This is a genomic window from Comamonas testosteroni (assembly GCF_030505195.1).
Taxonomy (GTDB): Bacteria; Pseudomonadota; Gammaproteobacteria; order Burkholderiales; family Burkholderiaceae_C; genus Comamonas; species Comamonas testosteroni_G.
The window spans coordinates 5157552-5618924 of the sequence record NZ_CP129672.1 but is presented as its reverse complement, the minus strand read 5'-3'; the positions used below and the strand labels follow the sequence as shown (position 1 = coordinate 5618924).

Here is a 461373-nt window from a genome sequence, read left to right as displayed (position 1 = left end):
CCATCTGCAATAACTGATCTATTCCATCCTCGGTTTCGATAGCACGAATTACCTCCGTCAGCAGCAGAAAATTCAACTGCGGATTCGTGTGAATATCGACGGGAACAATATGATCTGTCATTGCTTAACTAACGTGTTTATTCCGTAAATAACGGTTTATAGGCTTCGCGGCTATCCTCTTGCACGGCGATATTGAATTCAGCGAGTGTTTGCATCAGCGCAGACAAGCATCTAGCAACCGCCGAATTGCCGAAGAGATACCCATAATGGTCAGAAGTGACATAAAGCTGCCCATTCTTCCCGCACAGAATTGCTCTATCTGTGCACTCCCGACGGAACGTATCAACGCCAGCCTGAATAGCCTTAACCCAGCGGCTTTCTGGGTCGCATTTCGAGAGTAGGTTTGCGTTGCACTGCCCGGTTTGCGTTGCAAGAAATGGCCAGAGATACACACGCAGAGTTTCCAAATCTTCAGAGAGCTTTTGATCACCCAGGTAAGACATGCGCTCTGGAATGTCTGCCATAAACCCGTATGGCAAACCCGGCACAGGCTTCACGAAGTCTGAAAGCGGCACGACAACGTTGAGATCCACGAGATTCTGGGATAGCCGTGCGGAAAACGCCGCCAACTTGTCGACCGGGCCTGCTTCGGCCCCTTGCTTATCTGCCTTGCTGGCGGCGCTTTTGTTGGCAGGCGATGCACTTGATTTGGCGCTGGCAAGCATCCCCGCAAGCGGCGCCTGCTTGGCTTGCTGTTGCTCCTTCTTGTTCGCGCTCTCTATCGAGCGCATGTCATCGACTGAGAGCTTCGGGTCCTGGAGATAGGACTGGACGACTGACTCGATATGGTCGGCGGCAATGCCGAAGTGCTTGGAGGAGACTGACTGGATCTGGGTGAGCAGCGATTGAACATCCAACTTCACCTCTGTCCGACTTGCAGGATCGGCCTCGGAGTTCGCTTGCTCCATGGCCTCAAGATCGGTAGCGTGCATCAAGAAGATTTCCTCGATGGCTTCCTTGACTTCATCACGCTTATCGAATTTCGCCGCAATATCTTGCAACGCAGCCACTGTTGGTCGAATAGTCGTGTTTACGTCATAGGCTTGCAGCCAAGGGCCAATCAGTCCGAGATTTTCGACAGCGAAGATGAAATTTTGAACCATCCGCACGCCATAGCTCAATCCAACCTCTTTAAGTGCTTTATTCAGCTCGGTGGCCGAAAATGATTTAGCGGTCTGCTTCTCAATTTCGCGCTTGTAATTCATCACGCCCTGAGCTCGCTCCCAGAACGAAATATCACTTCGATTGTCGTTTTCGCTTAAGTGCGCAGCAATGACAGCAGCCTCGCCAGGCCACTTCCTAGTAACGACATGGACGCGCCGCAGTTTCTCGACGCCTTCATTCACCAGCTCTTTTGCGATCTCCACACGAGTATTTCCGCCACCATATGGAAAATACTTCTCCGTAGGATTTCGACGCGTAACCGAGAACATGTTGGTGATGCCATCGACCTTCATACTCGCTTTGATTTCCGCCCGCTGGGAATTAGCTTTCTTGCGAGGATTCAGCGAATATTCATCAATATCAAAAACATCCAAGACGATGATGGAGCCATCAATCTCATCCATCGGATCAAAACTGGTAGTTGATCTTTCAGAGTCTCGATGAAGAGCTGCTTTAGCCGCCTCAAGACGTGCTTGATTTGGCGTGAGCTTTGGTTTATCTGGTGCAGTCATAGCTGACGTCCCTTGCTTATTTCCAGGGGACGTAGTTAGGTTTAGCGAGGCTGCCCGTTCACGAGCAGTCATGGTTTCAGGTGTACGCATGCTTTCCTCCTAAAATTAATTGGAGGGTGCGTTCAGATCGAGATATTGGGGGTGGTTAGATGCGTACATCTCCGACACGCTGGGCACGATTTCCCAAAGAAGGGAATGCAGCGTGTTGGAGGCTTTCACCGGATCAACCCAATGCACTGGAACTCCGGCACTGGCCGCTTTTTTCCATGCAGTTGCATCGGGAACATCGGTATCCAGCATCGTGATTTTTCCGCTCAGCTCAATAAAGCTTTCGCGAATCATTGCGGACATTTCCTTGCTATCGCTGGTCTTCTGGCTTTTATTGAGAAATGCCTTCATCTGAGGCATCTTCAAGCCCATGCTAGACACGCTATCGTGGCGTTCAATGAGTGCCTTCACGTTTGCGATGAACTCGCGAGCAGAGATCATGTCTGGCGTTGCAGGCACAAGCAGCAAATCAGCAGCAACCACAGCAGCATCTTGCAGATGACCCACAGCACCTTGGGTATCAATAATCACCACGTCATATGCGCTAGCGATCGCAGGGTGCTTCAGGGGGTTCTTGAAACTGAACTGCATGCTCACCGGATTGCGATTGGCCATCCAGACCTGCAAAGACGAGTCCTTGGCGTCAGAGCGAACGATATGCAGGCAACCGCCCTCGCTCTTAGGTGCCTTCTCAAGCTTGCCTTGATAGGAAGTCGGCGGCAGTTGGCAATGCGAGATGCAGTCCGGGGTCAGTGCACCAGACTGCACCAACTGCGTGAGCCCGAAAGGGGCAGCATAGGAGAGCTGGTAATAGCGTGAGAGCGACGGCTGAATATCGCCGTCGATCAGCAGCGTCCTAAAGCCGATGTCGTGGAGCAGCCCGCCCAGATTCGCAGCTGTAGTTGTCTTGCCGACTCCGCCCTTAGAAGCCAGAACAGTGATGATGAACATTGAAAGTCCTCGTTGAATGGTTGTTGATCCATTCAACGGGAGCTGAAGTTCGCTCGCGCATTGGTAGGCCGTTGCGACCAAAACTTAGGCCGCAGTGGCGCTCAGAAGCCACCCTTGATCGATGGTTATTTCGTAACCTTTTGTTGAATATCAGGCAAAAAGCCTTGACTTCCAGCTTAAAAAAGTGTCAGAAAATATACATCGTGTCTAGTAGAAAAGCTCTAAAAATAGGAGCGCTAGAGCTCCAGTTTTGCGGCTTTCAGCAGACCGTTGGGACTACGTTTAAACCTCTTCCTCTTCACCAATTGCGGGTTAAGCCCATGGCTACAGCAACCATCCTCGTGCAGCACTTGCTCCGTTTTTCACGTTGCTCAGGCGTTGTGTAGCCGTGTTGAACAGCGATCTCGATGGCGCGATCGAGCTGAATGTGGTAGCGCCAGGTCAATGCTGGCTCCGACGCGTAGCTCGTCTCGTACACCTGGCCATAACCTCGATTGGCAGCGTCCAACAAGGCTGCGTACTTTGCTCTGAAAAGGTCTTCGCCTCTGGAGCTTGCGCTGCGTCGAGTGCGTCGACGCTCGGTGACGTAGTAGTTCTTTTTAAAGAAGACCTTTGATCCGTGATCTTAGGAAGTACTTTCCTAGCTTCAATATGTTGGTATGGCGTATGCGACGCCCAGTTGGTTAGCCTTCTCAGCAAGACGTCGATCAGCTGTCCACAGCAGTGCCCCAGGTGTGATCAATGTCGATGCCAGCAGTGATAGATCCACTAGGCCGCAGCCTCTACCGAAGAGCTTGTTTTTCTCAAGAAACTCCAGAGTCTCCCGAACTGAGGCCTCCTGGCTCGGGCGCAGCATTGCCAGAGCCGCCAGGGTGTCACCGCGTGGTGCAGGCGGTGTACCGCACGCGATCTCTGCATGCACCATCGAGTGCATCAGCACGCTGTCTTGCATCAGTAGTTCCTGCAGATGGGCATCGGCTTCGCGGAAATGCCTCACCCACACCGACGTATCGACAAGAACGGACACAGGCATCAGCGAGAGCCCTCTGCATCCGTCCCACTGGCGCGGCGTGGCACATCAGGCATATTTGGCGCGGCACCGCCGAGCGCAGCCAAACGCTTACCTGCCTCGACACGCGTGAATGTTTCCAGTGCCAGTCGTACCAGTTCAGGCACCGCAATACCGGGCGCTGCGACGGCTCGTGCGCGGTTTACGACATCGTCATCGATTGTGAAAGTCGACCTCATGACTACTCCTTAAACATCTAATTTGATGCATTTTTGCATCGAATTTGATGTTTGTGAATCATGATTTGTATTGCACAATACAAATATGCAACCTAAGTCTACCGAGCTCGACCTCGCGCATACACGCCGCCTGGCTCCAACACAGGAAACCTACAACGAGCTGCAGATGGCTTATGACCATTTCAATGCGCGGCTGTTTGAGGGGCAACTGCCCAGCTGCTTGATTACGCTGCAGCGGGAAAAGCGGACTTTCGGATATTTCTCGGCCGCCCGCTTTGCATCGGTGGACGGCTCAACCACAGACGAGATTGCGATGAATCCGACCTATTTTGCTGTGGTCCCCATCATCGAGACACTCCAGACTCAAGTTCATGAGATGACACACTTGTGGCAGCACCATTTCGGCAAGCCAGGCCGAGGCCGATACCACAACGAAGAATGGGCACGAAAGATGGAAAGCATTGGGCTCATGCCCTCTTCCACCGGGCAACCTGGTGGCGCTCGAACCGGTGATTGCATGGCGGACTACGCCGTCGAAGGTGGCCGCTTTTTAGCGGCCTGCCAAGACTTGTTGACGGCAAAGTTCAAGTTCAGCTGGTACGACCGATTTCCCTCTGCAGATCATGTGCTCGCTGGTCAAGCCAGCATGGCCAACCATATTCGAGGAATTGAGGGCACCAAACCGCCTATGGCAAGCATCCCAGCCCTCGCCGAGGCCGTGAAGCCCACAGGCTTGGCTATGGCTGCCATAACTGGAGAACACGGAGCGCTGACCGCGCCCGCGAACAAATCAAACCGAGTGAAATACAGCTGTATCGGCTGTCAAGACGCAATCTCAGTCTGGGGCAAACCCGGCCTCAAGCTAATCTGCGGTAGTTGCCTGCAAGGCTTCAGTCCTACAGGTGCGGGGGCTGCCCATTCTTGACCAGTATTCCATTCAGTATTGACCGTCATGATCGTGTTGACCAACGACGGCAACCGACCGCTGAGCTCAGCCAATGCCTTTGGCAGTTCACGAGATTTTTCAGACGGTTCTGATTTATCCCGCGCAATTCCTTAGCGATACTGAGATCCATCAGGCAATTGAATCGCAGCGACGATGGCTTCTGACTTTTGCCAGAAGCGTTAGCAGCCAGTTTCAAAAAGGAGTACTCATGAAGGACGACTTCGCCATGAGCGTTGAAGTTGCAACGGTATCTGGCACGAGCCGACTTGTTGATCGAATTTGCGCCGGCGTCTTGGCCGGGGAGTTCTCGGTGGCGTTCCAACCGATCATTGACGTGCACTCTGGCCGTACGGTGGGGGCCGAAGCTTTATTGCGCTGGCAACATCCGGAGTTCGGTCAGCTCTTGCCTGGAGCCTTCGCTAAAGCGCTAATGAAACCCGAAGCCGCATGGGCCACAACGGCGTTTGTCATCGATGAAGTGTGTCGGCAACTGAGCGCCTCGATGACCACCTCCTCCGCAGGTGCCCCTGAAAATGGTGCCGAGCTGCAGTTCGTGTCGTTCAATGTTTTGCCGTCCCAACTTCATGACCCAAGACTTGAAACGCTGATCCGCTGGTCATCTTTGATGCATCGTATCCATCCATCGCTGATTCTGATCGAATTGCTCGAGTGCGAGCCGATAGTTGATCAAGCCGAGCTGCAGCAAGACATTGAGAGGCTGCAGCGGCTGGGAGTGCGCGTTGCCATTGACGACTTTGGCAGCGGCGCATGGACTTTAAGCGATCTGGCCAACCTCAAGATAGATGTCGTCAAAATCAGCGGTGAGCTCGTAAACCGAGACTCACTGGATTCAAGAACGAGGCCTATTCTTGGCGGCATGATCGGTTTGCTTTCAGATCTTGGAGTCGCGGCAGTCGTGGAGGGAATCGAGTCGATGGACCAACGAGCTTGGATTAAAACGCAGAAGCCTGTTATGGCGCAAGGCTATGGCTACGCGAGACCTCAACCTTGTCTGCGCTCTGCACTAGATATCGAAGCATAGATCCGCCGCATTGCTTCATTCACAGCGACACCCTCTGATCGCACAGTGGTTCCGTTGTGCAATATGCAGTAGATAGAGGCCCTCCTCTACGCTTAACTTTATAAGTATAGTTAGCGTTGCCGCTCCCGGGTAGGAGGAGATATTGCGCTCCGAGGTTGCTGAACGCTCGACTCGTTCAAGGGTGTTCCGACCCTGCATGGCCTCTTCGAGCATTGTCTAAGAGCTCGGATGCATAAAAGGACACCATAGATATCGGCTGAACCAGGAAGGAGCGCCTACTGCCCTACCCCTAAAGTTTTTTAAATGCCGCGGCAGAGCACACCTGTAGTGCTCAAGGACTGACCTCGCCGCGACAGTTGGCGCATCAGACAGATGCCGAGCACTTCAACCCCCTCAGATTTCGGTACGGCGGTCGCTCGGGTCAACCATTCCTGCCACGCTCGGAATCACAAGGGTTGGTCGCTCAGGGCTCCTCTAGCAGCTTGCGGGATGCAAATAGCTCGGCATCGCTGCGGATACCAAGCTTTCGAAGTGCCGATTGCTTTTGCGTGCTAATCGTCTTAGAACTGCGAGCGAATTTCGCCGCGATGTCAGACACGGACATGCCCGCGAGATAGCAGCGCAGCACTTCATGCTCGCGCGGACTTAGGCTTAAGATCGCTGATGGGCCGGAGTCGGACGCCGACGCACTCTCGGCGCTCACGACTTTTTTTCTCGCAAGGCGAGGGTCCGGCATTGAGCTCGACATGAGCTTACCGGACAACTCTGCGCTGATGTAGGGACGGCCTCTCGCGACGACGAAGATTGCATCCGCGAGTTTGCTGAGATCTTCGCTCTTGCCGAAAAAGCCGAGCGCGCCTGCACGCATTGTCATGTTGACGGTCGCAGGCGTATCGCTACTCGAAGTCATCAGGATCTTGCATTCCGGGAAACGTGTACTGATCAGCTTGACCAGATTGAGGCCATCGATCTCGCCGGGACCTAGTGTGTAGTCAAGCAACACAACGTCTGCTAGATTCGCCTGGAGCCAGCAAATTAAGTCACGCGATTTCCCGAAGCTCGCAACCACTGCAATGTCATTCCTCTCTGCCAGATAACTGGAGATCCCATGCTGGACTACGGCATGGTCGTCCAGGATCACGACCCGGATCACCCGGTGTTCTGGCCTCATTGCTAACCCTTTCATTTGTGCGAAATGACTTTGAATGGCTGGATCATCTTTAGTCATCACAAGCAGCTAGCAATGCGGATGACCATCGGAATCAGACCACAGCCTTTCAAGATAATTTATATGTCCTCCACCTAAACCGGTCGGAGGTTCGCGCCTATCACTAGCGTTCGAGCAGCTTCAGATAACTTAGTGATTCGGTTGTGGCGGAGGCTGTACAAAGGATGATATGCGCCTGACGGCGTTGCGTTCGCGATGCACGGCCTATGACTGCAGGCCCGTCTCTCGACTTGAACCGGATTCAGACGGGCGATACTGCTGTAGATATGCACCACAACGCCGGATCGACATTATCGCAGCCGCTCAAGCAATGCGGCCGATTCATTGCAGCTCGACCGAGACTGTGGTGGAAGTACGTAAGCATGTTTAATTTGAATGGACGCTCGATCCTAATCTGCCTGGTGTTCGGGCTGACGCCGGCGCTAGGGTGGGCAAACGGCAGGCCGCAGTTTACGCCGGAGGAACAGGCATGGATCGCTACGCATCCCGTAGTTCGGACTCGTGTCGATCCAAGCTGGCCTCCCTTCGAATTTCGACAAAATGGCAAGATCGTCGGTGTCGTTCCGTCATTTCTAGAGGCAATCTCGCGGATTAGCGGGTTGCGTTTCGAGTACGTCGACGATGTCACCTGGCGCAACTCGGCGGAGGCGTTGCGCTCCGGCAGGATCGACATCGCTCCAGATCTGACCTGGCGCAACGCGCTTGATGCATGGAAGGTGCCTCATCCCGATACCAGCTCAGGTATTCAGGCAGGTTCCACCCCGGCCTCAGTCCGCGACAGCCTCATCTTCAGCCGCCCCTATTTCGTCGGCACAGTGTTTGTAGTGTCGTCAGAGCGTCTGAACCTGTTAGTCGACGCCCGTAATCTCGCCGGCCGGCGCATTGCCATCAAGGGCGGAGGTGCAATTGAAGACGCGATTCGCCATGGCGACATCCCCGTCATTCTGTTGACCTACAACGATGATCGAGATGCACTTGCGGCTGTCGCTGAAGGCAACGCCGATGCCGCTATTGGCCCGGACGTGTCGATGCTGCCGCTCGTGCAGCGTCAATACCGCGACAAGCTATTCGTGTCCGGAGGGCTACCGGACACTCCGTATGCCCTCTCTATTGCGACGCGCAGCGACCTGCCGGTTCTCGCCTCGATTCTCGATAAGTCCCTCGCCTCGATCCCGGCGCGCGACGCCGAGCAGGTCGTACATCAATGGATCGAGTCGACCGATTACGGCAAACCGTCGCTTCAATCGATCCTTTACTACCGACGCTGGCAGGTAGCGGCAGCCGGAGCCGGCCTGCTCGCGCTGATAGCAATCGCATTCGCTGCCTGGCGCTCGCGCGTTGCGGCTGTGCGCAGCGAGCAGGACAAGGCGATGTTTTTCGCATTTATAAGCCACGAGATCCGCACACCGATGCATACGATCCTATCTTCGCTGGAGTTGCTGCAACGCGCGAAGCTGCCGCCAAAGCAGGCAGGTCGCGCGGACGCGGCTGTAGCCGCGTCGGAATCGCTGCTGGCATTGCTCGACGACCTTCTCGAATACTCGCGCCTGGAATCACGCAACGTGGTCCTCACACCCGGGCCTACGTACATCGAACCCTGGGTACAACGAAGTGCCGACATGGTGCGCTGGAGGGTCGACGAGAAGAAACTGGGCCTTGCGTTGGAGCTAGCCTGTCCGCCAGGACTGTGCTTGCTGATCGATCCGATGCGCACGCAGCAGATCGTGCTGAATCTGCTTGTCAACGCCATCAAGTTCACATCTACCGGTTCGATTACGCTGCGTGTCGACTACCTCGACGGTAAACCGAGCCGTGCCGGATCACTGGTGATTGAGGTTTGCGATACCGGCATCGGCATTCCGCCCGAGCGCCAGCGCCACATTTTCGAGCCCTATCAGCGTGTCGAGCACTCGAATACTCGCCGTGTCAGTGGAAGCGGATTGGGGTTGTCGATCTGCCGCGAACTAGTCGACCTAATGAAAGGCGTGATTACCGTCAGTAGCAGCCCTGACAACGGCACGGTCTTCACCGTGATCCTGCCGGCGCCGCGCATCGGACATGCGCCGGCTGCAGACATGACCGACACGCGCGACACGAAGTCTGACCCATCGCTGCCTGTGGCGGCGCATGCGCTGGTGAAGGCCTACCCGCCGCAGCCCGTCAACGGACCAATGATCCTGGTCGTCGACGACCACGAGGCCGTTCAACACGCGATCCAGCACCAACTTGACGCGCTCGCATGCCGCTCGGCCGTTGCCGACAACGGCGAGCAGGCACTCGCGCATTTCGCGCGGGCCGAGTTCGACATGGTGCTGCTCGATTGCGACCTGCCCGATATCGACGGCTATACGGTTGTGCAACGTATGCGCAACGACGAACGACTTCAGCAGCGGTCGCACACGCCCATCATCGCGATCTCTGCGTCGAGCGGCGACGCACATCGAGAACGGTGCTTCGACAACGGCATGGATGGCGTACTGTGCAAGCCGCTAAGGCTCGAGGAACTGCGCCAAATGATCGACCTGTGGTGTCCGTTCGCCTTCATGAATGAGAGTGCACCAGAGGCCGGAGGCATGCGAGCGCCAAAAGCAGACTTCTGGGCGGTCTTTCGGAAAAGCGTAGACGCCGATCTGGCAGCGCTGGGCGACGCATTGTTGAATGGCGATGTCGATCGTGCACGTCATGCGTCACACCGAATCAAGGGCGCCACAGCAATTGCTGGTCATGCAGCGACGAGCGAACTGGCAGCCGAACTTGAGCATCTGCTTGAGGCTACATCCGGCATCATGCCGTCAAGCATCCATGCTCTCGGTGACGAACTGTTGCGCCTGCATCGCGCCGACATGGCCGGGCTTGACGCCACCGAGCGCAAATCGGCCGCCCCTGATGCATAGACCGCCGAGATGACCGAATATCAGCCCCTGGGATACGTCGAAATTCTATGACGCGTCCGGTGCGTCGAAAGCATCGACGAGGCACCACGTCGCGATCGCGTTCTGAAGCATTTCGAGCCGCAACGGTTTTCCAAGCACGCCATCCATGCCGCTATCGAAGCACTGCTCGCGATGCGCCTCGCCAGACTCAGCCGAAATCGCGATGATCGGAACCCGCCGGGTCTTGCGGGCGGCCTCTTCCTGCCGGATCGTGCGCGCGAGTGCATAGCCGTCGATATCGGGCAGATTGCGATCGAGCAACACCATGTCGATCCGGTCCTGTGCGAGGTACCGCAATGCGTCTTTTCCCGTGCCTGCAACCACCCCGAAGCAGCCAAGTGCATCGCACTGATCCTGCAGTGCGGTCCTGACTGCGTCATGATCGTCGACGATCAGGATGCGTGCTGCACCGCGCTGCACCGGCCCGGCTGTTGCGAGCTCCAGTGTCGGCGCAGTCGTGACTGGCGGCATCCGGAACACCCCCTTCACTGCCGGAGCTGGCAATTTCACCGTGAATACCGTTTCTACATACGGCGTGCTTTTGACCGTGATCGAGCCGCGCATCAACTCGACGAGCTCGCGACAGATCGCGAGCCCGAGCCCACTGCCGCCAATGCCTTGCTGAGGCTCACGATCAGCCTGCCAGTATGGTTCGAAGACGCGGTCGACGCGATCAGGCTCGATGCCGATGCCAGTGTCGCGCACTTCTAGAATCAAGGAGCCGTGGCGTCCATGACGGGCGGCGTGATAACCCACGTGCAACGTAACGGCCCCGCTCGCTGTGAAATTGATCGCGTTGATAAGCAGATTCAGCACAATCTGGCGCACGCGAACTGGGTCAATCAGCACGAGCGTCGACGGCAGCTCTGTCACATCAAGCAGCAACGCCAATGCTTTTCTCTCCGCCCTCCATCGCACCATGTCGACTGTTTGACTGGCCCACACATCGAGTTTGACCGTTTGCGGCAACAGAGTGACCCTGCGTGTCTCAAGACGGGAGTAGTCGAGGATATCGTCGAGCAACGTCAGCAGCGTTTCGGAAGCTGACGCGGCCGCATCCACACGGCAGGCCTGCTCAACGGGGAGCTGCGAACGCTGCAGGAGCTCAAGCGACGACAGGACCGTCTGCATCGGCGTGCGTATCTCGTGACTGACGAAGGCCAGGAACATCGCCTTGTCGCGCTTGCTGCGGATGGCTGCTGCACGGGATTTCCACATCAGGTACACAAGCACCGCGAACGTCAGCAATGTGACTGCGGTCGCAAGTACCACAGGTGCACGATAACGCAGGATCGAGCGGATCGACGGCTTGCCGTAGTCGCCCAGCTCGATCGAGTCTCGCGTGATGCCAGCCGTCTCACTGACCGTAATGGCAGCGAGCGACTTGTCGATGATTGATGCGAGAATCGGCAGATCGGCGCGGGTGAGCATCGCAAGCGACACCGGGCGATCGGCCAGCATGCCGGACATGTAAATCTGGCCAATGAATTGCCGACGCATGATCGGCAGGATCGTGACGTCGACACCAAGCGCGGCGTCGGCGTCGCCGTTTGCAACTGCGGCTAGTGCGAGCTCCTCGGTGTCGAACGTCCGCACATCGAGCGGTACGCCGCTGTGACGAACAAAGTATTCGACCGCTCCTTGTCCCTTGATGGCCACGCGCTGCCCCTTCAACCGCTGCAGGCCAAAGATCATCGCGGAATTGTTGCCCGTCACAACGGTCAGCCGCCCGACCAGATACGGTGCACTGACCCTTGCACCGACACCAGCACGTTCGGGCACCAACTCGCGCCAGACGCCCGGCAGCAAATCGACCTTGCCGGACGCGAGCGCCTCGTACGCCTGACCCCATTCCGTGCCGGGCACGGTCTCGAACGCGAGACCGGTCATCCTTGAGATAGTACTCAGGTAACCTGCAACGAGGCCCGCCTGCTCACCGTTGTGCATGTATTCGATCGGGCGCCAGTTTGCCTCGACCGCGATATGGACGACCGGGTGATTGCTAATCCAGCCAAGTTCCTCGTCAGTGAGGATCGCTTTTCCCCTGACGTTCGCTGTGCCCGTGCCGACCGAAAGGGTCAGCAGTATGGTCGTCAACGCGTGGCGGACCATGCGCGACACCAGGGGATGTGCAAAGGACGTAGCTTCCATGATTGATTCGCTGGGAATAGAAGTACCCGACGCCCGGTAGCGGGCGCCCAACGCGCTAGAGATTGGAGGATGACGGCGTAAACGTGATCGCCAGCTGGTTGCTGTGCTTGCCAAGACGCCTCCAGACAGTCTGAAATTCCGGTGTGCGGAGTGTCAATGGCGTTGGCGTGCACACGACCGGCACCGAATGCTCGGCAGCGATACCAAGCGACCGGCATTGTTGTTCACGCCCAGAAGCCGCACCTTCTCGTTGTTAGACAGCGTCATCTTCTTGCCCGCATACGTCAGGTTGAGTGCGTAATCGATGCGTGATTCGTAGTTGCCGCTCTTGTCCTTGTCGAACAAGACCGAATACTGGCCCTTGTTACGCCGGTCGTCCGTGAGACCAGCGCTCGCCGATATATCGAACCGGGGTCTTTGCGAGTTGTAACCGTCGTACAGGCACAAGTCGACGATCGACGTCCCCGACAACCGGCTGCCGTTGTGATCGTGGCGATTAATGCCGCTACAATGCGGTATTTATCTTCAAATATGATCTGCATAACTCTTTGATAAAAATCTAGAATCGCTAATGCATTCATAGGTCAAGCTGGATGTGGCGTTTACCTAGATGGCATATACGACTCAGGAAATGAGCTAACCATTACGATGCAATGTTTATCGCTATGTAATATTTGGATTGGATTTTTACCTGGAGAGCTAATCAGGTATATAAGAATTGGACTAAAAATCTCGTAAATCGTGTGATTGGCTCAGTTGGAGTGCTGGCGAAGCTGCAGTCACCTGCTAGCCAGGCAACTTCTCATGTGGGAGCCAAAGTAGTGCACGATTGGAGGGAATTTGGCCGTGGCGGGCCGTAACTGCTGCCAAGCATAGTTGGCTGAAGGGCCGTGAAATCTGGCTGCGGGTCGGGTTGATGTGCACAACCCGATGCTTTCAGATTGTTCAATCTACGGCTCCACGGAGCGTGGCGTGCTCATGCAGCGGTAGTTCAACGTGCTTTGGCGATGATATTCGTTTTGCTTAATGGCACGTCCTGCCATTTACCCAATGTCTCAATAGTTTTGAGAGTATTTCGGGATGACTTAATTAAAAGTCGAATGATTTCATATTTAAAACCTCTTGTCGACGCCAAAAAATTGTTTGAATTTTCAAAGGCTGGACTCTGAGGCGTTTGCATTACTATGCTTATATTAGGTTGCCTTACGCTGTGTGACTTCAATTGCTCAGATCAAGCAGATCGGCCACCCATACTGGAAGATTGACGTCGATATCCAAGGTGGTTTCAAGCGGTAGTCCGCTCAGACTGGTGCTTGCTTTGGTCAAAGGTTAATACGCATGTTTTGGAGTTGCAATTGACCAGAATTTTCCAACTCCGATAACGGAACATCGGGCACTTTGGTGAGGCGTGGCTCATCAAATGAGCCTTTTTGTTCTGCTACTTTTCACGTCTCCGTCGACTTCGGCACGGGACGATTTTTCGTGCGCAGCGTCTCGCAGATGCAACTGCATAACGCGTGGTGGCGTGCTCTACAGCGAGCGCCAAGCACCTCAAGGCTGCCGGGCTGTTCACTTGAAAAGTGAGTGATGTGCGAGTCAGCGACCAATATCCTTGACCGCTGCGCAGTCGTCTGCTTTATTCAGGGGTAATGCCTGCCGCCTTGATGACCTGCCCCCACTTGGTGGTTTCGGCGGCTTGGAATTGTGCCAACTCCGAGGCTGAGGTGGTCCAGGCTTCGGAGCCGGACATATTGAAGAAGGACTTGGCCGCAGCATTGTTCACGGCTTTGGCCAGCAATTGGTTGAGTCTGCCCGCGACAGGTGCTGGTGTATTGGCGGGGGTGTAGGCGGCAAACCAGTAGCCCATGTCATAGCCTTTGACACCAGCCTCCGAGATGGTCGGAACGTCAGGCAACTGTGCGCTGCGCTTCTGGGTGGAATATCCCAATGGGCGCACCTTACCCGCCTTGATCTGAGGAACGCCCGTCGATACGTCTGTAATCATCAGGTTTATTTGCCCTCCGAGAAGGTCCGTGAGAGCAAGCGGATTGCTCTTGTAGGGAACGTGAAGGATATCGACGCCAGCGAGCTGCTTGAGCATTTCGCCTGCGACTCTGCTTGAAGAGCTGCCGCTGCCGAAACTCAGCTTGCCGGGATTGGCTTTGGCGTAGCTCAGCAGCTCGCCCACGGAGTGATATGGCGAAGTCGCAGGGACGACCAGAACCTGCCCACCTTTGCCCAGACCTGTGATGGGGGTGAAATCCTTGACAGGGTCATAGGAGAGCTTTTTGTACAAATGCTCATTGGCCGCATGCGTCGTATTGGTCGTGATGAGCACGGTGTAGCCATCAGGCGCGGCCTTGGCCACCGCTTGAGCTGCAATCATGCCACTGGCACCGCCTTTGTTTTCCACCACGACCGGCTGCTTGGTTTGCTCGGAAACGGCTTGTCCCAAGGCGCGCGCAAGCTGGTCTGTGGCGCTGCCGGCGGCAAACGGAACGATAAAGGTAATGGGCTTGTTTGGATATTCGCCCTGTGCAAAGGCCAAGGGGCTGATTGCCAGGCTTGCACCGCATGCAAGAACAGTGCGTCGTGTCAGAAATTTCATGGTTTGTCTCCTAGTGGTTGTTGTAGCAATTCAGGGTGTCGGACCGGCCAGCAGTGACTCGAGATGGCATGGAACCACGACAGGCATTTCAAGCACCCTGAAGCACAGCGTTTTTCCATGGCTATCCAGATTCAGCGAGTCATTGACCCCCCCATCCAGCACGTTGTCGAGCACCAGATTCATGGCGTGGAGCCTGGGTAGCAGGTATCGCCGGACATGGCTTGGCGTGCGGTCTGCAAACAGACGCATCACGGATTGTTCGGTGACTTGTTCGCACACCACTTCCCACAACTGCGGATGCCATGCAATGACGCTGATGTTGGAGCGGTTGCCTTTGTCACCCGTGCGTCCATGCGCAACTCGGTAAAGGGGAACGGTAAGGCTTGAGTTCATGGCTTACTCCTGATGCGACTTGGTCCAGTGGAAGCCAGTCGTAATCTGTTGCTGAGGTACCAGGCACGACACCATTCCCAGGCGCTGGCGCATATGGGTGCGAACGCCCCCTCCCCCCGCCGGGCCGCAGCAATACAAGGCATTTATCTCGCGCGGCAGACGCGCAGCAACTGCATGGTCGGCATGCTGCCAGGCCATGCGAAGCCGAACATCCCGGGATTCGCCGGCAATGCTTGCTTCAGTCAGCCAGTCGCTGGTGTCGTTTCCCCAGACGCTGGTTACGCCGATCAGATCTGTTCTAAGGGGCGCAATATTCGTCAGGCGCCTGGATATGGTCTGGGCGGCCAAACGCGCACGTTCAACGGCTCTTGGACCTGCGTAGGAGATCTCTCCCTCGGCAAACCACCCTGACTCGAAGCAGACATTGACTTTGAGCATCTCCGGTCTCGGGTGGCCGATGACACCTTCCAGGCGAACCCGGTCAGGTCCGACCGAAATCACTTCTGCCTGGGTAATGTCGGCAACAACGTCTGGCGTGAGGTAGCAGGCAGGGTCATGGATTTCGTAGAGCAACTGCTCCTTGACCGTGGCTGCAGTGATGCACCCCCCGGTCAGAGATGGCTTGAAGATGGTGCTGTTGCCCGCGCTGTCGATTTCGGCAATGGGATACCCCAGGCGGTCCATGTCCGGTACATCTTTGTACCCGGGGTCTGCGAAATAGCCGCCAGAGACCTGGGTTCCGCATTCCAGCAGATGCCCGGTCATCGTGGCCCGAGCCAGGCGATTCCAGTCATCCCAGGCCCAGCCGAAGTGGGCCATGGCAGGTCCCACCACCAGTGAGGGGTCGGAGACGCGGCCGCACACCACAATGTCTGCACCTGCCAGCAGGGCCTCGGCAATGGGGCGTGCACCTATATAGGCATTGGCGCTCACCAGTTGCTGTTCTGGCATGTCCAAGCCCAGGGCTTTTTCGAGCAGCTGGTAATGCGCGGGGCCGCTGAGGTCATCTCCATGAACCACCGCTATTTTGGGTAGGCGCGTTCCGAGCTCCTTGGCCAATACAGCGATGGCTCGCGCTGCACCTTGTGGGTTGGCCGCGCCAAAGTTACTGACGATTCGAATGCCATGCGCGAGGCAGTCGGCGAGCACGGGCCGGAGAAACTCCACCATGAGAGGCTCATAGCCTGCATCGGGATCCTGACGACGAGCAAGCTGTGCCAGTGCCAGAGTGCGCTCGGCAAGCGTTTCAAAGATCAGAAAGGCAGGTTTGCTTTGTCGAATCAGCTCCTGCACGACGGGTTGCGCCGCATCAATTCGATCGCCGGAAAAGCCTGCCGCACATCCGATGAGCAATGACGTCGTTTCGTTTTGCACTCTTGTCATGAAACCTCCTGTTGCCCACTATAGGAAAACCGCTATAAGCTGTGAAATCGATAATTGAGATTAATTAATCCGCATTTCAAATGAATCTATCGTCGCGCGATGTGCAGGCATTCCTTGTACTGGCCAAGCAAAAGAACTTCACCCAGGCCGCCAGCATGTGCCACCTGTCACAACCGGCTTTCAGCGCACTCATCCGCTCCCTGGAGCAAACGGTAGGTCTCAAACTTTTCGACCGCAGCACAAGACACGTGGTGCTTACTCGTGAAGGGGAGCGATTTTTGCAGTCTGCAGAGCGCCTCGCCGCAGAATTCGCTGCCTGCGAAAGAGCGATGCGTGATACAGCACAACTGGCCCACGGGCACGTATCAATTGCATTGCTGCCATCCCTTGCCGCAGGCTGGCTTCCTGAGGTGCTGAAGGTGTACACGGCCCGCCATCCGGGAGTTCAGCTGAGTGTGTTGGACGTGCTGTCCGAGCCATGCATTGCTGCCGTGGCCAATGGAGAGGCGGATTTTGCGCTGGCCGCCATACGCGTGGATACACCCGACCTGAAGGCTGAGCCGTTTTGCAGTGACGGCTTCTATATGGTGTGCCCTAGCGACCATCCACTGGCGGTCAAGGACGCGCTGTCGCTGGAGGATCTGACGCCCTGGCCATTCATCCACCTGGCACGCCACAGCAGCGTTCGTCAGTATCTGGATGCCGCTTTTTTTCCTCGAACGATGCAGACTTTCGTTGAAGTTGAGCAATTGGCCACCGTGATGGGGCTGGTGCAAGCCGGACTAGGCATCACCGTAGCTCCTGCGCTGAGCCTGTTTCACTTCGACAAGCCGGGGCTGGTGGCGCGGCACCTGCTGCTGCCAGGTATGGACCGGCAGATCTACATGGTCCGGAAGCGAGAGCGCAGCCTTTCATTGGTGGCTGAAGCGCTCTATCAATTGATGCAGGACATGCGTCCTGCAAACGCCTGAACCCCATGCCTGCGAAATCCAGGCCGCAAATGCTCGGCGATCAGCCACGCTGCGAATGCAGCCAAGCATGAGGGATCAGCTCCTCCGAAACCCAGGAGACTATGGCCACGCCTGCAACCGCGAAGTGCGCGAAAACACGGCATGCATGGCCAGCTGTCGTCAGCCTGCCACTGTCCAGGTTTGCGCATCTACACGCTGTCCTCTCTTGATCTTAAGCTCAGGTGCTTACGGGTCAGCCCATTGAAGCCACTTGCGTCCTTGCATCATGCAGAGATATCTCGCATCTGTGCTTGCAGAGAACGCAAGTCGGTCATGCAGTGCAGCTGGCTTTGCTCGGCATCACTTTCTAAAGCGGGGAGACATACATGAAGTTCAGAACCAGCCGCAAGCGCACTGCCGCCAACCTCAATTTCCCTGGCCGTCTCGCCGACAGCGTGCTGCGCAAGCTGCTAGTTGCTGGGTTTGCGCTGGCAGCGTTGGCCAACGTCACGCTTGCGCAGGAGTCAAAGCGAGATGCCTTCTTCTGGCTGGGCCAGATCAACAAGGCTTCGGCAGTCATCAATACCGACGAAGGCCTGCTGGACAAAGCCATGGCGCCCAAAATTGCACGAGGTCTACAGAGTGTGCTGGCGGCAGGCGATGCTCCCAACGGAAAACGACCGGGTCTGGTGATCACATTCGAGCCCCTGCTCATCGAAGCTGCCGGCGTGGAAGCCACCTTGCTGCATGCCGGGCGCTCAAGTCAGGACATGCTGGCCACCGTGCGCTCCGCCATACAGCGCGACGACATGCTGCGTTTGGCCAGGCAGCTGGCTCAGACCCGTGCTCATCTTCTGCGGCTGGCCGAGACTTATGCCGCCACAGTCGTTCCGAACTATACCAACGGGGTTGCGGCCCAGCCCAACAGTTACGGGCACTATCTTCTGGGGCATCTCGCGGGCTTTGACCGTGATGCCCTGCGTCTTCACGAGGCTTTTGCACGCATCGACCAGTCGGCAATGGGCACTACGGTTCTCAACGGCACCAGCTGGCCGCTGAATCGGGAGCGTATGGCCGAGTACCTTGGCTACCCGGTCACCGTGGATAACGCCTACGATGCCGCGCAAATCCTGGCTGCCGAAATGCCGGTGGAGGTTGGCGCAGTTGCTTCGAGCATTGCCCTGCATGTCGGAGCTTTTGTCGAGGACGTGATGGTGCAGTATGCACAGCCCAGACCCTGGATTCTGCTCCGGGAAGGCGGAGGCAACACCTATGTCTCCAGCGCCATGCCTCAGAAGCGCAATCCTGGATTGCTCAACGACACCCGCGCCAATGCCTCGCGGGTCTTGACCCTGGGTGTGGGGCGCCTTATCAGCCAGCACAATATTCCGCCGGGAATGAGCGACAACAAGTCTTCCCATGACTCTGCGGCGCTCGTTGGTGCCACGATTTCCACTCTTCAGGGGTTTGACAAGGTGCTAGGCGGCCTGGTCATCAATCCCGAGCGCGCACTGGAGGAGCTCAATCTCGACTGGACGGCATCCCAGGAAGTGGCCGATGTGCTGATGCGCAAGTACAAATTGCCGTTCCGCGTTGGCCACCAGTTTGCGTCGGAGGTCGTGAGCTTTGCCAAGGAGCGCAATATCACCCCACGCGACTTCCCATACGCCGATGCTCGGCGCATCTATGCAGCGACGCTGAAACACGAGATGCCCATCGAGAACGGCAGCCTGCCAATGTTAGAGAGCGAGTTCCGGGCAGCGCTGGACCCTGTGGCCATCGTGAAGAATCGTGTGACTGCTGGCGGCCCCCAGCCTGCGGAGATGGCCCACATGATTGCGCGCTCTAGGCAAATGCTTGCCCAGGAGGAGCAGTGGACGGCCGAGCGAAGCAAACGCATCGAGACGGCCATCAAGGATCTTGATCGCGACTTCATACGCCTGACGGCTCAGTGAATAGGAAAGCAAGAAAAGAGGCCAAACCTCTTTTCAAATGCATTGGTGGCCGGGCTGGCATTTTTTCGGCTGGCGGTGCCGCAAGCCTTGGAGCCCCCCCTCGCCGTCAGCACTTGTTTCCTTGCTGGGTGTATGCGCGTACAGCTCGTCAGCCATTTGTCGCAGCGCACGACCTATGACCGCGTACTCATACTCGTTGAGATTGGCCAAGGAGGCGCGTCCTGATGGACGGTCCGAGCCGAAGCCGCGTCCCGACAGGAGCACGATCCCTGTTTCGTCGGCAATCCGGAACAACATGTCGCCGGTCGAGGACTGCTTGACCGCCCATTTGGAGAACGCTTCGCTATATAGCTTCGACGTCACGTCCTGCAGGTCAATCAAGGTGTAGTAATCGACCGCATTTTCATCTCTTTGCGGAGGCGTTCCCAACTCCCGATACAGCGTTGCTTCAAGACGTCGTATCAGTTGCTCGAGCGTGTGCTTGTACTGCTCGCTCTCGTCCATGAGCGCAAACAGCGAGAACAAGGTCATCTGGACCTGCTGCGGCGTGGACAGACCGGCCGTGTGGTTCAAGGCAACAGCGCGGCTGTCGGCAACCAGGCGATCTATGAATTTCAATGAACGCACATCGGGCTGCAGTGAACGATAGCGATGATCGAGCGCTGTTTTCTCGGACTCAGGCAGCTTGCCCAATGCCAAGTCGAAGATGTTTTCCTTATGGGCGGCCACGAGACCCAGACGCCAGCCAGTGGCACCAAAGTATTTGGAGAATGAATAGACCAACAACGCGAAAAGTGCGGCCTCCGGTGATTGGTGAAAGATGCATTTGAGTAAGTCCACGACCACCTCTACTTCCGGATAAAAGGATCAAGCAACGGAGGGCCCGTCCAGACCCACAAAAAGCAGAAGGCCTGGAAATGCTTGAACTCAAGAGAAAGCGGTTTGCTACCAGGAAGCGTGGATCGAGATCGCCTATCTCAAAACTGATGCCATATCCATTGGCGGGATAGGTTCTTGTCTTCTTTTCTTGCCATCCGCTATTAAAGACAAAAGCGTGCCGAAATGTAGGACGTTGCCGATTATTATTTTCAAAATACTCATGGCTCTTCAGTTACGGCTTGGCATTGACCGCCAATATTGACAAGCCACCGGCATAAACCGGCGGTCAAGCCTTTGGCGCCGAGTCCGAGCTGGATCGCAGCCTCGGCGCCGGATAACGGTTAGCGCAAGGTTCGCCGGTTTATGGAGCGCCGGGTTGCCGCCAGATTGCTTCGACGCGTCAGGGGTTGGGCCACATTGGGATCCGCTGCATTGGCTGTAGCCGCCAGTCTTTGTTGTGCCTCCAGCAGGCTCTTGAGATCGGCTGCACGCTCCTGCGCCAATGCAGCCGTGTTCTGGGCGGTCTGCAACTGGGCATGCAGATTCAGGATCTCCTGCTCGGATTGTTCAAAGCGAGTCTGCAACTCCTGATAGCGGGACTCTGCCTTGCGCTCCTGGTCCTGCAGGCTTTTTCGCGCTGCAGTGAGTTCCTGCCGCGCACGATCGACCTCGTTGAGCATATGGCGCTCGTTGCCCGCGTACTGCTCGGCCATGCGCTGGCGCTCGGCGGCAGCCGACTGAATTTCCTCGCTGTGCTTTTGCTGCTGCAACTCACGCTGGCGTACGGCATTGCTCAGCTCATCACGTAGTTCTTCCAGGCGCTGATCACGTTCCTGTAGCGTCTGCTGCATTTCGTCAAGACGCCGAGCCAAGTCTTGGGCGTGATTTTGAGCTGCCTGCAGGGCTTGATTCAGCGCATCTTTTTGCGCTTCCATGGTGGCCTGGCGCTGCGCGAGTTGCTCCTGTTGAGCCACAAAAGCCTGCTCTGCAGCTTTCAAAGCCTGTTCGCGAAGATCCAAAGCCTTGCTGGCTGCGGCTTTCGCCTCTTCCTGCGCCGTATTCCAGAGCTCTTCTGCCAGACGCTGCACAGGATCCGGCACCGATTGCAACACGGACGGATCCTGCTCTCCGGCCACGCCCAGACGACGGCCCAGCGTTGCAAACCAGGTCTCCAGCATGGGGCTGACCGTATTGGGAGAGCCTCGCCCTATCTGCTGACGCACCCGCTCTATGGTCGGACGCAGCCCCTGGGCAATCAAAGCATCCGCTGCAGCCCAAACATCGGACTCCTGAACACCTCTGGACGTAGTTTTGCTTGTATTCATATTAATTTTTCAAATAACTAACGATAAGTGATTGTTATCGTGATCTATATTCTATTTATGCAATACACAATACATCTTATGTATTAAATATTACGTATGAAATTTTCATACAGATGACAACATACATTACCGCGTTTTCAGCATCTGAATTTGTGGATAGAGGGCGTTTTCCATTGAGCGAGAGAAATTTCTTTGATTTGTCTACATACTCGGCGCCGTGTCGCTGGTGCAACTGCTTGCGTCGCTCATGCGTCTTACTTTCGGCATGCCCTGCCAGGTCTTGTTAGCCGCTCCTGGAACTTGCCGCTCAAAGCCGCTCGGCTTCTACAGACTTCTTGACTAGCGCCAATCGACAGCGGTTGGCAGATGAAGTCAGGGCGAAAATAGCGCCATGGATTCAAGCAAGCCCTCGCCCTTCCCCGCTCCCGTGACTTTTGATGCCAACCGCCTGCAGATACAGGATGCGCCGGAGTCCGCTCTTGCCCCCAAAGCGCATGAAGCCATCAAGGAGCTCATGCAGGAAGGCGAATCCAGCAATACGCGCAGCAGTTATCAAAGCGCCATGCGTTACTGGGCAGCCTGGCATCTGCTGCGCCTTGGCCAGCCCATTCAACTGCCGCTGCAGGTTTCCACGGTGCTGCAATTCATCATCGACCATGCCCAGAGGCAGACCGGTGCGGGCTTGATCCATGAAATGCCGCCCGAAATTGATGAAGCCCTGGTTGCAGCCGGCTACAAGGGTAAAAAAGGGGCACCTTCACACAGCACGCTGGTGCATCGCATGGCCGTGATGTCCAAGGCGCATCAGGTGCATGCCATGCCCAATCCCTGTCAGGACGGGGCAGTCAAGGAGCTGATGTCGCGCACGCGCAAGGCCTATGCAAGGCGCGGCGAGTTGCCACAGAAGAAAGAGGCGCTGACGCGCGATGTGCTGGAGGAGTTGCTGGCAAGCTGCGACGACAGCTTACGTGGCCTGCGCGACCGGGCGCTGCTGCTGTTTGCCTGGGCCAGTGGTGGGCGTCGCCGCTCCGAAGTGGCTGGCACCGATATGCGTTTCCTGCGCACCGTGGCTAATGGGGAATTCATCTACACCCTGAGCCATAGCAAGACCAACCAGAGCGGCACCGATGCCCCCGAAAATCACAAGCCCGTTACCGGCCGTGCAGCCATTGCCTTGAGAGCATGGCTGGATGCTGCACGGATCACAGAAGGTCCTATCTTCAGGCGAATCCGCAAAGGAGGCCATGTGGCAGAGCCACTGACTCCCGCTGCGGTGCGCAACATCGTCAAAGAACGCTGTGCGCTGGCTGGTGTGGAAGGAGACTTTTCGGCACACTCGCTACGCTCGGGATTTGTGACCGAGGCCGGCAGGCGCAATCTGCCGCTGGCTGACACCATGGCATTGACCGGGCACCATAGCGTGAACACCGTGCTCGGCTACTTCCGGGCCGACTCGGCACTCAACAATCAGGCCGCGCGCATGCTGGACGAGGACTGATCAAGCCCTATCAGCTGCAGCGCAGTCTGATGAATGGCGGATTGCGGATCGGCCAGTTGCAGTGGCAAATCAAAGTGGTTGGTAGCCGGCGCCTCCACCCATTGCCCCGGCAGACAACGCGCCTGCCACGCAGCCAGATATTCGCGCGACTGGCGCTTGAATTCATGGCTTTCAAACTCGCCGCAGCTCGCGCGCAGCTGGCACTGACCATGCGTACTCGCATCAGGAAGTAGAAAGCGCGGGCTGTTGCGTATGGCTGCAGCATCGTCCAGTTGCATCCAGTCATTGATATGGGTTGTCAGCAGAGGCTGCAGGTCAAACAGGCCGCTCAAGGTCAAGACCGATCGAGGCACTGCCTGCACTGGCAGGTCATAGTCTTGCTGCCACCCCCTAGCCAGCAGCATGGCTGCCAAATGTCCTCCGGCCGAGCTGCCGCAGACACAGATATTGCAGGCATCACCACCGTAGATGGCGATATTGCGCACCACCCAGGCATAGGCCTGGCGCATCTGCTCGACGATATGGTCAAGCGTGACGGCCGGTGCCAGATCGTAGTCAGGCACCACGACGATGGCACCTTGCTGCGTCAGTGCAGGTGCCATGAAAGCCGAATCATCCTTTCTCAAGGCCTTCCAGTAGCCGCCATGGATGAAGATGAAAACAGGCGCAGCCTGTGCTTTCGCAGTCCGCGTTGCGGGCAGATAGATATCCAGAACATCCGTAGCCCTGGGGCTGTAGCGCTGGTTGCGAACTGCGCCAGACAATGCAAATGCGGCCTGGCTTTCCTGCGTGTAGCGCGTCATATACGCCAGCGGATCCTGCACGCTCGCGCGGGCGTTGTATTGGCGGTCGTAGTAAGCGATCGTGGAGTTGGTCGAGATGGAAGGCATTTTCTGCGCGGCTTTGGGCTTCGGACGGTGATCAATCGCAGCGCACAGCATAAGCCAGGCGACAGACTCGTCACTGCCGCGGCAGCATCAACTATTCAAGCCAGCATCCTCCAATTAGACCTGTTCACCTGTCATGTAGATACATTAGATTACATGCATGCAACTGAAATCAGAGCGTTGGAGCAGGCGTTGAGAAAAGCAAAAGCGGGGGCTGGCTGTGCAGCCATGATGTGGGGGCTCTGCGCCCAGGCCGGCGGCCTTGATAGAACAGGCCAGGATCTCGGACCTCTATTTGAGAACGGCCGCTATCTTTCCGTAGAGACCTATACGGTTCGGCCCCGGATCCAGGGCACGGATGCCCTGGGCAAGTCCACCGGACAGGTGGCTGACGATTACACCCAATGGGGCTTTGCATACAAGCAGGATGTGAATCCACGAACCTCGTTGCTGCTGATGTTGAGCAAGCCTTTTGGTCTCGACATCGCTTACAGCCCGCTGCAATCGCCTCTTTTTGGCGGCACGCAGACCCGCGTGAGTAGCCATGAACTCATGGGAGCGCTACGTTACCGCTGGAATGAGCACTGGGCCGTGCATGGCGGTCTGCGCCTGCAACGCACCGAAGGACATGTCGCCCTGGGGGGCATGGTATTTGGAGCGCTCAATGGGTACCGGGTGGATTTCAGACCCAGTACCGAGCCAGGCTACTTGCTGGGCATGAGCTATGAGCGCCCGGATATGGCTTTGCGCGTCGCTGCAACCTATTACTCGGCCATCAAGCACAAGATCGCGACCCGTGAAAACCTATGGCCGGGCGAAACGAGGACGGCATCGACTGCCCCGCAAAGCTTGAACCTGGATATCCAGACAGGTATCACGCCAGGCACCCTGCTCTTTGGACAGGTTCGCTGGACCAACTGGTCGCAATTCAGGCTGTATCCGCAGACCCTGGCGGCGGTACTCCCTGGCCGCAGCCTGGCGGACATGGAGGACACCACCACCTACACGCTGGGTCTTGGGCAGAAGCTGGCGGCGAACTGGTCCGGCTTTGTCGCCGTGGCTTGTGACAAGCGCAGCGACAAGGCTGCATTGTCGCCATTGCGCCCCACCGATGGCCGCCTTGGCTACACGGTGGGGGTGAGCTATCAGCAAGGGCAGTTCAAGCTCACGCCCTGGTTGAGCTACCAGCGTCTGGGCTCGGTAGATATCTCCAGCGGCGGCACGACCCTGGCGGCTTTCGATGCCGAGTCCGCCACGGCGTTCGGGATCAGGCTCGGCTATCAGTTCTGAGAACAATCGCAGCTTTCACGCTGCTGCAATCTGACAGCCGGCGCCCGAAGCGCTCAACCCAGCGCCGCAATCACGTCGGCCGGAGCCTGCACCAGCTCGATCAGCACGCCCTCGCCGGCAATCGGAAACTCGTCATTGCTCTTGGGGTGCAGAAAAGTGATGTCATAGCCTGCCGCTCCCTTGCGTATACCGCCGGGAGCAAATCGCACGCCATTGGCCGTCAGCCATTCCACGGCCTTGGGCAGGTCGTCGATCCACAGACCGATGTGGTTCAGCGGCGTGGCGTGCACGGCGGGCTTTTTCTCGATGTCCATGGGTTGCATGATGTCCACTTCCACCTTCATCGCGCCCCGGCCCATGGCCAGGATGTCCTCATCCACGTTTTCGCGCTCGCTCTGGAAGGTGCCGGTCTGCTCCAGACCCAGCATGTCCACCCACAGCTTTTTCATGCGCTGTTTGTCGATGCCACCGATGGCGACTTGCTGAATCCCCAGAACCTTGAAAGGACGATTGCTCATGAATGACTCCTTGATTAATAGCTTAAAGCGTAATACTGGTAAGCGTTACAGCCGGTTTTTATTGAATTATCAGACCTCGCCCAGCAACCAGCTGCTGGCCATGGCAAAGTATTCGCGCAGCCAGGCATTGAAACGCGTGGCCAGAGGGGTCGGAGCCGCCACCGGATAGACCTGAGGCAGATCCTGCCGCTTCGCAATGTCCATGGCGCGCATCAGATGAAAGTCGCTGCTGACCATGGCCATAGGTGCATCCACAGCCACGCCGCGCTCGGCCAGCAAGGGCCGACTGAGCTTGAGATTCAGCTCGGTGCTGGTGCTGAACTTTTCCAGTACCAGCCGCTGCGCCGCGATGCCGTGACGCAGCTGCAGATAGCGAGCCATGACCTCGGCCTCTGACTCTTTTTCACCCCAATCCACACCGCCGCAAACGGCGATCAAGGCCTGGGGCTGCAGCTTGGCCAGTTGCGCCGCCTGATCCAGTCGCGCAGCCAGAACCGGCCTGGGGTGACCATCGAGCGTGCCGCTGCCCAGCACCACGATGGATTGCACGGGCGGCACTTGCTGCGGCGCAAGGCCCAGGCCGGACAGGCGGCTCCAGAACCAGAAAAGGCTGATCAGCCACAGCGCTAGGCCGGCCCAGGCCAGCGACCAGAGCCTTGCATGCAGGGGCCTGGCTTCACGCCAGTGCTGCACGGCCCGCCACTTCCAGCTCAGCCACAAGGCCGCAGCGCCCAAGCCAGCGGGCAACACCACGCCGACATTGAAATGCCCCATGCCCATCAGTACCAGAGCATCAACAAGCAGCAGTGTCCCCAACAGAGCCAGCAGGGCACGCGTCAATCTGGCAGGGCAGGAAATCGTTGTATCTGCTTTCAATGTCATAGCTACTAGCTGAATCTGGATAAAGGATAGAGCCGATCTTATTGAAAATTGGAAAGCCCGCAGAGCCAAAGCCGTGCGGGCTTTTGCTTCGGGGCCTCATGCTCAGACCATATCGGCTCTGAACAGAGGCCCCGAAAAGCTCTCATCACTCGAATTCCAGAATGATGTCGTCCACCGCCAGCGAGTCGCCCTTGGAGGCGCTAATCTTGCTGACCACACCGTCCTGGGCCGCGAATAGGATGTTCTCCATCTTCATGGCTTCGATGACAGCCAGCTTCTCCCCGGCCTGTACCTTCTGACCGGGTTGCACTGCCACGTCGACCAGCAGGCCGGGCATGGGCGAGAGCAGGAACTTGGACAGGTCGGGCGGGGCCTTGTAAGGCATGAGCTTGTGCATCTCGGCGCCCTTGGGCGAGAGCACCAGCACATCGGCTTGTGTGCCGTTGTGGATGACGCGCAGAGCCAGCGGGTTCTTGCCGTTGCCGCGTTCGATCTGGCAGGTGAAAGCCTTGCCGTTGCAAACGCCACGCACCACCAGGTCGCGAATATCGGCATTGCTGCGGAACTCGTAGGCTTTCTCGCCGATCACCACCTTGCAAACGCGCGCCTGGGCATCGAAGTCGGTCACTTCGCCGGTCACATACTGGTTCTTGCCTTCAGCCCCCAGAACCACGGCGGTGTACTTCTCACCCACCTGCACCTGGTGGCCCTGCATCTGGCCGGTAATGGTCGATGCTCGCGCACGATAGCGGCGATTGCGGAACAGGGCCAGAGCCACCAGGAAGTCGGGATCATCGTGGGGCACGTCCTCGGCATGGAAGCCGTCGGCATAGTGCTGGGCGATAAAGCCGGTGTTGAACTTGCCCGAAACAAAGTCTGGGTGTGCCAGCAATGCAGCCTGGAACGGGATATTGGAGCTGATGCCACGGATGGCAAAGCCGTTGAGCGCTTCGCGGGCCTTGGCGATGGCGTCGTTGCGATCCTTGCCGTGCACAATGAGCTTGGCAATCATCGAGTCGTAGTACATGGGGATCTCGCCGCCGTCGTAGACGCCGGTATCCACGCGCACGCCGTTCAGATGCTCGGTGTCGGACTGCCACATGGTCTGCTCAGGCGGCGCAAAGCGAACCAGGCGGCCGGTTGAAGGCAGGAAATTGCGGAACGGGTCTTCGGCGTTGATACGGCACTCGATGGCCCAGCCCTCGCGCTTCACATCGGCCTGCGCAAAGGACAGTTTTTCGCCGGCTGCCACACGAATCATCTGCTCGACCAGATCAAGTCCGGTGATGCATTCGGTCACCGGGTGCTCGACCTGCAGGCGGGTATTCATCTCCAGGAAGTAGAAGTCTTGCTCCTTGCCGACCACGAACTCCACGGTGCCGGCGCTCTGGTACTTGACGGCCTTGGCTAGGGCTACGGCCTGCTCGCCCATGGCCTTACGGGTGGCGTCGCTGATGAAGGGCGAAGGCGCTTCCTCGATCACCTTCTGGTGGCGGCGCTGTATCGAACACTCACGCTCGTTCAGGTAAACCACATTGCCGTGGCTGTCGCCCAGAATCTGGATTTCGATATGGCGGGGCTCCTGAACGAATTTCTCGATGAAGATGCGGTCGTCGCCAAAGCTGTTGCGTGCTTCGTTCTGGCACGAGGCAAAACCTTCAAAGGCCTCCTTGTCGTTGAAGGCCACGCGCAGACCCTTGCCGCCGCCACCGGCCGAGGCCTTGATCATCACCGGGTAGCCAATGCCCTTGGCGATTTCCACGGCCTGCTCGGGGCCGGCGATGGCGTCGTTGTAGCCGGGGATGGTGTTGACCTGGGCTTCGCCTGCCAGCTTTTTGGACGCGATCTTGTCGCCCATGGCCGCAATGGAATGCGACTTGGGGCCGATGAAGGCAATGCCCTCTTCTTCGCAGCGCCTGGCAAAGCCCTCGTTCTCCGAGAGAAAACCGTAGCCGGGGTGCACCGCCTGTGCGCCGGTCTGCTTGCAGGCTTCAATGATTTTCTCGCCCAGCAGATAGGACTCACGGCTGGGTGCGGGGCCCAGACGCACAGCCTCGTCGGCCAGCTTGACATGGCGCGCGTCCTTGTCGGCGTCGGAATAGACCGCCACGGTCTGGATGCCCATCTTGCGGGCGGTGGCGATGACTCGGCAGGCGATCTCGCCGCGGTTGGCAATCAGAATCTTGGTAAACATGGATATATCTCCTGGTTCTTCTTGTTCTTACAGGGGGATGTTCCCGTGCTTGCGCCAGGGGTTGTCCAGCTGCTTGTTCTTGAGCATTTCCAGCGAGCGGCAGATGCGCTTGCGCGTTTCGTGCGGCTGGATCACATCGTCGATAAAGCCACGGGCGCCGGCCACAAAGGGGTTGGCAAAGCGTTCCTTGTACTCCGCTTCACGCGCAGCCAGCTTCACCGGATCGTTCTTGTCTTCGCGGAAGATGATCTCCACCGCGCCCTTGGCACCCATCACGGCGATTTCGGCATGCGGCCAGGCCAGGTTTACGTCGCCGCGTAAATGCTTGGAAGCCATCACGTCGTAGGCACCGCCATAGGCCTTACGCGTGATGACGGTGATCTTCGGCACCGTGGCTTCGGCATACGCATACAGCAGCTTGGCGCCGTGCTTGATGATCCCGCCGTACTCTTGGGAAGTGCCGGGCATGAAACCAGGTACGTCCACGAAGGTGACCACGGGGATGTTGAAGGCATCGCAAAAGCGCACGAAGCGCGCGGCTTTGATGGAGGACTTGATGTCCAGGCAGCCGGCCAGCACCAGGGGCTGATTGGCCACGACGCCCACGGTCTGACCGGCCATGCGGGCAAAACCGATGATGATGTTCTTGGCGTACTCGGGCTGCAGCTCGAAGAAATCGCCATCGTCCACGGTCTTGAGAATCAACTCCTTCATGTCGTAGGGCTTGTTGGCGTTTTCAGGCACCAGCGTATCCAGCGACATATCGGCGCGACCGACAGGGTCGGTGGTCTCACGCACGGGAGCCTTTTCCTTGTTGTTCAAGGGCAGGTAGTTGTAGAGACGACGCAGCATCATCAGTGCTTCCACGTCGTTGTCGAAAGCCATGTCGGCCACACCGCTCTTGGTAGTGTGGGTGATGGCCCCGCCCAGCTCTTCGGCAGTGACTTCCTCGTGGGTCACGGTCTTCACGACTTCTGGGCCGGTCACGAACATATAGGAGCTGTCCTTGACCATGAAGATGAAGTCGGTCATGGCCGGCGAGTACACGGCGCCGCCGGCGCTGGGGCCCATGATCATGGAGATCTGGGGCACCACGCCCGAGGCCAGTACATTCTTCTGGAACACATCGGCATAACCGCCTAGAGAGGCAACGCCTTCCTGGATACGCGCACCACCTGAATCGTTGAGGCCGATGACGGGAGCGCCGACCTTCATGGCCTGGTCCATCACCTTGCAGATCTTCTCGGCATGGGTTTCGGACAGCGCGCCGCCGAACACCGTGAAGTCCTGGCTGAACACAAAGACCAGACGGCCGTTGATCATGCCGTAGCCGGTGACCACACCGTCACCGGGGATCTTGGTGTTCTCCATGCCGAAGTCCGTGCAGCGGTGCTCCACGAACATGTCCCACTCTTCAAAAGTGCCGTCGTCCAGCAGCAACTCGATACGCTCGCGCGCCGTCAGCTTGCCTTTCTTGTGCTGCGCATCAATGCGCTTTTGTCCCCCACCCAACCGAGCGAGTTCTCGCTTGGCTTCCAGCTGCTTCAGGATATCGTCTTGCATGCTTGTCCTCTAACGTGATTTGGGTTGCTTGTCTCGCAATAGTGATTCTGCGATGCTATGGTAATGAGAGCTACTAGCACCTACTGCATTTGGGCTAGAAGCAGATTTCTTGCTGCAGTACTGGCGGCGATGCGACCCGAGGCCACATCGTCCTGAAGGACGGGGAGCATGGCCTTGACCTGCGGATGCTGGCGAAACGCCTGCTTGAGACCGAAGTCGATGCGCTCCCACATCCAGGCCAGGGCCTGCTTCTCGCGGCGCAGGGCCAAGCGGCCGTTGGCGGTCTGCAGCTCCCTGAAGCTGCTGACTGCAGCCCAGAAACCCTCCACTCCCTGCCCCAGCAAGGCACTGATTTGCAGCACACGCGGCTGCCACAGCGCGCCGGTGTTGGCGTGATCGGGGTTGCCGTGCATCCCCAGCAGGCGTAGGCTCGATGTGATCTGGGCCTGGGCACGCGTGGCGGCATGGGGGTCGATGTCGGCCTTGTTGATGACCACCAGGTCGGCCAGCTCCATCACGCCCTTTTTGATGGCCTGCAGGTCGTCGCCTGCATTGGGCAGTTGGAGCACGCAGAACATATCCGTCATGCCGTGCACGGCGATCTCGCTCTGGCCCACACCCACGGTCTCGACGATGACCACGTCATAACCGGCGGCTTCGCAGACCAGCATGGCCTCGCGCGTCTTTTCGGCCACGCCGCCCAGCGTGCCGCTGCTGGGGCTTGGGCGGATATAGGCCTCCAGCCGCATGGACAGATGCTCCATGCGAGTCTTGTCGCCGAGGATGGAGCCGCCCGAGACGGTGCTGGACGGATCGATCGCCAGCACTGCCACACGCAGCCCCTTCTCTATCAGGAACAGGCCCAGAGCTTCGATGAAGGTGGATTTGCCAACGCCCGGCACACCGCTGATGCCAAGGCGAAACGCCTTGCCCGTATGCTGCAGCAGAGCGGTGAGCAGGTCGTCGGCCTGTTCACGGTGGTCGGCCCGGGAGGATTCAAGCAAGGTAATTGCCTTGGCCATGGCCCGGCGCTGCACGACAGGGTTGCCGTGCAGGATGCCGTCTTGCATTTGCTCAGGTGTCACGTCGCGATCGCCTTTGCTATCGATGCTTGCCGGCCGATCAGAGACCGTTGGCCTTCTTGATCTGCTCCAGCACATCCTTGGCGCTGGCAGGAATGGGGGTGCCGGGGCCGTATACGCCCTTGACGCCCGCGTTGTAGAGGAAGTCATAGTCCTGGGCGGGAATCACACCGCCCACGAAGACAATGATGTCGTCCGCGCCCTGCTTTTTGAGCTCCTCAATGATGGCAGGCACCAAAGTCTTGTGCCCGGCGGCCAAGGTCGATACGCCCACGGCGTGCACGTCGTTCTCAATGGCCTGGCGCGCGCATTCTTCGGGGGTCTGGAACAGCGGCCCCATGTCCACGTCAAAGCCCAGGTCGGCAAAGGCGGTTGCGACCACCTTGGCGCCACGATCATGGCCGTCCTGACCGAGCTTGGCGATCATCACGCGGGGACGGCGGCCCATGGTCTGCGAAGCGGTGTTGATTTCTTCCTTGAGCTTGTCCCAGCCTTCGGCAGAGTCATAAGCAGCAGCGTACACACCGGTCACCTTCTGGGTATCGGCGCGATGGCGGCCAAAAGCCTTTTCCATCGCGTCGGAAACTTCACCTACCGTGGCACGCAGGCGCACGGCCTTGATGGACAGATCCAGCAGATTGCCCTCGCCGGACTCCGCCGCAGCCGTGATGGCGGCCAGTGCGGCTTCCACCTTGACGGTATCGCGTGAGGCCTTGATATTCCTGAGCCGTGCGATCTGGCTGTCACGCACCTTGACATTGTCCACTTCCAGGATGTCGACCGGGTCTTCCTTGGCCAACTTGTACTTGTTGACGCCGACGATGACTTCCTTGCCGGAATCGATACGCGCCTGCTTCTCGGCGGCGGCGGCTTCAATCTTGAGCTTGGCCCAGCCGCTGTCCACCGCTGCGGTCATGCCGCCCATGGCATCGACTTCCTCGATGATGGCCCATGCCTTGTCGGCCATCTCCTGGGTCAGCTTTTCCATCATGTAGGAGCCAGCCCAGGGGTCGATCACGTTGGTGATGTGGGTTTCTTCCTGAATGATCAGCTGTGTGTTGCGGGCAATGCGGGCCGAGAATTCGGTGGGCAGGGCAATGGCCTCGTCCAGCGCATTGGTGTGCAAGGACTGGGTTCCGCCGAACACGGCTGCCATGGCTTCGATGGTGGTGCGCACCACGTTGTTGTAGGGGTCCTGCTCGGTCAGCGACCAGCCCGATGTCTGGCTGTGGGTGCGCAGCATCAGACTCTTGGGGTTCTTGGCATGGAAACCCTTCATGATGCGGCACCACAGCAGGCGTGCGGCGCGCATCTTGGCCACTTCCAGGTAGAAATTCATGCCCACCGCCCAGAAGAAGGACAGGCGACCTGCGAAAGCGTCCACGTCCATGCCCTTGGCAATGGCGGTCTTCACATATTCCTTGCCGTCAGCCAGCGTGAAAGCCATTTCCAGCGCTTGGTTGGCCCCGGCTTCCTGCATGTGATAGCCCGAAATCGAGATTGAGTTGAACTTGGGCATGTTCTGGCTCGTGTACTCGATGATGTCGCCAATGATCTTCATCGATGGCTTGGGCGGGTAGATATAGGTGTTGCGCACCATGAACTCTTTCAGAATGTCGTTCTGAATCGTTCCGGCAAGTTGGTCCTGCGGGACACCTTGCTCTTCGGCTGCCACCACATAGCCTGCCAGCACAGGCAGCACGGCACCATTCATAGTCATGGAAACAGACACCTTGTCCAAGGGTATCTCGTTGAAGAGAATCTTCATGTCCTCGACGGAATCAATTGCCACACCGGCCTTGCCTACATCCCCCGTCACACGTGGATGGTCGGAGTCGTAACCACGGTGCGTAGCCAGGTCAAAAGCAACGGAAACGCCTTGACCGCCGGCAGCCAGCGCCTTGCGATAGAAGGCGTTGGACTCTTCGGCGGTGGAGAAACCTGCGTATTGGCGGATGGTCCAGGGCCGGCCCGCATACATTGTGGCCTGGGGGCCGCGGATATAAGGGGCGAATCCAGGCAGCGTGTTGGTGAAAGGCAGATCTTCAGTGTCTTCGGCCGTATACAGCGGCTTGACGGTGATGCCGTCCGGCGTGACCCAGTTCAGGTTGTTGATGTCGCCACCGGGGGCCGCCTTGTTGGCGGCCTTGTTCCAGGCTTGCAGATCAGCGGGTGCAAATTCTTGTGGGTCCTGTGCCGGATTCTCTTGGCTCATGTTGTCTCTCGTATGCGGTGCGCGCAGTGAAGTTTGGAATTGCGGTGAACTACCTAGATGCGCCTAGTGTACATGATTCATAATTATGAATTCAAAATACTGCAGCATATAATCTCGCGTAATGACAAGCAAAACACTTACTCCTCTTGCGCTATATGAGCAGGTCGCCGAGCAGTTGCGTCAACGCATCTTCCGGCGAGAGCTTGAGCCCGGAGCCTGGATCGACGAACTCAAGATTGCCGAGGAATACGGCATCAGCCGCACGCCCCTGCGCGAGGCACTGAAGGTACTGGCCGCCGAAGGTCTGGTAACCATGAAGCTGCGCCGGGGCGCCTACGTGACCGAGGTATCGCGCAAGGACATCTCGGACGTCTACCGATTGCTGAGTCTGCTGGAGGCAGATGCTGCGGCCGAGGTTGCCGGCAAGGCCACGGACGAGCAATTGCAACGTTTGCAGCAGACCCACGAAGAGTTGAAGCAGAACACGGCCGACGCCGAGCGTTTTTTTGCGCTCAACGAGAGCTTTCACATGCAGATTCTCGACATTGCCGATAACCGCTGGCGTAACCAGCTGGTAGCCGATTTGCGCAAGGTCATGAAGCTGAACCGTCACAAATCGCTGTTCAAACAAGGCCGTATTGAAGACTCCCTGGCAGAGCACGAGGCCATCATGCAGGCCCTACTGCAGCGCGATCCGAAAAATGCCATGAGCGCAGTGCAGCAGCATTTCTCAAATGGACTCGACGCTGCGATCTAAAAGATCCACGTTTGATCCGTTCTAGTATTTATCCTACATATTTGAAATATTGGCTTACCCACTTCATGAGAAGCTCTCTAGGTAACTGAATGTGCTTTCAGTGTTACAGGATCATGATTCATGCTGGCGCAATTTTTCTGGAGCCCGTCTGCCGATGCACACGTGCTCAAGGGTGAATATGACCCCTTCCTCGTGACCTTATCGCTGGCAGTTTGTTGGATTGCCTCCGGTCAAGCTTTGCGCCATGCTGCTTTTGCCAGATTGGCCACGTCAAGGCAGTTGCGCAACTGGTCCATTGTGAGCGGCTCGCTGGCACTAGGCATAGGCATCTGGGCCATGCATTTCATTGGTATGCTCGCTTATTCGATGCATGCTGCAGTTCAGTATGATTTGCTGGTCACCGTCTTCTCCATCATCCCAGGCATCGCGGCATCAGCAGTGGCCCTTGCCTTGCTGGCCCACAATGAACTCCATATCAGGCAATTGGCGTTAGGTGGCTTGACTGTTGGTATCGGCATTGCTGCCATGCATTACAGCGGTATGGCGGCAATGCGCATGCCTGCCACGCACCAGTATTCACCACTGTGGTTTGCCATCTCTCTCATTGTTGGCGTAGCGCTGGCCACCTTGGCGCTCTGGATTCGTTTCGGGCTGGCACGCTTCAACCTCAAACAAGACCACTGGCGCAAAACACTGGCGGCCATCATCATGGGCGCCGCGATCTCGGGCATGCATTACACGGCCATGCTGGCGCTGCGAGTCACGGCCGAGCATGAAACGCATGACGCGGCATCATCGAACGATCGTTTGATTCTGGCGCTGACCATTGCTGTGATTACTCTGCTATTTGGCGGACTGATCGCACAGGCCAATGCCTTGATTCAGTACCGCAGTCGCTGGCAGAAAGTGGATATGAATGAAGCCAGACTGCAAGCTTTGGTGAATATGGCAGCAGATGGAATTATCTGCATCGATAGTCGAGGATGCGTTACCGATTACAACCCTGCTGCTGAGGTCATATTCGGCTGGAGCCGAGATGAAGTATTGAGCCAGAACGTGAAAATGCTCATGCCCGCTGCGCTGTTCAACCAGCATGATCATTATCTGGAACAGCATGAAGCCGGCCAGCGAAACAACGCGCCACCTCTGAAAAACAAGATCTCAGAGGTGCTTGGCCAGCACAAGGACGGTACGCTGATTCCCATGCGCCTGGCCTTGAGCCAGGCCGAGGCACGAGGTCAGCGCATGTATGTAGGCCTTCTGACCGATCTCTCGGACCGCAAGCGAACCGAGAGGCAACTGCATATAGCTGCCACGGTATTCAATCATTCCTTCGAAGGCATGGTGGTCCTTGATGCGAACCGGAAAATTGTAGACATCAACCCGGCCTTTGCACGTATCAGTGGCTTGAACCGCCAAGGAGCGAAGAACAAGGAATTTTCCAGTCTTTTCATCCAAGACGATGACAACACGGCTGTCCAGTGGTCGCAGATCTGGACGGAAATTGGTAAGAAAGGGCACTGGCAAGGCCTGCGTGTCATGCACCATGACAGGAACCGCCATCAGATTTCCCTGACGGCAGTGCGCGATGAGCAGCATCGCCTGCACCATTACATCGCCGTCTGCTATCAAAGCATCGATATCCCGCTTGGAGCCACAATCTGAGTCCTATACCGGCCTGAATGTCTCTGGCGCTATCATTCACGTAGCGGGAAATTGCCCGCTTCCTGAAGGCAAGCGCATGAACCAAGCAAGTGAAACCGATGTACTGGGTCTCGAAGCAGAGAAACAGCATTTGACTATCGAGCAAGTGCAAACCTTGCCAGAGCTTTTGGCCATGCGGGTTTGCTGCACGCCATCGGCCGAGGCTTACCGAGAGTTCGATGAAGGCACAAATACCTGGAAAAGCCTGAACTGGTCCGAAACAGCCGAACGCGTCGCTCTGTGGAGCCGCGCCTTGTGCGCCTCGAATCTTCCTGTCGGTGCAAGGGTTGCAATCTTGCTACCCAATGGCTTTGATGCAATGACCATCGACCAGGCCTGTCTGCGCTGTGGTTACGTGCCCGTTCCTCTGCATGCCATCGACAATGCCGGCAGCATTGCTTACATCCTGGCCGACTCGGGGGCTTCCTTGCTGGTCGTGGCTGACGCCAAGGCCTGGCAGAAAATTTGTGCAACAGGTCAGGACCTGCCCGAACTCCAGGCCGTCATTCACGCACAGCAAGGCCGTCCAATCGATTCATCGAACGCCTACGTCGTACCTGCCGAACAAGCAGCGCAGGACTCAGTCAAGGCTTTGCAGCGTAAGCCGGTCATTGTTTTGTCTGCCTGGCTTCAGGCTGGTAAGCAGCATACCTCTGCCCTCCCCCTGCCACCAAAGAAAACGGAGCTGGCGGGCATTGTCTACACCTCCGGCACAACGGGAAAGCCCAAGGGCGTCATGCTCACTCATCACAACGTGGTCAGTGATTTACACGCGGTGATGCAGCGTGTGAAGGCCTTCCCTGGGGACGTCTTTCTCTCGTTTCTACCGCTCTCACACACTTTTGAGCGAACTGCAGGCTACTACCTTGCCGTTGCTACCGGTTCCTGCGTCGCCTACGCACGCTCTGTCGCACAACTCGGACAGGATATGAAGCAGGTCAAGCCGACCGTACTGATCTCGGTGCCTCGCATCTATGAACGTGTTTATGCCAAAATTCAGGAGTCGCTTGCTTCAAGCCCTTTCAAGCACAAGCTCTTCGACGCGGCAGTCAACAAAGGCTGGAAGAGCTTCTGCGCTCATCAAGGCATGCCCTGGAGCGAGCAACTGGAAGCCAAGGCCGGCTGGGCTTCCGCTTTGCCCAGTTGTCTTTTGCGCAAACTGGTCGCCCAGCCCTTACTTGCGCAGTTTGGAGGCCGGCTGCGCGTGGCTGTAAGTGGGGTCTCCTCGTTTTCAGTGCAATAAGTGACGGTACGCAAAGCTAGCACTGGCGCGGGGGTGGTCTGGGTAGACCGTTGATTTCATTGACTTTCCTGTTCGCTTTGTAAACGGGTATGGTGGCCTCCCACTTTTGAGGTTCACGATGCAGGGTTGGCACACAACGTTTTTGGGGATGCGTGGGCTCCCCCGCGATATCAGCGACTTCGAGATGAAGGCATTTTTCACCTTCGATGGTGCCGAGCGCGACGCAATCAATGCACGCCGAGGTGATTCCCACAAGCTTGGTCTGGCGCTCCATATTGGTTTCCTGCGCATGAGTGGGGTCTCCTCGTTTTCAGTGCAATAAGTGACGGTACGCAAAGCTAGCACTGGCGCGGGGGTGGTCTGGGTAGACCGTTGATTTCATTGACTTTCCTGTTCGCTTTGTAAACGGGTATGGTGGCCTCCCACTTTTGAGGTTCACGATGCAGGGTTGGCACACAACGTTTTTGGGGATGCGTGGGCTCCCCCGCGATATCAGCGACTTCGAGATGAAGGCATTTTTCACCTTCGATGGTGCCGAGCGCGACGCAATCAATGCACGCCGAGGTGATTCCCACAAGCTTGGTCTGGCGCTCCATATTGGTTTCCTGCGCATGAGTGGGCGTTTGCTCGGTGCCTTTCGGGTAATTCCAGTAGCCTTGTGGCGCCACCTTGGCAACGAGCTTGGCATTGCAGCACCAGAAGTCGCCTCGCTGAGAGCCATGTATGAACGCGGGCGCACGCTATTCGATCACCAACAAGTAGCCTGCACGGTCCTTGGATTCCAGTGGATGAGCGAGCACCAGCGCCGCTCACTGGTACGTGAACTGCGCGACGAAGTGGCGCGCTGCGCCGACCGCGATCAGCTACTCGTGCGGGCGCGTCAATGGCTGTACAAGAACAAGCTGGTGATCGTGCACGAGCGGGCAATTCGGACACTGATTGCGGCGGCACTTGCCCAGCTTGAAGTTGAAACAGGCACCGCCATCGCCGCCAGCGTTGATCCAGCAACACTTGATCGCTGGCGAGCCTCAGTTTCAGAGCTGCGCCCAGATGGACAAACCCAGCAGAGTTGGCTATGGGCTGCACCGGCGAAACACTCAACCCGCCAAATCAGCGAGGTACTGGAGCGCATCGACCTGCTTTACACGCTGGACGTTCATAAGCACCTGGCAGACATCCCCGATCTCATCTTGCGCCGCTACGCGCGCCGACTTGTCTCCAGGCCGCCCTCAGCCGGAGCCAAGATCAAAGAGCCAGCGCGCACCGTGGAGGTCGCATGCTTTCTTCGGTATTGCCTGTTCACCACCACAGACCAGTTGATCCTTATGGTGCAGCGCCGGATCGCCGATCTGTGGCGTCAGGCTGCCGCCGATGTCCCCGCTACCGTCAATTGGGCCGCAATGTACAAAACGCTGCTCGGCGAACTTGTTGCCTTGAGCGCGCAAGGTGCGGTGCCAGATGCTGAGTTGCGTGCCCGTCTTGAAGCCTTGATCACCGAAACCCAGAAACGCAAACCACCGAGCAGGGCCTCCCTGGTCCGCGAGGGATTGATTGATGGAATTCGCCCCGTGCGGTCGTTGCTCGTCGCCATTGCAAAGCTGCCCTGGCAGGCCACCGGCGAGCATCCTGCCATCGAGTACCTTGCCAAGCTGCAAGCTTTATATCTCAAAGGATCCAGAAAGCTGCCAGTTGAAGTGGTGGCACCAAGTCTGGGAATGATCTGGCAGGTTTCGATCTCCAGCCCAGACCGGGAACGGGCGTTTCAGGCGTTGGAGGTGGCCACCCTGTTTGCCCTGCGCCGCGCGGTGCGCAATGGCTCGGTCTGGATTGAGCACAGCCTGAGCTTTCGGGGTCGTGCGCGCTTGTTCTTCACGGACGAGCGTTGGCAGGCAGAGTCCAAGAAACACTATGCCCGTCTATCGTTACCCAGCAAGGCTGCCACTTTCTTGAAGCCTTTGCTGGCCAGAGTAACTGCCGGTGTCGATGCGGTGGCCGCTGCAGCCCGCAGTGGCGTACTGCGCGTGGATGATGAACTCCATTTGTCGCCATTGCCCGCAGAGGACGAAGACCCAGAAGTGACCAAGCTGCGCGCGGCTTTGGATCACCGCATCGGTGAGGTTCAATTGCCGGAAGTGATTCTGGCCGTTGACGCCCAGGTGCGCTTTAGCTGGATCATGCTCGGACGTGAGCCGCGCTCTACCGACGAGCTGCTGATGGTCTATGCCGGCATCATGGCCCACGGCACCAGTCTGACTGCGGTCGAATGCGCGCGCATGATTCCGCAATTGTCTGCCACCAGCATTCGCCAGGCCATGCGCTGGGCGCGGGACGAACGGCGTCTGAGCCAGGCCTGCCAGGCTGTGCTGGAATTCATGCAGCGACACCCGATTGCCGCCACCTGGGGGCGGTCCGATTTGGCATCTTCTGACATGATGAGCATGGAGACCACCAAACGGGTGTGGCAAGCCCGGCTTGATCCTCGGCGCAACACACCTTCCATTGGAATCTACTCCCATGTAAAAGACCGGTGGGGCATCTTCCATGCGCAGCCCTTTGTGCTCAATGAGCGCCAGGCGGGCGTGGCCATTGAAGGTGTCATCCGCCAAGAAAAGCTGGAGACCAGCCAGCTTGCTGTGGATACCCATGGCTACACCGACTTTGCCATGTCACATGCCCGTTTGCTTGGTTTTGATCTTTGCCCGCGGTTGAAGGAACTCAAACAGCGCCACCTCTTTGTGCCACGCGGCACCAAAGTGCCCGCAGAAATCGCTGCGGTGTGCGAAGCCAATGTCGACGTCGCTTTGATCGAAAAGCATTGGGATAGTCTGGTGCACCTGGCAGCCTCGGTCATGAGCGGACATGCCAGTGCGGTGGCAGCTCTTGCGCGGTTCGGTTCTGCCGCCCAGGGCGATCCAATCTATGAGGCTGGCGTGCAATTGGGGCGGTTGCTGCGTACGGCGTTTTTGGCTGACTACTTTGTCAAGGACGCTTTCAGGAACGAGTTGCGCCGGGTGCTCAATCGGGGCGAGGCTGTTAACGCCCTCAAGCGCGCCATTTATACCGGCCGGATCAGCCCGGCGCAGGCCAAACGTGTCGATGAAATGCAGGCTGTGGCCGATGCGTTGAGCCTGATGGCCAACATCGTGATGGCGTGGAATACCTCACAGATGCAGGCGGTCCTGGATCGCTGGTCGAACCGCCGCCAGGTCATTCCACCGGAACTGATCGGGAAGATTGCGCCCACCAGGCTGGAGAGCATCAACTTGCGGGGTGTGTTTCGCTTCCCGGTTGACCGCTATGCTGACCAAATCCTGCCTTCGCGGCCAAATGCATCGATAACTGGCACCAATGGATGAAACCGACCACGGTTTGACGCCACGAATCGCAGATTTGAAAGTGAACAGGAAAGTCAATGAAATCAACGATCTACCAACACCACCTCCGCGCCAGTGCTAGCTTTTCGTACCGTCACTTATTGCACTGAAAACGAGGAGACCCCGTCTTCAAGGTGCTCAAGCAGGCTGGCAAGGGCAGCGGCCGTAAGTCTTCTGTACGCCGTCCCGCAGCCGGCGGCAGCAGCGCACACGCTGGCCAGCGGCCCGGCTCTCGGCTAGGGCGCGGCCATACGGCGGCGCGCTTCGCCGGGGCGAAGCTCACGCCCATGTCGCGGCGCGTGACCATCCAGACACTGCTGGTCAACCAGCAACGGGCCAGCCTCCAGTCGCTCGCCAAGCACCTCCGCTACATCGAGCGCGACGGCGTGGGCCGCGATGGCGAGGCGGGCCAAGCCTACGGGCTACAGACCGATGCCGCCGACCTCGACACCTTCAAGGAACGCTGCGCCGATGACCGGCATCACTTCCGCTTCATCGTCTCCCCGGAGGCTGGAGCCGAACTGGAAGACCTGCGCACCTACACGCGGCACCTGATGAATCGGATGGAGGCCGACCTGGGCACGCGGCTAGAACGGGTGGCGGGCGATCACTGGAACACTGACAACCCGCACAACCATCTGATCGTCCGCGGGCGCGACGATACCGGCAAAGACCTCATCATCGCAGGCGACTACATCGCCGATGGCTTCCGGCATCGCGCGTCCGAGCTGGCGACGGAATGGCTAGAGCCGCGCACCGAGCTGGAGATCCAGCAGACCTTGCGGCGAGAGGTGGAGCAGGAGCGGTGGAAGAGGCTGGATCGCACATTGAAGCGCGAGCTTGGCGACGACGGCCGGATGCAGATCGAACGCTTCAACGAGCCTCGGCTGCAACGCCGGCGCCTGCTGCTGATCAGCCGCCTGCAGCGCCTGGGCCTGGCCGATGAAGTGCAGCCCGGCACCTGGGTCGTTCATGCCGATGCCGAGAAATCCTTGCGCGCCCTGGGCGAGCGCGGCGACATCATCCGCACCATGTAGCGGGCTATGAGTGGTGAACCACGCGAGCTGGCTGTGTTCGATTTGGGAGACAATGGCCGCACAATCATCGGCCGCGTGGCCGCCAAGGTGCTGGCCGACGAGCTGCACGACCGGGGCTACTTGGTCGTTGACGGCGTGGACGGCAAGGCCCACTACGTCGTACTCAATGCCCGCGACGAGCTGGCGAACTATCCGACAGGCGCCGTGGTGGAGGTGAAGGGTTCGGCCGACGTGCGCGCGGCCGACAAGAATATCACCGCGCTGGCGAGCGGTGGTCTGTACCGCACCGACCATCACCTTGCCATCGCCCAGGGCCAAGCCGTGCCCGGCCGCGATCCGCAAGAGGTGGTGGCGGCTCACATCCGCCGGCTGGAAGCCTTGCGCCGGGCAGGCCTCGTGGAACGTGTGGCCGAGGGTCTATGGCAGGTGCCGGACGACTTGACTGAGCGCGGCCGTCGGTACGAAGCGCAGCGCCTGGGCGGCGTCGCCGTGGAGCTGAAATCGCACTTGCCGCATCGAGCGGCAGGCCAGCGTGATCGGTGCCACTTGGCTCGACCAGCAACTGATCGGCGGCGGCGCGGGCCTGGGCGACCTGGGCTTTAGCGGCGAAGCCAAGCAGGCGATGCAGCAGCGCGCCGACTTCCTGGCCGAACAGGGGCTGGCAGAGCGGCACTGGAAGCGCGTGATCCTGGCGCGCAATCTATTGGTGACACTACGCGATCGGGATGTGATTCGGGCTGCCAAGGATATTGCCACCGAAACCGGGCTGGAACACCGTCTGGCGGCCGATGGCTAGCGCGTCACCGGCATCTATCGGCGCAGCCTCATGCTCGCCAGTGGCCGCTTTGTCAAGCTCGATGATGGTATGCGGTTCAGCTTGGTACCATGGACGCCGGTCATCAAACAACGACTCGGCATGCTGATTTCTGCGCAGGTACATGGTGGCACCGTATCCTGGCAAATTCGACGGCAGCTGGGTTTATCCGTTACCTGACGCCAGCAGCAATTGAGTCCCCACTGACCGGATGCGTCTACAACCGTTCAGCGTCCGGCAAACTGCGGGACTCGCTTTGCGACGAACGCGCGGACCGCTTCCAGCGAATCCGTGGTTTTCGAGGCCCGGTTCATTTCGGCCGCCTCCAACCTCAATGAGGTCGCCAGATCGCTCTCGAAAGCAGCGAGTTGCAGGCGCTTGGCACCCGCATAACCCTGCGTCGGACCGGTCGAGAATTGCACCGCCCGGCGCCGCGCTTCGTCCAGCAGGCTCTCGCCCGGAACCACTTTCTCGACCAATCCCCAGGCCAAGGCTTCATCCGAACTGACCACGCGGTTGGTCAAGATCATGTCGCGTGCGCGCCGTCCGCCCACTGCGCGCGGCAGGAGCCAGCTGATGCCGAAATCCCCCGCGTATCCAAGGCCGGTGTGGGCCGCCACGAATTTCGTCCCACTTGCGGCAATCAGGTAGTCAGAGGCCAAGGCAAGCCCGAGGCCGCCTCCGGCGACCGCGCCTTGCACGGCGCAGACCACCGGGAACGGCAGGCTGGCAAATTGAGGAATCATGCGTTCGGCCACCCTCAATTCGTCATCGACCAAGGTAGACAACGCATCGCCTGCGGCAACCATTTCGTCGATGTCGCCGCCACAACTGAACATCCGGCCCTCGCCGCGCAGCAGCAAAGCGCGAATCGAGTCGTCACGTTCGACGTCTGCAATGACGCCAGCGAGCACGTTGACGACAGACGTGCTCAGCGCATTCTTTTTCTGGGGCGCATTGAGTGTGATGGTGGCAACAGCACCATGCTTTTCGAGAATGACCGGATTTCCAGACATGACGCTTCCTGATTGGTCAAGATTTCAGGCGTCAGCGCGGCGCCATGCGAATAGCGCCATCCACCCGAATGTACTCGGCGTTCATGTAGCCGCAGGTGACGAGAAACTCGACGGCCTGGGCAAATTCATCGGGGTCGCCCAACCGCTTGGGAAAGGGCACGCTGGCCGCCAACGCCTGCTTGACGTTGTCCGGCAGGCCCAGCAGCAACGGTGTACCGAAGATCCCCGGCATGATGGTGTTGACCCGGATCCCTTCGTCCATCATGTCGCGCGCGACCGGCAAGGTCATGCCCACGATGGCTGCCTTGCTGGCCGCATAGCTGGCCTGCCCGACCTGGCCGTCCTGCGCGGCGGCCGAAGCGGTGTTGACGATGACGCCGCGCTCGCCATCGGTCAGCGGCGCGAGCGTCAACATACCCGCGGCTGACTTGGCGATGCAACGGAAGGTGCCCACCAGGTTGATCTGAATGATGCGATTGAAGCGATCTGCCGCGCATGGGCGGATTTCGCCGGTTTTCTTGTCGCGGCTGACAGTCTTGACGGCATCGGCAGTACCGGCGCAGTTGACCAGAATGCGCTCCTGCCCGATGGCCGCACGGGCCTTGGCGAAGGCGGTGTCCACCTGCTCCTCAGATGTCACGTCCACATTGCAGTAAACGCCGCCGAGTTCGCTGGCCAACGCCTGGCCGACGGTTTCGTTCATGTCGAAGATGGCGACTTTGACGCCACGGCTGGCCAAACGCCGGGTCGTGGCGGCTCCCAGGCCGGAAGCGCCCCCGGTGATGATGGCCGAGATGTCGGAGTTCAGTTGCATGGTTTTTCCTCGATGGATGACAGATAGACAGGCGTTATTGGCCCGTGAAGTGGGGGGTGCGCTTGCCCAGGAATGCCGCTTGCCCTTCCAGGTTGTCGGCCGAACGCAAAGCGACGAGGAAATTACGCTTCTCATGCTCCAGGCCCTGCGCGAGCGGAGTTTCAAAGCTGGCCAGGGCCGCATCTTTCGCCAGCGCCACGGCCAGCGGCGAATTGGTCGCAATCCGGCTGGCCATCGCCAACGCCGTCGGCAGGGCCTGGCCGTCAGCCGTCACTTCGGCGACGATGCCGACGTCGCAGGCCTTGCGGGCGTCGATGAAGTCGCCGGTCAGCAGCAGAGCCATCGCCTTGGACTTGCCGATGGCATGGATCAGGCGCTGCGTGCCGCCAGCACCGGGAATGGCGCCCAGCTTGACTTCCGGCACGCCGAACTTGGCCGACTCGCCGGCGATCACGATGTCGCAGGCCAGCGCCAGTTCCGTGCCGCCGCCCAGCGCGAGCTTTTCTACCGCTGCGATGACGGGCTTGGGGAAGCGCTCCAGTTCCGACCAGAAGTGGCCGCCTGCCGCCGCACGGTCGCCCAGCAGCGGCTCGGCGCGCAGCGCGTCGAAGGCCGTGATGTCGGCCCCGGCGCAGAACACGCCCTCGGCGCCGGTGATGATGACCGCGCGCACGGTATCGTCGTCGCGCAGTTGCACAAGCTGCGCACACAGGCCATCGAATACCGCGCGGTTCAAGCTGTTCTTCGCGCGCGGGCGGCTGATGGTCAAGGTGGCGATGGCGCCTTCGCGGCTGACGAGTACTTCGCTGGCTTCGCTCATGGTGGCTCCGCTCATCCAAGCCGCTCGATGATGGTGGTATTGGCCGTGCCCGAAGCCTCGCAGATGGTCTGCAGGCCATAGCGGCCGCCCCGCCGCTCCAGCTCGCACAGCAGGTCGGTGAGCATGCGCGCGCCGGTGGAACCCAGCGGATGGCCGATGGCCACCGAGCCGCCGTTGACGTTGAGGCGATCGTCCGGAATGCCGAATTCCTGCTGGAACATCAGCGGCACGCCGCCAAAGGCCTCGTTGACTTCAAACAGGTCAATGTCGGCCAGGGTCAGACCCGATTCCGTCAGCGCCTTGCGGGTGGCATCGAGAACAGCGGTGAACTGGATCACCGGGTCGGCTGCCGCCACGGCGGTGCTGACGAAGCGCGCGCGCGGCTTCAGGCCATGCTGCTTGGCATAGGCGCGGCTGGCGATCAGCAGCGCGGCGGCGCCATCGCTGATCTGCGACGAGTTGGCGGCCGTGGTGACACCGTCGGCGGCAAACACGGGCTTGAGCGTGGCCATCTTCTCGGGGTTCGGGTCGGCACGCACGCCTTCGTCGGCGGTGACGAGCGGGCTGTCTGGGTCGGCTGGGTCTTCGTTCAGTCGCACCAGTTGGTCTTGGACTCGGCCAGCCTGCAAAGCCTCGGTGGCGCGCCGATGGCTGCGCACGGCGAAAGCGTCCAGGGCCTCGCGCGTGAGGCCGAAGCGCTTGTTCATCAACTCCGACGAAGCGCCTTGCGCCAGCAGCGGGTTGTCCTTGTAGCGCGCCAGTTCGCGCGGGCTGTATTGCGAGCCCAGCGGCGCGCCGGGTTTGAACGACGGCGGCATGGGGGCCTGCGACATCGATTCCACCCCGGCGCCGATGACCAGTTGGTAAGCGCCCGCCTGGATGCCATGCACGGCAAAGCTCACCGCCTGCTGGCCGGAGCCGCATTGCCGGTCAACCGTCACCGCCGGGACGGATTCGGGCAGCCCCGCCGCCAATACGGCATGACGGCCCAGGTTGCCGTGCTGTTGGTCCCATTGCAGCACGCAGCCGACGATCACATCGTCCAGATCGGCGGGGTTGATGCCGGAGCGCTCGACCAGCTGGCGCAGCGTCTCGCCCAGCAGATCGACGGGGTGCCATTTCTGCAGGCGCCCGCCGCGCTTGCCCACGGGGGTGCGCAACGCACCGACGATGACGGGTTCATGGTCATTCATGTTCTTCTCCTGGTGCAAAAAGGTTGGCTCACTCGGCGTAGCGGCCCGCATGCTCGGCGCGGATGCGCTTCTTGTCGAGCTTGCCGACGCTGGTCTTGGGGATGGCTTCGACAAACAGAACTTGGTCTGGCAACTGCCACTTGGCGAAGGCGCTGGTCAGGTGTTCCTGCAATTGCTCCTGAGTCGCCTGCTGGCCGGGCCTCAGCACCACCAGGGCCAGCGGCCGTTCCTGCCACTTCGCATGGGGAATGCCGACCACCGCGGCGTCGCGCACGGCCGGGTGGCCCATGAGCAGGTTTTCCATGTCGATGGAAGAAATCCATTCACCACCGCTCTTGATCACGTCCTTGATGCGGTCGGTGACTTTGAGGTAGCCGTTCTCGTCCACCGTGCCGACATCGCCCGAGCGCCACCATCCGCCCTCCAGGAAGCGGTCTCCGGAATCGGGCATGTCGTGGTAGCTGGCCGTTATCCAGGGGCCGCGCAGGCAGATCTCGCCTGCCGACTGTCCGTCGTGTGGCAAGTCCTTGTCGTTGGCATCGAGGATGCGGATGTCTACCCCGGTCAGAACCAGGCCCTGCTTGCGCTTGAGGTTCCACCGCTCGTCCTGGGTCAGGCGCTTCTTGAGCGTGGACTTGAGGCGGTTCATCGTCACCAACGTTGTGGCTTCGGTGGCGCCGTAGGCATGCACCACCTCGGCACCCGTGAGGTCGTAGAAACCGATCATCATCGACAGCGGCGGCTCGGTGGCGCCAGACAGCATGCGCATGCGGCTGAAGTCCGGCTTGACCGGCATCGTCTCGATGTACTGCAGCATGGGCTGGAAGATGGCCGGTGCGCCATTGGCGATGGTCACGCCCTCGGCGATCATGGCATCGACCAGCGGCTTGGTGTCTTCGGCAACGTAGCGGCCCGGCAGCACGATCTTGTCGGCGAGCAGCGTGGCGGCCTGCGGCAGGCCCCAGCATTGCCCGTGGAACATGGGCGTGATGAGCATGACGCAGTCGTCCAGCGTCATGCCCAGATTGGTGGCCATGGCCGTGGAGTGCAGGTAGATGCCGCGGTGCGAGTAGTACACGCCCTTGGGCTTGCCCGTGGTGCCGGTGGTGTAGCAGGCGCTGTAGGCCGAGGTTTCGTCGATCTCGGGCCAGTCGATCTTCGTGTCGGCGGCGGCCAGCAGGTCTTCGTAGTGCAGCAGCGGTTTCAGCGTGGTCTTGATCTGGTCCAGCGGCTTGTCGGTCATGACAATCCAGCCCTTGATCTGGGGCGAATTCGCTGCGACGGATTCGGCAAGGGGTAGCAATGACTCGTCTACGCAAACGTAGGACACCTTGCTGTGGTCGACCACGTAGCCCAGGTCCTCTGGGCCCAGGCGCAGATTCATCTGCAACATGACAGCACCCAGGCCGGGAATAGACCAGTACAGCTCGAAGTGACGTCGGCTGTTCCAGTCCAGGATGCCGACCCGGTCGCCGGGCTCGACACCGAGCGCGCGCAGCGCATTGGCGCTGCGGCAGACGCGCGCGTAGCAGTCGGCATAGGTGTAGCGATCCCAGCCGCCATCGGGTGTGCGGTAGACGATCTCCTGGTCCCCATGGGTGCGCGCGGCGTGCCGGATCAGCGTCGTGGTGTTGAGCTGGCGGTCGTTGCCCGTGGTGGACGGGCAGCCGCGGACGATGTGGGTGGTAGCAGTCATTTCTTTGTCTCCTGGGTGGTGGTTGCGTTGAGTGCCTGGAACCGTGGGGCCGGGGCCGCTTCGATGGCGCCGAAAGAGGTGGTCTGGTAGATGCCCCGTGCCGCGTTGTGCGGATGCCGCACTGCCTCGGCCAGGCTGAGCACGGGTGCAAAGCAGGCGTCGCTGCCTTCAAGCAGCGCGCACCAGTGCGCCTGGGGCTGGGTGCGGATGAGGGCCGCGATGCGCTCCTTCAACGCTGGCCACGCCGCCGTGTCGTACTGGTCTGCAGGGTTCACGTCCGCCAGGCCCAACTTGGACAACAGCAATGCGTAGAACGGCGGCTCGATCGCGCCGAGGCTGATGAAGCCGCCGTCGGCGCAGACGTACACGTCATAGAACGGCGAATCGTGGAACGGGCTCGGCTGTGCGCCGTCGATCTGCCCGTTGGCGCGAATCCAGTGCACCAGCGTGCCCAGCATGGCCACGATGTCCACGATGGCTGCGTCCACAACCCGGCCACGGCCGGTGGCCCGTGCATCGACCAGCGCGCAGGCGATGCCAAAAGCCATGCCTAGCGCCCCGGCACCGTCCCCGAGTACCGAGGGCGGCACGATGGGCGCCTGCCCCCTGTGCGCCGACAGCGACAGCAGGCCCGTCAGCGCGACGTAGTTCAGGTCGTGGCCCGCGGCCTGGGCAAGTGGCCCGTCCTGGCCCCAGCCCGTCATCCGGCCATAGACCAGTCGGGGATTGAGCGCCGCGCAATCTGCGGGGCCGAAGCCCAGCCGCTCCATCACCCTTGGGCGAAAGCCTTCGATCAGAGCGTCGGCCTGGGCAATCAGTTCCAGTGCGCGCGCCTTGCCACCGGGCGACTTCAGGTCGATGACCTCGACCTTCTTGCCGCGGTGCAGCGGGTTCTCCACCGCCCCGCCCAGCCGCTGCGCCCCAGCAGCCTGCTCGGCCCGTGCCAGCGCGATCACCTCGGCGCCCATGTCGACCAGCATCCTGGCGGCCAGAGGGCCTGGACCGATGCCCTCAAACTCCACCACACGGACGCCGTGCAGCGGCATCTGCAGCGTGTGCAACGTGTGCGGCATGTTCACAGCTTCCTCGAAACCAGATCTTTCAGGACCTCGTTGGCGCCGCCATAGATCTTCTGCACTCGCGAAGCGGCATACATCCGCGCGATCGGGTACTCGGCCATGTAGCCGTAGCCGCCGAACAATTGGAGGCACTCGTCCACCACTCGGCACTGCTGCTCGGTGCACCACCACTTGGCCATGTAGGCGGCCTCGTTATCCAGCGTGCCGTCCAGCAGTCTCTGTGTACAGTCGTTGACGAAGCTGCGCACCACATGCGCGATGGTCGCCATCTCGGCCAGCTTTTGGCGCGTTGTCTGCATGTCGAACAGAGGCGCACCGAATATCTTGCGCTGCTTCGTGTATTCGATGGTGAGCTCCAACGCCCGGTCGATGACGGCCGCCGCCGGCACTGCAATGACCATGCGCTCGTAGGGCAGCGCGCCCATCAGTTGCCCAAAGCCTTGTCCTTCAACGCTCCCCAGCAGTTGGTCGGCTGGAACGCGCACGCTGTCGAAGAAGAGCTCCGCCGTGTCCGAGGCCTGCATGCCGATCTTTTCAAGCAGGCGGCCCACACGAAAGCCTGGCAGGTTCTCGGTCTCCAGTACGAACAGCGACACCCCTTTGCTGCCCGCGCCACTGGTGCGCGCCGCGACGATCAGCAGGTTTCCGGTGAAGCCGTTGGTGATGAAGGTCTTGGCGCCGTCGATCACGTAGTGGTCGCCGTCGCGCCGGGCCCGGGTGGAGATGGCCTTCAGATCCGAGCCGCAGCCCGGCTCGGTCATCGCGATTGCGGCCAGCATCTCGCCGTTCGTCACCTTGGGCAGCCAGCGCTGCTTTTGCGCTTCGGTGCCAAAGTCCAGGATGTAATGCGAAGCGATGGTGTGCACCGCGATATTGACCGGCATCTCGGCCTTGGCCAGTTCGTCCTGCACCACCAGCTGGTAGGCGAGGCTGGCGCCGGCACCACCATAGGTCTCGGGCATCTCGGGCAGCAGAAAGCTCATCCCGCCGAACGGACGCCAGACCTCGCGCGGGATGTAGCCCTGGCGGCGCCATTCGTCGAGCCGGGGAGTGAATTCGGCGGCAACGTAGCGACGCACCTGCTCGCGAAAGGCGTCGATCTCGCCGTCCATCCAGGCGTGGCGATACAGCTGTGGCAGCATGGGCATGTCTCCTTGTATGTTGGCTTCTGACCCCGCACCGGGCGTTCCGCACAGCGCCACTGCCGAAGTGTTTTTGGGGATGCGACAATCGTAATAATTGGCCCCTGCAAGGGCGATGGCGGATTGCCTCAATCAACTGACAAATAACTTCTTTTGGCCCGCGCGACCGGCGTTGGCTCCTTCGATCACACGCAATGCTGCAACCCGTCTTCACCGCTCCTATCTTTGCCGTGCATGGCCTGCTGGACGGCGCGCGCGGCAAGGGGCTGGCCACGCAAGAATGGCTGAAGGGCGTGCTGGGGCGCGCCGGCATCAGCGAATCGCTGCTGGAGCTCGAGGATTCGCGCGTAACCGTGGAGCAGTTCAACGCGCTATTTATCGCTGTCAAGGACAGCCTGAACGACGAGTGCCTGGGCTACCTACATGAGCGACCCATGCGCCCGGGCAGCTTCGCGCTAATGGTGCGCAGCGCGTTCACTGCCCATTCGTTGTCATGCGCCCTGCGTCGCCTGAGCGAATCCTTCGCCCTGCTGCAGGACGACGTGACGCTGGTGCCCGTGACCGAGGGCGCGCTGGGGGGCTTCGCGCTGGAGATGCGCGGCGGCCCGGGCGCACATGCCGAATTCCTTCATGCACATCTGCTGCGCGTGTTCTGGCGCTTGTTGCTGTGGCTGCACGGCGGCCGGCTGGTGCCGCAGCGATTCGACTTCAATTTTGCGCTGCCGCTCCATGCGATGAGCTACGGGCGCATCTTTTCCGGTTCGCTGTGCTTCGGGCAGCCGCGCACGGCCGCCTGGTTCGACGCCGACGCCTTCAAACTGCCGGTGCGGCGCGATCGGGACGCGCTGCAGTCCTTTCTGCGCGCCACGCCGGGCAACGTGGTGGGGCCGCACCTGAACGAGCGCAGCGCCAGCGCGCGGGTCCGCATGGTGCTGCAGCTGGCCAACCCCGAATGGCCCGACCTGCCCGTCACCGCGCAGCGCCTGCATATGTCGGTGAGTGCGTTGCAGCGGCACCTGGCCACCGAGGGCACTTCCTTCCAGGCACTGAAGGACCAACTGCGGCGCGACATGGCGATCGTGCGCCTAACCAGCAGCGAAGCCTCGCTCATCGCCATCGCCGCCGACCTGGGCTTCACCGACAGCACCGCCTTCCAGCGCGCCTTCAAGGTCTGGACCGGCAGCGCGCCGGGAGCCTACCGCGCCCGCTCGCGTAGCCCGCAGCACCCTACATAGAGGCATTCGACCAATTCCGGCACGGCCACGAGGCTGTAGCCGACCACCGAGAAGATCGGCGCCTTCATAGCTGCCGGGTCTTGGCCCACATCGAGCGAGGCTCTCGTGCGCTCAAGAGACTGTTTGCAGCCCTGGCAGTTGCACCGACGGCAGCGCAGCGACAGGCTGCGCCAGGAAGCAGACGCTTTCCGTCAGCCTATCGAGGTCATTCGTCATTGCCACCGTTGAGGCTGACTTCTAAGCTTCCTAAGCTAAAACTGAGCTCGCACTGCATAGGAGTGATGGCTCTGCGCCATTAGGAGCAGCACTGCCAGAATGTAAATCAAGCATCATGACCGACGCAGCCCCGGCACTCTCGTATCCGTTCTCGGATCTCCCACTCCCTGGCCAAGCCACGGAAATCAAGCCTGGTGTGCTGTGGCTGCGCATGCCGCTGCCGTTTTCCCTGGATCACATCAACCTCTGGGCATTGAGCGACGGTCCTGGTTGGGCGGTCGTGGACACGGGCATTCGCAGCGTGGACGTCAGGAACGCGTGGCTCGCCTTGCTCGCTCCGCAGGGGCCGCTAGCCGGCCGACCCATCTCCCGTGTGATAGCGACGCACATGCACCCGGATCATGTGGGCATGGCGGGATGGTTGACACGTCGCTTCGAATGCGCGCTGTGGATGACACGAGACGAGTATTTGAGCTGTCGGGTGATGCTTGCCGATACGGGGCGGGAAGCGCCAGTCGATGGCGTTCGCTTCTATCGGAGGGCCGGATGGAGCGACACCGAGGTGGATGAGTACCGCACCCGGTTCGGTGACTTCGGTAAAATGATCCATCCATTGCCTGACAGCTTTGTGCGGCTCACGGATGGCCAGATGTTGCGGATCGGGGACCAGGAATGGGAAGTCATCGTCGGCACAGGACATTCCCCCGAGCACGCGTGCTTCTACTCGCGCGAACTGGATTTGCTGATATCGGGGGATCAGGTTCTTCCCAGGATCAGTTCCAATACCTCCGTGTACGCCACCGAGCCGCATGCGAATCCTCTGCAGGGTTGGCTCGATTCCATCGACCGGTTGATGCAACGCGTACCTGGGAGCGCCCTGGTTCTGCCTGCCCACAACGAACCTTTCCATGGCCTGCACCTACGGTTGGAGCAACTGCGTGCGAGCACCGTCAGAGGCACCGACCGCGTCAGGCAACAACTTGCGCAGCCTCTGAGGGTCATCGACCTGGTTCGCGCCCTGTACCGTTCGTCCATTGTTGCGGAGCAAATGCACCTCAACCTCGCGACCGGAGAGACGCTCGCCCACCTGAACTATCTCGACCAGCGTGGGGAAATCGTGTCTGCAAAGGACGAAGACGGTGCAATGCGCTATCGGCTCGCCTGATGCACTAATTTGCCCTCAAGGATATAGAAGCAACCCAATCAAGCCCTGTCATTGACTGGGTTCTTTACTGGTGTGTTTCGAGAGCAATGGGTTCTTGCACCAGCGCGTCGTGTACGGCCTCCAGATCTTTGAACACCGTGTTGGCGAACGAGTCCTGGCGCGGCACCTTTCACAGATGCTCGACCGGATTCAGCTCAAGGCTGTAGGGTGGCAGAAACTCTTGGCTCATATTCTGTGGCACATCCAAGTGACCCGCGATGTGCCAACCCGCTTGATCCATGACCATGATGATGAACTCGACGACATGGCGTCGCGCCATCTCTGCCAGGAACACCGGCATTGTCTCAGCGTTAGCCCAGGGCGGCTCCAGAGAGTCCATCACGCCATCGTGCGTGCTAACGGCAGCGAAGGCGTACAGGTACTGGCGTTGCAGGCGTGCGCCGACGATGGGGCGTGAGCCCCTGGGCACCCAACCCTGCCGGGGTGTTCCCAGCAGGTCGAAGTGCCCTTCGTGCTGGAACACCAGCCGCACGCGGCGAGCATATTCAGCTTGACGCTTGACCTCTTGGTGCACTTGAACAGACTCTCAGAAAGGGGCCGTTTGTCATTCGATCGGGGCGCTTCGTCATCGCGGCTCGCAGCACCGGCACCTACGATTCTTTGCGTGCGCTGGACGACATGTAGCAGTGCGGCGATGACCGCCGTCCCCACGATCCGGAGCCTAACTCAAAGGAGACAAAAACGTGTACAAAATCGACATACAGAAGCTCGCCGACGACGCTCGCTTCAACCGCTTTCATGCCAAAGTGCTTCTGTGGTGCCTGTTGATTCTCATCATCGACGGCTATGACATCGCTGTGGTGGGCATCGCCATGCCGTCCATCATGCAGCAGATGGGCGTGAACGCATCGACTGCCGGTTTCATGGCCAGTTCGGCATGATGTTCGGCGCTATGATTCTGGGCACGCTGTCCGACCGGATTGGTCGTCGCTGGGCCCTCTCCATTGGTGTCATGCTGTTCAGTGTGTTCACCGCGGCCGCCGGATTCACCAAGGACCCCATCAGCTTCAGCGTGGTGCGCTTCATCGCGGGCTTGGGGATTGGTGGCGTGCTCCCGGTCATCGTGGCACAGATGGTCGAGTACTCGCCCAAGAAGATCCGCAGCCTGATGACGGCGCTGATGACTTCGGGCTACGCACTGGGCGGCATCCTGGCCGCGGTATTGGGCAAGCAACTGATCGGCGAGTACGGCTGGCAGGCCGTGTTCATCGCGGCGGGGGTGCCCGTGCTGCTAGTTCCGTTCATCCTGAAGTTGGTGCCGGAGTCCATGACCTACCTGATCTCTCAACGTCGCAACGGCGAGCTCGCCGAAGTGGCACGCCATCTCCAGCCGGGGGGCAAGCACCCGGCGGACGCGCAGTTCGTCGTGCCCGCTGCCGACCGCGTGGCGGGTGCGCCGGTTGCCCGCCTGTTCCAGGACGGGCGGGGCCTGAGCACGATGCTGTTCTGGGTGGCCTTCTTCTCGGGTCTGTTCATGGTCTATGCGCTCAGCAGCTGGCTGACCAAGCTGATGGCGATGGCTGGCTACAGCCTGGGGTCTGCACTCAGCTTCGTGATCGCGCTGAACGTTGGCGCCATCATCGGTGCCGTGGGCGGCGGATGGCTCGCCGACAAGTTCAACATCAAGTGGGTGCTGGTGGCGATGTATGCGCTGGGCGGCGTGCTGCTGTACTTGATGACGTTCAAGACCTCGACCGAGGTGCGCTACCTGATCATTGGCGCGGTCGGCGCCTGCACCACTGGCGCGCAACTGGTGGCCTATGCCTTCTGCGGGCAGTTCTACCCGATGTCCATCCGCTCGACCGGTATCGGCATGGCCTCCGGCGTGGGGCGCCTGGGTGCTATTGCGGCGCCTCTGCTGATCGGACAGATCGTCGCGCTGGAACTGCCGCTGGAACAGAACTTCCTGGTGATCGGCGTTTTCGGAGTCCTCGGCGCAATCGCCCTAGCGTTCATCAAGCACGGCGGCCCGACGTCGGCGACTCCGCAAGAGGCTGTGCGAGAACCGCGCCCGTTGCAGCCGACGCCGCAAAACGCCTGATCGTTGCCATCAATGGAGTCCGCTATGTCTGTCTACACCGCGCCCCTGCGCGACATGCTGTTCGCAATGAAGGAGGTCGGGGGGTTAGACGTCATTTGCGGCCAGCCCGGCAACGAAGAAACTACGCCCGATCTGGTTGAGGCGATCCTGCAGGAGGCGGCCAACTACGCCGCCGGCGTGCTGGACCCGCTGAACCGCCCCGGCGACGTGCAAGGCGCGCGCTGGCACGACGGCGAGGTCACGCCCGCCGATGGCTTTCGCGACGCCTGGGCCAGCTTCTGCGAGAACGGCTGGATCGGCATGCCGGCCTCTACCGAGTGGGGCGGCCAAGGTCTGCCGACACTGGTTTCCACCGCCGTGCTGGAGATGTGGAAGTCGTCCAACCTGGCTTTCAGCCTGTGCCAGATGCTCACGCTCGGCGCAGTGGAGACGATCGCCCACCACGGCAGTGACGACCTCAAGCGCCGCTTCCTCGAGCCCATGGTCGCTGGCCGCTGGACCGGCACCATGAACCTCACCGAGCCGCAAGCTGGCTCGGACCTGGCCGCGCTGAGCAGCCGCGCCGTGCCCGAGGGTGATCATTACCGCATCAGCGGCAATAAGATTTTCATCACCTGGGGCGAGCACGACATGGTGGAGAACATCGTCCACCTGGTGCTGGCCCGCCTGCCCGACGCCCCGCCGGGCGTGAAGGGCATCTCGCTGTTCCTGTGCCCAAAATTCCTGATCAATGACGACGGATCCCTGGGCGAACGCAACGACCTTGCCTGTACCTCGATCGAGCACAAGCTAGGCATTCACGGCAGCCCTACAGCGTCCATGAGCTTCGGCGATCGGGGCGGCGCGATCGGCTACCTAGTCGGCGAGCCACACCAGGGGCTGGCGTGCATGTTCACGATGATGAACCACGCACGGCTGAACGTCGGGCTCGAGGGCGTAGGCGTTGCCGAGCGTGCCTACCAGCATGCGCGGTCATATGCTTTGGAGCGCGTGCAGGGCAAGCCGGCGCTGGCCGGCAGCGCCACCATCGTTGGCCACCCCGACGTGCGCCGCATGCTGATGGATATGAAGGCGCGCACCGAGGCGATGCGTGCGCTGGCCTACTTCTGCGCAGGGCAGATGGATCGCGCCGCCGGTCACCCTGATGCACGGGAGCGCGCTGATGCTCTGGCGCTGGTCGGCCTGCTGACGCCGATAGTCAAGGGCTGGTGTACAGACGGTGCACAGGGCATCACATCCGATGGCGTCCAGATCCACGGCGGCATGGGCTACATCGAAGAAACCGGCGCGGCGCAGTACTTCCGCGATGCCCGGATCACGACGATCTACGAAGGAACCACAGGCATCCAGGCCAACGACCTGATCGGCCGCAAGTTGGCACGCGAGGGCGGGCGCACGCTGAAGGAACTGCTGGGCCGCATCGACAGCGATGCGCGACGCCTGACTGTGGCGTCCGATGCCGCGCTGACGCAGATCGGCGGCGCATTGGCGGCGGCAGCCCATGCACTGGAGGAAGCGACCGATTGGCTGTTGGCCAACGACGCACAGCCCGCGCACTGCGCGGCGGGTGCCGTGCCCTTTCTGCGGCTGGCGGGCACGGTGATCGGCGGCTGGCTGTCGGCCCGCATGGCCGAAGCGGCCACCGCGCAACTGGCAGCGGACTCGGGCGATGCTAGCTTCCTCGGTGCTAAGCGAGCCACGGCCGGCCACTACGCGACGCACGTCCTGGTGCAGGCCCCGATGCTGCGCAACATCGTCACTGGCGGCGCCGGCAGCACGCTGGCCCTGGCGGACGATCAACTCTGAATGATCCTGAAAGGAAACCCTTCCATGAAAATCCTCGTACCCGTCAAGCGCGTGGTCGACTACAACGTCAAGGTCCGAGTCAAGTCGGACGGCACGGGAGTCGACACCGCCAACGTCAAGATGAGCATGAACCCCTTCGACGAGATCGCCGTCGAGGAGGCCGTTCGCCTCAAGGAAAAGGGCGTGGCGAGCGAAGTCATCGCCGTCTCCTGCGGCGACGCCAAATGCCAGGAGACGCTGCGCACCGCGATGGCGATCGGCGCCGACCGCGCCATCCTCGTCGAGACCCCAGCCGACCTCGAGCTGCAGCCCCTGGCCGTCGCCAAGCTCTTGAAGGCCCTGGTCGACAAGGAACAACCGGGCCTCATCATCCTGGGCAAGCAGGCGATCGACGACGACGCCAACCAGACCGGCCAGATGCTCGCAGCGCTCGCCAACCTGCCCCAGGGCACGTTCGCGAGCAAGGTCGAAGTGGTGGACGGCAAGGTCCACGTCACGCGCGAAGTCGACGGCGGCCTCGAAACACTGGCGCTGAGCCTCCCCGCCGTCGTCACGACCGACCTGCGCCTCAACGAGCCGCGCTACGTGACGCTGCCCAACATCATGAAGGCCAAGAAAAAGCAGCTCGACACGCTCAAGCCCGAGGACCTCGGCGTGGACGTCACGCCGCGCCTGAAAACCTTGAAAGTCACCGAGCCCGCCAAGCGCGGCGCCGGCGTCAAGGTGGCCGACGTGGCCGCGCTGGTCGAAAAACTCAAGAACGAAGCGAAGGTGATCTAAATGTCGGTACTTGTGATTGCTGAACACGACAACGCGTCCATCAAGGGCGCCACGCTCAACACCGTCACCGCTGCCGCCGCCTGCGGCGGAGACGTCCACGTGCTCGTCGCCGGCCACAACGCCGGCGCCGCCGCGCAGGCCGCAGCGCAAATCGCCGGCGTCGCCAAGGTGATCCACGCCGACGCCGCGGGCCTCGAGCATGGCCTCGCCGAGAACGTCGCCGCGCAGGTGCTCGCCATCGCCCAGAACTACAGCCACATCCTGTTCCCCGCGACGGCCAGCGGCAAGAACGTCGCGCCGCGCGTCGCTGCCAAGCTTGACGTCGCGCAGATCAGCGACATCACCAAGGTGATCAGCGCCGACACGTTCGAGCGCCCGATCTACGCGGGCAACGCGATCGCCACCGTGCAGAGCAGCGACAGCGTCAAGGTCATCACCGTGCGCACGACGGGCTTTGACGCCGCAGCTACTACCGGCGGCAGCGCACAAATCGAAACGGCCGCCGCCACGCCCGACGCGGGCCAGAGCCGCTTCGTCGGCAGCGAGATCGCCAAGAGCGACCGGCCCGAACTCACGGCCGCCAAGATCATCGTCTCGGGCGGGCGGGCGCTCGGCAGCAAGGAAAAGTTCGACGAAGTGATCACGCCGCTGGCCGACAAGCTCGGCGCCGCGATGGGCGCAAGCCGCGCGGCCGTCGACGCGGGCTATGCCCCCAACGACTGGCAGGTCGGGCAGACCGGCAAGATCGTCGCGCCGCAGCTGTACGTGGCTGTCGGCATCTCGGGGGCGATCCAGCACCTGGCGGGGATGAAGGACTCGAAGGTGATCGTGGCGATCAACAAGGATCCGGAGGCGCCGATCTTCTCGGTGGCCGACTATGGCTTGGAGGCCGATCTGTTCACGGCTGTGCCGGAATTGGTTAAGGCGCTCTGACTGAGGCAGTTACACCGCTGCCGACAGCCCAAGGGCATCGCTTGCAGTGCATTTTTCGATTGGGCTAGCGTGGCGATGACCGCTATACGGCAGATACCGTAAGTTCGTCGATCCGAATTGACCGGCAGCACCCGCTGCAAAGCCGACGTCGTCGATTGGGGCCCGCTTCAGGCTGGACTGAGACATTCGCTGCCGAAGCCCGAATGCCGGCTTCGGCCGAAACCGGGTACTCACGCAACGTGGCCGCGACTGACCGCTGCACGCTCTAAGCGTACGGTGGGAGCATCGCCGCATCACGGCGCATGGAATGGCTGTGTTCGCCGCCGGCGCGCGTGTTGCGAGCTAGACTGCGTTAGGAGCGGCCCCCTTTCCTCCTGCCCCACGCGCCCACGAGCGTGGCCTGTCTACGTCGCATGCATGTGACAACACTGCATCTAAACCGCTCATTGCCTATGCTCTTGCATGCTGAAAATTAAGATGTACCCAGCCAAGAACGGCGACTCGTTCCTCGTAGATGCGGGAGGGACGTTCATTCTCATCGACGCCGGCTTTGCAAGCACATTCCAGGATTTCGGGCCTTCCGAGCCTCGCCGCTCCGTCATTTATGGCGCGGCCTGGGTTCGCGCGCGGTTGCAGTCGGTGGCCGCCGGCGGGTGAATTCACGTGCTTGGCACCATGCGGTCGTTGGGCCCAACGACCGGCGCTGATCCTAACAGCAACTCTACGAGGTGCTACAGCCGTAGTCCGAGTCCGAGACGTGAGTTGATCATCCGTTGTGGCCCCGCAGGCCAGTGATCGTCAGTTCCAGCGAGCCCGACCAGCAATCTGGTACGCGCGGATTGCCATCAAGTCCAAGCGAGTGCATCGAAAGGCCTACACGCCATAGCGAGCCCGACGCAAGCTCTCCATAAGATATTCCAGGTTCTCTGCTGTCGGTTCCTTGTCCCTGAGCCCCCGCACGGAAACCCCGTGTGCTGCGCCCACTCGACGCCCTTACGGAAGGGCACCTTCTTGCCCACTTTGGCTGCCGTTTCGATGTATTGATTGACGATCGGGTGCTTCCTCGCGTTCGCAATGTCAATGGCATCGCTGGTGTGGATCACGCGCCAGCTGGGGGTCAATCAATCTTCCGGTTGAATGCCAACCGCTGGCAGCAGCTCGGCATAGAAGCGGCGATCGTCCTGGATGGCCTTTCGCAGGTCGCCGGGGTCTCCTCGTTTTCAGTGCAATAAGTGACGGTACGCAAAGCTAGCACTGGCGCGGGGGTGGTCTGGGTAGACCGTTGATTTCATTGACTTTCCTGTTCGCTTTGTAAACGGGTATGGTGGCCTCCCACTTTTGAGGTTCACGATGCAGGGTTGGCACACAACGTTTTTGGGGATGCGTGGGCTCCCCCGCGATATCAGCGACTTCGAGATGAAGGCATTTTTCACCTTCGATGGTGCCGAGCGCGACGCAATCAATGCACGCCGAGGTGATTCCCACAAGCTTGGTCTGGCGCTCCATATTGGTTTCCTGCGCATGAGTGGGCGTTTGCTCGGTGCCTTTCGGGTAATTCCAGTAGCCTTGTGGCGCCACCTTGGCAACGAGCTTGGCATTGCAGCACCAGAAGTCGCCTCGCTGAGAGCCATGTATGAACGCGGGCGCACGCTATTCGATCACCAACAAGTAGCCTGCACGGTCCTTGGATTCCAGTGGATGAGCGAGCACCAGCGCCGCTCACTGGTACGTGAACTGCGCGACGAAGTGGCGCGCTGCGCCGACCGCGATCAGCTACTCGTGCGGGCGCGTCAATGGCTGTACAAGAACAAGCTGGTGATCGTGCACGAGCGGGCAATTCGGACACTGATTGCGGCGGCACTTGCCCAGCTTGAAGTTGAAACAGGCACCGCCATCGCCGCCAGCGTTGATCCAGCAACACTTGATCGCTGGCGAGCCTCAGTTTCAGAGCTGCGCCCAGATGGACAAACCCAGCAGAGTTGGCTATGGGCTGCACCGGCGAAACACTCAACCCGCCAAATCAGCGAGGTACTGGAGCGCATCGACCTGCTTTACACGCTGGACGTTCATAAGCACCTGGCAGACATCCCCGATCTCATCTTGCGCCGCTACGCGCGCCGACTTGTCTCCAGGCCGCCCTCAGCCGGAGCCAAGATCAAAGAGCCAGCGCGCACCGTGGAGGTCGCATGCTTTCTTCGGTATTGCCTGTTCACCACCACAGACCAGTTGATCCTTATGGTGCAGCGCCGGATCGCCGATCTGTGGCGTCAGGCTGCCGCCGATGTCCCCGCTACCGTCAATTGGGCCGCAATGTACAAAACGCTGCTCGGCGAACTTGTTGCCTTGAGCGCGCAAGGTGCGGTGCCAGATGCTGAGTTGCGTGCCCGTCTTGAAGCCTTGATCACCGAAACCCAGAAACGCAAACCACCGAGCAGGGCCTCCCTGGTCCGCGAGGGATTGATTGATGGAATTCGCCCCGTGCGGTCGTTGCTCGTCGCCATTGCAAAGCTGCCCTGGCAGGCCACCGGCGAGCATCCTGCCATCGAGTACCTTGCCAAGCTGCAAGCTTTATATCTCAAAGGATCCAGAAAGCTGCCAGTTGAAGTGGTGGCACCAAGTCTGGGAATGATCTGGCAGGTTTCGATCTCCAGCCCAGACCGGGAACGGGCGTTTCAGGCGTTGGAGGTGGCCACCCTGTTTGCCCTGCGCCGCGCGGTGCGCAATGGCTCGGTCTGGATTGAGCACAGCCTGAGCTTTCGGGGTCGTGCGCGCTTGTTCTTCACGGACGAGCGTTGGCAGGCAGAGTCCAAGAAACACTATGCCCGTCTATCGTTACCCAGCAAGGCTGCCACTTTCTTGAAGCCTTTGCTGGCCAGAGTAACTGCCGGTGTCGATGCGGTGGCCGCTGCAGCCCGCAGTGGCGTACTGCGCGTGGATGATGAACTCCATTTGTCGCCATTGCCCGCAGAGGACGAAGACCCAGAAGTGACCAAGCTGCGCGCGGCTTTGGATCACCGCATCGGTGAGGTTCAATTGCCGGAAGTGATTCTGGCCGTTGACGCCCAGGTGCGCTTTAGCTGGATCATGCTCGGACGTGAGCCGCGCTCTACCGACGAGCTGCTGATGGTCTATGCCGGCATCATGGCCCACGGCACCAGTCTGACTGCGGTCGAATGCGCGCGCATGATTCCGCAATTGTCTGCCACCAGCATTCGCCAGGCCATGCGCTGGGCGCGGGACGAACGGCGTCTGAGCCAGGCCTGCCAGGCTGTGCTGGAATTCATGCAGCGACACCCGATTGCCGCCACCTGGGGGCGGTCCGATTTGGCATCTTCTGACATGATGAGCATGGAGACCACCAAACGGGTGTGGCAAGCCCGGCTTGATCCTCGGCGCAACACACCTTCCATTGGAATCTACTCCCATGTAAAAGACCGGTGGGGCATCTTCCATGCGCAGCCCTTTGTGCTCAATGAGCGCCAGGCGGGCGTGGCCATTGAAGGTGTCATCCGCCAAGAAAAGCTGGAGACCAGCCAGCTTGCTGTGGATACCCATGGCTACACCGACTTTGCCATGTCACATGCCCGTTTGCTTGGTTTTGATCTTTGCCCGCGGTTGAAGGAACTCAAACAGCGCCACCTCTTTGTGCCACGCGGCACCAAAGTGCCCGCAGAAATCGCTGCGGTGTGCGAAGCCAATGTCGACGTCGCTTTGATCGAAAAGCATTGGGATAGTCTGGTGCACCTGGCAGCCTCGGTCATGAGCGGACATGCCAGTGCGGTGGCAGCTCTTGCGCGGTTCGGTTCTGCCGCCCAGGGCGATCCAATCTATGAGGCTGGCGTGCAATTGGGGCGGTTGCTGCGTACGGCGTTTTTGGCTGACTACTTTGTCAAGGACGCTTTCAGGAACGAGTTGCGCCGGGTGCTCAATCGGGGCGAGGCTGTTAACGCCCTCAAGCGCGCCATTTATACCGGCCGGATCAGCCCGGCGCAGGCCAAACGTGTCGATGAAATGCAGGCTGTGGCCGATGCGTTGAGCCTGATGGCCAACATCGTGATGGCGTGGAATACCTCACAGATGCAGGCGGTCCTGGATCGCTGGTCGAACCGCCGCCAGGTCATTCCACCGGAACTGATCGGGAAGATTGCGCCCACCAGGCTGGAGAGCATCAACTTGCGGGGTGTGTTTCGCTTCCCGGTTGACCGCTATGCTGACCAAATCCTGCCTTCGCGGCCAAATGCATCGATAACTGGCACCAATGGATGAAACCGACCACGGTTTGACGCCACGAATCGCAGATTTGAAAGTGAACAGGAAAGTCAATGAAATCAACGATCTACCAACACCACCTCCGCGCCAGTGCTAGCTTTTCGTACCGTCACTTATTGCACTGAAAACGAGGAGACCCCAACATAAAGAGAGGGCCGCACCATGAACACACACTTCGCACTACTGGCCATCTACGGCGATGTGAACATTCCGCTGGAGAAATGCGGCATGGAGTTCTTCGGCCTAAGCCCCAAACGCGCCGCCGAAGCCGCTAACAAGCAGGCATTGCCTGTGTCTGCTTATCGCCTGGGGTCTAACAAGAGTCAGTGGTTTATGGATGCAAGCAAGCTGGCCGCGTACATCGATCAGAAGAAGGTTCAGGCCGAGCAGGAATGGAAAGCTGTGAGGTGCTGACTCAAGGTCCTCACGCTCTTGCGCCCCCGAAAACAATGACTGCATTGAGACCCGAGCCAGCTGGGGCGGCTTACCCAAGCCCCACGCGAAGCTGGCATGTCAACAGAGTCTGCATTTTTTGCACAGGTACTGACCGTTGCAATTTTCACACAGCAGAAGAATGAAAATACAATAGAAACACAATATTCGATAGTTTTTATTGTTCAAATAGCTGGGAAATCTGTGAAATTCAACATAAGCAAGATCTTTTGCAGAATAGATCTTAGACGTTTGATTTTGTTCCTCACTGTTGCCAGCGCGTGTGCTTCTTTAATAAATACATTTTATGCAGCTTATACTGTCCAACGGCAACAGCTGATTGATGAAAATCTCAATGTTAATTTCGTCTACGCAAATAAGCTGGCAAAGAGCACAGATGACTTCCTAAAAGCAGCACAACAGCAACTCGCAGCCAGTTCTGCATATCTATCAAATCACTTCAACAATATCGATGCGCTTAGTGCTGAATCTGAAAGACTCAAGAATCAAACTGAAAGCTTCAACTCTATTCTTATAGTTGATGCGCGCTCTAGCGTGCTAGCCTCCTCCCCGGCAAAACTCAAGCTCACCGGAAGAACTCTCTCTACGTCAGGCGTTATTGAATCGATAGAAACGAAGAAGCCGCTGATTAGCGACTCCTATATTTCCACCGTGGGAAATTTGCTGATATTTATATCTCACCCCATACATGACTCATCCGGCAACTATTTAGGAATGGTTGCTGGAACCATCTACCTAAATCAGCAGAGCATCCTAAACGATCTACTTGGAACACATTACTATAATGATGGCTCATATTTGTATGTTGTCGACAAGAACAAGAAGCTCATTTACCATCCTGACCAGAATAGAATTGGTACGCTCGTTAATGGTAATGAAGTCATCGGAAGAATTAAAAATGGCGAATCGGGCAGCCGAATCGTACAGAACACTCGAGGTATTGAGATGGTTGCCGGCTATGCGCTTATTCCCACTACACGTTGGGGAGTGGTTTCCCAGAGACCAATGTCAGCAACGCTTGCTCCATTGGACTCGCTGATGAAGCAGGTGGTTCTTAAGACACTACCTGTCGCGATAGTTTCTGTATTACTCATTTGCTGGTGTGCCCACAGAATCGCAAAGCCTCTACGATTGCTGTCTGAGGACGCGAAAGACATAAGTAATCCTGAAATAGCGAATAAAATTCAGAATATCAAATCGTGGTACGTTGAGGCCCATGATTTAAAAAAGGCCATGTTAATCGGCCTGTCCTTGCTCAATGAAAATATAGAGAAGCTTCAGGACGACGTTAAAACAGATCCTTTGACCAAGCTTGGTAATCGACGTAGCCTGGAAGCTGCATTGCAAAATCCAGCCAGTTTTTCTCAGTGGTCTCTATCGACATCGACCACTTCAAGAAGGTCAACGACACCTTTGGGCATGATGTCGGTGACATCGTCTTGCGTGATCTGGCAAAGCAGATGAGATTAGTCTCCCGCGCAGATGACTTGCCTTGTCGTATCGGAGGTGAAGAATTTTTAATCGTCTTGCCTAGGGCCAGCGAAAACACTGCAGCTCAAGTCGCAGAGCGCCTGCGCAAGCAGGTGGAAGAAACAGTGTTTGAAGGCGTCGGCCACATCACCATTTCCCTGGGTGTGGCAAGCTGGCCGAACAGCTCTTCCGACATCCCAACGGTTATCAAATACGCCGACGAGATGCTCTACAAAGCCAAGCGTGAAGGCAGAAACCGTGTGGCTGTCTATCGTCAATCAGAGACTGAAGAAATGCAGCCGGCTTAGTGCGAGTACTGGTCCTGCTTGAACAGGATTCCTCCAAAAAAAAGATGAACGATACCATTGAGCTCGCCGCCAAGCGCGATCGGATCAAAGAAGGCATTGTTCCTATGCTGCACACTCCACAAAGAACACTGGAAATCCATTCAGTACTGTATTAAAATACAGCATCGCATCAAAATGAAAGACTGAACATGCTTACAGGTAGTTGCTGCTGTGGAGAAGTGCAATTTACGGTCGCCAGTCCACCTACCATGATGGGCACATGCCATTGCAGCCGATGCAGAAAGATTGGAGCCAGCACCTTCGTGTTCGTCAAGCGTGAATCTTTCACTCTACTTTCTGGCGCAGACTCCATCACCACATTCAAACCACAAGCTCCCTATAAATACAGCCGCTGCTTTTGCTCTCACTGCGGCACTGCACTTGGCGAAGTGACCTCAATTCTCGAGTCATTCCCTGTCGCAGCTAACTGTTTTGACGTCGAATTGCCAGTAAGCAACCTGTTTCACGAATTTGTCCAGGAGAAGCCCAACTGGTACGGTATATGCGATGACGCCAAACAGTTCCCTGAGCATCCTCACCAGTAAAGCGCGTGACACCCCCCTCACTTCAAATGCGTTGGCGACACCTTGCGCTGGCCTCCCAGGGATTAGGACTGCGCAAGAGATTTAGCAAGGGCCCTGCCGGTACCTTGGCTGCAATTGAGCATCTAGGCTATGTGCAAATAGACACGCTATCAGTTGTGGAGCGAGCACATCACCATGTTCTTTGGAACCGGGTGCCTGGGTATTCTCGGCTGCACTTGAATCAATTAACCAGCACCGGGAAAATTTTTGAGCACTGGTTTCATGCGGCGGCTTACCTGCCTATGCGCGACTACCGATATGCGCTACCACTTATGCTCTCTTTTCGACGTGGCGAGAGCCCCTACTTCAAGAACGTTGACAAGGGGCTAATGGCAGAAATTATCGCCCGTGTGCGCGGCGAAGGTGTACTGAAAACACGCGACCTGAAAGAAAGTACAAAAGGTAAAGGGGTGTGGTGGGACCATGGCCCGGGCAGGCGCGCGCTCGAAAAATTGTTTATGCAAGGCGACTTGATGATTTGCGAGCGCAACGGTATGGAAAAGCTTTATGTCTTGCCTGAACAATTGATCCCCCCAGGTTTGAATCAGCAAGAACCTAGCCCCGAAGAAGTGGCAGCCTATCTGATAGATAACGCCATGCGTGCGCATGGTGTTTTCACCTTGGGGCAACTCCTTCATTTGCGTACCGGAAAGCCCTTGCGCAACGCGATACGTGAACTGCTTCAAGCTCGTCTGGAGCAAGGTATGGTTCAAAAACTGGACACCCCATTACTGCCTGATGCCTATGCCGTGGAGGTCGAGCATCTAGCCACTCGCCATCCGCAATCAGGCGCTGAGGTGCGTCTGCTATCCCCGTTTGACAATGCAGTGATTCATCGCGAACGTTTGAAGCAGATGTTCAACTTTGAGTATCGGCTTGAAAGCTATGTGCCTGCGACTCAGCGCAAGTACGGCTATTTTTGTTTGCCCATTCTGTGGCAAGAGGCCTTTGTTGGCCGTATCGACTGTAAGGTAGATCGGGCCGCAGCTCGTCTTCATGTTCATAACCTGCACCTGGAGCCGGGCTGGGTACCTGACGTAATTTTTCACCAGCGGCTGCAAGATGCGGTCAGTGAGCTGGCGCACTTTTGTGGTTGCACTGATGTGCAGTAATCGGTTTTCACTGGAGTTTTTTCATCGACCGAAGGATCTGTCACGCCATACCAACTCAGGTACATCAGCAGAATCAAGATTTTAGTGAAGCCCAATATTCATGCAGCGAACACTGCGCGACCTGCTCAATGCTGCAGCCTCGTTCAAACAGTCTGCTGATAGCTTCATGTCGCATGATCATGAAAGCGTAAATCTGTGATGTTCAAAAGCTTGCACGCTCGAGTGAAACTAGAGCCGATGCTGCGATGGTTATAGGGAAAGACCAACTCGCCAGCCTGCCCTGACTCAATACGTCGCTTGATCAACGCCAACGCAGGCTCCAGCATCCGAAAACAGCGCCGGTTGCCTGTCTTCAGTTTGGGGTGCTTCACATCATCCAGCCAGCCCACGCGGCCGTTGAAGTCCACGTCGGCAACCTTGAGCGTAGTGATCTCTTCCTGGCGCCGAGTGGTCAGCAGTGCAAATTCAAAGATCTGCAGCATGGGGATCGAGGCGCGAGTCTCCTGCTTGGCAAAGTACTCCCGCAATGCGGCCTCTTCCTCAGCCTTCAGGCGACGTATGCGCCGGCGCGGCTTGGAGATGACCTTCAGCCGCAGCAGCTCCTGCTTGGCGGCATCCAGCTCCTGCACCAGCTTGTTCATCCCGTAGCGCGTCACTGCGCCCAGGCAGGCCTGGCGCAACCAGACGATATCGTTGAGCACGGTAGCAGGGCCTGCATCCTCTTCAGTGCGCCGCCATCTGGCGTACTCGATGAAGTCAATGGCACGCAGATGCCGGGCATAGCGGTGCGCCAATTTGGCCTTCTGCAAGCGGGTGATGTCGGCCGTCTTGGACTGCCCCCATGCCACGATGCCTTTTGCATCGCTGACATAATCCTGCAGTATCTGCTTGAGGGTGACGAGTCCTTGAACAGGCTGGCCAGTCGCTTGGGCCTCCTCGATTTCTGCCTCACGTCTGCGCAACCATTCCTGGGCAAGAGCGCGCCGGGTGAACGTCTTGGACTCGGAAAGAGTCAGTTCTCCGCCTTCCTTCAGGCGGATCTGAGCCCGGAACGATACGACACCCTTGGCACTCTTTCGTTGGGTGATGGTTCCCACCAGTGCTCCATGAAATTCGTGGTGCACCAATGTAGCATTCAGCGTCAAAAAACCCGGCAAAACGGGGTGAAACAGGGTCAATTTTCAGTGCACCACAAGGCACTTTTCATAGTATGAGCACCGAACAAACCGTTAAAAAACAACCAGATAGCAGCATGTGGCGCATATCGGTGGCCCCTATGATGGACTGGACAGGTATCACGGTAACCATTTGATTTTCAATAGAAAAATCATTGTTTCAAGTTTCGTGGTGCCATAACGGTGCATGGATCACTCAGAAATCGCGCGGAATCAAAGCACCACGAAAACCCAAATCTCATGGCTCGACTGAATCACCCAGAGGTTCGTGAACGCGTTTGAGTCTAAGTCAGGCCACCGACTCGCCAACCTGACTAGCTAGTTGCCTGAAATAGCTTGCCTCTGCTGGCGAGGTACATTCGATGAGTGCAAGCAGTCGATAGTAGTTGAAGCAAGCCCCCCACTCCATCCAGCGTACGGGACTGCCCGTTGGCCCAGTCCATAGGGGCTAAAGATTCACTGTCGGTGGACAACATTCAGGCTGTATCACCTTCCCTGCCACCAATTCGTCAGTCAACGAATCTCTGTTCACATACAGCAAAGCTTCGCCCTCGCAGTAAATTTCCACACAGAGCCTTCGAGCCTCGGCCCACCCCTTTGGGAAAAGGTGGGCTTTCTTTGGGTATGGCCAACGTTTCAGAAGATCGGCATATTCTGAATGACTGAGATGCCAAGTCTCTACTATGGCAACGATGTCTCCATCGCTGTCATTTAAACGGCTCAGATTGGCATGTGCAAATGGGCTAAAAAATACCGCTCCCATCAACTGCTCTAGGTCAACTGACTTCTCGTTCCAGCATAATGAAACGAAAGACCTATATTTTTTGTAATATTCAAAATACTGCACTAATCATCCAAAATATTATTGATATTGTTACAAAACACCCTTCATTCGGCGGACTAACTCCTTAAGGCCAGGAATTGATCTTTCCATCAAAAATCCTTCATATTCGTTAATATCCTGGACAAAATAATCTGCCATGTCCTTTTGCGTCACAATTTTCTTGAATGCTCTGGACACTTCTTTAGTCAATTCAAATGGAACTTCAGGCTTCTCCATATCTTCACGCTCAATCGCAATAGTAGTGTAACCATATTCGCTAACTACGGCATTTTCGATAATATCGTGAATATACATCCAACCTAAATCTGCTGTCTTATGGGGGGTGCCATCATTATTTATCTTCCAGGTAAGCATCCATTTGTTTTTATTTATATTCTCCCCATGTGCAACCTCCATCTCGTCTGATGCTATCGATTTAAATGCCTTAGCGTTCTCTGTGTAATCAGACTCGCTACGAGGAGATTGATACCAGCACACATAAAAATCATCATTAGACAACACGTCGAAATCCTTCAACGACGGAGCAGTTTTATTTCCATTGACTACAACTTTATTGGCTAAAGCTGCATTCCAAATATTCTCCAACTCCACAAGCCTATTTTTCTTATCCTGAGGCTCTGGATAGCGTGTTTTGGCTAGGGCTTGAAAATTAGCAAACGTATCACTTATTTCACGCATGCGGGATTTATCGGAAATTTCAACGCATAGCTCCAAAAGAGAATTAGCTCCTCCATCTAACCCATTTTTAGTTAGATTAGAGCTTCCTACCACAGCGGCCGCATCTCCGATGTAAATTTTGGCATGCAACTCATCCAAAAAATAAACACTATCCCAGCCTCCCTTAATTTTTCTTACCAAATCCTTAATCGCCTTTGGGTTGCTACCTAACGTAGGAGACAAGATGACTGCCTCCAGGCTCTGGGGGTCAACAAAACTCTCCCAATCAGCACCGATATAAGCTACCGCAATTCTTGACGGATTACATTTCTTGATTGTCTTTTGTATTTCTTTACCTGACAAGATATTCATGATTTACCTTAATTAACTATGATTATTTTATTCTGGAGCGCATGAATTTATCCATCTTCTCCAGCTTATTTTGAATTTCATTCAAATGAAATTGAAACTTCGCATTTTCAGCTGATTCATTTTCCGCCATGTAACCGGAAATAATATCCGACAGAAAATCCTCTGATGAGTGCTCATTAATAATGGCCCTGGAAAAAATCAGCGCTATCATTTTTCCATTTGAATTTCTAAATTTGAATCGAAACCCTACGTCGAAAATAATAGCTGCCGACACAGTGCTCCAATTCTTCTTTAGCTCTGTGTGCGTGCAATCGTGCACATAAGCGGTTGACGGCTCAGACTCCGCGTCGTAGGGCTCCAGCACCGCGTCATAACCATTCCCGTAACGAACATACAGACGAGCAACGCCATCACTTTCCTTCAAGGCCTCCTCGGCATCAACAACCTGCTGTGCGAAGTGGTTGAAGTTATCTTTGAGCGCCTTTGCAGCCAGCGGGGAAAACTGAGTTCCATCCATCGTGCACCCCCATCATCCTTTTGAGTGATTTTTTTACTCATTCGGATAAATGGTAACTGCAATTCTTTGCCAAAACAATCTATGAAAGTTGGAAACTTTCTCATCACTTGATGCAGTGCAGATAAAAGTTGGCGAACGCTTCTGGCGCAGCTGATACCTATCAAGGCTTGGGCCCTTTCCTGAACAAGTCCGCCGGTGAAGTCCTAACATAGGCTCACAGAGCCCCTGAGTTCATTCTTCGCCCAGCGCCCGCTCAACTAGCACCTGCCGACTCAGCAGCACTACCTCGTCGTCTCGCCTTGCAAGATCACCTCGGAGTCTTGCAACCACTTCGACGCCCTCGACAATGTGTCGGTCGTAGGCTTCGAGTCGATCTGCAAGATCGATGCCGGCAGCGGCGTTGGCTTGGGCTTGCGCGCGGTAGGTTGCGGCACGTCGTTCGGCATCGAGCCGCAGGCGCTCAGCGCGACCGAGATCAGCCCGCAGCTGAGCATCGCGGCCAGGTTGTTTTTGCGTGAATTCATCGCTTGCTTTCTGGGTGTCGACGGCGTGCTGCCGCTCGCGGTTTCCGGTTTCTCGCTCGGATTTGAGGCCGGTCTCGGCCTGGTCTTTGGCCGCATTGGCAACGGCCAGCTGCAGCACCTGGTGCGCGCGCTGCTCGGAATGCAGGCGCAGGGTCTGCCAGGCCAGCAGACCCGCCAGCAGATAGCACAGCCAGCGCAGGCCGTTGGCCTTGAAGTAGCTACGCATCACACCCCCAGCATCTCGACGTATTTGGCCCGCCGCGACTGCAGCGGGACCGTGTTGCGAACGTGGCCCCGGTTCACGTCATAGGCGCTCTGGCCGTAGCCCTGCCATTTTTCGCGGCTCTTGACGCTGTGCATCTCCACATGCCCAAACCATTTATTGGGGTTGCAGCCCGGCGTCATGCCGCAGAGCTTGCGGTCTTGCTGCAAGTGCGCCCAGCCGCCGTTATAGGCAGCGCCACACATCGCCACGCGGGTGAGGTCATCGAGGCCAGGGGTCAGCCTGGTCAGGTTTGCATCGCAGCTGCGCAGCTTAACGATCGCAGCACGCACGTTCAGATCCGCGCGCTGGTACAGCGTCTCCCAATTCAGCTCCTCCAGTGCCTTGGGAGCCATGGCCTTGACCTCGGCCAGCGCATCAAAGCGCTGCGCGCCGGCAGCCGTCCAGGCCCGTGTGAACTGGGTCAAACCACCGCCCTCCTCGCGCGAGGTCTTGAGCTGGGCCGTGGTGCTCCAGCACATGCGATGTGACAGGCTCGGGCAGCTCTCCTGCTCGATCAGCGCCCCCAGGTAGCTGCGCCGGGGCATGTCGGCCCAGTGCTGCTCGATCTCGCTGACCACCATCGGGGCCAGCGCACGGGCGCGCTGAATGCCGGCAGGCTCCGCCGCATTGGCAAACTGCGTCATGCTGGCCCACACGATCGCAATCACCATGGCCGAGCGCAGCAGGCACAGCGCCAGAAAGGAAAGTCCTGCACCGATAGGATGCTCCAGCGACTTCTGCCAGGCCTCACGCCCGTGGGCGTAGTCCGCCATGGCCTTGCTGGCCGAGAGCGCGATCGACACCGCGACCGCCGTCCAGGACAGCCACAACAGCCGCACCACCGGCTCACGCCAGCCATTCGGCCCCATGGCATTGAGCACAATCACCACCACGGGCAGCACCAGGACTGCCCACCAACGCCAACGCTTGATCGGGTTCATAACCCCTCCTCTCTTCTACGGACACAAAAAAGCCTGCCGGTGTTGCCACGGGCAGGCACATGGAAAACGCGAAACGATGCGGCTAGATCTCAGCCCTCACATACGTGAGCGTGGGAGCGCGCTCCACGATCTCCGCATCGCGCACAAACACCGCCTGGCCGACCGGGGCAGCAATGGGGTTGCTGACCATGACGCGCACACCACCGGGGTACTCGATCTGGGCCTGGTTACCGACCAGGGCCTTGACCGTGGCAAACAGCTTGGGAGACTGCCGCTGCAGGGCCTGCAGGCGCAGATACAGGTTGATGGGGATCATTGAAAGCGGTCCATGGTCAGGGTTTGGGTGAATTCGGGCATGTTTTCATCCAGGGATAGGTGGCGCACCAGGCCGCGCCAGGTCTCGCCAGGCTCCTGAACTTCAATCAGGTAGCCAGGCAGGATCAAGCCCGGAGCCGTGCCGCCCGTGATCAGGGGCACGCTGACCTCCTGCCGCCAGCGCAATGCCGAGTCGGCCAGCGGCACGATGCCGCGCTGGCGCACCGCGATCACGTCGGTCATCAGCGGATCTGTGATCTGGGCGGCCAGCAGATCGCCAGCGGTACCGGCGCGCACAATCTGGCCCACGACGCCACCCGCAGCGGAGCCGGACACATAGACGGCATTGCGCAACTCCTGCTCCAGATCCGTCAGCGTGTCCTGCACGATGATCTGCCCCGGCATGACCACATCCGGGACCACAGTGGCCCAGTTCCAGGGCAGCGCTTTGTACTCCGGCACCAGCTGCAGCACCGGGTCGGTGCGATGGCTGCGAACCACGGCACCGGCTGCCTCGGCAATGCGCTTGATGACCGACAGCGGCGTGCCCGTGTGCGACCAGGCAGCAGCCGGCACTTGCCAGTCTTCAGCGCCCCAATCCAGCGCAATGCCTGTGTTCTGCAGCGCCTCGCTCGCAATCTGCTGCACCGACATCTGACTGCCGATGCTCCAGGCCTTGGCGCGCCAGTAACGCTCCCCGATCAAGGACGTCACGCTCTGGCCCGATACAGACGCCTCCCAACCGTCAAAGCTGCGCGATCGCACCGGCTGCTTGACCGCGAACACCCAATCGATACCGTTGATGGTGAGCCGGATCTGCTGAGGCACCCCACCCTGCGGAGCCAGAAGCCCCACCAGGTCGACCGGGCCAGAGGCAGACAGCGTCCAGCCGAAGCCATCATCACCGCTCTCGATACGCACACCCGTCAGCGGCACCGGCATGCCGGAGGGCAGCAGCACTGCATTGGACTGATAGACAAGCATGTAAACCTTCAACAAAGGAATGACAAACTGCGAACCCGGCTCAGGCGTGGACTGGCAGCAGTAAAAAACAAGATCTGCCGAAGCAGACCAGGACTTGCAGAACATCAGCTTGATCGGCCCCCCGACCAGCTGCTCATAACAACCGGGCTTTTCCGGCTCTGGCGGCTTGGTCTGCGACTTGCCAGCGGGCGGCTTCATGGCCTGCTGGTAGCGCGCTTGAAAGCCCCGGTACAGCGGCACCGATGGGCCTGCGCCCGTTGTGAGCAGGTACTGCAGGCGCATCGCATCCTGGGCCGTTGCCTCGACCATGCGGCGGCGGTCGCGCAGGCTTTCCTGAAACCGCACTGCCCAGCCGGCGCGAGCGGGAACGGCATCCTGGGCCTTGGCCTGCAGGGCCACGCGCACGCCCTGGGCGTCTTGCCAGCGGGCCCGGGTTGCTGCACCAGGCAGAGACCGGGCCTGCTGAAACCGCCCCTGCAGGGCCACCCCTTGCCGCTGGCCATCCTGCCAGGCCACACCAAACTGCTCTTGCATGGACATGGCATCCTGCGCATTCGATACCCAACCCGCAGGCAGTGCATCCGTGTCTTGCCAGCCGGAGATCCAGCCCTCCGTCACAGGCTGCGCCTGCTGGGCACTGGAGGCCACCTCAGCCACCACAGGCCGGGGCGTGTCGGTGTTGTAGCGCACGACCGCGCTGCAGCGCAGCCCAGGCATACGGCCCGCTACGACCAGATCCTTGCGCACATGCACCAGGGATCTGACCTTCAGACCCGGCATGCGCGCGGCAACGGCCAGCGTTGCATCGGGCACCTGAGCGCCGCCGCCATCGCCAAAAACCAGCTCGACCGGGCTGCCGGTCTTGAAGGTGCGGTTAAAGATCAGGTCGACGGCGGCCATCAGGCTATCCTTGTCTCACCCAGGATGGCCTTGCCGCCTGCATAGAGCTGGGTGCCGGTGCTGCCGAGCAGCTTGAAGTGCCCTGCGCCTGCCTCATCCGTGACCAGGCCGCGCCCAACCAGCTTGCCGTCGCTGGTAGCCCAGAGGCCGATAGCGGCCTGGCCGCTCGCAAGAATCATGTCGCCGCTGCCGCTTGCCTGAGTCAGCAGCAGATAGCCGCCCTCCACGATCTGGCCGCAGGGCTTGGTGAGCGTCAGCGTGACGAGCAGCTGCTCGGCAGCGTCATACAGGGAGATGCGCGACGCTTCAGGGCCGGAGTCCGCAAAGGCCTGAGTGGCCTGCAGGCGGACCAGGGCATGGGCTGGCGAGATCTCGAATACGGGTGCATCACTCATGCCACCACCTCGGGGATCTGGTTGTTGGCTACCGCCGAAAAATAGTTCTTCTCGTGGTCCCAGGCCTCGATGTCATATTCGTAGCGCTCGTTGATGCCTTCAAAGCGGTAGCTGCCGTCTGCTGCGCTCCAGACCTCGCGCACCAGATAGCCATCACGGCTGCGGAACAGGCGCACGCGGCGTTGCAACAGACGCTGGGTCTCATGTTCTTTGACGACGCCATAAATGAAGCCTCGGCCTCCAAACTCAGCGTCCAGAAACTTGACCGTACCCAAGGCCTGCATCAGAGAAGAATTTTGTGCAATTGTCTCTGCGCTGCAGACAACGTTCAGAGCGGCTGCAGAAGTGCTTCTGTACGGCAATTCGCCTGTATAGCCTTCCCTAACCCATACAGGCACACGACGAATCGCGACAAAAGCTGCACCAGCCCCCCCGTAATTCGACATTGCTCGTGCATTGGAGAAACGCACAGATGTGACTTCTGACATCTGCGCCGGGTATGACCAAGCGGCGTGATTGTTACTGTTTGCCGCCGACGGCATCCAAGCCATCGCTTGGCTTTTGAAGGTGATATCGCCGCTAGGCCATCCAAAAGTACCTGTTTGCGATGCCTTTGTGAGGGCTCCAAGAGACGCCCCGAAAAACATATCTGTAGAGTATTCTGCCCCGCGCTTTAGTCGAATGGCTGCGACTACTCCTCCATCGTTTCGCAAGAACTCAATATCGAGATTGGCAATATCTCCGTTGTAAAACCCATTCAATGAAGACAAATTCCAAGTGTCATGGATAGAAAACTGGTTGATTGTTTTCTGCGGTTGAACACCTGTATCACCGGGATTCGTTCCGGCATTTGCAAACAGCCCGATGTCAATCGTCTGCCCGAAATTGCCCGCCCACGTCGCTGCGCCTTGATCGAATGCGTTGTATTCTGGGTAAGCAGATCCCGCTCGCAAAGCGACGATATAGCCCTGCTGCGGAGTTCCTGCAATCACCTCCCCCACCTGCTGGATCTTGGGCGCACCAGCTGTTTCAACGCCGCTGAAATCGCTGCGCACGGTATATATGCCGTCAGCCAGAAATTCCAGGGCAAGAGCCACAGGAGAAACTGGAACAGAAACAAGCCCGAGCTCGACGCCATCGACCTCCTGCTCAGCAGGTAGCGTGAACACGATCTGAAAGCCAGGCGCGGAGACGTCCGCAGCGGCAAAACGACAACTCGCCGCCGAGTCATCCAGCAAGTCGGCCAACGCGCCTGAGACCGGCGCAGCCGTGCAAGTCAGCACCGCGCCGGAGTCCACGCGTGTACTCGATGCCAGCAGCCGCAGGCGGCTGAGCACCAGATCCTGGCCCCGGGTATCGACTGAAGTGATGCGCCAGAGCGCCGACTTAGCCATTGACGACCTCCCATGGTCCGGAGGCGTCAAAAAAGCCAATACCAAAATTGGAGCCGTCACCCTGTAGCGGGACTGTGAGGAAGGTCTTCCCCGAGAACTCACCCATGCCAGCAACAAAGCCGAATTTATTGCCCAGCACCGACATCACACCGCTCTGAGGGCAGTACCAAGCACCAGGCATTTCGCCACGCGGGGCCGAATCAACACCGTCCGTGATGATGATGGGAGACAGGCGCAAGCCGTTGTCAACACGGGAGGGATACCCTCCCAATGTGCCATCGGCCCCTGAAGTGCCGTTGCGATAAGCACGACGACGGCTGGATGCCGTGCTGCCAATGCCGTGGCTTTGACGCGCGATGGCAAAGGAAGCCTTATCTTCGGCACATTGAAACAAGCAGCCTGCCCGATCGGACCAGCTGCTGTTGTCCAAGCCACTGACCGTCCCACACCAGGCATCCCCGCTTTTGTAGCTGTTGAGGTCCCCCGCAAATGATGCAAGTCCGTAGGAACCTGCTTGCGGTGCCGTTGCCGAGGAATTCCCGGCGCAGGCAAAAAAGTAGAACGAGCGAGCATTGCCGATCAGCAGCCAATAGCGCGCCGTCGAGTCCGGGTAGTTGTTGCTCTTGATCCAGTACCAGCCACCCGCAAGCGATGGCGAGACCCCTATACCCGTGTCAACATCGGTCATGGACTCATACATCTGCACTCTTGCCTGACCGCCAGCCGAGTCATTGACCCGGTAGAACATGCGGGTGCCACGCGGATCGGTGGGTCGAAACACCGACACATTGGTCTTGCTGTAGACCTCCTCCCAGCCCAGGCCCGCCATCTTGAAGCTGATGGAGCCCGTAACTGCACCATCCGGCAGATCCGTCTTGAACTCCACCCAGCCGTTGGCTACGGCAGTGACTCGCTGCTCGCCATTCAAGGCTGAGGGCGAAGCCCCCGACACGGTGATGACGGCATACGGCTCTGCGGCGCTCTTGCCGCTGGCAAAGACCAGACGGCACACGCCATTGCTGATGGAAGCCGACTCCACGGCCTTGCTGCCCCAGCCCGTGACCAGAAATGCCCGCAGCACGAGAATCATGGAGCCAGGGTTGCCGTTGATGGGGCTGACGCCCGTCATGGAGCTGTAAATGTGCTTGACGCTGGTGTCTACGATGGATGCCATTTCTATCTCTCCAAATCAGTAATCAGGCGGATTGCGGGCGGTTCACATCGCCGCGCGCCAGGATGGAAAAGCTGTGCTCGATGCCGGTCTCAGGACCCGGCTGGATGGTTCGCACCACCCAGAAGGGGTAGATGGCCCCCACGGTGTTGATGCGCAGAATGTTTCCGATGGCCCAGCCGCTACCCCAGCCCAGGGGCTGGATCGTGAAATAAGGTTTGCCCGTGGCCGGGTTGACGGGCGAGCAGACGCTGTTGATGTCGCCCGTGGCGATCACGCCCACATGCTCGCCAATCACGAGGAATTGGCTGGTCGACGTGAACTCAAGCACCCAGCGCTCGGTGCTGCCGCCTGCGTTGGTAATCTCGATAGGAGACACGCTCTGGTCATACTTGGCGGCAATCTCTGGCCCCGTGGGCGCGTCAGCCCAGACGTTATCGATCCAGGTCTTTTGCGCAAAGGCCAGGCTCACACGGGCGCGGCGATCGCTGGCCTGCAGGGCGCTGGAAACATAGGTGCCGCTGACCGGGTAGTCATGGGTCAACGCCCTGTTGAAGGTGATCTCGCCCGAGATCTGCACATCGGTGGCGACGGCCATGTCCTCGATCCGGTCCTCGATCGTCACCGGCATGGTCATCGCGGACACATCGGTAAAGGTGACCAGGCCGGCCTCCAGGTCGGCGGTGTAGCCGGTGTTCAGGGTCTTGCCGTTGGCATCCCTGACCACCACCCGCGACAGACGCACGCGGGCCAGATTGATGGTCTGGTTGTTGCTGACGTTGAGCTGGGCGCTGGTCTTGGTGTGGCCCACCACGCACAGCGTGCCAGGCCTAAAGATCGGAACCTTGCCGTCACTGGGCAGGCGCACCGGGTCAATGCCGATGATGTCGGCATTCATGGGCAGATAGGCATAAGCCACAGCCGTGTAGCGCAAGGCACTCGCAACCACGGGCTGCGGTTTAAAGATCCTACCGTCCGGCTGCACGTTGGCCGCGTCATACCAGGGCTCGGCATCATTGCCTGCGGCAGCAACCAGGCTGCCGAAGCCCAGGCGCACCAGACCAGTCTCATAGTCCACCGTGCCAACCACGCCGGGAGCCGTGATGGTGCCGTCGATGCCTGCACTGACGTTCTGCGAGCCGCCCGAGGCCCTGGGCACTTGCACTGTGAGGGAGCCAGGGCGCAGGGGAGCCGCTGCCGTGCGGAACACATAGGCGCTGCTGATGGCATCGCCCAGCGTGGTGATGCAGCCTGCACGGCGCAGCTGGTTCGCATTGCCAGGCGTCCACGAGGTCAGGCCCACACGGCCTGTGGCGTAGTTGACCGAGCCGCGCGTCACAAAGCCGCCCGAGGTCAGCACCCGCAGCACGCCCCTGCCGTCATCGCTCCAGGGCTGACCGCTGGAGGGCATGAGCACGGCCGAGCCAGGCACGACCGGAGCCTGCACGCCTGTGACCAGGTCAAACTCAGGCGCAAACGTGACCTGCAGCGTGCGGCGCGTTGCGCTGCCCGTGGTGCGAAAGCGGATCTTGACGTAGCCGCTTTCGTCATTGGGGTAGATAGACGGGGCATTGAGGTACTCGATGCCCTCATAGTTGAGGCGATACTGGGCCACCTCGCCCGAGAAGCCACCGCCGCTGACCTGGCTGGAGGAGTAAACCGGCTTGGGGATCTTGATGACCACATCGGGGTTGAAGTCCACCGCGCCGGTGCTGTAGTTGACCGTGCCGACCTGCACGCCACCCAGCATCAGCTTGCCATTGCCGTCATCGCGGGCGAGCTGGGTGGGGTCGACCAGCGTCACGCCCATCTCGCGGAGCTGGTCGCGGGTGTACAGACCCAGCACGCTCTGGTCGGTCATCGTGTTCCACCCCACCTCGACCGTGAACGGCACCAAAGCACCCTGGCCGGCAGAGACTGCCAGACGGCCTTGTCCGTTGCGCGAGGGGTGCTGCAGGTTCACCTCGACCGCCGGAGCAGTGTCGACCGTGACATCGAGCACGGTGCCCACAGCGGGCAGCAGCTTGGGCGCAAACAGCACCTCGGAGCGACCGACCCGCACCTCGCCCGTGGCATCACCCTGCAGCTGCCAGGCGGCAGTGGCTGTAGCCGTGCGCTGGGTCGTGCCATCCATCCACTTGATATCAAAAGCGCCGGGATACAGCGCCTGCCCCGCAGGCAAGGCCAGGGCAATGGTCTGGCTGATCAGCAGGTCAGCGGCAGGCTGCACGGTCTCCTGCGTGGGCACGCCCCAGTGCTGGACGATGGAGCTGCCCACATCGGGCAGAGCACCCAGCGTGATCACAAAGCTGCCGGTCTCAGCGCTATAGGTGCCCGCGCCATAGCTGGAGTCGGTACCGCGCAGCGCGCCGTCGCCGGCGTCCGAGAGCACATACCAGCGCCCCTGCGCCCGGTAGCTGAAGCTCAGCGTGCCGCGCGCCGGCAGCGGCGTGATAAAGCCCGTATAGCTCTGGCTGCGGTTCTCTGCCGTGATGCGGATCTCGCTGGACTGCGGCACGCGCTGCATATAGGCAGCGGGCCGGTAGCTGATGGTCTTGGTGCCGTCATAGCTTCCCGAGCTGGACGTAACGATGCCATTGGCATAGTCCACCAGACCGATCTGCTGGGTGCCCGACATCAGAATGCCGCCCTTATCGGTCAAGGTCACTCCGCCCACCACGATGGAGAGAGACCCCGGCAGGCAGCCACCGGGTAGGGCCAGGCTGGTGGTGGTGTTCCAGGTCTGCGATGTGCTGAAGGTCACGACCTCGGCCGCAGAGACCGGGAAGCCTGCCGCCGCATAGGGAATGGTGGCCGGGATGGGCGTCTCGCTCTGGGCCGAGGGCACGATCTGGGTCATGATCGTTTGGGCGATGATGGTGAAGTCGCCCAGGGCGGCGGCCTTCTGCAGGGGCGTGACGCCCACATAACTCCCCGCATCAGCCACCACCGTATCGCGCAAGCGGGCGCTGTTGGCCAGGCGCGTGAACTGGCGGCTTGCCGGGGAGCCGGTAAAGCCGTAACGCAGCGCATCCGAGATCTCTACAGAGACAATTACTGCCTTGAAGTCTTTGTCGATGTCATAGGTGAAAGTACGCTCCACGCTGGTCACGCGAATGGCGCGGACATACTGCATCTGCTCGTTCACCAGACCTTCATTGCCCACCAGCACCAGGGTCTTGCCCACGGCGGGCAGCTCGGTACCGGGGCGCTGGAAGATCTGAATGACGCGCTGACCCTGGATGTGATCTTCATAGAGATAGCCCGCCCACTCCGGCCCTTTGTTGAGGTAGGCCTCCAGCCGGGCCTGCGCCTGGGCACGGGTGTCATAGACGCCGCCCGTGGCAAACAGGGTGATGGAGATATTGGGATCTTCGGGCGGCTTTGCCACGATGACGTTGCTACCCTGGTAGGTGTCGCGGTCTTCGGTGTCCACGCCCACAAACACCTGACGCATGTTGTCGCGGCCAATGGCACGATCCATCTCGGAGACGTCGGGCATGATGGCGTTCTCTTGCCCGGACTCGATCACGACGTTGGACGGCCCACCGCCGCCCTCGGGCACATCGTCCATGACTCGGCTGGCTCGCAGCTGGATGTCGCCTTGTTTGATACTCATTGTTCGCCTGCTTCCAGAAAGCGCAGCACCAGGCTGCCGTAATAGTCGTCGTCCTGCTTGTCGCAGAAGTCAATGACGGACTGCATGCCGAGCGCCCTTGTCTCGTCGGCATCGCCATGGTCAAAGACCACGCTAAAGGTCTCGCCACGGATATCCAGATCCAGGCGCAAGCCGGGAACACTGCCCCACTGCTTGATTTGCTTGAGAGCGCGGCGCTCGATCCAGGCGCTGCCACCCTCGCCCTGCAGGGTGATGCGCTGGCCGCCCTGCAGCTGCATGGCGCTGATGATCAGAGTGCCAAAGGCGCTGCGCTTGCTGCGCTGGACCACATTGGAGGCCGTCAGTTCGTCCACCCAAATCAAATCGGGCGGCAGGTCCAAAGCCACGCCGCCCGAGGTCAAAATGATTCGATCGCTCATAGTCAGTTGCCGGTCTGGCTCCGTTGTTGCTCCATGATTCGCACCCACTCGCGGCCCATGGCCTCCAGCGAGTTCTGGCCGGTCTGATTGGTCGGCACCGGATTGGCCGGCGCGCTGTTGAAGTACAGATTGACGATGCGATCGATCTGCTGGCCGCCACCGTTGCCGCCACCAGATCCGCCCGTGCCGCCACCGTTACCGCCGCCAGACCCTGCACCGCCCCCTGCGCCGCCCGTGCCGCCACCAGATCCGCCGCCGCCATTGCCACCGCTGGACTGACTGGACTCGGCTTTCTTGCGCGCCCTCTCCATGGCCTCACGCTGAGTGAGTTGGTCCAGCTCGCGGTCGAACTCGAACTTGGTCAGGTCATACATGTAGTTGCCGAGCTGGCCGCCACTCTTGACCGTGAAGGGGTTGTCTCTCGCGTACTGCTGCTGCCAAGTCGCCCACCAGGCCTCGGCCTCGGCTCTACTGCTGAATGAGGGCACGGCATCGACGGGGTTTGTCTTGCCCCGGTTCATGTACTTGGAGCCCTCCAGCTCCGCATTCCAGTTGTCCTGACGCTGCTGGAACGCGCCGGCCAGCATCTGGCCGTCCTGCACCAGCTTCTGGACTTTTTCAGAGACGTTCTCGGCCTCGATGCCCATGGCCTGCAGTGCGGCGACGGCCTGGTCCTTCATGCCCGCAAAGCCGCGCCCGACGTTGTTGGTACTTCCGTTCAAGTCATCCAGGGCACGCTTGGAGTCATTGACGCTCACCAGCGTGGCCTTACCGGCCTGGTCGACCTCCACACGCCAGCCGCGCACGGCTGCCTGCGACTTGACCCACTCAGGTGCAACACCCTTGTTGGCGGCGATCGCATCGTCGGCTGCTTTCTTGAAGGCATCGCCCAGCTCGCGGGCACTGGCGGTGCCGCTGCTGGCGACGATGTCAAAGGCTTCCTTAGACTTGGCGGCGACATCCTTGAAGGATTGATCGGTCTTCACGCCCAGCTGGTCCAGGGCTTCCTTGAGGCTGTTGATACCTGGCTTGGCCTTGTCTGCCGCATCTTTGAGCGCATCGATCTTGGTCTTGGCCTGGTCCAGCAGGCCATCGGCCACACGCTCGCCCAGCTTGCCGCGCAGCTCCTCGATCCGGCGCGTAACCTCCTCCACGGCCTGCTGACTGTCGGATGTGTCCAGTGCCTTGACAAAGCTGGCCTCCAACACGCGCCCCGTGTCGACGCCCTGCTCCTTGAGCCTGCCCAGGCCGTTGATGACGACATCTAGGTCATTGATGACCGAGCGCGACGCCGTGGTCATGCGCCCCTGCAGATCCGTGAAATCCAGCCCCGTGCGGCGCACAGCCTCGCGCAGGGTCTGGTCCATCATCTGGGCGACGCGCTCTGTCTCGCGGCCTGCGGCGGCCATGGCCCCCTCCAGCCGGTCCTGCATGGCCTTGATGACTTCGGGAGCCGCGCCCTTTCTGATGGCCTCATCGATCTGCACGCGCAGCTTGTTTGCCTCCTGGCCGGCACCGGCGAAGGCCTGGCGCGCCAGGATCTCGAACTTGGTAAGATCCTTGCCGTCCAGGGCCTGCGCCCAGGCCGCCTGCACCTCACTGGCCGAGAGCTTGCCGTCTGCCGCCAGCTTGTCGAGCACTGCCGTGGCCGAACGGATGCCGGCTGCATTGGACAGATCAAAGTCCTTGCCGATCTTGGCAATGGCGTCGGCAGCGCTGTCGCCGCTTTGCCGCAGCTGGTCAAACTTGGAGGCCAGGCCCCGGGATTCCTTGCCCAGGTCAAACTGGCGGCTGCGCGCCTCCTCCATCAAGGCATTGTTTCTGCGCAGGCTTTCGGCGTGCACCTTGGCTGCCTCGTCGGCCACACGCATCTGGCGCTCTGCCTCCTCGATCGCCTTGCCGTAGCCCATCCACTTGGCAGCCTGCTCGCCCAAGGCCTGGCCCAAACCCAGGATCTCAGGCGTGAGCGCTGCAATAGCAATGCCCCAAGGCCCCATCAGCGCCGAAGCGCCACGCCAGACGATGCCGGCTTTGGCAGCCTGAGCCGCATTGGCCGCAACCGCTGCCGTATTGGCCGCAGTGGCAGCAGTGGCAACGCCCTGGGCAGCACCGGCAGCACGCGTGAACGCGCCGATATCGCCCCAGGCCTTGGCATTGGCGGCGCGCGCTGCCGTGTTGGCCGTAGTGGCTGCCGTGTTGCTGGCCTGGGCCGCTGTGTTCTGGGCACTGGCCGCCGTATTGGCCTGCTGTGCGACCGTGTTGCGGGCAGCTGCAGCCGTATTGACCTCCAGCTCCTTAGTGGCAGCCATGGTGCTGGTGGCCCAGCGCGCGAAGTCGGCCACCAGGCCGGAGATCTTGATGGCTGCCCAGGCCTTGCCTGCTGCCGTGAGAGTGCCGACCACCAGATCCAGATTCTGGGCCAGGGCGTTGATCACCTTGGCGGCGTTTTCCGTGCTGAGCAGCCCCTTGTTGGACTCGCCCACATAGATCGTCCATTGGGTGGTGAGGTTCTGCAGCGCACGGCCCACTGTGGGGCGCAGGCTCTCAAACTCGCGCGCCACGACCTGGGACTGGTTCTCCAGGGCGCGCATGACGGTTTCAGTCGTGAGGAAGCCCTCGCCGGCCAGCTTGCGCAGCTCGCCCGTGGTGACGCCCAGGCCATTAGCCAGGGCCTGCGCCAGGCGCGGAGCCTGCTCCATGACGGAGTTGAACTCCTCACCACGCAGCACGCCCGACTGCAGGCCCTGGATCAGCTGCACCAGCGCCGCCTGGGACGATGCTGCCGAAGCACCCGATAGCTGCGTGGCCTGGTTGATGGTGGCAGCCAGGCCGAGGGCACGCTCTTGCGCCTGGACAGCGGCCATGCCGCCCTCTTCCGAGGCTTTCTTGAGACGGGCAAATAGATTACCTGTTTCCTCCAGCCCTGTATTGGTCTTGAGCGCCACCGCCTGGACTCCGGCCAGGCCCTTTTCAAACTGCGCACCGGCACCCGTAGCCAGGCGGACGCGATCTTCCAGATTCGTATAGGCGTCGGCGGTGTTCGCCAGGCCCTTGATCATTCCGCCAAAGTAGCTGCCGGCGAGCGCCGCAGTGGCAATGTTCTGAATGCGCTGCAGCTGCACGCTGATCGAGGTCATGCCCTCGCGCAGCGTGCGCTGGTTCTGCGCCTGGACCTGCGTGGAAGCGGTCGAGGCATTGGCCGCCTGCTGGTACGCGGGCACCAGGGCCACGATCTCGGCGCGGGCCTGGGCTACAGCCGCCTGCAGCGCCTTCTCCTGCTGGGCCACGCCGCTGGTGCTCATGCCCATGCCTTCGAGCGCACCCCGGGTCTGCTGCAGCGCCGTATTCTTGCGGCCCAGCTCGGCAGACAGCCTGGCCGATGCGCCGATGGCCGTTTCGTATTCCTTGCGCAGCGCGGCCTCGGCATTCACGCCCTGGCGGGCCGCACTGGCAGCACTGTCCAGGGCGCTGCGCTGGGTCTTCAGTTCCTTGGAGGCCGCAGCGATGCCCGTTTTGAGGCCATCCAGCGTGGTGCGATATTCATTGGTGCGCCTACCCGCAGCACTGGTTTCGTCGCGCAGGCTGCGCAGCGCATTCTTCTTGGAGACCAGGGCTTGCTGGGCTGCAACCACCGACTGGCTGGCCGTCGCTTCTGCCTGGCCCAGCGCCTTGGCCTTGGTCGAAGAGTCCTCCAGCTCGCGGCCCAGGCGATCGACGACCACGACCGAAGCGTCCAGTTGGCGCGTCAGGCTCTGTGTCTCGACCCGCAGCTCGGCAAAGCCGCGCAGCGCCCGTTGCTTGGAGCCAAGCGCATCGAGCGCGGCGGCAGCGTCAGCAGCCCCTTGCTTGAGGTCGCCTTCGAGCACATCCCCGACATTGCGCATGGCCTTGGCAAGATCATCGGCGTCAGCAGCCCCCTTGACTGCAGCCTCAATGTCATATTTGATCTTGGGGTCAGCCATTTGATGCCTCAGGGGATGGAGAAATGAACGGTTTGCTCTGGTGTGTAGTCTTGGTGTGCGTCGGCTTGCCGCTGGCCCTGCTGGGCCTGCTGCTGGAATCCGAGCGCATGATGGCCCTGGGGGCCGGGGCCATCGCCACCGTCGTGGTGGGATGGCCCGTGCTGCTACTCATGGGCCTGGTACAGACGCCTGTACGCAAGCGCTGATCAGGCAGAAACGCCGGGGAAGCGGATCTCGTAGCCCTCGGTCATGCCCTTGGGCGTAACGATCTTGCCGGTCAAGGTAATGGCGCTGAAGTCACTGCCCAGAAAGTCGAAGCCGTTATTCGAGCCCAGCACGCACTCGTGAACGTCGGCTTCCACATGCTCACCATTGACCATGTTCTTGCCGTCAAATCGTGCCTGGCAGCGCACCTGGGTCACACGACCGCCGAGGATCTTCTTGCCGTCGACCGCACCCCACTTGGCTTCGATATTGACCTTGTCACCCTTTGCGACGCCATTCTCGACAGCCAGAAAGCGAAACTCACCGCGCAGGTAGTTCACCTCGTAGTGCTTGCCCAGCTCCAAGGTTTTGGTACCCGCTTCGTCCTTGATGACCAGGTCGGCCCCACCGTAGAGGTTGCGTTTGCCAAAGGGCAGCCAGATGTCGAGATCAGTGACCGTCAACTCGGCACCGCCAGCGGTAGTCGCACCCATCGGCTGGGTGAGCTTTTCCACGATGCCCTGGAACTGCATCGCCAGGGCCTTGGTGTCGCCCGCAGACAGCTCGATCGTGAGTTCCGTGGGCTTCGCCAGAATGACCGAGGCGCGTGCCTGGCCGTAGTCCAGATGCGAGCGAGACTCGGAGGTCTTCTCTTCAAAGTTGGGCTTGATCTCGAACTTGTCGGCATCGAGCGCTTCACCAAAGCCGTCGTATTTCTGGGTGATGGTGTTCCAGAGATTCAGGTTCACCAGGCCAGCGCCCAGAATGGCGCGTGCGGTAGAAGAGGTTTGAGACATTTGCGTGTCCTTTCAACAAAAAGCCCGCCGGTGCATGCACGGGCGGGCGGATAGCCAACAGAAAACCGAGATCAACTCGGGTCGCGGTACTCGATCGAAAACGCGCCCAGCACCAGGGAGCCACCGACGTCGATGTTCTCTAGCCGGTACCGGACCTCGCCCTCTTGCAGGCCTGAACCGGCCAGGGCAATACCCGCCCCAGTGATCAGCCTCATGCAGTCATTGCGCAAGATGCGCTTGACCAGGCGGTAGTCGCCATGCGCTTGTAAGCGTGCACTCTCATTGCGGGCAATCACGCCCACGCTGAAGTGGTAGATGCGCTTTTGCACCTGGCCGGGATCGTCCACAGGCACGTCCCGCTGCTCTTCCAGGAACACAAGCCGATCACCGTCCAGCAAGGCGCTCGCACGCTCGGGGTTGTCCAGGACCGTGATACCAGCCAGGCCGGGATCGGCACGCAGCGCCTCGATCAAGATCCGGCCCAGCTCAAACGGCACGCCGTTGGGGCACTTGTCTGCAGCTTTGCTCATGGCCGAGTACTCCCCAGCAGCACCATTAGCTCAGCGCCGTCGTTGACGCGCTCCGGCATGTCGAGCACGCGGAACCTGCTCCCCTCGGCCAGGCCGAGCTGGGGGACAGCCTCCAGCAGCTGCACGATATCGTCGGCACGCAGATCCACCAGGCCAGGGCACTGGAGGGTGCGCGATGTCGCCATCGCGTGCCCATCCAGAGCCTCCCTGTCTGTCATGCCCACAATGCCCCGGAACGTGAGATCGTCCACACCAGGCCGAACGCGCTTGAGCTGCAGCGCGAAGTCCGGGCCGTAGAAGACCGCCTCCATGTCGTGGTCGAGGTCGAGCATCAGGCCAGCGGCAGCGTCTTGCCCTTGCCGCCCTTGCCATCGGCTGCAGAGGCAGAATCAGCCAGCGCCTTTTCCGCAGCTTCAGCGCGAGCTTCTGCCTCTGCGCGGGCCTTGGCATCGGCTTCAGCGCGTGCCGCGGCTTCCTCACGGGCACGAACTTCAGCATCGAGCTGGTTTCTCAACTCAAGCAGCGCGGATTGAGCAGCTTCGACTCGTGCCTCGGCCTGCTCGCGGGCGCGGATCTCGGTCTGAAGGCGCTCTTCAGCCTGGGCGTTGGCCTGTTGCTCGCCGCTGGATGGCGACTGAGGCTCCACAGCGTCGCCCAGATCCTTGGCATCCTGCTCGGACAACTCGACGACAGAGCCAATGGGCAGGCGCTTGCCCTCATGTCGCACCTGGTGGCGGGTTACGTACTTGCGCATGATCAGGCCCCCTTCCCTGCGTTCTTGATCAGATAGCCCGCAGTGGCGCCCACCAGCACAGGCTGGCGAGCGTCGTTGACGGGGTAGTACCAGGTCTTGGGATTGCGCTCGTAGTAGGCCTGCTCCACGTTGGGGCGGTCCCTGAGCTGATAGGTGTAGCCGAAGCTGGGCGAGCCGCGCTGCTGCATCGTGGCCGGCGTGGTGAATGCCAGGATGGCATCGGCCCCCCACATATCCTGAAACGATGCACCGTCGTGATAGGTGGCTTCGCCTTCGACAATGCGCTCGATCTCGAACAGGCGCTGCAACTGCTCGATCGTGGCAGGGACGCGGTCAGCGGTGATGCTGATGCGGTCCATAACCTTGGGGTGATTGCGCAAGGCCAGCAACGCCGTCGGGGACAGCACCAGCACGCCAGGCTTCTTGCCCGTGCTCTTGCGAATGGCCTCACGGCCTTCATTCACCACATCGAAGGGGTTGCTGGCCGAGTTGGTCCAGTAGTCGGTGCTGGACAGCACCACCTTGTGACTGGCGTCGTAGTTGTTCACGTCGAGGGCCAGATCAGCGGCCTGCTTCTCGCGCTCGTTGGCCATGACGTCCTGCACCGTGTTGATGGCGTGGCTGCCCAGGTCGATGCCAGGGACGGTCTGTGCCTCCTCCTCGGTCTCGATCGGCACTTCGCCTTCCAGGCTGTGATCGACCAGCGAGTAATTGCCCTTGCCGTAGCCCAGGCGGATGCGCTTGGTGTTTGCGCCAGGGGCGCGGGCCGAGTTGACCAGCTGGAATGCATCGGGCGGGAACACCAGAATGGTGCCCGAGCGGCTGCTCACGTCGACGCGCGGGAATAGGATGTCGGCAATCTTGGCATTGGGCGAGCCATAGCCGCGCGCCACGGCGGTCAGAATCGGGTCGATGACGGCCGCTTCGCTGGGGGTCATTTGAGACATGTATTTCTCCTGTGTGCTTGGAATGAAGTGGCTCAGGCCACCAGTTGAGCCATTGGGGTGAGCAGTACCTCGATACGCTCACCTGCCGCCGTGGCTGGGCTCATGGCCTTGGCTACGCCAGCCTTGCCGGCCGCAAGCGGGACGACGCGGCCTTCGGCGTCGACCATCAAAGGGACGTCCAGTGCAATGGCGGCACCGGCAGTGACGATGGCCGTGCCCTGCACATCGACCGGCACCAGGTCGCCCTTGGCTGCGGCGTTGGTGCGGGTGACGCCAAAGGCCGCCGCGCCTGCCGCCGGATAGATGCCGGCCTGGGTGATGAAGCGCTCAACGGCCAGAGGCCCGCCAGCCGCCACCGTGAGCGCGAGAAGAGAAATGCTTGTTTGCATGTTGATGCTCCTGAAGAAAGCTTGAGCGTTTACTGGGCGTATCCCAGCGCCTTGAAGGCGGCGACCAGGCTGCCGCCGTTTTCCTTGACATAGGCTTGGGCCTCGGCCACCTGCTCGTCCTTGGACTTCTCGACGTCGGGCGGCGCAGCGCTGGGCTTTTGCGCCTTGGGAGCCTCTTCGCTGTGCGCGGCCACTGCGGCTGCGCGGGCGTTCTTTTCCGCAGTCAGCACGGCCATGCCGGCCTGCTCCGCCGTAGTCTTGCCATCGAAGGCCAGGCCCTGCAGCAGTTCGGTGTGGCCCGGCAGGCCATCGCCCACCGCCAGCACCGCCTGGATTCGCTCACGCTCCTGCGTGGCGCCCAGACTCAGAAATTCCGCGCGGATCTGCACGAACAGCGGCGCGTGGTCTTGCTCCAAGGACGCACGCGTGATGGGGGTTGCATTGGGATCACCCATGGTTTTCACCTCACGTTTAAGGGTTGGGTCTTTGGGCGCAGCACCGGCGCCTGGGGACGAATTGCCCAGCGCAAACACCGCCTTGCGGCGCTTGGCGAACTGGGAAGGATCTGCAGCCATTCGCGCGACCAGGTCGTCCAGGGTGGAAACACCGTCCACCAGGCCTGCATTGATCGCGTTCTGACCACGAAAGACACGGCCATCGGCCATGTACTGAAGCACCTGCTCACTGCTGGCACCTCGAAAACGCGCCACGTCATCCACGAACAAGGTGTAGACATAGTCCACATCGGCCTGCACCTCGGCGCGGGCTTCCTGGGACAAAGGCTCTGACGCATTCACCATGCGCTTGTATTTGCCGGCGGCCACCGACTCCTGGCGCTTGCTGGCTCCAGGCTCATAGCTGCGGTCCATGACCACGCCGATGGAGCCAATGCTCACCACGTTGGAGCTGATATAGATACCGTTGGCCGCACTGGCGGCCCAATACCCGGCGCTCAAGATCTGTTCGTCCGAGAACACCACCAGGGGCTTGCTGGCTGCAGCCTCGAAAATGGTCTGGGCCAGCTCGGGCACGCCCAGCACATTGCCTCCGGGCGAGTTAAGCACCACGACCATGCCCTTGACGCGCTGGTCGACCATGGCGCTTTCAACCTGGCGGGCGGCCACCTGGGTGCTGATGCCGCCTGAGACGCGGGCAAACAGATTGGCCTTGGGGGCCATCACGCCGGACAGCTGCAGCACAGCCACTCCATCGGGGTTGACCTCGTATTCCTGCTGCTCATTGGCAAGGGGACGGCCCAGCCGGGCCTCGACCGCTGCCACATCGATCTTGTCGCCGCGTAGATGGGTGTCGTAAATGGCCTGGATTTCGTTGAGCATGGCCGGCTCAAGCGCCCAGGCACCCTGGATCAAGTCGCGCAGGTTCATGGTGTCGCCTGTGTATGGTTGGTGCCGCTGCTGCGGCTCATGAAGTTGACAGTGCGCTGCAGATCCTTGACGTCCGTACGGATGTCGGAGAGCGTTTCCTTGATCCGGCTGTCCTGGTCGCGCACATGCATGGAGCTGGTGAGCAACTGCGACTCGATCAGCGTCACGCGCTTGTCCAGCGTGCTGTAGGCCGAGAAGCCCGCGACCATGAAGCCCACAAAGGTCAGCACATGACCCAGGTTGATGGTCGGGTCGAACGCCACGCGGCGGCGCGGCACGATATCGCTCATGTCTGAGGCTCCTCAGGAGGTTTGTTCTGCTGTGGGGCCGGGGCGCCGGCCTTGGGCACCGGCAAGATGCCGTCGGCCTTCAGGCGGTCGTGCTCGGACTTCATCTGCGAGTACGTGTCGTCAAAGCTGTCACTGAACAGCTCCCACATCGCACGCTCGCGGGTCATCAGGCGCGCATCAATGGCAGCCACATAGGCGGCCACTTCGTCTTTGGGGCTGATTGAGCCCATGGAGTCGCCCGGCCAGGCCGCACGGGTATAGGCCCAGCGCATCAGCGGATCGGAGAAATAGCCCGGAGCTTCAATGCGGCCGGTAGCGACCGCTTCGGTCATCCATGTTTCGTAGATGGGCTGGCAAAACGACAGGGCCAGCCAGTTGCGCACGCCCCGGAAATAGGCCCAGGCATCCAGCAGTGCTGCCTTGCTGGCTGAATAGCTGGCATTGAACTGCTTGAGCAGCAACTCATAAGGCAGGCCCAGGCCCATGCCGATCTGCTTGATGACTGCCAGGATAAAAGGCTCGAAATTGGGATTGGGCCGACCAGGATTGACCAGGCTGGCCTTTTCGCCGGGAGCCAGCCCCACCACGCTGCCCATGCCCAGGGCGATCTCGCCAGACTCTTCTTCCTGCCTGGTCTCTCCCTGAAACACGCCGGATGGCGTGCCATCTGGCGTCTCGATGAACACCGTCAGGTAAGAGGTGATCACCGCCGCCATGATTTCGGCCTCTGTGTAGCGGGAGATCTGCTTGATGCAATCAATCACCGGGGCCAGATAAGGCACCCCGCGCACGGCACCGGGGCGCTGCTTGCGAAAGTGGTGCAATACGCGGCGGCGGCCGGAGCGGTTGCCGATGCGATCCACCCATTCACCACGGAAAGCGCGTGCGCCCACGGCCTGGGCCGAACCGGGATGCTGGTCGTAGATGAAATACGAAACCGGAGCGCCGGCGGCATCGAGCTTTACACCACCGGCGATGGTGGCCGTGTCCATCTTGCCCAGCGGGTTGCCGATGCGATCGGCCTCCAGCACCTGAATGCGTAAGGCATAGGGCTGCATGCGGGTGCGCGCGGCATCGGGCAGATTACTGAAGCAGTCGCCCGACTCCAGCGTGCTGCGCAGAACCAGCTGTTGCAGCTGATAAAAGGTCAGCGTACTTTCCAGATCGCAGTCAGTACTATCGGCCCACAGACTGAACTCCTGCTGCACCTTAGTCTTCCAGGCCTGGGCGCGCTCATCGCTCCAGCCCAGCACCTTCATGGCAGGCGCCGCAACCAGGGCCAGCCCGGTGCCGACCACGCGGTCCAGATTGGTGTTGATCGCCCCAGTGGCAATGGGCGAGGTTCGCGCCAGTTCGCGGGAAGCACCGCGCTGCAGGGGCAGCCGCGCCATGCTGTCGGCACGCGCATCACGCGGGGACGGATTCCACCAGCGGCTGGAGCGGTTGACGGCCTCGGAGCTGTCGGCCGGCCCCATGGCGCTCAGGCCCGGGTGCTGCAGCAGCTGGTCGGCGGCCGCTATCTGCACCCGCTGCCTGGCGCGAGCTGCCCCCCGGGCCGGATCGAAAAAGGCGATCGCCCTGTCAACAATATTGAGCTGCATGCTTATCGGGGTCGAAGATTGATGATGCGGCGCCCGCGTGGCGCCATGGCCGCCTGCAGCAGGCCGATCTTTTGCTGGCACTCACGAATGCCGTTCTGCACCTGCTCCAGCTCGGCACGGCGGTTTCGCCTGGCCGTCAGGCCCTGGCCTACCTGGTATTCCTGCGAGTCAAGAATGCGCTTTTCGGCAGCCAGGTAGCTGGCGAGGCGGTCCTGCCAGGACTGAAGTTCTGCGGTGCTCATTACCAGCGTCCTTTCGATTTCATGGAGGCGACAGCCTTGGCAAACTCAGCCGGAAACTGCTTGCGCGCCACGCCCTGCACTACGCCAGAGAAGTCCAGGCGCGGCCGGTAAGTCGGCGCAGCATTAGTGAACACAAACAAGGGGCGCAGCCGTTTGCCTTCGCGCCGCCAGATGCCGTCCGGGCGACTGCCGCCCTGTGGCTTGCCCACATACAGGTCGTTTGCCAGCTGTCGGCCCTTGGCGAGACGCTTGCCGCTGCGGCTGCGCGTGGCGCTGACAGCCTTGAGGTTCTTCAGCGCCTTGAGAATGGTGCGAATGTCTGCGCCCTTGACGTTGCCGTTGGCGTCCAGCCTAGCTGCGGCGCCAGGCACCACAAACTGCCCTGCCGTCAGCACGCCGGCATAGCGCAGCGCGTTCTCCATCCCCTTGGCACCACGCTGACCGCCTTCGACCTCGGGCAGCAGATAGCTTTCCTGCGCGTTGCCCCTGGTCATGGCCTTGGTCTTGACCAGGACGCGGGCACTGAGCTTGTTCTTGCTGGCCGGCTCTATGCGCAGCGCATTCAGCGTGTAGCTGGTCGGGTTGTCGAAGGCCTTGCGCATGGCCTGGGGCAGATCCTGGGTCTGCGCCTGCTTGGCACAGCGCGTCAACGCCGTAGCCGTGGCATAGGGAATCAGGCGCGCAGGCACCCCTCGCACCTGGTTTGCCATGTCTGCGAGAGACTGGCCCGTGTGCGAGATGTTGAGCATCTGGATCTTCCAAGAAAAAGCCCCCGGCTCATTGCTGAGTGCGAGGGCTCTGCCTGATTTTCAGGCGGCTGCGGCGGTTGTTTCGTATCAGGCGGATTTTTTAGACCTACCTGAATTAGCCCGAATTTTGGGGCAAAGTGTCTTGTGAAGTCGAGGACTAAAGTGTCTTGTCTGGAGCTGACAATTTAGCGGTTGACGTACAAAAATAAACCTCTAAATCTCGGGAATCGGAGCACCCGAATTTATAAGAAGCTGCCCGAGGATCCTCAATGTTGACTCAGTTTCTTTCGAGAAAAGGCGGTTCCACAACAAGCGGTAGTCAACATTGTTGTAGTTATGACTAATGACCGCACGGAGACCGTACCAGCGAGAAATATTTACGCCTGAAACAGTCAGCAGATGCCCATCGGGACCGTGGAAGATGTTTACAAACGGCATATTTTGCATCCGCGGAGGGAGCTGGAGTTTTTTCTTTTCCGCCCCCATTCGGGCTTGCTCTGCCTTGATAGCGTTCTCGTTACCAGCTCCTATCATGCAGACGTTGTGCAGACACTGCCCCAAAACTTCAAACCGGCGCACCATGCCATCACGCGACAACTGTAGCGCGGGCGAGGGCAGCGGGCTAAATGGATCTTTAGTGGTCAGGCGCTTGGTAACAAACTCATGCTTCTTCCACATCGCTGTATACGAGCGAGCATAGAGAATGGACTCAAAGGCCCGAGTCACCTGCTGAATCCCAGCAGGAGAGAGCATTGCCGGAACTGCAGGTTTCTGCTTTCCATGCGGGATCAGCATCATTGGGTCGTAAATCACGGCACGACCAGCCTTCGCCGCTGTGGTCATCAGGCGGCGAAGAAGAAGCGACCGTCTTCCTTGACCTCGACAGCACCTCCCAGCACCTTGCTTGAGATGCCTCCAGAGGAGTTGACTGTGACCTCCTGATTGAAGAGGTGGGACAGCTCCTCGCTGATGTCTGCTAAATCCAGAATGTCTGCATTAGGCTTGAGGTCGACAACAACAGTCATCGGCGTAGCCTTGGAAGTCTTCTTACTCATGTCGATGGGCGAGCCGTAGACAAGCGTCTGCTTCGGGAGAGCGCGCCAACCCCGACCTCGATGGGACTTGACAATTTCCTCTACCGCCTTGCGACGCTTCAGTAAGTCTTGGTAAGTAAGCGACATGTCTGCCACCAATCCGTAAGGTTTGACCTGAATGTCTTTATTCATTTGGTGATTTTTCTCTGAACACAAGGATACCAAGAAACAAAAAAAATTAAAAAAGATCTTTGAGCAATCGGCAACGCTTGTTCACAGATGTGAAGTATTCTTGAAATTCTTTTGCAGCTACAAGCCATACCGCGCACTACCTGCAGTCACCGCCTGCAGATTGAATTCCAGCACCGCCTGCGCCGCAGCATACAGCCGCTTGCGGAAGTCTCCCAGCACCAGATAGAAATGGCTACGGCTGATGTTCAACGCAGCCGCCGCAGTCTTGACCGGCGCAACGCGGTGCACGTAGTACAGGTCGAAAACCCGTTTGTCCAGCGCGTCGGGCTGACTCACATAGGCAATGTGAAACGCCGCCAGCTCCGCGCTGCAGATGGCATCTGGCCCATCAGTCTTCAGCGGTCTGGTGCGCGCTCCGCTGAGCTGGCCAAGAATGGAGCCAATCTTGGACGGTGGCGCGTAAAAGCGGCGCGTGGCCTTCCAGCGCACCCATTGCTCGCACAGCGCGTCCAGATCCTGCTGCTCTTCACTGTCTGCAGCCGGGGCTTCATCGGCCTGCGGGGCGGCAGCGGCCAGGCGCGGGGCCTCGGGGTCAGTCTGGTGGTGGTTGGACATTAGCGAATCCCTCTCGAAAGTATGCGGCGCCCCACGGGTGCTCTGTTGATGGCGGTTACCACGGGCATGGGGGCCTGTGGTGCCGGGGCCGGCACAGCTGGTGGGGCAGGAGCAACGGGCTCACTGACCGCAGGCTGCTGCGGCGGGGGTACAGGCGCCTGTACGGTCTGTGCCGTGGTTTCAGACTCTGGCGTGGGGTTGGGTTGAGGCGCCGCAGGCTCGCTGACGGGCGCTGATGCCACGGACGGCAGAGGCTCCGGCATGGGCAAAGGCGCGACTGGTTGAACTGGCGCGGGTGCAAACAGGTCCAGGTTGGGCGGAATCAGCTTGTCGCGCAGACGCTTCCAGTCCATTGCGCTCCATTTGTGCAGGCCCAGTTGGTGGGCCAGTGCCAGGTTGTAGACAGACAAGTCCCATGCCTCGTTGCGGGCGCCTGGTGGTTTGAACCATTCGCGTATTGACCGGCCCTTGATGAATTTGATGCGCGGCTGCTCCACGACCATCATGTCGAACCAGGCGGGCGGCAGATCCTGGTGGAAGTGCATGGCACCACTGCCTTCGGTCTGCTGCATGCGATTGCTGAGCCAGTCCTTGGCAACGTCTGTGCCGACCGTCCACAGCTCCACCCCGCCCTTGACCTTGGTACCGCCCCAGTCGATGTCCACCTTGCTGGGCATGCTGCTCATGATGGGCCTGTGCGGGCGGGGCGAGCCATGCAGTACCACGCAGTTGAGCCGCTTGCGGGCCATGCCGTAGTTGTAGACGTCCTGCGTGTGGTGACCGCCCGAGTCAATGCCGTAGGCGCTGATCGGGATGAGCCTGCCGCTGGCGTGCAGCAGCGGCGTGCGCTTGATCTCGTCCAGGCGCTGCCACACGCTGCCAGGCGCGTCTGCGCTTTCGGTGGGAGAGCCCGGCAGCACGATGTAGTCGATGACCCAGTGCTCCATGCCCGGCCCCCAGGCCTCGATCTGGCACTCCAGCCGGTCGCCCTGGGTGTCGACCGTCATCGTGGCGACCAGTGCGGCGTCAGGCAGCACGCGCAGCGGGTAATTCTCGGCACGGCGGCGCAGCTGCGCGGCGGTAGTGGTGGTCTCGCTGTTGCGGTAGCTCAGGGCCAGGCGGGTGTTGTAGAACACCTGCATGAATGAGTGGTCACCAACCTTGATGGCTTCCTTGGCAAAGGCGTAGTAGCGCGCCAAGGACAACCAGGTTTGGGCGCCAATGGGCATATAGAAGGCCGAGCAGGTAAAGCTTACCGTCTCGCCATCGCCCGTGGCCGTGGCCACCCAGCGCGCTTTGCCGCCTGCAGCTTCGTCGGGCAGCATGGTGACCTTGTGGCGCTCATCGATCTCGCAGCCGCACTCCGGGCACACAAACCAGGCACGGTCCATGAAGCCGGTTTCCTCGTCGCGTGCATAGTGAAAGTTCTCCAGTTCCAGCGGGTGCAGGTGGTCGCAGTGCGGGCAAGGCACAAAGTACTTCTCCTGCGTGCCCTTGTCGTAGAGCTTGTCGATCTTGGAGATGCCTTCGATGCTCGGGCTGGAGGTGTAGAAGAACTTGGCATCGTTGGCGTACTGGGTGGCACGCGCCTCGGCCAGCGTGACGGGGTCGCCTTCGCCGTCGATGTTCTGCTCGGCCCGGTCGATCTCGTCAAAGTAGATGTAGGGCGCCGAGACCTCGGCCAGATTGGCTGCCGAGCCAGCGGTGTTCATGTACAGCGTGGCGTCGCCCAGAAAATCCTTGGCCTGGGTCGTGTTACGCGAATCGCGGCTCTTGGCGGCGGCCACGCACTCCGTCAGCTCGGGCACATTGCGGATCATCGTTGCCACACGGGCCGAGAAGCGCTTGACCAGGGTATCCGTGGGCTGCAGGGCCAGGATGTTGCGCGGCCGGCGGTGAATCAGCGAGGCAATCCAGTTCAGCGCCGTCTGGGTCTTGAACATCTGCGACGCGACCTTGGCCACCACGCGCTTGGCCGGGTGTGCCGGCGACAGCACTTGGTGCACACGCCGGGCCGGGTAGCTGTGGTCAAAGCGATAGATGCCCGGCTTGGGGCCGGACTTGGGCAGCACCATGAACTCCTCCGCCCACTCATCACAGCGCAGCTCGGGGTCTGGGCGCGAAGCGTCAATCGCGGCTTCCATCATCAGCGTGTAGCCATCGGCCAGATTCATTCGACCTCCGTTTCAGCAGGTCGTTCGGCGGGCAGATAGGCGCGCATGCGCTTTTCAGCGTTGGCAAAGGCCTTGCGCAGTTCGTCCGAGAACACGCGCTCGATGTCGCGGGAGTCGCCCAGGCCGATCACCGCCGGTGCCGCACGCACAGGCGCGCTCAGGATCTCGTCGCGCAGGGCTCGAAAGGCATCAAACACCGCAGTACGAACGGCGGAGCGACTGACCAGCAGGCCGGCTTCACGGGCGTTTTCGCGCTCTTCGCGTTCGACCGCTGCTTTCTCCTTGCGCACGCGCAGGTCCAGCACCTCTTGAGCAGAGCTGACCTGAGGCGTTTCCGGGGCCTGTGGCGCGCTATTGGCGGCCGGGGCTGCCTCACCCATGCCTGCGCCCTGCTCGCTTGCTGGGCGCCCGCCATCGATGCGCGTGCGGGTGTTCTGCGCCCACTGGATATCGGCCAGGGTCTGATGGATCTTGCCCTCGACCAAGGTAATGCGGCCTTCCTTCACGGCCTTCGCCACTGCCGACTTCGCCACGCCACGGCGGCGGGCGTACTCGGCCTGAGAGATCAGATCCACGCGTACGTTCACTTTGCCTCCCGGCGTTCACCAGTTCGTTCACTTTTGGAAAACTCAGCCACTGGCGTACCCGAGGGGGTCGAATTACCCCCATGAATCCGAGCGGCAGGAGTACCTACAAGGGGGGTGGGCCCGGCGCAGGCGATGCCCTTGGTCAACAGCTCCAGGTCCTTCTCCATCTCTCTTTTCCTTTTCTTCCTTAAGAAATAAATGAAGTAGTTACAGCGTTACGGGCGCGCGTAACAGCGCAAGCCGCGCCACGCCTCGCTTGTTACGACGTTACGGTGTTACACCCGCTGCGCTCGCACATGCACGCGCCCATGTATGTGCGCATCTGCGCACGCCTGCACCTGCATACGTGTGGGAGGTCGTAACGTCGTAACCTCGTAACAAACCGCGCCAGTGCTGGGTTTGCGTGTTACGGCCTGCTGTAACGTCGTAACGCTTCATCGGGTCCATTCCTTATTCATTCCCTTCTGCTGTCGCAGAGTCAGGGGTCGGGGAGCCTGAGCCATAGCCCAGGTACTTGCGCAGCTCGTCCTCGAAGGACTCCACCGCATGCGTGGCCCATGCGCCCTCGGTCTGCTTGCTCTCGCCTTCGCCAAAGTCAGGCTCGGTCACCAGCAACATGCGCTGGGTCTTTCTTGCGTGTCCGGGGCGGGTCACATTCATGCCCTTGATGCGGGCCGGCTTGCCCTGTGTGTCCGAGAACCGCGTCAGCGTGCTGGAAAACAGCGTCTCGTTGAACGGATACCGCTCGCCCGTGCGCTGGCACCACTTGATATAGGCCCGGTACGCCTGCGACCGCGCGCAGGACCGGTACGGCAGATCCAGCTCGCCCTCAGACCATTCCGCCCAGAACCGCTCGGGGCTCTTGCGGTTCAGCCCGATCAGATTGGTCTTCGCCTCCGTCATGGGCGGCTTGGTATAGGGGCTGAAGTCGCCCAGCGGATAAGTCAGCAGGTACTCATAGAACGCCTCAACCCCGCCGTTGTCGCGCCACACGCCCAGGTCGATGTAGTACTGGTCCTCCCGGGCCTTGGGCGTGTACACCACCAGATAACGCCGGTCCGTGTTGTCCAGGGCCAGCGGAATCAGCTCATTCGAGAGGAACGCAATATTCATGTGGTTCTTCTCTTCCCGCCGCATCTGGTACTTGCTATTGATCTGCACCGTCGGCGTCGTGATCAAGGCCTTGAGCCGGTTCTTGTTGTGCACCAGCTCGGCCCGGCTCATGATCTCGTCGCCCACCACAAACTGCTTGCAGCTGCGCCAATCGTTGTACTTGTCGTCCAGCTCGTCCTGGCCGACGATGCTCGCGTACTTGCCGTAGATCTGCACCACTGTCTCGAACAGGAAGTTCTTGCCCGCGCCCTCATCGCCATGCATCACCACGGCCGACCGCATCTTGGCGCCCGGGTGCTGCAGCGGGTACGCCAGCCAGCACAGCAGCCAATGCATCACATCGCCCGTGTCGCCCTCATCCGGCGTGGCCCGGCTCACCAGAAAGCTGATCAGGTCCAGAATCGGGTTGACGTCGCCCTTCTTGGGCACCATCGCCATCCCCTCATACATATTGATGAAGCGCTCGGTGTCGCACTTCATTGTCGGATCAAACACCAGCTCGTCGGCGCGGATCGTGCGGCGCTTCTCGCTCGCCTTCCACATCGCCACCAGCTGGCTGCCGTGGGCGTGCCCCATATTGCTGATCTTCATGATCATTCGCTCGGAGTCATCCCACACCGTGTCCGTGCCGTAGATCAGGGCAAAGTTTTCAATCAGATGGTTGAACTTGCCCCAGTCAATCGTCTTCTCCTTCTTGCGGCTCTGTACGGGCTTCTCGGCGCTATCCTCAGCGCCCTCCTCTTGCCCCCCATCCCCTTTGGAGCGCGCAACAGCGCGCTTCTTCGGGGGGCCGGGGGGCAGGGGCAGCTCGGCCTCTGGCGGCACACGTACCCCCGCCTGAAAATCCACCCGCACCACAGACCCCGCTGCAGACTCGCCCGCAGCCAAAGACCCATCCAGCGACGCCTTCGCGTCGGGGGCAGGCAGCGCCTGCGGCTCTGCGGCCGCAGGCGGCGGTGGCGTTGCCGCCCCGCCCTGTTCCATCTCTGTATCGTTATCAGCCATAGTGCTTGCTTATTTCCCGGATCACGCCCGCCAACTGGTCGCTCACCGCGCCCAGCCCCTCCAGGACATGCAGGTCATTGAAGTCCGTGTCCTTCGGGCCACGGCTCGTGGGTTTGAAAACAGGCCAGACAAAGTCACAGCGCTCTGTCTTGCGGGCCACCGCCTTCGCGGCCGTTCGGCCAGGGTTGTTCAGCTGGCCCGTGCGCTTGTCGCGGGTCAGATAGTCGTCATCGGCCAGAATCAGAATCCGGGCATTCGGGTACAGCCCGCGCAGCAGCGGCACCACATGGGCCAGGTTGCCCGCATCCATTGCCACAAACACCGGCCAGATGTAGCCCGTGGCACGGCGGGCTGTGGCGCCTGTCGCATAGCCCTCCACCACCAGCAGCAGCGTCGTGCTGGCGTCGATCTCACCCAGCCGAATGCAGCAGCCCGGCTTGTCAAACTGGCGCAGGTAAATCTTGGCTCCATCCGGCTTGATGAACTGCACACCCCGCATTGCCTCCGCACGCGGCATGTCATAGCGCATCAGCGGCAGCACCAGCGTGCCGGCCGGCAGCGTCCACACCGTATCGTCCTCACCCTTGCGCTGGGCGGGCCAGCGCAGCGTCAGGCTCTGGGCCAGCATGCGGCAGGTCTCCCCTATCACCTGCTTGCGCTCCAGGTACGGCGTCGTCTCCGTCGCCACCGCCTTGCGCCAGATCGTCAGCGCATCCGCGCTGGCATTCGCAATCTCCTGGGCACGCTCGGCGGCTGCGGCGGCCTTCTTGGCCTCGCGCTCCGCCTTCATACGGCCGCGCTCCTCCTCGCTCAGCTCGGCCCAGTCCACCAGCACCTTGCGCCAGTCGCCGCCTGCGCGGTAGGTGCCAAACGTGCCCGTCACCCACTGCTTGCTCGTGTTCTGGGGGGTAAACAGGTACAGCTTGTACCAATCCTTGCCGCCCTTGCCGCAGGTCACCCGCTTGCCCTTGTCCAGCCGCAAAGGCAAATCCTTGTCGCGCAGCTCAATGCCAAACAGCTCCATCTGGCTCAGCACATCCTGGTAGTTCTCCATCACGCCACCCCGCCCTGTGTGCCTGTTGGCTGGTTCGCCTGCTGCAGCCGCGCTGCCTGGTGCAGCAACTCCTCCAGCCTCGGCACCAGAATGCTGATCTGCGCCGTCAGCACAGCAGCCTCTGACACCGGGGCAATCGGCACCGGCGCCTGGTAGCCCGCCTGCCGCATCCACCAGGTCGCAAAGCCATGAAAGCCCGCCTCCCGCGCCAGGCGCATCAGCATCAGCACCTGTGAAGGCGTCAACCGCTCGGCCCGCGCCGGGTTCAGCGCATCCATCAGATAGCGCGCGGCAGACTCCACCGACTTGTCCGGGAACATCTGCGGCCCCACCTTCTTCGCTCCACCGGCATGGCGCACCGCCTCCCGTGCGGCGTCCAGCTCGTCCTCGTAATCCAGGCTGATTTCCATCGTCTAGCCCTTCTGTAGTCCAGCGCTGACACGTTCCGACGGGTTCCGACTTTGTCGGAACACCCACGAAATGCTCTCCAGCGCAATCTGCAAGCCAAATACACCGCTAAAAGGCATAGCAAAGCCTTGATTTGCATCACGAAAAACGGCCCACGAAATTCGTGCTCTATAGGCAAAGGGTTCCGACGCGTTCCGAAAAAGTCGGAACCCGTCGGAATGACTTTGGGCTGCAGGCCGGCAAGACTTCAGCCCATGCCCCACACAAGCATTCATCGCCGCAAAAAAACCGCCACCGGGCACTTCAGCCCGGTGACGGACAATGCACCCGAGGGCACAACGCCCCCTGGCACCCACGAAGCCCACACAGGAGACAAGCTTGAGCAACGAAACCCAACAGCCTTTGAACGCCGAATCCATGAACGCCATCGTCAACGCCCTCGGCGCGCTGGTGTTCGCCACCGTGCGACAGCTGCCCGAAGAAAAGCAAACAGCTTTTGCCAACGACCTGGCACGCCTGGCCAAGCTCGAAGAAAAGCGCGGCGATCTGGCGACAGAGACTTTGCTGCTGGATCTGCACAGAGCGGCAACGGCTGCTGCGAGCTGATCGCAGGCCCTGCAACAACAAACCGCTTGGAATCGCTCCAAGCGGTGAAGCGGACTTCCAAGCTATCCAGCGGAATACCTGCTGAGCTTTTCATTGACTACCTACTTTCGGGAATTTCAGATGCAAGACAATCGAACCGGCTCAGTCGTTGCCATCGGGCAAGCCACTGGCTTTCTCGCTGTCGAGGACGGAACAGGCTGCTACTGCGTGATCGAGGTTTTCACCAGCATTCCCATCGAGCCGGGCTGGAAACTGTTGGGCGATCTGGGCACGACGGGCAGCAAGGATCTTTGGGTGGAGCGCCGCGACGAGAGCATCAGTGCCATCGTCCAGTTCTCCGGCCTCAATCTCCCCTCGGCGATGCGCATCCTCAATCACAAGGCGTAAGGCCCGAGCAAAGGCACGCGCTTCCCATACATGCATTTCCTGCCCTGTATTCAGTGCTGCGCGTGCGCTGGCTTGCGCGTACCAGCGCAACGTCTCATGAAGCGACTTCATATCTTTTCCTGAGGTGGTTGAGAGCACCCCATCAGCTCCCAAACCGCACACTCACGCGGCTTGGGGCGTTCCGCCTCCTTGATGTATTCCTCAAGGCTGGTCATCAAAACCCGGGCGCTTTCCAGAGTCAGTGCCACGCGCACCGTCTCCTGGCCGGGAATGTCAAAGCCAAGGCCAACACGTCTGCGGTCCTCGCAGAACGGCAGCACATTGCGCACTCCTGCCTCCAGATAGACGGGGGGCATCGTGTTCATTGCCCGCCCTCATCCAACGGCTGTGATGACTGCCGTAAAAAACTCCACTCCACATCTGGGCGCAGTTGCTCGCAGGTAACTGCGCCTCCCGTCAATCGCTCAATAGAAGGACATCGCTCTGCTGGGACTGGCCGCTTACCGCTTAGCCATTGATTCACAGCTGGCGGTGTAACTTTCAAAGCTTTTGCAAGAGACAACTGTCCTCCCAGCAGTACTGCTGCCCTCTGCATATGAGTGTTTTGAGGCTGCTTCATACCCCAATGGTAAAGCAATGCTTGTGAAAGTAAAGCATTGACCATTCAACATCAGCGATGAAAACTAAAGCAATGCTTTCAACTGCTCAACAATTAGCTGCAAAACTTGAATTAGTTCTTGATGACACAAAGGTCAAGCAGTCAGACATCGCAGACGCGTGTGGCGTCTCTAAACAAGCAGTTCAAGGCTGGAAAAAAACAGGTCGAATCGATAAGAAGCACTTGCCAAAGCTTGCACAAGTGACAGGGAAGCCGCTCGAATGGTGGCTAAGCATTGAGCAGGAGACACCTCTCGCTTCACAGGATCCCGAACCAACGGCAGAGGATCTGCTTAGCCAAGCTTTCTCTGACTGGCGACTTCAGGCCAGTCCGCGGTCTTTGCAAACAATCAACAAGCTGGCACTGCTGGCCAAAAAAAATGCACTGAGGGATGAAGATTGGACACTGATCGACCAACTAGCCAGTCGGTTCAAGCAAACGCCTTGAACTCGCCTTCACTGGCACCAGCCAATGAAGACACATTTGTCCCTGTGCCAGAGCGCATCAGGCACCTAGTTCTCAACGAAGGTGCCAGCCTGGTCCCCCGTGACTCGGACGCTGAAAAGCTTGATGAGTTATGGTTAGGTGATGCCTACGATTCTTCGGACCCCGATCAGAAGTCTATTTCTCTATATTTGAGAGTAGGTTCATCAGATAACCTGATCGCCGAAGCAGTCTGTGGGTGCTTGGCCCGCATTCTTGACTTGCCTGCGCCAGAGGTTTTCATAGTCCACATTCCACCTGGTCACCTACCTCACTCTGCCTTCATCAAGCAAGGCTCTGCCGCCCTCTGCGTTGCAACAAAAGATCTAGGCGGAGACACTTTTCTTCAGTTTCTCCGCAGCGACAAAAAAGCTGCCATTTCCTTGCTCACTAAATGGGCAGACTGGGCTAAAGTTGTTGCCTTTGATGAATGGGTTGCCAACGGTGACCGCAATTTTGGCAACATCATCTTCAGGGACAAGAGTCTCCATATCATTGATCACGCAGAGGCCTTTGGCGGCGCGTTCCGCACCCTTTATCCGTTGAATGAGTTGGCGGATGGAGTTTTTGAAAACGCATTGGCCATACCGATGAAAACTTTCACAGCAGAGCAGTGTCACCAAGTGCTGGAAGGTCTCGGCCAATGGTTGGCTGAGGTAGCTGGGCCATTGGATATCCCCGGTATCGTTGAGTACGCGGACACCAGTCATTGGCAACAAAAATCTCAGATTAAAGAACTGATTACGTTTATCGAGCAGCGTCTCGGCATCACCTACGAACTACTATGCAACCGACTTGGCCACCCGCAACTGAAGCTGACGTCAACTGGAACGAAGGACGAGTCAGTGGCTGGCGCGCAGTAATTGAGTTCGCTCCGAAGCCCACCAGTTCGGAAAAGTTATGCGCTGGCGTAGTCGTTCGCACTGAAGATGGCTATGTACAAGCAATTTGCGCCATCGATGAGCGTAAGGCGGAGCACGCTTTCGGCGTGGCTGGACAGGCGCTGCACACCGTGGCACAGCATCTATGCAACTCCTTGCTGGAGCATTGGAAGCATCAGCCAGCAGAAACATGGACACCGCCATTCTCCAATGCTCGTATTGAGAATCTGAGCAGATTTTCAGCTGCTAGTGCGGATGAAGCACTGGAGTTGATGCTCCGCCGATGCAGCACCGTACATACGCTGCTCAATGCTTATGTCATCACACAGCAGCAGCGTAATCATGGAATTGTGAGCCGCGTCAAATCTGCGATCCAGCGCGACACAAATGCCAAGCACCTCGCCAAACGCTTCAACAAGAAGCTCACGTTGGGCGGAGAGACCCATCCACTCCAAGTAGATTTTTTGGGGCAGAACTATGCTTGCTATTTTCTGCAGGTCACAAGCAATGTTCGAGGACTGGAGGGCAATACGGAACGAGCCTATGGCAAGCTATTCGAGCTCTCGGCGCTGAAGCGAATTCTCAAAAAACCCAGCAAAAAAATCGGCTTGCTGGAAGACGAGAAGCCCGAGATCTTTGAATTGCTGATGGTTGGAGATCGGAACGATCCCATTCAGAAACGGGCCATCAATCAGGTTCTGGCACTCGCTGACGGACAAAAAATTGTCGCTCGAACAGAGCCCAACCCCATGGCTGCAGCGGAGCGTGTTTCCAGTAAAGAGCGCCGCGTCGCCTGACTGGAAAGCAGTCGCTTATGCTTGAGCATTGATGGGTTTGAAATAGCCCTTGATACAGGCTGTCGTGCGCACGCAGATCTGAATGTGCGTGTGGCTACGAAAGCCCGCATCGGGGTAAATCGCGTTGCCCTCTAGGAAGGCACCACGCACCGAATCGTAGGCGGGCAGCTTTCTGTCCTTGCGCATCTGATGCAGGGTGTTCATGACTGCGCAATCCAGATGGCGGGCGGGTTTGTCCAGCGCCGCAGCCCCCGTGTTCTCGGGCATAGGCGTCTGAGACTGGTGCATGAAGGATTCCAGGGACTGGTACGCCGCCAAGACCTGCTCGGAAGAACCGGAATCGAACATGTCAAGGCAGTGTTTGAGGTCGATCACAGCCCCCAGCACAAAGGCCTTCTTGATCTTTCCCCTGGACTCATAGCTTCTTGCCCAATCCCATGCACGAGCCAAGCTGCCTTCCCAGAAATATATGCCGCTGCCCAGCCAGTCATAGCTCTTGGCCGACGGCGTGAGATGTTCCTCGGGATCGCAAAGGATACGCATGCCGACTTTTTCGTCACAGCCGTGAAAGCCTAGGATGACACTGGGCTGCGACTCGTAATACGGGGTCTCCAGCATTCTCAGCCGCGATAGGCCTTGCCGAGATTGCCTCGGCTATTCAAGATGCCAGCGCGCTTCAGGAAGTCGATGGACTTCTTCTTGCTGCTGCTCAACTCCTGGGCATAGTCAACCATCTCAGCCAGTTCCTGCTGCTGCTTTTCAGACAGCACAACAGTCACATCCAGCTTCTTCTGAGTGGTTTTTCGGGGTGCAGCACTCCTGGACGACCGTACTGGCGCCCTGCTTTTCAAAGTTTCTGTAGTCATTTTGGGGTCTCCGCGCTGGCTCAGCGTCTCAGCACTTCAGGGACAGCAACCTCACGGCTGTTGCTTGGCCTCTGGCCTTGGTGTGTGACACACCAATTAGCACCATTCTGCACTATTTAGCACTTGTGGCAACCTTTCTGTACGCGACAGCAAGCCACAATAAGTAAAGCAATAATTGATTTTGATAAATCAATGCTTTACTATCGTGACTCACATTCCCTCAAAGGAGTCACAGATGTCGCAATCCCCACTCTTGGCGCAGCTGGAGGCGCTACAACAAGCAGAGCAGTTTGTCGCTGGCTTTGAAGACGACACAGCCCAGCAACCCGCAGTCACCGAGCTGTTGGTCAAGCTGCGCACCCAGATCCATGTCACGCTGATTGCGCTGGACACCCTGCGCGTGCAGCTGGCCTGCCGGGTGGCCAACACCAGCATCAACGACTGGGCAACAAAAAAGCTCTTAGTCGTGGTGCCGGATCAGCTCGATGCAGGCGCACCTGCGCAGCCCCAAGCGTCGGGGGTGCAGCCATGAGCACGCCCAACAAGCTGCACAGCACGCTGCAATCGGCAGCCGAATTCATCGCGATCTGCGACAACACCGATGAATTTCGCCAGAAGCTCGCGCCCATACTGGTGCGTAACCTGCGCGAGCACATTGCCGCCACAGAAAAACTGCTGCAGAGCGAAGCCGAGCGCACAGGCTTTTGGGACGGCGACTCGGAACCCACGGTGCACCCCACTTCGCTGCAGGAAGTGCTGGACAAGGCCAGCGAGCACATCTGGCTGGCAGAGCGCAATCTGGACCGTTTGCGCGACGAAGGCAAAGACAGCTCCATCTGGAATCACTGGTATGGCCGCCAGTGCGGGCTGATCACCCTGCTGCAGCTTTGCGGTGCCCTGCCCATCGGGCCCAGGCACCGCGCATCAGATGCATTTCATCGCCAGCTCGTAGCTCTCCGCCCCCAGTTGCCCGGAGGCTTCGAACTCTTTTCCGTCGGACAGGCGCTTGAGCTTTTCATGAAGCATGGAATTGAGGCGACCGCTTATGAGGTCCCCTACCTTCAACGTCACCTGGTTGCAGGGCTGCGCAAGCATAAAGACGTTGTACTCCCGGGATTTGGGAGCCCAGGGGTACTCGACGATGAAGCGCTCACCGTCACTGCTGATTTTGACAATGGTTCCAGTAAACATCAGGCCAGTGTAGAGCCAGTCGCTTCTCAGGCAGATTGCAGCGACGTACAGGCGCCTGTACCCACGGCCACCAACGATCAGGGGGCCGCATGACCCAGCTGTACAAAGTTACAGTACCCGGTGGCAAGCCTTACTACGGCCTGTACACCTCGGCCAGCGTCGCCATCGTCATCGCGCAATGCATCTTTGGCGTGCACAGCGCATCGGCCCTGCGGGTGCAGCCATGAGCAGCCGCCACACCCTTTTCATCACGCGCCACGACACCGCACTGGCACAAGAGCTGCGCCGCCAGCGCCGCGTGCTGTTTGGCATGGCCGTGGCACTGGCCGTGGTGATGGCGCTCACCCTGACGGCGCCCTTCTGGGCCGCGCTCTACCTGTGCCTGCGCTGGGGTTGCCTGTGATGGAGCAACCCGCCTGCAAACGCTGCAAGCACTGGCAGCCCGAGAAAACGTCGCCGCGCATGGTGGCCCTGGGCTTTGCCAACTGCAGCCACTACCCCACGCCCGGCCACACCTTCAGCGCCGAAACCAGCTGCCACCGCTTTGCAGCTTTGCCCGCCGACCAGGTGCAGGCACGCCGTGCGGCCGCCACGGCCGCAGTGCGCAATCTCAAGGAATCGAAGTAATGGCTACCAAAGACCCGCTGATCGACCGCGAGGTCGTCATCAACCACGACGCGACCACGAACAAGGGCCACCCGCTGCCGCAGGCGGGCCGCAAAGCCAGGGTGGTGGGCAAGACGCCCAACGGCCGCCAGTACCAACTGGACTGCGACGGCACGCTGGTCACCCTGCCCATGGCCGATTTCACGCTGATGACGCTGGATGGCGTCACGCCCCAGCTCAAGGCCACGGCGGGCGAGGCAGAGCAGCCCCAGGCCCCGCTGCACCAGTTTGCGCCCAGCCGCACCAACCGCACCGTGGTCGAGAACGATGAGCTGCACGCACTGGCCGCAACCATCAAGGCTTATGGGGTGCTGCAGCCCATCATCGTGCGCAGGCTGCCACCCGAGCGCATGCAGGACACCTTCGAGAACCCCGAAACGCGCAAGGCCGCCTATGAAATCATCGCGGGTGAGCGCCGCTGGCGCGCTGCAGCCATTGCCGGGCTGCGCACCATTCCCTATCTGCTGCGCACCGCCGAAGGGCTGGAGGCACTGCAGATCCAGCTCATCGAGAACCTACACCGCAAGGACCTGAACCCGCTGGAAGAAGCCCACGGCGTGCAGCGGCTGATTGAAGAGTTCAGCCTGACCCGCGAAGCCGCGGCCGACGCCATTGGCAAGGGCCGCACCCATGTCTATGAGACGCTGCGCCTGCTGTCCCTGTCGCCCAAGGCCATGGCCGCGCTGAAGGAAGGCCGCATGTCCCGCAGCCTCGCACTGCTGGTGCTGCAGCGCCCCACGCAGGCCATACAGGAAGAGTTCACCGAGCGCGTGCTGACCGGCGGCCCCGATGGCGGCACCATGAGCCTGCGCAGCGCCCAGGACCTGGCCCGCCGCAACTACATGACCGAGCTGGACAAGGCCCCGTTCGACCTGACCGACGCCCTGCTCTGCCCCCAGGCCGGCACCTGCACCCACTGCCCCAAGCGCACCGGCGCCACGCCCGAGCTGTGGGACAAGCAAGGCCCGGACGCCTGCACCGACACCACCTGCTTTGCCGACAAGAAAGAGGCCCACCTGGCCCGCGTAAAGGCCGATGCCGTGCAGGCGGGTCGCCAGATCATCAGCGGCAAGGCCGCCCGCGACATCATGCCCACCGAGACCGGCACCATGCGCGGCTATATCGCGCTGGACAAGGCCAGCCAGGGCAGCAAGGCCGAAACCCGCCAGGTGCTGGGCCAGGACGTGCCCGCCAGCCGCGTGGTGCTGATCGAAACACCCAGCGGCAGCTTTACCGAAGCCGTGCCCGTGCACGCCGCCAGCGCGGCCGTGCAGGAGAAAGCGCAGGAGGCCAAAGCCAAGCCAGCGCCCAAGGCCGACAAGGCCAAGGGCCAGGCCGCAGCACCTGACCGCGCCACGCTGCAAGCCGAATACGAACGCCGCTGGCGCGAGCGCGCGGTGGAGGCAACGATTGCCGGGCTGGAGACCTGCCCCGCCGATGCGGTGGACCACATCCCCGCCAACATTGCGCAATACGTTCTGAAAAAGCTGGCCGCCGACGTACCGCAAAAGTACCTGAAGGCGATGTTCTGCATCGATGACGATGGCGACGACGCCGCCTATGAGATCCAGGAGTCACTGGAATCGCTTGCGGAGCAGGAGCTGCCCGCCTTCCTCATTGCCATGATGCAGATGGTGTGCACCCAGGATCTGGCGACAGACTCGCCCGAAGAGTTCCGCTACCTGCAAGAGCTGCAGAACCTGGCCGACCTGCACCTGGCAGGCATCCGGAACCAGGTGCAGGTCGAAATGAAAGCCGAGGCCGCCCAGCGTGCAGGCAAGGCGCCGGCCAAGCCTGCCAGCAAGAAGACCGAGCCCAAGGTCAGGCAGCAGGAAGCCAGCGCGGCCATTGCGCAAGCCATGCAGGCGGCAGACGCCGCCACCAGCGCCACCGCATTCGAGCCCGGCCAGACCGTGCGCATCAAGGTCGACCTGCGCGGCGCTGAAAAGGCCTTGCTGCCCACACGCCAGCGACTGGCAGTCATCAAGCAAAAGATGGGCGACCGCGCATTCCTGATCGAGCTGCCGGCAGACCCCCACGCCCAGCCCACGGACATGACGGAGCGCTGGGTCATCAGCGCCGATTACACGGAACTGCAGGCCGTTGAAGCACAGGAGGCACTGGCATGATCCCCGCCCTCAGCATTCGCCAACCCTGGGCCTGGCTCATCGTCAACGGCCACAAGGACATAGAAAACCGCGACTGGCCCACCAACTTTCGCGGCCGCCTGCTCATCCACGCAGGCCTGACCCTGACCCGCGCCTATTACGACCAGGTCGTGCAGGAGCTGGACGGCATGGGCCTGCTGCCCGCAGATCTGCCCGACTACGACGAACTGCGGCGCGGCGGCTTTGTAGGCTGGACGCATGTGACCGACTGCGTGCAGGAGCACCCCTCCAAGTGGAAGCAGGAAGGCAGCTGGGCCTTTGTGCTGCGCAACAGCCGCGCCATCGAGTTCAAGCCCTGGAAGGGCAAGCTCAACTTCTTCAACGTCCCCAAGGACGTGCTCTCAGCGCCTGAGCATAAAGAGAGGGCCGCACCATGAACACACACTTCGCACTGCTCGCCATCTACGGCGACGTGAACATCCCGCTGGAGAAATGCTGCATGGAGTTCTTCGGCCTAAGCCCCAAAAAAGCGGGTGAGGCAGCGAATAGGCAGGCATTGCCTGTGCCTGCTTATCGGCTGGGGTCCAACAAGAGTCAGTGGTTCATGGACGCGAGCAAGCTGGCTGCGTACATCGATCAGAAGAAGATTCAGGCTGAACAGGAATGGAGAGCTGTGAGGTGCTGACACCAGACGATTTGGCGATTGCAGTTCGGCGTGCGTCATCAAAAGAACGATTCATATGATTTGCCAAGACTTACCTTAGAAACCTATCCCAGCAATCCGTTATGCATCACATTGGATGACCTAGAGAAACTAAGCATCCATTTAACGATACATTTCTTTTTCAGAATAGTTAGGCTAGATAAGCATGGAATATTTCTAACCACCAGCCTTGATGACAAAGACCCGCATTCCCTTACGAGGACGCGGCAGAGAAATAGGCCAAGGAATACCCGTTTTATCTCCGAAAATTGCTTCTTGCTTGCTTTTACCTTCAACTTGCAGAGATTCAACAACAGACTCTTCAAAGAATATTTCATATTCAAGCGCCACCGTATCGCCCACGCTCAATGAGCCACCTACAATATCGACCCCAAAAGAATGCTCCCATACCTTAGTAATACAACCGATAAAAATGTAGTGCCCAGGGACTGCTTCTATTCGACCATGCCGGTATAAAACTGGAATTACTTTATCTGCATCCCATGAGTGCCTACGTTTATTCATCAATAGTTTATAAATATCCCATGTAGTAATTAATCCATACTCATGATGTTTGGCAACCTCCACAATTTCCGCCCTAAATGGCATATCATTGTCTCGTTGCAAAGGAGCTAAATGCCTCTGGTGATTAATAATCGAAAGACCATTTACATTGACTCTTTTTTCCTCACGCATAACAAGTGCAGCATGTTTTGACGCCTGCATTGTGTCTTCATCACTAGGATAACTGCTGATACCCTTAATATCAACAACCAATGTAGGACTTTTGTCTCTTATTTGAAGATCTTCGCGTCGAGACCGGTTTTCCTTATCAAGAATCTCATCCATATCCACAACCGAATCAAAGCCAATTTCGCCGAGAGCTTTGATAACAGCCGCTACTAACGGATCGCCAGTTTGGGTTAGAAGCTCGTGCAACCATCCATCAGCCTGGCGAGCAGCCCCAATATCAGCAGCTATTCGATCCATTTCCCGATTATGTCGTTCAACTTCTTTCTCTCGTGCTTCGCACATTTGTTTCACATTTGAAAGTTCGTACTCTGGTAAGTGAGTCCATCGCCCTTTTTCAATTCCAGGAAAAAGATGAGGAAATCGCTCCGGAAAAACCTCCATAAGCATCTGCTTAATAAAATCTGCCTTATTTGAAATTTGCGGCAGAACGATTACCGCCCCACCATCTGGATAGACTCTCTCCAATGCAACAGTTTCGCCAAACTTATTTTTTGCAAGAGTAACCCACTGCTTTTCCGAGTAAAAATCAGGGTCGATAGTGCACTCAAAGCGCATTTCAGCGGATCTTGCGGCCAGCACCTTACCTAAGGAAGTTCGAGTTTCGCAGATTGTAATTTCTTCCCCCTCCAGATCTGAAGCTTTGAGACTTCCAAGCGCAGTAAGAAATGACCATTCATCAATATTCATTAGTTCTGGATGCCAAATACTCCCAGCATTCAATGTGGCAGCAAAATGTTCCATGTTGGTTTTTGCAGATGCAAATACAACAACCACACCACCGGTGGCAATTATTTTATCGAAATTCTTTCTCAGTTTATTTGCAACTACCCCACGAGAGTCAATCAACCCTCGGGTACGTTTAATATAGATACCCTTTTCCCCCTCGGAAAAAACCGGTTTACCATGCCTAGATTTCGAAACACTGTAGCTCATATCGATGAATATAATTTCCTGCTCTTCATGCCCCTTTACCTCCGAAGAGTCAAGAAATATTTCAAAATCAGAACCTCGACTCACCTCATATACTTTTCCAAAAGACCCCGAAGTTACATTTACTCCGGATTCAATTAATGACTCCTTCACCGAAGCGTCAAGGTCCATCAAATACACCTTTGGTCTTGAAAACTTAGACACGGTGCCACCACTCAAATCAACACTATTATTTTTCATTAATTTTCCAGATGCAAATGGTTTTTGAAATTTATAGGACATGTAGTATTTCTAATTCAAATGTAAATCTCTATTATTCACTAATAAAATACTAATGGTTTAATTAAAGAGGCACTTGCCAAATTTTCCATCTAGAAAAACTTTATTGCAGATAACTGCATCTGCAATAACTGAGGATAGTCAGGCCAAGCTTTATAATTTTTCACGTCTTCATCAGTAACTCCCTGTCTTTACCAGCCAACTCCGGTATATCTGCAGGATCAAGGTGCGTATATATCTTCAATGAAGCCCAAGACTCATGAAGAGAAAACTGCGCCACTTGTTCAATACTGTAACCACGCTCGAACAATCGGCTGATGGCCTCATGTCGCAGATCATGGAATCGAAGATCCGGGATGTTCAGAAGCTTGCACGCACGCGTGAAACTGGAGCCGATGCTGCGATGGTTATAGGGAAAGACCAATTCGCCGGCCTGCCCTGATTCGATACGTCGCTTGATCAACTCCAACGCAGGCTCCAGCATCCGAAAGCAGCGTCGATTGCCAGTCTTGAGCTTGGGGTGTTTCACATCATCCAGCCAGCCCACGCGACTACCGAAGTCCACATCGGCAACCTTGAGCGTGGTGATCTCTTCCTGGCGCCGCGTGGTCAGCAGCGCAAAATCGAATATCTGCAGCATGGGAATTGAGGCGCGCGCCTCTTGTTTGGCAAAGTACTCCCTCAGCGCAGCCTCTTCCTCAGCCTTCAGGCGGCGTATGCGCCGGCGTGGCTTGGAGATGACCTTGAGCCGCAGCAGCTCCTGCTTGGCGGCATCCAGCTCCTGAACCAGCTTGTTCATGCCGTAGCGCGTCACAGCCCCCAGGCAGGCCTGGCGCAACCAGACGATATCGTTGAGCACCGTGGCCGGGCCTGCATCATCTTCAGTGCGCCGCCACCTGGCGTAATCGATGAAGTCAATGGCACGCAGATGCCGGGCATCCCGGTGCGCCAACTTTGCCTTTTGCAAGCGGGTGATGTCTGCCGTCTTGGACCGCCCCCATGCCACGATGCCTTTTGCATCGCTGACATAATCCTCAAGTATCTGTTTCAGAGTGACGTGGCCCTTGATCGGCTCCCCGCTGGCAGTTGCCTTCTCTATTTCGAATTCACGTCGACGGATCCACTCTTGCGCCAGTGCTCGCCTGGTGAAGGTCTTGGACTCGCCGTGAAGGTACTCATTTCCCTGCCGCACACGGACCTGCGCACGAAATGAGATCGAGCCATCCGCTCTCTTGCGTTGAGTGATTGTTCCCATACAAGGCACCATGAAATTCGTGGTGCCTCAATGTAGCACCGCGAGTGGAGCTTATAGGCAAAATCGGGCAAAACAAGGCGTATTTCCAAGGCACCACGGCACAGTTTTTATGCTATGAACGACCAAAACATCAAACAAAATCAACAACTTGACAACATGTGGCGCATGAGCGTGGCGCCAATGATGGACTGGACAGACAAGCATTGCCGCTACTTCCACCGCCTGCTAAGCCAGCACACCCTGCTATACACCGAAATGGTAACAACCGGAGCTCTGGTGCATGGCGATGTGGCTCGCCATTTGCGGTTTGAGGCCGAAGAACATCCTGTGGCATTGCAATTGGGTGGCTCGGAGCCGGCCGATCTGGCGCACAGCGCACGCCTGGGCGAGCAATGGGGCTATGACGAGATCAATCTCAACTGCGGCTGCCCTAGCGAACGCGTGCAGCGCGGCGCTTTCGGTGCATGTCTGATGAACGAGGCCGCACTGGTAGCCGATTGCGTCAAGGCCATGGCAGATGTGGTGTCCGTGCCGGTCACCGTCAAGCACCGGATCGGCATCGACAAAATCGAAAGCTACGACTTTGTGCGTGACTTCGTCGGAACCGTCGCCGACGCAGGTTGCCAGGTGTTTGTGGTTCATGCTCGCAACGCCTGGCTCAAAGGCCTCTCCCCCAAAGAAAACCGTGAAATCCCGCCGCTGCGCTACGAGGTCGTGGCTCAGCTCAAGCGTGACTTTCCGGGCCTGACGATCGCGGTTAACGGCGGCATCAAGACCGACGACGTAGTGCAGCAGCAGCTGAAGCAGGTCGATGGAGTCATGGTGGGCCGTGAAGCCTGTCACAACCCCTGGTGGATGTCGTCCTGGGATGCTCTTTACTATCAGGACGAGAGCAGGGAACGCACACGAGAGGAGATCGAAGAGCAGATGGTGCTGTATATGGAGCGCGAAGCGCGCGAGCATGGCACGCACTGGTATTCGATTGCACGGCATATGCTGGGGCTGCGCAATGGTCTCGCCGGTGCACGCCGCTGGCGGCAGGTCTGGAGTGATCACCGCCTCAAGACCCTGCCGCCGCACGAGGTCATGAAACTGGCCCGCACCAAACCGAACGAGATTCAAAGGGAGCTCGCAGAGCAGATGCTTTGAGCACTCATGAAAAAGCTGACGTCGGTCAGCTTTTTTACTTTCAAACTCAGTGAGCTCCGGCCTGCGTTGCGCAATACCTGCAAGATCCATCATTTGAAGGGAATTCACTACTTCGCATGTCAAACTCTGCTGTTATATTGCACTGCAACATAACCCGCAAAAGTGCGTCCCATGCTCTATCAGATCTACGAAATGCAACGCGCAATGGTCGAGCCATTTGCAGACTTTGCCCAGGCCGCCTCCAAGTTCTACAATAACCCTCACTCGGTCTTCAGCCAGGTGCCCATGGCCCAGCGCATGGCTGCGGGCTTCAACCTCATGTATCGCCTGGGCAAGGACTACGAGAAGCCCGAGTTCGATCTGCATAACGTCGAAGTCAACGGCGTGGATGTCACCATCCGCGAGCGCGTGGAGATCGACAAACCGTTTTGCGAGCTGCGCCGCTTCAAGCGTTTTTCCGACGACCCAGAAACGCTGGATCTCATGCTCAGCCAGCCTGTGGTGCTGATCGTGGCCCCGCTCTCCGGCCACTACGCAACCTTGCTGCGCGACACCGTGCAAAGCATGCTGGGAGGCCACAAGGTCTATATCACCGACTGGAAAAATGCCCGCATCGTGCCGCTGTCCGAGGGTGAATTCCACCTGGACGACTATGTGAACTATGTACAGGAGTTCATTCGCTATCTGCAAGGGCGCTATGGCCAGTGCCATGTAGTCAGCGTCTGCCAGCCCACGGTGCCGGTGCTGGCGGCGGTCTCTTTGATGGCCAGCCGTGGCGAAGTCACACCGCTGTCCATGACCATGATGGGCGGCCCCATCGATGCGCGCCGCTCACCGACGGCCGTGAACAACTTGGCCGAAACCCGCAGCTACGAGTGGTTCGAGAACAACGTCATTTACGAAGTACCGAACAATTACCCCGGTGCCGGCCGCCGTGTCTACCCGGGCTTTTTGCAGTACTCGGGCTTTGTGGCCATGAATCCCGACCGCCACGCCAACAGCCATTACGACTACTTCAAGGACCTGATCAAGGGTGACGAAGCCAGCGCCGAGCATCACCGCAAGTTCTATGACGAGTACAACGCCGTACTGGACATGGACGCCGACTACTACCTGGAAACCATCGCCACCGTGTTCCAGGAGTACAAGCTCGTCAAGGGCACCTGGAAAGTCAAGAACGAGCAAGGCAAGCCCGAGCTGGTTCGCCCGCAGGACATCAGGAACACGGCCTTGCTGACGGTGGAGGGCGAGCTGGACGATATCTCAGGCGCAGGCCAGACCCGCGCTGCCCATGACCTGTGTGCCGGCATCGCTGCCGAGGCGCGCCACCATATCGAAGTGCAAGGAGCCGGCCACTACGGCATCTTCAGCGGCAGCCGCTGGCGCAAGACTGTCTACCCCCAGGTGCGCGACTTTATCCTGTCACACCAGCCCGCGAGCGCCACGGCCGCCAGTGCCGCCGGTCACCTGAGCAGCGTCAGCGATGACGGGGCCGAGCTGGAAAGCCATGAGGCCCATGCCGACAAGCCTGCCAAGACCGCGAAAACAGGTGAAAATAGCGCCCTTGCCCAGAAAGGACGCGGCTCGTATCGCGCCAGGGCATAAAGGCTCACCAGACCAGAATGAACTCATCCATGTCCGCAGCCTCCTCGCTTCAAGCACTGGCTGCGAACATTGATGCAGCTCTGCCCCAGACACAGTGCACGCGCTGCGGTTATCCCGACTGCGCGTCCTATGCCCAGGCCATTGCCAGCGGAGAAGCCTCCATCAACCAATGCCCCCCCGGCGGCCAGGAAGGCGTGCGCCGTCTCGCGACCATCACCGGCAGGCTGGAGTTGCCGCTCAACGCCAAAAACGGCTTGGAAGCGCCTCGTGCCCTGGCCGTGATAGACGAGGCCTGGTGCATAGGTTGCACGCTGTGCATCAAGGCCTGCCCTACCGATGCGATTCTGGGTGCCAACAAGCGCATGCATACCGTGATTGCCGAGCATTGCACGGGCTGCGAGTTGTGTATTCCTGTCTGCCCCGTTGATTGCATAGAGCTGGTCAATGCCAGCTCTGAAGCCACAGGCTGGTCCGCCTGGAGTACTGAGCAGGCCGAGCAGGCCCGCAGCCGCTATTGCGCGCATTTGCTGCGTACGGGTCGCAAGGCCAACGCACCGGTACGCACCACGGCACAAACCCCAGTTGAAGGAGCTGGCGCTCAAGCCGACACACCGTCAACGCCCCCCACAGACAAAAAGGCCACGCTTGCAGCCATTTTGGCCAGGGCTAAAGCCCTGCGCGCAGGAGCCTGATACCCAATCAGCCTCCAGCGCTTGAAAAAAAACGCTTGCGCTCCCAATGCAGAAACAAATCAGTGGCGACAAGTGCCAATCAGGACCGCATTAGGCACTGACCAGGCTCTTGTAGACACCGCAGCCCCAGTACAAGTCTGCATGCTTGCAGACATAGGACATCTTGGTCTGCACCTGCTGGTTGCTGGGGTTGATGTAGTCGTATTCCACCCAGCCCGGACGAAGCTCGGCCTGCGCCATGATGTCGGCCATCAGACTGTCACCGTCGATGCCGGGCACATCCTGAACGCGCAGCCCTACTTTGGCTGGGTTACCGCCGAAGGCCCGGTACTCCCCCTCGGAAGACAGGGCAAACACATACATGTCGCGGTCGTGGAACGGCTGCGAGGGATCGGTGACCGTCTGCAGCAGGCTGGCAACGCTGGACGAGCTCTTGGCTTGTCGCATGGTCGCATTCACCAGAGCCACCGCCTCCTCGGCCGTGCCCTGCTGCAGCCTGAAGCGCGACACCGCATCCGACAGATGCCGGGCGCGCAGCTGTAACTCCTGCGCCTGCTGAAGCGCTTGACCTACCATCTGGGCGTTGTTCTGGGTGATTTCATCGATCTGACGCACGGCATTGCTGATTTCCTGAAGACCGGAGCTCTGGCTGCTGGCCGTGTCCGCAAGCGTCCCCATATGGGCGACCACATCGTGAATGGCCCGCGTCACTCCGTGGATCTCCTCGCCTGCACTGCGTAGCTGCTGCGTGCTCTGAGTGACCTGCTGCACGGTCTCGCCGATCAGTTGTCTAATCTCCTTGGCTGCTTCGGCGCTGCGCTGGGCCAACGTGCGCACCTCACTGGCCACCACAGCAAAGCCACGCCCCTGTTCACCGGCTCTGGCTGCCTCCACCGCTGCATTCAGGGCAAGAATATTGGTCTGGAAGGCGATGCCGTCAATCACGCCAATGATTTCCCGCATGCGCCCGGCATTGCGCTCGATCAGCTCCACCGACTGCACCGCATGCTGCATGGCTTGGGCGCCCTGATCGGCAGCGGCACAAACGCCGTCAGCGCGGGAATGTGCTGCCTTGCTCACTTCCGCATTTTGCTCAACCGCTGCGGTGAGTTGCTCGACACTGACCACTGTCTGCGCGAGATTGCTCGCCTGCATCTCGGTTCGTTCAGACAAGGCCTGATGGTCCTTGACCATACTCTGTCCAGCCTGGGCCACCAGGGCCGCATTGCTGCGAACATCGGCCACCATGGCCGACAGCGCCTGCACCATGGACTTGGTGAGGCTTGATGCGGAAAGCCCTTGTTGCGGCTCTCCGGCGACGCCCAGACTCAGGTCTCCATGAGCGACTCTTTCAAGCGTAAGCTGCATGTCCAGCCACTGCTGCTGCCAGCTCCTGTGAAGAGTGCCGACCCACAACAGCACTCCCATGACCCACAGCAGCAACCAGCCCAGTTGCCATGTCCCGCCCAGGCCCAGCACAGGCAAAACAGGCCCCGCCAGCAGCCATGGCAGCCCCAACCACAACAGTCCGGAATTCCTCACTCGTACGCGGTTTTTTTTGTCGGGCAAGATGCGCTTTTGCATTGCGTGTCTCCATTCGTTTTTTGTTGTTGACTTCGTTTGCTGACCTCGCAGCTCGCTCACGGTAGCCACTTGCTCTGTCGCCCAGCTTACGTAACAAATTGCAATTACCGGAGCCTGCAAACCCGCAAACTCAAAACTATGAGCGCTGTTTTCTCATGCGAAAATGGCATCAGCCCATAATGTGTACCTATGAACCCCCTGCTCTCGCGCTTACAGCCTTATCCGTTTGAACGTCTTCGCCAACTGTTTGCCTCGGCTCAACCACCTGAGGGCCTGCGCCCTATCAGTCTTGGCATCGGAGAGCCACGCCATGCCACGCCGGAGTTCATTGAAAAAGCATTGAGCAGCGAACTGCAGGGCTTGTCCGTTTACCCTGCCACCGCCGGTCTGCCGGCCTTGCGCCAGGCCTGTGCGAAATGGGCCAACCAGCGCTATGGAATCGAGTTGGATGCTGCCACTCAGGTTCTGCCCGTCAATGGCTCGCGTGAGGCATTGTTTGCCTTCACCCAGGTCGTGGTGGACAACACCAAGGCCGGTGCGCGTGTCATCTGCCCCAACCCCTTCTATCAAATCTACGAAGGTGCGACGCTGCTGGCCGGAGCCACCCCCTATTACGCTGCCAGCGATGCTGCGCGCAACTTTGCCGTGAACTGGGATGCAGTGCCCGAGGAGGTATGGCAACACACACAGCTGATTTTTGTGTGCTCGCCCGGCAACCCCACGGGCGCAGTGATGCCGCTCGGCGAATGGGAGAAGCTGTTTGCCCTGTCCGACAGGCATGGCTTCGTGATTGCCAGCGACGAGTGCTACAGCGAGATCTACTTCCAGGAAGAAGCCCCGCTGGGCGGTCTGGAAGCTGCCCAAAAGCTGGGCCGCCATGACTTCAAGAATCTGGTGATGTTCACCAGCCTGTCCAAGCGCAGCAATGTGCCCGGACTGCGCAGCGGCTTTGTGGCGGGTGATGCGGCTCTGCTCAAGTCCTTCTTGCTCTATCGCACCTATCACGGCGGCGCCATGAGTCCCGTGGTGCAGACGGCATCGATTGCGGCCTGGGGCGACGAAGCCCATGTGCAGGAAAACCGCCGCCTTTATCGCGAGAAGTTTGCGCAGGTCACGCCCGTGCTGTCCCAAGTCATGGACGTGAAGCTGCCCGATGCCAGCTTCTATCTCTGGGCAGGCATTCCATCGGAGTTGGGCATGGATGATGCACAATTCGCCAAAGAGCTGTATATTCATACAGGCGTGACGGTCTTGCCAGGCAGCTACCTTGCGCGTGAGGCTCAGGGGTTCAACCCCGGCGCCAATCGCATTCGCATGGCTCTGGTGGCCGAAACGGCGGAATGCCTTGAAGCCGCCCAGCGTATTGCACAATTCATCGAATCCCGTACCCGCTGATCCACATCCAAGGCCTGCTGTGTGCAGGCCTTTCATGACTCAACGATTCACCTCAACTTTCGATCCTTGACCGAAAACATCATGACGCAACAACTGCAATCCATCATCGACAACGCCTGGGACAACCGTGCCAATATCTCGCCTTCCGCCGCCCCCAAGGAAGTGGTGGATGCCGTGGAGCACGTGATTGCCGAGCTCAACGACGGCAAGCTGCGCGTGGCCACCCGTGAAGGTGTGGGCCAGTGGACCGTGCACCAGTGGATCAAGAAAGCGGTGCTGCTGTCCTTCCGCCTCAAGGACAATGCCCTGATCAACGGCGGTGCCCTGAACTTCTTCGACAAGGTCCCCACCAAGTTCGAAGGCATGAGCGAGGCCGAAATCGCTGCCACAGGCGTGCGCGTGGTGCCTCCGGCCGTGGCCCGTCGCGGCTCCTTCATCGCCAAGGGCGCCATCCTGATGCCTTCCTATGTGAACATCGGCGCCTATGTGGACGAAGGCACCATGGTCGACACCTGGGCCACCGTGGGCTCCTGCGCTCAAGTGGGCAAGAACGTGCACCTGTCCGGCGGCGTGGGCCTGGGCGGCGTGCTTGAGCCCCTGCAAGCCAACCCCACCATCATCGAAGACAACTGCTTCATCGGCGCCCGCTCTGAAGTGGTCGAAGGCGTGATCGTGGAAGAGAATTCCGTTCTGGGCATGGGCGTGTACATCGGCCAGTCCACCCCTCTGTTCAACCGCGAAACCGGCGAAATCACCTACGGCCGCGTGCCCAGCGGCTCCGTGGTGGTCAGCGGCAACATTCCCAAGCAGACCAAGGATGGCAAGGACTACTCCATGTATGCCGCTATCATCGTCAAGCGCGTGGATGCACAGACCCGCTCCAAGACCAGCATCAACGACCTGCTGCGCGACTGATGGGCCCCTGACCATGCTTGCTCTGCCTTGATGCAGACACTGCCGTGGCCACCCCGCTCACAAGCCTGCCCGCTCCCGAGCGTGCAGGCTTTTTTCATGCCCTAGATCTGCTTTGCGCATCAAGCGCGACCTGCACCGAGTTGACACACGCTAACATGCGTCCAAAGAGAGGCTGAGCGAAAAAGGATGAAGAAAAAATGAGCACCATGGAAAAAATTTTGCGTCTGATGTCCGAAAAAAAGGCCTCGGACGTCTATCTCTCCGCCCGTGCGCCGGCGCTGATCAAGATCAACGGCATCTGCATCCCCATCAACAATCAGGAGCTGCCAGTCGAAGCTCCGCTGGCCTTGCTTTCCGAGGTCGTCAAGCCTGAAGCCATAGAAGAGCTCAAACAGACGGGCGAGCTGAACATGGCCATTCCCCTGAGCGGCATAGGACGTTTTCGTATTAGCGCCATGCGCCAGCGTGGCTCCTATGCGGTGGTCGTGCGCTTTATCTCGTATCAGATTCCGTCGCGCAATGAACTGAATCTGCCCGACATCGTCAGCGAACTGGTCATGGAAAAGCGCGGTCTGGTGCTGGTTGTGGGAGCAACGGGCTCGGGCAAGAGCACGACACTGGCGACCATGATCGACGAGCGCAACGAAACGCTCACCGGCCACATCCTCACAGTGGAAGACCCCATCGAATACCAGTTTCGCAACAAGAAATCCATCGTCAACCAGCGTGAGGTCGGCACTGACACCAGTACCCTCGCAACCGCACTCAAAAATGCGCTGCGCCAGGCACCCGATGTGATTCTGATCGGAGAAATCCGCGACCGCGAGACCATGTCGGCCGCACTGGCCTATGCCCAGTCCGGCCATCTGTGCCTGGCAACCCTGCATGCCAACAACAGCTATCACACGCTCAATCGCATCCTGTCCTTCTTCCCCGAGGAGGTTCGCCCCAGCATGTTGGGCGAGCTGGCCGCCTCGCTCAAAGCCGTGATCTCTCAGCGCCTGGTCCGTACCGTCACCGGCACGCGCGTGCCGGCCGTGGAAGTCATGCTCAACACGAAGCTCATCAGCGACATGATCGTCAAGGGTGACTTCGGTGGCGTGAAGGAGGCCATGGAGAAATCCATGGCCGAAGGCTCGCAGACCTTCGAGGACGCCCTGGCAGCCCTGGTGCGCAGTGGCACAATTGAGCGCAGTGAAGCGCTGGCCTATGCCGACTCGCCCACCAATCTGATGTGGCGCATGGATAATGACGTCAGCCACGCGGCCACTGCTGCCAAAGCCCCAGCCGTCACCGATGTGATTCTGCCCGGCGATGACGATATGCCGTCCTTCACGGAAATCACCCTGGATGTCAGAACCGCCTGAAGCCGCCAGCCAAGGCGACCCAGGCATTGTTTTAGTTTGAAGCCCCTCCATGTCCCGGACACTGCAACTGACCGAGCAGCTTATCAGCCTGCCCTCCGTCACCCCCGAAGATGCTGGCTGCCTTGAGCTGCTCGCCGATGCCCTGACACCCATGGGTTTTACCTGCGAGCGCCTGGATAGCGGCCCCGCAGACTTCCGCGTACAAAACCTGTGGGCAAAACGCTCTCCAACGCAGAATCAATCTACACAAGACGCCATCAGTTCAGATAGGCCTGTGCTGGTCTTTGCCGGCCATACCGATGTGGTGCCGCCCGGCCCGCTCAAGGAATGGACCAGCCCGCCTTTCGTGCCCATGCACCGCGACGGCAAGCTCTACGGCCGTGGTGCCAGCGATATGAAGACCTCCATCGCCGCCTTTGTCGTGGCGCTGGAAGAGTTTCTCCAGGCCACGCCCGAACCCGCCTTCGATATCGCCCTGCTGCTGACCAGCGACGAGGAAGGCCCCTCGATTGACGGCACCAAGGTCGTGGTCGAAGAGCTGCGCCAACGCGGCGAGCGCCTGGACTGGTGCATTGTGGGCGAACCTACCTCGGTCAAACAGACCGGCGACATGATCAAGAACGGCCGCCGCGGCACCATGAGTGGCAAGCTCACCGTCAACGGCGTGCAAGGTCATATCGCCTATCCGCAACTGGCACGCAACCCCATTCATGAGGCCTTGCCCGCACTCGCCGAACTCGCGACCACGGTCTGGGACCGCGGCAATGCGTTCTTCCCGCCCACAAGTTGGCAGATCAGCAATATCCATGGCGGCACGGGCGCCAGCAACGTCATTCCCGGCCATGTGGTGATCGACTTCAATTTCCGTTTCTGCACCGAGTCCAGCTCCGACTCCCTGCAAAAACGCGTGCATGAGGTCCTGGACCGTCATGGCGTCGAATACTCGCTGGTCTGGACCGTCGGCGGGCAGCCCTTTCTGACCACGCCAGGCACCCTGGTGCAGGCCGTGCAAGCCGCCATCAAGGATGAGACCGGACTCGATACCGAGCTGTCCACCACAGGCGGTACCAGCGATGGCCGATTCATCGCCCAGATATGCCCTCAGGTCATCGAGATGGGCCCGCCCAACGCCAGCATCCACAAGATCGACGAACACATCGCCGTGGCCGATATCGAGCCGCTGAAAAACATCTACCGCAAGGCTCTGGAACAACTCCAGCGCCAGCAGACCGCACCCCAGACCGCATGAGCAATACCAGCACACCCCCGATCTCAGGCAACACCGTTGCCGAACTGATTGCCAGCGGCGTTCAGGCTCTCACAGCTTCCGGCGTGGCTTTTGGCCACGGCACGGCCACGGCTGAAGACGAAGCGGCCTGGCTGGTTCTCTGGAAGCTGGGCCTGCCCCTGGACAGCGAGCTCACTCCAGGCGCGCCGGAATCCGTGGAGAATCAGCCTGTATCCCTTGATATACAAGCGCAAATAGCTACTCTTTTTGAAGAACGCATCCGCAGCCGCAAGCCCGCCGCCTATCTGACGAACGAGGCTTGGCTGGTAGGTGTTCCCTTCTACATTGACGAACGCTCCATCGTGCCGCGCAGCTTCATCGCCGAGCTTCTGGCCGATGGGAGCATCGACGGCTGGCTGTCGGACAAGACCGTGCAGGTGCTCGACCTATGCACCGGCAACGGGTCTCTGGCCTGCCTGGCCGCCATGGCCTATCCCGAAGTCCGGGTGACCGGTGCCGATATCTCGACCGATGCCCTGGCCGTCGCCCGTATCAATGTGGACAAGCACGGGCTGCAGGATCGCGTGACGCTGCTGGAGAGCAACGGCATGAGCCAGGTGCCCGGCCCCTGGGATCTGGTACTGTGCAACCCGCCCTACGTGAACTCCGACAGCATGGGCAAGCTGCCTGCCGAATACCAAGCCGAGCCCGAGTTGGCCCTGGCCGGCGGCGCCGACGGCATGGACTTCATCCGCCAGCTGCTCCAGGACTTGCCTGCGCGCCTGAACAAGGACGCCGTGGTGGTGCTGGAGATCGGCAATGAAAAGCCGTACTTCGAGGCCGCCTTCCCCGATCTGCCCGTGTTCTGGCTCGACACCAGCTCAGGCGACGAGCAGGTACTGCTGATTACCGAGGAGGCGCTGCGCCACTGGTCCGAGGGCAATACCGCAGCCTTGCAACTGTAAGTTTTTTGTCCCGCACCCAAGGCGCAGGCTGCTCAAAGCCCTGTGCCTTTTTCTCTATGCAGGTCTTTGGACAAGCACTCAAGCCCGCTTGAGCGCACTCATGTAGCGAAAACCGCCGCCCGCAATCTGCAGACCATAGCGCCTGCCTGCAAAGGAGCAGGAATTGAGCTGCGCAGGCCCCAGATCCTCTTCCACCCCGAAGCCCACCGCGACCAGCAGCCGTGCGCTGCGGTGTGATGGATGCATGCCATGGTTCGCCACCTGCGGCCATTATCTGCGCCATGGAGCTGAGCTGCTGCTCATCCACTCTGTAGTCCAGCATGATGGTCGACCCTGTTGCCAGACGGTTCAGTGCAAATATTTCGCGCTCAACGGCCTCATCGCTCAAACACACCAGCAGACCCAACATCGACAGACTGACTGGTGAATCGAGATCCATGCCAGAAGCCTTCAAGCCCTGAACAGTCCCGATTTCACGCAGATCAATGCCAAGCTGACACAGGCTTGAGGGCAAGTCACAGCCATTGCGCTCATACAGCCGGGTCTTCCAGGTCAGCATTACCGGCTGATCCAGCTCAAAGATGCGGACAGCAGGCAACTGAGCCGCCATGCGCAAGGCACAGGTATCCAGGCCTGCGCCCGCGATGGCGTATTGCATGCATCCCCCAGCCACGGCATCCCGCAGACGGTCTTCGGCCCATCGGGCCCGGGCCAAGATGCCGGTACGAAGCGGCCGTGAAGCCACATCGTTATGCACCAGAGGCTGACGCAGCAGCTTTGCTGCTACCGCACTACCGAGGGCAGGCCCCGGCAAAACGGTCAGCGAAACCGGCTCGTCCTCCAAAATCTGATGAACGGCGCGTGCCATGGCAACACGCAGGGCCGAAGGGCTGGGGCAACTAATCGCAGTCATCGCAAAACTCCTTGCTTTTTCAACAAAGAGTTCAGCTTCAGGCTTGCAGTGACCGCTCCCGATAACGCACGCGCAGTTGGCGCACGACGGCAGTCTGGGCTGCAACGCCCCGCGCAAGCAGCTTTTCGCCACTGGCGGCGAATACCTCCCAATCCGGCCCCGTAGAGCCGTCAAGCTCCTGCAGCTCCGCAGGCATCAGACGACGCTGCAAGGCAGCCCTCCTGAAGCCGATTGCCTGCTCCAGATAGGTCGGTAGTTCAGGCTGAAGCCCTGCAGGCCGAGCCATCTGGGCCTCGTGTTCATGCATGCGGGCCCAGTCCTGGATCAGGCCCAAACGTCCGCGAAAAACCGTCATCGCCGCATTCATCCAGCGCTGTGTCAGCAGTTGCACCTGGGCGGTACCGGCCCCAGTCCCTCGGCGCGAGCACCTTAGCAGAGCATTAGCCAAAGGCCGCCAACGTAGCCTGGGCCCGCGCCAGCGTCCCAGCATCTGTCGTATGCCAGCAGCGGGCAGATACAGCCGCCGTGAGACAGGTGCCTGCCAGGGAAATAAATGCCCAGACAATTGGAGCCGGCCGGGCTTGTTTGCTGCAGCAAGACTCAGTACGACATCATGCGTGTCGCCAGCTTCGAGATGGGGGTGCGCACCATACCCTCCACGCTTGCTGGCAGCAGCATGGGCTTGAGTAGCATGCGCACGGCCAGGTCGGCAGGCAGGCGACGGCTGACCAGTTCGTAAATGCGCTGGGCCATGTCTTCGAAACGAGTGCTGCTATCGGCGAAATAAGAGCCCTTGTGCGCCCAGACGTGACGCAGCGCGATATCCGAATCGCTCTCTCGCAACTCCTTGAGGCGACCATACAGTGCCTTGGCAATGCGCGTGCGGCCCACAGGCGACTGCTGCTGCAGCTCCTTGAAGTACTTGAGGAAATGCTTGAAGTGGTTGACCTCGTCGTTGCGGATATTTCCCAGCAACTCGCTCAGAACCGGCTCGTCGCTGAGTTCGCGCAAGGTGTGGTAGTAGGCCGTGGTGCCGGTCTCCACCACGCAGCGCGCCACCATTTCCAGGCGCGGGTCCGGGTAAAGCTCCTCCATGGTGCACAGCTGCGAATATTCGGCGAAAAAACTGTCGTAGGCTTTTTGCCAGGGAAACTCCGGCCACACGGCTTCCACATAGGCCCGCAGCGCGCGTCCGTGCTGCAGTTCTTCGCACTCCCATTGATCTTTGAGCCAGATCGCGATCTCGGGCCAGGCAGCGTAATGCTGGGCCAGGTTTGCCGCGTAGGTATCCGAGCCGGTCTCTATGAACGAGGCGCTCATCAGCAAGAAGAACAGGTCCTGGTTGTGCTCTATTGCGCGGCGATCGATGGCAGAGAAGTCAATGTTTTCAATGCGCCAGTGGGCAGAGCCGTTTCTGCTCGGGGTGGTTGAAGGTGAAGATAGGGACACGTTTTGCTGCATCAGTTGTAGGACCGACATACTGAATCTGTCGGGCTTCAGACTTGGAGATATGCCATCTTGTCGACATTTGGCCCTTACGCCATGTCAGATTTCACCGACATTACAGGAGACTAACAATTCTTCAAATAGCCTTCTACAGGCTTTCATACCGGCTTTCAAGCTGATTTTTCGAGTTGCAATCATGGATCTGCGTGCGCTTCGCTACTTCATCACCGTGCTGGAGGCCGGCTCGATCTCGCGGGCGGCCCATTCGCTCTATGTGGCCCAGCCGGCACTGACGGCGCAGATCAAGAAGCTGGAGTCCGAGCTCGGCGTCCAGCTGCTGGAGCGTACCCATGCGGGAGTCACGGCGACGCCCGCAGGTACCCGGCTGTATGAGGATGCGCGCCGCCTGCTCTCCGATGCCGACGCGATGTGCGAACGCCTGCAGCGCCTGCCCATGGGGCCCGAAGGCTCGGTCAGCATTGCCATGCCGTTCTTGCTGACCGGCCTGCTCATGGGGCCGGTGATTGCCGGCTTGCGCCAAAGTCACCCGCGCATACGGGTGTTTGTGCTCGATGACTCCAGTCTGATGGTGCAAAAAGCCATGCTGGAGCGTCGCGCCGATCTGGGTGTTCTGGTCGACACCGCCAGTCTGCAAGGCCTGCAGGTGCAGCCCATGGCCGCCGAGCCCATCTATTTCTGCGGCCATGACGCACAGAGCAAGGTAGCGCCCCTGCTGTATAGACACAGCACGGCGCAAAACACTCCCTGCCTGGACTTTGCCCATGCCGCAGCACAGCCACTGGTGCTGCAGTCACGGCGCTTTTCCATACGCCAGACGGTGGAGCAGGCCGCCAGCGATCTGCAGCTCGGTCTGAACATCGTGCACGAACATGACTCGGCCCGTGTCATTCGCTCGCTCTATCAATGCGGCGGAGGCTTTACCTTCAGCCCCGCCTGCTCGGTGGCCGAGAACCCGCAGCCCCAGAACGCCGACAGCGCCTGGATCGTGGCCAGAGTCTGCAACCCCGATCTGCAACGACGCTACTACCTGGCGCGCCAACCTAGCCGCGCCCACGATGCTGCAGTACAGGTGGTTCAGGACGCCCTGCTGCTGCAGGTCCAGGCCATGATCGGCGAGGGCCGCTGGCCAGCCCGCTGGGACTACGCTGCAGCATAGAGCGCATTCAAGCACGGTGAATACAGCGGCCAGCCGTCTGCAGCACAGGACAAACCCGCAGCGCGGCGCTCTGCAATTCGACATGGCATGCGCAAGTCATTGATTTCTTGATCCATCAAAAATATTGATGCCCATGGATAAACAAACGGTATTTCCTTGATCTCCTTCGTTTTGGGACAGTCCAAGCAGATGCCGCACATCGGTGCGGCGCGGCTTCAACAAGGACTTGCCCATGACCACTGCTTTGCCCGCGGCCACTAAGCCGGGTGCCCCTATGCCGGGCGCCCCTATATCCAATGTCGGTGCACTCGTTGCGCGCTGCTGTCGTCTGTATGCCGACCACCTTGCGGTAACCAGCGCCAGCAAGAACCTCAGCTACGCCGCACTGGAGCGGCGCAGCAACCGCCTTGCCAATGCCTTGCTGGCTCAGGGCCTGCAGCGTGGTGACCGTGTGGGCATCTACCTGCCCAACTGCACCGAGATCGTCGAAATCGAGCTGGCCTGCTACAAGGCCGGTCTGGTCAAGGCTCCGTTCAACGCCCGCCTGTCACCCCGTGAGGTGATCGAGATAGCCGACAACAGCGATGCAGCCCTCATCGTCACCACGGCGGAACGTGCCGAGAGCTTTCGCGCCCAGCTACGCAACCCGCAGGTTCGGCTGATGCTGCTCGGCGACAATGAAAACAATAGCTATGAGCGATTGCTGGAAAAGGCTTCAGAGCAATTCTCAGCAGTATCCGTGCATGAGCACGAAGTAGCCGTGCTGCATTACACCTCTGGCTCTTCGGGCACGCTCAAGGCCGCCATGCAGACCTTCGGCAACCGCCTGGCCCAGTTGCGCAAGTTCCTGATGCGCGGCGAGGGCATGCAGCCTGGTCATACCCTGGGTCTGGTGGGCCCCGTCACTCACGCCTCGGGCATGCAGCTGATGCCCACCCTGTGCACAGGCGCCACCGTCCACTTGTTCAGCAGCTTCGAGCCTGCGCGCTTCCTGCAGGACATGCGCAGCCTGCGCGTGTCCCACACCTTCATGGTTCCGACCATGATCAATATGCTGCTGGCAGAGACCGCCGGCCGCTACCGCCCTCTGCCCGATCTGCTGCGCCTAGGCTATGGCGCCGCCCCCATGGCACCAGCCCGCATTCTTCAGGCCATGGATGTGTTCGGCCCAGTTCTCAGCCAGGGCTATGGCGCGGGCGAAACCACCTCAGGCGTCTGCGCGCTCACCGTGCAGGACCATCTTTATGCCCGCGCTGCCAGGCCCGAGTTGCTGTCCTCCTGCGGGCGGCCTTTTCTCGAGTCCTGCGTGGAAGTGGTGGATGACGAAGGCAGGCACCTGCCCCAGGGTGAGGTGGGCGAGATCGTGGTCAGCGGAGCCGACGTGTTTGCCGGTTACTGGCGTGCCCCCGAACTGACGGCGGAGGTGATCAAGCACGGTCGCTATCACACCGGCGACCTGGCGCGTGTCGACGAGCAAGGCTTTGTCTACATCGTGGACCGCAAGAAAGACATGGTGATTTCAGGTGGCTTCAACGTCTATCCGTCCGAAGTGGAGGCCGTGCTCCATGAGCATGCGGCGGTGCAAGACGCCTGTGTGTTTGCCATACCCGATGACAAATGGGGCGAAGCCGTGGCTGCCCACCTCGTGCTCAAGCAGGGGCAGACACTCGGCGACGCAGGCATCAAAGAGGCCATCGACCGCTTCTGCGCCGAGCGCCTGGGTGGTTTCAAGCGCCCGCGCCATATCGAGTTTGTGCAGCAGTTGCCCAAGAACCCGAATGGCAAGGTCATGCGCAAGACCGTTCAAGCGCCCTACTGGGCCAATCACAGCCGAAAGGTGAACTGAGATGAATGCCAAAGACCCCATGCAAACCACATCCCCATCCCCGAGCTCTGCCTTGCTTGCCATGCCGTTTGAGGGCTCGCCGCGCGCGGCCGAGCTCATTGCAGCCCTGCAGGATTTCCTGCAGGGCGAGCTGGCAGAGCTGGCCCAAAAGCACGGCATCAGCCATGACAACAGCGCCAGCAAGGAGTTGCTGCAACAGGTCTGGAAGCGTTCGCGCGAGCTGGGCTTCTACGGCATGACGCTGCCCAGCGCCATGGGCGGCGAAGAACTCTCGGTGCTGGACCAGGTGCTGATCAAGGAAGCCATCTATGCCAGCGGCTCGCCGTTCGCGCCTCATGTGCTGGGCGAGCTCAGCGGCCCGCCCCGTATCGGCTCTCTGGTGCGCAAGGCCACGCCTTTTCAGATGGAGCAGTTCATCGCGCCCGTGGCGCGTGCCGAAAAAGCCATCTGCTTTGCCCTGACCGAATCCCAGGCGGGATCAGATGCAGGCGCTGTGCAAACCAGGGCTGTGCGCGAAGGCGGGCACTATGTGCTGACCGGCCGCAAGCGCTTTATCTCAGGATCACCGTTTGCCGACCTTGCCGTGCTCATGGCATCCACCGCCCCCGAGGGCTGCGCCGAGCGGGAGATCAGCGCCTTCTTTGTGGACCTGGCCGCCCCCGGCGTGGAGGTGGTCAGCGGCTACAAGACCATGGCCGGGCAGTCGCACACCGGCGATATTCATCTGAACGCCGTGCGTGTACCCGTGGCGCATCTGGTTGGCGAGCCTGGCCGCGGTCTGGGCCTTGCGCTGGGGCGCATTACCGTCAACCGGCTGCTGCACTGCCCCGCCATGCTGGGCCTGGCTCAGTGCGCGCTGCGCGACGCGCGCGACTATGCGCTGAGCCGCCAGCAGTTTGGCCGCAGCATTGCCCAGTTCCAGTCCATACAGCACATGCTGGCCGATATGGCCACCGACTGGATGGGCGCCCGCGCGCTGATGGTCCAGACCGCCCGCGCGCTGGACGCTGGCCTTGATGCACGCGCCCAGGCTTCGATGAGCAAGCTGTTTTGCTCGGAAAAAGCCTTTGCCATCGCAGATCGCGCGGTGCAGATCCACGGTGGCGAAGGCATTGTCCAGGGACGTCGCGTCGAGTTTCTGTTCCGCATGCTGCGCATGTACCGTGTACTCACGGGCACCAGCGAGATCCAGCGCAACAACATTGCCAAGGAACTGCTCATGCCCTGACGGGACATGACCAGGCAGCTATAAAAACAGGAGACAAAATGAGCAAGCAATCCTTGATCCCCTCTGTCAGCAACAGCGCGCGCCGCCAGTGGCTGCGCGTGGCTGGCGCAAGTCTGGGCGCCGCAGGCCTGGGCACTATGGGTCTGCCCGCCCAGGCCCAGAGCTGGCCCAGTCGTCCCATCAAATGGGTGGTTCCCTATATGGCAGGTACCGGGCCGGACAATGCCGCGCGCATCATCTCCGAGGCGCTGGGCCAGCAACTGGGCCAGCCTGTGGTGATCGAAAACCGGCCCGGTGCAGGCGGCAACATTGGTGCCCGCCAGGTCGCTCGCGCCGCCGCAGACGGCTACACCTTGCTGTATTCAGGCTCGCCCATGGCAGCCGCCATGCGCATGTACAAAAACCCGGGCTTTGAGGTATTCAAGGATTTCAGGCATGTGATGGGCATGTCCCGCTCGGACATTCTGCTCGTGGTCCACCCCGGCTCCGGACTGCGCAGCCTGGCCGACCTGATCGCCGCCAGCAAATCCCGCGATATCGACTACGCCTCTGGCGGTGTGGGCACGCCGTCGCACCTGGGGGTGGAGCTGCTGCTCTCGGCGCTGCAGATCAAGGCCACGCATGTGCCTTACAAGGGGGCATCCGACCTGGTCAATGCAGTGCTCGGACAGCAGGTGGTGTTTGCGGCCCCTATCTTTTCCGTCGCCTACCCCCATGTGCAGGCCGGCAGGCTGATACCGCTGGCAGTCGCTGGCGAGCAACGCAACGACAAGCTGCCCCAGGTCCCCACGCTGGAGGAAACCGGCGTGAAGAACGTACATCTGAGCTCCTGGGGCGGCCTGTCCGTGCCCAGGGACACGCCGCAAGCCGTCACCACCAGGCTCAGCACCGCCATGGATGCGGTGCTGAGCCAGCCCAAGGTACGCCAGATGCTGGAGATGGATGGCGGCAAGGTGCAGATTCTGGACTCCGCTGCCTATACCCAGGCGTTCGAGCACGAGCTGAAATTTACCGAAACCATGATGAAGCGCATAGGGCTTCAAGCGGTATGAAGACTCAGACTGAGCCGACGTGACCGGGGCACGCTGCAGCCTGCTCAATCCCGCAAGCTCCTGGGTCTGCGGGCATTCGCGGATAATCGGCCCCAGTCATGATCAGTCTCAAGAACATCACGCTGCGCCGCGGCACCAAAGTCCTGCTCGACCAAGTCAGCACCACCATCAACCCGGGAGAGTCCGTTGGCCTTGTCGGCCGCAACGGTGCGGGCAAGTCCAGCCTGTTCGCCCTGCTCAACGGCAGCATCAGCGAAGACGGCGGTGATTTTTTCATCCCTCCTCAGTGGCGCATGGCACAGGTAGCCCAGCACATGCCGGAAACCGACGAATCTGCCACCCGGTTCGTACTGGATGGCGACACCCGTCTGGCCGAGCTGAACGCCCAGTTGGCTGCCGCCGAAGCCTCCGGCGATGGTATGGAAATCGCCCAAGCCTATGTGGATCTGGCCGATGCCGGTGCACATGATGCGGAATCGCGCGCGCAAGCCCTGATTCTGGGCCTGGGCTTCAAGGTCTCCGAGCTGGATCACCCCGTCAACAGCTTCTCGGGCGGCTGGCGCATGCGCCTGCAACTGGCCCGTGCACTGATGGCCCCAAGCGATCTTCTGCTGCTGGACGAACCCACCAACCACTTGGACCTGGATGCCCTGGTCTGGCTGGAGGCCTGGCTCAAGCGCTATAGCGGCACGATGATCGTCATCAGCCACGACCGCGAATTTCTGGACGCCATCACCAACGTCACACTGCAGATCCAGGGCGGGCAGATCAACCGCTACGGCGGCAATTACTCGCGCTTTGAAGAGCTGCGCGCCCAGCAGCTGGAGCTGCAGGCGGCCAGCTTTGCCAAGCAGCAGGAAAAAATGGCTCACCTGCAGAAGTTCATTGACCGCTTCAAGGCCAAGGCCAGCAAGGCCAAGCAGGCACAAAGCCGGGTCAAACAACTCGAGCGCATGGAAAAGATCGGGCCGGTGCTGGCAGAAGCCGAGTTCACCTTTGAATTCAAGGAACCCGCCAATCTGCCCAACCCGATGCTGGCGATTACCGATGCCAGCTTCGGCTATGAAGACGAAGACGGCAAGCAGACCACCATCTTGCGGGGCGTCAACCGCTCCGTGCTGGCAGGCCAGCGCATCGGCATTCTGGGGGCCAACGGACAGGGTAAATCGACCCTGGTCAAGACCATCGCCCGCGAGATGAAGGCGCTGGCCGGAACCGTCACCGAAGGCAAGGGCCTCAATATCGGCTACTTTGCCCAGCAGGAACTGGACGTGCTGCGTCCCGGCGAGAACCCGCTGGAGCACATGGCACGTCTGGCCAGGGAACTCGGCGCTGCCGCACCTGCAGCCAGCCGCGAGCAGGACTTGCGCAACTGGCTGGGCACTTTCAACTTCAGCGGCGACATGGTCAAACAATCTGTGGGCAGCATGAGCGGCGGCGAAAAAGCCCGCCTGGTGCTGGCCATGATCGTCTGGCAACGCCCCAATCTGCTGCTGCTGGACGAGCCTACCAACCACCTGGACCTGGCCACCCGCGAAGCGTTGGCCATGGCGCTCAACGACTTTGACGGCACCGTGATGCTGGTCTCCCACGACCGCCACCTGCTGCGCGCCGTATGTGAAGACTTCTGGATGGTGGGCCGCGGCGTTGTCGGCCCCTTCGATGGCGACCTGGACGACTACCAGCGCTATCTGCTGGAAGAGTCCAAGCGCCTGCGTGAAGAAGCACGCAATGCCGAACAGCAGGCCGCTAGCACGCCAAAGATGCAAACTCCGGAAGAAATCAAGCCAAATCCGCCTGAAGTCATTGTGACAAAAGCGCCAGATGCCCCTAAATTGGAAGCATTTAGCGACACCGCAGCCGACCCTAGGGAAGCCCGACGCCTGGCTGCTGCAGCGCGTCAGCAACTGGCCGAAAAGACCAAGCCTTTCAAGAAAGAGCTGGAACAGATCGACAAGACGCTGCCCAAGCTCAATGCCCAGCGCAGCGCGCTGGAAGAAAAGCTGGCCACACCCGGCCTGTCCGGTGGCGATATCGTGGAAGCCGGCAAGCAGCTCAGTGCCGTCAACGCTGAAATCGATCAACTGGAAGAGCGCTGGCTGGAGCTTTCGGAGCAGATCGAAGCCCTGTCCACCGAAACCTGCTGAGACCGTAAAGCAAGCCCTGCCATTGCCCAGCATTGGCAGGGCGCTATTCATTTTGAAGATGTACAGCGCCTGCTGACAACATCAGCAAACGTGAGTTGCATTTTCTTGCGCTGTTGATTCAGCTTCTTGTCAACCTACAGTTCAGGCCAGGCGTTGAACACGCAAAGGAGTGAACTGCAATGACCACCACTGTTACCGACACCGCCCAAGCCCAGCCTGCGAAGGCAGCAGCAGCTATGTCTCTGATGGCCTGGCCCTGGGATGAGCGCGATCGCAAGCGTGTCCCCGCATTTGCAGCCTGATCATCACTGGATAAAAAAACAGGTAAAAAATTTCCAAAAAGCTGTCAACGAGCTGAATCCATCAGACGTTAAACAGACATACAGGAGAGATTCCCATGCAAACCACGAACATCATGTCCATCTGGCCCGAAGACGAACGCGATCGCAAGCGCTAAGCGCTCGCCGCGCAGCACTGTGCAGACCAAAGCGCAGTGTGTTGCAGCCAGGTGCCCGGGCAGTCGGCACTGATAGGCCAAAAAACCTACAAGCCTTACTGCCCCACGCTCAACCAGTCGCTTTGCGAAACGGCACAGAAACTCAAGACCCGCATGATTGATCTCTGCGGGTTTTGTCATTTGAGCATCGTCCCGCTCTTTGCCCACAGGCTTGCAGAGAAAAGCAGCAGACATGAAAAAAGGAGCCGAAGCTCCTTTTTGCCAAATGCCTGAAAAGGCTTAGTGCATGTGCAGTCCGCCGTTGACGGCAAAGTCCGCACCTGTGGAGTAGCTGCCCTCTTCGGAAGCCAGCCAGGAGATGATGGAAGCGATCTCGCTGGGCTCGCCCAGACGCTTGACGGGCACGCCCGCCACGATCTTTTCCAGCACATCAGGGCGGATGGCCTTGACCATATCAGTGCCGATATAGCCTGGGCTGACCGTATTCACGGTCACGCCCTTGGCGGCCATCTCTTGCGCCAGTGCCATGGTAAAGCCATGCATACCCGCCTTGGCAGCCGAGTAGTTGGTCTGACCGGCCTGGCCCTTGGCGCCGTTGACCGAGCTGATGTTGATGATGCGACCCCAGCCCTTTTCCACCATGTCTGCCACCACCTGCTTGGTGACGTTGAACATGGAGTTGAGGTTGGTTTCGATAACCGACTTCCAGTCGTCCGGCGTCATCTTGACGAACATGCGGTCGCGGGTGATACCCGCGTTGTTCACCAGCACATCGATGCTGCCGTGCTCCGCCTTGGTCCGGTTGAAAGCTTCTACGGTGGATTCCCAGTCCCCCACATTGCCGACCGAGGCATAAAACGTGAAACCCAATTGCGCCTGCTCGTCCAGCCACTTGCGGTAGTCGCGCGATGGTCCACAACCCGCGATCACCTTGAAGCCATCCTTATGCAAACGCTGGCAGATTGCGGTACCGATACCGCCCATGCCTCCCGTGACGTACGCTACTTTCTGACCCATTCATCTCTCCTGTCAATCAATGGTTATTTCACGATCACACTATCAACGATAAACATTCTTAGAGATTGCTTATCGTTTTGAACGCCACACACCCTGCACGCTGGCCATGCCAGTATGCAATCGAGTAGGTCCGAATGAACCCGCTTTCGCCGTGGTTTACCTCGTGATCTTCCCTAGGGTCGATGAGAGGCTGGCTTCAGCGGGCTTCCCAGACTGCACCGGTCTTCAGGAGCACCGGAGCAGTCTGCAACCCTGAAGCCTCAGCAGGCTTCCACAGCCATAGCAACACCCATGCCACCGCCGATGCACAGGCCGGCCAGGCCCTTCTTGGCACCGCTGCGCTGCATTTCATGCAGCAGCGTCACCAGAATGCGGCAGCCCGATGCACCGATGGGGTGACCGATGGCAATGGCGCCGCCGTTGACGTTGACCTTGGCGGTGTCAATGCCCAGATCCTGGTTCACAGCACAGGCCTGTGCCGCAAAGGCTTCGTTGAGCTCGAACAGATCCACATCTGCAGCCTTCCAGCCGGCACGATCCAGTGCCTTGCGCGTGGCGTAGACGGGGCCCAGGCCCATGACCTCAGGAGCCAGGCCGCTGGTGGCGTAAGAGACGATCTTGGCCAGAGGCTTGAGGCCCAGAGCCTTGGCCTTGGCAGCCGTCATCACCACCACGGCAGCGGCTCCGTCGTTCAGACCGGAGGCATTGCCAGCCGTCACCGAACCGGCCTTGTCGAAAGCGGGCTTGAGGGTGGCGAGCACATCGGCATTGGTCTTGCGATTGACGTATTCGTCAGTGTCGAACACGATGGGATCACCCTTGCGCTGGGGAATGTTCACCGGAACGATTTCGTCCTTGAACTTGCCCGCATCCTGCGCGGCCGCAGCCTTTTGCTGGCTGGCCAGCGCCAGCGCATCCTGCTGCGCGCGGCTGACGTTCTTTTCCTTGGCTACGTTCTCGGCAGTGATGCCCATGTGGTACTGGTTGTAGACATCCCACAGACCGTCCACGATCATGGTGTCCACCATCTTCCAGTCACCCATGCGCTGACCGTCGCGCGAATTGGGCACTGCATGGGGCGACAGGCTCATGTTTTCCTGGCCGCCGGCGACCACGATTTCGCTGTCTCCGGTTGCCACGGCCTGAGCCGCCAGCATCACGGCCTTCAGGCCAGAGCCGCAGACGGCATTGATCGTCAGCGCAGGTGTCTCCTTGGCAATGCCGGCCGCCATCATGGCCTGACGCGCAGGGTTCTGTCCGGCCGCCGCCGTCAGCACCTGGCCCATGATGACTTCACCGACCTGGTCCTTGCCCACCTTGGCACGGGCCAGAGCCTCGGAAATCACGGTCGCACCCAGCTGGGTTGCAGGAATCTTGGCCAGAGAGCCGCCGAACTTGCCGACCGCCGTACGCACGGCGGAAACGATAACGATGTCTTCCATTGCTGACGAACCTTTCTAGGTTTCTTACAAGTGATGCATGCGTGCGGGTCGCATCCTGTTCATCGTGCCACCCGACGCTTCCTACCACAGTGCAAGCCTTGCTTGCTGCACCGCAATATGGAACTGATTGTGCCTCAGGCCTCGCTCAGGCTTTTGACAGAACGTAGCGACCCGGTGCATCTTCGATGGCGGCATAGGCGCGCGCACGGCCATAGCTCCTGGGAGCCGCCAGCTGCTTGCCTGCATGGCTTCCGAGCCAGGCGCTCCAGTCCGTCCACCAGCTGCCCGGATACTCCGTGGCCTCGGCCAGCCAATCGTTGAATGCCTCAGGAAACTGGCCATCCTCACGCAGCCAGTGGCTGCGCTTGTTCTTGGCCGGAGGATTGATGACGCCGGCGATATGGCCGGAGGCCCCCATCACGAAACGAAGCTCACCACCCAGCACCTGTGAGGAGGCATAGGCTGCACCGACAGGAACGATGTGGTCCTCGCGCGAGCCGTAGATATAGACCGGCATCTTGAGCTGGCTCATGTCGATCTTCTCGCCGCACACGGTCAGCACGCCGGGCTTGATCAGATTGTTTTCGAGGTAGAGATTGCGCAGATACCAGGCGTAGAACGGGCCGGGCAGATTGGTCGAGTCACTGTTCCAGTAAAGCAGATCGAAGGGCGGCGGCGTCTCGCCCTTGAGGTAGTTGCCCACCACATAGTTCCAGACCAGATCGTTCGGGCGCAGAAAGCTGAAGGTGGATGCCATGTCCTGGCCCTTCATCAGCCCGCCTTTGCCCATCTGCATCTCGCGCAGACGCACCATGTTTTCATCGATGAAGATGTCCAGAATGCCGGTGTCGCGGAAGTCGATCAGCGTGGTCAGAAGCGTCATGCTGGCCACGGGGAAAGGCTGGGCCGGCGTCTTGACCGCAGCAGCCGTCCTGCTGCTGGACTTGGCTGCCGCAGCGCGGCTGCGTGCAGGCTTGGCGGCTGGTAGCTCTCCGTGCTCGCGGGCGTGGCGTGCGGCCAGCACCGCCATGGCCGTGGAGACCATGGTGCCGCCCACGCAGAAACCCAGCACATTGATCTGCGGCGCCTCGCAGATATCCTGAACCGTACTCACTGCCTTGAGTACGCCATCTTCGATGTAGTCATCCCAGCTCTTGTGACCCAGGCTTTCGTCTGGATTGCGCCAACTGACCACAAAGGTGCGATGTCCCTGGCTGACGGCATAGCGAATGACGGAGTTGTCCGGCTGCAGGTCCAGAATGTAGAACTTGTTGATGCAGGGCGGCACCATCAGAAAAGGCTTCTCGAATACCTTGGCAGTCAGCGGCTTGTATTCGATGAGCTGGAACAGCTCGTTCTCGAAAACCACCGCGCCTTCGGTGGTCGCCACGTTCTTGCCCACGGTGAACAGGCTCTCGTCGGTCATGGAGACATGACCCTGGCGCATGTCGGCCAGCAGATTGGCAATGCCCTGAGCCAGGCTCTCGCCCTTGGTTTCCACGACCTTGTTGAGCGCATCGGCGTTCAGCGCCAGAAAATTGCTGGGCGCCATGGCCGCCACCCATTGCTCGACCGCAAAACGCACGCGATTGCGTGTTTTCTCATCACCCTGCACCGCCTCGGCCATACCGGTCAGCATGCGACTGCCCAGCAGGTAGTTGGCTGCAGCCATCGATGCAACGGGATTGGCGCTCCATTCGGGCTTGGCGAAGCGCTTGTCCTTGGCCAGCAGGTCCTGAACCTGCTTGGCATCCGCCAGCGACTGCACGGACTGCAGGTATTCCCGCTGCAACCCCTGCAGCTTGGGAGCATCGAACTGAACCGTCTGAGCCGAGCCGGCCGCCACCTGGGGCATGGCCGATTGCATAGCCTCCATGATGGAAGCCCAGGGGTTGGGTGCAGCGCCCAGACCCGGCATGGCGCTGAGCCCCATGGGAGCACCGGACTGCATCTGCTGAAGCGTCTGGAGGCTCTTGCCCCACTGCTCCTGCCAGAATTGTTGAATGGATTGGCCAGCCTGGCCCCAGCTCGGGTCAAAATTCATGCTTACATCCTAGTCAAGGCAAGCGACCGGCGATCTCAGGGTCTGGGGACGCTTGCGGAATCTGCAATACGGCTCACACGGCGGCATTGTCACCTATGTGCCAGGCAGTTCCGACAAGAAGCGACTTCATTTCGCCGTTATGAAGCTGTTTTGACACAAAACAACCCGGAGCCAGAATGCTTTCTGGCCCATTACAGAAGCACCATGTACCTTATTGCCATCGCCTGGATGTACGTTGTCGTGATGATGACGATCGCCGAGGCCGTCAGCCCCGGCGGCACCCTGCTGGGTGCATTTTTCACCTTTGTGCTCTATGGTCTGCTGCCGCTTTCCATCGTGCTCTACATACTGGGCACGCCGGCCAGAAAGCGCCGCCTCAAAGCCCGACAGGAACAGGAAGCACTAGCTGCAAAACAAGCGCCCCCCAGCCCAGGCTCAGGCGTCGCGCCAGATGCTGGCAGCCAGCCGCCCGCTGCCGCCCAGACGGACGGCGTCGCGCCGGTGCGAGAAGAAACGTGAAGCATTGCTGACCGTGCACCAGGGCAGACTGCCATCGTTGCCAAAGATTGCAGCAATGCCCAATGCAGCAAGCCGCTGACGTGCCAGCTGCGCCAGATCGGCCAGATATTTGGTGCTGCTGCCCGCTACAGGCACAAAGTGTCGTGCCGCATCGGCATCATGCGCCATGAAGATATCGCGCACCTCGGAGCCCACCTCGAAGGACTCGGGACCTATGCACGGGCCTAGCCAGGCCTGGGTGCGAGCAGCAATGCGGGACGGCTTCATGTCGGCCGCTGAAAGCGATTGCTGCGCCTGTACTTTGCGGGAAAAAGACTCGAAAAGCATCTCCAGCACACCGCCGGGCAGCGGTCCCTCTGACGGCTGTCTGCCGGGCGGCATGCCGGCCAGACCGCGCCAGCCCGCATGGGCCGCGCCCACGACCAGCCCCGAATCATGGGCCAGCAACACGGGCAGACAGTCCGCTACCATGACGGTGCAGACCACGCCAGCATCGTCGGTCACACACGCGTCGAAAGCTGCACCATTGGACTCGAGCACATTGCCGGCATCCAGCTCCAGCACATCCACGCCATGCACCTGCTGCAGGAACGCCGTGCAGGCACCGGGGGTGCGGGCCTGCAGCGCCGCGTTGAACAGTTCACGGTTGCGGCTCACGTGTGCGGGGTTGTCGCTCACATGGTCGCCCAGGTTCATGCTGCCCCAGGGTGCCTGACTGACGCCGCCCTCGCGCGAGGTGCAGATGGCATGCACGCCGGGCAGAGCCGGCCAGTCCGGAACCAGCCAGGAGTCGGGCCAGAGCTCCGGCGGACCCGGCCGATAGGTCTCGCTCATGGCACCCTCTTCACTCTGCATCCGGACAGGCCGAAGGATGGGCCAGTTGAAAGGCAGGCAAGGCGTTGCAGCGCGCTGCCACGTCCATCAGGCGCGGCAGCGCATCGAGACTCACATTGAAGCGCTGGGCGTTGTAGATCTGCGGCACCAGACAGCATTCGGCCAGCGTGGGGGTGTCGCCCCAGCAAAACGTCGAAGGCGGCAGACCTGAAACCTTGCGTTCGGCATCCAGCAGCGCCAGCTGACGCTCGAAGGCTTCGAGGCCCGAACGTACCCAGTGTGCGTACCAGCCATTCTTGGCCTCGTCGCTGACGCCCATCTGGTGCACCAGGTACTTGAGCACGCGCAGGTTGTTGAGCGGATGGATATCGCAAGCCACCATCTGCGCCAAGGCGCGCACATGGGCACGGCCCAGTGCATCGCTGGGCAGCAATGGTGTTTCAGCATGGGTCTCATCGAGATATTCGATGATGGCCATGGACTGCGTGAGCCAGTGCCCCTCATCCGTCACCAGTGCGGGCACCAGCGGGTCACCCACGTGGGAGGCATAGGCCGCAGCCTTTTGTTCGCCGCGCACAAGATGCACGGGCACGGAATCGTAGGGCAGCCCCTTGAGTTGCAGCGCAATGCGCACACGGTAAGAGGCGGAAGAGCGGAAATAGGTATGCAGCTTCATGATGCGAGCAGCATAGCGCGAGCCGAGCGGACTGGCATTTTCCCTAGGGCCGGAATACGTAAAAGCCGTCATGCGCCATGCCGTCTCCGGGCCTGCATCGTGGCACACTGCTTGCCACATCAACCATTGCTGATTTCAGCGCGTGTTCCTGCCGAGGACTTCATGAGTTACGTGTTCAATCCCCCTGCCGTTGCCAGCCTGCCTGTTGTGGGCCGTGGCGAGCGCTTTCCCATTCACCGCATCTACTGCGTGGGCCGCAACTATGAGGATCACGCCAAGGAAATGGGTTTTACCGGCCGCGAACCGCCGTTCTTCTTCATGAAGCCAGCGGACGCGACCGTGGCAGTGGAAGCTGGCAGCACCACCACAGTGGCCTATCCCACGCTGACCCAGAATCTGCACCATGAGATCGAGCTGGTCGTCGCCATCGGCAAGGCCGGCAAGAACATCAAGGCAGCCGAGGCACTGCAGTACATCTACGGCTATGCCGTGGGTCTGGACATGACACGTCGCGACCTGCAAAACGACATGAAGAAGCAAGGCCGCCCCTGGTGTATCGGCAAGGCTTTCGAGCAATCGGCCCCCATTGGCCCCATCACGCCGGCCGATCAGGCGGGAGACATCGTCAACGCCGAGATTTCACTGCAGGTCAATGGTGACTATCGCCAGCGCAGCCACATCCACAAGCTGATCTGGAATATCACCGAAACCATTGAGCATCTCTCCAGCGCCTGGGAGCTGCAGCCCGGAGATCTGATCATGACCGGCACCCCTGAGGGCGTGGCCGCCGTGGTCAAAGGCGATGTGCTGGAAGGCGCAGTCAGCGGACTTGAATCGATCAAGATCCAGATCGCCTGAAAATCCTTGGCGCACAGGCAGTTAGCGCCGACCAGGTACTCGGGGCGTCACGCTGCAATCAGGGTGCGACTCCCTTTTTCATAGCTGATTGCGCATGTTGTACCTGCGCTAGCAGCCTGATTTGCTTATAGTTGCGAAATGATTTTTCGCAGCCCCATCAAGTTCTGCCGCAATTGCGGCACCGCAGTCACCTACCGCGTTCCTGACGATGGGGATACCCGCGAGCGTGCAGTTTGCCCGGCCTGCCACACGATCCACTATGAAAACCCGCTCAATGTGGTCGGCACCCTGCCCGTGACGGACGACGGACGCGTGCTGCTGTGCAAGCGCAATATCGAGCCGCGCCGCGGAAAATGGACGCTGCCTGCAGGCTTCATGGAGCTGGCCGAAACCACCAGCCGCGGGGCCCAGCGCGAAACCGACGAGGAAGCCGGAGCCGACATCGAGCTGGGCAGGCTGTTCAGTCTCATCAACGTGCCCCAGGTCGGACAGGTCCATCTCTTCTATCTGGCCCGCCTCAGAAGCACCCAGTTCTACCCCGGCCCCGAGACCATGGAGGCCCAGTTGTTTGCCGAGGCAGACATCCCCTGGGAAGAAATCGCGTTTCGCACTGTCAAGCTCACCCTGGAGCGCTTCTTTGCCGACCGCAGGGCCGGCGTGCTGGAGCAGCCGCAGGTGCACTGCCTAGACCTGATCTGAGCTGCCAGACTGACTACCCACTTTCTCACATGAATCGCCGCTCTATCTTGGGGGGACAGAGGAAGTTGTCCGACGCCAGGCTCACTTCTACAGGCCAAAAATTACCAATAAATACAAATTGCGTGTGAACTGACATACCTCCTGCGCAATGCTGTGAAAAGTCGAGCATGAGAGCGGGCATCGCGACGGACTTCTGATCGCCAGCAGAACGGCGTCTGCTGGCTGTTTCGTACCCGTGCGTCTTGCGGATGCCCTCACTCATGCATCTACAGTCTATTTACTGGATGAGGCGTCATGAAGGCATCTTTGAGCCCCGCACTGAAGTCTCAACAATTGCTGCAGCGCGTCTGGGCCTTTGCGCTGCTGGTCCTGATTCTGATGCTCAGTGCCAGCTGCAGCCTGTACCTGCTCTCGGCCGTGCGCGCCTTCGTCAACGGAGAAAGCCTCTGGTCCAAGGCCCAGAAGGATGCGATCTACTCGCTGTCCCGCTATGCCGACGAAGGCAATCCAGTGGACTTCGCCCACTACCAGCGGGCCTTGCTGGTGCCCCGTGGCGATGCCGAGGCACGTATTGCCCTCTACGACAAGCCTCTGCGCCTGGACCTGGCGCGCAAAGGCATAGAGCAAGGCCAGAACCACCCCGACGATGTCAGCTCCCTCATCTGGCTGCTGCGCACGTTCCGCTACTTCAGTTGGGTGCAGGAGCCCGTGGCGTACTGGAAGATGGGAGATGAATACCTGAACCAGCTCGATACATTGGCCCAGGAAATCCGGCATGGATACGAAGTCGGCAACATCAGCCGCGAAAACATTGCCACCTGGAAGCGCGAGATCGACCTGATCAACCAGGGCGTGACGGCATTAACCAAGGCATTCAGCGACTCTCTGGGCCAGAGCTCGCGCAACATCGTCTGGCTGCTGCTCGCGCTCAACGGTGCCCTGGCCATCGGACTGGTGAGCCTGTGGGTCTGGAACACCTGGCGGCTGATCCTGCAGCGAGAGCAGGTTCAAGACGGCCTGAACAGTGAGAAAGAGCGCGCGGAGACCACGCTCGCAGCGCTTAGCGATGCGGTCATCACCACCAATGCCAAAGGCCGGATCAACTACGTCAACCCCGCCGCCATAGGCCTGCTGGGTCTGCAAAAGCAAAGCTATCTGGACAAGCCCATCAAGCAGGTGCTGCAGTTCTACACCATGGACGCCTCCATCACCAGCGAAGGCCTGCTAGCCCAGCTGGTCAGCGAAACCAAGGAAAGCACCGTCGTGCGTGATGAACAAACGCACTGGGTGCGCCGCACCGACCACAGCATCGTGCCGGTCAAGGTACTGGGCTCCGCCATGCAGCGTGAGGGTGAGACATCAGGCGCCGTCTTCGTGCTGCGCGACGTATCGCGCGAGCAGCAATACATGGATCAGATCTCCTGGAACGCGCGCCACGACACGCTGACAGGGCTGGAAAACCGCGGCGAGTTCGAGCGCAGACTGCAGAAAATGCTGACCCAGGGCCTGCATCAGGTCAAGCCCTACGCCCTGCTGTACATCGACCTGGACCAGTTCAAGCTCATCAACGAAACCAGTGGCCATGCCGCCGGTGATGAAGTGCTGTGTGAAGTCTCTCGCATGCTGCAAGCCAATCTGCGCGAAACCGATTGCCTGGCACGCATGGGCGGCGACGAGTTTGCGGTGCTGCTGGAGAACTGCCCTCCTTCCAACGTCGCGAGCATTGCCGAGAAGCTGCGTCTGGCAGCCCAGCAACTGCAAACCACCTGGGGAGAGAAGATATTGCGCACCGGCTTTTCGATCGGTGCCGTGCATGTTCCCGGTGATGCGGTCAATGCCTCCGATCTGCTGCGCATGGTCGATATGGCCTGCTATCAGGCCAAGGAGCGCGGGCGCAACAAGGTCTTTTTCTACAAGGCCGAGGACGGAATCTACAGCCGCTATGTCAGCGAGATGGAATGGGCCACACGCATTCGCAGCGCACTGGACGAAGAGCGCTTTTGCCTCTATGCCCAGAGCATTGCACCGCTGCAGGCCCAAAAGAACAGCCGCCACAGCGGCATGCACTTCGAAGTCCTGCTGCGCCTGCGCGATGAAAATGGCCAGATCCTGGCCCCGGGAAATTTCATACCCGCCGCCGAGCGCTACGGTCTGATGCCATCGCTTGACCGCTGGGTGATCTCCCGGGCCCTGCAGACACTGGCGCAGCAGCCTGGACACGCCAAGCTGGTGGAAACCTGCGCCATCAATCTCTCCGGTCCCAGCCTGGACGACGACGGCCTGCTGGAATTTGTGAGGGAGCAGTTGCAGCAGCACGCCATTGCGCCGCAAAAGCTATGTTTCGAAATCACCGAAACCAGCGCCATTGGCAATCTCAGCAATGCCACACGGCTGATTCAGTCGCTGCGCGCCCTGGGTTGCCGTTTTGCCCTGGACGACTTCGGCGTCGGCATGTCGTCGCTGACCTACCTGAAGCAGTTGCCCGTCGACTATCTCAAGATCGACGGCGGCTTTGTGCGCGACATGCTCAAGGACAAGGGAGACCACGCCATGGTGGAGATGATCAATCGCATCGGCCAGACCCTGGGCAAGAAGACCATTGCAGAGTTTGTCGAGAGCCGCGAGATCGCCGAGGAACTCATGGCCATGGGCGTGGACTATGTCCAAGGCTACGCCATCGCCCGTCCCAAACCCATGACGGCCGAATACTTTGCCCCCACGCAGGAAAACCAGCTGCCGCAGTGGTGCGCCTCGCTGGCCATAGGCTGAAAAGCTCGCATATCCACACAAAAAACGACGCATCAAGCGTCGTTTTTTTTGACTGCAATCAGACTGATGCCATCAACGGGACTTGCGCGAACCCTGGCCCGCTGGCTTGGCGGGTCTCGCCGCCGTCTTGAAGCCGGGCTTGGCCTTGCCAGTCACACCAGCGCGCGGCGGCAGGCCGGTATGCTGGGTCAGCAGCTTGCCCGGTTGCGGCTGGCTGCTGCGAAAGCGCACATCGCCCTTGGGCTCCAGGCTCGCCTCTTCGCTGCGGCGTCGCACGGCCACGGCCTTGCCATCCTTGTTGGTGGTGTAGCCGATGCCGCCAGCCGCCTTGGACGAGGTGCTGTTTTTCTTGCGGGCACTCTGATAGCTGCCGTCGACCAGAGGCTGGAAGGTCGGGATCAGGTGCTGCTTGCCGTTGCCGATCAGATCGGCGCGTCCCATGGTCTTGAGCGCCTCGCGCAGCAGCGGCCAATTGTTCGGGTCGTGATAGCGCAGGAAAGCCTTGTGCAGACGGCGGCGCTTTTCACCGCGCACGATATCTACACGCTCTTCGGCCTCGTCCCGCATCTGACGGCGCACCTTGGTCAGCGTGTTGCGACCGCTGTGGTACATGGCAGTGGCCGTGGCCATGGGGCTCGGGTAGAAGGTCTGCACCTGATCGGCGCGGAAGCCGTTCTTCTTGAGCCAGATGGCCAGATTCATCATGTCTTCATCGCTGGTGCCGGGGTGGGCGGCAATGAAGTAGGGAATCAGAAACTGCTTCTTGCCGGCTTCCTCGCTGAACTTCTCGAACAGCTGCTTGAACTTGTCATAGCTGCCGATGCCCGGCTTCATCATCTTGGTCAGCGGGCCTTGCTCGGTATGCTCGGGGGCGATCTTGAGATAGCCGCCCACATGGTGCTGGACCAGCTCCTTGACATACTCGGGCGACTTGACGGCCAGGTCGTAACGCAGGCCGGAGCCGATCAGAATCTTCTTGATGCCTGGCAGCTTGCGCGCGCGGCGGTAGATCTTGATCAGCGGCCCGTGGTCGGTGTGCAGGTTCTGGCAGATGCCGGGGAAGACACAGCTGGGCTTGCGGCAGGCCGCTTCGATCTGCGGACTCTTGCAGCCCAGGCGGTACATATTGGCCGTGGGTCCGCCCAGGTCGGAGATGGTGCCGGTAAAGCCCTTGACCTTGTCGCGGATCTCTTCGAGCTCCTGGATGATGGAATCTTCCGAGCGGCTCTGGATGATGCGGCCCTCGTGCTCGGTGATGGAGCAGAAGGTGCAGCCGCCGAAGCAGCCGCGCATGATGTTCACCGAGGTGCGAATCATCTCCCAGGCAGGAATCTTGGTCTCGCCCTCATGGCTGCCGCTTTCGTCGGCATAGGCAGGGTGCGGGCTGCGCGCGTACGGCAGGCCGAAGACCCAGTCCATCTCGGCCGTTGTAAGAGGAATGGGCGGCGGATTCATCCACACATCGCGGGCCGTGGTCCCCTCTCCGTGAGCCTGCACCAGCGCGCGCGCGTTGCCGGGGTTGGTTTCCAGGTGCAGCACGCGATTGGCGTGCGCGTACAGAATCGGATCGCTCTTGACCTCTTCGTAGCTGGGCAGGCGCAGCACGGTGCGATCGCGCGCAGGCAGCTTGGACTTGCTGCGCAGCGAGAGATTGGGCACGAACTGGATGGGCTGGGCCGCAATCGGCTGTACCGATGCCACGGATTTGGCATCATTTGCACCGCTGCCACAGGCCGCAGCTGTGCTGTCAGCGCCTGATTTCGCAGCATCTTCCTTGGAGCAGCTCTGGCCCTGGGCCTCGGCCTGCTCGCTGGTCGTCATATAGGGGTTGATATGGGGCTCGACCTCGCCGGGCTCGTCCACCGTGGTGGAATCGACCTCGAACCAGCCCTGCTCCGAAGCACGGCGAAAGAACGAAGTGCCGCGCACATCGGTGATCTGCTCCACCGGCTCGCGCGCCGCGATGCGGTGGGCCACCTCGACCAGGGCGCGCTCGGCATTGCCGTAGAGCAGGATGTCGCACTTGCTGTCCACCACGATGGAGCGGCGCACCTTGTCGCTCCAGTAGTCGTAGTGGGCAATGCGACGCAGCGAGCCCTCGATGCCGCCCAGCACGATCGGCACATCCTTGTAGGCCTCGCGGCAGCGCTGGCAGTAGACGATGGCCGCGCGATCGGGGCGCTTGCCGGCCACATCGCCGGGGGTATAGGCGTCGTCACTGCGAATCTTGCGATCAGCCGTGTAACGGTTGATCATCGAGTCCATGTTGCCAGCCGTCACGCCCCAAAACAGATTGGGCTTGCCCAGGGCCTTGAAGGCCTCGGCGCTGGTCCAGTCGGGCTGGGCGATGATGCCCACGCGAAAGCCTTGCGCCTCCAGCACCCGGCCGATGACCGCCATGCCGAAGCTGGGGTGATCGACATAGGCGTCGCCCGTGACCAGAATGATGTCGCAGCTGTCCCAGCCGAGCTGATCCATCTCCGCACGGCTCATGGGCAGGAACGGCGCCGGGCCGAAGCGCTTGGCCCAGTACGGCTTGTAGCTGGTCAGCGGTTTGGCATCGCGATGGAAAAAGGAGACATCAACCGGGGCGTTCATGTGGATGGGCTTTATATGGCCTCATGGCCTATGCGGAGAAAGAACCGGCCAGTGTACTTTTCCGCCCTCAGCCTTGCACGTGCAAGGTCTTGCGAAAACATGGCTGGAACTCTGAAACTCATAGCACCTAGCGCATTCCACAGAAGGAATTCAACATCAAACATGTCTTAAACCTATTATGGGCAAGCGCTAGATACTCATTTCTTCATAGCACCAGAATCCAGATAACGCGCCGACTCAGTCTTTCTCCTGCCTCGTCACAGCGCCGGTGGCAGGGTCCAGCCTGAGCTTCATGACCGTCTGATCGGCGCGCAGCATCTTGACCTTGTAGCTGGTCTTGCCCCAGTCCGAATCCAGCTGGGCCTCCAGCGGCTTGCCGGGCAAGGCGGCAATAGCTGCATCGACGGCCTGCACCAGCGTGATCCGGGCATCGGCCAGGCGCTTGACATGCTTGCCCTCGGCCCGGCCCTTGTTCTCCTCCACCGCCGCATCGCCCGTGCTGGCATTCACGCGCAGCTTGATTTCCTCATTCACGGGTGAGATCAGGGTGACCGAGTAATAAGGCGCAGCGCCTTTCTTGCCCTCTTCCAGCTCGATATCGATCGCTTTTCCGGGAGCTACGGCCTGGGCTTTTTCGACGGCCTGACTCAAGCCGATCTGCACGGCACCTGTCAAGGCCAGCCATTCGGCAGCCGACTTGGCCAGGGCCGAAGTCGCACTCAATCCACTCAGGCTCAGGGCTGCAGATAGCAGCAAGGTACGGGGACGCAATCTCATGGACCAATCCTCCTACAGTGACAGTGGTTCTAGTCTGCCTCGAATACGTGGCGCTGCCTTGTCGGATATCAAGCCCTATCGACTTGTTGAAAATCCATCTCGAACGGTTGATAGGCAAAGATTATCCGCTATGGAATCCGTGAATCAGCACGCAGAAAACCCGCCAGAACCAGGTCCGGGCGGGCCGGGATGACTGCCACGGACAGGCCTTTTGCTTACAGATCTTGCTGGGCCGCCGCAATCATTTCGCCAAACTGGCGGGCATCACCGAGCTGATTGGCGGCCAGCAGCGCCAGCTTGACCAGCAGCAGCTCGGACTTTTCCGCGCCCACGGCATCAATGGCGCCAGCCAGCAGGTCGTACACGGTCTCCAGACCTGCGATATCAAGAGTGGTTTGTGTCATTTGAATCTCTCCTCAGGCAGGCAAGGCTGCTTTGAATGCGGCTTGCAAACGATTGGCGTCCAGCGCCATCCAGCGCGCACAGACATGCTGATCGGGGCGCAGCAGATAGGCAGCACCATCGGCCATCACGCCATAGCGGGCGCGGCAGCGGCCTTCGCTGTCATCAAGCACCAGATCGGCACCTTCGATAGCGCTTGCAGCGTGGCTGCTGACGGCAACCAGGCGCACAGCAACGCCGCGAGCTCTGACGCCGGCCACGACCGCCTGCAGTTGGGCAGCAATCGCCTTGCCGCTCGTGAAATACAGCAGATCGAAGCCACCGCCCAGATGGTCGAGCAGATAGCTGTCCGGCGCAAAGCGCACGTTCAGAGGCGGCGCGCCATGGCCGGGGCCGGCCTTGAACAGCAGATTGTCGTCGCCCATGCTGTTGAGCGGCGAGTTGCCGTACTCATGCGGGCGCGAGGTGCGCCAGTGGTAGAGCGGGCCGACAAAGGACTGACTCAGCGACAGGGACAGCACGGCGTCGCGCAGCAGCCTGAAGCCTCTGCTGGGCGGTGCCATGAAACGCGTGCTCTTGCCGGCCTCCTCCACAATCTCGCGGGCCGCGCCCACGCGCTCGCTGCTGTAGCTTTGCAGCAGCGCAGCGCTGGCCACGCCCTTGGCAACGAGTGCCAGGCGCCAGCCCAGGCCCTGAGCATCCTGAAAACCCGTGTTGGCACCGCGCACGCCGAAGATGGGCAGCATATGGGCTGCATCGCCCGCAAAGATCACACGGCCATGCACATACTCGGGCAGGGTCAGCGCACGGGCCGAGTAGACGGAGCTCCAGTCCATCTCCCAGGGCGTGCCGCCAAAGCCGATCATCTCCAACTGCGCATCGATGCGCGCCTTCAGCGACTCGGGCCTGAGCGCATCCTCGGGGTCTTCGCCGGCAGGCAGCTGGTAGTCCACGCGCCAGATGCCATGCGGCTCGCGGTGCATGAGGATGGTGTTGCCCGGGTTCCATGCGGGATCGAAGAATGCGAGACGCTCGGTGGGCAAAGGCAGGTCGATGCGGATATCCGCAATGACGAAGCGGCCTTCGTAGGAAGCGCCTTCCATCAGCAGATTCATGCCGGTGCGAATCCCCGAGCGCGCACCGTCGCAGGCCACCAGCCAGTCGGCCCGCAACTCGTAGCTGCCTTCAGGGGTGTCCACCTCCAACCATGCCTGCTCGCACTTTTGCTCGACCTTGTTCACGCGGTTGCCCCAACGCAACTCGATCAGCGGGTTGGCCTGCACTGCATCGACCAGGTATTCCTCCAGGTACTGCTGCTGCAGATTGATCATGGGAAAGAAGCGGTCATCGTCGGCACGCGCGTTTTCCATGCGAAACACACGCTGGCCGCGGTAGATGCTGTTGCCGTAGCACCAGGGCAGTCCGGTCTCCGTCACACGCTGGGCCACGCCCACTTGCTGCAGGATTTCCATGGAGCGGCGCGTGAACACAATGGCGCGGCTTCCTTCGGACACCTGCAGCTCGGACTCGAGCACCACGCAGCGCTGGCCGTGGCGGGCAATCTCCAGCGCCGTGGTCAGTCCCACGGGGCCGGTGCCGACGATGACGATGGGGTGGTTTTGCTCTCCCGGATGCCGGGAGGCAAGCCAGGGCTGGTGCACCTGGTACTGGTAGTAGATGGAGCGGCGTGGCTCGGCATAGGGCTGATGCATGTTCTTGTCTCCTGGGGGCGCTGTGAGGTCAAACCAGTGCGCTTTCATCCCCTTTGCGGTCTGGCTTGCAATGCAGTGTAGAAAAGCAGACCAACGACCTTGTCACCAGATGGAGACAAGCCTATACGGGCTAGAATTTCAATGAAATCAGCCTCTATCCCTTACCCATCAATCGATAGAAGCTATCAAAGTTGACCATCAACACCTTCGGTGGGCTCCATCAGCAGCGCAAACAGCTCACGCTGCCCCTGCACGCCCAGCTTGGCGCAGACGCGTTTGACATAGGTGCGCGCGCTGCTGACGGTAATGCCCAGGCGCTGCGCCAGTGAATCGGCATCCAGGCCCTGGGCCAGTGCCCGCACCACATCGAGGTCGCGCGGCGTCAGCTGCTCGAAGCGCCGCGCCAGTCGCGCCAGCACCAATCCGACCAGGTCGTCCTGCAGCGCCTGCCCCGCGTAATGCAGACGCATGGCCTGCATGACCAGGGGCGCGAAGGCCTCGATCCGGGCAATGGCCGCAGCGTCGAAGCAGCCATGCTCCTCGCCGCGGTACAGATTCACGGAAAGCCAGCGCGCGTTTTCCTGCAGCATCAGCAGCGACAGCCGCTCGGCAATGCGCGGCAGCTCATAGCAGACATGGCGGTATTCGGGATGCTGCACATCACGCGGCCCCTGGCGATGCAGCCAGACGCGCGGCTTGGCATGCGCATCCCTGGCAAGACGTGCCAGCTCGGCCTGCATCACACGCTGCGAACCGTCGAGCGGATAGAAACGCTCGCTGTAATCCTGGGAGATCATGGGCAGCGCCCCTGTGCGCGCCCTGTCTCCCATGCCCACCACGCGCGGCCTGGCCATGCCCTGGAAGGAAAAGATCGTGCATTGGGCCAGCGGCACATGACGCCCCAGCAGCTGCAGGATCTGCTCGGCCACGGCATCGCTGCTGCTGCGCCCCACTCTTTCCATCATGGTCGTCACATCGGCCAGGGCCACGGGTAGCTGCGCTGCCTGGGCGGCAGGCGGCAGCAGCATCCAGTGCGAAGAATCGGGAAACGGCGCGGAGCAAGCAGTCATGGGCTGCAATTTTCGCCGCTGCAGCCCGGCCTCGGACAGGAAAAACCGGCGCTCCCTTTCAGGAGCGGCCGGTCTGACCGGTCTTGCCGGTTTGGCCGGTTTGGCTTGAGGCAGAAAAGGCGGTCGGCCTCTGGCGCCCTACCACTCGCCCACGCTGCGTATGCGCTGCAGCAGCTCCCATTCGTCTTCGGGCGCCGCAGCCTGCAGGGCCTGGGGCTCTGCCAGCTCCTGCGCCAGCGGAGGCGGCGTGAAATGCTCGCGGCCAAAAGTATGTTCGCTCAGGGACTGTGGATGCGGATGGTTCATGGCGGCCTCCTTTGCGCAAAGCTTAAGGCGCGAGGCTGGCCGAACTTGTAGGAATTGGCTTAACGACACTGTCGAGCAATCCCCACAAGCCGCGTCGTCATGTCATGGATATGTCACAACTGCCGCCACCCGGCCCATGCACCGCAACGCGGCCCGGCCCCGACTTTGCGGTTATGCTGCCGCCGCTATGCCTCAGACCCTTCGCGCTCCTGTCTCCAGTGAACTCATCATCAAGAAAAGCCGCTTTATCGGCTGCGTGCAGCCGATGACGGATCGCTCCAGCGCGCAGGCCGTAGTGGATGCACTGTGGCGCGAGCACCCGGGCGCCGCCCATATCTGCTGGGCCCTGCTGGCAGGCGGTCAATCGGCCGCCGTGGACGACGGCGAGCCCAGTGGAACGGCCGGTCGCCCCATGCTGGATGTGCTGCGCCATCAGGACCTGGAGGGCGTGCTGGCCACCGTGGTGCGCTACTTTGGCGGGGTCAAGCTCGGTGCCGGCGGACTGGTGCGCGCCTACACCGACGCCGTGGCACAGGCCTTGCTGCAGGCCGAAAAAGTCGCCATTCAACGCATGCAGACCTTGCAGTGCACGGTCCCCTATCCGCTGGAAGGTCTGGTGCGACGCATGGCCGACACGGCGGGTGCGGCGCTGCTGGAGGTCGATCACGGCTCTCTGGTTCGCTTCACGCTGCAGATGCCCGAGGCCGATGCCGCCCAGTTCGTCAGTGCCCTCAATGAAAGCGGCCAGGGCCGCATTGGCTGGCTCAAGCCCGACGAGCTATAGGACGCAAAAAAACCCGCCTGAGCGGGTTTCTTCAGCAGCCTTATCAGCAATTGCCTTTTTTGGCCTGGCCCGGAGGGCAGCCATGGGGATGAGGCTTTTTGTAGCCATCGTCGTCATACCCGCCGCGGCCGTCATACACCGCGCAGCCGCTGAGCACCCACAGGGCCGCAGCCAGCACAAGCATGGTTTTCATGGGTTGAACCTTTTCTGATTTTCCGGGGTAGCAGTCTATAGGCGATCCCGCAGGCATTCTGTCAACAATCTATTCTGAGGCCCTCAATTGGCCGGCTGCTGCTCGACCGCCACCTGCATGTGCAGCAAGGTGAAATACAGGGTCACATCGCCCTGCTGGTCGATGAAGGTGCCCACGGCGCGCTGCAGGCGGGCGGCAATGCACATGCACTCCATGCCCTCGGGACGGCCGCCGGGAATCCGGGCCGTGGTCAGCAGTGCCAGCTGGTTCTGGCGACCGAATTCATGCACGACTTCCAGCGCCTGACCATGCTGCTTGGGAATGGCTTCGTTGGCCCAGCTCCAGACAAAGCTGCCGTCCTGCTCGCTGCTGGTGCCCACCAGACAGACCGTGGCAATCACCTTATGCAGCGGGGCTTCAAGCGCCAGCAGGGCGCGGTCGAGATCCCAGCGGTAGCCGGGGCTGCCCTGCAAGCCAAATTCCAGGGGCCATTTAGCATTGCGGGCCTGCATCATTTCAACGGCCTCACGGCTCCAGGCAGCCCAGTCGGTGGTTTGTGCGTCGTTGCTCATCGCGTATCCATTGCTTTTCAACAGACTGCATTGTCAGGCAAGAAGCGGGCATGCCCGGGCCCGGAACCCTATGCCCCGTCGACCTGCGCTCCGCTCTTCATCTGCTGCGCTATCCAGTCGGCCAGAAGCTGCTGCACCGAGCCCTCCCCCCAACTCTGTACGGCCAGCAGACAGTAGTGCGAGCCGTCTGGCACAAAGCCCAGTGGAGCCACCAGCCGGCCGGCAGCGATATCGTCCTGCACCAGCAGTTGCGGGCCCATGGCCACGCCCAGGCCCGCTGCTGCCGCCTGCAAGCTCAGGTAGAAATGCTCAAGCACCAGATCACCTCCTGCTTGCGCCTGCCGGATCTGGGTGGGAGGCTGATTTAGCCGGGTTTTCCACCAATCCTCCCAGGCCTTGGGTCGTGTCTTGCTGTGCAAGCGCGTTGCATCGCCACGAAGCGCCAGACCGCCATCGGACTGCAACGCAAAGAACTGCGCCAGACTGTCCGGGTGGCAGACCGGCCCCATGCGCTCTGCGCACAAGGGCTGCATTTGGACATTGCGACCCCAGTCAAAGTCGTTGCGCCGAATGGCCAGATCGATGCCGCGCCCCCATTCCACGGCACCGCCGCCCGCAACCAGATGCACGGTGTGCTGTGGGTAGCGCGCCTGGAAGTCGCCCCAGCGCGGAATCAGCCAGCGCATCAGCAGCGTGGGCTCGCACGACAGCAGCAACGGCCTGCCAGCCACCTGCTGACGCACCGCTTCTGCCGCGCGCGCCATCTGCGTCAGCCCGGCATGGACGCCATCGAACAACAAGCGGCCTGCGGCATTGAGAAACACGCGGCGATTGCGGCGCTCAAACAGCTGCGCCCCCAACTCTTCCTCCACCGAGCGCACCGCGCGACTGATGGCTCCATGGGTCAGGTGCAGCTCATCGGCCGCGCGGCTGAAGCTCTCCAGCCGCGCGGCCGCTTCAAAACAGCGCAAAGCGACCAGCGAAGGCATTCGTTGTGGACCGCCAGCGGAAATAGGTGAGTTTGAATCACTATTTTCTTGAGAAATCATCGTTATTCAAAAAACTTTGATCGCCCTAGAGTTCACAGCTGTAGAGCACTGCTTGCCATTCTCGTGCAGCAGAGCCATCTCACAAACAGATATTTGAACTCAACCAATTCACTGTATGAACGCCTGGCCCACCGTGATTCTCGTTACCTCTCTCGCCGTCATCAGCCCCGGCGCCGATTTCGCCATGGTCACCCGCACCAGCCTGATGGAATCGCGCCGTGCGGGTCTCTGGGTGGCGCTGGGCATCGGCTGTGGCGTTCTGGTCCATGTGGCCTACACCCTGCTGGGACTTGGCATGGTCCTGCAACGCCTGCCCTGGCTTTTCAATCTGCTCAAATATGCGGGCGCAGCCTATCTGGTATGGCTCGGAATCTCTCTGTGGCGCGGCGCCAGCCGTGCAAATGGGGAACGGCCGGAGTCCCGGTCCAGTGCCGAGACAGGCCAGCGCAAGGCACTCCAAGGCCATGCGCCAGGCCGCTCGCTTTTTGTCCTGGGCTTTCTGACCAATGCACTCAATCCCAAGACAGCGCTGTTCATCCTCAGCCTGTTCATGCAAATTGTCGGCCCTGCCGTGCCCATGCCCACCCAGTTGGCCTACGGCCTTTTCGTCGCCATGGCCCACGTACTGTGGTTTGCGCTGGTAGCCTGCTTTTTCTCGGCACCGGTGCTCCAGCCCAAGGTGCAAGCCATACGCCCCTGGGTAGATCGCAGTCTGGGCTGCGTGCTGCTCGTCCTGGGCCTGCTGCTGATCACCACCGGCACACCGGCCACGTCGAATCTGATGAATGCCGGCATCTGATAGGAAAAGCCCGACAAGCCCAATGGCCGCAAGACCGCAATAGCAGCATCTGCAACGCAAACGACAGCTTTGGAGCGCTCACCCGTGCCATGCTTGCCATGGTTGGTACCTATCAGCAAAACTCCAAAGGAGACAAGCACCATGAAAAGCCGCTACCCCTTTCCCGATCTGAGCCGCCTGCCTGAAGACATCAAGCAACGCATCGCCGAGGTACAGCAAAAGTCGGGCTTTGTTCCCAATGTTTTTCTGGCCTTTGCTCGCCGGCCGGCCGAGTGGCGCGCCTTCTTTGCCTACCACGATGCGCTGATGCTCAAGGAGGACGGCAGTCTCAGCAAGGGCGAGCGCGAAATGATCGTCACCGCCACCAGCGCTGCCAATCAGTGCCTGTATTGCGTGGTGGCTCATGGCGCCATCTTGCGCATCTATGAAAAAAAGCCGCTGATTGCCGACCAGGTGGCGGTCAATTACCGCAAGGCCGACATCAGCGCGCGCGAGCGGGCCATGCTGGACTTTGCCATGAAGGTCTGTCTGCACAGCGCCGAAATCGACGATGCCGACTACGAAGCCTTGTACCCTCACGGTTTTGACGACGAGGATATCTGGGACATTGCGGCCATTACCGCCTTCTTCGGACTGTCCAACCGGATGGCCAGCTTCGCGGGCATGCAGCCCAATCCCGAGTTCTATCTGATGGGCCGGGTGCCGCGCGAGAAAAAAGCCTGAAGCAACAAGCAGTAACTCATGGGCGGCAATCGATGCAACTTGCATCGCCATGACGCATCATCCCTTGCACAGCAGCGGCCACCCCCGGCAAAACGCTGTTTGCCGGAGGTCATCCAGATGCAAAAAGCCGTTTGCTGCCTCGCCGCCCTGCTCACCACGCTCTGCGCCACTGCGGCTCATGCCACCTCGTGGGAGCTCAAGCTCGGTGGCGACAACAGACTGGAGTTCACCGCCACTTTCGAGCAAACGCCGGTCACCGGAGTGTTCAAGGACTTCCGGGTTCGCTTTGATTTCGACCCTCAAAAGCCAGGCAGCAACAAGCTGAATGTCAGCATTCGCATCAGCAGCGCCGATATGGCCAATCCGGACATCAACCAGGCCATTGCCGGCAAGGACTGGTTTGACTTTGTGCGTTATCCCGAGGCGGTCTTTGATGCCCGCGAGATTCTTGACGCCCCCGGCGCAGCCCGTTACCTGGCACGTGGAACCCTGGAGCTCAAAGGCCGCAGACAGCCGCTTGTGCTGCCATTCAGCTGGAAGCCCGAGGAACGCCGCATGGAAGGCGAATTCGTTACCCGCCGCTCGATATTTGATATCGGCACAGGAGAGTGGAAGAGCAGCGATGCCGTGGGAGACGCCGTGACAGTGAGATTCCGTGTCCAGTTGCGCGAGTTGCCATGACATTGCGCAGACCGCTGATTGCAGTCCTGTTGGCTCTGATCGCGGGTTGCTCGCAACCAGGCATAGAGCCAGCGCAGCCTCCCGGCCCAACGGCAAGGCCTGCGGACTTTCCTGCGGCCTTCTATGCCGATGCTGCCGCACGGGGCCAGTCGGTGCTTCCGATTGATTCCTCGCATTCTCTGGTCTCAATCACCGTTCGACGTGCTGGCGCTTTGGCAAAACTAGGGCACGACCATGTGATTGCCAGCCATGAACTGCAAGGCTATGTGGCCCCCCAGCTTGGCCGCGCCGATCTTTATGTGGCGCTGGACAGGCTATCGGTTGACGAGTCCGCTCTGCGCGCCAAGGCGGCCCTGGACACCCAGCCCAGCGCTGCCGATATTGAAGCGACCCGAGCCAATATGCTGAACAAGCTGCTGCAAACCTCGATCCATCCGTTTGCACTGGTCCAGGCACATGCGTCCCCGCAAGCAGACGGCGATGTATTGCTGGCCCTGGAACTCACTCTTCACGGCGTCACACGCCGCCTGAGCGTACCGGCCCTGATCAGGAGGACGCCAGGCGAACTCCATATCAGCGGCTCGCTGAGCATCGATCAATCGAGTTTTGGCATCACGCCTTTGTCCATCCTGGGCGGTGCAATCCAGGTCCGCGACAGGCTCGAGTTGAACTTCGAAGTGCGCGCCGGACCACCTTTGAAGCAGGAATCCCGGTCATGAGAGCAGCGCTTGTGGGTGCCTGCGGCGCAGCTCTGACCATGCTCTGCGGCAGTGTGCAGGTCTCGGCACAAGAGCTGCGCATAGAGACTGCCGAACAGAACGAGGCATTGACGGTGAACGCCTCGGCCGTCATGCAAGTCAGGCTGGCCACGGCCTGGAGCGTGATCTCCGACTACGACCATCTGGCCGACTTTGTGCCGGATATCCAAAGCTCGCGCGTGCTCCAACGCGACGGCAATCAGGTGCTGCTGGAGCAAAAAGGCAATCTGGGGTTTCTGTTCTTTCGCCAGGCAATCGAGGTCAGACTGGCTGTGACCGAATGGCCGCAGCAGCGCATCGCCGCGCATGCGATCGGCGGCAATCTCAAGCAGATGAACGGCAGCTATACCCTGGAAACCCAAGCCGACGGCCGGGTACGCTTGGCCTACAGCGCTCGCCTGGTTCCCGCTTTCTCTATCCCGCCGCTGGTCGGCAAACCGGTAATGCGCCAGTTGCTGAAACGCCAGTTCAGGGCACTGGTGGACGAAATCCAGCGACGCGAGGCCTTGACGCCTCAGGAGCACAGGCAGATACCAGAAAATTAGCGGCAGGCCGCTGCAAAGATCAGGTGGGCAACCGTTTCACTTCAATTGCAGCCGACGCTGCATGTCGCGCGGGACGGTATTGGACGCATGCAAGCCTGGCCCCTGTGCCTCGGGTTGACGTCATGACTGCTCAAGCACCTGCAAGAACAAAGACTTAAATCGCAGAGGCCCTGAGATGGCGCGTGAACTGCTCGAACTCTGCTTCCATGGGGGCAATGGCTGCCATGGGCAGTATCAGAGCCTGCATCGCGTCGATGAACAGATAGTAGTTCACGTCATCTTCGGCAAGCGCCAGCACTCCTGACCACGGCAGTATCGTGTCTCCCCGAACCGAGGCTATCCTGATGGCGTCCGATGAGAGCGTGACCGTTTGTGGCGACAGAAACGCCCCATCCGGCAGGAGCATGAGCTTGCGCATGGATGCCTGCGACAGGTAAGGCATTGCCACGACGGCGATCAAAGCAACGACCAGAAGGCAGGCAACCCCCCCCAGTGGGCCGGAGACCTCAGGAAACTCACGCATCAGTCGTGCGTAGGCTGCACCAGCCAGGCCAATGCAAAGCCACACCACAACCCGCAAGACGAACGGCCAGGAAAGCATCCCAGCCTTCTGATGCCAGCGCCGCGAAACCATTTTCTGCAGGCGAACGAAGTCGGCGGGAGTGAGAGGAAAGCTGGCGGTCATGTTCATGGTTTGTTGATGTGGCCACAGGTATGAGCGACCTGCAGCAGCGAGTATTGATCGAAAAATGACTGCTGCATCTCACACGGTCGATGGCTGGGGCTCATGAACGAATTCGTTACCGGCACCGCTACCGGCACTTTTACCTGCACTGTTCCAGCACCATAAGCCGGCGCACCGGGCATTACGGGGTACGACCAGAGCTGTGCATGCGATACAAGCACAACCTATGCAGCCGCAAGATGTGAAGTTGCAGAAAATCGAGACAGCCATGTCTATGACGTGACGGGCTTGAAGCATTGATCTGATTGCCTGCCACGTATCGATTGTGCTCCATCTTCCTCGAACGCCCGAATCGTCGAACAGCCTTGCTGCCAGCACTTGACCATCAAGCGCTGGCAGCGGCTTCAACTTCAGGCCTTGAAAGTCAACCAGGGCTTCAACCGCACACTCGCACGAATCAGCCCCGCCTCTTCCTGCGCCTGCAGCACCGGCCCTACGGGTTTGTAGGCGCTGGGCGCCTCTTCGATCAGCCGCTCTTCACGCAAGGTGATGCATTGCCAGACGGACTCGAGCAGCGGCTGCTTCATGCGCCGCGTGTCCTGTCTGCGCACCTGGCGGCCCGCGCCATGGCTGCAGGACCGCAGCCAGTCTTCATGACCCAAACCTTTGACGAGGAAGGAGTAGTCGCCCATCGAGCCCGGAATCAGCGCCCACTGGCCCTCATGCGCGGGAGTGGAGCCCTTGCGATGTACGTTGAACTCGCCCTCGGTCATCACCACGTTGTGGGGCACATCCACAATCAGGCGCGATGCATCGGGCGCGGCAATGCCTGCCAGCTCTTTGCGCACCAACTCCGCCAACGCCATGCGGTTGAACCACGCGTAGCGCGCAGCCACGCCCATCGCTTGCAGATAATCCTGCGCCAGCGCGCCGCTCAGGCCATACAGGCCATGCTGAGGGTGCTTGATGCCTTGCGGCCATTGCTGCCTGGCCAGCTCCATCCAGCGGCGGCCGACATAAAAGCCGACATCACGCGAGCCAGTGTGGATCATCACCGTGACATCGCCCTTCTTGAGCCCCGCGGCATAGGCGGCATGACGGTCGTAGACTTCCTCGACCACGCAGAACTCCAGAAAGTGGTTACCGCTTCCCAGGTCCGCGGCAGACGGCGGGCGCAGCAGCTCGCGCGCCTGCAACAGGGCTTCAGGCGCGTAGCGACTCTGTCCCGCAAAGCCTTGCAGGCCCACGCACTCGGCCAGCTCGGCTTGCAGGCGGTCGCGGTTCACGCCTTGCCATAGACCCACGTCAGGCAACTGTTCAATAAAGGCCTGGGGGCCCTCATCAAACAGCGCCTTGAAGCCTGCGCTGCGCACGGGTACATCGCGCCCGTTCTGCAAGATGACGCGGGTCAGCCGCTGAACGATGGTGCTTTTGTGCAGCTCGGCCTGCGCCTGCGTCAGGCCCGTGCTCAGCAGGCGTATGCCGCAATTGATGTCTGTGCCGATGGCCGCAGGAATCACGAAGTCTGGCGACGTGGCCACCACCGCCCCCACGGGCGCAATGCTGCCGGGGTGAAAGTCCGGCGTGGCACAGGCTTTGCAGACCGCGCCATGGCCTTGCGGGTCGGCAACCGAAGCGAAGTCCAGCAGTTGACGAACGGCTTTGTGCTCCAGCGGCAGGCTGTCGGGCAGCAAAATGGTGGCTGCGGCCTGCTCGTTATGGATTTGATAGATATTGTCTCGGTAGGAGACCTGGATGCCCTGACGTGACAGAGCTTTTTGCAGTCGGGAAAGCTTCCCGGAAGAATGCGGCATGATGCTGAGAAAAATAGGTACGCAACAGCGCATCTCCGAATCTGGGAGATGCAACGCACCTTCGAGCAGCAGCATCAAGAAGGACTGATAAGCGGCGTATTCTAATGAGTAAGCGTCGGGCCGCCTAACCGGCGTTGCTAATATGCTGCAATGCGCAATGCAATTCCGTCCTTCCAGATTCCCGCACCACTGCAGACTCTGTATGACGCGGCTGCGGCCATGGGCCCGCAGTTCGGCCTGCCGCCCGAAACCGTTTTTGGGGACTGCGGCCTGCGGCTGGAGATCCCCCCGTACCCAGTTACATCGGTTGGTGCACGCCGCGCAATGTGATGACGTTTGCGACCACGGGCTGCGACAGCGTTCATTACAGCTATCTGGTCGATGAGCGCCTGCCCGATAGCGTCAGCCCCATCGTCATGACACTGCCCTGCGTGAACGAATTGAGCTGGGTGATTGCCGAGAACTTTCAGGAGTTCTTTGACTACGGCTATTACACGGGCTGGCTCGAACTGGAGCAGTTGTACTACGAAGATGAAAAAGGCGAAGCCTGCTTTCACGAGGCAAGCCAGTCATTGAACAATCTCGGCGGGCAGCTGCTGCCGCTGCTGCACAAGGCGTTGAAGATGCAGGCTGTGCTGCCGACGCTGCAACGCTTTGGCGAGCTGCAGAAAAAGTACCAAGCCCTATTGAATATTGCGGCCATACCGCCAGAGCATGCCTGATTGCGGATCCATCAATGGCATTGATCCCCATGCTCGCTGAGCGATACCGCTTTGGATTCGGAATTCAGTCCAGAAAGCGCTCAGCCACAGCAGGCTCCGGCCTCATGCACTGCTCGCTTTTGCCAAACCAGTGATAGCGGTTTCTGGCGATCATGCGGTAGAGCGCATCACGCAATGCAGCAGGTATCAACCTGATCACCGCTGTCATTCGCCACGGCCAGCCCAGTGCGCACAGCACGCGCAAAATGGCATCCGTGTGCTGCCAGGAGCGCTGGCCGTCCACCAGCAGCATGGTCTGAAGACCTTCTATGCGCAAGCCTGCATCAGCCAACAGCTTGCCGCCGACCTCACCCTGTATGGCAGCGAACTGAAAAATGCCCTGCTTGTCGTGCTTGAGCAAGAACTGAACCCAGCCATTGCACAACAGACATTGCCCATCAAAGACCACAATCATGCTTTTTCCTCGGGCAGCAATAGATAGCCACGATAACTGGCCACCACGCCAATCAGGGGGACGGCCGCTTCGACATGAAATTGCATATGCTCCCCGGCACCGGTTTCTTCGGCCACGATGCGCGGTGCAAGCCAGCCCGGGCATGGGAAGCCCAGAAAATACAGACGCTGCAGCCGCATGAGAAGCCGGCCATCCACCGCCTGCAAGGCAAAGCACAGTCGCGCCGGGCCAAGGCGCTCGATCAGGTGGCCATTGTGCAACTGCATGGTTGAGCGCATGAGCTGCGAGGGGAAACTGCGGATCCAGGTTTCCGCCTTGGGACTGGCCTGCAGTTCGAAATGAATCGTCCCCTCGCCAGCGGCGCGTGGAGTGCCCAGCGCCAGCGCCAGCAGCTTGGCCGCCAAAGTCCGGGGAGCGCCGGTCTGCACCCTGCCCTGAAGCTCATGCGCCCCCTGCAGACCGTGAAAGCGCTGCAGGGCGGCATCGAGCTTGCTGAATTCACCGCCCATGGCCTGCTGAAACAAAGAAGCGCTCTGCATCCTCAATCAAGCTCCCTGATCTGAATATCCAGTCCCTGCGCTTCGGCCACAAAGTCCTGAAGCGTCAGCAGCCCCATGCAAGGCCTGGCGCCTGGCTCCAGCGGTACACCTGCAGCCAGCTTGCGTACCAGAGCACAGGCGCCCAGCGTGGGAACATAAGGCCCGTCGCCTGAACCCGCCATAAGCACCCAGCCGCGCTGGCAGGCTTGTCCCTTTGCATCCAGGCCACTGACCGTGACATGCATGGCCCCTGCATCGCTGCCCCAGTTCTTGAACCAGTCCGCCATGCGCTTGAGTCCGCGGGCATGTGCAGACCAGTCCTGCACCAGTCCTCTGTGAGCCAGCCAGGCCATGGCATTCATCCCGCGCTGCAAGAACGACAGCTCAAGCCCGGCACCGAATCTGATGGAGGGACTTCCTTCATAGCGAAGCGGTAGCAGCGCAAGATCCGGCACATCGCAGGCCGACAGCAGCCGCCTCCCAACAGGGGCCGGATAGTCGTGCCCATAGCTGCGCAGCCAGCCAATCATGGCTCGCTGCCCCAAGCCAGGCAGCGGCTTGCCACAATAGCTGAGGATGGCAGCGACGGTGGACAGGCCTCTATCCGTACGATTGCCCGGGCTGATGCCTATGTCGATATCCCTGACGCGAGCCATGCCCGAAGCCAGCGCATCCACGACCGCCGAGGATAGAGCTGGAACCGAGCTGGCACCGCTGAGCAGCAACACGCCCGCATCTTTGGCCTGCGGATCGAGCACATCGATGCCGCAGACAAAGTCACGCCCATCGGCCAGATCCACATAGTGGACGCCGGCGTGGGCACAGGCTCGGGCCACGCGGTAGTCCTGACCCTGAAACGGGCCCGAAGTGTGAATAAGCACATCCACCTCCAGCGCCTTGAGTCTGTCCTCCAGACCCGGTGCCATCACGTCCACCACCGAGTGGCTCAGGCTTGAGCAAGCGCCAGGGGCCAGACTTTCAACCTGCGCCTGCGCCGCAGAGGCCGAGCGCCCCGCCACCACGATGTGCAAACCGCTTTGCCTGGCAAGCCTGGCAACCAGCCGGCTGCCGAAGAAGCCGTAAGCACCGATGACCATGACCTTCAATTCGCGCATGCCTCAGTGTAGCGGGACACTGATTTCGCTCCGAAGCGCAAGCCCGGCAACGGCGAGCCTGCTCAGCCGCGTTCATGGCCCGGTCACAGCCCGGTCACAGTCCGTACTTGCGAATCTTGTCGTGCAGCGTGGTCTTGGGGGTGTGCAGCGCCTTGGCCGTGCGCGTCAAGCTGCCTTCGTTGTTGCGCAAGGCTTCGGAAATCAGGGAGCGCTCAATGGACTCCATGGTTGCCGCCAGCGAAGTCGCCGCCTCGGGCGTCGTACCGGATGGGGACAGGCCGGCATCCAGCCCCAGCGTGATGCGCTCGGCCGTGTTGCGCAGCTCGCGCACATTGCCTGGCCAGTCGTGGGCAATCAGCGCCTGCAGACGCTGCGGCGTCAGCTCGGCCACGGGCCGCTGGTGGCGGGCGGCGGCCTGCAACGCGAAATGCTCGAACAGCAGCGCAACATCCTCGCGGCGCTCGCGCAGCGGGGGCAGGTTCACGGTCACCACATTGAGGCGGTAGTAAAGATCGGAGCGAAACAGGCCCTGACGGCTGAGCTCCAGCAAATCGACCTTGGTTGCAGCAATCACACGGCAGTCGACGGCAATGAGCGTGTTCGAGCCCAGACGCTCCAGCACTCTTTCCTGCAGCACGCGCAGCAGCTTGGCCTGCATGGCCAGGGGCATGCTTTCGATCTCGTCGAGAAACAAGGTGCCGCCGCTGGCATGTTCGATCTTGCCGATGCGCTTTTTGCCCGCGCCGGTAAAGGCCCCGGCCTCGCTGCCGAACATTTCGCTGTCAAACAGCGTCTCCGGCAGGCCGCCGCAGTTGATGGCGACAAAATTGCCACTCTTGCGCCGGCTGGATTCATGCAGGCTGCGCGCGACTCTTTCCTTGCCGGTGCCCGTTTCCCCCCAGATCAGCACATCGGCCTCGCTGGCCGCAAGGCTTTGCAATGTGCTGCGCAACTGCTGCATGGGCAGCGAACGCCCGAGCAACTGGTGCTGCAACACATCCCGGCTTTGCAGCTGCTGGCGCAGGCTGCGCACCTCCAGCACCAGGCGACGGCGCTCCAGCGCACGGCGCACGGCTTCCACAAGGCGTTCGGGCGCAAACGGCTTTTCCAGAAAATCGGCAGCGCCATCCTTCATGGCTTGCACGGCCATGGAGATATCGCCATGCCCGGTGATGAGAATCACGGGCAGCTCGGCATCCAGCACGCGCACAGCTGCCAGCAGCCCAAGGCCGCTCATCTGCGGCAAGCGGATGTCGCTGACCACGATGCCGGCAAAATCCGGGGACAGGTGCTTTTGCGCCTGCTCGGCACTGCTCACGCAGACGCAGTCCAGACCTTCGAGGCGCATGGTCTGCTCGCAGGCCATGGCGACATCGGCATCGTCTTCAACGATCAGGACTTTGAGGGAAGGGTTCATGGGCTGCAGGCAATCAGGACAGCGGCCGAGTATCCACCAAGGGCAGGCTCAGCGTGAAGATGGCCCCGCCTTCCGGATGGTTGCCGCCCGTCAGGCTGCCGCCTGCGGCCTGGGCGATCTCGGCCGACAGAGGCAGGCCCAGGCCCAAACCCAGCCCCTCGGGCTTGGTGGTGAAAAAAGGCTCGAACAGTCGCGCTTGTGCCTGATCGCTGAGTCCAGGACCGTGATCGCGCACCGTGATCTGCGCCCAGGAAGCGGAACGGTTGCAGGCAATTTCCACGCACCGCGTATTGCCACCCTGCACCGCGTCCAGGGCATTGCTCAACAGATTGATCAACACCTGCTGAACGCGATTGGCATCGCACCAGGCGCTCAGCTCGAGATCCGAGGGCTGGCGCAAGATCATGACGCCGCTTTGGGCAATGCGCGGCTCCATGAGGGACAGAGCGCCATCGACCACCTTGGCCAGTTCAACCGGCTCAGGCTGGCCGGCGGACTTGCGGGCAAAGTTGCGCAATTGCCCGGTAATACGCCCCATACGCTCGGTCAGCTCGGCCATGCGCTGCAAATTGCTTTGCACCATCTCGCTGTGACCGCGCTCCAAAAAGCGCTGACTGTTACCGGCCAGCGCCCGCAAGGCCGCCAGGGGCTGATTGAGCTCATGGGCCACTTCCGTGGAGAGCTGACCGATGACGGCCAGTTTGCCGGCCTGCACCAACTCGTCCTGCGCCGCGCGCAGCGTGGTCTCGGCCTGCATGCGCTCCATCACCTCCTGCTGCAGCGCCACATTGGCACTCTGCAGATCGGCGGTGCGCTGCTGCACCTTGTTTTCCAGCACCTCGTTGGCCTGTTTCAGAGCTTGCTGGGCCGCCAGTTGCTCACGCACATGTCTGCGTCGCTGGTACAGCAAAGCTCCCAGCAAAAGCATCAACGCAATCAACGCCCCCGTCACCCAGGCGCGACTGGCCGCCAACTGCAATGCAACGCTCAAGGGGGAAAGCACGGTAATCTGCCAGGGCGTGCCGGCCATAGGCCTGGACTGGGCCAGAAAGCGGCCAGCGCTCTGGTCTGCTGCAGCGTCCTTGACATCGGGAATGCTCACCTGCCTGACGCCCGTGACGCTGCTCATGCCACGCCAGCCCAGAGGCCGCAGGTTCAGACGGTTGTATTTCTGCGAAGCTTCCAGCTCGGCACGTCTTGCCTCATCCAGCGGCAGCAAGGTGGCAAAGCGCCAGGCAGGCATGTTGCTGAGGATGACCACTGTATTTTCATCGCTGACCAGTACCGGAGACTCCGCACTGGCCCAGGACTGTTCGAGCTGCGCCAGCCCGACCTTGACCACCACCACGCCATGCATCTCGCCCTGCCCCAAGGTAGTGGTCAGGTAATAGCCGGGCTCGCCGCGCGTGGTGCCCACGCCAAAGTAGCGCCCGCGCCCCTCTCGCAATGCCTGCTGGACATAGGGCCTGAAACCGAGATTCTCGCCCACAAAGCTGTCGGCGCGGCGCCAATTGCTGGCGGCCAGCACATGCCCGTCGTGATCGAGCATGTAGACGCTGAGGGTGCCGGCACGACGGCTCAGCTCCTCCAGATAGAGATTGGCGCGAGACTGCAGTCTTTCGTCGCCCGGCGATTGCAGCAGCGACAGGATCTCGGGCTGCAAGGCCACGACATCGGGCAGAAAGGCATATTTTTCGATCTCGCGCCGCAGGCTGGCAGCATAGAGATCGAGGCGGTTGTTGCCGGCAGCCACCACGGTCTCGAGACCGATCTTGACGAAGCCCTGATAGCCCAGCCAGCCGCCCAGGCTGCTTGCAGCCAGCCAGAGCAGGATCAGCAAAACAGCACGCAGGCGCGGGGGCAGGACAGCTAACATGGTGCGAACCATGGTAGCAGCGCCCGGCACCGCAGGGGACAGGAATCCGGGCAACGGGAAGATTAGGCTCGAACGCGAATGGGCTCGGGCATCATCTGTGGCTCGACAGCCAGCTCTGCGCAGGACTCCTGCTCTTCGCTGCCTTCCCATTTGGCAACCACGGCCGTGGCAATGGCATTGCCCAGCACGTTGGTCAATGTACGGCCCATGTCCAGGAAGTGGTCGATGCCCAGAATCAGCAAGATGCCCGCTTCCGGCAAACCGAACATGGGCAGCACGGCGGCAACCACCACCAGCGAGGCACGAGGCACGCCAGCAATGCCCTTGCTGGAAATCATCAGCACCAGCAGCATGGTCAGCTGAGCCGTCAGTGTCATCTCGATGCCGTAGGCCTGAGCGATGAAGATGGCCAGGAAAGTGGTGTAGATCATGGAGCCATCGAGGTTGAACGAGTAACCCAGAGGCAGCACAAAGCCTGTGATACGCGGCTTGATGCCGAATTTTTCCAGCTGTTCCATCAGCTTGGGCAGCGTCGATTCGCTGCTGGCCGTGAAAAAGCCCACCAGCACCGGGCCGCGAATCAGCGACAGCAGACGGAAGACATCCTTGCCCAGCACCAGATAGCCGGCACCGATGAGCAGCACCCACAGCGCGGCCAGTGCAATATAGAAGCCCAGCAGGAACTTGCCGAACACCAGCAGCATGCCCAGTCCGTGGGTGGCAATGGTGCCGGCGACAGAGCCGAACACGCCCACGGGCGCAAAGCGCATCACGTACTCGGTCACGCGCAGCATGACATGCGAGGTCTCCTCCATCAGATCGACCAGCATGTGCTTTTTCTGGTGGTTCAGGTAGCCCAGAGCGATACCGAAGAACAGAGCAAACACCAGGATCTGCAACACCTCATTGGTGGCCATGGCCTCGAAGATGTTCTTGGGGAAGACATGGGTGATGAAATCCTTGAAATTCAGCGCACCGGTCTTCAGACCCAGGCTCTCGGCATTCGTGGGCAGCTCCACCGTCAGGCCGTGGCCGGGCTGCAATACATTGGCAAAAACCAGACCCAGAAACAGCGAGCAGAACGATGCCGCAATAAACCAGCCCAGCGCACGACCACCCACGCGGCCCACAGAGCCGGCATCGCCCATATTGGCCAGCCCCGCCACCAGCGTGGCAAAGACCAGCGGCGCGATGATCATCTTGATCATGCGCAGAAATACGTCGGTGAGAATGCCGAAATAGCCGGCAATGTCTTTGGCTGTCTCCGGTGTCGCGGCGTTGGCGTGGACGAGATAGCCCACAACCACACCCAGAACCATGGCCAGCAGAACCATGATGGTCAGGCGGTTGGATTTCATTTTTTGGAATCTTGGTATGCGTTGTTTGAGCCACTGCCTGAATCCAGGCCATGCAGGCACCGGACTCCGGCAGCGACAACAAACCGAGACGGACCGCCGACGGAACCGAGGTTTCGTCAGCTGGATCCTGCCCCAGTCTCACTTGGTCAGCCGCAGTGAAGCGGCGTGCCGTCCTTTAAGCACATACCGTGCCAGCCAAAAAATCACCTCCAAGTCTTTGATTTGCTTATATTCAAAATACTTTTTTGCATAACAACAATCGGATTTCCGGACAGCATCCGAATTAATTGACGGAATTCCGAACAGGACTCAGGCCGTGACTGCTGAACGTATCCAGTCCGGCAGCGCAGCGGCTTTCTGCCGGGGAAAATCCACCCAGATCACCGTGCCTCCGCCAGCGGCACAAATGACTCCCGGCTGCGTCACACGCTCCATGGTGGCCCAGGTCTCAAAGGTCGTGCGTGCGGGATCGCTGACAAACATCTTGAGCAGCACCTCGTCCGGATACGCAAGCTGCTGATAGAAATTGCAGAAGGCGTTGACGATGACCGGCCCTTGCCCCGCGGGGTCCGGATTCAGGCCCATGCCATGCATCCAGTCGATACGGGCAGTTTCCAGGTAGCGAAAGTACTGGGCGTTGTTGACATGCCCCATGGCATCCATATCGCCCCAGCGTACGGGAAAGCGCGTTTCATAGACCTGCTTTTTCAGCTCGGGCAGCTCGATTTTCATGCCGGTATGTCTCCTGATTGAACGAGGTTTGCATCTGCATCATCACCTTGTTCTAGTTTCTTTGAAGGATGGCGCGCACTGGGGCGATCACTAGCCTATGGACTTTGTCGCAACACCGATTGATGCGCTGTCGCCAAATCTGCACGGTCGTGCCGAGCTGTCAGCATAGAATCGCCCGCATCGCGGTTTTTGCAGACGCACCTGCCAAGGCCGTGCACGCCAGTTTTCCCAATCCAATATCAAGCGAGACTTTCCCGATGACAAACGAAGAGATCCTGGCCCAGTTCGGCCCGCGAGAGGCCATGGAATATGACGTGGTCGTGGTGGGCGGTGGCCCCGGCGGCCTGGCCACTGCCATTCGCCTCAAGCAGCTGGCGACCGAAAAAGGTCAGGATGTCTCCGTAGTCGTGCTGGAAAAAGGCTCCGAGCCCGGCGCGCACACTCTGTCTGGCGCAATCATGGATCCTCGCGCGCTGACCGAGCTGATCCCCGACTGGAAGGAAAAGGGTGCTCCCCTGAACCAGCCGGTGACCGAAGACGCCATGGTCTTCCTCGGCGAGAAGAGCTCCCTGCGCACGCCCAACTGGCTGCTGCCCAAGTGCTTCCATAACGAAGGCAACTACATCGTTCGCCTGGGCTTTGTCACCAAGTGGCTGGCAGAGCAGGCCGAAGCCCTGGGCGTGGAAATCTTCCCCGGCTTCACCGCTGCCGAAGTGCTCTACAACGAGGACGGCTCCGTCAAGGGCGTGGCCACCGGCAATATGGGCATCAGCAAGGAAGGCGAGCCCACGGGCGACTTCCAGCTGGGCATGGAGCTTCACGGCAAATACACCATCTTTGCCGAAGGTGCGCGCGGCCACCTGGGCAAGCAGATCATCGCCAAGTACTCCCTGGACGCCAACCGCGACCCGCAGACTTACGGTCTGGGCATCAAGGAGCTCTGGGAGATCGACCCCAAGCGTCACAAGCCTGGCATGGTGCTGCACACCGCAGGCTGGCCCATGAAGAGCGACACCTACGGCGGTGCCTTCCTCTACCACCTGGAAGACAATCTGGTCACGCTGGGCTTCATCACCGGTCTGGATTACTCCAACCCTTATCTGTCTCCATTCGAGGAGATGCAGCGCTGGAAGACCCATCCCAATATCCGCTACTACCTGGAAGGCGACGAAGCCAACGGCATCAAGCCCGCCAAGCGCATCAGCTACGGTGCCCGTGCCATCACGGCCGGCGGCATCTCCAGCCTGCCCCGCTTTGTCTTCCCCGGCGGCGCGCTGGTTGGCTGCGAAGCCGGCTTCCTCAATGTCAGCCGAATCAAGGGCAGCCATGCCGCGATCAAGACCGGCATGCTGGCGGCCGAAGCGGCATACGCCGCCATCGTCGCCGGTCGCCAGAGCGACGAGCTGACCGCCTATACCTATGCGTTCGAGAACAGCTGGCTCTATGAAGAGCTGTGGAAGGCGCGCAACTTCAAGGCCTGGTTCAAGAAGGGTCTGACCACGGCCACCGTGATGAACGGGCTGGAGCAGTTCGTGCTGCGCGGCAACATCCCCTGGACGCTGCATCGCAACAAGCCCGACCACGCCTATCTCAAGCCCGCCGCCGAGTGCGCCCCCATCGAGTACCCCAAGCCCGACGGCAAGCTGACCTTCGACCGACTCTCCAGCGTCTTCATCAGCAGCACCAATCATGCCGAGAACCAGCCGGCTCACCTGACGCTCAAGGACGCCAGCGTTCCTGTCGCCGTGAACCTGACCAAGTTCGCCGGACCCGAGCAACGCTACTGCCCCGCAGGCGTGTATGAGTTCGTGGAGGACGCGGCCGATGCCGGCAAGCAGCGCCTGCAGATCAATGCACAGAACTGTGTGCACTGCAAGACCTGCGACATCAAGGACCCGACACAGAACATCGTCTGGGTGACACCCGAAGGCGGCGGCGGCCCCAACTACTCAGGTATGTAATCCGTCCGCGATTGCATCCGGGCGCAGCAACTGCTCCGGATGCTGCATCACAAAAGCCTGCGCCAGCCGTTGCTGCGCAGGCTTTTTTCATGGGCTGAATGTTTTTAGCAACGCAGGCTGCCAAATGCCCACAAATTTGCAGCATCGCAGAAAAAACTCAGGCCACCGCAACCGCCGCGAATCCACCAATGAAGATCGCTCTCCCGCACAGAAAGAGCAATGTTCAAAAAACAGGCAGTTGCACCAATATGCTTGCCCATATCGCATCAGGCGCAGGAAAAATGCGGGACAAAACCAAAACCAGGACCCGCTCAACGCAATATTGCGCGCCATTGCCCTGCATCCGCACACACTAACTCCTGCCAAATAGCGCTTTGCGCAGCTTTCATGCCATTTTTTCGCGATCATCGTATAGGGATAAACAAGGTTATCTCAATCACGAAGACAGCCGGATCGGTGCAGTAGACTTTGCCGCGAGGCGACGCGCATCACGCACTGCCGTCTTAATTCACCTGCAACACACAAAACGCTGGAGATACACATGAAGCAGCTGTCCTTGGCCCGCATGGGCGCACTGGCCCTGGCAATTTCCGCCATGTCGGGTGCCTATGCCGCCGATACCAAGTCCGTGGCCGTGACCGCCATTGTTGAACACCCCGCCCTGGATGCGGTGCGCGACGGCGTCAAGGACGCCCTGAAGGCTGCCGGCTACGAAGAAGGCAAGTCCCTGAAGTGGCAATACCAGAGTGCACAGGGCAATACCGGCACCGCTGCCCAGATCGCCCGCAAGTTCGTGGGTGACAAGCCTGATGCCATCGTTGCCATCGCCACGCCTTCCGCTCAGGCCGTGATCGCGTCCACCAAGACCGTGCCCGTCGTGTTCTCCGCCGTGACCGACCCCGTGGCCGCGAAGCTGGTTCCCAGCTGGGAGCCCTCCAAGAACAATGTGACCGGCGTTTCCGACCTGCTGGCCCTGGACAAGCAGATGGATCTGGTCAAGCAGGTCGTGCCCAATGCCAAGCGCATCGGCATGGTCTACAACCCCGGTGAAGCCAACTCCGCCGTGGTCGTGAAGGAATTGCAGGCCCTGCTGCCCAAGATGGGCTGGACCCTGGTGACTGCTGCGGCTCCCCGCTCGGTGGACGTCTCCAGCGCCGCACGCTCGCTGGTAGGCAAGGTGGACGTGATCTACACCAACACCGACAACAACGTGGTGTCGGCCTACGAATCGCTGGTCAAGGTTGGCCAGGACGCCAAGATTCCTCTGGTGGCTTCTGACACCGACTCCGTCAAGCGCGGTGCTGTGGCTGCCTACGGCATCAACTACCGCGATCTGGGCGAGCAGACCGGCCGCATGGTGGTGCGCATTCTCAAGGGCGAGAAGCCCGGCGACATCAAGCCCGAAGTCTCGACCAAGATGGAACTGTTCGTGAACCCCGGCGCAGCCGAAAAGCAAGGCGTGAAGCTGTCCGACGCGCTGATCAAGTCCGCCGCGACCGTGGTCAAGTAATCCAATCCCTGTCGCCAGCACTGCCGCTCTCAGGCGGTGCCAGCGCAGCGGCAGGTGCCGTGGCAACATGGCCCTGCCGATTTTTTTAGACGTTTGCCGCGCCTGTCGCTATCTCTATGTCTCTATTTTCCATCCTCGGTGCCATTGAAATTGGCCTGATCTTCAGCCTGGTGGCGCTGGGCGTCTTCATCTCCTTTCGCTTGCTGCGTTTCCCCGATCTGACGGTCGACGGCAGCTTCCCCCTCGGCGGTGCGGTATGCGCCATTCTGATTTCCACGGGCACCAACCCCTGGCTGGCCACGCTGGCCGGCACAGCGGCCGGAGCCGTGGCCGGCTTCATCACAGGCTGGCTCAACGTCAAGCTCAAGATCATGGACCTGCTGGCCTCCATCCTGATGATGATCGGCCTGTACTCGGTCAATCTGCGCATCATGGGCGGCCCCAATGTGCCGCTGATCAACGAGCCCACACTGTTCACCATGCTGCAGCCGGCGAACATTGAAGACTACGTGATGCGTCCCCTGATCATGCTGGGCTTTGTCATAGCGGCCAAGCTGGCTCTGGACTGGTTCTTTGCCACCGAACGCGGTCTGGCCATCCGTGCCACGGGCTCCAATGCCCGCATGGCCCGCGCTCAGGGCGTCAACACTGGTGCCATGATTTTGCTGGGCATGGCAATTTCCAACGGCCTGGTCGGTCTGGCCGGAGCGCTGTTCGTGCAGACGCAGGGCGGCTCCGACATCTCCATGGGCATCGGCACCATCGTCATCGGTCTGGCGGCCGTGATCGTGGGCGAGACCATCCTGCCCTCGCGCAAGATCATCTGGGCCACGCTGGCCGTGGTGCTTGGCGCCGTGGTCTACCGCTTCTTCATCGCAGCGGCCCTCAATATCGATGCCATCGGCCTGAAGGCACAGGATTTGAATCTGGTGACGGCAGTGCTGGTGACCATCGCACTGGTGATTCCGCAAATCAAGAAAAAGCTGAAGAGAAAGTAACCCCCTGAGCGGCTTTGCCGCGTCCCCCAAGGGGGACGATGGCCTTTGCTGCGGGGCGGCCCCTGCGGGCCCTCTCGCCAAGGAACTGCAGCACTCACAAATGCTGCGCCCTCAGTGACTGATCGGAATACATCATGCTGAACGCACAAAACCTCGAACTCACCTTCAATCCCGGCACGCCGATCGAAACCCGCGCCCTGCGCGGCCTGTCGCTGTCCATCCCCGACGGCCAGTTCGTGACCGTCATCGGCTCCAACGGCGCAGGCAAGTCCACATTTCTGAACTGCGTCTCGGGCGACCAGAGCGTGGACAAGGGCAGGATCGAAATTGCCGGCATCGACATGACGCGCATGCCGGTATGGTCCCGCTCCAAGCAGGTGGCCCGCGTGTTTCAGGACCCCATGGCCGGCACCTGTGAAGACCTCTCCATCGAAGAGAACATGGCGCTGGCACACGAGCGCGGCAACCTCCGCGGCCTGTCCAAGGCAGTCAAGGCCACCAATCGCGAGCTGTACCGCGACCGCCTGGCCACGCTGGGCCTGGGTCTGGAAAATCGCCTGACCGACCGTATCGGCCTGCTCTCGGGCGGACAGCGCCAGGCCGTGAGCCTGCTGATGGCGGCGCTGCAGCCCTCGCGCATTCTGCTGCTGGACGAACACACGGCCGCGCTTGACCCGCGCACCGCGGACTTTGTGCTGCAACTGACGGCACGCATCGTGCAGGAAGCCAATCTCACCACCATGATGGTCACGCACAGCATGCGCCAGGCGCTGGATGTGGGCACGCGTACCGTCATGCTTCACCAGGGCAATGTGGTGCTGGACGTCAGCGGCGAAGAGCGCTCCAAAATGGATGTGCCCGACCTGCTGCACATGTTCGAGAAGGTGCGTGGCGAGAAGCTGGCCGACGATGCACTGCTGCTGAGCTGAAGCCCGGCCCGATCCCTACAAAAAGTCCGCCCCTGGCGGACTTTATTTTTGATAGCTGCCAGCGCTTTAAGGCTCTACATATCAGATAAATTAATATCTGAAATCCATATACATCAATCGCTTAAAGCCCCTTTAAAGATAGCAACCGCTTCAGCCCAGCAGCTTGGCGCGCAGCTGCGCGAGCTCGGCCGCGCCCAGACCCAACCCTTCGCTCAGGTAACGGCCCATCGAGCCGAAGCCACGCTGGGCCTCGTCGAACTCCGCCTCCAGGTAGTTGCGCTGCACGCCCAGCAGGGGCCAGTAGAGATCGGCGGCCTCCTTGCCGTTGTGCGCCAGCATCTGCTGATAGGTGGCGTTCATCCAGGCCTCGGTGTAAGTATTGGTGAGCAGGTAGTCGTTCAGGATGGTTTCGCGCGGTACGCCGGCAATGGTGTGCAGCAGCGCCGCCACCCAACCCGTACGGTCCTTGCCGGCGGTGCAGTGAAACAGTTGCGCATCGGCGGTAGAGGCCATGGTCCTGAGCAACTGCCCCATGCGAGCGCGCATGCCGGCGTCGCGCACCATCACGCGGCCCATCTCCTCCATCGCGGCCTCGGTCTCCTTGGCCGTATGAAAGGGCGAGAACACCGGGTCGACCGTGCCGAAGAGGTTCATATACACATAGCGGATCCACGGCGGCAGACGGTCCGCGTCCTTGGCCGCCTCGTTCGTGGTGCGCAAATCGTAGGCCGTGCTAATGCCCAGATTGCCCAGCGTCGCTGCATCGGCCGCACTGGGCAATACCGCATTGGAGCGGTAGAACACGCCGCGCTTGAGTGGCTGCCCGGCAGCGTTGCGATAGACCGATGTGTCGTCCGCCCCGGCCACGTCTCGGAAGTTGAGCATGGACGACAACCTTGGCGTGGCCGCTTTGGGCTCCATGCCGTCCCCGCCGCCGCAGGCGGCCAACAACCCGCCGCCCCCCGTGGATAGCAGTCCCAGCAGCCCCAGGTGCAAGACCCTGCGCCTGTCCATGCTGCGATCGATCTCCGCGAATGAAACCACTCCTGTCACCCCCTTCATGCCTGCTCCTTTATGGGTAAAGGCCATGCATCCACCCTTCGTGGATCATTGACAGGCGCAGGCTATCAGCGATGGCTGACTTGACTTACCGGCTGTGGACCTTAGTCCGATTGGTCTAAGTACAAGCCTAGGAGCCAGAGCCGGCACCGGTGAAAGAGCTTGTTCAATCCCCCAGACGGCCTGGGCTGACGATCACCCATTGGTGCATGTGCCGCTACACCTTGGCCCGGCTCAGTCCCGGGCTGCACAAGGCCTCGGTCACATGGCCTCGGTCACATGGCCTCGGTCACATTGCAGTGATGCGTCTTCAGCGCCTGCCGCCACGCCGTGCACGCGTCCTGCACCTGCGCCAATCTGTGCCTCCAGCCCGGCAATGGCCTGCAGCGCATCCCCTGCGGCGAACGACTGGGCCTGACGCGGCCCGGCCTGACGCGGCTCGGCTCGGCTCGACGTGGCCCGGCCTGACGCGGCCCGGCCTGGTGTGGCGCGCGCACAGTTCACTATCAAAAAAGAAGCTGCCAGTCCTTGATAACTATTGGCTGGCGGCTTTTTTCATTGAAAGACAGAAGATATCGACAGCCAACATTGACATTTCGACAAATATTTTTGACGAAATAAAAATTAAAACAATCAAATAGACAAAGCTCCACCGAATGCAGGTCAAGCGGGAAGCCGCTCTCGCCGACGATTTGACGAAGATATAAGGATATTTTTCTGAATTTCTGATCCAGCCATTAATTCTGAAATATCAAACACTTAGATATCGATTCAAGCCACGGCGCCCCTGTTCCACAGCTCGCGCTGTACGGCTGCTGCGCAAATCGCTCACAATCTGCACCCTATCGGAAGCCACTGAGCACGATGCATGTCATCGCCACTCACGCTGACCGCATTGATATCCGGAGACCCCGACATCAGGGCGCAACAAAAAGAGCATGAGGCCAATGCTTTCACCAGCAGAACCGCCCAGGCTTCATGATCCGCAAAAAACCAATATCTCTCATGAGCGATAGCCAAGCAAAAACTGACAACGGTGGCTTGCACCGTTCCCTCAAGGCCCGACATATGTCGATGATCGCCATCGGCGGCTCCATCGGCACCGGTCTTTTTGTCGCCTCTGGCGCAACCATCTCGCAAGCAGGCCCCGGCGGCGCATTGCTGGCCTACATGATCGTGGGCCTGATGGTCTATTTCCTCATGACCAGTCTGGGCGAGATGGCAGCACACATGCCCGTCTCCGGCTCTTTTGCTACCTATGGCGCCAAGTACGTGGATGAAGGCTTTGGCTTCGCCCTGGGCTGGAACTACTGGTACAACTGGGCCGTGACCATCGCCGTGGACCTGGTTGCAGCGCAGTTGGTGATGGCCTACTGGTTCCCCGGCACCAACGGAGTGCTCTGGAGTGCTCTGTTTCTGGCACTGATGTTTGGTCTGAATGCACTATCTGCCAAGGGCTTTGGCGAATCCGAATTCTGGTTTGCCGCCATCAAGGTCACAACGGTGCTGGTCTTCATCGCCATCGGCGTGCTGATGATCTTCGGCATTTTGCAAGGCGGCGCGCCCGATGGGATCTGGGGCAATATTGCCAACCTGAGCACGGGCGACGCACCGTTTGCAGGCGGCTTTGCGGCCTTGATCGGCGTGGCCATGGTAGTGGGCTTTTCCTTCCAGGGAACGGAGCTGATCGGCATCGCCGCCGGCGAATCCGAAGATCCCGCCAAGAATGTGCCCAAGGCCGTGCGCAAGGTGTTCTGGCGCATTTTGCTGTTCTACGTCTTCGCCATCCTCATCATCGGTCTGCTGATTCCCTATACCGACCCCAAGTTGCTGCGCAACGACCTGGGCGATATCGCCGTCAGCCCCTTCACACTGGTGTTCGAGCGTGCCGGCCTGCTGGGCGCCGCCGCCGTGATGAATGCCGTGGTACTGACCTCGGTGCTGTCGGCCGGCAACTCCGGCATGTATGCCTCCACCCGCATGCTGTATGCGCTGGCCAAGCAGGGCATGGCGCCCAAGCTGTTTGCCCAGGTCAACACGCGCGGCGTGCCCGTGCGGGCATTGATCGCCACCACCGTGATTGCCGCTCTGTGCTTTCTGACCAATATCTTCAGCCCTGAGGTCGTCTATATCTGGCTGCTGAACCTGTCCGGCATGTGCGGCTTTGTCGCCTGGCTGGGCATTGCCATCAGCCACTATCGTTTCCGCAAGGGCTGCGAAGTGCAGAACTACGATTTGAACCAGCTGCCTTACAAGGCAGCGGCCTTCCCCTTCGGCCCCATCTTCGCCTTTGTGCTGTGCCTGGTCATCACCTTGGGCCAGAACTATGAGAACCTGATCAAGGACCAGATCGACTGGGTCGGCGCCATTGCCACCTATATCGGCCTGCCGCTGTTCCTGGCCATCTGGTTTGGCTACAAATGGGTCAAGGGCACCAAGATCGTCAAATACTCGGAGATGGATCTGAACGGCTCGCGTTAATACCTAGTCATTTTTGACCCGGCCCAAGGCAGCACCGGCAACGGCGCTGCCTTTTTTGCGTCCTGGGCTTGCCTCGGATGCTGTCGATTAGTCTCAACAGACGATTCATGTCATGACAAATATCTGAAAAATACATGCTCGCAGGCAATGGCCTGCACCGTTTTTTCACTTGGAAAACAAGAGCAATGCAACAAAAGTCGATGAGCACAGCGCTGATGCTGTGCATAGGTTTGCTGAGCGCAGGAGCCGCCTGTGCCAAGGTTCCCGCTGCGGAAGCCGACAAGCTGGGCAAGGAGCTGACCTGCACCGGCGCCATCAAAGCCGGCAATGCCGACGGCAGCATCCCGCCATTCACGGGCAAGATCCTGGGCGTTCCGCCCGGCGTGAAGTTCACCAGGTCCGTGGGACAGTTCCAGCCCGATATCTACGCCAATGAAAAGCCGCTGTTCGAAATCACGGCCGCCAATATGGCGCAATATGGCGACAAGCTCAGTGCCGGCCAGAAGGCGCTACTGAGCAAGTTCCCCACCACCATGCGCATTCCCGTCTATCCGGGCCACCGCGACTTCCGTTATGACGACGATATCTGCGCCGTCATCAAGCGCAATGCACTGGAAGCCGAGGTGGTCAACGACGGCAACGGCGTCAAGGGCTTCATGGGCGCTCTGCCCTTCCCCATTCCCAAGACCGGCCTGGAACTGCTCTGGAACAACCTCATACCCAGCCGCGCCAGCACCGAAGAGGTGGAACGCGACATGGCGCTGGTGGGCGCAAGCGGCGATATCGCCTGGGGCCGCACCAGCTATATCCAGCTCAGCCGCTATGACTCCAAGGAGAACCTGGGCAAGCCCAACGAAGGCAAATACGCCTATGTGACCAATTTCTCCATCCTGCCCGAGCGCGAAAAAGGCAGCGTGATCCTGTCCATCGAGCCCATGAACTTCGGCACGGACAAGCGCCTGGCCTGGAACTACGATCCCGGCACTCGCCGCGTGCGACAGTTGCCCGAGTTCGGCTATGACCAGCCCTCCCCGGGCACCAGCGGCAAGGCGACCATCGACTCAGAACGCCTGTTCAACGGCGGCTCCGAGCGCTATGAGTGGACCCTGCACGGCAAGCGCGAAATGTTCATTCCTGCGAACACCTTCCGCATCAACCAGCAGATGAAATACGCCGATCTGCTCAAGCCAGGTCACCCCAACCCAGCCTACACCCGCTATGAGCTGCGCCGCGTCTGGGTGCTGGAGGGCAAGCTCAAGCCCGGCTTCCGTCACCTGTACTCCAAGCGTGTGATGTTCATCGACGAAGACACCGGCCACGCCGTCTCGGGCGACTTCTACGACGCACGCGGCCAGTTGTGGCAGCACGGTGAAATCAATTACTACTACGCCTACGACATCAAGAAATGGCACGCGGGCACATCGTTCTACTACGACCTGAATGCCGGCTCCTATGTGAGCATGAATCTGGTCCAGGAGCGCCCCAAGGCACCCATTCTGGGCAAGGACGACCTCAAGCCGAGCCAGTACACTCCCGAGGCGATTCGCAACCTGGGCAACTGATAAACAACAGGTGGTTCAGCCACCGCGCGCACCGCACCGAAAGGTGTACAGAGAGGCCCTGAGCCTCTCTTTTTTTATGGCCGCTCCCGCCCCTAAACCGGAGCGCGCCCCAGCATAGGCGCGGGCAGCGTGCTAGGATGAAACACGGCACCGGCATTGAAAATGCATAGCAGTTGGTGCCGTTTTCTCTGTCTTCGAGTCGATTTCAACGTGAGCATCATTCACAAGCAGCCAACGACCCACCCGGTCGCATGGCAGGGCGCGGATCTGGCGGACACCGCCTCGCGCACTCATCGGCCACCCGCCGCCCCCCTTGCCGCCATCGATGCCATGCGGGCCCGGTTCGGACAGCGCCTCGACTCACTTTGGAACAAGGCGTCCCCTCGGCCAATGTCGCAGCCTCGTCCTGTTTTTAATCCCTGCACAACAAAGCCCGACTACGCTTGCAGAGGATTTAGTTCGCCGCAATCATGACCTCCATGCAATCCCTGGCCCGATGGCTGCCCTTTCTCAATTGGCCCAAACCGACTTTCGGCCTGCTGCGCGGCGAGTTCTGGGCCGGCCTGACCGTGGGCCTGATGTTGCTGCCCCAGGGGGTGGCTTACGCAGCGCTGGCGGGCATGCCGCTGATCACCGGCATCTACGCCTCCATCATTCCGGCCGCAGTGGCCATTCTCTTCAGCCCCTCACCCCGGCTGGGCGTGGGGCCGACGGCGCTTAGTGCCTTGCTGATCGGCGCCTCTTTGACCGGCATGGCCGAGCCGGGCTCGGCCCAATGGGTGGTACTCGCTGCATGGATGGCCATTTTGTCGGGCCTGGTGCAGTGGAGTCTGGGCGTGGTGCGCGCGGGCTGGCTGCTCAACCTGGTCACCTCGCCGGTACTGGCAGGCTTCACCCAGGCTGCTGCGCTGCTGATTCTGGCTTCGCAGCTGCCCACCCTGCTGGGCATGCGCGCTGACTGGTCCACCGTCTGGCATTCGCCGTCCATCTATCTGTTCAGCATCCAGTCCATCGCCTACGGCCTGGTCAGCATGGCCTTGCTGATGCTGGCCAAGAAATGGCGTCCTGCTTTTCCCTCGGCCATTTTCATCATCGGCCTGAGCGGCCTCATCAGCTGGCTCACGGGTTTTGCCGATACGGGCGGTGCCGTGATCGGTCATCTGCCTGCGGGGCTGCCCAGCTTCCAATGGCCAGGCATGCTCGACTGGGAGCAGTTCGGCGCCCTGATCATGCCGGTGCTGGTCATCTCCCTGGTCAGCTTTCTGGAGACAGCCTCCAGCGCCCAGGTAGAGCATCAGCAGGCCGGCACGCGCTGGAACGAGAACCAGGATCTGATCGCCCAGGGCCTGTCCAAGATCAGCGCCGGACTGTTCGGCAGCTTTGCCACCAGCGCATCTTTCTCACGCTCTGCCGTCAACCTGCTCGCAGGTGCCAGGACCGGCTATGCCAACGTCTTCTCCATTTTGCTGGTGGTGGTGGTGGTGCTCTGGTTCATTCCCTGGCTCTACCATGTGCCTCAGGCAGCGCTGGCTGCCATCGTGATCACCGCCGTGCTCAACCTGGTCAAGCCCAGCGCCATCCTCAAGCTGTTCAGGATCTCCAAGGTCGAAGCCAGCATCAGCGTCGCCACGCTGGTGCTGACCATCGTCACCGCCCCCCGCATGTACTGGGGCGTGTTCGCGGGCATCATGCTCAGCCAGGCTTACTACCTCTATCACCACCTGCACCCGCGCATCATCGAGGTCGGCGAGCATCCCGACGGCAGTCTACGCAGCCGCAAGCTTTGGCAATTGCCCCCCCTGGCACCTGAGGTCGTGGCTCTGCGCATGGATGCAGACCTGGACTTTGCCACGGCCACGGCACTTGAGCGCTACGCCGCCGATGCCCTGCAGCAAGCGCCCCAGGCCAGAGATCTGGCGCTGCTGATGCAGTCCATCAACAGCATAGACATCACCGGAGTCGAAACCTTTGCCCGACTCGAACGTCTGGTCGCATTGCGTGGCGGTCTGCTGCACGTGGTGGGGCTGAAGCTGCCGGCCGAGCAAAGGCTGGAGCGCGCCGGCCTGCTGCACAAGCAAGGCAGCCCCATCAGGCTCTATCGCACGGATGCCGACTTTCTGCGAACGCTTGGCAATTTCCCCACAGAACTGGCTCCGATCAACGCTGACGAAAAGCCTACATCCACAAAAAGATAGGGGGCGCTGCTACACTGACGCCCATCATTGATAGTTTGTCGTGACCTCATCCGCCCCCCATCAATCCGTGTTTTTGCGCGATCTGCGCCTTGCCACCGCACACAATCTGGTGACTCGCGCGGGCGGCAGCGATAACCGTCTGCCCACTGACACTCCCACCCATTACCTGCAAGCACTGATTGATGGCTTGTGCGCACTGTCTTTGCGAGACCCCCTCACGGGGCTGGCCAACCGACGCCATTTCCGCTCCGTGATCGAGCGCGAGATCGACCGCGTGGCCCGCTCCGGAGAAACCGCACTGCTGCTGATGCTGGACATCGACCACTTCAAGCAGATCAACGACGAGCACGGTCATATTGCTGGCGATATGGTGTTGCAGTCTGTTGCACAGACCCTGTCCGAAATCATTCGCCCCATGGACACCCTGGCGCGCTTCGGTGGTGAAGAATTCGCCATAGTGCTGCCGGTGTGCCCTGCGCATCAAGGCCGTGCGGTCGCCGAACGCCTGCGCCAGGCCATCGAAAGCAACTCCATCGCGGTGTCCTCGGGCCAGTCGCTGAAGGTCACTGTGAGTATTGGCGGGGTCTACGCCCAGCAATGGATTCGCAGCACGACGCAACTGTGGACCGAGCGTGCCGATCGCCAGCTCTATCTGGCCAAATCGGCGGGACGCAACCGCGTCTGCGTGGAGGATCCGCCCGACAGTACGGTGAGTGCCGAGGAAAAAAGCCTGCTTTTCAGCCCTTTGCCTGCTGCCTCTTTAGAGGAAAATGTCTCTGACAATACAGCACCAGACGTAAACACCGACGCCGCAAGCCAGGTCATAACGCCTTGAGACGATGGACACCTTGGCCCCTCACCCTACTTTGCCCGCTCATATATCCATGGAAGATGCCCTGCGGGCGCCTGGCCGCAACAAGCAAGCCCACATCATTGCCGTCACCAGCGGCAAAGGCGGTGTCGGCAAGACTTTCGTCTCTGCCAACCTGGCTGCGGCTCTGACGCGTCATGGCTTCAACGTGCTGGTGCTGGACGCAGACCTCGGTCTGGCCAATCTGGATGTAGTGCTCAACCTCTACCCCAAGGTCACGCTGCACGATGTGTTCACGGGCCGCTCCACGCTGGAGGATGCGATTCTGACCACGCCAGGCGGCTACTCCGTGCTGCTGGCCGGCTCGGGCATGATCGAGTATTCGCGCCTCACCCCCGAGATCCGTTCCCAGTTCATGCGCACGGTGGAGCTGCTGCGCCCGCGCTACGACATCATCTTGCTCGACACCGGTGCCGGCATCTCGGATGTGGTGCTGTTCTCCGTCTCCTTGGCGACCGAAGTGCTGGTCGTGGCCACGCCCGAGCCAACCTCGCTGACCGATGCCTACGCCGCCATCAAGGTGCTGGCCCTGCAGCAAAAGCGCCAGCAGATCCGTCTGGTCATCAACCAGGCGCAACGCCCCGGCGATGGCCGCGCCATCACGGGCCAGCTGCAGCAGGTGCTCAACCGCTTCGTGACCACCGAGTCCGGCCAGCCGCTGCAGCTGACCCACTGGGGCGATATTCCGGTCGACTCTGCCGTGCGCGAGGCCGTGATGCGCCGCCAACTGCTGCTGCAGGCCATGCCCGGAGCACCCGCATCCCTCGCAGTGGCTCAGCTGTCCAATAAAATCAAGGCAGAGCTGACGGCCCCGGTCTGAGCTGCATCACCGTCGATGCAGCAGCCGCGCGGCCGCCCCCCGGATATCGACGTGGCCGACATACTCAACATCTCCTGCTACAAATTCACGCCCCTGCCCGACGCAGACCAGTTGCGCCAGACGCTGCTCGAGCGTGCACATGACCTGAGCCTCAAGGGCACGGTGCTGCTGGCCGAAGAAGGCATCAACTTTTTCCTGGCAGGCCCTGCCCAGGCCGTACGCAGCTTTGTGGAGCAGCTCAAGCAAGACCCGCGTTTTGCCGACCTGGCTCCCAAGGAAAGCTGGTCCGAAACCGTGCCCTTTCGCAAAATGCTGGTCAAGGTCAAGAACGAGATCATCCGCATGGATCATCCCGCCATTCGACCCGCCCACGGCCGTGCGCCATCGGTCAGCCCGGTCACGCTGCGCCGCTGGCTGGAGCAAGGCCATGACGACGAGGGCCGCGAAGTGGTGACGCTGGACACGCGCAACGACTACGAAGTGGACGAAGGCGCGTTTGCCGGCACGATCGACTGGCGCCTGGGCAAGTTCACCGAATTCCCGCCTGCACTGCGCCAGCACAAGGATGAACTAGCCGGCAAGACCGTGGTCAGCTACTGCACGGGCGGCATCCGCTGCGAAAAGGCCGCCATCCTCATGCAGGATGAAGGCATCGAAAACGTCTACCAGCTCGAAGGCGGCATCCTCAAATATTTCGAGGAAACCGACGGCAAGTTCTACGACGGTGGCTGCTTTGTCTTTGACGGCCGCGACTCGCTGGGCACCGATCTGTCGCGCACCGAGCTGGTTCACCCCCGCCCCATCAAAAAGCATCTGATGGACTAAGCCATCCTTGCTGGGCGACTCTCAAAAAAAGAGCAGCTAGCGCTTGCCATCAAACGATTTCAGATATAAATCCATCTGAAATCAATGATGCAAAAGCGCTAGCCGCTTCTTATTCAATAGCAGATTGATGCTGCTTATCTTGCCCAGCGCGCTGCAGCGCTGGCCACGCGCTCGCCAAACTGGCGTGCGGTTTCCAGATCGCCAGCGGCCATCTCGCCGGCCGATGAGTCAGAGGGTGACTGTGCCATGGCGCCGCTGAAGCTGCCCATCCAGTTCACATCGTTGCGCTGCGCGGCCTTGGTGTTCGAAGGCAGCAGGCCCAGACCCACCCACACGCCGCCATGCTGCATGGCCAGGTGGTGGAAATAGTCGAGCGTGACCTGCTTGTCGCCCTGCACGCTGGCGCTATTGCTGAAGCCGGCAAACAGCTTGTCCTTCCAGGCCTGGGAAAACCAGGCCTTGGACGAGGCGTCGGCAAATTTCTTGAACTGCCAGCTCGGAGCGGCCATATAGGTCGGCGCGCCGAAGACGATGGCATCGGCCGCAGCCAGTTGCTCCCAGCCACCTTCGGGCAAATTGCCATCGGCGTCGATGGCCAGCAGCTGCGCGCCTGCGCCCTGGGCCACGGATTGCGCCATGCGCTGGGTATGGCCGTAGCCGGAGTGGTAGACCACAACGATCTTGCTCATGATTTCTTCTTTCCTTCTTTCCTTCTTGCATCGGCGCAGCCATCCGCCGCGCCATCGTGAATCTGTGCCAAATAAAGGCTCGCCGGATTGACACCCGGCGAGCCTTGCCTTGCGAGAGCGCGCTAGCTTATCAAAGCCATGACCGCCTGCGCACTTTCGGCCTGTGCTGCCCCATGCTTTGCTTTAGCCTTTGCGGCCGTCCATGCTCCAGGCACCTGCCCCATGGGCGGCGTAGCCAAGCAGACCGCCGACCACAGCGATGTTCTTCCAGAACAGCAGCTGCTGCATCATGGCGGCTTCTGCGGGCACGCCCCAGAAGTTATGGAAGAAGAAGCTGGCAATCAGCGTGAAAAATCCCAGGATCAAGGCCGCGTAGCGCGTGTGCCAACCCAGCAATATGGCCAGACCGCCCACGATCTCGATCACCAGGCCCACCGCCACCGCAACCTGGGGCATGGGCATGCCCACCGACGCTGCATAACCCACGGTGCCCGCAAAGCCGCTGATTTTCTGAATGCCCGCAGGCAGGAACAGCAGGGCAATCAGCACACGGCCCAGCAGGTCCAGAGGATTTCGCAATTGATTCAACATTTCAAACTCCAGTCATCGCGACCAAGGGTCGCATTGGCTCAACTCCATCAGTACACCCCTTGAAATCGTCAGACTCAAGGCTCCAGATCAAACACCAGAACTTCCGCAGCCCGGCCATTGGCAAGGCGCAGGCGCTCCTCATTTTCAATAAGTGCGGCGTCACCGCTTGTCAGCTTTTGTCCATTCACGTCCAGCTCGCCACGCACCAGGTGCACATAGGTCTTGCGCCCGGCCGGCAGGGCCACATCGACAGCCTCTGCGCCGTCGAACAGAGCGGCATACAAGCGTGCATCGGCATTCATCGGAACCGAGCCCTCGGCACCGTCGGGTGAAGCCACCAGACACAGACGTCCACGCTTTTGCGCCTCGCTGAATGTCTTCTGCGCATAGCCTGGCTCGATACCTGTGCGTGCGGGCAGCAGCCAGATCTGCAGAAAGTGCGTGGTCTGCTCCTTGGCGTAGTTCTGCTCGCTGTGCACCACCCCCGAGCCCGCGCTCATGCGCTGCACCTCTCCAGGCAGGATGGGGGTTTCATTGCCCATGCTGTCCTTGTGCGAGAGAGCACCTTCGAGCACATAGCTGATGATCTCCATATCGCGGTGGCCGTGCGAGCCAAAACCCGTGCCGGGGGCAATCCGGTCTTCGTTGATCACGCGTAGATTGCCGAACCCCATATGGCGCGGGTCGTAGTAACCGGCAAACGAAAAGCTGTGATACGACTTGAGCCAGCCGTGGTCGGCGTAGCCGCGTTCCTGGGATTTGCGCAGAGTCATCATGGTGTGCTTCCTTTCGTTCAAGTGACTGTCTCTATGGGCTCTACTGTAGAAGTCGACCGCCAGGCTGTGGCTGAACGGCGTTGATGGCATCATTCAAACTGTTTGAATCATCAATCTCACCATGCCCAGCTCCCGCGATGTGCTCACCCCCGACAGCCTGGCCATGCTGCAGGCCATTGCCGAAACCGGCAGCTTTGCCGCTGCTGCGCGCTCCCTGGGCCTGGTGCCCAGTGCACTGACCTACCGCGTGCGCCAGATCGAAGATGCGCTCGATGTGCTGCTGTTTGACCGCAGCTCGCGCCATGCCCAGGCCACGGAGGCCGGCCAGGCCTTGCTGCGCGAAGGTGCCCGCCTGCTGCAGGAGATCGACGCCGTGGCGCACCGCGTCAAGCGCGTGGCCACGGGCTGGGAGCCGCAGCTGACCATCGTCATTGACGGGGCTGTGGCCCGCACGCCCGTCTTCGAGCTGGTCGAAGCCTTTTATGCGCTGACCCCGCCCACCGCACTCAAGCTGCGTGACGGCATTCTCAACGGCACGCTGGAAGTGCTGACCAGCGGCCATGCCGATCTGGCCATTGGCGTGGCCGTCAACACCAGCAATGTCTCCGAGCTGCAGACGCGCGAAATCGGGGAGATGGATTTCGTCTTCGCCGTCGCGCCGCACCACCCGCTGGCCAGACTCGATGAGCCGCTTTCCGACGAGTTGCTGCTGCGCCATCGCATGGTGGCCGTGGCCGACTCGGGCGTGCGCAGCAACACCAGCTTTGGCCTGGTCAACGGCCAGGACGTTCTGACCGTGGACAGCATGCCGGCCAAGCTGGAGGCCCAGATACGCGGCATTGGTGCCGGCTTTCTGCCACGCGGCATGGTGCAGGCCTATCTGGATGCCGGCCTGCTGGTCACAAGACAGGTGCAGCGCGCCAGCCGCAATCTGCGCCTGCACTATGCATGGCCCGGCCCCGCCCACCGCACGCCCGGGCGCGCCCTTCAGTGGTGGCTGACGCAACTGGAAAGCCCTGCCACGCGCAAGGCGCTTATGGAAAACCATCACCGTCAATAAGCTGCTGCGCGTCGCGGCCATCACGCGGGAGGTGTAGAGTGAGTTGCGCTGCAACAATTCAGCACAAGCAGCACTTGCTATCCTTTGGATAGCTGCTACGCTAGAACTCAAACGGTGTCGAAAAGGCTTTTTCATGAATGCTTCCCGCACTCGCGCGTCCGCAACTGCCTCCGCTTCCTCCCCTTCCCCGCATACCGGTGCCAAGCGCATTGCCGTCATCGGTGCAGGCATTGCAGGTCTGGCCTGCGCCCGCACGCTGATGCAGGCCGGGCATGACGTTCATGTCTATGAGCGCCTGACCCAGGCCGGCGGACGCATGCGCTCGGTCAGCGGCCCCTACGGCAGCTTTGACATCGGCGCCCAGTTCTTCACCGTACGCGACCCGCGCTTTCAGCAGGTGCTGGACACCACTGCCGGCAATCTGCGCGCCTGGAGCCTGAACAGCGTGCAGACCCGCAACGCCCAGGGCCGCAGAGTCGACAAGCACGCTCCGGTGCGCGAGACCCACTGGGTCGGCATGCCCGATATGCAATCGCTGCCACTGGCCTGGGCCGCGCCGCTATGGGATGCCGGACGCCTGCATCTGGGCCAGTCCCTGCGCGCCATGAGCCACCACATTGCCAGCGGCAACCACCACAGCCGCCACCAATGGTCCCTGATGCTCGATACCGAAGACCACGGCCCGCAGATTGCAGCCGACTTCGATGCCGTGGTGCTGGCAGTGCCGGCGCCCGTGGCCGCGCAACTGCTGCAGACAGCGCCGCAGGGTGCGACCCTGGCCAGGACCCTGGCCCCCGTGGAAATGGCCCCCTGCTGGGCCATGACGCTGTCCTACCCCATGGCCGCGCAGGCCGGCCTGACCACACTGGGCCCGCAGTGGAATGCCGCACGCAGCACGCATGAGCGCGTTGCCTGGGTGGCCCGCGAGTCCTCCAAACCCGGCCGCGCCCAGACCGAGCGCTGGACGATCCATGCCAACCCGCTGTGGTCCAACGAGCACCGCCACGACGACGCCACACGCGTGCTTGCCAAGCTGCAAAAGGCCTTTGGCGAGATCACGGGCATCCGCGTTGCGCCGCGCCATGCCAGCGTCTACCTCTGGCAGCATGCCCAGACACTTGCGCCCCTGGGCAGACCGTTCAGCCACGACCCCTCGGTAGGCCTGGGCCTGTGCGGGGACTGGTGCATAGGCATGCGGGTGGAAGACGCTTTTGTCTCGGGTCTGGAAATGGGCCTGGCCCTGGCCTGAGCCAACTGCGCGCAGTCAGGGGGCGTAAGATGGCGTCCCTCATGACTGCGGCCCTCTCCCGACCCTCCTCCAACGCTCCCAGCACGGGGCCATATATCGGGCGCTTTGCGCCCTCTCCCACCGGAGCGCTGCATGCCGGCTCTTTGGTCGCGGCGCTGGCCAGCTGGCTGGATGCACGCGCCCACCACGGACGCTGGCTGATTCGCATCGAAGACATCGATCCGCCACGCTGCCAGGCGGGCGCCGACCAGGAAATCCTGCGCCAGCTGGCCGCCTGTGGCCTGCACTCCGATGCCCCCGTAGTCTGGCAGTCGCAGCGACATGCACTCTATGAAAAAGCGCTGCAACAGCTGCAGGCGCAAAAAATGGCCTACCCCTGCGGCTGCACGCGCAAAGACATCGAAGCCGCCTGGCAGGCACAGGGACTGATCCACGAGCGGCATGTGGAGCGACCCTACCCCGGAACCTGCCGTCATGGCCTGCAAGGCAAGCCCGCCAGAGCCTGGCGCTTTGCACTGGAGCAACAGGTACATGATTTACAGAAAATCCAGCCCGAAGCGCTGCCCCATCAATCGTATTCAGCCACGCAAAACATCGCACTCAAACAACACGCCCTGGAAAGCAGGTGCCCCGTGCTGCACTGGCAGGACCGGCGTCTGGGCGCGCAGCAGCAGAACCTGATCACCGGCGTGGGCGACTTTGTGCTGCGCCGTGCGGACGGACTCTGGGCCTACCAGCTGGCCGTGGTCGTCGACGACGCCGAGCAAGGCATCACCGATGTGGTGCGCGGCGAAGACCTGGCCGACAACACGCCTCGCCAGCTAATGCTGCAGCGCGCCCTGGGTCTGCCCCAGCCGCGCTATCTGCACACGCCGCTGGTCTGCATGGAAAACGGAGAAAAGCTCTCCAAACAGCATGGCGCACCAGCCGTGGATGTCAGCCAGCCTCTGACCGTGCTGTCTGCCGCAGCGCAGCAGCTCGGCCTGCCACAAGCGCCCGCAGCCGCCCCCTGCAGCAGCGAAAGCCCCGCAAGCGCCTTGCCTTTGGCGCTGGACTTCTGGGTCCGGTGCTGGCGCCAAACCTACAATATCGCCCCGTGACTTCTTCTAATTCAACACCTACCACCGATATGGCCGAAAACGTGCCAGCCGCTGACGCATCCGCAGCATCCCAAGGCCAGGCGCCCGAAGGCGTGGCCTATCCCAAGACCATCAAAAGCTATGTGCGCCGCGCAGGCCGCACCACTACGGGCCAGGCCAAGGCTTTTGAAGAACTGGGTCCGCGCTTCCTGCTGCAATACCAGAAGGCTCCTCTGGACGCCGCAGCCGCCTATGGCCGCGACGGCAAGCTGATTCTTGAAATCGGCTTCGGCATGGGTGAAGCCACCGCCCATATCGCCCGCGTGCGCCCCGACGACAATTTCCTGTGCTGCGAGGTGCACGAGCCCGGCGTGGGCGCACTGCTCAAGCGCATTGGCGAGCAGGAGATCGAGAACATCCGCATCCTGCAGCACGATGCCGTGGAAGTCATCGACAACATGCTGCCCGAAGCCTCGATCGACGGCGTGCACATCTTCTTCCCAGATCCCTGGCACAAGAAAAAGCACAACAAGCGCCGCCTGATCCAGAGCCCCCTGATCGCCAAGCTGGCCGCTCGCATCAAGCCCGGCGGCTACATCCACTGCGCTACCGACTGGGAGCCCTATGCGGTGCAGATCCTGGAAGTGCTGAACGCAGAACCCATGCTGCAGAACACGGCCGAGAACTACGCCGAAAAGCCCGACTACCGCCCACTGACCAAATTCGAAAACCGTGGCATTCGCCTCGGTCATGGCGTCTGGGACCTGGTGTTCAGGAAGAAGTAACCCCCTGAGGCGCTTTGCGCCTTCCCCTAGCCGGGCGCCCCTCTCTGCTACGCAGAGGGGGACGACAGCATCGCTGCGGGGCGGCCCTTGCTTGCTGTCCCTGAATTGGATTAGCGCCAGTTGCAAGGACTGAGCTCCAAGCCATAAAAAACGCTCCTCATTGAGGAGCGTTTTGTTTTGGGGCAAGGCAGCCTGGACTGCCTTTTGGTGCTCGCCTTACAGGCGCTCGGCTCAGAGGCGCTCGGCTTAGAGGCGCTCGGCCACCCAGGCCTGCACGCTGGCCAGCGCTGCGGGCACGGCTGCGGCATCGGTGCCGCCGGCCATGGCCATATCGGGCTTGCCACCGCCCTTGCCGCCCACTTGCTGGGCCACAAAGTTCACCAGCTCGCCGGCCTTGACCTTGGCGGTTTCAGCCTTGGTCACGCCTGCTGCCAGTTGCACCTTGTCGCCGTCCACGGCAGCCAGCACGATCACGGCCGCACCCAGCTTGTCCTTGAGCTTGTCCATGGTGTCGCGCAATGTCTTGGCGTCCGCTCCTTCGAGCTTGGCGGCCAGCACCTTCACGCCATTGACGTCGGCTGCCTGCGTGAGCAGCTCATCACCCTGGCTGGAAGCCAGCTTGCCCTTGAGCGCAGCGATTTCCTTTTCCAGTGCCTTGATCTGATCCAGCGCACCGCCGATGCGGTTGGTCAGCTCGGCTGCAGGGGCCTTGAAAGCGGCCGCGGCCTGGTCCACGGTGGACTCCAGCGACTGCAGATAGGCCAGCGCGTTCTCGCCGGTAATGCCTTCGATACGGCGCACGCCAGCGGCCACGCCGGATTCGCCCACCACCTTGAACAGGCCGATGTCGCCGGTACGGCTGACGTGAGTGCCACCGCACAGCTCGCGGCTGGAGCCGATGTCCAGCACGCGCACGGTTTCGCCGTACTTCTCGCCGAACAGCATCATCGCGCCGGTCTTCTGGGCCGATTCGATATCCATCACGCGCGCATCGGTGGCGGTGTTGGCCAGCACCTCGGCATTCACGCGGGCTTCGATCTCGCGGATCTGCTCGGCAGTCACCGGGGCGTTGTGTGCAAAGTCGAAGCGGGTACGCTCGGCATTGACCAGCGAGCCCTTTTGCTGCACATGACCGCCCAGCACTTCGCGCAAGGCCTTGTGCATGATGTGTGTGACCGAGTGGTTGCGCATGGTCGCAGCGCGCACGGCGGTATCCACCTGTGCTTCAACGGCATCGCCCACCTTCAGGCTGCCGGCTTCCAGCACGCCGTGGTGACCGAATACATCGGCCTTGATCTTGAGCGTGTCTTCCACGGCAAAGCGGTTGCCGCCAGCAACAATCACGCCCTGGTCGCCGACCTGGCCGCCCGATTCGGCGTAGAAGGGAGTCGTGTCCAGCACCACGACACCGTTTTGGCCGGCCTGCAGCTCGTTCACGCTCACGCCATCGGCGTACAGCGCAACGACCTTGGCTGCCTCGGCCAGCTTGTCGTAGCCGGTGAACACATTGGCGTCCCCTGTGTATTCCAGCGCGCGGTCCATCTTGAACTTGCCGGCTGCGCGGGCAGTTTCCTTCTGGTGCTGCATGGCGGCGTTGAAGCCGGCCTCGTCCACCGTCACGCCACGCTCGCGCGCCACGTCGTTGGACAGGTCCAGCGGGAAGCCGTAGGTGTCATGCAGCTTGAAGGCCACATCGCCGGGCAGCACCTTGACGTCGCCGGCCAGTGCGCTGTCCAGGATTTCCATGCCGTTGGCCAGGGTCTCGAAGAAACGCTCTTCCTCGGCCTTGAGCACGCTGGTGATATGCGCTTCCTGCTCCTTGAGCTTGGGATAGGCATCGCCCATCTGCACCACCAGGTCGGCCACCAGCCTGTGGAAGAAGGGAGTTTTCTGGCCCAGCTTGTAGCCGTGACGGATGGCGCGGCGGATGATGCGGCGCTGCACATAGCCACGACCTTCGTTGGAAGGAATCACGCCGTCGGACACCAGGAAGGATGTCGCGCGGATATGGTCGGCAATCACCTTCAGCGAAGGAGTGCTCAGATCTTCGGTGTGGGTTTCACGGCCGGCAGCCTTGATCAATGCCTGGAACAGGTCGATCTCGTAGTTACTGTGCACATGCTGCAGGATCGCAGCCAGGCGCTCCAGGCCCATGCCGGTGTCCACGCAAGGTGCGGGCAGCTTCACCACGGAGGCGTCTTCCTTCATGTCGAACTGCATGAACACGTGGTTCCAGATCTCGATGAAGCGGTCGCCGTCTTCTTCCGGGCTGCCGGGAGGGCCGCCGGCAATGTGCTCGCCGTGGTCGTAGAAGATTTCCGAGCAGGGGCCGCAGGGGCCTGTGTCGGCCATCATCCAGAAGTTGTCGCTCTTGTACTTGCCGCCCTTGTTGTCGCCGATGCGGATGATGCGCTCGGCAGGCAGGCCGATGACGTTCTTCCAGATGTCATAGGCTTCGTCGTCTTCGTGATAGACCGTGGCCAGCAGCTTCTCGGCGGGCAGGCCGAAGACCTTGGTCAGCAGCTCCCAGCCCCACTCGATGGACTCCTTCTTGAAGTAGTCGCCGAAGGACCAGTTGCCCAGCATTTCGAAGAACGTGTGGTGGCGCGCGGTATAGCCCACGTTTTCCAGGTCGTTGTGCTTGCCGCCGGCGCGCAGGCAGGCCTGCACCGAAGTTGCGCGGTTGTAGGGGCGCTTGTCCGAGCCCAGGAACACGTCCTTGAACTGCACCATGCCGGAGTTGGTGAACATCAGCGTCGGATCGTTGCCGGGAACCAGCGAGCTGGACGCGACAACCGTGTGGCCCTTGGAAGCGTAGAAATCCAGGAACGTCTTGCGGATGTCCGCAACGGAAAAAGTGGGTGTACTCATGGTGTTTGGTATGAAGACGCCTGCATGACGCCTGCGATCAGTACGGCCCGGCGCTGCTTTTTCAGGAGCTGCGCAGACAGGCAAATCAGCCGAACATTATAGGTTTGCGGCTACATACCCGCGCGGCCTTGTGCCGATAACAGCGATCATGAATTTTCATGCGTTGCATTAATGTCTTCATCATCGGCTTGCGGATAATCGGCAACCACTATGAGCGACACACCCCAACCCGAGACCTCCAAGCCCGCTGCCTCTGCCAAAAACCGACTGGTGGTCTGGCTCATCGCCCTGCCCGTGATCATCTTTGGCGCGCTCATGCTCATCGGCCAGTTCATGGACGATCCGCTCAGCAAGCAGCGCTGGACGGAAGCAGAAACCATCAAGATCTGCTGGAAACAGACGGCCAAGCCCGAGGCCGAGCGCAAGACCCAGGAGTTCAAAACCCCTCAGGACTGCGAACGCCTGGAGTTCGATTTCAAGACCCGCTACGGCGAAAACCCTTGAAGCGGCCGCGACGCAGCAAGCCTGTGGCAGGCGTGCTGCGTGACTGACGGGCTTACTCTTCGCCCCAGTCTTCGTCTGCGCCCTCTTCCTCTTGTGCTGCAGCCAGCGCGATCATGCGGTCAAAGGTCTCAATGATCGCGATGCGGCGACCCTGCTTGTAGCCCTCCTCGGGCTCCAGCTCGTCGATGCTCTGGTCCCAGGCCTGCAGATAAGTGGCCTTCCATTGCTCCAGCGTCGGCAGATCCGGCCACAGCGGATGCATGCCGCCCTCGGCCATGGCGCACAGCAGCTCGATGCGGCAAGGCACCAGATCCGACTCCGTCTCGCCCGCCTGCAAAGCCTCGGGCGAGTCCAGTGCCTCGGCAATTTCATCGATGAGCTGGCCCGTGATATCGGCCAGCCAGTCCAATGCGGTGTCGTTATCGAAATTGCCGTGCGACCAAGTGCCCATGACCAAACTCCTTGCTGTGATATGTCCCTAAACCAAGGCCCAACATAGCGGGCCCTGATGTCAAAACTGTGTCAGTCCAGGCGATGGTCCAGGCGCTACGTATCAACGGTTGCGATTTTTCATGGCGCGCTCCACCTCGCGCTTGCCTTCTCGGTCCTTGATCACATCGCGCTTGTCATGCTCGGCCTTGCCCTTGGCCAGGGCGATCTCGCATTTCACGTAACCGTTCTTCCAGTGCAGATTGATGGGCACCAGGGTATAGCCCTTTTGCTCGACCTTGCCGACGAGACGCTTGATCTCGTCCTTTTTCAAGAGCAGCTTCTTGATGCGTGCCGAGTCCGGATTGACGTGGGTGGACGCCGTCTTGAGCGGGTTGATCTGGCAGCCCAGCAGGAACAGCTCGCCGTCCTTGATCAGCACATAGCCGTCGGTGAGCTGTACCTTGCCGCTGCGCAGGGCCTTGACCTCCCAGCCGTGCAGCACCATGCCGGCTTCGTGGCGCTCCTCGAAGAAATAGTTGAAAGCTGCTTTTTTATTGTCGGCAATGCGCGACGATGTTTCTGGTTTCTTGGCCATGGAATATTAGTTGCAGGCGGACCGGAGATGAAAGCTCTCCCTACAATACTGGATTGCCGTCTCGCCTCTGAGCGATGATTTTAGTTTCGCATCGCGCCTCTGGGTATATTGACCTAGGCCAATTCCCTGCTCTTGCGCCCTGCTGATTGCTCTTTGTTCATGAAAAACGTCAACAAGTCCGTCCTCATCTGGTACAGCCCCGAAGAAATGTTTGCCCTCGTGACGGACGTGGCCCACTATGCCGACTTTCTGCCCTGGTGCGATCATGCCAAGATTCTGGAGCAGGACGACACAGGTATGACAGCCGAGGTGGGTATTGCGTTCAGCGGTCTGCGCAAGTCTTTCGTGACGCGCAACACGAACAGTAGCATGGATGACGGTGGCAAGCAGGTCAGCATGCGTCTGGTCAAAGGACCTTTCTCGCGTCTTGAAGGCCACTGGCGCTTTCATCCCGTAGGCGACGGCACGCAACGCGCCTGCAAGGTCGAGCTGCAGCTGGACTACGGCTTCGACAACGGTGCCGTGGCCGCCATCATCGGCCCGGTCTTCGACCGCATCGCAGGCTCCATGGTCGACGCTTTCATCAAGCGAGCCGAACAAATCTATGGCTGATGCTCTGCCAGAGGTGATCGACATCACCGTCTGCATATCGCCCTGCTCCGGCACCGTGCAGGAAGCCCTGTTGCAGCTTCCCGCGGGCAGCACTGTCCAGCAAGCTCTGGACGCCCTGACCGCCTCAACAGCCTTGCCGGATGTGCAACTGCCCGAGGCCTTGGCCGGCATGGTCGGTATCTGGGGCAAGGTCGCGAATCCGGGCCAGACTCTCAAGCATGGCGATCGTCTGGAGATCTATCGACCACTGACCGTAGACCCCAAGGTTGCCCGACGCGAACGCTTTGCCCGGCAGGGCGCGCGCAGCGCCGGACTGTTCAAACGCCAAAGAGACGGAGCCAAGGCGGGTTACTAGCCAGTTGCCAGCAGGACTCAAAAAAGCGCCTTCAGAAGGCGCTTTTTTATCGACATCCTGGCAAATAACTCGGCGAAGAGCTCGGCAAAGACTCCGGCGCCTACTGCGCCGGCTCTGCCATGGGTCCGCAATCGGAAGCGATCACGGCATCGGCGTGCTTGATCTCGGCATCGCGCGCGGCCTCATCCATGAAGCCACGCTCGCCCTTGGCATTCACATGGGAGAGCAAGCGGCCCGATGCCAGGGTTGCCTTGGCCTGCCTGGCACGATTGCAGTTGTCCTGGCGCTGCTTTTCCTTTTGCAGTTTGTCGGCCTGGGTCTTGGCTGCTTCCTGCTCCTGCATCTTGCGCTTTTGCTCTTCCAGCCCTTTGTCCACACCGGCTTGCGCCACGGGCTTGGCCGCGCCGACCTCCGGCATCGCCGAAGGTGCTGCGACTCTGGCACTGCCGGGGCTGCGCAAAATATTCTTGGCGGGGATATCGGCCGGCGGAGCCCTGTCGCTGAACACCTTGCGCCCCTGACCATCAATCCATTGCCACTGGGCAATTGCGGGAACCGTGCAGCTGGCAATGGCTGCAAACAAAGCGAACTTGATGGCGTGCATGGAGTCAATAAGTCTTGGAGTGGCGTTGGGGATTCTGGGTCACGAGCCCACATTGTGCGGCAAGTCACAGGTACAATCTTTCTTTTGGAGCCATCACATGCGCCTTCTCGGAAAAGCACTGACCTTTGACGACGTCCTGCTCGTTCCCGCCTACTCCGAAGTCCTGCCCAAGGACGTTTCCCTCGCCACCCAATTCACTCGCAATATCCGCCTGAACCTGCCCCTGGTGTCTGCCGCCATGGACACGGTGACAGAGGCGCGTCTGGCCATCGCCATTGCGCAAGAAGGCGGTATCGGCGTGATCCACAAGAACATGACAGCCGAGCAGCAAGCCGCTGAAGTGTCCAAGGTCAAGCGCCACGAATCCGGTGTGGTGCACGACCCTGTGGTCATCACCCCCGAACACACCGTGCTGCAAGTGCTGCAGCTGTCGGAAGAACGCGGCATTTCGGGCTTCCCCGTGTGCGACGGCGGCAAGGTGGTCGGCATCGTGACCAGCCGCGATCTGCGCTTCGAGACCCGCTACGACGTCAAGGTCAGCCAGATCATGACGCCCCGCGAAAAGCTGATCACCGTCAATGAAAAAGACGGCACCAGCCCCGCCGAAGCCAAGGCACTGCTGAACAAGCACAAGCTCGAACGAATCCTGGTGGTGAACGACGCCTTTGAACTCAAGGGCCTGATCACCGTCAAGGACATCACCAAGCAAACCACCTTCCCCAATGCCGCACGTGATGCATCGGGCCGCCTTCGCGTGGCTGCCGCTGTCGGCGTGGGCGCTGGCACCGAAGAGCGCGTGGAACTGCTGGTCAAGGCCGGCGTGGACGCAATCGTCGTGGACACAGCTCACGGCCACTCCAAGGGCGTGATCGACCGCGTGCGCTGGGTCAAGCAGAACTACCCCCAGGTGGACGTCATCGGCGGCAATATTGCCACCGGCGCTGCCGCCCTGGCTCTGGTGGAAGCCGGTGCCGACGCGGTCAAGGTCGGTATCGGCCCCGGCTCCATCTGCACCACCCGTATCGTGGCTGGCGTGGGCGTGCCCCAGATCATGGCCATCTCCAATGTGGCCGACGCCCTCAAGGGCACGGGCGTGCCCCTGATCGGCGACGGCGGCATCCGCTTCTCCGGCGATATCTCCAAGGCACTGGCCGCTGGCGCCTCCACCATCATGATGGGCGGCATGTTTGCCGGCACCGAAGAAGCTCCTGGCGAAGTGATTCTGTACCAGGGCCGCTCGTACAAGAGCTACCGCGGCATGGGCTCCATCGGCGCCATGCAGCAAGGCTCGGCTGACCGCTACTTCCAGGAATCCTCCACCGGCAACCCCAATGCCGACAAGCTGGTTCCCGAAGGCATCGAAGGCCGCGTGCCCTACAAGGGCTCCATGGTCTCCATCGTCTATCAGATGGCTGGCGGCGTGCGCGCCTCCATGGGCTATTGTGGTTGCGCTACGATCTCCGAGATGAACCAGAAGGCCGAGTTTGTGGAAATCACCGCAGCCGGCATCCGTGAATCTCACGTCCACGACGTGCAAATCACCAAGGAAGCGCCCAACTACCGCGCCGACTGATTGACCCGCTAGTCTCAAAAGCAGGACGGGCATTGCCTGCCCTGCTTTTTTCATTTCAGGAGTCTTCATGAAACTTGCCGAAGCACTGCTGCTCAGAGCCGATCTGAAGAAAAAGCTGGCCTCGCTGCGCGAACGCATTGGCCGTAATGCCCTGCTGCAGGAAGGCGAAACGCCCAAGGAAAAGGTCGAAGACCTGCTGGCCGAAGCCTACTCTGCGCTGCAGGAGCAGCAATCGTTGGTGCGCCGCATCAACGCCGCCAACGAAAGCGCCAAGCTGCCCGATGGCCGCCTGCTTGCCGATGTACTGGCGCTGCGCGACACGCTGATTGCACAGCACTCCCTGCTGATCAGCACCATCGGCGCCACCAACAAGGATGTGGATCGCTACAGCCAGCGTGAGATCAAATGGGTGCCGCAGATTCAGGTGGCCAGCCTGCAAAAACAGGCTGATGATCTTTCGCGCAATATTCGTGAAGTCAATGTCGCGGTTCAGGCGGCCAACTGGCAGATCGACATTTAAAGCAGTTTTTTGAGCGCTGCGGGCGAGTGCAGAGACCCCAATGAGCAACAGGGGGTTGAAAACATACTGGGGCTTAATTGGCAGCGCGGCGGGCAGCGCACAGTGTCACAACACACTTACAACGAAGCCCATCACCTGTCACCACGTACTTTTGAGAACGTACTCCGCACTACCTTGCACTGACGCAGCGCTCTCCTCTATCGTCAACATGTCCTTTTGTTTCTGCTCAGAATTCACCCCATTCTGACCAGAATGCTAAAATCGGGTCTGATTCATTGATCAGATCCGTTTTTTGCTTTCACCCTCCATGCACTGCGTCGGTATCTACGAAGCCAAAACCCGCTTTTCCGCCCTGGTCGAAATGGTCGAACAGGGCGAAGAAGTTCGCATCACGCGCCATGGCAAGGAAGTCGTGCGAATGCTGCCCATGCGCCGCAAGCCGGTGATCACCGATGAGCGGATTGCCCGTGAGCTGGAGCAGATTTCGGCCCTGCAGCAGACAGTGAAAGCTCAAGCAGCCACACATACCGCAGCGGACAGCACCACTTGCCTGCGCCACACAGGACGGAGCCAGGCATGAGCGCCACCGCTTTTGTGCTCGATGCATCCGTCACCGCCGCCTGGTTGCTGCCTGACGACGCCAGCGAGCACACCAGACGCCTCTACACCCGTATCCGCCGCGATGAAGTGGACCCGCAAGCCCCCAACCTCTGGCAGTGGGAATGCGGCAACCTGATTGCATCGGGCGTGAATAATGGCCGTATCCCGCAGACCTCGGTCGAAGGCCTGTGGGGCGTGCTGGAAGCCATTCGTCACCGGGTAGAGCTGCACGAACTGGCTCCCGCACAGCACAAGGCCGTGCTGGATGTGGCGCTGGATACCGGCCTGCCCACCTACGACGCCGCATACCTGTGGCTGGCGCAATCGCTGCGCCTGCCGCTGGCCACATTCGATGCAGCCCAGATGGCAGCCGCCCGCAAAAGCGGCGTCACCGTCTGGGCTCCCGAAGATTTCTAATCCCTTTTTGCCACCCTCTTGCCCTTGATCACCATGCAACACGACAAGATTCTTATTCTGGACTTCGGCTCCCAGGTCACACAGCTGATTGCTCGCCGCGTGCGCGAAGCCAATGTCTACTGCGAAGTCCACCCCTGCGATGTGAGCAGCGACTGGGTGCGCGAGTTTGCCGCCGACGGCAAACTCAAGGGCATCATCCTGTCGGGCAGCCATGCCTCCGTCTACGAAGTGGATGACCGAGCTCCCGACGCCGTGTTCGAGCTGAACCTGCCCGTGCTGGGTATTTGCTACGGCATGCAGACCATGGCCACCCAGCTGGGCGGCAAGGTCGAAGGCTCCAACACCCGCGAATTCGGTTACGCCGAAGTGCGCGCCCATGGCCACACCAAGCTGCTGGAAGGCATCGAAGACTTCGCCACGGCCGAAGGCCACGGCATGCTCAAGGTCTGGATGAGCCACGGCGACAAGGTCACCGAACTGCCTCCGGGCTTCAAGGTCATGGCCTCCACACCCTCCTGCCCCATCGCCGGCATGGCCGACGAAGCACGTCGCTACTACGCCGTGCAGTTCCACCCTGAAGTCACGCACACCGTGCAAGGCCAGGCACTGCTCAACCGCTTTGTGCTCGACATCTGCGGCACGCAGGCAGACTGGATCATGGGCGACTACATCGAAGAAGCCGTGGCCAAGATCCGCGAGCAGGTAGGCGATGAAGAAGTGATCCTGGGCCTGTCCGGCGGCGTGGACTCCTCCGTGGCTGCTGCCCTGATCCACCGCGCCATCGGCGACCAGTTGACCTGCGTATTCGTCGATCACGGCCTGCTGCGCCTGAACGAAGGCGATATGGTCATGGAGATGTTCGAAGGCAAGCTGCACGCCAAGGTCGTGCGCGTCGATGCCTCGGCCCTGTTCCTGGGCGAGCTGGCCGGCGTGTCCGAGCCCGAGCAAAAGCGCAAGATCATCGGCCGCCTGTTCGTGGACGTCTTCAAGGCCGAAGCCGAAAAGCTCAAGGCTGCCAACGCCGGCTCCAAGGGTGCAACCTTCCTGGCCCAGGGTACCATCTACCCCGACGTGATCGAGTCGGGCGGCGCCAAGAGCAAGAAGGCCGTCACCATCAAGAGCCACCACAACGTCGGCGGCCTGCCCGAGCAACTGGGCCTGAAGCTGCTGGAGCCCCTGCGCGACCTGTTCAAGGACGAGGTGCGCGAACTGGGCGTGGCCCTGGGCCTGCCCCGCGGCATGGTCTACCGCCATCCCTTCCCCGGCCCCGGCCTGGGCGTGCGCATTCTGGGCGAAGTGAAGAAGGAATATGCCGACCTGCTGCGCCGCGCAGATGCCATCTTCATCGAAGAGCTGAACAACTGGATCGACGAAAAGACCGGCAAGAGCTGGTACGACCTGACCAGCCAGGCCTTCACCGTCTTCCTGCCCGTCAAGAGCGTGGGCGTGATGGGCGACGGCCGCACCTACGACTACGTCGTGGCCCTGCGCGCCGTGGTCACCAGCGACTTCATGACTGCCGACTGGGCCGAGCTGCCCTACGGCCTGCTCAAGAAGGCCTCCGGCCGCATCATCAACGAAGTGCGCGGCATCAACCGCGTCACCTATGACGTGAGCACCAAGCCACCAGCAACCATCGAGTGGGAATAAAGCGCTGTCGTGAACTGACACGCAAGCTTTAGACCTTTTCTTATGAAAGCCCGCGATATCGCGGGCTTTTTTCATTTCTATCTAGCTCTATCTGGAACTAGCCAGTCTTACGAAGTCGGCGGGTTTCGATGACACTTAGATGTTCAGTCCCACGGTGAGATGGTGCGGATGAAGCCTAAAGCGGCTTGGATCTTTTTCCCATGCCTCGCACATCGCACGGAATGGTGTCTTCCACCTGAGCGCCTTCAAGTGCTTGCCGAAGTTGTAGCTTCGAACGAATGCCTGGACATGCTCCCGTAGCTGCTCCAGGCCCTCTTACTCATGCGCCTTGATCGTGGATTCCTTGATGGTCCGGTTCATGCGCTCGACCATGCCGTTGGTCCAGGGGTGGTACGGCTTGGTATGTCGTTTCTCGATTCCATTGAACTTGCAGATGCGTTCAAAGATGTGACCGATGCATGTGTCGGTGACGCCGTCTCTGAAGCGTTCTTGCCCTGTGAACGCCATGCCGTTGTCCGTCACAACGGTAGGTATGCGGTACGGGAGGCCACAAGCACCTGCCGAAGGAACTGCGCTGCGTTGGCTTTCGTGACCCTGTCAAAGAACGCAACATGCGTGAACTTTGTGACGCGGTCTATGGCAACAAACATGTGCTGTCTGCCGCTGGAGATCTTCATTTCAGCGCTGTCGATGTGCACGAAGCCCAGCGTCGTTTCTTCAAACTTTCCGTGCCTTCGTGGTACCTGCGTTGCAGGCTGTCGGCTGATGCCGTGACACTGCAGGCAACGATGTCAGGCGCTGCGGCTGAGCTTGGGTGCCGTCTCCAGGAGCTGCCCCATGAGATCGTCCAGCGACAGATGCCCTTGCTTGCGCAGCGCAATGGCCAAGTGTTCTTGCTCTTGAGAAAGATGCTGGCTTGCGCTGTCCCGAGGAGCCATGGGCTCATCGAGCACCGAGGTGCACGCACGCCACTTGGCCGCGGTCTTGGAGTTGATGCCGTAGAGCTTGGTCAAGGACCGATGGGAGCCGGTCGCTAGCTGGAGTTCTGCGCGGATACGCGCCGTTGTGCGGGCGCTGCCATGCAGGCGGATTGCCATAGTGCTTTCTCCTGTTCTGAGTTGAAGAATGCACCATGACTTCCTGGGACCGTACATCTAAACTGATAATGGCGAAAAAAGAGGAGCAAGGCGAAACGCCCTTGCTCCGCAGACCAGCTCAGGGCGAAGGCAAGATCACTTTATCCAGTAAATGGATGACACCATTAGAGGTAAGAGTATCGGTGGCAACAATATTTGCCCTTCGTGAGCGTTGGTCGGTGATCGCCAGATCGGCACCTACCGTGAAAGTTTCACCCTCGACAGTCTTGACCGGTGCATTCAATGGCACTTCAGCCTTGAGAATCAGCCCCGACACCACATGGTAGGTCAACACCTTGGACAACAACGCCTTGTCTTCCAGCAACTGCGCCTTGGTCAGACCCAGCTCGGCAAGCAATGATGAAAATGCCGCGTTTGTCGGAGCAAATACCGTCAACGGACCGGTCCCAGCCAGAGAATCGACCAGCCCTGCGGCCGTGACAGCTTCCACAAGCACACTGAAATCCGGGTTTGCAATCGCTGTCTGCACAATGTTCTTGTCCGCAGGCAAAAGCACGCGGTCAACGGCATGGATTAGACCGTTGGACGCTTGAATGTCTTGCTGCACAATTTTGCTGGTTCTGTTGCGCCCGTCCGTCACCATCAGGTTGCTCCCGGTTCTATCGATCTTGAAAAATCCACCTCCCACCGGTGTGACCGCCTTGCCAATTGGAAGTGCATTGCTAGGCACTCTTCCGGACAAAACGTGATACTTGAGAACAGTCTGAAGAAGAGTCTTGTTGGAGATCAACTGATCTTTGCTGACACCAAGCTCGGCAAGCAGTGCAGCGAAGGCATCGTTGGTGGGGGCCAACACGGTCACCTGAGTGGAGCCGCTCAGCGTATCAGCCAGGCCCGCCGCCTGAACGGCCTCCACAAGGATGCTGAAACGACTGTCGCGCTGTGCCACTTCAACAACATTGCCTGACGGGCCGTCACCACCACCACCACAGGCGACGGTCAAGGAAAGCAGAAGGACACTAAAAAATCCCGAGATCCAACGTAGCATGTTTGTTCTCCCGTGCAATGAAACTAGGCAATTTGCCAGTAGCGATGAGACGATGTGGGCTGAGCGATGTCTAAAGTCGATGGCTTCTCCTTGGGCTGAGGATGTAGAACAGTGGCATGGGCCTACCACTCCAGACTGCGCTGCAATGGCGCCGGAGGTTGGTCCGAGCGCTTCCTGCGTTGCGACAGGTGGTCGCGAGAGCCGTGCTTCTGAAGGATCGCGGCCTTGGCACTGCGCACGGAAGGCTGGGCTCGCACGGAGTGAACCCGCGACTTGGCAACCCTCGTGGCCTCGGCAAGGTCGACCAGCGGCGATGCAATATCCGTCCCCACGCGAACGCCACAGCGCGCCTGTAGCTGAAGTGGCATTTGCCAAGGTTCAAAAATCCAGGCATCGGGAACCTGCTGCAGGGCGGGAAGCCAGCGACGCACGAAGACGCCGCCAGGGTCGTGATCTTTCGCCTGCTTCAGGGGGTTGTAGACACGCAGGGCGTTGATGCCCGTTGTGCCAGCCTGCATTTGCATCTGGCTCCAGTGAATCCCTGGCTCATAGTCAAGGAACTGACGCGCCAGCCACAAGCCCACGGGACGCCAGTGCAGCCATAGGGGAAAGGAAGCCACGGACACGAGCATCGCGCGCATCCGGAAATTGAGCCACCCCGTCTCCCTAAGCATGGCTACACAGGCATCGACCAGTGGCCAACCGGTCCTGCCTGCCTGAAGGGCCTCAAAGTAGTCGGCATTGTGAGCGCTCTCGCGCAGACCGTCGTAGCCTTGGTGCAAGTTACGCCATTCAATTTCAGGCTCGGACTCCAGCTTCTGGATGAAGTGGCAATGCCAATGCAATCGGCTCATGAATGCAACCAGGCCCTGGTGGAGTCGCCGAGACTCCGGATCGCGCAAGCCTGTAAGCTGCAGTTGCTGCTGTTGAGTCGCCTGTACGACCTCACGCATGCTCAGACTTCCGCTTGAAAGATAGGGCGAAAGCCGCGAGCAGGCGTCTGCTGCAGAAAGCGGCGAGGAAATCCCACCGCGATAGTTCGCGCAGCGTATATTCAGGAAATCGTCCAGGACTTGCTGACCCGCAGACCTGCCTCCGCGCTGACGAAGAGGAACCTGGTGATCGTCAAGCAGGCCGATGGCCGATGGCTCAGGCCAGGTGGTACGCCAGGGCAGGCACACAGAGCGGAGACTGGCAGGCACAGGAGCCGCAACACGATCTGCCGCCATATGGCTTTGCCACATGCCCAGCCATTGGTCACGTGACGGCAGGCATCGCACCACGCCATGCTGGGGCCACTCCTGCCACGATACCCCTTGCGCGCGACACCAGCGCGCCACCGCTAAATCGCGCGCATATGTCACGCTATTGCCGGTCTCCTGGTGAGAGACCAGACTGGCGAACGGTTGCTGAGCGTGAAGACGCGACAGCACGTCGGTCAACTCGCCCACGGCAAGTTGCAGGCGAGCCCCCAAGACCCTCAGTTGCTGCGCCAAGTCGCGCAGAGACTCCCTGAGAAACTCGTAGTGCTGCAATGCGCAATCTGGCTGCCGCCAGATACCGGGCTCCAACACATACAAGCACAGCACGGGACCTCGCACGGCAGCATGGGCCAGAGGCGCATGGTCATAAACGCGCAGATCTCGCTTGAACCAGACAACGGTATAGGTCATGCCGAATCGTGATCAGGAAGAAAGTCAGGCCGTCACAAACTGGCAAAGTCAGCGCAGATCCGGCGGTTGAGGTCTGAAAGAAACCAAGCGCATGTATCACCCCTTTCCGAAATGGCGAAGCACTGCACAACTGCCGTGGCAACCCGGCAGACGCAAGGCCTCTGTGTCAAGACCACGTTTTTCAGCAGGAGCGACGCTCCTGGAGCCCAAAGATCGCGATCGAATCATCGCCAAGAGGCGCCTGGGTGGCCTGTCAGGGACGGCGCGGTCTGGCAAAAATTACACTGGAGTCAGACAGTAATTTGTCTTAGACAAAATTGCAAGAAACATCAAAATTCACAGGTCAATGAAAGAGAAGATGCGACATCGGAAATCAGAATGCGCTGCAGGGGCCATCAACATGCACGCTCGCGATTGCAGCCCCTCACCAAAAGGGCGTACCGACCAGGCATCCCCCTTTAAAAAGCGGACTGCTTCGTCCGGACTCTCAGAACCCTCTTCCTGATCCAAGTTTCTCGGGACGCACCCAACAGCGCGGCGACCTCGGCCCAAGAGGTATGAGAGGCGCCTGCGAACCAAGATGGGAAGTTCTATTTTTACATCTATGTCTATGACAATATTGTTCAGACTATCGCCTAGCTTGCAGAGCACGTCGATTGATACAGACCGACAGACACCGGATATCGGCTGAGCAGGATGAGAAATTGCCAAATCGATGGAGAACGGATGTATAGAGATCAGAAGTCGATCGATGGAGCTAGGGATGGGTTGAAGCGCCATGAACTCCAGCTGTACTTTTTCGCGCGGCCTGGGCAGATCCAGAGAGCCGTTTGTCTACAGCGATAAATCCATCGCATCTGCATTGCGAAGATGACCTATAACGACAGAGCGGAAGAAGAAAACCCGTTGATTGCGGGCAACTCTTCGAAAGCAGGCTTCGCAAAGAAATAGCCTTGAAACAAGTGCACTCCCATCGAACGCAAAGCGAGAAATTCGGCCTCGCTCTCGACCCCCTCAGCAATAATTTCGATACCCAGAACCTTGCAAACTCCAATAATTCCCTGAACAATTGCCTGACGCACGGGGCTACAATCAATATTACGCACCAAATCCATATCAAGCTTGATAATGTCTGGCTGAAACTCTGCAAGCAAATTCAGCCCTGAATATCCGGCTCCAAAATCATCGATTGCAGTCTTGAAACCACGTCTGCGATACTCATTCATAATTCGCTTCAAGTGCTCTTTGTCTACAATGCGTTCATTTTCTGTAATTTCGAAAATGATCTGGCGAGCCGGAAAGTGATGCTCGCGAGCAGCCTCCAGGGTTTTTCTAATACACGCTGAAGGCTCATATACTGCATTCGGCAGAAAATTGATGCTGACATGACTGGAGATACCCAAACGCGCAGCCAAGTCTATGGCTTTTACGCGACAGGCTTGGTCAAACTGATAGCGATTTTCATCGTTAACCTGACCAAGAATTTTTGCTGCTCCGCATCCGTCGGTGCCACGTACCAATGCCTCATAGGCAAATACGACATTGCTGTTCACATCGACAATTGGCTGAAAAGCCATACTGAATTCAAAGCTTAATGGCTCACGATCATGGCATTTCGAACAGGGCACAGATACTTTTTTATCAATTACTGGAAATATCGACATTGGTTTTCACTGGCTGGAATGCCAAATAGATAAGCATTAAATTCAACAGAACATCAAGACCAGCCACGGCTTAATCGATTGAAAGACAGAGTCAGACGCTGATTCATTCATATAGATCTGGTGAAGTACTGAGCACCACACATCAATGCCGATTGAACTGCTAAACAGTCTCTATCACCGCTGCTCGCGCAGCTTGGCACATATGAAGTCGTGTCGAAGCCGGTCCAGTTCGGATGGTCTTCGCAGAAACGTACGCCTTGTCACATTCCTCCGGGAAATCCTCCGCCATCCCAGCCAGACGGAACACACGGACCGCAGCAGCCATCTCGGCGGCTTGCTCCCTCAGTGCCTGGGCTGCTGCAGCACTCTGCTCGACCAATGCAGCATTTTTCTGGGTCGCTTGCTCCAGATGTGCGACGGCGTGACCCACTTGCGCAACCCCATGAGTCTGCTCCGCCGTCGCATCACTGATCGCTGCAATCAGTTCTGCGACTCGCTGCGCTTGGCTGACGATGTCGGTCATGGTCGACCCAGCCACATTGACCAACTGGGTCCCCTGCTCCACATTCATCACGCTGGTCTCGATCAAGGCCTTGATCTGGTGCGCGGCTTCGGCACTTCGCTGCGCCAAAGCGCGCACCTCGGCGGCCACAACGGCAAATCCTCGACCGTCTGCGCCCGCTCGGGCAGCTTCCACCGCAGCGTTCAATGCCAAGATATTGGTTTGAAAGGCAATGGAGTCGATGACACCAATGATGTCGGCAATGCGATGGCTACCGGCACTGATATCGTCCATCGTGTGCACCACCTGCAAGACGACCGCGCCACCTTTTTGTGCGGCCTCGCTGGCAGCTGCCGCAAGCAAGGCTGCTTGCCGCGCACTGTCGGCGTTGTGCTTGACCGATGCAGTCATCTCCTCCATCGAGGCTGCCGCCTGCTGGAGACTCCCGGCTTGCTCTTCGGTGCGACGGAGCAGACCATGATTGCCATCTGCAATTTCATTGGCACCCTGCGTCACGTTGTTCGACGCATGACGCACCTTGCGAACCACTTTTGCAAGGCTGGCCTGCATCGCCCCGAGCGAGAACAGGACGCTGTCAGGTCGAGCCTGCCCGACCCCCGCCAGGGACTGCAGATCCCCCTGCGCCACCTGACGAGCAATCTCAGCAAGCGCAGCGGGCTCCGCCCCCAACTGACGGACGATGCTGCGCCCCGCGCTCCATGCAATCGCGATACTGAGAAGAAGCGAGAGTATTAATGCAGTAAACATCACCCTCAGGAATCCACTGGCCTCATCGATGGCACTTTGATTCGTCCTCTGAATATGGCGCTCCTTGAAATCAATCAGCCGATTGATTGTCGCAAGCCATTCCACATACTGCGGTTTGGCTTGACCCCACAGCATACCGACTGCAGATGTGTCGCCTGCTCGAACTTTTCCGATGATGGCCTTTGTTGTTGCCACTGCCGGCACTTCAGCCTTTTTAATGTCATCATACAAAGGAAAAACCTCGGGACTCACCCCAGGCAATTGAAGCAATGAATTCAAAGATTCTGTAGATTTTTCATAGAAATTGGCCAAGGAATCGATATTTTCAATCTCTTTTTCACGCTCTGATTCCGTAGGGCTTAAAACCAGGTCCCTGACAGCGATGGCACGATCATGTGCAGACCCTCTGAAGTTGATTGCATTTCGCTGTACCTGAGAATAAATTTCCGAGTTCGCGCGCAAAGCAGTTTCAATATGATTGACTTTCACGACTGCGACGCCCGTGACAACCACAAGTAGAAAAACTATCAAGCCGAAACCGAGATATAGCCTTGCCGCAACCGGCAATCTTGAGAAAAACATAATTATCCCTGGGTGATTTTTATACTACTGCCTATGGAGAATTTTGCTGTGTTATCGACTTAAAAAATCTATCTTCATTTGAACCTCTTTAGAACAGCAGGATTTTCATCAAAATTAAGAACTGCCTTCGATCTGGACCTTGAAGCGAAAATTCAAGCACCGAATGTCTGGAAATCAGCCGAACAACAGACTGGGATTCACAACCCCAACGGAGGTGGCAGTCAACAAGGCTGAATGGTTGATGGGGGCTCCATCGACATGCTGGCAACATTCTTGTGGGCGCGGCTTGGCCATCACCCATGGACTACAAAGGATGCACAGACTTGTGCAGGAGGTGTCGTGATTGGCTTGGCAAGAGGAATTGAGTGCATAGAAACACTCTTTCCCCCAGAATCTAAGCTTCACACCCCCTAATGTACTAGACAAATTTACATTTGTCTTAGACAATTAACAAAAAGTTTCAGGCAACCGCTCTTGCTCTGCTGAACGCCTGTCCACTCTGCCTCCTATGAGTTCACCTGCACCTCAAAGTCCCCAAGCTGCCATCCCCATACTGGCCGTGGAGCACGAAACGGGTCTTTCCAAAGACACACTCCGAGTGTGGGAGAAACGCTATGGCTTCCCACGCCCCCTGCGTAACGCTGCCGATGATCGCCTCTACCCTCCTGAACAGGTTCGCCGCCTGAAGCTCATCAAAAGACTTATGGATGGAGGCTACAGACCGGGGAAGATTGCCGCCCTTGAAGAACAGCAACTTCAGGAGTTGCTCGGACACAAAATAAATTTGTCTACGACAAAAAAAGAGAGCGCTCAGTATCAGGAGAATATTGAGCCAATGCTAAACGCCATCGCCGCTCACGATGGTGAAGCCTTGCGTGAAGCGCTTCTCCATGCACAGATGCGACTGGGCTTGGGCCGGTTTGTTATCCAGGTGATCGCACCGCTCACCAGCGCAGTGGGTGAACTTTGGGCCACAGGACGGTTCGAGATCTTCGAGGAGCATCTGTATACTGAAGTGGTCAGCAACGTTCTGCGCACCTGTCTGAGCACCTTGGGTAATCCTCGCTTGAAGCAGAAGCCCAAAATACTGCTCACGACGATTCCTCAAGAGGCGCATGGATTGGGATTATTGATGGTCGAGTCACTGCTGGTGCAGGAAGGATGTCAGTGCGTGTCACTTGGCACTCAAACACCGATAAGCGACATCGTGCGCGCGGCGCAAGCACACAAGGTGGATGTCGTTGCACTGAGTTTTAGCAACCTCAACACACCGGCTTCCGTTCAGACCAGCCTGCGAACTCTCCGAAGCGAGTTACCCGTTGAAACCTCTGTGTGGGTTGGCGGCGCATGCGCCACCCTTTACCAGAAGTCATGGGAAGGAATAACCGCATTGAAAGAACTAAGTGGCATCCACGGCTTGGTTAGTCGGTGGCGCGAAACGCAGTTGTAACTGTCTGCATTGACCCAGCAGAACCTGCACAGGTCAGGCCGCTAATGCAAATGCCTCAGCGGGGGTTCTCATGTTCAGCGCCTGGTGCGGGCGCCGGTGGTTGTAGAAGTGGATCCAATCTCCAATCAGCCGGCTGGCATGCTGCAGCGATTCGAACCGGTGCCGATGCACACATTGCTCCTTGAGCGTACGAATCACCCGCTCGACCAAGCCATTCTGCTCGGGGCTGTGTGGCGTGATGAATTCCTGACACAGGCCATAGCTTCTGACCAGGGCCGTGAAGCTGCGGCTGGTGAAGACCAGCCCATTGTCCGAGCACAGTAGGAACGGAGCTGGCACGCGCCCGAGCGTCCTGAACCGTGCGATCAGCGCCTACTCCAGTGCTGACTCCGCCGTCTTGGATCTCCCGCTGCGCGACAGGTGCCAGCCCAGCAGTTCCCGGCTATGGCAATCGATCACCAGAGCCATCGTGGTCCAGCCATCACGCCCGGCCCAGACCCGGAACATATCCGTGGCCCAGCGCTCGTTGGGCGCCTTGGCCACCGAGGGCAGCGACTGGATCCGGGGCCTGAAGCCCACCGGGCGCTTGCGCACCTGCCAGCCCTTGAGCTGGAAGATGCGCTGCACCGTGTTCTTGTTGAACCCCAGCAGGTGCGCCACGGTTCGGTACCCGAAGGACGGGTTCTCCTCGATCATGGCCTTGATCGGGGCCACGAAGTGCTCCTGCAGCGTGGGTGCAGCCTTCACCGGCCGGTAGTACACGCTGCGCCGCAGCACCTCGAACCACCGGCACAGCTTGCTGATCGAGACGGTGATGCCGTCGGCCTGCAGTCCCTGGCGGATCGTCTCGATCACTTCTCGTCCTCGCCCAGCAGGGACTGCAATTTTTTTCTTGCGCGCAACTCCAGCATCGCCTCGCCGTAGGCCTCCTGCAACTCCTTCAGTTGGCGCTCGTACTGCTCGCGCACATCCTGCGGGTTGGCCTTCAGCGCATTCTCCATGCCCTTGCGGCCATCTTCCACCCAGCCCTCGATCTCCGACGGCGGCAGGTCATAGGTTCGACTGGCCTCCGACACGCTGGTCTTGCCCTGGATGATCTCCAGGATCAGTGCCGTCTTGCGCTTTGCGGTCCAGCGTTTGATCTCTTCTTCCATCAATGTGCTCATGGTGTCTTCCTCTCGACGGTAACACCTGAGCAGGTTTTCAGTGGGTCAATACACAAAAGCCATTAGGAGCAGCAATAGCCGAAGGCCTTAGAGGTTATTCAATCCTTTGGAAAAACGACAAGATATGCTTACAAATACTAATCAGTCATAATTTGAACTGATCAGTATTATCAATTTGTAAGAATGCTACGTGAACTGGATCTAGACCTAGTTCGATGGCCAGATGCAGTAGTTCGTAGCTTGTCGGATCAACCCTAGTTGGCCCTAACGTGAACGCGTGAGGCCCTTAACCCTTGCCAGATCGACCCCTATCAAAAAGGGCATTGACCATGACCCCCCTCGCATCAGCAGTGACGATGACAGCACTAGTGGCAGCCAGTGCAGCAGTGCATGCCCAGTCGGATTTCTACCGTCGGACCATGCCACCCAATGACTCAGAAGGTGGTGTCGCCGGCCTAGCAGTAATTGCAGGCCATAGATACCAGGGATCCGACGAATCCAGAATCCGGGTCCTACCAAGCATTGAGTACCAGTGGAGTAATGGCTTTTTTGCCGGAGTCATGAGCGGCGTTGGCTACAACGCTTCACGCAGATCTGAGATGTCTTATGGAGCGCGAATTACAGCGGACTTCGGACGCAAAGAGCGGCGCAGCTCAGTACTACGAGGACTGGGCGACATTGATCCTCGCCCAGAAATTGGTGCATTCTTCAACGCCAATCTCACAAGCAACTTGACGCTCAATTCAGCAGTCCGGTATGGCAGTGGGAACAACCGAAATGGTCTGCTCCTGGACCTGGGCGCCGGCTGGAACACTCGCATCAGCCAATCTCTACAGTTCTCAGCTACGGTCGCCACAACATGGAGCAACAATCGTTATGCCCAAGACTACTTCGGTATCACTAAAGAGCAGGCAGTAAATAGCGGTTATGCAGAGTTTGCTCCAGGATCCGGACTAAGAGATGTACGGCTTGGCACCTCCGTCATCTATCGCATGCATCCCAAGTGGAGCTTGGTCGGCTCACTGGTGTATTCGGAGTTGATTGGCGACGCACGCAACAGCCCAATCGTGCGTCAAAAGGGAAGCCTGTCCTCAGTAATTGCCTTGGGCTACAACTTCTAGCTAGGTAGAGATTAAATCCGAAATCCGTCTTTAACAATTTCCTACTCTCTATTTCTATCCAAGAAAATATTGCGTCATAGAAAATCTCGTGATCTATTGGCGTTATGCAAGTGCTGGCTTGATTTTTATGTCAACGCCGCGCTTGCTTAATTGATTTCACCAATCATTCTAGTACGCACTGCCTGAATAGGCGGACACTAACTCTATCTAGGAAAGCGAAGGGTAAATTGGGTGCCAGCGCTAGAGTTGTTAACAATGACTTCTCCACCATGCATATGCATAATTGAACGGACAATCGCGAGGCCCAGCCCGCCTGAATCATCGGGATGTGAACGGGAAGCATCGCAGCGGTAAAAGCGGTCAAATATGCGGGGGAGCTGTTCTTCTCCTATGGGTACCCCTTGATTAAGAACCTCAATATCTAGCCACTGCGCGGCCTGGGTATTGCAACTGAGGGTGATGACTGTACTTTCTTCACCATAGCGAATCGCGTTCGCCAACAGATTAGCCAATGCACGGCGGATCAAGCCGTTGTCAGCGAGCAGGTGGCCATGTGCTACTGTCTCAATGCGCATTCCCCGCTCTTGGGCCATTCCTTCAAAGTACCCCGCGAGCTGTTGCGATAATTTTTCCAAGTCCACGGACTCCAGATGCAACGTCGAGTCTTGCTTTTCTGCCCTAGCAAGAAAGAGCATGTTGTCGATCATACGCGCCAAACGCTCGTATTCCTCTTGCTGGGAATCCAGTAGCTGCTCATACTCGTCAAAGGTTCTGGACTCGCTCAATGCTAGTTGATTCTGAATCATGAGATTGTTAAGCGGCGTACGCATCTCATGGGCCAAGTCTTCTGAAAATTGAGAGAGCTTTGAATAACCTTCCTCTAGACGTGCCAGCATGGAGTTCAATGCCACCGTCAAGGCTTGCAGCTCTTGCGGTTGCTTTTGTGCATCCAGACGCAGTCCCAGATGCTGAGGGCTTACCGCTGCAGCTTGCTGACTCAAGCGGTGCAAGGGCAGAAGTCCACGGCGCACCACCTCCCAACCGACAGCGAACGCCAGAAGCACGCCTACCAGCCACGCCGCGCCCAGATTCCAGCGATAAGCCGCCATCATCTGCTCTCGTTCAGCCAGTAATTTGCTCGCGATGATAAAGACGTTTGAATCTCCGTTGCTCACCCGACTCCAGGCCATGCGAGCGGGGTTGCCCCCCGTGGTTGTGAACAGAGAAGTTGGTTTTAATTCTCCGATGAGAGGAGTCGGTAAGTTTTCCGGATTAACTTCAATTAATAAATCACCTGATTCACCAATAATCCACAAAGCATTGTCTCTATTGCCAAGCATATTAGAATAAAGCTTAGGCTGATTTTTCAAGTAATCAATATTTTTATTATCTCTTATAATATCCTCAATGCGTTCAATCCGCCCAAGCAAAGCGATGTCATCGCGGTAGGCAACCTCCCTTTGCAGGGCGTTGAAAACATAAAACCCCATCAAGGCGAACAAAACGGCACTTGCCAAGGCAAACAGCAAAGCAAGGCGTAGCCGAAGACTGGCATATCTGGGGTGTATCACGGCAGCGGGCCCTCAATACGGTAACCCATGCCACGCACGGTCTGGATGAGCTTGACGGCAAAACCATCATCGATCTTCGCCCGCAGGCGACGGATGGCCACATCCACGACATTCGTGTCGCTGTCGAAGTTCATGTCCCATACCTGAGAGGCGATCTGGCTGCGCGACATGACCTCCCCTTTGTGCTGCAGCAGCAACTGCAGCAGTGCGAACTCCTTGTTCGTCAGGTCAATGCGCTGGCCGCCACGTATAGCCCGGCGTTTGAGCATGTCTACCTCCAGGTCGGCCAGCTGGAATATATCTTGCTGACGCATAGGAGTTCTGCGTAATAGAGTACGCACTCGGGCCAAAAGCTCTGCGTAGGAAAAAGGTTTGATCAGATAGTCATCGGCACCTAGCTCAAGCCCTTTGACGCGATCCTCCACAGAATCTCGCGCGGTCAAAAAAAGCACAGGAACCTGACTTCGCTCGCGAAAACGTCGGATAAAACTCCAGCCATCAATACCTGGAAGCATGACATCGAGGATCAGCAAATCAAATTCACTGGACTGAGCGACAAATAGACCATCGACTCCATCGTTGGAAACCTCGACTTGATAGCCTGAGCTCGTGAGTCCCTTCTTTAGGTACTCCGCAGACTTTATTTCGTCTTCAATGATTAATATACGCATGGATTAATTATTTTCTTAGCTTTAGCATTTTTAAATCATAGCTTTAAATATCTGCAGCAACATTAAAAAAATGTAATGAGCGTGCAATCTTGGTGTTAAGAGAAACAGACAAAATTCAATCTATTCGCTAAACAACTCGAATACAGGATGAGAAAAAATGCTCTTGCCTTCTATTAAACCAGTTTCCGCTTTTCTTTTCATGGCTTCAGTCCATGCCTTTGCCGCTCAGCCCTCGCCACTGCATCAAAGCAATATGTCTCTCAATTTGGCAAATGCTTTGGTAGACGCAACGATGTCTGCATGCCACTCACAAGGCCGCTCTGCCGTTGCTGCGGTGATCGACCGTGGCGGCCATCTGCTTTCCTTGCAACGCGACGACAGTGTCGGCCCACATAACACCGACGCCGCGGTCAAGAAGGCATTCACCGCGCTTTCAACCAAGACGCTGTCACGCATTTTTGCGGAAAACGCGCGTAAGAACCCCGAGTCCAGCAATCTGAACACGATTGACAGTCTTCTGCTTATCGGCGGTGGAGTGCCCGTAAAAGTTGGCGACGAGGTCATCGGAGCCATCGGTGTAGGCGGAGCAGGTGGCTCCGTCATAGACGAAGGCTGTGCCTTGCAAGCCATCGACAAAGTGCTCGGAACCTCCAAGTGAATGCACGTACTAGTTTCTTTCTCTGATCCATTGACCTAACCCCTAGGAGCTTCCATGCAAAAAACCAAACTGCTTATCGCCGGCATGCTGTTGAATGCCGCCATCGCCACCTCCGCCCTGGCTGCCTCGAATCCTTTGAGTGTTCATGTTCTGAACCTACAAGACGGTCTGCCGTCGGCTGGTGTGAACGTGAAGCTGGAAAAAAAGATTGATAACAACTGGGTGCAAATCAGTGAAGGCGTCACCAATGCCCAAGGACGCATTCCCGCGCTCTACCCTTCGGAATCCATCATGGAAAAAGGCAGCTACCGCGTGACCTTCCAGACAGAGGAATGGTTCAACAAACACAAGACCTCAACGTTCTTTCCAGAAATCCCTGTGATCTTCAACGCCGACGGCTCGGTACCCCACTACCACATCCCTCTGCTGCTAAGCCCTTACGGTTTCTCTAGCTACCGAGGTAACTGATCCAAGCGCTGACTTCCTGCACTTAGATGTACGGTCCCAGGAAGTCATGGTGCATTCTTCAGCCTGGAACAGGAGAAAGCACTATGGCAATCCGCCTACATGGCAGCTTGAACGGCAGCATTCACGACGTTGTTTATAAAAATAAGGTTGTTCTGCGCTGCCTCATTGAGCGCACCAGCTCCTGCTGCCGCACCACCAGCGGCGCTGCCCGCACCAAAGGCTAGCAAGCCCGTCAGCGCGGCCGCTGTGCTTGGCTCGACCCCTTGCCCAACCAGATAGCCTGCGACATGCGGTGCAGCGACACTAGTAAGCCCTGCACCTGCCGCACCTGCCACTCCACCACCTAATCCGCCCAGTAGTACATGGCCACCAGCGCGGCATGCGCCATCCGGACCCCAGCAACGCGCCTCATCTTCATTTTTGGCATTGGCAAATCGGGTATTGGCATATTCACCCCATGACTTGGCCGCCTGCTTCCCAAACTCCGCCGTGATTGCCACCTGCGCATCGATGTCGCGCTGCACCTTGTTCTGATCAAATATCCGCTCGATCCCCGTGGCGTCCCCCGTGCGCACGCTCTGGTCGCCGGCAATGCCGGAGATACCCGCCGTGGTGGTGCCTTGGGCACTGCCGCTGTCCTGGCCTACGCCGGCTCCCACGCCCTTGACGCCGAACTTGCCCGCGTCGTTGCCCACGCTGGCATTGACCCCCACGGCCTGACCTTCGTAGCTAGCCTGGTTGTGCAGGTCGCTGGTGGTGAGTGCGCCTTCGGTATTGAAACGGTTCTTGCCCTGCTCCACCGCCGTCTGGTTGCTGGCGATGACAGCGCCCTTGAGGTCGGTGTTGCCCTTGACGCTGACCTGGAAGCCGCCGTCCCCTGCCTGTATGCCGCTTTGCTCGGTAACGCTTTGGTAGTGGCTGTTGACCTTGCTCTGGCCGGCATTCAATCCGCCGCCAATGGGCACGCCTGCGGGGCTGATGGTGAGGCTGCCGCCCGCCGACTGGTTGCGGCTGGCGTAGCTGCTGCTGTCCTGCAGGCTTTCGAGTTTGAGATCGCCACCGACATCGGCCACCACCTGCTTGCCGCTGACCACCGCCCCCTTGAGGTGGGTGTCGCCGCCAGACTGGAGGGTGACGCTGTTGCCTGCCGCTATATGGGTGTTGGTGTGGGTGAGATCGTCACCGGCCTGGTTGCCACGGCCTTTGCTGGCACTGACGGTAATGCCGGTTTGCGCTCCCACGCTTACGCCGATGCTGCCGGAGCTGGAGCTGCTGTTGCCGCTGAGGCTGGCCGTATTCTGTGCCGCCTGCAAACGGATATCGCCTTCTGCGGCCAAGGTGGCGTCCTGGCCGGCAGTGATATCCGAGCCGCGAACCAGGATGGAGCTGTCCGCCCCAGCCCCTTGGGCAACGATGTTGACATGGCCGCCGGCCTTGACGGTGCTGCCACGTGCGCCGTCGCTGGTTTGTGCCGTGTTGCTCTGGCTTTTGCTGGAGCCCAGGCTGACGGAGATGGAGGCGGCCTTGGAGGAGTCGCCACCGGCCAGCGCCTGGGCGGCACCTTGCAGTTCGCCCACGGAGTTCTTGACGTTCAACGCCGTCGCCGCTGCTGCCAGGGCCTGCATGCGGCCGCTGCTGGTGTTGCGGGCGGCATCCGCCATGTTGTCGGCTGTCTGTATGGCGCTGATGACGGGGCTGCCGATGCTGACGCTCAAGCCGCTTTGCTTGAAGCGTTGCTCGGTGGCGGAGCTGCCGATGCTGACGCTCAAGCCGCTTTGCTTGAAGCGTTGCTCGGTGGCGGAGCTGCCGGTTTCGCGGGCTTCGACGATCTGAACCTCTTTGGCCACGACGTTGACATCACCGCCCGGGGCCATGACATCGCTGCCGACCTGCTGGTAAGCACTGCCCGCAAGGATGTTGACATCGCCGCCCACGCTGCCAACCGTAGATGCAGCGGCCGTGGTGTGAGTGCCCGTCTGATCGGCACTTTGCATACGGCTGCCGATGGTGAAGCCGATGCCTCCGCCGCCGCCAAAGATGCCGCTCTTGGTTTCCTTGCGGTAGTGCTGTTCGCTGGAGGTTTCCTGGGCGGCGGCGATGGTGACGTCTCGGCCTGCCTGCAAGGTGGTCCCGGTGTCGGAGACGACATGGCTGCCGGTAACCGCGATATCACGGCCGGCGTTGATGGCAACCGTATCTCCGCCCAGATTGCTTCCAACCGCTGTGGTGCTGTGCAGTTGCTCCCGCGTGGTGACGGTCTTGCTGGAGAGAAAGCCTTTGTTGGTGTGCTGATGCGCCTCGTCCAGGCTTTGGCTGGCCTGGCCGGCACTGATCTGGATATCGTTGCCGGCGGACAGGCTCAAGGCCTTGCCTGCATCGATGGTGGCTGCCTTGGCATTGATATCCTGACCTGCGCTGAGGTTCACGCGGCCAGCGCCGGTGATCTGCGTGCCCACATCCAGCGTGCTCGACTGGCGCAAGTAGTTCTTGCTGTCCCAGTTGATATCCTGGCTGCTGCCGACCGCAACCGTGTTGAGGTTCAGGTTGTTGCCAGCGGTGAGCACGGTGGCACCGGTGCCTGCATTCTGTATCTGCGCAGCCGTAAGATTGAGGTTGTTGCCCGCACTGGCGACCAGCACGCCGGCCGGCCCGGATACATAGATGCCCGCGACACGATCGATCCCTGTCTGGGTAAAGCGGTTGCCGCCTGCCTTGTTGGCACTGCTTTGAGTGGTGGTTGTGAGGTTCAGGTCACGTCCTGCGGACACGGTGGCCGAGCCCACGCCTTTGATGATGCCTGCGAGGTTGTCAAAGTCCTGCCGGGCTGCAAGCTTGACGTCGTTGCCGGACATCTGGCCGCCCAGATTCTGGATGTTCTCGGCCGTGATGTTCAGGGTGTTGCGGCCCGCAATGCTGCCGCTGTTGATGGCATTGCCGGAGAGGATCAGATTCACATCCGAGGCTGCCAGCAAGGTGCCTGTGCCGTCCAGGTCGCCGGGCTTGACCCTTACATACACTTGCGGAACCAGAACGCTTTGCTTGCTGCCGTCAGCCAACGTCACTTCCTTGGTGACCAGCCAGACGATGTCGCTGGTCAGTTGCGCCACCTGTGCCGCGCTGAGCTCCACACCAGGGCGCAAGCCCTGGGCCTGGGCGAAGGTTGCGCCGTTTTGCAGCAAGTCTTTGTATTGCTCGTCGTTGCTGGTGTAGTTGCCCAGGAATCGGCGGCCCGTGAGCTGCCCGATTTGCTGCTGCACCAGTTGCTGCTCATAAAACCCGTCGCCCAGGCGCTTTTGAACGGTGCCGGGGTCCATCTGCAGAGCCTGGAGCATGTAGTCCGAAGACAGCCAGTTTCTATATTGCGTGAACTTGGGGTCTGTCTCCACCAGATAGCGGGAGCCTGCTTCAGGGTGCTGGCGATACAGGGAGGTCCCAGGTATCTGGGTGTTGGGCTGGGCGGTGCGAATATTGACCTGAGAGGACGCTGATTTGGCATTGGATGCATCCGCAGCCGTACTCTCGGGGGTTGCGGCTGCGCCGACCTTGGCAGAGGCCTGCGCTTGAGCGCTGCCCTCCTGCGCCGCCACACCCGCCACGGCATTGCTTGTGATCTGCCCCTGGGTCTGCGTTGCGGTGGTTGCACCAGCTGCCGGGCCTGCCTGCGTTCCCTGCACGGCTCCAGGAGCTATGGAATGATTGATGGCATCCACGGCGCCCGCAGCAGATGCCTGTGCCTGCACCGCTGAAATGGCGCTGGCTCCCGGCGCTGCGCCGGTCGAGGGGTTCGCAGCGTGCTCGGTGTATGTGTAGGAGGCCAGTGTTTGCGTCTTGATTGTGCCTACAGGTGCATAGTCCGAGCCGCTGTACTTGCGGTTTGGAGTGCTGGAGCCGCCCTTCCATGTGCTGTAGACATAGCCTTGATCGACGGATTTGACCTCTACGGCTGTAGCTCGGTTGTCGAGTGAGCCGCCCGTCGCATTGATCGTTCCACCGGCCAGGATGGTGCTGTCCTGATTCAGGAGCTTGCTGGATGGATTCGATCCACTCCATTGCAGATTTCCGCCTGCCACGATTTTTCCGGGGGAGGATTTCGTCACTTGCGCACTTTGCTCAGTGCGGCTGTAGTCGTAGAAGACAAACTCCCCAATCCAGCGGTTGCGAATATCTTGGTAGAAAGCATCCAGCTTCGCGTCCAAGGCGGCATCCGCTGCATTGCGGGCGTCCAGCAGGGGTTTGTAGGCGTTGTATTCGTCTACGTTTGCCTGAGTGATCTGGATATACTGGCCCCCGCTATCTGAGCTGTCGATGACGTGATAGCCCACTTTGCAGCTTTCCAGAGCAGCGCAGGGGTTGGTGCTGCTTAAAACAGGTGCAGGCCCGGTATAGGGCTGCACGTCAAAGTCGCTCCAGATTCGGTGGTCGGCTGCGTAGTGCGCGCCTTTGACGATTTCTCCGTCTCCCCAGGTCCCGCTCACGGTGCGGTCACCGCTGTACTGCATATAGCCCTGAACCCGCTGGCCGTTGTCATCGACATAGCTGGGGTTGTAGTAAGGAGCATATTTCGCGAACGGATATTGTTCGGAAGGCAACAGCAAGCCTTTGTAGTACTGATCGAAGGCTGTCGTTTCACCGGTAGTGAATGAGCAGGTTTCTCCGCCCATGCTGCAACGCCACTCATTGCCGCTGACCACGAAGCTGATGTCCTGCGGCCCAGAGCCTCCAACCTTGCCATTGGAGATCAGCAAAACGTCGCTGCCCTTGTAGCGCTGGCCGTTAGGTGCTTGAAATTCAACAATCTTTTGAGGCTGGCCGTCGACCAATGTCCACTGCAGATGCTCATTGGTATTGCGAACCTGGTCATGCCCCAGCACCATGCTGCCGGCAGACTCCAGCGTGGCGCTGTTGTTGTTGAGCGTCTGCCCTGCGCCAGTGGCATGCCAATTTGAATCGAGCGCCCCACCCGTGAAGAGATTTCCTGCGCTATAGATCAGTGCGTTTTCTCGGTTGGTGATGTTTTGAACACCCAGGTCCATGCGCTCCCGCGCAGCAATCGTGGCAGCCTGGTTGATGCCTGCAACCGTTTCTTCCTGGTTGGTCAGCGCGTTGGCTGCAATCGCTACCCGGTCACCATAGATGCGGCCGGTGCCAACGTTGTTGATATTGGCAGCCTGGATGCGGGTGTCGGCACCGTCGATCAGCCCGCGGTTGGTCAAGGTGTCGGAGATGGTGAGCTGCGTTGTCTGCCCGCTCAGCAGTTCACCCGTCGCCTGGTTGTCCAGGTTGCTGGCGTTGACGGTCAGGTTCTTTCCGGCTTGGACGGTGACCGGGTTTGTCAATGTGCCCGTGGCTTGCAGCTGCAGGTTGCCGCCAGCCTGCAAGGTGCCCCCCAGGGTATGGTCGCCTTGCAAATTCAGACTGACGTCACCGCGCGAGGCAATCTCTCCTGCGCCGTTCAGGCTGCCTGTGCGAATGTCCACATTCTGATCGGCAACGATTTGACCCGCGTTGTTGCTGATGTTCAGTGTGGGAGTGGCGGTCTGGTCGGCGGCAATCTTCAGCAGCTTGCCGGCGCTGAGCTCGCCACGATCATTGATCAGTTGGCCATCGCTCAGAATCGTCAAGTCCTGCCCTGCACGCACAGCCCCCTGGCTGTTGTCCAGCTTGGCAGCAGTCACGGAAATCGTGCTGGCTTCCAGGCCCAGCGCTTGTGCGCTCCCATCGCTGTTCAAAGCCCTGGTGTTCTGGTTATCGATACTTCCGGCCTGAACCGTCAGTGCCTGCCCTACCCGGATCAGCCCTGCCTGATTGGTCAGAGTGCCGCTTGCGAGGTTGATACCTGCTCCTTGCACCGCAAGAATCTGGCTGCCCGTATTGTCGATGCCTGTTGATTGCAGATTGAGATGTGCGCCGCTGTAAATCTGCGCCGCCTGCGCATTTTTCTCGGTGCTGTTGATCGCGCCGCTGCTCGTGATGTTCAGGTCGGTCCGGGCACTGATCAGACCGCCCTGGTTGCTCAACGTGCCACTGTGAATGTCCAGTTGTGCGCCGGCGACCAAGCCCAGAGAACCTGTGCTGCTGCGGCTTGCCTGGTTGCTCAGGGCTTGCTCGTGGGTGTCAATGCTGAGATTTCGACCTGCAGCCACCAGGCCTGCATCGTTGTCCATCTGACCGGTCGACAGGATGGCGTCTCGTCCCGACACGATCTTGCCTTGAGCGTTTTGCAGTTGATTGCCTGCACCGTCCAGTGTGAGACGAATATCGTTGTCTGCCTGGATCAGGCCTGCAGCGTTTTTGACGGCATTCGTTGTGGTGTGAAGATTGAGGTCGCCCTGAACTGCAACCAAGGTGCCCTGGGTGTTGTCCCAACCCGTGGCTGTTGCCGTCACGCTCTGCTGGCCTGCAACCATGCCGCCGGTGTTGTCGACATCCGCAGAGCTGGTGAGCGTGGTTGCCCCGTTGCCGATGATTTTGCCGCGTGCGTTGTGCAGTCCAGCCGTATCCACGCGAAGCTGGCCGGAGCCAGCATGACCGATCATCCCGTCCGTGTTGTCAAGCAGCCCACCGGAGACCAAGGCGAAGTCCTGCGCATTGGCAACAATGCGTCCCGCGCTATTGTTGATGGCACCGGCACTGTGAATGCCTGCAACGGGGTTGGCGGCTCCCGAAGCCGCATCCGTCTGCTGGATGACACCTTCGGTATTGTTTATCTCGCCGACATCGATGCTGAGCTGCCCACCACTGATTTGCGCCTTGGAGCTGTCGAGTTTTTGTCCGGCGGTGGCGGAGATGCTCAGCAATCCGGGTGTGCTGATCGTGGCCTGAGCGGCGTGAATGTCTCCCGTCGTCGCGCTCAGCGTCACGTCTGCACCCGTGCTTCCGGTGGTGCTGCCTTGAAGATCGAGGCTGGCGGCTTTCAGGTTCAATGCGCCTGTCGCCAGTGCCTGCCCATTGGTTTGCAGGCTGCCGGAGGTCACTGCCGTTAACGCGCCGCTGCCCGTCAGCTGTCCATTGGCGGCCATGCCGGCTGCCAGAACATTGGCCGCACCGCCAGCAAAGCTGTCTGCAGTGAGCGACAGATTTTTGGCCGCAGCAATGGTGCCTTGATTGCTGAGCGCACCGGCCACATCCAAGCTCTGTTCACCAGCTGCGTACAGCGTTGCGCTGTTGTTCAGGCTGGTGGCAGTGGTTTTGAGATCCTTGGCAGCATAGAGGTTGCTGCTGTTGGTGATGGCTTGGGCATTGACCGTGAGGCTGCCGCCTTGGCTTTGAATGCCTGTGGCATTTCCTGAAGCGGCTGTACGGGTGTTGCCCAGGTCTGCGCTTGTCAGTTGCAGGTCGCCATTGGAGGAGATCAGTCCGTCGCTGTTGGTGACATTGCCGCTGCTGGCCAAAGACAGGGTTCCGTTGCCAACGATCTGGCCGCGCGTGTTGTCAAGGCTGGATGTCTGCAATGCGCCGTGCCCTGAGCCGGCATGACTGATCAGCCCGTCTGTATTGTCCAGCGCGCCGGATTGAAGCTTCAGATTTGCAGCGTTGACAACAATGCGTCCGGCGTTGTTGTTCAATGCGCCGCCCCCCAGATTGATATCCAGATCAGCGCCGCCAGACTGCTCAATGCTTCCTTGATGGTTGTTTAACTGCCCAACCTGAACTTGCAATTGCTGGCCAGCCAGACGACCTCCGGTGTTGTCCAGCGTTTGGCCTGAAACCGTGCTGGCGGTAATCGACAGCTTGCCTGGTGTGCTGACTTGTGAGCCCGCAGTGACAATGTTGCCCTGGGCGGCACTCAGATTCACATCTGCACTGGCACTGCCTACCGTTGCACTTCGCAGATCCAGGCTGCCGCCGCCGAGGTTGACGTTGTTGGCAGCCAATGCCTGGCCGGCTGTTTGCAATCCAGCCGAAGTGGTGAGGTTCAGAGTCCCAGGATTGACGAGTTTTCCATCGGCAGCCATGCCTGCTGCCAGCACATTGCTGCCAGTGCCTGCAAAAGTGGCGGCTGTCACGTTCAGGTCCTGGGCTGCAGCAATGGTGCCGCTGTTCGTGATTGCACCGCTCGCGTTCAGCGTCTGCGCAGCACCTGCATAGATGGTGCCGCCATTGCTCAGGCTTGAAGTTGCCGCAATCAGGTTTTTGGCGGCCTGGATGTTCCCGCTGTTATCGAGTTGCTGAACGTTTAGATGAACATCACCCGTCTGGCTTTGAATGCCTTTGGCGGTGCTTGCCGCAGGGGTGGCACCGTTGGTCAATTGAGCACTGGTAATGTCGAGTTGGTCGACCGCAGAGATCAATCCATCGGTGTTGTCGAGCTTGCCCGCGTTGATGCTGAGCTGCGTTGCACTGATCTGTCCGAGGGTGTTGTCCAGGCGCTGGCTGCTCGAGCCGTCGGCTCGGATGGCCAAAAGGCCTGCGCTGCTGATGCGGGCGCCACCCGTCTGGATGTCGCCGCTTTGAGCCGTCAGGCTCATATTGCCTGCGGTGCTCGCCGCGCTGCCCTGCCTGAGGTCCAGACTTGCGGCATCGAGGCTGACATTGCCTGCTGCCAGAATTTGTCCGGCGCTTTGCAGATTTTGTGATGCAGTTGCAGTCAGGACACCCGCTCCGGCAAGCTTGCCATCAGCAGCCATGCCCGCAGCCAGGACATGGGTGGCTGCGCCATTGAAACTCCCGGTTTGCACCGTCAGGTTCTGGGCTGCGCCAATTGTTCCGGTGCTGGTCATGCTGCCATCAACGGTCAGTGCCTGGCTGCCTGCCGAATACATGACTCCGCTGTTGTTCAGGGTCGAGGCATGTGTCTCAAGTGCCTGCGCCGCATGGACACCGCCGCTGTTGCTCAAGGCCTGGGCTTGTGCATGCAGGGAGCCATTGCTCACAATACGTGCACCATCCGCGACAGCCGGTTGGCTGCTACTTTGGGTGTTGTTGAGCAATTGGCCTTGGCTACTCAACTTGAAGCTTCCTCCACCGGCATGCAGCAACTGGCCTGCCGTGTTATCGATGTTCCCGGCAGTAATATCCAGCTTACCCGCTGCGGTTTGAATCACGCCAGCTCTGTTGTCCAGACTCCCCTGCAAGGCGATTGTCTGGTCGCTGCTGCCGCTTTGGATGATCTGTCCGCCGGCATTGCTCAGAGCGTTGGCTTGAACACTGAGGGTGGATGCCTGTACTCGCGCACTATCTGTCGTGAGTGTCCGGCCCGTTTGCAGATCCATTTTCTCGGTTGCCAGCAACTGACTGCCTTTGGCTTGCAAGTCACCTGTTGTGGCTTGCAGTTGCAAGGTTTTAGCCTGCTGACGAGACGATGACAGGTCAAGGCTTGCACCTTGCATCTGCACATTGCGGGTGGCCAGCGCCTGGCCTGACGTCTGCAGTTGTGCATCTGCATGCACGCTCAGATTTCTATCCCCGAGCAACTGTCCATCCGTTTGCAGGCCAGCCGCCCAGACTGTTGCATCTCGGGCTTGAATCTGCGCCCCAGCCCCTGCAGCCTGAATAGAGACATCACCCAAGGCAGCCACTGTGCCACTGTGTGTCTGGCTCGCCTGCGAACTCAATTGGACATTGCCGCCGCCATAGATGGCACCGCTTTGCTCTACCGCACCACGGGTGTTCACGACAACATCGGCGCTGCTGGATTGAATGGAGCCGCTGTTGTTGAGCCAGCCTTCACTGTTCAAGGTGAGGCTTGCACCACTGGCTTGGAGCAGGCCAGCGTTTCGAACACCCAAGCCAGACTCGGTGCCGACGATAAAGATCTTGCCCGCATACATGCCGCCCAATTGAGCCACGTCCAGGGCGAACTGAGGTTTCGCAGGCTCTGCGCCTGTCGCACCGGGGTTGCTTTGCTGGACATTGCCATCGGTGGCAATCTGGTTGACGCCTGTGACCAGACGCAAATCCTGGGCCCACAGCCCGGCGTTCAGCGAGATGGCTCTTGCAAGGATGTTGGCGTAATCTGCCTTGGTGGCATCAAGCCCATTGCCCTGGATGCTGATGAGACCGCCTTGCACATTCAAGCTGTCAACAGCTCCATTGGCTCCGTACAGTGGCCTGCCCGTCGTCAAGGTCACGCCTGCAGCATTGATGAAGGACAGGCCATCGACCACCAGACCCGAAGGGTTGGCAATGATGACGTCCGCTCGCTGGCCTGCGACTTCCAGCGGCCCCATCAAGCGCGTTTGCGCCGCTGAGTTGACTTCATTGACAATGACTCTGGCGCCGCCATTGGCAAGCCATGGATTGCCTTGCACCCAGCCACCAATCTGGGTTTGCACATTGGTGCGGCTGTTGTTGAGGATGGCGCCCTTGTGCCCGATGTCGAACTGCTGATAGGTGTTGCGGCTGACGCCACCTGCAGAAGGGGTCTGGATGTTGACCGTGGGCGTGCCGTTGGCTGATTCCAGAACCGTGGGGCGCTGGCGATTGGGGGCCGAGGGGTCAGCAATGATTTGCGCAAAACCGGCAGGAACCCCCAGTGCCAAGGCCAGCACGCCTGCTGTCCTGGCTGCAGCGGAGAGCGGGAAATCGCTCAGGAAGGACTTGGCAGTGCGCAATCTGCCCGCCGACAAGTCACCTGAATCAGCGGCTCCTGTCTGTGTGCTGCCATTGCTGGCCTTGCCTTCGCTGGAAGCTGTTTCCTGCACCACCATCCGGATGCCACGCGCTTTGTTGAAGATAACGCGATGAAGATTCTTGTTCATGACGATGCCTCAGAAACTGTAGGCCAGGCTCAGAGCCAGGTTGGTGTGGGAGGTTCGGAAGTGCTCCGGCTTTTTGACAGGCGTTGCCACAAAGACTTCATAGGAGAGGTTGCGCCAGGCCCCGCGCAGGCCGATGGCCGCGCCGGTCAATGACTGGCCCACCAGGTACTTCGCAGAAGGCCCGCTGACATGGCCGGTGTCCAGGCCCACAAAGGCCTCGGCATTGCCCGCAGCGCCCAGATTCAATGGGGTGCTGAGTTCGTTGCGCCAGTACCAGCCCCGCTCTGCCAGCAAGGTGCTTTCTCCATCGAAGCCCCGTACGGTGTAACGACCACCAATGCCGATGCGGTCTTGTGGCGTCAGCGGGGTCTTGTTCCACTGGCCATGCCAGTTGCTGCTGAATCTGAGTTTGGTGCCGCCCAGCTCGAAGGGCTTGGACAATGCCAGATCGGCGATGAAGAGCTTCATGCGCGAAGTGCCTTCACCAAAGGGCTCCTCTGGCGCGCGCAAGGCCGCAAAAGCGCCTGTGCCTCGCTTGTAGGCCAGGTTGGCATCCAGGATGGCATTGCCCAGATAGCTGCGCTGATTAAGGCTCAGCTCAAAGCCCGAGGTGCGCCTGCGCTGGACATCGATTTCCACATCGTCGATGTAGTTGTTGGAGGTCCGCTGGAATGCCTTGATGCCAACCGTTGTCTTCGAGGAGGCATTGCGAAACACTACGCGGCTTAGCTTGAGATCCAGGTTGCTGGATTCGCCGCTGTAGGTGTAGTTTTGATAGGCACCGGCCACGCCTTGGTGGTACTTGTTATAGGAGCCGGACAGGGCTGCCAGCCAGTACCCAAAAGGCACGGAATACTGCGCTGCACGGGTCTCAGTGCCACGGTTGCCACCATTGCCCATACCCCCGCCGAAGCTGAAATACATCAGATCATTCAGGCCCAGCGGGTTGTCCCAGGACACGGTACCCGTGCCTTGGACTTTGCCGGTGGATTTGGTGCCGCCATTATCCAAGGCGACGTTAAAGCGCAGCGGGTTTATTTTTGGTTCATCGAGGAATTTCGTGGAGATAAGCCCATTCGTTTTGTAATCTGATGGCAACGACACTGACATCGGAGAACAAATCAAATGCTGGACTCGAAGTTATTGCAGGCTCTTGGCGGCTGGGAGGGCTACGTGGTTGAACGTGTGCAGTGGCCCCAGGGCGATAGCCGCACCGTGTCGATTTATCTGAAGCCGCAGGCCAGCGTCATGCATTGCGAGCGCTGCGGTGCGCAGTGCTGCCAAGTCCATGAGACCACGACATGGCGCGTGCGCGATCTGGTACTGTTCGAGTACAGGGTGGTGCTGCATGTGCCGCGTCGGCGTCTGTGGTGCGATAGCTGTGGTGGCCCGCACCTGGAGAAGCTCAGCTGGCTCGTTCGCTACCAGCGCGTCACAGACCGTCTGGCGCAGGCGTGCAGCCAGTTGCTTCGCAGCAGCAGCATCAAGGCGGTAGCGGCCTTCTTCGATCTGGGCTGGCACACCGTCAAGTCCATCGACAAAGCCTTGCTGCTGGCCAACACTGCGCAGCCGCAATGGGATCAGATCGAGTACCTGGCGATGGACGAGTTTGCGCTGCACAAGGGCCATCGCTACGCCACAGTCGTCGTCGACCCCATCAGCCGGCAGGTGCTGTGGGTGGGGCAAGGGCGCTCACGCGAGACGGCCCGCCAGTTCTTCGAGCAGTTGCCCGCTGGCGTTGCCCAGCGCATTCGCGCAGTTGCTATCGACATGACTACGGCTTACGAGCTGGAGATTAAGGCACACTGCCCTAACGCCGAGATCGTCTATGACCTGTTCCATGTCGTGGCCAAGTATGGCCGGGAGGTTATCGACCGAGTGCGTGTCGATCAGGCCAACCTGCTGCGCCAACAGCCCTCAGCACGTAAGGTGCTCAAATCCAGCCGCTGGCTGCTGCTGCGCAATCGCAACAAGCTGCAGCCTCAACAAGCAGTGCAACTCAAGGAACTGCTGGCGGCCAATCAACCATTGATGACGGTATACGTCTTGCGCGACGAGCTCAAACAGTTGTGGTTCTACCGTCGTGCGACTTGGGCGCATCGCGCCTGGCGGCACTGGTGTGATCAAGCCCATCAAAGCGGCATTGCCGCACTGAGCACCTTCGCTCAGCGCTTGCAAAGCTACCTGCACGGGATCATCGCCCGATGCAGGCATCCGTTGAACACAAGTGTTGTGGAGGGCATCAACAACACCATCAAGGTCATCAAGCGCCGGGCCTATGGCTACCGCGATCAGGACTACTTCTTTCTGAAGATTCGGGCAGCATTCCCCGGTAATGCGCGATGAACCTTATTTTTTGATAAGTAATCATCAAATCACTTTGACCGGGCTCGACATCGGGGCCTTCGGCGGGAGTGATTTGAATATCGGCATCTGCCGTTGGAACACGCTTGAGGTTTTCCAAACCTTGCTCAATATCACGCAGTTGCAGCAGCTCGCCAGGTTTGGACGGCAGCGCTGCAATAAGCGAGGTGTCTCCCGTGCTGTCCGGGGTAAATCGGATGGACTTGAGAACGCCGGGAATAAAAGCAACGGTCAGCACACCGCCCTGAAGGTTCTGCGGCACCACCATGACCCGGGAGGTCACGTAGCCATGCTCAAGCACTGCCTGCTGCAGCCGGGCCAATATGACCTCGACACCTTTCGCCCCAACGCAAGGCCTGGCACTCAGATCAATACCCGCTGCCGCCTTGAGCCACGGGACTTGATCGAGTTTTTCTCCTGTCAATTCAAGGGTGTGCAGCGCAAAGCAGGGAGTCTCGCTCTTGGGCATCTCCAGCTCGATTACCTTGGTGCGCGGCTGCAAGGTATCTGCATTGGGCGCCATGCGCTCACGCAGCTCCCGTTCACGCTCTTGCTGTCGTTGCAACTGCTGCTGCTCAATGGCAGCACCGGATAGCTGCGCCAAAGCAGGAGCTGCAAAGCTTAGTACGGCAGCAAATAGTGCCGTCAATTGAAAACGCTTGCCAGGCGCTGCCTCCCTCATAAAAGACCTACTTATTTTTTGTGTCATCATTTTCCGCATGCAAACCGCCACGTTTATGGCTGCTGGCGATCATACAAAAGTTACAAAAGCAGAATATTTAACGCATAACAAATTTTCTGCAGTGAATTAGCTCCAATGCAGTAGAAATAGCTTTCACTGCTTTGCGCGACCCGGCCATGTGTGAAATCTCATTTGCCCCGTAATTTTTTGGGTTGATCGAGAAGTAGAATCGCCAGCGGCGAAATATGGATTTCTCCACCTGCCGCCAAACGCCTTGAAAACCAGGGATCCGGACTGAGGCACTCGGCGGCCTCGATGTCATGCAAGTCAATGCACTCTTGCACGGATATGAAAATGGGATATCAATCGCCCCCGGCTATCAAGGCAAGACAAAATCAGAAGGCGCTCTGGGCGATCACCGACGAAATATGGTGATGGGCCCAAGAAAGCATCAGACGACGGACAACATGCTAATCAAAGCAGTCAGTGATGGGGATAAGAAAATTCTTATTTTTCGGGGCCGAAAACTCAGCGATATGGTTCATACGCTACGAAAAACTGCATGCCAGGTTCGACGCGTTCGCGCTTATCGTCCTGATCTGCAAGCATCTCGATAATTCCAGCGGGACAAGAAGCACCCCCCAAAGAACGATGACAGCGGGTTTGACGTCATGGGCACATTTACGCTGTCTCTTCGCATCATCCAGGCTGATGCACTGCAGTCAAAGTGAGTTCGGAAAATTGCTTTTTTGAAGATTGCCCGGCAATAGAGGCACGCCCTGCACTGACGTGTAGCACTTGGATCTTTTCTCATTCAGGCCCGCGATATTGCGGGCTTTTCTTGAGCATCAGAGGTCATGACCCCGCTTGCACTCAACGGCGTGGCATACAGCCAGTTCATACAGCCAGTTCATCCCGCCAGGTCATGCAGCAGCACATGATTGACCATGAAGTCACTTGAAGCTTTAAGCTTGCATGCATGACCTCTCAATCACCACCGCAGAACAGGTTCTCTTCACTCATGCTGCGGGTGCCGCCGATGGCGCTGTTCGCTGTGTTTGCCGTGGCAATGTGGCTTCTCCCCGATATCCGGCCGATCAGGTTCACTGCTTCATGGATGGCGGCCCTCATGCTCGCCGCACTGGGCGCAGCGTTCTGCCTCGCCGGTGTCTGGGCTTTTCAGCGTGCCCGAACCACAGTGAACCCCACCACCCCGGCAGCATCGACAACGCTGGTGGTCAGCGGGATCTATCGGGTGACACGCAATCCGATGTATCTGGGCTTTGCGCTTTTATTGCTGGCACTCGGCATATATTTGGGCAAGCTATCAGGATTGCTCCTTGTGCCGCTGTTCATGGCCTACCTTCAGCACTTCCAGATACGACCAGAGGAAAGAGCGCTGCAGGCGCGATTTGGTGCTTTGTTCGCGGCCTATGGCCGGCAGGTACGACGCTGGCTATAGAAGGATTCAAGCCGGCCCGGGCCACGCCGGCCGGTATTGACTGCGCACTCGACGCCGTGCACTGCTGCCTTGCAAGCAGACAGACAAAGTCAGGCAAGCCTCAGGCAACCCCCTTGGCTGTATCGATGTTGGCGCGGCCCAAACCTCTATTCAGGCCGGTTATCCAGAGATTGCAGGGCATCAATGCCTGCCACGGACAGATCAGCGGGGGCGCATAGGCCACACTTGCGCATCTGATTCTTTGCCCCACGATCTCACCAGCAAGTGACTTGATCGAGCGGCCCAGGCTTGCTGCAGCCGGTTTTCTACGTCCAATCGTCTCTGACCTCGTAAATGACCCAGGCCACCAGCAAGACGACCAGTTGCAAACCAATCAGTTGAATCATGAGAGTAGACATCGCCGCTCTCCTTGAGTGCTTCGATGCAGTCATGGTCCCACTTCGGATGCTCGTCAGCAAATGAAGACAGCTTGCACTTCGCGGGCTTTAGCCGCTACACATTGGGCTGCTCTATCGGATCGCCCGGCAGCTCTGCAGGCGGTTGATCATTGGGAGGATCAATCGGATCCGGCTTGGGTTCCGGCTCTTTGAGCGGGTTCTTCTGAAGAGTCATGGCGGCCATCTCCTTGCAGTGATGAAGTCGGTGCCAAACAGATTGGCGAATGAGTCATAGACACAATGGGTAGCAGCACCATCGATCTCAGGCAAGCTGCGGGCAGCATTCGGTGAGACTCAGGATATCTCGAAGATGTCGCCATCCGACAATGCCGCACTCTCATGGTAGATGTCGTAGAGGTATTGGGGCAGCTCCTCATAAGTGATCTCAGGAGGGACGGCCAGATCCACCGGGCCAAGCTTTCCATCGAGTCCAACCGCAAAGCAGCGCCATCCCGAGTTGCTGCGCTCTATGGCCAGGATGTCGCCAAACACGTTGAATCGGTACTTTTCCATCGCTGCTCCACTATTGAGCCTTGCATGCTAGCCGCATCTGCTCGCCAGTCTCGGACAATCTGTGGCTCCTGAAATGCCGAACCTGTGCGTCAAGAGCCATCAGCCAGAAGCCTTGTCAGAGCCGATGGAAAGGCGGCATCGCGGTTTTTCGTAGCACTCGCACCCGTCCAGTCCATGCACCAAAGCTGACGTTTTACTTATTGGATAAGGCTTCAAGGTTATTAAAAAGAGTACTGTGGCCCTTGGCGATCAATCTTGATTCGTCATCCAGGACTGGAGGTCTATATGCCGGATAGCCGTATTCCCCCGCCAATCCAGAAGTTCTGGGAAACCACCAAGGAGCTGTTCTCCATGGAAAAGGATTTCCCTGCGCCGCCTCAACTAGATCCGCAAGAGCCCACGGACATGGAAAAGAAGCAGGAGGAAGAGAGACTGCTGCGCATGCGCCACAACTACCGATATTGGTAGCCTCGTCTCTTGAGTCCAGCCTTGCGATTGGTTTTCAACCACCTCGACAGGTGGTTTTTTGTTGCCTTGAGATACAAAAGCAGGAGCACCGGGCCGGCTCAAGCCTAGGCCGAAGTGAAAGAGCAGCGATAAGATGAATCGAGAACCGTAAAGCTGGGGACGAGACTCGCAGCAGAATCAAATGGATCACCCAGGAGCCCCATGAAAAACAAAGTTGTGCTCATCACCGGAGGCAGCCGAGGCATTGGTGCAGCCACTGCCCTGCAAGCAGCAGCGGCAGGCTGGGATGTACTGCTCAGCTTCCATACAGACCAGACGGCAGCCGATGCGGTCGTCTCGCAAATAACGGAAATGGGCAGGCACGCCATGGCCATTCAGGCGGATATGGGCTGCGAAGAGCAGATTCGCCGTCTTTTTGCCGTGGCAGATGTGCAGTTCGGGCGCCTGAACGCCTTGGTCAACAACGCAGGTATTGTGGACACTGCACAGACGCTGGCCGAATTCAGTTCGCAGCGCCTTGAGCGAATGTTTCGCATCAACACCATAGGCGCTTTTCTCTGCGCTCGCGAAGCGGTGCTTCGAATGAGCACTGCCAACGGCGGCCACGGTGGAGCCATCGTGAATGTGTCCAGCATTGCTGCAAGACTTGGCGCGCCACGCCAGTACATCGACTACGCGGCATCCAAGGGGGCTGTGGATGTGATGACTCTGGGGCTGGCCAAGGAAGTGGCTGCGGAAGGCATCCGCGTCAACGCTGTCCGCCCCGGTCTCATTGAAACGGATATTCATGCCAGCGGGGGGCAGCCGGACCGGGTTCAGCGCCTGGCGGCTGGTGTTCCCATGAAGCGCGGAGGAACGGCTCTTGAAGTTGCCAATGCAATCGTATGGCTCATCTCGGACGAGTCGCCATACACCACAGGCAGCCTGATCGAGATTTCGGGCGGCAACCTCTAACCGGGCAGCCGCCCAAGCACGGCCAGCCCTCTGGTGCGGGCTTTCATATGTTCTTGCGCTTGAGGCTTACGCGGCAGCGGCCGCCTGCGCTGGCACCTCTACTCGGGAATGGTCCTGAGCTGGCAGCAGTGAACGACTGGATGTGGAGTTCGTGTCGTTGGCGCATGCAGTCACAGCAGGTGACGCGGCATTTTGCGTCAGCCCGGACGTACCGGCTCGCTGCCCCCTGATGATCTGGCAAACCGCGGCGTTATCTGGTTCTCAGCCTTCGCTCTAGCGCGCCAGTCGAGTCCTGTCATTCAGCGATGGCCGTGCCCATGACTGCCACCCGGGCGATGGCCTCCATGCGGTGGACGGTGATTTCCATGCCCTCCATGGCCTGGATGCGGCCTGTAGTGCGGTGGACGGTGCGCGTGATGATGGTGGTAGTACCCAGGCCTATATGCAGGACGCCCGTAGTAGTAGGAGCCGCCATAAGGCTGATAGATGTAGGTATCGCTATACCCGTAGCTGTATCCAGGGCCTGCCGCGTAGCAGCCCGACAAAAGCAAGACGAGCGCAGAGACTCCAAACAGTTTCTTCATGTGCGAAGTCTAGACGTACCAACGTCGCTCGGGTTTTCAATGTGTAAGCACGGTTTTTTGCAGACAACTGCCAGCATCTCGAGAAGTTTTCCTTTGACCTGCTCCACAACGTCCGCCACCTGGCGAAGGTGCGCCGGCTGCATCCGAGGAATGCAAGCAGATGGCCACATGGCCGCTTGACGGCAAGCTGGCCTGCTTTTGCAGCTTCTGCCTGGTCTGCACAACTATGGAGGATGGCAGCTGTGTCCCGCCCCAGCAAAGGCACTGCGCAATGGGTTCACCTGCCCAGGCATGCGTGCCCGGTTGCCGAATTACCGCACAGCCGCACTGCCGCACTGCGTAATGTTTGACGCGTGACGCTGCGCTAATAGCCCCAGCTTTGGCCTCCCGGATAGGTGCGCCCGCCGCTCAATCCGGAGCCCGGCCACGGCCACAGGCTGCCTTGATTTTCATGGCCCTCGTTTCCGCGATCACGAAAGTGTTCCCGGTCCCAGTCGTTTTCAAAATCGATCGAGCGATCCCGCTGTTGAATATCGTTGTTTCGAAGATCCTGATCCGCATTCTTCTCGACCGGGTGGGAACCTGGGTCCACGCCTTGCTCATTGACCGGCCTCTGCATCACGCATCCGGTCAATATCAAGGCAAACGCAGTCAGTGCAACTAGCTCTTTCATGGCAGCCCTTTCTACAAGTGGCTCTGACAGCCTATTCCTGCCGACGGATACGCGTGTAAAGCGATGTTCTTCGGCACAGCTGCAGGCTCGCGCATGGGTGCCTGTGCATTGAGCAACTCCTGCATCGACCAGCTCCTGCATTCAAACTCGTAACATTCTCAGCAGTGCAAAGATGCTGAAAGCTCTTTTCCCCCGGCCCCTGAAACGCGCTCGGAAAAAGACTGCGCAACTACTCTTTTGCCACAGCAGGCCTGCCGTCAGACCAGGTCACCACAACCAATGAGATACCGCCCAGTATGGCGGCACCAGCCAGAGTCAGCCGCATGGTCCAGGGCTCTCCCAACAGGGACACGGCGCCGATGGCGGCCAGCAAGGGAACGCTCAGCTGTATGGATGCAGCAGCCCCCGCCTTCAGCTGAGGTAGTGCCGCATACCATGCGACGTAGCCCAACCCGGAAGTCAGTATCCCGGAGCACAGCGCATACATCAATCCCGCCGTGCTCAATGAGGCTTGCCCCTGCACCAGCACGAGCATCAGCAGCGAAAGCGGTACCGTCCGCAAAAAATTGCCTGCCGTCACGCCAACGGGATCGGTTGCGCCCTTGCCGAGCAAGGAATACAGCCCCCAGGCAATCCCTGCCAGTAGCATGAGCAAAGCCGCCCCCAGGGGCGGAGCCGAGAGCCCGGGTCGCAGCAACACTACCAGGCCGCCGAAAGCCAGCGCCAATCCGCCCCATTGCCGGGGTGCGAGTACCTCGCCGCGACAAAGGCACACTCCCACCATCGTTGCCTGCACTGCGCCGAAAAGCAGCAAGGCACCGACACCGGCCGACAAACTCCCATAGGCGAAGGAAAACAACGCCGCATAAGCGAACAGCAAGCCCGCCGACGTCCAGTTGCCAACGCCAGTAGAGGGTGCGCGTTTCAGGCTCACGACCAGCGCCAGCATTGCCGCGCCCGAAGCCAGGCGCACTGCCGTAAAGCTCGCGGCATCAATGGAGTGGGATTGGAGCGCAAGGCGGCACAACAGCGAGTTGCCGGCAAAGGCCAGCATCGCCAGACCAGTCAACACAGTGGTGTGAAACAACGGCATCACAACCTCGTAGATAGACCAACCCGGGTATTTTTCCATGTCATCCGCCCATAACCAAGCAACTGCTGTCTTGATGGAGATAGCCCCCGCCTTGCTGTCGGCGCCAGCCCTATGCCAGCGGATCGGAGATTCAGCACGGCAGACAGGAAGAACACGGGTGGGTGCAGCAGGCGCCATCAAGTTCACGAGGTGTCTTGAAGAGCAAAGCCCCGATCTCCAAAGCAACCGACCTGACGTTCGGATTCAGGAATCAAGCCAAACCAGGACCTCTGTGCATCAATTGCACACTTCCGGGCACTTTCTGTGGCTCTGAGAACGAGGGAGGTGAAATTTCCGCGACAGCTAGAGTCACCATAATTCCTTAAACCTGACATGCATCATGAAAGAGGAAGGGTGGGATGGAGTTCCTAGGCAATCAAAGCGCCCAGCTGAGGATGATGAAATGCCAGATCATGGCGCAAGAGGCACTTCTCATTGCCCTGATCGATACGCTGGATGACAACAAAAAAAGCAATCTGCAGCACAACTTCAGCCAACGCCCCGAAAAGATCAAGGCGGAGGTCTTGAACTCGATGGCGACAGATGAGCTCTACGAGCGTCTGCTGGAGCACCTGGACAGATATTCGAAGACCGTCAACTTGCGCCCTTGACTTGTTGCACAACAGAGACCTGCCCGCCATGACGCGGGCTTTTTCTTTGGCGGGGTGCATGATGCTAGCTGGATGGGCCACAGCGTCAAACCATCTTCCCAAACCGCAAGGCATCCGACGATTCCAAGGACAGGAGCTTGAACACCGGCATCACCGGAGCGGACCTGCCGGTTTGCTCATATGCGAATCCGGGTGACGTAGATCAGACACAAGGCATGGCAAGGACTTGTGAGATCACACGCAAGGATGTATGAATGCTGACTGCTGGTTGTCGCTTTGCAATCCAGGAACAGGCAATGCTGCTCCGTTTCGATCTTTGATCGAGGAGGCTCTGGTCAGATGTTCTCGAACAATGACTTCATCTTGGTTCTGACGCCGTCGCTGGCGATACTGGTTCTGGCTGCCATATTGAGCGTTGCCTGGCTTGTCCAACGATCTCAGCGCTTTCTGCTTTGGCAATCTTGCGCCTATTCACTCACAGCACTGCCTCTCGGGGCGCAAAGCCTGCTCCCGCTCGAAGAACTCAACCGCTACGCCCTGCTCATCGGCAGCTTCTACCTGCTGAGTGCGTGGTGTCTAGCCAGAAGCTGGGCAGAGCGCTGGCGTGTATCCACCCAACCGCATGCAGCATTGCTCATCGCCATAGTCACCCTGGCTGCTCTCTATCAATTCAGCCAGATCGAGCCAAATGCATGGGCCCGGGTGAGCTCTTTCAGCGTGGGTTCCAGCCTTGTTTTGCTGCTCCCTATCTTGGAGGTCCGATCGAAGAAAAACTCATTTGACTGGCTCGATCAATCGCTGCTCTGGCTGAGCATCCTCTTTACCGCCTACACCTTCACTCGACCCGTCTTGATCTGGTTGCTGGGATATTCCGATCTCCGTTCCCTGCCAAGCTCGCCCTATTGGATCCTGACGCTGCTGAGCATTCTGAACTTCTCGCTGCTCTTCACCGTGGTGATGACCGCGATAGCGGTGAAGGAAACGGTTGTCAAGCTGCGCATGGAACGTGACTTTGATGCTTTGACGCAGATACTGAATCGGCGCTCCTTTCAGGAATACGCCCAGAAGCGTCTTGACGACCTGAGGCTCTATCCCATGGCTGTGCTGGCCTGCGATATAGATCACTTCAAACGCATCAACGACGCCTGGGGCCACGAGCGTGGCGACAAGGTTCTGCAGCTTGTCTCGGCGATTTTGCAAAGCAATATGCGAGAACACGACCTTGTCGCCCGATTTGGCGGTGAAGAGTTTGTGATTTTGCTGACGAACATTGCTCTGAAGGATGCCGAAGCCATCGCCCGGCAAATCCAGCGTGACATCGGCTCAAGCAATGACATTCTTCCATCAGGCTACAGAATGACCATGAGCTTTGGGCTTTCATCGATCACCCAGGCTTTTCAATTTGAGCGGGCCCTGAAGGAAGCGGATCAGCTCCTCTACCAGGCAAAGAATGCCGGGCGTGATCGGGTGCATGTGTCTGGAGTGGACTATCCGGATATACCGATCGAAAGCACACTGCAGCCAGACAAGATGGCTGCTTGATCTGCTGCGGCGACTCCTTGTCCCTCGGAATAAGGGTGTCACTTGATCCCCGTCCATCGCCACACGCCGCATCAGCGTATTTCAGCTTCTGACCACCAATGGATGGTCGCGCCGCATCCCGGACCGCCAATTTTTTGAGCGCCTTGTCTCAGCATCTCAACAAGTGGTCGTAGCCGTCTCCCAGGACCAGGTGGTCGGGTTTGCGCGTGCAATCACTGACGGACTGTCCAATGGCTATCTATCGATGGTTGTGGTGGCTGCGGAATGGAGAGGCAAGGGAATCGGCACAAGCCTGGTCGAAGAGATTGTGAGCGACGACGAAGGCATCACCTGGATGCTGCGAGCCTCTCGCTCGCAAGCACAAGCGTTTTTCTCGAAACTTGGATTTACGCCATCTGGCGATGCGATGGAGCGGGCCCGGAAACGCATAGGCTAGCAATACCGCCAATGGCCTGTGTGGGTCGCCTGCAAGCGACAGCCTTCGGCGCCAGCAGCAGACAACCGACAGACAGTATTCACAGGCCCTCGGATGCACATCTGGGATACGCGCGCGGCCACCTTTCATCAGCACCGCTGACAGCAGGTACTCGAGAAACGCATCATGCTTCCCGGTGATCGGCCGCCCCAAACTTCCAGTACCCCTTCGCGCTCACGACGTGCCTGGGCAATTCTCGCTCTTGAAAGTAATGATGCTTCAGGCTACGGATGGCCGCAGACTCTCCCGCAATCCAGATGTAGCCAGGCCCTGTGGGCAAGGGACGGTGCAGCAGTGCCTGGCACAGGCTCAGACCTGGCTCCGGCTGGGCGTTGATCCATTGGACGCGCAGCTTGGCCAGGCTGTCGATAGGCTGATGCTCACTTGGCGAAAGCACTTCCGCATAGACCTTGGCATTGATGTCGGCGGGCAAACGGCTGGCAATGCTCTGGATGCCGGGCAAAGCGGTTGCATCGCCTGCCAGCATGACCCATTGTGTATTGCCGGGGAGCAGGAAACCGCCGCTGCGAGGCCCTGCGATTCCGATGTGTTCGCCAATCAAAGCCCGAGATGCCCACTCAGAGGCCGGACCGGAGCCGGATCCTGCTCCATGCAGAACAAAGTCCAGATCCAGCGTTCCGGCCTTGAAGTCGACACTTCTTATTGTGTAGGCACGCCCTTGCCCGGAGGGAAGAAAGACTTTGACCCAGGCGGCAGGTTCATCGACTCCTTCCACTTGAAGAAATTCTGCGATCTCGTCACCGCCCACAGTGATTCGTCGCATATGCGGTGTGATGGAATGAACTGCCTGCACGACTCCCAGGGCTTTTGCCGTGCGAGGCTTGTGGTCGATTTCATGCATGGCGCACTCCTTGGGGTAGGAAGACCTGCGGGGATGAGGCAACAAAGATGCCGGGCCATTCAGAAGACCGCAAGGCCGCCGCTGACTGCGCCCCGATGATCGGAAATCCGGTGAACACTGCCTGTGTGACAGGACGCAGCTTGATTGATGCATTGGCGGCAGGCGGCTGACAGGCCGCCGCAGCCACCGCCTCATGAGAACGAATGGACATCTATCACTCCAAATATGAGCATTTGCTCGATATGTGAAAGAATATGAGCCATTGCTCATATTGAAAACTCGCGTTCGGACAGACCTATGCCGCCCCTGCCTCAACCACGACGAATCCCTCGCCAGAACCGCTCACGGGCCTTGGTCGATGCAATTCTTGAAGCTACGGCTCGCGTTTTGAGCGAGCGCGGCTATGCAGGAACCAATACCAATCTGGTTGCCGAGCGCGCTGGGGTCAGCGTCGGCTCCGTCTACCAGTACTTTCCCAACAAGGATTCCCTGATCACGGCCCTGCATGAACGGCATGCAGTAGAAATGCACGCTGCCATGGAAACCGTCCTGGCGGGCACCACGTCGCCAGGATTGCTGGAGCGGCTGGCAGCCATCGTGCATGCATGGCTGGCGGCGCATCAGGTTGCTCCCGAGTTGCACCAGGTGCTGGAGAAAGAGTTTCCGTTCTTTGATGCACCATCGGATCAGAGCGCGGCCGATCAAAGCATTCATTGCCGCATTCGTCAGCTGCTGGAGGAACACCGGGATGAGGTCGTCCAGGAAGACCTGAATCTCGCCACCTGGATGGTGTTACGGACCATGGAGTCATTGATTCATGCCGCGGTCATTCCCCCTGGGACGCCACACTCAATCCAGAAGACCGAGCAGGCCATCGTGGAGATGCTGATGGGCTATCTCTGTGGCGGCTCGCGGGAGCAGCCAAGGCCTTGGCATGAAAATAGTTTGATGGAATCGGAAACTCCATTGCGCCCAAGCAAGGCCTGTCCAGTGGTCATTCGGAACCGAGGCGCCATCGAAATATTGGCATTTGAGCACCCGCTGGCAGGTCTGCAGCTTGTCAAAGGCACGATTGAACCGGGCGAAAGCTCTAGAGAAGCGGCATTGCGCGAATTGCGCGAAGAAAGTGGACTTGAAGCATCTGAAGTCTTGCTGGATCTGGGAGTATGGGCATCTGGCTACGTGGACCAAATCTGGGCATTCCATCTGTGTGCTGTGGGAAGTTCATCCGAATCCTGGACATATCGGACCGGCGATGATGGCGGTCATGACTTCAAGTTCTTCTGGCATCCGCTTGCACAGCCGCCAGATGAGCGATGGCACCAGGTGTTTCAAGGTGCGCTGAAATACATCGCAAGCAAGTTATCCGCGTGACGTAGTTGGCAGCTCTGAGGTGGACTTTTCCCACAGTCGGCCTCATTGCAGACTGCGGGACAAGGCATCGGATGGAAGCCGGATGAGGCAAGCTCGCTCGGGTCTTGCGGCAGGCCGTAAAGCGACGCTCTTCGACCGCACCATCCCCAAGATCAAGATCGGCGCCTGTGCCCGATAAACAGCTTCAGTCTCCTATAGCCCAGCACGATGCCGGTCAGTGCCAGAGCCAATGTACCAATGCTCAGCAAAACAAGGATGGCATCACGCGGCCAAGCATGGCGCAGCATCCACGGCAGGTCCCAACTGTGCAGGAAATTGAACAGCCACCGCCCTGTACGCTGCCTTTGGTCTAGGCTCAGCACCACATCACCGGAGTCCGGGCTGATGTAAACGATAGTGTTTCCCGGATCTTCAAACTGCATCCTAAGCACAGGCAGACCACGCGCTGCTGCTGAATACATCGAGGCCTCACCCCGGCGGTAATAGTAGGAGTCGTACTCGTTCAGCAACGTGGTCGAACGAATGGCAAAAGGTAACAACTTCTTCGCCGCCTGCTCTAGTCTCGAGCGGTCAAGTTCCCTCTCTACCTGCGGTGGAGCAAGGTTTGCGGACAGGACGCGAGTCTGCCCCACTCCATTGAAAGCCAGCAGGTAGGGCTGCCCATCCAACACTTTCCATTCGACCTCGCGCGTGTCAAACCCCTCGGCACCGAGCCGTGTCAGCGCTTCGAGCGTGGTGAGCCTGAAGGGATTGCTTCCTGCACTTGCATGCTGGTAGGCACGCAGGTCGGGACGAGGTCCTTGCGGGCTGAAGATCCCCAGCGGATTCATGGACATCAGGCCGCTGAAGATCCAGCAAATCATCATCACTCCAAATACGAGGCCGGTGATGTGATGCCAGCGCATCTGGAACTCACGGTATGGGGTCTTGGCTCCAGATTTGTAGCGTCCGCTGAAGCGCCATCGCCAGATGCCCACCAAGGCACCGGCAATGGCAGAGACGGTTCCCAATGCCGAGAGTGCGATGACCAGCCAGCTCCGCACAGGGTCCTTGGAGCCTTCACGCAGCATATACACCCAGTGAAGCCAGGCACCCACATAGTTCCAGTAGCGTTGATGGCGCGTTACATCCATGACCACCTCGGCGGTGGTCGACGAGATGTACAACAGGCTGGATGCGGAATCGTCCATCAGGACCTTGATGAGAGGCCGATGGGGATCGAGCGAGGCAGAATGCGTCCAGCGATCGTCTTGCGTGCGACCTTGCAGCAATCCATTGGCTCCGGACAGGAACACCTGGGCGCTGCGCAAGGCCGCGGCGTCGTCGGGCGGCGGCACAACAACGCCCGTGCCGGCATCCACCACTCGCAGCGTGCCGTCCGCTTCCCTGAGCCGGTAGCTGGGGCGGCCCGCAATAGTGGTGAGCATGATCTGCTGCACCTTGTCAGCAGACTGACTTTGCTTCAGAGCTGCCTCAACAGGCAGGTAGGTCTGGCCTGGGCTCAGTGAAGGCAATGCCTGCAGACGCTCGATCGGCTGCAGTTTGGGGTAGCCGACAAAGAGCATCACCACTCCGCTGAAGAGCCAGAGTGCCATCAGTACACATGCAGCCACCCCGGTCCATCGATGCGCCAGAAACACAAGCCGTTTGGCATGGGCGGAAGTCCACATCGGCGGCCCGCTCAGAAACGATGGTTCAGTGTCAGCTCAACACGCCGCCCTTCCCCGACGAACCACTGCGTGTTGGTGTAGTAGGAGGTCGTGAAGTAGTGCTTGTCGAAGATGTTGAAGCCGCGCAGCGTGAACGTGGTGGCCTTGGTTGCCTTCCATTGCAGCGCCAGGTCTGCCGTGGTGTAGGCAGGCAGTTTCAAGGTATTCGCATTGTCTGCATAGCGCTTGCCCACATGGCGAAGGCCGCCGGACAGCGTCCAGTCAGGCGCAACTTTCCAGCTCACCCAGACATTGGCAACACGCTTCGGCACGTCCGTGGGAATATTGCCATTGCGTGAAACAGCGATGCCGCCCACGGACTCGCTGAAATCGTCATAGCGAGCCTTGAGCAGCGCAAAGTTGGCATCAATCTGCACGGCCTTGCTGACTTGCATCGACAGGGTCCCCTCGATGCCCTTGGAGGAGCGTTCGCCAACCTGTATGCGCAAAGCGGGGTTTGCAGGGTCTCGCGTCAACAAGTTGTTTTTGGTGATGGAATACGCTGCAAGCGTCCAGTCGCCCTTGCCGTCCCAGAAGGATTGCTTGATACCGACCTCAAACTGTTTGCCGCTCGATACGTCGAAGACGGAATTAGCCGCCGACAACATGAGCAGGCCGCTCACTGGATCTGCGGCCTTGGATGCCTGCGCATACAGGGATAGCTGAGGACTTAGCTTGTAGACTGAACCAAGTCGCCAACCGGTGTTGGAGTAGCTGCGTTTGAAAGCCTGATTGCCCGCCACCAGATCCTGGCGCGATAGGTCCGCATGGTCGAAGCGAGTGCCCGCCACGACAGACCAGCGATCTGTCAGTTCAAACCGGTCTTCCGCAAACAGCGCATATTGCTCGGCCTTGTTTTGATAGCGCGGAATGAAGGGTACGGAACTGCTGTAGTAGCCCGGGACGGGGTTATAGGGATCGACCGGACCGGAGCTGCCGGTGTAAGTGTTATTGGTGTGCTGAAACGATGCTCGGTTGACGTCGAAGCCCAGGGAGAGCTGGTTTGGACGTCCGAGCAAGCTGCCATGGAAGGTCACATCCGTGGTGTTGCCTGTCTGCGTCTGGTCGTGACCGATCTCGGTGTTGTCCGAGCGGTCAATCAATCCCGTGGTGGCGTTGTACCGATACGCTTCAGCATTGCGCCAATAGCGCTCGCTGCCAATGTGATAGAGCTTGCTTCGCACGACGATATTGCTGCTGGGTGCCCACTGAGCAGCCAGTTCGGTCCAATGATCCTTGAACTCGATGCGGCTGTCGGCAACGTTGTAGTTGCGCTCTCGGATCGCCGGGTCTTGTACTCCGTTGATCAGCGGTGTACCGAAGTAACGCATTGGCTTTTGCCGGCCCTGTGCGTGTGACAGTTGCAAGTTGAAGTCAGGTGTCACATCCCAGCGCAAAGCGCCAGAGATCGTCCGATTGCTGGAATCGCCACGATCCACCCAGCCATCCGATTGATCGCCACTGACATCCAGTCGATAGGACCATTGCTCATTGATCGCGCCTGCGCTGCCAAAGGCCAATGCACGTTTGCCTTTGGTTCCCACCGTGGCCTGGACTTCATTTTGAACAGGCCCACGCGTGGGCTTTTTGGGGATCACGTTGACCACGCCACCAATAGCGCCATCACCGTAGATCACGGATGCGGGTCCGCGCAGCACTTCTATGCGGTCGATAGACCAGGTGTCGAAGGGAAAACTCACACCGACGCCGCCGTATTGGCGCGTACCGTCGTATAGACGCATGACCGAGGTGGAGTCTGTAAAACCTCGTGCCGAGAGCGCGCTGCCACTGTTGCCCGGATGTCCCAGACTGGTGATGCCGGTAGATCGCGTGATGGCGTCTACCAGAGAAGTGTCGCCGCGAGCTTCCAGTTGCTCGCACGTGGTCACCTCGACACTGGCCGGAGTGTCGCGTGCATTGAGGTCGAGCCGGCTGCCGGTGCCCACTGAGCGCTCCAAAGGAGTGTTCCCCGATGAACGTACGGTAACGGCTTCCAGGGTGACGTCAGTTTGAGCCCAGCTGGCAGAGCTCGCCACTGCAAGAGGAACAGCCAGTGACAGATGGGCCACAGCCAGGGCCACGCTGTTGCGTTGAAAGAAGGCGAGCGAAAGAGAACTCGCGTTGCCATTGGGCATCGCGCCATAAAAAGGATGGGTCATGAACTATCTGCGTGCAAGTGAAATCGGCCGTGCAGGACTGGGCCCGACGGCAATAGGCTGTCTCCGCCATCGATTGGCGGCACAGTGGACTTACACGAGTGTTGGAGGCCCTCGCGGGGGCAAAGGTGCCCCCACCAGCGCGGCAATGCGCGCTGAAACTACAGACTGTAGCGCCAAGCCGAGCGGCTGTGGCTGCTCAAGATGCGGTGATGAATAGGTCGGCGGGGCCGCGATGGTCAGACACAAGGGACAGTCCAACGAATGATGCAGCCCTGGCGCGGCCTCGCCGTCCTCATCAAGCACGATCACCTGCATGCTGCCACTTGAGGTACAGACCACCTCGATGGCTTTTGGATGCACTATGGGCGAAGCCATTGCAATACTCAACGTCAGCATGAACCACGCCAGAACCAGGCGGATCAGTGACAGGGAGTTACGCAGCGCTTGCATGGTTGCGCATTATGAGGCCTGCGACGTAGGCCTAGAGTTGTCGATTTCTCGTTACTTTGCGCTATCGAGGAGATGCAGCCGTGTGCGGCCGCGTCCTCGAAAGTGCTCACAACAGAAAAATCGCAGTTTTGAGCGATGGTGACCGTTGCAAAGCCTCTGTTCTGCCAAGCAGTCGGCCGTGCCAGCATTCCAGAGGCAGACATTCATGGGCTGAGCTTTACAGGGCGAGCACGCAGGCGTGTCCGTGACATGCGCGCAAGCGATCCGCACTGCCTGAAAAGATGTTGAACTCCGCACACCTTCTCGGTGCCGGTCACTTCACGTAAGAAATCAACGTTTGCGTCGACCATTGGCGACAGCTGCAAGCAGCACCTTGTCGTTGGCTGCCGCCGCCCAGGCGCCACTAGAGTGAACCACTGCGCTATCCTTGCCCGATGAAAAGCTGTCTTGACGCCGCTCCCACCTTCATCAAAGTTCTCCCTGTCAAACCTCTACAACCGGAGTTCATCAACCTGATTGACGATGCGCGTGACAGTCTAGTGCAGGAGCTCGGGGCACTCCTCGACAGCCTGTATCTGTACGGCAGCGTGCCCAGAGCGATGGCCCAGCCCGGAAAGTCGGACCTGGATTTGACGTTGGTGCTGTCGAGACCGCTTTCCACACCAGAGGCTGAATCTCTTGAGCGTGTCCGTTCCAACCTGGAAGCTGGCCATCCTGAAGTCACCAAGGTCGATTTGGATCTAGGTGTGCTTGAGGATGTACTGAACCCGGCCAATTTGTATAGCTGGGGCTATTGGCTCAAGCATGAGTGCCGCTGTATTTACGGTTCCGATCTGGCACGTCGGTTTCAGGCATTTCAGCCCTCACCCGCAGTTGCGAAAGCCGTCAATGAAGACTATGCCCAGGTTCTCCGTGACTACGTGATGCGTATCTCTCAAGCACATGACGAAAACGCAACGAAACGGCTGAAAAAAGAGGCCGCAAAAAAGCTGGTTCGCGCAACCAACGTCCTGCGCCTTGAGGCAGACCGACTATGGCCTGAATCTCTGGAGGAATACGCCAATTTTTTCTCGGGCCGGTTTCCTGAAATGGCCGAACAAATGGAATTCTTCCTTGAACATGCGAAAACGCCCTCGGCAACGAACGACGCTTTCAATCTGAGGCTGGTGTTCTTTGTTGACTGGATGCAACAGCTCCAGTGCTCATCCGCGACTGCTTAGAGCTACACAGCGACGGCAGCAACCGGCTATGGATTCAACCGATGGATACATCACACGTAATGGCGACTAGATGATTACCTTTGATTTCAATGGCGAATCCCAACTGGTGACATCGACCGACCACATGAGTCGGCTGCTTAGTCAGTACAACAAAACGCCGGAATTTGAGCTGTGGGCTACATCTTCCAATGGCCCTTCACTCTGCATGCTTCGGAATGGCGGCCATGCGTGGCTTATGTATCTGCGGCAAGCAGGAGATAGTGGTTTCTCTTCCCGGTCAGGGACCAACTGCGAGACCATCGTGGAGTACCGTCTTGCGAATGGGCAATGCGATGAGTATCCTCTCGCGTGGTGTATTGACGTCAGGCAGTGCTATGAGGCATTCGCATTTTTCTTTGAGAATGCTGGTGCAAGACCCGAATCGATCTTGTGGAAAGAAGACTGACTGTGAAGACGCTCCCGTTGCATACAGTCAATGACAGCTGATGGCTTGGGCTATTTAGTCCTTTGCGTACACGCTAGTGGACTGCTCTGGGTCGAACAGAGACAGCAACTCTCGGCCAAAAGCAGTCCACGTGTTTCAAGCAGAATGTGCTCTCGCCTTTGGACTGCCAGAAATTGGAGACAGTAGAGAGAGCTGCCCTACTGCCCTAGCACCATGAATCAGATATCTATCCGACCAATGGGCATTGGGGACTACGACAGCGTCACCGCAATGATGAAGAAAACAGACGGGGTTACTTGTCGGGATGCAGGTTCACGGGAAGCTACTCAGCGCTACTTGTTGAGCAACCCCGATTTGAGCTTCGTTGCGTTAGAAGGCGACCATATCGTCGGATGCATCATGTCAGGCCACAATGGTCGTCGCGGCTACTTGCAGCACCTCGTAGTCCTGCCCACACATCGCAAACGCGGCATTGCTTCCCGCTTGGTCGAGGGCTGCCTGGAAGGACTTGAAAGGCTCGGCATTCACAAGAGTCACATCGATGTTCTTCAGGAGAACCATTCTGCCCACGGCTATTGGGAAGGCAGAGGATGGAAGTTGAGGACGGACATTCGTCGTAATTCTTTTGTGCGCTCTGGCAGTGATAACACCTAGGGACAACCAGCAGACATCCTCGGACGTCTGCATGGGTCTATTCTCAGTCAACGACTTGCAGGTTCAGTGCACGCGTGTTTCATAGGCTCTAATGTCAACCATTCTTCGCGCTATTGCATCGCTGGCCGTTCTTCTTTTTTCATCCCTGGGCTTTGCCCAGACGTTGAGTTTGACCTTTGACGATGGTCTGAACCCCGACAAGCAGGTCCAGGCGCAAGTTTGGAATCAGCAGATCATTTCCAGCCTCAAAGACTCCGGCATCACAGCGATGGTATTCCCCTCGCTCATTCGCATAGGCGGTGATCAAGGGATGGGGCTCATCATGGATTGGGCCAAGGCAGGTCATGCCGTAGGCAACCATACGGCGACACACCGCAGTCTTGCATCCCCCGAGACGACACTGAGCGAATTCATAGTGGATGTGAAAAAGGCCGATGCGGCTCTGCGTCACATTCCGACTTGGGTGCCGATGCTTCGTTTTCCTTACCTGAAAGAAGGTGATACGGCGGAAAAGCGTGACGGCATCCGGTCCTGGATGAAATCAAATGGATATAGACCGGCACCAGTCTCCATTGATGCCAGCGATTGGTACTACAACCAGATCTATTCCTCGCTTCTACGAGCGGCTTCGCACGACAAGGCTGTCCGGGTCAAGTTGGCCTACATTGAACACTTGCTTGACCGGGCTACTTACTATGAAGGCCTGGCCAGGCAGGTACTTGGTCGAAGCCCTGCGCATGTGATGCTGCTGCACACCAATGAGATCAATGCGGCAGCCTTGCCTGATATCGTTTCGGCCTTTCGCAAGCAAGGCTGGACGTTCGTACCAGCAACAACCGCATTCAAAGATCCTGTCTATTCTTCGCAACCTGACACATTGCCTGCTGGCGAAAGCGTCGTATGGGCAAGCGCAAAAGCGCGCGGCATTTCAGGCCTGCGCTATCCCGCCGAGGACTCGGCCTATGAAGAGCCCAAGCTCCGCTTGGAGTCACTAATACCCTAGCCGTCCTCTTGGGGCCGTTCCGAGACGGTCGCCCACCGCCCGGAAGCAGTGGTCAGGATTGTTCGCTGGTGCGGCCGCTTACCGAAACACGCCAATCGCTTCCACGAGATTTTTCACCTGCCATTGCATGCTGCTGGACGCCTGCGCCCCCTGGGTCACCAACTGCGCGTTCTGCTGCGTCAGATAGTCCATGTCCGCCACCGACTTGCCGACCTGGCTGATCTCCTCGCTCTGCTCACGCGTGGCCTTGCTGATCTCGGCAATGAAGTCCGCAACGCTGCGCGCCTGGGAGACGATCTCACCAATGTTGCTCCCCGCATCTCCGACCACCAAAGAGCCGGCCTCGATGGTGGCCGTGCTGGCCTGAATCAGCGTCTTGATCTCCTTGGCTGCATCGGCGCTGCGCTGAGCCAAGGCTCGCACCTCACCGGCAACCACGGCAAACCCCCTGCCATGCTCGCCCGCGCGGGCGGCTTCCACAGCCGCATTCAGCGCCAGCAAATTGGTTTGAAACGCAATGCTGTCAATCACGCCGACGATGTCGGCAATGCGGCGGGAGTTGGCCGTGATGGACTCCATGGTGGAGACGATCTGATCCATGGACTGCCCCCCGCGCAAGGCCGCCGCGCTGGCTTCGCTGGCAAGCACACCGGCTTTTTGTGCCGTATCGGCGCTGGATTGAACCCGGGCCGTGATCTGCTCCATGGACGCAGAGGTCTGGGCCACATTCACCGCCAGCTGCTCGGTCTGCCCGTGCAGATAGCTGTTGCCCTGCTCGATCTCGTTACAGGCCTGCTGAACATTGAGCGCCTGCTGATTCACATCGTCCACCAGCCAGCGAAACATGAGACCGATCTGGTTGACCGTGCGCAGCGTGGTGCCGATCTCATCCGTGCGCTGCAAGTATTCGGTCTGCCGGTTGTTGCCGGTTGCCACATTCAGCGACTGGCGCTTGAGCAGCTCCAGCGGCGTGGCGAACTGGCTCTCCAGCAGCAGCGTCATCACCATCAGCGCCACCGTCATGAAGGCCGCCATCGACAAAAACTGCATCTGGCTTTGACCCAGCAGCCAGGCACCAAGGACCAGGGAGCTCCACAAGGCCAGGGAGTTCAGGCGAATGCGCCGGCGCACCCCCATGTGCCGCCAGATCGACAGCACCTTCCCCAGCCCCTTCTTGGAGACTATGCCCTTGTGCAGCTCGGGGGCGGCAGCGCCCTTGTCATGCATGGACTCATACAGCTTTTGCGCCGCCTCGACCTCTTTGCGCTCGGGCTGCGTGCGCACCGACATATAGCCCTTGGCCTTGTCATTGCGGATGATGGGAATGGCATTGGCCCGAACCCAGTAGTGGTCCCCGTTCTTGCGCCGGTTCTTGACCAGTGCACTCCAGGGCTCGCCGCTTTTGAGGGTGGCCCACATGTCGGCAAAAGCGGCCGGGGGCATGTCCGGGTGGCGCACCAGATTGTGCGTCTGGCCGAGGATCTCCTGCGGCTCGAAGCCGCTGACCTCCATGAACGCCTGATTGGCATATTTGATGTAGCTCTCTGTGTCCGTGGTGGACATCAGAGTTGCATGCTCATCAAAGCTGTACTCCCGCTGAGTTACCGGTGCGTTCACTCTCATATGTGCCTTCTGTGGTCAATGGCCTGACGGAACGAGATACCGCCCAGATTGAGTGAAGCCAGTACGCCTTGGGCACCCGTGCGATCGCTCCTTGAGCGCTTTCTCGTATCAAGTGCTTACATATTCTTTGATTTGTCTCAATTTTTGAATATAGATCAGATCTGATGTATCTGATTAGCATCGAATCAGATCTGATTCATAAAATCATCTTGATGGCTTTGAATTAATTTGATACAAGTCAATTTGCAAATTCTGGATTCTTCTTGTTCGGCAACCAGGAGAGGCATCATGGATGTAGTGGTCAGCACCAGCTACAGCATGGAATTGGTTGTACTGTCGTACGCGATTTCAATGATTGGAGCCTTCATTGCGCTGATCCACGCCAAGGGACTTGAACCGAAGGTTGATGACCGTCAGAGCTATCTGATGAGCCTCGGCAGCACAGGGATTGCTCTTGGCGGTATTGGCGTATGGTCGATGCATTTCATTGCCATGCTTGCGCTGCGCATGGACCTTGAGACCGGCTACTCGGTATCGGAGACGGGCGTGTCGCTCATTGCCGCGATGACAATCTCGGCTCTGGCTTTTCATAGCGTGGCTCGCAACCCGCGCAGCATTGGTCGCTTGCTGTTGGCCGGATCAATGCTTGGGCTGGGCGCAGTTGTCATGCACTACCTAGGCATGTATGGCATGCGCTTTGGAGGCCACCTGGAGTGGAACCATGAGCGAGTCGCATGTCTGTGCTTATTGCTCTCCTGGCTGCAACTGCGGCGCTGTGGCTGGCATTTCATACCGCACAGACAAGCATGCGCCTGCTTGCTGCGGCGATCATGGCCCTTGCCGTTTGCAACATGCACTACACAGGCATGAGTGCGGCGGAATTCATTTGCACGACGGCAAATCGCCTTGCAAGTCCTTCGGGAAGGTATGTGCTTATCGCACTTGGACTGCCGATGGTGGTGGCTGTGATGGGCCCGCTGATCACCACTCCAACTCTGTCTGCAAGAAATAGGTTCTGGATACCTGGCTTGAGACGATCACGACAGCGGCACCAACCGCACCTTTGCAGCGCTAAAAAGTAAGAGGCAATCTTGAAACACCTGCTCGGATGTTTTCTTTATCACAGTGAAATCGCCAGTGACGCCAGTACGAGCTGTGTCGCAGATATCACCAGAGTCTCACGCCGCTTCAATGAGGCCCATGGGATCACAGGGATCTTGATTTTTGACGGTCAGCGCTTCGTTCAATACATGGAGGGCCCTCAGCAGCAGGTGGTTGCACTGGCCAAAAAGATCTCCCTGGACAATCGCCATACCAATTTCACTCCGCAGCACGAGGCAAGAGGCATAACGAGTCGCCTTTTCTCCGGTTGGACCATGGCATACCTCTCGGTAGAAGATGCCGAGCCGTTGGCCCAAATGTGGGTTGTCGACGGAGATGCCGCAATGAGTTGCCTGCAGCAACTATTGCCAATGTTGGATGCTGCATAGCAGCTTCTATGGAACTTCCTTGTTGCTGAAGCACCCTGATTTGCGCCGGCTCGAACATCGTTCCGAAACGGCCGTCTGCCGGCTGGCAGCGGAATTTCAAACTGCTTTCATTCACTAAAGGCACGACAGTTCTTCTTCAATATCGCTTTGCAACTGGTGCGGCGAAACGACTATCCCCTGCATTGTTGGCGTGGGGAATACGGCCACAAGCATGCCGTCCTTTCGCATACCGGGAAGCCAACGACTCAGGAAATGCTGAATATCGATGCTTTCTGGGGAATTGCCGGCCCATTCGCCAACTGCACAAGCAATCGCGTAATCGGGATGCGGCCAAAAGGGGGACACAGGGTTTCCGTTGCTGTTCGAGGCTGTCACCCATCCCCCCTCATTGCTCAGTCCCCACACAAATTGCCAGTCCGATACTCGGCCGATGAAATGCCGATAACGCTGATGACTGGCAAGTGCCGATACCGCTTGGAACTGCTGTCGATTGAGTGGATAAGACTTTTCCATGTGAGAACTGGCTCTGGATGAGTGAAGCATTCTGTCATCAGGTTGGAGTCGGAGGGCCAGTCGCACCAGCAATGACGAATTGGCGATAGCGCCGATGCATATGCCCGCTGCATGTGCCCGCTGCGGATCGAACAGCGGCAGCAGCAACCATTAACGGCCGGTAGCGGGCTGCCAGCAGATTTTCTTCTTGACTGCATTGAGTCCAGATCCGCCTCCCCGTCTCAGCCACCCAGCCCCCCCGCCCTGCTCGGCCCTACGCTCATGGCGACCGACAGACCGGTATGGGGACCATGACCATCAAGGCTGCGGCGCATCTATTCTGCACTTGATGACGCATCCGAGCCGAAGGGCCCGTACCCGTTCGTCACACCTATGCGGCCCCGATAGCCTAACCGTCGGTCATCTCAAAACAGCTGTCCCCGGTAAAGATATTCGTCAAGGCGGCTTTCAGTTCCTCGTACTCGCCGGCCAAAAGCTCAAAGGCGATGGACATTTGCTTCAGTTCATCGATGTCCTCCACCGCCTCAGGCTTGAACGTGACCTCCGCACCGGTGCGCTTCAGCACAAACCGCTCAATGCCGCCATAGCGAGGTCTCTTCTGCCCACACCACTCGACATGGTAGGTATCCATGCCCAGTTCTTCATCCTGCTCGTCTTCATCCTCTTCGAAGGAGCGTTGGAGCATCAGGTAATGCTCGGTGCCGTGCTTCTTGTCGGCGAAGCCGACAAGGTGGCAGAGGTCTTCCGGGTCTTTTGTGGCAATGCAGGCTGCGCGAAAGGCGAGAGTGTTCATTTGGGTGTTCTTGAGGGATCAGGGCAGCGACAGGCTTTGAGCCGGAATCCTATGCCGGCAAGGCCCTGACCACTAGCGTCGTGAATCAACTGGCAGCAGTCTCCCGGCGTTTGCAGAACATGTGCTAAACGGCTTCATTGCTGCTTGACTTAATCGGTTGATGAGCCTCGACGCACCGACTCGACTGCAGGCCGCTCCAAGATGGATGTAGGCTATTGGCGGAGCAGCCATGATGCTCTGCAGACAGATTATCTGGCTCCTTCTTGCTACCTGATCCATAGGGCCGGTGCCCTCAGGCTCAAACCCGATGTCCAGTTACCGTGCAGGCATTCAGTTCATGGTCGCGCCAGTGATGATGCCATTCATCGAGACGTGCGCAAGGCAATGGCTGCCAATTCAGCTAACCCGTCGTCTGCTGACATCCTCATGATAAATTGCAGGGCAGGTCTCAGTGCTCGTATTCACTGTGCTGCATGGCTATACAGACTGTTTTGCGGTCACCATCTTGCTCGGAGCCATAGTGCTTTCTGCCGTTTTCGCCATAGAAGCGAAAAGGAATGGGAGACCTGTCCTTGGCACATACCTCACTCATGCGGCTGCAAACACAATAGTCTTCAGCCTGCAGCTCCTCTGACGTAGGTCAGCTCAGGGGCATGTGCCGCCGCTGCTTTCGGCCGGAAGCGGCTGCCACGCTGGAGACTTGGCAACAGAAGAGTCAGCGTGCATCAATTGATGGACCCAATGCAAAAGGCAGTGAGCCTCTGAATCGTCGATGCCAAACATCGGCACTGGCGCAGCAAGGATATAGATTCCATCAAACTTTTTTCAAACCTCTGGTCGCTGCATCCAGGTTGCACAATGCGCCTGAATACTCTGGCAAACCATCGACAGGGAACGGCTCAATGGCTTGTCCTTTCGCAACACCATCGCCAATGTTCGCTGCAATCGTGGTGTGAGCGGGCGTGAGACCAGGTCATCGCGAGCACCTCGCCCCTGCATGGCCATGCGCGGAATCACGGCATAACCCAGGCCTACGGCCGCCATCTCCTTGAGCGCTTCGACGCTGTCAAGCTCCATCTGAGGATGCGGTAGTTCACCGGCACGGCGCAGCCAGGCATCGACCACGCCGCGCGTGCTGGCTGATTTTTGCAAGGCAAGCAGAGGCAGGGATCTCAGCTCTGGCGCAGCAACCGCATCACCCGGCATCAGCATCTCCGGGCGAGCTACGGCCACCAGCTCGTCGTGCAGCACGGGAGTGGCCAGCAAGGCACGGCGGTTTACCGGCAAGGTGACCAGGGCAAGATCCAAACTGTTGTCCTCCACGCGCTTTACGCACTCCTCGGTATTGCCCGTCACCACCACGATGTCGATGCCCGGATGGCTGGCCCGTATCTGGCGCAACACCGCGGGCAGAAGATAGAGACACACAGTCAGGCCCGTACCTATACGCACCTGCCCATTCACCTCGCGCGCATGTGCACTCAGCGCATGGGCCAGGCCTTCCAGCGCCACGCTCACGGCAGGCAGTTGCTCCAGCAAGGCCTTCCCGGCAGCCGTCGGCACAGCACGCCGCCCCACACGCTCTATGAGGCGTGTGCCAAGATGGCGTTCCAGTTGACGCACTTGCAGGCTGACCGCCGGCTGGGACAGTTGCAATAGCTCCGCTGCCTGAGAAAAACTGCCCTCCTGAACGACCAGGCAAAAGCTCCTCAACAGCATCAAACCAGGGGCATTAGCCAAAGTTTCACTAATACCTTGCATAAACATCAAAAGATTCCTTATTGGTAAATCTCGGGCGAAGATTACTCCATGCAGAACGCTTCTACTTGCTCCCCCCTTCTTTCCTCGGCTCTGCCGCCGATCGACGGCGACCGCCTGTGGCGCCGCCTCGAAGACCTGGCCCAATTCACCCGAGCCGATATGCCCTGGACCCGCCGCGCCTTCAGCGCGGAATACCAGGCTGCACGCGCCTGGCTGCGCGAAGCTTTCGAGGCCGCAGGCCTGCAGGTGCGTCTGGATGCTGCAGGCAACCTCATCGGCCGCCGCCCCGGACGGCGTGATGATCTGAAAGCCCTGGCCACGGGCTCGCACACCGACACGGTGAATGCCGGAGGACGCTTCGACGGCATTCTGGGTGTGCTGGCAGGGCTGGAAGTGGCCCATGCCCTGCAGGATGCGGACATCACGCTAAAGCACCCCTTTGAGGTCATAGACTTCCTCTGCGAAGAGCCCAGTGACTACGGCATCTCCTGTGTGGGCAGCCGCGCCATGGCCGGTCAGCTCAGCGCCGACATGCTGGCCGCCCGCGACAACCACGGCGACACCCTGGCCCAGGCCCTGCAGCGCCTGGGCGCCCGCCCCGAAGCTCTGGCCCAGGCCGATCGCCGGCAGGACGGCTTTGCGGCCTTTGTGGAGCTGCACATAGAACAAGGGCCTGTGCTGGAGCGCGAAGGCCTGGACATAGGTGCCGTGACCGACATCGTTGGCATACGCCGCGCTCAGCTGTTCTTCGAAGGTCGGCCCGATCATGCAGGCACCACGCCCATGAATGAACGTAGCGATGCTCTCGTGGCTGCAGCAATAGTGATCCGCCAGGCCCAACGCCTGGCGCTGAAGTGGAGCCACAGCACACCTCACTACGTGGTTGCCACAGTAGGTCGCATGAACGTCTCTCCCAACGCCAGCAACACCGTGCCTGGCCAGGTGGACCTGACGCTGGAGGTGCGCAGCAACCATGCCCCTCTGCTGCAGGAATTCTGGGAAATTCTGGCGCGGCGCTGCGGCCCGGCTATCGGGCGATTGGGCGTGAATTGGCGCGTGGAGCCTCGCACCCATGTGGACCCCGTTGCCTGCGCGCCGCTGATTGCTGCTGCCGTGGAGCAATCCGCCCAGCGCCTGGGTCTGGGCTGTCGACGCATGCCGAGCGGTGCCGGCCACGATGCCATGTACCTGGCTCAGACCGGTCTCTCGGGGATGATCTTCATCCCGTGTCTTGATGGACGCAGCCATAGCGCAGTGGAATGGGCTTCACCGGGTCAGGTTCTGGCCGGCACCCAGGTGCTTGCCGCTACCCTGCTGAACCTGGATGAGCAAATGGACTAGCTGCAATCACGAATGTGAATGGACCAGGCTTGTCCTGGTCCCTGCCTGTCATGCGTAAATGGGTCCTTGGATGTCTTGCAGGTTTGCCGCGCAGCAATGGTCAGCTTTACAAGCTCACACTCCCGGTCAGGAGCGGTCATGAGAACTGGGCTCCAGTCTCAGGTGCTACTCGGATCCAGATGGCGGCAGTCGATTCAAAATCAATTCATACTGAAGCAAGTCAGCAGGTGAGAAGCAACAGAACACAACCTCTTCAATTGGCGAATGTTCCGACAGGCTTTCGTGGACGGTCCTGACAGCCACTTGCGCAGCGAGCTCGATCGGGTACCCGTATATGCCGGTGCTGATGCTTGGGAAAGCAATCGAGGCAACGGACTTCTCCTTTGCCAACTCTATGCATCGGCGATAGCAGCCAGCGAGCAGCTCTGCTTCTCCGCTTTGCCCTCCTCTCCACACGGGTCCGACGGTGTGAATGATGTATTGGGCAGATAGGCGATAAGCCTTGGTCACCTTTGCATCGCCAGTCTTGCAGCCTGCGAGCAGCCGGCATTCATGCACAAGGTCTGGACCTGCCGCACGATGGATTGCACCATCGACGCCACCTCCGCCAAGCAGAGACGAATTTGCTGCATTGACAATCGCTTCCACATGAAGCTTTGTGATGTCAGAGCAGATGGCATGAAGGCGTGTGTGCATTTCTATACAACGAAAGAGCAGGAGGGCAGTCGATGCTGCAATGGCAGACCAGTTTTGTAAACGCGTTGCCGAGTAAGTGCCGACGTGCGATGCAGTTGTGTGCGGCCGCGTACCCGAAATGCCTGGAATCAGAAAGATCGCAATTTTGAGCGATCGTGACCGTTGCATGACTTCTGTTCTAGCGAGCATTCGATTGCCTGCACTGGGTCAACCTGCAACTTTAGCAGTCCGGCCAGAAGCGTACCTTCCTGTGATCGATCGCTGGTTCCGGTGAAAACCTACCGAAGCCAAAAGGTCTTGTCCCGAGGTCGCTCGTCAGTCTAAGCAGGCATCCATCCGGATCTTGAACGAGGAACTGCCTTACTCCGATTTCCTGCTCGCGTGCACACGACCCGCAAGGCATATCCGCCCTCCCCGCAAGCCGAAGCAGCCTTGTTCCAGCCGCCTTGAAACCAGTTCCTTTGATCGTGAAATTAGACTATTCAAAGTGCTGTAATAGACCGGGTTGCCACTATAGCCCCCGGCCATGAACAGCCTTTCAACAGGATTCCCTGATTTGCAGCCGTCATCTCTTGCCGAGGTTGGGCCCGTGGTCCTTGTTCTCCTTCCTGGCATGGATGGCACTGGTGAGCTTTTCGCACCGTTCGTTGCCGCTTTGGGGAAGACGACGCCCGTCGTCGTGGTGAGCTATCCAATTTCTGGTGTGCCACAGACCTATACCAACCTAACGGAACTTGCCACATCGGCCTTGCCGCCCCATGGCCGTTTGGTCTTGTTGGGAGAATCTTTCTCAGGACCTATTGCCATTTCGCTGGCAGCGGCGTACCCGGGGCGCGTTGTGGGCGTTGTTCTGTGCTGCTCGTTCGTTCGCAATCCAAGGCCGGGTCTTCGCTGGCTCAGCGGCCTGGCGACCATGCCCGTTCCGCTTCCTCCTGCTGCAATACTGAACCTGATGCTTCTAGGCCGGTTTGCGACGCCGGGCCTGCGGGTTATGCTGCGGTCCGCCTTGGCCAAGGTTCAAACGACGGTTCTACGTTCAAGGCTGAGAGCGGTGGTATCCGTAGATGTGCGAGCACATGCCAAAGCAATTGATGCTCCGGTTCTCTACCTGAAAGGGATACGTGACCGCCTGGTGCCGCCGTCATCCGTGTCTGATGCAGAGCAGTGTTTTCGAAAGATGAGAGTTCAGGCGTTTGATGCTCCACACTGCCTACTGCAAGCCATTCCTCAAGAGGCCGCTGCAGTGGTGGCTGACTTCGTTCGGAACGTTGCAACACCACGAGAGAGTTAGCTGGTGCATGAAACAAACTCGAATTGGACGACTTTCACAAGGTCTGACGCACAGTATCAAAAGGCGGGGAACATTTGTTGCGATTCTGCAGGCGCATGGTGATCGCATGATTGACCTGTCGTCCAATCCACCGCCGGCCGCGCTCAACGCACGCATCCTGGCACGGGCATTGACGGGGATCACTCGCAAAATCGACGCCGACCATTTCAATTTCTATGAACCCCTCTGGCGGACATCTGGAACATCGAAGTGTTCTCGCGCGCTGGCTGATGACACTTGGCCTGGTCGTCGATCCGTCGCTTGGCAAGGCGGTCGACCTCACCCCGACGCTGCACAACCCTACAACTGCCGCGATGAGCCTGGAGCGAAGGCAGGCCATCGAGGATTTTTGCCAGAAAGCGGGAGCATGGATCATCGAAGACGAGGTGTATGCTGCCGACTTACCTGCTTTACCCCAGCTGTCGGCATTGGCGTCCGATATCTCATTGCAGGTGAACAGGCTCTCCAAGTCGCTTGGGCCTGGGCTGCCGATCGGCTGGAAGAGCTGCTCAAACCGCAAGCTTGGGTTCGGTGTCGACGCAGGCCTGCCGGAGAAGACAAATAAGAGGTGCCCGGCAATCCATCTACCCGGTCGCTGCAGGCACAGCTTAAGCAGGAGTTCTTCGAGCTGCGCAAGAAATGAAGAAGATACCGAAGAACTCCTCCGCCTTATCTTTGTACAACTGGAAAGCCGTGGCGCCTGGCTGCCCACACAACAGCCAGCGTTGCAGCTAGCAGCACCAGGAGTACCGGAGGGAATGCGGCGACGCCGAGATAATCCAGCAAGGCACCGCCAATCAGCCCTCCACTTGCAATCGCGATGTTCCAGGCTGTGACCAGCATGGACTGGGCAACGTCGGCCGAGTTGCCCGCCGCCTTGGCAATGGCTGTTTGAAGCAGCGTCGCCACGCCGCCAAAGGCCAGGCCCCAGGCGGCCACTGCGGCATACACCACGGCAGGCACATCGCCCATCAGGCCGAGTGCCAGCGCCGACAGACCGAACAAGAGCGTACTGCCCAGCGTCAGGGCGCGCAGATGGTGATCGACCAGCACGCCGATGACCCAGATGCCCAGCAGCGAAGTGATGCCGAACATGAGCAGAACCAGGCCTGTTCGTTTCGCCATGTCTGCCGCCGCTAGAAATGGCGCGATATAGGTATAGAGGATGTTGTGTGCCAGAACGAAGGCCAGCACCACGAACAGCACCGGACGTACGCCCGGGAAAGTGAACACATGCCCCAGAGACAAGCGTTTGCTCGCCGCCTGGCCCGCTAAATCTGGCAGCTTGACCTGTACCCATGCCATGAGCGCCAGCGCCAGTCCGCTCATGATGCCGAAGCACATCCGCCAGCCCAGCAAATTGCCTAGGAAGGTGCCCGCCGGCACGCCAAGTGATAACGCCAATGGTGTTCCCGCCATCGCAATGGCGATGGCTCGGCCCTGCTGGTGCTCGGGCACCATGCGAGCGGCATAGCCTGCCAGCATCGCCCATAGCAGACCGGCCGACACGCCTGCCAGGAAGCGCGCGATCATCGTCAGGACATAGTTGCTGGACAGCGCCGTGACAGTGTTGGCGATGGCAAAGCCTGCTATGGCCGCCAGCAGCAGCGGACGGCGGCGCACGCCCTGGGTGGCGGCGGTCAACGGGATGGCAGCTGTCAGCGACCCCATGGCATAGATCGTGATTGTTTGCCCTGTCCAGGCTTCGGACACCATCAAGCCCCTCGCCATCTGAGGCAGCAGCCCTGCCGGCAGCGCTTCGGTCAGGATGGTGATGAACGCGGCCATTGCCAGCGCCAGCAATGATGCAATGGGCATGCGGTCTTGATGTGCGGCGGTCATTGCACGACTTCCAGCGCACCATAGACTGCGTCGCGCAGCTCGGCGACGAAGCGACCGGACATGCCCTCGTACAGCGTATTGGTGAAGGCGATCACGCTCAGGCCGCGCGCCCGATCCACAAACCAGGCATGGCCGTAGGCGCCACCCCAGCGCCAGGTACCTACCGATTCTGGCGACGCGGCGCGCAGCGGGTCCCGCAAGACTGAAAAACCGAGGCCAAAGCCAAAGCCCGGTGCATCCGGCAGCTCCAGTCCACCAGTCTGGTCCCGCCCCATCTCGTTGATCAGCTCATCGGGAAGCAATGCTCCCCCACCCTGCCGCAAGGCCTCCAGCAGGTGCAGAAAGTCTCCAGCCGTGCCTGCCATTCCGGCTCCGCCTGAAGGGAAAGCCAGGGCGTCGAAGATACGGCCCGGACTGTATCTGATACCTACCGCGCCCTCGAATGGCGAAACCACTTCACCTTCGGCTAGCCGGTGTGGCTGGGGCGTATCGCCTACGTAAGCGGTGGCCACGCGCTGCGGATCGCGCACAAAGAAACCGGTATCGCTCATGCCCAGGGGACCTGTTACCCATTGGTTGACTGCTTCGTCCAGTGAGGTGCCATGGATGTGCTCAATCAATGCCCCCAACACATCGGTTGCCAGCGAGTAGCCCCAGGAAGTACCCGGCACATACAGCAGCGGCACGCTGGCGATACGACGCAGGTTCTCGGCCAGATTGAAGTTGACTCTGTCCATGCCGTCCGAGGAACCAGCCCGGGCATAGGGGCCATCGGCATCGGCCTCGAAAAAGCGATAGCCCAGCCCTGCTGTGTGGCTAAGCAAATGCCTAGCGGTGATGCGTGCTGGGCTGCCATCAATCAACCGGGGCCGGAACCCAGGGAGCCAGCGGCCAATGTCCTCATCCAGATCGAGGCGGCCTTGCGCAACCAGCGCAAGCGCAGCAGCCGAAACGATGGGCTTGCTCACCGATGCCAGCCGGAAGATGGTCGTCAGCTCCATCAGGCGCGCGCTCTCGCGGTCGGCATGGCCAGCGGCCTGGTGATGGATCAATTCACCGTTGTGTGCCACCAGCACGACGGCACCGACCAGTCGCCGCTCATCCAGAGCCTGCTGAACGACGGTATGGATTCGGGTAGACAGATGTAAGGGCGGAATGCCCGGGCGTAAAGGAAAGACGGGATAAGTCACGGAAGAGCCCTTGATTCAATGGATCAAGCCGTGACGATAGAAAGTGTGAGATTAAAGAAAAAGTAGGCTACAGTTCCTCTTTATGCGGACAAAATTGTCTTCAATCAAAGTGCATTATGGACAGCTTGAATGGTTTCGCCGTGTTTGTGCAGGTTGCCGAGACGCGAAGTTTTGTTGCCGCCGGCCGACTGTTGGGCGTGTCGGCCTCCGCCGTAGGCAAGAACGTGGCGCGGCTGGAAGATCGGCTGGGCGTGCGCCTGTTTCACCGCAGCACGCGCAGTGTCACGTTGACAGCCGAGGGCATGCTGTTCCTGGAGCGCAGCCGACGTATCCTGGCAGAGATCGAAGCGGCAGAGCTCGAACTGGCGCAGGCCAGCAGTGCACCACGCGGGCGCTTGAGAGTGAGTTTGCCGCTGGTCAGCTCGCTGGTACTGCCGGTGCTCGGCGATTTCATGCGCGAGTACCCCGAGATCGAGCTGGACCTGAACTTCACCGACCAGATAGCTGACGTGATCGAGGAAGGCTTCGATGCCGTGGTGCGCACGGGCGAGCCCAGTGACTCTCGCCTCACGGCACGCAGGCTCGGGGCTTTCCGTTCGCTGCTGGTGGCTTCGCCAGACTATCTGGCGCGGCGAGGGACACCTCGGGAGCCTGCTGATCTGATGCAACACCATTGTCTGCACTACCGCTTCCCGCACAGCGGCAAGCTGGAGCCATGGACTCTGCGAACCATGTCCGGCGAAACCGAGTTGCAGCTGCCCACCTCGATGATCTGCAACAACATAGAAACGCGCGTGTGCTTTGCCTTGCAGGGACTGGGGATTGCCTACCTGCCGGAATTTTCCATTCGTGAACAACTGGCCGACGGCCGGCTGCTACCGCTGCTTACCGACCATATGGAGCGCAGAGGCGTTTTTTATGTGCTGTGGCCGGCGAGCAAGCATCCGTCGCCTAAGGTACGGGCTCTGGTTGATTTCTTGTGCGCACGCGTGTTCCCTGCGCCTGATCTGCCCGGGATTCACGTCGTTTCCTGAGGCTGAGCTGCTATTGCAACTGTCGCGCCAGCTCTGCCCTCTACCAAGATTTTTTGTTGGGGCATTGCTACGGTTGCCGGGCTCGATTGCGAGAAATTAAACGAGCAGCTCAGGAACACCTTCGGGCACAGAACCCCGGCTGAGATGTTGAACGAATGCGTTGCAGCGAACGGTTGAATCCACAGCCATTTGCGGACACGCGGACATAGCGCAGAATACTGCCACGCCGGTCTTCTTTGTAATTCCATTTTCCAGCTGAGTACGCTGCTCACACAACTACCATTGTGTATTGCCAAAACTGCCCCACCAAACTCAGATTTCAAGAACATTCTGAATACTGGAATTGCCAGGCGAGCTTTGCGAACGGTAATGTTTGGAAACCAATAGCATCCCCTATCGGAGAGTTCCGCCCATTTGGAACCGTCCCTCCCAAGTGGCCCCAAAAGCACCCTCCGTTGATTTCACTGGAGAAAAAATCGCAAATGGTATCGGCCTGACCATATCGGGAATATTCTTGGGTACTACAGGCCTTGTGGTTCTGGTGAACATTTTTATCGTCAGCTTCAATCCATGTCTTATATGCAGATAGTGACATGCGCGGTGTCTCCGAGACATTGATATCAAGGAAGATGGCTCCCACCCGAAGAGGAGCCCATAAAAAAGAGTCGATTTATGGAAGCGCAAATAGTCACGATCCTGCGAGAGGCAGATCGCACGACAGCGGCCGAGGCCGCCAAGAAGCACAAGGTCAGTGACGCGACCATTTACGCCTGGCGCAAGCACTTCGGCCTGATGGAGGCGGCCGACATGAAGCGGCTCAAGGCCTTGAAGTTTGAGAAAAATCGCTTGAAAGAACTCCTTGGCGAGCGGGATCTGGATATCGCGATCCTCAAGGAGATCAAGGCAAAAAAATGGTGAGCCCGCGGCTTGGCGCGAGCAATTGGCCTTCGTGCGCACACGGGACCTGAGTCTGCGCCGCTCCTTCGTGCTGGCTGGTCGCGAACGCACCGACTGTGGCGTCAAGCGGGCTTGCTGGTGCCCAGAAAACGCCCACGCAAGCGCATCGCCTCGCCGCTATTCATGCGCTCGGACAACGGGCTGAAGTTCGTCAGCCAAGGCATCCTGGAATGGATCGCGCACTCTGGCATCGTCACCGTGCATCAACGATGCTGGCAAGCCGTGGCAGAACGGCACCGACGAGAGCTTCAATGGCAAGTTCCGCGACGAGTGCCTGTCTATCGAGTGGTTCCGCTTGCGCCGCGAGGCCACCGTACTGATTGAATATTTATTACTAAAAATGTAAATATCCAAAAATTATCTTCTTCCTACTAATAGATAAAGAATAAAAATTCAGCGTATCAGGAATCATTTCAATCTTTCATATCACAAAAAAAATACTTAATTGAGTTTCTATATAAACCAGACCAATGAAGATGAAAGATAGCTTATTAAAATACGCCATAACTAACCAAACAAAAAATTCCAATAGCACAAAATTTACGACGAATTATTTCATTTTTACATGAATTGGAAAATTAAATCCACAGAGTTGATATAATTAGTTATATTTACATACTGATTCATTAAACACAGCTTCAAGCTGTCTACCCATTTCCCAGGATTCATTTTGTAAGTTCAGTAAAATTTGACATTATTTGACATTTTCTATGGATTTCCCAATGAGCATTAATTAATTTCCTAAAGTATTCAAGCCCCCATTTTTTCATCGGGAGCCATCTATGCCGGCCATCCAGAATTCGTCTCGCCCGCCCTTGTTTACCAATCACAATGATGCGCCTCCATCGATCAGCCACTTGATGTGGCCTGGGCACATGGTGGGCCAGCGAGAGCAGCCCGTTCGCGTCTTCCTGGTGGACGACGATAGTCATATCCGCCGAGTGATTGCCCAGGATCTGATGGGCGACTCAAGAACCCTGCTAGTTGGGCATGCCTGCAGCTTTCGTGAGGCACGCAAGAGCATTCAACAGCACGACTTCGACGTTCTGTTGATAGATCTCAACCTGGGCGACGGCGACGGTCTGGATCTGCTTGAGCTTGTCCAAGGCACACACCCGCATGTGCAAAGCATTATCGTTTCAATAACTGAAAGAGATGAAAAGGTCTTTCAGGCTTTTGAGAAAGGTGCTGTAGGCTATTTGCTGAAGAACTCCTGGTTTGGCGACTACGCACAAGCAGTATTGCAAGTTGCCAATGGTGGTGCATCTATTACCCCGTCTCTTGCCAAGAAAATCCTGTCGCTGGTTAGCAAATCACAAACCTATGTCATTTCAGCGTCAAACCGTTCCAAAGAGGATAATCTATCTGAACGAGAAATAGAAATACTGAAACTCATTGCCTGCGGTTACAGCTCTCCTGAAATATCCACGCATCTCAAAATAAGCACAATGACAGTATCCACACATGTCAAGAACATGTACCGAAAACTGCACGCCAAGACAAGAGCTCATGCTGTAAAAGCCGCCTCTTTGCGTGGATTGATATAAATCTGAAGGCATTTTCTTTATTTATAGCCCGAGGCGGCAATATTATGGAATCGCTGAGAAATCCAGGTTGGAGAGCGACAACCAGTTTCCTTCAGGCCGTTACCTTGATCAGCTGGAGTTTTCTCACACCGCTGCGAGACCAGAATTGGTTTTTTGTCTTCAGTATTTTGGTGGCTTTCGGCGGATTGCTTATCTCGCTTCATTACATTCTTGGAATCTATCGTGTCATCAAGGCCAGACTGCGCTCCAGTGCCCAACCCTCCAAGGAAATCCAGGAAGAGCGCAAGCGCATCGCCTCAGACCTGCATGACACTTTGGGCAGCCAGTTGATAGAGGCATTGAGCCTGATGAACTTACAGTCCTCAAGTGAAGATGACCCTGCCAGAAAAGTACTGGAGCAGTCGCTACTGGACCTGCGCCTGATCGTCGACTCCATGGATGCCCAATCCGACAATCTGGCCATGCGCCTGGCGCGATTGCGCTATCGGCTAGAGCCCGCGCTTCAACGTAAAGGCCTTGTACTGCACTGGCAGTTGACCGACCCCGAGCTCGGAGTCGGTCAGCAGACCACGCTGCCGCTTCCCAGAGACCGCGTTGCGCATGAAATCCTGGCCGTTGTTCAGGCTAGTGTTAGCAACGCCATCGAGCATGCCGATGCGACCGAGATATGGTTGACACTGGAGCCCTATCAAAAGGGCGATCTGCAAAGCTTCGGCTGGGACTGGTATCTGAGCATAGAGGACAACGGCAAGGGCTACGATCTTCGAGCCGTGCTCAATGACCCCAGCAAGTCCGGGCACGGCGTCATAAACATGTTTCATCGCATGCGAAACATTGGCGGTGACCTTCACATCCACCCCCGCCATGGCGGAGGCACACAGGTATTGATGCGATGGCGGTGTGAATCGACCAGCCTTTCCTAAAGAGGCCTGAATTCACGACGCTCTTATTGTGGACACCGCACGTCATGCCCACCTCATGCTCAGTTGGGGGCGCCATGGCAAGCGATCTCACCTCGTTGATGAAACACGCCGCTATTCAGACAAAACGCCATCAGCGCCTGATTGGACTTCGCCTCGAGCTTGCGCATCGCGGCCATCTTCTGCGAACTCACTGTCTTGATGCAGCAGTTAAGGCGTTCGGAAATCTCTGCAAGGCTGTTGATTTCCACCCAGAAGTGACCCAACTGGTGATGCGGACAAAAACTTGGCCCCCGAGGGTCCGTTTTACCTGGAAATCAACTCCGGCCCGCCTTGACAGGCATTCCGCGATGGAATGGCTGGCGTGCTGTATCTGGCCATAGGCCGCCATCTACCCAGGGCAAGCTGCAGCACAAATCAGTTACATACCACTACTATATGGTTGTATGTTGCAACCAATTCTGATTGATTGACACCACAGATGACCAGCACCATGTCTGAAATTGACTCGATCCGAGCCGACTCCCGAGCCCTGGTAAGAGAGCTCGGATTCATGCAGCCGACACTGGCCGCAACGGATTACTCGGCATCGGCTGTGCATGCATTGCTCGAAATCGACGCAAATGAAGGCATGACCTCAGTTCAACTCGTGCAGCTTTTAGGACTTGAGAAGTCAAGCGTCAGCCGAATGCTTGCGAAACTGGTTGCAGCAGGAGACGTCAAGGAAGTGGCAGCTATCGATGACGGCCGTTTCAAACCATTGCAGTTGACTCCTCAGGGGCGCGGCACGGTCAGGCAGATTCATTCCTATGGCCAGATGCAGGTGCAAAGTGCGTTTCAGCACCTCAATCGCTCCCAGCAACAAGCGGTTGCGCAGGGCTTGTCTGCATATGCAGGAGCACTTAAAACCCACCGTTTGAATATGGCAAAAAAGCAGCAAAGCCCAATTACCGTAAGCGCAGGATATCGCCCCGGACTGGTTGGGCGCATTGTCGAAATGCACGCGGCGTTCTACTCGACGCACTCCAATTTCGGGCAGTATTTCGAGAGCCAGGTCGCAAGTGGAGCGGCTGAATTCACCAGACGGCTGAACGAGCCATGCAATAGGGTATGGACCGCCCTGCTCAATGACCGAATTGTTGGTTCGCTCGCGATTGACGGGCAGGACCTGGGTGAAAACAGGGCCCATCTGCGATGGTTTATTTTGGACGATGGTTGTCGCGGTAGCGGCGTCGGCAGGCAATTGATGACAGAGGCGATGACATTCTGCGATGTGCGCGGGTTCCGTGAAGTACATCTGTGGACAATCAAGGGGTTGGACGCGGCCCGCAAGCTGTATGAGTCTTTTGGCTTCAAGCTGCAGAAGGAAGAACAAGGAACTCAGTGGGGAAGCACAGTGACCGAGCAGCAATTCGTTCGCGTGAGCGCCCTTGCCCCATCCAAAGCACCTACCGGCTGATGGGGTCGACGACGACTGTGGCGTAGCGATGGCCCTTGTGCAGCGCAAACTCGTCCATCGACAGGTACTCAATCTGATCCTATTTCGGCTGCGCAGTGCAGACCAGCAGCAAGGCTTTGTCGATGGACTTGACGGTGTGCCAGCCCAGATCGAAGAAGGCCGCTACCGCCTTGATGCTGCTGCTGCGAAGCAACTGGCTGCACGCCTGCGCCAGACGGTCTGTGATGCGCTGGTAGCGACCGAGCCAGCTGAGTTTCTCCAGGTGCGGGCCACCACAGCTATCGCACCACAGACGCCGACGCGGCACATGTAGCACCACTCTGTACTCGAACAATGCCAGATCGCGCACGCGCCGTGTCGTGGTCTCATGGACTTGGCTGCACTGCGCACCGCAGCGCTCGCAATGCATGACGCGGGCCTGCGGCTTCAGATAAGTCGACACGGTGCGGCTATCGCCCTGGGACCACCTCATCGCTGCGTCTGCTGCCGAGGCTCCTGGAACGTTTTCAGCAGAAGCACCCCCTGATCGAGGTGCACATCGAGGAAGCCATAGACAGTAGCTGGAACGGCGCGTGGAACGGGGCTTTGTCGTCCTGCCCGACGAGCGCTTCGATCCCCTGACTCTGGCCGGAGACGAGCTGGTGGCGGTGCTGCCTGCTGCGCATCCCCTAGCGTACCAATCGGCCATTGGCGCCATGAGCTTTCATGGACAGCCCTTTATCCGCACCAGCGCAGGCTCAGGCCCCCATATCGATGCTTTTTTGGCCAGCCAAGGCACCGCACCCAGAACCCTGCTCAAGTTTGAGCAGCTCAGCTCAATGATGGGCTTTGTAGCGCAAGGTGAGGCAGTCACCATTGCTGCACGTCGGCTCTGCCCGAGCCCTCGGCAGGTGTTGTCTACCGCCCGTTAAAGCCCCGTTGTCGCCGGAAAATCGCGTTGGCCGCGCTGAGTTTCAACAAGCTCTCACCCGCTGCTTTGGCTACTGGATATCGGCCGACCAGCCTTTGCCGTCATGGGAGGCTCAAGTCCATGCCGAGCATCCTGGCAAGTCCGAAGGTGAACAGCAACACACACAGCAGTGCCAGTATGAAGGCGGCAGCTACCTTGCCCCCCGTACGCAGCAGCGCGCGCCTGTCCATTCCCTTCTTCCCTTGGTCGTAATGCCACTTGATGGCGAAGAACATGCACGCGCCGAAGATGAGAACCTTGAACGTAACAAAGATTACAGGGACCCAATCGATCATTTTGAGAATTTCCAGCCTATGACTTGACACTGTCTATCGTGAGGAGCACCTTCCTCCCGAAGGAGAGAGGAGAAAACGTCAGCGATTGCCATACAAGAATGGGATCGATGCTCGCTCTGAGGCATATTACTTAAAAACAATTTCCATACATTAAGACAAAATGTCTGCGTATGAAAACCATACAAGATGACAGTTTGCCGGTTTGGCTGCCGCGATTAGCCGTGCATGGCGGGCCGCGCTTCTTGCAGATTGCGGATGCCTTGCAGGCGGCAATGACGGACGGATTGCTGAAGCCGGGTGATCGTCTGCCACCGCAGCGCCAGTTGGCAGCACAGTTGAACCTCGACCTGACGACGGTCACGCGCGCATACGACGAAGCCAGACGCCGCCATCTGCTGGAGGGCCGCGGCGCGCGAGGTACTTATGTTGCGGCACCGAAAGTTGAACTGACCTCGGTCCTCGACCTGAGCATGAACACTCCTCCTCCGCCTGCTGGCGTGGACTTCGACGACCTGCTGAAGCAAGGCCTTTCTCAGGTAATGATGGGGGCAGACACCGCATTGCTGATGACTTACCACCTGGGCGGAGGAAGCGACTCCGACCGTAAGGCAGGAGCCAGATGGCTGGAGCCGATGTTTGGAACTCTGGATTCAGAACAGGTTGTTGTCTGTCCGGGCGCGCAAGCCGCAATTGCCGCGTTGATCCTGGCTCTGACGAAGCCTGGCGATGTGATATTGACAGAGCCAGCAAGTTATCCGGGCCTGCGTACTGCCGCGACCCAGCTCGGCCGGCGCATCGTTGCGGTGAAAGCGGACCAGCACGGGATGATGCCCGAGATGCTCGAGCAGACCTGCCATCAGCTCCAGCCTGGGCTGGTCTACCTCAATCCCACGTTGCAGAACCCGACCGCCATCACCATTCCGGAGCGCCGGCGCAAGGAGCTCGCCAACATCGCGAAGCGCTGCAATGTACGCATCGTCGAGGATGATCCCTACTGGCTGCTGGCCGATGCACCGCCACCACCTATTGCCGCGGTTGTCCCGGAACAGGTGTGCTACATCTCGACCCTGTCGAAATGCCTGACGCCCGGTTTGCGTGTCGCCTTCGTGCTCATACGTGACCAGCATGAACGCGAACGTTTCCTGGTCGCGCTCAGGTCATTTTCGCTGATGGTCGCTCCTCTGACGGCCGCACTGGCCACACAGTGGATCCTCGACGGCTCGGCTGCCGCTTTGATGGAGGGCGTACGCAAGGAGGCGCGCCTGCGTCACTGGATGGCCAGGGATATTCTTGCGGGGAGGTACAGCGGCACAGGAGACGGCCTGCATATATGGCTCGAGTTGCCTGGATATTGGAGTTCCTCACAGCTTGCGCGTGCAGCCGACAGCGAGGGCATCGCAGTCACTCCAGTGGAGGCATTCGCCACCGGCAGCGACTGCGTCAATGCCATTCGCATCTCGTTGGGCAGCATCAAGGACCGTGGACGCTTGCAGACGGGCCTTCAAAGGCTATCTCATCTGCTGGCACGAAGACCCGAGCCGTTCAGCGCTGCGGTGGTTTAAGTACTCGGGAAAGACGGTGCTCCATTCAGGAGCGCCCTCAATGCGGGCGCATCCGGGCCGGTTCAACCATTGACTGCTCCGGCTTTTTTCGAAGAGGACTCATACGGCAACGACACCAGCTTCACCGATGACTTTTCCTGACTTTTCGCTCCAGACGTTCCAGTGCTCGGGACGATGCAGTGGAGCGCATCTACTGGATCGAGGGCGACTGGTTCGGCACGGGCGCGCCGATCGATGCTGAAACCTACCTGTGGCACTGCCCGGTGACGCGCCACATCCTGGAGACGAACCAGCCCTTCTTCCGGATCAAGACGAACGGCGCACGGGGCGAACGTTACTCCGTCGTCCGTGCGCCGCAGGGCTCAGGCAGCCTGCAAGTGCCTATATTCGGCCTCTTGGGGCTGGAAGGCTCGATGAGCCTGAGCGGCGAGCGCATCGATGCCTCGCCGCAGGCCCGGCTGGCGCTGGAGCTGATCGCCCAAACCGCGTTCCGCACGGCGCGCAGGCTACTGGAGCTGCCCCCGCAAGAGGCGCTCGGCAGCCTGTCCGATCGCGAACGCGAGGTGCTTGCGTGGACGGCCGCCGGCCGGCGGCAGACGGAGATTGCCGCAACCCTCGGTCTGTCCGAACGCACTGTGGAAAACCACCTGCGCCGCATCCGCAAGCGTCTGGGCGTCGCCACGATGGCACAGGCCATTCGCGTAGCGATCCGCAACGGAGAGATCGTCGCCTGACTATCAATACCGGCCCAAGCTACCGCCAGACAAGCAGGACAAGCGCAGCGTGATCCCGATAGAGATGCACGACACTGATCGGTGACCGGCTGGAGCTGTGAAAGAGGCTGAGCGGCCAATCGCTCTGGTACCAATCGGCGTATCTGATGAACTGCCTGGCTGCTGCCCCTTATAGGCCGGCCACTATCTGCCAAGTGCCGATCTTCCTGGCGCGCATCCAATGCTCACTCAAGTGTCGCTATCGAGCATGCTAACGGAGGGGGCCAAACCGCCCGCAAGAGATCTTCAAGACACGGCCCTCCCGGTACAGAATCTATGGCGAAGTGGGTAGCGCTTTAATGGAGCGCAAGACATCGCGTGTGATGCTTTGCCGCTTGGCAAGGTCGGCAAGCCTGTTGGGAGTGTCCATGTTCAAGGCGAAGAAGACGGGGCCGCTGGGCCACTCTACCCAGCCCACCCACCAGCCGATTTTTCCGGTCCAGCCCGTTTTTGCACGCAGTATCCAGTCAGGCCCCGCTTCATTGACCATCACGTCCTTCACAAGCCGCTGATGCTCGACCTGGAAAGGCAGTTGATTACGGTAAAGCCGTTGCAAGAAAGCAATCTGCTCGAAGGATGAAATGGCGAGGTCGCCCTCAACCCAGAATGGCTTGTCGCCAGTGGCGACCGCATTGCCGTACCCTATCTTCCGCATATAAGCGGTCTCACGTGCATTGCCGAGTTCCTTGGCGAAGCGCTCATACACCCAGACAGTGGAGTTCCTCATCGCCGAGCGCAGATTCTGATCCACGTTCCACGCCGCCACAGGTCGTTTCACACCATCCCATTGAATGAGCTGAAATTCGTCACGCAGCAGCCCTGCATCAAGCGCAAACAGGCTGTGTGGAATCTTGAAGGTAGAGGCTGGCGAGTAACGCCGACCGGCACGCGACACGTTGTAAACGTGGGTAGTTTCTGAGTTATCGCGTGCATCGAGAACAACGATGCTGCCTTGTGCATCAGCTTCTGTAAAAAAACGAGACCATTCGGTCATTTCTTGAAGCTGAGGGCCAGCCACCGTCACTTGAGCAAACCCTGCGGCCAGGGCGGATAAGACCAAACTACGTCGATTCATGCGGCTAGTTTAATGGTCAAACGAACTCGTCCTGAAGTGTCCGGGGCATTGACTGTGTCGACTTGTCGCAAGGGAGAGCCTCTCTTGCGGGCCGCACAGCGACAGCCGCAATCGCTTGAATCCACAGTCAGAGGCTGTCTTTCACCCAACCAGGTCAGACATAGCAAGCGCTCCGGGAGTTCCGACTGCCGCTTGAGTTGTCAGTCAGCGCTCGCAGGCCCCTTAAGTTCAAGCTGATTGCCGTCCGGATCTTTGCAGTAGATGGAGAGACCCATGCCATCAGCCCCAAAGCGTCGGACCGCCCTATCCGCCTCAACACCGTGACCAGCCAGGTGGGAGAGGATGGCTTGCTCATCAAGAGGCTCGATACGCAGGCAAAAATGATCGATATTTCTGCGCTCGCTTGAGGCCACCGGTCCGCCCGCACGGCCTAACGGGCCCTCGACATCCACCAGGTCAATCATGGATGCACCAGCTCGCAGGTGAACCATGCCTAGATCCTCGCGACGCTTCACCAAGGTACAGCCCAGCACGGCTTGGTAGAAGCGGATGCTTCGCTCCAGGTCGGCGACGCGCAACACGATGTGATCAATGTGCTGAATACTGAATAGGCTCATGGCGATCTCCTGCTGCGGACATGCACACTCGTAATCGTATGCACCTGGTGTGATGAAACCCCAAACATTCGGCGAGCATCAGGGACATTTTTCCGATCAGAAGCCTTTCACAGGCAGGCTCAAGCCCCCGAGGACGATTGACAAACGCTGTCCAGCGGCTGGCCCGGATCGTTTGCAGTCCTGAATTCATTAGTGAAGTAGGCGTAACTAAGCGCTCTTGGTGCTTGCATCTCTTCAATGCGCTCGACTATGCTGGTTACATTGAGTCACGCAGCGCTAGGAGGGAACTTTGCCAAGCATTGAAGTTTTTGAAAAGCTCACTGGTCGCAAATTTTCGAATGCAGAGCTCTTGCATACAAAGGTGCTCGCTTTCCCTGAGGAGGGAAAAAAGAGAGTTATCTATGGACTGCTGGCCGAGACTATCGACATCGACTACTCTCAAAAGTCGCTTTCTGAGCTTGGCGAGCAAATAAGGCTGGTCCTGTCCAATATTGAGCGCGTTGCACCCAAAGCCTTCGTGGGTCAGAACATTCGTGTATACGAGGGCGGCAACCACTTGGACATCATCAATGATGGTGTTGGGAGCATGGGCTGGTTGATTGTGGAAGACCACCTGACCTGATTTGTAGAAGTTCAAACTTGATCTGACAGTGGGCCTTGCCAACAGGTGAGGTTTCCCGTTTTGATAAGGGTACGAATCTTTATCAATCCGGGCACGCAAACGCCCAACGGAGAAACCTCATGAATAGTTTCAACCAAACCATCAAAAAAAAGGTTCATCGAGGAATTCCGTGGAGATAAGCCCGTTCGTTTTGTAATCTGATGGCAACGACACTGACATCGGAGAACAAATCAAATGCTGGACTCGAAGTTATTGCAGGCTCTGGGCGGCTGGGAGGGCTACGTGGTTGAACGTGTGCAGTGGCCCCTGGGCGATAGCCGCACCGTGTCGATTTATCTGAAGCCGCAGGCCCGCGTCATGCATTGCGAGCGCTGCGGTGCGCAGTGCAGCCAAGTCCATGAGACCACAACACGGCGCGTGCGCGATCTGGCATTGTTCGAGTACAGAGTGGTGCTACATGTGCCGCGTCGGCGTCTGTGGTGCGATAGCTGTGGTGGCCCGCACCTGGAGAAACTCAGCTGGCTCGGTCGCTACCAGCGCGTCACAGACCGTCTGGCGCAGGCGTGCAGCCAGTTGCTTCGCAGCAGCAGCATCAAGGCGGTAGCGGCCTTCTTCGATCTGGGCTGGCACACCGTCAAGTCCATCGACAAAGCCTTGCTGCTGGCCAACACTGCGCAGCCGCAATGGGATCAGATCGAGTACCTGGCGATGGACGAGTTTGCACTGCACAAGGGCCATCGCTACGCCACAGTCGTCGTCGACCCCATCAGCCGGCAGGTGCTGTGGGTGGGGCAAGGGCGCTCACGCGAGGCGGCCCGCCAGTTCTTCGAGCAGTTGCCCGCTGGCGTTGCCCAGCGCATTCGCGCAGTTGCTATCGACATGACTACGGCTTACGAGCTGGAGATTAAGGCCCACTGCCCTAACGCCGAGATCGTCTATGACCTGTTCCATGTCGTGGCCAAGTATGGCCGGGAGGTTATCGACCGAGTGCGTGTCGATCAGGCCAACCTGCTGCGCCAACAGCCCTCAGCACGTAAGGTGCTCAAATCCAGCCGCTGGTTGCTGCTGCGCAATCGCAGCAAGCTGCAGCCTCAACAAGCAGTGCAACTCAAGGAACTGCTGGCGGCCAATCAACCATTGATGACGGTATACGTCTTGCGCGACGAGCTCAAACAGTTGTGGTTCTACCGTCGTGCGACTTGGGCGCATCGCGCCTGGCGGCACTGGTGTGATCAAGCCCATCAAAGCGGCATTGCCGCACTGAGCACCTTCGCTCAGCGCTTGCAAAGCTACCTGCACGGGATCATCGCCCGATGCAGGCATCCGTTGAACACAAGTGTTGTGGAGGGCATCAACAACACCATCAAGGTCATCAAGCGCCGGGCCTATGGCTACCGCGATCAGGACTACTTCTTTCTGAAGATTCGCGCAGCATTCCCCGATGAACCAAAAAAAGCGAGTGAGGCCGCAAGCACCCCTCACTCGCTCTTTCATTGCGCGGACTTCAGAATGAATGACGCACGCCTGCACCAAAGCCCGTCTGATTGACACCCGGCATAGGTGTTCCTCCAGCCTGGGCACCGCTGGCCCCAAAAGCAGCATTGCCGCTATTCTTCACATAGCCCAGCGAGGCATAAACTGCAGTGCGCTTGGACAGGTTGTAAGTGCCACGCAGCACCATCAGTTGTCCCTTGTCCGCGTTGTCCTTGTACTTGAGCTGGTTGTACTGAGCGTCGACCGTCCACGGGCCCAAGGGGTAGGTCACACCGACAAACCACAAGTCATTGCGTGGCGAGGCGACATATCCGTCGTTCTTGCGACGCATGTAGCCCGCACCGATCTTGGCGCCGCCAAGCTTCACGTAGCCATTGAGCATGGTGCGCTTGTCAATCTTGTCGCTGCTCGTCAACCCGGCGAAAGCACCGGGGCCGCCACGCAGCTCGTCATGGGCGAATGCTGCACCCCATGCCGCTGTGTCGTACTTGAGCATGGCTGACCACTCGCGGCAGGTCTTGGAGTCTGTGCTGCTTTCACCTGCGCAGTTGGTGCCGCCTGGGCTGGGGCCTGCATTGACCGCATCGCGCCCAAAGCTATAGGTTGCGCCAACGGTCAGGCCCGAAAACGAGCCTTTGTAGGAGATTGCATTGTCGGCACGCGCATTGGGGAAATAGCTATCCAGATTTCCCATGCTGTGAAGGCTAGGCCCGATTACATCGGCATCGAGCACGGACCAGAACAGCATGGTGTACTGGCGACCCAGTCCCAGCGAACCCCAGGGGCCATTGAGGCTTACGAAGGACTGGCGGCCGAAACCGCGACCGCCCTGATTGAGAGCTCCGCTGTCGGGGCCGATCCCCATCTCCAGCGTGAAGGATGCGCTCAAGCCGCCCCCCAGATCTTCGCGGCCGCGAAAGCCCAGGCGGGAGGGAACGCTCCCTGTGAGATTGGGCATGCGTGTGAGGCTGGACTTGTTTGCTCCCACGTTGTTCATGGTTTCGACGGCCGTGTCCATGATTCCGTAAATCTGGACAGATGATTGAGCGTGTGCGAGCCCTCCCAGGCTCATCAGCGCAATGGTGCTAGCTATTTTTTTAATCAATTTTGTCTCCCTTGTTTGAATCTTCGAACTACAAAAACTCTCCGTGCTTTGATTTTTGCCACCACCCTCCTCATCGTTAGCGCATCGGGCGCAAGTGAACAACTAGGAGCGAGCCAGCCACCGGTAGCCCACCACTCGGTTGCCGGCATCACTTTCTCAGGCCAAGCCAACTTGAGGCCCAACTCCCTAGCATCCATTTAGGTATGGCACATAACCAATTGCCGATGAATTTTGTTTATTTTTCATAAGCAATTCAAGAGAGAAATCAGCACATTGGGTCGGTGCTTTCCCTTGCGGTGAAACACTAGGTGGAACTGTCCACTACGGAAAAAAATGAACGAAGGATGGCTGCTGGCCAACAGCAGCGGAAGACAGGAGACTGCTCCCAGCGCCTTGCAGTCATCCCGAAGCCCATAGATCCTGCTAAGCGAAGCAAGGTCCAGACGCAAAAAAACGCCCTCAAGCGTGGGGCGTTTTTCTGGGGGCTGTCGCTAAATCAGTAGCTGGAACCGCCGCCATAGCCGTCATTGCCATAGCCAACATTAGGACGAGAAGTGGCGCGGAACTCGCGATTGCCACCGAATCCACGACCTTCTTCGCGAGGTTTAGCAAGGTTGACCACGATCGAACGTCCATCGACAGACATTCCATTCAGTGCCGCGATAGCAGCCTGAGAGGCGTCTGCAGTTGCCATTTCTACAAACGCAAAGCCTTTAGAGCGCCCGGTATCGCGGTCCATCATGACTTTGGCAGAGGTAACGCTTCCAAATTCAGAAAAATTGCTTTTCAGGCTGGAATCGGTGACGGAGTAAGGCAGGTTGCCAACGTAAATTTTAGTGCTCATGGAAGGAGCCTTTTCTATTGATTGACGCGCCAAGGATTGACGCATCGTTTGCATATGGCTGTGGGAGTGGGAGTCCGTAGCAACCGGATAAAGATGAGCGCTTGTTTACAGCTCAGCACGTAGAGGGCTGCATGGATGTATGCAGCCAGCCTTGCGTCACAGCATAGATTTTTGCTGCTTCGGTCGAGGCAAATGTTTTGTCAAAGCGAAAAATACGGCAGTAGCTGCTGTTTTGCCTTGTGCGCTGAAGTGCGAAGGAAGCCTGAAAGCGACCGCAATGGGTCTTTTGGGATGTGGGCGTAACGAAGTACTTGCCCATAGCAATAGGAGACAGAGGAATCTAGTTCAATCAGAAAGCAGGACTTGAAGACCTGCATGAGCTTTCGAAAACTCAATTAGCTGCTGCTCGACAGCTAACGGTGCGATAAATCTCGCGAAATTTCCAGGTAAAGGACTTGCTGACCTAAGCCCTGGCGCTGCGATCTGTTGAAATTATTTCGCAACGTCGGACATCATAATTCATTTTTATAAAAAAGGCAATTTTTATTATTTTTGGCTTTCAATCCTATTGCGTGTGCTCTGCGATCAAGGGCCCTAGCCCCAGGTGGCCAGTGCCCGATTGCGGCAGCCCCTGCACACACGTGTATTGACCCACTGAAAACCTGCTCAGGTGTTACCGTCGAGAGGAAGACACCATGAGCACATTGATGGAAGAAGAGATCAAACGCTGGACCGCAAAGCGCAAGACGGCACTGATCCTGGAGATCATCCAGGGCAAGACCAGCGTGTCGGAGGCCAGTCGAACCTATGACCTGCCGCCGTCGGAGATCGAGGGCTGGGTGGAAGATGGCCGCAAGGGCATGGAGAATGCGCTGAAGGCCAACCCGCAGGATGTGCGCGAGCAGTACGAGCGCCAACTGAAGGAGTTGCAGGAGGCCTACGGCGAGGCGATGCTGGAGTTGCGCGCAAGAAAAAAATTGCAGTCCCTGCTGGGCGAGGACGAGAAGTGATCGAGATGATCCGCCAGGGACTGCAGGCCGACGGCATCACCGTCTCGATCAGTAAGCTGTGCCGGTGGTTCGAGGTGCCGCGGCGCAGCGTGTACTACCGGCCGGTGAAGGCTGCACCCACGCTGCAGGAGCACTTCGTGGCCCCGATCAAGGCCATGATCGAGGAGAACCCGTCCTTCGGGTACCGAACCGTGGCGCACCTGCTGGGGTTCAACAAGAACACGGTGCAGCGCATCTTCCAGCTCAAGGGCTGGCAGGTGCGCAAGCGCCCGGTGGGCTTCAGGCCCCGGATCCAGTCGCTGCCCTCGGTGGCCAAGGCGCCCAACGAGCGCTGGGCCACGGATATGTGCCGGGTCTGGGCCGGGCGTGATGGCTGGACCACGATGGCCCTGGTGATCGATTGCCATAGCCGGGAACTGCTGGGCTGGCACCTGTCGCGCAGAGGGAGATCCAAGACGGCGGAGTCCGCACTGGAGCAGGCGCTGATCGCACGGTTCGGGACGCTCGGGCGCGTGCCAGCTCCGTTCCTACTGCGCTCGGACAATGGGCTGGTCTTCACCAGCCGCAGCTTCACGGCCCTGGTCAGAAGCTATGGCCTGTGTCAGGAATTCATCACGCCACACAGCCCCGAGCAGAATGGCTTGGTCGAGCGGGTGATTCGTACGCTCAAGGAGCAATGCGTGCATCGGCACCGGTTCGAATCGCTGCAGCATGCCAGCCGCCTGATTGGAGATTGGATCCACTTCTACAACCACCGGCGCCCGCACCAGGCGCTGAACATGAGAACACCCGCTGAGGCATTCGCATTAGCGGCCTGACCTGTGCAGGTTCTGCTGGGTCAATACACACGGGCACTGGGTCAACGAAACTCGAAGTGCTCCCTGTGCAGTTGCCAGGAAGCAGCAGGCAACGACTGTTTGAGCGCCAACTCCAATTGCTTGCCCATGGCTGCAGGACCACAGAACCACACCCGCAATGGCTTGTCGGCCTGATAACGTTGAAGCACCTCTTTGGGCGTCCAGCGATGGCCGTCGGCAAAGATATCCAGATGCACATCGGGATGAAGCGCCGCAGCCTCTTCCAAAGCTCGAGCAAGAGGGTCGGCCGAGTGCTGACAGGCGTATTGCAACCAGGCCTGGGGAGCATGTCCGTCATGGTGAAGCTGCCCCAACCAGGAAAGAAAAGGAGTCGCGCCAACGCCGGCGCCAACCCATACGTGCACGGCACCATCGTCGTGATCCGGAGGCACAAAGCGGCCATAAGGACCGTCCAGCTCCACAACGATGCCGGGCTGCAAACGCTCGGGCAGGCTGCGAGTCCAGTCGCCCAGTTGTTTGATGTGAAAGCGCACCACATGATCTTGCTGGTCGGCATCGGACAGCGTGAACGGGTGCGCCTCTTGCTCCCCTGCCAGGCGCAAAAAGGCGAATTGCCCCGCAGCATGGCCCGGCCAGGAATCATCCATACGGCACTGCACCTCCAGCACATCTCCGAGCTGCGTGAATGACATTACGGTGCCCGCGTGGGGGTAGCGCGACCGCATGTCACGCACCAGTTGCATCACGGCGGCCACGACGCCGAAGGCCATTGTCAACGCCAGTAGCCAGCCGCCCACACCGCTCCAATAGCCAGGAGGAGTCAGCACAACGCCATGAAACACCAGTATCAGATACGCCAGGGGCATGAATCGATGAAACCAGTACCAGCGCTTGTACGGCACTGCGCGACGAGCAAGCGTAATGACCAACATCAGGATCAATGCATAAAAGGTCCATTCGCCCAAGGTTTTCGCATAGGGCTTCAGGAGGCTGACCCACTCGGGCACCGGTACCTTGGCCAGCCTGCCAGTGCTGCCAATAGCTGTCGCGATCAGGGGCTTGGATTGCTTGGCCAGCCAATGCGCCAAGCTCAACGTAATGGCAATGATGCCCAGCCACTTGTGCAAACGGTAGGCCTTATCCATGCCGCCCAAAGGCGACTCCACCCACCGAGGGCGCAAGGCAAGCACCATGATGGCAGTCATGGCTCCCAAAGCCAGAATACCGGTAAGCAGCATGCCTTCCTGCCGCATCACCCACAGCAGATCACCAGGCGGTGACGGTGACAGCCACAAAGCCTCCACTGCCCAAATCACAAAGAAAGAAGCAAGGACAAGAAGAATAGAACGGCGCAAGACAGCACTCCGGTTTGCTCAATGGCCGGCAGATCCAGAGTGCAAAAACAGATACACGCCATAGCTCTGGTTCGTTCGCCGCAGGCGGCTCCAGCACATTCGAGCTTGTTCAAGACTGATCAAGGCAAGGCTAACATGGCACTCGAAAGACGCTATCCATACCCAACTGATTCACAGCGCAATATTGCCGCCCGCCCGACAACGACAAGCATCGCGTCCGGGCGCGAGCAGATCCTGCTGCAGGTCGGCCACGGCCCCAGCTCCCTGCCCTTGCTCATATTGCCGCTGACACCCCATTGCGTTAGCCTGCGTGCTCCACCATTGCTCAGGAGCCTGCCATGTCCCGTCGTTTGGTTCTTTCCGCCAGCACCGCCCTTGCGGCTGCCGCACTGATTGTGGGTTGCGGCGCCATGGGGTCGTCGGGCGGCAACCCCATGAGCTTCTTCATCACCAGCACCAACCCCGGCAAGGGCGGCGACCTGGGCGGGCTGGCCGGGGCCGACCGCTACTGCCAGTCGCTGGCAGCAAGCGTTGGCGCAGGCAACAAGACCTGGCACGCCTACCTGAGCAATGCTGCCCTGAACGGACAACCGGCCGTCAATGCGCGCGATCGCATCGGCAACGGCCCGTGGCGCAACGCCAAGGGCGTGGTCATTGCGACCAGCGTGGCCGACCTGCACAGCGCCAATGCCAAGGTCGGCAAGGACACCTCGCTGACCGAAAAGGGCGAAGTCGTCTCGGGCTTTGGCGATGAGGTCAACCGCCACGACATCCTTACGGGCTCGCGCCCTGACGGCACCCTGGCCGTGCCAGAGCCAGGCAAGGACACCACCTGCGGCAACTGGACCAAGAGCGACGGCGGCTCTGCCATCGTGGGCCACCACGACCACCAAGGCACCAACCCCGACCCTGTGGCCAACGCCTCGTGGAACTCATCGCACGGCACGCGCGGCTGCAGCGTCGAGCAGCTCCAGCAAAGCGGCAGCGCCGGGCTGATGTACTGTTTCGCGACCAACTGAGCGGGATGAACGCGCGGGCTTCGGCCCGCACAAGCGCCTGTTACTCACGAAGTGAACTTGCCCATATAATTAGCCACCATATTATATTTTGGCTAACTAATGAAGCTTGAACAGAAGTACCAGGCGCTAATTGAAGAAGCGCAACGACGCAAACTTCCTGATGTGGATGGCATCCAGCTGTGTTTTCAAGTGCTGTCGATGGCTGCAAACATCGACCGCGACTGCGCCGCTTTGCTGGCCCCTCATGGCTTGTCTGAGGGGCGCTTTGTGCTGTTGTTCCTTCTCGATGTGGCGCCTGACGGACTCGCACCCAACGTGCTGGCCGAACAGGCTGGCGTCACCCGCGCCACAGTGACCGGCCTGCTAGACGGACTGGAGCGCGAAGGTCTGATTGAACGTCAGGCCAACGCCGAAGACCGCCGGGCACTTTGCATTCGGCTGACCTCAAAAGGAAAACAGCTCGCCGGTACCGTTATCGACCAGCATGGCCGGTGGATCGCAGGCCTGTTTGGCAACCTGTCTGCACATGAGCGAAAGCAGCTGGCAGCGCTGCTGGAGAAAGTGCGAGGCCCTCAATCGGACGTTGAATCATGAAGGATCAAGTCCGCAAGGGTGCGACGCGCACCGTTGACATTCCTCGGGACGTTCTGCATGCGCTATCGCACGGGGAGTTGGAATGTGCAACGCTGGCTGAATGCCTGGCAGTCGACCAGGCCGTACTGGCCCGAACACTCTTTCCGGCACTTACGGCTCACGCACTGAACACGATCGATGAAGCCTGCCAACTAGGTGTGCTCAAACGCATGGCCCGTATCGGCGCAGTCTTGCTACAGGACTTGGGAACTGAGGGCATCGCACAGTGCCAAACGCACCGCGCCGATATGGCACGAGGCTGGGCGTGCTTCATGATCGGTGCGCAGCCTCACCTAGATCTCGGTGTACGGCTGGCTGCAATGCACCCGCTGGCAGACGATGCCCATTTTGGTGTGCGTGAATGGGCTTGGATGGCAATGCGACCGCACCTGGTGCAAGACCTACCAGCGGCTATCGCACAGCTGATGCCATGGACACAAGATCCTTCTGAGCGTATCCGACGATTCGCGTGCGAGGTTTTGCGTCCCCGCGGGGTGTGGAGCACGCATATCTCACCGCTCAAACGCTCGCCCGAACAAGCGCTGCCTTTGCTCTCAGCTCTGAAGAGAGACCCTTCGGTCTACGTGCAGGACTCGGTCGCCAACTGGCTCAATGATGCCGCCAAGGACCAGCCAACCTGGGTGCGTGACATCTGTGCCCAATGGCTTCAAAACTCCCAGGCCGCCGCCACACACCGTATATGTCAACGCGCACTGCGCAATCTCAAGTGAAAGTGGAACCATGTCTCATTACCTCGTAGAGCTCTACACCCCCAATTCGGCTTGGCTCGCACTGCCTGCCGAACAAAGGCAACACTTTCTTGGCGGCATCGGACTCGCATTGAATCAACTCTCCAGCCTCGGTGTCGAAGTTCTCTCTCTGGCAGAAACGGACTCCAACATCGACCAAGGAACCGCGCATACATTCCTTGGTATTTGGCGCTTTCCTGACCAGGCCGCTCGAGACGCCCTGCTGGCGGGCATCAAAGCCAGCGGCTGGTACGATTACTTTGACCATGTGAATGCAGCCAGTACTGCAGGAGCGGCGGATATTCACTTGGCCGCTCTAGCTGCCGCGTAGCGCAGTCTTTCGGATCATGCCGTTGTGCTCTGCAATGCATGCGGCTAGTCATTTCTAGTGCCCGCTAATGCCTAGTAATGCACGCTATTGCCCGCTAATGGCCGCCCTCTACAGTCAACACTGCGGGCTGGCCAGTGTTCGGCACAGCGTGTGCAATTCAACTTGGATCCCCGGCTCCGCACAGAACCGGGTACTGGATCGATTGGAAAGCATGCGACATCAGCGTGGATTCATGACACCTGAGTCGCCTCAACCGCTACACTGTACATATGCACAGTCATCGTCTTATGAGTGGTATGCCCGTCCAACTGATCGCGTCCCCGGTTACTTTGCCGCTGGCTGATCGCAGCGCGCGCGCAGGCTCGCCCGCCAATGACTTTGCAGGCAAGCGGCTGGATATTACAGACCTGCTGGTCACGCACCCCAAGGCCACATTTGTGCTGCGCGTGGCCGGCCCGTCCATGCAGGAACACGGCATCGATGACGGCGATATCGTCGTGGTGGACAGGGAGTTGCGCGCTCGCGATGGCAGCGTTGTCGTGGCGCTTGTCGAACGCGAACTCGTCATCAGAGTGCTGGAGGGCGATGGCGACACCTGCAAGCTCAAGGCAGGCGCCCCTACCTACCCTGACATCGTGCCGCAGCAAGGACAGGCTCTGGAAATATGGGGTGTCGTCACCAGTTGCATCAAGCGCTTTGCCTTTTGACCTCTTGATGAAAAACCAATTCAACACGCCGTTGCAGCCAGGAGCCAGGAGCCAGGAGCCAGGAGCCAGGCGCATTTGATACAAGAATCATCTCTTGTGAATTTATATGGGTGATCGCCGGCGATATTTGGTTTAATCATGCGCGATAACAACACTGAGAGAGAAATTGAATGGCTTCATGCGCGTACTGCAATACCAGAATTCTTTTTGGCGGGAAGCGAGATGGCGACCGTCGCTACTGCAATGAAAAATGCCTGCACCAAGGGCTACTTTCCGACGCTGCCAGCCAGCTCTCCCCCGCCGATGTCCAGGCCCATATCTTTCGGGTGCACAAAGGCAACTGCCCCAAGTGTGACGGGCCCGGCCCAGTGGACGTGCATACCTCTTACCGCGTGTATTCCGTCGTCATGATGACTTCGTGGTCCAGCAGGCCGTTGGTCGCCTGCGCCCGATGCGGCACCAAGCAAAAAATCGGAGACACGGTCTTTTCATTGTTCCTGGGCTGGTGGGGCCTGCCCTGGGGAATCTTGATGACGCCGGTGCAGCTCACCAGAAATCTGATGGCCTTCGGCAAAACTCCAGACCCTGAGACGCCCTCGCCCGCGCTGGAGCAAGTGCTTAGAAGCCATTTGGCGGCCCAGCTCCTTGCCAATCAGCAACAAGCGGCGCTATCGCAAAGCTCTCAACCTGGCAACAGGTAATGAGTGCACGGCCCAGCAGCTGTCGCTAAAACCTGTTCAGCGTCAAAAAAATCACCTGCTAACTCACAAAGGCAATGTAGTTCTCTACATTGCCTTTTTCTTTGCTTTATTACAGCTACCCAACATCGCACTGCGGGCTGGGGCTAATACTCTCGTAACTAATTTTCACAGATAATGCTTCGCATGCATTTTCTGCTTGCCTTGACTGCCGCAGCATTTTTGCTGCCAGCCACCGCTGTCGCACCAGCCATAGCGCAGCCCATCTATCGCTGCGGCAATACCTATTCTCAAGAGGCATGCAAAGGCGGCAATGTGGTGGAAGACAAAACCACCACCCTGCACAGCGGCCACTCGGGCAGCACCGTTTATCTGTGCAAAGGCCATGGCGGCGGGCTGTTCTGGAGCAGCCATTCATGCGGCCAGCACAACGCCTTTCTGGAGCGCACGGAAACCGTGTCGTCCGGCCTGCCCTGGGATCAAAAAGTAGCCCAGGCCGAAGCCCAATGGCGCAAAACCCAGCGCAACACCGTAGCCCCTACAGTTGTCTATCAAAACCGCCCTGCCCAGCCTGCCGAGCCCGGCAAAAAACAAGCCTGTGATGCGCTGGAAGAACGTGTAAAGGCGCTGGACAGCATGGGGCGAGCTGGCAGCCAGTATTACGACCTGGATTGGGTGCGGAGGGAGCGCAAGGTTGCTCGGGATTAGCAGTATCGGCTGAAATGTTGAGACTTGAAATATGTAAGCACCAAAAGCAATTGGGAAAATCCCATGTAAGCACTTATATATGATGCCCTCACAAACAACTTGAAGGAGGAAATGTGGAGTTCTACGAAAGCCTTAACAACCTTGCCTCAAAAATCCGACAGCAGGGCCAAAACATCTCAACGGAAGAGGCAACAAAAACGGCATTCGTCATGCCATTTATTCAATCCGTATTGGGATATGACGTTTTCAACCCTTCCGAAGTTGTACCAGAATTTATTTGCGATGTAGGCACCAAGAAAGGTGAAAAGATCGACTATGCCATTTTCAAAGATGGTCAAGTCCAAATGCTGATTGAATGTAAGAAGCTCGGTGAGCCACTGAATGTCAACCATGCAAGCCAGCTTTTCCGCTACTTTCACGTAACGACCGCAAGAATCTCTATTCTCACGAATGGACGGGTCTACAAGTTTTTCACAGACCTGGACGCCCCCAACAAAATGGATGAAAAGCCATTTTTGGAGCTTGATCTACTGGATATCGATGAGCACGCGGCGCCAGAGCTTCGCAACCTCACGCGCTCCGCATTTGACGTTGACTCCATCATCAGTGCAGCGGGCGAACTGAAATATATCGGTCAACTCAAACGTGAATTGGCCAATCAGTTCAGCGACCCATGCGAAGAATTTCTTCGATTTTTTACTGCCCGTGTCTATGACGGAGCAATCACTGCGCGTGTGCGTGAACAGTTCCAGCCACTGCTACTTAAAGCAGTCACCCAGTTCACTGGCGATTTGGTCAATGATCGACTGAAGTCAGCTATTACCGGAGTAGCACCACAGACTCTGGTGGCTCAGCCACTTGCTACAGATGATGCTGTGAAGTCGGAGAAATCGGCCGATAAGCTACAAGTATCACAAGATGAGGAAACCGCTCGCATCGAAACGACCCCTGAGGAGATGGAAGGCTTCTTCATTGTGAAATCGATTGTGCGAACAAGCGTCGAGCCAGAGCGCATTGGTCATAGGGACACACAGAGCTATTTCGGCATCTTGCTGGATGACAACAACCGCAAGCCCGTTTGTCGCCTCCACTTCAATCGCAGCCAAAAATACCTTGGAATTTTGGATGCAGAAAAAAAGGAAGTGCGCCACCCTCTTAGCAAACTGGACGATATCTATAACTTCTCCACGGAGCTTATAGCTGCGACAAAGCTTGTGGCGTAACGCAAACAACAGCAATAACAAAGCCAGCTCACGCCCGTTAAGCGTGATCTGGGCTTGGTCGCCCGGTATCAGTAGGCGCAGCAGCCGCGCCCATATAAACAATGTTGGTCTGCGGATTTTTGCTTTCATGAGCATGCTGTGCACGCATGGCTCCGCTTTAAGGTGGGCCGTGCGGGGACGCTGCCGGTGTACCCCGACCGGCCCTGTCCGCCAAGCAGCCCCCACGCCCGATGAAGGCCTGCTGCGCCTGACATTCCGATAGTCTGCTTTTGATAGCCCGAAGCGCTGTGCCATACAAAAAGCCCCTGGCAGGGGCTTTTTGTTCAGGCCTCTGGCGTGGAGGGCCAGAACATCTCTCGCACTTCGGGAGAGTAGTAGGGCAAGGCAAGCACCGCGCCAAAGAGTACACAGCCCAAGGTCGACGTGGAGTACCCCAGGCCGGACAGCACCATCGGCGGACTGAAACAGGCGACAACTACGGTCGCAACAGAAGACCACAGGGTAAACCGAGGTGCCCATGCTCTGAACCGCAGCAGCCCATAGAAGGAGATGAGGCCGAGCACCACGAGCACCGAAAACGCCAGCAAGAGAATCCAGTCCATAGGGCCGACCTCTGACTGCATCAAAAGGCTCTGGGAAAGATCAGTCAGCTCCCGGGGCACGAGATCAAAGCCATATTCCGCCAGCATTCCGAGGATTGGAATGACCAGCGAAGCAATCACCAATGCGCGATACGTCGATTTACCCATACCTACTCCAAGTTGCGATGGGAGAATCGTACTACCGCCCCACCCGTTGATGGATATCTGTACAGCGAATGCGCGGGCGCAGGCAAGCGCCCCAGCACGCACACAGCCTGCGCAGTTATGCGGATCGCTGCCCGTCCGCCAGCCGACGCAGCAGCTGCAGCTGTTCGCTCTGGATGGTGATGAGTTCGCTCCATTGCGTTTTCTGCAGCTCGTCTATTTTTTCATGGAGCATCATGATCTCCAGCTCGGCCTTGAGGTTGACTTCGTAGTCATGCTCGCCGCGAATGCGGTCCTTGTCTGCCTGGCGGTTCTGCGACATGAGAATGATGGGCGCCTGTATGGCGGCAAGCATGGACAGAAACAGGTTCAGCAGAATGTAGGGATACGGATCGAACGTGGAGCCGCGCGCCCAAAGTAGAAAGGCGTTGAGGCCCACCCATATCACCATGGTGGCGCAGAAAAGCGCCACAAAGGTCCAGGACCCGCCAAAGGTGGCGACGGCATCGGCTGCGCGCTGGCCGAGGGTGGGCGGTGCTTGATCCAGCTCCTGATCCACATTGCGTGAGATGTGCTTGCGCCGGGCAATGTGCTGGGCGACCTTGAGCGCTCTGGCGTCCAAGGTATCTGCGGAGGCGCCAAACAGCCTCTTCGCAACGGTATCCGTGTTGAGCATGGGAGTTCCTTGTCATCCGAAGGATGAAGACATCGCCACCATGCTACCCAACCCTGGCGCTTGCCTTGCGCCCTGTCGCGCCGCCGCCACCGACATGCGGCATCAAGCACAAGCACAAGCGGCGAATGCTTGAATATTGACGCCAAGTGTTGCAATGGCCGCCCCGGAGTGTGAGTATTGGTTGCGGCAATCGTTAAGTTGGGATTGATTGGCAACTACACATGCGCTGGTGCGCAAGGAGGCTGGATATGTTCAAGCACATTTTGATTCCTACGGACGGCTCGAAACTCTCCGAAGCTGCGCTGCGTGCAGGCTTGCAGCTGGCCAAGGAGCAAGGCTCCGAGGTGACGGTGCTGTATGTGATGCCGGACTATTCGGCCCTGATGTATAGCGGCGAGGGGATGGTGGCCTACAACCCCAGCGAGATGCGCCGGGACGCCGAGCTAACGGCCGACACAGTGCTAAAGGCAGTGCAGGAGGTTGCCAAGGCCGAGGGCGTGGACTGCAAGTTGGAGCGGACGATGAACTTTTCGGTGCACCAGGCCATCATCCAACAGGCCAAGGACAGCCACTGCGACCTGATCTGCATGGCATCGCACGGCCGCAAGGGCCTTGCCGGCATTTTGCTGGGCAGCGAAACCCAGCGCGTGCTGGTGAACAGCGGCATTCCGGTGCTGGTGCACAGGCCTGTGGTCAAAGAGTAAGCCTGGTCAATCGGTCGCCAGCAACTGCCGGTCTACCTGCAGCTGCCCTTTCAGGGCGGCGACCTGGGCGTCTCGACGCTCGACCAGTCCGACAAGCTGGCCAACCACGCCCGCGCCTTCGCCAGCAAGGGCGGCGAGTCGCTGGTGCTGATCTGCGAGATCTCGGCAGGCAGCGGCGTCACCGGCAAGCTGGGCGTTGCGGGTGGCATCGACGAATAGGAAGCCTTCATGCAGAGGCTGCTGGAGCTGGTCAAGGCCAGCCCCACCTTTTCGCAAGGCAGAGACTAAGGAGCGACCCAACACCACCACTGCGGCCAGCCTCTGAAGCACCTCGCTGTTTCTCCACAAGCCCACCAGCAACCGCTGAGCAGGCTTTTCTTTGCTCTCAATCGAAGAACCCATGCAAGCAGCTCGCCCCAGCTGGCATGGCCCGCCCCTGATGACCATCAACCGCGCGCGCCGGCATCACCAACCGCCTGAACCTGCCGCTTTTCGAGGAGCAGTCGCCATGCGCATCGTTGTTCTGAAATGCGGCTGCGCCTCCATCCAACACATTGCCCGCAGCGCCGCCAAGCGTTTGACCATGGCTTTGCCGAGCTGGGCCACCTGGATTTGGGGATCTCCTGCCGATGCATCCGATAGACACCGTGCTGCACGAGCTGCAGCACCGCGACCGCCAGCGCAGCCGTCTGCCAAGTGCTATTGAAAACAAAGCAGCTACCGCCATCCCAGCAATGTTATCAGCATCAAACTACCTTAAAACATAGATGGAGCAAGCGCAGCGTGCTCACAAATTCATAAATCACCACTCAAACAAAAGCCCGCAAGGCTCCAGACCCAGCGGGCTTTTTTGATCACCAAGGAGTCTTGATGACCGGCACCTCAGACCGCGACGAACTGGTGAGGCGGTCCGAGTGTCGCTGTGTGTGAGCGGAGAAAAATCGCCGGAGGCAGAAGAACTGCGAGCGGCTGCTCAGCAGCAGCCTGCTGCTCGCCCATCTCTCATTCCAGGCGCTATTGGTTGGCAGATCGTAGACCCTCTTAGATATGCAGCATCGCCAGCCCGCCCACGCCAAGGCCGAGCACGGCCACGCCAAGCATTGCGTATTCGAGCCATTTTTTCTTGGTCAGCAGCGCAATGGCGGCGAGGGCAATGGCGACCTGCAGCGCCGTGGTGGCCTGGGCCCAGCGGTGATGCAGATGCATCTGCATCTCGGACTGTTCGTCCCACTGCCGAGCCTCCGCTTCCAGACGCTCGGCGTCGCGCTTGATGTCGTCCTTTTCCTTCTCGTAGCGCTCCACCTTCGCTTGGTAGGCAGCCCGCTTGTCCTCCGTGGCCACCAGATCGCGCGCGAACTCGGCCATCGACTGCTTGGTGCTCTTGGCCTGGTAGAAGGCCCACTGGTTGGCCGCTTCGGTCTTCTTGATGGCTGCGTCGTTCTTGTACAGCCCGGCATTGGCCTGGGTCGCTCCGCCCATGTACGAGAAGATGGCGCCCACCGTGGCGATGACGGCGGTGCACATGGCGATCTGGTTGGTCAGGCTGCCGCCGCCGATACCGTGGTGGGCGGTTGCGCCATGTTCGCCCTGGGCGGCATGTTCGAGTTCGTGATCGTGCGGGCCGTGGACGTGAAAGCCGTTGGAAGACATAGAAGCCAAATTCTTGATAGCAATGGGTGGCGCATTATGGGGCCGGCATGACCGCAGCCCAGGGCTTTAGAGCCGACACCCTACCAACACCGTGCTGCACGAGCTGCAGCACCGCGACCGCCAACGCAGCCGCATGCTGCGCGCTATGCAAAGCAAAGCAGCTACCGCCAGCCCAGCAATGCTATCGGTAGCAAACTACTTTCAAACGCGGCTAGAGCAAGCGCGGCGCGCTCATAAATTGAGAAATCACTACCCAAACAAAAGCCCGCAAGGTTCCAGACCTGGCGGGCTTTTCTCACAACAGAGACAGGAGGCACGCATGCGCCATACCGGAACGCTTTTCCTCAGCCACACCCCGCCGCAGGCCAGCACGGCGCTGTGCGGCGCTTTTGGCAAACACACCATGCAGCACCGCTGCCCGGCGCCGCCCTGGTGGTGGAGCTGGAGCGCGCCCGCATCCACACGCGGGCCTGTCGCCCGCCACGCAACGAGGTGCATGCCCGCGTCATTCACTGCGCACGGGTGCCGGCGCGCAGCCAGGAGCCAGCCGGTGCTTCAACGCGAAAAGCAGGTGACGCTGCCGGTGTACCCCGGCCAACGCCCCACGTCTACACCGGCCCTGTCAGCCAAGCAGCCCCCTGCGCCCGATGAAGGCCTGCTGCGCATGACGTTCAGATAGTCTGCTTTTGATAGCTTCCAGCGCTTGATGGGTAAGCGCTGGAGGCTGTTTCCTTGGCAATTCCTTGCCGAAATCTCTGCAAAAATTACTTGCCTGCAGGTTTTGCAGGTTGATACCGCTCAACCACCAGCGGATCCGGCGGGTTTTCGTTCTTGAAGGCGGTCTGCACAGCCTCGACAATTTCATCCCACAGGCCAGGCTTTTCGAGAATGGGCATCTCCTTCTTGAGAACGCCACTTAAAACGCCTTTGTTTTGCTCGATCGAGCGCAGCAGGCGATCCGCCTGCTGGTCGGGCATTTCAATAATTTCCTTGAGAACGCTGCGGGCCACGGCATGGCTTCTGAGGTATTTGGACTCCTCACGCATTTGCTCGGTCACGGTGCGCTCGATGATTTTGGACATGTATTGAACATGCCCGGTGAGGTCCATGTAACGCCACAGCGGCCTGGCAGTATCGCAGCCCTGAAATTCGAAGTTGGAGACCACGCCATCCGGGTAGGTGGTCCGGGTCTGCGCGAACGAGTACAACTCGCGGATATTGCGCATCAGGGGGGCAGAAACCAGGTCCAGAACGCGTCCATACGCCCGACGTTCCGCCGTGTCGTCTGTGATGACGGCAGACACGGGCAGTATGACCGGCGCGGGTATCACACCATCCCGGCGCAGCACATCGTTGATCAGAAACCGGTGCACCCGGCCGTTGCCATCAGCCATGGGGTGGATGTAGACGTAGCCAAAGGCTGCGACGGCGCTGCGCATCACAGGGGACTGGCCCTGCGTGCGCTCGATGAATGCGCGCATACCTTCCATCATGGCGGGCACATCGTCCTGAACCGGTGCGACGTAATGCACGATTTCGTTGTGGTTCACGCTCTCACCGACGAAGACCGGGGACCTGCGAAAGCCGAAATGGGCCAGCGTTGTCACATCGCCCAAGATTTCACGTTGCAACTCGGCTGATGCCTCATCCGTAAGAGGGGCTTGCCCTTCGCCAGTGCGCCGCCCCATCACATCGGCAAAGCGCTGGATGCGGCTGACCCGATCGCCCTCCCTTTCAATGATGAAGCTGCTCTTGCTTTCACGCAGCGTCATCCAGGCTGCGGCCCGCAGCAAAAGCTCTTCACCAAATTCCTCGGTAAGGCCCGTGAACAGTTGCTTTACATCAAGCCCCTCGGCGGCGGCATAGGCCGGTGTCTTGATCAGGATCGGACAGAAATGGCGGGTACCTGCCATGTTGTCGTTCACCCGCCAGCGGGAGTTTTTCAAGACGGCATGGGCAGATGCCGTGACTTGCTTGGAATCATCCAGTGCATCGACATAGTTCCCGCCCAACCGCTCAGGAGGGGTGAGCGGATCTCCGGTCAACCACTCATACAGAAACGCTGCACGACGAGAATACTGCCCTGTGGGCTCGGAGTTGATCCATTCCTGTACAAAGGCTGGACCGGATTTGGCAAAAAGACGGGATAGAAGCTCCAGGTGCGGCACTTCATGGCGCAGGTGAAACTGCAAATGCGCTGCAGGCGCATCAGCCGGTCGCATGGCTTCAAGATATATCTCGTGACGAATGTCGGTACCTGTTGTTGTCCGCCGCGTTCCGATGCGGCTGTGGACCGGCAAGTCGCCAATCAACTGGAGGCCGAATTGCTCTATAAGCCAGTTTGCACCCACCGCGTTGTCAGCTAATTCGGTCATATTTTCCCCAAGACAAGGTCCGAAGCATCGATTAGGAATTCAACTCAATCCACTAAAGTCATTTTTCGATGCATAAAAACGATTAGATTTATTTGATTTTGCACAAAATCGATTTTACTTCAGTGAACTTGGCTTGAAGATGCTTGCAGCGCGGCCGCCGCTTGTCGATCAACGCGCTCACTCTGTAGCCAGCAACCGCCGATCGACCTGCATCTGCCCTTTCAGGGCGTTGATCTGGGCGTCTCGCCGTTCGACCAAGCCGACAAGCTGGCCAACCACGCCCGCGCCTTCGCAAGCAAGGGCTGCGAGTCGCTGGTGCCGATCTGCGAGATCTCAGCAGGCAGCGGCGTCACCGTCAAGCTGGGCGCTCCTGGTGGCGGCACTGCGGATGTCGTGCTGCAGGCCTGCAATGCGGGCGGCGTCAGGCGGTCGGCCAGATGCGGGTAGGGTCTGCTCATCTGGCGGCCATGGCTTCGGGGCTGAGGGGTGCGCTCATGCGGCGTCGCCCTCCTCCCCAGCACCTGCTCTGATATCAAATGCAGCGGTCTCGTCTGCGTCGAGCTGCGCCATGGCTTCAACCTCTTTGTTGACCAGCTGGGAGGTGGAGCGGATCCACTCGTTGCGCGCGTCGGCCATGATGCGCAGCCCGATCAGCCGGGCCCTGGACGCATTGGAAAGGCAGAAGGAACAGACCCCGAAGGCGCAATTTGGCGACGTGGCTGGCGATACCATGAGCCAGGCCGCGCCCAAGGATTCACAAACGGTCTTCGTCGACCCGAAGCATGGCGAGCCCTGGGCTGACGACAAGCGCTTTCGCAACCACTTCTGGGTGCCGATGCTCAAGGCACTGGGCATTCGTTACCGCCGGCCCAACCATATGCGCCACACCTATGCGACGATGCTGCTCATGGCAGCAGCCACGCCGGCCTATGCAGCCAAGCAGATGGGGTATTCGGTGGAGATTTTTTGAACGCCTATTCCAAGTGGCTGAACGACGGTCAGGGGGACATAGAGCAGGCGAAGCTGGAGTCCTTCATCGGAAAAAACTCCCTTGGAGCTCCCCCGAAAAAACAAAGATTGTGATAAATCTTTGTTCTTAAAAGGTAAAGCTGGAGCGGGCGATGGGAATCGAACCCACGTTATTTGCTTGGGAAGCAAGAGTCCTACCATTGAACGACGCCCGCACAGTGATAACCGCATGATTTCATTGCAAAATCTGCCGCAAATCGTTGTCTTTACTAGGAAAAACAATTTAGTGCATCGAAAATTCTAGCACAACGCAACCTAACGAAGCACGCTTGCACTCTACCAGTGGGCATAGGTTTCAGTATGGATTTTTCGGCCCTTGAGGCTCTTGAGCACCGACGCTGAAATCCTTGCAACGGCGCACTTTGCCTCTTAGCTCCCACAGCTCGCCAATCCGCTTCTCAGCCTTGTCGTCGGCATCTCTGACGGCGATACCCTGACCGCCTGATGTGGCGAGCCTGGGCAATACGAGCAGGTCAAGGTGAGACTGCAGGGCATCGACGCCCCTGAAGGCAAGCAGCGGCTCGGGGGTCGCGCCCGGCAAGCGCTGGCCAAGCCGACCTTCCAGAAAGAGGCTGAGTTGCGCTGCACCAAGACAGATCAGTACCAGTGGCAAGGATGGCGTTCCACTCCACCACGAGCGCCATCGCCCGGAGCAAACCCCGCTTTACAGACTGGTGCGGCAGAACGCGGCCAGCTCAGAGCGCCAACTGCACCCGGTTGCGGCCTTTGGCCTTAGCCTCATAGAGGGCGGCGTCGGCACGGCTGAAGAGTTCGGGCAGCGAGGACTGGAGGCCAGCCGGCTGCACCACTAGACCAAAGCTGGCGCTCAGGTTCAGTATGCTGCCATCGGGCCGGTGCAGCGGCTGCTGCATGGCTTGGCGCAGGCGCTCGGCCAGCACCAGTGCCGCCTGGTCATCGCAACCGGGCAGCAGCGCGATGAACTCCTCGCCACCATAGCGGGCCAGCAGATCGCCTCTGCGCAGTTGGGCCTGCGCAAGTTGCGCCGCATGTTGTAGCAACTGGTCGCCGGTCTCGTGACCATGCTGATCGTTAATGCGCTTGAAATGGTCCAGATCAAACAGCAGCAGCGCCAGCGGCCAACGATGACGTTCGGCCTGGGCCAGCTGGGCCGGCGCCTGATCGTCGAAGGCGCGGCGGTTCATCAGCCCGGTCAGATGGTCGCGGTGGCTGAGCAGGCGAAGCTCACTAATCAGGGTCTCGCGCTCGGCCTCCAGCTCCTGGGTACGTTGCAGGCTGGCCTGCAAAGCAAGCACCGCGGCCTGCAGCTCGCCAATCTCGTCGCTGCGCTGGACCGCAGGTAGTTGCTGGTTCAGCCGACCGCGCATCAGCTCCATCATATGCTTGGTGATGAGTAGCAGCGGCGCCAGCACACGGCGGCGCAGCGTGATGAAGACGCCAACCTGCAGCACCAGAATGCAGCAGCCAATCAGCGCATTGAAGCGTAGCCGCTGCCAGGCTGCCGCCACCTCCCCCCAGGCCTGTTCGCGCCCCACCTCGTGCAGTGTGTCGCGCAGCTCGACGATGCTGCGCATCTCCGGGACATAGCGGGAGATGAACTGTGCCGAGCTCATTCCATAGGGCTGGCCGGCCAGGCCGCGGGCGGTAATCTCGGCGATAAAGGGCAGGCTTTGACCGAAATAGTGTTGCTGCTGAGCCTGCAGCGCGGCGTCGATGCGCGGATCGGACAAACTGGTGCGCGCCTTCACATCCAGAAGGGCCTTGAGCTGCTCAATGCGGCCGAGCAGGCGGGGGATGCCGTCGCGCTCTTGCGGGCCGAGCGGCGAGCCACTGGCCAGCGGCGCGGTGAATTGCGAGCCCAAGCGGCCAGCATGCTCGCGCAGCTCGGCGGCGTAGCGTGCGCCAACCAGCGGCAGCGACAGGCTGGGGTGGATGCGCTCGGCGCTAGCCGACAGCAGGGTAACCGCCTCCAGCACCGTGTCGACAACCTCGAACATCTGGTCGATGACCTGCCGGGTGCTGCGTTTGTCAACGGCCGCGCGCTCAGCCTGGGGCAGTGCCGCCACCCGTTCAAGCTCCTGCCGGGCTGCCTGCATCTGCGTGCGCGCCCGCTCCAGCACCGGCAAGGCGGTCAGCAGCTCGGCCTCTTCTCGTCGACGCAGCCGCGTCAGCGCCACGTCGAAAGCTGCATCGGTCGCCAGCTGGAACTGCGTCAGGCGCTTGCGCAATGCGTCCGAGGGAGGGTCGTTGAGCACCGGGATGGCCGGACCGCGCTCGGCCGAGGCGTGTTCGGCGACCTGCATGGCAGCATAGGCCAACTCCATCGCCTCCAGACCGGCTTCAGCGCGGCGCACGTCCAGCCAGTCGGTCCACATCGTTCGCACGAGCATCAATGAGACCAGACCGAGCAGCAGCACGGTAGTGCAAAGGAAAAGACGGCTCAGGCGCATGGTGCCCAATATTGTCAGCGCTGCCGCTGCGCTGCTGTTGCGCTTATTCCTCCACCAGCCCAGAGATTCCCTGTAGATGCGAAAGCGGCGCTCAATCTTGATCTTTGACGGGGTGTGGTTGCGGTTGCACATGCGTACAGACTAACAAGTCGGATGTCTCAGATGCTGTATGGATACACAGCGTGAGAGGAGTTCCCATGCACATCGAACATCACTACAACTGGCGCTATCAAGACCATCTCGGTAAGTGGCGCACCACGAGGCACCTCTGCTCCGAGGAGATGATCAAAAAGGAACACCCAGAAGCCACCCCGGCCAAGGGAACGCTCACAGTCATCGAGGAGGCGAACGCACGCATAAAACACATTGCCAAGCTCAGTGCGCAAGCCGTAGATCGATGATGGTCGATGAAGACTGGCACTCCGCCTTGTTGCGCACACCTGGGCGATGTGGCTTTCCCAATGAGCGCATCCTGCCTGTCAGCGCCAGCGACTACATCACAGAAGAAGTCCACCCTGGATGGCTGCTTGCGGGCACTCTTGAGGATGGGTTTAGGTATTTCGGCTCAGGCCCGGCAAGCGTAGCGCGCTCACCCGCACCTTTTTGAGCTCCGAGTGCAGGTCGGCAGAGGCCTGAGCGAGCGCTGCTCTTTGCAAGAAAGCAGGCTCGCATCTTCTTCAGTTAAAAAGCCTCCCAATCATCCTCATTGGTCATGGAGGCGATAGGCGCTGCCTTAGGTATGCGGGCGGGCACGGAAGCAGCTGACGAATTCTTCGCCCCTGCAACAGTCTTTCTCGCGGGGATTGGAGAAGTCGGTGCTTTCGGCGCAGGCACTTGGGCTGTCACCGGCTTAGTGGAGGAGCTGAGCGCTTTCCGCTCAGCGGAGTGGCTCACACCATCGCTGAGCTTGAACACTGCTACCACTTGTACCAAATCCTGGGATTGAGATTTGAGACTGCTGGCTGCAGCGGCCATCTGCTCCACCAGCGCGGCATTCTGCTGAGTGACCTGATCCATCTGCATGACAGCTTCGCCCACCTGCGAGACACCGGCGCTCTGCTCGCTGCTGGCGGCACTGATTTCGCGCATGATGTCGGTGACTCGACGTATGGAGTTCACCACCTCGGTCATTGTTTCGCCCGCCTGGTCCACCAAGGCAGTGCCTTGTTCGACCCACTCCATGCTTGCGCCGATCAGTGTCTTGATCTCTTTGGCCGCTTCGGCCGATCGCCCAGCCAGAGAACGCACTTCGCTGGCCACTACAGCAAATCCTCGCCCCTGCTCGCCAGCACGTGCGGCTTCCACGGCCGCATTGAGGGCCAAGATATTGGTCTGGAATGCGATGCTGTCGATGATGCTGATGATGTCGGCAATCTTGCGGCTGGACTCATTGATGCCCTTCATGGTTTCGACCACTTGCCCGACCACTTCACCCCCCTGCACAGCCACCTTGCTGGCATTCAAGGACAACTGGTTAGCTTGGCTGGCGGATTCGGCATTTTGTTTGACCGTGGAGTCAAGCTCCTCCATGGACGCCGCAGTTTCCTCCAGCGCACTGGCCTGGCTTTCGGTACGGGCAGAGAGATCTTGGTTACCCTGAGCGATCTCCGAGCTCGCCGTGGCAACGCCCTCCGCTCCCTGGCGCACGCTGGATACCACTCGGGTGAGGCTGTCACGCATGGCCACCAGGGTATGCAGCAGGCTGGCAACCTCGTCCTTGCCAGTGATCGTCACCTGCGCACTCAGGTCGCCAGCTTCAATAGCGCGGGAAAGATCTCCGGCCTGTTTAAGAGAGCGCGAAATCCCAGTGATGAGGAAGTATCCGATGCTGAAAGCAAACAGCAGCCCAAGAACGATCGACGCCGTGGAAAACATGCGCACTGAAGCGTAATGCTCCAACGCGCCATCGTATTCCGACTTGGCCACATCCAATTGCAGCTGGATCAACGCGTCTATTTGTTCTTTCGCGGGAGCGTATAGCGCTCGCAGAACCTTGTTAGACATGCGCTGGCTCTCCTGCATATTGTCTGCACGGAGAGCCGCCACTGTGGGCTTCAGACCCTCACTAACGTACTTGCCGCGGGCCTCGGCAAATTTTTTCGCAATCACGGCCTCCTCCGGTGTGAGGTAGGTGGCCATGTACTCGTTCCAAGTCTGGGTGATCTTGCCGATGTTTGCCTCAACCACACCGGTGAGCTCTTTGACCACCTCTGGACTCGCATCCAGCGTTGCAGCGCTGACCAGATAAGCATTGGTCATCATCAGGCTTTGGATTTGCCCCAGCTTCCCTAGTGCCACTGTGCGATCTTCGTACACAGTTTTCAGGCCATCGTTGCTGCCCCCCATACCACGTAGGCCAAGTAGGCCGATGCCCAGAAGTAGCATGGACATGACGCCCACCAGCAAGATTAATCGTGTTGAAATTTTCATTTTTGAACCTGCACAGAAGCGCATATTTTCTGCTCACTAGGCAAAGCCAATCCCTTGAACATTGCGTCTTTGCAGGCGTTTTTTGCAATACGGACAAGCAGCTTGGATGGCGCGCTGGATATGAATGACCATTCTTGGGACGTCTATCTGACATCCGCTTGTGGCGGCTTCTGCGGCCTACTCTGGGACAATCGCTTCATGACTGACGAATCACCGATCCACACAGTCCACAAGCGCGTTTGCCACACGCTCCTTCGACACTGGAAGGCCCACAACAACGCCTACCTGCCAGTCTTCGGCCAGGGTGGTTGATGCTCGGTGCCCACCCGCTCATCGTCTCGTCCACGTTTTTGAGCGCCAGGTAGGCCGCTTAAGGAACCATCGCCCCCTCGCCAAAGTGCTTATTGGCCACACCAGTCTGTACCGGATAGCTGGCAGCAGGCAGCAGATAGACAAACAGGCCTTTGCCGTTCCGGCCTGTGCGCTGAAGGCGCTTGCCCAGCTGCAACTCCTTGATTGCGTCACCGAATTTCATTGAAGGTTCTCCTTGGTCTGCCCTCGCCTCGCAGCACCTTGATACGGTCATCCACAGTGGTGGGCTTGAGCCCAGTCATGGCCACGATGCGCTCGCGCGTGGGCTCGCCACCGGCATCGTTAATCGGCCTGATTGCCTCAAATACCTGCATGAGCGTCGGCGCTTCTTCCGTGGCTCCAAGATCCCGCCGCGCCACGGGCGCGGTGTGTCGATGTTCCAGAGGTGTGCTTTGCTTTTGTGGAATTCTTTGATGCTCCAGGAAATTGGTTCTTACACTTCTCAGACCCACATGGGCAGCTTCCTGGGCCAGAGCCCGGCCTTCAGGATCTGTTCGCGCGTGAAGCGGCGGCTTCAATGCCGTACTCGCGGTGGGCCTCGCGCCCTCCGTGCTCAAGCAATCGATAGTTGTCATAGGCCACATGGCAGCCTTCAATGCCAGGGCGGCTGCAGCAGAGCGGGAAGCCCACCGAGCAAGCAGCGCCAGCCCCTGAGTAAGATCAGGGCGTAAACCAAAGCGTTGCCTGCAGGGCTTCGGTTTGGGTAAAGTGAATCCATGACACGCATTAACACCACGGAAATTTGGGAGCGGCACGGCTACAGAGTCGAACGCATTGAGCAAGCCATGGGAGCGCCCCAGCGCAATATTTATGGGCCTGACGGCACGCTGCTGATCGAGGACGCTGAGTACACCCAGGAGACAGAAGCGCTGCGCGAACTCGGCTTCATCGACTGATCACGGCTGCAGCTTCGACAACATGGCGAGCGTCTATTTTTCAAGGGCACCGTTTAAGGTCATTTAAAAGAGTACCGTGGGGCAAGGCAGTCAATCTTGACCAGCCACCTTAGACCGGAGGTCTATTTGTCAGGTAACCCCATTCCCATCTCTACCCCAACCTTTTGGGACACCTTGAAGCTGATGTTTTTTATGACCGATGGGCTACCAGCTCCACAGCAACAAGACAAGCCTCGTGTCCCGAAAGAAAAGAATGAGGAAGAGCAGCAACAACAACGTAGGCAATAGCGGCAAAGGTCAGTACTTTCTGATGCACCGCTGACAAGCTGCGTTGCCGATGGGTTAGAGAAGAGCACCGAAGCCACCACAAGGTGGCTTTTTCGCATCTGGAGATTCTGAAATGTGAGCGTTTAGCAAGCATGCGGCATGCATGTACCCTCTGCCGCAGGGCTAGAGCGGGGCCATCACGCAGGGGGGGGGCGGCTCCCCGGTTCTTACAAACCAGGCCCTGCAAGGCCCGGCTGGAATACTGCAAGAGGGTAACGGCACCAGTCTTGGGTGCCCATCATGAACACCCCGGGAAAGTAGCGGGGGCTATCTGGCGTGACTGCTCGGGCAGGTGCGGTAACTCAAGAATTCGCCTGTGTTGCCGTCAACTAGGAACTCGGCGCAATCTTCGCGGCGTGGCGAGAGTGGCCACACCAGGTGGCACGCCCCCAGTTTTAGGTAAGCCGAACTCCTATTGATCGCCTGAAGAGCATCAAGCAGAATTCGACCCCATCGACCTGTTACGCCGGGCCTGGGATCTCTCCTCCCTCCCTTTCTGACCTCTCCCCAGGCATGACCCGAAAGGTCACCGGCTCTTTATTCAAGCCCGCAGCAGCCGCTCGCGGGCTTTCTTTTTTCATCAAGAGCGCTTGTGCAAGGCACTGAATACTGATCAGTGAAATGCCTAGAGCGCGCCCCACAACTCAACGAGGCCAACCAAGTGAAACAGCCCAATCACAAGACATATGCCAGATGACACCAGCCAAAAAGTCTGCGTGTTTGCAGGGAACACCGGCTTGAGAAATGGGAAAGCAACCGCCCGCACCAGATACACAGCACAGATAGCTGAGAGAGCGAGTTTGGTTAGCGGCAGAGGCTCAATGACGCCAGCTCCGGCCAATGCGTAGCCAGCCCAGATGAACAAAATCAATGCGATGAAAAGCGTTATCAGTGCTGGCCGAGGTTTCCCTTGCTCGGCAGCTCGGACCATCCGATCACTCGCTCCCATTACCCGGTATGCGGGAGCGCCGATTGCGATACACACCAAATGAGCTATAGCGGCAAACGCGCTCAATGCTCCACCAACGACAAGCGCGATCGATCCCAAACTTGACATAGCTTCCCCAATAATTCTGATGACTTGTCAGCATATCAAGCTAATCGTGCCAATTGACCAGCGCAGCTCCAGCGGTGCGACAGGAACTTGATCACCTAATCACCGCGCAAAGCGCCACTCTCAACCAAAGCCCGCAGCCAACGCTCGCAGGCTTTTTCTTTGCCCACAGGAGACTCCATGCATTCGACTCCATCCACTACCCACACCAAAAAGCTGCTGTTCGCGGCGCAATGGGCTCTCACTGGCTTCGGCCTCTTCTGCCTGGTCGGCGCGGCCGTGGTCATGGCGCTCACGCCTGAGGCAGGGCCCATCTGATCATTCAAATTTGATAGCTGCTCGCGCTTTCTGCATCAGCGCTAAGGGATGAAAACACGACAAAGCTGCTTGAAGCACTGATCTTGATCGTTGCCATCTGCCTGGGTCTTGGATGGCTGGCCGTACCAGATGCCCAGGCAGATGAGCCCCAAACCATCGCCCAGAGCCTGCGCGACGAGTGCGCCTGCCCCGGCATGCATGCCGAATGGCTGGACGAAAAGACCGTGCAATGCCTGAAGGTGCTGCCGTGACCGCTGCGCCCTACTCCAACCACCCCGCAACCGATCCGGTGGCTTTCTCTTTTCTGGAGTCCTGATGTTCAAGAACATGACCATTTACCGCATTGCCAAGGGCTGACAAGGCGATATGCAGGTGCTGGAGGATGCCCTGCAGAAGACAGTCTTTGAGGAGTGCGGCGCCACGCAAGGGCGCTGCGTCGGCTGGGTGCCACCGCTCGGCGAGCAGCACGGCCCGTTGGTTGAGTCCGTGGCCGGGCAGTGGGTGATGCGCTATCGGAGCATTTGGGCATTTTTTGCCTCGGAGTTTCCCCGAAAGCACGGTTTTGAGGACAAGCCTTTCTTCCTCATTGTTAGGGACACTCCGGTCACGAATGCCTAGCCTCAAATCACATGGGTAAAATTGTGCGCGATCAAAGAGCCTGCATTCAACTGCTGCTCCAAGCGTCGAGCAGAGTCCTGGTCCTGGAGCACGCAAGGCTCGCTGCTGGCAAGCTGGTTCCTCTCGTTTTTGCGCTTGACCAAGATCTTCAATAATTTCTGTAAATACTGGCTAAGTACTGACCGCCCCTGCCGAATCATGCCGCTTTGCTTCTGCGATTTTTTCCTGGCCGCTGACCGCCGTGCCCTGTCTGAAGCACAGGCGGCTGGACGATGGAAGCCGGCCTGCGGAGCTGCGGCATGACAGAGCAGCAGCTTTATGACCTGGCTCCTGCGCTGGAGCTGATGGCTTTCGGTCTGGTGCTAGCCCTGGGACCCTTGTGCTGGGTCTGGTGGCGCAATCGCAGCACGGGTTCAGGCAGGCGCCTTCAGGCGCTATGCGTTCTGACATTGTTCCTGACCTTCGATCTGGTTCTATTCGGCGCCTTCACACGTCTGACAGACTCGGGGCTGGGCTGCCCTGACTGGCCAGGCTGCTATGGCACGGCCAGCCCTATCGCAGCCCATGCCCAGATCTCCGAAGCGCAAGCTGCCATGCCCACCGGCCCCGTCACCCATGGCAAGGCCTGGGTGGAAATGATTCACCGCTATCTGGCGACCACGGTCGGCGTGCTCATCATTGCCATGACGGTCATGAGCTGGAAGCAGGCACGGGCGGCCAGGCTAACGGGTCAACACACCTCTTTCAGAGGCGCTGTCAGCCCCTGGTGGCCGACTCTGGCTCTGGTATGGGTCTGCATACAGGGCGCTTTCGGCGCCTTGACGGTCACCATGAAATTGTTTCCGGCCATCGTCACTCTGCACCTGCTGGGCGGTACTGGCTTGCTGGCATTGCTGGCCATTCCAGCATCGGGCCTGAGCCAGGAGCAAGCTGGCCGCTCTCCGGCCCTGATCGCCAGAGGCTTGCGCATCGTGCTGTGGCTTTGCCTGGCACTGCTCATTGCCCAGGTAAGCTTGGGCGGCTGGGTCAGCACCAATTACGCCGTGCTGGCCTGCACGACCTTCCCCGGCTGTCAGGAGAGCTGGTGGCCAGCCATGAATTTTACCGAAGCGCTGCAGATCTGGCGCCCTCTGGGCATGCTCAAGGACGGCAGCAACATCAGCTTCGAAGCGCTGACCGCCATTCACTACACCCACCGTCTGGCGGCCTATGTGGTGGTTCTGGCACTGGCTGCTCTGTGGTGGGCATTGCGCCATGCTCCTGCACTGGCCAAGCAGCGCCGGCTGCTGGGATTTTTTGCAGTGCTGCAAGTTTTGACGGGTCTGTCCAATGTGGTGTTGGACTGGCCCCTGGTTGCGGCCGTGCTTCACACCGGTGGAGCCGCGGCCCTGGTAACGACTGTGGTCTGGAGTCTGGCCGTGACGCGCGCAAATGCCGTCGCCGCCCCCCGGGCCCGAAATGGCGCGCCGCCCAGCCTGAGGCATAGCGTAAAAAGAGTGATTGCATGAGTCAAAGTGAATCCTTGTTGAACAACACCTCGCGAATCAGCCAGTTCTATGCACTGACCAAGCCTCGCGTGGTGCAGCTCATCGTGTTCTGCGCCCTGATCGGCATGGTGCTGGCCGTTCCCGGTTGGCCAACGGCCAATCAGTGGATACATATGGGCGTTGCCTGCGCCGGCATCTGGCTGGTAGCGGCTGCCGCTGCGGCCTTCAATTGCCTGGTGGAGCGTCATATCGATGCCAAGATGAAGCGCACATCCTGGCGCCCCACGGCGCGCGGCGAACTCTCCAGTCAGCAGGCACTGGCCTTCTCGGCCATTCTCTGCATGATTGGCGCCACGATTTTGCTGGTCTGGACCAATGCTCTGACGATGTGGCTGACACTGGCCACCTTTGTCGGCTATGCGGTGATCTACACCGTGGTTCTCAAGCCAGCCACGCCACAGAACATCGTGATCGGCGGAGCTTCAGGCGCTATGCCACCCGTGCTGGGCTGGGCCGCCATGACAGGCAATGTCGGCCCCGAGGCACTGATTCTGTTCCTCATCATCTTCCTCTGGACTCCGCCCCACTTTTGGGCCCTGGCCCTGTACCGCGTGGAGGACTACCGCCAATCCGGCCTGCCCATGCTGCCCGTGACCCATGGCAGCGAATACACGCGCCTGCAGATTCTGCTCTACACCGTTGTGCTGTTTGCGGCCGGTCTGCTGCCCTTCATGTACGGCATGAGCAGCTGGCTGTACCTGTTCGCGGCTGTCGTTCTGGGTGCAGGCTTCATCGCCTATGCCGTGGCCCTGTACCGCAATTACTCGGACGAGCTGTCGCGCCGCACCTTCCGTTTTTCACTGCTTCACCTGAGCCTGCTGTTTCTCGCCCTGCTCGTGGATCACTACCTGTTCATGGCCTGACCTTTCAAGCCCTGCCATTGCAAAAGCCCGGCTCGCCGGGCTTTTTTACGACTATCAAAAAGTGATTTTTCCGTGCTTTCCGAGTCTGCGTTTGAGTGCGGATTCAATGGATCTTGTTCAGCCCTGCAAGCCCTGGGCCCCGTGAATAGGACGCAACGTACCGCCGATGGCTCAACGACTACTTAGCCGGACACGCATTCTGGCGACCCCGATCATCAAAAAGGCCAGCCCCGACTACAGGGCTGGCCTTGAGTGGCATCCAGCGGACTCCGATCAAGCGTCCATTTACAGACCCTTGAGCAGCTTGCCGTTCACTTCCTTGCCGTACATGGAGTATGTGCCATGGTGCTTTTCGGCCGTTGCCTGCAGATTGCCGTTGAAGCGAGGATCCTGGCCACGCTCCTGGCTGTTGATGAATGTCGCCACATCCCAGGCTTCCTGATCGCTCAGCGTTGCATTGCCGTAAGGCATATTGTTCTTGATGAAGTTGGCAGCCTTGTCGATGTCATGCATGCCCGCACCCCAGTTATAGGAGTCCTTGCCCCACAGCGGCGGGAACACGGCCACATCGCCGACAAACTGGCCCTTGCCGTCTGCAGCGTGGCATAACGCGCACTTGGCTTCATAAACCTTGGCACCGGCTTCATAGGTGGGAGTCTCTTCGGGCTTTCCCGCCTTCTTGAAACCTGCACCAGGCAACTTCTCGCCCGTGGGGGCCTTCTGAGCCATCCAGTAGGCATAGGACTCCAGTGCCACCAGAATGTCATGGCCGTCGTCCGGCGCCTTGCCATTCATGGAGTACATGAAGCAGCCGCGCACGCGCTCAGCAAAAGTGTCCACATGGTCGGTCTTCTTGCGATAGGCCGGATACATGGGGTATGCCCCCCACATGGGGGCAGCGCCCTTCAAGCGACCCGCATCGAGGTGGCAATTGGTGCAGCTCAGCGGGTTGCCCGAGAAGCCTACGGCATTGACCGGGGTGCGTGTGAAGATCGCTTCGCCACGGCGCACCCACTCGCCCATGGGGCCTTCCGGGTAGTCGCTGACGCCGGGAGGTGTGAATTCGCCAGGCTTGGCGGCCACTGTCACGGCCTTGGCTTCTGCAGCAGGCGCGGCCACCTTGGCTGGTTCTTCGGCTTTCTTGGGGCTGCTGATGCTCATGCCATACCAGAGCGCGCCGCCCAGACCTGCGAACAGGCAGGCCACCACGGCGTATTCAGCGAGATTGGAGCTCTTGGAAGCAGCTTGTTGTTTGTCCGACATTGTCAACTCCCGAACTCTTAAGGCTTGGTGGTTGCTGCGGCAGCAGCGGGGTTGTGCAGGCGCTGGTAGTACGCAGCAACGGCCTTGACGTCATCGGCCGTGAGCTTCTTGGCCACAGCTCCCATCAGACCCAGTGGGCCGGCCTCGCGCTGCCCCTTGTTCCAGGCATCGATCTGACTTTGCATGTAGTCGGCGGATAGATGGCCGATGGCCGGAAAGTCCTTGCCCACACCCACGCCACCGGGACCATGGCACTGCGCACAGGCTGGAATGCCGTCGGCCCAGCGACCACGCTCGACCAACCAGGCACCGCTATCGTCGCTCTTGCCGGGCAAGGCACCGCGCACGCTCTTGATGGGCAGTTGCAGGCTGGCGTAATAGGCGGCCACATCCGCGCGTTCCTGCTCGCTCAAGGCCTTGGCCATGGGAGCCATGACAGCCGACTGACGAGCACCAGCCGCCAGCTGGTTCAGCTGACGCTCCAGGTAACCGGCGTGCTGACCCGCCAGTGCGGGGAAGCCAGGCTGGCCCTCGCCCTTGGCACCATGGCAGGTGACGCAGGCAGCCGCACCGCCGGCAGAGCCAGACTGAGCAATCTTTGCACCGGCAGCGGCATTGCCGCTCAATGCAGCCTTGGCGGCAGCAGGTTCTTGAGCCCAGGCGCTGGTCGCCATCAGCATGGAAATGCCGACAGCCACCCACGACCGGGGCAGAGTCTTTGTGTTCAAGCGATTCATCTTGGGAATGGAGGTTTAAGCGGCTCAGATCTGCCGCACATCAGGCGTTTGCTGAACGCCGACGTTTGACCTAGCATGTCGCGAGCCAAAGCAGCCCGATGACAGCAAGCACATTGCCCGAAGATACCTACAGAAGATTAAGAGCCAATTAATGCTGCAAACAATTGCCCCAAGCTGACTAATCAGGCGGCGCAGCACAGGACTTCACCGGCAGGCATAAACGCACCACCAGCCCCGTCACCGCTTCTGGCGCCAGGCCGTCTTGCATTTGCTCGAACGCATAGCCCTTATGCTGCCGCCACTGCGCCAAAGGCAGCAACTCCAGCTCACCATCGCTGCACTGTGCAATGCGCTGCACAATCGCCAGCCCCAGACCGCTGCCATGGGCCTGATGCTGCTTGCGCCAGAAGCGCTGGGTCGCCACGGCACAGTCCTCGCTGCTCAGCCCTGGCCCATGGTCGACCACCGTGAACTCCACATAACCGGCAGGATTGACAAGCGTCGCCTGCAGCTTGTCGCCGCCGACCTGCGCCAGCTCCGGGATATGGCGCAGGCCCAGCAGCACCGCAGAGTCGCCCTGCTCGTCAGCTGCCTGCCGCCCATAGCGCAAGGCATTTTCCATCAGATTGCGCAATGCCGACACCAGCAGGGGCTGAGGCACGGCCACGCGCAAGTCCTGCAGCCTGGCGTCATTCAGGGCTTGCTGAGGCAACCAGCGCAGGCGCTGCGAGCCCGAAGGAATGGCCGTGGCGGCCAACCCCCAGGCTTTTTCCAGAGCCTCCCAAGCACAGGCGGGTTCGCTACCGCAAGCCATGGCACGAGAACCTCCTGCATATTCGCTCACCGGCTGACAATCCAGCCTGGCCAAGAGCAGCAATTGCTCCAGCGTGTGCTGCAAATGCTCCACGCCTTCCCCCGCCTGCTCCAGCGCCTGCCGGGTCATCTGCCACTGCGCGGTCTCCGAAATCGGCCTGGGAACAGCACTCACTGTGCCAGCGCCGGGCTGATCCCTCAAAGCCACCATCTGAGACCCCGCATTGGCCACCGCCATCTGCGCCACCTGCACATGGGTTTTGACGGCAGTCAGCGGAGTGCGCAGTTCATGGGCTGCATCGTCGCTCCAGCGACGCTCACGCTCAATGGCTCTGTGCACACGCTGCAGCAAGTGATTGATGGTCTGCACCAGTGGCGCCAGCTCCTTGACCTGCCTGCCTTGCACCACGGGAGAATCATCTCCGGGCGGACGCTCGCTCAACTCCTGGCGCAGCGACTCAAGAGGGTGCAGGCCGCGCGTCACCCCCCACCACATCAACACCATGCTGGCCAGCAGCGCCAGCACAAAGGGCAGGATGATGGTGTAGGCGAAACCATGGATCAGTCCCTCGCGCACATCGATGCGGTCGGCCGTCGCAATGCGCACACCGTGCTCCTCAAACACATAGGTGCGCCAGGGCTTGCCGCCTTTGGTGATGCTCGAGAAGCCCAGCGGCAGCGGCCCCTGGAAGCTGGGCGCATCCGCAGTGCGAGCCAGCACATGAGAATCGGCAGGCTCGGTCGCCCGCTCGGGAGCCGTATTTGCGGATTCCCCGGCACGGTCGGTCTTTACGGTTCCGGCGCGCGGCACATCCAACGGAGATGCCGGAATCAGTGCCGGGCGAGCCGCCTTTCCGCCCACTTCGTCCGACACAGCATTTGCTTCCGAATCCATAGCATCATGCGCAGGTGCGGTATGCACTTCGCTGCGAATCATGCTGACCTCACAAGCCACACCATCACGTGCCACCACATTGAGCATGGGACCCCAGTCCTCGGGACTGGCGTTGTGCGGCTTGAACTGGTGGACAATGCCTGCCACCATGCGGGCCGATGCAATCAGTCGATCGTCGAGCACGGAGCGCAGCTCATGCCTCATGCCGGCAAACATCCAGGCGGCCACACCGCCCCACAAAGTGCACAGCGCCAGACAAAGCCAGACCAGCAAACGGACCCGCAGGCTGCGCATCAGCAACTGCCTGCCTGCACGCGCCCCAACCTGAAGCCCACGCCACGCACGGTCTCCACCATGTCCGAGCCCAGCTTGCGACGCAGATGGTGCACATGCACATTGACCGCGTTGCTCTCCACATCAAGACTGTAACCATAGAGGCTGTCGCGCAGTTGCTCAGGGCTCAGCACTCGCCCCGGCGACTGCAGGAGTGCGCGCAGCAACGCCCATTCACGACGCGACAGGTCCACGATGCTGCCCTCACGCATGGCCTGGCCGGCGGCCAGATCCACTTTGACATCGCCCAGCACAATCCAGTCCACGGTACGCCCCGCCGCCCGGCGCAGCAGCGCATGCAGCCGCGCCGCCAGCTCGTGCAGATCGAAGGGTTTGACCAGATAGTCGTCAGCCCCCGTCTGCAAGCCTTCGATCCGCTGGCCCACTGCATCACGTGCGGTCAGCACCAGCACCGGCAGCTCCAGCCCCTGCCGGCGCCACCGCGCCAGCAGATGCAGACCGTCCTCATCGGGCAAACCCAGATCCAGCACACACACATCGAAGTGGGAGGATTTGAGCGCCGCATCAGCCTGGCTGGCGCAACCCACCACGTCCACGCCAAAGCCCTGTAGCTGCAGGCCCGCCTTCACCCCGCTGGCGACCAAAGCGTTATCTTCCACTAACAGCACATGCATTTTTTCACTGCGCAACCGCCACCCGCACCATCACATCCAGAGATGTGAGTACCCGTTACGCGCCTTGTTTATCCGAATCGGCCGAGCATCGCAGATTTATCTTTTCGCAGCGTTAACCCCTACTTAATCCCTTCCACCCAAAATGCGCGACCGCCTCATCCAAGACGCTCAGCCACCACCATTCATGTCTCTTCGCCCTGCCGCAGCCATCGTTCTGCTTTCAGTCCTGCTGACGGGGATGACTGCCTGGGCACAGCCGCTGGCCCTGCCCAGCCTGGATGCCGACAAGCCCTCTGCGCAACCCGAAATCCTGACTGCGGAACAGGCTTTTGAGCTGGTCCGCCCCGAGCAAAGCGCCGTCAAGACAGAGGCTGATGGCAGCCGCCTGCTGGAGCTGCATTGGAACATTGCCCCTGGTCACTATCTCTACCGCGACCAGTTGCGCATGCTCGATGCTCAGGGTCAGCCAATACCGCTGCAGATTCCTGAAAGTCAGACCCTGAGCGATGCTTTTTTTGGCCATGTGCAGGTCTTTCACCGGGAGTTGCGCATTCAGGCCGCGCTGCCTGAACAGTCGACGCAATGGCCGCTGGAGCTGCAATGGCAAGGCTGTGCCGAGATAGGCATCTGCTACCCGGTACAGCAGCAGAGCATCAGCGCCGCTCAAGCAGGCATGGACAGGAATGCGGATGCCCCTACTCCAGCCCTGAGCGAAGGCAATACCGAAGCAGCTCAACCCGGCTTGTTGCAGGCACTGACCTTGCCCGCCAGTGTGCGGATAGGCCCTCTCGCTCTGCCCACCATGGCTCTTGCCGCATTCCTGGCATTGCTTGCCAGCCAGTGGTGGGCGCGACTCAGGCAGCGTCAAAGCAATCAGCCTGTAGAGACTCTGCTGCTTCAGGCCACGCTTGCTGGACTGGTGGCGGCGCGCACGGCCTACGTCTTGCAATGGTGGCCCGAGTACTGGGCACCCGTGAGCGCATCTCCCGCCAGCGTGTTGCAAATTCTGGATATTCGCGACGGTGGCTGGAACCTCTGGGCCGGACTGCTGGTGGCGGCTCTCTGGGCAGCCTGGAGCTGCCGCAGCCATGCGCTCCTGAAACGTGGCGTGTTGCAGTCCCTGGGTGTGGGAGCCTTCATCCTGATGGCAGCCTACGCACTGCGAAATTGGGTTGAGCCTCCAGAGTCTTCACTCCCCTCTTTGACGCTGGTCAGCGCAGCCGCTCAGCCCACGGATCTGCGCAGCTACGGCGGCCAACCGCTGGTCATCAACCTCTGGGCCAGTTGGTGCCCACCCTGCAAGCGCGAGATGCCGGTACTGGCCCAAGCGCAAAAAGACCATCCAGGCGTGCGTTTCATCTGGATCAACCAGGGAGAAGACGCCGCTGCAGTGCTGCGCTATTTGCAGTCCATGCCTCTGCCCCCTGCCCAGGTGCTCCTGGACCCCGACCAGCTTGCCGGTCAGCACTGGCAGCAACGCTCCCTGCCATCCACCTATTTCTATGACGCGAACGGACACCTGCGGTCCACGCGTACGGGGGAGCTCTCCCGCGCCAGCCTGAGCGAGCAGTTGCGCACCATTGCGCCTCCAACACAGGCCCCATGACTCAAGATGGACAAAGGTTTATCGTGCCACGTATACAGCCCCTGTCACGCCAATTGGCGGCGCTGACGCTCCCCATCTTCGCTGCAGCCGCAGCCACCGTGGTGGCCGTCGCCTATACCCGCGACGTAATTGCCGCCAGCAGCGCTGCAGCAAGCAGTGCGGCAAGCAGCGACCTGCCCTCAGCACAGTTTCTCGCCGAGCAAGGCCTGCAGATCGTAGGCCCGATGCAGAGCTCCGGCGGCCTCAAGGCCTGGGCCGCCTACCGCGACCAGCAGCCCATTCCCATCTACCGCATGCCTGACGGCAAGCACTGGGTGATTGGCACCGTCATTGATGCCCAGGGCAAGGACGTCAACGCCAAGGCCTTGCACAATGCCGTGCAAAAGCCCATGGGTCAGGAGTTCTGGACCGATCTGGAGCGTACGCACTGGATTGGCGACGGCAGGCCCGATGCCGCCCGCATCGCCTATGTGTTCACCGATCCCAACTGCCCCTATTGCAACCAGCTCTGGCGCGATGCCAGGCCACTGGTGCAGGCTGGCCAGTTGCAGTTGCGCCATGTTCTGGTGGGCATGCTGCGCCCCAGCAGCGAAGGCAAGGCCGCCGCCATTCTGGCCTCCAAGGCACCCGAGCAAGCTCTTGCCAGCCACGCCATGGCCTATGCCGACGCTCATGGCAAGAATCCCGATGCCCTGGGTATTGCACCGCTGCAGCGCATCCCCCTGTCGGCCCGCGACGCACTGGCCAACAACGCCGCGCTGATGAGCAATGCAGGCCTGCGTGCCACACCCGCGACGATCTGGAAGAATGCCCAGGGAGTGGTGCAGATCCGCACCGGCATGCCTCCCGGACTGCTGGACGAGTTGATGGACAAAGCTCCTGCCAAGTCGCCCCCACATTAGGATTCAAACCGCCGCATAGCCAGTACACATAATTTGCAAGCAGCTATCATTGCGCTGGCAAATCTGCCCAAATACCATGAGCCAACCCGACTGGAACACCCTGCTGCCCGCACTGCGCCCCGAGACTCGCATCGTGCTGCACGCCCCCAGCACGCAAGCACTGCTGCGCGCGCGCGGCAACTTCAAGAACCTGAAAGCCGCCAACCCTGAGCTGGAGGTCTGGATTGTCGTCAATGCCCAGGCCGTGCAAGCCGTCCTGGAGCAGCCGGACGACATGGGACCGGCTCTGGCACATGTGCTGCTGTGCCCCAACACGCTCAGGAATGCAGGCATCAGCGCACCGGACAATATTCAGGTGCTGCCCATGGGCGCCGTCGAAGCCATCGCCCGCATGCAGCAGGATGGCTGGACCTATATCCGCAGCTGAGCAGGCTGCGTCCTCGGCACTCCAAAGCCGCGTGTGCCCCAGGCTAAAGACCCCAGTCCTTGAGCGCAGGCAATGCCAGCTGGGTTGCAGCATAGCCCTCATCGATGGACTCGCGCCCACGGTAGAAGTCCATCAGCCCGACATGCGAGAGGCGCGGAGCAATCAGCACCTCGGCCGGGTCACCCGCCATGCGACTGCGGGTGATGCGCATCTGCATGATGTTGACACTGGCCATGACCACATTGACCAGCGAGGGCACAGGCGCGGAAGCATCGTCCTCGACATCTCCCTCCCCTTTGCGCCCCCTGCGCATGACGGATGAGGACAAGGTCTTCACGCTCGTCATGCTGCGCTTCCATGCGCCCGTCCAACCGAGCGGTGAGCCATTCGCCGCCAGAGCTTCGGGAATCTGGCCCAGCGGTACCGGGGGCTCTTCCTCTTCCAGATGCAGTTGCGAGACCCTGAGCTCGCGGGCATGCAGATTGAGCTCGCTCTCGCTCATATCCACGGGCTTCATATGCCTGCGCATGATGTCGGCATTCAAATCGACGGCGATGACGATGTCAGCGCCCATAGCGCGCGCCAGCGACACCGGCACCGGGTTGACCAAACCGCCATCGACCAGCAGTCGCCCCTCCCGCATCACGGGCGTGAACAGGCCGGGCAAGGCGATGGACGCGCGCACAGCCTCGGCAATCGAGCCCTTGCGCAGCCAGACCTCGGCACCTGTCTGCAGATCGGTGGCAACGCAGCCGAACGGAGTGCTCAGTTGCTCCACGGTTTCCTGGACGAAATTCTCGCGCCAGAACTCGAGGATCTTCTCGCCCTTGAGCAATCCGCCGCCCAGATTGAAGTCCATGAAGCCGAAGACCTTGCGTTTGCCCAGGCCCAGCACCCAGCTCTCGAAGGCATCCATTTCTCCGGCCGCATAGGTTGCACCGACCAATGAGCCAATGGAAGTGCCGCAGATGACGTCGGGGCTGACACCAGCCTCGCGCAGCGCGCGCAGCACACCAAAATGCGCCCAGCCTCTTGCGGAGCCGCTGCCCAGGGCCAGGCCCACAACGGGTTTGCGTCGCAATTTGTTCATGTGGCCCTCCTTGCTGCTTCTACAGTCGACTCAACCGGGCTGCTCGCCCCTTAGCAGTGCCAGCATGCCAGCTTCGTCCAGCACAGGCACGCCCAGCTCCTCGGCCTTGGCCAGCTTGCTGCCCGCCTCCGCCCCTGCGACCACATAGCTGGTCTTTTTGCTGACCGAACCCGAAACCTTGGCACCCGCTGCCTCCAGCATATCCTTGGCGGTGTCGCGGCCCAACGTGGGCAAGGTGCCGGTCAGCACCACGGTCAGGCCAGCCAGAATCTGAGGCGCCTTCTCGGCCGGCTCGCCTTCCTCCCAGTGCACACCGCAGGCGCGCAGTTGCTCCACCACCTCGCGGTTATGGGGTTGGGCAAAAAAGGTGTGAATGCTGTCGGCCACCACCGGCCCGACATCCTTGACCTGCAGCAACTCCTCCACGCTGGCGTCCATGATGGCGTCGAGCTTGCCGAAATGCTTGACCAGATCCCTGGCCGTGGATTCGCCTACATTGCGAATGCCCAGACCAAACAGAAAGCGCTGCAGCGTGGTGCGCTTGGATTTCTCCAGGGCAGCCAGCACATTCTGGGCCGATTTCTCGGCCATGCGATCGAGCGCTGCCAGCGAGCTCAGGCCCAGCCTGTAAAGGTCAGGCAGCACGCGCACCACCTGGGCATCCACGAGCTGATCGACCAGCTTGTCGCCCAGACCTTCGATGTCCATGGCACGGCGGTGAGCAAAGTGCAAGATTGCTTCCTTGCGCTGCGCGCCACAGAACAGGCCGCCCGTGCAGCGGTGATTGGCCTCGCCTTTTTCGCGCACCACCTCGCTGCCGCAGATGGGGCAGGTCTTGGGCATGCGGAAGTTGGGCACATAAGCAGGCCGCTTGCCTGGCACCCGTCCCACCACCTCGGGAATCACATCGCCCGCGCGACGCACGATGACCTGATCGCCCACGCGCACACCTTTCTTGCGGATGTCGAACAGATTGGACAGCGTGGCATTGGTCACCACCACACCGCCCACCTGCACAGGAGCCAGGCGCGCCACGGGCGTCAGCTTGCCCGTGCGCCCCACCTGCACATCGATGGCTTCCATGAGCGTAGGCATCTCCTGCGCCGGATATTTGTGTGCCACGGCCCAGCGCGGCTCGCGCGACTTGAAGCCCAGCTGACGCTGCAGAGCCAGGCTGTTGACCTTGTAGACCACGCCGTCGATTTCATAGGGCAGGTTGGCGCGCTCGGCGCCGATGCGCTCGTGAAACGCTACCAGCTCAGAAGCACCCAGCGCAATACTGACTTGCGGTGCAACTGGAAAGCCCCAGGATTTCAGCATCTGCAGCATGGCGTAGTGCGTGCCGAAGTCCGGCCCGCCCTGCTCCGGCGGCGTGATCTCGCCCAGACCGTAGGCGAAGAACGACAGAGGACGCTGAGCCGCGATATTCGAGTCGAGCTGACGGACCGATCCGGCCGCCGCATTGCGCGGATTGGCAAAGGTCTTGGCACCTGCAGCCTGCTGGCGCGCATTGAGCCTGTCCAGATCGGCCTTGGCCATATGCACCTCGCCGCGCACTTCAACCACGGGCGGCACATTGCGGCCCGCGGACAGGGACAGTGGAATCTGGCGAATGGTACGGATATTGTGCGTGACGTCTTCCCCCACCTCACCATCGCCGCGCGTGGTGGCCTGCACCAGGCGGCCGTTTTCATAACGCAGATTCATGGCCAGGCCATCGAACTTGGGCTCGGCCACATATTCGATGGCGGCAGCGGATTCATCCAGCCCCAGCTCCTTGCGCACACGCTGGTCGAACGCAATCGCACCCGTGGCCTCGTTATCGGTCTCTGTCTGGATGCTCAGCATGGGCACGGCATGGCGAACCGGAGTCAAACCGTCCAGCACCGCACCGATCACGCGCTGCGTCGGAGAGTCCGGCGTCACGAGTGCGGGGTAAGCCCCCTCCAGTGCTTCGAGCTGCCGATAGACGCGGTCATATTCCCCGTCGGGAACCGTGGGCGCATCACGCACATAGTACTCATGTGCCCATTGATGGAGTTGGGCGCGCAATGCCGCAGCCTTGCTCGTCACGCTTTCGGGCACCCCGGCATTGATAGCTGTCGATGGCTTCTGGCCCTGGGGTTCAGCGGAAAAAAGGTCTAAATTCTCGGTCATGCTCTGCCCGCTGGAAATTCAAGGTCTGAGATAAAAAAGGCCAACATTGTTGGCCCTGTTTGTTTTAGCTGAAAAGCCTTCTGGCGAGAAGTGAGCCGGCCGACAGCTCCGCGCTGTCCAGCTTGTCGTAGAGCAGCTCCAGATCGTGCTGAATCGGGTCCAGCGCCGAGACCGGCAGCAGATAGCCGTTCTGGTCGCAGAGCACACCATCCATGGTCTGGCACAGTTGCTCCGCCACCTGACGCAGGTGCGCAAACGGCTGCTGTCCACGCGGCACCTGGGCTACATCCAGGCTGAGCAGGAATTCGCGCACGACTGACTGATCCAGATCATCGCCCATGGCGGCCTGGGGATCGTAGTTCAGCACCAGCACCGGCGGCAGGCCCTGGATGGGCGAGGCAAGCACCATGCGGCCCGGCATGGGCGTGATGACAAAGCCCAGGCGCTGGGCATTTTGCTGGACATAACCAGCACTCCAGGATGCCTGACGCGCACGCAGCATAAAACTCAGCTGCGCATCATGCTCGCTGGCGAACTGATCGAGCTCGCGTGCCCGCGAGACCTCATTGAGCATATTGGGCACGTCGGCCATGGCTCCCAGCGCATCGGCAAAGCGCTGCACCTTGGTGACGAATTCCGAAAACTCTATCTCGTTGAGTGCACCGGTACGGTTGGCCAGCTGGACACCGGCCTGAAAGCCCAGATAGCGCTGGCCGGTCTGCAACGGCTCCCACAGCTTGCTGTCCTGGTTCATGCCTTCAATGGCAAAGGGCTTGTTGCCGGCACGGCGGGTGCTGGGCTGGGCCTGCAAGGCCACTTCACCAGGAACAATCTGGGCCACGGTAATCGGAGCAATCGCATCGATCAACGCATCCAGATGACCGCGACGCTCCACGGACGGGGCGGGAGGAATCGACGCTGCCAAAGGAGCATCCGTCAGCACGGGCTCCACTGCTTGCGTAGCCTGCTCAGTCACGGCAGCAATGCCTGCATCCGTGCGCTGAGCGGTCACCTCTTGCACAGCCTCGGTCGCCTCGGCTTTGTGCTGGGCGGCCGCCAGGGCTTCCTGGCGCTGCGCTTCCTCATGGGCTTCGCGCGCTACCAGACGGGCCAGCTCGGCATCGGCTTCGGCAAAGCGACCTGCGGACTCGGGCAACTGCAGGGGCTCGGTGCCGGGAATGGCCTTGCCGAAATCCCCCAGCACGGGCTCATGCTGGTATTTGGTCAGGTCCGCACCATGACCGACGGTGTTCATTCCGGGCTCGAGGCGCTGAGGATCTGTGCTTTCTTCCTCAGGCTCGGCCCGCCTGGGCGCATTGCGGCGCGCAGTCCAGGAGTTGTAGGCAACGATCAGCGCCAACAGCACCACTCCCAGGACGGCCAGACTGATTTGCAAGTTACTCATGTGAGAAAACGGTTCTTCAATAGGGGATGACCGGGCTCAGGATAGCTCAGCCATGGAGAGGGCGGACTCCATGTCCACCGCAACAATTCGTGAAACGCCCTGTTCCTGCATGGTCACACCAATCAGCTGTTCGGCCATCTCCATGGCAATCTTGTTGTGACTGATGAACAGGAACTGGGTTCCCTTGCTCATGCTGTAAACCAGCTTGGCATAACGTTCGGTATTGGCGTCGTCCAGCGGCGCATCCACCTCGTCCAGCAGACAAAATGGCGCTGGGTTGAGCTGGAAGATGGCAAACACCAGCGCAATCGCGGTCAGCGCCTTCTCGCCGCCCGAGAGCAGGTGAATGGTCTGGTTCTTCTTGCCGGGCGGCTGGGCAATCACCTGTACCCCGGCATCGAGAATTTCGTCGCCGGTGATCACCAGCTTGGCCTGACCGCCACCGAAAAGCTCGGGAAACATGCGGCCAAAATGGCGATTGACGATGTCGAAGGTGCCGGTCAGCAAATCCCGCGTCTCGGCATCGATCTTGCGAATGGCTTCTTCCAAAGTGTTCATGGCCTTGGTCAGATCGTCCATCTGCGCATCGAGGAAGGTCTTGCGCTCACGCGCCAGGGTCAACTCATCCAGTGCGGCGAGATTCACGGCCCCCAGGGCCTGAATTTCTCGGTGCAGGCGGTCGATTTCACCTTGCAGGCCGTGCATGCGCACATTGCCTTCGGCAATCGACTGAGCCACAGCAGCCAGATCAGCCTCGGCTTCGGTCAGCAGATTGCTGTACTGCTCCAGACCCAGACGCGCGGCCTGTTCCTTGAGCTGGAATTCTGTGATGCGCTGACGCAGCGGATCCAGTGCCTTTTCCAGGCTCTGGCGGCGCTCGTCGCTGGCACGCAGCTTGTTGGTCAGATCCTCATATTCGCTGCGGCGCTCGGCAACCTCTTTTTCGCGCTGCATCTTCAGATCCAGTGCATCCTGCAGACCGCCCTGCGCCGCGGCGTCAGACAGCCTTGCCAGTTCGTCCTGAGCGCGTTGCTGCTCCTCGGCCAGGGACTTGGCCTGCTGGCTGGCGGTTTCGATGGTACGCGACAGCTCGGCGCGACGCGCGTGCAGCGTGCGCTGCGAGAAGGTCGCCTCCTGGGCCTGACGCTCCAGGCTGCGCAACTGCTCGCGCGATTCGTTCAGGCGGCGCTCGGCCTCCAGCACGCGATCGCCCAGCTGGGCATGGCGCTCCTGACTGTCGGCCAGCTGCATATCCAGCTCTTCAAAGCGGGCCTCGGCGGCGACCTTGCGCTCTTCGATATCGGAGAGTTGGGTTTCGACTTCGGACAAATCCGCCGCAATTTGCGCGTTGCGTGCCCGCGCCTGCTCGGCCAGTTGAGACAGGCGCAAGGTCTCGACCTGCAGCTCATGGGCACGGCTTTGCGACTCGCTCGCTTCGCGACGTACGGACACCAGACGCTGCGAGGCATCTGCATAAGCGCTTTCGGCGCGCACCAGAGCCGAACGCGATTCATCGGCAATCAGCGCCTGGGCGCGGACTTCCTTTTCCAGGTGCTCGATTTCCTGCGCCCGCGCCAGCAGCCCCGATTGCTCGGAGTCCTGCGCATAAAAGGTCACGCTGTGCGCGGTCACCGCATGACCAGTGGGCACATAAATGGTCTCGCCGGCCTGCAGATCGGCACGCTTGGCCAGGGCCTCGTCGAGCGTGGGCGCGCTATAGCAGCCCGTCAGCCAGTCCACCAGCACGGCGCACAGGCCGGCGTCATTGATCTTGAGCAGATCACTGAGACGCGCAAAGCGCGCAGCTGACGGAGCACCGGCTGCCTGAGCCTGGCTAAAGAAGGCCAGCCGGGCCGGCGGAGCGTCCAGCCCCCCCGAGCCCAGAAAACCGCGCACCATGTCGAGGCGCCCCACTTCCAGCGCACCCAGACGTTCGCGCAGTGCGGCTTCCAGCGCATTTTCCCAGCCCGACTCGATGGCGATGCGGCTCCACAGACCTTGCATGCCGTCCAACCCATGCTTGGCCAGCCAGGGCTGAAGCTTGCCATCGGTCTTGACCTTTTCCTGCAAGGCCTTGAGCGCATCCAGCCGCGCAGACAGATCGGCGTGACGACTGTTTTCGGCATTCACGGCCTGCTGGCGTGCGCGCCTGTCCTCGTCGAGTTGCGGCACGCTGTCCTGCAACTCATTGAGGACAGCATCGGCCATCTCGGCCAGCTCCTGCGCCTCGGCCAGTTGTACCTGCAGATTGTTCAGACGCGCTTCGTCCGGCGTTTCCAGTGCATTGCGGTCGGCCCGCAAACGTTCATAACGGGTTTCAAACTGGCGGCGCTGCTCATCGAGACTGCGCTGCTCGGCGGCCAACACCTGAATCTGCTGCTGCACCTGCACCACCGAGTTGCGCTGGTCTGCATCGGCTTTCTGCGCCTTGTGCAGAGAATCCTCCAGATCAGGCAGGCGGGTGCTTTGCTCCTCGAGCTGGGCAGCCAGCATCTCGGCCTGCTCTTCGGCATCCATGCCCGCGCCTTCGATGTTCTCGATCTCGCCCTGTGCCTCTTCGCTGCGGCTGCTCCACAGCAGCAGTTGCTCGGCCAGTTGCTGCAGACGCAGTTGCACGCGCTGGCGGCCTTCGACCACATAGCGGATTTCGGCCTCCAGCTTGCCGACCTCGGCGGTGGCTTCGTAGAGCTTGCTCTGCGCCTGGTTGACCTGATCGCTGGCGTCGTAGTGCGACTGGCGCAGCGTCTCGAGTCCGCTCTCGTTGTTGCGGATATCGGCCATGCGCTCTTCAAGCTCGTTGACGACTTTGAGGCCTTCGATGCGCACGCGGTCCTGCTCGGCCTCGGCATCAGCCCGCTTCATGAACCACAATTGGTGCTGCTTGAGCGTGACCTGAGCGTTCAGGCCGTTGTACTTGGCCGCAACTTCGGCCTGCTTTTCCAGCTTGTCCAGATTGGCATTGAGCTCGCGCAGAATGTCTTCCACACGGGTGAGGTTCTCGGTCGTGGCCGAGAGGCGGTTTTCCGTCTCACGACGACGCTCCTTGTACTTGGAAACCCCGGCCGCTTCTTCGAGGAACAGGCGCAGCTCTTCGGGGCGCGACTCGATGATGCGGCTGATCGTGCCCTGGCCGATGATGGCGTAGGCACGCGGCCCCAGCCCCGTCCCCAGAAACACGTCCTGAACGTCGCGACGACGCACGGGCTGGTTGTTGATGAAGTAGCTGCTGTTGCCCTCGCGCGTGAGCACGCGCTTGACGGCGATCTCGCCAAACTGCCCCCACTGACCGCCCGCACGGTGATCGCTGTTGTCGAAGGTCAGCTCCACGCTGGCGCGACTGGAAGGTTTGCGATGGGTGGTGCCGTTGAAGATCACATCCTGCATGGACTCGCCACGCAGCTCGCTGGCCTTGCTCTCCCCCAGCACCCAACGCACCGCATCCATGATGTTGGACTTGCCGCAACCGTTGGGCCCCACCACGCCGACCATCTGCCCCGGCAAAATGAAATTGGTGGGCTCGGCAAAGGATTTGAAGCCGGAGAGCTTGATGGAATTCAGGCGCACGGTGTCGGTGTCGGTCTAGAGGCTGGCCAGCAAAGGCTTGTGATTGGGAAAGAAAAACGGCAAAAGCGGTTGCACAAACGCAAAACTTGAAAAAGCCCTGTTCTTGCTCGCAACCGTCAACAGACGGGAATCATAACGCGGCCTGCCCCCTCGTCAGCCAAGATTGCTGCATACACGCAAACCATAGCTGCCTGCGCTGGATTGGCAAGGGATTGGAGTGATTCTGATCCGATAAGAGAGCAGCGAGCGCCTCAAGCGCGCGGCTGAAAAGCGATCAGGCCCGCCCCCAGCAGACAGACGGCCACCCCAGCCATATCCCAGGCGCTGGGTTTGATGCCATCCACCAGCCACAGCCACAGAAGCGCCACGCTGATGTAGATGCCGCCGTAGGCCGCGTAGATACGACCAGAGGCCGAGGGATGCAAAGTCAGCAGCCAGACAAACAAGGCCAGGCTGACCGCAGCGGGCAGCAGCAGCCAGCCACTGCCGCCTTGCTTGAGCCAGAGCCAGGGCAAGTAGCAGCCCACAATCTCCGCCACGGCGGTCAGGACAAATAGCAGCAGGGTCTTGATTTCAGGCAATTCAATCTCTCACACAGCGAAATGCGGGCATTGTAGAGAGCATGAACTGCCTCAACGCATGGACACCGGACTGAGAGCTGGCATCGGAGATCCCGGCACATTGCCATTGGTGACCAGACTCTCGAACTCGCTGACCGGCACGGGCGGACTCATCAGATAGCCTTGCCACGCATAGCAGCGTATGCCTTCGAGAAAACGACACTGCGCCTGGGTCTCCACGCCTTCGGCGATCACATGCAGACTCAGGCTCTTGGCCAGAGCCACAATGGTGCGGGCAATGGCCGCGTCATTGGGATCGGTCAGCACGTCACGCACAAAGCTGCGATCGATCTTGAGCTGATCCAGCGGCAGCCGTTTCAGATAGGACAGCGAGGAGTAGCCGGTGCCAAAGTCGTCCAGCGAAAATCCGATGCCGTAGGACTTCAGACGCATCATCTTGGCGATGGTGTCGTCCACGTCGGAGACCAGCATGCCTTCGGTCAGCTCCAGCTTGAGCCGACGCGCATCGGCCCCATGCTCGGCAAGCGCCTTGAGCACCTGCTCGACAAATCCGCTTTGATGGAACTGCTTGGGACTGACGTTGACCGAGAGCACCAGTTGCGCATAGCGGGGGTGCTTGGCCCATTTCGCCAGTTGCTGGCAGGCGGCCTGCAGCACCCAGTCGCCCAGGGGCAGGATGACGCCGGTTTCCTCGGCCAGCGGAATGAAATGTGCAGGGGGGACGAAGCCTTTTTCAGGATGCTTCCAGCGCAGCAGTCCTTCGGCGCCAATCACCTTGCCCATCTCCACCTGGGGTTGATAGAACAGCTCGAACTCACCGGCCTGCAGACCGGCACGCATGTCCTGCTCAAGCGTACGGCGCTCCTGCAGCGCCGATTGCAGTTGTGGGTCAAAGAAGCAACTGACATTGCGCCCCTGACTCTTGGCCTGGTACATGGCCATTTCAGCGCGGCGCTGTACCTCTTCACCCGTCAGTTCTGCCTCGCCAAACAGGCTCAGGCCCATGCTGACGGTGATGGAGCGCGGAATACCGACGATCTCTATGGGCTCACGCAATCGACTCAGCCACTGGTCGGCCTGCTGCTCCAGCCTGGCGGCAGCCGCGACGGAATCGCTGCCCAGGTCCTCGATCAGCAGTACAAAATCATCGCCGCCCTGGCGAGCAATCGTGGCCCCTGAAGGAAGCAGACCACGGATGCGCTGACTCATCGACTGCAGCAGCAAATCGCCCTGATCCAGACCATAGGTCTCGTTGAAGGCTTTGAAGTTATCGATATCCAGCAGCACCACACCACCAAAATGCGCCTTGCGTTGCGCCACGGCCAGAGCCTGTTGCAGCCGATCAGCCAGCAGGCGCCGATTGGGCAGACCAGTCAAGGCGTCATAGAAGGCCAGACGGCGGACCTCCTGCTCGGCCGCCATACGCTGGCTCTGATCCTGCAGCACCATCAAGCACCCCTCGGCTTGCAACACTGCACTAACCGCAACCGGACGTCGCAGACCGTCTATCCCCCTGAGCATCAATGTCTGCGCAGACACCATGCAAGCCGACGCCTCGGTGGCGAGCTCGTCCCACTGAGCCTGCACACCGTCGACACGCTCGGATTGGCTCAGCAGCAACGTCCGGCGAGCCTGAGCCCTGGCGACTTCCCAGCGCTGGATGACGCGCTCGCGCTCAGCGGCATCGGGAAACATGCGCTCCCACCACTGCTGGGTTGATACGCTGGGCTTGCCCCCATGGCCTGCCAGACGCAGAAACTCTTCGTTCCAGTAGACCAGGCGCCCATCCAGATCCTCCATGACCAGACCCACCGGAAGTCTTTGCATGAGATTGCGCAACTGCTGATGACCCAGCCGCTCCATCTGCTCGAGGCGCTTGCGCCCGCTGATGTCCTGCACCAGCACCTGCAGACGCCGGGATTCATGACGTCCGGTCAGAAACGCATTGAGTTCAACCCAGACTGGCGCGCCATCCTTGGAACGCAGGCAATACTCGCCCGCGTTGTGCTGGAACTGCTGCAAGTCCAGTCCTTCAAGCAGTTGCGCACAGTGCGCCTGGTCTTCTGGCATGACCAGCTCGAGCACGCTGCGTCTGTGAATTTCCTGGGCCTCATAGCCCAGCAACCGACAGAAATGCTGGTTGACCTTGAGTACGCTGCGCGTGGCGATATCGAGCTCGAGCACGCCCATGGCCGCCTGCTCGCACATGGCATGAAAGCGCGCATCACTCTCCTGCCTTGCCTGAGCACTGAACTTGAGACGCCGGCTCCAGCTCCAGCGGCTTTGCCACCAGCCCGAGACCCAGGCAGCCAGCAGCAGCCCCGCCAGCAGGCCCAGGCCCAATACCAGCCAGGGCAGATACCGCTCAAGCCGTCTCTGAGTGCTGAGCGCGGGCTTGAACTGCAGCGACCAGATGCGGTCATACACCTGTATCTGCCGCTCCAGCGGCTTGATCAAGGCAAATTCAGGATGGGTTTCCGCCTCCGCCCACAACGAGCCAGTGAATAAAATCTCCGAACCGCCGGCAAGCATCGACAGCGGCGTGCTCAGTCTCTTGTGGTCCCCACCGGCCTTTGGCGATGGGTCGGCTGGGCTGAGATCCACCAGCTTGAAGGCTACCTGAGGGTAGAGGTTGGCCGGAACCAGTCCCCTTGCAAATTCGCCCAGACGGATCCGTGCATTGAGCGTTCCGAGCGGCTTTCCGGAAGATTCCCCGATAGCGGCGGCGCCCCCCTCCTCTGCTGCGGCCCAAAACGGAGCCCGCAACACCACGCCCTTGGGGCTATCGGGCAGTTGCAGAAAGCGAAATGGAGCCGATATCGACATCTGGCGAGAGTTCCATGCCTGCATCAAGGAATGAAATGCCGCCGCCGGCTGACGCGCGTTGCTTCCCGCCAGTGCCTCGTTGCCTATCAGCGGCCAGACGTAGGAAACCTCGAAGGCCTGTGAATCACGCGCAAGATCGGTGTGCAGTTCCGCAGCCACTGCACGGGTCAGACTCAGGGCCTGCAGCCCCACCAGACTATCCTGACTGAGCAGCGCATGGGCATGTTGGGCAAACACCTGCTGGCCCGCATCCGCATTGCCGCCCATCTGCTCGGCGAGCTTGACGAGCAAACGGTCATAGCTACCCAGGCGTTGCTCCAGAGCTCGTATCGCCATATCGGCACTGAGCTGCAAGCGCTGTTGCATGCGCGACTCCTGACGCTGATGGAGCATCCAGCCCCCCAAACCGCCACAGGAAACTCCAAAACCCAATGCCAGCAGCGCCAACCAGGGTTTACGCACTTTCATCACTGGCTGAGTTGCGAATTGCGACATGCAAAAAACACAAGATTACTGAGTTGCGAGATGGCTCCAGTCGGCACAGGCGCCTTTCAGCAAAGGCTGCAGCACCATGAGCCAACATGAGGATCGACATAGTTTGTAGGAGCAAACCTACATCCAAAGAACATTCACACCAAGTGATTACCCTGAAAGGCTTGGCATGATTGCGTCTAGATTTAGATCAAATCATAGGCATAAGCTTGTATATCCAATACAAAGCGCTGCAAAATCAAGAGCAACCTTGGGTCGCAAAATTGACAAATGTCAATATTTGTCGAAGCTTAGTCCCATTCAGGCCGCATTACAAACCACGACAATCCGTATCTTTTTAGCAACAATTACGCAAAACCACAGCGCCCTACCCGGTTATTCCCGCGTGCAGGCGCCTGTGGTTTGTCCACCGGCAACAAAGCAACCATGCCCCAACGCCCAACCCTGTTGATCGTCTACCACTCCCTGACGGGCGGCACACTCCAGATGGTCGAAGCAGCCAGTGCTGGTGCGCGCCAGGAAGCATCCGTCCAGGTCCGCTTGCTGCACGCGACTGATGCCGGCCCTCAAGACCTGCTGCAAGCCCAGGGTTACCTGTTTGCGACTCCGGAGAATCTGGCCGCCATCAGCGGCCTGATGAAGGATTTTTTCGACCGAAGCTATTACGGCGTGCTCGACCGGATACAGGGCCGCCCCTATGCCAGTCTGGTCTGTGCGGGCAGTGACGGTCATAACGCAGCTAGGCAGATGGAACGCATTGCCACCGGCTGGCGTCTGAAGGCCGTGGCAGAGCCGCTCATCGTCTGCACCCATGCCCAGACACCGGAGGCCATACTCGCCCCCAAACAGATACAGGCCGCCGATTTGCAGCGCTGCGAAGAATTGGGGCAATCACTGGCCACGGGGCTGGCCTTGGGCATTTTCTAGAAAAACAAGGGTTTGCCCGCATCATTCTGGACAGGAGAGGCTCCAGACAAGGGCAAGAATGGGACCTTCGAATCGGCTTGTATAAATGTGCCATCATTGCGCGCGCATGCTTTTCCCCGATGCGCGCCCCCAAGCAGGCATAGTCTGCGACTTCACCAGCTCTTGCGTCCATGATTGAACCAGACACCGCACGTCCCAAGCGCACGCCTCGCGGCCCCAGTCCGCAAAAGACTCAGGCCACGCGCCGCTCCATCGTGGCGGCTGCGTTTGCAGAATTTCTGGAACACGGCTATGCGCGTGGCACCACGGCTTCGGTGGCACAGCGCGCGGGACTGTCAAAGGTCACGCTGTTTCGCTATTTCGACAGCAAGGAAGCCCTGTTCGAAGCCGTCATCCAGACACATATCGCCTCGGCCGCCGTGGCCTTGCAATCCAGCCCGATGCACGAGCATGAATCGGTGGGCGAGTATCTTCTGCGCACCGTGGGCGCTGCGGCGGAGGTCATTGACAGCAGCGGCCGCTCTGCCACGGCCAGACTGGTCGTCGCCGAAGGCCTGGAGTTTCCGCTGCTGGCGCAGATGTATCGCCGCTACGTCCACGACGCCTTGCTCGAGCATTTCACCCGGCTCGCGCAACTGGCCGCCCAACGCAACGAGCTCAAGGCACCCGAGCTGGTGCAGCATCCGGAATTGCTGCTCGCGCCTCTGTGGCTGGCCATGATGAACAACACCGTGATTCACCCCGAAGTTCCCATGAATGCCGGGACCCTGTTCCGGCTTCAGGTGGCTCTGCTGTTCAAGATGCCTTGAGAGTTGGCGCGCCGGAATTTCAATGAAATCCGGCCTAATCGCTTACTGGCAAAGCGATAGTAGCTATCAAAAACAAAGCCGCAGTCTTTCGGACTGCGGCTTTGTTTCTGGAGCGAGCTCCCTCCATCAAACCGGCTGTGCGGCCTCTTCCCCACCCAATGCCTTCCACAAGGTCACCCGGTTGAGTTGCTCCGACAGGCGCAGGCCTATCAAGGTCTGCTGCGCGGTATAAAGGCTGCGCTGCGCATCCAGCACTGTCAGATAGTTGTCCACGCCGGCCTGGAAGCGAGCATTCGACAAATCGAAGGCTTTTTGCGTATTGGCCACCATGCTGGTCTGGGCGGCCAGCCGCTCATCCCACTGGGCGCGGTCGGCCAGCACATCCGCCACCTCCTTGAAGGCGGTCTGCACGGACTTCTCGTACTGACTCAGCGCAATGCGCTGATTGCTCTCGGCCACTTGTACATTGGCGCGGTTGCGCCCGCCATCAAAAATCGGCAGCTTGACCAGAGGGATGAAACTCCAGGTGCTGTTGTTGTTGCCGAACAGGCGGTCCAGCTCGTTGCTTCCAGAGCCGACGCTGCCGGTGAGCGTGATGCTGGGAAACAGCGCCGCTCTGGCTGCGCCTATATTGGCATTCATGGCCTGCAGATTGCGCTCCGCAGCCTGCACATCCGGGCGCTTGAGCAGTACCGATGAGGGCAGAGGCACAGGCACAACCTTGAGAGCTGCCGTGTCTGCCGCGCCCGTCAGGGTCTGGGCGGTGGGCAGCAGTTGCGCAGGCACCGGGCCGCCCACCAGCAGTTGCAGGGCATTGCGATCTCTGTCGACCTGAGAGGTATAACCGGCCACATCACCGCGCGCCGTATCGACCGTGGTCTGGTTCTGGGCCAGCACCAGGCCGGAGGTCGAGCCCAGCTCATACATGCGCCTTGTCAGCTCGAAAGCCTTGATGCGGCTGTCCAGTGTGTCCTTGGCCAGCTGCAGGCGCGCCTGATCGGCAGCCAGCGTCAGCCAGGCATTGACCACATCGGCCACCAGAGCGATCTGCACATTGCGCTGGTTGTCCTGGCTTTGCAGAAACTGCTGCAACGAGGCTTCGCTCAGATTGCGGATGCGCCCCCACAGGTCCAGCTCGTAGCTGGCAAAACCCAGTTGGGCCGTGTATTGCTCGGTGATGCTGGAACGCCCGGCCGTCGTCAGATCGCCTGCGGTGCGCGTGCGATTGCTCTGCGCCTGGGCCGTGATGCCCGGCAGCAGGTCGGCTCTGGTGATGCCGTACTGGGCCCGGGCCTTCTCGATGTTTTCCAGCGCAACGCGCAGATCGCGATTGTTGCTCAGCGCCAGCGCCACCACCTCGCGCAGCTGCGGCGACTGCAGCCATTGCAGCGCCTGGGCCTGTTGCAGCGCCGCCTCGCTGGCCTGGGCCGGGATGGCATTGCCGGAGACGGTCTCGGGCACGGGCAGATCAGGCGTTTTATAGACCGGCGCCAGATTGCATCCCGCCAGCAAGGCCGTCACCGCAGCGGCCGCCATGGTCGAAAATTTCATGCTCAGGCGCCTCATGCTGCGCTCTCCTTGTTGACGTCATGCGCCTCATCGCTGCGCGAGTGGCTCTTGAACCAGCTGCGCACCAGCAGGAAGAACACCGGCACGAGGAAGATGCCCAGCACCGTCGATGCCACCATGCCGCCCAGCACGGCCGTGCCGATGGCATTGCGGCCACCAGCACCTGCGCCGGTGCCGATGGCCAGCGGAATCACACCGAAACCAAAGGCCAGAGAAGTCATCAGGATGGGACGCAGACGCAGACGCACGGCTTCCACCGTCGCATCGAACAGCTTCTTGCCTTGCTCCTGCAGCTGCACCGCAAACTCCACGATCAGGATCGCGTTCTTTGCCGCGAGACCTACGGTGGTGAGCAGGCCGACCTGGAAATACACGTCGTTGGTCAGGCCGCGCGTATAGGTCGCCAGCAGCGCGCCCACCACGCCCAGCGGCACAGCCAGCATCACCGACAGCGGCACCGTCCAGCTTTCATAGAGTGCGGCCAGGCACAGGAAGACGAACAGAATCGAGATGGCATACAGCATGGGCGCCTGCGCACCGGACTGGCGCTCCTGCAAGGAAGCCCCCGTCCATTCGTAGGCAATGCCGTTGGGCAGCTTCTTCAGGATGTCTTCCACCGTCGCCATAGCGGTACCAGAGCTGATACCCGCTGCAGCACGGCCTTCAAACTCATAGGCCGGGCTGCCGTTATAGCGCAGCAGTTGGGGCGAGCCGTAGGCCCAGTAGGTTTTGGAGAAGGCTCCGAAAGGCACCATCTCGCCCTTGTTGTTGCGCACCGTCCATTTGGCAATATCGCTGGGCAGCATGCGGTACTGCGCATCGCCCATGATGTAGACACGCTTGACGCGACCGTTGTTCAGGAAGTCGTTCACATAGGTGCCGCCCATGGCGCTGGAGAGCACGCTGTTGATATCGGTGTACGCCAGCCCCAGAGCGGCAGCCTTGCGGTCATCCACATCCACGCGCAGCTCGCTGGCGTCTTCCAGATTGGTGGTGCGCACAGCCGTCAGCAGATTGCTGGCACGCATTTCGCCAAGTACCTGATCACGCGCGGCGAGCAGCGCTTCATGGCCCACACCGTTGATGTCCTTGATCATGAAGTTGTAGCCCGAGCTCGAACCCAGGCCGCGCACTGCAGGCGGCAGCACCACTTGCACACGGGCATCGCGGATGCCGGCCAGCTCCCGGGTCGCCTTGTTCGCAATGGCAGCGGCCGATTGCGAAGGCAGAGGCCGCATGCTCCAGGGCTTCAGGCGAATGAAGCCGCGCGCAGAACTCTGGTCGCCGTTGAGGCCGGAAACCTGGTTGAAACTGATCACATCCGGCTGCTTGGCCAGGTATTCGCGCACCTGGTCCAGGACCTCCTGCAGACGGGCGTCCGAAGCGCCAGACGGCAGATTGACGTTGACATAGACAAAGCCCTGGTCCTCGTCAGGCAGAAACGAGGTGGGCAGCTTGGCCATCAGCAACCAGACTGCGGCCAGCACGGCCAGGAAGATCAGCATCATGCGCTTGGCCCGGCCCAGACTGAAGGCCACCGTGCTCTGGTAGCGGTTGGCAGCCGCATCGAAATTGCGGTTGAACCAGCGGAAGAACCGGTCGTTGATACCCAGAACCCCGGAGCGTATGGGACGCTCGTGGCTATCTCCGTGACCGAGATCCGGGGCCTTCAGAAGCGTCGCGCACAGCGCCGGCGTCAGCGTCAGCGCCACGAACACGGACAGCGCCATGGCCGCCACGATGGTGATGGAGAACTGGCGATAGATCACACCCGTGGAGCCGCCAAAAAAGGCCATGGGCACGAACACCGCCGACAGCGTGACCCCGATGCCGACCAGCGCAGGCGTGATTTCCTTCATGGACTGGCGCGTCGCCTCCTTGGGAGACTTGCCTGTCTCGTGCATCACCCGCTCCACGTTCTCGACCACCACGATGGCATCGTCCACCAGCAGGCCGATGGCCAGCACCATGGCAAACATGGTCAGGGTATTGATGGAGAAGCCCGCCACGGAAAGCACGCCGAAGGTGCCCAGCAGAACCACCGGCACGGCAATGGCGGGGATCAGCGTGGCGCGGAAGTTCTGCAGGAACACGAACATCACAATCACCACCAGCACCATGGCCTCGCCCAACGCATGCACCACTTCGCTGATCGAGGCCCGCACAAAGGGCGTGGAGTCCGAACTCACGAAATAGTCGATCTGGTTGGGAAAGAAGGGCTTGAGCTCGGCCAGCTTGGCCGCCACTGCATCCGACACCGCCATGGCATTGGCACCGTCGGCCAGGATGATGCCCATGCCTGCGCCCGGCATGCCGTTGAGCTTGGCCTGGATGGACAGATTGTCGGCGCCCAGTTCCACCCGGGCCACGTCCTTGATGGTGACGACAGAGCCGTCATTCGAAGATTTGAGCACGATGCTCTCGAACTGCTCCACGGTCTTGAGCTTGGTGCGCGCCGTGATGGTGGCATTCAGCTGCTGGTTCTGCACCGCAGGCAAGGCTCCCAGCTGACCTGCGGATACCTGGGCATTTTGCGCGTTGAGCGCATTGCTCAGATCGGAGGGAATCAGCCCGTACTTCTCCATCTTGGCCGGGTCCATCCAGATGCGCATCGCATAGGGCGTGCCGAAGACGTTGATGTCACCGACACCTTCGATGCGCCCGATGATGTCCACCAGATTGCTGTTGATGTAGTCGCCGATGTCCACGGCGGTCACATCTTCATCGGGCGAATAAAAGCTGTAGGTGACCAGAAAATCCTGGCCGCCCTTGTTGATGAAGACGCCGCGCGTCTTCACGGAGTCCGGCAGGCGGTTGACCGCGCCCTGAATCTTGTTTTGCACCTGCACCTGCGCCACGTCGACATTGGTGCCCGGAGCAAAGGTCAGCGTGATGCGAGCCTGACCCGACGCATTGCTGGTCGAGCTCATGTAGAGCATGTTGTCGATGCCCTTGATCTGCTGCTCGATGATCTGCGTCACCGAGTTTTCGACCGTCTCGGCCGAAGCACCCGTGTACTGGGCGCCGATGGTCACGCGGGGCGGAGCGATCTCGGGGTACTGCTCCAGTGGCAGCAGCTTGATCGACAAAGCCCCGGCCAGCATGATGATGATGGCGATGACCCACGCGAAGATGGGCCGGTTGATGAAGAACTGAGCCATGTATGTCGCCTGCCTTGCTTACTTCTTGGCAGGCGCATCGGCAGCGGCCTGGACAGGCGGCTCGCCACGCTGGCTCTTGCGCTCGGCCTTGGCCTTCAGATCCACCTCCACGGTCTGGACCTTGTCGCCGGGCTTGATGCGCTGAAAGCCATCCACCATCACACGCTCGCCGGCTTTCAGGCCCGTCTTGAGCAACCAGAAAGCACCCACGGCGCGATCGAGTTCGACATCGCGCTTTTCAACCACATCGCCGTCCTTGACGACCATGACATTGGCACGTCCGGTCAGGTCGCGGGTCACCGACTGCTGCGGCACCAGCAAGGCATCGGGTGCCAGAGCCGTCGGCAGCAAGGCCTTCACATACATGCCGGGCATGAGCATGCCGTCGGGATTGGGCACCTCGGCGCGCAGGGTCAGCGTGCCGGTCGTGTCGTTGACGATCACGCCCGCAAAGGCCAGCTTGCCCTGATGCGGGTAGTCGCTGCCGTCGTCGAGCTGGATGCGCACGGGAATCTTGTTGCCCTCCACCTTCTGGTAGCGGCCGGACTCCAGATCACGCTTGAGCTGCATCAGATCGGTGCTGGACTGGGTGAAGTCCACATACATGGGGTCGAGCTGCACGATGGTGGTGAGCGCCGTGGCCTGATTGGCCGTGACCAGCGCGCCCGGCGTGACGGTAGACAGCGCGATGCGGCCGCCGATGGGAGCCTCGATGCGGCTGTACTTGAGATTGATGCGTGCTGTTTCCAGATTGGCCTTGGCCACGGCCACGTCCGAAGCGGACTGGGCGGCCGCCGCCTGGCTTTCGTCAAAGGCCTGCTTGCTGATCGCGTCGATCTTGACCAGCTCGGCATTGCGCCGCGCCGTTGCCGCCAGCGTGCGCTGGCTGGCTTCGGCCTTGGCCACGGCGGCTGCGGCGCTGGCCTCGGCAGCCTTCAACGATGCGGCATCGATCTGATAGAGCTGCTGACCCTGCTTGACCTGAGCGCCTTCGGTGAACAAACGCTGCTGAATGATGCCCGAAACCTGGGGGCGTACTTCGGCCGTCATGAAGGCGCGGGTACGCCCTGGCAGGCTGGCATCCAGCTGCTGGCTTTGCGACTGCAAGGTGAGCACGCCGACCTTGGGGTCGGACTTGGCCGGGCCTTTTTGCTCCGCCTCGGGCTTGGAGCAGCCCGCCAGCGCTGCGGCGATCAGCATGGCCCCCACAGCCAGCGTCCAGCGCTGCTGGTGATGACCCTGCCGGCCTGCCCCGGGGAGGCAAGAAAAATGCGCCTCTCGGCGCGGTCTCGGCGAAGCGGGCTGGTCAATCTTCATACGTGGAACGGTCTGAACTAAGGAACTTGTCAACATTGTGCGCCGACAATATTAATAAAATGTAAAGCAGCCAAAGGCTGCAATGACATGCCGGCAATCACCTGCCTGCCAGTCTCCTGTCAAGTGGGCCCGCGGCGCCGCAGCGCTCTCTGGGTTGAGACACCACTGTAGAAAACCTTGGCAGCAAGGCTCCTCGTCATAACGGACTAGAGCCAGCACCCGCAAAACTCCGAAATTGGCAACTGGCTGCGCTCTCAATATCAGGACAGAAGCCCCTCTTGCTGCCAAATCAATGCTGCGGCTTGCCCGTGCGTACACGCAAGATGCTGAAAACTCCGGCCAGCGCCGCAAAACAGCCGGCCACAGCCAGCGCCAGCAGTTCGGCATTGCCGCCATGCCCGCCCGAGATGGCAAAGATGGTGGCCAGCACCACGGCACCCAGCGTCTGCCCGGTCATTCGGGCCGAACTCAGCATACCGCCTGCTGCACCGCTGCGCGACATGGGGGCCGAGGTCACGATGGTGTGATTGTTGGGCGACTGGTAGAGCGCGAAGCCGCTGCCCGCCAGCAGCATGCGCCAGACCATGTCCCAGTGCGCCACATCAACCGGCATGGCCGCCAGCAGCCACAGTCCGCAGGCAAACATGGCCATGCCGATGCCGCCCAGCAGTCCGTCGGGATACTTGCCGATCAGGCGCCCGGCCACTGGCGCCGTCAGCACGGTGGCCAGCGGCCAGGCCGTGATCAGCATGCCTGCCTCCATGGGTGACAGACCGCGCGCCTCCAGCAGCAGAAATGGCAGGGCCAGATAGGACAGCATCTGCGCGCAAAAGGCAGAGACCGAGCCGCACATCGACAGCCGGAACACGGGAATGCGCAGCAGATCGACCGGAAACAAAGGAGCCGCCTTGTGCCACTGGCGGCGCAGATAGACATATCCGACCATCAGCCCGGCGCCCAGCAACCACCAGCCCGAAGCCATCAGCGAGCTGCCCGCAGCGCCCTGATCCTGCCCCATGCGCACGCCCAATTGCTCACCGCCCAGAAAAAGCAGAGTGAACATCAGGATATTGAGCAATACGTCAAGCGCCGCTATCGGCTCGCCATCCTTGCGCACCACGGGATTGGACGGCAGCGCCTTGCGCCCCATCCACAAGGTCATCAAGCCCAGCGGCACATTGATGGCAAACAGCCAGGGCCAGCTGGCGACCGACAAGATGGCAGCGGCCACCGAAGGCCCGGCCATGGACGAAGTCGCCACCACCAGCGAGTTGATGGCCATGCCGCGTCCCAGCATGGCGCGCGGATAGGTCAATCGCACCAGCGCCGCATTCACGCTCATGATGCCGGCCGCACCCATGCCTTGAAACACGCGCGCCGCAATCAGAGTGGCCAGCGAGCTGGCCAGCGTGGCCGCCACCGATGCAATGACAAACACCGTCATGCCCAGCAGATAGATGCGCCGGTAGCCCAGGCGCTCACCCAGCGCCGCCAGCGGCAGCAGCAGCACCAGACCGGCGAGCTGATAGGCGTTGACCACCCACAGCGTCAGGGCCGAGCTGGCCTGCAGCTCGCGCGCAATGGCGGGCAAGGCCAGGTTGACGATGCTGCTGTCCAGCACCGACAGGGTGAGACCCAGAATAATGACCAACATGGCGCGGCCACGCGCGCCATCGGGCAGTCCGTCATAAGCCGCAGGAGCTTTGAGCCCAGCTTCATTCGCGGGCTCAGTCATGGGCGGCTCGCTTTGCACCGGCCAACTTGCCCAGCGTTATCCAGGTCAGCGCCACGCCTACCAGCGCTCCGGCTGCCATGCCAACCACCATGGGCAGGGGCTTGCCGTTGGAAAAATGCCCCACGATCTGCATGGCCGCCGCGCCGCTGAGCATCTGCAGCGTGCCCAGCAGGGCCGAGGCCGTACCGGCAATCTCACCATGCTCTTCCAGCGCCAGCACCGAGGTGGTGGGAATCACCAGTCCCATGAAGGCACTGGCGATGAAGTACAGCACGATCAGCACTACCAGTTGCTCGCCACCCATGAGGTAGTAGGCCAGCAAGGCCGCCATGGTGAAGCCCGAAGCCGACGCCGCTGCCTTGACCACATTGACCAGGCCAAAGCGCTGACCTAGCCGCCCCGTCAGCTGCGATGCCCCGATAAAGGCAATGGCATTAAAAGCAAACGCCATGCTGTACTGCGTGGACGACAGGCCGTAATAGTTGATCAGCACAAAAGGCGAGCCTGCCAGATAGACAAAAAAGCCCGCCATGGCGCAACCACCGATAAACACCAGACCCAGGTAATGCCAGTCGCGCAGCAGGCTCAGATAGGCCTTGAGCGCGCCTCCAAGGCTGCTGTCCAGCCGCGCCTCGGCCGTGCGGGTCTCCTCCACACCGCGCCAGGTGGCAATCAAACCCAGCAAGGCGGCGGCTGCAACCACCCAGAACACGGCACGCCAGCCTGCCGCCGCAATCACGCCGCTGCCAGCCAGCGGCGCCAGAATGGGCGAGACGCTGAAGACCAGCATCAGCAGCGACATCATGCGCGCAGCGGCATGGCCGGTATGCAAGTCACGCACCACGGCACGCGGCACGGCCATGCCAGCGGCAGCGCCCAGGCCCTGCATAAAGCGAAAAGCCACCAGTATCTCGATATTGGGGGCCAGCGCACAGCCCACGCTGGCAATTGCAAATACCGTCAGACCGAAATACAACGGCGGCTTGCGGCCCACCATGTCGGAGACCGGGCCGTAGAGCAGCTGACCGACGCCGATCGAGAGAAAAAACGCCGTCAGGCTGGCTTGAACAGCGCCGACTTCGGCACCCAGGCTGGCGCCGATTTGCGGCAGCGCGGGCAAATACATATCAATGGCAAAGGGACCGATGGCCGACAACAGGCCCAGAATCAACACCAGACGCAGGGAAACAGAAGCTTGCATAGGGGACTGATTGTCGTGGTAACTTGATTTATTTGCTGGGCGAGCGCTGTTTTCATGCATAGCAGCGCAGGCTCAGAGTACAGCGCCACCAATAGCGCTGCTTTCCGCCCAGTCATCGGCGCAACGATTGCGCCAGCAGCTCGCACAATCGAGCTACTGCGAACCTTCCCTGATCCTGCCGTGATTGCTGCAAGTTCCTCCACCCGACTCTTTTCCCTCTCGCTGCCCGCTCTGGCCACGCTCTGCATGCTGACTCACACCGCCAGCGCCCAGACGGCAGCGCCCTTGCCCGCCTTTCAGCTCTCGCCAGACGCCAGCATGGTGATAGACACCCGTGCCAAGCTGGCCTGGCCGCGCTGCGTCGAGGGCATGAGCTGGAATGGCAAAGCCTGTGCCGGCAGCGCCGAGGTCTTCAGCTACAAACAGGCCATGAGCCATGCCGCAGAACGCAGCAAGGCCGAAAACCTGCGCTGGCGCCTGCCGCGCGTCAATGAGCTCAAGCGCCTGCTGGACCGCAGCAGCAAGCCCCAGGGTCTGAACCCCGAACTCTTTCCCAACGCGCCACGCGACTGGCACTGGACGGGCACGGCCGCCGTGAATGCCCAGCGTCTGAACAGCTATAACTACGCCCAGGTGGACAAATCCAGCAGCCTCTCCGGCCTCTCGGCCCAGCAGGCCTGGGCGGTCAACACCGAGACGCTGCAGGCGGTGCCCGATATGGGCAAGGGCAATGCCTTGCTGCTTCGCCTGGTGCGTCCGGCCACCGAAGCCGAGCTCGGCCCCCAGACTTCAAGCGCACCATGAAAAAAGGCCTTGCCGCTACGGCAAGGCCTTTTCAAGTCCCCCACGCTCAGCCAGCGCGCAGCGCCGCCTTGAGGCTCTCGCCCAGTTCGGGCTTGTGCGCAAACGGATCGGTCGGGTTGCGGCCCTGCACCACATCCTCCAGACGCACCTGCACCGAGCCCAGGGCCTGCGGGTGGCTGTAGATATAGAACTGGCCCGAGGCAATGGCATCGAACACCTTCTTCGCCACCTCGGCTGCCGTGACCTTGCCCGAGCCCACCGCCTTGTCGGTCATGGCCTGGCCTATCTTCTGGCTGGCCGTCAAAGGCTGCGCCTCCAGGCCCTGGGGACGGTTGCGCTCGCTGTGACCTATGCCCGTGGGCACAAAGAAGGGGCACAGCAGACTGGCGCTGACCTGGTCCGAGACCAGGGCCAGGTCCTGGTACAGCGTCTCGGTCAGCGACACCACCGCGTGCTTGCTGACGTTGTAGATACCCATGTTCGGCGGCGCCAGCAGACCGGCCATGCTCGCGGTGTTGACAATATGGCCTTCATAGGCGGGATCGGCCTTGGCGGCCTCCAGCATCATGGGCGTGAACAGGCGCACGCCATGGATCACGCCCCAGACATTGACGCCCAGCACCCATTGCCAGTCGGCCACCGTGTTTTCCCAGACCAGGCCGCCCGCGCCGACGCCCGCGTTGTTGAAGACAAAGTGCGGCGCACCAAAGGTCTCCTTGACTTCGGCAGCCAGTCGCTCCATCTGGGCCGCATCCGACACATCGACCCTGCGCGCCAGCACCTTGGCTCCGGCGGCCTTGAGCTCGGCCTCGGCCTTGTCCAGCGCCTCCTGCTGCACATCGACCAGCACCAGATTCATGCCCCTGGCAGCTCCAATGCGCGCGCATTCCAGCCCGAAGCCCGAGCCCGCACCCGTCAAAACTGCCGTCTTGCCCTTGAAATTCGTGATCATTCTTGTCTCCGGATATTTTTAAAATGGAAATAGCGCCTGCAACTGGCGCACTCCAGATCAGAGATGCCAAGCAAGAGCCGCCTCGCGGCGGGGCCGCCCCGGCGAAGGCATCGTCCCCCTCCAGCGAAGCGAGAGAGGGGGAAGGCGCAAAGCGCCTCAGGGGGTGATTTTTTTTCAGCCTCAGGGGGTTAAATCAGTTTTACCAGCTGCTTGCCGAAGTTCTTGCCCTTGAGCAGGCCCAGAAACGCGCCGGGCGCCGAGGCCAGACCTTGGGAAATCGTCTCGCGCGGCTTGAGCTTGCCGGCAGCCACCAGGCCGCCCAGCTCAGTCAGGGCCTCGCCCCAGACTTCCATGTGCTCGCTGACGATAAAGCCTTCGAGTTTGATGCGATTGACCAGCAGCAGCGCCGGGTTGGCCAGCGGCAGGGGCTGGCCGTCATAGCCGGCAATCATTCCGCACAGGGCCACACGCGCAAAGGCATTGGTGCGCAGCAGCACGGCATCGAAGATATAGCCGCCCACGTTCTCGAAATAGCCGTCGATGCCGTTGGGGCAAGCGTCCTTCAAGGCCTTGGCCATGGTCTTGACATCGGGGTGCTCGCGGTAGTCGATGCAGGCGTCAAAGCCCAGCTCATGCACGGCGTAACGGCATTTCTCGCCGCCGCCCGCAATCCCCACCACGCGGCAGCCGCGCGCCTTGGCCAGCGCCACAAAGGCGCTGCCCACGGCACCGGTCGCGGCGCTGACGACCACGGTTTCACCGGCCTTGGGGTTGATGATCTTGACCAGGCCGTACCAGGCTGTCACGCCCGGCATGCCCACCGCACCCAGGTAGTAGGACAGCGGCACATGGGTGGTGTCGACCTTGCGCAGCGCTCCGGGCACGCTGGGATCGAGCAGCGAGTACTCCTGCCAACCGCCCATGCCGACCACCTTGTCGCCGGCCTTGAACTTGGGGTGGCGGCTCTCGATAATCTCGCCCACCGTGCCGCCCTGCATGACTTCGCCCAGCGGCTGGGGCTGGGCATAGCTCTTGGAGTCGTTCATGCGGCCGCGCATATAGGGGTCCAGGCTCAGATAGTGGTGGCGCACCAGCACCTGGCCCTCGCCCACCGTGGGCAGCGGCGACTGCACCAGCTTGAAATTGCTCTCCACCGCCTCACCCTGGGGGCGGTTGTCCAAAAGGATCTGCTGATTGACCGTCATATCTGTCTCCTGTTAGAACTTCAATTTGATAGCTATCAGCGCCTTACCTCAAAGACTTTGACAGCATTTTCTACCTAAAACACATACTGAACGGGCGCTACTAGCTCATAAAACAGTAGCAACCTGTCTATCTCAATCTGTGGCCAGAGCCTGCAGTTCGCCGTCCGCCTTGGGCTTGCGCTTCATGTACTTGAAAGTGCCCGTGGCATGTACGCAAAGTCGGCCCTGCGCATCGTAGATGCGGCCTTCGGTAAAAGCCATGGTGCCCGTGCGATGCAGCAGCACGCCCTTGCCCACCAGCGGGCCGTTGGCCGCCTGCATGAACGAGGTTTTCATCTCGATGGTGACCACGCCCAGATCGAAATCCACGCTGCGCGCAGCCACGGCCATGGTCACATCCATCAGCGTCATCGAGGCTCCGCCATGGGTGACGCCAAAGGAATTCAGATGTTCGGGACGCGGTGTGAAGTGCAGCTCGGACTCACCGTCCTCCATCTTGTGGAGGGTGAAGCCCAGCTCATGCACAAAGGGAATTTCAGGACCAAATGACAACACCGCGAGACCTTTCAGAAGAGTGATGCGCCTCAGACCGCAGCAGCTGAACCGTGAATGTAAGCGCGGCGGACAACCTCAAAATGCTGCGCCGCACAAAAAACATGACTCACCCTTCATGCGCCACTATCAACCACCGACCAGAGCGCTCACGCCACCATCCACCGCCATCCACTGACCGGTGATGTGCTTGCCGGCGTCGCTGGCATAAAGCAGCGTCAGGCCCTTGAGATCCTCATCGTCACCCAGGCGGCGCAGCGGGGCATGAGAGCGCATTTCGTCCTCACCCAGCGTCTCGATGAGCACGGCCGCCATCTTGGTCTTGAAAAAGCCCGGGCAGATGGCGTTGACGGTGATGCCATGCTCGCCCCACTCGCCGGCCAGCGCGCGTGTGAAATTGATGACCGCGCCCTTGGAGGTGTTGTAGGCAATGGTCTTCATGCCCGAGGGATTACCGCCCAGGCCGGCGATCGATGCCAGATTGATGATGCGGCCGCTCTTGCGCTCCAGCATGGACAGGCGGGCAATCTGCTGGCTCAGCAGAAAATAGCCGCGCACATTCAGGTTCATCACCTTGTCCCAGGCCGCCGTCGGGTGCTCCTCTGCCGGGGCGCCCCAGCTGGCTCCGGCATTGTTGATCAGAATGTCCACATGGCCGAGGCGCTGCACGGCCTCCTTGGCCAGACGGGCGATGTCGGCCTCGTCCGAGCAGTCGGCCGCAATCCAGTCGGCTTCTATGCCTGCGGCCTTGAGCTCGGCTGCGGCCTCTTCCAGATCCTTGGCCTTGCGCGAGCTCAGCAAAATCTTCGCGCCTGCCTCGCCCAGCGCATGCGCCATCTGCAGACCCAGGCCACGCGAGCCGCCGGTCACCAGGGCCGTCTTGCCCGAGAGATCGAAAAGTTGCTGCACCGTACGTGTCATTCTCATGTCTCCTGTTTGTTATCAAGGTTCAAACCGGGTCCGCAGCGCCTTGCAAGGCCTGCCCGTCAAAAGCTGCATGAATTGTGCGGGCGCCTTAGGCCCTGTGTTGTCACCTGCGTGTCGACGCTGTCCCGCAGGTGGCAGGCCCATCGCGGCAGTCGTTTTCAGAACCCGCTGGTCACGGCTTTGGGAGCGGGCACGCAGTTGCCGACAGCACAAAAGCTGTGACCAGGCGATGTGCCGAAGCAGTGAAAATCGTGTCCACCGCTTTCAATCGGCAAACAGCGATTGTGTGCCGCCCCAGGCCCCACCCTCTATCTCCAGCATGCGCAGCTTGGTCAAAGCGCCCTGTCCGCCCGAAAACCCGCCCGGCGACCGCCCTGCGGCCAGTACCCTGTGACAGGGAACAATCGGCGCAAACGGATTGGCTCCCAGCGCCTGACCCACGGCGCGCGCCGCACCGGGCTCGCCCAGCGCTGAGGCAACTTCTCCATAGGTGCTGGTCCGTCCCGGCGCCAGGGCGCGCGTGAAGGCATAGACCCGGCTGTGAAATGCAGGGACGGCAAATTCATCGAGCGCAATCTCCAGCAGGTCAGGCAGAACGCCGCCCGGCCCATGCGCAAAGGCCTGCCGCATATCGCCCAGCACGCCGACCACCGCAGCCTCTGCGCCGAGCTGCGCCCAGCCCTGCTCGCTTTGCGAGTTCACGCCAGCCAGCAGACACTGCACCCCGGCCATGGCCTGCACGGCAAAGCCCGGAACAGCGGAGACGGAGGTCACGGCGCCATAGGCCGCAGGCCCGCGCTGGCGCTGCAGCGCATGGCGCTTGGACAGGCCCAGCAGCATGCGCTCCCGGGTTTCGCCCCAGCTGGCCTCGGGCAGCTGCACGGCACAGATGGCACTGGCATTCCAGGCCAGCCCGCATGCACCGATGCGTGTGACAAACAAGGCATGGCCGGGAAATGGCAGCGAAGCAGCGTGATTCATGCACACAGTCTACAAACGCCGTCTTTGGACCCACGCAAAAATTTTTAAAAGACTGGATACAAAAACAGTTAATTACTGTATATTTACACAGTCAAAACACTGTGGATATACGGACATGCAAGAAGCCCATTTCACCGTCTCTCTGTGCGACTACCCCGAGCTGCCCGAGGACAAGCGCCAGCAGGCCGAGGCGCGTTATGCCCGCGTGCTGGCCCGCCAGCTGGGCGGGGAAGAACAGGTCGGCGAAGCCCTGTCTCTGGTGCAGGGCCTGGAGGACACCCCGCCCGAAGAAATCACCGACGACGCCAAGCTCACATTCCAGCTCTGGATGAAAGCCGCCCGCGCCGCAGCTGAAGCCGCTTTGCAAGGCATTGGCGGCACCGAAAGCTGTTTCTTCGATGTGCGGCGCGTCTACCACTGAGTGAACGGCCACGGGCCGCGCGAGCCCCTGGACGATTTGCTGCTGCCCGGGCCGCCAACCATTGCAAGGGGCATGTGCCGCCCCGGCAACCGGAGCTCGCTGCATTGCCTACACTGGCGGCCTGTTTGACCGTGTGACTGTTTTCTCTCCATGCAAGCCCTGCTCGACGCCATTGCCCAGATGCCTTTTCCTACCGATGCCCAGCGCATCTTTCATGGCCGCGGCGGGCGGTATCCGGGCTGCGAGCAGATCTCGCTGGATGCCTTTGCACCCGTCATCGTGCTGACCAGCTTTGCCCCCATGGAGGAAGCCCAGCTGAGCCAGATCGGTCAGGCACTTGAGCAGCGCTGGCAGCAGATCGCCCCGGCCGGGCTGCCTCTGACCTGGGCCTTCCAGAGCCGCGAAAGCGGCGGCAAGGTCGAAACCCGCGTCATGGCCGGCGAGTTGCCCGAGCCGCATGTGGTGACCGAGAACGGCGCCCGCTATCTGATCCATATCGCACGCGGGCAGAACCACGGCCTGTTCCTCGACATGGCCGCCGGCCGCGACTGGGTGCGCCGACAGGTGCTGGCCCATGAGCGGCCCGCGCGCATGAAGGTGCTCAATCTGTTTGCCTACACCTGCGCGTTCTCGGTCGTAGCGAAGCTGGCCGGTGCCGGTCAGATTCTCAATATGGACATGAGCAAGAGCGCTCTGGCCACGGGTCAGCACAACCATCAGCTCAACGGCGTCAAGGCCGGCGCCAGCTTTGCCGCCCACGATATTTTCAGCAGCTGGGGCAAGATCAACCGCAGCGGGCCGTACGACCTGATCGTCGTGGACCCACCCAGCTACCAGAAAGGCAGCTTCATCGCCACCAAGGACTATGCGCGCCTGATGCGCCGCCTGCCCGATCTGCTGGTGCCGGGCGGCCAGGTCCTGCTGTGCCTGAACGCACCCGAACTCGGCACCGACTTTCTGCGCGAGCAGATGGCGGAAATCGCTCCCGAGCTGCAGTTCGTGGAACGCCTGGCCAACCCGGCCGTATTTGCCGATGTGGACGAGGAGCGAAGCCTGAAGGTGCTGGTCTATCGCGCACCTGCGCTGACAGAGGCCCAGCAGCCATGAGCGAGGGCTCAGATCAGGGCCGCAGCCTGCCTCTACAACCCCTGGACCCGGCTCTGGCAGCCACGCTGAAGCGCTTTGCCCGGCTCGATGCGGACACGCCGACCCCACAGCTCGACTATGTGCAACGCCGGCGCCTGCTCAGCGAGCTTCAGGCCGGGCTGATTCGCTCGTCCCTGCCCGGCATTTCCAGGGCCGAGCATTTTGTAGCGGCCGAGGGCCGCGAGATCTGCGTGCGCAGCTATCGCCGACAAGGCGCGGGCAGCGGCCGGACGCTGGTCTGGCTGCATGGTGGCGGCTGGATGGTGGGCGATCTCAACACCCATGACGACCTGTGCGAGCATCTGGCCCAGTTCACTGGCCATGTGGTGCTGTCCGTCCATTACCGTCGCACGCCGGAGAGCCGCTTTCCCGCGCCGCTGGACGATGTGATGGCCGTGCTGCAATGGCTGAGCGATATGCGCGGGCTGCTGCCTTTTGCGGCTGAGCAGGTCCTGCTCGGAGGCGATAGCGCTGGCGCCCATCTGGCACTGGCAGCGGCCGTGCGCCAGATTCAGCAACCCACCGATGCCTCCCGCATCGCAGGCCTGCTGCTGCTCTACCCGCCGCTGCAGCCCGATCAGGACAACGAGAGCATGCGCCGCTTTGCCACAGGCTTCGGGCTCACCCCCGCCGCCATGCAGCGCTACTGGCAGGAACTGGGCCGGCCCGAGGGCCAGGCCGCGCAATGGCTGACGCCGGGCCGCTGCAGCGCAGCCATTGCCCATCTGCCGCCTACACTTTTGATGACAGCCAGCCACGATATTCTGCGCGACGAGGCCGAAGCCTTTGCCCATGCGGCCCAGGCACTGGGCGCACCACTGCAGCTTTTGCGCGCCCCGGCGATGGTCCACGGCTTTGCGCGCATGCTGGCTGCCAGCCCGGCGGCACGCCAGCAGGTCGAGCTTGCCTGCTCGGCCTGGGCGGAACTAATAGGCCGCCAACGCCCTCAGAGCAAATAAGCTTTGCTCTCCAGACAGGTAGCTGCATGGCCCTGCGGGTGTACGCTGCACGGCGCCGTGCGCCGCCGCGCCTTTCAAACGCAATACCTCGACGCTGATGCCTCAAGCATCCAGCGCTCGCCGCCATATCTTTCATAGTCATGAGCCCAACTTCCGCCACCCCACAACAACTGATGCGCCTGGCCGTGGACCTGGCCCATGCCAACCGCCTCAACGGCGGCCGTCCATTCGGCGCCGTGCTCGCCCAGGGAAATGAAGTCGTTGCCACCGGCGTCAACGAAATCATGGCCAGCCACGACCCCAGCACCCATGCCGAAATGCAGGCCATACGCTCGGGCACGCAGCAGCGCGCCAACCCCAGCCTGGCGGGCATGTCCATCTATGCCAGCGGCCACCCCTGCCCCATGTGCCTGGCAGCCCTGGTCATGAATGGTGCCGAGCAGGTGTTCTTCGCCTTCGACAACCAAGACGCAGCGCCCTATGGTCTATCCAGCGAGAGCACGTACCAGCGCCTGCGCCTGTCGCTGACGCCGCCGCCGCTGCCCATCACCCGCATCGACACAGGCATCCGCGCGGCCCAGCTCTATGGGGATGAGGCCTGGCCCGCCGCCTGATCCTCGTTGCCGCCAAAGCCATAACAACACACCGGCGCGCCGCAGCGCAGCCAGCCCCCGAGCTTCATGACATCGACATCTTCCCGAACGCACCGCATGCCGCCATTGTTGTGGCTGGGCGTGGTGATACTGGTCACCATCAATCTGCGTCCTTTTCTGACGGCTCCAGGCCCCTTGGCCCCGACCATACAACAGGCCACGGGCATGGATTTGCGCAGCTTTTCCTGGCTCACGCTGCTACCCATGGCGCTGATGGGCATTGGCGGCTGGCTTGCTCCCACGGCCCTGCGACGCTGGGGCGCGCGCGCCGCCATCTGCGCATCGCTGCTGCTGATTGCGCTGGGCTGCGCCCTGCGCCTGACGCCTGCAGGTGCCGCCACCGGCAGTCTGCTGATCGTCACGGCCGGCCTGTGCGGCGCGGGCGTGGCGCTGGCGCAAAGCATTCTGCCGGGACTCATCAAGCGCCAGTCTCCCCACAACGTGGCGCCCATGATGGGCCTGTATTCGGCTGCACTCATGGGCGGCGGCGCGCTCAGCGCCCAGCTTTCGCCCGTGGCCATGCAGCTGGGTCTGAGCTGGCAGGCTTCGCTGGCCATCTGGGCCATTCCGGTGCTGCTGGCATTGCCGCTGGCTTGGCATGCGCTGACCCTGATGCACGAGCCCGTTGCCCGTATGCCCTCCGCGCCCCTGGTACAGGCCAACAGCGACAGCGACACCGGCTGGCTGCTGCGCCGTGGCCGCACCTGGCTGCTGCTGATCAGCTTTGGCCTGATGAACGGCGGTTATGGCTCCACCGTTGCCTGGCTCGCTCCGTTCTATCAAACCCATGGCTGGACGGCCACGCAAAGCGGCTCGCTGCTGGCCATTCTGTCCATTGCGCAGGCCGCATCGGCACTGGCCATGCCCGCTCTCGCGCGCCGCAGCCTGGACCGTCGCCGCTGGCTCATGCTGGCCTTGCTACTGCAGATCATCGGCTTTGCGGGCCTCGGGCTCTGGCCCGACGCCATGCCCACACTCAATGCCATCGTGCTGGGCCTGGGCCTGGGAGGCTGCTTTTCGCTCTTCATGCTGGTGGCATTGGACCATCTGCCTTCACCCACACAGGCCGGCGCGCTGAACTCGCTGATGCAGGGCGGCGGCTTCATCCTTGCAGCACTGGCCCCTCTGGTCATGGCGCAACTGCACCAGATCAGCGGCAACTGGACGGCCGGCTGGCTCTATCAGGCCGGCGTAGCCGCACTGGTCTGCCTGCTGGTGACACGCTTCAATCCCAAGGGCTACCAGCAAGCCATGCAGCGGCCATGAATCCGCCATCTCGCGACAAAAAAGGGCCTGGAAATTTCCAGGCCCTTTTTGTTTTGGCTTGAGCTACTCGTTGACCAGCAGTTGCAGCCCATGCGCCTCGGTCGGCAAGGGCACCTCCCATCGGTGCAACATGCCCAGCAATGCGGCATTGCCGAGTGTGGTGTCGCGCTTGCTGTTGCGCGCCAGCAAAGTGGGCCTGCTCGCCTCCAGATGCACCAACCCCACCTGTGCGCCATAGGCCAGGCACAGCTCCAACGTCTTGCCACGCATCTGCCTGGACAGGTGCGTGGCGTTCCAGACGAAGGCAGCCTTGGCGCGCAGCAGGCTCTTGGCCTTGTCCACGGCTCGGTGGGCAGCAGCGCCCTCGTTCTCGCCATGGCGCAAGCCCAGCTCGGCGCGCGCATCGTCAAACGACACCACGGGCAAGCCCGGATGATGCTGCACCACCCAGTGGTTCTTGCCCGATGCTGGCAGACCGCACATGACGATGACGCGCGAGCCCGGCTCTTCGTGCAAGGCGTAGTCCGGGTGCAGCTCGGCACCGCGGAAATAGCGCACTGCCGTCTCGGCCGAAGCAAAGCTTCGCGGCTTGCGCAAACAGCCCTCTTCCAGCGCCAGCTCCCTGAACAGCTCGATATTCACCAGCACATTGCCCACATCGGGACAGATGCGGCCGCGAATATCGGCACGAGCCAGTAGCACCAGCAAATGCAGATCGACCTGCCAGGACAGCTCTCTGACCATGAACTCGGGCGAGACGCCTCGGCGCGAATCGGCAAAGGCAAAGAACGGCACCTGATGCACTGCAATCAGGCGGCAGACCGCCTCGCGCAGGGACACGGGCGTGCCAGCCTCCCAGAGCATGAGCCGCGCATCCAGCGCCCCCCGACGTGAGTGGCCCGGTTGCGAGATGCGGCCGTCGTCGGCGATCTGCGTGGTCGAGCACTTGGCGACATCGTGCAGCAGCGCGGCCAGAAAGACCGTCTCGCGCTCCTCGTTGGTGAGCCCCGTATAGTCGCCATCCTGCAGCAGTTCGCTCACCACCATCTGCGTATGCGTCCAGACATCGCCTTCGGCATGGTAGACAGGGTCTTGCGGCGTGGTCTTGGCCAGCTCCAGTTGCGGGAAGGCGTCCAGGCAGGCCGCCCAGTCCACCGAGTCGTGAGTGGAATGCGGCACCAGGGCCGCGATCTGTTTCCAACTCCACATAAGTTCTCCTTTCACCGCAGCCTCTTCATGAAAGCCACGGCTTTGATAGCTATCAGCGCTTGTTGGACAAGCCTCACCAGCTTTTTTGAATCTTGCTGGCAAAGATATCGACACCTGCACGCAGACCGTTGGCGACGATGGGCCGCTCGCTGTGGTGCGAGCCCGATTCCAGGATCACCTGCACAAAGTCGGAGCGCACGAACTTGTAACGCTCCACGGTCTGGCCGTTCTCCTCGACCTTGATATACAGACCTTCGGCAAGTTCGGATCTGTCGGTCTGGCGCCAAGCCAGCGGCAGATCCAGCTTCTGCCTTTGCACCTGATCCTCGAACACCGCCTTCCAGCGAGCGCTTCGCCCCAGGGACGGTGCCAGCAATGCCAGCAAATCCTGCATGCGTCTCGGTGCGATACCGGCGTAGAGCACAGGCACGGACACCACGGGCACACTGTCCAGCAGCGCATGACGCTGCGGCGTATCCAGAAACTGCTGCGCCACGCGGTCCCAGATGTCGAACTCGCAAAACCAGTGCGGCAACGCGTCGTAGTACAGCGAGTGCTTGGCATACAGCCATTCGCCATACATCACATAGCGATCGTCCAGCAGCGCCATCAGCGCGCTTTCATGGGCTCGGGCCCATTGCTTGCAGGCGTTGAACTGACGCTCGCGCCCGCCCATCTGATCGGCTTGCAGATAGTGGCCGCGCGACTGCAGCAGCAAACTGCCGTCGGCGCCAAAGCTCAGCGCCGCATTGGCGCCGTCGAGCTTTTCCTCGACCACGATATGCCGGCCGGCCAGTGCTTCATAGGACACGGCATCGGCCTGATCACCGACCTGCAGCCGCGAGCCACGCAGATGCGGCGTGCGCGGATATTTGAGAATCTCCAGATTGAATAAATGGGAAGTAGTCATGTTGTGCTTTCCAAAAAGGGAATAAGCCACGCGCCAAAAGACGTGGCAGACAAACCAAGGACAACGAAAGCGGCACTCGCCGCCACCATCGGGCGAAGACAAAAGCACCTGGCCGCCGAGCAAAGGGCAGGCCGGGATTCAGAGAGTGGAAAAGCGCGGGACCGGGGCTCGAGCCCGATCGCAAACGCCGGGCAAGGGCTTGCCCATCGTGAAGAAATGCCCCTTTGGGGCGGCAGGCCACCCGGGCCATGCGCCTCAGGGGGCCGATAAGTCCATACCGCAGCGCACACCTGAAAGATCAGCGTGTGGCGAAGTCGTTTAGCGCAAACGAATCTGGCAGGACATGGTGCACCTCGAAAATGAGAGCGGATAACGCAAGTGGGGTAAAGGCTGGCGAGTTTATTGGCTTGGTATAGCAACTGCCAAGCGGTTTGCAGGGCCTGTGGTGCAAAGACCACGAATCGGTTTCACAGCGATGAAACACAGGCTGGTTACAAATCGTAGTTTTCTTCCTGCACCTGCCAAACTCTCAATGACATCTGCACTTGCCTTGCGCCAACCTCTTCTGATTTCCCTGATCGCAGCCGCCGCCCTGGCCGCCTGCGGTGGTGACGACAACAACACGAACAGCACCACCCCAGCGCCTGCTCCGAACCCCGAAGTCCCGACACCGGCCCCCGAACCCGAGAAGACGCCTGTCTCGCTCCTGCTTGAAAAGATCGGCAGCTATCAGTCGGGCATCTTCTTGCAGAGCGCCGCTGAAATTACGGCTTTCGATCCCGTCACCAAGCGTGGCTTTGTGGTCAACGCCCAGAAAGGTGCGCTGGATGTGCTGGACATGAGCAACCCTGCCGCACCGCGCATGCTCGCCAGCCTGGACGCCACCAAGCTATCGCTGGGTGCGGGGGCCTCGATCAACAGCGTGGCCGTGCATGGAGGCCTGGTGGCTGCAGCCGTGCAGGCATCGGTCAAGACGGACAAGGGCATGGTCGTCATCTATGACGCCGACAAGCTCGGCGTGATCGCCGAAGTGCCCGTGGGCGCCCTGCCCGATATGCTGACCTTCACCCCCGACGGCAAGACCATTGTGGTCGCCAACGAGGGCGAGCCCAGCGATGACTACCAGATGGACCCCGAAGGCTCGATCAGTGTGATCGACGTGAGCGCGCCCGCCAAGCCTGTGGCTCGCACTGCCGACTTCAAGGCCTTCAACAGCCAGAAGGCGCAGTTGCTGGCCAAGGGCGTGCGCATCTTCGGCCCGACCGCAGACGGCCTGGGAACGGCCGCAGTGGCCAACGACCTGGAGCCCGAATACATCGCCGTGGCCCCCGACGGCAAGACGGCCTGGGTGACACTGCAGGAAAACAATGCGCTGGCGATTGTGGACATTGCCAGCGCCACCGTGACCGATGTGGTGGCACTGGGCTACAAGGATCATGGCGCCATTGGCAACGAGCTGGACTTCGCTGACAGTGACGGCAAGAGCCCGGTCATCGACATCGCCCAGGCCCCCAACGTCTTCGGCATGTTCCAGCCTGACTCCATCGCCGCCTACAAGGCCGCCGACGGGGCAACCTATCTGGTCACGGCCAATGAAGGCGATGCACGCGCCTGGGGTGAAGGCAACAAGAGCTATTTCGGCACGGCCGCCGACAAGACGAACGGCACCCCGGCTTCGGCAGGCGATGTGACCAAGGGTTTTGTGGAAGAGTGGCGCATCAAGCATCTGGTGCACAAGGACGGCTTTCTGCGCCGTGCGGGCGACGACCTGCCCGCCCATCTGGCCAGGCTGGCCAGCGGCGCCTATCTGAATGGCGCCAACTTTGCCTGGTGCGGCGCTGTTGGCGCAGATCCCAAGACCTGCCGCGACGACGACAAACTGGGCCGCCTCAAGGTCACCTGGACCATGGGCTACCAGACAGACAGCAGCGGCAACCCCGTCAAGGACGGCAAGGGATATCTGACCTATGACAGGATCTATGCCTATGGAGGTCGCTCCATCTCCATCTGGGATGCCAAGGGCAAGCAGGTCTGGGACTCTGGCGCGGCCATCGAAAAATTCATCGCCAGCCCCGAATGCAAGCTGGGCGCCAAACGTGACATTGCCTGCGCCACCTACTTCAACACCGGTCATGACGAAACGGCCAGGCTCGATGCGCGCAGCAGCGCCAAGGGTCCCGAGCCCGAAGGCCTGACCGTGGGCCAGATCGGCACCAAGACCTTTGTCTTTGTGGGCCTGGAACGCATGGGCGGCATTCTAGTGTTCGACATCACCGATCCCAAGGCACCCAAGCAGATCGACTATCTGAACACTCGCGAGAACTGGACGGCCAGCTTTGACAGCAAGTCTCCGGTGACAGGCACTGCTCTGAGCGATGTGGGTGATCTGGGCCCCGAAGGCCTGCACTTCATTTCCGCAGCCAAGTCGCCCAACGGCAAGCCGCTACTGATGGTGGGCAACGAGGTCAGCGGCACCACGGCCATCTACCAGCTCAATGTGCAATATTGAAACCTGCAGACAAGCAGTCGCTTTCATGCCAAGCCCCGTCCCCACGGGGCTTTTTGCTATTTAAATCAAGCAAAGACTGCGCCCAGGGTTTCTCAATTACGTAACAATAAGCGCCAGCGGTCGGTGTACCGCCTATGGGTTCCCATTCGCCGCAAGCCAAACGCTTGCGACCTACTAAACCGCCGTGTATCCGGACGGCGGTGGCTTTTTGAACGGAGCACTTAATGACGCACTCTTTCGCTCGCCGCCAGGCGCTGCGCGGCTTGGCCGTGGCAGCTCTCGCCTCCTCCTTGCTGTCCGCAGCGCATGCAGACACCCCCGCCGTGCTGCGCGTCTCGGCCATTCCTGACGAGGCACCGACCGAGCTGCAGCGCAAGTTCAAGCCCCTGGGCGAATACCTCTCGCAAGCCACCGGCATGAAGGTGGTCTTCACCCCCGTCTCCGACTACGCGGCCGTGGTCGAGTCTCTGGCCACCCGCAAGCTGGACCTGGCCTGGCTGGGCGGCTTCACCTATGTGCAGGCCAAGATCCGCACCAATGGCACGGCCATCCCTATCGTGCAGCGAGCCGAGGATGCAGTCTTCACCAGCAAGTTCATCACGGCCGACCCTGCCATCAAGTCGCTGGCCGACCTCAAGGGCAAGACCTTTGCCTTCGGCGCCCCTTCATCCACTTCGGGCAGCCTGATGCCGCGCTTCTTCCTGCAGCAGGACGGCCTGAATCCCGAAAAAGACTTCAAGACCGTGGCCTACTCGGGCGCGCATGACGCCACAGTGGCCTTTGTGGCCGCAGGCAAGGCCGAGGCCGGCGTGCTCAATACCTCGGTGTGGGACAAGCTGGTCGAATCCAAGAAGGTGGACACCAGCAAGGTACGCGTGTTCGCCACGACGCCCACCTACTTTGACTACAACTGGACGGTGCGCGGCGACCTGGACCCGACCATCGTCAAGAAGCTGACCGCTGCCTTCCTGGCACTGGACCCCAGCAAGCCAGAGCACAAGGCCATCATGGACCTGCAGCGCGCCTCCAAGTTCATCGCCACCGACTCCAAGAACTACGACGGCATTGAAGCCGCCGCCAAGTCCGCCGGTTTGCTGAAGTAAAAAATTCAGCTTTTTTGACTGCCAACGCTTATGCATAAAGCGTTGGCAGCTATTGTTTTCAGAGTGTTCGTCTCATGAGCTTCATGCTGGACGATGTGGGCCTGACCCACAGCAACGGCTTTACCGCCCTGTCCCATATCTCCTTGTCCGCCACACAGGGCGAGAGCATTGCGCTCATCGGGCCCTCGGGCGCCGGCAAGACTTCTCTGCTGAGCACCATCGGAACGGCCTATCTGCCCACGGCAGGCCGCCTGCAGGTGCTGGGCCGGGCCGCGTCTGCGCAATCCGCCGCCCGCGAGATCAAGGCCCTGCGCAGCCGCATCGGCACCGTGCACCAGGCCGCCCCCATTCCGCTGCGCCAGCGCGTGGTCACGGCCGTGCTGGCCGGCAAGCTGGGCCAGTGGCCGATGTGGAAGGCGCTGGCATCGCTGGCCTATCCGCAGGACATTGCGGGCGCGCGCGAAGCCCTGGCCCGCGTGCAGCTTGACGACAAGCTGTTTGCACGCTGCGACCAGCTCTCGGGCGGTCAGCTGCAGCGTGTGGGCATTGCCCGCGTGCTCTACCAGCAGGCCGAGCTGATTCTGGCCGACGAGCCGGTCTCGGCCCTGGACCCCGCGCTCTCGCAGGCCACGGTGCAGTTGCTGGTGCGGGAAGCCGCCGCGCGCCAGGCCACGCTGGTGGCCAGCCTGCATGCCGTCGATCTGGCGCTGGCCAACTTCACCCGCATCGTCGGCGTGCGCAATGGCCGCCTAGCCTTTGACCTGCCGGCCGCGCAGGTCAGCGATGCCCAGCTGCAAGCCCTCTATGCCCATGCCGATGGCCGCCCGGCCGAGCTGCCCACGCTGCACAACCGCCTGGCTCAGCGCGATCTCGCCAGCGCCGCGCCCACTCCCATCCAGGTGAACGCATGCCGGTAGACATGGCCGAGCCAGCCCGTCCATCGAGCCGCGATCCCTCCGCTCGCGGCCGCCTGAGCGGGCTGATCCTGGCCCTGGTCGTGCTCTGGCCCATGCTGCAGACCTCGGGCTTCTCGCTCAAACCGCTGTTCGATGCCGACAATCTCAAGGTCATAGGCGGCTTTCTCGCGCAATTTCTGCCGCCCGAAACCAGTGGGGAGTTCCTGGCCTACCTGGCTCAGGCCACGCTGGAGACCCTGGCCATCGCCACAGCCGGCATGGCGCTGGCTTTTGTGATTGCCGTGCCCATGGCCTATCTGTCCACGGGCGCGGCACGCGAGAGGATCACACTCAACCCCATCGCCCGAAGCATGCTCACCGTCTTGCGCGGCATTCCCGAGCTGGTGTGGGCTCTGGTATTTGTGCGTGTCTTTGGCCTGGGCCCCGCAGCCGGCGTTCTGGCCCTGGGCCTGACCTATGGCGGCATGCTGGCCAAGGTCTATGCCGAAATTCTCGAATCCACCGATCCGGCGCCGGCCCGCGCCCTGCGCGCTTGCGGTGCCGGCCGTATCCAGGCCCTGCTCTATGGCCTGCTGCCCCAGGCCGCCAAGGAGCTGACCTCCTACACCGTCTACCGCTGGGAATGCGCAGTCCGCGCCTCGGTGGTCATGGGCTTTGTCGGTGCGGGAGGCCTGGGCCAGCTCATGGACCAGGCCATGAAGATGCTCAACGGCGGCGAAGCCGCCAGCATTTTGCTGGCCTTCATGCTGCTGGTGGCAGCGGCCGATCTGCTCTCCTGGTGGCTGCGTCGCGCGCTCGACACCGCGCCTGCCGCGCGCGCCTTGCCCTTCGGCTGGCGAACCGGCACATTTCTGCTGGCTGCCTGCGCGGCGCTATGGGCCAGCCTGCGGCTTCTGGATATTGATTTCTCGGCGCTGTTCACGGCAGATGCGGCCGCCAGCATGGGCGACTTTGTACGCGGCTTTTTCCCGCCTGATCTGAGCCAGCCCTGGCTGCTCAAGGTGCTGCAAGGCATCTGGGAGACTCTGGCCATCTCCATCGTCGGCACCTTGCTGGCTGCGATCGGGGGCCTGCTGCTGGCCCTGCCGCGCTGGCGTGCGCCGTGGAATGTGGTGCTCAACGTGCTGCGGTCCGTGCCCGAGCTGGTCTGGGCCACGATCACCGCGCTAGCCGTGGGCCTGGGCCCATTTGCCGGTGCCCTGGCCCTGGCCATGCATACCACGGGTGTGCTGGGCCGCCTGTTTGCCGAGGCCTTGCAGAACACCCCGGTAGCTCCCGCGAATGCCCTCAGGCTCAGCGGCAGCAATCGCCTGCTGGCATTTTGCTACGGCACCCTGCCAGGCGCAGCGCCGCAGTTGCTGGCATACACGCTGTACCGCTGGGAAATGAATATCCGCATGGCGGCGATTCTGGGCTTTGTGGGAGCTGGCGGACTGGGCCAGTTGCTGTACTTCGAGCTGTCGCTGTTCCACTATGCCCAGGCCAGCACCGTGATCATGGCCATGCTCTTGCTGAGCATTGCCGTGGACTGGAGCAGCGCCGGCCTGCGCCGCGCCATGCGTTGAGACGGCTGCGCGGTGCCCCCGGCTCCGCGTCAGCTTCATCAGCTCCCCCGCCAATCCGCTACGCAGCCGCCTCCGATGGGCCAGCGCTGGCAGCGGCCCAGCCTGCATCCAGGTTCGATGAGGGCTGAAGTCTGAATGACTTCAGCCACACCGGCTCCGCGCCGCGACTGATCGCACCGCGAAGAGCGATGCCGCTTCACACCCCAAGAGGCAGGTCAGCTTTCTTCAACGTGCGCAGCACAAAGCTGGACTGGCTGTGGCGTATGCCCTTGATCTTGTAGAGCTTCTCGCGCAGCAGACGCTCGTAGTCGCGCGTGTCCTTGACGACGATACGCAACAGATAGTCGTACTCGCCCGATACCAGATGCGCTTCCACGACTTCGGGAATGGTGGCCAGCACCTCGCCGAACTTTTCCAGCGTGTTGTCCGAATGGCTGTCCAGCGTGACCATCACCAGAACCGAATCAGCCAACCCCAAAGCCTGGGGGTTCAGACGCACCGTATAGCCCTCGATCACGCCGGCCTCTTCCATCTTCTTGATACGCGCCCAGCATGGCGATGCGCTCAGGCCCACGGCCGCGCCAATGTCCTGCAGGCTGGCGCGCGCATTGGCCTGCAAGGCAGCAAGAATCTTTTTATCCAAGGTATCCATATCCGTGAATTTACCGCTATTTAATTAAAAACAGAAAATTTTTCTGTAGCAACACTGTATTCACAGAATTTGGAGCAACATTTTCTGCAGCGCAACATGCACACTTGAGTCCATGGAAGCACGTTTACCGACGCAGCAAAACCATTCAACATACCGCGCCGTTTACCGTCAGCATCCGGTTGGTTGATCCGCAGCACGCACACGCAACAGGCCGCATCACTCAAGCACAGTGATGCGGCCTGTTGATTTTTGGACGGATCCATCGCCTGGGCCATGAGCGGCTGCATGAAAAAACCCAGCCGGATTTCCATCGGGCCGGGCTTCCGCCTGGTGCGCAAGACACCTGGCGGATGTTCGTGCTATTTACTGGGCTCACTGCAAAGCAGCTGCGGCTCGCACATGCTTGCGCACCTTGCTGACCTGGCTTTCGCTCACATCCGAAGCCTGATTGCCCCAGCCCTTGCGCAGAAAGCGGGCCAGTGCGTGAAGGCGATTGCCAAGTCGCCAAACACAGCCCGCAGCGGGGCCGAACTCAAGGCGATACCGACCGCAGGGATAGCCTGCGTGGCTCAGGAAACGCCTGCCAGCAGCTTTGCTGTGCATCAGGCATCTGGAGCACGTGGCAGAGAAAACCGGAACGCAGCGCCCCCGCCGTCACCCTCGACCAGATGGATTCTGACCCCGTGCAGCTCCAGCATCTGGTGCACGATTCTCAAGCCAAGCCCTCCGTCGCGGCGGGCGCCGCCGACCGTGAACGGACGCCTGAACAGACCTTCGCGCAACTCCGGCGGAATGCCTGGGCCGGTGTCGCTGACCGTCAACTCCAGTTCCTGGCCCACACCTCGGATGTCTACCCTGATCGACCCGCCTTCAGGGGTATAGCGCAAGGCGTTGTCGAGCAGGTTGCTCAGGACTCGCTCCATCATCCCCAGGTCTGCACGAACCGCCGGCAACTGCGGGGCCAGATCCGCCTGCAGGGAGATATGGCGCGACTCCGCGGCAAGCTCGAACTTCTGAAAAACGTCCTGCACCAGATCCCGCAGCGAGAACGATTCGAACTCGGGCTGCACAAAGCCATACTCCAGCCTCGCCAGCTCGAACAGGCTTTGGGACAACGCACCCACTCTTTGGCTCTGGTCGAGCGCAATGCCCAGATAGCGCCTGCGCTCTGCGGGCTCCAGGCTTGCATCCTTGAGCAGCAAGGTCTCCAGATACCCATGCAAGGACGACAACGGCGTGCGCAGATCATGGGAAACATTCGCGATCAACTCCCGTCGCTCCTGATCCTGTTGCCTCAGAGCCTGCCATTGCTCGCTGATGCGCAGCACCATCTGCCTATAGGCCGAGTCCAGCACGGCGATCTCGTCGCGGCTGTGCTCGGCCCCCTCCGAAGATCGCGCCGGCACCTCAGGTGGAACGCCATGCATGTCGAACTGCCGCACCGATTCGGTCAGTCGCCGCAAGGGGCGTGTGATCAAGGTGAAGGCGAAAAGACCGGCTGCCAGGCATAGCAGTCCCACCATGCCGATCGACAGCAATGCGGTCTTCAGCACCGCGTCTGCGGAGCCTCTGGCGGCAAGCAGATCATGGGCCTCGCCCAGCAACACCACATAGATGAAGCCGACCTCCCTGCCGTTCACGCTCAAGGGGGCTGCGCTGAAGACCTTGCGGCCATCTCGGCTGCGCGGATCGTCGCCCAGGATGGGCAGCATATGACCATCGATAAATCGATGAACCGGCTCCAGGTCAACCCGGTCGCGGCGCAAACGCCCTTCGGGAGCCGCATGACCCGCAATGCGCCCATCGGGCTCCAGCAAGTAGACCTCGACACTCGGGTTCACCATCATCAGCTGGTTGAACAGATTGCGCACCGCGTTCGGCATCAAGCCGTTCGCGTCCGTCAACTGGGCATCACGGGCAATGCTCTCGGCAACGTCGCGGGACAAGGCCTGCACCACCTCCAGTTCATGCATGCGGTTGGAGCGAAGCTGCAGCCAGGCGGAAGTGCCGCTGCAGACCAGCAGCAGCAGGGCAAACACGATCGCCAGCCGCTGAGTCAGGGTGAGGTTCATTCGCGCTCCCCGGCTTCGGCAAACTTGTAGCCGCGTCCCCAGACCGTGAGAATTCGCGTGGGCTGCGCAGGGTTGAGCTCCACCTTGGCACGCAGCCGGTTGATATGGGTGTTGACGGTGTGCTCGTAGCCCTCGTGCTGATAGCCCCAGACCGCATTGAGCAGGTCCATGCGCGAAAACACCTTGCCCGACTGGCGAGCAAAGAAATACAGAAGATCGAATTCCCGGGGTGTGAGGTCGAGATGACGTCCGTTCAGACTGGCATCCCTGGCGACCGGATCCATGACCAGCCCGTTGACCGACAGGCTGCCCGACTCCAGGCGCGCGCTCTGGGCCAGCGCGTCGACGCGGCGCAGCAAAGCCTTGACCCGTGCCACGAGTTCCAGCACGGAAAACGGCTTGGCCAGATAGTCGTCCGCGCCGATCTCCAGTCCCAGAATGCGATGCACCTCGCTGGAGCGGGCACTGATGATGATGATCGGCGTGTAGCGCGTCATGGCGCGCGCACGTCTGCAGATCTCCAGGCCGTCCACGCCAGGCAGCATCAGATCCAGTACCAGCGCATCCCAGCCGCCGCGCTCCAGATGCGCCAGCCCGTCGTCACCGCGGGCGCAATGCACGACCTCCAGCCCCTCATCGCGCAGGTGAAGCGAAAGCAGATCGGCGATATGGGCGTCGTCCTCGACCAGCAAAATGCGACGGGCAATGGTCATGGGTAATCAGGTCTCCGGGGCAGTTGATGCAGCACGGCGGCGCAGTGCCGCCTGATTTCACATTGTGCTCAAACTGCAGGCGGGGAGTTATCACGTTTTTTTTAACTTTGCGTGAGGACTTCGAGACCCGCACTTCCTAAGCTCGAAGCCATCGAACCCTGAAAGCCGATGCCATGACCACCCGACGCCACATGCTGCTGGGCGCCGCAGCCTCCGCCGCTGCGCTCTGCGCCGCAACGTTCAACCGCCGCGCCACTGCTGCGACCGAGTCCTTCGAAATCAGCTACACCGACGCCCAATGGCGTGCCCGGCTCAGTCCCCAGCAATATGCCGTGCTTCGTCAGGAGGCCACGGAGTCTCCGGGCAGCAGTCCGCTCAACAAGGAGCACCGCCCGGGTATCTTTTCCTGCGCCGGCTGCTCCTTGCCCTTGTTTGCCTCCACCACCAAGTTCGAAAGCGGTACCGGCTGGCCGAGCTTCTGGAAGCCCCTGGACAATGCCGTCGCCACCCGCAAGGATCGGAGCTACGGCATGGTGCGCATCGAGGCCCACTGCCGACGCTGCGGCGGTCACCTTGGCCACGTCTTCGAGGACGGGCCGCCTCCGACAGGCCTGCGCTACTGCATGAACGGTCTTGCGCTGACTTTCACGCCCAAGCCCGCTTGAGGAGAAACAGGTCATGCTGCTGATCGTCCTTGCCTATCTGGGCGGCGTGCTGACCATCGTCAGTCCCTGCATCCTGCCCGTGCTGCCCTTCGTGTTCTCTCGCGCGAATCAGCCCTTTGTGCGCAGCGGCCTGCCATTGCTGGCAGGCATGGCGCTGACCTTTGCGGTCGTTGCCTCTCTCGCGGCCGTAGGCGGCGGCTGGGTGGTGGCTGCCAATCAATATGGCCGCTGGCTGGCTCTGGCGCTGGTGGCCGTTTTCGGGCTGACCCTGTTGCTGCCGCATCTGTCGCAGCGGCTGACCCGTCCATTGGTGACTGCCGGATCGCGCCTGTCCGAGTCGGTGCAGCAAGACGGCACACCGAAGATGGCCTCCTCCGTATTGCTGGGAGTCGCGACGGGGCTGCTGTGGGCTCCATGCGCCGGTCCCATCCTGGGACTGATACTGACCGGTGCCGCCTTGCAGGGCGCCAACACGACCTCAAGCTTGCTGCTGCTGGCCTATGCCGCCGGGGCAGCGACCTCCATGGCTGCGGCTTTGCTGCTGGGGGGCCGGGTATTTGCCGCGCTCAAGCGCTCGCTGGGTGCCGGTGAATGGCTGCGACGCGGCCTTGGGGCTGCCATGCTCGCAGGCGTTGCAGCCATCGCACTGGGAATCGACACCGGCGTGCTGGCCCGACTGTCAACGGCATCCACCGGCGGCCTGGAGCAGCAACTGGTCGAGCACCTGAACCAGCCGCAGAGCGACGACCAGCTGGCCATGCGTGGCAACCCGGGCACGATGATGCAGGCACCATCCCTTGCACCTGCTGACGGGGCTGCCATGATGGCTACGGGAGCGGCCATGCGCATGAGCGGGCCGTCCAGCACAACTCAGGCCCTGCCCGACGAAGGCATCGCGCCGCCCCTTGACGGTGCGACCCAATGGCTCAACTCCAAGCCTCTGGGCGAGCAGGACCTGAGAGGCAAGGTGGTGTTGGTGGATTTCTGGACCTACTCCTGCATCAACTGTCTGCGCACCCTGCCCTATGTGAAGGCCTGGGCCGAAAAATACCGCGACCAGGGCCTGATCGTGATCGGCGTGCATGCTCCCGAGTTCGCCTTTGAACGCGACATCGGCAACGTGAGCAAGGCCATGAAAGATCTGGGCATCAGCTATCCGGTGGCCGTGGACAACCAGTATGCGATCTGGCGCGCCTTCCGCAACCAGTACTGGCCTGCTCACTACTTCATCGATGCCACGGGACGCATACGCCACCACCACTTCGGCGAGGGCGGCTATGCAGAGTCTGAACGGGTGATACAGCAGCTTCTCAAGGAAGCAGGCAGCACCCGTTCGGCCATGGGCCTGACGCAGGTGGATGCGGCAGGTGTGCAGTCGGCCGCCAGCATGGATGAGGTCGCCTCGCCCGAAACCTATCTGGGCTATGAGCGCGCCGAGAACTTCACCTCTATTCCCCAAGCCGTGCACGACAGAACGACCACGTATCTGGAGCCACAAGAGCCCAGGCTGAACACCTGGGGCCTGGCCGGTCAATGGATGGTGGGGGCGGAAAGTGCCTTGCTGACCGGCGCTTCGGGCCGCATCGTCTACCGCTTCAAGGCGCGTGACCTGCATCTGGTGCTGAGCCCCGGCCCAGACGGAAAACCCGTGCGCTTCAAGGTCAGCATCGACGGCAAACCGCCCGGCGATGCCCACGGCGTGGACGTGGCGAGCAACGGTAGCGGAACCGTTACCGGACAGCGACTGTATCAGCTGGTGCGCCAGTCTGGTGCCGTTGCCGAGCACACCTTCAGCATCGAATTCCTTGACAGCGGCGTTTCCGCCTATGCCTTCACCTTCGGATGACCATCATGAACACCAGCCTCACCTCAGCGACTGTCTCGAACCGACGTAGCCTGCTCCAGACCATGGCAAGCAGCATCGTTTTGCTGGGCAGCGGACTGCTATGGCAGCCAACCGCCTTCTCGGCCGAGGATGCAGTTCGCATTCCTGCACCAGCCGCGGATCTTCCAGCCGCAGGGCAATCCCCACAACGTGCCATCTTTGCCGGCGGCTGCTTCTGGGGAGTGCAGGGCGTTTTCCAGCATGTCAAAGGCGTGCAACGTGCTGTCTCGGGCTATAGCGGAGGCGCGGCCTCCAACGCGTCCTATGAGCTGGTCAGCCGGGGTAACACCGGCCATGCCGAATCGGTAGAAGTCACCTTCGATCCGTCCCAGGTCAGCTACGGAGCGCTGCTGCAGATATTTTTCTCGGTCGTCCATGACCCCACCCAGCTCAACCGGCAGGGGCCTGACACCGGCACGCAGTACCGGTCGGCCATTTTCGCGACCAGTCCCGAGCAACTCAAGACGGCACAGGCCTATGTCGCGCAGCTTGACGCGGCACACCTGTATCCGAAGCCCATCGTCACCCGCCTCGAAGGCAAGGCCAGCTTCTATCCGGCCGAGCTCTACCATCAGGACTTCATGACCGAAAACCCGCGTCACCCCTATATCGTCTTCAATGATCTGCCCAAGGTGAACAACCTCAAGCGCCTCTTCCCAGACCGCTACCGGAGCGATCCGGTGCTGACCAAGAAAGCGCATCCGTAGCAGTCCGACACTGCAAGCCTGACAGGGCTAGTCTGAAGGACAGCCGTGGCGCACCCGCCACGGGCGATGCAGAGCAGTTTGCCTACAATTTGATGCATGCAGCAAAGCCCCTCCTCCTCAACCAATACGGGTGCCGCAGTGGAGCGGCTCGTCCAGCTCTACGAACAACTGGCTCCTGACCATTTGCAGCGACTCGACAGCTATTACGCGAGCGATGCGCACTTCAAGGATCCATTCAACGAGGTGCGCGGCGTGACCGCAATCGCCGGCATCTTCGCCCATATGTTCGACACGCTGCAAGAGCCGCGTTTTGTCGTCACCGAGCGGCTGGTACAGGAGAGGCAGGCCTTTCTGGCCTGGGAATTTCGCTTTCGCCTGCGGCGCTGGCGCCCCGGTTCCGAGCAATGCATTCGCGGTGCCAGCCTGCTGCACTTTGATGCACAAGGTCTTGTCTGCCAGCATCGTGATTACTGGGATGCGGCTGAAGAACTTTATGAGAAGCTGCCTTTGCTTGGAATCTTGATGCGCTGGCTGCGCAAAGCAGGTTCCGCTTCCAGGAAAACGCCCCATGCTCACCGTTCATCACCTTGAAACTTCGCGCTCGCAGCGCATACTCTGGTTGCTTGAGGAGCTCGGTGTTCCTTACGAATTGCGTTGCTACCAGCGCGATCCCGGAACTCGCCTGGCACCGCCAGAGCTCAAGCGCGTGCATCCGCTGGGCAAATCGCCGGTGATCAGCGATGGTGGCATCGTCGTCGCCGAATCAGGCGCGATCATCGAATATCTGGTTGAGCGCTACGGCCATCAGCCGCCTTCCGAGCTTTCGCACCTTGAGCCCCTGCGAGGCACCAAAGAATACCGTGAGTGCCGCTTCTGGATGCACTATGCCGAGGGTTCGCTGATGAACTGGCTGGTGATGAAACTGGTCTTCGACACCATCGCGCGCCAGCCCATGCCGTTTTTCGTGCGCCCCATCGCCCGTGCTCTGTGCAAGCGGGTGCAGCAAAAACTCATTGCGCCCAATGTACAGACAGCGTTGGCCTTCATGGACCGCCACTTGGTAGAGCATCGCTGGTTTGCCGGCGAGCATTTGAGCATGGCCGACTTCCAGATGAGCTTTGCCGTTGAAGCGGCTCTGGTCCGCAGCGAAAACGAGAACGCCTGGCCTCATCTGATCGCCTATCGCCAGCGCATGCATGAGCGTGCTGCATACCAGCGAGCCTTGAGCAAGGGCGGACCGGTCGTCATGCAATCCTGAGGCAGCGACAGACTCCCGCCAAGCGGATCGAGCCGTTGCCAGGGCAGCACCAGGAGCGGGCGTATCTGCCCGCGCTGGCTCCTCAGCGCGCCACCGCCAGCCCGTCAAACGTGGTGCTCGTCACCCAGTCGATGATCTGCGCCTGCGTGTACTGACCCGATTCCTTGAGCAGGGCCACGACGGGATCGCAGGCTCGTGCGAACAGCGTATACAGCACCAATTCGGGGGGCAGCGCGGGCTGCAGTTGGCCGCTGGTCTGGGCTTCCGTGATCCAGATGCTGAGCCGATTGCTCAGGGCAATCAGCCGGTCCATGTAGGCATCGTTGGATTGCAACGAGGCGCTGAGATTCGAGTTCTGCGCCGGCAGTGAAGGCATTTCCCCCTCCAGCTGCGTCTGCATGGCCCAGCGCGTCACGGCCTTGAGCTGATCCAGCGGGCGCGTGGGCGCACCGGCCTCGGCCGCCTGACTTGCCTCGTCGCGCAGCCCCTCCACGAAGGCCAGAGCACGGTCCAGCACGCCGACCATGGCGGCTCCCGCCAGTTCCTCCTTGGAGGTGAACAGCTTGTAGAGGCTGGCCTTGGCCATGCCGGCTTCGGCAGCGACCTCATCCACCGTCATGGCGTCATAGCCCTTGGTGGCCAGCAGCCGGTTGACGGCTACCACGATGGCCTGCTCACGCACGCGTTGTATCTGCTGTTTGATGGAGGAGCGGCTTGTCATGTGCGTATTTTAGACCTGATAGGCCACACCTCGTACTAGATAGTACAAAGTAGAAATGTTTGGTTTATAGTTTGAACTCATCAGTTCACAGTTTGGCCTTTATGGTCTAAACTGGCGGCAAAAGCAGGAAAGGCATTCCCATGTATCGCATTGCAGTCATAGGGTCAGGGGTTGCGGGTCTGGCAGCTGCCCGGCGGCTGGCCGAAACTCCGGGTGGACATCGCGTGACGCTGCTGGAGGCCGGTGGCCATTTCGGAGGCCATGCCAACACCGTGGATATGACGCTGGATGGTGTGAGCCAGGGGGTGGACACAGGCTTTCTGGTCTTCAATCACCGCACCTATCCGCTTTTGACGCAGCTGTTCGAAGAGCTGCAAGTGCCTACAGCGGCCGCCGAAATGTCGTTCTCGGTGCAGGTACCGCAGGCCGATGGACGTGAAGGCCTCGAATGGAGTGGCAGCTCACTGGGATCTGTCTTCGCTCAGCGCAGCAATCTGCTGCGCCCCCGTTTTCTGAAGATGCTGGCCGAGATCCTGCGCTTCAATCGTCTGGCCACACACATCGCCCGGGAAGGCGACGAAGCCGGCCTGCACAGCTCCATCGAAGTCTTTCTGGATGAGCACGGCTTTGGCACCGCCTTCCGGCAGGACTACCTGCTGCCCATGATGGGTTGCATCTGGTCCTGCCCAACGGACCAGATGCTGCGCTTTCCTGTGGCCACGCTGATTCGCTTTTGCCACAACCATGGCCTGATCCAGGTCTCGAACCGGCCGCAGTGGCACACGGTGCGCGGCGGCTCGCGCCAGTATGTGCGGCGCATGCTCAGCGCGCTGCAACAAGATGGCAGCCACGAGGCCCGTCTGAACGCGCCCGTGCTGGGCCTGCGCCGCGTGGCGCATGGCGTGCTGCTGCAGATGGAGCATGGCACGGAACACTTCGATGCCGTGGTGCTGGCCTGCCACAGCGACCAGGCCCTGCGCCTGCTGGGCCTCGATGCCACGCCGCAGGAGCGCAGCGTGCTGGCAGCCATACGCTATCAGCCCAACCAAGCCGTGCTGCACACCGATGCCAGCGTGCTGCCGAGTCGCAAGGCGGCCTGGGCAGCCTGGAACTACGAGCGCGCGGCCGCTGCGGGGCGCGATCAGACAGGTGTATGCCTGCACTATCTGATCAACCGCCTGCAGCCTCTGCCATGGCAGCAGCCCGTGATGGTCTCGTTGAACCCGGTGCGTCCCATCGACGACAGCAAGGTTCACGCACGCATAGAGTACAGCCACCCGGTGTTCGACCTGGCGGCCATCAGGGCACAGGCTCAGGTGGGCGCTCTGCAGGGTCTGCGCAGGACCTGGTTTTGCGGTGCCTGGTGCGGCTACGGATTTCACGAAGACGGCCTGCGCTCGGGGCTGGACGCGGCCGATGCTCTGCTGGACGCCTTGCCCAAGCTGCCTGTCAATCCTGTCATCAGGGGGGCAGCATGAACGCCCGCCCCCTCATCGGCTTCGGCCAGGTCTGGCATCGCCGCCTGCGGCCCGTCGAACATGCCTTCCGATATTCCGGTTACTTCCTCATGCTGCCACTGCGCAGCTTGCGCACGCAGCCGGAAGCCGTGCTGCGGCGCAACCGGCGTGGCTGGATCAGCTTTCACGACAGCGACCACGGCGAGGGTGGAGCCGACGCCCTGGCCTGGTTCGAGCAACTGCTGCACAGCGAAGGCATTGACGATGCCGACGGCGAAGTCTGGCTACACACCTTTCCGCGCGTACTGGGCTATGTGTTCAAGCCCGTGAGCTTCTGGTATGCCCACCGCAGCGATGGCTCGCTGGCCGCCGTGCTGGCTGAAGTCAACAACACTTTTGGCGAGCGTCATGCTTATCTGCTGGCCGGCCCGGACCTGGCCTGGGGCCGCGAGCAGATGGCACGCAAGCAATTCCATGTCTCGCCGTTCTGCGAAGTGCGCGGCGAGTACCGCTTCCGCTTCGAGCGCAGTGACAAGCGCACCCTGGTGCGCGTGGACCTGCATGACGAAAACGGCCCGCTGCTGCAGACCAGCGTGGGCGGCACGCTGCATCCGCTGGACCGGACCACCGTGCGCCGCGCCTTCTTCGGCACTCCTTTGATGACGCTGGGCGTGATCGCCCGTATCCACTGGCAGGCGCTGCGCCTATGGGCCAAGCGCCTGCCCTTCCATGGCAAACCCACAGCGCCCGAGCGCTTTGTCACACGATGAACACCACTGCCGCCCCTTTGCTGAGCCGCCCTGCCGCAGTGCCGCGCCGCACGCCTGCGCGGGCACGCCAGGTGCTGAACCTGCTCGAACGTCTGCCTCGTGGACAGCTGGACCTGGAGCAGCCCGACGGCCGCCTGCTGCACCTGCCTCAGATGCGCTCGGCATCCGGCCTCGCTGACGCACATTGCGTGCTGCACGACTGGCAGGCACTGGAACGAACCCTGAAGTCGGGCGATATCGGTCTGGCCGAGGGCTATATCGCCGGCGAATGGGACAGCCCCGACCTGGCTGCGCTGCTGCGGCTGTGCATGTCCAACCGCGACCATGTGCAAAGCCTGATCTACGGCAGCTGGTGGGGCCGCTTGGGCTACCGCCTGCGTCACCTGCTGCAGCGCAATACGCGGGCCGGCAGCGCCAGAAACATCCATGCCCATTACGATCTGGGCAATGACTTCTACCAGCTGTGGCTGGACCCGGGCATGAGCTACAGCGCTGCCTGGTTCGAGGGCCGCACGGGCGAGTCGATGCAACAAGCCGACCTGCAGGCAGCCCAGCAGGCCAAGTTCAGGCGCACGCTGGACGAAATACGGCTGCAGCCCGGCCAGCGCCTGCTGGAGATCGGCTGCGGCTGGGGTGGCCTGGCCGAGACGGCAGCGCGCGACTTCGGCGCCCGGGTCACGGGCGTGACGCTGTCGCGCGAGCAGCTGAACTGGGGGCAGCAGCGCATGCGGCAGTCCGGTCTGGCCGATGCCGTGGAGCTGCGCTACCAGGACTACCGTGACCTGCCTGCTCTGCATGCCAGCCAGCCCTTCGATGCCATCGTCTCCATCGAGATGTTCGAGGCCGTGGGCCGCGAATACTGGCGCGGCTACTTCCAGACACTGCGCGACTGTCTCAAGCCCGGGGGCCTGGCCTGCATACAGACCATCACGCTGCGCGAAGACCTGTTCGCGCGCTATCTGCGGTCCACCGACTTCATACAGCAGTACATCTTCCCGGGCGGACTGCTGCCCAGTATTTCCGCCTTCGAGCAGGAAGCACAGCGTGCCGGTCTAGTGGTCGAGCAGCATATGGCCTTCGGCCGCGACTATGCGGAAACGCTGCGCCGCTGGCGCCAGTCCTTCGAGCACCAACTCGACGCCGTGCACTCCCTGGGCTTTGACGAGCGCTTTGTACGCATCTGGCGCTTCTACCTTGCCTATTGCGAGGCGGCCTTCGACACCGGCAACACCGATGTCGTCCAGTTCACGCTGCGCAGGCCCCTGCCATGACTGCCCCTCAACCCCGTGCGCACCGCCGCCAGGCCTTGGCCTGGGGCGCAGCCTGCGTTCTTGCCCCTTCACTGACCGCCATGTCCAACCTGATCCACGCCATGACCCCGACAGCAGATCTGCCCACCGAACTGCGCAGCACGCTGCCTGCCGGACGCCTGGTGGGCAAAAGCGTGCTGCGCTTCTTCGGCCTGCGCGTCTATGAGGCACGGCTTTGGGCCGCCCCCGGCTTCCCTCCCGAAGACTACGCCCGGCACCTGTTTGCGCTGGAGCTGGTCTATGACCGCAAGCTCGAAGGCACAGCCATTGCCGAGCGCTCTATCGCCGAAATGCGCAGAGTGGGCAACTTCACCGAGGAGCAGGCCCGGCAATGGCTGGAGCTGATGAAACAGGCCTTCCCCGACGTTCAGGCCCAGGACCGGCTGCTGGGCCTGAACGACGGCCGGGGCGAAGTGCGCTTTTTCCACAACGGCCGCCAGACTGCGCAGCTGCGCGATGCTGAGTATGCACGCCTGTTTTTCGGCATCTGGCTGTCGCCTCAGACGTCAGCCCCTGCCATGCGCAGCTCACTGCTGGGCCTGGGCTGAGCGCCAGCGGAGCACCTCATGACTTCGCATACAGCCACCGCCCCCCTCCTGCCTTGGCGCACAGGGCTGGCGTATGGCGCGCTGGCCGCGCCGCTGGCCTTCGCCTCCCTGCCGCTGTATGTGAACCTCCCCTACCACTACGCCAGCGTGGCGGGCGCTCCGCTGGCGGGACTGGGCGCCGTGCTGCTGGCCACAAGGGCCTTCGATGCCCTGATCGACCCAGCCATAGGCCGCTGGGTCGACCGGCTTCTGCACCGGGGCGTGGTTTGCACCGCAGGTGCGGCTGCCCTGGCCAGCCTGCTGATGGCGCTGGGCTTCGGTGCCCTATGGCATCCGCCTTTCGATTCTCAGGACACGACGGGCCTGCTGGGCTGGCTTGCCTGCAGCCTGCTGGTGTGCACGCTGGCCTATAGCGTGCTCGCCATTCTTCACCAGGCATGGGGCACGCGCTGGGGCGGGGAGCCCGCCTGGCGTGCGCGTGTCACGGCCTGGCGCGAGGGGGCCAGTCTGACGGGTGTGCTGCTGGCCAGCATGCTGCCGGCCTGGCTGGGACTGGATGCGACCACAGGCTTTCTCGCTCTGGGTCTGGCACTGGGCCTGACCGGCCTGTTGCGGCTCAAGACCCCGGTTCCAGCACAGCAGCCGCCGCAGTCCGTTACCGGGCCTGCGCCCTCACCATGGGCCAATGCAGGCTTCAGGCGGCTGCTGACGATCTTCATGGTCAACGGGGTGGCTGCCGCCATTCCCGCCACCCTGCTGCCTTTCTTCGTGGCAGACCGGCTGCAGGCCTCGGAACTGCAGCCGTTGCTGCTGCTGTGCTTTTTCGGTGCTGCGGCCCTGGGCCTGCCGCTATGGGTGAAAGCCGTTTCACGCTGGGGTCTGGCACCCAGCTGGCGGGCCGGCATGCTGGCCAGCGTGCTGGCCTTTGGCTTCACACCCTGGCTGGGCGAAGGCGACGGCATGGCTTTTGCCGTGATCTGCCTGGCCAGCGGGCTGGCCCTGGGCGCGGATCTGGCCCTGCCGGGCGCATTGCTGACGGGCGTGATACACGAATCCGGCGCAGGCGGCCGCAGCGAAGGCCGCTACCTGGGCTGGTGGACCTGCGCCACCAAGCTCAATCTGGCCCTGGCTGCGGGTCTGGCCCTGCCCCTGCTGTCGGCAGCCGGCTATCGCAGCGGTACCAGCGAGTCTGCTGGGCTGCAGGCGCTGGCTTGGGCCTATGGCGGCCTGCCTTGCCTGCTCAAGCTCGCAGCAGCGGCCCTGCTCTGGCGCGCCGAGCGTCTGCATTCTTCCTGGAGGCACACATGAGCCACACCATCCGATCCACCTCGTTTTCGCCACTGCGGCGCGCCTGCCTGGGCGCGGCCTTGGCACTGAGTCTTGCGGGCTGCGCCGGGCCTTCCGTGCAGGACTATGCCAGGGAGCAGCCGCAACTGGACCTGCGCCAGTATTTCAACGGGCCACTGACCGCGCACGGCATGTTCACGGACCGCTCGGGCAAGGTGGTCAAGCGCTTCACAGTGCGCATGACAGGCAGCTGGAAGGGCGACGAGGGCACGCTGGACGAGCACTTCGTCTACAGCGACGGCAGCACGCAGCAGCGCATCTGGCATCTGCGCCACCTGGGCGACGGGCGCTACAGCGGCCGCGCCGACGACGTGGTGGGCGAAGCCCAGGGCCAGAGCGCAGGCAATGCCATCCACTGGAGCTATGTGCTCGCCCTGCCCGTGAATGGAAGAGTCTGGAATGTCAGCATGGATGACTGGATGTACCTGATCGACGGACGCACCCTGCTCAACCGCACCGCCATGAGCAAGCTGGGCCTGCACCTGGGCGATGTGACACTTGCCATCGTCAAGGAGTGATGATCATGTCGCTGCTCTGTGCACGGCTGAACCCTCCACTGCGCGACTGGCAGGGTCGCTCGGCCTGGATTCTGGGAGCCTCGTCGGGGATAGGCCACGCCACGGCCGACGCACTGCACAAACAAGGAGCCCGAGTGATCGTTTCTGCGCGCCAAGGCGACGCCTTGCAGGATTTCGTGCGCAGCCACGACGGCTGTCTGGCCCTGCCGCTGGACGTGACCGACGCTGCAGCCCTGACTGCAGCAGCCCGGGCGGTGCAAGTTCATTGCGGCAAGGCTCCCGACCTGATTCTCTATTGTGCAGGCCGCTACAAGCCCCAGCGCGCCACGGAGTTCGAGCTGTCCGAGATGCAGCAACACCTGGCCGTGAACTATGGCGGCGCCCTGCATTTGCTCGATGCCGTGCTTCCGATGCTGCTGGCCGCCGGGCAAGGCCATCTGGCACTGGTCGGTTCGGTGGCCGGCTATCGCGGGCTGCCGATGTCCCTGGCCTACGGCCCGACCAAGGCGGCACTCAACAACCTCGCCGAGAACCTCTATCTGGACCTGCACGACCGGGGCCTGGGTGTATCCATCATCAACCCCGGCTTTGTCGATACGCCGCTGACAGCGCAGAACCGCTTCAGCATGCCGGCCCTGATCGACGCCGACGAGGCTGCCCAGCATATGCTGCAAGGCTGGGCCCAGGGACGCTTCGAGATGAATTTTCCACGTCGCTTCACACGCTGGATGCGTCTGCTGCGCTGCCTGCCCGATGCCTGGTATTTCGCGGCCGTGCGCCGCATCACCGGCAACTGACGGCCTGGCCCTGCGCACGCTGCCGATGCCGAGCAGGCGCTCTGCCACGCAGCCATGCTTTTGAGCACACGGCGCCCGCCCGATCCCAACGGCTCGGGCGCGAGTCCGAACACCGCAGGTCTGGAGCAGCTCGGCATGCATCAACGGGACGAATGCGATACGCATTCCCAAAACCAAAAAACCCTCTTGAATCATTGACTCAAGAGGGTTTGATATCTGGTGGGTGATACATGGATCGAACATGTGACCCCTGCCGTGTGAAGGCAGTGCTCTACCGCTGAGCTAATCACCCGATAAGCGTTATTGTATCAGGGATTGGCGCTCACATTTTCAAAGTTTCGCCAAGCGGTCTTGCCACCGCTGGATTTATCCATCTGCTTGAGCACCTCATCGTGGGCCGCCTGCTCCTGCTCGTTGGCACGCAGCACCGGCAGCTTGAAGCTGCTCAGGTCCACCGAGGCAACAATCATCGTCCCGGCCGCCGGGGCATCTGCAGGCTCCTCTGTCATGAGCAAGGCATCTTGCCCGCGCGTCAGATTGATATAGACATCCGCCAGCAGCTCCGCATCGAGCAAGGCGCCGTGCAGCGTACGGTTGGAGTTGTCGACACCCAGACGATCACACAGCGAGTCCAGCGAGTTGCGCTTGCCCGGATACATCTCCTTGGCCATGACCAGAGTGTCAATGACGCCCCCCACGCACTGCTTGAGCGGCGGACGCTTGGCCAGCTTGAGCTCGTTGTTCAGAAAGCCCAGGTCGAACGGTGCATTGTGGATGATGAGTTCTGCGCCTTGCAGATACTCCCAGATCTCGTCGATCTTTTCCTCAAAGCGCGGCTTGTCCTTGAGGAACTCGGTCGTGATGCCGTGCACGCGCAGGGCATCTGGGTGGCTGTCGCGACCCGCATTGAAGTACAGATGCAGATTGTTGCCGGTGAGCTTTCGGTTTACCAGCTCCACGCAGCCCAGCTCGATCAGGCGATCGCCATCAATGGCCGACAGACCGGTGGTTTCTGTATCCAGAACAATTTGGCGCGACATTCAATTTCTCTCCGTTAGCTGTGGCGCTCACATCGCCCTATTTTCAAAAGCTGGCGTCGACCACACCAGAGACAGCAAGCAAGCGCCGCCGCGCAGCGAGGCTGTCGTCCCCCTCCCGAAGAGAGAGGGGGAAGCGGCAAAGCCGCTCAGGGGGTCAGTGATTTTCCTTGGCGTGATTGATGGAGTACTTGGGGATCTCCACCGTCACATTCTCGCGCGCCAGAATGGCCTGGCAGGACAGGCGCGACTGAGGCTGCAGGCCCCAGGCCTTGTCCAGCAGGTCTTCTTCCTCTTCCTCGGCCTCGTTCAGGGAGTTGAAGCCCTCCTTGACGATGACATGACAGGTCGTGCAGGCGCAGCTCATGTCGCAGGCATGCTCGATATTGATGCCGTTGTCCAGCATGGCTTCGCAGATCGAAGTGCCGACGGGAGCTTCGATTTCTGTTCCGTTGGGGCAGTACTCGGCGTGAGGAAGAATTTTGATGATGGGCATTGTTCTGTTTATGAATTAAATGGTGTTGACACTCTTGCCGGCCAGCGCCTGCTGGATGCTGCGATTCATGCGTTCGGCCGCAAACGACTCGGTTCCCTTGGCCAGGGCCTGCGTTGCGCCTTCCACGACGGCAGGATCATCGCTGGCGACGGCCGCGCGCAACGCTGCCATCAGGCCGTCGATGCTGTCGCGCTGCTCGGCGCTGAGCACATCGCCATCCACGTCCAGCGCGCTCTGTGTGGCCAGCAGCATGCGATCGGCATCCACGCGGGCCTCGACCAGGGCGCGGGCCTTCATGTCTTCCTGTGCCGTGGCAAAGCCGTCCTGCAGCATCTGGGCGATCTGGTCGTCGGAAAGACCGTACGAAGGCTTGACGTTGATATGCGCTTCGACGCCGCTGGTCTGCTCCTTGGCACTGACGGACAGCAGACCGTCAGCGTCGACCGTGAAGGTCACGCGGATGCGCGCCGCACCAGCGGCCATGGGCGGAATGCCGCGCAGCTCGAAACGCGCCAGGCTGCGGCAGTCCGCCACCAGGTCACGCTCGCCTTGCACCACGTGAATGGCCAAAGCAGTCTGGCCATCCTTGTAGGTCGTGAAGTCCTGTGCGCGGGCCGTGGGAATGGTCTCGTTGCGCGTGATGATGCGCTCGGACAGGCCGCCCATGGTTTCCACGCCCAGCGACAGCGGGATCACATCCAGCAGCAGCAAATCGCCGGCAGTATTGTTGCCGGCCAGCTGATTGGCCTGAATGGCAGCGCCCAGCGCCACCACTTCGTCAGGATTGAGATTGGTCAGCGGCTCGCTGCCGAAGAAGTCGGCCACAGCCTGGCGAATCTGAGGCATGCGGGTGGAGCCGCCAACCATGACCACGCCCTGCACCTCATCGCGGCTCAGGTCTGCATCCTTGAGCGCGCGGCGCACGGCCGCAAGGCTCTTACTGGTTAAGTGAGCAGTCAGCGCAATGAAATCCTCACGCTTGACATCAAAAGACACTGAACCCGAGGAAACATCAGCGGTAAACGCTACAACTTCTGATTCAGTCAGGGCCTGCTTGCAATTGCGCGCGGCAATACGCCAGGCGGTCTTGTCTGCCGCCGACTCCAGCTGCGTGCCGGTCCTTTCTGCCACCCAGGCCGCCAGCGCGTCATCGTAGTCGTCGCCGCCCAGGGCCGAGTCGCCGCCGGTTGCGATCACTTCGAACACGCCCTGTGAAAGACGCAGCACCGAGATATCGAAGGTGCCGCCGCCCAGATCGTAGACGGCGTAGACGCCCTCTGCCGCATTGTCCAGGCCATAGGCAATGGCTGCCGCCGTGGGTTCGTTGATCAGGCGAAGCAAATTGATACCGGCCAGCTTGGCCGCATCCTTGGTGGCCTGGCGCTGGGCATCGTCAAAATACGCGGGCACGGTAATGACGGCGCCATAGAGCTCGTCGTCAAACGTGTCTTCGGCGCGAAAACGCAGGGTCGCCAGAATTTCGGCGCTGATTTCCACGGGCGTCTTGGCACCGTCCACGGTCTCGATGGAGATCACGCTGCTGTCCCCGGCACCGAAGCGATAAGGCAGCTTTTCGGGCGACTCGATATCGGCCAGGCTGCGCCCCATGAAGCGCTTGGCCGAGCTGATGGTGTTGACGGCGTCCTGAGCCTGCGCAGCCTTGGCATCGAAGCCAATCTGGCGGCGGCCCATTTCCATGTAGCGCACTACCGAAGGCAGCAGCACACGCCCCTGATCGTCAGGCAGGCATTCGGCCACGCCATTGCGCACGGCGGCGACCAGAGAGTGCGTGGTGCCCAGGTCGATACCCACGGCAATGCGTCGCTGATGGGGGTCGGGGGATTGGCCGGGCTCGGAAATCTGCAAAAGCGCCATGAAATTCTTCTTTTGAAACGTCTGAGGCCAGCGTGGCTGGCCCGCTCAAGATGGATACGCCAAGCACCAAGGGCGCAAAGCGTTGCTCTGGGTCTTATTGTCCCAGTTGATCGCGACGGCGATCCACATCTTGCGCAAATCGCGCAACAAACATGAGGGCTCTCACCTGCTGCACGGCAGCTGCGGCATCGCCAGCCTCGTCAAGCAGGCGCGCGCATTCGCCAAGCATCTGCTTCTTGGCGGCCAGCATCTCGGCCTCCAGGGCATCGAGTTCCTGCTCGCTGGCTGCATCCTCCAGCGCTTCGCGCCACTCCATCTGCTGCATCAGGAATGCCGCAGGCATGGCCGTATTGTCTTCGGCGCGCACCGGCGCACCTGCCAGCTCGCAGAGATAGGCGGCGCGCTTGAGCGGATCCTTCAGACGCTGATAGGCCTCGTTGATGCGTACCGACCATTGCATGGCCACGCGCTGCGCGGCAGCGCCCTGAGCGGCAAAACGGTCGGGGTGCGCTTCGCGCTGCAGCTCTTTCCAGCGTGCATCGATCTGGCTGCGCTCCTGCGCAAACTGCCGCGGCAGGCCAAACAATTCAAAGTCGTCAGATTGCAGATTCATGGCATTAAAAAACCGCCTGCAGCAAAGCTGAGGCGGCTTCCTTTACTCAAAACCAGGGAGCTGACCAAGAGGCCAGAGACACCGAGCAAAAGCCGCCTTGCGGCGAAGGTGTCGTCCCCCTCTGGGGGAAGCCGCAAAGCGGCTCAGGGGGAGTCAGATTCTAAAGCTCTCACCACAACCGCAGCGATCACGCTCGTTGGGGTTGTGGAACTTGAAGCCTTCGTTCAGGCCTTCGCGGACAAAGTCCAGTTCCGTGCCGTCGATATAGGCCAGGCTCTTGGGGTCGATCAGCACCTTGATGCCATGGTCTTCAAACACCACGTCATCGGGCTGGACCTCGTCCACATACTCCAGCTTGTAAGCCAGACCGGAGCAGCCGGTGGTTTTCACGCCGAGGCGCACGCCAATGCCCTTGCCGCGACGTGAAAGATAGCGGTTCACATGACGGGCAGCCGCCTCGGTCATTGAAATGGCCATGGCCTTAGGCTTCCGTTGCCGTGCGCTTTGCGCGGTAGTCGTTCACAGCAGCCTTGATGGCGTCTTCAGCCAGGATGGAGCAGTGAACCTTGACCGGCGGCAGCGCCAGCTCTTCAGCGATCTGGCTGTTCTTCAGGGCCGCAGCCTCGTCCAGCGTCTTGCCCTTGACCCATTCGGTCACCAGCGAAGACGAGGCGATGGCAGAGCCGCAGCCATAGGTCTTGAAGCGTGCATCTTCGATCACGCCGGTGGCGGGATTGACCTTGATCTGCAGCTTCATCACGTCGCCACAGGCGGGCGCACCCACCATACCCGTGCCCACGGAGTCATCGCTCTTGTCGAACGAGCCAACGTTGCGGGGGTTTTCGTAGTGGTCAACCACTTTTTCGGAGTAAGCCATGGTGTCTACCTCTTGAACTCTTTGTAATCTGTGCTTAGTGTGCAGCCCATTGAATAGTGCTGAGGTCGATGCCGTCTTTGTACATCTCCCACAGCGGGCTCAGCTCGCGCAGCTTCAGCACGTTTTCGCGGATCGACTTGATCGCGTAGTCAATTTCTTCTTCCGTCGTGAAGCGACCAAAGGTCATGCGCAAAGAGCTGTGCGCCAGCTCGTCGCTGCGACCCAGGGCACGCAGCACATAGCTGGGCTCCAGGCTGGCGGATGTGCAAGCGGAGCCCGAGGACACGGCCAGGCCCTTGATACCCATGATCAGCGACTCGCCTTCGACGAAGTTGAAGCTCATGTTCAGGTAATGGGGAACACCGTTGTCCATATCGCCGTTCACGAACACCTGCTCCAGATCCTTCAGACCGTCGAGCAGGCGCTGGCGCAGCGCACGGGCGTGCGCCATATCCTTGGCCATCTCTTCCTTGGCGATGCGGAAGGCCTCGCCCATGCCCACGATCTGGTGGGTTGCCAGCGTGCCCGAACGCATGCCGCGCTCATGACCGCCGCCGTGCATCTGAGCTTCCAGGCGCACGCGCGGCTTGCGGCGCACGTACAGCGCACCGATGCCCTTGGGGCCGTAGGTCTTGTGCGAAGCCAGGCTCATCAGGTCGATGGGCATGGTCTGCATGTCCAGATCCATCTTGCCCGAAGCCTGAGCTGCGTCGACGTGGAAGATGATGCCCTTTTCGCGGCACAGAGCGCCGATGGTGTTCAGGTCCTGAACCACACCGATCTCGTTGTTCACGGCCATCACGCTGGCGAGGATGGTGTCGGGGCGGATCGCCGCCTTGAACACCTCGATATCCAGCAGACCATTTTCCTGCACGTCCAGATAGCTGACTTCAAAGCCCTGGCGCTCCAGCTCACGCATGGTGTCCAGCACAGCCTTGTGCTCGGTCTTCACGGTGATCAGGTGCTTGCCCTTGCCTTGGTAGAAATGCGCTGCACCCTTGATGGCCAAGTTGTCGGACTCGGTTGCACCGCTGGTCCAGACGATTTCGCGCGGGTCGGCGCCGATCAGATCAGCCACCTGCTTGCGGGCCTTCTCGACGGCTTCTTCGGCTTCCCAGCCCCAGGCATGGCTGCGCGATGCGGCATTGCCAAAATGTTCACGCAGCCAGGGAATCATGGCGTCCGCCACGCGGGGATCCACCGGAGTGGTTGCACCGTAGTCGAGATAAATGGGAAAGTGCGGGGTCATGTCCATGACTGGCTCGTCTTGTTTTTGGCTGACAAATCGTGAGGAATCGATGCACCTTGTGGTGCCATCAGGGCGAAGAAACATGCCGCACAGCCATGCATGCATCCAGGCCCTGACTATCGGAGTCGGGCTTCATGCGGATCTGGTTGCCGCCCGAGCACTGCTCAAGCGGCCCCGGATCAGGATTTCGCGAAGGCGTTACCCAGGGCGAACACCGAGTTCGGTGCGTTCACACGGATGGGCTTGACCACGGGTGCTGTGGAGATGGCGCGGCGGACCACGGGCTTGTCCTCGATCTGGATGCCCTTGGCCAGTTGCTCGTCCACCAGCTTTTGCAGAGTGACGGAGTCCAGGAATTCCACCATGCGCTGGTTCAGTGCGGCCCACAGTTCATGGGTCATGCAGCGGCCGGCTTCGCCCAGACAGTTTTCCTTGCCACCGCACTGGGTCGCATCGATGGGTTCATCCACCGAGACGATGATGTCGGCCACGGTGATGTCTGTCGCCTTTCGGGCCAGGGTGTAGCCGCCGCCGGGGCCACGGGTGGATTCCACCAGTTCGTGGCGACGCAGCTTGCCAAACAACTGTTCCAGATAGGACAGCGAAATCTGCTGACGCTGGCTGATGGCAGCCAGCGTTACAGGGCCATTGTTCTGGCGCAGTGCCAGGTCGATCATCGCGGTGACCGCAAAGCGGCCTTTGGTCGTAAGACGCATACGAGCTCCTTCAGTCAGGATTGTTCGTTACAGAAACGCCCGTCTGGTCACAGTACCTAGACGAGCACAGTCTCCGCCCTTACTCCGTCCTGTGATTAGGTTCAGAGCCCTTCTGTGAGGGAAGTTTGTTGTTGAGTGTTTGACGCGAGTATATCACATTCCCCATCAATTTTGTCGGGTAACAGCATGCACTCACGTAATAACCCTGAGAGTTGCGAAGAAATATGCCTACGGCGCCGCCCCGAACAATTGCTGCTTGAGCAGCGAAAGCTGGTCCCGCACACGCGCTGCCTGCTCGAATTCCAGGTTCCTGGCGTGCTCGAGCATTTGCTTCTCCAGTCGCTTGATCTCCCTGGCAATGTCTTTCTCCGACATATCCTCGACACGTGCCTGTTGTAGGGCCTGCTCTTGCAGGCGTTCGGCCTCTTTGCCGCTCTTTTCGCTGTAGACGCCATCAATCAGGTCTTTCACCCTCTTGACAATCTGCTTGGGCACGATTCCGTTGGCTTCGTTGAAAGCCATCTGTTTTTCGCGGCGTCTTTCGGTTTCGCCGATGGCTTTCTTCATGGACTCGGTGATGCGGTCCGCGTACAGGATCGCCTTGCCGTTGACGTTGCGCGCCGCGCGGCCGATGGTCTGGATCAGGCTGCGCTCGGCACGCAGAAAGCCTTCCTTGTCGGCATCCAGAATCGCCACCAGCGAGACCTCGGGAATATCCAGGCCTTCGCGCAGCAGGTTGATGCCGACCAGCACATCGAAGGCGCCCAGACGCAGGTCGCGGATGATTTCCACACGCTCGACCGTATCCACGTCGGAGTGCAGATAGCGCACCTTCACGCCGTTGTCGGTCAGGTATTCGGTCAGTTGCTCGGCCATGCGTTTGGTCAGCGTGGTGATGAGCACGCGCTCCTGCAGCTCAGCGCGCTGGCGGATTTCCTGCAGCACATCGTCGACCTGGTGAATGGCCGGACGCACTTCGATCTCGGGGTCGAGCAGGCCCGTGGGACGCACCACCTGCTCGACCACCTGCCCGGCATGGGTTTTTTCGTATTCGGCGGGCGTGGCCGAGACGAAGACCACCTGGCGCATGCGCTGCTCGAACTCCTCGAACTTGAGCGGACGGTTGTCCAGCGCCGACGGCAGGCGAAAGCCATATTCCACCAGCGTGGTCTTGCGCGCCCGGTCGCCGTTGTACATGGCGTTGAGCTGGCCGATCATCTGATGGCTCTCGTCCAGGAACATGATGGAGTCGCGCGGCAGATAGTCGGTCAGCGTGCTGGGCGGATCGCCGGGCTTGGAGGCCGAGAGATGGCGGGTGTAGTTTTCGATGCCCTTGCAGTGCCCCACTTCGCTGAGCATTTCCAGATCGAAACGCGTGCGCTGCTCAAGGCGCTGCGCCTCCACCAGCTTGCCCATGCCCACCAGTTGCTTGAGGCGCTCGGCCAGCTCTTGCTTGATGGTCTCCACGGCCGCCAGCACCTTGTCGCGCGGCGTCACATAGTGGCTGCTGGGATAGATGGTGAAGCGCGGGATGTTCTGGCGCACCCGGCCCGTGAGCGGATCGAACAATTGCAGGCTCTCCACCTCGTCGTCGAACAGCTCGATGCGCACGGCCAGCTCCGAGTGCTCGGCCGGGAACACGTCGATGGTGTCGCCTCGCACGCGGAAGGTGCCGCGCGAGAAGTCCTGGTCGTTGCGCTGGTACTGCATGCGGATCAGCTGAGCAATCGCGTCGCGCTGGTTGAGCGTGTCGCCCGCGCGCAGCGTCATGATCATGCGGTGGTAGCTCTCGGGCTCGCCAATGCCGTAGATGGCCGAGACGGTGGCCACGATCACCACATCGCGCCGCTCCATGATGCTTTTGGTGCAGGACAGACGCATCTGCTCGATGTGCTCGTTGATGGCGCTGTCCTTTTCGATGAACAGGTCGCGCTGGGGCACATAGGCTTCGGGCTGATAGTAGTCGTAGTAGCTGACGAAGTACTCGACCGCGTTTTTCGGGAAAAACTCCCTGAACTCAGAGTACAGCTGTGCCGCCAGCGTCTTGTTGGGTGCAAACACGATGGCCGGCTTGCCCAGACGCGCGATCACGTTGGCCATGGTGAAGGTCTTGCCCGAGCCCGTCACGCCCAGCAGCGTCTGGAAGGACTCGCCGTCATTGACGCCTTCGACCAGTTTTTCGATGGCCGCAGGCTGATCGCCCGCCGGTGGATAGGGCTGGAACAGCTCGAACGGCGAGTCCGGGTATTGCACGAAACGGCCTTGCGGCTCGGCAGTCATATTTTGTTCTTGCATGATCTCATGTCCATGACGCATAGGGTAAGCGCGAGTAGAATGGCAGCCCAACCCTCAAGCCTAACCTAGGCTGATGCGTTTTTTCGAGCACCAGGCAATGCCCTGCCCGTCTAACGCGCTCGGAGCAGTAGCTGGGGGTGACCTGACTTATTTCCATCCCTCAAGGATTTTTTCATGTCTCTGTTTACCGCCGTCGAAATGGCCCCCCGCGACCCCATCCTGGGTCTGAACGAGCAATTCAACGCTGACTCCAACCCCAACAAAGTGAACCTGGGCGTGGGCGTGTACTTCGACGACAACGGCAAGCTGCCCCTGCTGGAGTGCGTGCAGGCCGCCGAGAAGGCCATGATGGAAAAGCCCACCGCCCGCGGCTATCTGCCCATCGACGGTATCGCCGCCTATGACAACGGCGTCAAGGCCCTGGTGTTCGGAGCCGAGTCCGACGTGGTCAAGTCCGGCCGTGTGGCCACCGTGCAAGCCATCGGCGGCACGGGCGGTCTGAAGATCGGCGCCGACTTCCTCAAGAAGCTCAACCCCAACGCCAAGGTCCTGATCTCCAACCCCAGCTGGGAAAACCACAAGGCCATCTTCACCAACGCAGGTTTTGAAGTCGGCTCCTACGCTTACTACGATGCAGCGACCCGCTCCATCGACTTCGCCGGCATGCTGGCCGACCTGAACGCTGCCGCCGCCGGCACCGTGGTCGTGCTGCACGCCTGCTGCCACAACCCCACCGGCTACGACATCACTGCCGCTCAGTGGGATGAAGTGATTGCCGTCGTCAAGGCCAAGGGCCTGATCCCCTTCCTGGACATGGCCTACCAGGGCTTCGGCCACGGCATCGCCGAAGACGGCGCCGTGATCGGCAAGTTCGTGGCCGCCGGCCTGGACATCTTTGTGTCGACCTCCTTCTCCAAGAGCTTCAGCCTGTATGGCGAGCGCGTGGGCGCACTGTCCGTGGTGGCTGCCGACAAGGACGAAGCTGCTCGCGTGCTGTCGCAGCTGAAGATCGTCATCCGCACCAACTACTCCAACCCTCCCACCCATGGCGGCGCCGTGGTGGCAGCGGTGCTGAACAACCCCGAGCTGCACGCTCTGTGGGAGAAGGAGCTGGGCGAGATGCGCGTGCGCATCAAGGCCATGCGCCAGAAGCTGGTTGACGGCCTGAAGGCTGCCGGCGTGCAGCAAGACATGTCCTTCATCACCACCCAGATCGGCATGTTCTCGTACTCCGGCCTGTCCAAGGACCAGATGGTGCGCCTGCGCTCCGAGTTCGGCGTCTACGGCACCGACACCGGCCGCATGTGCGTGGCTGCGCTCAACAGCAAGAACATCGACTATGTCTGCAAGGCCATCGCTGCCGTGATCTAAGCGCGCGATTCAGGGCCTGGTCCCTGAAAGCAAAAGAGCAACGGACTTTTAGTCCCTTGCTCTTTTTTTATGGCCGCTTCGGTGCCCGATCAATATTTGATAGCTGCTAGCACTTTACCCATATCATTTTCAGATATAAAAGTATCTGAAAACTTTTTAATACAGGCGCATCAAGCTATCAAAATCATATCAGGCATTCAATCCCCAGATGGCCGAGCGCATGGACAGCGCCGCATACTGATAGGCCGTGTTGAACACGCGCGGCACTTCGCCCTCCTGCACGGCCCCTGCCGCATACAGCAGGGGCAGATAGTGGTCGTGCGTGGGATGGGCCAGACGGGCCTGCGGACCCCAGTCCAGGAAGGTGCTCAGATCGGCCAGATTGCCGCTGTCCAGGCGCTGCTGCACTTCGGTGTCGAACTGGATCGTCCAGTCATAGGCCTGGTTGTCGCTGGCACCGCGCTGCATGGCGCGCAGGTTGTGCACGATATTGCCGCTGCCCACGATCAGCACGCCGCGCTCGCGCAGCGCGCGCAGCTGGCGGCCCATCTCGAAATGCTTTTCGGGCGCCAGACCATAGGGCATGCTCAGTTGCATGACGGGAATACGGGCCTCGGGGAACATGGGCAGCAGCACCGACCAGGTGCCGTGATCAAAGCCCCATTTCTGGTCCAGCAGCAAGGCCGATCCGTCCAGCGGCGAATGCAGCTCGGCCGCCAGCTGCCTGGCCACCTCGGGCGCGCCGGGGGCCGGATATTGCTGATCGAACAGCTCTTGCGGAAAGCCGCCGAAGTCATGAATCGTGCGCGGCTGGGCCATGCCGGTCAGCGCCCAGTCGGACTCGGTCAGCCAGTGGGCCGAGACGCAGAGAATCAGCTGCGGCGCAATGCCCTTGGCCGTCAACTCCTGGCCCAGGGCCTTCCAGCTCTGGCGCCAGTGCGTGTCCTCGATCACATTCATGGGGCTGCCGTGGCCCAGGAACATCACCGGCATGCGCGGCGAAGGCTTGAGCTGCTGCAGCAGTTGCTCGGGCAACAGGGAAGAAGAAGTGGAGTTCATGGAAAAAGCCTTCAAGCCCCCGCCGGCGGCCAGCACGGAGGCTGCGCCCAGGGACAAAAGCGTACGTCTACGCATCTCGGTCAATCGAATGCACCCCCAGGGGCGCTTTTTTACGGATAAGGCAAGCTTGCCACAGCGCAGCGGCGCCTGAAAGCACCGCCACCGCAACAGACTGTCCTGAAAGTGCCAGCGCCAAGGCCCGGCTTGCACTACAACCGCAGTTGCACAAGCAGTTGAACAAGCACGACTCACGCCAATCAGGCTCAGGCAAGGGCTGCGCTTCAGGAAAGCCATCTTGATGCACCCTGGCCTGCGCAAGTCCAGACAAGGAATGCTCCCACCCATGCCCAGCACCGCCATTCAGCCCCTGCAAGGAATTCGCATACTCAGCCTGGCTCTGAACCTGCCCGGCCCCGCCGCCCTGTGGCGCTGCGCCGGCATGGGAGCCGATTGCCGCAAGCTCGAGCCTGTGCCCGCCGGCGCAGGCCGCAGCGCCGACCCCATGGGCCTGTACTGCCCCGACGCCTACGCGCAGATGCATGACAAGGTGCAAACCCTGCAGGCCGATCTCAAGACCGCCGAGGGCCAGGCCAGCCTGCACGCGCAACTGGCGCAAACCGATGTGCTGCTGACCTCGTTCCGGCCTTCGGCCCTGAGCAAGCTGGGCCTGGGCTGGGAGGCCCTGCAGCAGCGCTACCCCGAGCTGTCGCTGGTACGCGTGGTCGGCAGTGCGGGCGAGCTGGCCGATGTCCCCGGCCATGACCTCACCTATCAGGCCGAAGCGGGCCTCGTGCACAGCACCGCCCTGCCACCCAGTCTGTTTGCCGATATGGCGGGGGCGCTGATGGCCAGCGAAGCCGTGCTCCAGGCCGTGCTGGTGAGCAGCCGCAGCGGGCGCGGCATAGTGCGCGAGGTCGGTCTGGCCCAGGCCGCGCAATGGCTGGCCCTGCCCTGGCATTGGGGCCTGACCCAGCCCACGGGCGATGTCGGCGGCGCCCATGCGGGCTACCGCATCTACCCCTGTGCCGACGGCATCGTGGCCGTGGCCGCGCTGGAGCCGCACTTTGCCCAGCGCCTGTGCGAAGCGGCAGACCTGCCCTTCGGCCACCCCACCGATATGCGCAAGCCCGAGATCCATCAGGGCGTGGCCCGGCTTCTGGCCGCCCGCAGCTGCGCTGAGCTGATGCAGCTGGCCCGGGACAGGGACATTCCACTGCACGCCCTGCCCCAAACCTGAAGCAAACCAGAACCTGTTTACGCTCCCCCCTACGCGCCAGGGCCTTCGCGGGATGGGATGCCAGGGGGCGGCCCCCAGCGCGCGATACCGCAGCAATAGTGGTGCTATTGCGAGGATTCGCGCGGCCGGCGAGGCAACGCCGCAGACCGCCCCTGACCGGGCGTCCCTGACCGGGCGTCCCTGACCGGGCGTCCCTGACCGGGCGTCCCCAAAGGCACTAGCCTGGGCGCTTTTCAAACGCGTATTTCTCGGTATCCACCTCGCCCTGGCCTTGCAGCGCATAGCGGTCGCCGGCAATGGCTTCGGGCTTGAAGATGTCATCGAGCTCGGCCAGCAGCTCGGCGTCCAGGTGGACGCGGCCACCGCGAATGTCTTCGTGCAGATGCTCCACGCTGGTGGTGCCGGGCAAGGCGATCACATGCTCGCCCTGGTGCAGCACCCAGGCGATGGCCAGCTCGGCCAGCGTGCAGCCGGCTTTTTCCGCCACGGCCTGCATGGGCGCCAGCAGGCGCAGATTCTGCGCATAGGCCTCGCCGGCAAAGCGCGGCATGGTGGCGCGGATATCTCCCTTGACCAGGTTGTCCACCTGCTGCAGCTTGCCGCTGAAGAAGGCGCGCCCCATGGGGCTGAAGGCCACATAGGCAATGCCCAGCTCCTTGCAGGCGGCGAGCGTACCCAGCTCGGCATTGCGCGACCACAGCGAATATTCGCTTTGCAGCGCAGCAATCGGGTGCTCCTTGTGCGCGCGGCGCAGCGCATCGGCCCCCACTTCCGACAGGCCCAGAGCGCGAACCTTGCCCTCTTCCTTCAGGCGCGCCATCTCGCCCACCGACTCCTCGATGGGCACGTTCTTGTCCCAGCGATGCAGATAGTAGAGATCGATCACATCGGTGCCCAGGCGCTTGAGGCTGTCTTCGCAGTTCTGGCGCAGGGTTTTGGGACGACCGTCGATGACGCGGCGCATCACGCCGTCTTCGCCGCGCACGCCGGCCATGCCGCATTTGCTGGCCAGGGTGATGTGGTTGCGATGGGGCTTGAGCACGGGGCCGATCAGCGATTCGCTGGCACCAAAGCCATACAGAGCAGCGGTGTCGAACAGCGTCACACCCGCATCCAGAGCCGCATGCAGCACGGCGTGTGACTGCTCGGCAGAGACGGGGTTGCCGTAGGCATGGCAGAAGTTCATGCAGCCCAGCGCGACATTGGCGACGCTGAATGGGCCGATTTTGCGGTTTACCATTAACTTTCCTTATGCATCCAAAGGCCTTCAACCGAACCAAGCGCGGGCGCAGGCCGCTATACAAGCTGGAGCAATATTATTCCAGCTCTGCCTTGTCGCCAGCGACAGCGCCCGGGTTTCGCCCCGGCAGGCGATTTGCTTTCTGACACGCCGATATGCCGGACCACCGGGAAGTCAGCAAAGAACGCTTTCAGACCAGGCGTCCCCGACCGTCCGCGTCCCTGCGCTTCGCTACGGGCAAACCTGTGTCACGGGGGTGCGGGTGGCCTGCAGGAGTTATGACGAAATCGACCTCAAATGCCTATCCAGAAAGCGATAGCAGCTATCAAAAAGACAAAGAAGCTCTGGTATTGCCCCTTGTGCCCACGCCTGCGACGGCAAGCTCTTGGGGCTTAGGTTACCCCGTAGCGCAGCGAAGGAGTCGTGGCAGTAGGGGCCAGCTCTTTGCCTGCTTTCTTGTGGTCAGGCACACCGGCGCAAGAAAGTAGGTCGGCTGGCGGGCCTAGACCCGCCGGGGCCGCCCAGCCCTCTGCAAATCAATCAAGAAGTTCGTTTGCCCAGCGCACCTTCTACTGCCATCAGGCCGGCTGAGACTCGTTGCTCATCAAGCAAGTCTTCATGCCCACGATGTCCTGTTGGTTTACTCAGCGGGCTCTTGTTTCGAGCAGCGCAGCAAAGCGCTCGATGCTGTGCGTGATGATGGCCTGCGCGCCCGGCGACCAGCGGCCCATGTCGAAGAAGCCGTGGATCATGCCCGCGCCTTCAATCAGCTCGGCCTGGCCGCCCGCCGCACGCAGCGCCTGGGCATAGGCCGCGCCCTGATCACGCAGCGGATCGAACTCGGCATTCACGATCACGGCAGGCGGCAGGTTGGCCAGGCTTTGGGCCTGCAGCGGCGCCAGGCGCTGGTCCAGCGCATCGGCGTAGCCGCCCGCGTAGTGGTTGTAGAACCAGGCCATGGTCTCGGCTTCCAGGAAATAGCCCTTGGCGTTCTGCTTGGCGCTGGCGTACTCGGCGGCGGCGTGGTCTACCGCGGGGTAGATGAGGAATTGCGCAGCCAGGGCAATGCCCGCATCGCGCAGCTGCTGCGTCACCACGGCGCAGAAATTGCCGCCGGCGCTGTCGCCCGCCACAGCCACGGTGGCGCTGCCCCCCAGCTCATGCGCATGGGCGACCACCCATTGGGCGGCAGCCACGGCATCCTCTATCCCTGCGGGGAAGGGATGCTCGGGGGCAAGCCGGTAGTCCACCGACACCACCACGGCCCGCGCGCCACGGCAGATCTCGCGGCACATATTCTCATGCGTGTCCAGGTTGCCGATGACATAGCCTCCGCTGTGGAAATAGGCCACGGTGGGAAAAGGCCCCGCGCCTTCGGGCCGATAGATGCGCGCGGCCACAGGGCCCGCACCGCCGGGCACGGTGATGTCCTGAACGCTGGCCACGGGCACGATCTGCTCGGGTGTGAGCGAGCCACGGGTCAGCGCCAGATAGCCGGCACGGCCTTCTTCGGGCGTGCCTTCAGCGGTGGCTTTCCTGTTGGCAGCGGCCAGTTGCTGCAGGACGCCGGCCAGATGTGGATCGAGAGCCATGGGTGAAGTCTCCTGTCGTTATAAAGAGTGAGGGAACGGATACGGGGGCGGACCTAGCGATAGGCCAAGGCATCGTCCTGCAGCGATGCGGCGCTCAGAACCACGCGCTCTTCGGCATACTCCAGGTCGTGCCTCCAGGGCTGGCGGTCGCCCTGGCCGAACATGACATCCTGCGCACGCAGCACATAGCCGGCGTTGAAGTTGTCGGCCTCTATCCATGACTGGCGCTGCATGCCGGCATCGGCTGCAGCCACGATAGGCCGCACCTCGGCATGGCCTTGCTCGTGCATATGGGCAAGCAGGCGGCACACCCAGTCGCACACCAGGTCGCAGCGCAGCGTCCAGCTGGAGCGGAAGTAGCCCTGGGTATAGGCCATATTGGGTATGCCCTCGATCATCACGCCCCGGTAGGAGATGCGCTCGCGAAAATCCACCGGCGCGCCATCCACGCTGAACGCAATGCCGCCGAACAGCTTGAGATTGAAGCCCGTGGCAGTAACGATGATGTCGGCGTCCAGATGCCCGCCGCTGGTCAGCTCGATGCCGCTGGCGTCGAAGTTCTCTATGGTGTCCGTCACCACCGAGGCCTTGCCCTCGCGCATGGCCTGGAAGAAGTCGCCGTTGGGCACCACGGCAATGCGCTGCTGCCAGGGGCGGTAGCCGGGGTTGAAGTGCTTGTCGATGTCCAAGCCCTCGGGCAGATGGGGACGGATCTCGCCAAGCAGGAAGGCGCGCATCGCTTCGGGGTGCTGCCTGGAGGTTTGCACGATCTCGTCAGTGCGCGCGATGAAGGCGCGGCGCATGATCTCGTGGTACCAGTCCTCGGGCAGGTCCAAAGGCTTGAGCAGCGGCACCAGCGGATGCTCGGACGTGGGCAGAAAAAAGGTGGGCGAGCGCTGCAGCATGGTCACATGGCCCGCATCCGGCGCCAGGCTGGGGATCAGCGTGGCCGCCGTGGCACCCGAGCCTATGACCACGATGCGCTTGCCCGTGTAATCCAGCTCCTGCGGCCAGTGCTGCGGGTGAATGACCTGGCCCTTGAAGTCCTTGAGCGTCGGCCACTCGGGCGTATAGCCCCGGCCGTGGTCGTAATAGCCCGCGCAGACCCAGAGGAAACCCGTGGTGAAGGTCTGCACCTCGGCCGAGCCGCTGCGGGTGACTTCCAGTGTCCAGCGCCTGTCTTCGCAGGACCAGCGGGCCGATTGCACCTTGTGGCCGTAGCGGATCAGCGGGGCCAGATCGCTTTCCTCAATGGTCTCGGCCAGGTAGTGGCGAATCTCGTCTGCCGTGGCGATGGCATTGCCCGTCCAGGGCTTGAAGCCATAGCCATAGGTGAACAGGTCGCTGTCCGAGCGCGCACCCGGGTAGCGGTGCGTCCACCAGGTGCCGCCGAAGCCGTCCATGGCTTCGAGGATGGCGAGGCTGCGGTCCGCGAACTGCTCGCGCAGATGACGGGCCGCACCAATGCCGGAAATACCGGCACCGATGATGAGAAAGTCGAAATGCTGTGCCATACCGGGTGTCTCCTGCTGGTCTGCTGGGGCGCGAGCCGACAGGAATGAGCAGGGATCGCGGCCTTGAGGTGAAGCTCCCGCCTGGGCCCGACTTGCGTCAATCGTGTCTGTCACGCAGCCATGCTAGGTCTAGCCCTCTGGCAAAACTTGTGTTTGCGCGACAGGATTTTGATGTTGCACGACATGCAGTACATACCCCGATGCCTGCCAAACACGCTGATTCCGCCGTCATGACCAGTGTCCGCGCCGCCTCGCTTGCGGGCTTTGAAGACCTGGTGCGCGCGCACGGTGGTGACCCCGCCGCCATCCTGCGCGCCTGCGGCCTGGTGCCGCACGATCTGGCCGACCCCGAGCGCTATCTGCCCAGCCACGCCGTGGCCCTGGTCATAGAGGAAGCCGCCCGTGTGCTGGGCGTGCACGATTTCGGGCTGCGCCTGTGCGCGCAGCAAGGTGTCGAAACCCTGGGCCTGCTGGGGCTGGTCATGCAGTCCGCGCCCACCGTGCGCGAGGGCATGATGCAGGGCGGAAAGTACGTCCACTTCCACAACCCCACCCTGAGCTACAGAACCTTCATGGCGCCTGACGAGGGGCTGGAATGCGTGGAAGTGCTCTCGCGCCTGCCCTCCCACGCCCCCATGCCCCAGGGCACGGAAATCTGCGTGGCCTATATGTGCCGCCTGATCCATGTGCTGTCCGAAGGCGCGCTGCGCCCTGCGGCCATCCATCTACGCCATGCCCCCGTGGGCAGCAGCGCGCAATACCGGCGGCATCTGGGCCAGTTGCCGCGCTTTGGCTCCAGCTTTGACGGCATTGCCGTCGACCCGCTGGCCTGGCGTCAGCCCATGCCTCGCCACAACCGGCTGCTGCAGCAGTTTGTCGAACGTTTCCTGTTGGGAGCCGCACCTGGCAGGGATACCAGTGTGACGGACCAGGTGCGCAGCGCGCTGGCCAATCTGGTTCGCATGGGCATGGCCGACCTGCCCTCGGCGGCACGCGCCCTGAGCCAGCACCCGCGCACCCTGCAGCGACGCCTGCAAGCGGAAGGCACAGCCTTCGAAGAGCTGCGCGATAGCGCGCGCAAGACCTGGGTGGCCCAATTGCTGGCGCAGCCCGAGCTGAGTCTGGGCCATATCGCGCAACTGCTGGGGTATTCAGACCAGGCCGTGCTCACCCGTGCCTGCCAGCGCTGGTTCGGCCAATCCCCCCGTCAGCTGCGCCATCGCTCCTGGGAGAGATAGCCTCGGTATAGGTTATAGGGCCTGGATTCGGGGAGGCAAGAGCCTGATCACGATCTCCCGCGACAGAGACTTTGCGCGATGAAACAAGCCCCCGCAGCCACAGGCTGGGGGGGCTTGCGTGCGGAGATGCGCCAGGCAATCAATCCGCGCTGATCAGTGCGCGCTGATCAGTCCGCGCTGATCAATCCGCGTTCAGTTGCTGCTCCAGGTCGTGCAGGACCTTGTAGCAGTTGAAGACCTGCTGCACGCTGGAGTTGGGTTCGCGGCCTTCACGGATGGCGGCGAAGAATTCGCGGTCCTGCAGCTCGATGCCGTTCATGGACACGTCGACCTGGGACACGTCGATCTTCTCGTCCTTGCCGGTGTACAGGTCGTCGTAGCGGGCCAGATAGGTGCCGGTGTCGCCGATATAGCGGAAGAAGGTGCCCAGAGGGCCATCGTTGTTGAACGACAGGCTCAGCGTGCAGATCGCGCCGTTGGCGGCCTTGAGCTGGATGCTCATGTCCATGGCGATGCCCAGATCCTTGTGGATGGGGCCTTGCACGGCGTTGGCCTTGACGATGGGGCTGCCGGCCTGGTAGGCGAACAGGTCCACGGTGTGAGCAGCATGGTGCCACAGCAGGTGGTCGGTCCAGCTGCGGGCCTGACCCAGCGCATTCATATTGGTGCGGCGGAAGAAGTAGGTTTGCACATCCATCTGCTGGATGTTGAACTCGCCGGCTTCGATCTTCTTGTGCACCCACTGGTGGCTGGGGTTGAAGCGGCGGGTATGGCCCACCATGGCCACCAGGCCGGTCTGCTTTTGCAGCTCGGCCACTTCCTGCGCATCCTTCAGTGTGTCGGCCAGCGGAATCTCGACCTGCACATGCTTGCCGGCCTTCATGCAGGCGATGGCCTGCTCGGCGTGCATCTGTGTGGGCGTGCACAGGATCACGGCATCGACTTCGGGCAGTGCCAGGCTTTCGGCCAGATCGGTTGCCACATGCTGGATGCCGTATTTGTCGGCCACTTCCTTGGTCTGGTCAAAGCGGCGACCGACCAGGGAGACGACTTCCACGCCGTCGATATTCTTGATGCCGTCCAGGTGCTTGATGCCGAAGGCACCCGCGCCAGCCAGCGCTACTTTGATGGTCTTGCTCATGATTGGGATCTCCGTAGAGCCGCCTCAAGGAGGCGAAGCCCCCCGCAGGGGGCAGTGAATAGGCGAAGCAGCGAACGTGGTCAAACGCTCACTGATTCTCAAGGATCAGATGGCCCACTGCGGTGTTCGATGCGGGCACATGGTAGAAGCGGTGCGCCACCTTGGGCAGCGGTGCGGGGCCGTCCACATCGGACATGGCGCCGCGCGCGATCAGCCACATCACCAGCTCGATGCCTTCCGAGCCGGCTTCGCGCACATAGTCGATGTGCGGCATCTGCGCCAGACCGTGGGGGTTCTCGATCAGCAGGTCCAGGAACTGGTTGTCCCACTCCTTGTTGATCAGGCCCGCGCGCGCGCCCTGCAGCTGGTGGCTCATGCCGCCCGTGCCCCAGATATGCACGTTGATGTCCTGGTCGTAACTCTCCACGGCCTTGCGGATGGCGCGGCCCAGGTTGAAGCAGCGCTGGCCGGTGGGCACGGGGTACTGCACCACATTCACGGCGAAGGGGATCACCGGGCAGGGCCAGGAGCCGGTCTTGGGGTCCTGCTCGCCGCACATCAGCGACAGCGGCACCGTGAGGCCGTGGTCCACGTCCATCTTGTTGACGATGGTCAGGTCGAAGTCCTGCTGGATCACGGACTGGGCAATATGGCTGGCCAGATCGGGATGGCCGACCACCTTGGGCACGGGACGCGGGCCCCAGCCTTCGTCGGCGGGCTGGAACTCGGCAGCCGTGCCGATGGCAAAGGTCGGGATGCAGTCCAGGCTGAAGGCCGTGGCGTGGTCGTTGTAGACCAGGAAGACCACGTCGGGCTTGTTGTCCTTCATCCACTGGCGCGAGAAGTCATAGCCCTTGAACAGAGGCGCCCAGTAGGCTTCCTGGGTCTTGCCCATGTCCATGGCAGCGCCGATGGCAGGCACATGCGAGGTGAAAACGGATGCGGTGATGCGTGCCATGTCTTAGTTGCCTTCCTTGTTCTGGTTGCCTGCACTGCCCTGGGGTTGATGGTGTGCCTGGGCATCACCGTCCTCGCCCACGTAGCGATTGCCTTCGGCAGAGCGGCCGCCGCCCATCATCATGGCGCGGTACTCTTCTTCGGTCATGCCGGTCATGGAGCCGGCCATCTGCTGGAAGCTCTTGCCGTCGGTGGCGCCGATCTTGGCCAGGAAGTAGATATTGCCGCCGGTGCGCATGCACCAGTTCAGGTCGCGCGCCAGCACGGCCTGCTTTTGCTCTTCGGTCATCGCCCACTCGTCGAGATAGGCACGCTCGTTGGCGCGGAAGCGCTCACGGTTCTCGGCCTTCATCAGGCTCATGCAGAACTGGTTGAGCCAGTAGCCCTTGCGGGACTGCTCGGCATCGAAAATGATGGTGCCGGGCACGTCCAGATACGGTTTTTCCAAAGCCATAAATTCTCCTCGTTACGGATGGCGCAGCCCATGCGACAAGGCTGCGGCCTGTTTCCGGGTGTATGTGTCGCCGGAACTCCGTCAGACCTCTTCGGGCCAGTACAGACGCATGGGGTTGTCTACCAGCAGCTTTTGCTGCAGCTGCGCGGTGGGAGCGATATGAGGAATGAAGTCCACCAGCAAGCCGTCGTCGGGCATGTGGTCCTTCAGGTTGGGGTGCGGCCAGTCGGTGCCCCAGAGCACGCGATCGGGGAACTCCTCGACCACGCGGCGCGCGAACGGCACCACATCGCGGTAGGCGTTCTGCTCACCATGAAGCGCCTTGGGGCCGGTGACGGACAGGCGTTCGGGGCAGGACACCTTGCTCCACACGTTCTGGTGCTCGCGCATGAACTTCAGGAACAGGGCGAACTCTTCGCTGTCCACGCCCTTGCTGACGTCGGGACGGCCCATGTGGTCGACCACCACGGTGGTGGGCAGCGCGGTGAAGAAGTCCCACAGCTCGGGCAGATCCACGGCTTCGAAATAGATCACCACGTGCCAGCCCAGCTTGGCGATGCGGCCGGCGATCTCCATCAGCTCGTCCTTGGGCGTGAAGTCCACCAGACGCTTGACGAAGTTGAAGCGCACGCCGCGCACGCCGGCGTCATGCAACTCCTGCAGCTCGGCATCGCTGATGGAGCGCTTGACCGTGGCCACGCCACGGGCCTTGCCGCCCGAGGACTTGCAGGCATCGACCATGGCGCGGTTGTCCGCACCGTGGCAGGTGGCCTGCACCACCACATTGCGCGCAAAACCCAGATGATCGCGCAGCGCAAACAACTGGGCCTTGCTCGCATCGCAAGGGGTGTACTTGCGCTCGGGGGCGAAGGGGAACTCGTTGCCGGGGCCGAACACATGGCAATGTGCATCCACAGCGCCTGCGGGCAGCTTGAACTGGGGCTTGCTGGGGTTGGCATACCAGTCCAGCCAGCCAGGGGTCTTTTCAAATTGGCTCATTTGTCTTTTCCTCGATGGTCTGTGAGTGGGTCATAGCCGCCAATACTGGCGCCGCACCACTCAGAGATGCCAAGCAAGAGCCGCCTCGCAGCGAGGGCATCGTCCCCCTCCGCATTGCGAAGCAAAGCGAGAGAGGGGGAAGGCGCGGGGCCGCCTAGGCGAAGCGACTCAGGGGGTGTTAATCAATATATTTCAGGCCGGCTTTTTCCAGGGGCTCGCGCATCTTGTACATATCCAGGCCCAGGACGCCCGAGGCCAGCTTGGCGCGCTTTTCGCCTTCGAAGCTCTCGCGCTTCTGCGCGGCGGCCAGCACTTCCACGGCACGCGCGGCGGGCACGCAGACCACGCCGTCGTCATCGGCCACGATCACGTCACCGGGCGTGACCAGCATGCCGGCGCAGACGATGGGGATGTTGACCGAGCCCAGGGTGGCCTTGATCGTGCCCTTGGAAGAGATGGCTTTGCTCCACACGGGGAAGTCCATCTCCTGCAGCGTCTTCACGTCGCGCACGCCGGCATCGATGATCAGCGCGCGTGCGCCGCGCGCCTGAAAGCTGGTGGCCAGCAGGTCGCCGAAGTAGCCGTCGGAGCACTCGGCGGTGACGGCCGCAACCACGATGTCGCCGGGCTGAATCTGCTCGGCAGCCACATGCATCATCCAGTTGTCGCCGGGCTGCAGCAGCACCGTGACGGCGGTGCCCGAGACCTGCTTGCCGGCATAGATGGGGCGCATATAGGGCTTGAGCAGACCGACGCGGCCCATGGCCTCGTGCACGGTGGCAGAGCCCAGGGCGGCCAAGCCGTCAGCAGCAGCGCGGTCGGCGCGCTGGATATTGCGGTAGACAACTCCCAGTTCGTACATGGAAATACCTCTTAGCTTTGACGTGATTGAATCAAAAAGTGAGCTGCTATCGCATGCTATGCATCAAATTTGAATAGTTTTCATATTGAAAACGTTTCATTACCTACGGTAGCAGCTCTCTTTTTTGAGAAGTTACAGACCCTTGGCCTTGAGCGCCTTGTCCAGGCGCGTGAACACGCGGCGGGCATTGCCCTCGTAGACCGCGTGCTTCTCATCGGCCGTCAGGTTCTGCGTGGCTTCGATGTAGCGCTTGGTGTCGTCGTAGTAGTGACCGGTCTGCGGATCGATGCCGCGCACGGCGCCGATCATTTCGCTGGCGAACAGAATGTTCTTGGTGGGAATCACTTCCGTCAGCAGATTGATGCCGGGCTGGTGGTAGACACAGGTGTCGAAGTAGATGTTGCCCAGCAAATGCTCTTCCAGCAGCGGCTTCTTCATCTCCTGCGCCAGACCGCGGAAACGGCCCCAGTGGTAAGGCACGGCGCCGCCGCCATGGGGGATCAGGAACTTCAGCGTCGGGAAGTCCTTGAACAGATCCGAAGTCAGGCACTGCATGAAGGCCGTGGTGTCGGCATTCAGATAGTGGCTGCCCGTGGTGTGGAAGCAGCTGTTGCAGCTGGTGGAGACATGGATCATCGCGGGGATGTCGTACTCCACCATCTTTTCGTAGATCGGGTACCAGCTCTTGTCGGACAGCGGGGGCGAAGTCCAGTGGCCGCCCGAGGGATCGGGGTTCAGGTTCAGGCCCACATTGCCGTACTGCTCCACGCACTTGACCAGCTCGGGGATGCAGGTTGCAGGGTCCACGCCGGGCGACTGGGGCAGCATGGCTGCGGGGATGAAGTGGTCGGGGAACAGCTCGCTGACGCGAAAGCACAGCTCGTTGCAGATGGCGGCCCAGGTGCTCGAGGTCTGGAAGTCACCGATGTGGTGCGCCATGAACGAGGCACGGGGGCTGAAGATGGTCAGATCGGAACCACGCTCCTTCATCAGGCGCAGCTGGTTGGTCTCGATGGTCTCGCGGATTTCATCGTCGCTGATCTTCAGATCGGCCACCGACGGGGTCTTGCTAGGGTCCTTGAGGCCGGCGATCTGCAGATCGCGCCATGCGCCCAGGGCCGCTGGCGCCGTGGTGTAGTGACCGTGTACGTCAATGATCATCTTCAAGCTCCGTTAAAAATAATTCGTCTATCAAAAAGTTCAGTGCGCGCCGCCCAGGCCCAGCATGGAGGTGCGCGGTGCGCCGCCGGCATAGCGGTTCTTGACCAGCAGCGCCAGCGCGGCGATGACGCCAGGAATGGCGACCACCATGAAGACCTGCGGCAGCTCCAGGTGACGACGCGACAGCTCGGCCACCAGGAAGGAGCCGGCAATGCCGCCAAAGCGGCCGATGCCCAGCATCCAGGAGACGCCGCTGGCACGGCATTCCGTGGGGTAGTACTCGGCTGCCAGCGCCTGCATGGACGACTGTGCCGCATTCATCAGCAAACCGGCAATGAAGACCGAAGCCACCAGCATGCCCACGCCGCCGCCCAGCACCTGGCCGATGAAGGCCACGCCCAGGCTGGTCAGGAAGTAGCCCGTCGCAATGATCAGATTGGCATTCCAGCGGTCCATCAGCAAACCGACAAAGATCGCGCCCACGCCGCCGAGCTGGAACAGCGCGGCAATCACGGCCGCCTGGCTGGCGGGCACGCCCGCTTCCTTGAACAGCACAGGCATCCAGTTGACCAGGCCATAGACGATCACCAGGCCCATGAAATACGTCACCCACAGGGCCAGCGTGCCCACCAGATATTTCTGCGAGAACACCAGACGCAGGCCCTGGGGGCCCTGCTGTGCCTGGACAGCAGCCTCGCCGCCGTCGTTCAGCACGAAGCGCGCAGCATTGCGCGTGCCGGCGGCGATACGCACCATCACCTTGCGCACGCGGTCTGCCGAGTAGTTCTTGAGCACCATGAAGCGCACCGACTCGGGCAGCATCACGATCATCAGCACGGCCAGGATCAAAGGCACCACGCCGCCCAGGATCAGCAGGCTGCGCCAGCCGAAATGCGGAATCATCCAGGCCGCGATAAAGCCGCCGAAGGCCGAGCCGATGGGGAAGCCGCAGAACATGCAGTTGGTGATGAAGGAACGCTTGCGGTCGGGGCAGTATTCGTTCATCAGCGTGATGGCGTTGGGCATGGCGGCGCCAAGACCCAGGCCGGTGATGAAGCGCCAGATGGTCAGGGCCTGCAGGTCGTGCACCAGGCCGGAGGCAATCGATGCACCGCCCATCACCACCGCAGCGATGATCAGCACGGTCTTGCGACCCACGCGGTCCGCCAGCGGACCCGCGCCCAGAGCGCCGAACGCCAGGCCGAACAGGGCCGCACTCAGCACCGGGCCCAGATGGGACTTGTCGATGCCCCATTCGCCAAGCAGCGAAGGTGCGATGAAGCCGATGGCGGCGGTATCAAAACCATCGAGCAGAACAATCAAAAAACAGAGGAAGAAAATCCCCCACTGAAAGCCTGAAAACGGGCTCTCGTTGAGGACGGTCTGCACGTTGACGACCGCCGGGTCGGTGTTCTGTTTGCTAGTTTGCGAAGTCATATTTGGAATCTCAGTTGCCTCTCTTTGTCGCCTCTATCTCCTGTCTCGCGGCTGGCGCCAAAGCCTCAAAGGCATCTGGTACGTCCGTCACGAAAGGGCTATGACTGCCCTTTTGCTGGATGGGGTGTCAGTGCCAGGCCCCCGCCTGGACACGAATCAATTCAAGCGGGCTCCATGCCCTGGCGGCGCTTGGCCGCTGCGGCCTCGGGCGAAGCCATGAAGGCCAGCAGACGCTGCACGGCATCCGCATGGGCCGAGCCCGTCACAACGCCGGCCGAAAACACGGTGTCGATGGCAATCGCGGCGGGCAGGCTGCCCACGATGCGGATGCCTTCGACATGGATCAGCTCGCTGAGCTGCTGAAAGCCCAGCGCCACTTCCCCCGAAGCAATCATGGAGCCCACGGGAACGCCGGGCCGGGCCTGCACGATGCGGGACTGGATCTCGTCGGCAATGCCCCAGCGCTCGAACAGCTTTTGCAGCGCCACGCCGCTGGGGCCGGTGGAGTAGCCAATGCTGGGCGCAGCCAGCACGGCAGCGCGCACGGCCTCTTCCGAGCCGATATCGGGCTGAGATGCGGCGGCAGGCACGGCCACGGCGGTGCTGGACAGCACCAGATCCACCTTGCTGCCCTCAACCACTCGGCCGGCGGCCTGCAGCTTGTCGATGGCGTTGGAGGCCAGGAAGACCACATCGAAGGCCTCTGCGCCGGACTGCACACGCTGCGCGGCATCCACACCACCCACGGATTCGATCTGCACCGGCTCGCCGCCCTGCTCCTGCCAGGCTGCAGCCAGATCCGCGAGGACCTGGCGGGTTGCCATGGAAGAAATGCCTTTGAGTGCTGCGCTCATGCCGAAAGACTCCTGAAGTAGATACCATGGCTGCCCCGCAATCCCGAATGCCGCGTCCCGGCCATTGAGGCCTTTCGAGCCACTCCCGCCACCCTGCGGGCAGGCTGCACCGGCAGGACGGGACGCTCGAGCGGGCTTGCATCAGGGCAACCATCTAGTCAAAACGAATGAGACTATTGTCGGCAGCCCTGCGCCGTCCCACTAGGCAAGCCCTCCGCTAGCAGCTATGCCACAAAGGCATAGCAAAGTGCTTGCTCATATCACGTATAAATACCTACAAAGAAAGCACAAAGCCGATAAAGAGAAAAGGCTGAACGCTATTTTTTCAATAGCATCCAGCCTTCATTGCTGTGCATAAGCAACAGTAGATTTAGTGGTTAACCCCTAATTCAGTCATCATGGCGTCCATGCCCACGCCCGTGACCATGACCGCGTCCACGGTCATCGCGATCATGCCTGTCCCAGTCACGTCGATCGCGGCGATCGTCTCTATCCCAGCGCCCATGGTCCCGGCGGTCTTCATGCCAGTCGCGTCGCTCGTAGTGCTGGCGCGGCGGGGCGGCACGCCAATGAGGGGGCGGATTGCGCAGGAAATAGACCGGCTGGCCGCAGGCATGGTAGCGGCCGCAGTAGCGGCGCCAGTTGCGTGAATGGCCAGGCGGCACCCACATATAGATGGGCTGCACCTGCGGCACTACCGGGCCGCCCCACATCGGCTGGGCATACAGCAGCTGCGGCGGTGCATTACCGATATTGACCTGACCGTAAACCCCAGGAGCCAGCTGCCCTGAGATGGAGCCGCTGATATAGGCCTGTGCCTGGGCGGCACCCGCTGCGCAAATCAGCGCCAAGGCTGCCAGGCTGCGGATGAGTGAAGTGCGATTGGACATATGTCTCCATGCTCGATAAAGATCACCGTGGGCCGGCGAGATCGCGCTTCAACCCGGAAACGCTTAAGTCCTTAACGCATCAGGGCCGATTCCCGCTGACCCGGATAAATCTCCAAGCGTAAAGAGGCGTAATGCACGGACTCGGCCGAGCAGGTTGGCTGGCCTCTCACCGGATCGTCTGGCCCTGCAGGCCTTTTTTCAGAATCAGATCCACCACGGGCTGCTCACGCTTGTTGGCGCGCATACAGTGATCCTTCTGGAAATGATCGGTGATCCTGATGACCCAGCGCGCCCAGCGCTTGTTCTCGCGTTCGCGCCAGGCGTGCGATGAAACGCTTTCCCAGGCATAGCCGTTGAGCACTGCCGCATTGACAAAGTGATCCAGCGCACGCACTCCGGCCCTGCCCCGCTCCGTCTTGCCGAACAGACCGACCCAGCAAAGAATCAGCCAGCCCACCACTGCCAGCGGAACGACTGCACACATCAACACAAAACCTGCCAGGCGCTCCTTCATGCGTCCTCTCTCTTGCGCAACTTGATACGAACGCCATTTTCGGAGCGAATCGTCAGACGCCCCACGGGCTGCGGCACATGACCTTGCGCGGGCAGGATTTCGTAGCGCTGCAGCAGGCAGGCCAGAATCAGGACCGCCTCCTGCAAGGCAAATGCAGCGCCCAGACAGACACGCGGGCCCATGCTGAAGGGCATGTAAGCGTGCTTGATGGCCTCCTTATCCTCCTCGCGGTCAAAGCGGTCGGGATCGAAGGCATCGGGGTTCTGCCACCATTTGCGGTGGCGCTGCAGCAGCCAGGGAGCCACCACCACGGTGCTCCGCTCCTTCAATTGCTTGCCCCGGATGGGGCAGGATTGAACGTTCTCCCGGGCGAAGAAGCCCACTGGCGGAAACAGGCGCAAGGTCTCCCGAAAGATATTCCAGACCTGCGAGAAGCTTTTCATGTCCGCCTGCTGCGGCAGACGATCGCCTGCCACCTCCAGCACTTGCTCGTAGGCACGCTGCTGAATGTCGGGAGACTGGGACAGCAGATAGCTGGCCCAGGTCAGCGCACTGGCCGACGTTTCATGCCCGGCCAGAAACAGCATGGCAACCTGATTGACCAGCTCTTCCTCGTTGAAAGGCTCGCCGGTGTTCGGATCCCTGGCCTGCATGAAGGCGGCAAGAATATCCTCCTGCTCCTCGGCCTTGCCCCTCAGGTGCGCTTCATAGCGCGGCTTGATCATGGCGTGCAGCAGGCCGCGGATCTCCCGGGCGGCCTGGTTGCTCTGCCAGCGATACCAGGGCATGGTCAGCCAGCGAACCCCGAACAGGGCCGGCAGCATGAGCTTGGGAGCCAGCGCCTGGTAGCGGGCAAAGGCCTCGAAGATGCGATGCGCATCGGGCCCTTGCAGCGGCGTGGAGAAGATGGTGCGGAAAATGATATCGGCGGTGACATGGGTCATCTCGATCTCGATATCGTAGGGCTGCGTCTGCTCCACGGCATCCAGGCGCTCCAGCATCGCTTGCGCAGCACCCAGCATGCGCGGGAAAGCAACGTTCACCCGGGCCTGGGCAAATGCCGGGTTCATCATGGTGCGCTGACGCTGCCACTGCTCGCCATTGGTCGTGAAGATGCTGTCGCCCAGCAAAGGCTCCAGCGATTCATGCAGCAGATGGCTCTTGGGAAACTGCTGCGCCTCGGTCTGCATGACTCTCTTGACCTCCTGGGTGTCATTGAGCATGTAGAGATCCACGCCAGGCAGATGGACTTCGCCCATCTGCATGCTGTAGCTGCGCTCGAACAGCGCATCCATCCAGGAACGCCGTGCATGCCAGAACATGCGCAGCTTCGATGTCTGCTCGGGGTGGGGTTTGGGATAGACGGGGCAGAAACGACTCATCGCACCAATTTCCTCTCTAGGTAGTCTTGCATCGGACCGGCGCTGGTGAGCAATTCGAAATAGTCATAGGCACCGGCAACTTCGCCGGCCATCAGATACTGAAAATGCATGCGCATCTTGTTCCTGCGCAACCAACGGTAAGTTGCCGGCAAAAACAGCTTGTGAAAGCGTGGCGAACACACCGCTTGCGGGTTGAGCCCCCATTGGGGGCGGCGCTTGCCGGCTGCGGCGAAGAAGCGGGCCGCCTGGGGCGGATGCGTCTGTCCATCCTCGCGCAGCGACAGCCCGACCACATCGCACATGCCGAAACACACGCTATCGCTGGGGGAAGAAATGTCGGCCCAGTACACCGCGTCGTCCAGGGCAATCTCGCGCAGGGTCTGCCGCAACGCACCGGCGCCGGGAAACAGCCCGAACAGCGGAATGCAATTGCCCAGGGTGACCAGATTCACCACCGGCTTGCGCGAGGGGGCCAAGGATAGCGGACTTTGCGCCAGCTTGCGGCGAAGTGCCCGTGTCAACTTCAGAGCCTGCACGCTGCCGACACTGAAGCCGACCACCACCACTTCACGCCAGCGCTGCTGCTGCATGGCCTTCGCCACATCTTCGGCCATCGCCTCGATGCGTTCATCCAGCTCGGGAAAAGCCTTCTCCGAACTGGCATGGGCAAAGTTCAGAATCCGCAAAAGCCAGCTGATGTGCAGATAACGGTCCAGCACCAGACCGCCCCAGCCCACGGCCGCGACCACCGCCAGCATCAGCACGAGCGCGCCCGGCACCGGCAATCCATCCCATAGCTTGACGAGACAGGCGCCCAGGCCGACTCCCGCCAGCAGCACCAGCAGCACATAGACCAGCGGATACATCAGCGCCCACAAGGTAAAGCGCGCCTGCTCCCGCACGGGTTTGAGCCACCGCCTTAGCTTCCAGATGGAAACATAGGTTCCCAGGGCCTGTCGGAAAACCGCCAACCTGCCCTGAGGCCAATGAAGTCGGACCTGGTCATGCCAGTCAAAAAAAACAAAATCGGCACCAGCCGTCCTGTCCGAGTCCGCCTGGGCAACCCGCCATCGGGAATGCAGCGATTTTCCGGGCGCGCCATCGCCCTCGCTCCATTTCTGCCTGCTGCCAATTTCGTACTTTCCATCTCCCGAAACAGCCGGCTGCTTTTGCGACTCGGTACGCATCAGCTGGTGATAATGCCTTGCACCGCGCGGATCGAAGCCGCCCATGAATATCACCAGGCGCTCGTCCTCCCCTGTCTTGCGGGAAGGCTCGAATGAAATGGTCTTGTCGCTGCTAGTCATTGCACTCCGGAAAACGCAATCTTCCACACCACGGCTTATTCGACAGAGGCCACCCCCTGCAGCATAGAAGGCAAGACATCTTCCTGATTGGCAGGCCTGGACACAAAGACTGACTCCGCAGCCTCTTCGGGCCACAGAACAGGATCCACCGACAGGCCGCCTCCCCACAGGCGCTGGGCCATCTGACCGTCCAGCGCCGCCCCGCAACGCCATGAGACCGACGACAGCCGACGATAGAAGCTGCCATTGATCTGCGTGCACTCTATCAAGGCCTTGCGAAAGCGCGAGAGCATTTCCTGGTCGGGAACCGCCTGATGGGCCCGGAACCAGAAGTCCCGCATCCTGCCCTGGTAGGTCAAACCTTCCAGGTCATACAAGGCATTGCCGCAGACCTTGACAGGAGCGCCATGACCCAATGCCGAAAGCCCGGTCGTGCTGTTGACCAGCACCACCCCCTTGGCGCTCTTGAGCAGGGAGGGCAGATGCTGATCATGGATATAGAACACCTTGCCCTCCAACCCATGGCGCCGCGCGAGCAAGCGGATGATGTTGGCGTAATTTCTATGCCCGCGGTCCATCGGGTGGTGCTTGAAGACCACCACGTCATCGGCAATCGACTGCCCTCCTTCGGGCACGCCATCCTTGCGCTCCATCGCCTGGGCCCGGGAAAACGAATGCAGAACGTGATTGATGAAATCCGTCACGAAGTCGTAGTTCGAGTGAACCACGATCTGGGCATCGTTGTAGACCTGCAAAGGCGCCAGGAAGAACCTCTTGCGCAGGTCGCCCAGCAGGCGAGACTCGATGGCCTTTTCCGTGCGCCGATACCAGAACTTGCGCAGATAACTGAGCCACCACCAGGGAGCATCGCGCACGGTCATGCTCCGGTGATGCAGAGCGTTGTTCCAGAACCACTGCCCCAGCCAGGCCACAAAGAAATACAGCATGCCCCACATGGCCGAGTGCCAGAAAGAGTTCCCGACCTTCTTCCATGACTCCGTGGCCGGCCCGTTCGAATGAGGACGCGATGAAGCATTCTCCTGCTTCGACCTCTGTTTCAGCCAGAGGGCCAGCCTCTTTTCGAAATGCGAATGCCCGTTGACGCCCATGGGCTCGAAGGTGATGTGATCGGGCCGCAGATAGCCTTCTTCAAACACCCCGAAGGCGCAGCCCAGGCGCTCTGTCATGGAGCGCACGCAGGCATGGACCGGGCGGCAGTCGCCAAACAGCAGCACGGCATCTATCCGGTGCCTGACGATGTAGGCCTCCAGCACCTCCGGCCACTGGGTCAGATCCCCCCGGAACGAATGGGCCTTGCGCGGATAGAACAGCCAGTCCCCGGCATTGAAATTGAACTTGAATACAGTCGCCCCCACCGAGCGCAAGTCCTTGGCCAGGTTCCAGAAAAAAGGCCCTACCGGGCCTTGTAGCAACAAAACACGTTTAGACGCAAATCCACTCTTGTTCTTCATGCGTACGAGACTGCGGGTTGTCAGGCCGCTTGGTATTTCTATGGAGGCGTCATGAAGCATGACCCCGATATTTTAGGGGTTTCACCGAGTACACCCCTGCACATCACTGCGTGATGACAACAAATCGATGAAAAATAAATGCAAAAAAAGGTAAGTATCACCAACCCGACATAATCGACCGAAGCAATACCCTTGATTTACGCCATTGCCGCCGCAACCAGCCGGACTTCAAACCCTGCAAGCCGCCAGACTGCTCCAGCGCCGTACGCTGCTCCAGCAAACGCCTGAGCACCGCTTCGCAGCTGGTATAGCCCCTGAGCTTCGGATCCCAATACAAGGGGTAGTGCAGCAGCGCCCCGGCAACCAGCTCATCCAGCAACAGCGGGCGGCTGCGGCGCGGCACAGGCAAGCGGTCCTGCGTCAGACCCCAGCCTGCGTAGAACGGGCGCCCATGCACAACCACCTGCTTGTTGCGCAACAAGGCATCAAAGCCCGTCAATGAGGTCATGGTCACCACCACGTCGCAGGCCTCGATACAACTGACCACCGAAGCGCCCTGTTCAATGTGATCGGCATACTGCAAAGCCTGGGCCGGTTCGACATGGCCCTTGCGATTGCCGCTGCTCACATCGGGATGCGGCTTGAAGACAATGAATGCATGAGGAAACGCAGCGCGCGCCGCCTGGATCAGACCCAGATTTGTGCAAACACCCTCAGCATCGCAACCAAAGCGAATGGAGGCATCGTCTTCCACCTGCCCTGGCACCAGCACCACCTGCCGACCGGCCTGCGGGCGATCCTGGTTGAACCAGTTCACAGGACGATTGGGCGCGAGGTTGTACTTGGTGATGCCATGCTCGACGATAAAGGTGCGCACCTTGCGAGCACGCTCCAGATCCTGCGCCGTGAATGGCCGGGTGTTGAGCAAATCCTCCAGCTCCGAGGGCTGACCCGGGTCGAAATAGATGCCCTTGGCATCCAGCACAAAGGACTGCGGTGGAATCAGATCGGAGCCCAGGCCCACCGAGCGAACAAAGCCATCCTCCATGCGAAGCAGGCGCACCCCCGCTGCATCCGCCAACTGCTGCACACCTTCAGGCGGCACCCGGCCCCAGCAGATCAGGCAATCTTCACCGCCAGGCTGCAAAACCCTGGCCGCAGCAACATTCTTGACGAAGACCACCTTGCCGGGATACAGCGACAGCATGGCCTTCACGTTCGCGGCCTTCCAGCGCCGAAAGCCCACCACAATCATGCGCCCGCCAAAGCGCCGAGCCACCTGGCGCTGACGCTGCAGCCACTCCATCACATCCAGTACGTTGCCGCGCTGCCGGGTTTCCGGATTCAGATAGCGGCTGTAGTGCATATAGCCGGCGGCAAACAACTCGTCCACCGAGCGTCGGCGAGCGGCGCGACGCAACATGGCGGGATGCTGCGGCTGGCGATCATCCGTCACACCCCAGCCCGCATACCAGGGCACGCCAAAACAGACGACCGGCTTGTGGGCCAGCAAGGCCTCGAAGCCCATGGTCGAGCTGACCACATAGACCTTGTCCACCTGCGCAATCAGGCTCATCGGGTTGACCGCATCACGCAACACCACCGTGCGGGCATCGGGCTGCACGCCGGTCAGATAGCCACCCTTGCGGCCCGAAGTCACCTCGGGATGGGTCTTGACATAGACCGTGGCCTGCGGGTTCTCGGCCAGCGCAGCGGCCAGCATGGCGTTGAACGTAGCGGCATCCGCACCGCCCTTGGCTACGCTCATATCGCCCGCCGTCTGGTCCACCACCAGCACCCGCTGAACATCTTCGCTGCGCAGCATGCCCTCAGGCAGCTCAGGTGCATGGTTGTACTTGCTCAGTCCCTCGACCAGCAATTTCTCGCGGGCCTGCCGCACCAGCGCGGCATCCGCAGCCCGCACATCGGCATCGCTGCTCAGCAAGCGCTCCAGCGCACTGGGCCTAGTGCAGTCGTAATAGATGCCGGCGTCATCGACCACCAGCGACAGCGGCGGGAAATGCTCGCCGGTGCCAAAGGAGCGCAGAAAGCCGTCTTCCAGCGCCACATAAGGCAGCCCATGCTTGCTTGCGTAAGCGATGGCCTTGCGTGTGCTGGGGCGCAGGCCCCACCCGGCCACAGCATCCACATCCAACCGGAGCCAGGAAGACAGGCGCGAAACATCAGCGCCCGCCAACCTATCAAGGAAAGGGATTCTGCCAATACCCTTCGAGAGAATCCCGAACCTCATATCAAACTGCCGGAGAAGATTCGCCCTTCAGACCATAGATCTGAAGCACGCCCGTCACTTGACCTCCGCCATTCTTCACAACCAGAGCCCCCACCTCTTTTTCCCTCATGAAGGCTTCGGCTTCTGCAAAACGAACCTCTTCACCAATCGTCAGAGGGTTCGATGACATCATGTGCTGAGCACTCAAAAGCTTCACATCATCCTGGGCACCGAACGCCCTGCGGAGGTCGCCATCCGTGATGATGCCTCGCAGCGCTTCTCCATCCATCACCAAAGTCAGTCCCATGCGGCCATAGGTGATAGAGGTCACCACATCGCGGAACGATGCATCGGGGGAACACACAGGCAACGGCCCTTTTTGCATGACATCGCATACGCTCGTCAGCAGGCGGCGCCCCAGGCTCCCCCCGGGATGGAAGCGCGCAAAATCCTCAGGCTGGAAATCGCGCTTGACCGTCAAGGCAACCGCCAGGGCATCGCCCATGGCCAGCGTATTGGTGGTTGAGCTGGTAGGAGCCAGATTGTTTTTGCAAGCTTCACGCTCTACCCCAACATCCAGTACGACGTGCGAATGGCGTGCCAGTGTGGACTCCATCTTGCCGGTCAAGGCAATGATCCTGTTCTTCTGATGCTCCAGGAACGGGAGAATGCGCAGCACTTCTTCCGTTTCGCCTGAATTGGAAATCAGCAGCGCCACATCGATGGGCTTGATCATGCCCAGGTCGCCGTGGAATGCCTCTCCCGGGTGCACAAAAAAGGCTGGTGTTCCTGTGGATGCCAGCGTGGCGGCAATCTTCTGCCCAATGATGCCGGACTTGCCCATGCCCACCACCACCACGCGTCCCTGCATGGACAACACCATCTCCACCGCATCGTTGAAACGGGCATCCATACGCGAGCGCATACGGCGCAGTGCTTCGATCTCTATGTCCAGCGTTTCTTGCGCAATAGCCAAAGCATCGCCTGCAGTATCGTTCTTCACTTTCATGTCCATGTGTCTACTTCCCTCTGTTCGTCATTGAGTCATGGCAGACATCACGCCTGCATAGCCTTCGGCAGAGCCGATCACGTCTTGTTTGCCCTGTGCAGCGAGGATGGCGTCTGCCAACTCACGAAATGCACCCTGCCCGCCCGGGGTCTGTAACACACCGCTTGCCGCCTGGCGTACGTAAACCGGGGCATCAGGTACGGCAAAGCTCAGGCCGCAGGCCGAAAAGGCCGGCAAATCAATGCTGTCGTCACCAATACAGACTGTTTGTTCTGCCTGCACTCCAGCCTGGGACATCAGTTCACGACAAGCAGCGGCCTTGTCCTTGACGCCCAGCATGCACAGAGTCAGGCCCAAATCGGCAACACGCTTGCGCAGCGTGGCCGAGTCACGGCCGGAGAGCACGGCCACACGCACGCCGCTTTCCTCCAGCAACTTCATCCCGAGACCATCTCGCACGTGAAAGCGCTTCATGCACTCGCCAGTAGCGTCATAAAACAGCCCGCCATCGGTCAGCACCCCATCCACATCGGTAATCACTAGGCGAACATCAGCCAGCGTCGGCCGCGGCTCCGGCTCACGCCCTTCCAGCAGCGCGCGCACGCGCTCCAGACACTCGGGCGTATCGACGCCAGGCCCCGTAGGCTCTACTGCATAGGCACGAATCTTCAGACCGGCAGCCATGAGACGCAACTGTTCGAGCTTTTCGGCCTTCTCGGCCATGGGCTGAGGCAAGCCGGAATAGCGCTCCAGCACTTCGCGGCGATAGGCATAGACGCCCACATGCTTGAGATAGGTGGCTTCCTGCGGATCACGTGGATAGGGAATCGGTGAACGGCTGAAATACAACGCGTCGCCGTTATCGGCCAAAACCACCTTCACCGTATTCGGGTTCAGTGCTTCCTGTCCATCGATCGAATGGCAGAGCGTTCCCACAGCCACGCTGGCATCAGCCAGCATGCCGTCCACCAATCGCTGCACATCCCCGGGGCGCACCAGCGGCTCATCACCCTGCAGATTGACATAAATGTCTGCGGGGACCTGAGCCATCACCTCAGCCAGGCGGTCCGTGCCGGACGGATGATCCTTAGAGGTCATTACCCAGCGACCGCCAAATGCCTGCACGGCTTGCGCCACCCGATCATCATCGGTTGCGACCAGTACGGCCTGCACACCTGCAACCTGGCACGCGCGCTCGTACACATGCTGAATCATGGGTTTGCCCGCAATGTCAGCCAGAGGCTTTCCGGGCAACCGGGTCGAGCCATAGCGCGCCGGAATCACAATAGCTACTGCTGTACCTATGCCAGCACCGCTCCTGGAATAAGCGTCCGAAGTGGGCTCCGTCAGAGCATGTTGCATATTCAATAAATATAAAAACAATAGCTACTACCGCTTATCAAACAAGCGATAGCAGCCATTTTTATAAAAAATCAGAGAAAGCCGCGATACATCGCGGCTCAGTCAATCTCCAGAGGCTCGAAAGACTTCACCAAGTCATCCACTGCCTTCACCTGGGCAAGGAAGGGCTCAAGCTTGTCCAGCGGCAGTGCGCTGGGGCCATCGCACTTGGCCTGGTTCGGATCAGGGTGCGCCTCCAGGAACAAACCTGCCAGCCCTGTTGCCATGCCCGCACGTGCCAGATCCACAATCTGCTGACGGCGGCCGCCTGAAGCACCAGCCGTGGGATCGCGCTGCTGCAGCGCGTGTGTCACGTCAAAGATGATGGGCAGATCGCCTGTCGCCTTCTTCATTACGCCAAAGCCCAGCATGTCCACCACCAGGTTGTCGTAGCCAAAGCAGGTGCCACGGTCGCACAGCATTAGCTGGTCGTTGCCGGCTTCCTTGAATTTCTCCACGATATTGAGCACCTGAGAAGGGCTCAGGAACTGTGGCTTCTTGATATTGATCGGCTTGCCTGTCTTGGCCAGGGCCACCACCAGATCGGTCTGGCGAGCCAGAAAGGCCGGCAACTGCAATACATCCACAACTTCCGCTACAGGTGCCGCCTGCCAGGGCTCATGCACATCGGTAATCACTGGAACGCCGAACTCTTTCTTTACCGCCTCAAAAATCCTTAAACCCTCTTCCAAGCCTGGACCACGGTAGGAATGAATGGAAGACCGATTGGCTTTATCAAAGCTGGCCTTAAAAACATATGGGATACCCAGTTTGGCAGTGACTTCCACGTAATGCGCAGCGCACTTCAATGCAAAATCCAAATCCTCAAGCACATTGATGCCGCCAAAAAGCACAAACTTTGACGAATTAGAAAGAAGGGAGTTTTCAAAATTCATAATCAAACAAACTCTTTATACAAACGCACTGCATTCAGCAACATGGCCTTCTGGCGTTCCGGCCTATCGTCATGCAAGGGCAACATCGAAAGAAATAGCAACACAACCAACGGCATGATTTCTCTGACTGTTGCACCATCGATAAACGGAACGTCCAGGAACACTTTCTGCACAGATGCCAGTCGCTGATCAATCTCGAATCGAATGCAATCATAGCCGTCCGCATCCGAATCAATCGCATAGCGACCTGCCATGATGAAGTCGTATAAACCAATCACCGAATGTGCTAATTTGGCTAGGTCGTACTTCTGATCTCCATGAATCGAGAAATCCCCTTTGAAATTAAGGACTCGCGGATCAATGACTTTCAGACGCTCCGAACGTGAGTCGAACAAGATATTACTAAAGCACAAATCCCCATGGAGGATGGAAGGAGCCACGGGCATGCTCAGTGCACGCCTTACGCAATCCTGCACGATTTGAGCCACCATCAACGGTTTCCCTTGATGCCTGGTAATCACAGCCTCACGAGAAAACCCGGTTTCCTGCTCGTACTTGCGCAGTCTGGCAATAGTCTTTTCTTCGTAGAGCGATACAGCATCGCGCAGCACATCCTCATGCCCGCAAGACTCAAGCTGACAAGCCTGGCGAGCATCTGCAAAAAACTTTTTTAGCAAGGCAAACTTCTGCACCCAGAAGTCAACGGAATTGCGGCCATGCACAAACAGCTCGTTCAGCGGCAAATAGGGCAGATACTCCAATGCATAAAAATGCCCACCATCAGGCAGCGCTCCAGCATCCAGAAGATGGGGGGTATATTTCTTGATCGCCAACGGAACGGTCTTGAACCATCGCTCTTCTGCTTCGATTTTTTCCGGAGGAACGCCTGTTTTGTACAGCACGCCCTCACTGATCTTCAAGGCATTGAACGAACGCTGAGTGGTGATTTTGGAGCGCGAGGAGAAATAGGTATTCACATGACCAAGATCGAACCACTCTTCGCAAGATACTGCAGTCAAGGATTGCGTTTGACCGTAAAGTCTTACTGCCTTCACAAAATTACCGCGACTCAGCGCCAAGGCTCGTAAAAACTCCCGCTGGCTGGAAAATGCGAAGAATCCGGACCACACCAAAGTGTCAGCTACCTGCCCCTCCCCAGGTGACTCAACCTCCCAGTCGTAGTCGCCCCTTGAATGCCCCACCGCAACAACGTCCAGTGTTTGCGGTAAATCCAGAATCAGCGTATCGCCATGCAGCAAACGCAGTCCATGCTCGCCATTGGCAGCAATATTGAGCACATAGGTCAGCGCCTCGGCCAGAGAAAATCCATCCGGTACAGCGACCAGCTCAACATGCAGCGCTTCCAGCAAATCACGTTCGTCAAGCGTCAACTCATAGCTGGAAGGCAAGGACACGACAATTCGCTCACCCTCAAAACGCCGCAGAACGCGCACCTGATGCTGCAATAGCTTTTGATTTCCCAATGGCAGCAAGCAAGGAGGAATTGCTCCTAACTCATTCCGGAACTCCGGCACCACGTAAGCCGCAGAGTTGATGACGATCATCTCTTGATCCCCACCAGCTTCCGAATATCCGCCACGGACAACTGCACGAACTCGTCAGGCCGCAAAGCTCGATCATCCACGTAGAAACCATCGGTTCCACACCAAGGCTTTCCGGTATAGATCTCGTCATACGGCACTTTGTGCTTATCCAGCCAGCCGAGAATAATCGGCAGCGTATTGGCATTGATCTTGCCAACATTGCCTTCATACGTGCGCATATTGCGGCTCGTGCTGATCACAATCTCAAATCCCTGTGCCTTGAATTCGCGCATGCGCTCTATCACATCCGGCTTGGGTATGGAGTTGGCATAATCACCATTTACGGTAGAGCAAATAGTCTCATCCAGATCCATCACGATTCTTTTCATGCCAGCGCCTTTTTTTTCAACAATTCCTCATACTCGTCTGGGGTGCCACAGAAATCGATCTGCTCCGGACCGATTACCTCGTACTTGACCACTCCCCCCTCGTCGATCAAACGGTTGTATAACGGCGCAATATAGAACTCCCCCTTCACCTGCTCATTGGCTGCGATAGCTTGCTCAAAGATACTGCAAAACTGTTGTTGACTCTTAAAGTAGTACAGTCCATCGCTACACAGATCGGAAATACGGTCCTTTTCTGTAGTGCGAATCACCGAAGCCCCGAGGCCCGGCTCCACAAACGACCAGTGCTCCCCTTCACCACGGAACACCTCCAGGTAGCCATCGCACTCGGACAGAAAATCTGGCTTGCGATAGTCATAGCGAATGGTGTCGATATTGAATACCGTTATCGGAAAATCATCGCCATGAGACCGTAATGCCAGATATGCCGTTTCGGCTTGTCCACGCGTATCACCGTCTAAGCTGAAAATTTCGTAGTTACGGATACCGAGCTTTTGTACCGCATTTTCAACAAAAGACTGAGCAAAATTATCTGGACGGACCACAAAAAGAAATTGCTCGCAATCAAAATAACGTTCAAATGAGCGAGTAGCCCACTCAAAAAGTGTAATACCATCTAGCTCAAGAGCATACTTCGGAACTTGGTAACCAGCTTTGGAAAATCTACTGCTCAGGCCTGCCATAGTGAAAATAATCACAATATCCTCTCAGAATAAAATTTTTGATAAGCATCATAGAATAATTCTAATTTCGGATCACCAATACATTCCAGATCTTCCTTAAGCTCATTTGATATATCAACCTCGCTTAAAATCACAGGCGCAGAAAATATGCTTTTCCGAGGCCTTAGCACTCGAACATCTATACCATTTGACACAAGGTGAGCCGCCAACAACTCCTCAGCGGCGTTAACCTCCACTGATGATTCAAAATACTCTTCATATCTAAAAATTCCACTCTCAACCAACTTCCGCCAAACACCAGAATATACCTCCATCGCCTCACGAGAACCAATTGCAAACTGATCTCCAAATCCCATCGGTGTTAGATAGGTCACATATATCAAATTCCTCTGATCTCTCACAGCCTCAATAAATTTATCCATACTTGGTAAATCTATTTCCATATCAGGCCGGCACCGTATAACGACATCATATCTATCTCTAACTCTCACTTCATGATTAGACATAGATCTAAAAACCTGATCAAGTAAAAAATACATTTTTGCTTGATTAAATCCGGCCTTCAGTCTTAGGCCTGGAAATTTTTCAACACACTGTTCTTCGAATTCGAAGGCAGAGTGTAGGTTTATATGAGAGTTATCAATTGATTCAGAGAAATATTTTGCATCAATCTTTCTTGAAACGCGCTCAGTAATTCTCTTGAAGACTTTAGGAAATTTTTTCGAAAACTCATGCGCTGAGCGATACTCAACTGGAAGCTCATTAACGAGCTCACCTAGATACCTATTTAGTTGCGCAAATCTTGGCGGAGCAAGAACACTTTCATTCCATATATCTACAAATACATCTGCATCAATTTTTTTTGAGATTGAGTTTGTATTCTCAATAAAATCTCGCCAAGAACCTCTTAATTGACCAGAGACGCAGACAGCAACTCGCCCTCTACGATTTTCACAGGACTCCTTCTCAAGCGGGAGATGAATGCCATTTTTTTCGGCAAAATATCTTATTGCTCTTGCTCTCTCTTTTTCTCCTCGCCATCCCGCCACTTGATGTGCTCGAGTCATACAAATGATTGTCGCTGGGATCCTCTTAATTTTCTCGGCCCAGAACGCCTCATTATCTACACCTACGTCCCCGCCCAACGCTGCAAGTCTAGCCCCAGCATGAATCAGCGCGTCTGTAAATCCAATATGAAGAACCGCATTTCTAAAAATATCAACCGCATAAGATATTTCACATCTATTAAATACGGATTGAAATGACTTCTCAAAAAAATAAATTACCCCAGGATGATTTTTAAATGCATCCATTCTAAAAAACATTACCCGTGGAGTGAAGAAATTTTCATATGGAAGCTCTTCAACCGACTTAACAAAAAACTCATAAGTTCTGTTACCCATTCGGTAAAATTCCCAGATTGCATACTCGCAATCCTTCCACCGCCTCTTTCCAATCAAAACATCTAAAAGCTTGTTCTGCTCAGAAAAATCAAATACCTTAAAAAATGAAGAATCCAAATCCTCTACTGGAGAACTTGGCAATGCAAGCAACCCCAACAGAGTTTTATCTTTAGTTATTTCTGCAAATTTCTTTAAATTATTAAAAAATCTATTATCTTTTTTCGAGTGAGATATAAAAATATCTAACCTACTATTAATCAGATCGTAAATTTCAGAAAATCTATTCGTCTTAATTAAACGATCTAATTTTCTCGCAGCGACCCCCATATCACTACCAAATAACCGATCGACCTTATCAAGTATATACAGCGAGTCTTCATTAAAACCCAAATAAGAGAGAGCATCATAAGATATTAGGTATCCGCGCACTTTGCTTGGATACAGCTTCATCATTGCACATGCCACTACAATTTTTTTATAGAAATCATCCCCTCCTCCTGCATACTCCTCCTCGAGTTCGTTCAAGCTTTGCTGACAAATAATCTTGGTATTGACTTCACGCTCCACAGAACGCAAAAACGGATCGCCTCGCTTAAACATTTTTTGCCCTCGCAAAGTATATCCAAGCAAATAACCTTCCATATATTTTCTTTGAATCAGCAAAAAATGCAGCTGGATCGCTCTGGAATTTTTTGTATTTCCTATCGGAGGTAAATCTTCTCACCAAGTTCTCTATAAATAATTTTTCAAAAAATAATTTATCCTCTGCCAAAGGCAAGTCATATTTTTTTTCAGTTTTAGCCAACGGTACCACATCCGATTTTTTGGGAATCTTATTTATCGAATTAACACCATTGGACCAAACAGATCTAACAGAATTATCCCCGGGTTTACCAAGAATAATTTTCAGGCCTGCACCACCATAAGCATCCTCAAAAACAACCCCGCAAAGCACCTGAGCATCTACCGCGTGAGGATCTGAAAAATAGCGATCCAGCACTCGCATTGACTTATTGGGTTCAATATCAATTTTGTGGAGCCATTCCCCCATCACTGTGCTGGCAGTAGTAATAAACTCCAAAGCACCGGCATGTACCCGTGTCACCACGTTCTCACGTGTTTCTTCTTGTGGGAAACGGTTCATATGAACCGGCTTTAGAGCGCCATTCCAGTCCTTTTCCATCTTGAGAAACGTAGTTTCTGTGTTGGAAAATAGAGTTTCGTACAAAGGAACGAATCTGCAGAACGGATGAAAGGTATCGTGACGATCAACAAAGTTGGCCAGATACGCCTTGGCAGACAAGCCTTTCTTCTCCACACGCTGTAATGCCTGACGGAAAGTCATCAAGTAATACCCTTGAATCGGCTTACGACGGTCAGTCAGTTCGTAAAGCGACTCTTGCATGGTGCCTGCATAGCCGATATCGACGATGGCTACATTTCCATCATCAAAAAGATCTTCATCTTCCAAGTATTGGAGATAGTTTTCGCGCTCACGCTGGGCAATGGCAAAGATCTTCTGTTTGTGGGCAAGCAGGATTTCCTTGAGCACAGGGCGATGCTTGGCATTCACCCGCGAGTCGAGTGCCAATCCGTGCTGCTTAAGCAAGGCTGTATCCACATCGCTGTCTTTGAGGCCAAAGCGTGCATTGAGCAGATGACTAATCGATGTCTGCGCATAGTCCACATTCAACAAGTCGATAATGCCGGACTCATCTCTGATCTTGGCCAGGTTCACCGCCCGACGAGAGCAGAGCAGGTAGTGGCTTTTTGGGGCATCAGGGTAATGCTTGGCCAGTAGATCGTATGCCTTCTTCATGATCAGGCCATCACGCGATAGAAAGTACAACCGATCCATCTTGTCGCGAATGGCTTGCTCCATGATCCACTTGGCATAGCCCAACAAGAACATACCGAAGCCGTAGTAACCAAGTCTCCAGGCATCTCCACTGAACAAAGTTCCACGGCGGCTCGGCAAATAAGGATTGTCATGCAACGTATTACCTACCATCGCAATCAACATTTGAGCGTCCAAACTATGGCGCTCCTCATCGCGACTCCAGATGGATTTATAGGAATCGCTCTTCTCAAAGACCTCTGAAGCCTTAACCAAGTGGAAAGGCTTGATGCCTCTCTCTTTGGCTTTTATAACATCGGCTTGGAGATTGTCACCAACATGCAAAATTGACGCGGCTGGAACTCCTAACTCCTTGAGCACATGATCGAACAAGCGACCACTATGTTTTTTCTGCTTTACCTGGCTTGAAACAAAAATACGCTCATAGCCTTGATAGCCATTTTTCAGGAGAATTTTCTCTAAAAACTCCTGAGGCAGGTACATGTCGGAAATGACAATGACCCGCTTTCCCATGCTCACAGCTTGATTGAATGCAGTCCTGGCACTCTTTCGTTCATAGAGCAGGTCATATTCCAGTTGCATTTCTAATGCCTTGACCTGTTCAGCCTCTTCAAAACTACATCCTGTCAAAACCTGGAAATGCTCATAAATTTCATCAATATGGGTTTCTCCCTCTCCGCGGCCAATGGCCGCTTCGAAGGCAAGTTTTTCACTCTGGCGACGAACATCCTTGAAATGTAGATCGTTACGACAGATCAGCTTGGCCGCATCTTCCGCCATGAAATCGAACATGTCCGATGGTCGCTTGAATGGACGAAACAACAAGGTGTCGAAAATATCGAAAGATACGATGTCGTGCTTGCGAATCTGTGCAGAGAGGTCGGCACAGTGCGTCAGCGTGTGCGCTCCATTAATTGTTTTTTCGAAACCAGAATGACGCAAATAAGCCTGCTCCCGACGCAAAGCCGTGAAGTCTTGCAACAACTGGGAATCAGAGGTCCAGGGGCTGGATTGGGTCGGACTGGTGAACGCTTCAATCCACGCGGAGAAATGCCCGGGTTTTTCCTTGATCCACTCTGCTGGAAAGTGAGAGCCTAAGATGTCTCGCTTAATCAAGTCATCCTGGTAAAAACTGATGTTTTTTGCTACCTGATACAAAAAGTCCTCAAGGTGAGCTGCCGTGTTGTACTTCGTGATATGGCTGGCACCCACGGAAAACACCGGCTTACCCCAGTAAGCCGCTTGGTACCCCACTGAGGAGGATATGGTGTAGACCCCGTCCACCAGCGGCAGCAGCAACTGTGACACTGTCTGGATGGTGTTGAACTTCTCGATGTAGACAAAATTGCTGAACTTATTGCGCAAATAGCGGACATTTTCTGTACTCAGCACAGCACTGCGCAAATTGCCAGACCAATAATTGGTCACCAACACCCCAATATTCGATGGAGTTTTCTGCAGCAAATCCAATACGATGTCGAATTGACTTCTACGTTGAAGCAGGTAGTCGACCATGAAGTAATGATCGATTTGCAGCGGAAATAGTACCAGTCCTTGGAACTTATGCTTAATTCCGCTTACCAGTGGTTCGACAAGGTTCAAAGATTGGAAAAAGCTCTTGTCCTGGGAGCGCAGTTGCTCCAACGCTTCATCCACAAGAGGCTGTTTACCCTCAATACAAACGGCACCAGCGGCCTTATCCAAAAGGCCAATATCAAATTTGACCAGTTCAGGGAAAGGAGATCGTGAGAAGAAGCCGGGCATCTGGTGGATGATCTTGACCCCTGGGAATATCTCTTCCAAGAAGTACATAGGCGACTCCCAAACAAAGATGATGTCTGGTGAGAAATCACTCGGTAACTGCGATTCAATTATCTTTCGCAGACGTTCAACTTCTCCTTCTTTGTAATTCTTGCTTTGATGGCGCATAGAGCGCTCAAAGGAATTTTCACCCTGCGTCCATTCGAAATGATCAATTGCAGAAACAGAGTTCAGTTCTTCCAAATACCCGTCCTGCATAGCGCGACTGGCCACAGCCTCGCCAGCAATTAGGTGGGTTTGGGCGCCATTAGAACGCAGCGCTTTAATCTGATGAACAAGTGAGCTACGCAGAGTGGCGAAGCGAAACTCGGGGTTTCCCAGCTCGATAGCGGGCTCTAGGATGTACAGGGCTTTCATAGACTCACAACTCGAAATATTCACAGACCAAACACAACTTTTGCGCTGATGGCAATCTGGTACATGATCTGAGTCATGTCTTTCCAGAACTGCCGCTTCTTTTCATCCACCTTAGGGAGAACCAAAATTTGATCTCCTGCTTTGATAGAGGCATCAGCAAATAACCTGCTTGTATCGACCTGCTGGAATGCTCCATCGCGATGGGCAACCACTACGCGAGCGTTATCTGCGGACTGGGTAAATCCGCCAGCTCGGTCGATATATTCTTTGAGACTCAAAGAGCCATCGAATGCCACGGCATTGGGGAATAACACCTCGCCACTGACCAGCACCAGCGCATCCTTGCGTGGTATGCGTATGGGAACCTCTAAAAACCTCCCCGCCTGATGGCACCGCAGCCAACGCGACAATCACCGCATGAGCAAACCCAAAGCGCAAGCGCGCAGCGCCATCAAGCTGGACCTCTTCGCCGATGCCGCGCGCAAGCACAAGATCGAGACCTTGGGCGATCCCCTGCAGGTCATTGCCCGGCACATTGACTTTGACGAGCTGACGCGGGTCATTGATCAACTGCTGCCCCGAGGGGATGCCGCCAAGGGTGGACGTCCGCCGTATCCCACCGCGGTCATGGTGCGCATCCTGATCCTGAAGTATCTCTACAAGCTCAGCGACGAGCAGATGGAATACCAACTGCTTGACCGCATGAGCTACCAGCGCTTTTGCTTGCTGGCCGATAGCGCCAACGTCCCAGATCGCAACACCATCTGGCATTACCAGCAGCGCCTGGGCGTTGATGGCGTGACGGCCCTGTTCCAGGCAGTGGACGGCCAACTGCTGCAGCGCGGCTACCTGGCGCGGTGCGGGCAGATCATCGATGCCACCCTGGTGCCTGCACCCATCCAGCACTTCACAAAACAAGACAAAGAGCAGTTGGATCAGGGCAAGATCCCCAGCGACTGGAACGAGGCCAAGCGCAGGCAAAAAGACCTGGACGCCACCCATACCAAGAAGCACGGCAAGGGCTACCACGGCTACAAGCTGAGCATCAGCGTGGATGTGCGCCACAAGTTCATTCGCAAGATCACCACCGGCACAGCCAGCGAGCACGACAGCACGCACTTTGATGAAGTGCTCGATGAGCACAACACCAGCTGCGATGTCTATGCCGACCGTGGCTACCCCAGCGAACAGCGCAGCGAGATGCTCAAGGTCTTGGGCTATCGCGAGCACATCCAGCGCAAGGCCAAGCCGGGCAAACCCCTGAGCGAATGCCAGAAGGGGCGCAACAAGCGCATTGCCACAACCCGAGCCCGGGTGGAGCACCCCTTTGCCCAGATGCGCCACATGGGCGGCAAGCTCATCCGCACCATTGGCCGGGCACGCGCCACGGTGGCCATGACCATGATGGCGGTTTGCTACAACCTCAAGCGTCTGGCCAAGTTCGTGGACGACGGGGTGGATGCGTTCTACAAAGACAAGGGAATGCCCTCAAAGACCGAGGTGCGCCTGCAAGGGGCCAATGGGTGAGAAATGGGGCAAGAAATGCCCAAAAAAGGGGGAAATTGCTCAAAAAATGAGCTCATCCGAAGCGCTCAAGCCGCATGCGCCTGTGACTGGCTGAAAACAGCGGTTTTTAGAGGCTCCCGTATGACATCGCCGTTTTCCAGCAACATATTGTCGCGCTGCGCCGCCTGCGCAATCTGCACCTGGCCAGTGGGCTCCACCTTCTTGGCACGCTCCACCCATTGCAAGGTCAGGCTTGCTTCTTCCTGTCTCAAGCGTGCCTCATCCACACTCCCACTGCGGGCTGTGAGCAACGCCGTTTCAAGGCTGCGCAAGCTAGTTGCCAGCATCTCTTTCTGACGTTCCTTCACACTCTGCCGAAAAAGCTGGACACTCTCGGGCTCAGCGTCCGGCAAGGTCTGGATGCTCTGCATAAGAGCCCCGAGACGGGTTCCATAAGGCAGCACATATTCCTGCGAATTCATATGCTCGCCTTCGACCCGCACGGTAATGGTGCCGGGTTTCTTGTCCGCAGTGAATTCCAGTTCGTCTCCGTTTTGCAGCACCAAAGCATTGGCCTCCTGCAGCGGGTAGTACTCCGTGTTCTTCACGGTTCCGGTATTGCGTGCAATACGCACATGGGTTGCCTGGGCTTGAGGTTTGGCCAGTTGCATCAACTCAGCCACTGTTTCGGAGCCACGGGAAAACTCAAAGCGCTTGGCATTGTTTACAAGGCCCGATACGCGCACCCGGTTGGCAATGGGGGGAACAAAGATCACATCTCCATCATTAAGTTGCAGCAGCGGTAACTGGCCCTTGAGCAGAAAGTCATAGAGATTGAAGGTGGCTCGTACGGAACTGCCTCGCTTGACCTGCACGGTCAAGAAACTGCCCCGCTCGGGGTCAATGCCTCCCGCCTGGTCCAGATAGTTAAGCAGGCTGTCCATGCTGGTGCCGTTGTACAAGCCCGGGCGCATGACATTACCACCCACAAAGATGCGCACCGGCTGGGCGGCGGCCAGGCTGGCATAGCTGTAGACATTAGCGCGGAACACGCGGCGCACGGCGGCTTCCACCTGTTGCTGCAGATTCTTGTTGGCAATGCCCAGCACCTTGATCGGCCCGACCTGAGGCAGGAAGATATTGCCTTGCGGGTCGACAGCGGCCACGCTGTCAAAGGTAAAGCCTCCCCAGAGGCGCAGATGAATGCGGTCGCCTACCGCCACCAGATAATCGGGATTGAACTGGGTTGCCCCTGCACGCGCAAAGTTGCCAGTAAACAGGTTTGCGCCAAAGACATCGCTATTGAGGTTAGCCGTGTAATCAGCGGTCTGTGGGGCTTGCGGCAACACAGGAGACTGCATGGGAACGGCAGCACCAGAACGGCTTGCCGAAGCATCGCTGAAAGACCCGCCAGAAGGCACCAGTCCCAGCGCCTGATTGATCTGGAAAGGATCAATACTGGATGTCGATGTATCTTGCTTGGAACCGGCTTGAGAGGTCTGGGCCTGAGCCGGCGCCAAACCAGTCAGCAGCACCGCGACTGCCGCACTGATACAGGTACGCGCGATAAAACGTTGCATGATAAAACTCGAAAAATTCAGAACAATCAGTCGCGGTGGTCGCGGACGATGGACACCAGCAATTGCACCAACCCGGCCAGCAGCAAGGCACCCAAAATAAAGGTAGCGATGTTATAGAGGCGCCGGGGGCGCATGGGATATTCAGGCATCGACGGACTTTGCAGCACCAGCACCTTTTTCAAGGTACGCGTTGCTTCCACCCGGCCTTTTTCAAGCGCCACCAAAGCGCTCTTATAGGCATCCTGCAAAAACTGAGCCTCCAGTTCCAGACGTTGGTACTCTTCCACCGTTTTGTTTAGCGATTGCCCCTTGGCGCTGGTCAGACGGTTTTTCTCTGTTTTGATCTGCTTTTCCACGGCCTGGATCTGCAGATCGACTTCCACGACCGCAGGTGCCGTGGGAGCCAGATAGCCCAATAACGCAGTCTTGCGCGCGCTAAGTTCGGTCAACTGCTCATCCAGTTTGTTGACCACTCCGGCCAGGTTTTCGGCTGCAGACTGCGGCGAAATCAGACCCTTGGCATTCTGGAAGGCCAGCACGCGCTGGCGCGCGTTGAGCGCATGTTCACCACGCTCCTTGACCTGCTTTTCGAGAAAATTCACCTGCTCCTGGGCCAGCTGATGGCCCAGCGAGTTCATATAACGCTCGCCCTCATGGACCAGTGCGCTAGTGATCTTGCGAGCCATTTCAGCGTCATACGCCTGGGCCTGAATGACCAGTACCCCGGCATATTCGTCATATTCCACGCTGATGCGTGAGAGAAAGTGCCGGTGAAAAAACTCCAGAGACGCATCATGGAAAAACATGCGTGAGAGCAGGTCATGATCGTGGCTGCTGTAGTGCTCGCGCAGGTTCAGTTCTTTATCCAGTTGCAGCAACATATCGACAGACAGCAATCTGTCGCGCAGCAGCATTTGATCAGCACGCGAGATCCCATCTCCACCGGCCAAGAGCGAGCTGAAATCCATGGCTTGCGAAGCCGCCATGTCAGTGCGCTGAATCAACACATGCGCTTCGGAAACGTAGCGATCTGAAGCGACCATACCCCAATAGATTACGGCCAGCAGACATGCAAACAAGGCAACAGCCAAGGCTTTCATTCGCCAAAGAGCATTGCCAAGGCCTTTGAGGCGTTCTTTTCTTAAAAAATCGATCATTGGGAAATACTGTCTTTGTAATTCTTCAGGGCATCTTCGATACTGTCGAACCAATGGGCTTGGCCTTCATGCAGCCAGATTCCGGCCTGGCAAAATTCGCGCAAGGTACCGTCGCTATGCGAAACCATAATGAGCCCCGAGCGATCCGCAATATTCTTGAATGCATCGGATGCTTTTTTTCTGAACGATGCATCACCAGCTGAAGTCGCTTCATCCGATATATACACATCGAAGTCAAATGCAAGGGAGAGACCAAACTGCAGTCGCGATTTCATACCCGAAGAATAATTTCGGACGGGTTCATCAAAGGATGAACCCAGTTCTGCAAAATCTTGTATATAGGCAATTTTTTCCGTCATTGACCGACGCTCGCCAAAGCCATGTAGTCGACAGACAAACTTGGCATTCTGCCGACCAGTCAAAGAGCCTTGCAATCCACCACCATAGCCCATGGGCCAGGAAACCCGGCTACGCCTCTCCACCGCTCCACGTGTGGGTGTGTCCACTCCACCAATCAAGTTGAGCAAAGTTGACTTGCCAGCGCCATTTCGGCCAACCAGCCCCACGCTAATCTTGGAGGGAATAGTGAGATCCACCCCCTTGAGAATCCAGCGCCCCGCACCGTGCGGTGTCTGATATCGCTTGTGCACATCGCTGACAATAATCATTGCGCCCTCAGCTTCTGGGAAAAACGCACCTGCAAGGCCAGTCCAAAGAAAATTGAAACAGCGGCAAATCCATACAGATATTCAAAATTTGCTTCTGGAGCTTGATGATAAACCGAAAAAAAACCACCTCTCAATAGCTCGAGACCATGCGCAAATGGATTATAAAAAGCCCACTCTCTATATTGAATAGGTATTGCAGATAATGGAAATATAGCACCAGACAAAAAATATAAAGGCCGAAATAAAAACATCATTAAATTTCCCGCCTCTGGAACAATTTCGCTTAGAACGGATAAAACAAGACCAATTCCAAGAGCACACAGCATCAACCCGATAAAGGCTAACATAGCCTCCATCGCTGAATTAGGAATAACAGAGTGCCCAAGAAAGGCCAAAATACCGAGCAGCGAACTCAATATCAGAAGACCTAAAAGTGCTTCAAGACCTGCTCGAACAATCACGGTATCGATGGGGCGAACCTGCCGATAGGCAAACAAGGCCTTGTTTGCATCAACCGCGCCCATAGCGCGCTGGAAGACGTTCTGCACCGTGAAGTAGCCAGTCACCCCCAAGACCAGCCACACGGCTACATCAGCCCCAGCGACAGAGCGTGCACGCAGAACGGTGTACAGCAGCAGCATAAAGCAGGCATGCAACACCGGCTCCAGCACGATGAGCACCCAGGCTCCGCGCGCAGCACTCAGGCGCGCAACGGCTTCGCGCAGGAAAAGTGCGTTCCATACCGAAAAAGTGATGGAAAGTGAACCACGTGGAGCAGAAATATCACCAGAAGACGGGGCTGAGTCCAAAATTAATCCTCGTTCTTTTGGACTCAAGACGCACTGAAATCCAATCGAAAAATTATAAATGAAAACATAAGCAAAACCTTATTACAACTACCAAGCGCCCCCTATTCACACTCAATTACATTTCAAATATTCTATCAAATTTCATTATTTGATTTATTTTAGCTATTGAATAGGATTTATTTAAACATCATTTAATTCAAATTTCCAATAAGAAAGGCGTCATCAATCAATGAGAATTAATAACCACAGAATTTTATTCAATGATTATTTAATCATCTGGTTTTCAGAAAATCATGTATGCAGCCTCATTGTGACTTTCTTGATATCCCAAGCAGACCTCCTAGAAAATCAACAAAAAGACCGCAGATCAGCACGCCAAGCAGTCAATAATGAGAGACTACTGTGCGTTCAGGATGAACTTCTGACCGAACACAAACATCGCTACCGTCACCGCAGCAACATCCGTGCTGCTTGCCGTCTGGATTGATATGAACACCACTCAAGAAACCGCCTCCCCCATAACCCCGCGCCTGACCTCTTTGTCCCACGGCGGCGGCTGTGGCTGCAAGATCGCACCCGGCGTGCTGTCGGAGTTGCTGGCCAAAAGCAATCTGCCCAAGCAGTTCTTCCCCGACCTGCTGGTAGGCACAGAGACCGCAGACGACGCGGCCGTCTACAGGATCAATGACGAGCAGGCCATTGTGGCGACGACGGACTTTTTCATGCCCATCGTCGACGACCCCTATGACTTTGGCCGCATTGCCGCCACCAACGCGCTGTCCGATATCTACGCCATGGGCGGCACGCCGCTGATGGCGCTGGCCATTGTGGGCATGCCCATCAATGTGTTGCCGCACGATGTGATTGCCAAGATTCTGGAGGGCGGCGAATCGGTCTGCCGCGATGCAGGCATTCCGCTGGCGGGCGGCCACTCGATTGATTCGGTCGAGCCCATCTACGGCCTGGTCGGCATCGGCATCGTCAACCCCAAGCAGATGAAGCGCAATGCCGATGCCAAGGACGGCGATGTGCTGATTCTGGGCAAGCCCCTGGGAGTGGGCATTCTCTCGGCAGCGCTCAAGAAGAATCTGCTCGATGATGCAGGCTACCGTGCCATGGTGGATGCCACCACCAAGCTCAACCGCCCCGGCGCCGAGCTTGCCAAGCTCGAGGGTGTGCACGCGCTGACCGATGTGACCGGTTTTGGCCTGCTGGGCCACGGCCTGGAACTGGCCCGTGGTGCCCAGCTCAGTGCACGCATCGAAGGCGCCAAGCTGCCCGTGCTGCCCGGTGTTCAGGCGCTTGCAGAGCAAGGCATTTTCACGGGTGCATCGGGGCGCAACTGGGCCTCTTATGGTGAGCACGTCCAGTTGGCATCCACCGTGACGGACGCCCAGAAAGCACTGTTGACCGACCCTCAGACCTCTGGCGGCCTGCTGGTTTCCTGCGCGGCAGATGCTGTCCAGCAGGTACTCAAGGTCTTTGCCGACAGCGGCTTTCGCGATGCAGCAGTGATTGGCCGCATGGAGACAGGCGCGCCCAAGGTCTTTGTGGACTGAGCGCGTCAGGCAGTCGAGAAGGAGCGCAGCCCTGCTCTGCCCTGCTTCTCAAACAGAATGCAAAACGCCCGGCGCAAACCGGGCGTTTTGCATGTGAGCGCCATGTCGTGACTCAGGGCGTCTAAGCCTCGCCCACGACCTCGGCGGTGGTACGGCGGTCGATCTTGCGGCTCAGCACCACCGAGGTATAGGTCTGCTGGATGCCGTCGATCAGGCCGATACGGTCGAGCAGCGCATCCAGTTTCTCATTGCTCTCGCAGCGCACAAACACCATGTAGTCGTACTGCCCGCTGACAGCCGACACCTCCTCCACCTCAGTGAAGCGGTTGAGCGCCTGCATCACCGAAGTTGCCGTCTTGGGCTGAACACGGATACCGCAGTAGGCGCGCACGGCAGACTGCTCCATGCGCGAGCCAAGTCGAACGCCATAGCCGGCGATCACGCCCTCATGCTCCAGCTTGGCGATGCGTGCGACCACCGTGGTCCGAGCCAGATTCATCTGCCGAGCCAAGTGCGCGGTCGAGGCTCGCGCATTGGTCTGCAGCAGGCGCAGCAGCTGGCGGTCCGTTTCATCCAGTCGATATTCCATACCTTGTCTATCCAAATCTTGCCGAGCACTTACGCAAACGCTGCGTTAAACACAAACCCCAAGAACTCTCTGCCACCACCTGCAGCCATGCATTGCGCCGAGCGACTTCTGTTGCTGCTCGCCCTCAGACGAGCGCGTGGAGCGGACCTCAGCTACACCCAACAGCCAATTATTGTGTCAGCTAACCCAGCCTGATAGTGGGCTTGTCTTTTCAGATGGCTAATCTGCACACATTTGTTTCAACCCGGCAAGATATTCAACATATCTGCACTTGCCTGCGCTTGTGACCATGGCAAGGGCGCACTGCGGTACTTCAGGGTGACTCCGGCCGAAAACCAGACCTCTGTTGTGGGCGGGCGGTCAAGCTCGTTCACAAGGACCCAAGTGCGCTCGCCGAGCAACAGCGACACAAAAGAGCGAGGAGTCTAATGGTTGTTTTCCCGCGCTCATCGATGCCGCCGACGATACGGCGAAAACACTCGGTAAGTTTGGCTGGTTTGGTGCAAATATCTGCGAGAGGTAAGTACTTACCCTAGGCAATCCTTTGGCCCGGTGCGCCGCTTTCGGCAATGCCTGAGCCCGCCAGACTGCAAGCAGCCTCCAATCACCGACAACTGCGCCTTGTGCTGTAGAGCAAGACTGACTGCGCAATAGCGCAGCCTGAGCGCCCCAATCGCGCATGACTGAAAGCTTTGGGCGCGCTTGCACGCGTGCCAATTTCTACAAACAAAAAACCCTGCTCATGGCAATGAGCAGGGTTTTGATTTTTTGGCAGGGGAGGAAGGATTCGAACCTTCGCATGCTGGAATCAAAATCCAGTGCCTTAACCAGCTTGGCGACTCCCCTACGATGGAACGAATTCTACAACGACTTTTCGCTACAAATTTCGAAGTAGTCCAAAAATGTGCAATTGCACATGGAATAGGTTTACCGCCTTCCTGGCGTCAAGCCAGCTCCGTCGCTGAGCAGCCTACTGCACGACGACTGCCGTGCCGCTGGCCGAGACCATGAGCATGCCATTGCCCTGGCCCAGTACCTCAAAATCCAGGTCCACACCGACTACTGCATTGGCTCCCGCCTCGGCAGCGCGCTGCTCCAGTTCCTTGAGGGCAATTTCACGCGCTCTTTGCAGCTCGCGTTCGTAGGTTCCAGAGCGCCCGCCCACGATGTCACGGATGCCGGCAAAGAAGTCCTTGAACACATTGGCACCCAGAATGGCCTCGCCCGCCACCACGCCGCAATAACGGGTGATGCGCTTGCCTTCGATGGAGGGAGTGGTTGTGACGATCATGTTGGGCTTTCAAAAAAAAACGGCAAACCGGGATCGACACCCATATGCACTGTCCAGAGCGCTCCTCATGCCGCACATGCAGAAGAGCCCAGCCGCAAAATCGGCGCAATCCGCTCGGCCCAGTATATGCGTGCAGACAGCGCGTCATGGCTGCACACGATGCAGACCAGCCAATGCCTGCGGTGGGCTTAATCAACGCCACAAACCGGGATCAAGGCAAAGGCAAAGGCAAAGGCAAAGGCAAAGGCAAAGGCAATCAGACTGCAACCGTCAACATCCGAAGCAGCTCTGCTTCGCCAGCGAAGCGTCAATCAGGCAATGCCGGCCTGCATCTATCTCGCATTGATTTCCAGCATCCCATCGAGAGCCATCTGAACGCCATAAAGCACAAGACGCCATCAGAAAAATCATGAATCCGGCAATAGCAGCTTGTGCATGCCTTGCACGGCATCGCGCAGAAAGCTCCAGGTCGTGGCTATGCGTGGAATCTGGCGCGACTCCACGGGCATGCTCATCCAGAAGGTGCGCGTAAAGCACGCCTGCTCGGGCAGCACGCGACTCAGTATCGGGTCCTTGTCGGCCACAAATGCCGGCAGCACGGCCAGACCGGCGCCGGCACGCACGGCCTCGTATTGAGCGGTGATGCTGGTGCTGCGCAGCGCAAAACGCTCAGGCCGGTGCAAGGTATCCAGCAACTGCAGCTCGCGCGTGAACAGCAGATCGTCCACATAGTGCACAAAGCTGTGATGGCGCAGATCCTCGGTTCTGGCCACCAAGGGCTTTCGCGCCAGATATTCACGCTGGCCGTACAGATAGAGCCGGTAGTCGGTCAGCTTGGTGACGACAACCGAGCCACGCTTGGGCCGCTCCAGGGAGATGACGATATCGGCCTCGCGGCTGGACAGATGGAGCATGCGCGGCAGCGCCAGCAGGTCGACGCTGAGCAGCGGGTAGCGCAGCGTGAGCCTGGCGAGCTCGGAGGCCAGCATCTGCGTGCCAAAGCCTTCGGTGGCCCCCACCCGCACCAGCCCGGCCAGCCCCTCGGCGGTGGCGGCATGCGCCAGCGGGCCTCGCTCCAGCCCGTCCACCGCGCTTTGCATGGTGTTGGTCACTTCCTGCAGCTGCCGCCCGGCCTCGGTCAGCCGCCACTGCCCGCCTTCGCGCGCGAACAGGACGGCACCCAGCTGCTTTTCCAGCGCCTGGATGCGCCGCGACACCGTGGTGTGCTCTACACCCATGCGCCGCGCAGCAGCGGCCATGCTTCCGCTGCGCGCCAGCTCACCAAAAAAACGCAGATGGTCCCAGTCCAATGTCTTTCCTTGCGGTTCGTGGTTCAGTGGATCAGTCGTTCTCGCTGCCCTGCAGCTTGCCCGTTAGGCCCTTGACCGCCTTGACGGCCGCACTGCGCTTGCGCTCGGCACTGCGCTGGGCCACGGCGCTCGGGGCACGCGCGAACTCGTCGTTCTCGTGAATCAGGAGTGACAGCATTTCCATGAACTGCGCCCGCTTGTCATCGGCAAGAGGCTCCAGCATGCGGCGCTGGGCACGCAGCACCGAAGGCTCGGCAGCGACCAGCAGGTCGCGCCCCTCTTCGGTCAGGCTCAGCAAACGCACGCGTCGGTCCGCAGGGCTGGCGTTGCGCGCCATCAGGCCGCGTGCTTCCAGGCGGTCGATCACGCTGCCTATGGTGGAGGTGTCAAAGCCGATATTGCGCGCCAGCGTGCGCTGGTCGATGCCCGGCTGACGCAGCACAGCCGACAGGGCTGCGTACTGCACGGGCGTCACGCCAAATTCCTCGGTTTCTTCCATGAACACGGCGACGGCGATCTGCTGCAGCCTGCGGATGTGATAGCCGGGATAGTTTTCTAGTTCTGCGGGTTGGTATTGCATGTCTTGAGAGCCGACGCCGGGCCCGCCCTGCCGCGCGGCAGTTGAAGGGCCATGACTGAAAGACCCCGATATTCGCACGAGTGACGCCCCGATTCGCGCTAAGCCTGCCACCGGGTTTAACCCAATCAACGCTGACACAGATCAACATTATGCTAATCATCAGTGTGCTGTTTATTTAATTCACAGCCTCTCCTGGCCCATCGCAAGGCCGTCAGACCCAGACGCAAGGCAGCAACGCACTGCCCAGCAGATACCAAAGAAAGAGACAAACCATGAGCCTTGTGCAAGCCCAGCCCTCACCGGTCAAGCTCACGGCCATCGAAGCCCCCGGCCAACCCGAACCCACCGCTGCGCTGGAGCAGCTATACCGAGGCTTCGAGCAGGAAATGCTGGTGCCGCTGTGGACGGAGATCGGCGGCCTGATGCCTGCCCACCCCAAAAGCCAGGCCACCGCGCATCTGTGGCGCTGGGAGAATCTGCTCAAACTCGCAGATGAAGCCGGTCGCATCGTCCCCGTGGGCCGGGGCGGCGAGCGCCGCGCGATTGCCCTGGCCAATCCGTCGCTGGGCGGGCGCCCTTTTGCCACGCCGACGCTGTGGGCTGCCATCCAGTACCTGATGCCCGGCGAAGATGCGCCCGAGCACCGTCACACCCAGCATGCCTTCCGCTTTGTGGTCGAAGGCGAAGGCGTGTGGACCGTGGTCAACGGCGACTCGATCCGCATGTCGCGCGGCGATTTTCTGCCCCAGGGCGGCTGGAACTGGCACGCCCACCACAATGCAGCCAGCCAGCCCATGGCCTGGATAGACGGGCTGGATATTCCGTTTGCCTACACCACCGAATCCCAGTTCTTCGAGCATGGCCGCCTGCATCTGAACCCCGAGGAACGCGTCACGCCCGAGTTCTCGCGCTCCGAGCGCCTCTGGGGCCACCCCGGACTGCGCCCCGTCGCCCATCTGCAGGACAGCCCGGTCACGCCTTTGCTGGCCTATCGCTGGGTGGACACCGACCGCGCGCTGACCGAGCAACTGGCGCTGGAAGCCGAAGGCTGCGCCGCCACGGTCAGCCCCGGCCATGCCGCCGTGCGCTACACCAATCCCTGCAATGGCCGCGATGTACTGCCCACCATTCGCTGCGAAATGCACCGCGTGACCTGCGGCGCCAGCACCCGGCCCAAGCGCGAAGTGGGCTCTGCCGTCTTCCAGGTCTTTGACGGCCAGGGCACGGTGACCGTGGGCGAGCGCCAATGGCAGGTGCGGCGTGGCGACATGTTCGTCGTGCCTTCCTGGCAGCTGTTCAGCGCGCAATGCGATGCCGAGCAGCCGCAGCTGGACCTGTTTCGCTTTGCCGACACGCCGATTTTCGAAGCCGTCCACGCGTACAGATCAGAAACCGCCTGAGGCGCTTCGCTTCTTCCCCGTACCCGTCGCCCCCTTGGGGGACGACAGCCTTTGCTGCGGGGCGGCGCGGCTGGCCAGGTCCTTGCTGGCTGTCTCACCGATAGAGCGTGCCTTTTCAAGCACTTAGTCACCGATACCAATCAGCGATATCAATCAGCGATACCAATCAGGAATCACACATGCCCCAAGCCAAACACGACGACAACTACCTCTGGCCCCCCGCCCCTGTCCAATCTCTGCCTGTGCGCGGCAGCGAGCAGCGCCTGCCCGTCAATCGCCTGTTCTTTGTGGGCCGCAACTACCACGCCCACGCGGTGGAGATGGGCCGCCCCGTGGACAAAAGCGTCGAACGCCCCTTCTATTTCACCAAGGCCCCGCAGACGCTGACCGAATCGGGTGCCTGCGTGGCGTATCCGCCCGAAACCGCCAACTACCACTTCGAGATGGAGCTGGTCGTGGCCATCGGCAAACCGGGCTTTCGCATTCCTGCCGACCAGGCCCATGAGTACATCTACGGCTATGCCTGCGGCCTCGACATGACGCGCCGCGATCTGCAACTGGTGGCACGCGACAAGGGCCGCCCCTGGGATCTGGGCAAGGATGTGGAGCAGTCCTCCGTCGCCAGCGAAATCGTGCCCATGGCCGGCAAGGTGATCGAGTCCGGCCTCATCGAGCTGAGCGTCAACGGCGAGCTCAAGCAGCAGTCCGATGTGAACAAGCTGATCTGGAACATCCGCGAAATCATTGCCGACCTGTCCCTGTTCTATCACCTGCACCCCGGCGATCTGATCTACACGGGCACGCCCGAGGGCGTGGGCGCCGTGCTGCCCGGCGACCAGATCACAGGCCGCGTGGCAGGCGTGGGCGAAATTGCCCTGAGCGTGGGCCAACCTGGGTAAGGCGCGCAGACCATGAAGCTCTACAGTTTCTTTCGCAGCGGCACCTCGCACCGTCTGCGCATCGCCCTCAATCTCAAGGGCCTCACGCCCGACTACCTCCCCGTCGATCTGCGCGTGGACGAGCAGGCCGAAGCGCCGTTCAAGCGCATCAACCCGCAAGGCCTGGTGCCCGCGCTGACGCTGGACAGCGGGGAGACGCTGATCCAGTCGCCGGCCATCATCGAATGGCTGGAAGAACGCTACCCCACGCCGGCGCTGCTGCCTGCCGACCCCGAGGCCCGCGCCCATGTGCGCGCCATGGCGGCCATCGTGGGCTGTGATGTGCACCCCATCAACAACCGCCGCATCCTGCAAACCCTGCGCCAGCAGTTCGGAGCCGACGAGGCCGCCATCAACGCCTGGTGCACCACCTGGATCACGGCCGGCTTTGATGCCATCGAGGCCTTGCTGGCACAGGACGGCAAACGCGGCAGCTTCTGCTTTGGCCAGGCCCCCGGCCTGGCCGATGTCTATCTGATTCCGCAGGTCGAGAGCGCACGCCGCTTTGGTGTGGATCTCGCCCGCTGGCCGCTGATCAGCGCCGTCGATGCGGCTTGCAGCGCCCTGCCCGCCTTTGCGCAGGCAGCGCCTCTGGCCCAGCCTGACGCCCCGCAATAGATCTTTCCCCCTGCGGCCACGCCCAAGCGCGGCTGCCCACCAACGCTCTGCAGTCCCTAAAAACATCCACCGGAGACAAACTGTGAAATACGAGCAAAATCAACCCCAAAGCCAATCCACACATACGCAAACAGCTATCAAGACCATAGTTGCCGCAGCCGCTCTGCTGGCCGCAGCCGGCCCTGCGCTGGCCCAGGGCGATGCGGCCAGCTATCCCAACCGAGCCGTGACCGTGGTCACGGCCTTTGCCGTGGGCAGCGGCCCCGATGCCGTGCTGCGCATCGTGGGCGAAAAACTGGCCCAGCGCTGGAAACAGGGCGTGACCGTGGACAACCGCCCCGGCGGCGGTGGCTTTGTCGCCATCGAGTACGCGCGCCGCGCCAAGCCCGACGGCTATACCCTGCTGCAACTGGACAGCGAACATATCTCCGCCCTGCCCTATCTCTACAAGAACAAGAACTTCAACACGCTGAGCCACTTCGACCCCGTGGCCCCGCTGTTCCTGACGCCCTTCTTTGTGGCCGTACCCACGAATTCGCCCTGGAAGAGCATTAGTGACCTGATCAAGTCCGCCAAGGCCGAGCCCGGCAAGATCAGCTATGGCTCCTGGGGCGTGGGCAGTCCCGGCCACCTGGGCGGCGAATGGCTGGACTATCTGACGGGCAGCAAGATGACCCATGTGCCTTATCGCGAGGTCAGCCAGCTGTTCACCTCGGTTGCCAACGGCGACCCGACCTGGAGCTTTGCCAGCCTGCCCTCCAGCCAGGGAATCTACAAAAGCGGCAAGATCCGCTATCTGGCCGTGGCTGCACCCAGGCGCATCGCGCAAATGCCTGACGTGCCCACGGTTGCCGAAGCGGGAGGTCCCGCCGAGCTGGATGTGAACTCCTTTGTCTCCCTGCTCAGCCCCAAGGGAGTGGATGCCGCCGTGCGCGACAAGATCCGCAGTGATGTGGTGGCCGTGCTGCAGGACCCACAGGTCAAGGAGAAGTTCTCCACCTTCGCCTTCCAGCCCATGAGCTTCACCGTGCCCGAGATGCAGCAATTTGCCAGGAAGAAGTCCGAGCAATACAAGCTGCTGATTGAAAAAGCCCAGATCAGCCTGGATTGAGAGCCGCCTTCGGCCGTCAAACAGATCACGCCACAGGCATGCGCCTGCAACCGGCAAAGCCCCGTCAGCACAGCCTGCACGGGGTTTTTTCATTGATCCAACGCCCCTGTCTGCGCTCCAGATCAAGAGGCGCTGCACAAAAACGGCAGAGCTCCCAAGGCGTGCAAAAACGACCTCAACCCGGGGTTACACTTATTGCGAGGCGTTTCTCCGGATTTCCATCCCACCTCCAGAACGCCCGCATGCCATGAGCCCCTGCTGATAAGCGCCAGGGCTGTGCGGCAGTTTCCCGCCCAAGCCGCAGCACCGTCTGTCTGCCAGGGCTCCATGCTGATTTCACGTGACTCCACGCGATTCAGCCCCTCCAAATCGTTATAAAAAGATGAACAATTCCTTCAAGACAGCCATCGCCTTTTTGCTGCTTCCCCTGGCCGCAGCTTCGCAGGCAGCCGAGCCGCCCTCGCCCATTGCTGCTGCCGAGCTGTATATCCGCACTCTGGTCAATCACGATGAGCAGGCCATCAGCCAGCTCAATGACTATCTGCGCCCGGACCGCCTGCGCTCGGGCCGCAGCGCAGACTACGCCAATGCCGCCGAACTCAAGCAAGCCGACAAGGACTTCCCGCGTGAAGTCACCGACGTGGTCCTGCCCCTGTTCCCCGAGGCACAGCGCGACGCCCTGCGTGCGCCCGTGGAGAGCCTGATGAGCACGGTGCAAAAGGCGCGTCAGCAATCGCAGTGCAAGACCGTATCGGCCACCAAGCCCAAGCTCGACAAGAATGGCGTGCTCAATACCGAGGTGAAGTTCGCCTGCCAGTTGGTCAAGACCCCCGAGACCTGGGCCGCTGGCATTCAACGCATGGTGCGCAACAAGCTCAGCCTGGACCAGGTGCAGGGCGAACTCAAGAAGCTGCAAGCTGCATACTCAGCCCCGGCCAGCTACACCTACGAGGGCGTAATTTCCCTGGGCATGGTGCCCAAGGACAAGGACAAGGCCTGGCGCAACGACTTCGCGAGCGAAGCCTTTGACGAGATGTTCAGCGAGCTCTAAGAGCATCTGAGAACGGCAAAAGGGCCCGAGTGGGCCCTTTTGCATTTTGCCGCCGCAGGTACTGCAGCCATGCCCGGCCGCCAATAGCTGCAAGAGCTGACAGACATAGCATCCACTTGTGCACATTTGCACACCCTATGTGCAGTGTTTGCTATTGCTACAGCAAATCCGCACACATACCATGAGGAACGAATTCACCAACGGAGACACCTCATGAACGCACCGACTTCCGCCAAGGTTCTGGCGCCCACGGTCAAGCTGCTTATCAACGGGCAGATGGTCGAATCCAAAACCACCCAGTGGCGCGATGTGGTCAACCCTGCGACGCAGGAAGTGCTGGCGCGCGTTCCGTTCGCCACGCCCGACGAGGTCAACGCCGCCGTGGCCAATGCCAAGCAAGCGTTCAAGACCTGGAAAAAGACGCCCATCGGCGCACGCGCCCGCATCTTTTTGAAGCTGCAGCAGCTGATCCGCGAGAACATGAAGGAGCTGGCCGCCCTGCTGACGGCCGAACAGGGCAAGACCCTGCCCGACGCCGAAGGCGATGTCTTCCGCGGCCTGGAAGTCGTGGAACATGCGGCCAGCATCGGCAATCTGCAACTGGGCGAGCTGGCCAACAATGTGGCCAACGGTGTCGATACCTATACGCTGAACCAGCCGCTGGGCGTGTGTGCAGGCATCACGCCCTTCAACTTCCCGGCCATGATCCCGCTGTGGATGTTCCCCATGGCGATCGCCACGGGCAATACCTTCATCCTCAAGCCTTCCGAGCAGGACCCCATGGTCACCATGCGTCTGGCCGAGCTGGCACTGGAAGCCGGCGTGCCCCCTGGCGTGCTCAACGTCATCCACGGCGGCGAAGACGTGGTCAACGCCATCTGCGACCACCCCGATATCAAGGCCATCAGCTTTGTGGGCTCGACCAAGGTTGGCACCCATGTCTACAACCGCGCCAGCCTCAACGGCAAGCGCGTGCAATGCATGATGGGTGCCAAGAACCACGCCATCGTCATGCCCGACGCCAACAAGGAGCAGTCGCTCAACGCCTTGCTGGGCGCCGCCTTCGGTGCAGCCGGCCAGCGTTGCATGGCGGTCTCTGTCGCCGTTCTGGTGGGAGAAGCCCGAAACTGGATTCCCGATCTGGTGGCCAAGTCCAAGACCCTCAAGGTCAGTGGCGGCACCGAGCCCGGCACCGATGTCGGCCCTCTGGTGAGCTGCGCGGCCCTGTCGCGTGTCGAAGGCCTGATCGAGCGCGGTCTGGCCGACGGCGCCACGCTGGAGCTGGACGGCCGCAAACCCGAGGTAGCCGGCTATGCCAAGGGCAATTTTGTCGGCCCCACCATCTTCAGCGGCGTCAAGCCCGGCATGAGCATCTACGAGCAGGAAGTCTTCGGCCCCGTGCTGTGTCTGGTCGCTGCCGAGGACATCGATCAGGCCATCGAGTTCATCAACGCCAACCCCAATGGCAACGGCACGGCCATCTTCACCCAATCGGGTGCGGCCGCGCGCAAGTTCCAGGAAGAGATCGATGTGGGCCAGGTCGGCATCAATGTGCCCATCCCCGTGCCCGTGCCGCTGTTCTCGTTCACGGGCAGCCGTGCCTCCAAGCTGGGCGACCTGGGCCCCTACGGCAAGCAGGTGGTCATGTTCTACACCCAGACCAAGACCATCACGGCACGCTGGTTCGACGACAGCACCACCAGCCACGGCGTGAACACCACCATCAGCCTCAAGTAAGCCGGCCATGAAACCCGACAGTGCAGCCCAGCCTCTTGCCAGGCCCGGGCTGCGCTGTGCGGCGTTGCCGATGATGGCAGGCATGTACGCTCAAGAATTGTCACGCTCCTCCCCCCTGCGCCCGGCCGCATATACCTCTCACAGCCCCACACGGCGGCTGGCCCGTCTGTGCGCTCTGGCAGCCGCCAGCCTGCTGATTGCCCATCTGCCCGTAGCCTCGGCCCAGGAAAGCGAACCGGCCCCGTTGCACTGCCCCGCAGATCAGCCACTGTCTCTTGCCTGCCTTGAGCAACAGGCCCAGGTCATAGAACGGGGCATGCAGGTGCTCTACCTGTACCTGCAGCGCCAGCTGCCGCAGGCCAGCGCCCAGGCCCTGCAGTCCGAGCAGGACGACTGGACACAGCAGCGCGACCGGCGCTGCCAGCCCAATGGCTATGTCCATGAAGCCGAAGACATGGCTGCTTGCCGCATCGGCATGGCCCTGAGCCGGGTCAAGGTCTTCAAGAACCAGTGGTATCCGCTGGCAAAAAACGAACAGGGTGAAAAGCAGCCATGAACCGGGCAAACCCATATCACTTGCTCCAGCAGGCCAGCCCGGGCTGCGATGATGCGGGCATGACGATCCGCATTCAGAAAATCAGGCAACCGAGCCCTGCGACCCTAGACACCAAATCGCTTGCGGCTCTTCTTCTTGCAGCAAGCTTGAGCCAGCACGCCCTGGCCCAGGCCGGAGCCGACTGCGTGCCCGGCGGCACCACGGCCCAGACCAATGCCTGCGCCATCAAGGACTTCCAACAAGCCGACACCGAGCACCAGATTCTCTACGGCGATGTGATGCGTGCGCTATCGGCCCATGAGCGACCCGCCCTGCGCAAGGAGCAAGGCGAATGGAGCCGCCAGCGCATTACCCAGTGCAAGCAGGCCACGAAGGCCTTTGAAGCGCAGCCCGACTGGCCCAGCCGCTACCACGGCTGTCTGGTGCAGCAGATCACGGCCCGCGATGCGGTGCTCAAACGCTGGCTGCACCAAGGGCCGCCCGACTGAGCGGCAAAGCCGTCGGGGGCCAGAAGACGAATAGAACAAAAAGGAGACATGAAATGGACTTTGAACTCAGCGAAGATCAACGCGCTTTTGCCGATACCGCCCGTGCTTTTGCGCAGGCCGAGCTGGCGCCGCATGCGGCCGAGTGGGACCGCGAGCACATCTTCCCGCGCGATGCCATTGCCAAGGCTGGCGAGCTGGGCTTCTGCGGTCTCTATGCGCCGGAGAGCATCGGCGGCCTGGCCCTGCCGCGACTCGATGCCACGCTGGTCTTCGAAGAAATGGCGGCCGTCGATCCATCGACCACGGCCTTCATCACCATCCACAACATGGCGACCTGGATGCTGGGAACCTGGGCCACCGATGCCGTGCGCGCCGAATGGGGCGAGCAGCTCACCAGCGGCAGCAAGCTGGCCAGCTACTGCCTGACGGAGCCCGGCGCGGGTTCGGACGCGGCCTCGCTCAAGACCCGGGCCGAGCTGGTGGGCAACGAGTACATCGTCAACGGCAGCAAAGCCTTCATCAGCGGCGCGGGCAGCACCGATGTGCTGGTGCTGATGGCAAGAACCGGAGATGCCGGCTCCGGGGCTTCGGGCATTTCGGCCTTTGCCCTGCCTGCCGACGCGGCTGGCGTGAGCTATGGCAAAAAGGAAGAGAAGATGGGCTGGAACAGCCAGCCCACGCGCGTCATCAGCTTCGACAATGTGCGCATTCCCGCGCACAACCTGCTGGGCCGCGAGGGCGAAGGCTTCAAGATCGCCATGAAGGGCCTGGACGGCGGGCGCATCAATATCGCCACCTGCTCGGTGGGCGCTGCCCAGGGCGCGCTGACCCAGGCCCAGCACTACATGCAGGAGCGCAAGCAGTTCGGCAAGGCCATCGCGAGCTTCCAGGCCCTGCAGTTCAAGCTCGCCGACATGGCGACCGAGCTGGTCGCGGCACGCCAGATGGTGCGCCTGGCAGCCTCCAAACTGGACGCCGGTGCGCGTGATGCCTCGACCTATTGCGCCATGGCCAAGCGCTTTGCCACCGATGCCGGCTTCATGGTCTGCAACGAGGCCCTGCAGCTGCATGGCGGCTATGGCTACATCCGCGAATACCCGCTGGAGCGCCTGATGCGCGACGCCCGCGTGCACCAGATTCTGGAAGGGACGAACGAAATCATGCGCGTCATCATTGCCAGGCGCATGCTGGAGGGTGATGCACCGGAGGTCATTCGCTAAGCTGCTGCCATCACCCAACGCAAGGACTGCCATGCCCGCCAAGCCCATCGCCCCTGAAACCCTGCAGCTCATAGACGCCGTGCGCGATGCGCTGCAGGGCTGCACAGCCGTGGAAGAGAAAACCATGTTCGGCTGCCATGTGTTCATGGTCAACGGCAAGATGTGCCTGGGCGTGGAAAACGACGAGCTGCTGGTGCGCCTGCCGCCGGCCAGTCATGCGTTGATTGCAGAGATGCCAGGCGTGCGCCCGCTGTCTTCGCGCGGACTGATGGAAGGCTACTTTCTCGTCGGCCCCACGGCCTATGCCAGGCGCGATCAATGGCTGTACTGGATCAGCGAGGCCCTGGCCTTCAACCCGCTGGCAAAAGCCACGCCCAAACGCAAGACCGCCAGCAAGGCCGATAGCAAGACCGTCAGCAAGAAGCCGGGCGATGGAGAAAGCCCTGCAGCTCAAGGCACCAGCAGCGGGCGCAGGCGCACCAGGGCAGCCCCGAAACTGGCTGATGCCGACGCTCCCGAAAAGCACCCTATTTTTGACAGCGAATAAGGACAAAGGACTGACCTCATGGCCATACGCATAGTCCAGCTAGGCAGCGAACGCGCCCCCGACGAAGGCCTGCGCATAGGTACGGTGCGCAGACCGCCGCGCGGCGTGCCCAAGGCCGAGTTCGCAAGTCGCAACTACTACGACTGCTGGTATCCCGAACTCTCGCCCGAGGTGGAGCTGATGCAGCAGGCCCTGGAGGCCATCAAGCTGCGCACGGCCGGCCAGACGGCACAGGCCGACAAGCTCTGGAAGCAGTTTGAAAAGCAGTTCCGCAAGCAACTGGCCGAGCCAGCCGCCGATCGCACCCTGGGACTGCTCGCAGCCTTGTCGCACAGCTGCGCCTTTTCTCTGGGCTGCTACTGCGACGACGAGGCGCATTGCCACCGCAGCATCTTGCGCAGCCTGCTCGCTGACAAGGGTGCCATTCTCAAAAATTAAGCGAAAACCAACCAATCGCTTATGGATAAAGCGCCAGGCGCTATCAATTCAATAACAGCAAGGAGACAGACATGCAAATCGCTTTTATCGGTCTGGGCAATATGGGTGCCCCCATGGCCGTCAATCTGGCCAAGGCCGGCCACAGTGTCAAAGCCTTTGACCTGAGCCAGGAGGCCATCGCCAAGGTCGCTTCCGCAGGGGCCCAGGCAGCCTCCAGTGCCCAGGAAGCCGTGCAAGGCGCCGAAGTCGTCATCACCATGCTGCCCGCCAGCCAGCACGTCGAGAGCCTGTTCCTGGGCCGCGACGGTGCGGCCGGTCTGCTGGCGCACATCGCCAAGGGCACGCTGGTCATCGACAGCTCCACCATCGCCGCGGCCACCAGCCAGAAGGTGGCCAAGGCAGCGCAGGCAGCGGGCATCGACTTCATCGACGCCCCGGTTTCGGGCGGCACCGGAGGTGCCATTGCCGGTACGCTGACCTTCATGGTGGGCGGCAGCGACGCGCAGCTGTCACGCGCCCAGCCATTGCTCGAAAAAATGGGGGCCAATATCTTCCACGCCGGCGGCGTGGGCGCGGGCCAGACGGCCAAGATCTGCAACAACATGCTGCTGGGCATTTTGATGGTGGGCACCAGCGAAGCAATCGCCCTGGGCGTGGCCAACGGTCTGGACCCCAAGGTGCTGTCCGAAATCATGCGTCGCAGCTCCGGCGGCAACTGGGCACTGGAGAAATACAACCCCTTCCCCGGCGTGCATGAGAACGCACCGGCCAGCAAGGGCTATGCAGGCGGCTTCGGCACGGATCTCATGCTCAAGGATCTGGGCCTGGCACAGGACAACGCCACCGCCAACCGCGCCAGCACGCCGCTGGGCGGCATGGCGCGCTCCATCTATGCGGCGCACAGCCTGTCCGGCCATGGCGGTGAAGACTTTTCCAGCATCATCAAGATGCTGCAGAAAAAGGCCTGAGGCCATGGCCCTGCCCCACGCCCAACCCGGAGTTCCCGTCGAAGTGCAGCCCGACGGCATTTCGCTGGGAAACCAGAAGACCGCGGCACTATTCAAGTCCGACACTCTGGAAGTGATCCGTCTGGTGTTGATGGCAGGCAAGCGCCTGCCTGCGCATCAGGTGCTGGGCGAACTGACGATTCAATGTCTGCAGGGGCAGCTCGCCGTCATCCAGGGCGCAAGCCGCCAGACATTGAGCGCGGGGCAGTTGCTGTTTCTGCCCGCCCAAACCATGCATGAGGTCGAGGCCGAACTCGACTCCTCGGCCCTGATCACCATCGTGCTGCACAGCCACTAACCAGCAGATCCGGTCACCGGCCAGCTGACCCCGCTCTGCTGCAGCGGGTATCGCAGCTGGCCCCCCGGGGCTTGAAACCTGTCAGGCTGTCAGCTGCTGATTGCACAAGCGCTGACAGCTATTCTTTCTGAAGCGGACAGCCCCCGCTGAAGACTCCTTGTCTGCCCACGCAAATCGACTCCTGCTGACGCTTGCCACGGTGGTGCAAATCGCCGCCCTGTGTTTAAGATGGCCCCAGAGGAAGTGATCGCTGCGTTGCTCTCAAGGAGTTCTCCATGATGAAGCTGACTGGACAGAACATTCTCATCCTCGGCGCCGGCAAGATCGGCTCAACGATCGCCGACATGGCTGCCGAGCTGCATGAAGCCACCGTCACGCTGGCCGATATGCAGCCCCCGCCCGGCACCGACCCGCAGATCCGCCCCCTTCAGCTGGACATCGACGATGATGCGGCACTGACCCGCGCGCTGCAGCAGCACTCTGTCGTCATCAATGCCCTGCCTTTCTTCTGCGCCGAGCGCGTGGCCAGGGCTGCAGCGCGGCTGGGCGTGCATTACTTCGATCTGACCGAGGATGTGGCGGCCATGCGCGCCATACAGGAGATGGCGGCGCAGGCGCGCTCGGTGCTGATGCCGCAATGCGGACTGGCTCCAGGCCTGATCGGCATGCTGGGCGGGCATCTGGCCCAGCAGTTCGACGAGCTGTTCGATCTGCAGCTGCGCGTGGGCGCGCTCACGCGCCATGCGACAAATGCGCTGCGCTACCACTTCACCTGGAGCGTGGACGGCGTCATCAACGAGTACTGCAAGCCCTGCAACACCATCGTCAACGGCCAGCCCATGCTGGTGCCGCCGCTGGAGGGGGTCGAGCAGCTGATTCTGGACGGCGAGAACTTCGAGGCCTTCAACACCTCGGGCGGTCTGGGCACGCTGTGCGAGACGCTGCAGGGCCGCGTGCGCAACCTCAACTACAAGACCATACGCCACCCCGGCCACCGCGATGCCATGCATTTGCTGCTGCATGGCCTGCGCCTGATCGAGCGGCGCGATCTGCTGCGCCAGGTGCTCGAAGGCGCAGTGCCCCACAGCCGCGAAGACATGGTGGTGATTGCCGCCATGGCCAGCGGCATGCGCGCCGGGCGGCTGGAGCAGCTGACGCGCAGCGCCCGCATCTTCGGCGCGGTGCTGCGCGGCAGGCAGCGCACGGCCATAGAGCTGACGACCTCGGCCGGCATGCTGGCCGCCGTGGAGCTGTTCGCCTCGGGCCAGCTGCCGCAGCAGGGCTTTGTGCGCCAGGAGCAGTGCACGCTGGCCGCACTCTCGGGCACCCACGTGGCCCCCTACTTCGAAGGCCTGCTAGGCTGAGGCCTGTATCTCACACCATTCAGGAGGGAATGCCATGACTGCCATCGCCGCTGCCGACTTCCACACCGTGCTGAGCCGCTGCGGCATTGCACTGCAGGCTCTTGAGGGCAAGGACATCAGCGTGCGCTCGCCCATCGACGGCACGGAACTGGCCAGCCTGGCCGCCCTGCCCGGCGCCCAGGTGGCGCAAGTCATTGACCATGCCGTCGAGGCGTTCAGGCAATGGCGCGTGGTGCCTGCCCCGGTGCGCGGCGAGCTGGTTCGGCTCTGGGGCGAGGAGCTGCGCCGCGCCAAGAGCGATATAGGCCATGTGATTTCCTGCGAGGTCGGCAAGATCGTGCAGGAAGGCCTGGGAGAGGTGCAGGAAGGCGTGGACATCTGCGAATTCGCGCTGGGCCTGTCGCGCCAACTGCATGGCAAGACCATTGTTTCCGAGCGTCCCGGCCACCGCATCATGGAGCAGTACCACCCGTTGGGGCCGGTGGCCGTCATCACGGCCTTCAACTTTCCCAGCGCCGTTTTTGCCTGGAACGCGGCGATTGCCCTGGTCTGCGGCAACCCGGTGATCTTCAAGCCCTCCGACAAGGCACCGCTATCGGGCCTGGCCACCTTCAAGGCGCTGGAGCGGGCCATTGCCCGGTTTGGCGACCGGGCGCCGGCAGGTCTGGCGCAGATCGTGCTGGGCGGCGCGGCTGTCGCCGAGGCCCTGGTGGACAGCCCCCGAATTGCGCTGGTATCGGCCACGGGGTCGAGCCGCATGGGCCGCACCGTGGGCCCCAAGTTGGCGGCGCGCTTTGGCAAGCGCATTCTGGAGCTGGGCGGAAACAACGCCATGGTGGTCACGCCCGCTGCCGATCTGGATCTGGCCGTGCGCGCCATTGTCTTCAGCGCCGTGGGCACGGCCGGCCAGCGCTGCACCTCGCTGCGACGCCTGATCGTGCACCGCGATGTCAAACAGCCGCTGCTGGACAGGCTGCTGCCGGCTTACCGCAGCCTGCGCATCGGCAACCCGCTGCAGCCGGATACCCTGGTCGGCCCGCTGATCAACGAGGCATCGTTCGAGGCGCTGCAGCACTCGCTGAGTCAGGCTCAAAAGGACGGCGGCCATTTGCTCACGGGCGGCCAGCGCCAGCTGGAGCAGCAGTTTCCGCAGGGCTTCTATGTGGCGCCGGCCATTGTGGACATGCCGGCCCAGACCGGCATCGTGCGCCACGAGACCTTTGCCCCGCTGCTCTATGTGCTGAGCTATGACGAGCTGGAGCAGGCCATTGCGCTCAACAACGATGTTCCCCAGGGCCTGTCCTCCTGCATCTTCTCCAACGACCTGCGCGAGGTGGAGCTGTTCTTGAGCGCGGCCGGCTCGGACTGCGGCATGGCCAATGTCAATATTGGGCCCAGCGGTGCCGAGATCGGCGGCGCCTTTGGCGGCGAGAAGGAAACCGGCGGCGACCGCGAAAGCGGCTCCGACGCCTGGAAGCAATACATGCGCCGCACGACCAACACCATCAACTACTCGCGCGAGCTGCCGCTGGCCCAGGGCATTCAATTCGGCTGAGGCACAGGCATTGCCATTCTTGATGGCCGGGGAGCACCGGCCCTCATAGAACGGGTTTTCTCGTTGAGCAGCAAAAGAAGCGCCACAGCTCCGGGCTTAGCTACCTGCGGCTGGGAGTTCTGGCTGCCCGGCTTGCACCAGGCTCTGCACGCTGGCCACAAAGGCTTCGAGCACGGCCGGCATGCCCTGTGACCGCCAGGCCAGCACGGCCGGCGTGCTCACCCGGCTGCCGCGCAGTGCCGCAAAGCGCACGCCGTTCATGCCCACGGTCTGCATGCAGGCCGGCACCAGGGCCACGCCCTGACCGGCCGAGACCAGTGCCATGACGGTCAGCCACTGGCGCGCGGCATGGCGGGTATGCGGATGGATGCCGGCCTGCTGCAGACAGGCGATGACGTTGTCGTAATTGGCCGGGGCCACCTCGCGAGCGAACATGACAAAAGTGTCCTGGGCCAGTTCGCGCAGATCGATTTCGCCGCGCTCGGCCAGTGCATGATCGCTGGGCAGGCAGCAGACAAAAGCCTCCTCACCTATGGACAGCGTGCGTATATCGTCCTGTGGCACTCCGATGTTGAGAAAGCCGCAGTCAATCTGCCCCCTGGCAATGGCCTGCAGCTGATCGCGTGTTGACATCTCGTGCAGGCATAGCTCGACCAGCGGGCGCTCGGCGCGAAAGGCCCGGCAGAACCCAGGCACCTGCCGGTAGACCATGGACCCCGTGATGCCTATGTCCAGCCGCCCCTGCAGGCCCTGCGCCACGCCGCGCACCACCTCGGCCGCATGCTGAAGCTGAGCCAGCACCTTGCGCGCCTCGTGCAAAAAGGCTTCCCCGGCAGGCGTGAGCCTGACGTTCTTGGCGTCGCGCTCCATGAGCACCGTGCCCAGATCCTGCTCCAGCGTCTTGAGCGCCATGCTCAGCGGCGGCTGAGTGATGCACAGGCGCTGTGCGGCCCGGCCGAAGTGCAGCTCTTCGGCCAGAACCACAAAGTAACGCAGCAAATGGGTTTTCATCATGTTTCGCAAAGTTTGGCCAAGACCATACCCCATGCCGCAAGACACCGGGAGTTCGCGCCCGGCTGGCAGCAAACCCAGCCGTTCATTTGCTTCGACCTCCCTCTTCCGCCGTCAAGCCATTGCAACAAAAACCACATGCCAAATAAGCATCTAGCCCAATCACAGAAAGCGCAAGAAGCTATCAAAACAGCATCGCTTTGTCGCTTGCAACAGAGGCCTTGACGGCCACGCCGGGATTTCGCCCCGGCGGGCGACTCACTTTCTGTTGCCAGAAAGTAAGCAAAGAGCGCAACCCGACCATCTGCGTCCCTGCGCTTCGCTGCGGGCAAACCTGCGTCACGCCATTCAGGCTGCTCTGCCGCCCAACTCGCTGCGCGGCACGCCGCTTCGCTCAGACAGACGGCGGCAAGCCAGTTCACGATGCAACGCTGTCCTGCGGCAGCGTTGCCCGCATCCCGAACCGCGTGCCGCAGGCGCAGATAAACGGGTGGATACGGGCGGCCTGCAAGAATTGGGACGAGGCCGGTTGTTGGTCTTGCCCCTTGTGCCCACGCTGCCCGCAGGCGCAGCCGGCGGGACGGGGGCAGCAGGGGCCGGCTCTTTGCTTACTTTCTGGTGGTCCGGCACACCGGCGGAAGAAAGTAAGTCGGCTGGCGGGCCGAGACCCGCCCTCTGTCTAAAAAACAGGCATGTTGCCGAAGCAGGAATTCAAGCCAAATCAGCCTCTAACCCAATCACAGCAAGCGACAGAAGCCTGGCCGGATACGCCGAGATTTCGCCTCGGCCCGCCCTCTGCAAGCCGATCAAGCAGGTCATCTACCTCACTCGCCATCGCCGATCAATACGACTTGGGCAGGCCCAGCACCTTCTCGGCGATAAAGCACATGATGAGCTGCGGGCTCACGGGTGCCAGGCGCGGAATCCAGGACTCGCGCATATAGCGCTCCACATGGAATTCCTTGGCATAGCCCATGCCGCCGTGCGTGAAGATGGCGGTCTCGCAGGCCTTGGCGCAGGCTTCGGCGGCCAGGTACTTGGCGGCATTGGCCTCGGCGCCGCAGGGCAGGCCCTTGTCATAGAGGAAGGCAGCTTTCTGCACCATCAGGTGTGCAGCCTCCAGCCCCATCCAGGCCTGGGCCAGCGGGTGCTGCACGCCCTGGTTCTGGCCAATGGGCCGATCGAAGACCACGCGCTCGTTCGCATACTGGGTGGCACGCGCCAGGGCTGCACGGCCCAGGCCCACCGCTTCGGCCGCGATCAGGATGCGCTCGGGGTTGAGGCCGTGCAAGATGTACGTGAAGCCCTTGCCCTCCTCGCCGATGCGGTCCTGCACCGGGATGCGCAGCCCGTCGATGAAGAGCTGATTGGTGTCCACGCATTTGCGCCCCATCTTCTCGATCTCGGTCACGGCGATGCGGCTGCGGTCCAGGTCGGTGTAGAACAGCGACAGGCCCTCGGTGCCCTGGCACTCCTCCACGGGCCTGGTGCGAGCCAGCAGCAACATCTTGTTGGCCACCTGGGCCGTGGAGATGAAGACCTTCTGCCCATGCACCACATAGACATCGCCGTCGCGCACGGCACGGGTCTGCAGCTTGAGGGTGTTGAGCCCGGCATTGGGCTCGGTCACGCCGAAGCAGGCCTTGTCCCGACCCGCAATCAGCGGCGGCAGCCAGCGCCGTCTTTGCTCGTCGGTGCCGAAGACCACGGCCGGATGCAGGCCGAAGATATTCATGTGCACGGCCGAAGCGCCCGACAGGCCCGCACCCGTGGCCGATATGGTGTGCATCATCAGCGCCGCTTCGGTGATGCCAAGACCTGCGCCGCCGAATTCCTCGGGCATGGCAATGCCCAGCCAGCCGGCCTCGGCCAGGGCCTGGTGGAAGTCGAGCGGAAAGCCGCCGTCCCTGTCCTTCTTCAGCCAGTAGTCATCGTCGAAAGGCGCGCAGGCGCGCTGCACGGCGTCCCGGATCTGTTCCTGCTCAGCGCTCCATAAAAAATCCATGGCGGCTTCTCTCTATCAGTTGAATTTCAATGAAATCCGCCTCAAACGCCCGTCTGACAAGCGCTATCAGCTATTGTTTTTAATCACTCAGGTCGGCGCACGCGCGCCGGGTTCTCGCCATAGGGCGGGCTGTAGAAGACCAGCAGACGCACGGGGGTGTCGCTGGTGACGCGAAACACATGCATGCAGTCCTCGGGGAAAAAGCAGGTATCGCCCGCCTGCATGGCAAAGCGCTCGCTCTGGCCCTGGCTTTGCACCTCCACCTCGGCAGAGCCTTCCAGCAGATAGCAGGCCTGCTCCATGCCCGGGTGGGCGTGCGGCAACGCACCGCCGCCTTTTTCCAGCGTTCCGAGCACCAACTCCATGTGCTGGGCACCGACATTGGCCTGGCTGACCAGGCGTCGGTTCACCGTGCCATGGTGGTTGGCGGGGCTGTAGCCCTGTACGTCCTGCTCGCGGATCAGATAGCGGGGCATGTCTCTGTCTCTCTTTGGTCGTTGGATGATGAAGCCTGCATGCAGCCACTGCTGGCCTGCAGTGCGGCGATCTGCGCCTCGCCAAGGCCTGCTTCGCGCAGCACCTGCAGCGTGTGCTGGCCCAGTTGCGGCGCAGCGCTGGCCTGGCGGCCCGGGGGCGTGGCGCTCCACTGCGTGGGATTGGCCGTGGTGCGCAGCCGCCCCTCGCTGGGATGCTCGATCTCGCGCACAAAGCCCGTGGCCGCATGGTGGGGGTCGGCCAGCAAGTCCTCGGGCGAGGCCATGGGCATATTCGGCACGTCGGCCGCATCGAGCAGCGCGCGCCACTCGGCCGTGCTGCGCTCGCGCATCAGGCTCGCCACCTCGGCATAGACCGCATCGATATTCGCTGCGCGCTGGCCGTGGGAGGCGAACATGGGCTCGCGCATGCGCTCGCCCTGGCCTATGGCCTGGAAGAAGCTATGCCAGTGCTTGTCGTTGTAGATCAGCACGCACAGATGGCCGTCGCTGGTGCGGTAGGGCTTGCGATGGCGCGTCAGCAGCCGCGCATAGCCGGCATCGCCCAGCGGCGGCTCGAAGCTCAGCCCGGCCATGTGATCGCCCAAAATGAACTGCGTCATGGCCTCGAACATGGGCACGACCACCGCCTGGCCCAGGCCGCTCTTCTCGCGCGCATACAGCGCTGCCGTGACCGCATAGACCGCATGCAGGCCGGTGACCCGGTCGCCCAGCGTCATGGGCGCATAGGACGGCTCGCCGCCGCCGTACTGCTGGGCCAGCCAGGGCACGCCGGTCGCCCCCTGGATCAGGTCGTCGTAGGCCGGCTTGGCCGCATAGGGGCCGGCCTGGTCGAAGCCGCAGCAGCTCACATGGATCAGGCGCGGATGGCTCTGCTCCAGCGTCTGCCAGTCCAGACCCAGTCTGGCCATGGCCTGGGGCCGTACATTGCTGATGAAGACGTCGGCATCGATCAGCAGCTGCAGCAGCGCCTGGCGCGCGGCGGCCTGCTTGAGATCCAGCACCACGGAGCGCTTGCCCTGGTTGGCCTGCAAAAAAATGGGGCCCATGCCGGGGTTGCGCATGGGGCCTACATGGCGCATGTTGTCGCCCTCGGGCGACTCGACCTTGATCACATCGGCGCCCAGGGCGGCCAGAATCTGCGTGGCAAACGGCCCCATGATCACCGAGGTCATGTCCACGATCCTGACGCCGGCCAGGGGACCGGCTGAAGTACCCGCTGACGGGCCTGCTGTGTGGCCCGCTGTATGACCTGCTGTATGACCCGCAGCCTGGCGGCTTTCGCTGTGCATGCTCGTCATCTCACTGCGCCTCGATACCGGCCTGCTTGACCAGCTGCCCCCATTTGGCGAGCTGCTCCTTCACATAGATCGCGAACTCGTCGGGCGTGGCCGTGGGCCAGACTTCGAAGCCGACCTGGGCCAGTTGCTCCTGCACGGCCTTGTCCTTGAGGATGAGCTGCAGCTCGCTGTTGATGCGCTCGGCTATGGCCTTGGGCATGCCGGCCGGGCCGAAGATGCCGTTCCACGAGGTGATGTCGAAGCCCGGCAGCGTCTTGCCGATGGCCGGCACATGGGGCAGCAGCTGCGAGCCCTTGGCCGCAGTCACGCCCAGGGTGCGCACGCGCTCGGTCTTGAGCGTGCCCCAGGCCGAGCCCAGGTCGGCCACATACATCTGGATCTGGTTGCCCATCACATCGGTCAGCGCCTGCGGGCTTGACTTGTAGGGCACACCGGTGATCTGCGTACCCGTGATGTATTTGAAGGTTTCCGAGGCCACCAGCGAGGTGCTGTTGGGCGTGCCGTAGGAGAGCTTGTCCGGATGCGACTTGGCATAGGTAATCAGCTCGGCCACGGTCTTGGCCGGCACCGAGGGATGAACCACCAGCGCAAACGGCAGCTCGCCCACGCGCGCCACGGGCGTGAAGTCCTTGATGGGGTCGTACTTGAGTCCCTTGACCAGCCAGGGATTGGCCGAATGCGAGGTATTGGTGGTCATGAAAAGCGTATAGCCATCCGGCTTGGCCTTGACCACGTGCACGGCCGCAATCTGGGCATTGGCCCCGGCCCGGTTGTCCACCACCACGGCTTGCTTGAGCCGCTCGCCCAGCTTGTTGGCCACCACGCGTGCCACCGCATCGGTGCCGCTGCCCGCAGCAAACGGAACCACCAGCGTGATGGGGGCAGTGGGATAGCTCTCCTGAGCCAGCGCCGTCCCCGCAAGGCCCATGCTCATGGTGGCTGCCAGGCCTGCGCTCGCACAGGCGCGCAGTAAAAATCGCTTGTTCATGCTTGTCTCCTTGTTCAGGCTGCGGCACCTGTATCCGATGCCTGCACTGCATGCTGAAGCGTTCAATCATTCAAGTCCAATTGTTTAAATCGCATGAATGATTCGATTTGCGAATCGTTAAGTCCAACCAGGCATTCGCAGCCGCTGCGCACGGCGCTTCGCCTGCCTCTCTGCACGGCTAAATGAGCCGGATTTGTGCCTGCGTCATTCGATCCTGCTGAAACGCTGGGCTGCAGAGTTCGCGACAGCGGGCTTCAGCCCCATGCCTGCCGAGAATCTATGGCTCTTGGCATGACAGCTGCCAGTCGAGCACGGGCCTCGGCGATACGCGCCAAAAAGCGCTGATGAACAACGAAACAAGGTGATAAGGCCTGATGCCCTACAGCACTGTCACAAAACGGTGATTGAACTTGGGCCCCACTCGGGGGAGAATGCCTTATTACCGCTTTCGCTCAGGTGCTGTCATGGACCATATCCACTCCACGCCCACCCACCAAGCTCTGGATGTCGCTCCTTACGGAGCCAGGCTTTCTGCCGCTCACTCGAGCGTGCTCTTCAAGGCGGAAGATCTGGAAGTCATTCGCGTCGTGCTGCGCTCGGGACAGTCGCTGCCGCCGCATCGCGTGCCTGGCAGCGTCAGCCTGCAATGCCTGGAGGGTCGACTCGAAGTTCTCATCGGCCAGACCGTGCATGAACTGGGCCCCAAGCAACTCATGCATCTGCCAGCCAATATGCCCCATGCCGTGCGTGCCATGGAAGACTCGTCCGCGATTGCCACCATCGTGCTCTGTGACGCCTGAAGAGTTTCTACCGAACGGGCAAAAACTGCATGAACGGGCCGGCAAGCAGTCCCTGTGCATAGCCGATGACGGAGCGACGGTAGCGCTCGGTGGTGTAATCCGCCACCAGATCCAGCCGGCCGATGATCTTTCCCATCTCACGCTCGAAGCTCAGATTGCGCCCCTCCTGCGCTATCTGATTCGATAGCAGCAAGGGCTTTCCATCGGGCGCTTTACGGGAGTTGAGAATCCAGTTGGCAATTTCCAGATTGCGCGCTGCATTGAAGATATGCTGCGGCTCCAGCCCGTCGATCAGCGTGAAGCTGGTTCGCCCGCCATGCGCGGTGATCAGCATATCGGCTGCGGCATGGACGAACGCCGCGACCCGGTCCCCTGCAAACTCGGGCTGCAAGGCCAGGGACAACGCCGCCACGTCACGCTTGTCCTGCAGCTCATGCCAGGGCTGGCGCTCCATGACGGCAATACGCACATAGGTCATGGCCGCTTCGCGGCTGGAGGCGGTCTTTTTCCATTCGACGGGGTTGCGGCGGTAGAGCTTGTCCATGATGAGAAACAGGCTCTCCAGATTCTCCTTCATGGCCAGCGTCGCCATGCGGTTGCTGTCGGACTGAAGCAGCTCGCGCGAGTGAAAGTCCTCGCCCTTTACTTCGCCATGATTCGTGGGGGCGCTGGAACAAGCGGCCAGAGCGCACAGCACCAGCCCGGACAGCAGCCACCGCCCCGTGCGCGAGCCACCGCGCAGAGGATCGCGCGTGCAGTGGCCTGCGGCGGCATGGGGCAAAGCTCGTGCTGCTGTCATGCTACCAACATAACAGCAGATGCTGCTGGGTCAGTCACGTCACAGGCGCGCGATTGTTATCAATCGTGAACAAAGCCCGGGCCCGCGCACTGCTCAGGACGCTACTGGCGCAGCTGCCTGAGGATCTGCTCCAGCACCTTCCATGGCTCGGTATGGTCGGCCATCGCCACGGGCACGCGCAGCTTGCTGCTGGTTGCCTGCTGCGGCGAAAACAGCAGGCCCGGCGCCAGCAGCAGATTGCTCAGCGCCGCCTGACGCGCCAGCACCTCGGTATCCACGCCGCAGTCGACCCAGGCAAAAGTGCCGGCCACGGGTTCGTACTCCGCATGGCAGCCCAGCGCTTCGAGCTTGCGCAGACAGCGCCCTCGCGCGCGATCCACCCGCTCGCGCAGCCGGTCCACATGCTTGCGAAAGGAACCGTCAGCCAGAATATGGTGCACGATCTGCTCCGCCGGCAGCGAAGAGGTCAGGCCCGCCAGCAGCTTCATGTCGGTCAGGCGGTGCACATACTCGGGTTTGGCCGCGATATAGCCCACGCGCAGGCCGCCCGACAAGGTCTTGGAGTAGCCCCCCACCAGAATCACGCGCTGCAATCTGTCCATAGCCGCCAGTCGCAGCGGCATCGCGCCCAGGAATTCGGCATAGGTGTCATCCTCGACCAGCAGGAAATCATGGCGCTCGGCAATGCGCAGCACCTCGTGGGCCACACCGGCAGACAGGCTCAGCCCCGTGGGGTTGTGCACCGCCGTGTTGAGGATGAAGAGCTTGGGCTTGTGGCTCTGGGCCAGCGATGCCAGAGCCACCACATCGGGCCCGCCGGGCAGGCGCGGCACGCCGACGACGTTCACGCCCATGTACTTGAGCCGCCCGAAGATCAGAAACCAGGCCGGGTCCTCGACCAGCACGGTATCGCCGGGCTTGAGAAAGCAGCGCACGACCAGGTCCAGGCCATGGGTCACGCCGCCCACCGTCATGAGGTTGGCCTCGGGGTGGGCCGGCACCTCCTGGGCCTGCAGATTCGAGGCTATCTGCAGGCGCAATGGCAGAAAACCCTGTGGATGGCCGTAGCTGAGAAAGCTCTGCTCGGCCCGCGCATTGTTACGGGTGATGGCGCGCATGGCGCCTGTGATCAGGCCTTGATCCATCCAGCTCGAAGGCAGGCAACCTGCGCCCCCGGTGCCCGCGCTGTCATCGCGAAAAATGCCGCGCAGCAGATAAGCGGTGTCGAAGTCCGCCGGCTGCGCCGAGGCGGCAGCCACGGCGGCAGGCTCCATCACGCGGCGCTGGGCCGCCACATAAAAACCGCTGCCGCGCCGCGATTGCACCAGACCCTGGGCAGCCAGCTTGTCGTAGGCCTGGACCACGGTGTCGCGGCTGACACCTGCGCTTTGCGCCAACGCCCGCACCGAAGGCAGGCGCACGCCCACACGCAGGCCATGATTGCGGATCAGCCCGCCGAAATGCTCGACCAACTGCTCCACCAGGCCTGCCGCACTGGAGCGCATGGGCTGCCAGCCCAGGGATGCCGTAGCGGCCACAGGCAAGGCTGCCGCAGTCGCTGTCCCGCCGTCGATCTGTGCATCCAGCATGAAGCGCTTTCTCAAAGTGTCAGGTCAATTAGAGCAGGCCAGCTCATGAACTGGCCTGCAAAAGTGTACTGATGGTGTACTGATTCAAGCTTTTAGTATAGAGGCACAACGCTTATGCAGCCCCAAGGTTTGCCATGTCATTTCTGCCTGAATCCTCTGCCTTCATCCTGCCTCTGGCCATGTTTGCCTTTGTCAGCTCCGTCACGCCCGGCCCCAACAATGTGATGCTGACGGCCTCTGGGGCCACTTTCGGCTACCGCCGCAGCGTGCCGCATATGCTGGGCATCTGTCTGGGCGTGGTCATCATGGTGCTGCTGATCGGCGCGGGCCTGGGCCAACTGTTCGAGGCCGAGCCACGCATCTACACCCTGCTCAAATATGTGGGCGCAGCCTATCTGATCTGGCTGGCATGGAAGATCGCCCGTGCCGGCGGCGTGGACCAGGGCCAGTCGGGTAGCCGTCCGTTCAGCTTCTGGCAGGCAGCTGCCTTCCAGTGGGTCAATCCCAAGGCCTGGATCATGGCCGTGGGCGTGGTAGCAACCTACACGCCGCGCGAAGGTTTTTTTGTCAACCTGATGCTGTCGGCCCTGGTGCTGGGCCTGGTCAACTACCCCAGCATCAGCGTCTGGACCCTGTTCGGCAGCACCGTGGGGCGCGCACTGCGCACTCCACAGGCCCTGCGCATGTTCAACGGCGTGATGGCCGGTTTGCTGCTGCTGTCGCTGGTGCCCATTTTTGCCGAGCATGTCTAAACTCGGCCCATGCAATATGACATACGCCAGCTGACCGAGTCCGACCTTTGCAGTTATCGCGCCCTGCGCCTGCAGGCTCTGACCGAATGCCCCGCAGCCTTCGGTGCCACGCCCGCGACCGAGCAGGCACTCGGCGATACGCAACTGCTGAGCCGCTTCAGCGGCGCCCAGGGTCAGGCCATGTGGGGAGGCTTTGATGCAGACGGCAGACTCTGCGCCAGCCTGGGCCTGTATCGCGACCATGGGGAGAAGACCGCGCACAAAGGCCATCTCTTTGCCATGTACGTGGCTGCACCGGCCCGAGGCCATGGCCTGGCCTGCCGCCTGCTGGAGACTGCTGTTGAGCACGGCAGAGCGCTGAACTTGCGACAGCTGATGCTGGGCTGCAATGCCGGCAACGGCAACGCACTGCGCTTGTATGAGCAGGCAGGTTTTCGCGAATATGGGCGGGAGCCCGCGGCCTTGTACGTTGACGGCGAGTATTTCGACGAGGTGCTGATGGTGATGAAGCTGGACTAGTGCGCACCGCACCGGCCCATTTCAGCTGGCAGGTTTGAACAGGCAGTCCGCCTCAGCGCGCCTGCAGTGCAATGATCTGCTGCGCCAGAGCGGCGATGGCCTCCTCCGATAGCTGGTCTGTCTCCAGAACCTGGCGCCGGGGCCATTGCTCGAAGTGATTTGACTGGGAGCGCTCGTAGTGCGGGTCGTAGTGCCTGAGCATCAGCTCTTCGAACAGCGCAGGCAGCTCCCCTTCCCGAGCCCATTGCTGCCAGCGGCTCACGGTCTCCTTGCCCTGCAGCTCCTTGAGCCAGCCCAGCTTGGTGGCCAGCACTTCGGGATCGTCGCCCAGGTAGGCATAGTCGCGCAGCAGATAGGAAAGGCGTGCGGCCGCCGTTGCACGCACTTCGATGACCGGAGCCTTGTGCAGATGCTGCACCAGTACCAGCGGCAGGCCGACGCGGCCGATCTTGGCGCTCTCGCCTTCCAGATAGACGGGACGCGAGAGATCGAAGCTCTCCAGCTGCTCGGCAATCAGGGTCTCGAAACGTTTCTGGCTGGGTTGCTCGATGCCGGGCAGGCCGCCCAGCAAGGAGCCCTTGTGGCTGGCATAGCCCTCCAGGTCCAGCACCTGCTCGCCGCTTTGGGCCAGCGCGTGCAGCACGCGGGTCTTGGCCGAGCCGGTGGCGCCGCACAGCACGCGCATCTGCAGCTGCGGCACCAGGCTTTCAAGCTGCGCGATCACATGGCCGCGAAACGCCTTGTAGCCGCCGGCCAGCTGCTGTGCATCCCAGCCGACCAGACGCAGCCAGGTCACCATGGAGCCGCTGCGCAGGCCGCCGCGCCAGCAATAGACCAGGGGCTTCCAGTTCGCAGGCTTGTCGGCAAAGGTTTCGCGCAGATGGCGTGCCAGATTGGCCGACACATAGGCCGCCCCCAGACGCTTGGCCTCAAAAGGGCTGACCTGCTTGTAGATGGTGCCGATCTCGGCGCGCTCGGCATTGCTCAGTACCGGACAGTTGATGGAGCCGGGGATATGGTCAAGCTCAAACTCGGCGGGCGAGCGGGCATCGATCAAGGCATCAAACTGGTGACGTTCGGGAACGCGAACGGGCTGGCGGTGGGACACGGCAGACTATCCATGGCTGCGCCTGACGGCCTGCATGGCTGCCGGGCAATGGCGTGTGGTCGGGCGCAAAGCGGGAATCGCGACAACGCGGCGATTCGACCTGAGGCTCGGCAACATGAAAAACCTGCAGTCTCATCTCAAGATGAAGCCGGCAGGCCACGAAGCAAGGGCGTGGATCGAGCCTCGATACGCACAACGGCTGCAGCAAGATTGCCCGCAACAGTCATTCCCTGTGTGGGGCGTATTTTCGCAGATATGCGGGGCTGCTTCAGCCACCGCCCCAAAACAGCACAGGGCGCAGCTGCTTGCACAACTGCGCCCTGTGTGAGGTGAGGTGAGGTCAGCTCAGCTCAAGCTCAAGCACTGATGCGTCAAGTGCCTGAAGCCGGCGAAATGATCAGGCCTGATTATCCTGGCGCGCAAAGTATTCGCGCGTGAGCTGCACGATCACGGGCGAGAGCAGCAGCAGCGAGATCAGATTGGGAATCGCCATCAGCGCATTCAGCGTATCGGCAACCAGCCAGGCAAAGTCCAGCGTGGCCACCGCCCCCACAAAGGCGCTGATGGTCCAGAAGATGCGGAAGGGCTTTTCACAGACGGTGCCCACCAGATAGGTCCAGCATTTTTCACCGTAATAGGCCCAGCCCAGAATCGTGGTGAAGGCAAATACCGACAGCGAAACGGCCAGCACATATTTGCCCACGCCGGGCATGGCGGCCTCAAAGCTCTGGGTGGACAGAACGGCCCCGGTAGCGCCAGAGTTCCAGACGCCGCTGACCACGATGGCCAGCCCGGTCATGGTGCAGACGATGATGGTGTCGATGAAAGTACCCATCATGCCTACCAGCCCCGAAAACACGGGGTCGCGCGTGGCACCGGCAGCCTGGGCGATGCCGGCCGTGCCCAGGCCCGCTTCGTTGGAAAAAATGCCGCGCGCTACGCCCATGCGAATGGCCATCAGCACCGTGGAGCCCAAAAAGCCACCCGTGGCCGCCGTGGGGTTGAAGGCCTGCTCGAAGATCAGTGCAAAAGCAGCCGGAATGCGGTCGAAGTACACGCCCAGCACATAGAGCACGCAGATCACATAGGTCACGCACATGGCAGGCACCAGCTTTTCGGCCACCGCGCCGATGCGGGTGATGCCCCCCAGCACCACTGCGCCGGTAAGCACGGCCAGGCCCAGGCCCGTGATCCAGTTCTCCAGACCGAAAGCCGTGTGCATGGCCGATGCAATACCGTTGGACTGCACCATGGAGCCGATGCCGAAACCGGCCAGACCGCCAAAGATGGCAAACAGCGTACCCAGCCATTTCCACTTGCTGCCCAGGCCGTTCTTGATGGCGTACATCGGGCCGCCCACCCACTGGCCGTGGTCGTTTTTCTCGCGGTACTTCACCGCCAGCACCACCTCGCCATACTTGGTGGCCATGCCCAGCAACGCCGTCATCCACATCCAGAACAGTGCGCCCGGGCCGCCCACGGCAATGGCCGTGGCCACGCCGGCAATATTGCCTGTGCCCACTGTGGCCGACAGTGCCGTCATCAGCGCAGCATAGGGCGTGATGTCGCCATCGGCCTTGTCGCCGGGACGGCGGCTGCGCCAGATCATGCGAAAGCCGCGCACGATGTTGCGCAGCGGCATGAAGCCCAGGCGGATCTGCAGATAAAAGCCCGTGCCGAGAATCAGCACGATCATGGGAACGCCCCAGACAATATCGTTGAGGGCTTTGAAGAGTTGGGTTAACCAGTCCATTGAGTGTCGTCTGCCGCAGCCAGCTTTCGCCTGCGGTCCATTGAATGGCAACAGTCCCGGAACATGTCTTTCACCCATGAGCGGCAAGTGCAGCAACCGCAACAGGCCCGTGTGAGGCCCGCGCACAGTGCACTATTCCTGTTTGCCGGTTGGCAAAGCGCCCTACTTTAATCCAGTCTGCGATCGCTTTTGGGCTGCTGCGGCCGATGACTCGCTCAAGTGCGCAAAATCACGGCCAGTGTCTTGGCTGCACTCACTTGCGCGGGCGCAGCAGCATTTCATCGCCGCTCATCTGCACATCGAAGAAGCGCAGAAAGTTCTGGCCCAGCAAGGCGTCGTCGCTATCGTCGCCCGTATAGCCCGTACCCACGCGCACGTCGCGCACACGCACGCTGGCGATGCGGACCTCGTCGGCGGTGACGATGCGGCCGTCACGTTCGCCGTTGGCCGTGCGAAAACGCACTTTCTCGCCTCCCTCCAGGCCGGCACGCTCGGCCAGCGCATCGGTCACGCTGACCGAGGTGGCCCCGGTATCGACCAAAAAGGTGACGGGCTGGTCGTTGACATAGCCCTTGACGCGGAAATGCCCATCCAGGCCGCGCTCTATGCGCACCGTGCCGTCAGCCATGACCTTGGCCTGGGCCGGCTTGAGAAAATGCTGCATGGCCAGATACATCACGGCCATGACCACCAGCCAGAACAGCAGAAACAGCACGGTGCTGCGCCGTGCCACGGATTGCGGGGAGGGCTCGGACTCTGGCGAGGGCTGGGGCGGCGGCGTGACATTCAGGCGCATGGACAGGCAAGGTAGCGAAGGACAATGCAGCCATTTTGCCAAGACCGGCGCCAAGGTCATCGCCCGCGTTGCGCAACGGCAGCCCCCGGCAGCGCTTACATTGAAGCTTGTTTGCAAAATCCACCGACCTTGCTGGTCGCCCAACCATGAACACATCCCAGCTGCCCGCTCTGGTGCTGCACTATATTTTCGATCCCCTGTGCGGCTGGTGCTATGCCGCCGCCCCGCTGGTCAAGGCCGCGCGCGAAGTGCCCGGCATCGAGGTTCAATGGCATGCCGGCGGCATGCTGACCGGAGCCCACACGCGCACCATCACTGCGGACTGGCGTGACAAAGTCATGCCCAGCGACCAGCGCATTGCCGAGATGACGGGCCAGCCTTTTGGCGATGCCTATCTCAACGGTCTGCTCAATGACATCGGCGCGCCGCTGGACTCCGAGCCCCCGACCACAGCCCTGCTGGCCGCCCAAGCGCTGGCCGGCAAGGGCCTGGAGATGCTGGCTGCCGAGCAAAAAGCCCATTACGTGGAAGGCCGCCGCATCAGCGAGCCCGCCGTGCTGCGTGAGCTGGCGGCCGGTATCGGCCTGGACAGCGCAGCCTATGACGCGGCCTACGCCGAGCAAAGCGGTGCGGCCACCGCGCAGCATATTGCCGACAGCCGCCAATGGCTGGGCATGGTGCAGGGCCAGGGCTTCCCCACCCTGGCGCTGGAGTTCGACCACCCCGAGCAGGCCGGCCAGCGCGCCGTGCAGCGCGTCGAGATCGGCGAATGGCTGGGCGATGTCGACGGCTGGAAGCAGCAGTTGGCCGCCTGGGCCGAGCAGATTGCCGAGCTCAACCAGCAGCAGGCCGGCGACACTGACACCAGTGGCGACCCCAGCTGCGGCCCCGACGGCTGCGAGCTGCCACCGCGCTGAGTGGCATGGCCTGCGCGGCAGAAACTCCTTTATTCATAGCTTGCAGCGCTTGCCAATAAAAGAACTCAGACACTTTTCCATCTAAGATCCTTATATATCAAGCGCAAGCAGCTATCATTTTAGAATCTCGCTGCCGCATTGCAGCCCCGCTGCCGGCGGCTGCACACCCCGTCGCTACTGCGGCAGTGCATAGGCGATCACATAGTCGCCGCGCTTGGGCGACTGGCGCGCACCGCCGGCAGTGATCACCACATACTGCCTGCCGGTTCTGGGCGAGACATAGCTCATCGGCCCGCCCTGGCTGCCCACGGGCAGGCGCGAGCGCCAGATCTCCTTGCCGTTGGCGCTGTCGAAGGCGCGCAGATAAAAGTCCTGAGTCCCTGTGAAGAACAGCAGCCCCGACTTGGTGACCATGGAGGGGCCCAGCGTGGGCATGCCGATGGGAATTGGCAGCCACAGGGGAATGCCCAGAGGACCGGTGTCACGCACCGTGCCCACGGGCACCTGCCATTTGATCTGGCGCGACTTCAGATCCACCGCCGTCATGGTGCCGAAGGGCGGCTTCTGGCAGGGAATGCCCAGCGGCGACAGAAAGCGCTGACGCATGGCGCCGAACGGAGTGCCCTCCTGGGGCACGGCCCCCATCTCGATGCCGCTGGCGCCGGGCTTCATATCGGCGCGCGCAATCATGTAGTTCGCCAGACCCAGGCGCATATCGTTGACGAACATGGTCTGGCTGATCGGGTCTACGGAGACGCTGCCCCAGTTCATGCCGCCCAGCGAGCCCGGAAACTGCAGCGTCGGCCCCATGCCTGGCGGCGTGAACACGCCTTGATGCTGCATGTCCTTGAAGGCAATGCGGCACAGCAGCTGATCGAAGGGTGTGGCCCCCCACATATCGGACTCCTTGAGGGTCTGATTGCCGATATTGGGCATGCCAGTGGAATGCGGCTGGGTGGGCGCATAGCGCTCGCCGGGCACATGGCCTTGCGGCACGGGCAGCTCCTGCACCTCTGCCAAAGGCTCGCCACTCTCGCGGTTGAGCATGAAGATCATGCCCTGCTTGGTCACCTGCAGCAGCGCGGGGTCCACCCCGCCCTGGGCATTGGGCACATCGACCAAAGCGGGCTGGGACGGGATGTCGAAGTCCCACAGATCGTGGTGCACGGTCTGGTAGAGCCAGCGCGGCTTGCCGGTCCTGATATCCATGGCCACGATGGCGGAGCTGTTCTTCTCCATCTCCGCAGTGCGCTGGGCCGCATAGAAGTCCGGCGTCGCATTGCCCGTACCCAGATAGGCCAGCCCCAATCTGGCGTCATAGGACATGCCGCCCCAGACATTGGGCGAGTTGCGCGTATAGGTCTGCCCCTGCGGCGGCTGCCCGGTGATGTCGGGATTGCCCGGGTCCCAGGCCCAGACCAGCTTGCCGCTATGCACATCAAAGGCACGCACCACGCCCGAGGGCTCGTCGGTCGAGAAATTGTCGGCCACGCGGCCGCCCACGATCACCAGGTTCTCGGCCACCAGCGGCGCCGAGGTCTGCTGATACCAGCCCTGCTTGACCTCGCCCATGCCCTGGGTCAGATCCAGCACACCGTCCTTGCCGAAGTCGGTGCATGGCTTGCCGGAGTCGGGGTCCAGCGCCACCAGGCGTGCATCGATGGTGGGCACAAACAGCCGACGCCTGCAGCCGGGCGCAACCTCTGCGGGCTTGCCGAGTGCGCCCGAGGCCTTGATGGCGGCCTCGTTGCCATCGAAGTAACCCAGACCTCTGCAGCGCTGCCAGTTGGGTGACTTGGCCTCGGGGTCGAATTTCCATTTCTCCTCGCCCGTGTCCACATCCAGCGCCAGCACCTTGCCGTAGGCCGTGCAGACATACAGGCGGTCCCCGATCTGCTGCGGCGTGTTCTGATCTTCGGCACCCGAGCCCGTGCTCTGGGGCACATCGCCGGTGCGGGCCGTCCAGGCCACGGCCAGCTTGTCGATATTGTTGCGGCTGATCTGCTCAAGGGCCGCAAAACGCTGGCCTGCCGGACCTTGCCCCCAATCCGTCCAGTCCGAAGGCTTGAGCTCCATGGAGCTGACCGAGGGCACCTCGGTGACCTCGGGGGCCATCACGCCCTTGGGCGAGAAGGCACTGACGGCCGTCGCGACGATGCCCAGGCCCAGCACCACCACCGACACTGCGGCCCCCAGGCGTCCGTAGTCGTTCATGACCAGCTTGCCCGCCTCAAGCTGTGCATAGCCCAGGGCCACCAGCAGGCCCAGCACGGCAAACACCATCAGGCGCGAGACCAGCGGCCAGAACTCCCAGCCCGCATCCCACCAGGCCCATACCAGGGTCAACACAAAGGCCAGCGCATAGACATGGGCTCCGGCCCTGCGCCGCGCCAACAGGAGTGCTGCCGATGTCAGCAGCGCCAGCCCCATCAGCACAAAGTACCAGCTGCCTCCCTTGCCCAGCAGCACACCGCCGCCGATGGTCATGAACAAGCCCATCAGCAGCATCAGAAACGCCACTGCAAGCCAGTACCAGCGCCCGTCATTGGAGGAAGGAGCCATAGCCTCACCTGAAATTAATTGCCATTTGTGTATTGCACGCTTTAAAGCCGATACACATCGACATACTTTCGAGGCTTTGCACGCCAGCCCCAGGACTACAAGCGCCAGGCCGCCGGCATAAAAAACCGCACCGTGGAGACGGTGCGGCCGCTGAGAAAGCAGTGCCGGCAGCTGCTGCAAGCTGCCGGGCAGACCGCACAGCTCAGTCCATCATCGAGATCACCACATCCCCGAAGCCCGAGCAGGACACCTGGGTCGCTCCGTCCATCAGGCGAGCGAAGTCATAGGTCACATGCTTGCTCTGGATGGCTTTTTCCAGCGACTCGACGATCAGATCCGCTGCCTCGCGCCAGCCCATATGACGCAGCATCATCTCGGCGCAGAGAATCATGGAGCCGGGGTTCACATAATCCTTGCCCGCATAGCGCGGTGCCGTGCCGTGGGTGGCTTCGAAGCAGGCAATGCTCTCCGACAGATTGGCACCGGGAGCAATGCCGATGCCGCCCACCTGCGCGGCCAGCGCATCCGAGATGTAGTCGCCGTTGAGGTTGAGCGTGGCCACCACCGAATACTCGGCCGGGCGCATCAGAATCTGCTGCAAGAAGGCGTCGGTGATCGAGTCCTTGATGATGATGTCCTTGCCCGTCTTCGGGTGCTTGATGCGGCACCAGGGGCCGCCGTCGATCAGCTCGGCGGCGAACTCGCGCTGCGCCAGCGCGTAGCCCCAGTCACGGAAGGCGCCTTCCGTGTACTTCATGATGTTGCCCTTGTGAACCAGGGTCACGCTGGGCTTGTTGTTGTCGATGGCGTACTGGATGGCCTTGCGCACCAGGCGCTCAGTGCCCTCGCGCGAGACGGGCTTGATGCCGATGCCCGAGGTTTCGGGAAAGCGGATCTTGTTGGCGCCCAATTCCTTGGCCAGGAAGTCGATGAGCTTTTTCGCCTTCTCGCTGCCGGCCGCGTATTCGATGCCCGCGTAGATGTCCTCCGAGTTCTCGCGGAAGATCACCATATTTGTCTTCTCGGGCTCCTTGAGCGGCGAAGGCACGCCCTTGAAGTACTGCACGGGACGCAGACAGACATACAGATCCAGCTCCTGGCGCAGTGCCACGTTCAGCGAGCGGATGCCGCCGCCCACGGGCGTGGTCAGCGGGCCCTTGATGGACACGGCATAGTCGCGCACGGCAGCCACGGTTTCCTCGGGCAGCCAGACATCGGGGCCGTAGACGCGCGTGGCCTTCTCGCCCGCATACACCTCCATCCAGGCAATCTTGCGCTGCCCGCCGTAGACCTTGGCAACGGCAGCGTCAGCCACCTTGCGCATCACCGGCGTCACATCAACACCGACACCATCGCCCTCAATGAACGGAATGATGGGCTGATCGGGAACGTTCAGCGTCTTGTCCGCATTGACGGTGATTTTCTCGCCCTGCGACGGTACCTGGATGTGCTGGGAAGCGCTCATGCTCTGGAATCTCCTAGTCCTTGATGGTGTGCGTCGGCGCACCTTGCTGGTGCATTTTGCATATGACCGAATTCTGACATCACTACACCGCACAAATTCTAAGAAACTACCGGTAAATACCTGTCAACGCCGGCACAGCAAGGCCGTTGAAAGACTGTGAGGCGCAGATGGCCTGCGCTGAACAAACCCTGAAACCAGGCATTGCCGCATCTTGAGGAAATTGGCACACATGAAAAAACTACTCGCTGTCCTGATTGCCGGTACGTTCGCCGCTGGCGCATTCGCTCAAGCCGCTGCACCTGCGAAACCTGCCACCCCCGCTGCCCCAGCCGCAGCCACCGCACCTGCGGCCATGCCGGCCGCAGCAGCACCTGCCGCCCCCGCTGCGGCGCCCGCTGCAGCACCGGCCCCCGCAGCCAAGCATGCCAAGTCCATGCACAAGCCTGCCAAGTCGCACGCCAAGCACACCACCAAGAAAGCTGCCAAGCCCGCTGCCTGACGAGCGCTAAAGGCCGCACCGGCACGGGATCCGGAACCTGAGGTGTCGCACCCGCTGCCGACAAGCGCGAAAAGCCCGCAGAATTCAGATTTCTGCGGGCTTTGTGGTTTGTGGCATGCGGGTTTCAGGCGACATTCAGCCCCAATGCCTTAGGCTGTCGGCTTTCGACTCTTTTTTGGCATGCAAGGCTTATGAAGAACTTCTCCAGCCAAACCTCTGACTCACGCCAATGCGGCTGGCGTGCGCGCACCATGTTGCTAGCCGCAGCGGCCCTGTTCGGACTGCTGGGCACCGCACCGGCAATGGCCGGCGATCAAGGTCAGCCCCAGATGAATCTGCGCCGCATCGACCTGACGGCCGGTATGTACCGCATCGACACCCAGCTGGCCGTCACGCCGCAGCAACGCGAGATTGGTCTCATGTTCCGCAAGGAGATGCCGCAGCAAGAAGGCATGCTCTTTGTCTTCGAAGTACCCGGCGTGCAGTGCTTCTGGATGCGCAACACCATCCTGCCCCTGACAGCGGCCTTTGTGGCCGATGACGGCACCATCGTCAATCTGGCCGACATGAAACCCATGAGCGAAGACTCTCACTGCTCGGCCAAGCCCGTGCGCTACGTGCTGGAGATGAACCAGGGCTGGTTTACCAAGCGCGGCATCAAGGCAGGCACCAAGCTGGGCGGCGCGCCCTTCAATCGCTAAGCGCCGCCAGCATCAGCATCCTTCATGCTCTACCGGCCCCAGTTTCCGCAAGCGCTGAGCGATACCGTCGCTGCGCTGCTGCAGAAACTGGGCAAGTCGCAGGCATTCGAGCCCTGCCCCGGCTTCACGATCAGCATCAATGGCGAATTGCTGCATGCGCCCTACCGCGTGTACTACGACGAACGCGCGCTGCAGCAATGCATTGAACAAAGCAGCGGCCCCACACAGCAACTGGCCCTGTGCCTGGGCAGCCGCCACGCCAACGGCCATGTGCGCGAAACCTGTCTGCGCCAGTTGCTGGCGCATGACTGCGACTGGGTGCTGCCGTTTGTGGTGCGCGCGGCGGGCGAGTATGTGCTGGAAATTGCCGAGCATCTGACCGCCCAGACCCATAGGCTATCGCCACGCAGCTACGGTCGTTTTGCGGCCGAGAACCCTGGCTTTGTGATCATCTGCAAGCAGCAGGCCACCAGTTATTGGGACTGCTACCACCGCCAACGCTATCCGCTGCTGCACCAGCATCCAGGCATACGATTTCTGCGCTGGGTTGACGAGGCTCGGCAATCACCGCCCCACGCGGATTGATGCCACTTGACTCAGAACGCGCGGTCCATGCCGATAGCGGTTGCGCGCTGCCGGTGGGAGCACGCTCTTGCGCATTCGGTAATCGCAGGCACCAAAGCGCTGAAAGTTGCGCCGACCTTCGCGCAGCGTCATATGGTTGGGGCCGGAGTATTCATCCGGGCAGTCCACATCCCAGCCACTGTCCTCCCAGAAGCAGACGCTGCAGATGCTGTACTCGCCACGGTCATCGAGCGAGAAGTAGTCGCAGCACGGGCACTGGTACAGCGGCATGGAGCGCCTTTCATAAATTCGAATCAAATCAAGCTGCAGTGCTTATACATCATGCACAGGCAGCTTCTATTTATATAGCAACTACTGCGGCCGGGTACAAAAAAAGCCGGAGACCATTTCAGGTCCACCGGCTTTTTAGGGGGAACTGCCTGCACGCAGGCGGGGCAACCCGCTCTGCGAGGCAAGCTGGCTTACACCGACGCGATGGCGGCGTTGAAGGTGGCGCTGGGGCGCATCACGGCGTCCAGCTTGGCCACGTCGGGCATGTAGTAGCCGCCGATATCGGCAGCCTTGCCTTGCACTTCCTTCATCTCGGCCACGATCTTGGCTTCGTTCTCGGCCAGAGTTTTGGCCAGAGTGGCGAACTTGGCCGCCAGTTCTGCATCTTCGGTCTGAGCAGCCAGAGCCTGGGCCCAGTACAGAGCGATGTAGAACTGTGAGCCACGGTTGTCCAGCTCGCCGGTGCGGCGCGAAGGCGACTTGTCTTCGTCCAGCAGCTTGCCGGTGGCTTCGTCCAGAGTCTTGGCCAGCAGCTTGGCGCGGGCATTGTTTTCCTTGATGCCCAGATCTTCGAACGAGACAGCCAGGGCCAGGAATTCGCCCAGCGAGTCCCAGCGCAGGTGGTTTTCTTCCACCAACTGCTGCACATGCTTGGGAGCGGAGCCACCAGCACCGGTTTCGTACATGCCGCCACCCGCCATCAGAGGCACGATGGACAGCATCTTGGCCGAGGTGCCCAGTTCCAGAATCGGGAACAGGTCGGTCAGGTAGTCACGCAGAATGTTGCCGGTCACCGAGATGGTGTCCAGACCGCGGGCCACGCGCTCCAGCGTGTAGCGCATGGCGCGCACTTGCGAGAGGATGTGGATTTCCAGGCCGTTGGTGTCGTATTCCTTCAAGTAGGTCTGCACCTTCTTGATCAACTCGGCTTCGTGGGGACGATAGGGGTCCAGCCAGAACACGGCAGGCATGCCGGAGTTGCGGGCACGGGTCACAGCCAGCTTCACCCAGTCGCGGATAGGAGCATCCTTGACCTGGCACATGCGCCAGATGTCGCCAGCTTCCACGTTCTGGCTCAGCAGCACTTCGCCGGTGGCGATGTCCACGATGTTGGCCACGCCGTCTTCGGCGATCTCAAACGTCTTGTCGTGCGAGCCGTACTCTTCGGCCTTTTGCGCCATCAGACCCACGTTGGGCACGGTGCCCATGGTCTTGGGGTCGAAGTTGCCGTGCCATTTGCAGAAGTTGATCACTTCCTGGTAGATACGGGCAAAGGTGGACTCAGGCATCACGGCCTTGCAGTCGTAAGGCTTGCCGTCAGCGGCCCACATCTTGCCGCCCACGCGGATCATGGCGGGCATGGAAGCATCCACGATCACGTCATTGGGCGAGTGGAAGTTGGTGATGCCCTTGGCGGAATCGACCATGGCCAGACGCGGACGGTGCTCCTGGCACTTGTGCAGGTCACGGATGATTTCTTCGCGCTGCGAAGCAGGCAGGGTCTCAATCTTCTCGTACAGATTGGCCATGCCGTTGTTCACGTTCACGCCCAGCTGATCAAACAGCTTGCCGTGCTTTTCGAAGGCTTCCTTGTAGAAAATCTTCACGCAGTGACCGAACACGATGGGGT

Annotated in this window: 421 protein-coding genes, 3 tRNA genes and 16 pseudogenes (2 of these 440 running past the window's edge); 199 read left to right on the top strand and 241 right to left on the bottom strand. The window is 60.1% G+C overall.

Annotated elements, in window-relative coordinates; all coding sequences use genetic code 11:
* From QYQ99_RS26005 to QYQ99_RS25985, 5 genes are all read right to left on the bottom strand, one after another.
* A protein-coding gene (locus QYQ99_RS26005) for an STY4526/YPO1902 family pathogenicity island replication protein (RefSeq protein WP_302090643.1) crosses the window boundary here: on the bottom strand, nt 1–121 show its start. The gene continues 503 nt to the left of window position 1, outside the view; the window shows 121 of its 624 coding nt (coding positions 1–121); it begins with the start codon at nt 119–121; its stop codon lies off the left edge, out of view.
* A 16-nt stretch (nt 122–137) separates the two neighbouring features.
* Entirely contained in the window at nt 138–1826 is a 1689-nt protein-coding gene (locus QYQ99_RS26000) for a hypothetical protein (RefSeq protein ID WP_302090642.1), read from the bottom strand.
* A gap of 15 nt (nt 1827–1841) precedes the next feature.
* Entirely contained in the window at nt 1842–2735 is an 894-nt protein-coding gene (locus QYQ99_RS25995) for a ParA family protein (protein ID WP_302090641.1), read from the bottom strand.
* Nucleotides 2736–3381: 646 nt separating this feature from the next.
* Complete coding sequence (locus QYQ99_RS25990) at nt 3382–3768, bottom strand: type II toxin-antitoxin system VapC family toxin (RefSeq protein ID WP_302090640.1); 387 nt, start codon at nt 3766–3768, stop codon at nt 3382–3384.
* Nucleotides 3768–3983, bottom strand: a complete 216-nt coding sequence (locus tag QYQ99_RS25985) for a type II toxin-antitoxin system VapB family antitoxin (RefSeq protein WP_302090639.1) — start codon at nt 3981–3983, stop codon at nt 3768–3770. The genes QYQ99_RS25990 and QYQ99_RS25985 overlap by 1 nt, the downstream gene beginning before the upstream one ends.
* Before the next feature lie 85 nt (nt 3984–4068).
* On the opposite strand from QYQ99_RS25985, the gene QYQ99_RS25980 reads away from it, so the two are divergent.
* Nucleotides 4069–4908, top strand: coding sequence for a SprT-like domain-containing protein (locus QYQ99_RS25980; protein WP_302090638.1), 840 nt, complete (start codon nt 4069–4071; stop codon nt 4906–4908).
* A gap of 229 nt (nt 4909–5137) precedes the next feature.
* Nucleotides 5138–5971: an EAL domain-containing protein gene (locus tag QYQ99_RS25975; RefSeq protein ID WP_302090637.1), complete on the top strand. Its 834-nt coding sequence runs from the start codon at nt 5138–5140 to the stop codon at nt 5969–5971.
* A gap of 463 nt (nt 5972–6434) precedes the next feature.
* Here QYQ99_RS25975 and QYQ99_RS25970 read toward each other — a convergent pair whose 3' ends face one another.
* Complete coding sequence (locus QYQ99_RS25970; RefSeq protein ID WP_302093274.1) at nt 6435–7142, bottom strand: response regulator transcription factor; 708 nt, start codon at nt 7140–7142, stop codon at nt 6435–6437.
* 419 nt (nt 7143–7561) lie between these two features.
* Here QYQ99_RS25970 and QYQ99_RS25965 point away from each other — a divergent pair, with 419 nt between their 5' ends.
* On the top strand, nt 7562–10093 hold the full coding sequence (locus QYQ99_RS25965; protein WP_302090636.1) for an ATP-binding protein: 2532 nt from the start codon (nt 7562–7564) through the stop codon (nt 10091–10093).
* Between the two features lie 45 nt (nt 10094–10138).
* On the opposite strand, the gene QYQ99_RS25960 is transcribed toward QYQ99_RS25965, so the two are convergent.
* From QYQ99_RS25960 to QYQ99_RS25940, 5 genes and pseudogenes are all read right to left on the bottom strand, one after another.
* A complete protein-coding gene (locus tag QYQ99_RS25960) occupies nt 10139–12283 on the bottom strand; it encodes an ATP-binding protein (RefSeq protein ID WP_302090635.1) in 2145 nt (714 codons plus the stop codon).
* A 55-nt stretch (nt 12284–12338) separates the two neighbouring features.
* Nucleotides 12339–12730 (bottom strand): annotated as a pseudogene (locus QYQ99_RS28420) (CfaE/CblD family pilus tip adhesin).
* A 1189-nt stretch (nt 12731–13919) separates the two neighbouring features.
* On the bottom strand, nt 13920–14891 hold the full coding sequence (locus tag QYQ99_RS25950; protein WP_302090633.1) for a Bug family tripartite tricarboxylate transporter substrate binding protein: 972 nt from the start codon (nt 14889–14891) through the stop codon (nt 13920–13922).
* Nucleotides 14892–14921: 30 nt separating this feature from the next.
* Entirely contained in the window at nt 14922–15284 is a 363-nt protein-coding gene (locus QYQ99_RS25945; protein ID WP_302090632.1) for an AtuA-related protein, read from the bottom strand.
* Nucleotides 15285–15287: 3 nt separating this feature from the next.
* On the bottom strand, nt 15288–16667 hold the full coding sequence (locus QYQ99_RS25940; RefSeq protein WP_302090631.1) for an acyclic terpene utilization AtuA family protein: 1380 nt from the start codon (nt 16665–16667) through the stop codon (nt 15288–15290).
* A gap of 80 nt (nt 16668–16747) precedes the next feature.
* On the opposite strand from QYQ99_RS25940, the gene QYQ99_RS25935 reads away from it, so the two are divergent.
* Together QYQ99_RS25935 and QYQ99_RS25930 are read left to right on the top strand one after the other, a co-directional pair.
* Entirely contained in the window at nt 16748–17638 is an 891-nt protein-coding gene (locus QYQ99_RS25935; protein WP_302090630.1) for a LysR family transcriptional regulator, read from the top strand.
* Nucleotides 17639–18003: 365 nt separating this feature from the next.
* A complete protein-coding gene (locus QYQ99_RS25930) occupies nt 18004–19572 on the top strand; it encodes an argininosuccinate lyase (protein WP_302090629.1) in 1569 nt (522 codons plus the stop codon).
* Nucleotides 19573–19710: 138 nt separating this feature from the next.
* On the opposite strand, the pseudogene QYQ99_RS25925 reads toward QYQ99_RS25930, so the two are convergent.
* Nucleotides 19711–20358: pseudogene (locus QYQ99_RS25925) on the bottom strand (aminotransferase class I/II-fold pyridoxal phosphate-dependent enzyme); the annotation flags it as partial.
* A 434-nt stretch (nt 20359–20792) separates the two neighbouring features.
* Nucleotides 20793–21776 carry a DNA-binding protein gene (locus tag QYQ99_RS25920; RefSeq protein ID WP_302090628.1) on the bottom strand — a complete coding sequence of 328 codons (984 nt, stop codon included), beginning with the start codon at nt 21774–21776 and terminating at the stop codon, nt 20793–20795.
* A gap of 391 nt (nt 21777–22167) precedes the next feature.
* On the opposite strand from QYQ99_RS25920, the gene QYQ99_RS25915 reads away from it, so the two are divergent.
* Complete coding sequence (locus QYQ99_RS25915) at nt 22168–23274, top strand: site-specific integrase (protein ID WP_302090627.1); 1107 nt, start codon at nt 22168–22170, stop codon at nt 23272–23274.
* Here QYQ99_RS25915 and QYQ99_RS25910 read toward each other — a convergent pair.
* Nucleotides 23244–24164 (bottom strand): alpha/beta hydrolase, encoded by a 921-nt coding sequence (locus QYQ99_RS25910; RefSeq protein WP_302090626.1) that lies wholly within the window; start codon nt 24162–24164, stop codon nt 23244–23246. The genes QYQ99_RS25915 and QYQ99_RS25910 overlap by 31 nt on opposite strands.
* A gap of 189 nt (nt 24165–24353) precedes the next feature.
* On the opposite strand from QYQ99_RS25910, the gene QYQ99_RS25905 reads away from it, so the two are divergent.
* Complete coding sequence (locus QYQ99_RS25905; protein ID WP_302090625.1) at nt 24354–25451, top strand: OmpP1/FadL family transporter; 1098 nt, start codon at nt 24354–24356, stop codon at nt 25449–25451.
* Nucleotides 25452–25504: 53 nt separating this feature from the next.
* On the opposite strand, the gene QYQ99_RS25900 is transcribed toward QYQ99_RS25905, so the two are convergent.
* The 6 genes from QYQ99_RS25900 to scpA all read right to left on the bottom strand — a co-directional run bounded on the left by QYQ99_RS25900 (nt 25505) and on the right by scpA (nt 33905).
* Nucleotides 25505–25969 (bottom strand): VOC family protein, encoded by a 465-nt coding sequence (locus QYQ99_RS25900; protein ID WP_302090624.1) that lies wholly within the window; start codon nt 25967–25969, stop codon nt 25505–25507.
* A gap of 69 nt (nt 25970–26038) precedes the next feature.
* Nucleotides 26039–26851: a YdcF family protein gene (locus QYQ99_RS25895; RefSeq protein WP_302090623.1), complete on the bottom strand. Its 813-nt coding sequence runs from the start codon at nt 26849–26851 to the stop codon at nt 26039–26041.
* 145 nt (nt 26852–26996) lie between these two features.
* Nucleotides 26997–29045, bottom strand: a complete 2049-nt coding sequence (locus QYQ99_RS25890; RefSeq protein ID WP_302090622.1) for an acetyl-CoA carboxylase biotin carboxylase subunit — start codon at nt 29043–29045, stop codon at nt 26997–26999.
* 27 nt (nt 29046–29072) lie between these two features.
* Nucleotides 29073–30608, bottom strand: a complete 1536-nt coding sequence (locus QYQ99_RS25885; RefSeq protein WP_003065036.1) for an acyl-CoA carboxylase subunit beta — start codon at nt 30606–30608, stop codon at nt 29073–29075.
* Between the two features lie 80 nt (nt 30609–30688).
* A complete protein-coding gene (gene meaB, locus QYQ99_RS25880; protein ID WP_302090621.1) occupies nt 30689–31693 on the bottom strand; it encodes a methylmalonyl Co-A mutase-associated GTPase MeaB in 1005 nt (334 codons plus the stop codon).
* 37 nt (nt 31694–31730) lie between these two features.
* Nucleotides 31731–33905: a methylmalonyl-CoA mutase gene (gene scpA, locus QYQ99_RS25875; RefSeq protein WP_302090620.1), complete on the bottom strand. Its 2175-nt coding sequence runs from the start codon at nt 33903–33905 to the stop codon at nt 31731–31733.
* A gap of 121 nt (nt 33906–34026) precedes the next feature.
* Between scpA and QYQ99_RS25870 the strand changes: the two genes are divergently transcribed.
* The 6 genes and pseudogenes from QYQ99_RS25870 to QYQ99_RS25845 form a co-directional block, all read left to right on the top strand.
* Nucleotides 34027–34662, top strand: coding sequence for a GntR family transcriptional regulator (locus QYQ99_RS25870; RefSeq protein WP_302090619.1), 636 nt, complete (start codon nt 34027–34029; stop codon nt 34660–34662).
* A 120-nt stretch (nt 34663–34782) separates the two neighbouring features.
* Nucleotides 34783–36327 (top strand): MHYT domain-containing protein, encoded by a 1545-nt coding sequence (locus QYQ99_RS25865; protein ID WP_302090618.1) that lies wholly within the window; start codon nt 34783–34785, stop codon nt 36325–36327.
* Nucleotides 36328–36403: 76 nt separating this feature from the next.
* Nucleotides 36404–37600: pseudogene (locus QYQ99_RS25860) on the top strand (AMP-binding protein); the annotation flags it as partial.
* A 127-nt stretch (nt 37601–37727) separates the two neighbouring features.
* A pseudogene (locus tag QYQ99_RS28415) lies at nt 37728–37907 on the top strand (DUF4158 domain-containing protein); the annotation flags it as partial.
* A gap of 142 nt (nt 37908–38049) precedes the next feature.
* Nucleotides 38050–40965: a Tn3-like element IS1071 family transposase gene (locus QYQ99_RS25850; RefSeq protein WP_003049965.1), complete on the top strand. Its 2916-nt coding sequence runs from the start codon at nt 38050–38052 to the stop codon at nt 40963–40965.
* Between the two features lie 143 nt (nt 40966–41108).
* Nucleotides 41109–43014: pseudogene (locus tag QYQ99_RS25845) on the top strand (relaxase/mobilization nuclease domain-containing protein); the annotation flags it as partial.
* A gap of 47 nt (nt 43015–43061) precedes the next feature.
* Here QYQ99_RS25845 and QYQ99_RS25840 read toward each other — a convergent pair.
* Genes QYQ99_RS25840 through QYQ99_RS25810 form a run of 7 tightly spaced genes read right to left on the bottom strand, consistent with a single transcriptional unit; the run spans nt 43062 to nt 50594 of the window.
* Nucleotides 43062–43850, bottom strand: coding sequence for an enoyl-CoA hydratase/isomerase family protein (locus QYQ99_RS25840; protein ID WP_046986608.1), 789 nt, complete (start codon nt 43848–43850; stop codon nt 43062–43064).
* A gap of 31 nt (nt 43851–43881) precedes the next feature.
* Nucleotides 43882–44664, bottom strand: coding sequence for an SDR family NAD(P)-dependent oxidoreductase (locus tag QYQ99_RS25835; protein WP_248694835.1), 783 nt, complete (start codon nt 44662–44664; stop codon nt 43882–43884).
* A gap of 34 nt (nt 44665–44698) precedes the next feature.
* Nucleotides 44699–45499, bottom strand: coding sequence for an enoyl-CoA hydratase/isomerase family protein (locus tag QYQ99_RS25830; protein WP_302090617.1), 801 nt, complete (start codon nt 45497–45499; stop codon nt 44699–44701).
* A complete protein-coding gene (locus tag QYQ99_RS25825) occupies nt 45496–46677 on the bottom strand; it encodes a thiolase family protein (protein ID WP_248694833.1) in 1182 nt (393 codons plus the stop codon). Before QYQ99_RS25825 ends, QYQ99_RS25830 begins: the two co-directional genes overlap by 4 nt.
* A gap of 28 nt (nt 46678–46705) precedes the next feature.
* On the bottom strand, nt 46706–48373 hold the full coding sequence (locus QYQ99_RS25820) for a long-chain fatty acid--CoA ligase (RefSeq protein ID WP_302090616.1): 1668 nt from the start codon (nt 48371–48373) through the stop codon (nt 46706–46708).
* The gene (locus QYQ99_RS25815) at nt 48370–49446 is read right to left on the bottom strand and encodes a CaiB/BaiF CoA transferase family protein (protein WP_302093273.1); all 1077 of its coding nucleotides are present in this window, start codon (nt 49444–49446) and stop codon (nt 48370–48372) included. The genes QYQ99_RS25820 and QYQ99_RS25815 overlap by 4 nt, the downstream gene beginning before the upstream one ends.
* 2 nt (nt 49447–49448) lie before the next feature.
* Complete coding sequence (locus tag QYQ99_RS25810; protein ID WP_302090615.1) at nt 49449–50594, bottom strand: acyl-CoA dehydrogenase family protein; 1146 nt, start codon at nt 50592–50594, stop codon at nt 49449–49451.
* Between the two features lie 194 nt (nt 50595–50788).
* On the opposite strand from QYQ99_RS25810, the gene QYQ99_RS25805 reads away from it, so the two are divergent.
* Together QYQ99_RS25805 and QYQ99_RS25800 are read left to right on the top strand one after the other, a co-directional pair.
* Nucleotides 50789–51829, top strand: coding sequence for an AraC family transcriptional regulator (locus QYQ99_RS25805; RefSeq protein ID WP_027015141.1), 1041 nt, complete (start codon nt 50789–50791; stop codon nt 51827–51829).
* 331 nt (nt 51830–52160) lie between these two features.
* Nucleotides 52161–53210 (top strand): MBL fold metallo-hydrolase, encoded by a 1050-nt coding sequence (locus QYQ99_RS25800; protein ID WP_302090614.1) that lies wholly within the window; start codon nt 52161–52163, stop codon nt 53208–53210.
* Between the two features lie 169 nt (nt 53211–53379).
* Here QYQ99_RS25800 and QYQ99_RS25795 read toward each other — a convergent pair whose 3' ends face one another.
* The gene (locus tag QYQ99_RS25795) at nt 53380–53784 is read right to left on the bottom strand and encodes a transposase (protein ID WP_154163153.1); all 405 of its coding nucleotides are present in this window, start codon (nt 53782–53784) and stop codon (nt 53380–53382) included.
* Nucleotides 53785–53953: 169 nt separating this feature from the next.
* On the opposite strand from QYQ99_RS25795, the pseudogene QYQ99_RS25790 reads away from it, so the two are divergent.
* From QYQ99_RS25790 to QYQ99_RS25735, 12 genes and pseudogenes are all read left to right on the top strand, one after another.
* A pseudogene (locus QYQ99_RS25790) lies at nt 53954–55311 on the top strand (MFS transporter).
* A gap of 24 nt (nt 55312–55335) precedes the next feature.
* Nucleotides 55336–57117 (top strand): acyl-CoA dehydrogenase, encoded by a 1782-nt coding sequence (locus QYQ99_RS25785; protein WP_248694830.1) that lies wholly within the window; start codon nt 55336–55338, stop codon nt 57115–57117.
* Nucleotides 57118–57141: 24 nt separating this feature from the next.
* Nucleotides 57142–57897 carry an electron transfer flavoprotein subunit beta/FixA family protein gene (locus QYQ99_RS25780; RefSeq protein WP_046988488.1) on the top strand — a complete coding sequence of 252 codons (756 nt, stop codon included), beginning with the start codon at nt 57142–57144 and terminating at the stop codon, nt 57895–57897.
* Nucleotides 57898–58830, top strand: a complete 933-nt coding sequence (locus QYQ99_RS25775; RefSeq protein ID WP_248694829.1) for an electron transfer flavoprotein subunit alpha/FixB family protein — start codon at nt 57898–57900, stop codon at nt 58828–58830.
* A gap of 462 nt (nt 58831–59292) precedes the next feature.
* On the top strand, nt 59293–59487 hold the full coding sequence (locus QYQ99_RS25770; RefSeq protein WP_248694828.1) for a hypothetical protein: 195 nt from the start codon (nt 59293–59295) through the stop codon (nt 59485–59487).
* A gap of 314 nt (nt 59488–59801) precedes the next feature.
* Nucleotides 59802–60062 carry a hypothetical protein gene (locus tag QYQ99_RS25765; RefSeq protein ID WP_248694827.1) on the top strand — a complete coding sequence of 87 codons (261 nt, stop codon included), beginning with the start codon at nt 59802–59804 and terminating at the stop codon, nt 60060–60062.
* 118 nt (nt 60063–60180) lie between these two features.
* The gene (locus QYQ99_RS25760) at nt 60181–63096 is read left to right on the top strand and encodes a Tn3-like element IS1071 family transposase (RefSeq protein WP_003049965.1); all 2916 of its coding nucleotides are present in this window, start codon (nt 60181–60183) and stop codon (nt 63094–63096) included.
* A 165-nt stretch (nt 63097–63261) separates the two neighbouring features.
* Nucleotides 63262–63513, top strand: coding sequence for a pyocin activator PrtN family protein (locus tag QYQ99_RS25755; protein WP_302090613.1), 252 nt, complete (start codon nt 63262–63264; stop codon nt 63511–63513).
* 96 nt (nt 63514–63609) lie between these two features.
* The gene (locus tag QYQ99_RS25750; protein WP_302090612.1) at nt 63610–65016 is read left to right on the top strand and encodes a cache domain-containing protein; all 1407 of its coding nucleotides are present in this window, start codon (nt 63610–63612) and stop codon (nt 65014–65016) included.
* The gene (locus QYQ99_RS25745; RefSeq protein ID WP_302090611.1) at nt 64920–65330 is read left to right on the top strand and encodes a GGDEF domain-containing protein; all 411 of its coding nucleotides are present in this window, start codon (nt 64920–64922) and stop codon (nt 65328–65330) included. The genes QYQ99_RS25750 and QYQ99_RS25745 overlap by 97 nt, the downstream gene beginning before the upstream one ends.
* Before the next feature lie 188 nt (nt 65331–65518).
* A complete protein-coding gene (locus QYQ99_RS25740) occupies nt 65519–65914 on the top strand; it encodes a GFA family protein (protein ID WP_367882826.1) in 396 nt (131 codons plus the stop codon).
* A gap of 26 nt (nt 65915–65940) precedes the next feature.
* Entirely contained in the window at nt 65941–67065 is a 1125-nt protein-coding gene (locus QYQ99_RS25735) for a winged helix-turn-helix domain-containing protein (RefSeq protein WP_302090610.1), read from the top strand.
* A 164-nt stretch (nt 67066–67229) separates the two neighbouring features.
* Here the strand turns inward: QYQ99_RS25735 and QYQ99_RS25730 are convergent, their stop codons facing one another.
* From QYQ99_RS25730 to QYQ99_RS25670, 13 genes are all read right to left on the bottom strand, one after another.
* A complete protein-coding gene (locus QYQ99_RS25730; protein ID WP_302090609.1) occupies nt 67230–68243 on the bottom strand; it encodes a tyrosine-type recombinase/integrase in 1014 nt (337 codons plus the stop codon).
* An 871-nt stretch (nt 68244–69114) separates the two neighbouring features.
* On the bottom strand, nt 69115–70113 hold the full coding sequence (locus tag QYQ99_RS25725) for a phospholipase D family protein (RefSeq protein WP_302090608.1): 999 nt from the start codon (nt 70111–70113) through the stop codon (nt 69115–69117).
* A gap of 22 nt (nt 70114–70135) precedes the next feature.
* The gene (locus QYQ99_RS25720; protein WP_302090607.1) at nt 70136–70630 is read right to left on the bottom strand and encodes a hypothetical protein; all 495 of its coding nucleotides are present in this window, start codon (nt 70628–70630) and stop codon (nt 70136–70138) included.
* A 231-nt stretch (nt 70631–70861) separates the two neighbouring features.
* On the bottom strand, nt 70862–71380 hold the full coding sequence (locus QYQ99_RS25715) for a hypothetical protein (protein WP_302090606.1): 519 nt from the start codon (nt 71378–71380) through the stop codon (nt 70862–70864).
* Nucleotides 71380–72360, bottom strand: coding sequence for a hypothetical protein (locus QYQ99_RS25710; protein ID WP_302090605.1), 981 nt, complete (start codon nt 72358–72360; stop codon nt 71380–71382). The genes QYQ99_RS25715 and QYQ99_RS25710 overlap by 1 nt, the downstream gene beginning before the upstream one ends.
* Nucleotides 72361–72442: 82 nt before the next feature.
* Nucleotides 72443–72676 carry a hypothetical protein gene (locus tag QYQ99_RS25705; protein WP_302090604.1) on the bottom strand — a complete coding sequence of 78 codons (234 nt, stop codon included), beginning with the start codon at nt 72674–72676 and terminating at the stop codon, nt 72443–72445.
* On the bottom strand, nt 72673–74559 hold the full coding sequence (locus tag QYQ99_RS25700; protein ID WP_302090603.1) for a hypothetical protein: 1887 nt from the start codon (nt 74557–74559) through the stop codon (nt 72673–72675). The genes QYQ99_RS25705 and QYQ99_RS25700 overlap by 4 nt, the downstream gene beginning before the upstream one ends.
* Complete coding sequence (locus tag QYQ99_RS25695) at nt 74559–74954, bottom strand: hypothetical protein (protein WP_302090602.1); 396 nt, start codon at nt 74952–74954, stop codon at nt 74559–74561. Before QYQ99_RS25695 ends, QYQ99_RS25700 begins: the two co-directional genes overlap by 1 nt.
* Nucleotides 74951–76348, bottom strand: a complete 1398-nt coding sequence (locus QYQ99_RS25690; protein WP_302090601.1) for a hypothetical protein — start codon at nt 76346–76348, stop codon at nt 74951–74953. Before QYQ99_RS25690 ends, QYQ99_RS25695 begins: the two co-directional genes overlap by 4 nt.
* Nucleotides 76341–77522, bottom strand: a complete 1182-nt coding sequence (locus QYQ99_RS25685) for a hypothetical protein (protein ID WP_302090600.1) — start codon at nt 77520–77522, stop codon at nt 76341–76343. The genes QYQ99_RS25690 and QYQ99_RS25685 overlap by 8 nt, the downstream gene beginning before the upstream one ends.
* A gap of 22 nt (nt 77523–77544) precedes the next feature.
* Complete coding sequence (locus QYQ99_RS25680; RefSeq protein WP_302090599.1) at nt 77545–81138, bottom strand: hypothetical protein; 3594 nt, start codon at nt 81136–81138, stop codon at nt 77545–77547.
* Entirely contained in the window at nt 81135–81557 is a 423-nt protein-coding gene (locus QYQ99_RS25675; protein ID WP_280042563.1) for a hypothetical protein, read from the bottom strand. The genes QYQ99_RS25680 and QYQ99_RS25675 overlap by 4 nt, the downstream gene beginning before the upstream one ends.
* A 2-nt stretch (nt 81558–81559) precedes the next feature.
* On the bottom strand, nt 81560–85519 hold the full coding sequence (locus tag QYQ99_RS25670) for a tape measure protein (protein ID WP_302090598.1): 3960 nt from the start codon (nt 85517–85519) through the stop codon (nt 81560–81562).
* A 23-nt stretch (nt 85520–85542) separates the two neighbouring features.
* Between QYQ99_RS25670 and QYQ99_RS25665 the strand changes: the two genes are divergently transcribed.
* Nucleotides 85543–85725, top strand: coding sequence for a hypothetical protein (locus QYQ99_RS25665; protein WP_302090597.1), 183 nt, complete (start codon nt 85543–85545; stop codon nt 85723–85725).
* Here the strand turns inward: QYQ99_RS25665 and QYQ99_RS25660 are convergent, their stop codons facing one another.
* From QYQ99_RS25660 to QYQ99_RS25570, 19 genes are all read right to left on the bottom strand, one after another.
* The gene (locus QYQ99_RS25660) at nt 85726–86520 is read right to left on the bottom strand and encodes a hypothetical protein (RefSeq protein ID WP_302090596.1); all 795 of its coding nucleotides are present in this window, start codon (nt 86518–86520) and stop codon (nt 85726–85728) included. It lies immediately after the preceding gene.
* A 71-nt stretch (nt 86521–86591) separates the two neighbouring features.
* Nucleotides 86592–87050 carry a hypothetical protein gene (locus QYQ99_RS25655; RefSeq protein WP_302090595.1) on the bottom strand — a complete coding sequence of 153 codons (459 nt, stop codon included), beginning with the start codon at nt 87048–87050 and terminating at the stop codon, nt 86592–86594.
* Nucleotides 87047–87382, bottom strand: coding sequence for a hypothetical protein (locus tag QYQ99_RS25650; RefSeq protein WP_302090594.1), 336 nt, complete (start codon nt 87380–87382; stop codon nt 87047–87049). The genes QYQ99_RS25655 and QYQ99_RS25650 overlap by 4 nt, the downstream gene beginning before the upstream one ends.
* Nucleotides 87382–87804, bottom strand: a complete 423-nt coding sequence (locus QYQ99_RS25645; protein WP_302090593.1) for a hypothetical protein — start codon at nt 87802–87804, stop codon at nt 87382–87384. Before QYQ99_RS25645 ends, QYQ99_RS25650 begins: the two co-directional genes overlap by 1 nt.
* Nucleotides 87805–87806: 2 nt before the next feature.
* The gene (locus tag QYQ99_RS25640) at nt 87807–88751 is read right to left on the bottom strand and encodes a major capsid protein (protein ID WP_302090592.1); all 945 of its coding nucleotides are present in this window, start codon (nt 88749–88751) and stop codon (nt 87807–87809) included.
* Nucleotides 88752–88783: 32 nt separating this feature from the next.
* Nucleotides 88784–89140 carry a capsid cement protein gene (locus tag QYQ99_RS25635; protein ID WP_302090591.1) on the bottom strand — a complete coding sequence of 119 codons (357 nt, stop codon included), beginning with the start codon at nt 89138–89140 and terminating at the stop codon, nt 88784–88786.
* A 29-nt stretch (nt 89141–89169) separates the two neighbouring features.
* Nucleotides 89170–90525: a S49 family peptidase gene (locus QYQ99_RS25630; RefSeq protein ID WP_302090590.1), complete on the bottom strand. Its 1356-nt coding sequence runs from the start codon at nt 90523–90525 to the stop codon at nt 89170–89172.
* Entirely contained in the window at nt 90522–90815 is a 294-nt protein-coding gene (locus QYQ99_RS25625) for a hypothetical protein (protein WP_302090589.1), read from the bottom strand. Before QYQ99_RS25625 ends, QYQ99_RS25630 begins: the two co-directional genes overlap by 4 nt.
* Complete coding sequence (locus tag QYQ99_RS25620) at nt 90812–92416, bottom strand: phage portal protein (protein ID WP_302090588.1); 1605 nt, start codon at nt 92414–92416, stop codon at nt 90812–90814. The genes QYQ99_RS25625 and QYQ99_RS25620 overlap by 4 nt, the downstream gene beginning before the upstream one ends.
* 2 nt (nt 92417–92418) lie before the next feature.
* Nucleotides 92419–92658 (bottom strand): hypothetical protein, encoded by a 240-nt coding sequence (locus QYQ99_RS25615; RefSeq protein WP_302090587.1) that lies wholly within the window; start codon nt 92656–92658, stop codon nt 92419–92421.
* A complete protein-coding gene (locus tag QYQ99_RS25610) occupies nt 92658–93407 on the bottom strand; it encodes a hypothetical protein (RefSeq protein ID WP_302090586.1) in 750 nt (249 codons plus the stop codon). Before QYQ99_RS25610 ends, QYQ99_RS25615 begins: the two co-directional genes overlap by 1 nt.
* 213 nt (nt 93408–93620) lie before the next feature.
* Nucleotides 93621–94220 (bottom strand): hypothetical protein, encoded by a 600-nt coding sequence (locus tag QYQ99_RS25605; RefSeq protein ID WP_302090585.1) that lies wholly within the window; start codon nt 94218–94220, stop codon nt 93621–93623.
* Between the two features lie 29 nt (nt 94221–94249).
* Nucleotides 94250–94633, bottom strand: coding sequence for a hypothetical protein (locus QYQ99_RS25600; protein WP_302090584.1), 384 nt, complete (start codon nt 94631–94633; stop codon nt 94250–94252).
* Between the two features lie 117 nt (nt 94634–94750).
* On the bottom strand, nt 94751–95248 hold the full coding sequence (locus QYQ99_RS25595; RefSeq protein ID WP_302090583.1) for a hypothetical protein: 498 nt from the start codon (nt 95246–95248) through the stop codon (nt 94751–94753).
* Nucleotides 95248–97422, bottom strand: coding sequence for a phage terminase large subunit family protein (locus QYQ99_RS25590; protein ID WP_302090582.1), 2175 nt, complete (start codon nt 97420–97422; stop codon nt 95248–95250). The genes QYQ99_RS25595 and QYQ99_RS25590 overlap by 1 nt, the downstream gene beginning before the upstream one ends.
* Entirely contained in the window at nt 97419–98009 is a 591-nt protein-coding gene (locus QYQ99_RS25585; RefSeq protein ID WP_302090581.1) for a hypothetical protein, read from the bottom strand. The genes QYQ99_RS25590 and QYQ99_RS25585 overlap by 4 nt, the downstream gene beginning before the upstream one ends.
* A 450-nt stretch (nt 98010–98459) precedes the next feature.
* The gene (locus tag QYQ99_RS25580) at nt 98460–100127 is read right to left on the bottom strand and encodes a primase-helicase family protein (RefSeq protein WP_302090580.1); all 1668 of its coding nucleotides are present in this window, start codon (nt 100125–100127) and stop codon (nt 98460–98462) included.
* A complete protein-coding gene (locus QYQ99_RS25575) occupies nt 100120–101181 on the bottom strand; it encodes a toprim domain-containing protein (RefSeq protein WP_302090579.1) in 1062 nt (353 codons plus the stop codon). The genes QYQ99_RS25580 and QYQ99_RS25575 overlap by 8 nt, the downstream gene beginning before the upstream one ends.
* Nucleotides 101181–101591 carry a hypothetical protein gene (locus QYQ99_RS25570; protein ID WP_302090578.1) on the bottom strand — a complete coding sequence of 137 codons (411 nt, stop codon included), beginning with the start codon at nt 101589–101591 and terminating at the stop codon, nt 101181–101183. Before QYQ99_RS25570 ends, QYQ99_RS25575 begins: the two co-directional genes overlap by 1 nt.
* 376 nt (nt 101592–101967) lie before the next feature.
* On the opposite strand from QYQ99_RS25570, the gene QYQ99_RS25565 reads away from it, so the two are divergent.
* Together QYQ99_RS25565 and QYQ99_RS25560 are read left to right on the top strand one after the other, a co-directional pair.
* Nucleotides 101968–102195: a hypothetical protein gene (locus QYQ99_RS25565; RefSeq protein WP_302090577.1), complete on the top strand. Its 228-nt coding sequence runs from the start codon at nt 101968–101970 to the stop codon at nt 102193–102195.
* Nucleotides 102196–102315: 120 nt separating this feature from the next.
* Nucleotides 102316–102582: a hypothetical protein gene (locus QYQ99_RS25560; RefSeq protein WP_302090576.1), complete on the top strand. Its 267-nt coding sequence runs from the start codon at nt 102316–102318 to the stop codon at nt 102580–102582.
* Nucleotides 102583–102689: 107 nt separating this feature from the next.
* On the opposite strand, the gene QYQ99_RS25555 is transcribed toward QYQ99_RS25560, so the two are convergent.
* Both QYQ99_RS25555 and QYQ99_RS25550 read right to left on the bottom strand, forming a co-directional pair.
* A complete protein-coding gene (locus QYQ99_RS25555; RefSeq protein ID WP_302090575.1) occupies nt 102690–102947 on the bottom strand; it encodes a hypothetical protein in 258 nt (85 codons plus the stop codon).
* Nucleotides 102944–103177, bottom strand: a complete 234-nt coding sequence (locus QYQ99_RS25550; RefSeq protein WP_302093271.1) for a transcriptional regulator — start codon at nt 103175–103177, stop codon at nt 102944–102946. Before QYQ99_RS25550 ends, QYQ99_RS25555 begins: the two co-directional genes overlap by 4 nt.
* An 81-nt stretch (nt 103178–103258) precedes the next feature.
* Here QYQ99_RS25550 and QYQ99_RS25545 point away from each other — a divergent pair, with 81 nt between their 5' ends.
* The 3 genes from QYQ99_RS25545 to QYQ99_RS25535 are packed head-to-tail and all read left to right on the top strand — an operon-like array spanning nt 103259 to nt 105401.
* The gene (locus QYQ99_RS25545; protein WP_302090574.1) at nt 103259–103687 is read left to right on the top strand and encodes a helix-turn-helix domain-containing protein; all 429 of its coding nucleotides are present in this window, start codon (nt 103259–103261) and stop codon (nt 103685–103687) included.
* Complete coding sequence (locus QYQ99_RS25540; protein WP_302090573.1) at nt 103684–104586, top strand: HipA family kinase; 903 nt, start codon at nt 103684–103686, stop codon at nt 104584–104586. The genes QYQ99_RS25545 and QYQ99_RS25540 overlap by 4 nt, the downstream gene beginning before the upstream one ends.
* Nucleotides 104508–105401, top strand: a complete 894-nt coding sequence (locus tag QYQ99_RS25535; RefSeq protein ID WP_302090572.1) for a hypothetical protein — start codon at nt 104508–104510, stop codon at nt 105399–105401. Before QYQ99_RS25540 ends, QYQ99_RS25535 begins: the two co-directional genes overlap by 79 nt.
* Nucleotides 105402–105416: 15 nt before the next feature.
* Here the strand turns inward: QYQ99_RS25535 and QYQ99_RS25530 are convergent, their stop codons facing one another.
* Together QYQ99_RS25530 and QYQ99_RS25525 are read right to left on the bottom strand one after the other, a co-directional pair.
* Nucleotides 105417–105944, bottom strand: coding sequence for a hypothetical protein (locus QYQ99_RS25530; RefSeq protein WP_302090571.1), 528 nt, complete (start codon nt 105942–105944; stop codon nt 105417–105419).
* A gap of 77 nt (nt 105945–106021) precedes the next feature.
* Nucleotides 106022–106180, bottom strand: a complete 159-nt coding sequence (locus tag QYQ99_RS25525) for a hypothetical protein (protein WP_302090570.1) — start codon at nt 106178–106180, stop codon at nt 106022–106024.
* A gap of 322 nt (nt 106181–106502) precedes the next feature.
* Between QYQ99_RS25525 and QYQ99_RS25520 the strand changes: the two genes are divergently transcribed.
* The 8 genes from QYQ99_RS25520 to QYQ99_RS25485 are packed head-to-tail and all read left to right on the top strand — an operon-like array spanning nt 106503 to nt 110917.
* Nucleotides 106503–106799, top strand: a complete 297-nt coding sequence (locus QYQ99_RS25520; protein WP_302090569.1) for a hypothetical protein — start codon at nt 106503–106505, stop codon at nt 106797–106799.
* Nucleotides 106796–107551 (top strand): hypothetical protein, encoded by a 756-nt coding sequence (locus QYQ99_RS25515; RefSeq protein WP_302090568.1) that lies wholly within the window; start codon nt 106796–106798, stop codon nt 107549–107551. Before QYQ99_RS25520 ends, QYQ99_RS25515 begins: the two co-directional genes overlap by 4 nt.
* On the top strand, nt 107548–107685 hold the full coding sequence (locus QYQ99_RS25510; protein ID WP_294261559.1) for a hypothetical protein: 138 nt from the start codon (nt 107548–107550) through the stop codon (nt 107683–107685). Before QYQ99_RS25515 ends, QYQ99_RS25510 begins: the two co-directional genes overlap by 4 nt.
* A complete protein-coding gene (locus QYQ99_RS25505; RefSeq protein ID WP_302090567.1) occupies nt 107682–107861 on the top strand; it encodes a hypothetical protein in 180 nt (59 codons plus the stop codon). The genes QYQ99_RS25510 and QYQ99_RS25505 overlap by 4 nt, the downstream gene beginning before the upstream one ends.
* Complete coding sequence (locus QYQ99_RS25500) at nt 107858–108085, top strand: hypothetical protein (protein WP_302090566.1); 228 nt, start codon at nt 107858–107860, stop codon at nt 108083–108085. The genes QYQ99_RS25505 and QYQ99_RS25500 overlap by 4 nt, the downstream gene beginning before the upstream one ends.
* Complete coding sequence (locus QYQ99_RS25495) at nt 108085–110253, top strand: ParB/RepB/Spo0J family partition protein (RefSeq protein ID WP_302090565.1); 2169 nt, start codon at nt 108085–108087, stop codon at nt 110251–110253. Before QYQ99_RS25500 ends, QYQ99_RS25495 begins: the two co-directional genes overlap by 1 nt.
* Nucleotides 110250–110669, top strand: a complete 420-nt coding sequence (locus QYQ99_RS25490; protein WP_302090564.1) for an ASCH domain-containing protein — start codon at nt 110250–110252, stop codon at nt 110667–110669. Before QYQ99_RS25495 ends, QYQ99_RS25490 begins: the two co-directional genes overlap by 4 nt.
* Nucleotides 110666–110917 (top strand): pyocin activator PrtN family protein, encoded by a 252-nt coding sequence (locus QYQ99_RS25485; RefSeq protein WP_302090563.1) that lies wholly within the window; start codon nt 110666–110668, stop codon nt 110915–110917. The genes QYQ99_RS25490 and QYQ99_RS25485 overlap by 4 nt, the downstream gene beginning before the upstream one ends.
* A 195-nt stretch (nt 110918–111112) precedes the next feature.
* Here the strand turns inward: QYQ99_RS25485 and QYQ99_RS25480 are convergent, their stop codons facing one another.
* Complete coding sequence (locus tag QYQ99_RS25480) at nt 111113–112900, bottom strand: hypothetical protein (RefSeq protein ID WP_302090562.1); 1788 nt, start codon at nt 112898–112900, stop codon at nt 111113–111115.
* 160 nt (nt 112901–113060) lie between these two features.
* A complete protein-coding gene (locus QYQ99_RS25475; RefSeq protein WP_302090561.1) occupies nt 113061–114152 on the bottom strand; it encodes a tyrosine-type recombinase/integrase in 1092 nt (363 codons plus the stop codon).
* A gap of 156 nt (nt 114153–114308) precedes the next feature.
* On the opposite strand from QYQ99_RS25475, the gene dusA reads away from it, so the two are divergent.
* The 3 genes from dusA to QYQ99_RS25460 all read left to right on the top strand — a co-directional run bounded on the left by dusA (nt 114309) and on the right by QYQ99_RS25460 (nt 117598).
* Nucleotides 114309–115301 (top strand): tRNA dihydrouridine(20/20a) synthase DusA, encoded by a 993-nt coding sequence (dusA, locus tag QYQ99_RS25470; protein WP_302090560.1) that lies wholly within the window; start codon nt 114309–114311, stop codon nt 115299–115301.
* Nucleotides 115302–115472: 171 nt separating this feature from the next.
* On the top strand, nt 115473–116906 hold the full coding sequence (locus QYQ99_RS25465) for a polyhydroxyalkanoate depolymerase (RefSeq protein ID WP_302090559.1): 1434 nt from the start codon (nt 115473–115475) through the stop codon (nt 116904–116906).
* Between the two features lie 29 nt (nt 116907–116935).
* Nucleotides 116936–117598, top strand: coding sequence for an RnfABCDGE type electron transport complex subunit B (locus QYQ99_RS25460; RefSeq protein ID WP_302090558.1), 663 nt, complete (start codon nt 116936–116938; stop codon nt 117596–117598).
* A gap of 90 nt (nt 117599–117688) precedes the next feature.
* Here QYQ99_RS25460 and QYQ99_RS25455 read toward each other — a convergent pair whose 3' ends face one another.
* Nucleotides 117689–119182, bottom strand: coding sequence for a methyl-accepting chemotaxis protein (locus QYQ99_RS25455; protein WP_302090557.1), 1494 nt, complete (start codon nt 119180–119182; stop codon nt 117689–117691).
* A gap of 189 nt (nt 119183–119371) precedes the next feature.
* On the opposite strand from QYQ99_RS25455, the gene dapC reads away from it, so the two are divergent.
* The 5 genes from dapC (at nt 119372) to prmB (ending at nt 125052) form a co-directional block, all read left to right on the top strand.
* A complete protein-coding gene (gene dapC, locus QYQ99_RS25450) occupies nt 119372–120577 on the top strand; it encodes a succinyldiaminopimelate transaminase (RefSeq protein ID WP_302090556.1) in 1206 nt (401 codons plus the stop codon).
* 81 nt (nt 120578–120658) lie between these two features.
* The gene (gene dapD / locus QYQ99_RS25445; protein WP_003054847.1) at nt 120659–121492 is read left to right on the top strand and encodes a 2,3,4,5-tetrahydropyridine-2,6-dicarboxylate N-succinyltransferase; all 834 of its coding nucleotides are present in this window, start codon (nt 120659–120661) and stop codon (nt 121490–121492) included.
* 197 nt (nt 121493–121689) lie between these two features.
* Nucleotides 121690–122859 (top strand): PilT/PilU family type 4a pilus ATPase, encoded by a 1170-nt coding sequence (locus tag QYQ99_RS25440; RefSeq protein ID WP_302090555.1) that lies wholly within the window; start codon nt 121690–121692, stop codon nt 122857–122859.
* A gap of 49 nt (nt 122860–122908) precedes the next feature.
* Nucleotides 122909–124108, top strand: coding sequence for a succinyl-diaminopimelate desuccinylase (gene dapE, locus QYQ99_RS25435; protein WP_302090554.1), 1200 nt, complete (start codon nt 122909–122911; stop codon nt 124106–124108).
* Nucleotides 124105–125052: a 50S ribosomal protein L3 N(5)-glutamine methyltransferase gene (gene prmB / locus QYQ99_RS25430; RefSeq protein ID WP_302090553.1), complete on the top strand. Its 948-nt coding sequence runs from the start codon at nt 124105–124107 to the stop codon at nt 125050–125052. Before dapE ends, prmB begins: the two co-directional genes overlap by 4 nt.
* Before the next feature lie 78 nt (nt 125053–125130).
* Here the strand turns inward: prmB and QYQ99_RS25425 are convergent, their stop codons facing one another.
* From QYQ99_RS25425 to QYQ99_RS25415, 4 genes and pseudogenes are all read right to left on the bottom strand, one after another.
* Complete coding sequence (locus QYQ99_RS25425; RefSeq protein WP_302090552.1) at nt 125131–125298, bottom strand: hypothetical protein; 168 nt, start codon at nt 125296–125298, stop codon at nt 125131–125133.
* Nucleotides 125299–125476: 178 nt separating this feature from the next.
* Nucleotides 125477–125920: pseudogene (locus QYQ99_RS28410) on the bottom strand (class I SAM-dependent methyltransferase); the annotation flags it as partial.
* 82 nt (nt 125921–126002) lie between these two features.
* A complete protein-coding gene (locus tag QYQ99_RS25420) occupies nt 126003–126320 on the bottom strand; it encodes a hypothetical protein (RefSeq protein WP_302090551.1) in 318 nt (105 codons plus the stop codon).
* Between the two features lie 245 nt (nt 126321–126565).
* On the bottom strand, nt 126566–127426 hold the full coding sequence (locus QYQ99_RS25415; protein WP_302093270.1) for a ferritin-like domain-containing protein: 861 nt from the start codon (nt 127424–127426) through the stop codon (nt 126566–126568).
* A 181-nt stretch (nt 127427–127607) separates the two neighbouring features.
* Between QYQ99_RS25415 and QYQ99_RS25410 the strand changes: the two genes are divergently transcribed.
* Nucleotides 127608–128588 carry a LysR family transcriptional regulator gene (locus QYQ99_RS25410; RefSeq protein WP_302090550.1) on the top strand — a complete coding sequence of 327 codons (981 nt, stop codon included), beginning with the start codon at nt 127608–127610 and terminating at the stop codon, nt 128586–128588.
* 96 nt (nt 128589–128684) lie between these two features.
* Here QYQ99_RS25410 and QYQ99_RS25405 read toward each other — a convergent pair whose 3' ends face one another.
* Complete coding sequence (locus QYQ99_RS25405; protein WP_302090549.1) at nt 128685–128822, bottom strand: hypothetical protein; 138 nt, start codon at nt 128820–128822, stop codon at nt 128685–128687.
* Here QYQ99_RS25405 and QYQ99_RS25400 point away from each other — a divergent pair.
* The 5 genes from QYQ99_RS25400 (at nt 128821) to QYQ99_RS25380 (ending at nt 135163) form a co-directional block, all read left to right on the top strand.
* Entirely contained in the window at nt 128821–130434 is a 1614-nt protein-coding gene (locus QYQ99_RS25400) for a class I adenylate-forming enzyme family protein (RefSeq protein WP_302090548.1), read from the top strand. The genes QYQ99_RS25405 and QYQ99_RS25400 overlap by 2 nt on opposite strands.
* Before the next feature lies 1 nt (nt 130435).
* A complete protein-coding gene (locus QYQ99_RS25395) occupies nt 130436–131662 on the top strand; it encodes an acyl-CoA dehydrogenase family protein (RefSeq protein ID WP_302090547.1) in 1227 nt (408 codons plus the stop codon).
* 38 nt (nt 131663–131700) lie between these two features.
* A complete protein-coding gene (locus tag QYQ99_RS25390; protein ID WP_302090546.1) occupies nt 131701–132714 on the top strand; it encodes a Bug family tripartite tricarboxylate transporter substrate binding protein in 1014 nt (337 codons plus the stop codon).
* A 98-nt stretch (nt 132715–132812) separates the two neighbouring features.
* Complete coding sequence (locus QYQ99_RS25385; protein WP_302090545.1) at nt 132813–134861, top strand: ABC-F family ATP-binding cassette domain-containing protein; 2049 nt, start codon at nt 132813–132815, stop codon at nt 134859–134861.
* Nucleotides 134862–135040: 179 nt separating this feature from the next.
* Nucleotides 135041–135163 (top strand): hypothetical protein, encoded by a 123-nt coding sequence (locus QYQ99_RS25380; protein ID WP_302090544.1) that lies wholly within the window; start codon nt 135041–135043, stop codon nt 135161–135163.
* Between the two features lie 434 nt (nt 135164–135597).
* Here QYQ99_RS25380 and phbB read toward each other — a convergent pair whose 3' ends face one another.
* The 3 genes from phbB to QYQ99_RS25365 form a co-directional block, all read right to left on the bottom strand.
* Entirely contained in the window at nt 135598–136335 is a 738-nt protein-coding gene (gene phbB / locus QYQ99_RS25375) for an acetoacetyl-CoA reductase (RefSeq protein WP_302090543.1), read from the bottom strand.
* Between the two features lie 260 nt (nt 136336–136595).
* Nucleotides 136596–137777, bottom strand: coding sequence for an acetyl-CoA C-acetyltransferase (locus QYQ99_RS25370; RefSeq protein WP_302090542.1), 1182 nt, complete (start codon nt 137775–137777; stop codon nt 136596–136598).
* Nucleotides 137778–137922: 145 nt separating this feature from the next.
* Entirely contained in the window at nt 137923–139821 is a 1899-nt protein-coding gene (locus QYQ99_RS25365) for a PHA/PHB synthase family protein (RefSeq protein ID WP_302090541.1), read from the bottom strand.
* Between the two features lie 204 nt (nt 139822–140025).
* Here QYQ99_RS25365 and QYQ99_RS25360 point away from each other — a divergent pair, with 204 nt between their 5' ends.
* Entirely contained in the window at nt 140026–140340 is a 315-nt protein-coding gene (locus QYQ99_RS25360) for a hypothetical protein (protein WP_302090540.1), read from the top strand.
* Here the strand turns inward: QYQ99_RS25360 and QYQ99_RS25355 are convergent.
* Both QYQ99_RS25355 and maiA (QYQ99_RS25350) read right to left on the bottom strand, forming a co-directional pair.
* Nucleotides 140257–141174, bottom strand: a complete 918-nt coding sequence (locus tag QYQ99_RS25355) for a polyphenol oxidase family protein (protein ID WP_302090539.1) — start codon at nt 141172–141174, stop codon at nt 140257–140259. The genes QYQ99_RS25360 and QYQ99_RS25355 overlap by 84 nt on opposite strands.
* Before the next feature lie 10 nt (nt 141175–141184).
* Nucleotides 141185–141850, bottom strand: coding sequence for a maleylacetoacetate isomerase (gene maiA, locus QYQ99_RS25350; RefSeq protein ID WP_302093269.1), 666 nt, complete (start codon nt 141848–141850; stop codon nt 141185–141187).
* Nucleotides 141851–142012: 162 nt separating this feature from the next.
* On the opposite strand from maiA (QYQ99_RS25350), the gene QYQ99_RS25345 reads away from it, so the two are divergent.
* The 3 genes from QYQ99_RS25345 (at nt 142013) to QYQ99_RS25335 (ending at nt 146176) form a co-directional block, all read left to right on the top strand.
* Nucleotides 142013–142708, top strand: a complete 696-nt coding sequence (locus QYQ99_RS25345; RefSeq protein ID WP_302090538.1) for a fumarylacetoacetate hydrolase family protein — start codon at nt 142013–142015, stop codon at nt 142706–142708.
* 138 nt (nt 142709–142846) lie between these two features.
* Entirely contained in the window at nt 142847–143407 is a 561-nt protein-coding gene (locus tag QYQ99_RS25340; RefSeq protein WP_302090537.1) for an NUDIX hydrolase, read from the top strand.
* A gap of 294 nt (nt 143408–143701) precedes the next feature.
* Nucleotides 143702–146176 carry a putative bifunctional diguanylate cyclase/phosphodiesterase gene (locus QYQ99_RS25335; RefSeq protein WP_302090536.1) on the top strand — a complete coding sequence of 825 codons (2475 nt, stop codon included), beginning with the start codon at nt 143702–143704 and terminating at the stop codon, nt 146174–146176.
* Nucleotides 146177–146248: 72 nt separating this feature from the next.
* Here QYQ99_RS25335 and QYQ99_RS25330 read toward each other — a convergent pair whose 3' ends face one another.
* From QYQ99_RS25330 to QYQ99_RS25305, 6 genes are all read right to left on the bottom strand, one after another.
* Nucleotides 146249–148774 carry a YgiQ family radical SAM protein gene (locus tag QYQ99_RS25330; RefSeq protein ID WP_302090535.1) on the bottom strand — a complete coding sequence of 842 codons (2526 nt, stop codon included), beginning with the start codon at nt 148772–148774 and terminating at the stop codon, nt 146249–146251.
* A gap of 237 nt (nt 148775–149011) precedes the next feature.
* Nucleotides 149012–149551: a PepSY domain-containing protein gene (locus tag QYQ99_RS25325; RefSeq protein ID WP_302090534.1), complete on the bottom strand. Its 540-nt coding sequence runs from the start codon at nt 149549–149551 to the stop codon at nt 149012–149014.
* A 215-nt stretch (nt 149552–149766) separates the two neighbouring features.
* A complete protein-coding gene (locus tag QYQ99_RS25320; protein WP_034366832.1) occupies nt 149767–149955 on the bottom strand; it encodes a DUF2783 domain-containing protein in 189 nt (62 codons plus the stop codon).
* 12 nt (nt 149956–149967) lie between these two features.
* Complete coding sequence (locus QYQ99_RS25315; RefSeq protein ID WP_302090533.1) at nt 149968–151665, bottom strand: FAD-dependent monooxygenase; 1698 nt, start codon at nt 151663–151665, stop codon at nt 149968–149970.
* Nucleotides 151666–151850: 185 nt separating this feature from the next.
* Nucleotides 151851–152735 carry a helix-turn-helix transcriptional regulator gene (locus QYQ99_RS25310; RefSeq protein WP_302090532.1) on the bottom strand — a complete coding sequence of 295 codons (885 nt, stop codon included), beginning with the start codon at nt 152733–152735 and terminating at the stop codon, nt 151851–151853.
* Between the two features lie 138 nt (nt 152736–152873).
* Complete coding sequence (locus QYQ99_RS25305; RefSeq protein WP_302090531.1) at nt 152874–153041, bottom strand: hypothetical protein; 168 nt, start codon at nt 153039–153041, stop codon at nt 152874–152876.
* A 187-nt stretch (nt 153042–153228) separates the two neighbouring features.
* On the opposite strand from QYQ99_RS25305, the gene QYQ99_RS25300 reads away from it, so the two are divergent.
* The gene (locus QYQ99_RS25300) at nt 153229–153825 is read left to right on the top strand and encodes an IMPACT family protein (protein ID WP_302090530.1); all 597 of its coding nucleotides are present in this window, start codon (nt 153229–153231) and stop codon (nt 153823–153825) included.
* 43 nt (nt 153826–153868) lie between these two features.
* Here QYQ99_RS25300 and QYQ99_RS25295 read toward each other — a convergent pair whose 3' ends face one another.
* The 3 genes from QYQ99_RS25295 to QYQ99_RS25285 all read right to left on the bottom strand — a co-directional run bounded on the left by QYQ99_RS25295 (nt 153869) and on the right by QYQ99_RS25285 (nt 155579).
* Nucleotides 153869–154018, bottom strand: coding sequence for a hypothetical protein (locus QYQ99_RS25295; RefSeq protein ID WP_302090529.1), 150 nt, complete (start codon nt 154016–154018; stop codon nt 153869–153871).
* Nucleotides 154019–154101: 83 nt separating this feature from the next.
* The gene (locus QYQ99_RS25290; RefSeq protein ID WP_302090528.1) at nt 154102–154590 is read right to left on the bottom strand and encodes a DUF6882 domain-containing protein; all 489 of its coding nucleotides are present in this window, start codon (nt 154588–154590) and stop codon (nt 154102–154104) included.
* 68 nt (nt 154591–154658) lie between these two features.
* Nucleotides 154659–155579 (bottom strand): LysR substrate-binding domain-containing protein, encoded by a 921-nt coding sequence (locus QYQ99_RS25285; RefSeq protein WP_302090527.1) that lies wholly within the window; start codon nt 155577–155579, stop codon nt 154659–154661.
* Between the two features lie 175 nt (nt 155580–155754).
* Between QYQ99_RS25285 and QYQ99_RS25280 the strand changes: the two genes are divergently transcribed.
* The 5 genes from QYQ99_RS25280 (at nt 155755) to QYQ99_RS25260 (ending at nt 159145) form a co-directional block, all read left to right on the top strand.
* Nucleotides 155755–156438, top strand: a complete 684-nt coding sequence (locus QYQ99_RS25280; RefSeq protein ID WP_302090526.1) for a LysE family translocator — start codon at nt 155755–155757, stop codon at nt 156436–156438.
* 141 nt (nt 156439–156579) lie between these two features.
* Nucleotides 156580–157161 (top strand): peroxidase-related enzyme, encoded by a 582-nt coding sequence (locus QYQ99_RS25275; protein ID WP_302090525.1) that lies wholly within the window; start codon nt 156580–156582, stop codon nt 157159–157161.
* Nucleotides 157162–157278: 117 nt separating this feature from the next.
* Nucleotides 157279–157842, top strand: a complete 564-nt coding sequence (locus QYQ99_RS25270) for a YceI family protein (RefSeq protein ID WP_302090524.1) — start codon at nt 157279–157281, stop codon at nt 157840–157842.
* Nucleotides 157839–158561: a YceI family protein gene (locus tag QYQ99_RS25265; RefSeq protein ID WP_302090523.1), complete on the top strand. Its 723-nt coding sequence runs from the start codon at nt 157839–157841 to the stop codon at nt 158559–158561. Before QYQ99_RS25270 ends, QYQ99_RS25265 begins: the two co-directional genes overlap by 4 nt.
* Entirely contained in the window at nt 158558–159145 is a 588-nt protein-coding gene (locus QYQ99_RS25260) for an SRPBCC family protein (RefSeq protein ID WP_302090522.1), read from the top strand. The genes QYQ99_RS25265 and QYQ99_RS25260 overlap by 4 nt, the downstream gene beginning before the upstream one ends.
* Before the next feature lie 154 nt (nt 159146–159299).
* On the opposite strand, the gene QYQ99_RS25255 is transcribed toward QYQ99_RS25260, so the two are convergent.
* Both QYQ99_RS25255 and QYQ99_RS25250 read right to left on the bottom strand, forming a co-directional pair.
* On the bottom strand, nt 159300–159836 hold the full coding sequence (locus tag QYQ99_RS25255) for a YcxB family protein (RefSeq protein WP_302090521.1): 537 nt from the start codon (nt 159834–159836) through the stop codon (nt 159300–159302).
* 404 nt (nt 159837–160240) lie between these two features.
* Entirely contained in the window at nt 160241–161719 is a 1479-nt protein-coding gene (locus QYQ99_RS25250) for an RtcB family protein (RefSeq protein ID WP_367882825.1), read from the bottom strand.
* 75 nt (nt 161720–161794) lie between these two features.
* Between QYQ99_RS25250 and QYQ99_RS25245 the strand changes: the two genes are divergently transcribed.
* Both QYQ99_RS25245 and QYQ99_RS25240 read left to right on the top strand, forming a co-directional pair.
* Nucleotides 161795–161974: a hypothetical protein gene (locus QYQ99_RS25245; protein WP_302090519.1), complete on the top strand. Its 180-nt coding sequence runs from the start codon at nt 161795–161797 to the stop codon at nt 161972–161974.
* Nucleotides 161974–162366 (top strand): hypothetical protein, encoded by a 393-nt coding sequence (locus QYQ99_RS25240; protein ID WP_302090518.1) that lies wholly within the window; start codon nt 161974–161976, stop codon nt 162364–162366. Before QYQ99_RS25245 ends, QYQ99_RS25240 begins: the two co-directional genes overlap by 1 nt.
* A gap of 64 nt (nt 162367–162430) precedes the next feature.
* Here the strand turns inward: QYQ99_RS25240 and QYQ99_RS25235 are convergent, their stop codons facing one another.
* The 7 genes from QYQ99_RS25235 to QYQ99_RS25205 all read right to left on the bottom strand — a co-directional run bounded on the left by QYQ99_RS25235 (nt 162431) and on the right by QYQ99_RS25205 (nt 169857).
* A complete protein-coding gene (locus QYQ99_RS25235) occupies nt 162431–162820 on the bottom strand; it encodes a thiol-disulfide oxidoreductase DCC family protein (RefSeq protein ID WP_302090517.1) in 390 nt (129 codons plus the stop codon).
* Nucleotides 162817–163359: a DUF4166 domain-containing protein gene (locus tag QYQ99_RS25230; RefSeq protein ID WP_302090516.1), complete on the bottom strand. Its 543-nt coding sequence runs from the start codon at nt 163357–163359 to the stop codon at nt 162817–162819. Before QYQ99_RS25230 ends, QYQ99_RS25235 begins: the two co-directional genes overlap by 4 nt.
* Nucleotides 163360–163361: 2 nt before the next feature.
* Nucleotides 163362–164474, bottom strand: coding sequence for a saccharopine dehydrogenase family protein (locus QYQ99_RS25225; RefSeq protein ID WP_302090515.1), 1113 nt, complete (start codon nt 164472–164474; stop codon nt 163362–163364).
* Between the two features lie 94 nt (nt 164475–164568).
* Entirely contained in the window at nt 164569–165891 is a 1323-nt protein-coding gene (locus QYQ99_RS25220) for a sigma-54-dependent transcriptional regulator (protein WP_302090514.1), read from the bottom strand.
* Nucleotides 165892–165904: 13 nt separating this feature from the next.
* The gene (locus QYQ99_RS25215) at nt 165905–167767 is read right to left on the bottom strand and encodes a sensor histidine kinase (protein WP_302090513.1); all 1863 of its coding nucleotides are present in this window, start codon (nt 167765–167767) and stop codon (nt 165905–165907) included.
* 62 nt (nt 167768–167829) lie between these two features.
* A complete protein-coding gene (locus QYQ99_RS25210; protein ID WP_302090512.1) occupies nt 167830–169125 on the bottom strand; it encodes a dicarboxylate/amino acid:cation symporter in 1296 nt (431 codons plus the stop codon).
* A 309-nt stretch (nt 169126–169434) separates the two neighbouring features.
* On the bottom strand, nt 169435–169857 hold the full coding sequence (locus QYQ99_RS25205; protein WP_114862637.1) for an acyl-CoA thioesterase: 423 nt from the start codon (nt 169855–169857) through the stop codon (nt 169435–169437).
* Between the two features lie 257 nt (nt 169858–170114).
* On the opposite strand from QYQ99_RS25205, the gene QYQ99_RS25200 reads away from it, so the two are divergent.
* From QYQ99_RS25200 to QYQ99_RS25185, 4 genes are all read left to right on the top strand, one after another.
* The gene (locus QYQ99_RS25200) at nt 170115–171818 is read left to right on the top strand and encodes an electron transfer flavoprotein-ubiquinone oxidoreductase (RefSeq protein WP_302090511.1); all 1704 of its coding nucleotides are present in this window, start codon (nt 170115–170117) and stop codon (nt 171816–171818) included.
* 541 nt (nt 171819–172359) lie between these two features.
* Complete coding sequence (locus QYQ99_RS25195) at nt 172360–173328, top strand: ABC transporter substrate-binding protein (RefSeq protein WP_003054768.1); 969 nt, start codon at nt 172360–172362, stop codon at nt 173326–173328.
* 116 nt (nt 173329–173444) lie between these two features.
* Nucleotides 173445–174326, top strand: coding sequence for an ABC transporter permease (locus QYQ99_RS25190; RefSeq protein ID WP_302090510.1), 882 nt, complete (start codon nt 173445–173447; stop codon nt 174324–174326).
* Between the two features lie 134 nt (nt 174327–174460).
* Nucleotides 174461–175255, top strand: coding sequence for an ABC transporter ATP-binding protein (locus QYQ99_RS25185; RefSeq protein ID WP_302090509.1), 795 nt, complete (start codon nt 174461–174463; stop codon nt 175253–175255).
* A 150-nt stretch (nt 175256–175405) separates the two neighbouring features.
* Here the strand turns inward: QYQ99_RS25185 and QYQ99_RS25180 are convergent, their stop codons facing one another.
* Nucleotides 175406–176140, bottom strand: coding sequence for a tyrosine-protein phosphatase (locus QYQ99_RS25180; protein ID WP_302090508.1), 735 nt, complete (start codon nt 176138–176140; stop codon nt 175406–175408).
* On the opposite strand from QYQ99_RS25180, the gene QYQ99_RS25175 reads away from it, so the two are divergent.
* Nucleotides 176139–176369, top strand: coding sequence for a hypothetical protein (locus tag QYQ99_RS25175; RefSeq protein WP_302090507.1), 231 nt, complete (start codon nt 176139–176141; stop codon nt 176367–176369). The two genes, QYQ99_RS25180 and QYQ99_RS25175, sit on opposite strands and share 2 nt — an antisense overlap.
* Nucleotides 176370–176575: 206 nt before the next feature.
* On the opposite strand, the gene QYQ99_RS25170 is transcribed toward QYQ99_RS25175, so the two are convergent.
* Nucleotides 176576–176824, bottom strand: coding sequence for a hypothetical protein (locus tag QYQ99_RS25170; protein ID WP_302090506.1), 249 nt, complete (start codon nt 176822–176824; stop codon nt 176576–176578).
* A 558-nt stretch (nt 176825–177382) separates the two neighbouring features.
* On the opposite strand from QYQ99_RS25170, the gene QYQ99_RS25165 reads away from it, so the two are divergent.
* The 6 genes from QYQ99_RS25165 to QYQ99_RS25140 all read left to right on the top strand — a co-directional run bounded on the left by QYQ99_RS25165 (nt 177383) and on the right by QYQ99_RS25140 (nt 185068).
* Nucleotides 177383–178795 (top strand): amino acid permease, encoded by a 1413-nt coding sequence (locus tag QYQ99_RS25165; RefSeq protein WP_437439085.1) that lies wholly within the window; start codon nt 177383–177385, stop codon nt 178793–178795.
* Nucleotides 178796–178980: 185 nt separating this feature from the next.
* Nucleotides 178981–180357 (top strand): DUF1329 domain-containing protein, encoded by a 1377-nt coding sequence (locus QYQ99_RS25160; protein WP_302090504.1) that lies wholly within the window; start codon nt 178981–178983, stop codon nt 180355–180357.
* 479 nt (nt 180358–180836) lie between these two features.
* Nucleotides 180837–182552, top strand: a complete 1716-nt coding sequence (locus tag QYQ99_RS25155; protein ID WP_302093268.1) for a SulP family inorganic anion transporter — start codon at nt 180837–180839, stop codon at nt 182550–182552.
* Nucleotides 182553–182592: 40 nt separating this feature from the next.
* Nucleotides 182593–183387 (top strand): GGDEF domain-containing protein, encoded by a 795-nt coding sequence (locus QYQ99_RS25150; protein WP_302090503.1) that lies wholly within the window; start codon nt 182593–182595, stop codon nt 183385–183387.
* 4 nt (nt 183388–183391) lie between these two features.
* Nucleotides 183392–184243 (top strand): MinD/ParA family protein, encoded by an 852-nt coding sequence (locus QYQ99_RS25145; protein WP_042438298.1) that lies wholly within the window; start codon nt 183392–183394, stop codon nt 184241–184243.
* Nucleotides 184244–184294: 51 nt separating this feature from the next.
* Nucleotides 184295–185068 carry a sulfurtransferase gene (locus tag QYQ99_RS25140; protein WP_302093267.1) on the top strand — a complete coding sequence of 258 codons (774 nt, stop codon included), beginning with the start codon at nt 184295–184297 and terminating at the stop codon, nt 185066–185068.
* Nucleotides 185069–185202: 134 nt separating this feature from the next.
* Here QYQ99_RS25140 and QYQ99_RS25135 read toward each other — a convergent pair whose 3' ends face one another.
* The 3 genes from QYQ99_RS25135 to QYQ99_RS25125 all read right to left on the bottom strand — a co-directional run bounded on the left by QYQ99_RS25135 (nt 185203) and on the right by QYQ99_RS25125 (nt 187124).
* Nucleotides 185203–185757, bottom strand: a complete 555-nt coding sequence (locus QYQ99_RS25135) for a flavodoxin family protein (RefSeq protein ID WP_302090502.1) — start codon at nt 185755–185757, stop codon at nt 185203–185205.
* Between the two features lie 183 nt (nt 185758–185940).
* Entirely contained in the window at nt 185941–186348 is a 408-nt protein-coding gene (locus QYQ99_RS25130) for a DoxX family protein (protein WP_302090501.1), read from the bottom strand.
* 74 nt (nt 186349–186422) lie between these two features.
* A complete protein-coding gene (locus tag QYQ99_RS25125) occupies nt 186423–187124 on the bottom strand; it encodes a pirin family protein (RefSeq protein ID WP_302090500.1) in 702 nt (233 codons plus the stop codon).
* A 121-nt stretch (nt 187125–187245) separates the two neighbouring features.
* Here QYQ99_RS25125 and QYQ99_RS25120 point away from each other — a divergent pair, with 121 nt between their 5' ends.
* The 4 genes from QYQ99_RS25120 to trmB all read left to right on the top strand — a co-directional run bounded on the left by QYQ99_RS25120 (nt 187246) and on the right by trmB (nt 191297).
* Nucleotides 187246–188184, top strand: coding sequence for a LysR family transcriptional regulator (locus QYQ99_RS25120; RefSeq protein ID WP_302090499.1), 939 nt, complete (start codon nt 187246–187248; stop codon nt 188182–188184).
* 133 nt (nt 188185–188317) lie between these two features.
* Nucleotides 188318–189433, top strand: coding sequence for an NAD(P)/FAD-dependent oxidoreductase (locus QYQ99_RS25115; RefSeq protein WP_302090498.1), 1116 nt, complete (start codon nt 188318–188320; stop codon nt 189431–189433).
* A 41-nt stretch (nt 189434–189474) separates the two neighbouring features.
* Nucleotides 189475–190533: a tRNA glutamyl-Q(34) synthetase GluQRS gene (gene gluQRS / locus QYQ99_RS25110; RefSeq protein ID WP_302090497.1), complete on the top strand. Its 1059-nt coding sequence runs from the start codon at nt 189475–189477 to the stop codon at nt 190531–190533.
* A 29-nt stretch (nt 190534–190562) separates the two neighbouring features.
* The gene (gene trmB / locus QYQ99_RS25105; protein WP_003074922.1) at nt 190563–191297 is read left to right on the top strand and encodes a tRNA (guanosine(46)-N7)-methyltransferase TrmB; all 735 of its coding nucleotides are present in this window, start codon (nt 190563–190565) and stop codon (nt 191295–191297) included.
* A gap of 246 nt (nt 191298–191543) precedes the next feature.
* On the opposite strand, the gene alaS is transcribed toward trmB, so the two are convergent.
* On the bottom strand, nt 191544–194168 hold the full coding sequence (alaS, locus tag QYQ99_RS25100) for an alanine--tRNA ligase (protein ID WP_302090496.1): 2625 nt from the start codon (nt 194166–194168) through the stop codon (nt 191544–191546).
* 210 nt (nt 194169–194378) lie between these two features.
* Between alaS and QYQ99_RS25095 the strand changes: the two genes are divergently transcribed.
* On the top strand, nt 194379–194672 hold the full coding sequence (locus QYQ99_RS25095) for a hypothetical protein (protein ID WP_302090495.1): 294 nt from the start codon (nt 194379–194381) through the stop codon (nt 194670–194672).
* Nucleotides 194673–194724: 52 nt separating this feature from the next.
* On the opposite strand, the gene QYQ99_RS25090 is transcribed toward QYQ99_RS25095, so the two are convergent.
* Both QYQ99_RS25090 and smpB read right to left on the bottom strand, forming a co-directional pair.
* Entirely contained in the window at nt 194725–195123 is a 399-nt protein-coding gene (locus QYQ99_RS25090) for a DUF4259 domain-containing protein (protein WP_302090494.1), read from the bottom strand.
* A gap of 102 nt (nt 195124–195225) precedes the next feature.
* Nucleotides 195226–195699 carry an SsrA-binding protein SmpB gene (smpB, locus tag QYQ99_RS25085; RefSeq protein WP_003054725.1) on the bottom strand — a complete coding sequence of 158 codons (474 nt, stop codon included), beginning with the start codon at nt 195697–195699 and terminating at the stop codon, nt 195226–195228.
* A 159-nt stretch (nt 195700–195858) separates the two neighbouring features.
* Between smpB and QYQ99_RS25080 the strand changes: the two genes are divergently transcribed.
* On the top strand, nt 195859–196311 hold the full coding sequence (locus tag QYQ99_RS25080) for a type II toxin-antitoxin system RatA family toxin (RefSeq protein ID WP_087083198.1): 453 nt from the start codon (nt 195859–195861) through the stop codon (nt 196309–196311).
* Nucleotides 196304–196666, top strand: coding sequence for an RnfH family protein (locus QYQ99_RS25075; RefSeq protein WP_302090493.1), 363 nt, complete (start codon nt 196304–196306; stop codon nt 196664–196666). The genes QYQ99_RS25080 and QYQ99_RS25075 overlap by 8 nt, the downstream gene beginning before the upstream one ends.
* A gap of 100 nt (nt 196667–196766) precedes the next feature.
* Here QYQ99_RS25075 and QYQ99_RS25070 read toward each other — a convergent pair whose 3' ends face one another.
* Nucleotides 196767–197270 carry a DUF4124 domain-containing protein gene (locus tag QYQ99_RS25070; protein ID WP_302090492.1) on the bottom strand — a complete coding sequence of 168 codons (504 nt, stop codon included), beginning with the start codon at nt 197268–197270 and terminating at the stop codon, nt 196767–196769.
* Nucleotides 197271–197367: 97 nt separating this feature from the next.
* Between QYQ99_RS25070 and guaB the strand changes: the two genes are divergently transcribed.
* The 5 genes from guaB to guaA all read left to right on the top strand — a co-directional run bounded on the left by guaB (nt 197368) and on the right by guaA (nt 202030).
* A complete protein-coding gene (gene guaB / locus QYQ99_RS25065) occupies nt 197368–198843 on the top strand; it encodes an IMP dehydrogenase (RefSeq protein ID WP_003074909.1) in 1476 nt (491 codons plus the stop codon).
* 67 nt (nt 198844–198910) lie between these two features.
* Entirely contained in the window at nt 198911–199363 is a 453-nt protein-coding gene (locus QYQ99_RS25060; RefSeq protein ID WP_302090491.1) for a DIP1984 family protein, read from the top strand.
* A 307-nt stretch (nt 199364–199670) separates the two neighbouring features.
* Nucleotides 199671–199943 carry a type II toxin-antitoxin system Phd/YefM family antitoxin gene (locus tag QYQ99_RS25055; RefSeq protein ID WP_302093266.1) on the top strand — a complete coding sequence of 91 codons (273 nt, stop codon included), beginning with the start codon at nt 199671–199673 and terminating at the stop codon, nt 199941–199943.
* Nucleotides 199940–200380, top strand: a complete 441-nt coding sequence (locus QYQ99_RS25050) for a type II toxin-antitoxin system VapC family toxin (protein WP_302090490.1) — start codon at nt 199940–199942, stop codon at nt 200378–200380. The genes QYQ99_RS25055 and QYQ99_RS25050 overlap by 4 nt, the downstream gene beginning before the upstream one ends.
* Before the next feature lie 33 nt (nt 200381–200413).
* Nucleotides 200414–202030, top strand: coding sequence for a glutamine-hydrolyzing GMP synthase (gene guaA / locus QYQ99_RS25045; RefSeq protein WP_302090489.1), 1617 nt, complete (start codon nt 200414–200416; stop codon nt 202028–202030).
* A gap of 135 nt (nt 202031–202165) precedes the next feature.
* Here the strand turns inward: guaA and QYQ99_RS25040 are convergent.
* The 5 genes and pseudogenes from QYQ99_RS25040 to QYQ99_RS25020 form a co-directional block, all read right to left on the bottom strand.
* Nucleotides 202166–203127: pseudogene (locus QYQ99_RS25040) on the bottom strand (integrase core domain-containing protein).
* A gap of 118 nt (nt 203128–203245) precedes the next feature.
* The gene (locus QYQ99_RS25035) at nt 203246–204175 is read right to left on the bottom strand and encodes a fasciclin domain-containing protein (protein WP_302090488.1); all 930 of its coding nucleotides are present in this window, start codon (nt 204173–204175) and stop codon (nt 203246–203248) included.
* Between the two features lie 122 nt (nt 204176–204297).
* Complete coding sequence (locus QYQ99_RS25030) at nt 204298–205848, bottom strand: cryptochrome/deoxyribodipyrimidine photo-lyase family protein (RefSeq protein ID WP_302090487.1); 1551 nt, start codon at nt 205846–205848, stop codon at nt 204298–204300.
* A gap of 875 nt (nt 205849–206723) precedes the next feature.
* A complete protein-coding gene (locus QYQ99_RS25025; protein WP_302090486.1) occupies nt 206724–207512 on the bottom strand; it encodes an EAL domain-containing protein in 789 nt (262 codons plus the stop codon).
* A 160-nt stretch (nt 207513–207672) separates the two neighbouring features.
* A complete protein-coding gene (locus tag QYQ99_RS25020; protein WP_302090485.1) occupies nt 207673–209271 on the bottom strand; it encodes a methyl-accepting chemotaxis protein in 1599 nt (532 codons plus the stop codon).
* A gap of 601 nt (nt 209272–209872) precedes the next feature.
* Here QYQ99_RS25020 and QYQ99_RS25015 point away from each other — a divergent pair.
* Nucleotides 209873–210814 (top strand): MerR family transcriptional regulator, encoded by a 942-nt coding sequence (locus QYQ99_RS25015; RefSeq protein WP_302090484.1) that lies wholly within the window; start codon nt 209873–209875, stop codon nt 210812–210814.
* 33 nt (nt 210815–210847) lie between these two features.
* On the opposite strand, the gene QYQ99_RS25010 is transcribed toward QYQ99_RS25015, so the two are convergent.
* From QYQ99_RS25010 to QYQ99_RS25000, 3 genes are read right to left on the bottom strand one after another with little or no spacing between them, the layout of a single operon-like run.
* Complete coding sequence (locus tag QYQ99_RS25010; RefSeq protein ID WP_302090483.1) at nt 210848–211153, bottom strand: integrase core domain-containing protein; 306 nt, start codon at nt 211151–211153, stop codon at nt 210848–210850.
* Between the two features lie 33 nt (nt 211154–211186).
* Nucleotides 211187–211669 (bottom strand): DDE-type integrase/transposase/recombinase, encoded by a 483-nt coding sequence (locus QYQ99_RS25005; RefSeq protein WP_302090482.1) that lies wholly within the window; start codon nt 211667–211669, stop codon nt 211187–211189.
* On the bottom strand, nt 211666–211980 hold the full coding sequence (locus QYQ99_RS25000) for a DUF1153 domain-containing protein (RefSeq protein WP_043373207.1): 315 nt from the start codon (nt 211978–211980) through the stop codon (nt 211666–211668). The genes QYQ99_RS25005 and QYQ99_RS25000 overlap by 4 nt, the downstream gene beginning before the upstream one ends.
* A 329-nt stretch (nt 211981–212309) precedes the next feature.
* Here QYQ99_RS25000 and QYQ99_RS24995 point away from each other — a divergent pair, with 329 nt between their 5' ends.
* Nucleotides 212310–213101: a MipA/OmpV family protein gene (locus QYQ99_RS24995; protein ID WP_302090481.1), complete on the top strand. Its 792-nt coding sequence runs from the start codon at nt 212310–212312 to the stop codon at nt 213099–213101.
* 203 nt (nt 213102–213304) lie between these two features.
* Here QYQ99_RS24995 and QYQ99_RS24990 read toward each other — a convergent pair whose 3' ends face one another.
* Both QYQ99_RS24990 and QYQ99_RS24985 read right to left on the bottom strand, forming a co-directional pair.
* Nucleotides 213305–214630 carry a heavy metal sensor histidine kinase gene (locus QYQ99_RS24990; RefSeq protein WP_302090480.1) on the bottom strand — a complete coding sequence of 442 codons (1326 nt, stop codon included), beginning with the start codon at nt 214628–214630 and terminating at the stop codon, nt 213305–213307.
* Between the two features lie 38 nt (nt 214631–214668).
* The gene (locus QYQ99_RS24985; RefSeq protein WP_003055669.1) at nt 214669–215343 is read right to left on the bottom strand and encodes a heavy metal response regulator transcription factor; all 675 of its coding nucleotides are present in this window, start codon (nt 215341–215343) and stop codon (nt 214669–214671) included.
* A 157-nt stretch (nt 215344–215500) separates the two neighbouring features.
* Here QYQ99_RS24985 and QYQ99_RS24980 point away from each other — a divergent pair, with 157 nt between their 5' ends.
* Nucleotides 215501–216001 (top strand): GlcG/HbpS family heme-binding protein, encoded by a 501-nt coding sequence (locus tag QYQ99_RS24980; RefSeq protein WP_302090479.1) that lies wholly within the window; start codon nt 215501–215503, stop codon nt 215999–216001.
* A gap of 54 nt (nt 216002–216055) precedes the next feature.
* Complete coding sequence (gene uraH, locus QYQ99_RS24975; protein WP_003055671.1) at nt 216056–216469, top strand: hydroxyisourate hydrolase; 414 nt, start codon at nt 216056–216058, stop codon at nt 216467–216469.
* Nucleotides 216470–216564: 95 nt separating this feature from the next.
* Here uraH and QYQ99_RS24970 read toward each other — a convergent pair whose 3' ends face one another.
* Together QYQ99_RS24970 and QYQ99_RS24965 are read right to left on the bottom strand one after the other, a co-directional pair.
* Nucleotides 216565–227169, bottom strand: coding sequence for a hemagglutinin repeat-containing protein (locus tag QYQ99_RS24970; protein ID WP_302090478.1), 10605 nt, complete (start codon nt 227167–227169; stop codon nt 216565–216567).
* Between the two features lie 9 nt (nt 227170–227178).
* The gene (locus tag QYQ99_RS24965; protein ID WP_302090477.1) at nt 227179–228279 is read right to left on the bottom strand and encodes a ShlB/FhaC/HecB family hemolysin secretion/activation protein; all 1101 of its coding nucleotides are present in this window, start codon (nt 228277–228279) and stop codon (nt 227179–227181) included.
* 15 nt (nt 228280–228294) lie between these two features.
* Here QYQ99_RS24965 and QYQ99_RS24960 point away from each other — a divergent pair, with 15 nt between their 5' ends.
* Nucleotides 228295–229515, top strand: a complete 1221-nt coding sequence (locus tag QYQ99_RS24960) for an ISL3 family transposase (protein WP_302090476.1) — start codon at nt 228295–228297, stop codon at nt 229513–229515.
* Here the strand turns inward: QYQ99_RS24960 and QYQ99_RS24955 are convergent.
* A complete protein-coding gene (locus QYQ99_RS24955) occupies nt 229433–230245 on the bottom strand; it encodes a POTRA domain-containing protein (RefSeq protein WP_302090475.1) in 813 nt (270 codons plus the stop codon). The two genes, QYQ99_RS24960 and QYQ99_RS24955, sit on opposite strands and share 83 nt — an antisense overlap.
* A 949-nt stretch (nt 230246–231194) precedes the next feature.
* On the opposite strand from QYQ99_RS24955, the gene QYQ99_RS24950 reads away from it, so the two are divergent.
* Complete coding sequence (locus QYQ99_RS24950; RefSeq protein WP_302090474.1) at nt 231195–231677, top strand: methyltransferase family protein; 483 nt, start codon at nt 231195–231197, stop codon at nt 231675–231677.
* 731 nt (nt 231678–232408) lie between these two features.
* Here the strand turns inward: QYQ99_RS24950 and QYQ99_RS24945 are convergent.
* The gene (locus tag QYQ99_RS24945; protein ID WP_003074408.1) at nt 232409–232627 is read right to left on the bottom strand and encodes a DUF7661 family protein; all 219 of its coding nucleotides are present in this window, start codon (nt 232625–232627) and stop codon (nt 232409–232411) included.
* Nucleotides 232628–232882: 255 nt separating this feature from the next.
* Here QYQ99_RS24945 and QYQ99_RS24940 point away from each other — a divergent pair, with 255 nt between their 5' ends.
* Both QYQ99_RS24940 and QYQ99_RS24935 read left to right on the top strand, forming a co-directional pair.
* A complete protein-coding gene (locus tag QYQ99_RS24940; protein ID WP_302090473.1) occupies nt 232883–233095 on the top strand; it encodes a hypothetical protein in 213 nt (70 codons plus the stop codon).
* Between the two features lie 201 nt (nt 233096–233296).
* A complete protein-coding gene (locus QYQ99_RS24935; protein ID WP_302090472.1) occupies nt 233297–234049 on the top strand; it encodes an SDR family oxidoreductase in 753 nt (250 codons plus the stop codon).
* A gap of 295 nt (nt 234050–234344) precedes the next feature.
* Here the strand turns inward: QYQ99_RS24935 and QYQ99_RS24930 are convergent, their stop codons facing one another.
* The 3 genes from QYQ99_RS24930 to QYQ99_RS24920 all read right to left on the bottom strand — a co-directional run bounded on the left by QYQ99_RS24930 (nt 234345) and on the right by QYQ99_RS24920 (nt 236399).
* Nucleotides 234345–234524 (bottom strand): hypothetical protein, encoded by a 180-nt coding sequence (locus QYQ99_RS24930; RefSeq protein WP_302090471.1) that lies wholly within the window; start codon nt 234522–234524, stop codon nt 234345–234347.
* A 473-nt stretch (nt 234525–234997) separates the two neighbouring features.
* On the bottom strand, nt 234998–235306 hold the full coding sequence (locus QYQ99_RS24925; RefSeq protein WP_302090470.1) for a hypothetical protein: 309 nt from the start codon (nt 235304–235306) through the stop codon (nt 234998–235000).
* 229 nt (nt 235307–235535) lie between these two features.
* Nucleotides 235536–236399 (bottom strand): DMT family transporter, encoded by an 864-nt coding sequence (locus QYQ99_RS24920; RefSeq protein WP_302093265.1) that lies wholly within the window; start codon nt 236397–236399, stop codon nt 235536–235538.
* Nucleotides 236400–236851: 452 nt separating this feature from the next.
* Between QYQ99_RS24920 and QYQ99_RS24915 the strand changes: the two genes are divergently transcribed.
* The 3 genes from QYQ99_RS24915 to QYQ99_RS24905 all read left to right on the top strand — a co-directional run bounded on the left by QYQ99_RS24915 (nt 236852) and on the right by QYQ99_RS24905 (nt 239027).
* A complete protein-coding gene (locus QYQ99_RS24915) occupies nt 236852–237049 on the top strand; it encodes a hypothetical protein (RefSeq protein WP_302090469.1) in 198 nt (65 codons plus the stop codon).
* Nucleotides 237050–237388: 339 nt separating this feature from the next.
* Nucleotides 237389–238591, top strand: coding sequence for a GGDEF domain-containing protein (locus QYQ99_RS24910; RefSeq protein WP_302090468.1), 1203 nt, complete (start codon nt 237389–237391; stop codon nt 238589–238591).
* A 55-nt stretch (nt 238592–238646) separates the two neighbouring features.
* Nucleotides 238647–239027 (top strand): GNAT family N-acetyltransferase, encoded by a 381-nt coding sequence (locus QYQ99_RS24905; RefSeq protein ID WP_302093264.1) that lies wholly within the window; start codon nt 238647–238649, stop codon nt 239025–239027.
* 163 nt (nt 239028–239190) lie between these two features.
* Here the strand turns inward: QYQ99_RS24905 and QYQ99_RS24900 are convergent, their stop codons facing one another.
* Nucleotides 239191–239928 (bottom strand): siderophore-interacting protein, encoded by a 738-nt coding sequence (locus QYQ99_RS24900; protein WP_302090467.1) that lies wholly within the window; start codon nt 239926–239928, stop codon nt 239191–239193.
* Nucleotides 239921–240139, bottom strand: a complete 219-nt coding sequence (locus tag QYQ99_RS24895) for a hypothetical protein (RefSeq protein ID WP_302090466.1) — start codon at nt 240137–240139, stop codon at nt 239921–239923. Before QYQ99_RS24895 ends, QYQ99_RS24900 begins: the two co-directional genes overlap by 8 nt.
* A 50-nt stretch (nt 240140–240189) precedes the next feature.
* Here QYQ99_RS24895 and QYQ99_RS24890 point away from each other — a divergent pair.
* Both QYQ99_RS24890 and QYQ99_RS24885 read left to right on the top strand, forming a co-directional pair.
* Nucleotides 240190–240828: pseudogene (locus QYQ99_RS24890) on the top strand (TetR/AcrR family transcriptional regulator); the annotation flags it as partial.
* On the top strand, nt 240811–241302 hold the full coding sequence (locus tag QYQ99_RS24885) for an NUDIX hydrolase (protein ID WP_367882860.1): 492 nt from the start codon (nt 240811–240813) through the stop codon (nt 241300–241302). The pseudogene QYQ99_RS24890 and the gene QYQ99_RS24885, both read left to right, overlap by 18 nt.
* A 152-nt stretch (nt 241303–241454) precedes the next feature.
* Here QYQ99_RS24885 and QYQ99_RS24880 read toward each other — a convergent pair whose 3' ends face one another.
* From QYQ99_RS24880 to QYQ99_RS24870, 3 genes are all read right to left on the bottom strand, one after another.
* Nucleotides 241455–242972: a PepSY domain-containing protein gene (locus tag QYQ99_RS24880; protein WP_302090465.1), complete on the bottom strand. Its 1518-nt coding sequence runs from the start codon at nt 242970–242972 to the stop codon at nt 241455–241457.
* 11 nt (nt 242973–242983) lie between these two features.
* Nucleotides 242984–245170 (bottom strand): TonB-dependent receptor, encoded by a 2187-nt coding sequence (locus QYQ99_RS24875; RefSeq protein WP_302090464.1) that lies wholly within the window; start codon nt 245168–245170, stop codon nt 242984–242986.
* Between the two features lie 90 nt (nt 245171–245260).
* Nucleotides 245261–245620, bottom strand: coding sequence for a DUF2946 family protein (locus QYQ99_RS24870; RefSeq protein WP_302090463.1), 360 nt, complete (start codon nt 245618–245620; stop codon nt 245261–245263).
* Nucleotides 245621–246054: 434 nt separating this feature from the next.
* Between QYQ99_RS24870 and QYQ99_RS24865 the strand changes: the two genes are divergently transcribed.
* The 4 genes from QYQ99_RS24865 to QYQ99_RS24850 all read left to right on the top strand — a co-directional run bounded on the left by QYQ99_RS24865 (nt 246055) and on the right by QYQ99_RS24850 (nt 248942).
* On the top strand, nt 246055–246840 hold the full coding sequence (locus QYQ99_RS24865) for a nucleotidyltransferase domain-containing protein (protein ID WP_302090462.1): 786 nt from the start codon (nt 246055–246057) through the stop codon (nt 246838–246840).
* 70 nt (nt 246841–246910) lie between these two features.
* A complete protein-coding gene (locus QYQ99_RS24860) occupies nt 246911–247285 on the top strand; it encodes an Imm1 family immunity protein (RefSeq protein WP_302090461.1) in 375 nt (124 codons plus the stop codon).
* Between the two features lie 213 nt (nt 247286–247498).
* Nucleotides 247499–247939, top strand: a complete 441-nt coding sequence (locus QYQ99_RS24855; RefSeq protein WP_367882824.1) for a GNAT family N-acetyltransferase — start codon at nt 247499–247501, stop codon at nt 247937–247939.
* A 91-nt stretch (nt 247940–248030) separates the two neighbouring features.
* The gene (locus tag QYQ99_RS24850; RefSeq protein WP_302090460.1) at nt 248031–248942 is read left to right on the top strand and encodes a polysaccharide deacetylase family protein; all 912 of its coding nucleotides are present in this window, start codon (nt 248031–248033) and stop codon (nt 248940–248942) included.
* Nucleotides 248943–249020: 78 nt separating this feature from the next.
* Here QYQ99_RS24850 and QYQ99_RS24845 read toward each other — a convergent pair whose 3' ends face one another.
* Nucleotides 249021–250565: a methyl-accepting chemotaxis protein gene (locus tag QYQ99_RS24845; RefSeq protein ID WP_302090459.1), complete on the bottom strand. Its 1545-nt coding sequence runs from the start codon at nt 250563–250565 to the stop codon at nt 249021–249023.
* A gap of 288 nt (nt 250566–250853) precedes the next feature.
* On the opposite strand from QYQ99_RS24845, the gene QYQ99_RS24840 reads away from it, so the two are divergent.
* The gene (locus tag QYQ99_RS24840; protein WP_302090458.1) at nt 250854–251435 is read left to right on the top strand and encodes an MHYT domain-containing protein; all 582 of its coding nucleotides are present in this window, start codon (nt 250854–250856) and stop codon (nt 251433–251435) included.
* 221 nt (nt 251436–251656) lie between these two features.
* Nucleotides 251657–252055 carry a BLUF domain-containing protein gene (locus QYQ99_RS24830; protein WP_003071555.1) on the top strand — a complete coding sequence of 133 codons (399 nt, stop codon included), beginning with the start codon at nt 251657–251659 and terminating at the stop codon, nt 252053–252055.
* Between the two features lie 114 nt (nt 252056–252169).
* Here the strand turns inward: QYQ99_RS24830 and QYQ99_RS24825 are convergent, their stop codons facing one another.
* The 3 genes from QYQ99_RS24825 to QYQ99_RS24815 form a co-directional block, all read right to left on the bottom strand.
* Nucleotides 252170–252568, bottom strand: coding sequence for a DUF2750 domain-containing protein (locus QYQ99_RS24825; RefSeq protein WP_302090457.1), 399 nt, complete (start codon nt 252566–252568; stop codon nt 252170–252172).
* Between the two features lie 388 nt (nt 252569–252956).
* Entirely contained in the window at nt 252957–253361 is a 405-nt protein-coding gene (locus tag QYQ99_RS24820) for an Imm10 family immunity protein (protein ID WP_302090456.1), read from the bottom strand.
* 825 nt (nt 253362–254186) lie between these two features.
* Entirely contained in the window at nt 254187–255128 is a 942-nt protein-coding gene (locus QYQ99_RS24815) for a LysR family transcriptional regulator (RefSeq protein ID WP_302090455.1), read from the bottom strand.
* 42 nt (nt 255129–255170) lie between these two features.
* On the opposite strand from QYQ99_RS24815, the gene QYQ99_RS24810 reads away from it, so the two are divergent.
* Entirely contained in the window at nt 255171–256463 is a 1293-nt protein-coding gene (locus QYQ99_RS24810) for a Zn-dependent hydrolase (protein WP_302090454.1), read from the top strand.
* Nucleotides 256464–256628: 165 nt separating this feature from the next.
* Here QYQ99_RS24810 and QYQ99_RS24805 read toward each other — a convergent pair whose 3' ends face one another.
* On the bottom strand, nt 256629–257159 hold the full coding sequence (locus QYQ99_RS24805) for an O-acetyl-ADP-ribose deacetylase (RefSeq protein ID WP_302093260.1): 531 nt from the start codon (nt 257157–257159) through the stop codon (nt 256629–256631).
* A gap of 526 nt (nt 257160–257685) precedes the next feature.
* Between QYQ99_RS24805 and QYQ99_RS24800 the strand changes: the two genes are divergently transcribed.
* Both QYQ99_RS24800 and QYQ99_RS28405 read left to right on the top strand, forming a co-directional pair.
* The gene (locus QYQ99_RS24800; RefSeq protein WP_302090453.1) at nt 257686–258450 is read left to right on the top strand and encodes an alpha/beta fold hydrolase; all 765 of its coding nucleotides are present in this window, start codon (nt 257686–257688) and stop codon (nt 258448–258450) included.
* A 37-nt stretch (nt 258451–258487) separates the two neighbouring features.
* Nucleotides 258488–258986 (top strand): annotated as a pseudogene (locus tag QYQ99_RS28405) (aminotransferase class I/II-fold pyridoxal phosphate-dependent enzyme); the annotation flags it as partial.
* 172 nt (nt 258987–259158) lie between these two features.
* On the opposite strand, the gene QYQ99_RS24795 reads toward QYQ99_RS28405, so the two are convergent.
* Both QYQ99_RS24795 and QYQ99_RS24790 read right to left on the bottom strand, forming a co-directional pair.
* The gene (locus QYQ99_RS24795; protein ID WP_302090452.1) at nt 259159–260331 is read right to left on the bottom strand and encodes an MFS transporter; all 1173 of its coding nucleotides are present in this window, start codon (nt 260329–260331) and stop codon (nt 259159–259161) included.
* A complete protein-coding gene (locus tag QYQ99_RS24790) occupies nt 260328–261521 on the bottom strand; it encodes a serine hydrolase domain-containing protein (protein ID WP_302090451.1) in 1194 nt (397 codons plus the stop codon). Before QYQ99_RS24790 ends, QYQ99_RS24795 begins: the two co-directional genes overlap by 4 nt.
* 116 nt (nt 261522–261637) lie before the next feature.
* On the opposite strand from QYQ99_RS24790, the gene QYQ99_RS24785 reads away from it, so the two are divergent.
* The 5 genes and pseudogenes from QYQ99_RS24785 (at nt 261638) to QYQ99_RS24765 (ending at nt 265982) form a co-directional block, all read left to right on the top strand.
* A complete protein-coding gene (locus QYQ99_RS24785; RefSeq protein ID WP_302090450.1) occupies nt 261638–262555 on the top strand; it encodes a LysR family transcriptional regulator in 918 nt (305 codons plus the stop codon).
* A 672-nt stretch (nt 262556–263227) separates the two neighbouring features.
* Complete coding sequence (locus QYQ99_RS24780; protein ID WP_302090449.1) at nt 263228–263473, top strand: transposase; 246 nt, start codon at nt 263228–263230, stop codon at nt 263471–263473.
* Nucleotides 263474–263726: 253 nt separating this feature from the next.
* Nucleotides 263727–263837 (top strand): annotated as a pseudogene (locus tag QYQ99_RS28520) (integrase core domain-containing protein); the annotation flags it as partial.
* Between the two features lie 550 nt (nt 263838–264387).
* Nucleotides 264388–265059, top strand: a complete 672-nt coding sequence (locus QYQ99_RS24770; RefSeq protein WP_419145844.1) for a response regulator — start codon at nt 264388–264390, stop codon at nt 265057–265059.
* A 44-nt stretch (nt 265060–265103) separates the two neighbouring features.
* Nucleotides 265104–265982, top strand: coding sequence for a sensor histidine kinase (locus QYQ99_RS24765; protein WP_302090447.1), 879 nt, complete (start codon nt 265104–265106; stop codon nt 265980–265982).
* Between the two features lie 59 nt (nt 265983–266041).
* Here the strand turns inward: QYQ99_RS24765 and QYQ99_RS24760 are convergent, their stop codons facing one another.
* On the bottom strand, nt 266042–266230 hold the full coding sequence (locus QYQ99_RS24760; protein WP_302090446.1) for a helix-turn-helix transcriptional regulator: 189 nt from the start codon (nt 266228–266230) through the stop codon (nt 266042–266044).
* Nucleotides 266231–266460: 230 nt separating this feature from the next.
* On the opposite strand from QYQ99_RS24760, the gene QYQ99_RS24755 reads away from it, so the two are divergent.
* On the top strand, nt 266461–267438 hold the full coding sequence (locus QYQ99_RS24755) for a bifunctional helix-turn-helix transcriptional regulator/GNAT family N-acetyltransferase (RefSeq protein WP_302090445.1): 978 nt from the start codon (nt 266461–266463) through the stop codon (nt 267436–267438).
* Here QYQ99_RS24755 and QYQ99_RS24750 read toward each other — a convergent pair.
* Nucleotides 267431–267910 (bottom strand): annotated as a pseudogene (locus QYQ99_RS24750) (helix-turn-helix domain-containing protein); the annotation flags it as partial. The gene QYQ99_RS24755 and the pseudogene QYQ99_RS24750 overlap by 8 nt on opposite strands.
* A 100-nt stretch (nt 267911–268010) precedes the next feature.
* On the opposite strand from QYQ99_RS24750, the gene QYQ99_RS24745 reads away from it, so the two are divergent.
* Entirely contained in the window at nt 268011–268349 is a 339-nt protein-coding gene (locus QYQ99_RS24745) for a LysR family transcriptional regulator substrate-binding protein (RefSeq protein ID WP_302090444.1), read from the top strand.
* 100 nt (nt 268350–268449) lie between these two features.
* Here the strand turns inward: QYQ99_RS24745 and QYQ99_RS24740 are convergent, their stop codons facing one another.
* Nucleotides 268450–268683, bottom strand: a complete 234-nt coding sequence (locus QYQ99_RS24740) for a hypothetical protein (RefSeq protein ID WP_302090443.1) — start codon at nt 268681–268683, stop codon at nt 268450–268452.
* Nucleotides 268684–268853: 170 nt separating this feature from the next.
* Between QYQ99_RS24740 and QYQ99_RS24735 the strand changes: the two genes are divergently transcribed.
* Together QYQ99_RS24735 and QYQ99_RS24730 are read left to right on the top strand one after the other, a co-directional pair.
* A complete protein-coding gene (locus QYQ99_RS24735; RefSeq protein WP_302090442.1) occupies nt 268854–270245 on the top strand; it encodes a PLP-dependent aminotransferase family protein in 1392 nt (463 codons plus the stop codon).
* Nucleotides 270246–270424: 179 nt separating this feature from the next.
* The gene (locus QYQ99_RS24730; RefSeq protein ID WP_302090441.1) at nt 270425–270979 is read left to right on the top strand and encodes a PA1136 family autoinducer-binding transcriptional regulator; all 555 of its coding nucleotides are present in this window, start codon (nt 270425–270427) and stop codon (nt 270977–270979) included.
* Between the two features lie 313 nt (nt 270980–271292).
* Here QYQ99_RS24730 and blaOXA read toward each other — a convergent pair whose 3' ends face one another.
* Together blaOXA and QYQ99_RS24720 are read right to left on the bottom strand one after the other, a co-directional pair.
* Nucleotides 271293–272093 carry a class D beta-lactamase gene (gene blaOXA / locus QYQ99_RS24725; protein WP_302090440.1) on the bottom strand — a complete coding sequence of 267 codons (801 nt, stop codon included), beginning with the start codon at nt 272091–272093 and terminating at the stop codon, nt 271293–271295.
* A gap of 200 nt (nt 272094–272293) precedes the next feature.
* Nucleotides 272294–272710, bottom strand: coding sequence for a VOC family protein (locus QYQ99_RS24720; RefSeq protein ID WP_302090439.1), 417 nt, complete (start codon nt 272708–272710; stop codon nt 272294–272296).
* A gap of 289 nt (nt 272711–272999) precedes the next feature.
* On the opposite strand from QYQ99_RS24720, the gene QYQ99_RS24715 reads away from it, so the two are divergent.
* On the top strand, nt 273000–273332 hold the full coding sequence (locus tag QYQ99_RS24715) for a hypothetical protein (RefSeq protein WP_302090438.1): 333 nt from the start codon (nt 273000–273002) through the stop codon (nt 273330–273332).
* 234 nt (nt 273333–273566) lie between these two features.
* Nucleotides 273567–274784: pseudogene (locus QYQ99_RS24710) on the top strand (ISL3 family transposase); the annotation flags it as partial.
* A gap of 52 nt (nt 274785–274836) precedes the next feature.
* On the opposite strand, the gene QYQ99_RS24705 reads toward QYQ99_RS24710, so the two are convergent.
* Both QYQ99_RS24705 and QYQ99_RS24700 read right to left on the bottom strand, forming a co-directional pair.
* The gene (locus QYQ99_RS24705) at nt 274837–275931 is read right to left on the bottom strand and encodes a porin (protein ID WP_302090437.1); all 1095 of its coding nucleotides are present in this window, start codon (nt 275929–275931) and stop codon (nt 274837–274839) included.
* Nucleotides 275932–276427: 496 nt separating this feature from the next.
* Nucleotides 276428–276775, bottom strand: a complete 348-nt coding sequence (locus QYQ99_RS24700; protein WP_302090436.1) for an RNA recognition motif domain-containing protein — start codon at nt 276773–276775, stop codon at nt 276428–276430.
* 695 nt (nt 276776–277470) lie between these two features.
* On the opposite strand from QYQ99_RS24700, the gene QYQ99_RS24695 reads away from it, so the two are divergent.
* Together QYQ99_RS24695 and QYQ99_RS24690 are read left to right on the top strand one after the other, a co-directional pair.
* Entirely contained in the window at nt 277471–277785 is a 315-nt protein-coding gene (locus tag QYQ99_RS24695) for a DUF1153 domain-containing protein (RefSeq protein ID WP_043373207.1), read from the top strand.
* A 5-nt stretch (nt 277786–277790) separates the two neighbouring features.
* On the top strand, nt 277791–278603 hold the full coding sequence (locus QYQ99_RS24690) for an IS3 family transposase (RefSeq protein ID WP_302093259.1): 813 nt from the start codon (nt 277791–277793) through the stop codon (nt 278601–278603).
* A 41-nt stretch (nt 278604–278644) separates the two neighbouring features.
* Here the strand turns inward: QYQ99_RS24690 and QYQ99_RS24685 are convergent, their stop codons facing one another.
* On the bottom strand, nt 278645–279841 hold the full coding sequence (locus QYQ99_RS24685; RefSeq protein ID WP_302090435.1) for a ferredoxin reductase family protein: 1197 nt from the start codon (nt 279839–279841) through the stop codon (nt 278645–278647).
* 455 nt (nt 279842–280296) lie between these two features.
* Between QYQ99_RS24685 and QYQ99_RS24680 the strand changes: the two genes are divergently transcribed.
* The 8 genes from QYQ99_RS24680 (at nt 280297) to QYQ99_RS24645 (ending at nt 286026) form a co-directional block, all read left to right on the top strand.
* Nucleotides 280297–280977: a hypothetical protein gene (locus QYQ99_RS24680; protein ID WP_302090434.1), complete on the top strand. Its 681-nt coding sequence runs from the start codon at nt 280297–280299 to the stop codon at nt 280975–280977.
* A gap of 99 nt (nt 280978–281076) precedes the next feature.
* On the top strand, nt 281077–281571 hold the full coding sequence (locus QYQ99_RS24675) for a MarR family winged helix-turn-helix transcriptional regulator (RefSeq protein WP_302090433.1): 495 nt from the start codon (nt 281077–281079) through the stop codon (nt 281569–281571).
* The gene (locus QYQ99_RS24670; protein ID WP_302090432.1) at nt 281568–282341 is read left to right on the top strand and encodes a DNA alkylation repair protein; all 774 of its coding nucleotides are present in this window, start codon (nt 281568–281570) and stop codon (nt 282339–282341) included. The genes QYQ99_RS24675 and QYQ99_RS24670 overlap by 4 nt, the downstream gene beginning before the upstream one ends.
* Nucleotides 282342–282351: 10 nt before the next feature.
* Nucleotides 282352–282690, top strand: a complete 339-nt coding sequence (locus tag QYQ99_RS24665; protein WP_302090431.1) for a DUF6616 family protein — start codon at nt 282352–282354, stop codon at nt 282688–282690.
* Nucleotides 282691–282986: 296 nt separating this feature from the next.
* Nucleotides 282987–283397, top strand: a complete 411-nt coding sequence (locus QYQ99_RS24660) for a LexA family protein (RefSeq protein WP_302090430.1) — start codon at nt 282987–282989, stop codon at nt 283395–283397.
* A 170-nt stretch (nt 283398–283567) separates the two neighbouring features.
* Entirely contained in the window at nt 283568–284098 is a 531-nt protein-coding gene (locus QYQ99_RS24655; RefSeq protein WP_302090429.1) for a hypothetical protein, read from the top strand.
* A gap of 183 nt (nt 284099–284281) precedes the next feature.
* The gene (locus QYQ99_RS24650) at nt 284282–284803 is read left to right on the top strand and encodes a hypothetical protein (RefSeq protein WP_302090428.1); all 522 of its coding nucleotides are present in this window, start codon (nt 284282–284284) and stop codon (nt 284801–284803) included.
* Between the two features lie 113 nt (nt 284804–284916).
* Nucleotides 284917–286026, top strand: coding sequence for a type I restriction endonuclease (locus QYQ99_RS24645; protein ID WP_302090427.1), 1110 nt, complete (start codon nt 284917–284919; stop codon nt 286024–286026).
* A gap of 323 nt (nt 286027–286349) precedes the next feature.
* Here QYQ99_RS24645 and QYQ99_RS24640 read toward each other — a convergent pair whose 3' ends face one another.
* Together QYQ99_RS24640 and QYQ99_RS24635 are read right to left on the bottom strand one after the other, a co-directional pair.
* Entirely contained in the window at nt 286350–286775 is a 426-nt protein-coding gene (locus QYQ99_RS24640; protein ID WP_302090426.1) for a hypothetical protein, read from the bottom strand.
* 115 nt (nt 286776–286890) lie between these two features.
* On the bottom strand, nt 286891–287448 hold the full coding sequence (locus QYQ99_RS24635) for a DUF1003 domain-containing protein (RefSeq protein ID WP_302090425.1): 558 nt from the start codon (nt 287446–287448) through the stop codon (nt 286891–286893).
* Nucleotides 287449–287696: 248 nt separating this feature from the next.
* On the opposite strand from QYQ99_RS24635, the gene QYQ99_RS24630 reads away from it, so the two are divergent.
* Nucleotides 287697–288152 carry a universal stress protein gene (locus QYQ99_RS24630; RefSeq protein WP_302090424.1) on the top strand — a complete coding sequence of 152 codons (456 nt, stop codon included), beginning with the start codon at nt 287697–287699 and terminating at the stop codon, nt 288150–288152.
* A 6-nt stretch (nt 288153–288158) separates the two neighbouring features.
* Here the strand turns inward: QYQ99_RS24630 and QYQ99_RS24625 are convergent, their stop codons facing one another.
* A complete protein-coding gene (locus QYQ99_RS24625; protein WP_302090423.1) occupies nt 288159–288554 on the bottom strand; it encodes a hypothetical protein in 396 nt (131 codons plus the stop codon).
* A gap of 531 nt (nt 288555–289085) precedes the next feature.
* Between QYQ99_RS24625 and QYQ99_RS24620 the strand changes: the two are divergent.
* Nucleotides 289086–289187, top strand: a pseudogene (locus QYQ99_RS24620) (IS5/IS1182 family transposase); the annotation flags it as partial.
* 6 nt (nt 289188–289193) lie between these two features.
* Here the strand turns inward: QYQ99_RS24620 and QYQ99_RS24615 are convergent.
* Nucleotides 289194–289802, bottom strand: a complete 609-nt coding sequence (locus tag QYQ99_RS24615) for a DUF4337 domain-containing protein (protein WP_302090422.1) — start codon at nt 289800–289802, stop codon at nt 289194–289196.
* Between the two features lie 319 nt (nt 289803–290121).
* On the opposite strand from QYQ99_RS24615, the gene QYQ99_RS24610 reads away from it, so the two are divergent.
* Complete coding sequence (locus QYQ99_RS24610) at nt 290122–290481, top strand: hypothetical protein (protein WP_302090421.1); 360 nt, start codon at nt 290122–290124, stop codon at nt 290479–290481.
* A gap of 85 nt (nt 290482–290566) precedes the next feature.
* On the opposite strand, the gene QYQ99_RS24605 is transcribed toward QYQ99_RS24610, so the two are convergent.
* Both QYQ99_RS24605 and QYQ99_RS24600 read right to left on the bottom strand, forming a co-directional pair.
* Nucleotides 290567–292177, bottom strand: a complete 1611-nt coding sequence (locus QYQ99_RS24605) for a Fic family protein (protein WP_302090420.1) — start codon at nt 292175–292177, stop codon at nt 290567–290569.
* A gap of 221 nt (nt 292178–292398) precedes the next feature.
* Nucleotides 292399–292635: a hypothetical protein gene (locus QYQ99_RS24600; RefSeq protein WP_302090419.1), complete on the bottom strand. Its 237-nt coding sequence runs from the start codon at nt 292633–292635 to the stop codon at nt 292399–292401.
* Nucleotides 292636–292745: 110 nt separating this feature from the next.
* Here QYQ99_RS24600 and QYQ99_RS24595 point away from each other — a divergent pair, with 110 nt between their 5' ends.
* Entirely contained in the window at nt 292746–293147 is a 402-nt protein-coding gene (locus QYQ99_RS24595) for a hypothetical protein (RefSeq protein WP_302090418.1), read from the top strand.
* Nucleotides 293148–293287: 140 nt separating this feature from the next.
* Here QYQ99_RS24595 and QYQ99_RS24590 read toward each other — a convergent pair.
* From QYQ99_RS24590 to QYQ99_RS24580, 3 genes are all read right to left on the bottom strand, one after another.
* Nucleotides 293288–293361 (bottom strand) — tRNA-Gly (locus tag QYQ99_RS24590).
* 140 nt (nt 293362–293501) lie between these two features.
* The gene (locus QYQ99_RS28400; protein ID WP_304351628.1) at nt 293502–293819 is read right to left on the bottom strand and encodes a hypothetical protein; all 318 of its coding nucleotides are present in this window, start codon (nt 293817–293819) and stop codon (nt 293502–293504) included.
* An 82-nt stretch (nt 293820–293901) separates the two neighbouring features.
* Nucleotides 293902–295767 carry a GGDEF domain-containing protein gene (locus QYQ99_RS24580; RefSeq protein ID WP_302090417.1) on the bottom strand — a complete coding sequence of 622 codons (1866 nt, stop codon included), beginning with the start codon at nt 295765–295767 and terminating at the stop codon, nt 293902–293904.
* A gap of 65 nt (nt 295768–295832) precedes the next feature.
* Here QYQ99_RS24580 and QYQ99_RS24575 point away from each other — a divergent pair, with 65 nt between their 5' ends.
* On the top strand, nt 295833–296036 hold the full coding sequence (locus QYQ99_RS24575) for a hypothetical protein (protein ID WP_302090416.1): 204 nt from the start codon (nt 295833–295835) through the stop codon (nt 296034–296036).
* Between the two features lie 280 nt (nt 296037–296316).
* On the opposite strand, the gene QYQ99_RS24570 is transcribed toward QYQ99_RS24575, so the two are convergent.
* The 3 genes from QYQ99_RS24570 to QYQ99_RS24560 all read right to left on the bottom strand — a co-directional run bounded on the left by QYQ99_RS24570 (nt 296317) and on the right by QYQ99_RS24560 (nt 298751).
* Nucleotides 296317–298089: a methyl-accepting chemotaxis protein gene (locus QYQ99_RS24570; protein ID WP_302090415.1), complete on the bottom strand. Its 1773-nt coding sequence runs from the start codon at nt 298087–298089 to the stop codon at nt 296317–296319.
* A gap of 346 nt (nt 298090–298435) precedes the next feature.
* Nucleotides 298436–298600, bottom strand: a complete 165-nt coding sequence (locus tag QYQ99_RS24565; RefSeq protein ID WP_302090414.1) for a Thoeris anti-defense Tad2 family protein — start codon at nt 298598–298600, stop codon at nt 298436–298438.
* On the bottom strand, nt 298587–298751 hold the full coding sequence (locus tag QYQ99_RS24560; RefSeq protein ID WP_302090413.1) for a hypothetical protein: 165 nt from the start codon (nt 298749–298751) through the stop codon (nt 298587–298589). Before QYQ99_RS24560 ends, QYQ99_RS24565 begins: the two co-directional genes overlap by 14 nt.
* A 402-nt stretch (nt 298752–299153) precedes the next feature.
* Here QYQ99_RS24560 and QYQ99_RS24555 point away from each other — a divergent pair, with 402 nt between their 5' ends.
* From QYQ99_RS24555 to cyoE, 6 genes and pseudogenes are all read left to right on the top strand, one after another.
* Complete coding sequence (locus tag QYQ99_RS24555) at nt 299154–299333, top strand: hypothetical protein (RefSeq protein ID WP_302090412.1); 180 nt, start codon at nt 299154–299156, stop codon at nt 299331–299333.
* A gap of 1561 nt (nt 299334–300894) precedes the next feature.
* Nucleotides 300895–301032, top strand: a complete 138-nt coding sequence (locus QYQ99_RS24550) for a hypothetical protein (protein WP_302090411.1) — start codon at nt 300895–300897, stop codon at nt 301030–301032.
* A gap of 83 nt (nt 301033–301115) precedes the next feature.
* Entirely contained in the window at nt 301116–301283 is a 168-nt protein-coding gene (locus QYQ99_RS24545; protein WP_302090410.1) for a hypothetical protein, read from the top strand.
* Nucleotides 301284–301398: 115 nt separating this feature from the next.
* Nucleotides 301399–301545, top strand: a pseudogene (gene rdgC / locus QYQ99_RS24540) (recombination-associated protein RdgC); the annotation flags it as partial.
* Between the two features lie 404 nt (nt 301546–301949).
* Complete coding sequence (locus QYQ99_RS24535) at nt 301950–303158, top strand: COX15/CtaA family protein (protein ID WP_302090409.1); 1209 nt, start codon at nt 301950–301952, stop codon at nt 303156–303158.
* Nucleotides 303155–304060, top strand: a complete 906-nt coding sequence (gene cyoE / locus QYQ99_RS24530; RefSeq protein ID WP_302090408.1) for a heme o synthase — start codon at nt 303155–303157, stop codon at nt 304058–304060. The genes QYQ99_RS24535 and cyoE overlap by 4 nt, the downstream gene beginning before the upstream one ends.
* A 285-nt stretch (nt 304061–304345) precedes the next feature.
* On the opposite strand, the gene QYQ99_RS24525 is transcribed toward cyoE, so the two are convergent.
* The 4 genes from QYQ99_RS24525 to QYQ99_RS24510 all read right to left on the bottom strand — a co-directional run bounded on the left by QYQ99_RS24525 (nt 304346) and on the right by QYQ99_RS24510 (nt 308736).
* On the bottom strand, nt 304346–305323 hold the full coding sequence (locus QYQ99_RS24525; RefSeq protein ID WP_302090407.1) for a c-type cytochrome: 978 nt from the start codon (nt 305321–305323) through the stop codon (nt 304346–304348).
* 17 nt (nt 305324–305340) lie between these two features.
* Nucleotides 305341–306060 carry a c-type cytochrome gene (locus QYQ99_RS24520; protein WP_302090406.1) on the bottom strand — a complete coding sequence of 240 codons (720 nt, stop codon included), beginning with the start codon at nt 306058–306060 and terminating at the stop codon, nt 305341–305343.
* 178 nt (nt 306061–306238) lie between these two features.
* Complete coding sequence (locus QYQ99_RS24515; protein ID WP_302090405.1) at nt 306239–308062, bottom strand: ATP-binding protein; 1824 nt, start codon at nt 308060–308062, stop codon at nt 306239–306241.
* Nucleotides 308062–308736: a response regulator gene (locus QYQ99_RS24510; protein WP_302090404.1), complete on the bottom strand. Its 675-nt coding sequence runs from the start codon at nt 308734–308736 to the stop codon at nt 308062–308064. Before QYQ99_RS24510 ends, QYQ99_RS24515 begins: the two co-directional genes overlap by 1 nt.
* Nucleotides 308737–308920: 184 nt before the next feature.
* Between QYQ99_RS24510 and QYQ99_RS24505 the strand changes: the two genes are divergently transcribed.
* The 3 genes from QYQ99_RS24505 (at nt 308921) to QYQ99_RS24495 (ending at nt 311671) form a co-directional block, all read left to right on the top strand.
* Complete coding sequence (locus tag QYQ99_RS24505; RefSeq protein WP_302090403.1) at nt 308921–310342, top strand: prolipoprotein diacylglyceryl transferase family protein; 1422 nt, start codon at nt 308921–308923, stop codon at nt 310340–310342.
* A gap of 23 nt (nt 310343–310365) precedes the next feature.
* A complete protein-coding gene (gene dsbG / locus QYQ99_RS24500; RefSeq protein WP_302090402.1) occupies nt 310366–311244 on the top strand; it encodes a thiol:disulfide interchange protein DsbG in 879 nt (292 codons plus the stop codon).
* A gap of 76 nt (nt 311245–311320) precedes the next feature.
* The gene (locus QYQ99_RS24495) at nt 311321–311671 is read left to right on the top strand and encodes a DsrE family protein (protein WP_302090401.1); all 351 of its coding nucleotides are present in this window, start codon (nt 311321–311323) and stop codon (nt 311669–311671) included.
* Between the two features lie 43 nt (nt 311672–311714).
* On the opposite strand, the gene QYQ99_RS24490 is transcribed toward QYQ99_RS24495, so the two are convergent.
* From QYQ99_RS24490 to QYQ99_RS24465, 6 genes are all read right to left on the bottom strand, one after another.
* A complete protein-coding gene (locus QYQ99_RS24490) occupies nt 311715–312761 on the bottom strand; it encodes a patatin-like phospholipase family protein (protein ID WP_302090400.1) in 1047 nt (348 codons plus the stop codon).
* Between the two features lie 30 nt (nt 312762–312791).
* On the bottom strand, nt 312792–314918 hold the full coding sequence (gene ligA / locus QYQ99_RS24485; protein WP_302090399.1) for an NAD-dependent DNA ligase LigA: 2127 nt from the start codon (nt 314916–314918) through the stop codon (nt 312792–312794).
* 64 nt (nt 314919–314982) lie between these two features.
* On the bottom strand, nt 314983–316323 hold the full coding sequence (locus QYQ99_RS24480) for a cell division protein FtsZ (RefSeq protein ID WP_302090398.1): 1341 nt from the start codon (nt 316321–316323) through the stop codon (nt 314983–314985).
* Nucleotides 316324–316359: 36 nt separating this feature from the next.
* A complete protein-coding gene (smc, locus tag QYQ99_RS24475; RefSeq protein ID WP_302090397.1) occupies nt 316360–319887 on the bottom strand; it encodes a chromosome segregation protein SMC in 3528 nt (1175 codons plus the stop codon).
* Nucleotides 319888–320138: 251 nt separating this feature from the next.
* On the bottom strand, nt 320139–320468 hold the full coding sequence (locus QYQ99_RS24470) for a YnfA family protein (RefSeq protein ID WP_302090396.1): 330 nt from the start codon (nt 320466–320468) through the stop codon (nt 320139–320141).
* Nucleotides 320469–320519: 51 nt separating this feature from the next.
* A complete protein-coding gene (locus QYQ99_RS24465) occupies nt 320520–323660 on the bottom strand; it encodes a bifunctional diguanylate cyclase/phosphodiesterase (protein ID WP_302090395.1) in 3141 nt (1046 codons plus the stop codon).
* Between the two features lie 552 nt (nt 323661–324212).
* On the opposite strand from QYQ99_RS24465, the gene QYQ99_RS24460 reads away from it, so the two are divergent.
* Both QYQ99_RS24460 and QYQ99_RS24455 read left to right on the top strand, forming a co-directional pair.
* Complete coding sequence (locus QYQ99_RS24460; protein WP_034368725.1) at nt 324213–324713, top strand: flavodoxin family protein; 501 nt, start codon at nt 324213–324215, stop codon at nt 324711–324713.
* Nucleotides 324714–324883: 170 nt separating this feature from the next.
* The gene (locus QYQ99_RS24455) at nt 324884–325522 is read left to right on the top strand and encodes a TetR/AcrR family transcriptional regulator (RefSeq protein WP_302090394.1); all 639 of its coding nucleotides are present in this window, start codon (nt 324884–324886) and stop codon (nt 325520–325522) included.
* Between the two features lie 126 nt (nt 325523–325648).
* Here the strand turns inward: QYQ99_RS24455 and QYQ99_RS24450 are convergent, their stop codons facing one another.
* From QYQ99_RS24450 to QYQ99_RS24430, 5 genes are all read right to left on the bottom strand, one after another.
* Nucleotides 325649–327073 carry an efflux transporter outer membrane subunit gene (locus QYQ99_RS24450; protein ID WP_409817449.1) on the bottom strand — a complete coding sequence of 475 codons (1425 nt, stop codon included), beginning with the start codon at nt 327071–327073 and terminating at the stop codon, nt 325649–325651.
* Between the two features lie 11 nt (nt 327074–327084).
* Nucleotides 327085–330252 (bottom strand): efflux RND transporter permease subunit, encoded by a 3168-nt coding sequence (locus QYQ99_RS24445; protein WP_302090392.1) that lies wholly within the window; start codon nt 330250–330252, stop codon nt 327085–327087.
* An 18-nt stretch (nt 330253–330270) separates the two neighbouring features.
* Nucleotides 330271–331569 (bottom strand): efflux RND transporter periplasmic adaptor subunit, encoded by a 1299-nt coding sequence (locus QYQ99_RS24440; RefSeq protein ID WP_302090391.1) that lies wholly within the window; start codon nt 331567–331569, stop codon nt 330271–330273.
* 289 nt (nt 331570–331858) lie between these two features.
* Entirely contained in the window at nt 331859–333304 is a 1446-nt protein-coding gene (locus QYQ99_RS24435; protein WP_302090390.1) for an MFS transporter, read from the bottom strand.
* On the bottom strand, nt 333297–334505 hold the full coding sequence (locus tag QYQ99_RS24430; RefSeq protein ID WP_302090389.1) for a multidrug effflux MFS transporter: 1209 nt from the start codon (nt 334503–334505) through the stop codon (nt 333297–333299). Before QYQ99_RS24430 ends, QYQ99_RS24435 begins: the two co-directional genes overlap by 8 nt.
* 246 nt (nt 334506–334751) lie before the next feature.
* Here QYQ99_RS24430 and QYQ99_RS24425 point away from each other — a divergent pair, with 246 nt between their 5' ends.
* Nucleotides 334752–335309 (top strand): DUF1566 domain-containing protein, encoded by a 558-nt coding sequence (locus QYQ99_RS24425; protein WP_302090388.1) that lies wholly within the window; start codon nt 334752–334754, stop codon nt 335307–335309.
* A 46-nt stretch (nt 335310–335355) separates the two neighbouring features.
* On the opposite strand, the gene QYQ99_RS24420 is transcribed toward QYQ99_RS24425, so the two are convergent.
* From QYQ99_RS24420 to QYQ99_RS24400, 5 genes are all read right to left on the bottom strand, one after another.
* Complete coding sequence (locus tag QYQ99_RS24420) at nt 335356–336261, bottom strand: SDR family oxidoreductase (protein WP_302090387.1); 906 nt, start codon at nt 336259–336261, stop codon at nt 335356–335358.
* A gap of 188 nt (nt 336262–336449) precedes the next feature.
* Entirely contained in the window at nt 336450–337466 is a 1017-nt protein-coding gene (locus tag QYQ99_RS24415) for an NADP-dependent oxidoreductase (protein ID WP_302090386.1), read from the bottom strand.
* Between the two features lie 132 nt (nt 337467–337598).
* On the bottom strand, nt 337599–338021 hold the full coding sequence (locus QYQ99_RS24410) for a PaaI family thioesterase (RefSeq protein ID WP_053283987.1): 423 nt from the start codon (nt 338019–338021) through the stop codon (nt 337599–337601).
* Between the two features lie 126 nt (nt 338022–338147).
* Nucleotides 338148–338939: an SDR family oxidoreductase gene (locus tag QYQ99_RS24405; protein ID WP_302093258.1), complete on the bottom strand. Its 792-nt coding sequence runs from the start codon at nt 338937–338939 to the stop codon at nt 338148–338150.
* A gap of 270 nt (nt 338940–339209) precedes the next feature.
* Nucleotides 339210–339926 (bottom strand): methylated-DNA--[protein]-cysteine S-methyltransferase, encoded by a 717-nt coding sequence (locus tag QYQ99_RS24400; RefSeq protein ID WP_302090385.1) that lies wholly within the window; start codon nt 339924–339926, stop codon nt 339210–339212.
* A 115-nt stretch (nt 339927–340041) separates the two neighbouring features.
* Between QYQ99_RS24400 and QYQ99_RS24395 the strand changes: the two genes are divergently transcribed.
* The 5 genes from QYQ99_RS24395 (at nt 340042) to QYQ99_RS24375 (ending at nt 344371) form a co-directional block, all read left to right on the top strand.
* Entirely contained in the window at nt 340042–340347 is a 306-nt protein-coding gene (locus tag QYQ99_RS24395; RefSeq protein WP_302090384.1) for a hypothetical protein, read from the top strand.
* Between the two features lie 150 nt (nt 340348–340497).
* Entirely contained in the window at nt 340498–341454 is a 957-nt protein-coding gene (locus tag QYQ99_RS24390; RefSeq protein ID WP_302090383.1) for a class I SAM-dependent methyltransferase, read from the top strand.
* Complete coding sequence (locus QYQ99_RS24385; RefSeq protein WP_302090382.1) at nt 341451–342452, top strand: alpha/beta hydrolase fold domain-containing protein; 1002 nt, start codon at nt 341451–341453, stop codon at nt 342450–342452. The genes QYQ99_RS24390 and QYQ99_RS24385 overlap by 4 nt, the downstream gene beginning before the upstream one ends.
* A gap of 173 nt (nt 342453–342625) precedes the next feature.
* On the top strand, nt 342626–343066 hold the full coding sequence (locus QYQ99_RS24380) for a nucleoside deaminase (protein ID WP_302093257.1): 441 nt from the start codon (nt 342626–342628) through the stop codon (nt 343064–343066).
* Between the two features lie 66 nt (nt 343067–343132).
* Nucleotides 343133–344371 (top strand): cyanate transporter, encoded by a 1239-nt coding sequence (locus QYQ99_RS24375; protein ID WP_302090381.1) that lies wholly within the window; start codon nt 343133–343135, stop codon nt 344369–344371.
* 63 nt (nt 344372–344434) lie between these two features.
* On the opposite strand, the gene QYQ99_RS24370 is transcribed toward QYQ99_RS24375, so the two are convergent.
* Both QYQ99_RS24370 and QYQ99_RS24365 read right to left on the bottom strand, forming a co-directional pair.
* A complete protein-coding gene (locus QYQ99_RS24370) occupies nt 344435–345580 on the bottom strand; it encodes an AAA family ATPase (protein ID WP_302090380.1) in 1146 nt (381 codons plus the stop codon).
* A 73-nt stretch (nt 345581–345653) separates the two neighbouring features.
* Entirely contained in the window at nt 345654–346490 is an 837-nt protein-coding gene (locus QYQ99_RS24365; RefSeq protein ID WP_302090379.1) for an RNA ligase family protein, read from the bottom strand.
* A 532-nt stretch (nt 346491–347022) separates the two neighbouring features.
* On the opposite strand from QYQ99_RS24365, the gene QYQ99_RS24360 reads away from it, so the two are divergent.
* The 4 genes from QYQ99_RS24360 to phnE all read left to right on the top strand — a co-directional run bounded on the left by QYQ99_RS24360 (nt 347023) and on the right by phnE (nt 352584).
* The gene (locus QYQ99_RS24360) at nt 347023–348999 is read left to right on the top strand and encodes a choice-of-anchor I family protein (protein ID WP_302090378.1); all 1977 of its coding nucleotides are present in this window, start codon (nt 347023–347025) and stop codon (nt 348997–348999) included.
* A 224-nt stretch (nt 349000–349223) separates the two neighbouring features.
* A complete protein-coding gene (locus QYQ99_RS24355; protein ID WP_302090377.1) occupies nt 349224–350102 on the top strand; it encodes a putative selenate ABC transporter substrate-binding protein in 879 nt (292 codons plus the stop codon).
* A 74-nt stretch (nt 350103–350176) separates the two neighbouring features.
* Nucleotides 350177–351019, top strand: coding sequence for a phosphonate ABC transporter ATP-binding protein (locus QYQ99_RS24350; RefSeq protein ID WP_302090376.1), 843 nt, complete (start codon nt 350177–350179; stop codon nt 351017–351019).
* Nucleotides 351010–352584, top strand: coding sequence for a phosphonate ABC transporter, permease protein PhnE (phnE, locus tag QYQ99_RS24345; RefSeq protein WP_302090375.1), 1575 nt, complete (start codon nt 351010–351012; stop codon nt 352582–352584). The genes QYQ99_RS24350 and phnE overlap by 10 nt, the downstream gene beginning before the upstream one ends.
* A 196-nt stretch (nt 352585–352780) precedes the next feature.
* On the opposite strand, the gene QYQ99_RS24340 is transcribed toward phnE, so the two are convergent.
* From QYQ99_RS24340 to QYQ99_RS24320, 5 genes are all read right to left on the bottom strand, one after another.
* A complete protein-coding gene (locus QYQ99_RS24340; RefSeq protein ID WP_003054244.1) occupies nt 352781–353236 on the bottom strand; it encodes an Lrp/AsnC family transcriptional regulator in 456 nt (151 codons plus the stop codon).
* 20 nt (nt 353237–353256) lie between these two features.
* Nucleotides 353257–353547: a hypothetical protein gene (locus tag QYQ99_RS24335; protein ID WP_302090374.1), complete on the bottom strand. Its 291-nt coding sequence runs from the start codon at nt 353545–353547 to the stop codon at nt 353257–353259.
* A 61-nt stretch (nt 353548–353608) separates the two neighbouring features.
* Nucleotides 353609–353839, bottom strand: a complete 231-nt coding sequence (locus QYQ99_RS24330) for a hypothetical protein (protein WP_302090373.1) — start codon at nt 353837–353839, stop codon at nt 353609–353611.
* Nucleotides 353839–355308 carry a sensor histidine kinase gene (locus QYQ99_RS24325; RefSeq protein WP_302090372.1) on the bottom strand — a complete coding sequence of 490 codons (1470 nt, stop codon included), beginning with the start codon at nt 355306–355308 and terminating at the stop codon, nt 353839–353841. The genes QYQ99_RS24330 and QYQ99_RS24325 overlap by 1 nt, the downstream gene beginning before the upstream one ends.
* Nucleotides 355305–356021, bottom strand: a complete 717-nt coding sequence (locus tag QYQ99_RS24320; protein ID WP_301445582.1) for a response regulator transcription factor — start codon at nt 356019–356021, stop codon at nt 355305–355307. The genes QYQ99_RS24325 and QYQ99_RS24320 overlap by 4 nt, the downstream gene beginning before the upstream one ends.
* Nucleotides 356022–356194: 173 nt before the next feature.
* Between QYQ99_RS24320 and msrB the strand changes: the two genes are divergently transcribed.
* The 5 genes from msrB (at nt 356195) to QYQ99_RS24295 (ending at nt 360536) form a co-directional block, all read left to right on the top strand.
* Entirely contained in the window at nt 356195–356686 is a 492-nt protein-coding gene (gene msrB, locus QYQ99_RS24315; RefSeq protein ID WP_302090371.1) for a peptide-methionine (R)-S-oxide reductase MsrB, read from the top strand.
* A 13-nt stretch (nt 356687–356699) separates the two neighbouring features.
* Entirely contained in the window at nt 356700–358532 is a 1833-nt protein-coding gene (locus QYQ99_RS24310) for a cytochrome c biogenesis protein DipZ (protein ID WP_302090370.1), read from the top strand.
* On the top strand, nt 358529–359278 hold the full coding sequence (gene msrA / locus QYQ99_RS24305; RefSeq protein ID WP_409817433.1) for a peptide-methionine (S)-S-oxide reductase MsrA: 750 nt from the start codon (nt 358529–358531) through the stop codon (nt 359276–359278). Before QYQ99_RS24310 ends, msrA begins: the two co-directional genes overlap by 4 nt.
* Before the next feature lie 96 nt (nt 359279–359374).
* Nucleotides 359375–359869 carry a nuclear transport factor 2 family protein gene (locus tag QYQ99_RS24300; RefSeq protein WP_302090368.1) on the top strand — a complete coding sequence of 165 codons (495 nt, stop codon included), beginning with the start codon at nt 359375–359377 and terminating at the stop codon, nt 359867–359869.
* Nucleotides 359847–360536 carry a glutathione S-transferase family protein gene (locus QYQ99_RS24295; RefSeq protein WP_302090367.1) on the top strand — a complete coding sequence of 230 codons (690 nt, stop codon included), beginning with the start codon at nt 359847–359849 and terminating at the stop codon, nt 360534–360536. The genes QYQ99_RS24300 and QYQ99_RS24295 overlap by 23 nt, the downstream gene beginning before the upstream one ends.
* 82 nt (nt 360537–360618) lie before the next feature.
* Here the strand turns inward: QYQ99_RS24295 and QYQ99_RS24290 are convergent, their stop codons facing one another.
* Nucleotides 360619–361257 (bottom strand): TetR/AcrR family transcriptional regulator, encoded by a 639-nt coding sequence (locus tag QYQ99_RS24290; RefSeq protein ID WP_302090366.1) that lies wholly within the window; start codon nt 361255–361257, stop codon nt 360619–360621.
* Between the two features lie 140 nt (nt 361258–361397).
* On the opposite strand from QYQ99_RS24290, the gene QYQ99_RS24285 reads away from it, so the two are divergent.
* Genes QYQ99_RS24285 through QYQ99_RS24255 form a run of 7 tightly spaced genes read left to right on the top strand, consistent with a single transcriptional unit; the run spans nt 361398 to nt 368004 of the window.
* Nucleotides 361398–362735, top strand: coding sequence for an NAD(P)/FAD-dependent oxidoreductase (locus QYQ99_RS24285; protein ID WP_302090365.1), 1338 nt, complete (start codon nt 361398–361400; stop codon nt 362733–362735).
* Nucleotides 362732–363484 (top strand): DUF1365 domain-containing protein, encoded by a 753-nt coding sequence (locus QYQ99_RS24280; RefSeq protein WP_302090364.1) that lies wholly within the window; start codon nt 362732–362734, stop codon nt 363482–363484. Before QYQ99_RS24285 ends, QYQ99_RS24280 begins: the two co-directional genes overlap by 4 nt.
* Nucleotides 363481–364755 carry an SAM-dependent methyltransferase gene (locus tag QYQ99_RS24275; protein ID WP_302090363.1) on the top strand — a complete coding sequence of 425 codons (1275 nt, stop codon included), beginning with the start codon at nt 363481–363483 and terminating at the stop codon, nt 364753–364755. The genes QYQ99_RS24280 and QYQ99_RS24275 overlap by 4 nt, the downstream gene beginning before the upstream one ends.
* A complete protein-coding gene (locus tag QYQ99_RS24270; protein WP_302090362.1) occupies nt 364752–365342 on the top strand; it encodes a hypothetical protein in 591 nt (196 codons plus the stop codon). The genes QYQ99_RS24275 and QYQ99_RS24270 overlap by 4 nt, the downstream gene beginning before the upstream one ends.
* 18 nt (nt 365343–365360) lie before the next feature.
* Nucleotides 365361–366650 (top strand): MFS transporter, encoded by a 1290-nt coding sequence (locus QYQ99_RS24265; protein ID WP_302090361.1) that lies wholly within the window; start codon nt 365361–365363, stop codon nt 366648–366650.
* Entirely contained in the window at nt 366647–367207 is a 561-nt protein-coding gene (locus QYQ99_RS24260; RefSeq protein WP_302090360.1) for a DUF3833 domain-containing protein, read from the top strand. The genes QYQ99_RS24265 and QYQ99_RS24260 overlap by 4 nt, the downstream gene beginning before the upstream one ends.
* 5 nt (nt 367208–367212) lie before the next feature.
* The gene (locus QYQ99_RS24255) at nt 367213–368004 is read left to right on the top strand and encodes an SDR family NAD(P)-dependent oxidoreductase (RefSeq protein WP_302090359.1); all 792 of its coding nucleotides are present in this window, start codon (nt 367213–367215) and stop codon (nt 368002–368004) included.
* A gap of 217 nt (nt 368005–368221) precedes the next feature.
* Here the strand turns inward: QYQ99_RS24255 and QYQ99_RS24250 are convergent.
* The 10 genes from QYQ99_RS24250 to uvrB all read right to left on the bottom strand — a co-directional run bounded on the left by QYQ99_RS24250 (nt 368222) and on the right by uvrB (nt 377162).
* A tRNA-Val gene (locus QYQ99_RS24250) sits at nt 368222–368296 on the bottom strand.
* A 16-nt stretch (nt 368297–368312) separates the two neighbouring features.
* Nucleotides 368313–369044: a DNA polymerase III subunit epsilon gene (dnaQ, locus tag QYQ99_RS24245; protein WP_302090358.1), complete on the bottom strand. Its 732-nt coding sequence runs from the start codon at nt 369042–369044 to the stop codon at nt 368313–368315.
* A gap of 154 nt (nt 369045–369198) precedes the next feature.
* On the bottom strand, nt 369199–369537 hold the full coding sequence (gene fdx / locus QYQ99_RS24240; RefSeq protein ID WP_003054218.1) for an ISC system 2Fe-2S type ferredoxin: 339 nt from the start codon (nt 369535–369537) through the stop codon (nt 369199–369201).
* A gap of 15 nt (nt 369538–369552) precedes the next feature.
* Nucleotides 369553–371412: a Fe-S protein assembly chaperone HscA gene (gene hscA / locus QYQ99_RS24235; protein ID WP_302090357.1), complete on the bottom strand. Its 1860-nt coding sequence runs from the start codon at nt 371410–371412 to the stop codon at nt 369553–369555.
* A gap of 94 nt (nt 371413–371506) precedes the next feature.
* A complete protein-coding gene (gene hscB, locus QYQ99_RS24230) occupies nt 371507–372025 on the bottom strand; it encodes a Fe-S protein assembly co-chaperone HscB (RefSeq protein WP_291604266.1) in 519 nt (172 codons plus the stop codon).
* Nucleotides 372026–372178: 153 nt separating this feature from the next.
* Nucleotides 372179–372502, bottom strand: coding sequence for an iron-sulfur cluster assembly protein IscA (gene iscA, locus QYQ99_RS24225; protein ID WP_003054214.1), 324 nt, complete (start codon nt 372500–372502; stop codon nt 372179–372181).
* Nucleotides 372503–372506: 4 nt separating this feature from the next.
* A complete protein-coding gene (iscU, locus tag QYQ99_RS24220; RefSeq protein ID WP_003054213.1) occupies nt 372507–372902 on the bottom strand; it encodes a Fe-S cluster assembly scaffold IscU in 396 nt (131 codons plus the stop codon).
* A gap of 34 nt (nt 372903–372936) precedes the next feature.
* On the bottom strand, nt 372937–374157 hold the full coding sequence (locus tag QYQ99_RS24215; protein WP_029158470.1) for an IscS subfamily cysteine desulfurase: 1221 nt from the start codon (nt 374155–374157) through the stop codon (nt 372937–372939).
* A 173-nt stretch (nt 374158–374330) separates the two neighbouring features.
* Complete coding sequence (iscR, locus tag QYQ99_RS24210) at nt 374331–374867, bottom strand: Fe-S cluster assembly transcriptional regulator IscR (protein ID WP_003054211.1); 537 nt, start codon at nt 374865–374867, stop codon at nt 374331–374333.
* 228 nt (nt 374868–375095) lie between these two features.
* A complete protein-coding gene (uvrB, locus tag QYQ99_RS24205) occupies nt 375096–377162 on the bottom strand; it encodes an excinuclease ABC subunit UvrB (protein WP_302090356.1) in 2067 nt (688 codons plus the stop codon).
* Nucleotides 377163–377336: 174 nt separating this feature from the next.
* Here uvrB and QYQ99_RS24200 point away from each other — a divergent pair, with 174 nt between their 5' ends.
* Nucleotides 377337–378533: an amino acid aminotransferase gene (locus QYQ99_RS24200; RefSeq protein WP_034368685.1), complete on the top strand. Its 1197-nt coding sequence runs from the start codon at nt 377337–377339 to the stop codon at nt 378531–378533.
* Between the two features lie 189 nt (nt 378534–378722).
* Here the strand turns inward: QYQ99_RS24200 and ygiD are convergent, their stop codons facing one another.
* Nucleotides 378723–379649 (bottom strand): 4,5-DOPA dioxygenase extradiol, encoded by a 927-nt coding sequence (ygiD, locus tag QYQ99_RS24195; RefSeq protein WP_302093256.1) that lies wholly within the window; start codon nt 379647–379649, stop codon nt 378723–378725.
* 286 nt (nt 379650–379935) lie between these two features.
* Between ygiD and QYQ99_RS24190 the strand changes: the two genes are divergently transcribed.
* Nucleotides 379936–380829, top strand: coding sequence for a CaiB/BaiF CoA-transferase family protein (locus QYQ99_RS24190; protein ID WP_302090355.1), 894 nt, complete (start codon nt 379936–379938; stop codon nt 380827–380829).
* A gap of 217 nt (nt 380830–381046) precedes the next feature.
* Here QYQ99_RS24190 and QYQ99_RS24185 read toward each other — a convergent pair whose 3' ends face one another.
* The 3 genes from QYQ99_RS24185 to QYQ99_RS24175 form a co-directional block, all read right to left on the bottom strand.
* On the bottom strand, nt 381047–382069 hold the full coding sequence (locus QYQ99_RS24185) for an aldo/keto reductase (RefSeq protein WP_302090354.1): 1023 nt from the start codon (nt 382067–382069) through the stop codon (nt 381047–381049).
* A 644-nt stretch (nt 382070–382713) separates the two neighbouring features.
* The gene (locus tag QYQ99_RS24180; protein WP_302090353.1) at nt 382714–383661 is read right to left on the bottom strand and encodes an alpha/beta hydrolase; all 948 of its coding nucleotides are present in this window, start codon (nt 383659–383661) and stop codon (nt 382714–382716) included.
* Between the two features lie 53 nt (nt 383662–383714).
* Entirely contained in the window at nt 383715–385175 is a 1461-nt protein-coding gene (locus QYQ99_RS24175; RefSeq protein ID WP_302090352.1) for a flavin-containing monooxygenase, read from the bottom strand.
* A 230-nt stretch (nt 385176–385405) separates the two neighbouring features.
* Between QYQ99_RS24175 and QYQ99_RS24170 the strand changes: the two genes are divergently transcribed.
* Nucleotides 385406–386413, top strand: a complete 1008-nt coding sequence (locus QYQ99_RS24170; protein WP_302090351.1) for an AraC family transcriptional regulator — start codon at nt 385406–385408, stop codon at nt 386411–386413.
* A 181-nt stretch (nt 386414–386594) separates the two neighbouring features.
* On the opposite strand, the gene QYQ99_RS24165 is transcribed toward QYQ99_RS24170, so the two are convergent.
* From QYQ99_RS24165 to QYQ99_RS24055, 23 genes and pseudogenes are all read right to left on the bottom strand, one after another.
* Nucleotides 386595–387554 (bottom strand): Gfo/Idh/MocA family oxidoreductase, encoded by a 960-nt coding sequence (locus tag QYQ99_RS24165; RefSeq protein ID WP_291604248.1) that lies wholly within the window; start codon nt 387552–387554, stop codon nt 386595–386597.
* Between the two features lie 88 nt (nt 387555–387642).
* Nucleotides 387643–388512: a class III extradiol dioxygenase subunit beta gene (locus tag QYQ99_RS24160; protein WP_003075873.1), complete on the bottom strand. Its 870-nt coding sequence runs from the start codon at nt 388510–388512 to the stop codon at nt 387643–387645.
* 3 nt (nt 388513–388515) lie between these two features.
* On the bottom strand, nt 388516–388965 hold the full coding sequence (ligA, locus tag QYQ99_RS24155) for a protocatechuate 4,5-dioxygenase subunit alpha (protein ID WP_003067559.1): 450 nt from the start codon (nt 388963–388965) through the stop codon (nt 388516–388518).
* Between the two features lie 81 nt (nt 388966–389046).
* On the bottom strand, nt 389047–389964 hold the full coding sequence (locus tag QYQ99_RS24150; protein WP_302090350.1) for an amidohydrolase family protein: 918 nt from the start codon (nt 389962–389964) through the stop codon (nt 389047–389049).
* A gap of 178 nt (nt 389965–390142) precedes the next feature.
* On the bottom strand, nt 390143–390826 hold the full coding sequence (ligK, locus tag QYQ99_RS24145; RefSeq protein ID WP_003075867.1) for a 4-carboxy-4-hydroxy-2-oxoadipate aldolase/oxaloacetate decarboxylase: 684 nt from the start codon (nt 390824–390826) through the stop codon (nt 390143–390145).
* 132 nt (nt 390827–390958) lie between these two features.
* Complete coding sequence (locus QYQ99_RS24140) at nt 390959–391987, bottom strand: amidohydrolase family protein (protein WP_291604242.1); 1029 nt, start codon at nt 391985–391987, stop codon at nt 390959–390961.
* Nucleotides 391988–392026: 39 nt separating this feature from the next.
* Entirely contained in the window at nt 392027–393424 is a 1398-nt protein-coding gene (locus QYQ99_RS24135) for an MFS transporter (protein ID WP_302090349.1), read from the bottom strand.
* 161 nt (nt 393425–393585) lie between these two features.
* A complete protein-coding gene (locus QYQ99_RS24130) occupies nt 393586–394278 on the bottom strand; it encodes a substrate-binding domain-containing protein (protein ID WP_302090348.1) in 693 nt (230 codons plus the stop codon).
* A 389-nt stretch (nt 394279–394667) separates the two neighbouring features.
* Nucleotides 394668–395168, bottom strand: a complete 501-nt coding sequence (locus QYQ99_RS24125; protein ID WP_302090347.1) for a hypothetical protein — start codon at nt 395166–395168, stop codon at nt 394668–394670.
* A 166-nt stretch (nt 395169–395334) separates the two neighbouring features.
* Nucleotides 395335–395682: a hypothetical protein gene (locus QYQ99_RS24120; RefSeq protein WP_291597325.1), complete on the bottom strand. Its 348-nt coding sequence runs from the start codon at nt 395680–395682 to the stop codon at nt 395335–395337.
* Nucleotides 395679–397064, bottom strand: coding sequence for a cytochrome P450 (locus tag QYQ99_RS24115; RefSeq protein ID WP_302090346.1), 1386 nt, complete (start codon nt 397062–397064; stop codon nt 395679–395681). The genes QYQ99_RS24120 and QYQ99_RS24115 overlap by 4 nt, the downstream gene beginning before the upstream one ends.
* Complete coding sequence (locus QYQ99_RS24110; protein ID WP_302090345.1) at nt 397061–398371, bottom strand: hypothetical protein; 1311 nt, start codon at nt 398369–398371, stop codon at nt 397061–397063. Before QYQ99_RS24110 ends, QYQ99_RS24115 begins: the two co-directional genes overlap by 4 nt.
* Nucleotides 398372–398406: 35 nt before the next feature.
* A complete protein-coding gene (locus QYQ99_RS24105; protein WP_302090344.1) occupies nt 398407–399843 on the bottom strand; it encodes a capsule biosynthesis protein in 1437 nt (478 codons plus the stop codon).
* Nucleotides 399844–400000: 157 nt separating this feature from the next.
* Entirely contained in the window at nt 400001–401983 is a 1983-nt protein-coding gene (locus QYQ99_RS24100; RefSeq protein WP_302090343.1) for a capsular polysaccharide biosynthesis protein, read from the bottom strand.
* Nucleotides 401984–402095: 112 nt separating this feature from the next.
* A complete protein-coding gene (locus QYQ99_RS24095; RefSeq protein ID WP_291604225.1) occupies nt 402096–403088 on the bottom strand; it encodes a KpsF/GutQ family sugar-phosphate isomerase in 993 nt (330 codons plus the stop codon).
* A gap of 21 nt (nt 403089–403109) precedes the next feature.
* Nucleotides 403110–404444 carry a 3-deoxy-manno-octulosonate cytidylyltransferase gene (gene kdsB / locus QYQ99_RS24090; protein ID WP_291604223.1) on the bottom strand — a complete coding sequence of 445 codons (1335 nt, stop codon included), beginning with the start codon at nt 404442–404444 and terminating at the stop codon, nt 403110–403112.
* A gap of 98 nt (nt 404445–404542) precedes the next feature.
* Entirely contained in the window at nt 404543–405379 is an 837-nt protein-coding gene (gene kdsA / locus QYQ99_RS24085) for a 3-deoxy-8-phosphooctulonate synthase (protein WP_291604221.1), read from the bottom strand.
* A gap of 2 nt (nt 405380–405381) precedes the next feature.
* Entirely contained in the window at nt 405382–406944 is a 1563-nt protein-coding gene (locus QYQ99_RS24080; protein WP_302090342.1) for a phosphotransferase, read from the bottom strand.
* Complete coding sequence (locus tag QYQ99_RS24075; RefSeq protein WP_291604216.1) at nt 406941–407312, bottom strand: HAD-IIIC family phosphatase; 372 nt, start codon at nt 407310–407312, stop codon at nt 406941–406943. Before QYQ99_RS24075 ends, QYQ99_RS24080 begins: the two co-directional genes overlap by 4 nt.
* Nucleotides 407309–408028, bottom strand: coding sequence for a glycosyltransferase family 2 protein (locus QYQ99_RS24070; RefSeq protein WP_291604215.1), 720 nt, complete (start codon nt 408026–408028; stop codon nt 407309–407311). Before QYQ99_RS24070 ends, QYQ99_RS24075 begins: the two co-directional genes overlap by 4 nt.
* Nucleotides 408025–410058, bottom strand: coding sequence for a hypothetical protein (locus tag QYQ99_RS24065; protein ID WP_302090341.1), 2034 nt, complete (start codon nt 410056–410058; stop codon nt 408025–408027). The genes QYQ99_RS24070 and QYQ99_RS24065 overlap by 4 nt, the downstream gene beginning before the upstream one ends.
* Nucleotides 410009–413452, bottom strand: a complete 3444-nt coding sequence (locus QYQ99_RS24060; RefSeq protein ID WP_302090340.1) for an HAD family hydrolase — start codon at nt 413450–413452, stop codon at nt 410009–410011. The genes QYQ99_RS24065 and QYQ99_RS24060 overlap by 50 nt, the downstream gene beginning before the upstream one ends.
* A gap of 20 nt (nt 413453–413472) precedes the next feature.
* Nucleotides 413473–413811: pseudogene (locus tag QYQ99_RS24055) on the bottom strand (SLBB domain-containing protein); the annotation flags it as partial.
* Between the two features lie 58 nt (nt 413812–413869).
* Between QYQ99_RS24055 and QYQ99_RS24050 the strand changes: the two are divergent.
* Nucleotides 413870–414979, top strand: a complete 1110-nt coding sequence (locus tag QYQ99_RS24050) for an IS5 family transposase (RefSeq protein WP_302089391.1) — start codon at nt 413870–413872, stop codon at nt 414977–414979.
* Nucleotides 414980–415044: 65 nt separating this feature from the next.
* Here the strand turns inward: QYQ99_RS24050 and QYQ99_RS24045 are convergent, their stop codons facing one another.
* Genes QYQ99_RS24045 through QYQ99_RS24030 form a run of 4 tightly spaced genes read right to left on the bottom strand, consistent with a single transcriptional unit; the run spans nt 415045 to nt 419199 of the window.
* On the bottom strand, nt 415045–416538 hold the full coding sequence (locus QYQ99_RS24045) for a polysaccharide biosynthesis/export family protein (RefSeq protein ID WP_302090339.1): 1494 nt from the start codon (nt 416536–416538) through the stop codon (nt 415045–415047).
* A gap of 26 nt (nt 416539–416564) precedes the next feature.
* Nucleotides 416565–417749, bottom strand: coding sequence for a chain-length determining protein (locus QYQ99_RS24040; protein ID WP_302090338.1), 1185 nt, complete (start codon nt 417747–417749; stop codon nt 416565–416567).
* Nucleotides 417692–418363, bottom strand: coding sequence for an ABC transporter ATP-binding protein (locus QYQ99_RS24035; RefSeq protein WP_291604205.1), 672 nt, complete (start codon nt 418361–418363; stop codon nt 417692–417694). The genes QYQ99_RS24040 and QYQ99_RS24035 overlap by 58 nt, the downstream gene beginning before the upstream one ends.
* Nucleotides 418360–419199, bottom strand: coding sequence for an ABC transporter permease (locus QYQ99_RS24030; RefSeq protein ID WP_291604203.1), 840 nt, complete (start codon nt 419197–419199; stop codon nt 418360–418362). Before QYQ99_RS24030 ends, QYQ99_RS24035 begins: the two co-directional genes overlap by 4 nt.
* 461 nt (nt 419200–419660) lie before the next feature.
* Between QYQ99_RS24030 and selD the strand changes: the two genes are divergently transcribed.
* A complete protein-coding gene (gene selD / locus QYQ99_RS24025; protein ID WP_302090337.1) occupies nt 419661–420731 on the top strand; it encodes a selenide, water dikinase SelD in 1071 nt (356 codons plus the stop codon).
* 121 nt (nt 420732–420852) lie between these two features.
* Here selD and QYQ99_RS24020 read toward each other — a convergent pair whose 3' ends face one another.
* From QYQ99_RS24020 to QYQ99_RS24010, 3 genes are all read right to left on the bottom strand, one after another.
* On the bottom strand, nt 420853–421320 hold the full coding sequence (locus tag QYQ99_RS24020; protein WP_003054128.1) for an Lrp/AsnC family transcriptional regulator: 468 nt from the start codon (nt 421318–421320) through the stop codon (nt 420853–420855).
* A gap of 769 nt (nt 421321–422089) precedes the next feature.
* Nucleotides 422090–422166, bottom strand: a tRNA-Gln gene (locus QYQ99_RS24015).
* Nucleotides 422167–422290: 124 nt separating this feature from the next.
* Nucleotides 422291–422611, bottom strand: coding sequence for a heavy metal-binding domain-containing protein (locus QYQ99_RS24010; RefSeq protein ID WP_291604199.1), 321 nt, complete (start codon nt 422609–422611; stop codon nt 422291–422293).
* A gap of 146 nt (nt 422612–422757) precedes the next feature.
* Here QYQ99_RS24010 and QYQ99_RS24005 point away from each other — a divergent pair, with 146 nt between their 5' ends.
* Nucleotides 422758–423024 (top strand): hypothetical protein, encoded by a 267-nt coding sequence (locus QYQ99_RS24005; RefSeq protein ID WP_302090336.1) that lies wholly within the window; start codon nt 422758–422760, stop codon nt 423022–423024.
* Here the strand turns inward: QYQ99_RS24005 and QYQ99_RS24000 are convergent.
* Together QYQ99_RS24000 and QYQ99_RS23995 are read right to left on the bottom strand one after the other, a co-directional pair.
* The gene (locus tag QYQ99_RS24000; protein ID WP_291604197.1) at nt 423019–423921 is read right to left on the bottom strand and encodes a LysR family transcriptional regulator; all 903 of its coding nucleotides are present in this window, start codon (nt 423919–423921) and stop codon (nt 423019–423021) included. The two genes, QYQ99_RS24005 and QYQ99_RS24000, sit on opposite strands and share 6 nt — an antisense overlap.
* A gap of 31 nt (nt 423922–423952) precedes the next feature.
* Complete coding sequence (locus tag QYQ99_RS23995) at nt 423953–424501, bottom strand: MarR family winged helix-turn-helix transcriptional regulator (RefSeq protein ID WP_034368336.1); 549 nt, start codon at nt 424499–424501, stop codon at nt 423953–423955.
* A 272-nt stretch (nt 424502–424773) separates the two neighbouring features.
* Between QYQ99_RS23995 and QYQ99_RS23990 the strand changes: the two genes are divergently transcribed.
* The 15 genes from QYQ99_RS23990 to amaB all read left to right on the top strand — a co-directional run bounded on the left by QYQ99_RS23990 (nt 424774) and on the right by amaB (nt 438829).
* Nucleotides 424774–425901 (top strand): cupin domain-containing protein, encoded by a 1128-nt coding sequence (locus QYQ99_RS23990; RefSeq protein ID WP_302090335.1) that lies wholly within the window; start codon nt 424774–424776, stop codon nt 425899–425901.
* Nucleotides 425902–426080: 179 nt separating this feature from the next.
* Nucleotides 426081–426800 (top strand): fumarylacetoacetate hydrolase family protein, encoded by a 720-nt coding sequence (locus tag QYQ99_RS23985; protein ID WP_302090334.1) that lies wholly within the window; start codon nt 426081–426083, stop codon nt 426798–426800.
* Nucleotides 426801–426812: 12 nt separating this feature from the next.
* A complete protein-coding gene (maiA, locus tag QYQ99_RS23980) occupies nt 426813–427457 on the top strand; it encodes a maleylacetoacetate isomerase (RefSeq protein WP_302090333.1) in 645 nt (214 codons plus the stop codon).
* A 136-nt stretch (nt 427458–427593) separates the two neighbouring features.
* Nucleotides 427594–428568 (top strand): Bug family tripartite tricarboxylate transporter substrate binding protein, encoded by a 975-nt coding sequence (locus QYQ99_RS23975; RefSeq protein ID WP_437439084.1) that lies wholly within the window; start codon nt 427594–427596, stop codon nt 428566–428568.
* A gap of 382 nt (nt 428569–428950) precedes the next feature.
* Complete coding sequence (locus tag QYQ99_RS23970) at nt 428951–429619, top strand: hypothetical protein (RefSeq protein WP_302090332.1); 669 nt, start codon at nt 428951–428953, stop codon at nt 429617–429619.
* A 213-nt stretch (nt 429620–429832) separates the two neighbouring features.
* Nucleotides 429833–431356: a CoA-acylating methylmalonate-semialdehyde dehydrogenase gene (locus QYQ99_RS23965; RefSeq protein ID WP_302090331.1), complete on the top strand. Its 1524-nt coding sequence runs from the start codon at nt 429833–429835 to the stop codon at nt 431354–431356.
* An 82-nt stretch (nt 431357–431438) separates the two neighbouring features.
* Nucleotides 431439–431912, top strand: a complete 474-nt coding sequence (locus QYQ99_RS23960; protein ID WP_302090330.1) for a lysozyme inhibitor LprI family protein — start codon at nt 431439–431441, stop codon at nt 431910–431912.
* Nucleotides 431913–431932: 20 nt separating this feature from the next.
* Entirely contained in the window at nt 431933–432400 is a 468-nt protein-coding gene (locus QYQ99_RS23955) for a lysozyme inhibitor LprI family protein (protein ID WP_437439083.1), read from the top strand.
* A gap of 53 nt (nt 432401–432453) precedes the next feature.
* A complete protein-coding gene (locus tag QYQ99_RS23950; protein ID WP_302090328.1) occupies nt 432454–433620 on the top strand; it encodes an acyl-CoA dehydrogenase family protein in 1167 nt (388 codons plus the stop codon).
* Between the two features lie 31 nt (nt 433621–433651).
* Nucleotides 433652–434167, top strand: a complete 516-nt coding sequence (locus QYQ99_RS23945; RefSeq protein WP_302090327.1) for a TfoX/Sxy family protein — start codon at nt 433652–433654, stop codon at nt 434165–434167.
* Between the two features lie 18 nt (nt 434168–434185).
* Nucleotides 434186–434605, top strand: a complete 420-nt coding sequence (locus QYQ99_RS23940; RefSeq protein WP_302090326.1) for a DUF488 domain-containing protein — start codon at nt 434186–434188, stop codon at nt 434603–434605.
* A 71-nt stretch (nt 434606–434676) separates the two neighbouring features.
* The gene (gene mmsB, locus QYQ99_RS23935; RefSeq protein ID WP_302090325.1) at nt 434677–435573 is read left to right on the top strand and encodes a 3-hydroxyisobutyrate dehydrogenase; all 897 of its coding nucleotides are present in this window, start codon (nt 434677–434679) and stop codon (nt 435571–435573) included.
* A 4-nt stretch (nt 435574–435577) separates the two neighbouring features.
* Nucleotides 435578–435910: a cupin gene (locus QYQ99_RS23930; protein ID WP_302090324.1), complete on the top strand. Its 333-nt coding sequence runs from the start codon at nt 435578–435580 to the stop codon at nt 435908–435910.
* A 275-nt stretch (nt 435911–436185) separates the two neighbouring features.
* Nucleotides 436186–437274: a saccharopine dehydrogenase family protein gene (locus tag QYQ99_RS23925; protein ID WP_302090323.1), complete on the top strand. Its 1089-nt coding sequence runs from the start codon at nt 436186–436188 to the stop codon at nt 437272–437274.
* Nucleotides 437275–437308: 34 nt separating this feature from the next.
* Nucleotides 437309–438829, top strand: coding sequence for an L-piperidine-6-carboxylate dehydrogenase (gene amaB / locus QYQ99_RS23920; protein WP_302090322.1), 1521 nt, complete (start codon nt 437309–437311; stop codon nt 438827–438829).
* Nucleotides 438830–438925: 96 nt separating this feature from the next.
* On the opposite strand, the gene QYQ99_RS23915 is transcribed toward amaB, so the two are convergent.
* From QYQ99_RS23915 to QYQ99_RS23895, 5 genes are all read right to left on the bottom strand, one after another.
* A complete protein-coding gene (locus QYQ99_RS23915; RefSeq protein WP_291604164.1) occupies nt 438926–439843 on the bottom strand; it encodes a LysR family transcriptional regulator in 918 nt (305 codons plus the stop codon).
* Nucleotides 439844–440681: 838 nt separating this feature from the next.
* Nucleotides 440682–441845, bottom strand: coding sequence for an acyl-CoA dehydrogenase family protein (locus QYQ99_RS23910; RefSeq protein ID WP_302090321.1), 1164 nt, complete (start codon nt 441843–441845; stop codon nt 440682–440684).
* Between the two features lie 83 nt (nt 441846–441928).
* Nucleotides 441929–442321 carry a cupin domain-containing protein gene (locus QYQ99_RS23905; protein WP_302090320.1) on the bottom strand — a complete coding sequence of 131 codons (393 nt, stop codon included), beginning with the start codon at nt 442319–442321 and terminating at the stop codon, nt 441929–441931.
* On the bottom strand, nt 442306–443514 hold the full coding sequence (locus QYQ99_RS23900) for a CaiB/BaiF CoA transferase family protein (protein ID WP_302093254.1): 1209 nt from the start codon (nt 443512–443514) through the stop codon (nt 442306–442308). The genes QYQ99_RS23905 and QYQ99_RS23900 overlap by 16 nt, the downstream gene beginning before the upstream one ends.
* A 127-nt stretch (nt 443515–443641) precedes the next feature.
* Complete coding sequence (locus tag QYQ99_RS23895) at nt 443642–444628, bottom strand: Bug family tripartite tricarboxylate transporter substrate binding protein (protein ID WP_302090319.1); 987 nt, start codon at nt 444626–444628, stop codon at nt 443642–443644.
* A gap of 464 nt (nt 444629–445092) precedes the next feature.
* Here QYQ99_RS23895 and QYQ99_RS23890 point away from each other — a divergent pair, with 464 nt between their 5' ends.
* Nucleotides 445093–445428, top strand: coding sequence for a cupin domain-containing protein (locus QYQ99_RS23890; RefSeq protein WP_291604154.1), 336 nt, complete (start codon nt 445093–445095; stop codon nt 445426–445428).
* A 7-nt stretch (nt 445429–445435) separates the two neighbouring features.
* Here the strand turns inward: QYQ99_RS23890 and QYQ99_RS23885 are convergent, their stop codons facing one another.
* Together QYQ99_RS23885 and QYQ99_RS23880 are read right to left on the bottom strand one after the other, a co-directional pair.
* Entirely contained in the window at nt 445436–446227 is a 792-nt protein-coding gene (locus tag QYQ99_RS23885) for a hypothetical protein (protein ID WP_291604152.1), read from the bottom strand.
* A gap of 101 nt (nt 446228–446328) precedes the next feature.
* Nucleotides 446329–447816 carry a PLP-dependent aminotransferase family protein gene (locus QYQ99_RS23880; protein WP_302090318.1) on the bottom strand — a complete coding sequence of 496 codons (1488 nt, stop codon included), beginning with the start codon at nt 447814–447816 and terminating at the stop codon, nt 446329–446331.
* A 134-nt stretch (nt 447817–447950) separates the two neighbouring features.
* On the opposite strand from QYQ99_RS23880, the gene QYQ99_RS23875 reads away from it, so the two are divergent.
* Both QYQ99_RS23875 and QYQ99_RS23870 read left to right on the top strand, forming a co-directional pair.
* A complete protein-coding gene (locus QYQ99_RS23875) occupies nt 447951–448568 on the top strand; it encodes a LysE family translocator (protein WP_291604148.1) in 618 nt (205 codons plus the stop codon).
* Nucleotides 448569–448577: 9 nt separating this feature from the next.
* Nucleotides 448578–449087: a GNAT family N-acetyltransferase gene (locus QYQ99_RS23870; protein ID WP_302090317.1), complete on the top strand. Its 510-nt coding sequence runs from the start codon at nt 448578–448580 to the stop codon at nt 449085–449087.
* Nucleotides 449088–449139: 52 nt separating this feature from the next.
* Here QYQ99_RS23870 and mnmH read toward each other — a convergent pair whose 3' ends face one another.
* From mnmH to QYQ99_RS23855, 3 genes are all read right to left on the bottom strand, one after another.
* Nucleotides 449140–450195 carry a tRNA 2-selenouridine(34) synthase MnmH gene (gene mnmH, locus QYQ99_RS23865; RefSeq protein WP_302090316.1) on the bottom strand — a complete coding sequence of 352 codons (1056 nt, stop codon included), beginning with the start codon at nt 450193–450195 and terminating at the stop codon, nt 449140–449142.
* A 397-nt stretch (nt 450196–450592) separates the two neighbouring features.
* Nucleotides 450593–451948, bottom strand: coding sequence for an alanine/glycine:cation symporter family protein (locus QYQ99_RS23860; protein WP_302090315.1), 1356 nt, complete (start codon nt 451946–451948; stop codon nt 450593–450595).
* A gap of 253 nt (nt 451949–452201) precedes the next feature.
* The gene (locus tag QYQ99_RS23855; RefSeq protein WP_302090314.1) at nt 452202–452744 is read right to left on the bottom strand and encodes a retropepsin-like aspartic protease family protein; all 543 of its coding nucleotides are present in this window, start codon (nt 452742–452744) and stop codon (nt 452202–452204) included.
* A gap of 146 nt (nt 452745–452890) precedes the next feature.
* On the opposite strand from QYQ99_RS23855, the gene QYQ99_RS23850 reads away from it, so the two are divergent.
* Complete coding sequence (locus QYQ99_RS23850; protein WP_302090313.1) at nt 452891–453661, top strand: DsbA family protein; 771 nt, start codon at nt 452891–452893, stop codon at nt 453659–453661.
* Nucleotides 453662–453835: 174 nt separating this feature from the next.
* Here the strand turns inward: QYQ99_RS23850 and QYQ99_RS23845 are convergent, their stop codons facing one another.
* Entirely contained in the window at nt 453836–456223 is a 2388-nt protein-coding gene (locus tag QYQ99_RS23845; protein ID WP_302090312.1) for a membrane-bound PQQ-dependent dehydrogenase, glucose/quinate/shikimate family, read from the bottom strand.
* A 202-nt stretch (nt 456224–456425) separates the two neighbouring features.
* Entirely contained in the window at nt 456426–457688 is a 1263-nt protein-coding gene (gene icd / locus QYQ99_RS23840) for an NADP-dependent isocitrate dehydrogenase (RefSeq protein WP_302090311.1), read from the bottom strand.
* Nucleotides 457689–457917: 229 nt separating this feature from the next.
* Here icd and QYQ99_RS23835 point away from each other — a divergent pair, with 229 nt between their 5' ends.
* The 3 genes from QYQ99_RS23835 to QYQ99_RS23825 all read left to right on the top strand — a co-directional run bounded on the left by QYQ99_RS23835 (nt 457918) and on the right by QYQ99_RS23825 (nt 459473).
* A complete protein-coding gene (locus QYQ99_RS23835) occupies nt 457918–458187 on the top strand; it encodes a hypothetical protein (protein ID WP_302090310.1) in 270 nt (89 codons plus the stop codon).
* Nucleotides 458188–458378: 191 nt separating this feature from the next.
* Nucleotides 458379–458888, top strand: coding sequence for a DUF192 domain-containing protein (locus QYQ99_RS23830; RefSeq protein WP_302090309.1), 510 nt, complete (start codon nt 458379–458381; stop codon nt 458886–458888).
* A gap of 24 nt (nt 458889–458912) precedes the next feature.
* On the top strand, nt 458913–459473 hold the full coding sequence (locus QYQ99_RS23825) for a hypothetical protein (RefSeq protein WP_302090308.1): 561 nt from the start codon (nt 458913–458915) through the stop codon (nt 459471–459473).
* On the opposite strand, the gene QYQ99_RS23820 is transcribed toward QYQ99_RS23825, so the two are convergent.
* Together QYQ99_RS23820 and QYQ99_RS23815 are read right to left on the bottom strand one after the other, a co-directional pair.
* The gene (locus tag QYQ99_RS23820) at nt 459453–459743 is read right to left on the bottom strand and encodes a CPCC family cysteine-rich protein (RefSeq protein WP_302090307.1); all 291 of its coding nucleotides are present in this window, start codon (nt 459741–459743) and stop codon (nt 459453–459455) included. The genes QYQ99_RS23825 and QYQ99_RS23820 overlap by 21 nt on opposite strands.
* 191 nt (nt 459744–459934) lie before the next feature.
* A protein-coding gene (locus QYQ99_RS23815) for an NADP-dependent isocitrate dehydrogenase (RefSeq protein WP_302090306.1) crosses the window boundary here: on the bottom strand, nt 459935–461373 show its 3' portion. 793 nt of this gene lie beyond the right edge of the window; 1439 of the gene's 2232 nt are visible here — the last part of the coding sequence; its start codon lies off the right edge, out of view; its stop codon occupies nt 459935–459937.

Coding starts and splice junctions, on each gene's coding strand:
- QYQ99_RS24125 (WP_302090347.1), bottom strand. CDS start 395,168: ATGTCCAATCGCACTTCACTCATCCGCAGCCTGGCAGCCTTGGCGCTG.
- QYQ99_RS25175 (WP_302090507.1), top strand. CDS start 176,139: ATGGACGACAACCTTGGCGTGGCCGCTTTGGGCTCCATGCCGTCCCCG.
- dapD (WP_003054847.1), top strand. CDS start 120,659: ATGACGCAACAACTGCAATCCATCATCGACAACGCCTGGGACAACCGT.
- QYQ99_RS25290 (WP_302090528.1), bottom strand. CDS start 154,590: ATGAGCAACGACGCACAAACCACCGACTGGGCTGCCTGGAGCCGTGAG.
- QYQ99_RS25705 (WP_302090604.1), bottom strand. CDS start 72,676: ATGATCCCCATCAACCTGTATCTGCGCCTGCAGGCCCTGCAGCGGCAG.
- QYQ99_RS23950 (WP_302090328.1), top strand. CDS start 432,454: ATGGACTTTGAACTCAGCGAAGATCAACGCGCTTTTGCCGATACCGCC.
- QYQ99_RS24560 (WP_302090413.1), bottom strand. CDS start 298,751: ATGCAGGTATTTGAGGCAATCAGGCCGATTAACGATGCCGGTGGCGAG.
- QYQ99_RS25840 (WP_046986608.1), bottom strand. CDS start 43,850: ATGTCTGGAAATCCGGTCATTCTCGAAAAGCATGGTGCTGTTGCCACC.
- QYQ99_RS25975 (WP_302090637.1), top strand. CDS start 5,138: ATGAAGGACGACTTCGCCATGAGCGTTGAAGTTGCAACGGTATCTGGC.
- QYQ99_RS25460 (WP_302090558.1), top strand. CDS start 116,936: ATGTCCGCAGCCTCCTCGCTTCAAGCACTGGCTGCGAACATTGATGCA.
- QYQ99_RS25655 (WP_302090595.1), bottom strand. CDS start 87,050: ATGAGCAAAGCTGCAGACAAGTGCCCCAACGGCGTGCCGTTTGAGCTG.
- QYQ99_RS24430 (WP_302090389.1), bottom strand. CDS start 334,505: ATGCAAGCTTCTGTTTCCCTGCGTCTGGTGTTGATTCTGGGCCTGTTG.
- QYQ99_RS24575 (WP_302090416.1), top strand. CDS start 295,833: ATGCACATCGAACATCACTACAACTGGCGCTATCAAGACCATCTCGGT.
- QYQ99_RS25340 (WP_302090537.1), top strand. CDS start 142,847: ATGATTTTTCGCAGCCCCATCAAGTTCTGCCGCAATTGCGGCACCGCA.
- QYQ99_RS23910 (WP_302090321.1), bottom strand. CDS start 441,845: ATGGATTTTTTATGGAGCGCTGAGCAGGAACAGATCCGGGACGCCGTG.
- QYQ99_RS24295 (WP_302090367.1), top strand. CDS start 359,847: ATGCTCACCGTTCATCACCTTGAAACTTCGCGCTCGCAGCGCATACTC.
- QYQ99_RS23940 (WP_302090326.1), top strand. CDS start 434,186: ATGGCCATACGCATAGTCCAGCTAGGCAGCGAACGCGCCCCCGACGAA.
- QYQ99_RS25930 (WP_302090629.1), top strand. CDS start 18,004: ATGAAGTTCAGAACCAGCCGCAAGCGCACTGCCGCCAACCTCAATTTC.
- QYQ99_RS25305 (WP_302090531.1), bottom strand. CDS start 153,041: ATGAACCATCCGCATCCACAGTCCCTGAGCGAACATACTTTTGGCCGC.
- QYQ99_RS25125 (WP_302090500.1), bottom strand. CDS start 187,124: ATGATGACTCTGCGCAAATCCCAGGAACGCGGCTACGCCGACCACGGC.
- QYQ99_RS25095 (WP_302090495.1), top strand. CDS start 194,379: ATGAGCGACACACCCCAACCCGAGACCTCCAAGCCCGCTGCCTCTGCC.
- QYQ99_RS24785 (WP_302090450.1), top strand. CDS start 261,638: ATGGACAGCTTGAATGGTTTCGCCGTGTTTGTGCAGGTTGCCGAGACG.
- QYQ99_RS24535 (WP_302090409.1), top strand. CDS start 301,950: ATGACAGAGCAGCAGCTTTATGACCTGGCTCCTGCGCTGGAGCTGATG.
- QYQ99_RS25155 (WP_302093268.1), top strand. CDS start 180,837: ATGCAATCCCTGGCCCGATGGCTGCCCTTTCTCAATTGGCCCAAACCG.
- QYQ99_RS25895 (WP_302090623.1), bottom strand. CDS start 26,851: ATGACATTGAAAGCAGATACAACGATTTCCTGCCCTGCCAGATTGACG.
- QYQ99_RS23880 (WP_302090318.1), bottom strand. CDS start 447,816: ATGCTGGATGCACAGATCGACGGCGGGACAGCGACTGCGGCAGCCTTG.
- QYQ99_RS24460 (WP_034368725.1), top strand. CDS start 324,213: ATGCCCCAACGCCCAACCCTGTTGATCGTCTACCACTCCCTGACGGGC.
- QYQ99_RS24855 (WP_367882824.1), top strand. CDS start 247,499: ATGAATCAGATATCTATCCGACCAATGGGCATTGGGGACTACGACAGC.
- QYQ99_RS24850 (WP_302090460.1), top strand. CDS start 248,031: ATGTCAACCATTCTTCGCGCTATTGCATCGCTGGCCGTTCTTCTTTTT.
- QYQ99_RS24390 (WP_302090383.1), top strand. CDS start 340,498: ATGCAAGCCCTGCTCGACGCCATTGCCCAGATGCCTTTTCCTACCGAT.
- QYQ99_RS24005 (WP_302090336.1), top strand. CDS start 422,758: ATGGCTGCACACGATGCAGACCAGCCAATGCCTGCGGTGGGCTTAATC.
- QYQ99_RS25950 (WP_302090633.1), bottom strand. CDS start 14,891: ATGAAATTTCTGACACGACGCACTGTTCTTGCATGCGGTGCAAGCCTG.
- QYQ99_RS25225 (WP_302090515.1), bottom strand. CDS start 164,474: ATGCGCGAATTGAAGGTCATGGTCATCGGTGCTTACGGCTTCTTCGGC.
- QYQ99_RS25080 (WP_087083198.1), top strand. CDS start 195,859: ATGAAAAACGTCAACAAGTCCGTCCTCATCTGGTACAGCCCCGAAGAA.
- QYQ99_RS25060 (WP_302090491.1), top strand. CDS start 198,911: ATGAAACTTGCCGAAGCACTGCTGCTCAGAGCCGATCTGAAGAAAAAG.
- QYQ99_RS25310 (WP_302090532.1), bottom strand. CDS start 152,735: ATGACTGCTTGCTCCGCGCCGTTTCCCGATTCTTCGCACTGGATGCTG.
- QYQ99_RS25940 (WP_302090631.1), bottom strand. CDS start 16,667: ATGACAAGAGTGCAAAACGAAACGACGTCATTGCTCATCGGATGTGCG.
- QYQ99_RS23875 (WP_291604148.1), top strand. CDS start 447,951: ATGTCATTTCTGCCTGAATCCTCTGCCTTCATCCTGCCTCTGGCCATG.
- QYQ99_RS25785 (WP_248694830.1), top strand. CDS start 55,336: ATGTCTGTCTACACCGCGCCCCTGCGCGACATGCTGTTCGCAATGAAG.
- QYQ99_RS24115 (WP_302090346.1), bottom strand. CDS start 397,064: ATGAGTCGTTTCTGCCCCGTCTATCCCAAACCCCACCCCGAGCAGACA.
- QYQ99_RS24935 (WP_302090472.1), top strand. CDS start 233,297: ATGAAAAACAAAGTTGTGCTCATCACCGGAGGCAGCCGAGGCATTGGT.
- QYQ99_RS24170 (WP_302090351.1), top strand. CDS start 385,406: ATGACCAGTGTCCGCGCCGCCTCGCTTGCGGGCTTTGAAGACCTGGTG.
- QYQ99_RS24300 (WP_302090368.1), top strand. CDS start 359,375: ATGCAGCAAAGCCCCTCCTCCTCAACCAATACGGGTGCCGCAGTGGAG.
- QYQ99_RS23990 (WP_302090335.1), top strand. CDS start 424,774: ATGAGCCTTGTGCAAGCCCAGCCCTCACCGGTCAAGCTCACGGCCATC.
- QYQ99_RS25235 (WP_302090517.1), bottom strand. CDS start 162,820: ATGATTGTGGTCTTTGATGGGCAATGTCTGTTGTGCAATGGCTGGGTT.
- QYQ99_RS25130 (WP_302090501.1), bottom strand. CDS start 186,348: ATGTTGAATCAATTGCGAAATCCTCTGGACCTGCTGGGCCGTGTGCTG.
- QYQ99_RS25900 (WP_302090624.1), bottom strand. CDS start 25,969: ATGAGCAATCGTCCTTTCAAGGTTCTGGGGATTCAGCAAGTCGCCATC.
- QYQ99_RS25245 (WP_302090519.1), top strand. CDS start 161,795: ATGCGCAATGCAATTCCGTCCTTCCAGATTCCCGCACCACTGCAGACT.
- QYQ99_RS24840 (WP_302090458.1), top strand. CDS start 250,854: ATGGATGTAGTGGTCAGCACCAGCTACAGCATGGAATTGGTTGTACTG.
- QYQ99_RS25160 (WP_302090504.1), top strand. CDS start 178,981: ATGCAACAAAAGTCGATGAGCACAGCGCTGATGCTGTGCATAGGTTTG.
- QYQ99_RS24135 (WP_302090349.1), bottom strand. CDS start 393,424: ATGACTTCGCAAACTAGCAAACAGAACACCGACCCGGCGGTCGTCAAC.
- QYQ99_RS25285 (WP_302090527.1), bottom strand. CDS start 155,579: ATGCCTTCGCTGGTCGCTTTGCGCTGTTTTGAAGCGGCCGCGCGGCTG.
- QYQ99_RS24980 (WP_302090479.1), top strand. CDS start 215,501: ATGCTCTTGCCTTCTATTAAACCAGTTTCCGCTTTTCTTTTCATGGCT.
- QYQ99_RS25770 (WP_248694828.1), top strand. CDS start 59,293: ATGCTGAAAATTAAGATGTACCCAGCCAAGAACGGCGACTCGTTCCTC.
- amaB (WP_302090322.1), top strand. CDS start 437,309: ATGACTGCCATCGCCGCTGCCGACTTCCACACCGTGCTGAGCCGCTGC.
- QYQ99_RS25370 (WP_302090542.1), bottom strand. CDS start 137,777: ATGGAAGACATCGTTATCGTTTCCGCCGTGCGTACGGCGGTCGGCAAG.
- QYQ99_RS25345 (WP_302090538.1), top strand. CDS start 142,013: ATGAGTTACGTGTTCAATCCCCCTGCCGTTGCCAGCCTGCCTGTTGTG.
- QYQ99_RS25870 (WP_302090619.1), top strand. CDS start 34,027: ATGACAAGCAAAACACTTACTCCTCTTGCGCTATATGAGCAGGTCGCC.
- hscB (WP_291604266.1), bottom strand. CDS start 372,025: ATGAATCTGCAATCTGACGACTTTGAATTGTTTGGCCTGCCGCGGCAG.
- QYQ99_RS24045 (WP_302090339.1), bottom strand. CDS start 416,538: ATGCAACGTTTTATCGCGCGTACCTGTATCAGTGCGGCAGTCGCGGTG.
- QYQ99_RS25275 (WP_302090525.1), top strand. CDS start 156,580: ATGAAAAGCCGCTACCCCTTTCCCGATCTGAGCCGCCTGCCTGAAGAC.
- QYQ99_RS24160 (WP_003075873.1), bottom strand. CDS start 388,512: ATGGCACGCATCACCGCATCCGTTTTCACCTCGCATGTGCCTGCCATC.
- QYQ99_RS25760 (WP_003049965.1), top strand. CDS start 60,181: ATGCAGGGTTGGCACACAACGTTTTTGGGGATGCGTGGGCTCCCCCGC.
- QYQ99_RS25575 (WP_302090579.1), bottom strand. CDS start 101,181: ATGGAGAACTACCAGGATGTGCTGAGCCAGATGGAGCTGTTTGGCATT.
- QYQ99_RS24780 (WP_302090449.1), top strand. CDS start 263,228: ATGGAAGCGCAAATAGTCACGATCCTGCGAGAGGCAGATCGCACGACA.
- QYQ99_RS24120 (WP_291597325.1), bottom strand. CDS start 395,682: ATGAAGGAGCGCCTGGCAGGTTTTGTGTTGATGTGTGCAGTCGTTCCG.
- QYQ99_RS24325 (WP_302090372.1), bottom strand. CDS start 355,308: ATGAACCTCACCCTGACTCAGCGGCTGGCGATCGTGTTTGCCCTGCTG.
- QYQ99_RS25195 (WP_003054768.1), top strand. CDS start 172,360: ATGAAGCAGCTGTCCTTGGCCCGCATGGGCGCACTGGCCCTGGCAATT.
- QYQ99_RS24010 (WP_291604199.1), bottom strand. CDS start 422,611: ATGATCGTCACAACCACTCCCTCCATCGAAGGCAAGCGCATCACCCGT.
- QYQ99_RS24630 (WP_302090424.1), top strand. CDS start 287,697: ATGTTCAAGCACATTTTGATTCCTACGGACGGCTCGAAACTCTCCGAA.
- dapC (WP_302090556.1), top strand. CDS start 119,372: ATGAACCCCCTGCTCTCGCGCTTACAGCCTTATCCGTTTGAACGTCTT.
- QYQ99_RS24375 (WP_302090381.1), top strand. CDS start 343,133: ATGACATCGACATCTTCCCGAACGCACCGCATGCCGCCATTGTTGTGG.
- QYQ99_RS25405 (WP_302090549.1), bottom strand. CDS start 128,822: ATGGGCAAGTCCTTGTTGAAGCCGCGCCGCACCGATGTGCGGCATCTG.
- selD (WP_302090337.1), top strand. CDS start 419,661: ATGAACACCACTCAAGAAACCGCCTCCCCCATAACCCCGCGCCTGACC.
- QYQ99_RS25775 (WP_248694829.1), top strand. CDS start 57,898: ATGTCGGTACTTGTGATTGCTGAACACGACAACGCGTCCATCAAGGGC.
- QYQ99_RS25910 (WP_302090626.1), bottom strand. CDS start 24,164: ATGCCTTCCATCTCGACCAACTCCACGATCGCTTACTACGACCGCCAA.
- ligA (WP_302090399.1), bottom strand. CDS start 314,918: ATGACCGAGAATTTAGACCTTTTTTCCGCTGAACCCCAGGGCCAGAAG.
- QYQ99_RS25985 (WP_302090639.1), bottom strand. CDS start 3,983: ATGAGGTCGACTTTCACAATCGATGACGATGTCGTAAACCGCGCACGA.
- QYQ99_RS25055 (WP_302093266.1), top strand. CDS start 199,671: ATGCACTGCGTCGGTATCTACGAAGCCAAAACCCGCTTTTCCGCCCTG.
- QYQ99_RS23965 (WP_302090331.1), top strand. CDS start 429,833: ATGAACGCACCGACTTCCGCCAAGGTTCTGGCGCCCACGGTCAAGCTG.
- QYQ99_RS25380 (WP_302090544.1), top strand. CDS start 135,041: ATGACCACCACTGTTACCGACACCGCCCAAGCCCAGCCTGCGAAGGCA.
- QYQ99_RS24740 (WP_302090443.1), bottom strand. CDS start 268,683: ATGATCGATTGGGTCCCTGTAATCTTTGTTACGTTCAAGGTTCTCATC.
- QYQ99_RS25255 (WP_302090521.1), bottom strand. CDS start 159,836: ATGAACATGACCGCCAGCTTTCCTCTCACTCCCGCCGACTTCGTTCGC.
- QYQ99_RS25820 (WP_302090616.1), bottom strand. CDS start 48,373: ATGACTGCTACCACCCACATCGTCCGCGGCTGCCCGTCCACCACGGGC.
- QYQ99_RS25425 (WP_302090552.1), bottom strand. CDS start 125,298: ATGCATCCATCACACCGCAGCGCACGGCTGCTGGTCGCGGTGGGCTTC.
- QYQ99_RS24820 (WP_302090456.1), bottom strand. CDS start 253,361: ATGAACACTCTCGCCTTTCGCGCAGCCTGCATTGCCACAAAAGACCCG.
- QYQ99_RS24895 (WP_302090466.1), bottom strand. CDS start 240,139: ATGTCCATTCGTTCTCATGAGGCGGTGGCTGCGGCGGCCTGTCAGCCG.
- QYQ99_RS25990 (WP_302090640.1), bottom strand. CDS start 3,768: ATGCCTGTGTCCGTTCTTGTCGATACGTCGGTGTGGGTGAGGCATTTC.
- QYQ99_RS25330 (WP_302090535.1), bottom strand. CDS start 148,774: ATGAACGCCCCGGTTGATGTCTCCTTTTTCCATCGCGATGCCAAACCG.
- QYQ99_RS25965 (WP_302090636.1), top strand. CDS start 7,562: ATGTTTAATTTGAATGGACGCTCGATCCTAATCTGCCTGGTGTTCGGG.
- uvrB (WP_302090356.1), bottom strand. CDS start 377,162: ATGCAAGAACAAAATATGACTGCCGAGCCGCAAGGCCGTTTCGTGCAA.
- QYQ99_RS24570 (WP_302090415.1), bottom strand. CDS start 298,089: ATGCGCTTCTGTGCAGGTTCAAAAATGAAAATTTCAACACGATTAATC.
- QYQ99_RS24365 (WP_302090379.1), bottom strand. CDS start 346,490: ATGACTACTTCCCATTTATTCAATCTGGAGATTCTCAAATATCCGCGC.
- QYQ99_RS25395 (WP_302090547.1), top strand. CDS start 130,436: ATGAATGCCAAAGACCCCATGCAAACCACATCCCCATCCCCGAGCTCT.
- QYQ99_RS24415 (WP_302090386.1), bottom strand. CDS start 337,466: ATGACGGTCAATCAGCAGATCCTTTTGGACAACCGCCCCCAGGGTGAG.
- QYQ99_RS24565 (WP_302090414.1), bottom strand. CDS start 298,600: ATGAAATTCGGTGACGCAATCAAGGAGTTGCAGCTGGGCAAGCGCCTT.
- QYQ99_RS24130 (WP_302090348.1), bottom strand. CDS start 394,278: ATGAGCGCAGCACTCAAAGGCATTTCTTCCATGGCAACCCGCCAGGTC.
- QYQ99_RS24520 (WP_302090406.1), bottom strand. CDS start 306,060: ATGAATCGCTTGAACACAAAGACTCTGCCCCGGTCGTGGGTGGCTGTC.
- QYQ99_RS24950 (WP_302090474.1), top strand. CDS start 231,195: ATGACCTCTCAATCACCACCGCAGAACAGGTTCTCTTCACTCATGCTG.
- QYQ99_RS24320 (WP_301445582.1), bottom strand. CDS start 356,021: ATGACCATTGCCCGTCGCATTTTGCTGGTCGAGGACGACGCCCATATC.
- QYQ99_RS25070 (WP_302090492.1), bottom strand. CDS start 197,270: ATGCACGCCATCAAGTTCGCTTTGTTTGCAGCCATTGCCAGCTGCACG.
- QYQ99_RS24395 (WP_302090384.1), top strand. CDS start 340,042: ATGCAAGAAGCCCATTTCACCGTCTCTCTGTGCGACTACCCCGAGCTG.
- QYQ99_RS24020 (WP_003054128.1), bottom strand. CDS start 421,320: ATGGAATATCGACTGGATGAAACGGACCGCCAGCTGCTGCGCCTGCTG.
- QYQ99_RS25580 (WP_302090580.1), bottom strand. CDS start 100,127: ATGGCTGATAACGATACAGAGATGGAACAGGGCGGGGCGGCAACGCCA.
- QYQ99_RS25945 (WP_302090632.1), bottom strand. CDS start 15,284: ATGAACTCAAGCCTTACCGTTCCCCTTTACCGAGTTGCGCATGGACGC.
- fdx (WP_003054218.1), bottom strand. CDS start 369,537: ATGCCCATCATCAAAATTCTTCCTCACGCCGAGTACTGCCCCAACGGA.
- QYQ99_RS24050 (WP_302089391.1), top strand. CDS start 413,870: ATGAGCAAACCCAAAGCGCAAGCGCGCAGCGCCATCAAGCTGGACCTC.
- QYQ99_RS25805 (WP_027015141.1), top strand. CDS start 50,789: ATGCTGCAACCCGTCTTCACCGCTCCTATCTTTGCCGTGCATGGCCTG.
- QYQ99_RS24600 (WP_302090419.1), bottom strand. CDS start 292,635: ATGAGCAGACCCTACCCGCATCTGGCCGACCGCCTGACGCCGCCCGCA.
- QYQ99_RS25960 (WP_302090635.1), bottom strand. CDS start 12,283: ATGGAAGCTACGTCCTTTGCACATCCCCTGGTGTCGCGCATGGTCCGC.
- trmB (WP_003074922.1), top strand. CDS start 190,563: ATGGCCGAAAACGTGCCAGCCGCTGACGCATCCGCAGCATCCCAAGGC.
- iscR (WP_003054211.1), bottom strand. CDS start 374,867: ATGCGTCTTACGACCAAAGGCCGCTTTGCGGTCACCGCGATGATCGAC.
- QYQ99_RS24595 (WP_302090418.1), top strand. CDS start 292,746: ATGGCTTCAACCTCTTTGTTGACCAGCTGGGAGGTGGAGCGGATCCAC.
- QYQ99_RS24635 (WP_302090425.1), bottom strand. CDS start 287,448: ATGCTCAACACGGATACCGTTGCGAAGAGGCTGTTTGGCGCCTCCGCA.
- QYQ99_RS24580 (WP_302090417.1), bottom strand. CDS start 295,767: ATGTGCAACCGCAACCACACCCCGTCAAAGATCAAGATTGAGCGCCGC.
- QYQ99_RS24870 (WP_302090463.1), bottom strand. CDS start 245,620: ATGCAAGCGCTGCGTAACTCCCTGTCACTGATCCGCCTGGTTCTGGCG.
- msrB (WP_302090371.1), top strand. CDS start 356,195: ATGACCACCCGACGCCACATGCTGCTGGGCGCCGCAGCCTCCGCCGCT.
- QYQ99_RS23890 (WP_291604154.1), top strand. CDS start 445,093: ATGGACCATATCCACTCCACGCCCACCCACCAAGCTCTGGATGTCGCT.
- QYQ99_RS25390 (WP_302090546.1), top strand. CDS start 131,701: ATGAGCAAGCAATCCTTGATCCCCTCTGTCAGCAACAGCGCGCGCCGC.
- QYQ99_RS25915 (WP_302090627.1), top strand. CDS start 22,168: ATGGATTCAAGCAAGCCCTCGCCCTTCCCCGCTCCCGTGACTTTTGAT.
- smpB (WP_003054725.1), bottom strand. CDS start 195,699: ATGGCCAAGAAACCAGAAACATCGTCGCGCATTGCCGACAATAAAAAA.
- QYQ99_RS25505 (WP_302090567.1), top strand. CDS start 107,682: ATGAGCAGCCGCCACACCCTTTTCATCACGCGCCACGACACCGCACTG.
- QYQ99_RS24550 (WP_302090411.1), top strand. CDS start 300,895: ATGCATTCGACTCCATCCACTACCCACACCAAAAAGCTGCTGTTCGCG.
- QYQ99_RS24685 (WP_302090435.1), bottom strand. CDS start 279,841: ATGCTGCTTACCGGTATTCTGGCTTTGGGAGCCATGACTGCCATCATG.
- QYQ99_RS24885 (WP_367882860.1), top strand. CDS start 240,811: ATGCTGATGGGCTATCTCTGTGGCGGCTCGCGGGAGCAGCCAAGGCCT.
- QYQ99_RS25850 (WP_003049965.1), top strand. CDS start 38,050: ATGCAGGGTTGGCACACAACGTTTTTGGGGATGCGTGGGCTCCCCCGC.
- QYQ99_RS23855 (WP_302090314.1), bottom strand. CDS start 452,744: ATGCGCCTGAATGTCACGCCGCCGCCCCAGCCCTCGCCAGAGTCCGAG.
- QYQ99_RS24810 (WP_302090454.1), top strand. CDS start 255,171: ATGCAGAACGCTTCTACTTGCTCCCCCCTTCTTTCCTCGGCTCTGCCG.
- QYQ99_RS24035 (WP_291604205.1), bottom strand. CDS start 418,363: ATGATTATTGTCAGCGATGTGCACAAGCGATATCAGACACCGCACGGT.
- QYQ99_RS25025 (WP_302090486.1), bottom strand. CDS start 207,512: ATGTCGATATTTCCAGTAATTGATAAAAAAGTATCTGTGCCCTGTTCG.
- QYQ99_RS24105 (WP_302090344.1), bottom strand. CDS start 399,843: ATGAAGAACAAGAGTGGATTTGCGTCTAAACGTGTTTTGTTGCTACAA.
- QYQ99_RS25385 (WP_302090545.1), top strand. CDS start 132,813: ATGATCAGTCTCAAGAACATCACGCTGCGCCGCGGCACCAAAGTCCTG.
- QYQ99_RS24880 (WP_302090465.1), bottom strand. CDS start 242,972: ATGTGGACTTCCGCCCATGCCAAACGGCTTGTGTTTCTGGCGCATCGA.
- QYQ99_RS25750 (WP_302090612.1), top strand. CDS start 63,610: ATGTCAACAGAGTCTGCATTTTTTGCACAGGTACTGACCGTTGCAATT.
- QYQ99_RS24355 (WP_302090377.1), top strand. CDS start 349,224: ATGACGCACTCTTTCGCTCGCCGCCAGGCGCTGCGCGGCTTGGCCGTG.
- QYQ99_RS25250 (WP_367882825.1), bottom strand. CDS start 161,719: ATGCTGCTGCTCGAAGGTGCGTTGCATCTCCCAGATTCGGAGATGCGC.
- QYQ99_RS24650 (WP_302090428.1), top strand. CDS start 284,282: ATGCATTTTCTGCTTGCCTTGACTGCCGCAGCATTTTTGCTGCCAGCC.
- QYQ99_RS25635 (WP_302090591.1), bottom strand. CDS start 89,140: ATGCAAACAAGCATTTCTCTTCTCGCGCTCACGGTGGCGGCTGGCGGG.
- ligK (WP_003075867.1), bottom strand. CDS start 390,826: ATGTACGAACTGGGAGTTGTCTACCGCAATATCCAGCGCGCCGACCGC.
- QYQ99_RS24915 (WP_302090469.1), top strand. CDS start 236,852: ATGGCGCAAGAGGCACTTCTCATTGCCCTGATCGATACGCTGGATGAC.
- QYQ99_RS24640 (WP_302090426.1), bottom strand. CDS start 286,775: ATGGGTAAATCGACGTATCGCGCATTGGTGATTGCTTCGCTGGTCATT.
- alaS (WP_302090496.1), bottom strand. CDS start 194,168: ATGAGTACACCCACTTTTTCCGTTGCGGACATCCGCAAGACGTTCCTG.
- QYQ99_RS25830 (WP_302090617.1), bottom strand. CDS start 45,499: ATGAGCGGAGCCACCATGAGCGAAGCCAGCGAAGTACTCGTCAGCCGC.
- QYQ99_RS25665 (WP_302090597.1), top strand. CDS start 85,543: ATGAACGGTTTGCTCTGGTGTGTAGTCTTGGTGTGCGTCGGCTTGCCG.
- QYQ99_RS23835 (WP_302090310.1), top strand. CDS start 457,918: ATGAAAAAACTACTCGCTGTCCTGATTGCCGGTACGTTCGCCGCTGGC.
- QYQ99_RS25865 (WP_302090618.1), top strand. CDS start 34,783: ATGCTGGCGCAATTTTTCTGGAGCCCGTCTGCCGATGCACACGTGCTC.
- QYQ99_RS24615 (WP_302090422.1), bottom strand. CDS start 289,802: ATGTCTTCCAACGGCTTTCACGTCCACGGCCCGCACGATCACGAACTC.
- QYQ99_RS24110 (WP_302090345.1), bottom strand. CDS start 398,371: ATGACTAGCAGCGACAAGACCATTTCATTCGAGCCTTCCCGCAAGACA.
- QYQ99_RS24215 (WP_029158470.1), bottom strand. CDS start 374,157: ATGGACATGACCCCGCACTTTCCCATTTATCTCGACTACGGTGCAACC.
- QYQ99_RS25115 (WP_302090498.1), top strand. CDS start 188,318: ATGAATGCTTCCCGCACTCGCGCGTCCGCAACTGCCTCCGCTTCCTCC.
- QYQ99_RS23830 (WP_302090309.1), top strand. CDS start 458,379: ATGAAGAACTTCTCCAGCCAAACCTCTGACTCACGCCAATGCGGCTGG.
- phnE (WP_302090375.1), top strand. CDS start 351,010: ATGCCGGTAGACATGGCCGAGCCAGCCCGTCCATCGAGCCGCGATCCC.
- QYQ99_RS24815 (WP_302090455.1), bottom strand. CDS start 255,128: ATGTTTATGCAAGGTATTAGTGAAACTTTGGCTAATGCCCCTGGTTTG.
- QYQ99_RS24910 (WP_302090468.1), top strand. CDS start 237,389: ATGTTCTCGAACAATGACTTCATCTTGGTTCTGACGCCGTCGCTGGCG.
- QYQ99_RS25315 (WP_302090533.1), bottom strand. CDS start 151,665: ATGCATCAGCCCTATGCCGAGCCACGCCGCTCCATCTACTACCAGTAC.
- QYQ99_RS23925 (WP_302090323.1), top strand. CDS start 436,186: ATGATGAAGCTGACTGGACAGAACATTCTCATCCTCGGCGCCGGCAAG.
- QYQ99_RS25015 (WP_302090484.1), top strand. CDS start 209,873: ATGAGTTCACCTGCACCTCAAAGTCCCCAAGCTGCCATCCCCATACTG.
- QYQ99_RS25725 (WP_302090608.1), bottom strand. CDS start 70,113: ATGAATATCTTGTCAGGTAAAGAAATACAAAAGACAATCAAGAAATGT.
- QYQ99_RS25735 (WP_302090610.1), top strand. CDS start 65,941: ATGCGTTGGCGACACCTTGCGCTGGCCTCCCAGGGATTAGGACTGCGC.
- QYQ99_RS25645 (WP_302090593.1), bottom strand. CDS start 87,804: ATGCGCAAGTACGTAACCCGCCACCAGGTGCGACATGAGGGCAAGCGC.
- QYQ99_RS24930 (WP_302090471.1), bottom strand. CDS start 234,524: ATGGCGGCTCCTACTACTACGGGCGTCCTGCATATAGGCCTGGGTACT.
- QYQ99_RS24965 (WP_302090477.1), bottom strand. CDS start 228,279: ATGTCAGTGTCGTTGCCATCAGATTACAAAACGAATGGGCTTATCTCC.
- QYQ99_RS24525 (WP_302090407.1), bottom strand. CDS start 305,323: ATGTCGGACAAACAACAAGCTGCTTCCAAGAGCTCCAATCTCGCTGAA.
- QYQ99_RS25280 (WP_302090526.1), top strand. CDS start 155,755: ATGAACGCCTGGCCCACCGTGATTCTCGTTACCTCTCTCGCCGTCATC.
- QYQ99_RS25510 (WP_294261559.1), top strand. CDS start 107,548: ATGACCCAGCTGTACAAAGTTACAGTACCCGGTGGCAAGCCTTACTAC.
- QYQ99_RS24735 (WP_302090442.1), top strand. CDS start 268,854: ATGAAAACCATACAAGATGACAGTTTGCCGGTTTGGCTGCCGCGATTA.
- QYQ99_RS24275 (WP_302090363.1), top strand. CDS start 363,481: ATGAACACCACTGCCGCCCCTTTGCTGAGCCGCCCTGCCGCAGTGCCG.
- QYQ99_RS24800 (WP_302090453.1), top strand. CDS start 257,686: ATGAACAGCCTTTCAACAGGATTCCCTGATTTGCAGCCGTCATCTCTT.
- QYQ99_RS25270 (WP_302090524.1), top strand. CDS start 157,279: ATGCAAAAAGCCGTTTGCTGCCTCGCCGCCCTGCTCACCACGCTCTGC.
- QYQ99_RS24510 (WP_302090404.1), bottom strand. CDS start 308,736: ATGCATGTGCTGTTAGTGGAAGATAACGCTTTGGTCGCCAGCGGGGTG.
- QYQ99_RS25165 (WP_437439085.1), top strand. CDS start 177,383: ATGTCGATGATCGCCATCGGCGGCTCCATCGGCACCGGTCTTTTTGTC.
- QYQ99_RS25595 (WP_302090583.1), bottom strand. CDS start 95,248: ATGTCCAACCACCACCAGACTGACCCCGAGGCCCCGCGCCTGGCCGCT.
- QYQ99_RS25815 (WP_302093273.1), bottom strand. CDS start 49,446: ATGCCGCACACGTTGCACACGCTGCAGATGCCGCTGCACGGCGTCCGT.
- QYQ99_RS25185 (WP_302090509.1), top strand. CDS start 174,461: ATGCTGAACGCACAAAACCTCGAACTCACCTTCAATCCCGGCACGCCG.
- QYQ99_RS24465 (WP_302090395.1), bottom strand. CDS start 323,660: ATGCAACAGCGCTTGCAGCTCAGTGCCGATATGGCGATACGAGCTCTG.
- QYQ99_RS24625 (WP_302090423.1), bottom strand. CDS start 288,554: ATGGGTTCTTCGATTGAGAGCAAAGAAAAGCCTGCTCAGCGGTTGCTG.
- QYQ99_RS25050 (WP_302090490.1), top strand. CDS start 199,940: ATGAGCGCCACCGCTTTTGTGCTCGATGCATCCGTCACCGCCGCCTGG.
- QYQ99_RS24970 (WP_302090478.1), bottom strand. CDS start 227,169: ATGAACAAGAATCTTCATCGCGTTATCTTCAACAAAGCGCGTGGCATC.
- QYQ99_RS25885 (WP_003065036.1), bottom strand. CDS start 30,608: ATGCAAGACGATATCCTGAAGCAGCTGGAAGCCAAGCGAGAACTCGCT.
- QYQ99_RS24695 (WP_043373207.1), top strand. CDS start 277,471: ATGAGCACATTGATGGAAGAAGAGATCAAACGCTGGACCGCAAAGCGC.
- ligA (WP_003067559.1), bottom strand. CDS start 388,965: ATGGCTTTGGAAAAACCGTATCTGGACGTGCCCGGCACCATCATTTTC.
- QYQ99_RS24420 (WP_302090387.1), bottom strand. CDS start 336,261: ATGATCACGAATTTCAAGGGCAAGACGGCAGTTTTGACGGGTGCGGGC.
- QYQ99_RS24340 (WP_003054244.1), bottom strand. CDS start 353,236: ATGGATACCTTGGATAAAAAGATTCTTGCTGCCTTGCAGGCCAATGCG.
- QYQ99_RS24655 (WP_302090429.1), top strand. CDS start 283,568: ATGGCTTCATGCGCGTACTGCAATACCAGAATTCTTTTTGGCGGGAAG.
- QYQ99_RS25420 (WP_302090551.1), bottom strand. CDS start 126,320: ATGACGGTTTTTCGCGGACGTTTGGGCCTGATCCAGGACTGGGCCCGC.
- QYQ99_RS24360 (WP_302090378.1), top strand. CDS start 347,023: ATGACATCTGCACTTGCCTTGCGCCAACCTCTTCTGATTTCCCTGATC.
- hscA (WP_302090357.1), bottom strand. CDS start 371,412: ATGGCGCTTTTGCAGATTTCCGAGCCCGGCCAATCCCCCGACCCCCAT.
- QYQ99_RS25590 (WP_302090582.1), bottom strand. CDS start 97,422: ATGAATCTGGCCGATGGCTACACGCTGATGATGGAAGCCGCGATTGAC.
- QYQ99_RS25935 (WP_302090630.1), top strand. CDS start 16,748: ATGAATCTATCGTCGCGCGATGTGCAGGCATTCCTTGTACTGGCCAAG.
- QYQ99_RS24555 (WP_302090412.1), top strand. CDS start 299,154: ATGACACGCATTAACACCACGGAAATTTGGGAGCGGCACGGCTACAGA.
- QYQ99_RS24095 (WP_291604225.1), bottom strand. CDS start 403,088: ATGGACATGAAAGTGAAGAACGATACTGCAGGCGATGCTTTGGCTATT.
- QYQ99_RS25355 (WP_302090539.1), bottom strand. CDS start 141,174: ATGAGCGAGACCTATCGGCCGGGTCCGCCGGAGCTCTGGCCCGACTCC.
- QYQ99_RS24425 (WP_302090388.1), top strand. CDS start 334,752: ATGCTGACTCACACCGCCAGCGCCCAGACGGCAGCGCCCTTGCCCGCC.
- QYQ99_RS25690 (WP_302090601.1), bottom strand. CDS start 76,348: ATGGCTAAGTCGGCGCTCTGGCGCATCACTTCAGTCGATACCCGGGGC.
- kdsB (WP_291604223.1), bottom strand. CDS start 404,444: ATGCAACATGCTCTGACGGAGCCCACTTCGGACGCTTATTCCAGGAGC.
- QYQ99_RS24175 (WP_302090352.1), bottom strand. CDS start 385,175: ATGGCACAGCATTTCGACTTTCTCATCATCGGTGCCGGTATTTCCGGC.
- phbB (WP_302090543.1), bottom strand. CDS start 136,335: ATGGGTCAGAAAGTAGCGTACGTCACGGGAGGCATGGGCGGTATCGGT.
- QYQ99_RS25090 (WP_302090494.1), bottom strand. CDS start 195,123: ATGGGCACTTGGTCGCACGGCAATTTCGATAACGACACCGCATTGGAC.
- QYQ99_RS24140 (WP_291604242.1), bottom strand. CDS start 391,987: ATGATCATTGACGTACACGGTCACTACACCACGGCGCCAGCGGCCCTG.
- QYQ99_RS23915 (WP_291604164.1), bottom strand. CDS start 439,843: ATGATGAAAACCCATTTGCTGCGTTACTTTGTGGTTCTGGCCGAAGAG.
- QYQ99_RS24150 (WP_302090350.1), bottom strand. CDS start 389,964: ATGAGCCAATTTGAAAAGACCCCTGGCTGGCTGGACTGGTATGCCAAC.
- QYQ99_RS24480 (WP_302090398.1), bottom strand. CDS start 316,323: ATGAGTAACTTGCAAATCAGTCTGGCCGTCCTGGGAGTGGTGCTGTTG.
- QYQ99_RS24825 (WP_302090457.1), bottom strand. CDS start 252,568: ATGGAAAAGTCTTATCCACTCAATCGACAGCAGTTCCAAGCGGTATCG.
- QYQ99_RS24805 (WP_302093260.1), bottom strand. CDS start 257,159: ATGCACACACGCCTTCATGCCATCTGCTCTGACATCACAAAGCTTCAT.
- QYQ99_RS24075 (WP_291604216.1), bottom strand. CDS start 407,312: ATGAAAAGAATCGTGATGGATCTGGATGAGACTATTTGCTCTACCGTA.
- QYQ99_RS25715 (WP_302090606.1), bottom strand. CDS start 71,380: ATGCGTAGCTACTTCAAGGCCAACGGCCTGCGCTGGCTGTGCTATCTG.
- QYQ99_RS25325 (WP_302090534.1), bottom strand. CDS start 149,551: ATGAGATTGCGTCCCCGTACCTTGCTGCTATCTGCAGCCCTGAGCCTG.
- QYQ99_RS23905 (WP_302090320.1), bottom strand. CDS start 442,321: ATGCCCCGCTATCTGATCCGCGAGCAGGACGTACAGGGCTACAGCCCC.
- QYQ99_RS23900 (WP_302093254.1), bottom strand. CDS start 443,514: ATGACCTCGGTGATCATGGGGCCGTTTGCCACGCAGATTCTGGCCGCC.
- QYQ99_RS25560 (WP_302090576.1), top strand. CDS start 102,316: ATGCAAGACAATCGAACCGGCTCAGTCGTTGCCATCGGGCAAGCCACT.
- QYQ99_RS25465 (WP_302090559.1), top strand. CDS start 115,473: ATGCTCTATCAGATCTACGAAATGCAACGCGCAATGGTCGAGCCATTT.
- QYQ99_RS24200 (WP_034368685.1), top strand. CDS start 377,337: ATGTCTCTGTTTACCGCCGTCGAAATGGCCCCCCGCGACCCCATCCTG.
- blaOXA (WP_302090440.1), bottom strand. CDS start 272,093: ATGAATCGACGTAGTTTGGTCTTATCCGCCCTGGCCGCAGGGTTTGCT.
- prmB (WP_302090553.1), top strand. CDS start 124,105: ATGAGCAATACCAGCACACCCCCGATCTCAGGCAACACCGTTGCCGAA.
- QYQ99_RS24405 (WP_302093258.1), bottom strand. CDS start 338,939: ATGACACGTACGGTGCAGCAACTTTTCGATCTCTCGGGCAAGACGGCC.
- QYQ99_RS24955 (WP_302090475.1), bottom strand. CDS start 230,245: ATGATGACACAAAAAATAAGTAGGTCTTTTATGAGGGAGGCAGCGCCT.
- QYQ99_RS25680 (WP_302090599.1), bottom strand. CDS start 81,138: ATGAGTATCAAACAAGGCGACATCCAGCTGCGAGCCAGCCGAGTCATG.
- QYQ99_RS24660 (WP_302090430.1), top strand. CDS start 282,987: ATGCCCGTCCAACTGATCGCGTCCCCGGTTACTTTGCCGCTGGCTGAT.
- QYQ99_RS25640 (WP_302090592.1), bottom strand. CDS start 88,751: ATGTCTCAAATGACCCCCAGCGAAGCGGCCGTCATCGACCCGATTCTG.
- guaB (WP_003074909.1), top strand. CDS start 197,368: ATGCGCCTTCTCGGAAAAGCACTGACCTTTGACGACGTCCTGCTCGTT.
- QYQ99_RS24330 (WP_302090373.1), bottom strand. CDS start 353,839: ATGCACAGCAAAGCTGCTGGCAGGCGTTTCCTGAGCCACGCAGGCTAT.
- QYQ99_RS25475 (WP_302090561.1), bottom strand. CDS start 114,152: ATGGGAACAATCACTCAACGCAAGAGAGCGGATGGCTCGATCTCATTT.
- QYQ99_RS24455 (WP_302090394.1), top strand. CDS start 324,884: ATGATTGAACCAGACACCGCACGTCCCAAGCGCACGCCTCGCGGCCCC.
- QYQ99_RS23820 (WP_302090307.1), bottom strand. CDS start 459,743: ATGCCGCTGTACCAGTGCCCGTGCTGCGACTACTTCTCGCTCGATGAC.
- QYQ99_RS24445 (WP_302090392.1), bottom strand. CDS start 330,252: ATGGCTCAGTTCTTCATCAACCGGCCCATCTTCGCGTGGGTCATCGCC.
- QYQ99_RS25440 (WP_302090555.1), top strand. CDS start 121,690: ATGAGCACCATGGAAAAAATTTTGCGTCTGATGTCCGAAAAAAAGGCC.
- QYQ99_RS25400 (WP_302090548.1), top strand. CDS start 128,821: ATGACCACTGCTTTGCCCGCGGCCACTAAGCCGGGTGCCCCTATGCCG.
- QYQ99_RS24995 (WP_302090481.1), top strand. CDS start 212,310: ATGACCCCCCTCGCATCAGCAGTGACGATGACAGCACTAGTGGCAGCC.
- QYQ99_RS25210 (WP_302090512.1), bottom strand. CDS start 169,125: ATGAAATCCAACCGCCTGACCATCATGGTTCTGCTGGCCATGGTTCTG.
- QYQ99_RS24960 (WP_302090476.1), top strand. CDS start 228,295: ATGCTGGACTCGAAGTTATTGCAGGCTCTTGGCGGCTGGGAGGGCTAC.
- iscU (WP_003054213.1), bottom strand. CDS start 372,902: ATGGCTTACTCCGAAAAAGTGGTTGACCACTACGAAAACCCCCGCAAC.
- QYQ99_RS25755 (WP_302090613.1), top strand. CDS start 63,262: ATGAACACACACTTCGCACTACTGGCCATCTACGGCGATGTGAACATT.
- msrA (WP_409817433.1), top strand. CDS start 358,529: ATGACCATCATGAACACCAGCCTCACCTCAGCGACTGTCTCGAACCGA.
- QYQ99_RS24495 (WP_302090401.1), top strand. CDS start 311,321: ATGAGCCAACCCGACTGGAACACCCTGCTGCCCGCACTGCGCCCCGAG.
- QYQ99_RS24290 (WP_302090366.1), bottom strand. CDS start 361,257: ATGACAAGCCGCTCCTCCATCAAACAGCAGATACAACGCGTGCGTGAG.
- QYQ99_RS24380 (WP_302093257.1), top strand. CDS start 342,626: ATGCGCCTGGCCGTGGACCTGGCCCATGCCAACCGCCTCAACGGCGGC.
- QYQ99_RS23945 (WP_302090327.1), top strand. CDS start 433,652: ATGCCCGCCAAGCCCATCGCCCCTGAAACCCTGCAGCTCATAGACGCC.
- QYQ99_RS25455 (WP_302090557.1), bottom strand. CDS start 119,182: ATGCAAAAGCGCATCTTGCCCGACAAAAAAAACCGCGTACGAGTGAGG.
- QYQ99_RS24080 (WP_302090342.1), bottom strand. CDS start 406,944: ATGATCGTCATCAACTCTGCGGCTTACGTGGTGCCGGAGTTCCGGAAT.
- QYQ99_RS25700 (WP_302090603.1), bottom strand. CDS start 74,559: ATGGCCGCCGTCGACCTGATCTTTAACCGCACCTTCAAGACCGGCAGC.
- QYQ99_RS24720 (WP_302090439.1), bottom strand. CDS start 272,710: ATGAGCCTATTCAGTATTCAGCACATTGATCACATCGTGTTGCGCGTC.
- QYQ99_RS25075 (WP_302090493.1), top strand. CDS start 196,304: ATGGCTGATGCTCTGCCAGAGGTGATCGACATCACCGTCTGCATATCG.
- uraH (WP_003055671.1), top strand. CDS start 216,056: ATGCAAAAAACCAAACTGCTTATCGCCGGCATGCTGTTGAATGCCGCC.
- QYQ99_RS24265 (WP_302090361.1), top strand. CDS start 365,361: ATGACTTCGCATACAGCCACCGCCCCCCTCCTGCCTTGGCGCACAGGG.
- QYQ99_RS25810 (WP_302090615.1), bottom strand. CDS start 50,594: ATGCTGCCACAGCTGTATCGCCACGCCTGGATGGACGGCGAGATCGAC.
- QYQ99_RS23860 (WP_302090315.1), bottom strand. CDS start 451,948: ATGGACTGGTTAACCCAACTCTTCAAAGCCCTCAACGATATTGTCTGG.
- QYQ99_RS24920 (WP_302093265.1), bottom strand. CDS start 236,399: ATGCCGTTGTTTCACACCACTGTGTTGACTGGTCTGGCGATGCTGGCC.
- QYQ99_RS25920 (WP_302090628.1), bottom strand. CDS start 21,776: ATGAATACAAGCAAAACTACGTCCAGAGGTGTTCAGGAGTCCGATGTT.
- QYQ99_RS25980 (WP_302090638.1), top strand. CDS start 4,069: ATGCAACCTAAGTCTACCGAGCTCGACCTCGCGCATACACGCCGCCTG.
- QYQ99_RS25410 (WP_302090550.1), top strand. CDS start 127,608: ATGGATCTGCGTGCGCTTCGCTACTTCATCACCGTGCTGGAGGCCGGC.
- QYQ99_RS25035 (WP_302090488.1), bottom strand. CDS start 204,175: ATGCTACGTTGGATCTCGGGATTTTTTAGTGTCCTTCTGCTTTCCTTG.
- QYQ99_RS25995 (WP_302090641.1), bottom strand. CDS start 2,735: ATGTTCATCATCACTGTTCTGGCTTCTAAGGGCGGAGTCGGCAAGACA.
- QYQ99_RS25000 (WP_043373207.1), bottom strand. CDS start 211,980: ATGAGCACATTGATGGAAGAAGAGATCAAACGCTGGACCGCAAAGCGC.
- QYQ99_RS25620 (WP_302090588.1), bottom strand. CDS start 92,416: ATGCAGCTCAATATTGTTGACAGGGCGATCGCCTTTTTCGATCCGGCC.
- QYQ99_RS25740 (WP_367882826.1), top strand. CDS start 65,519: ATGCTTACAGGTAGTTGCTGCTGTGGAGAAGTGCAATTTACGGTCGCC.
- QYQ99_RS25515 (WP_302090568.1), top strand. CDS start 106,796: ATGAGCACGCCCAACAAGCTGCACAGCACGCTGCAATCGGCAGCCGAA.
- cyoE (WP_302090408.1), top strand. CDS start 303,155: ATGAGTCAAAGTGAATCCTTGTTGAACAACACCTCGCGAATCAGCCAG.
- dusA (WP_302090560.1), top strand. CDS start 114,309: ATGTGGCGCATGAGCGTGGCGCCAATGATGGACTGGACAGACAAGCAT.
- QYQ99_RS24945 (WP_003074408.1), bottom strand. CDS start 232,627: ATGGAAAAGTACCGATTCAACGTGTTTGGCGACATCCTGGCCATAGAG.
- QYQ99_RS25120 (WP_302090499.1), top strand. CDS start 187,246: ATGCCCAGCTCCCGCGATGTGCTCACCCCCGACAGCCTGGCCATGCTG.
- QYQ99_RS25335 (WP_302090536.1), top strand. CDS start 143,702: ATGAAGGCATCTTTGAGCCCCGCACTGAAGTCTCAACAATTGCTGCAG.
- QYQ99_RS24925 (WP_302090470.1), bottom strand. CDS start 235,306: ATGAAAGAGCTAGTTGCACTGACTGCGTTTGCCTTGATATTGACCGGA.
- QYQ99_RS25660 (WP_302090596.1), bottom strand. CDS start 86,520: ATGTCTCAAACCTCTTCTACCGCACGCGCCATTCTGGGCGCTGGCCTG.
- QYQ99_RS25360 (WP_302090540.1), top strand. CDS start 140,026: ATGTACCTTATTGCCATCGCCTGGATGTACGTTGTCGTGATGATGACG.
- QYQ99_RS25190 (WP_302090510.1), top strand. CDS start 173,445: ATGTCTCTATTTTCCATCCTCGGTGCCATTGAAATTGGCCTGATCTTC.
- QYQ99_RS25555 (WP_302090575.1), bottom strand. CDS start 102,947: ATGAACACGATGCCCCCCGTCTATCTGGAGGCAGGAGTGCGCAATGTG.
- QYQ99_RS24795 (WP_302090452.1), bottom strand. CDS start 260,331: ATGACCGCCGCACATCAAGACCGCATGCCCATTGCATCATTGCTGGCG.
- QYQ99_RS25295 (WP_302090529.1), bottom strand. CDS start 154,018: ATGAAAACCATGCTTGTGCTGGCTGCGGCCCTGTGGGTGCTCAGCGGC.
- QYQ99_RS25685 (WP_302090600.1), bottom strand. CDS start 77,522: ATGGCATCCATCGTAGACACCAGCGTCAAGCACATTTACAGCTCCATG.
- QYQ99_RS25240 (WP_302090518.1), top strand. CDS start 161,974: ATGACGTTTGCGACCACGGGCTGCGACAGCGTTCATTACAGCTATCTG.
- QYQ99_RS24285 (WP_302090365.1), top strand. CDS start 361,398: ATGTATCGCATTGCAGTCATAGGGTCAGGGGTTGCGGGTCTGGCAGCT.
- QYQ99_RS25220 (WP_302090514.1), bottom strand. CDS start 165,891: ATGAACCCTTCCCTCAAAGTCCTGATCGTTGAAGACGATGCCGATGTC.
- QYQ99_RS25780 (WP_046988488.1), top strand. CDS start 57,142: ATGAAAATCCTCGTACCCGTCAAGCGCGTGGTCGACTACAACGTCAAG.
- QYQ99_RS24400 (WP_302090385.1), bottom strand. CDS start 339,926: ATGAATCACGCTGCTTCGCTGCCATTTCCCGGCCATGCCTTGTTTGTC.
- icd (WP_302090311.1), bottom strand. CDS start 457,688: ATGAGCGCTTCCCAGCACATCCAGGTACCGTCGCAGGGCGAGAAAATC.
- QYQ99_RS24900 (WP_302090467.1), bottom strand. CDS start 239,928: ATGCATGAAATCGACCACAAGCCTCGCACGGCAAAAGCCCTGGGAGTC.
- QYQ99_RS25545 (WP_302090574.1), top strand. CDS start 103,259: ATGAAAACTAAAGCAATGCTTTCAACTGCTCAACAATTAGCTGCAAAA.
- QYQ99_RS24700 (WP_302090436.1), bottom strand. CDS start 276,775: ATGAGCACTAAAATTTACGTTGGCAACCTGCCTTACTCCGTCACCGAT.
- QYQ99_RS24875 (WP_302090464.1), bottom strand. CDS start 245,170: ATGACCCATCCTTTTTATGGCGCGATGCCCAATGGCAACGCGAGTTCT.
- QYQ99_RS24385 (WP_302090382.1), top strand. CDS start 341,451: ATGAGCGAGGGCTCAGATCAGGGCCGCAGCCTGCCTCTACAACCCCTG.
- QYQ99_RS25835 (WP_248694835.1), bottom strand. CDS start 44,664: ATGCAACTGAACTCCGACATCTCGGCCATCATCACCGGGGGCGCTTCC.
- QYQ99_RS25570 (WP_302090578.1), bottom strand. CDS start 101,591: ATGGAAATCAGCCTGGATTACGAGGACGAGCTGGACGCCGCACGGGAG.
- QYQ99_RS24060 (WP_302090340.1), bottom strand. CDS start 413,452: ATGAAAGCCCTGTACATCCTAGAGCCCGCTATCGAGCTGGGAAACCCC.
- QYQ99_RS24690 (WP_302093259.1), top strand. CDS start 277,791: ATGATCCGCCAGGGACTGCAGGCCGACGGCATCACCGTCTCGATCAGT.
- QYQ99_RS23850 (WP_302090313.1), top strand. CDS start 452,891: ATGAACACATCCCAGCTGCCCGCTCTGGTGCTGCACTATATTTTCGAT.
- iscA (WP_003054214.1), bottom strand. CDS start 372,502: ATGGCCATTTCAATGACCGAGGCGGCTGCCCGTCATGTGAACCGCTAT.
- QYQ99_RS25205 (WP_114862637.1), bottom strand. CDS start 169,857: ATGAAAATCGAGCTGCCCGAGCTGAAAAAGCAGGTCTATGAAACGCGC.
- QYQ99_RS25485 (WP_302090563.1), top strand. CDS start 110,666: ATGAACACACACTTCGCACTGCTCGCCATCTACGGCGACGTGAACATC.
- QYQ99_RS25230 (WP_302090516.1), bottom strand. CDS start 163,359: ATGCAGAGCGCTTCTTTGTTTCAGCAGGCCATGGGCGGTGAATTCAGC.
- QYQ99_RS24755 (WP_302090445.1), top strand. CDS start 266,461: ATGACCAGCACCATGTCTGAAATTGACTCGATCCGAGCCGACTCCCGA.
- QYQ99_RS24180 (WP_302090353.1), bottom strand. CDS start 383,661: ATGGCTCTCGATCCACATCTGGCCGGCGTCCTGCAGCAACTGGCCGCT.
- QYQ99_RS25300 (WP_302090530.1), top strand. CDS start 153,229: ATGCCTCAGACCCTTCGCGCTCCTGTCTCCAGTGAACTCATCATCAAG.
- guaA (WP_302090489.1), top strand. CDS start 200,414: ATGCAACACGACAAGATTCTTATTCTGGACTTCGGCTCCCAGGTCACA.
- QYQ99_RS25260 (WP_302090522.1), top strand. CDS start 158,558: ATGAGAGCAGCGCTTGTGGGTGCCTGCGGCGCAGCTCTGACCATGCTC.
- QYQ99_RS24680 (WP_302090434.1), top strand. CDS start 280,297: ATGTCCCGTCGTTTGGTTCTTTCCGCCAGCACCGCCCTTGCGGCTGCC.
- mmsB (WP_302090325.1), top strand. CDS start 434,677: ATGCAAATCGCTTTTATCGGTCTGGGCAATATGGGTGCCCCCATGGCC.
- QYQ99_RS24515 (WP_302090405.1), bottom strand. CDS start 308,062: ATGCGCAGCCTGCGGGTCCGTTTGCTGGTCTGGCTTTGTCTGGCGCTG.
- maiA (WP_302093269.1), bottom strand. CDS start 141,850: ATGAAGCTGCATACCTATTTCCGCTCTTCCGCCTCTTACCGTGTGCGC.
- QYQ99_RS25675 (WP_280042563.1), bottom strand. CDS start 81,557: ATGAGCGATCGAATCATTTTGACCTCGGGCGGCGTGGCTTTGGACCTG.
- QYQ99_RS24770 (WP_419145844.1), top strand. CDS start 264,388: ATGGTGGGCCAGCGAGAGCAGCCCGTTCGCGTCTTCCTGGTGGACGAC.
- QYQ99_RS25495 (WP_302090565.1), top strand. CDS start 108,085: ATGGCTACCAAAGACCCGCTGATCGACCGCGAGGTCGTCATCAACCAC.
- QYQ99_RS23895 (WP_302090319.1), bottom strand. CDS start 444,628: ATGAACAAGCGATTTTTACTGCGCGCCTGTGCGAGCGCAGGCCTGGCA.
- QYQ99_RS24860 (WP_302090461.1), top strand. CDS start 246,911: ATGATTACCTTTGATTTCAATGGCGAATCCCAACTGGTGACATCGACC.
- QYQ99_RS24255 (WP_302090359.1), top strand. CDS start 367,213: ATGTCGCTGCTCTGTGCACGGCTGAACCCTCCACTGCGCGACTGGCAG.
- QYQ99_RS24490 (WP_302090400.1), bottom strand. CDS start 312,761: ATGAACAAATTGCGACGCAAACCCGTTGTGGGCCTGGCCCTGGGCAGC.
- QYQ99_RS25265 (WP_302090523.1), top strand. CDS start 157,839: ATGACATTGCGCAGACCGCTGATTGCAGTCCTGTTGGCTCTGATCGCG.
- QYQ99_RS24260 (WP_302090360.1), top strand. CDS start 366,647: ATGAGCCACACCATCCGATCCACCTCGTTTTCGCCACTGCGGCGCGCC.
- QYQ99_RS25720 (WP_302090607.1), bottom strand. CDS start 70,630: ATGGATGGAACTCAGTTTTCCCCGCTGGCTGCAAAGGCGCTCAAAGAT.
- dapE (WP_302090554.1), top strand. CDS start 122,909: ATGTCCCGGACACTGCAACTGACCGAGCAGCTTATCAGCCTGCCCTCC.
- QYQ99_RS24165 (WP_291604248.1), bottom strand. CDS start 387,554: ATGAGCAAGACCATCAAAGTAGCGCTGGCTGGCGCGGGTGCCTTCGGC.
- QYQ99_RS25490 (WP_302090564.1), top strand. CDS start 110,250: ATGATCCCCGCCCTCAGCATTCGCCAACCCTGGGCCTGGCTCATCGTC.
- QYQ99_RS25535 (WP_302090572.1), top strand. CDS start 104,508: ATGCAACCGACTTGGCCACCCGCAACTGAAGCTGACGTCAACTGGAAC.
- QYQ99_RS24610 (WP_302090421.1), top strand. CDS start 290,122: ATGCGCCATACCGGAACGCTTTTCCTCAGCCACACCCCGCCGCAGGCC.
- QYQ99_RS24190 (WP_302090355.1), top strand. CDS start 379,936: ATGCCCAGCACCGCCATTCAGCCCCTGCAAGGAATTCGCATACTCAGC.
- QYQ99_RS25415 (WP_302093270.1), bottom strand. CDS start 127,426: ATGCAGCAAAACGTGTCCCTATCTTCACCTTCAACCACCCCGAGCAGA.
- QYQ99_RS25550 (WP_302093271.1), bottom strand. CDS start 103,177: ATGCAGAGGGCAGCAGTACTGCTGGGAGGACAGTTGTCTCTTGCAAAA.
- QYQ99_RS23985 (WP_302090334.1), top strand. CDS start 426,081: ATGCCCCAAGCCAAACACGACGACAACTACCTCTGGCCCCCCGCCCCT.
- QYQ99_RS24370 (WP_302090380.1), bottom strand. CDS start 345,580: ATGTGGAGTTGGAAACAGATCGCGGCCCTGGTGCCGCATTCCACTCAC.
- QYQ99_RS25600 (WP_302090584.1), bottom strand. CDS start 94,633: ATGAATAAAGACATTCAGGTCAAACCTTACGGATTGGTGGCAGACATG.
- dnaQ (WP_302090358.1), bottom strand. CDS start 369,044: ATGTCGCGCCAAATTGTTCTGGATACAGAAACCACCGGTCTGTCGGCC.
- QYQ99_RS25520 (WP_302090569.1), top strand. CDS start 106,503: ATGTCGCAATCCCCACTCTTGGCGCAGCTGGAGGCGCTACAACAAGCA.
- QYQ99_RS25630 (WP_302090590.1), bottom strand. CDS start 90,525: ATGAACCTGCGCGACTTGATCCAGGGTGCCTGGGCGCTTGAGCCGGCC.
- QYQ99_RS25800 (WP_302090614.1), top strand. CDS start 52,161: ATGACCGACGCAGCCCCGGCACTCTCGTATCCGTTCTCGGATCTCCCA.
- QYQ99_RS25135 (WP_302090502.1), bottom strand. CDS start 185,757: ATGAGCAAGATCGTTGTGGTCTACCACTCCGGCTACGGCCATACCCAG.
- QYQ99_RS23870 (WP_302090317.1), top strand. CDS start 448,578: ATGCAATATGACATACGCCAGCTGACCGAGTCCGACCTTTGCAGTTAT.
- QYQ99_RS25480 (WP_302090562.1), bottom strand. CDS start 112,900: ATGTCCTATAAATTTCAAAAACCATTTGCATCTGGAAAATTAATGAAA.
- QYQ99_RS25625 (WP_302090589.1), bottom strand. CDS start 90,815: ATGAGCGATATCGTGCCGCGCCGCCGCGTGGCGTTCGACCCGACCATC.
- QYQ99_RS25610 (WP_302090586.1), bottom strand. CDS start 93,407: ATGCTCAACATCTCGCACACGGGCCAGTCTCTCGCAGACATGGCAAAC.
- QYQ99_RS24665 (WP_302090431.1), top strand. CDS start 282,352: ATGTCTCATTACCTCGTAGAGCTCTACACCCCCAATTCGGCTTGGCTC.
- QYQ99_RS23995 (WP_034368336.1), bottom strand. CDS start 424,501: ATGCAATACCAACCCGCAGAACTAGAAAACTATCCCGGCTATCACATC.
- QYQ99_RS24270 (WP_302090362.1), top strand. CDS start 364,752: ATGACTGCCCCTCAACCCCGTGCGCACCGCCGCCAGGCCTTGGCCTGG.
- QYQ99_RS24985 (WP_003055669.1), bottom strand. CDS start 215,343: ATGCGTATATTAATCATTGAAGACGAAATAAAGTCTGCGGAGTACCTA.
- QYQ99_RS23885 (WP_291604152.1), bottom strand. CDS start 446,227: ATGACAGCAGCACGAGCTTTGCCCCATGCCGCCGCAGGCCACTGCACG.
- QYQ99_RS25320 (WP_034366832.1), bottom strand. CDS start 149,955: ATGACACAAACCACTCTTGATATCGCAGGTCTGGAGACCGTGTACGAC.
- QYQ99_RS25030 (WP_302090487.1), bottom strand. CDS start 205,848: ATGACCTATACCGTTGTCTGGTTCAAGCGAGATCTGCGCGTTTATGAC.
- QYQ99_RS24505 (WP_302090403.1), top strand. CDS start 308,921: ATGTCTCTTCGCCCTGCCGCAGCCATCGTTCTGCTTTCAGTCCTGCTG.
- QYQ99_RS24675 (WP_302090433.1), top strand. CDS start 281,077: ATGAAGCTTGAACAGAAGTACCAGGCGCTAATTGAAGAAGCGCAACGA.
- gluQRS (WP_302090497.1), top strand. CDS start 189,475: ATGACTGCGGCCCTCTCCCGACCCTCCTCCAACGCTCCCAGCACGGGG.
- maiA (WP_302090333.1), top strand. CDS start 426,813: ATGAAGCTCTACAGTTTCTTTCGCAGCGGCACCTCGCACCGTCTGCGC.
- QYQ99_RS24605 (WP_302090420.1), bottom strand. CDS start 292,177: ATGACCGAATTAGCTGACAACGCGGTGGGTGCAAACTGGCTTATAGAG.
- QYQ99_RS25615 (WP_302090587.1), bottom strand. CDS start 92,658: ATGAGCACCGCAGAACTTCAGTCCTGGCAGGACCGCCTCGCCAGCTAC.
- QYQ99_RS25365 (WP_302090541.1), bottom strand. CDS start 139,821: ATGAATTTTGACCCGAGCTGGGGCCAGGCTGGCCAATCCATTCAACAA.
- QYQ99_RS23845 (WP_302090312.1), bottom strand. CDS start 456,223: ATGGCTCCTTCCTCCAATGACGGGCGCTGGTACTGGCTTGCAGTGGCG.
- QYQ99_RS24450 (WP_409817449.1), bottom strand. CDS start 327,073: ATGAAATTTTCGACCATGGCGGCCGCTGCGGTGACGGCCTTGCTGGCG.
- QYQ99_RS24670 (WP_302090432.1), top strand. CDS start 281,568: ATGAAGGATCAAGTCCGCAAGGGTGCGACGCGCACCGTTGACATTCCT.
- scpA (WP_302090620.1), bottom strand. CDS start 33,905: ATGAGCCAAGAGAATCCGGCACAGGACCCACAAGAATTTGCACCCGCT.
- QYQ99_RS23960 (WP_302090330.1), top strand. CDS start 431,439: ATGTACGCTCAAGAATTGTCACGCTCCTCCCCCCTGCGCCCGGCCGCA.
- QYQ99_RS25890 (WP_302090622.1), bottom strand. CDS start 29,045: ATGTTTACCAAGATTCTGATTGCCAACCGCGGCGAGATCGCCTGCCGA.
- QYQ99_RS24185 (WP_302090354.1), bottom strand. CDS start 382,069: ATGGTAAACCGCAAAATCGGCCCATTCAGCGTCGCCAATGTCGCGCTG.
- QYQ99_RS24845 (WP_302090459.1), bottom strand. CDS start 250,565: ATGAGAGTGAACGCACCGGTAACTCAGCGGGAGTACAGCTTTGATGAG.
- QYQ99_RS24310 (WP_302090370.1), top strand. CDS start 356,700: ATGCTGCTGATCGTCCTTGCCTATCTGGGCGGCGTGCTGACCATCGTC.
- QYQ99_RS25825 (WP_248694833.1), bottom strand. CDS start 46,677: ATGAATGACCATGAACCCGTCATCGTCGGTGCGTTGCGCACCCCCGTG.
- QYQ99_RS24350 (WP_302090376.1), top strand. CDS start 350,177: ATGAGCTTCATGCTGGACGATGTGGGCCTGACCCACAGCAACGGCTTT.
- QYQ99_RS25530 (WP_302090571.1), bottom strand. CDS start 105,944: ATGCGTATCCTTTGCGATCCCGAGGAACATCTCACGCCGTCGGCCAAG.
- QYQ99_RS25200 (WP_302090511.1), top strand. CDS start 170,115: ATGACAAACGAAGAGATCCTGGCCCAGTTCGGCCCGCGAGAGGCCATG.
- QYQ99_RS25180 (WP_302090508.1), bottom strand. CDS start 176,140: ATGCTCAACTTCCGAGACGTGGCCGGGGCGGACGACACATCGGTCTAT.
- QYQ99_RS23825 (WP_302090308.1), top strand. CDS start 458,913: ATGCTCTACCGGCCCCAGTTTCCGCAAGCGCTGAGCGATACCGTCGCT.
- QYQ99_RS24865 (WP_302090462.1), top strand. CDS start 246,055: ATGAAAAGCTGTCTTGACGCCGCTCCCACCTTCATCAAAGTTCTCCCT.
- QYQ99_RS24435 (WP_302090390.1), bottom strand. CDS start 333,304: ATGACTGAGCCCGCGAATGAAGCTGGGCTCAAAGCTCCTGCGGCTTAT.
- QYQ99_RS26000 (WP_302090642.1), bottom strand. CDS start 1,826: ATGCGTACACCTGAAACCATGACTGCTCGTGAACGGGCAGCCTCGCTA.
- QYQ99_RS25215 (WP_302090513.1), bottom strand. CDS start 167,767: ATGTTAGCTGTCCTGCCCCCGCGCCTGCGTGCTGTTTTGCTGATCCTG.
- QYQ99_RS23930 (WP_302090324.1), top strand. CDS start 435,578: ATGGCCCTGCCCCACGCCCAACCCGGAGTTCCCGTCGAAGTGCAGCCC.
- QYQ99_RS24280 (WP_302090364.1), top strand. CDS start 362,732: ATGAACGCCCGCCCCCTCATCGGCTTCGGCCAGGTCTGGCATCGCCGC.
- QYQ99_RS25695 (WP_302090602.1), bottom strand. CDS start 74,954: ATGAGTGATGCACCCGTATTCGAGATCTCGCCAGCCCATGCCCTGGTC.
- QYQ99_RS25670 (WP_302090598.1), bottom strand. CDS start 85,519: ATGGCTGACCCCAAGATCAAATATGACATTGAGGCTGCAGTCAAGGGG.
- QYQ99_RS24335 (WP_302090374.1), bottom strand. CDS start 353,547: ATGGAAATCCGGCTGGGTTTTTTCATGCAGCCGCTCATGGCCCAGGCG.
- QYQ99_RS24765 (WP_302090447.1), top strand. CDS start 265,104: ATGGAATCGCTGAGAAATCCAGGTTGGAGAGCGACAACCAGTTTCCTT.
- QYQ99_RS25970 (WP_302093274.1), bottom strand. CDS start 7,142: ATGAGGCCAGAACACCGGGTGATCCGGGTCGTGATCCTGGACGACCAT.
- QYQ99_RS23970 (WP_302090332.1), top strand. CDS start 428,951: ATGAACAATTCCTTCAAGACAGCCATCGCCTTTTTGCTGCTTCCCCTG.
- QYQ99_RS24065 (WP_302090341.1), bottom strand. CDS start 410,058: ATGGAAGGTTATTTGCTTGGATATACTTTGCGAGGGCAAAAAATGTTT.
- QYQ99_RS25710 (WP_302090605.1), bottom strand. CDS start 72,360: ATGAACCCGATCAAGCGTTGGCGTTGGTGGGCAGTCCTGGTGCTGCCC.
- QYQ99_RS24440 (WP_302090391.1), bottom strand. CDS start 331,569: ATGAAGATTGACCAGCCCGCTTCGCCGAGACCGCGCCGAGAGGCGCAT.
- QYQ99_RS25650 (WP_302090594.1), bottom strand. CDS start 87,382: ATGCTCGACCTCGACCACGACATGGAGGCGGTCTTCTACGGCCCGGAC.
- QYQ99_RS25145 (WP_042438298.1), top strand. CDS start 183,392: ATGGACACCTTGGCCCCTCACCCTACTTTGCCCGCTCATATATCCATG.
- kdsA (WP_291604221.1), bottom strand. CDS start 405,379: ATGAATTTTGAAAACTCCCTTCTTTCTAATTCGTCAAAGTTTGTGCTT.